437 protein-coding genes, 1 tRNA gene, 9 pseudogenes, 1 riboswitch and 2 other annotated features (2 of these 450 only partly in view) are annotated in these 461,373 nt (G+C 51.7%); of the genes and pseudogenes, 330 read left to right on the forward strand and 117 right to left on the reverse strand.

Going from position 1 to position 461,373, the window contains the following annotated elements; genetic code table 11:
- The 5 genes in view from PUR_RS11265 to PUR_RS11285 are tightly spaced (at most 34 nt apart) and all read left to right on the forward strand, a layout consistent with a single transcriptional unit that may run on beyond the window.
- A protein-coding gene (locus PUR_RS11265; protein WP_179035318.1) for a branched-chain amino acid ABC transporter permease crosses the window boundary here: on the forward strand, positions 1 to 312 show its 3' portion. The gene continues 564 nt to the left of window position 1, outside the view; only the last 312 of its 876 coding nucleotides appear in the window; its start codon lies beyond the left edge, outside the window; it ends in the stop codon at positions 310 to 312.
- A gap of 15 nt (positions 313 to 327) precedes the next feature.
- Positions 328 to 1,314, forward strand: a complete 987-nt coding sequence (locus tag PUR_RS11270; protein WP_179035319.1) for a branched-chain amino acid ABC transporter permease — start codon at positions 328 to 330, stop codon at positions 1,312 to 1,314.
- The gene (locus PUR_RS11275; RefSeq protein ID WP_179035320.1) at positions 1,311 to 2,075 is read left to right on the forward strand and encodes an ABC transporter ATP-binding protein; all 765 of its coding nucleotides are present in this window, start codon (positions 1,311 to 1,313) and stop codon (positions 2,073 to 2,075) included. The genes PUR_RS11270 and PUR_RS11275 overlap by 4 nt, the downstream gene beginning before the upstream one ends.
- Before the next feature lie 4 nt (positions 2,076 to 2,079).
- Positions 2,080 to 2,790, forward strand: coding sequence for an ABC transporter ATP-binding protein (locus PUR_RS11280; RefSeq protein WP_179035321.1), 711 nt, complete (start codon positions 2,080 to 2,082; stop codon positions 2,788 to 2,790).
- A gap of 34 nt (positions 2,791 to 2,824) precedes the next feature.
- Entirely contained in the window at positions 2,825 to 4,018 is a 1,194-nt protein-coding gene (locus PUR_RS11285) for a trans-sulfuration enzyme family protein (protein ID WP_179035322.1), read from the forward strand.
- Positions 4,019 to 4,167: 149 nt separating this feature from the next.
- Here the strand turns inward: PUR_RS11285 and PUR_RS11290 are convergent.
- Together PUR_RS11290 and PUR_RS11295 are read right to left on the reverse strand one after the other, a co-directional pair.
- Positions 4,168 to 5,726: pseudogene (locus PUR_RS11290) on the reverse strand (IS1182 family transposase).
- A gap of 350 nt (positions 5,727 to 6,076) precedes the next feature.
- On the reverse strand, positions 6,077 to 6,349 hold the full coding sequence (locus tag PUR_RS11295) for an MFS transporter (protein WP_179035323.1): 273 nt from the start codon (positions 6,347 to 6,349) through the stop codon (positions 6,077 to 6,079).
- On the opposite strand from PUR_RS11295, the gene PUR_RS26540 reads away from it, so the two are divergent.
- On the forward strand, positions 6,334 to 6,564 hold the full coding sequence (locus tag PUR_RS26540; protein WP_179035324.1) for a LysR family transcriptional regulator substrate-binding protein: 231 nt from the start codon (positions 6,334 to 6,336) through the stop codon (positions 6,562 to 6,564). The two genes, PUR_RS11295 and PUR_RS26540, sit on opposite strands and share 16 nt — an antisense overlap.
- 205 nt (positions 6,565 to 6,769) lie before the next feature.
- Positions 6,770 to 7,504 (forward strand): IclR family transcriptional regulator, encoded by a 735-nt coding sequence (locus tag PUR_RS11310; protein WP_179035325.1) that lies wholly within the window; start codon positions 6,770 to 6,772, stop codon positions 7,502 to 7,504.
- 63 nt (positions 7,505 to 7,567) lie between these two features.
- On the opposite strand, the gene PUR_RS11315 is transcribed toward PUR_RS11310, so the two are convergent.
- Complete coding sequence (locus PUR_RS11315; protein ID WP_179035326.1) at positions 7,568 to 8,026, reverse strand: heme-binding protein; 459 nt, start codon at positions 8,024 to 8,026, stop codon at positions 7,568 to 7,570.
- Between the two features lie 35 nt (positions 8,027 to 8,061).
- Entirely contained in the window at positions 8,062 to 9,243 is a 1,182-nt protein-coding gene (locus PUR_RS11320) for an MFS transporter (protein WP_179035327.1), read from the reverse strand.
- Between the two features lie 419 nt (positions 9,244 to 9,662).
- Here PUR_RS11320 and PUR_RS11325 point away from each other — a divergent pair, with 419 nt between their 5' ends.
- The 20 genes and pseudogenes from PUR_RS11325 to PUR_RS11410 all read left to right on the forward strand — a co-directional run bounded on the left by PUR_RS11325 (position 9,663) and on the right by PUR_RS11410 (position 26,595).
- Positions 9,663 to 10,457 carry an SDR family NAD(P)-dependent oxidoreductase gene (locus PUR_RS11325; protein ID WP_179035328.1) on the forward strand — a complete coding sequence of 265 codons (795 nt, stop codon included), beginning with the start codon at positions 9,663 to 9,665 and terminating at the stop codon, positions 10,455 to 10,457.
- A gap of 72 nt (positions 10,458 to 10,529) precedes the next feature.
- Positions 10,530 to 10,664, forward strand: a pseudogene (locus PUR_RS11330) (aldo/keto reductase); the annotation flags it as partial.
- A 13-nt stretch (positions 10,665 to 10,677) separates the two neighbouring features.
- Positions 10,678 to 10,803, forward strand: a complete 126-nt coding sequence (locus PUR_RS26295; protein ID WP_269474718.1) for a hypothetical protein — start codon at positions 10,678 to 10,680, stop codon at positions 10,801 to 10,803.
- Between the two features lie 348 nt (positions 10,804 to 11,151).
- On the forward strand, positions 11,152 to 12,198 hold the full coding sequence (locus PUR_RS11335) for an aromatic ring-hydroxylating oxygenase subunit alpha (protein WP_179035329.1): 1,047 nt from the start codon (positions 11,152 to 11,154) through the stop codon (positions 12,196 to 12,198).
- Positions 12,199 to 12,318: 120 nt separating this feature from the next.
- Positions 12,319 to 12,456, forward strand: a pseudogene (locus PUR_RS26025) (SDR family NAD(P)-dependent oxidoreductase); the annotation flags it as partial.
- Positions 12,457 to 12,474: 18 nt separating this feature from the next.
- Positions 12,475 to 12,546: pseudogene (locus PUR_RS26545) on the forward strand (hypothetical protein); the annotation flags it as partial.
- Between the two features lie 195 nt (positions 12,547 to 12,741).
- Positions 12,742 to 12,975 (forward strand): ferredoxin, encoded by a 234-nt coding sequence (locus tag PUR_RS11345; protein ID WP_124695938.1) that lies wholly within the window; start codon positions 12,742 to 12,744, stop codon positions 12,973 to 12,975.
- 431 nt (positions 12,976 to 13,406) lie between these two features.
- Entirely contained in the window at positions 13,407 to 14,729 is a 1,323-nt protein-coding gene (nifB, locus tag PUR_RS11350; RefSeq protein WP_232101818.1) for a nitrogenase cofactor biosynthesis protein NifB, read from the forward strand.
- Between the two features lie 136 nt (positions 14,730 to 14,865).
- A complete protein-coding gene (locus PUR_RS11355) occupies positions 14,866 to 16,218 on the forward strand; it encodes a nitrogenase component 1 (protein ID WP_179035330.1) in 1,353 nt (450 codons plus the stop codon).
- A gap of 4 nt (positions 16,219 to 16,222) precedes the next feature.
- Complete coding sequence (locus PUR_RS11360; protein WP_179035331.1) at positions 16,223 to 17,545, forward strand: nitrogenase component 1; 1,323 nt, start codon at positions 16,223 to 16,225, stop codon at positions 17,543 to 17,545.
- A complete protein-coding gene (locus PUR_RS11365) occupies positions 17,542 to 17,925 on the forward strand; it encodes a NifB/NifX family molybdenum-iron cluster-binding protein (RefSeq protein WP_179035332.1) in 384 nt (127 codons plus the stop codon). Before PUR_RS11360 ends, PUR_RS11365 begins: the two co-directional genes overlap by 4 nt.
- 495 nt (positions 17,926 to 18,420) lie before the next feature.
- Positions 18,421 to 19,248, forward strand: a complete 828-nt coding sequence (gene nifH, locus PUR_RS11370; protein WP_179035333.1) for a nitrogenase iron protein — start codon at positions 18,421 to 18,423, stop codon at positions 19,246 to 19,248.
- 18 nt (positions 19,249 to 19,266) lie between these two features.
- A complete protein-coding gene (anfD, locus tag PUR_RS11375) occupies positions 19,267 to 20,832 on the forward strand; it encodes a nitrogenase iron-iron protein, alpha chain (protein ID WP_179035334.1) in 1,566 nt (521 codons plus the stop codon).
- Between the two features lie 16 nt (positions 20,833 to 20,848).
- Entirely contained in the window at positions 20,849 to 21,202 is a 354-nt protein-coding gene (gene anfG / locus PUR_RS11380; RefSeq protein WP_179035335.1) for a Fe-only nitrogenase subunit delta, read from the forward strand.
- A 31-nt stretch (positions 21,203 to 21,233) separates the two neighbouring features.
- Positions 21,234 to 22,607: a Fe-only nitrogenase subunit beta gene (gene anfK, locus PUR_RS11385; protein ID WP_232101819.1), complete on the forward strand. Its 1,374-nt coding sequence runs from the start codon at positions 21,234 to 21,236 to the stop codon at positions 22,605 to 22,607.
- A 106-nt stretch (positions 22,608 to 22,713) separates the two neighbouring features.
- Positions 22,714 to 23,163, forward strand: coding sequence for a hypothetical protein (locus tag PUR_RS11390; RefSeq protein WP_232101820.1), 450 nt, complete (start codon positions 22,714 to 22,716; stop codon positions 23,161 to 23,163).
- Between the two features lie 68 nt (positions 23,164 to 23,231).
- The gene (locus tag PUR_RS11395; protein WP_179035336.1) at positions 23,232 to 23,963 is read left to right on the forward strand and encodes a type 1 glutamine amidotransferase; all 732 of its coding nucleotides are present in this window, start codon (positions 23,232 to 23,234) and stop codon (positions 23,961 to 23,963) included.
- Positions 23,960 to 24,592 (forward strand): pyridoxamine 5'-phosphate oxidase family protein, encoded by a 633-nt coding sequence (locus tag PUR_RS11400; RefSeq protein ID WP_232101821.1) that lies wholly within the window; start codon positions 23,960 to 23,962, stop codon positions 24,590 to 24,592. Before PUR_RS11395 ends, PUR_RS11400 begins: the two co-directional genes overlap by 4 nt.
- Positions 24,592 to 25,656 (forward strand): homocitrate synthase/isopropylmalate synthase family protein, encoded by a 1,065-nt coding sequence (locus tag PUR_RS11405; protein WP_179035337.1) that lies wholly within the window; start codon positions 24,592 to 24,594, stop codon positions 25,654 to 25,656. The genes PUR_RS11400 and PUR_RS11405 overlap by 1 nt, the downstream gene beginning before the upstream one ends.
- A gap of 84 nt (positions 25,657 to 25,740) precedes the next feature.
- Positions 25,741 to 26,595, forward strand: a complete 855-nt coding sequence (locus PUR_RS11410; RefSeq protein WP_179035338.1) for a beta/alpha barrel domain-containing protein — start codon at positions 25,741 to 25,743, stop codon at positions 26,593 to 26,595.
- 153 nt (positions 26,596 to 26,748) lie between these two features.
- On the opposite strand, the gene PUR_RS11415 is transcribed toward PUR_RS11410, so the two are convergent.
- On the reverse strand, positions 26,749 to 27,015 hold the full coding sequence (locus tag PUR_RS11415; RefSeq protein WP_332107944.1) for a GNAT family N-acetyltransferase: 267 nt from the start codon (positions 27,013 to 27,015) through the stop codon (positions 26,749 to 26,751).
- Between the two features lie 398 nt (positions 27,016 to 27,413).
- On the opposite strand from PUR_RS11415, the gene treC reads away from it, so the two are divergent.
- The 3 genes from treC (at position 27,414) to treR (ending at position 31,988) form a co-directional block, all read left to right on the forward strand.
- Positions 27,414 to 29,114 (forward strand): alpha,alpha-phosphotrehalase, encoded by a 1,701-nt coding sequence (gene treC, locus PUR_RS11420; RefSeq protein WP_232101822.1) that lies wholly within the window; start codon positions 27,414 to 27,416, stop codon positions 29,112 to 29,114.
- Between the two features lie 48 nt (positions 29,115 to 29,162).
- Complete coding sequence (treP, locus tag PUR_RS11425) at positions 29,163 to 31,172, forward strand: PTS system trehalose-specific EIIBC component (RefSeq protein ID WP_179035339.1); 2,010 nt, start codon at positions 29,163 to 29,165, stop codon at positions 31,170 to 31,172.
- 99 nt (positions 31,173 to 31,271) lie between these two features.
- Positions 31,272 to 31,988, forward strand: coding sequence for a trehalose operon repressor (gene treR / locus PUR_RS11430; protein WP_179035340.1), 717 nt, complete (start codon positions 31,272 to 31,274; stop codon positions 31,986 to 31,988).
- Here the strand turns inward: treR and PUR_RS11435 are convergent.
- Positions 31,985 to 33,793, reverse strand: coding sequence for an ABC transporter ATP-binding protein (locus PUR_RS11435; protein ID WP_232101823.1), 1,809 nt, complete (start codon positions 33,791 to 33,793; stop codon positions 31,985 to 31,987). The genes treR and PUR_RS11435 overlap by 4 nt on opposite strands.
- Before the next feature lie 26 nt (positions 33,794 to 33,819).
- On the reverse strand, positions 33,820 to 34,251 hold the full coding sequence (locus PUR_RS11440; RefSeq protein ID WP_179035341.1) for a MarR family winged helix-turn-helix transcriptional regulator: 432 nt from the start codon (positions 34,249 to 34,251) through the stop codon (positions 33,820 to 33,822).
- 158 nt (positions 34,252 to 34,409) lie between these two features.
- On the opposite strand from PUR_RS11440, the gene PUR_RS11445 reads away from it, so the two are divergent.
- The 4 genes from PUR_RS11445 to PUR_RS11460 all read left to right on the forward strand — a co-directional run bounded on the left by PUR_RS11445 (position 34,410) and on the right by PUR_RS11460 (position 36,664).
- The gene (locus PUR_RS11445) at positions 34,410 to 35,180 is read left to right on the forward strand and encodes an aminoglycoside adenylyltransferase domain-containing protein (protein ID WP_179035342.1); all 771 of its coding nucleotides are present in this window, start codon (positions 34,410 to 34,412) and stop codon (positions 35,178 to 35,180) included.
- Between the two features lie 60 nt (positions 35,181 to 35,240).
- A complete protein-coding gene (locus PUR_RS11450; protein WP_179035343.1) occupies positions 35,241 to 35,501 on the forward strand; it encodes a hypothetical protein in 261 nt (86 codons plus the stop codon).
- 341 nt (positions 35,502 to 35,842) lie between these two features.
- On the forward strand, positions 35,843 to 36,082 hold the full coding sequence (locus PUR_RS11455) for a hypothetical protein (protein ID WP_179035344.1): 240 nt from the start codon (positions 35,843 to 35,845) through the stop codon (positions 36,080 to 36,082).
- A gap of 129 nt (positions 36,083 to 36,211) precedes the next feature.
- Positions 36,212 to 36,664 carry an NUDIX domain-containing protein gene (locus PUR_RS11460; protein ID WP_179035345.1) on the forward strand — a complete coding sequence of 151 codons (453 nt, stop codon included), beginning with the start codon at positions 36,212 to 36,214 and terminating at the stop codon, positions 36,662 to 36,664.
- A 445-nt stretch (positions 36,665 to 37,109) separates the two neighbouring features.
- Here the strand turns inward: PUR_RS11460 and PUR_RS26300 are convergent, their stop codons facing one another.
- The 3 genes from PUR_RS26300 to PUR_RS26035 form a co-directional block, all read right to left on the reverse strand.
- Positions 37,110 to 37,193 (reverse strand): putative holin-like toxin, encoded by an 84-nt coding sequence (locus PUR_RS26300; RefSeq protein WP_269474728.1) that lies wholly within the window; start codon positions 37,191 to 37,193, stop codon positions 37,110 to 37,112.
- A 254-nt stretch (positions 37,194 to 37,447) separates the two neighbouring features.
- Positions 37,448 to 39,043 (reverse strand): IS1634 family transposase, encoded by a 1,596-nt coding sequence (locus tag PUR_RS11465; protein WP_179035346.1) that lies wholly within the window; start codon positions 39,041 to 39,043, stop codon positions 37,448 to 37,450.
- Between the two features lie 104 nt (positions 39,044 to 39,147).
- On the reverse strand, positions 39,148 to 39,390 hold the full coding sequence (locus tag PUR_RS26035) for a hypothetical protein (protein ID WP_232101824.1): 243 nt from the start codon (positions 39,388 to 39,390) through the stop codon (positions 39,148 to 39,150).
- A 198-nt stretch (positions 39,391 to 39,588) separates the two neighbouring features.
- Here PUR_RS26035 and PUR_RS11475 point away from each other — a divergent pair, with 198 nt between their 5' ends.
- The 17 genes from PUR_RS11475 to PUR_RS11555 all read left to right on the forward strand — a co-directional run bounded on the left by PUR_RS11475 (position 39,589) and on the right by PUR_RS11555 (position 53,823).
- Positions 39,589 to 40,044: a GH32 C-terminal domain-containing protein gene (locus PUR_RS11475; protein WP_232101825.1), complete on the forward strand. Its 456-nt coding sequence runs from the start codon at positions 39,589 to 39,591 to the stop codon at positions 40,042 to 40,044.
- A 98-nt stretch (positions 40,045 to 40,142) separates the two neighbouring features.
- Positions 40,143 to 41,015 (forward strand): DMT family transporter, encoded by an 873-nt coding sequence (locus PUR_RS11480; RefSeq protein WP_179035348.1) that lies wholly within the window; start codon positions 40,143 to 40,145, stop codon positions 41,013 to 41,015.
- A gap of 74 nt (positions 41,016 to 41,089) precedes the next feature.
- On the forward strand, positions 41,090 to 41,752 hold the full coding sequence (locus tag PUR_RS11485) for a GntR family transcriptional regulator (protein ID WP_179035349.1): 663 nt from the start codon (positions 41,090 to 41,092) through the stop codon (positions 41,750 to 41,752).
- A 167-nt stretch (positions 41,753 to 41,919) separates the two neighbouring features.
- Positions 41,920 to 42,666: a 5-deoxy-glucuronate isomerase gene (locus PUR_RS11490; RefSeq protein WP_179035350.1), complete on the forward strand. Its 747-nt coding sequence runs from the start codon at positions 41,920 to 41,922 to the stop codon at positions 42,664 to 42,666.
- Between the two features lie 130 nt (positions 42,667 to 42,796).
- Positions 42,797 to 43,273, forward strand: a complete 477-nt coding sequence (locus PUR_RS11495) for a NanQ anomerase/TabA/YiaL family protein (RefSeq protein ID WP_179035351.1) — start codon at positions 42,797 to 42,799, stop codon at positions 43,271 to 43,273.
- A gap of 68 nt (positions 43,274 to 43,341) precedes the next feature.
- Positions 43,342 to 43,818, forward strand: coding sequence for a NanQ anomerase/TabA/YiaL family protein (locus PUR_RS11500; RefSeq protein ID WP_179035352.1), 477 nt, complete (start codon positions 43,342 to 43,344; stop codon positions 43,816 to 43,818).
- A 44-nt stretch (positions 43,819 to 43,862) separates the two neighbouring features.
- A complete protein-coding gene (locus tag PUR_RS11505) occupies positions 43,863 to 45,149 on the forward strand; it encodes an MFS transporter (protein WP_179035353.1) in 1,287 nt (428 codons plus the stop codon).
- 78 nt (positions 45,150 to 45,227) lie between these two features.
- Positions 45,228 to 45,989 (forward strand): 2-dehydro-3-deoxy-D-gluconate 5-dehydrogenase KduD, encoded by a 762-nt coding sequence (gene kduD, locus PUR_RS11510; RefSeq protein WP_179035354.1) that lies wholly within the window; start codon positions 45,228 to 45,230, stop codon positions 45,987 to 45,989.
- Between the two features lie 58 nt (positions 45,990 to 46,047).
- A complete protein-coding gene (locus tag PUR_RS11515) occupies positions 46,048 to 47,025 on the forward strand; it encodes a 2-hydroxyacid dehydrogenase (protein WP_179035355.1) in 978 nt (325 codons plus the stop codon).
- Between the two features lie 118 nt (positions 47,026 to 47,143).
- Positions 47,144 to 48,544, forward strand: a complete 1,401-nt coding sequence (gndA, locus tag PUR_RS11520) for an NADP-dependent phosphogluconate dehydrogenase (RefSeq protein WP_179035356.1) — start codon at positions 47,144 to 47,146, stop codon at positions 48,542 to 48,544.
- Between the two features lie 195 nt (positions 48,545 to 48,739).
- Positions 48,740 to 48,961 (forward strand): hypothetical protein, encoded by a 222-nt coding sequence (locus PUR_RS11525; RefSeq protein ID WP_179035357.1) that lies wholly within the window; start codon positions 48,740 to 48,742, stop codon positions 48,959 to 48,961.
- A gap of 47 nt (positions 48,962 to 49,008) precedes the next feature.
- Positions 49,009 to 49,716: a response regulator transcription factor gene (locus PUR_RS11530; RefSeq protein WP_179035358.1), complete on the forward strand. Its 708-nt coding sequence runs from the start codon at positions 49,009 to 49,011 to the stop codon at positions 49,714 to 49,716.
- Positions 49,713 to 51,122 (forward strand): sensor histidine kinase, encoded by a 1,410-nt coding sequence (locus PUR_RS11535; protein ID WP_179035359.1) that lies wholly within the window; start codon positions 49,713 to 49,715, stop codon positions 51,120 to 51,122. The genes PUR_RS11530 and PUR_RS11535 overlap by 4 nt, the downstream gene beginning before the upstream one ends.
- On the forward strand, positions 51,119 to 51,319 hold the full coding sequence (locus PUR_RS11540) for a hypothetical protein (RefSeq protein ID WP_124695915.1): 201 nt from the start codon (positions 51,119 to 51,121) through the stop codon (positions 51,317 to 51,319). Before PUR_RS11535 ends, PUR_RS11540 begins: the two co-directional genes overlap by 4 nt.
- A 44-nt stretch (positions 51,320 to 51,363) precedes the next feature.
- Positions 51,364 to 52,077, forward strand: a complete 714-nt coding sequence (pxpB, locus tag PUR_RS11545; protein ID WP_179035360.1) for a 5-oxoprolinase subunit PxpB — start codon at positions 51,364 to 51,366, stop codon at positions 52,075 to 52,077.
- Complete coding sequence (locus PUR_RS11550; protein ID WP_179035361.1) at positions 52,074 to 53,072, forward strand: 5-oxoprolinase subunit C family protein; 999 nt, start codon at positions 52,074 to 52,076, stop codon at positions 53,070 to 53,072. Before pxpB ends, PUR_RS11550 begins: the two co-directional genes overlap by 4 nt.
- Positions 53,065 to 53,823, forward strand: a complete 759-nt coding sequence (locus PUR_RS11555) for a LamB/YcsF family protein (RefSeq protein WP_179035362.1) — start codon at positions 53,065 to 53,067, stop codon at positions 53,821 to 53,823. The genes PUR_RS11550 and PUR_RS11555 overlap by 8 nt, the downstream gene beginning before the upstream one ends.
- Here the strand turns inward: PUR_RS11555 and PUR_RS11560 are convergent, their stop codons facing one another.
- Positions 53,824 to 54,561, reverse strand: a complete 738-nt coding sequence (locus PUR_RS11560) for a spermidine synthase (RefSeq protein ID WP_179035363.1) — start codon at positions 54,559 to 54,561, stop codon at positions 53,824 to 53,826. It abuts the gene before it with no gap.
- Positions 54,562 to 54,781: 220 nt separating this feature from the next.
- Here PUR_RS11560 and PUR_RS11565 point away from each other — a divergent pair, with 220 nt between their 5' ends.
- The 18 genes from PUR_RS11565 to PUR_RS11650 all read left to right on the forward strand — a co-directional run bounded on the left by PUR_RS11565 (position 54,782) and on the right by PUR_RS11650 (position 72,432).
- Positions 54,782 to 54,955, forward strand: a complete 174-nt coding sequence (locus PUR_RS11565) for a hypothetical protein (RefSeq protein ID WP_179035364.1) — start codon at positions 54,782 to 54,784, stop codon at positions 54,953 to 54,955.
- Positions 54,956 to 55,177: 222 nt separating this feature from the next.
- Positions 55,178 to 55,363: a hypothetical protein gene (locus PUR_RS11570; RefSeq protein WP_179035365.1), complete on the forward strand. Its 186-nt coding sequence runs from the start codon at positions 55,178 to 55,180 to the stop codon at positions 55,361 to 55,363.
- A 164-nt stretch (positions 55,364 to 55,527) separates the two neighbouring features.
- Positions 55,528 to 57,327: a cache domain-containing sensor histidine kinase gene (locus PUR_RS11575; protein WP_179035366.1), complete on the forward strand. Its 1,800-nt coding sequence runs from the start codon at positions 55,528 to 55,530 to the stop codon at positions 57,325 to 57,327.
- Between the two features lies 1 nt (position 57,328).
- Entirely contained in the window at positions 57,329 to 58,561 is a 1,233-nt protein-coding gene (locus PUR_RS11580) for a response regulator (protein WP_232101867.1), read from the forward strand.
- 215 nt (positions 58,562 to 58,776) lie between these two features.
- A complete protein-coding gene (locus PUR_RS11585; RefSeq protein WP_179035368.1) occupies positions 58,777 to 59,829 on the forward strand; it encodes an ABC transporter substrate-binding protein in 1,053 nt (350 codons plus the stop codon).
- A gap of 92 nt (positions 59,830 to 59,921) precedes the next feature.
- Positions 59,922 to 61,025 carry an ABC transporter ATP-binding protein gene (locus PUR_RS11590; protein WP_179035369.1) on the forward strand — a complete coding sequence of 368 codons (1,104 nt, stop codon included), beginning with the start codon at positions 59,922 to 59,924 and terminating at the stop codon, positions 61,023 to 61,025.
- The gene (locus PUR_RS11595; protein ID WP_197970138.1) at positions 61,009 to 62,700 is read left to right on the forward strand and encodes an ABC transporter permease; all 1,692 of its coding nucleotides are present in this window, start codon (positions 61,009 to 61,011) and stop codon (positions 62,698 to 62,700) included. The genes PUR_RS11590 and PUR_RS11595 overlap by 17 nt, the downstream gene beginning before the upstream one ends.
- A gap of 26 nt (positions 62,701 to 62,726) precedes the next feature.
- Entirely contained in the window at positions 62,727 to 63,965 is a 1,239-nt protein-coding gene (locus PUR_RS11600; protein WP_179035370.1) for an extracellular solute-binding protein, read from the forward strand.
- A gap of 67 nt (positions 63,966 to 64,032) precedes the next feature.
- Positions 64,033 to 64,887: a protein phosphatase 2C domain-containing protein gene (locus tag PUR_RS11605; protein ID WP_179035371.1), complete on the forward strand. Its 855-nt coding sequence runs from the start codon at positions 64,033 to 64,035 to the stop codon at positions 64,885 to 64,887.
- A gap of 150 nt (positions 64,888 to 65,037) precedes the next feature.
- Positions 65,038 to 65,619, forward strand: coding sequence for a putative ABC transporter permease (locus tag PUR_RS11610; protein ID WP_179035372.1), 582 nt, complete (start codon positions 65,038 to 65,040; stop codon positions 65,617 to 65,619).
- Positions 65,620 to 65,844: 225 nt separating this feature from the next.
- Positions 65,845 to 66,639 carry a lipid II flippase Amj family protein gene (locus tag PUR_RS11615; RefSeq protein WP_179035373.1) on the forward strand — a complete coding sequence of 265 codons (795 nt, stop codon included), beginning with the start codon at positions 65,845 to 65,847 and terminating at the stop codon, positions 66,637 to 66,639.
- 34 nt (positions 66,640 to 66,673) lie between these two features.
- Positions 66,674 to 67,531: an SDR family oxidoreductase gene (locus PUR_RS11620; protein ID WP_179035374.1), complete on the forward strand. Its 858-nt coding sequence runs from the start codon at positions 66,674 to 66,676 to the stop codon at positions 67,529 to 67,531.
- A 74-nt stretch (positions 67,532 to 67,605) separates the two neighbouring features.
- Entirely contained in the window at positions 67,606 to 68,019 is a 414-nt protein-coding gene (locus tag PUR_RS11625) for a DUF4265 domain-containing protein (RefSeq protein ID WP_179035375.1), read from the forward strand.
- Between the two features lies 1 nt (position 68,020).
- Positions 68,021 to 68,533, forward strand: coding sequence for a signal peptidase I (gene lepB / locus PUR_RS11630; protein WP_232101826.1), 513 nt, complete (start codon positions 68,021 to 68,023; stop codon positions 68,531 to 68,533).
- Positions 68,534 to 68,769: 236 nt separating this feature from the next.
- On the forward strand, positions 68,770 to 69,003 hold the full coding sequence (locus PUR_RS11635) for a hypothetical protein (protein ID WP_179035376.1): 234 nt from the start codon (positions 68,770 to 68,772) through the stop codon (positions 69,001 to 69,003).
- A complete protein-coding gene (gene trpS / locus PUR_RS11640; RefSeq protein ID WP_179035377.1) occupies positions 69,000 to 70,013 on the forward strand; it encodes a tryptophan--tRNA ligase in 1,014 nt (337 codons plus the stop codon). Before PUR_RS11635 ends, trpS begins: the two co-directional genes overlap by 4 nt.
- Positions 70,014 to 70,161: 148 nt before the next feature.
- Positions 70,162 to 71,067, forward strand: a complete 906-nt coding sequence (locus PUR_RS11645) for a DMT family transporter (RefSeq protein ID WP_179035378.1) — start codon at positions 70,162 to 70,164, stop codon at positions 71,065 to 71,067.
- A gap of 93 nt (positions 71,068 to 71,160) precedes the next feature.
- Positions 71,161 to 72,432, forward strand: a complete 1,272-nt coding sequence (locus PUR_RS11650) for a DL-endopeptidase inhibitor IseA family protein (RefSeq protein WP_179035379.1) — start codon at positions 71,161 to 71,163, stop codon at positions 72,430 to 72,432.
- 274 nt (positions 72,433 to 72,706) lie between these two features.
- Here the strand turns inward: PUR_RS11650 and PUR_RS11655 are convergent, their stop codons facing one another.
- Positions 72,707 to 73,705: an acrylyl-CoA reductase family protein gene (locus PUR_RS11655; RefSeq protein ID WP_179035380.1), complete on the reverse strand. Its 999-nt coding sequence runs from the start codon at positions 73,703 to 73,705 to the stop codon at positions 72,707 to 72,709.
- A 158-nt stretch (positions 73,706 to 73,863) separates the two neighbouring features.
- Between PUR_RS11655 and PUR_RS11660 the strand changes: the two genes are divergently transcribed.
- On the forward strand, positions 73,864 to 74,478 hold the full coding sequence (locus PUR_RS11660; protein ID WP_179035381.1) for a TetR/AcrR family transcriptional regulator: 615 nt from the start codon (positions 73,864 to 73,866) through the stop codon (positions 74,476 to 74,478).
- Positions 74,479 to 74,536: 58 nt separating this feature from the next.
- On the opposite strand, the gene PUR_RS11665 is transcribed toward PUR_RS11660, so the two are convergent.
- A complete protein-coding gene (locus PUR_RS11665; protein WP_179035382.1) occupies positions 74,537 to 76,324 on the reverse strand; it encodes an ABC transporter substrate-binding protein in 1,788 nt (595 codons plus the stop codon).
- 115 nt (positions 76,325 to 76,439) lie between these two features.
- Here PUR_RS11665 and PUR_RS11670 point away from each other — a divergent pair, with 115 nt between their 5' ends.
- The 3 genes from PUR_RS11670 to cysK (PUR_RS11680) all read left to right on the forward strand — a co-directional run bounded on the left by PUR_RS11670 (position 76,440) and on the right by cysK (PUR_RS11680) (position 80,429).
- Entirely contained in the window at positions 76,440 to 77,948 is a 1,509-nt protein-coding gene (locus tag PUR_RS11670) for a DUF4153 domain-containing protein (RefSeq protein WP_179035383.1), read from the forward strand.
- Positions 77,949 to 78,120: 172 nt separating this feature from the next.
- Positions 78,121 to 79,335, forward strand: a complete 1,215-nt coding sequence (locus PUR_RS11675) for an acyltransferase family protein (RefSeq protein WP_179035384.1) — start codon at positions 78,121 to 78,123, stop codon at positions 79,333 to 79,335.
- A 170-nt stretch (positions 79,336 to 79,505) separates the two neighbouring features.
- Entirely contained in the window at positions 79,506 to 80,429 is a 924-nt protein-coding gene (cysK, locus tag PUR_RS11680; protein WP_179035385.1) for a cysteine synthase A, read from the forward strand.
- 184 nt (positions 80,430 to 80,613) lie between these two features.
- Here the strand turns inward: cysK (PUR_RS11680) and PUR_RS11685 are convergent, their stop codons facing one another.
- The 3 genes from PUR_RS11685 to PUR_RS11695 form a co-directional block, all read right to left on the reverse strand.
- Complete coding sequence (locus PUR_RS11685) at positions 80,614 to 82,563, reverse strand: NAD(+) synthase (protein WP_232101827.1); 1,950 nt, start codon at positions 82,561 to 82,563, stop codon at positions 80,614 to 80,616.
- A 114-nt stretch (positions 82,564 to 82,677) separates the two neighbouring features.
- On the reverse strand, positions 82,678 to 83,112 hold the full coding sequence (locus tag PUR_RS11690; protein WP_179035386.1) for a DoxX family protein: 435 nt from the start codon (positions 83,110 to 83,112) through the stop codon (positions 82,678 to 82,680).
- A 40-nt stretch (positions 83,113 to 83,152) separates the two neighbouring features.
- On the reverse strand, positions 83,153 to 84,028 hold the full coding sequence (locus tag PUR_RS11695) for a LysR family transcriptional regulator (RefSeq protein ID WP_179037882.1): 876 nt from the start codon (positions 84,026 to 84,028) through the stop codon (positions 83,153 to 83,155).
- 154 nt (positions 84,029 to 84,182) lie between these two features.
- Here PUR_RS11695 and PUR_RS11700 point away from each other — a divergent pair, with 154 nt between their 5' ends.
- The 3 genes from PUR_RS11700 to PUR_RS11710 are packed head-to-tail and all read left to right on the forward strand — an operon-like array spanning position 84,183 to position 88,134.
- Entirely contained in the window at positions 84,183 to 85,985 is a 1,803-nt protein-coding gene (locus PUR_RS11700) for an ABC transporter ATP-binding protein (RefSeq protein ID WP_179035387.1), read from the forward strand.
- Complete coding sequence (locus PUR_RS11705; RefSeq protein ID WP_179035388.1) at positions 85,982 to 87,721, forward strand: ABC transporter ATP-binding protein; 1,740 nt, start codon at positions 85,982 to 85,984, stop codon at positions 87,719 to 87,721. The genes PUR_RS11700 and PUR_RS11705 overlap by 4 nt, the downstream gene beginning before the upstream one ends.
- A 56-nt stretch (positions 87,722 to 87,777) precedes the next feature.
- Entirely contained in the window at positions 87,778 to 88,134 is a 357-nt protein-coding gene (locus tag PUR_RS11710) for a hypothetical protein (RefSeq protein ID WP_179035389.1), read from the forward strand.
- Positions 88,135 to 88,231: 97 nt separating this feature from the next.
- Here the strand turns inward: PUR_RS11710 and PUR_RS11715 are convergent, their stop codons facing one another.
- A complete protein-coding gene (locus tag PUR_RS11715) occupies positions 88,232 to 88,867 on the reverse strand; it encodes a nitroreductase family protein (RefSeq protein ID WP_179035390.1) in 636 nt (211 codons plus the stop codon).
- A gap of 291 nt (positions 88,868 to 89,158) precedes the next feature.
- On the opposite strand from PUR_RS11715, the gene PUR_RS11720 reads away from it, so the two are divergent.
- The 5 genes from PUR_RS11720 to map all read left to right on the forward strand — a co-directional run bounded on the left by PUR_RS11720 (position 89,159) and on the right by map (position 92,762).
- Positions 89,159 to 89,281: a transposase gene (locus tag PUR_RS11720; protein ID WP_442953837.1), complete on the forward strand. Its 123-nt coding sequence runs from the start codon at positions 89,159 to 89,161 to the stop codon at positions 89,279 to 89,281.
- Positions 89,278 to 90,447 (forward strand): RNA-guided endonuclease InsQ/TnpB family protein, encoded by a 1,170-nt coding sequence (locus tag PUR_RS11725; protein WP_179035391.1) that lies wholly within the window; start codon positions 89,278 to 89,280, stop codon positions 90,445 to 90,447. Before PUR_RS11720 ends, PUR_RS11725 begins: the two co-directional genes overlap by 4 nt.
- Positions 90,448 to 90,687: 240 nt before the next feature.
- Positions 90,688 to 91,314: an SGNH/GDSL hydrolase family protein gene (locus PUR_RS11730; protein WP_179035392.1), complete on the forward strand. Its 627-nt coding sequence runs from the start codon at positions 90,688 to 90,690 to the stop codon at positions 91,312 to 91,314.
- A gap of 501 nt (positions 91,315 to 91,815) precedes the next feature.
- Positions 91,816 to 91,956 (forward strand): hypothetical protein, encoded by a 141-nt coding sequence (locus PUR_RS11735; RefSeq protein ID WP_232101828.1) that lies wholly within the window; start codon positions 91,816 to 91,818, stop codon positions 91,954 to 91,956.
- A 59-nt stretch (positions 91,957 to 92,015) separates the two neighbouring features.
- Positions 92,016 to 92,762: a type I methionyl aminopeptidase gene (map, locus tag PUR_RS11740; RefSeq protein WP_179035394.1), complete on the forward strand. Its 747-nt coding sequence runs from the start codon at positions 92,016 to 92,018 to the stop codon at positions 92,760 to 92,762.
- Between the two features lie 58 nt (positions 92,763 to 92,820).
- On the opposite strand, the gene PUR_RS11745 is transcribed toward map, so the two are convergent.
- The gene (locus PUR_RS11745; protein WP_179035395.1) at positions 92,821 to 93,264 is read right to left on the reverse strand and encodes an aminoacyl-tRNA deacylase; all 444 of its coding nucleotides are present in this window, start codon (positions 93,262 to 93,264) and stop codon (positions 92,821 to 92,823) included.
- 104 nt (positions 93,265 to 93,368) lie between these two features.
- On the opposite strand from PUR_RS11745, the gene PUR_RS11750 reads away from it, so the two are divergent.
- The 3 genes from PUR_RS11750 (at position 93,369) to PUR_RS11760 (ending at position 95,659) form a co-directional block, all read left to right on the forward strand.
- Positions 93,369 to 94,211: a hypothetical protein gene (locus tag PUR_RS11750; protein ID WP_179035396.1), complete on the forward strand. Its 843-nt coding sequence runs from the start codon at positions 93,369 to 93,371 to the stop codon at positions 94,209 to 94,211.
- A gap of 40 nt (positions 94,212 to 94,251) precedes the next feature.
- Positions 94,252 to 94,671 (forward strand): Rrf2 family transcriptional regulator, encoded by a 420-nt coding sequence (locus tag PUR_RS11755; protein WP_179035397.1) that lies wholly within the window; start codon positions 94,252 to 94,254, stop codon positions 94,669 to 94,671.
- A 352-nt stretch (positions 94,672 to 95,023) separates the two neighbouring features.
- Complete coding sequence (locus PUR_RS11760; RefSeq protein WP_179037883.1) at positions 95,024 to 95,659, forward strand: NAD(P)-dependent oxidoreductase; 636 nt, start codon at positions 95,024 to 95,026, stop codon at positions 95,657 to 95,659.
- A 189-nt stretch (positions 95,660 to 95,848) separates the two neighbouring features.
- Here PUR_RS11760 and PUR_RS11765 read toward each other — a convergent pair whose 3' ends face one another.
- Entirely contained in the window at positions 95,849 to 96,604 is a 756-nt protein-coding gene (locus tag PUR_RS11765; protein WP_179035398.1) for an MBL fold metallo-hydrolase, read from the reverse strand.
- A 263-nt stretch (positions 96,605 to 96,867) separates the two neighbouring features.
- On the opposite strand from PUR_RS11765, the gene PUR_RS11770 reads away from it, so the two are divergent.
- From PUR_RS11770 to PUR_RS11780, 3 genes are all read left to right on the forward strand, one after another.
- Positions 96,868 to 98,880: a Na+/H+ antiporter gene (locus PUR_RS11770; RefSeq protein WP_179035399.1), complete on the forward strand. Its 2,013-nt coding sequence runs from the start codon at positions 96,868 to 96,870 to the stop codon at positions 98,878 to 98,880.
- Between the two features lie 2 nt (positions 98,881 to 98,882).
- Positions 98,883 to 99,389 carry a GNAT family N-acetyltransferase gene (locus PUR_RS11775; protein ID WP_179035400.1) on the forward strand — a complete coding sequence of 169 codons (507 nt, stop codon included), beginning with the start codon at positions 98,883 to 98,885 and terminating at the stop codon, positions 99,387 to 99,389.
- A 200-nt stretch (positions 99,390 to 99,589) separates the two neighbouring features.
- Positions 99,590 to 100,441, forward strand: coding sequence for a DegV family protein (locus PUR_RS11780; RefSeq protein WP_179035401.1), 852 nt, complete (start codon positions 99,590 to 99,592; stop codon positions 100,439 to 100,441).
- A 145-nt stretch (positions 100,442 to 100,586) separates the two neighbouring features.
- Here PUR_RS11780 and PUR_RS11785 read toward each other — a convergent pair whose 3' ends face one another.
- The 5 genes from PUR_RS11785 to PUR_RS11805 form a co-directional block, all read right to left on the reverse strand.
- Positions 100,587 to 101,009 carry a threonine/serine exporter family protein gene (locus PUR_RS11785; RefSeq protein WP_179035402.1) on the reverse strand — a complete coding sequence of 141 codons (423 nt, stop codon included), beginning with the start codon at positions 101,007 to 101,009 and terminating at the stop codon, positions 100,587 to 100,589.
- A 22-nt stretch (positions 101,010 to 101,031) separates the two neighbouring features.
- A complete protein-coding gene (locus PUR_RS11790) occupies positions 101,032 to 101,793 on the reverse strand; it encodes a threonine/serine exporter family protein (RefSeq protein WP_269474719.1) in 762 nt (253 codons plus the stop codon).
- 187 nt (positions 101,794 to 101,980) lie between these two features.
- A complete protein-coding gene (locus PUR_RS11795; protein ID WP_179035403.1) occupies positions 101,981 to 103,318 on the reverse strand; it encodes an MATE family efflux transporter in 1,338 nt (445 codons plus the stop codon).
- A gap of 95 nt (positions 103,319 to 103,413) precedes the next feature.
- The gene (locus tag PUR_RS11800) at positions 103,414 to 103,905 is read right to left on the reverse strand and encodes a YhjD family protein (protein ID WP_124695869.1); all 492 of its coding nucleotides are present in this window, start codon (positions 103,903 to 103,905) and stop codon (positions 103,414 to 103,416) included.
- Positions 103,902 to 105,155: a DNA polymerase IV gene (locus tag PUR_RS11805; RefSeq protein ID WP_179035404.1), complete on the reverse strand. Its 1,254-nt coding sequence runs from the start codon at positions 105,153 to 105,155 to the stop codon at positions 103,902 to 103,904. Before PUR_RS11805 ends, PUR_RS11800 begins: the two co-directional genes overlap by 4 nt.
- A gap of 231 nt (positions 105,156 to 105,386) precedes the next feature.
- On the opposite strand from PUR_RS11805, the gene PUR_RS11810 reads away from it, so the two are divergent.
- Positions 105,387 to 105,587 carry a hypothetical protein gene (locus tag PUR_RS11810; protein WP_124695867.1) on the forward strand — a complete coding sequence of 67 codons (201 nt, stop codon included), beginning with the start codon at positions 105,387 to 105,389 and terminating at the stop codon, positions 105,585 to 105,587.
- Positions 105,588 to 105,719: 132 nt separating this feature from the next.
- Here the strand turns inward: PUR_RS11810 and PUR_RS11815 are convergent, their stop codons facing one another.
- Both PUR_RS11815 and PUR_RS11820 read right to left on the reverse strand, forming a co-directional pair.
- Positions 105,720 to 107,351 carry a response regulator gene (locus PUR_RS11815; protein ID WP_179035405.1) on the reverse strand — a complete coding sequence of 544 codons (1,632 nt, stop codon included), beginning with the start codon at positions 107,349 to 107,351 and terminating at the stop codon, positions 105,720 to 105,722.
- Complete coding sequence (locus tag PUR_RS11820; protein WP_179035406.1) at positions 107,344 to 109,191, reverse strand: cache domain-containing sensor histidine kinase; 1,848 nt, start codon at positions 109,189 to 109,191, stop codon at positions 107,344 to 107,346. Before PUR_RS11820 ends, PUR_RS11815 begins: the two co-directional genes overlap by 8 nt.
- A 184-nt stretch (positions 109,192 to 109,375) precedes the next feature.
- Between PUR_RS11820 and PUR_RS11825 the strand changes: the two genes are divergently transcribed.
- The 8 genes from PUR_RS11825 to PUR_RS11860 all read left to right on the forward strand — a co-directional run bounded on the left by PUR_RS11825 (position 109,376) and on the right by PUR_RS11860 (position 116,627).
- Positions 109,376 to 110,707: an ABC transporter substrate-binding protein gene (locus PUR_RS11825; protein ID WP_179035407.1), complete on the forward strand. Its 1,332-nt coding sequence runs from the start codon at positions 109,376 to 109,378 to the stop codon at positions 110,705 to 110,707.
- A gap of 114 nt (positions 110,708 to 110,821) precedes the next feature.
- Positions 110,822 to 111,703, forward strand: coding sequence for a carbohydrate ABC transporter permease (locus PUR_RS11830; protein ID WP_179035408.1), 882 nt, complete (start codon positions 110,822 to 110,824; stop codon positions 111,701 to 111,703).
- Between the two features lie 11 nt (positions 111,704 to 111,714).
- The gene (locus PUR_RS11835) at positions 111,715 to 112,536 is read left to right on the forward strand and encodes a carbohydrate ABC transporter permease (RefSeq protein ID WP_179035409.1); all 822 of its coding nucleotides are present in this window, start codon (positions 111,715 to 111,717) and stop codon (positions 112,534 to 112,536) included.
- 5 nt (positions 112,537 to 112,541) lie between these two features.
- A complete protein-coding gene (locus PUR_RS11840; RefSeq protein ID WP_179035410.1) occupies positions 112,542 to 114,245 on the forward strand; it encodes a glycoside hydrolase family 66 protein in 1,704 nt (567 codons plus the stop codon).
- 99 nt (positions 114,246 to 114,344) lie between these two features.
- Positions 114,345 to 114,857 (forward strand): GNAT family N-acetyltransferase, encoded by a 513-nt coding sequence (locus PUR_RS11845; RefSeq protein ID WP_232101829.1) that lies wholly within the window; start codon positions 114,345 to 114,347, stop codon positions 114,855 to 114,857.
- A 92-nt stretch (positions 114,858 to 114,949) separates the two neighbouring features.
- A complete protein-coding gene (locus PUR_RS11850; RefSeq protein WP_179035411.1) occupies positions 114,950 to 115,486 on the forward strand; it encodes a hypothetical protein in 537 nt (178 codons plus the stop codon).
- Complete coding sequence (locus tag PUR_RS11855) at positions 115,476 to 115,778, forward strand: nucleoside triphosphate pyrophosphohydrolase family protein (protein ID WP_179035412.1); 303 nt, start codon at positions 115,476 to 115,478, stop codon at positions 115,776 to 115,778. Before PUR_RS11850 ends, PUR_RS11855 begins: the two co-directional genes overlap by 11 nt.
- Before the next feature lie 219 nt (positions 115,779 to 115,997).
- Positions 115,998 to 116,627, forward strand: a complete 630-nt coding sequence (locus PUR_RS11860) for a C40 family peptidase (protein ID WP_179035413.1) — start codon at positions 115,998 to 116,000, stop codon at positions 116,625 to 116,627.
- Positions 116,628 to 116,656: 29 nt separating this feature from the next.
- On the opposite strand, the gene PUR_RS11865 is transcribed toward PUR_RS11860, so the two are convergent.
- Positions 116,657 to 117,073 carry a MarR family winged helix-turn-helix transcriptional regulator gene (locus PUR_RS11865; RefSeq protein WP_179035414.1) on the reverse strand — a complete coding sequence of 139 codons (417 nt, stop codon included), beginning with the start codon at positions 117,071 to 117,073 and terminating at the stop codon, positions 116,657 to 116,659.
- Positions 117,074 to 117,257: 184 nt separating this feature from the next.
- On the opposite strand from PUR_RS11865, the gene PUR_RS11870 reads away from it, so the two are divergent.
- The 4 genes and pseudogenes from PUR_RS11870 to PUR_RS26550 form a co-directional block, all read left to right on the forward strand.
- Positions 117,258 to 118,736, forward strand: coding sequence for an MDR family MFS transporter (locus tag PUR_RS11870; protein ID WP_179035415.1), 1,479 nt, complete (start codon positions 117,258 to 117,260; stop codon positions 118,734 to 118,736).
- Between the two features lie 149 nt (positions 118,737 to 118,885).
- A complete protein-coding gene (locus PUR_RS11875) occupies positions 118,886 to 119,926 on the forward strand; it encodes an ROK family protein (RefSeq protein WP_232101830.1) in 1,041 nt (346 codons plus the stop codon).
- Between the two features lie 37 nt (positions 119,927 to 119,963).
- Positions 119,964 to 120,530 (forward strand): sugar O-acetyltransferase, encoded by a 567-nt coding sequence (locus PUR_RS11880; protein WP_269474720.1) that lies wholly within the window; start codon positions 119,964 to 119,966, stop codon positions 120,528 to 120,530.
- Between the two features lie 45 nt (positions 120,531 to 120,575).
- A pseudogene (locus PUR_RS26550) lies at positions 120,576 to 120,674 on the forward strand (putative holin-like toxin); the annotation flags it as partial.
- Between the two features lie 265 nt (positions 120,675 to 120,939).
- Here the strand turns inward: PUR_RS26550 and PUR_RS11885 are convergent.
- Positions 120,940 to 121,011, reverse strand: a tRNA-Val gene (locus PUR_RS11885).
- A gap of 540 nt (positions 121,012 to 121,551) precedes the next feature.
- Between PUR_RS11885 and PUR_RS11890 the strand changes: the two genes are divergently transcribed.
- Positions 121,552 to 122,733: an NAD(P)-dependent malic enzyme gene (locus PUR_RS11890; RefSeq protein WP_232101831.1), complete on the forward strand. Its 1,182-nt coding sequence runs from the start codon at positions 121,552 to 121,554 to the stop codon at positions 122,731 to 122,733.
- Positions 122,734 to 122,885: 152 nt separating this feature from the next.
- Here PUR_RS11890 and PUR_RS11895 read toward each other — a convergent pair whose 3' ends face one another.
- The 5 genes from PUR_RS11895 to PUR_RS11915 form a co-directional block, all read right to left on the reverse strand.
- The gene (locus PUR_RS11895) at positions 122,886 to 123,680 is read right to left on the reverse strand and encodes an ATP-binding cassette domain-containing protein (protein WP_179035416.1); all 795 of its coding nucleotides are present in this window, start codon (positions 123,678 to 123,680) and stop codon (positions 122,886 to 122,888) included.
- 1 nt (position 123,681) lies between these two features.
- Positions 123,682 to 124,392, reverse strand: coding sequence for a GTP-binding protein (locus PUR_RS11900; protein ID WP_179035417.1), 711 nt, complete (start codon positions 124,390 to 124,392; stop codon positions 123,682 to 123,684).
- A 3-nt stretch (positions 124,393 to 124,395) separates the two neighbouring features.
- Entirely contained in the window at positions 124,396 to 125,388 is a 993-nt protein-coding gene (locus tag PUR_RS11905) for an ABC transporter substrate-binding protein (protein WP_179035418.1), read from the reverse strand.
- Positions 125,389 to 125,629: 241 nt separating this feature from the next.
- Positions 125,630 to 126,220, reverse strand: coding sequence for a P-loop nucleotide/nucleoside kinase family protein (locus tag PUR_RS11910; protein ID WP_179035419.1), 591 nt, complete (start codon positions 126,218 to 126,220; stop codon positions 125,630 to 125,632).
- A gap of 34 nt (positions 126,221 to 126,254) precedes the next feature.
- Complete coding sequence (locus PUR_RS11915; RefSeq protein ID WP_179035420.1) at positions 126,255 to 127,178, reverse strand: AEC family transporter; 924 nt, start codon at positions 127,176 to 127,178, stop codon at positions 126,255 to 126,257.
- Between the two features lie 179 nt (positions 127,179 to 127,357).
- Here PUR_RS11915 and PUR_RS11920 point away from each other — a divergent pair, with 179 nt between their 5' ends.
- The 3 genes from PUR_RS11920 (at position 127,358) to PUR_RS11930 (ending at position 128,470) form a co-directional block, all read left to right on the forward strand.
- A complete protein-coding gene (locus tag PUR_RS11920; RefSeq protein ID WP_179035421.1) occupies positions 127,358 to 127,594 on the forward strand; it encodes a hypothetical protein in 237 nt (78 codons plus the stop codon).
- Between the two features lie 114 nt (positions 127,595 to 127,708).
- Complete coding sequence (locus PUR_RS11925) at positions 127,709 to 128,152, forward strand: GNAT family N-acetyltransferase (RefSeq protein ID WP_179035422.1); 444 nt, start codon at positions 127,709 to 127,711, stop codon at positions 128,150 to 128,152.
- An 81-nt stretch (positions 128,153 to 128,233) separates the two neighbouring features.
- The gene (locus PUR_RS11930) at positions 128,234 to 128,470 is read left to right on the forward strand and encodes a DUF3892 domain-containing protein (RefSeq protein ID WP_179035423.1); all 237 of its coding nucleotides are present in this window, start codon (positions 128,234 to 128,236) and stop codon (positions 128,468 to 128,470) included.
- Between the two features lie 71 nt (positions 128,471 to 128,541).
- Here the strand turns inward: PUR_RS11930 and PUR_RS11935 are convergent, their stop codons facing one another.
- A complete protein-coding gene (locus tag PUR_RS11935; RefSeq protein WP_179035424.1) occupies positions 128,542 to 129,279 on the reverse strand; it encodes an MBL fold metallo-hydrolase in 738 nt (245 codons plus the stop codon).
- A gap of 267 nt (positions 129,280 to 129,546) precedes the next feature.
- Here PUR_RS11935 and PUR_RS11940 point away from each other — a divergent pair, with 267 nt between their 5' ends.
- Together PUR_RS11940 and PUR_RS11945 are read left to right on the forward strand one after the other, a co-directional pair.
- A complete protein-coding gene (locus PUR_RS11940; protein ID WP_179037888.1) occupies positions 129,547 to 130,104 on the forward strand; it encodes a copper amine oxidase in 558 nt (185 codons plus the stop codon).
- A gap of 93 nt (positions 130,105 to 130,197) precedes the next feature.
- Positions 130,198 to 130,557 carry a DUF1292 domain-containing protein gene (locus PUR_RS11945; RefSeq protein ID WP_179035425.1) on the forward strand — a complete coding sequence of 120 codons (360 nt, stop codon included), beginning with the start codon at positions 130,198 to 130,200 and terminating at the stop codon, positions 130,555 to 130,557.
- Positions 130,558 to 130,711: 154 nt separating this feature from the next.
- Here PUR_RS11945 and PUR_RS11950 read toward each other — a convergent pair whose 3' ends face one another.
- Positions 130,712 to 132,187 carry an aminotransferase class I/II-fold pyridoxal phosphate-dependent enzyme gene (locus tag PUR_RS11950; protein ID WP_179035426.1) on the reverse strand — a complete coding sequence of 492 codons (1,476 nt, stop codon included), beginning with the start codon at positions 132,185 to 132,187 and terminating at the stop codon, positions 130,712 to 130,714.
- A gap of 87 nt (positions 132,188 to 132,274) precedes the next feature.
- Between PUR_RS11950 and PUR_RS11955 the strand changes: the two genes are divergently transcribed.
- Positions 132,275 to 133,558 carry an MFS transporter gene (locus PUR_RS11955; RefSeq protein ID WP_179035427.1) on the forward strand — a complete coding sequence of 428 codons (1,284 nt, stop codon included), beginning with the start codon at positions 132,275 to 132,277 and terminating at the stop codon, positions 133,556 to 133,558.
- A gap of 130 nt (positions 133,559 to 133,688) precedes the next feature.
- Here the strand turns inward: PUR_RS11955 and PUR_RS11960 are convergent, their stop codons facing one another.
- Positions 133,689 to 134,312 (reverse strand): DUF1054 domain-containing protein, encoded by a 624-nt coding sequence (locus PUR_RS11960; protein WP_179035428.1) that lies wholly within the window; start codon positions 134,310 to 134,312, stop codon positions 133,689 to 133,691.
- A gap of 277 nt (positions 134,313 to 134,589) precedes the next feature.
- Here PUR_RS11960 and PUR_RS11965 point away from each other — a divergent pair, with 277 nt between their 5' ends.
- From PUR_RS11965 to PUR_RS11975, 3 genes are all read left to right on the forward strand, one after another.
- Positions 134,590 to 135,186 (forward strand): hypothetical protein, encoded by a 597-nt coding sequence (locus PUR_RS11965; RefSeq protein ID WP_179035429.1) that lies wholly within the window; start codon positions 134,590 to 134,592, stop codon positions 135,184 to 135,186.
- Positions 135,187 to 135,398: 212 nt separating this feature from the next.
- Positions 135,399 to 136,823 (forward strand): NADP-dependent phosphogluconate dehydrogenase, encoded by a 1,425-nt coding sequence (gndA, locus tag PUR_RS11970; RefSeq protein ID WP_179035430.1) that lies wholly within the window; start codon positions 135,399 to 135,401, stop codon positions 136,821 to 136,823.
- 184 nt (positions 136,824 to 137,007) lie between these two features.
- Positions 137,008 to 137,571, forward strand: a complete 564-nt coding sequence (locus PUR_RS11975; protein ID WP_232101832.1) for a shikimate kinase — start codon at positions 137,008 to 137,010, stop codon at positions 137,569 to 137,571.
- On the opposite strand, the gene PUR_RS11980 is transcribed toward PUR_RS11975, so the two are convergent.
- Positions 137,568 to 137,879 carry a rhodanese-like domain-containing protein gene (locus tag PUR_RS11980; protein ID WP_179035431.1) on the reverse strand — a complete coding sequence of 104 codons (312 nt, stop codon included), beginning with the start codon at positions 137,877 to 137,879 and terminating at the stop codon, positions 137,568 to 137,570. The genes PUR_RS11975 and PUR_RS11980 overlap by 4 nt on opposite strands.
- A gap of 117 nt (positions 137,880 to 137,996) precedes the next feature.
- On the opposite strand from PUR_RS11980, the gene aroA reads away from it, so the two are divergent.
- The 4 genes from aroA (at position 137,997) to ptsP (ending at position 143,583) form a co-directional block, all read left to right on the forward strand.
- On the forward strand, positions 137,997 to 139,289 hold the full coding sequence (gene aroA / locus PUR_RS11985; protein ID WP_179035432.1) for a 3-phosphoshikimate 1-carboxyvinyltransferase: 1,293 nt from the start codon (positions 137,997 to 137,999) through the stop codon (positions 139,287 to 139,289).
- A 40-nt stretch (positions 139,290 to 139,329) separates the two neighbouring features.
- Positions 139,330 to 139,770: a CoA-binding protein gene (locus PUR_RS11990; protein WP_179035433.1), complete on the forward strand. Its 441-nt coding sequence runs from the start codon at positions 139,330 to 139,332 to the stop codon at positions 139,768 to 139,770.
- A gap of 181 nt (positions 139,771 to 139,951) precedes the next feature.
- Positions 139,952 to 141,835 carry a glucose PTS transporter subunit IIA gene (locus PUR_RS11995; protein WP_179035434.1) on the forward strand — a complete coding sequence of 628 codons (1,884 nt, stop codon included), beginning with the start codon at positions 139,952 to 139,954 and terminating at the stop codon, positions 141,833 to 141,835.
- On the forward strand, positions 141,832 to 143,583 hold the full coding sequence (gene ptsP, locus PUR_RS12000; RefSeq protein WP_179035435.1) for a phosphoenolpyruvate--protein phosphotransferase: 1,752 nt from the start codon (positions 141,832 to 141,834) through the stop codon (positions 143,581 to 143,583). The genes PUR_RS11995 and ptsP overlap by 4 nt, the downstream gene beginning before the upstream one ends.
- 159 nt (positions 143,584 to 143,742) lie before the next feature.
- Here ptsP and PUR_RS12005 read toward each other — a convergent pair whose 3' ends face one another.
- Positions 143,743 to 144,402 carry a L,D-transpeptidase family protein gene (locus PUR_RS12005; protein ID WP_179035436.1) on the reverse strand — a complete coding sequence of 220 codons (660 nt, stop codon included), beginning with the start codon at positions 144,400 to 144,402 and terminating at the stop codon, positions 143,743 to 143,745.
- Between the two features lie 245 nt (positions 144,403 to 144,647).
- Between PUR_RS12005 and PUR_RS12010 the strand changes: the two genes are divergently transcribed.
- On the forward strand, positions 144,648 to 145,175 hold the full coding sequence (locus PUR_RS12010) for a sigma-70 family RNA polymerase sigma factor (RefSeq protein WP_179035437.1): 528 nt from the start codon (positions 144,648 to 144,650) through the stop codon (positions 145,173 to 145,175).
- On the forward strand, positions 145,168 to 146,604 hold the full coding sequence (locus PUR_RS12015; protein ID WP_179035438.1) for a hypothetical protein: 1,437 nt from the start codon (positions 145,168 to 145,170) through the stop codon (positions 146,602 to 146,604). The genes PUR_RS12010 and PUR_RS12015 overlap by 8 nt, the downstream gene beginning before the upstream one ends.
- A gap of 65 nt (positions 146,605 to 146,669) precedes the next feature.
- On the opposite strand, the gene PUR_RS12020 is transcribed toward PUR_RS12015, so the two are convergent.
- Positions 146,670 to 147,194 (reverse strand): type 1 glutamine amidotransferase domain-containing protein, encoded by a 525-nt coding sequence (locus tag PUR_RS12020; RefSeq protein WP_179035439.1) that lies wholly within the window; start codon positions 147,192 to 147,194, stop codon positions 146,670 to 146,672.
- Positions 147,195 to 147,438: 244 nt separating this feature from the next.
- On the opposite strand from PUR_RS12020, the gene PUR_RS12025 reads away from it, so the two are divergent.
- The 3 genes from PUR_RS12025 (at position 147,439) to PUR_RS12035 (ending at position 150,170) form a co-directional block, all read left to right on the forward strand.
- The gene (locus PUR_RS12025) at positions 147,439 to 147,885 is read left to right on the forward strand and encodes a hypothetical protein (protein ID WP_232101833.1); all 447 of its coding nucleotides are present in this window, start codon (positions 147,439 to 147,441) and stop codon (positions 147,883 to 147,885) included.
- 435 nt (positions 147,886 to 148,320) lie between these two features.
- The gene (ccpA, locus tag PUR_RS12030; RefSeq protein WP_124695830.1) at positions 148,321 to 149,331 is read left to right on the forward strand and encodes a catabolite control protein A; all 1,011 of its coding nucleotides are present in this window, start codon (positions 148,321 to 148,323) and stop codon (positions 149,329 to 149,331) included.
- Positions 149,332 to 149,471: 140 nt separating this feature from the next.
- Positions 149,472 to 150,170, forward strand: coding sequence for a 5'-methylthioadenosine/adenosylhomocysteine nucleosidase (locus tag PUR_RS12035; RefSeq protein ID WP_179035441.1), 699 nt, complete (start codon positions 149,472 to 149,474; stop codon positions 150,168 to 150,170).
- Here PUR_RS12035 and PUR_RS26040 read toward each other — a convergent pair.
- A pseudogene (locus tag PUR_RS26040) lies at positions 150,167 to 150,539 on the reverse strand (N-acetyltransferase); the annotation flags it as partial. The gene PUR_RS12035 and the pseudogene PUR_RS26040 sit on opposite strands and share 4 nt — an antisense overlap.
- A gap of 213 nt (positions 150,540 to 150,752) precedes the next feature.
- Here PUR_RS26040 and acsA point away from each other — a divergent pair.
- Positions 150,753 to 152,477, forward strand: coding sequence for an acetate--CoA ligase (gene acsA, locus PUR_RS12045; protein ID WP_179035443.1), 1,725 nt, complete (start codon positions 150,753 to 150,755; stop codon positions 152,475 to 152,477).
- A 99-nt stretch (positions 152,478 to 152,576) separates the two neighbouring features.
- Here acsA and PUR_RS12050 read toward each other — a convergent pair whose 3' ends face one another.
- The gene (locus PUR_RS12050; protein ID WP_179035444.1) at positions 152,577 to 155,486 is read right to left on the reverse strand and encodes a transglycosylase domain-containing protein; all 2,910 of its coding nucleotides are present in this window, start codon (positions 155,484 to 155,486) and stop codon (positions 152,577 to 152,579) included.
- 135 nt (positions 155,487 to 155,621) lie between these two features.
- Positions 155,622 to 155,895 (forward strand) — a binding site (T-box leader).
- A gap of 62 nt (positions 155,896 to 155,957) precedes the next feature.
- Here PUR_RS12050 and tyrS point away from each other — a divergent pair.
- Positions 155,958 to 157,211 (forward strand): tyrosine--tRNA ligase, encoded by a 1,254-nt coding sequence (gene tyrS / locus PUR_RS12055; protein WP_179035445.1) that lies wholly within the window; start codon positions 155,958 to 155,960, stop codon positions 157,209 to 157,211.
- Positions 157,212 to 157,381: 170 nt separating this feature from the next.
- On the opposite strand, the gene rpsD is transcribed toward tyrS, so the two are convergent.
- Positions 157,382 to 157,981: a 30S ribosomal protein S4 gene (gene rpsD, locus PUR_RS12060; RefSeq protein ID WP_179035446.1), complete on the reverse strand. Its 600-nt coding sequence runs from the start codon at positions 157,979 to 157,981 to the stop codon at positions 157,382 to 157,384.
- A gap of 386 nt (positions 157,982 to 158,367) precedes the next feature.
- On the opposite strand from rpsD, the gene PUR_RS12065 reads away from it, so the two are divergent.
- The 5 genes from PUR_RS12065 to PUR_RS12085 all read left to right on the forward strand — a co-directional run bounded on the left by PUR_RS12065 (position 158,368) and on the right by PUR_RS12085 (position 163,435).
- Positions 158,368 to 160,362 carry a sensor domain-containing diguanylate cyclase gene (locus PUR_RS12065; RefSeq protein WP_179035447.1) on the forward strand — a complete coding sequence of 665 codons (1,995 nt, stop codon included), beginning with the start codon at positions 158,368 to 158,370 and terminating at the stop codon, positions 160,360 to 160,362.
- A gap of 112 nt (positions 160,363 to 160,474) precedes the next feature.
- Positions 160,475 to 161,314, forward strand: a complete 840-nt coding sequence (locus PUR_RS12070; RefSeq protein ID WP_179035448.1) for a hypothetical protein — start codon at positions 160,475 to 160,477, stop codon at positions 161,312 to 161,314.
- A 118-nt stretch (positions 161,315 to 161,432) separates the two neighbouring features.
- Positions 161,433 to 162,548, forward strand: a complete 1,116-nt coding sequence (locus tag PUR_RS12075) for an aminopeptidase (RefSeq protein WP_179035449.1) — start codon at positions 161,433 to 161,435, stop codon at positions 162,546 to 162,548.
- Between the two features lie 107 nt (positions 162,549 to 162,655).
- Positions 162,656 to 162,907 carry an HPr family phosphocarrier protein gene (locus tag PUR_RS12080; protein WP_124698024.1) on the forward strand — a complete coding sequence of 84 codons (252 nt, stop codon included), beginning with the start codon at positions 162,656 to 162,658 and terminating at the stop codon, positions 162,905 to 162,907.
- Between the two features lie 234 nt (positions 162,908 to 163,141).
- The gene (locus PUR_RS12085) at positions 163,142 to 163,435 is read left to right on the forward strand and encodes an Fpa/YlaN family protein (protein ID WP_025334654.1); all 294 of its coding nucleotides are present in this window, start codon (positions 163,142 to 163,144) and stop codon (positions 163,433 to 163,435) included.
- An 85-nt stretch (positions 163,436 to 163,520) separates the two neighbouring features.
- On the opposite strand, the gene cax is transcribed toward PUR_RS12085, so the two are convergent.
- The gene (gene cax, locus PUR_RS12090) at positions 163,521 to 164,591 is read right to left on the reverse strand and encodes a calcium/proton exchanger (protein ID WP_179035450.1); all 1,071 of its coding nucleotides are present in this window, start codon (positions 164,589 to 164,591) and stop codon (positions 163,521 to 163,523) included.
- 147 nt (positions 164,592 to 164,738) lie between these two features.
- Between cax and PUR_RS12095 the strand changes: the two genes are divergently transcribed.
- On the forward strand, positions 164,739 to 165,104 hold the full coding sequence (locus tag PUR_RS12095) for an Asp23/Gls24 family envelope stress response protein (RefSeq protein WP_025701447.1): 366 nt from the start codon (positions 164,739 to 164,741) through the stop codon (positions 165,102 to 165,104).
- Between the two features lie 116 nt (positions 165,105 to 165,220).
- Here PUR_RS12095 and ftsW read toward each other — a convergent pair whose 3' ends face one another.
- On the reverse strand, positions 165,221 to 166,429 hold the full coding sequence (ftsW, locus tag PUR_RS12100) for a putative lipid II flippase FtsW (RefSeq protein ID WP_179035451.1): 1,209 nt from the start codon (positions 166,427 to 166,429) through the stop codon (positions 165,221 to 165,223).
- A gap of 13 nt (positions 166,430 to 166,442) precedes the next feature.
- The gene (locus PUR_RS12105; RefSeq protein ID WP_179035452.1) at positions 166,443 to 166,790 is read right to left on the reverse strand and encodes a YugN family protein; all 348 of its coding nucleotides are present in this window, start codon (positions 166,788 to 166,790) and stop codon (positions 166,443 to 166,445) included.
- 224 nt (positions 166,791 to 167,014) lie between these two features.
- On the opposite strand from PUR_RS12105, the gene PUR_RS12110 reads away from it, so the two are divergent.
- The 12 genes from PUR_RS12110 (at position 167,015) to PUR_RS12165 (ending at position 178,604) form a co-directional block, all read left to right on the forward strand.
- A complete protein-coding gene (locus tag PUR_RS12110) occupies positions 167,015 to 168,196 on the forward strand; it encodes a M20 family metallopeptidase (RefSeq protein ID WP_179035453.1) in 1,182 nt (393 codons plus the stop codon).
- A gap of 153 nt (positions 168,197 to 168,349) precedes the next feature.
- The gene (locus tag PUR_RS12115; RefSeq protein ID WP_124698029.1) at positions 168,350 to 168,763 is read left to right on the forward strand and encodes a CBS domain-containing protein; all 414 of its coding nucleotides are present in this window, start codon (positions 168,350 to 168,352) and stop codon (positions 168,761 to 168,763) included.
- Positions 168,764 to 168,893: 130 nt separating this feature from the next.
- Positions 168,894 to 170,612 carry a DNA repair helicase XPB gene (locus PUR_RS12120; protein WP_332107945.1) on the forward strand — a complete coding sequence of 573 codons (1,719 nt, stop codon included), beginning with the start codon at positions 168,894 to 168,896 and terminating at the stop codon, positions 170,610 to 170,612.
- The gene (locus PUR_RS12125; protein ID WP_179035455.1) at positions 170,612 to 172,558 is read left to right on the forward strand and encodes a helicase-associated domain-containing protein; all 1,947 of its coding nucleotides are present in this window, start codon (positions 170,612 to 170,614) and stop codon (positions 172,556 to 172,558) included. Before PUR_RS12120 ends, PUR_RS12125 begins: the two co-directional genes overlap by 1 nt.
- A 49-nt stretch (positions 172,559 to 172,607) precedes the next feature.
- Positions 172,608 to 173,045 carry a YlbF/YmcA family competence regulator gene (locus PUR_RS12130; protein ID WP_179037890.1) on the forward strand — a complete coding sequence of 146 codons (438 nt, stop codon included), beginning with the start codon at positions 172,608 to 172,610 and terminating at the stop codon, positions 173,043 to 173,045.
- Between the two features lie 40 nt (positions 173,046 to 173,085).
- Entirely contained in the window at positions 173,086 to 173,349 is a 264-nt protein-coding gene (locus PUR_RS12135) for a YlbG family protein (protein ID WP_124698016.1), read from the forward strand.
- A 248-nt stretch (positions 173,350 to 173,597) separates the two neighbouring features.
- Positions 173,598 to 174,458 (forward strand): EAL domain-containing protein, encoded by an 861-nt coding sequence (locus PUR_RS12140; RefSeq protein ID WP_179035456.1) that lies wholly within the window; start codon positions 173,598 to 173,600, stop codon positions 174,456 to 174,458.
- 30 nt (positions 174,459 to 174,488) lie between these two features.
- Positions 174,489 to 175,460: a GGDEF domain-containing protein gene (locus PUR_RS12145; protein ID WP_179035457.1), complete on the forward strand. Its 972-nt coding sequence runs from the start codon at positions 174,489 to 174,491 to the stop codon at positions 175,458 to 175,460.
- A 100-nt stretch (positions 175,461 to 175,560) separates the two neighbouring features.
- Positions 175,561 to 175,998: a hypothetical protein gene (locus tag PUR_RS12150; RefSeq protein WP_179035458.1), complete on the forward strand. Its 438-nt coding sequence runs from the start codon at positions 175,561 to 175,563 to the stop codon at positions 175,996 to 175,998.
- Positions 175,999 to 176,202: 204 nt separating this feature from the next.
- Complete coding sequence (locus tag PUR_RS12155; protein WP_179035459.1) at positions 176,203 to 177,099, forward strand: selenium metabolism-associated LysR family transcriptional regulator; 897 nt, start codon at positions 176,203 to 176,205, stop codon at positions 177,097 to 177,099.
- Between the two features lie 42 nt (positions 177,100 to 177,141).
- Positions 177,142 to 177,714, forward strand: coding sequence for a GNAT family N-acetyltransferase (locus tag PUR_RS12160; protein ID WP_179035460.1), 573 nt, complete (start codon positions 177,142 to 177,144; stop codon positions 177,712 to 177,714).
- Positions 177,715 to 177,725: 11 nt separating this feature from the next.
- Positions 177,726 to 178,604, forward strand: a complete 879-nt coding sequence (locus PUR_RS12165; RefSeq protein ID WP_179035461.1) for a PHP domain-containing protein — start codon at positions 177,726 to 177,728, stop codon at positions 178,602 to 178,604.
- A 371-nt stretch (positions 178,605 to 178,975) separates the two neighbouring features.
- Here the strand turns inward: PUR_RS12165 and PUR_RS12170 are convergent, their stop codons facing one another.
- Positions 178,976 to 180,871, reverse strand: coding sequence for an Rqc2 family fibronectin-binding protein (locus PUR_RS12170; RefSeq protein ID WP_179035462.1), 1,896 nt, complete (start codon positions 180,869 to 180,871; stop codon positions 178,976 to 178,978).
- Positions 180,872 to 181,065: 194 nt separating this feature from the next.
- Between PUR_RS12170 and PUR_RS12175 the strand changes: the two genes are divergently transcribed.
- From PUR_RS12175 to PUR_RS12195, 5 genes are all read left to right on the forward strand, one after another.
- Positions 181,066 to 183,912 carry a calcium-translocating P-type ATPase, SERCA-type gene (locus tag PUR_RS12175; protein ID WP_179035463.1) on the forward strand — a complete coding sequence of 949 codons (2,847 nt, stop codon included), beginning with the start codon at positions 181,066 to 181,068 and terminating at the stop codon, positions 183,910 to 183,912.
- 67 nt (positions 183,913 to 183,979) lie between these two features.
- Positions 183,980 to 184,816, forward strand: coding sequence for a diaminopimelate epimerase (dapF, locus tag PUR_RS12180; RefSeq protein WP_179035464.1), 837 nt, complete (start codon positions 183,980 to 183,982; stop codon positions 184,814 to 184,816).
- Between the two features lie 177 nt (positions 184,817 to 184,993).
- Complete coding sequence (locus PUR_RS12185) at positions 184,994 to 186,601, forward strand: spore germination protein (protein WP_179035465.1); 1,608 nt, start codon at positions 184,994 to 184,996, stop codon at positions 186,599 to 186,601.
- Positions 186,594 to 187,799 carry a Ger(x)C family spore germination protein gene (locus tag PUR_RS12190; protein WP_179035466.1) on the forward strand — a complete coding sequence of 402 codons (1,206 nt, stop codon included), beginning with the start codon at positions 186,594 to 186,596 and terminating at the stop codon, positions 187,797 to 187,799. The genes PUR_RS12185 and PUR_RS12190 overlap by 8 nt, the downstream gene beginning before the upstream one ends.
- A gap of 15 nt (positions 187,800 to 187,814) precedes the next feature.
- Positions 187,815 to 188,915 carry a GerAB/ArcD/ProY family transporter gene (locus tag PUR_RS12195; RefSeq protein ID WP_179035467.1) on the forward strand — a complete coding sequence of 367 codons (1,101 nt, stop codon included), beginning with the start codon at positions 187,815 to 187,817 and terminating at the stop codon, positions 188,913 to 188,915.
- Here the strand turns inward: PUR_RS12195 and PUR_RS12200 are convergent.
- Positions 188,888 to 189,145: a hypothetical protein gene (locus tag PUR_RS12200; RefSeq protein ID WP_179035468.1), complete on the reverse strand. Its 258-nt coding sequence runs from the start codon at positions 189,143 to 189,145 to the stop codon at positions 188,888 to 188,890. The genes PUR_RS12195 and PUR_RS12200 overlap by 28 nt on opposite strands.
- Before the next feature lie 159 nt (positions 189,146 to 189,304).
- On the opposite strand from PUR_RS12200, the gene PUR_RS12205 reads away from it, so the two are divergent.
- The 16 genes from PUR_RS12205 (at position 189,305) to spoVM (ending at position 206,447) form a co-directional block, all read left to right on the forward strand.
- Positions 189,305 to 191,176 (forward strand): bifunctional homocysteine S-methyltransferase/methylenetetrahydrofolate reductase, encoded by a 1,872-nt coding sequence (locus tag PUR_RS12205; RefSeq protein ID WP_179035469.1) that lies wholly within the window; start codon positions 189,305 to 189,307, stop codon positions 191,174 to 191,176.
- A 38-nt stretch (positions 191,177 to 191,214) separates the two neighbouring features.
- Positions 191,215 to 192,102, forward strand: a complete 888-nt coding sequence (locus PUR_RS12210) for a YicC/YloC family endoribonuclease (RefSeq protein WP_179035470.1) — start codon at positions 191,215 to 191,217, stop codon at positions 192,100 to 192,102.
- Between the two features lie 46 nt (positions 192,103 to 192,148).
- On the forward strand, positions 192,149 to 192,409 hold the full coding sequence (remA, locus tag PUR_RS12215) for an extracellular matrix/biofilm regulator RemA (protein WP_006209218.1): 261 nt from the start codon (positions 192,149 to 192,151) through the stop codon (positions 192,407 to 192,409).
- An 18-nt stretch (positions 192,410 to 192,427) separates the two neighbouring features.
- Positions 192,428 to 192,997, forward strand: coding sequence for a guanylate kinase (gene gmk, locus PUR_RS12220; protein ID WP_179035471.1), 570 nt, complete (start codon positions 192,428 to 192,430; stop codon positions 192,995 to 192,997).
- Positions 192,998 to 193,051: 54 nt separating this feature from the next.
- A complete protein-coding gene (rpoZ, locus tag PUR_RS12225; protein ID WP_124694462.1) occupies positions 193,052 to 193,264 on the forward strand; it encodes a DNA-directed RNA polymerase subunit omega in 213 nt (70 codons plus the stop codon).
- A gap of 280 nt (positions 193,265 to 193,544) precedes the next feature.
- Positions 193,545 to 194,765, forward strand: coding sequence for a bifunctional phosphopantothenoylcysteine decarboxylase/phosphopantothenate--cysteine ligase CoaBC (coaBC, locus tag PUR_RS12230; protein ID WP_179035472.1), 1,221 nt, complete (start codon positions 193,545 to 193,547; stop codon positions 194,763 to 194,765).
- Positions 194,765 to 197,314 carry a primosomal protein N' gene (gene priA, locus PUR_RS12235; protein ID WP_179035473.1) on the forward strand — a complete coding sequence of 850 codons (2,550 nt, stop codon included), beginning with the start codon at positions 194,765 to 194,767 and terminating at the stop codon, positions 197,312 to 197,314. Before coaBC ends, priA begins: the two co-directional genes overlap by 1 nt.
- A 46-nt stretch (positions 197,315 to 197,360) precedes the next feature.
- Positions 197,361 to 197,846 carry a peptide deformylase gene (gene def / locus PUR_RS12240; protein ID WP_179035474.1) on the forward strand — a complete coding sequence of 162 codons (486 nt, stop codon included), beginning with the start codon at positions 197,361 to 197,363 and terminating at the stop codon, positions 197,844 to 197,846.
- A gap of 5 nt (positions 197,847 to 197,851) precedes the next feature.
- Positions 197,852 to 198,823 carry a methionyl-tRNA formyltransferase gene (fmt, locus tag PUR_RS12245; protein WP_179035475.1) on the forward strand — a complete coding sequence of 324 codons (972 nt, stop codon included), beginning with the start codon at positions 197,852 to 197,854 and terminating at the stop codon, positions 198,821 to 198,823.
- On the forward strand, positions 198,820 to 200,235 hold the full coding sequence (gene rsmB / locus PUR_RS12250; protein ID WP_179035476.1) for a 16S rRNA (cytosine(967)-C(5))-methyltransferase RsmB: 1,416 nt from the start codon (positions 198,820 to 198,822) through the stop codon (positions 200,233 to 200,235). Before fmt ends, rsmB begins: the two co-directional genes overlap by 4 nt.
- Positions 200,236 to 200,524: 289 nt before the next feature.
- The gene (gene rlmN, locus PUR_RS12255; RefSeq protein WP_179035477.1) at positions 200,525 to 201,565 is read left to right on the forward strand and encodes a dual-specificity RNA methyltransferase RlmN; all 1,041 of its coding nucleotides are present in this window, start codon (positions 200,525 to 200,527) and stop codon (positions 201,563 to 201,565) included.
- A gap of 6 nt (positions 201,566 to 201,571) precedes the next feature.
- Positions 201,572 to 202,348 carry a Stp1/IreP family PP2C-type Ser/Thr phosphatase gene (locus PUR_RS12260; RefSeq protein ID WP_179035478.1) on the forward strand — a complete coding sequence of 259 codons (777 nt, stop codon included), beginning with the start codon at positions 201,572 to 201,574 and terminating at the stop codon, positions 202,346 to 202,348.
- Positions 202,345 to 204,558 carry a Stk1 family PASTA domain-containing Ser/Thr kinase gene (pknB, locus tag PUR_RS12265; protein ID WP_179035479.1) on the forward strand — a complete coding sequence of 738 codons (2,214 nt, stop codon included), beginning with the start codon at positions 202,345 to 202,347 and terminating at the stop codon, positions 204,556 to 204,558. The genes PUR_RS12260 and pknB overlap by 4 nt, the downstream gene beginning before the upstream one ends.
- Positions 204,559 to 204,674: 116 nt before the next feature.
- The gene (gene rsgA / locus PUR_RS12270) at positions 204,675 to 205,580 is read left to right on the forward strand and encodes a ribosome small subunit-dependent GTPase A (RefSeq protein ID WP_179035480.1); all 906 of its coding nucleotides are present in this window, start codon (positions 204,675 to 204,677) and stop codon (positions 205,578 to 205,580) included.
- Between the two features lie 3 nt (positions 205,581 to 205,583).
- Entirely contained in the window at positions 205,584 to 206,243 is a 660-nt protein-coding gene (gene rpe, locus PUR_RS12275; RefSeq protein WP_179035481.1) for a ribulose-phosphate 3-epimerase, read from the forward strand.
- A 123-nt stretch (positions 206,244 to 206,366) separates the two neighbouring features.
- A complete protein-coding gene (spoVM, locus tag PUR_RS12280; RefSeq protein WP_006675261.1) occupies positions 206,367 to 206,447 on the forward strand; it encodes a stage V sporulation protein SpoVM in 81 nt (26 codons plus the stop codon).
- Between the two features lie 196 nt (positions 206,448 to 206,643).
- Here the strand turns inward: spoVM and rpmB are convergent, their stop codons facing one another.
- The gene (rpmB, locus tag PUR_RS12285) at positions 206,644 to 206,832 is read right to left on the reverse strand and encodes a 50S ribosomal protein L28 (protein ID WP_025334690.1); all 189 of its coding nucleotides are present in this window, start codon (positions 206,830 to 206,832) and stop codon (positions 206,644 to 206,646) included.
- Positions 206,833 to 207,024: 192 nt separating this feature from the next.
- Here rpmB and PUR_RS12290 point away from each other — a divergent pair, with 192 nt between their 5' ends.
- The 4 genes from PUR_RS12290 (at position 207,025) to PUR_RS12305 (ending at position 212,113) form a co-directional block, all read left to right on the forward strand.
- Positions 207,025 to 208,803, forward strand: a complete 1,779-nt coding sequence (locus tag PUR_RS12290) for a DAK2 domain-containing protein (protein WP_179035482.1) — start codon at positions 207,025 to 207,027, stop codon at positions 208,801 to 208,803.
- A gap of 31 nt (positions 208,804 to 208,834) precedes the next feature.
- Positions 208,835 to 209,695 (forward strand): DegV family protein, encoded by an 861-nt coding sequence (locus PUR_RS12295; RefSeq protein ID WP_179035483.1) that lies wholly within the window; start codon positions 208,835 to 208,837, stop codon positions 209,693 to 209,695.
- A gap of 13 nt (positions 209,696 to 209,708) precedes the next feature.
- Positions 209,709 to 211,760 carry an ATP-dependent DNA helicase RecG gene (recG, locus tag PUR_RS12300; protein ID WP_179035484.1) on the forward strand — a complete coding sequence of 684 codons (2,052 nt, stop codon included), beginning with the start codon at positions 209,709 to 209,711 and terminating at the stop codon, positions 211,758 to 211,760.
- 65 nt (positions 211,761 to 211,825) lie between these two features.
- The gene (locus PUR_RS12305) at positions 211,826 to 212,113 is read left to right on the forward strand and encodes a stage VI sporulation protein F (protein WP_179035485.1); all 288 of its coding nucleotides are present in this window, start codon (positions 211,826 to 211,828) and stop codon (positions 212,111 to 212,113) included.
- Positions 212,114 to 212,242: 129 nt separating this feature from the next.
- Here the strand turns inward: PUR_RS12305 and PUR_RS12310 are convergent, their stop codons facing one another.
- From PUR_RS12310 to PUR_RS12320, 3 genes are read right to left on the reverse strand one after another with little or no spacing between them, the layout of a single operon-like run.
- Entirely contained in the window at positions 212,243 to 213,493 is a 1,251-nt protein-coding gene (locus tag PUR_RS12310; RefSeq protein WP_179035486.1) for a cation:proton antiporter, read from the reverse strand.
- Positions 213,494 to 213,496: 3 nt separating this feature from the next.
- Positions 213,497 to 213,991, reverse strand: a complete 495-nt coding sequence (locus tag PUR_RS12315) for a cation:proton antiporter regulatory subunit (RefSeq protein WP_179035487.1) — start codon at positions 213,989 to 213,991, stop codon at positions 213,497 to 213,499.
- A gap of 60 nt (positions 213,992 to 214,051) precedes the next feature.
- Complete coding sequence (locus tag PUR_RS12320; RefSeq protein ID WP_179035488.1) at positions 214,052 to 214,429, reverse strand: hypothetical protein; 378 nt, start codon at positions 214,427 to 214,429, stop codon at positions 214,052 to 214,054.
- Between the two features lie 98 nt (positions 214,430 to 214,527).
- On the opposite strand from PUR_RS12320, the gene PUR_RS12325 reads away from it, so the two are divergent.
- The gene (locus tag PUR_RS12325; protein WP_179035489.1) at positions 214,528 to 214,731 is read left to right on the forward strand and encodes a DUF2500 domain-containing protein; all 204 of its coding nucleotides are present in this window, start codon (positions 214,528 to 214,530) and stop codon (positions 214,729 to 214,731) included.
- 43 nt (positions 214,732 to 214,774) lie between these two features.
- Here PUR_RS12325 and PUR_RS12330 read toward each other — a convergent pair whose 3' ends face one another.
- The gene (locus tag PUR_RS12330) at positions 214,775 to 215,695 is read right to left on the reverse strand and encodes a C40 family peptidase (protein WP_179035490.1); all 921 of its coding nucleotides are present in this window, start codon (positions 215,693 to 215,695) and stop codon (positions 214,775 to 214,777) included.
- A 321-nt stretch (positions 215,696 to 216,016) separates the two neighbouring features.
- On the opposite strand from PUR_RS12330, the gene PUR_RS12335 reads away from it, so the two are divergent.
- From PUR_RS12335 to PUR_RS12375, 9 genes are all read left to right on the forward strand, one after another.
- Positions 216,017 to 217,087 (forward strand): ABC transporter substrate-binding protein, encoded by a 1,071-nt coding sequence (locus PUR_RS12335; protein WP_179035491.1) that lies wholly within the window; start codon positions 216,017 to 216,019, stop codon positions 217,085 to 217,087.
- A 62-nt stretch (positions 217,088 to 217,149) separates the two neighbouring features.
- Complete coding sequence (locus PUR_RS12340) at positions 217,150 to 218,079, forward strand: ABC transporter permease (protein ID WP_179035492.1); 930 nt, start codon at positions 217,150 to 217,152, stop codon at positions 218,077 to 218,079.
- Complete coding sequence (locus PUR_RS12345; RefSeq protein WP_179035493.1) at positions 218,063 to 218,857, forward strand: ABC transporter ATP-binding protein; 795 nt, start codon at positions 218,063 to 218,065, stop codon at positions 218,855 to 218,857. Before PUR_RS12340 ends, PUR_RS12345 begins: the two co-directional genes overlap by 17 nt.
- Before the next feature lie 358 nt (positions 218,858 to 219,215).
- The gene (locus PUR_RS12350; RefSeq protein WP_179035494.1) at positions 219,216 to 219,938 is read left to right on the forward strand and encodes an MgtC/SapB family protein; all 723 of its coding nucleotides are present in this window, start codon (positions 219,216 to 219,218) and stop codon (positions 219,936 to 219,938) included.
- A 72-nt stretch (positions 219,939 to 220,010) separates the two neighbouring features.
- Positions 220,011 to 221,003, forward strand: coding sequence for an aldose 1-epimerase (locus PUR_RS12355; protein ID WP_179035495.1), 993 nt, complete (start codon positions 220,011 to 220,013; stop codon positions 221,001 to 221,003).
- A gap of 168 nt (positions 221,004 to 221,171) precedes the next feature.
- Entirely contained in the window at positions 221,172 to 221,840 is a 669-nt protein-coding gene (locus tag PUR_RS12360; RefSeq protein ID WP_179035496.1) for a TraX family protein, read from the forward strand.
- Positions 221,841 to 221,944: 104 nt separating this feature from the next.
- Positions 221,945 to 223,453 (forward strand): copper amine oxidase N-terminal domain-containing protein, encoded by a 1,509-nt coding sequence (locus PUR_RS12365; protein WP_179035497.1) that lies wholly within the window; start codon positions 221,945 to 221,947, stop codon positions 223,451 to 223,453.
- Positions 223,454 to 223,622: 169 nt separating this feature from the next.
- Positions 223,623 to 224,222 carry a nitroreductase family protein gene (locus PUR_RS12370; protein ID WP_179035498.1) on the forward strand — a complete coding sequence of 200 codons (600 nt, stop codon included), beginning with the start codon at positions 223,623 to 223,625 and terminating at the stop codon, positions 224,220 to 224,222.
- Positions 224,223 to 224,286: 64 nt separating this feature from the next.
- Positions 224,287 to 224,481 carry a DUF2188 domain-containing protein gene (locus PUR_RS12375; protein ID WP_179035499.1) on the forward strand — a complete coding sequence of 65 codons (195 nt, stop codon included), beginning with the start codon at positions 224,287 to 224,289 and terminating at the stop codon, positions 224,479 to 224,481.
- 96 nt (positions 224,482 to 224,577) lie between these two features.
- Here the strand turns inward: PUR_RS12375 and PUR_RS12380 are convergent, their stop codons facing one another.
- Positions 224,578 to 225,678 (reverse strand): peptidylprolyl isomerase, encoded by a 1,101-nt coding sequence (locus PUR_RS12380; protein ID WP_179035500.1) that lies wholly within the window; start codon positions 225,676 to 225,678, stop codon positions 224,578 to 224,580.
- A gap of 194 nt (positions 225,679 to 225,872) precedes the next feature.
- Positions 225,873 to 226,211 (reverse strand): hypothetical protein, encoded by a 339-nt coding sequence (locus PUR_RS12385; RefSeq protein ID WP_179035501.1) that lies wholly within the window; start codon positions 226,209 to 226,211, stop codon positions 225,873 to 225,875.
- 177 nt (positions 226,212 to 226,388) lie between these two features.
- On the opposite strand from PUR_RS12385, the gene PUR_RS12390 reads away from it, so the two are divergent.
- Positions 226,389 to 227,489, forward strand: a complete 1,101-nt coding sequence (locus PUR_RS12390; RefSeq protein WP_179035502.1) for a lactonase family protein — start codon at positions 226,389 to 226,391, stop codon at positions 227,487 to 227,489.
- Positions 227,490 to 227,580: 91 nt separating this feature from the next.
- Here the strand turns inward: PUR_RS12390 and PUR_RS12395 are convergent, their stop codons facing one another.
- Positions 227,581 to 227,802 (reverse strand): RNA chaperone Hfq, encoded by a 222-nt coding sequence (locus tag PUR_RS12395; protein ID WP_124694431.1) that lies wholly within the window; start codon positions 227,800 to 227,802, stop codon positions 227,581 to 227,583.
- Positions 227,803 to 227,914: 112 nt separating this feature from the next.
- On the opposite strand from PUR_RS12395, the gene PUR_RS12400 reads away from it, so the two are divergent.
- Positions 227,915 to 228,562, forward strand: coding sequence for a phosphatase PAP2 family protein (locus PUR_RS12400; protein ID WP_232101834.1), 648 nt, complete (start codon positions 227,915 to 227,917; stop codon positions 228,560 to 228,562).
- A gap of 69 nt (positions 228,563 to 228,631) precedes the next feature.
- Here the strand turns inward: PUR_RS12400 and PUR_RS12405 are convergent, their stop codons facing one another.
- Positions 228,632 to 229,141: a YckD family protein gene (locus PUR_RS12405; protein WP_232101835.1), complete on the reverse strand. Its 510-nt coding sequence runs from the start codon at positions 229,139 to 229,141 to the stop codon at positions 228,632 to 228,634.
- Positions 229,142 to 229,316: 175 nt separating this feature from the next.
- Here PUR_RS12405 and PUR_RS12410 point away from each other — a divergent pair, with 175 nt between their 5' ends.
- The 3 genes from PUR_RS12410 (at position 229,317) to PUR_RS12420 (ending at position 234,494) form a co-directional block, all read left to right on the forward strand.
- Positions 229,317 to 230,345 (forward strand): FUSC family protein, encoded by a 1,029-nt coding sequence (locus tag PUR_RS12410; RefSeq protein WP_179035504.1) that lies wholly within the window; start codon positions 229,317 to 229,319, stop codon positions 230,343 to 230,345.
- 273 nt (positions 230,346 to 230,618) lie between these two features.
- Complete coding sequence (gene helD / locus PUR_RS12415) at positions 230,619 to 232,967, forward strand: RNA polymerase recycling motor HelD (RefSeq protein ID WP_179035505.1); 2,349 nt, start codon at positions 230,619 to 230,621, stop codon at positions 232,965 to 232,967.
- A 228-nt stretch (positions 232,968 to 233,195) separates the two neighbouring features.
- A complete protein-coding gene (locus tag PUR_RS12420) occupies positions 233,196 to 234,494 on the forward strand; it encodes a bacillibactin exporter BcbE (RefSeq protein WP_179035506.1) in 1,299 nt (432 codons plus the stop codon).
- Here PUR_RS12420 and PUR_RS12425 read toward each other — a convergent pair.
- Together PUR_RS12425 and fsa are read right to left on the reverse strand one after the other, a co-directional pair.
- The gene (locus PUR_RS12425; RefSeq protein ID WP_179035507.1) at positions 234,491 to 234,934 is read right to left on the reverse strand and encodes a MarR family winged helix-turn-helix transcriptional regulator; all 444 of its coding nucleotides are present in this window, start codon (positions 234,932 to 234,934) and stop codon (positions 234,491 to 234,493) included. The genes PUR_RS12420 and PUR_RS12425 overlap by 4 nt on opposite strands.
- A 129-nt stretch (positions 234,935 to 235,063) precedes the next feature.
- Positions 235,064 to 235,726 carry a fructose-6-phosphate aldolase gene (gene fsa, locus PUR_RS12430; protein ID WP_179035508.1) on the reverse strand — a complete coding sequence of 221 codons (663 nt, stop codon included), beginning with the start codon at positions 235,724 to 235,726 and terminating at the stop codon, positions 235,064 to 235,066.
- A 218-nt stretch (positions 235,727 to 235,944) separates the two neighbouring features.
- On the opposite strand from fsa, the gene PUR_RS12435 reads away from it, so the two are divergent.
- The 3 genes from PUR_RS12435 to PUR_RS12445 all read left to right on the forward strand — a co-directional run bounded on the left by PUR_RS12435 (position 235,945) and on the right by PUR_RS12445 (position 237,997).
- Entirely contained in the window at positions 235,945 to 236,697 is a 753-nt protein-coding gene (locus PUR_RS12435; RefSeq protein ID WP_179035509.1) for a metallophosphoesterase family protein, read from the forward strand.
- 213 nt (positions 236,698 to 236,910) lie between these two features.
- Positions 236,911 to 237,480, forward strand: a complete 570-nt coding sequence (locus tag PUR_RS12440; protein WP_179035510.1) for a macro domain-containing protein — start codon at positions 236,911 to 236,913, stop codon at positions 237,478 to 237,480.
- A gap of 34 nt (positions 237,481 to 237,514) precedes the next feature.
- The gene (locus PUR_RS12445; RefSeq protein WP_232101837.1) at positions 237,515 to 237,997 is read left to right on the forward strand and encodes a GNAT family N-acetyltransferase; all 483 of its coding nucleotides are present in this window, start codon (positions 237,515 to 237,517) and stop codon (positions 237,995 to 237,997) included.
- Positions 237,998 to 238,007: 10 nt separating this feature from the next.
- Here the strand turns inward: PUR_RS12445 and PUR_RS12450 are convergent, their stop codons facing one another.
- Positions 238,008 to 238,205, reverse strand: a complete 198-nt coding sequence (locus tag PUR_RS12450; protein ID WP_179035511.1) for a hypothetical protein — start codon at positions 238,203 to 238,205, stop codon at positions 238,008 to 238,010.
- An 80-nt stretch (positions 238,206 to 238,285) separates the two neighbouring features.
- Here PUR_RS12450 and rpiA point away from each other — a divergent pair, with 80 nt between their 5' ends.
- The 7 genes from rpiA to PUR_RS12485 all read left to right on the forward strand — a co-directional run bounded on the left by rpiA (position 238,286) and on the right by PUR_RS12485 (position 245,040).
- Positions 238,286 to 238,966: a ribose-5-phosphate isomerase RpiA gene (rpiA, locus tag PUR_RS12455; protein WP_179035512.1), complete on the forward strand. Its 681-nt coding sequence runs from the start codon at positions 238,286 to 238,288 to the stop codon at positions 238,964 to 238,966.
- Entirely contained in the window at positions 238,963 to 239,424 is a 462-nt protein-coding gene (locus PUR_RS12460; RefSeq protein WP_269474721.1) for a VanZ family protein, read from the forward strand. Before rpiA ends, PUR_RS12460 begins: the two co-directional genes overlap by 4 nt.
- A 5-nt stretch (positions 239,425 to 239,429) precedes the next feature.
- The gene (locus PUR_RS12465; RefSeq protein WP_179035514.1) at positions 239,430 to 239,870 is read left to right on the forward strand and encodes a GNAT family N-acetyltransferase; all 441 of its coding nucleotides are present in this window, start codon (positions 239,430 to 239,432) and stop codon (positions 239,868 to 239,870) included.
- Between the two features lie 295 nt (positions 239,871 to 240,165).
- Positions 240,166 to 240,618 carry a MarR family winged helix-turn-helix transcriptional regulator gene (locus PUR_RS12470; RefSeq protein ID WP_179035515.1) on the forward strand — a complete coding sequence of 151 codons (453 nt, stop codon included), beginning with the start codon at positions 240,166 to 240,168 and terminating at the stop codon, positions 240,616 to 240,618.
- The gene (locus PUR_RS12475; protein WP_179035516.1) at positions 240,615 to 243,791 is read left to right on the forward strand and encodes an MMPL family transporter; all 3,177 of its coding nucleotides are present in this window, start codon (positions 240,615 to 240,617) and stop codon (positions 243,789 to 243,791) included. Before PUR_RS12470 ends, PUR_RS12475 begins: the two co-directional genes overlap by 4 nt.
- A 179-nt stretch (positions 243,792 to 243,970) precedes the next feature.
- The gene (locus PUR_RS12480; protein WP_179035517.1) at positions 243,971 to 244,315 is read left to right on the forward strand and encodes a PadR family transcriptional regulator; all 345 of its coding nucleotides are present in this window, start codon (positions 243,971 to 243,973) and stop codon (positions 244,313 to 244,315) included.
- On the forward strand, positions 244,312 to 245,040 hold the full coding sequence (locus PUR_RS12485) for a hypothetical protein (RefSeq protein WP_179035518.1): 729 nt from the start codon (positions 244,312 to 244,314) through the stop codon (positions 245,038 to 245,040). The genes PUR_RS12480 and PUR_RS12485 overlap by 4 nt, the downstream gene beginning before the upstream one ends.
- 90 nt (positions 245,041 to 245,130) lie before the next feature.
- Here the strand turns inward: PUR_RS12485 and PUR_RS12490 are convergent, their stop codons facing one another.
- Positions 245,131 to 245,802 (reverse strand): tetratricopeptide repeat protein, encoded by a 672-nt coding sequence (locus PUR_RS12490; RefSeq protein ID WP_179035519.1) that lies wholly within the window; start codon positions 245,800 to 245,802, stop codon positions 245,131 to 245,133.
- Positions 245,803 to 247,163: 1,361 nt separating this feature from the next.
- Positions 247,164 to 247,373, reverse strand: coding sequence for a hypothetical protein (locus tag PUR_RS12500; protein WP_124694412.1), 210 nt, complete (start codon positions 247,371 to 247,373; stop codon positions 247,164 to 247,166).
- A 189-nt stretch (positions 247,374 to 247,562) separates the two neighbouring features.
- Here PUR_RS12500 and psiE point away from each other — a divergent pair, with 189 nt between their 5' ends.
- Complete coding sequence (gene psiE / locus PUR_RS12505) at positions 247,563 to 247,970, forward strand: phosphate-starvation-inducible protein PsiE (protein WP_179035520.1); 408 nt, start codon at positions 247,563 to 247,565, stop codon at positions 247,968 to 247,970.
- A 195-nt stretch (positions 247,971 to 248,165) separates the two neighbouring features.
- On the opposite strand, the gene PUR_RS12510 is transcribed toward psiE, so the two are convergent.
- The 12 genes and pseudogenes from PUR_RS12510 to PUR_RS12565 form a co-directional block, all read right to left on the reverse strand.
- Complete coding sequence (locus PUR_RS12510; RefSeq protein ID WP_179035521.1) at positions 248,166 to 249,497, reverse strand: DUF2252 domain-containing protein; 1,332 nt, start codon at positions 249,495 to 249,497, stop codon at positions 248,166 to 248,168.
- A gap of 431 nt (positions 249,498 to 249,928) precedes the next feature.
- Entirely contained in the window at positions 249,929 to 250,576 is a 648-nt protein-coding gene (gene thiE / locus PUR_RS12515) for a thiamine phosphate synthase (protein ID WP_269474729.1), read from the reverse strand.
- A 71-nt stretch (positions 250,577 to 250,647) separates the two neighbouring features.
- On the reverse strand, positions 250,648 to 251,472 hold the full coding sequence (gene thiD, locus PUR_RS12520; protein WP_179035523.1) for a bifunctional hydroxymethylpyrimidine kinase/phosphomethylpyrimidine kinase: 825 nt from the start codon (positions 251,470 to 251,472) through the stop codon (positions 250,648 to 250,650).
- Between the two features lie 30 nt (positions 251,473 to 251,502).
- Positions 251,503 to 252,294: a hydroxyethylthiazole kinase gene (gene thiM, locus PUR_RS12525; protein WP_179035524.1), complete on the reverse strand. Its 792-nt coding sequence runs from the start codon at positions 252,292 to 252,294 to the stop codon at positions 251,503 to 251,505.
- Between the two features lie 28 nt (positions 252,295 to 252,322).
- On the reverse strand, positions 252,323 to 253,375 hold the full coding sequence (locus PUR_RS12530) for an ABC transporter substrate-binding protein (protein ID WP_179035525.1): 1,053 nt from the start codon (positions 253,373 to 253,375) through the stop codon (positions 252,323 to 252,325).
- On the reverse strand, positions 253,375 to 254,148 hold the full coding sequence (locus PUR_RS12535) for an ABC transporter permease (RefSeq protein WP_179035526.1): 774 nt from the start codon (positions 254,146 to 254,148) through the stop codon (positions 253,375 to 253,377). Before PUR_RS12535 ends, PUR_RS12530 begins: the two co-directional genes overlap by 1 nt.
- The gene (locus tag PUR_RS12540; protein ID WP_179037893.1) at positions 254,129 to 254,899 is read right to left on the reverse strand and encodes an ABC transporter ATP-binding protein; all 771 of its coding nucleotides are present in this window, start codon (positions 254,897 to 254,899) and stop codon (positions 254,129 to 254,131) included. Before PUR_RS12540 ends, PUR_RS12535 begins: the two co-directional genes overlap by 20 nt.
- A gap of 112 nt (positions 254,900 to 255,011) precedes the next feature.
- Positions 255,012 to 255,115, reverse strand: a riboswitch (TPP riboswitch).
- An 83-nt stretch (positions 255,116 to 255,198) separates the two neighbouring features.
- Positions 255,199 to 255,897, reverse strand: a pseudogene (locus PUR_RS12545) (pentapeptide repeat-containing protein); the annotation flags it as partial.
- Positions 255,898 to 255,972: 75 nt separating this feature from the next.
- Positions 255,973 to 258,765: an O-antigen ligase family protein gene (locus PUR_RS12550; RefSeq protein WP_179035527.1), complete on the reverse strand. Its 2,793-nt coding sequence runs from the start codon at positions 258,763 to 258,765 to the stop codon at positions 255,973 to 255,975.
- 198 nt (positions 258,766 to 258,963) lie between these two features.
- Positions 258,964 to 259,626 carry an S-layer homology domain-containing protein gene (locus tag PUR_RS12555; RefSeq protein WP_179035528.1) on the reverse strand — a complete coding sequence of 221 codons (663 nt, stop codon included), beginning with the start codon at positions 259,624 to 259,626 and terminating at the stop codon, positions 258,964 to 258,966.
- A 98-nt stretch (positions 259,627 to 259,724) separates the two neighbouring features.
- Positions 259,725 to 260,297, reverse strand: coding sequence for a hypothetical protein (locus PUR_RS12560; RefSeq protein ID WP_179035529.1), 573 nt, complete (start codon positions 260,295 to 260,297; stop codon positions 259,725 to 259,727).
- A 75-nt stretch (positions 260,298 to 260,372) separates the two neighbouring features.
- Complete coding sequence (locus PUR_RS12565) at positions 260,373 to 261,242, reverse strand: AraC family transcriptional regulator (RefSeq protein WP_179035530.1); 870 nt, start codon at positions 261,240 to 261,242, stop codon at positions 260,373 to 260,375.
- A gap of 261 nt (positions 261,243 to 261,503) precedes the next feature.
- Between PUR_RS12565 and PUR_RS12575 the strand changes: the two genes are divergently transcribed.
- Positions 261,504 to 261,977: a Fur family transcriptional regulator gene (locus PUR_RS12575; protein WP_179035532.1), complete on the forward strand. Its 474-nt coding sequence runs from the start codon at positions 261,504 to 261,506 to the stop codon at positions 261,975 to 261,977.
- A gap of 127 nt (positions 261,978 to 262,104) precedes the next feature.
- Here the strand turns inward: PUR_RS12575 and PUR_RS12580 are convergent, their stop codons facing one another.
- The gene (locus tag PUR_RS12580) at positions 262,105 to 262,788 is read right to left on the reverse strand and encodes a TIGR00266 family protein (protein WP_179035533.1); all 684 of its coding nucleotides are present in this window, start codon (positions 262,786 to 262,788) and stop codon (positions 262,105 to 262,107) included.
- A 282-nt stretch (positions 262,789 to 263,070) separates the two neighbouring features.
- Here PUR_RS12580 and PUR_RS12585 point away from each other — a divergent pair, with 282 nt between their 5' ends.
- A complete protein-coding gene (locus tag PUR_RS12585; RefSeq protein WP_179035534.1) occupies positions 263,071 to 263,472 on the forward strand; it encodes a hypothetical protein in 402 nt (133 codons plus the stop codon).
- A gap of 283 nt (positions 263,473 to 263,755) precedes the next feature.
- Here the strand turns inward: PUR_RS12585 and PUR_RS12590 are convergent, their stop codons facing one another.
- Positions 263,756 to 264,589 carry an AraC family transcriptional regulator gene (locus tag PUR_RS12590; RefSeq protein WP_179035535.1) on the reverse strand — a complete coding sequence of 278 codons (834 nt, stop codon included), beginning with the start codon at positions 264,587 to 264,589 and terminating at the stop codon, positions 263,756 to 263,758.
- 350 nt (positions 264,590 to 264,939) lie between these two features.
- Between PUR_RS12590 and PUR_RS12595 the strand changes: the two genes are divergently transcribed.
- The 5 genes from PUR_RS12595 to PUR_RS12615 all read left to right on the forward strand — a co-directional run bounded on the left by PUR_RS12595 (position 264,940) and on the right by PUR_RS12615 (position 270,784).
- On the forward strand, positions 264,940 to 265,710 hold the full coding sequence (locus PUR_RS12595; RefSeq protein WP_179035536.1) for a sugar phosphate isomerase/epimerase family protein: 771 nt from the start codon (positions 264,940 to 264,942) through the stop codon (positions 265,708 to 265,710).
- Positions 265,703 to 266,836: a Gfo/Idh/MocA family protein gene (locus PUR_RS12600; protein ID WP_179035537.1), complete on the forward strand. Its 1,134-nt coding sequence runs from the start codon at positions 265,703 to 265,705 to the stop codon at positions 266,834 to 266,836. The genes PUR_RS12595 and PUR_RS12600 overlap by 8 nt, the downstream gene beginning before the upstream one ends.
- A 51-nt stretch (positions 266,837 to 266,887) precedes the next feature.
- A complete protein-coding gene (locus PUR_RS12605; RefSeq protein ID WP_179035538.1) occupies positions 266,888 to 267,856 on the forward strand; it encodes a sugar phosphate isomerase/epimerase family protein in 969 nt (322 codons plus the stop codon).
- A 227-nt stretch (positions 267,857 to 268,083) separates the two neighbouring features.
- Positions 268,084 to 269,706 (forward strand): glycoside hydrolase family 13 protein, encoded by a 1,623-nt coding sequence (locus PUR_RS12610; protein WP_179035539.1) that lies wholly within the window; start codon positions 268,084 to 268,086, stop codon positions 269,704 to 269,706.
- 109 nt (positions 269,707 to 269,815) lie between these two features.
- Positions 269,816 to 270,784 carry a phosphotransferase family protein gene (locus PUR_RS12615; protein WP_179035540.1) on the forward strand — a complete coding sequence of 323 codons (969 nt, stop codon included), beginning with the start codon at positions 269,816 to 269,818 and terminating at the stop codon, positions 270,782 to 270,784.
- Between the two features lie 202 nt (positions 270,785 to 270,986).
- Here PUR_RS12615 and PUR_RS12620 read toward each other — a convergent pair whose 3' ends face one another.
- Positions 270,987 to 271,562 (reverse strand): TetR/AcrR family transcriptional regulator, encoded by a 576-nt coding sequence (locus PUR_RS12620; RefSeq protein WP_179035541.1) that lies wholly within the window; start codon positions 271,560 to 271,562, stop codon positions 270,987 to 270,989.
- Between the two features lie 177 nt (positions 271,563 to 271,739).
- On the opposite strand from PUR_RS12620, the gene PUR_RS12625 reads away from it, so the two are divergent.
- Positions 271,740 to 272,480: an SDR family oxidoreductase gene (locus tag PUR_RS12625; RefSeq protein WP_179035542.1), complete on the forward strand. Its 741-nt coding sequence runs from the start codon at positions 271,740 to 271,742 to the stop codon at positions 272,478 to 272,480.
- A 113-nt stretch (positions 272,481 to 272,593) separates the two neighbouring features.
- On the opposite strand, the gene PUR_RS12630 is transcribed toward PUR_RS12625, so the two are convergent.
- The gene (locus PUR_RS12630) at positions 272,594 to 274,342 is read right to left on the reverse strand and encodes a glutamine--tRNA ligase/YqeY domain fusion protein (protein WP_179035543.1); all 1,749 of its coding nucleotides are present in this window, start codon (positions 274,340 to 274,342) and stop codon (positions 272,594 to 272,596) included.
- A gap of 88 nt (positions 274,343 to 274,430) precedes the next feature.
- Positions 274,431 to 274,702 (reverse strand) — a binding site (T-box leader).
- Positions 274,703 to 274,909: 207 nt separating this feature from the next.
- On the opposite strand from PUR_RS12630, the gene PUR_RS12635 reads away from it, so the two are divergent.
- The 5 genes from PUR_RS12635 (at position 274,910) to PUR_RS12655 (ending at position 282,169) form a co-directional block, all read left to right on the forward strand.
- A complete protein-coding gene (locus PUR_RS12635) occupies positions 274,910 to 275,458 on the forward strand; it encodes a GNAT family N-acetyltransferase (protein ID WP_179035544.1) in 549 nt (182 codons plus the stop codon).
- 303 nt (positions 275,459 to 275,761) lie between these two features.
- Entirely contained in the window at positions 275,762 to 277,114 is a 1,353-nt protein-coding gene (locus PUR_RS12640; protein WP_179035545.1) for an RNA-guided endonuclease TnpB family protein, read from the forward strand.
- 1,007 nt (positions 277,115 to 278,121) lie between these two features.
- On the forward strand, positions 278,122 to 278,517 hold the full coding sequence (locus PUR_RS12645; RefSeq protein ID WP_179035546.1) for a collagen-like protein: 396 nt from the start codon (positions 278,122 to 278,124) through the stop codon (positions 278,515 to 278,517).
- A 1,153-nt stretch (positions 278,518 to 279,670) separates the two neighbouring features.
- Positions 279,671 to 281,158 (forward strand): ribosomal protection-like ABC-F family protein, encoded by a 1,488-nt coding sequence (gene abc-f / locus PUR_RS12650; protein ID WP_179035547.1) that lies wholly within the window; start codon positions 279,671 to 279,673, stop codon positions 281,156 to 281,158.
- Between the two features lie 255 nt (positions 281,159 to 281,413).
- The gene (locus PUR_RS12655; RefSeq protein WP_179035548.1) at positions 281,414 to 282,169 is read left to right on the forward strand and encodes a class I SAM-dependent methyltransferase; all 756 of its coding nucleotides are present in this window, start codon (positions 281,414 to 281,416) and stop codon (positions 282,167 to 282,169) included.
- Between the two features lie 246 nt (positions 282,170 to 282,415).
- Here PUR_RS12655 and PUR_RS12660 read toward each other — a convergent pair whose 3' ends face one another.
- Positions 282,416 to 282,880 (reverse strand): VOC family protein, encoded by a 465-nt coding sequence (locus PUR_RS12660; RefSeq protein WP_179035549.1) that lies wholly within the window; start codon positions 282,878 to 282,880, stop codon positions 282,416 to 282,418.
- Between the two features lie 170 nt (positions 282,881 to 283,050).
- Here PUR_RS12660 and PUR_RS12665 point away from each other — a divergent pair, with 170 nt between their 5' ends.
- Positions 283,051 to 283,473, forward strand: coding sequence for an Lrp/AsnC family transcriptional regulator (locus PUR_RS12665; RefSeq protein ID WP_442953838.1), 423 nt, complete (start codon positions 283,051 to 283,053; stop codon positions 283,471 to 283,473).
- A 12-nt stretch (positions 283,474 to 283,485) separates the two neighbouring features.
- On the opposite strand, the gene PUR_RS12670 is transcribed toward PUR_RS12665, so the two are convergent.
- The 3 genes from PUR_RS12670 to PUR_RS12680 all read right to left on the reverse strand — a co-directional run bounded on the left by PUR_RS12670 (position 283,486) and on the right by PUR_RS12680 (position 287,818).
- Positions 283,486 to 284,364, reverse strand: coding sequence for an ornithine carbamoyltransferase (locus tag PUR_RS12670; protein WP_232101839.1), 879 nt, complete (start codon positions 284,362 to 284,364; stop codon positions 283,486 to 283,488).
- 93 nt (positions 284,365 to 284,457) lie between these two features.
- The gene (locus PUR_RS12675; protein ID WP_179035551.1) at positions 284,458 to 286,071 is read right to left on the reverse strand and encodes a response regulator; all 1,614 of its coding nucleotides are present in this window, start codon (positions 286,069 to 286,071) and stop codon (positions 284,458 to 284,460) included.
- 4 nt (positions 286,072 to 286,075) lie between these two features.
- Entirely contained in the window at positions 286,076 to 287,818 is a 1,743-nt protein-coding gene (locus PUR_RS12680) for a cache domain-containing sensor histidine kinase (RefSeq protein WP_179035552.1), read from the reverse strand.
- Positions 287,819 to 288,166: 348 nt separating this feature from the next.
- Between PUR_RS12680 and PUR_RS12685 the strand changes: the two genes are divergently transcribed.
- The 9 genes from PUR_RS12685 to mtnN all read left to right on the forward strand — a co-directional run bounded on the left by PUR_RS12685 (position 288,167) and on the right by mtnN (position 300,499).
- Positions 288,167 to 289,090, forward strand: coding sequence for an ABC transporter permease (locus PUR_RS12685; protein WP_179035553.1), 924 nt, complete (start codon positions 288,167 to 288,169; stop codon positions 289,088 to 289,090).
- 16 nt (positions 289,091 to 289,106) lie between these two features.
- Entirely contained in the window at positions 289,107 to 290,030 is a 924-nt protein-coding gene (locus PUR_RS12690) for a carbohydrate ABC transporter permease (RefSeq protein ID WP_179035554.1), read from the forward strand.
- Between the two features lie 38 nt (positions 290,031 to 290,068).
- The gene (locus PUR_RS12695; protein ID WP_179035555.1) at positions 290,069 to 291,679 is read left to right on the forward strand and encodes an extracellular solute-binding protein; all 1,611 of its coding nucleotides are present in this window, start codon (positions 290,069 to 290,071) and stop codon (positions 291,677 to 291,679) included.
- A gap of 373 nt (positions 291,680 to 292,052) precedes the next feature.
- Positions 292,053 to 293,063 (forward strand): LacI family DNA-binding transcriptional regulator, encoded by a 1,011-nt coding sequence (locus PUR_RS12700; protein ID WP_179035556.1) that lies wholly within the window; start codon positions 292,053 to 292,055, stop codon positions 293,061 to 293,063.
- A gap of 41 nt (positions 293,064 to 293,104) precedes the next feature.
- Positions 293,105 to 294,394, forward strand: a complete 1,290-nt coding sequence (locus PUR_RS12705; RefSeq protein ID WP_179035557.1) for a sugar ABC transporter substrate-binding protein — start codon at positions 293,105 to 293,107, stop codon at positions 294,392 to 294,394.
- Between the two features lie 74 nt (positions 294,395 to 294,468).
- Positions 294,469 to 295,815, forward strand: a complete 1,347-nt coding sequence (locus tag PUR_RS12710; RefSeq protein WP_179035558.1) for a sugar ABC transporter permease — start codon at positions 294,469 to 294,471, stop codon at positions 295,813 to 295,815.
- Complete coding sequence (locus PUR_RS12715) at positions 295,812 to 296,651, forward strand: sugar ABC transporter permease (protein ID WP_179035559.1); 840 nt, start codon at positions 295,812 to 295,814, stop codon at positions 296,649 to 296,651. Before PUR_RS12710 ends, PUR_RS12715 begins: the two co-directional genes overlap by 4 nt.
- A 51-nt stretch (positions 296,652 to 296,702) precedes the next feature.
- Positions 296,703 to 299,168 carry a glycoside hydrolase family 31 protein gene (locus PUR_RS12720; RefSeq protein ID WP_232101840.1) on the forward strand — a complete coding sequence of 822 codons (2,466 nt, stop codon included), beginning with the start codon at positions 296,703 to 296,705 and terminating at the stop codon, positions 299,166 to 299,168.
- 245 nt (positions 299,169 to 299,413) lie between these two features.
- Positions 299,414 to 300,499, forward strand: a complete 1,086-nt coding sequence (gene mtnN / locus PUR_RS12725) for a 5'-methylthioadenosine/S-adenosylhomocysteine nucleosidase (protein WP_179035560.1) — start codon at positions 299,414 to 299,416, stop codon at positions 300,497 to 300,499.
- Positions 300,500 to 300,566: 67 nt separating this feature from the next.
- On the opposite strand, the gene PUR_RS12730 is transcribed toward mtnN, so the two are convergent.
- Complete coding sequence (locus PUR_RS12730) at positions 300,567 to 301,238, reverse strand: DNA alkylation repair protein (protein WP_179035561.1); 672 nt, start codon at positions 301,236 to 301,238, stop codon at positions 300,567 to 300,569.
- Positions 301,235 to 302,383 (reverse strand): MFS transporter, encoded by a 1,149-nt coding sequence (locus PUR_RS12735; RefSeq protein WP_179035562.1) that lies wholly within the window; start codon positions 302,381 to 302,383, stop codon positions 301,235 to 301,237. The genes PUR_RS12730 and PUR_RS12735 overlap by 4 nt, the downstream gene beginning before the upstream one ends.
- Before the next feature lie 287 nt (positions 302,384 to 302,670).
- On the opposite strand from PUR_RS12735, the gene PUR_RS12740 reads away from it, so the two are divergent.
- The 16 genes from PUR_RS12740 (at position 302,671) to PUR_RS12815 (ending at position 320,995) form a co-directional block, all read left to right on the forward strand.
- Entirely contained in the window at positions 302,671 to 303,441 is a 771-nt protein-coding gene (locus tag PUR_RS12740; RefSeq protein WP_179035563.1) for an exodeoxyribonuclease III, read from the forward strand.
- A gap of 51 nt (positions 303,442 to 303,492) precedes the next feature.
- Positions 303,493 to 304,725: an aminopeptidase gene (locus PUR_RS12745; RefSeq protein WP_179035564.1), complete on the forward strand. Its 1,233-nt coding sequence runs from the start codon at positions 303,493 to 303,495 to the stop codon at positions 304,723 to 304,725.
- 658 nt (positions 304,726 to 305,383) lie between these two features.
- Positions 305,384 to 305,698 (forward strand): hypothetical protein, encoded by a 315-nt coding sequence (locus PUR_RS26045; protein WP_232101841.1) that lies wholly within the window; start codon positions 305,384 to 305,386, stop codon positions 305,696 to 305,698.
- Complete coding sequence (locus PUR_RS26050) at positions 305,608 to 305,904, forward strand: helix-turn-helix domain-containing protein (protein ID WP_232101870.1); 297 nt, start codon at positions 305,608 to 305,610, stop codon at positions 305,902 to 305,904. Before PUR_RS26045 ends, PUR_RS26050 begins: the two co-directional genes overlap by 91 nt.
- Entirely contained in the window at positions 305,853 to 306,509 is a 657-nt protein-coding gene (locus PUR_RS12755) for an IS630 family transposase (protein ID WP_232101895.1), read from the forward strand. The genes PUR_RS26050 and PUR_RS12755 overlap by 52 nt, the downstream gene beginning before the upstream one ends.
- 53 nt (positions 306,510 to 306,562) lie before the next feature.
- Positions 306,563 to 308,377: an ATP-binding protein gene (locus tag PUR_RS12760; protein WP_179035565.1), complete on the forward strand. Its 1,815-nt coding sequence runs from the start codon at positions 306,563 to 306,565 to the stop codon at positions 308,375 to 308,377.
- The gene (locus tag PUR_RS12765) at positions 308,377 to 310,308 is read left to right on the forward strand and encodes an ATP-dependent nuclease (protein WP_179035566.1); all 1,932 of its coding nucleotides are present in this window, start codon (positions 308,377 to 308,379) and stop codon (positions 310,306 to 310,308) included. The genes PUR_RS12760 and PUR_RS12765 overlap by 1 nt, the downstream gene beginning before the upstream one ends.
- A 321-nt stretch (positions 310,309 to 310,629) precedes the next feature.
- Entirely contained in the window at positions 310,630 to 311,058 is a 429-nt protein-coding gene (locus PUR_RS12770) for a hypothetical protein (RefSeq protein ID WP_179035567.1), read from the forward strand.
- Positions 311,039 to 314,131 (forward strand): hypothetical protein, encoded by a 3,093-nt coding sequence (locus PUR_RS12775; protein WP_179035568.1) that lies wholly within the window; start codon positions 311,039 to 311,041, stop codon positions 314,129 to 314,131. The genes PUR_RS12770 and PUR_RS12775 overlap by 20 nt, the downstream gene beginning before the upstream one ends.
- The gene (locus tag PUR_RS12780; RefSeq protein WP_179035569.1) at positions 314,128 to 314,727 is read left to right on the forward strand and encodes a hypothetical protein; all 600 of its coding nucleotides are present in this window, start codon (positions 314,128 to 314,130) and stop codon (positions 314,725 to 314,727) included. The genes PUR_RS12775 and PUR_RS12780 overlap by 4 nt, the downstream gene beginning before the upstream one ends.
- A gap of 95 nt (positions 314,728 to 314,822) precedes the next feature.
- Positions 314,823 to 315,867, forward strand: a protein-coding gene (locus tag PUR_RS12785; RefSeq protein WP_442953824.1) for an IS630 family transposase whose coding sequence is annotated in 2 segments (ribosomal slippage) — positions 314,823 to 315,326 and positions 315,328 to 315,867 — 1,044 coding nt in all. Because the reading frame shifts where the segments join, the coding sequence is not laid out codon by codon here.
- Positions 315,868 to 316,394: 527 nt separating this feature from the next.
- A complete protein-coding gene (locus PUR_RS12795) occupies positions 316,395 to 317,852 on the forward strand; it encodes a methyl-accepting chemotaxis protein (RefSeq protein ID WP_232101487.1) in 1,458 nt (485 codons plus the stop codon).
- Between the two features lie 213 nt (positions 317,853 to 318,065).
- On the forward strand, positions 318,066 to 318,494 hold the full coding sequence (locus PUR_RS12800) for a TetR/AcrR family transcriptional regulator (protein ID WP_179035572.1): 429 nt from the start codon (positions 318,066 to 318,068) through the stop codon (positions 318,492 to 318,494).
- A gap of 95 nt (positions 318,495 to 318,589) precedes the next feature.
- Positions 318,590 to 318,946 (forward strand): glycosyltransferase, encoded by a 357-nt coding sequence (locus PUR_RS12805; protein WP_179035573.1) that lies wholly within the window; start codon positions 318,590 to 318,592, stop codon positions 318,944 to 318,946.
- 198 nt (positions 318,947 to 319,144) lie between these two features.
- Positions 319,145 to 320,347, forward strand: coding sequence for an ABC transporter substrate-binding protein (locus PUR_RS12810; RefSeq protein ID WP_179035574.1), 1,203 nt, complete (start codon positions 319,145 to 319,147; stop codon positions 320,345 to 320,347).
- A 102-nt stretch (positions 320,348 to 320,449) separates the two neighbouring features.
- Positions 320,450 to 320,995: a GNAT family N-acetyltransferase gene (locus tag PUR_RS12815; RefSeq protein WP_179035575.1), complete on the forward strand. Its 546-nt coding sequence runs from the start codon at positions 320,450 to 320,452 to the stop codon at positions 320,993 to 320,995.
- Positions 320,996 to 321,110: 115 nt separating this feature from the next.
- On the opposite strand, the gene PUR_RS12820 is transcribed toward PUR_RS12815, so the two are convergent.
- Positions 321,111 to 321,530, reverse strand: a complete 420-nt coding sequence (locus tag PUR_RS12820; RefSeq protein ID WP_179035576.1) for a GNAT family N-acetyltransferase — start codon at positions 321,528 to 321,530, stop codon at positions 321,111 to 321,113.
- Positions 321,531 to 321,779: 249 nt separating this feature from the next.
- Between PUR_RS12820 and PUR_RS12825 the strand changes: the two genes are divergently transcribed.
- Genes PUR_RS12825 through PUR_RS12835 form a run of 3 tightly spaced genes read left to right on the forward strand, consistent with a single transcriptional unit; the run spans position 321,780 to position 324,798 of the window.
- Positions 321,780 to 322,772 (forward strand): iron-hydroxamate ABC transporter substrate-binding protein, encoded by a 993-nt coding sequence (locus tag PUR_RS12825; protein WP_179035577.1) that lies wholly within the window; start codon positions 321,780 to 321,782, stop codon positions 322,770 to 322,772.
- A gap of 11 nt (positions 322,773 to 322,783) precedes the next feature.
- Complete coding sequence (locus PUR_RS12830) at positions 322,784 to 323,794, forward strand: FecCD family ABC transporter permease (protein WP_179035578.1); 1,011 nt, start codon at positions 322,784 to 322,786, stop codon at positions 323,792 to 323,794.
- On the forward strand, positions 323,791 to 324,798 hold the full coding sequence (locus tag PUR_RS12835; protein WP_179035579.1) for a FecCD family ABC transporter permease: 1,008 nt from the start codon (positions 323,791 to 323,793) through the stop codon (positions 324,796 to 324,798). The genes PUR_RS12830 and PUR_RS12835 overlap by 4 nt, the downstream gene beginning before the upstream one ends.
- A gap of 135 nt (positions 324,799 to 324,933) precedes the next feature.
- Here the strand turns inward: PUR_RS12835 and PUR_RS12840 are convergent, their stop codons facing one another.
- On the reverse strand, positions 324,934 to 326,619 hold the full coding sequence (locus PUR_RS12840) for a methyl-accepting chemotaxis protein (RefSeq protein WP_179035580.1): 1,686 nt from the start codon (positions 326,617 to 326,619) through the stop codon (positions 324,934 to 324,936).
- 146 nt (positions 326,620 to 326,765) lie between these two features.
- Entirely contained in the window at positions 326,766 to 327,317 is a 552-nt protein-coding gene (locus PUR_RS12845; protein WP_179035581.1) for a helix-turn-helix domain-containing protein, read from the reverse strand.
- Between the two features lie 238 nt (positions 327,318 to 327,555).
- On the opposite strand from PUR_RS12845, the gene PUR_RS12850 reads away from it, so the two are divergent.
- From PUR_RS12850 to PUR_RS12970, 25 genes are all read left to right on the forward strand, one after another.
- Positions 327,556 to 327,957, forward strand: coding sequence for a DoxX family protein (locus PUR_RS12850; protein ID WP_179035582.1), 402 nt, complete (start codon positions 327,556 to 327,558; stop codon positions 327,955 to 327,957).
- Between the two features lie 79 nt (positions 327,958 to 328,036).
- Complete coding sequence (locus PUR_RS12855) at positions 328,037 to 328,174, forward strand: alpha/beta hydrolase (protein ID WP_179035583.1); 138 nt, start codon at positions 328,037 to 328,039, stop codon at positions 328,172 to 328,174.
- Positions 328,175 to 328,251: 77 nt separating this feature from the next.
- Positions 328,252 to 329,031, forward strand: coding sequence for a dioxygenase family protein (locus PUR_RS12860; protein WP_179035584.1), 780 nt, complete (start codon positions 328,252 to 328,254; stop codon positions 329,029 to 329,031).
- Positions 329,032 to 329,297: 266 nt separating this feature from the next.
- A complete protein-coding gene (locus PUR_RS12865) occupies positions 329,298 to 329,639 on the forward strand; it encodes a YrdB family protein (RefSeq protein ID WP_179035585.1) in 342 nt (113 codons plus the stop codon).
- A 489-nt stretch (positions 329,640 to 330,128) separates the two neighbouring features.
- Positions 330,129 to 331,007, forward strand: a complete 879-nt coding sequence (locus tag PUR_RS12870) for a MetQ/NlpA family ABC transporter substrate-binding protein (RefSeq protein ID WP_179035586.1) — start codon at positions 330,129 to 330,131, stop codon at positions 331,005 to 331,007.
- A 33-nt stretch (positions 331,008 to 331,040) separates the two neighbouring features.
- On the forward strand, positions 331,041 to 332,051 hold the full coding sequence (locus PUR_RS12875; protein ID WP_179035587.1) for a methionine ABC transporter ATP-binding protein: 1,011 nt from the start codon (positions 331,041 to 331,043) through the stop codon (positions 332,049 to 332,051).
- A complete protein-coding gene (locus tag PUR_RS12880; protein ID WP_124694351.1) occupies positions 332,044 to 332,709 on the forward strand; it encodes a methionine ABC transporter permease in 666 nt (221 codons plus the stop codon). The genes PUR_RS12875 and PUR_RS12880 overlap by 8 nt, the downstream gene beginning before the upstream one ends.
- Positions 332,710 to 332,770: 61 nt before the next feature.
- Complete coding sequence (locus PUR_RS12885) at positions 332,771 to 334,123, forward strand: phenylacetate--CoA ligase family protein (protein WP_179035588.1); 1,353 nt, start codon at positions 332,771 to 332,773, stop codon at positions 334,121 to 334,123.
- Complete coding sequence (locus PUR_RS12890; protein WP_179035589.1) at positions 334,110 to 335,282, forward strand: pyridoxal phosphate-dependent aminotransferase; 1,173 nt, start codon at positions 334,110 to 334,112, stop codon at positions 335,280 to 335,282. The genes PUR_RS12885 and PUR_RS12890 overlap by 14 nt, the downstream gene beginning before the upstream one ends.
- A complete protein-coding gene (locus PUR_RS12895) occupies positions 335,279 to 335,851 on the forward strand; it encodes a 2-oxoacid:acceptor oxidoreductase family protein (protein ID WP_179035590.1) in 573 nt (190 codons plus the stop codon). The genes PUR_RS12890 and PUR_RS12895 overlap by 4 nt, the downstream gene beginning before the upstream one ends.
- Positions 335,820 to 336,122 (forward strand): 4Fe-4S binding protein, encoded by a 303-nt coding sequence (locus PUR_RS12900; RefSeq protein ID WP_179035591.1) that lies wholly within the window; start codon positions 335,820 to 335,822, stop codon positions 336,120 to 336,122. Before PUR_RS12895 ends, PUR_RS12900 begins: the two co-directional genes overlap by 32 nt.
- Before the next feature lies 1 nt (position 336,123).
- Positions 336,124 to 337,317 (forward strand): transketolase C-terminal domain-containing protein, encoded by a 1,194-nt coding sequence (locus tag PUR_RS12905; RefSeq protein ID WP_179035592.1) that lies wholly within the window; start codon positions 336,124 to 336,126, stop codon positions 337,315 to 337,317.
- Positions 337,304 to 338,215 (forward strand): thiamine pyrophosphate-dependent enzyme, encoded by a 912-nt coding sequence (locus tag PUR_RS12910; protein WP_197970085.1) that lies wholly within the window; start codon positions 337,304 to 337,306, stop codon positions 338,213 to 338,215. Before PUR_RS12905 ends, PUR_RS12910 begins: the two co-directional genes overlap by 14 nt.
- Positions 338,216 to 338,548: 333 nt before the next feature.
- Positions 338,549 to 339,505 carry a cysteine synthase A gene (gene cysK, locus PUR_RS12915; RefSeq protein ID WP_179035593.1) on the forward strand — a complete coding sequence of 319 codons (957 nt, stop codon included), beginning with the start codon at positions 338,549 to 338,551 and terminating at the stop codon, positions 339,503 to 339,505.
- On the forward strand, positions 339,502 to 340,842 hold the full coding sequence (locus PUR_RS12920; RefSeq protein ID WP_179035594.1) for a nitrogenase component 1: 1,341 nt from the start codon (positions 339,502 to 339,504) through the stop codon (positions 340,840 to 340,842). The genes cysK (PUR_RS12915) and PUR_RS12920 overlap by 4 nt, the downstream gene beginning before the upstream one ends.
- Before the next feature lie 42 nt (positions 340,843 to 340,884).
- Positions 340,885 to 342,423 carry a nitrogenase component 1 gene (locus PUR_RS12925; protein WP_179035595.1) on the forward strand — a complete coding sequence of 513 codons (1,539 nt, stop codon included), beginning with the start codon at positions 340,885 to 340,887 and terminating at the stop codon, positions 342,421 to 342,423.
- Between the two features lie 41 nt (positions 342,424 to 342,464).
- Positions 342,465 to 343,340: an ABC transporter ATP-binding protein gene (locus PUR_RS12930; protein WP_197970086.1), complete on the forward strand. Its 876-nt coding sequence runs from the start codon at positions 342,465 to 342,467 to the stop codon at positions 343,338 to 343,340.
- Between the two features lie 79 nt (positions 343,341 to 343,419).
- Entirely contained in the window at positions 343,420 to 344,298 is an 879-nt protein-coding gene (gene nifH, locus PUR_RS12935) for a nitrogenase iron protein (protein ID WP_124694341.1), read from the forward strand.
- Positions 344,299 to 344,382: 84 nt separating this feature from the next.
- Positions 344,383 to 345,306: a cysteine synthase A gene (gene cysK / locus PUR_RS12940; protein ID WP_179037899.1), complete on the forward strand. Its 924-nt coding sequence runs from the start codon at positions 344,383 to 344,385 to the stop codon at positions 345,304 to 345,306.
- 191 nt (positions 345,307 to 345,497) lie between these two features.
- The gene (locus PUR_RS12945; protein ID WP_179035597.1) at positions 345,498 to 346,352 is read left to right on the forward strand and encodes an ABC transporter permease; all 855 of its coding nucleotides are present in this window, start codon (positions 345,498 to 345,500) and stop codon (positions 346,350 to 346,352) included.
- Positions 346,353 to 346,421: 69 nt separating this feature from the next.
- The gene (locus tag PUR_RS12950) at positions 346,422 to 347,447 is read left to right on the forward strand and encodes an ABC transporter substrate-binding protein (RefSeq protein ID WP_179035598.1); all 1,026 of its coding nucleotides are present in this window, start codon (positions 346,422 to 346,424) and stop codon (positions 347,445 to 347,447) included.
- Between the two features lie 49 nt (positions 347,448 to 347,496).
- On the forward strand, positions 347,497 to 348,279 hold the full coding sequence (locus tag PUR_RS12955; RefSeq protein ID WP_197970087.1) for an ABC transporter permease: 783 nt from the start codon (positions 347,497 to 347,499) through the stop codon (positions 348,277 to 348,279).
- 78 nt (positions 348,280 to 348,357) lie between these two features.
- Positions 348,358 to 350,388 (forward strand): 2-hydroxyacyl-CoA dehydratase, encoded by a 2,031-nt coding sequence (locus PUR_RS12960; RefSeq protein WP_179035599.1) that lies wholly within the window; start codon positions 348,358 to 348,360, stop codon positions 350,386 to 350,388.
- Positions 350,389 to 350,444: 56 nt separating this feature from the next.
- Positions 350,445 to 351,329, forward strand: a complete 885-nt coding sequence (locus PUR_RS12965) for an acyl-CoA dehydratase activase (RefSeq protein WP_179035600.1) — start codon at positions 350,445 to 350,447, stop codon at positions 351,327 to 351,329.
- Positions 351,330 to 351,480: 151 nt separating this feature from the next.
- Positions 351,481 to 352,701: a 2-hydroxyacyl-CoA dehydratase family protein gene (locus tag PUR_RS12970; protein ID WP_179035601.1), complete on the forward strand. Its 1,221-nt coding sequence runs from the start codon at positions 351,481 to 351,483 to the stop codon at positions 352,699 to 352,701.
- 144 nt (positions 352,702 to 352,845) lie between these two features.
- On the opposite strand, the gene PUR_RS12975 is transcribed toward PUR_RS12970, so the two are convergent.
- Positions 352,846 to 354,051: an MFS transporter gene (locus PUR_RS12975; protein ID WP_179035602.1), complete on the reverse strand. Its 1,206-nt coding sequence runs from the start codon at positions 354,049 to 354,051 to the stop codon at positions 352,846 to 352,848.
- 151 nt (positions 354,052 to 354,202) lie between these two features.
- On the opposite strand from PUR_RS12975, the gene PUR_RS12980 reads away from it, so the two are divergent.
- A complete protein-coding gene (locus tag PUR_RS12980) occupies positions 354,203 to 355,084 on the forward strand; it encodes a LysR family transcriptional regulator (RefSeq protein ID WP_179035603.1) in 882 nt (293 codons plus the stop codon).
- A 42-nt stretch (positions 355,085 to 355,126) separates the two neighbouring features.
- On the opposite strand, the pseudogene PUR_RS12985 reads toward PUR_RS12980, so the two are convergent.
- Positions 355,127 to 355,563, reverse strand: a pseudogene (locus PUR_RS12985) (SDR family oxidoreductase).
- A gap of 143 nt (positions 355,564 to 355,706) precedes the next feature.
- Here PUR_RS12985 and PUR_RS12990 point away from each other — a divergent pair.
- The 6 genes from PUR_RS12990 to PUR_RS13015 all read left to right on the forward strand — a co-directional run bounded on the left by PUR_RS12990 (position 355,707) and on the right by PUR_RS13015 (position 365,505).
- Positions 355,707 to 358,889: a TcaA NTF2-like domain-containing protein gene (locus PUR_RS12990; RefSeq protein ID WP_179035604.1), complete on the forward strand. Its 3,183-nt coding sequence runs from the start codon at positions 355,707 to 355,709 to the stop codon at positions 358,887 to 358,889.
- A gap of 49 nt (positions 358,890 to 358,938) precedes the next feature.
- Positions 358,939 to 360,882: a dynamin family protein gene (locus PUR_RS12995; RefSeq protein ID WP_179035605.1), complete on the forward strand. Its 1,944-nt coding sequence runs from the start codon at positions 358,939 to 358,941 to the stop codon at positions 360,880 to 360,882.
- Entirely contained in the window at positions 360,879 to 362,687 is a 1,809-nt protein-coding gene (locus PUR_RS13000) for a dynamin family protein (RefSeq protein ID WP_179035606.1), read from the forward strand. The genes PUR_RS12995 and PUR_RS13000 overlap by 4 nt, the downstream gene beginning before the upstream one ends.
- The gene (locus PUR_RS13005) at positions 362,665 to 363,051 is read left to right on the forward strand and encodes a hypothetical protein (protein WP_179035607.1); all 387 of its coding nucleotides are present in this window, start codon (positions 362,665 to 362,667) and stop codon (positions 363,049 to 363,051) included. Before PUR_RS13000 ends, PUR_RS13005 begins: the two co-directional genes overlap by 23 nt.
- Before the next feature lie 327 nt (positions 363,052 to 363,378).
- Entirely contained in the window at positions 363,379 to 364,500 is a 1,122-nt protein-coding gene (locus tag PUR_RS13010) for an acyltransferase family protein (protein ID WP_179035608.1), read from the forward strand.
- Between the two features lie 246 nt (positions 364,501 to 364,746).
- A complete protein-coding gene (locus PUR_RS13015) occupies positions 364,747 to 365,505 on the forward strand; it encodes a class I SAM-dependent methyltransferase (protein WP_179035609.1) in 759 nt (252 codons plus the stop codon).
- A gap of 119 nt (positions 365,506 to 365,624) precedes the next feature.
- On the opposite strand, the gene PUR_RS13020 is transcribed toward PUR_RS13015, so the two are convergent.
- The 3 genes from PUR_RS13020 to PUR_RS13035 all read right to left on the reverse strand — a co-directional run bounded on the left by PUR_RS13020 (position 365,625) and on the right by PUR_RS13035 (position 368,950).
- The gene (locus PUR_RS13020; protein ID WP_179035610.1) at positions 365,625 to 366,818 is read right to left on the reverse strand and encodes a mannitol-1-phosphate 5-dehydrogenase; all 1,194 of its coding nucleotides are present in this window, start codon (positions 366,816 to 366,818) and stop codon (positions 365,625 to 365,627) included.
- 103 nt (positions 366,819 to 366,921) lie between these two features.
- Positions 366,922 to 367,596: an HAD family hydrolase gene (locus PUR_RS13025; protein ID WP_179035611.1), complete on the reverse strand. Its 675-nt coding sequence runs from the start codon at positions 367,594 to 367,596 to the stop codon at positions 366,922 to 366,924.
- A gap of 919 nt (positions 367,597 to 368,515) precedes the next feature.
- Positions 368,516 to 368,950 carry a GNAT family N-acetyltransferase gene (locus PUR_RS13035; RefSeq protein WP_179035613.1) on the reverse strand — a complete coding sequence of 145 codons (435 nt, stop codon included), beginning with the start codon at positions 368,948 to 368,950 and terminating at the stop codon, positions 368,516 to 368,518.
- A gap of 484 nt (positions 368,951 to 369,434) precedes the next feature.
- On the opposite strand from PUR_RS13035, the gene PUR_RS13040 reads away from it, so the two are divergent.
- From PUR_RS13040 to PUR_RS13060, 5 genes are all read left to right on the forward strand, one after another.
- Positions 369,435 to 370,370 carry a LytTR family transcriptional regulator DNA-binding domain-containing protein gene (locus PUR_RS13040; protein ID WP_179035614.1) on the forward strand — a complete coding sequence of 312 codons (936 nt, stop codon included), beginning with the start codon at positions 369,435 to 369,437 and terminating at the stop codon, positions 370,368 to 370,370.
- A gap of 104 nt (positions 370,371 to 370,474) precedes the next feature.
- Complete coding sequence (locus PUR_RS13045) at positions 370,475 to 371,320, forward strand: ABC transporter ATP-binding protein (protein WP_179035615.1); 846 nt, start codon at positions 370,475 to 370,477, stop codon at positions 371,318 to 371,320.
- Positions 371,317 to 372,027: an ABC transporter permease gene (locus PUR_RS13050; protein ID WP_179035616.1), complete on the forward strand. Its 711-nt coding sequence runs from the start codon at positions 371,317 to 371,319 to the stop codon at positions 372,025 to 372,027. The genes PUR_RS13045 and PUR_RS13050 overlap by 4 nt, the downstream gene beginning before the upstream one ends.
- A gap of 117 nt (positions 372,028 to 372,144) precedes the next feature.
- A complete protein-coding gene (locus PUR_RS13055) occupies positions 372,145 to 374,421 on the forward strand; it encodes a preprotein translocase subunit SecA (RefSeq protein ID WP_179035617.1) in 2,277 nt (758 codons plus the stop codon).
- Between the two features lie 437 nt (positions 374,422 to 374,858).
- Positions 374,859 to 375,071 (forward strand): zinc-binding dehydrogenase, encoded by a 213-nt coding sequence (locus PUR_RS13060; protein WP_179035618.1) that lies wholly within the window; start codon positions 374,859 to 374,861, stop codon positions 375,069 to 375,071.
- A gap of 111 nt (positions 375,072 to 375,182) precedes the next feature.
- On the opposite strand, the gene PUR_RS13065 is transcribed toward PUR_RS13060, so the two are convergent.
- Positions 375,183 to 375,860 carry a Crp/Fnr family transcriptional regulator gene (locus PUR_RS13065; RefSeq protein WP_179035619.1) on the reverse strand — a complete coding sequence of 226 codons (678 nt, stop codon included), beginning with the start codon at positions 375,858 to 375,860 and terminating at the stop codon, positions 375,183 to 375,185.
- A 109-nt stretch (positions 375,861 to 375,969) separates the two neighbouring features.
- Here PUR_RS13065 and PUR_RS13070 point away from each other — a divergent pair, with 109 nt between their 5' ends.
- Positions 375,970 to 376,830 carry an ATP-binding protein gene (locus tag PUR_RS13070; RefSeq protein WP_179035620.1) on the forward strand — a complete coding sequence of 287 codons (861 nt, stop codon included), beginning with the start codon at positions 375,970 to 375,972 and terminating at the stop codon, positions 376,828 to 376,830.
- A gap of 136 nt (positions 376,831 to 376,966) precedes the next feature.
- Here PUR_RS13070 and PUR_RS26555 read toward each other — a convergent pair whose 3' ends face one another.
- The 4 genes from PUR_RS26555 to PUR_RS13085 form a co-directional block, all read right to left on the reverse strand.
- Positions 376,967 to 377,209 carry a hypothetical protein gene (locus tag PUR_RS26555; RefSeq protein WP_442953706.1) on the reverse strand — a complete coding sequence of 81 codons (243 nt, stop codon included), beginning with the start codon at positions 377,207 to 377,209 and terminating at the stop codon, positions 376,967 to 376,969.
- The gene (locus PUR_RS13075) at positions 377,206 to 377,757 is read right to left on the reverse strand and encodes a helix-turn-helix domain-containing protein (protein WP_442953707.1); all 552 of its coding nucleotides are present in this window, start codon (positions 377,755 to 377,757) and stop codon (positions 377,206 to 377,208) included. Before PUR_RS13075 ends, PUR_RS26555 begins: the two co-directional genes overlap by 4 nt.
- A gap of 247 nt (positions 377,758 to 378,004) precedes the next feature.
- The gene (locus tag PUR_RS13080; RefSeq protein ID WP_179035621.1) at positions 378,005 to 378,850 is read right to left on the reverse strand and encodes a sulfurtransferase; all 846 of its coding nucleotides are present in this window, start codon (positions 378,848 to 378,850) and stop codon (positions 378,005 to 378,007) included.
- 300 nt (positions 378,851 to 379,150) lie between these two features.
- Positions 379,151 to 379,531 (reverse strand): PilZ domain-containing protein, encoded by a 381-nt coding sequence (locus tag PUR_RS13085; protein WP_179035622.1) that lies wholly within the window; start codon positions 379,529 to 379,531, stop codon positions 379,151 to 379,153.
- 266 nt (positions 379,532 to 379,797) lie between these two features.
- Here PUR_RS13085 and PUR_RS13090 point away from each other — a divergent pair, with 266 nt between their 5' ends.
- Positions 379,798 to 381,429 (forward strand): sensor domain-containing diguanylate cyclase, encoded by a 1,632-nt coding sequence (locus PUR_RS13090; protein ID WP_179035623.1) that lies wholly within the window; start codon positions 379,798 to 379,800, stop codon positions 381,427 to 381,429.
- Positions 381,430 to 381,559: 130 nt separating this feature from the next.
- On the opposite strand, the gene PUR_RS13095 is transcribed toward PUR_RS13090, so the two are convergent.
- On the reverse strand, positions 381,560 to 382,603 hold the full coding sequence (locus tag PUR_RS13095) for an anthranilate phosphoribosyltransferase (protein ID WP_179035624.1): 1,044 nt from the start codon (positions 382,601 to 382,603) through the stop codon (positions 381,560 to 381,562).
- Between the two features lie 13 nt (positions 382,604 to 382,616).
- Positions 382,617 to 383,216, reverse strand: coding sequence for an ANTAR domain-containing response regulator (locus tag PUR_RS13100; protein ID WP_179035625.1), 600 nt, complete (start codon positions 383,214 to 383,216; stop codon positions 382,617 to 382,619).
- 342 nt (positions 383,217 to 383,558) lie between these two features.
- Here PUR_RS13100 and nirB point away from each other — a divergent pair, with 342 nt between their 5' ends.
- The 5 genes from nirB (at position 383,559) to tnpA (ending at position 388,123) form a co-directional block, all read left to right on the forward strand.
- The gene (nirB, locus tag PUR_RS13105) at positions 383,559 to 386,000 is read left to right on the forward strand and encodes a nitrite reductase large subunit NirB (RefSeq protein WP_179035626.1); all 2,442 of its coding nucleotides are present in this window, start codon (positions 383,559 to 383,561) and stop codon (positions 385,998 to 386,000) included.
- A gap of 11 nt (positions 386,001 to 386,011) precedes the next feature.
- Complete coding sequence (nirD, locus tag PUR_RS13110) at positions 386,012 to 386,323, forward strand: nitrite reductase small subunit NirD (RefSeq protein WP_179037901.1); 312 nt, start codon at positions 386,012 to 386,014, stop codon at positions 386,321 to 386,323.
- Positions 386,324 to 386,386: 63 nt separating this feature from the next.
- Entirely contained in the window at positions 386,387 to 386,641 is a 255-nt protein-coding gene (locus tag PUR_RS13115) for a hypothetical protein (protein ID WP_179035627.1), read from the forward strand.
- Complete coding sequence (gene cobA / locus PUR_RS13120) at positions 386,638 to 387,408, forward strand: uroporphyrinogen-III C-methyltransferase (protein ID WP_179035628.1); 771 nt, start codon at positions 386,638 to 386,640, stop codon at positions 387,406 to 387,408. The genes PUR_RS13115 and cobA overlap by 4 nt, the downstream gene beginning before the upstream one ends.
- 226 nt (positions 387,409 to 387,634) lie before the next feature.
- Positions 387,635 to 388,123, forward strand: coding sequence for an IS200/IS605 family transposase (gene tnpA, locus PUR_RS13125; RefSeq protein WP_179034640.1), 489 nt, complete (start codon positions 387,635 to 387,637; stop codon positions 388,121 to 388,123).
- A 257-nt stretch (positions 388,124 to 388,380) separates the two neighbouring features.
- Here the strand turns inward: tnpA and PUR_RS13130 are convergent, their stop codons facing one another.
- Entirely contained in the window at positions 388,381 to 389,358 is a 978-nt protein-coding gene (locus tag PUR_RS13130; protein ID WP_179035629.1) for a hypothetical protein, read from the reverse strand.
- Between the two features lie 68 nt (positions 389,359 to 389,426).
- Complete coding sequence (locus PUR_RS13135) at positions 389,427 to 390,197, reverse strand: hypothetical protein (RefSeq protein WP_179035630.1); 771 nt, start codon at positions 390,195 to 390,197, stop codon at positions 389,427 to 389,429.
- A 151-nt stretch (positions 390,198 to 390,348) separates the two neighbouring features.
- On the opposite strand from PUR_RS13135, the gene PUR_RS13140 reads away from it, so the two are divergent.
- Positions 390,349 to 390,870, forward strand: coding sequence for a hypothetical protein (locus tag PUR_RS13140; protein WP_179035631.1), 522 nt, complete (start codon positions 390,349 to 390,351; stop codon positions 390,868 to 390,870).
- A gap of 12 nt (positions 390,871 to 390,882) precedes the next feature.
- Here the strand turns inward: PUR_RS13140 and PUR_RS13145 are convergent, their stop codons facing one another.
- The gene (locus tag PUR_RS13145; RefSeq protein WP_179035632.1) at positions 390,883 to 391,551 is read right to left on the reverse strand and encodes an SOS response-associated peptidase; all 669 of its coding nucleotides are present in this window, start codon (positions 391,549 to 391,551) and stop codon (positions 390,883 to 390,885) included.
- A gap of 203 nt (positions 391,552 to 391,754) precedes the next feature.
- Here PUR_RS13145 and PUR_RS13150 point away from each other — a divergent pair, with 203 nt between their 5' ends.
- The 3 genes from PUR_RS13150 to PUR_RS13160 all read left to right on the forward strand — a co-directional run bounded on the left by PUR_RS13150 (position 391,755) and on the right by PUR_RS13160 (position 393,140).
- Entirely contained in the window at positions 391,755 to 391,961 is a 207-nt protein-coding gene (locus tag PUR_RS13150; protein WP_179035633.1) for a CCE_0567 family metalloprotein, read from the forward strand.
- Between the two features lie 152 nt (positions 391,962 to 392,113).
- Entirely contained in the window at positions 392,114 to 392,359 is a 246-nt protein-coding gene (locus PUR_RS13155; RefSeq protein ID WP_179035634.1) for a GlsB/YeaQ/YmgE family stress response membrane protein, read from the forward strand.
- Positions 392,360 to 392,534: 175 nt separating this feature from the next.
- A complete protein-coding gene (locus tag PUR_RS13160; protein ID WP_197970088.1) occupies positions 392,535 to 393,140 on the forward strand; it encodes an acetylglutamate kinase in 606 nt (201 codons plus the stop codon).
- A gap of 246 nt (positions 393,141 to 393,386) precedes the next feature.
- Here the strand turns inward: PUR_RS13160 and PUR_RS13165 are convergent, their stop codons facing one another.
- Positions 393,387 to 393,908, reverse strand: a complete 522-nt coding sequence (locus tag PUR_RS13165; protein ID WP_179035635.1) for a DUF3231 family protein — start codon at positions 393,906 to 393,908, stop codon at positions 393,387 to 393,389.
- Between the two features lie 428 nt (positions 393,909 to 394,336).
- On the opposite strand from PUR_RS13165, the gene rsmD reads away from it, so the two are divergent.
- Positions 394,337 to 394,933: a 16S rRNA (guanine(966)-N(2))-methyltransferase RsmD gene (gene rsmD / locus PUR_RS13170; RefSeq protein WP_179035636.1), complete on the forward strand. Its 597-nt coding sequence runs from the start codon at positions 394,337 to 394,339 to the stop codon at positions 394,931 to 394,933.
- Complete coding sequence (coaD, locus tag PUR_RS13175; protein WP_179035637.1) at positions 394,930 to 395,451, forward strand: pantetheine-phosphate adenylyltransferase; 522 nt, start codon at positions 394,930 to 394,932, stop codon at positions 395,449 to 395,451. Before rsmD ends, coaD begins: the two co-directional genes overlap by 4 nt.
- On the opposite strand, the gene PUR_RS13180 is transcribed toward coaD, so the two are convergent.
- Complete coding sequence (locus tag PUR_RS13180; protein ID WP_179035638.1) at positions 395,420 to 396,643, reverse strand: nucleoside recognition domain-containing protein; 1,224 nt, start codon at positions 396,641 to 396,643, stop codon at positions 395,420 to 395,422. The two genes, coaD and PUR_RS13180, sit on opposite strands and share 32 nt — an antisense overlap.
- Positions 396,644 to 396,806: 163 nt before the next feature.
- Here PUR_RS13180 and PUR_RS13185 point away from each other — a divergent pair, with 163 nt between their 5' ends.
- Positions 396,807 to 397,844: a SepM family pheromone-processing serine protease gene (locus tag PUR_RS13185; RefSeq protein ID WP_232101488.1), complete on the forward strand. Its 1,038-nt coding sequence runs from the start codon at positions 396,807 to 396,809 to the stop codon at positions 397,842 to 397,844.
- Here the strand turns inward: PUR_RS13185 and PUR_RS13190 are convergent.
- A complete protein-coding gene (locus PUR_RS13190) occupies positions 397,834 to 399,180 on the reverse strand; it encodes a tRNA(Met) cytidine acetate ligase (RefSeq protein WP_179035640.1) in 1,347 nt (448 codons plus the stop codon). The two genes, PUR_RS13185 and PUR_RS13190, sit on opposite strands and share 11 nt — an antisense overlap.
- Positions 399,181 to 399,375: 195 nt before the next feature.
- On the opposite strand from PUR_RS13190, the gene PUR_RS13195 reads away from it, so the two are divergent.
- The 18 genes from PUR_RS13195 to hydF all read left to right on the forward strand — a co-directional run bounded on the left by PUR_RS13195 (position 399,376) and on the right by hydF (position 416,623).
- Positions 399,376 to 399,888 (forward strand): YceD family protein, encoded by a 513-nt coding sequence (locus PUR_RS13195; protein ID WP_124694304.1) that lies wholly within the window; start codon positions 399,376 to 399,378, stop codon positions 399,886 to 399,888.
- 57 nt (positions 399,889 to 399,945) lie between these two features.
- Positions 399,946 to 400,119 carry a 50S ribosomal protein L32 gene (gene rpmF / locus PUR_RS13200; protein WP_019911234.1) on the forward strand — a complete coding sequence of 58 codons (174 nt, stop codon included), beginning with the start codon at positions 399,946 to 399,948 and terminating at the stop codon, positions 400,117 to 400,119.
- A gap of 281 nt (positions 400,120 to 400,400) precedes the next feature.
- Complete coding sequence (gene fapR / locus PUR_RS13205; protein WP_179035641.1) at positions 400,401 to 400,997, forward strand: transcription factor FapR; 597 nt, start codon at positions 400,401 to 400,403, stop codon at positions 400,995 to 400,997.
- On the forward strand, positions 400,981 to 401,970 hold the full coding sequence (plsX, locus tag PUR_RS13210; protein WP_179035642.1) for a phosphate acyltransferase PlsX: 990 nt from the start codon (positions 400,981 to 400,983) through the stop codon (positions 401,968 to 401,970). The genes fapR and plsX overlap by 17 nt, the downstream gene beginning before the upstream one ends.
- 8 nt (positions 401,971 to 401,978) lie before the next feature.
- Positions 401,979 to 402,968: a beta-ketoacyl-ACP synthase III gene (locus PUR_RS13215; protein WP_179035643.1), complete on the forward strand. Its 990-nt coding sequence runs from the start codon at positions 401,979 to 401,981 to the stop codon at positions 402,966 to 402,968.
- 21 nt (positions 402,969 to 402,989) lie between these two features.
- The gene (gene fabD / locus PUR_RS13220; RefSeq protein ID WP_179035644.1) at positions 402,990 to 403,913 is read left to right on the forward strand and encodes an ACP S-malonyltransferase; all 924 of its coding nucleotides are present in this window, start codon (positions 402,990 to 402,992) and stop codon (positions 403,911 to 403,913) included.
- 57 nt (positions 403,914 to 403,970) lie between these two features.
- Positions 403,971 to 404,720, forward strand: a complete 750-nt coding sequence (fabG, locus tag PUR_RS13225; protein WP_179035645.1) for a 3-oxoacyl-[acyl-carrier-protein] reductase — start codon at positions 403,971 to 403,973, stop codon at positions 404,718 to 404,720.
- 121 nt (positions 404,721 to 404,841) lie between these two features.
- Complete coding sequence (acpP, locus tag PUR_RS13230; protein ID WP_019638123.1) at positions 404,842 to 405,075, forward strand: acyl carrier protein; 234 nt, start codon at positions 404,842 to 404,844, stop codon at positions 405,073 to 405,075.
- 208 nt (positions 405,076 to 405,283) lie between these two features.
- Entirely contained in the window at positions 405,284 to 406,522 is a 1,239-nt protein-coding gene (gene fabF, locus PUR_RS13235) for a beta-ketoacyl-ACP synthase II (protein WP_179035646.1), read from the forward strand.
- Positions 406,523 to 406,534: 12 nt separating this feature from the next.
- Positions 406,535 to 407,251, forward strand: coding sequence for a ribonuclease III (rnc, locus tag PUR_RS13240; protein WP_179035647.1), 717 nt, complete (start codon positions 406,535 to 406,537; stop codon positions 407,249 to 407,251).
- Between the two features lie 246 nt (positions 407,252 to 407,497).
- On the forward strand, positions 407,498 to 407,848 hold the full coding sequence (locus tag PUR_RS13245; protein ID WP_179035648.1) for a Na-translocating system protein MpsC family protein: 351 nt from the start codon (positions 407,498 to 407,500) through the stop codon (positions 407,846 to 407,848).
- A 134-nt stretch (positions 407,849 to 407,982) separates the two neighbouring features.
- On the forward strand, positions 407,983 to 410,127 hold the full coding sequence (gene fdhF / locus PUR_RS13250) for a formate dehydrogenase subunit alpha (RefSeq protein ID WP_179035649.1): 2,145 nt from the start codon (positions 407,983 to 407,985) through the stop codon (positions 410,125 to 410,127).
- Complete coding sequence (locus PUR_RS13255; protein ID WP_179035650.1) at positions 410,124 to 410,795, forward strand: 4Fe-4S dicluster domain-containing protein; 672 nt, start codon at positions 410,124 to 410,126, stop codon at positions 410,793 to 410,795. Before fdhF ends, PUR_RS13255 begins: the two co-directional genes overlap by 4 nt.
- Complete coding sequence (locus PUR_RS13260; protein ID WP_232101489.1) at positions 410,792 to 412,228, forward strand: [FeFe] hydrogenase, group A; 1,437 nt, start codon at positions 410,792 to 410,794, stop codon at positions 412,226 to 412,228. The genes PUR_RS13255 and PUR_RS13260 overlap by 4 nt, the downstream gene beginning before the upstream one ends.
- Positions 412,225 to 412,809, forward strand: coding sequence for a 4Fe-4S dicluster domain-containing protein (locus PUR_RS13265; protein WP_179035651.1), 585 nt, complete (start codon positions 412,225 to 412,227; stop codon positions 412,807 to 412,809). The genes PUR_RS13260 and PUR_RS13265 overlap by 4 nt, the downstream gene beginning before the upstream one ends.
- Positions 412,810 to 412,868: 59 nt before the next feature.
- The gene (gene moaA, locus PUR_RS13270) at positions 412,869 to 413,906 is read left to right on the forward strand and encodes a GTP 3',8-cyclase MoaA (RefSeq protein ID WP_179035652.1); all 1,038 of its coding nucleotides are present in this window, start codon (positions 412,869 to 412,871) and stop codon (positions 413,904 to 413,906) included.
- 7 nt (positions 413,907 to 413,913) lie between these two features.
- Positions 413,914 to 415,335 (forward strand): aspartate ammonia-lyase, encoded by a 1,422-nt coding sequence (locus tag PUR_RS13275; protein WP_179035653.1) that lies wholly within the window; start codon positions 413,914 to 413,916, stop codon positions 415,333 to 415,335.
- A gap of 31 nt (positions 415,336 to 415,366) precedes the next feature.
- On the forward strand, positions 415,367 to 416,623 hold the full coding sequence (gene hydF, locus PUR_RS13280) for a [FeFe] hydrogenase H-cluster maturation GTPase HydF (protein WP_179035654.1): 1,257 nt from the start codon (positions 415,367 to 415,369) through the stop codon (positions 416,621 to 416,623).
- 72 nt (positions 416,624 to 416,695) lie between these two features.
- Here hydF and hydG read toward each other — a convergent pair whose 3' ends face one another.
- From hydG to fdhD, 3 genes are all read right to left on the reverse strand, one after another.
- The gene (gene hydG, locus PUR_RS13285; protein ID WP_179035655.1) at positions 416,696 to 418,111 is read right to left on the reverse strand and encodes a [FeFe] hydrogenase H-cluster radical SAM maturase HydG; all 1,416 of its coding nucleotides are present in this window, start codon (positions 418,109 to 418,111) and stop codon (positions 416,696 to 416,698) included.
- A gap of 113 nt (positions 418,112 to 418,224) precedes the next feature.
- Positions 418,225 to 419,283: a [FeFe] hydrogenase H-cluster radical SAM maturase HydE gene (gene hydE / locus PUR_RS13290; RefSeq protein ID WP_179035656.1), complete on the reverse strand. Its 1,059-nt coding sequence runs from the start codon at positions 419,281 to 419,283 to the stop codon at positions 418,225 to 418,227.
- 130 nt (positions 419,284 to 419,413) lie between these two features.
- Positions 419,414 to 420,229 (reverse strand): formate dehydrogenase accessory sulfurtransferase FdhD, encoded by an 816-nt coding sequence (gene fdhD / locus PUR_RS13295; protein ID WP_179035657.1) that lies wholly within the window; start codon positions 420,227 to 420,229, stop codon positions 419,414 to 419,416.
- Positions 420,230 to 420,448: 219 nt separating this feature from the next.
- Here fdhD and smc point away from each other — a divergent pair, with 219 nt between their 5' ends.
- Positions 420,449 to 424,018 (forward strand): chromosome segregation protein SMC, encoded by a 3,570-nt coding sequence (gene smc / locus PUR_RS13300; RefSeq protein WP_179035658.1) that lies wholly within the window; start codon positions 420,449 to 420,451, stop codon positions 424,016 to 424,018.
- Positions 424,019 to 424,060: 42 nt separating this feature from the next.
- Positions 424,061 to 425,062, forward strand: a complete 1,002-nt coding sequence (gene ftsY / locus PUR_RS13305; protein WP_179035659.1) for a signal recognition particle-docking protein FtsY — start codon at positions 424,061 to 424,063, stop codon at positions 425,060 to 425,062.
- Between the two features lie 96 nt (positions 425,063 to 425,158).
- On the opposite strand, the gene PUR_RS13310 is transcribed toward ftsY, so the two are convergent.
- The gene (locus PUR_RS13310; protein WP_179035660.1) at positions 425,159 to 425,683 is read right to left on the reverse strand and encodes a YfiT family bacillithiol transferase; all 525 of its coding nucleotides are present in this window, start codon (positions 425,681 to 425,683) and stop codon (positions 425,159 to 425,161) included.
- A gap of 361 nt (positions 425,684 to 426,044) precedes the next feature.
- Here PUR_RS13310 and PUR_RS13315 point away from each other — a divergent pair, with 361 nt between their 5' ends.
- The 6 genes from PUR_RS13315 to PUR_RS13340 all read left to right on the forward strand — a co-directional run bounded on the left by PUR_RS13315 (position 426,045) and on the right by PUR_RS13340 (position 431,743).
- On the forward strand, positions 426,045 to 427,508 hold the full coding sequence (locus tag PUR_RS13315) for a circularly permuted type 2 ATP-grasp protein (RefSeq protein ID WP_179035661.1): 1,464 nt from the start codon (positions 426,045 to 426,047) through the stop codon (positions 427,506 to 427,508).
- Between the two features lie 42 nt (positions 427,509 to 427,550).
- Positions 427,551 to 428,504 carry an alpha-E domain-containing protein gene (locus tag PUR_RS13320; RefSeq protein WP_179035662.1) on the forward strand — a complete coding sequence of 318 codons (954 nt, stop codon included), beginning with the start codon at positions 427,551 to 427,553 and terminating at the stop codon, positions 428,502 to 428,504.
- Entirely contained in the window at positions 428,501 to 429,367 is an 867-nt protein-coding gene (locus PUR_RS13325) for a transglutaminase family protein (protein WP_179035663.1), read from the forward strand. The genes PUR_RS13320 and PUR_RS13325 overlap by 4 nt, the downstream gene beginning before the upstream one ends.
- 234 nt (positions 429,368 to 429,601) lie before the next feature.
- A complete protein-coding gene (locus PUR_RS13330) occupies positions 429,602 to 430,411 on the forward strand; it encodes an SDR family oxidoreductase (protein WP_124694279.1) in 810 nt (269 codons plus the stop codon).
- Between the two features lie 144 nt (positions 430,412 to 430,555).
- Complete coding sequence (locus PUR_RS13335) at positions 430,556 to 431,287, forward strand: CPBP family intramembrane glutamic endopeptidase (protein WP_232101490.1); 732 nt, start codon at positions 430,556 to 430,558, stop codon at positions 431,285 to 431,287.
- Positions 431,288 to 431,362: 75 nt separating this feature from the next.
- The gene (locus PUR_RS13340) at positions 431,363 to 431,743 is read left to right on the forward strand and encodes a DnaJ family domain-containing protein (protein WP_179035665.1); all 381 of its coding nucleotides are present in this window, start codon (positions 431,363 to 431,365) and stop codon (positions 431,741 to 431,743) included.
- 152 nt (positions 431,744 to 431,895) lie between these two features.
- On the opposite strand, the gene gluQRS is transcribed toward PUR_RS13340, so the two are convergent.
- Positions 431,896 to 432,903: a tRNA glutamyl-Q(34) synthetase GluQRS gene (gene gluQRS / locus PUR_RS13345; protein WP_232101491.1), complete on the reverse strand. Its 1,008-nt coding sequence runs from the start codon at positions 432,901 to 432,903 to the stop codon at positions 431,896 to 431,898.
- Between the two features lie 290 nt (positions 432,904 to 433,193).
- Between gluQRS and hrpB the strand changes: the two are divergent.
- The 3 genes and pseudogenes from hrpB to PUR_RS13360 all read left to right on the forward strand — a co-directional run bounded on the left by hrpB (position 433,194) and on the right by PUR_RS13360 (position 437,261).
- Positions 433,194 to 435,727 (forward strand): annotated as a pseudogene (hrpB, locus tag PUR_RS13350) (ATP-dependent helicase HrpB).
- A gap of 157 nt (positions 435,728 to 435,884) precedes the next feature.
- On the forward strand, positions 435,885 to 436,505 hold the full coding sequence (locus PUR_RS13355) for a general stress protein (RefSeq protein ID WP_232101492.1): 621 nt from the start codon (positions 435,885 to 435,887) through the stop codon (positions 436,503 to 436,505).
- Between the two features lie 396 nt (positions 436,506 to 436,901).
- Complete coding sequence (locus PUR_RS13360; protein WP_124694274.1) at positions 436,902 to 437,261, forward strand: replication termination protein; 360 nt, start codon at positions 436,902 to 436,904, stop codon at positions 437,259 to 437,261.
- A 107-nt stretch (positions 437,262 to 437,368) separates the two neighbouring features.
- On the opposite strand, the gene PUR_RS13365 is transcribed toward PUR_RS13360, so the two are convergent.
- A complete protein-coding gene (locus PUR_RS13365; protein ID WP_179035667.1) occupies positions 437,369 to 437,935 on the reverse strand; it encodes a TraR/DksA C4-type zinc finger protein in 567 nt (188 codons plus the stop codon).
- A 171-nt stretch (positions 437,936 to 438,106) separates the two neighbouring features.
- Here PUR_RS13365 and PUR_RS13370 point away from each other — a divergent pair, with 171 nt between their 5' ends.
- The 6 genes from PUR_RS13370 (at position 438,107) to PUR_RS13395 (ending at position 444,930) form a co-directional block, all read left to right on the forward strand.
- Positions 438,107 to 438,481 (forward strand): DivIVA domain-containing protein, encoded by a 375-nt coding sequence (locus PUR_RS13370; RefSeq protein WP_179035668.1) that lies wholly within the window; start codon positions 438,107 to 438,109, stop codon positions 438,479 to 438,481.
- Positions 438,482 to 438,551: 70 nt separating this feature from the next.
- Entirely contained in the window at positions 438,552 to 441,257 is a 2,706-nt protein-coding gene (locus PUR_RS13375; RefSeq protein WP_179035669.1) for a CHASE3 domain-containing protein, read from the forward strand.
- A 324-nt stretch (positions 441,258 to 441,581) separates the two neighbouring features.
- Entirely contained in the window at positions 441,582 to 442,109 is a 528-nt protein-coding gene (locus tag PUR_RS13380; protein ID WP_179035670.1) for a cysteine hydrolase family protein, read from the forward strand.
- A 21-nt stretch (positions 442,110 to 442,130) separates the two neighbouring features.
- Positions 442,131 to 442,937 (forward strand): VanW family protein, encoded by an 807-nt coding sequence (locus PUR_RS13385; protein WP_179035671.1) that lies wholly within the window; start codon positions 442,131 to 442,133, stop codon positions 442,935 to 442,937.
- Positions 442,938 to 443,077: 140 nt separating this feature from the next.
- Positions 443,078 to 444,025: a DMT family transporter gene (locus PUR_RS13390; RefSeq protein ID WP_179035672.1), complete on the forward strand. Its 948-nt coding sequence runs from the start codon at positions 443,078 to 443,080 to the stop codon at positions 444,023 to 444,025.
- Positions 444,026 to 444,084: 59 nt separating this feature from the next.
- Positions 444,085 to 444,930, forward strand: a complete 846-nt coding sequence (locus PUR_RS13395) for a class I SAM-dependent methyltransferase (protein WP_232101493.1) — start codon at positions 444,085 to 444,087, stop codon at positions 444,928 to 444,930.
- A 57-nt stretch (positions 444,931 to 444,987) separates the two neighbouring features.
- Here the strand turns inward: PUR_RS13395 and PUR_RS13400 are convergent, their stop codons facing one another.
- Together PUR_RS13400 and PUR_RS13405 are read right to left on the reverse strand one after the other, a co-directional pair.
- Entirely contained in the window at positions 444,988 to 445,341 is a 354-nt protein-coding gene (locus PUR_RS13400; RefSeq protein ID WP_179035673.1) for a cupin domain-containing protein, read from the reverse strand.
- Positions 445,342 to 445,358: 17 nt separating this feature from the next.
- Entirely contained in the window at positions 445,359 to 446,258 is a 900-nt protein-coding gene (locus PUR_RS13405) for a LysR family transcriptional regulator (RefSeq protein WP_179035674.1), read from the reverse strand.
- A 208-nt stretch (positions 446,259 to 446,466) separates the two neighbouring features.
- Between PUR_RS13405 and PUR_RS13410 the strand changes: the two genes are divergently transcribed.
- The 6 genes from PUR_RS13410 (at position 446,467) to PUR_RS13435 (ending at position 452,171) form a co-directional block, all read left to right on the forward strand.
- Positions 446,467 to 447,417, forward strand: a complete 951-nt coding sequence (locus PUR_RS13410) for a phosphate ABC transporter substrate-binding protein PstS family protein (RefSeq protein ID WP_179035675.1) — start codon at positions 446,467 to 446,469, stop codon at positions 447,415 to 447,417.
- Positions 447,418 to 447,502: 85 nt separating this feature from the next.
- Positions 447,503 to 448,423 (forward strand): phosphate ABC transporter permease subunit PstC, encoded by a 921-nt coding sequence (gene pstC, locus PUR_RS13415; RefSeq protein WP_179035676.1) that lies wholly within the window; start codon positions 447,503 to 447,505, stop codon positions 448,421 to 448,423.
- Complete coding sequence (gene pstA, locus PUR_RS13420) at positions 448,423 to 449,319, forward strand: phosphate ABC transporter permease PstA (protein WP_179035677.1); 897 nt, start codon at positions 448,423 to 448,425, stop codon at positions 449,317 to 449,319. Before pstC ends, pstA begins: the two co-directional genes overlap by 1 nt.
- A 16-nt stretch (positions 449,320 to 449,335) precedes the next feature.
- The gene (gene pstB / locus PUR_RS13425) at positions 449,336 to 450,136 is read left to right on the forward strand and encodes a phosphate ABC transporter ATP-binding protein PstB (RefSeq protein ID WP_179035678.1); all 801 of its coding nucleotides are present in this window, start codon (positions 449,336 to 449,338) and stop codon (positions 450,134 to 450,136) included.
- Between the two features lie 195 nt (positions 450,137 to 450,331).
- A complete protein-coding gene (locus tag PUR_RS13430; RefSeq protein WP_179035679.1) occupies positions 450,332 to 451,057 on the forward strand; it encodes an MBL fold metallo-hydrolase in 726 nt (241 codons plus the stop codon).
- A 427-nt stretch (positions 451,058 to 451,484) separates the two neighbouring features.
- Positions 451,485 to 452,171 carry an AlkZ-related protein gene (locus PUR_RS13435; protein ID WP_179035680.1) on the forward strand — a complete coding sequence of 229 codons (687 nt, stop codon included), beginning with the start codon at positions 451,485 to 451,487 and terminating at the stop codon, positions 452,169 to 452,171.
- A 100-nt stretch (positions 452,172 to 452,271) separates the two neighbouring features.
- Here the strand turns inward: PUR_RS13435 and PUR_RS13440 are convergent, their stop codons facing one another.
- The 3 genes from PUR_RS13440 to PUR_RS13450 form a co-directional block, all read right to left on the reverse strand.
- Positions 452,272 to 452,451: a hypothetical protein gene (locus PUR_RS13440; protein WP_179033489.1), complete on the reverse strand. Its 180-nt coding sequence runs from the start codon at positions 452,449 to 452,451 to the stop codon at positions 452,272 to 452,274.
- Between the two features lie 211 nt (positions 452,452 to 452,662).
- The gene (locus PUR_RS13445; RefSeq protein ID WP_179035681.1) at positions 452,663 to 453,889 is read right to left on the reverse strand and encodes an aminopeptidase; all 1,227 of its coding nucleotides are present in this window, start codon (positions 453,887 to 453,889) and stop codon (positions 452,663 to 452,665) included.
- An 18-nt stretch (positions 453,890 to 453,907) separates the two neighbouring features.
- On the reverse strand, positions 453,908 to 455,140 hold the full coding sequence (locus PUR_RS13450) for an aminopeptidase (protein ID WP_179035682.1): 1,233 nt from the start codon (positions 455,138 to 455,140) through the stop codon (positions 453,908 to 453,910).
- 289 nt (positions 455,141 to 455,429) lie between these two features.
- On the opposite strand from PUR_RS13450, the gene PUR_RS13455 reads away from it, so the two are divergent.
- Positions 455,430 to 455,711, forward strand: coding sequence for a hypothetical protein (locus PUR_RS13455; RefSeq protein ID WP_179035683.1), 282 nt, complete (start codon positions 455,430 to 455,432; stop codon positions 455,709 to 455,711).
- A gap of 91 nt (positions 455,712 to 455,802) precedes the next feature.
- Here the strand turns inward: PUR_RS13455 and PUR_RS13460 are convergent, their stop codons facing one another.
- A complete protein-coding gene (locus tag PUR_RS13460; protein ID WP_179035684.1) occupies positions 455,803 to 457,149 on the reverse strand; it encodes a TrkH family potassium uptake protein in 1,347 nt (448 codons plus the stop codon).
- 162 nt (positions 457,150 to 457,311) lie between these two features.
- Between PUR_RS13460 and PUR_RS13465 the strand changes: the two genes are divergently transcribed.
- From PUR_RS13465 to PUR_RS13475, 3 genes are read left to right on the forward strand one after another with little or no spacing between them, the layout of a single operon-like run.
- The gene (locus tag PUR_RS13465; protein WP_179035685.1) at positions 457,312 to 457,665 is read left to right on the forward strand and encodes a VOC family protein; all 354 of its coding nucleotides are present in this window, start codon (positions 457,312 to 457,314) and stop codon (positions 457,663 to 457,665) included.
- A gap of 11 nt (positions 457,666 to 457,676) precedes the next feature.
- Positions 457,677 to 458,048: a GNAT family N-acetyltransferase gene (locus PUR_RS13470; RefSeq protein ID WP_232101494.1), complete on the forward strand. Its 372-nt coding sequence runs from the start codon at positions 457,677 to 457,679 to the stop codon at positions 458,046 to 458,048.
- 5 nt (positions 458,049 to 458,053) lie between these two features.
- Positions 458,054 to 458,581: a GNAT family N-acetyltransferase gene (locus tag PUR_RS13475; RefSeq protein ID WP_179035686.1), complete on the forward strand. Its 528-nt coding sequence runs from the start codon at positions 458,054 to 458,056 to the stop codon at positions 458,579 to 458,581.
- 185 nt (positions 458,582 to 458,766) lie between these two features.
- Here PUR_RS13475 and PUR_RS13480 read toward each other — a convergent pair whose 3' ends face one another.
- Complete coding sequence (locus PUR_RS13480) at positions 458,767 to 460,092, reverse strand: hemolysin family protein (protein WP_179035687.1); 1,326 nt, start codon at positions 460,090 to 460,092, stop codon at positions 458,767 to 458,769.
- Positions 460,093 to 460,237: 145 nt separating this feature from the next.
- On the opposite strand from PUR_RS13480, the gene PUR_RS13485 reads away from it, so the two are divergent.
- Positions 460,238 to 460,996, forward strand: coding sequence for a DUF1836 domain-containing protein (locus tag PUR_RS13485; RefSeq protein WP_179035688.1), 759 nt, complete (start codon positions 460,238 to 460,240; stop codon positions 460,994 to 460,996).
- Between the two features lie 160 nt (positions 460,997 to 461,156).
- Positions 461,157 to 461,373, forward strand: partial view of an MFS transporter gene (locus PUR_RS13490; RefSeq protein WP_179037906.1) — the 5' portion only. It continues 926 nt past the right edge of the window; 217 of the gene's 1,143 nt are visible here — the first part of the coding sequence; it begins with the start codon at positions 461,157 to 461,159; its stop codon lies beyond the right edge, outside the window.

The raw sequence follows: 461,373 nt of genomic DNA on the forward strand, positions 1-461,373 counted from the left end.
ATCAGCTTTACTTTCCTGGTGGCTTCGGTGCTGGCAGCGGTCGCGGGTACGATGGTCGGCATGTATTATCAGGCGATTGAAGTAACGATGGGTTTCGCCATCGGCATGAAATCATTCGCGGCGGCCGTGCTGGGCGGCATCAGCGTGCTGCCCGGCGCTATGCTTGGCGGTCTAATTATAGGCGTTGTCGAAGCCCTGGGCGCATCCATCAACTCCGGATACCGGGACGCTATCGCGTTCGCCGTATTAATTATCGTGCTTATCTTCAAGCCTTCCGGCCTTCTAGGTAAAAAACACAATAATAAAGTGTAGAAAGCGGGTAATTGAATGAATCGGATACTTGCATTTCTGGCCAGGAATCAGTTGCTCTTATCCCTGATCGGCCTTGTTCTTGCCTTGCTCTTTCCTTTGGTCTTCCCGTCCCAGTATTCCATCCGGATGGCGACATTGTGCGGGATGTATATTATGCTGGCGCTTAGCCTGAATCTGATTACCGGGTATTCCGGCCAGGTGTCCCTGGGCCATGCGGCGTTCTTTGGCATAGGCGCTTATACTGCGGCCATCCTGGCAACCCGGTTTGGCCTGAATTTTCTTTTCACCTTCATCGCGGCGGCGATTGTCGCCGGGCTGGCCGCTTTTCTGCTGGGGCTGCCCACCTTGAAACTAAAGGGTCATTATCTCGCCATGGTCACGTTGGGATTTTGTGAGATCGTGAGGCTGGTCGAGATGAACTGGATGGGGCTAACCCGGGGACCGCTGGGAATATTAAATATTCCGCCGCCTTCGCTATGGGGATTTACGATCGACGCCCCGATTGAATATTACTATTTCATTGTTGTTCTGGTCGTGCTGACCATTAAGATTGTCCAGAATATCATCGATTCCAGAGTCGGCAAAGGACTTGTCGCGATCAGCGAAGATGAAATCGCCGCTGAAGCGATGGGCGTTAACATTCTGCGGTACAAGGTGATGGTGTTTGTCATTTCGGCCGCATTGGCCGGATTTGCCGGTGCTTTCTATGCGCAGTACATGAGCTATATTGACCCAACGAGTTTTGGAACCGACCAGTCCATATCCATTTTTATTATGATCATTTTCGGCGGCCTTGCCAGTATACCGGGAACGATTATCGGTGTTATTGTTCTTACACTGTTGCCTGAGTTTCTGCGCGGACTGATGGATTTCCGATTGATTATTTATGGACTTATTCTGATTGCCATGATGCTGGTGAAGCCGGAAGGATTGTTGGGAAATATAAATTTCACACGGATAAAAAAGGCCACGGAGGGAAAAAAGGCGGGTGAACTCAAATGAAGCCTTTGCTGGGTATTGAGAATGTAACGCAAAGATTCGGTGGTCTGGTTGCGGTTTCCGATGTAAGCTTTCAAATCTTTGAGAACGAGATTATCGGGGTGATCGGCCCGAATGGCGCGGGGAAGACGACCCTGTTCAACATCATTACGGGCATCTACAAGCCGACAGAAGGCAAGGTTATATATGACGAAGGCAATATCGCCGGATTCAAGCCGCATCAGATTACACAGAGCGGGCTCGCGCGGACATTTCAGAACATAAGATTGTTTCAAAATATGACCGTGCTGGAAAATGTGATGGTCGGCATGCATACACGGACGAAGGCGAACCTGTTCGATGCCGTATTCCGCACCGCGCGCTTGAAGAAGGAGCAGCAGGAGGCGGCCAAAAAGGCCGAGTATTATCTGAGACTCGTCGATTTGTATGAACACAGGCACAGTGCGGCCAAAAATCTGCCCTATGGCTCCCAGAGAAAGCTGGAAATTGCCAGAGCAATGGCTAGCGAGCCCAAGCTGCTTCTGCTGGATGAGCCGGCGGCCGGCATGAATGAACAGGAAACCGCGGAGCTTATGGCCTTTATTGCCAAGCTCAAGGCTTTGGGCTATACGATTCTGCTAATCGAACACGACATGAAGCTGGTCATGAACATATGCGAACGAATCATCGTCTTTGACCACGGATGCCTGATCGCGGAAGGCGAGCCGGAAGTCATCAAGAAGGAGCCCAAAGTCATTGAGGCGTACCTGGGGAAGGAGGCGTGAGCGGATGGCCTTTTTGAAAATTGAAAATCTGACGGTCAATTACGGCAATATCAAAGCGTTGAAAGGGATTGACATCGAGGTTGAGAAGAACGAAATTGTGACACTGATCGGAAGCAACGGAGCCGGCAAAACGACAACCATGAACACCATCGCGGGCCTGAAGCGTTCATCTGGAGGCAGAATCATGTTCGACGGTGAAGACATCACCCAAATGGGCACGCCGCAAATCGTAAAGAAAGGACTTACCCTGTCGCCCGAAGGCCGCCAGGTGTTCCCAAAGCTGTCGGTATTCGAGAACATTGAACTCGGGGCCTACACGCGAAGCAAAAAAGAGAGAGATGAAATGCTGGAAGTGGTGTATGACCTGTTTCCAAAGCTGAAGGAAAGACGGAGCCAATCAGCAGGAACGCTGTCGGGGGGAGAACAGCAGATGCTGGCTGTCGGAAGAGCACTCATGTGTAAGCCGAAGCTGCTTATGCTGGACGAGCCGTCGCTCGGCTTGGCGCCTCTGATCGTAAAGGAAATCTTCGATCTGATTGTCAAGATCAATAAATTGGGCACGACCATTCTGCTGGTTGAACAGAACGCCCGGATGGCGCTGGCCATCTCCCAAAGAGGCTACGTTCTGGAGACCGGAAAGATTATTCTGAAGGCGGACGCCGATTATTTGTTAAACAGCGAAGAGGTCAAGAACGCCTATCTTGGCGGAGTATAAGACCTGACATTTTATCAGAAAAGAGTGATCAGCCATGACCGTACACACGGAAGACGAACTCCATGAAGAAACCCTATTGCTTCATTCGGGCGAGGATAAGAGTAATTTCTATTATAATGCCGTCGTACCACCCATTTTCCAGACGTCGTTATTTTCCAGTGGAACGTATGAGGAATTCCGGGATGCAATCAATCATGAGAACGGCAGCTATTGTTATACCCGCTACGGCAACCCCAATTTCGATATTGTATGCGATAAAATTGCCAGCCTGGAGCAGGGGGACGGAGCCGTTCTGACAAGTTCGGGCGTGTCCGCGCTTACCATCGCGATTATGGCGAATGCCGAAATCGGGATGCATGTCGTGGCTATTGATAATCTGTACGGCCCGACCCGCAGCTTTCTGGAGCATCTAAAGGAGGTTCTCCGCATCCAGGTTACCTATGTGTCCGGCGAGTCCCTGGAAGAGATTGAAGCGGCCATGACTTCCGCCACACGCCTGGTTGTACTGGAAAGTCCAGTAAGCACCACTTTCGGCGTACAGGATTTACGGGGCATTGCCGCGTTATGCAAGCCAAGAGGGATTGTGACGCTGATTGATAATTCGTATTCCACCCCGCTGCTTCAGAAGCCGCTCAATCTGGGGATCGATATCGTCGTCCATTCCGCGACCAAATTTTTAAGCGGCCACAGCGATACGATCGGCGGAGTCATTGTGTCGAGGGAACCGCATCTGAAGCGGATTCGCAAGCAGCACAAACTGATCGGTTCGTCACCGTCGCCATTTGAAGCGTGGTTAATACTGAGGGGCTTGCGTACGCTCCCTATCCGAATGAAGGAGCATGCCCGCAACGCGCTGGCCGTGGCTGAATTTCTGGAATCGCACCCGAAGATCGGGCGGGTAAGATATCCGGCCCTGCAGTCCTTTCCCCAGTATGAGCTTGCCCGCAGTCAAATGAGCGGATTCGCCGGCTTGTTCAGCTTCGAGATCAACACGGCGAAAGAAAATATGCCCCAATTCTTCAACGCCCTGCATCTGATTAAGCTTGGGCTGAGCTGGGGCGGATTCGAATCGATTTGTGTCCCTCCCCTTGTAAGCTTTGGTAAAGGGATCGACGAGGAAGCGTTCGCGAAGCGAGGCATTACCCACCAACTGGTCCGTCTGCATGTGGGATTGGAAAATCCCGATGATTTGATCCATGAGCTTGACCGGGCGCTGAAAGAGGTTTAAGGCTCGGACCGTCCCTCTCCCGGTTATTCTGTGTCCCGGATGTTAAATTCGAACCAAAGGAGCTGTCCCATAAGTAGTTCTTCTACGTCAGAGACAGCTTTCTTCATTCTAAAAAATCGTAAAAAGTCAGCAAAGCAGTGATTCTCCCGTTATTGGAGAATCGCTGCTTTGCGTTTTTGGTCCACTGCGGCTTGCTTCAGCACATTATGGGCAAGTGAAAGCCACCCGACCTCAAGCGTCACTTTCTCCATGCCGCGAAGCAGAAAACGCCGGAACCCTCGGTTGTTCTTCAGTTGTCCAAATACGCTTTCCGGTTCCGTCATTCGCTGTACCGTCAAAGCATAGCCATCTTCACTTCGCAACATTTCCCTAGCCTGCTTCTGGTACCTTAGCCGTTCCAGACTGACGGCCACTTCCCGATTTCCTGCCGCTTTGGTGCAACGGTCCTTCAGTGGGCAACCGTCGCAGTTTTGGCTTCGGTAATGACGTTTGCGAATTTCATACCCACTTGCCAAGGTTTCCTTGCTTTCTCTGCGGAAATGCAGCATTTGTCCGGCCGGACAGGTCCACGTATCTTCGGCTTCGTCATACGCCCAGTTCTCAATCCTTCCGACCTTCTCTTTCCAGGCTTTACTCTTCTCTTGATGGTAGCTGCCGTATTTCACCACAGCCTGAATCTCTTCCTTTTCCAAATAGGCGTAGTTTTCTTCACTGCCGTAGCCCGCATCTGCAATGACCGTCTGTGGGAGTTTGCCAAGCATCTGCCTTGCCTTTTCCATATGCGGTTGTAGGCAGCGGGTATCGGTCGGTCTTGGGTGTAGACTGTAGGCTAAAATAAACTGGTTTTCGGTCCCAATCTGAACATTGTATCCCGGTTTGAGTTGACCGTTTCGCATGTGATCTTCCTTCATTCGCATGAAGGTCGCATCCGGGTCGGTCTTGCTAAAGCTATTCCGGTCGCCGAGCAACGCTTGGTACTGTTCGTACTTCAGCAGCCGGGGAAGCAGGTCTTTTCGAAGCTTACGAACCGCTTTCTTCAGGAGTTTATCTTTAGGCTTGTTCAGAAGCCGGGCTTCGAGTTCCTGGGTCACTTGTTCGAGTTTCTCGGCGCTAATCGCTGAGGACTCGCCAAGTTCAGCGAGATCGTTGCCTTGGTGTTTCGCTTCTTCTTGGTTCTCTGCAGCTTCGATGGTGGCAAACAGCGCGTGTACGTTCTCTTGCAGTTTGGTCTTATGTTTGCTGACCGCTTTGCCCCAAACAAACGTGTAGCGATTGGCATTGGCCTCAATCTTGGTGCCGTCGACAAAGTAATGCTCTAGGGAGATGTATTTTTCGTCCGCCAGAAATTGAAGAACGGCGGTAAATACGGTTTCGAGGACATCCTTCATCCGCTGAGAACGGAAGCGGTTAAGGGTGCGGAAGTCCGGCGTTGTCGTCCGGCCAGCCACATGAAGGGAATGTTCTCCCGCACAGCTTTGGCCATTTGCCGGGAAGAGTAGATGCGCTGGGTGTAGGCATAAATAATGATTTTGGTGAGCATTTTGGGGTGGTAGCTGTCGCGGCCACCGCCGGGATAAGCGGCATCAAAGATCGAGTCGTCTAGGCGGTTTACGGCAGTGTTGATGACACGAACGAGGTGATTTTCTGGAATGTCTTCTTCTAAATCCATTGGCAGGAAAAGTTGGTCCATGGTATATTGAATGTACAAAGAAATCGCTCCTTTTAGAGATGGTGGGTGGTACTTCCATTTTACCAAAGGGCGATTTCTTTTTGTGTTTTCAAGAAAGAATTTTAGTAACAGTTACAGCTGAAAGCAGCGGAGGGGACGGAATGATTGTGGAAAAGCGGTAGCGGTCGCCTTTGGGTCCGGATTTTCACCGCTAAGGGGAATGAAAAAAATCTGGACACAACAGCGATTGGAACAACGGTCCGTTCGCGGAGCGTCCACACCAAGTGCTTACCTAAATCCTACTCAAAAAACGAGGGGTGTCCCAAGCAGCCATTTCATGGCTTTTGGGACACCCCCTTTAGTCCGTTTTAAGGCCGCCTTGCCGGAAATCAGTGTACCTTGGCGCTGCGCGACACGATGATCGCAAACAGCATGTGAATGAGCAATGTCCATGGAAAAGAAAGAACCCCAAGAGTTTCCAGCAGAATTCCGCCGACCAATTCGCCGCCTATCGCCAGATTCCATGCAGTCACCAGCATGGACTGGGCAATATCAGCGCTGTCGCCAGCTGTTTCGGCAAATACCATCTGAAGTAAGGCGGCGGTCCCCCCGAACGTCAAACCCCAGACCTCGACTGCGCAGCAAGGTGGGAATCGGCTCATTTTACGCCGCTTCAACTCTTCTGCTGCCGGATGCAATCTGCAAATTTCGCTTCAGGTATCCGCTTGTCACGGTTGAGTTAACGGAAGGAACCTCGATTCAGATTAAATGTAGCGTCGAGGACCGGACGCTGGAGATCGGCATTATCGCTTCCCCTTTTGACGAGTATGATTTTAAGGTTCTGAAGCATGATCACACTGGTTGGCGTGGTGCCTGAGAATCATCCTCTGAGAGCGGCAAGCGAAATTGCGCTGGATCGCTATAAGGAGGAGCTTAATTTTTGCAAGGGCATTCACGATGCCGTTGTGTTGAGAGATTATTTCATATAACGAACTCATGTATCTATATTTGAACCTTATTGCCATTTGTTCTACAATATAAGGAATACTACCTGTCGTTTAGGACAACCGGGAGGTGAAGATATGGATCAATACGAGGTGGCAACGTTAAAGAAAGGGCTGCTGATTCTGGAGGCGCTGCGGGAAGGGCAGCCGATGACGCTGACTGAAATTATGCGGATCTTTCAATTGAACAAATCAACGACATTCCGATTGCTGCACACGCTGGAGAACGCGGGGTATATTGAGAAGGAAGATCGTTCTTACCGTGTTACGGACAAGTTGGGAAGGACGCCGGCGGCCTCGAATCCGAGACTCGACTGGCTTGCGGTGCCTCCGCTAAATCAATTGGCTCAGGAGGTGGGAGAGACACTTTATGTCGGAATACTTCATGACCTCCATGTGGTAACGACGCAAGTGGTGGAAGGCACGCATACGATGCGGATTCATTCCCAGGTCGGCGATTCCTCTTATGCGCATTTGAGCGCCTTCGGCAAGGTCATTCTGGCCCATTTGGACGAAGCGCGGAGGGAAGAGATTTTGAGCCGGCTCACGCTTCACAAAAACACGGAAAACACTTTTTCCGACATGCATCTGCTCAGAGAGCATCTTAAAGTGATCCGGCGGCAGGGCTATGCAGTTGATGATGAAGAGACTGAGGTCGGTCTGCGCTGTATCGCCGCTCCGATCTATTATGATGATGCAGTGATTGCCGCGGTGGCACTCGCCGGTCCAGCCGCTCGCCTTACGAAGAAGAAAGACCGGGCGCTGAGCAAAAGATTGCTGGAATGCAGCGCCCAAATCTCCAGAAAACTGTGAAAGGCCGAAAGACACGTCTCTTGGACGCGTCTTCCGGCCTTTTTCAGGACAGGACAGCCAATTTTATTTGCCAGCCAGAAACCGCCGGACGCCTTCAACCGCGTACTCATGGTCCAATTCGCCGGTCAATCCGCCAACCGTGACGGAACCGACAACGCCGAGTCCCTTGACACGGATGGGTAAAGACCCGCCCACCGCCTGATAATCCCCGGGAGAGAGCAGCGAGCCTTCGGTGTGCGTGGTTCCGTTCTCGATAAAGCGGGCTTCGATATATGCGGAACTCCGGTTGTAATGATCGACAATCCGTTTTTTGCGGAACAGCCAGACATAATTTTCCTCCGAAGTGCCATCCATCAGATGAGTGAAGACGGGTACGCGGCACCGTTCAATGTGGACGGCGATAGCTGCATTTTTTTCCTTCGCATATTGAATAATCAGATTTCCCAATTGCAGAGCGTCCTCATTGGTGAATCCGGTGAATTCGAGTTCTTGCTCTAATTGATCCAATGTCTGCAAGTTCATATTTTCTCTCTCCTTTATTTAATGTAATAATCCGGTTAATCGAATAACCGCTGTCTGCGGTCCAGACGGTAATTGATCAGCGCTAGCGCCATGGCGGCCGCCGTCATAATCGCGCCGATCCAGGCAGTATCGAGATAGCTCATGTAATCGACCGCGTACCCTCCAAGCACCGACCCGGCGGCGATGCCGATGTTAAAGGCGGAGATGTTCAGCGCGGAAGCAACCGACTTGGCGGATGGAACCAGCTTCTCGGCCAGCATCAGAACATAGGTTTGAACGCCTGCCGACATCATGAAAGCGAACAGGCCCAGCAATATAATGGACAGGATGCTTAAATGTTTGCCGGGGAGCAGCCAGATTTGCAGCAGCAGCGCCGCTGTCTGAAACAGGAACACATACCGGAGCGCCTTCACCGGATGTCCGTTCGCCAGCTTGCCCCCCGCCAGATTGCCGACGGCAACGGCGATGCCGTAGACGAGCAGCAGCAGGGAGATGGAATCGGACGAGAAGCCGCTGATCTCTTCCAGAATGGGAGACAGATAAGTGAACAAGGCGAAGGTTCCGCCAAAACCGGCTACGGTCATGAGCAGCGCCAGCAGAATGCGCGGATTGCCGGCTAGTCTGCCCACATCCCCGATTGTCGGTGAAGTGCCCTCGCGGGAGACTTTGTTTACCGCGAATATGACGACCAGCAAGCCAATGAGGCCCAGGACGGCGACGGCGGCGAAGCTGAGGCGCCAATTGAACTGCTGGCCGATGTAGGTTCCGAATGGAACCCCTAAAATGGTGGCGACTGTAAGTCCCGTGAACATGATTGAAATAGCGGTTCCTTTCCTGTCTTCAGGGACCATATCGGCGGCGACGGTTGCGGCGACCGCGAAGAAGACGCCGTGGGCGACCGCCGTGACGACTCGGGAGAACATCAGCAGCGAGTAGGACCCGGCAAGGGCGGACAGAACATTCCCCGCTGTGAACAGCGCCATCAGGAACAGCAGGTAGCCTTTTTTCGGGAGGCGGCCGGTCAGCGCTGCAACGATCGGGGTACCGATTGCGATAGCCGCGGCGTAGCCCGAGACCAGAGTTCCGGCTTTGGTTATCGTGATTCCAAGATCGTTGGCCACCGTCTGGAGAAGACCGATGATTACAAATTCGGTCGTGCCGATGGCAAAGGCGCTGACAGCCAGTGCGAACAGCGCGAGATAGATTTTCGTGGACATACATTCACCTCCTTTGATGATAAAAATAGTAGAGCATCATTCATGAAGATTCAAATATAGAATTAAAGTTTCTATAATTGAAACAAATTCGAGGTGGCGGCGGCCGATTGCTCGTGAATCGCTCCCGGGTCTGCTCCGCTTCCCTTTCCGTTATTTCCAATACAAGCAGCCCAAACTTCAATAAGATGTAATCATTACGGACCGCTGCTAGTCCCGGCGGCAATACAACAAAACATCTGGAAAAGCGTTGGGGCTGTCCGGAAGCAGTGATTAAATGCCGAGGGACAGGCCCTTTTTTTGCAGGGAGTCTTCAAGCAGAATCATGGAGGATCTTCTTGTAGGGAGCACACCTCCATAACTGGATTTCTGGATTAAATTGGTTCAATAGGTTATCCTGTTGCTGAGGAGGGTGATTAACCATGGAGCTTCATTTAGAAGGTAAAACAGCGCTTGTCACCGGTTCGACGGAAGGAATAGGCAGAGCGATCGCCGAGGCATTGTCAAGGGAAGGTGTATCTGTACTGATCAATGGACGCAACGCGGATAAGGTGTCCAAAGTTGTTCAAGAAATAAAGGAATTGTATCCTAATGCAAACCCGCAGCCCGCCGCTGCTGATCTGGGGACGGAAAGCGGCTGCCAGGATCTGATTAACCGGGGACATGACATTGATATCCTCGTCAACAACTTGGGAATTTTTAAGCCGGCGGAGTATTTCGAGATTCCGGACGAAGAATGGTTTAAGTTCTTTGAAGTGAATATTATGAGCGGAGTCCGGCTGACGCGGCACTTCCTTCAGCAAATGCTGCAAAAAGATGAAGGTAGAGTAATCTTTATCGCCAGCGAAGCCGCCATTATGCCTTCTCAGGAAATGGCTCATTATAGCGCGACCAAAACGATGCAGCTGTCTCTCTCCCGGAGCTTGGCCGAACTGACCACAGGCACCCGTGTTACTGTCAATACTGTTATGCCGGGCTCGACGCTTACCGAAGGAGTAGAGACGATGCTCAATTCTTTATATCCGAATGAGGGTCTTAGCATAGAGGAAGCGGAGGCCAAGTTTATGAAGGAAAATCGGCCGACCTCCATTATTCAACGTCTCATCAAGCCCGAAGAAATTGCCAATTTCGTCACCTTCCTGAGCAGTCCGCTGTCCTCGGCAATCAACGGTGCGGCATTGCGAATTGACGGAGGATTGGTGAGAAGCGTTTTTTAATCAACTCGTAGAAAGGATTAAGACAAAGTGGAATTTGTACAGGCATCCGATACCGGGCTTTAAGCCTCCCGAATTGGTCTGGGCACATGGGCCATCGGCGGCTGGATGTGGGGCGGAAGCGATGATGCGGAGTCGATTCGTACGATTCACGCCGCATTGGATCGCGGAATTAATGTAATCGATACGGCGCCCGTGTACGAAGCCGGAGCAATTGGCTCCGGTGGATGAAGTGATGGGCTGGTCGCTGGATCAGAATGCTTTGAAAGAAATCGATCGTATCATTGAAGAAACAGTGAAGGAGCCGGTCGGCCCGGAATTTATGGCGCCTCCCAGCCGGTCGAAGTAAGGATTTCGGACACGTTGAACTGCGAATATTGGACACGGCAGCATCGATTTGGATGCTGCCGTGTTTTTTGATATGGAGAGGATTCCCGATTTGGTAATAACAAAATGCAGAAGCGGGAGATACGCTTGATTAATTCAATAAGTTCTTGTTTAATCAAGCTTTGATAAGGCTAAATGTGATTATGCATAACGTTACCGACTGTTTTTTATGCGCGTGAACAAAAACGGGGATTTTAGATTGATTATTAAAATGAAATGATATTAAAATACACATCATCAGTCATATTAGATGACATGTTATAAATTGAACATAATAAATATAATAGTAATGAAATGAGGTGGAGCGGTCATGTCAGAAAATAATAAGAAACCGTTGAATGAACTCGAGCTTCCCCGCGATTGCACATTCTCGCCCGAGGATTGGCGTGTGCTGTCCCAATATTGGTACCCGGTTGCCATTGCGGATGAGGTGCAGGATAAACCGGTAGCCGTGAAGCTTTTGGATGTAAAGCTAGTATGTTACCGCAGCAATGGGAAGGTGGTTATCGCCCGTGACCTCTGCTTTCATCGGGGGGCGCCTTTAAGCATGGGCTGGGTTGAGAATGGGGAAATTGTATGTCCGTATCACGGCTTTCGATATAACTGCGAAGGCAAATGCACAGCCGTTCCGGCACACCCAAGCGCCAAAATCTCGCCAAAATTGAAACTAATCGTCTATCCCGCGGTTGAACGCTACGGTTTGATATGGACCTGCTTGTCGTCTGCACCGGAGCAAATCCCGTCCTTCCCGGGATGGGACGATCCCGATTACCTGAATATCCTTCCTCCGAGCTTTGATATTGCAGGTTCCGCAGGGCGCCAGATGGAAGGGTTTCTGGATGTGTCGCATTTTGCCTATGTGCACACCGAAACCTTCGGTGACCGCAATAACACGGAAGTTCCTCAATACAAGGTGAAGCGTGAGGGAAACGAACTGGTGGCCGAATATTGGAGTACGGTCAGCAATTACGGAAAAGGTCAGGATAACCCCGCCCCGGAGGGCTTTCAGTGGCTTCGTGAGTTCCGTGTGTTCCCGCCGTTTGCCGCTTCCCTTACGGTATATTTTCCGAACGAGGGAAGATTACGGATTTTGAACTGCGCATCGCCGGTATCTGCCCGCTACACCCGATTGTTCTGCCCGATCGCAAGAAACTTTGACAAGAATGCTCCGGTTGAGGACGCAATCAAGTTCAACCTCCAGGTCTTCCAGGAAGACCGGGCGATGGTGGAGGCGCAGACACCCGAGGATCTGCCGCTTGATTTGCAAGCCGAAGCTCACATTCCTGCAGACCGCACTTCGATTGCTTACCGGCAGCTCCTAAGCGAACTTGGACTCGGCAGACCTTACACTTCATAAGCTTTTCCTGATAATGAATTTAATCAAACGAATACGGACGCTTGGCGACAGAGGCGAAAGTCTCGGCTAGGCGTACGTTTTTTTGTATTTTTATCTGAATTCCGATCTTGAGGAGGGTTAATTAAGGAACTTCATTTAGAAGGCAAAACAGCGCTTGTAACCGGCTCGACGGAAGGGATCGGCAGGGCTATCGCCGAGGCATTGCCAAAGGAAGGCGTATCCGTACCGATAAACGGCCGAAGCGAAGACAAGGTATCCATTGAAGACCATGTTGGATACCCTTTATCCTCGGCAATTAATGGTGCGGCTCTGCGGATTGACGGCGGATTAGTGCGGAGTGTTTTTTAATTCTCTCCCAGCCAATGAGCAGATATAGTTACACGTAGTTTCATGTTAAGTAAAGTTACTTAGATGTGTTAAATCCGAAGAACAAAGTATGTTTTTTTCTATCTTTTCTTAAATAATATAAATTAAGTCACATCCCTACAGGAAATCTCGCTTTTATAATATGACTTATCATTTATAAATAGAGGAGTGGGATTAATGAGTAAATACGTATTGGTCAAAAAGGATTCTTGTATCGCTTGCGGAAGCTGCGGCTCCGCGGCTCCGGAAATTTTCGATTTCGACGATGACGGTCTGGCGGAAGTGATTTTCGAGGGCGATAACAATAAGGGAGTTACGCTCATCTCGAGCGACCTGCTGGAAGAACTCTCTGATGCCGTTGACAGCTGTCCGACGAGCTGTATCAAGACGGCTGCCGCTCCGTTCGCATAAGCTGCTTGTTGGCACCGATCTTTACACCAAATCCTTCTTGGGTTGTTTGTTCCGCTTGGAGCGGACAACCCGAGAGGGATTTTTTCGTACGCGGCGGCATATTTACTTTTCGGTCCGCATTTTGTGTTTGTCCCCAGTTCATTAACCCTCATGATTCAAGCCTCTATTTACTCATCTGCCAATCTGCCAATTCCGCTGCGGAATGAAAGCCTTTTATTTTTACCATGCAAACGATTTATGTCAGCAATATGTGATTATATTTGACATTAAAGCTGACAATCTTTCTAATATGATCATAATTCGCTTGGGAGCGATTGACCTTGTTCTTTTTCTGGAAGTATGATTGTAAAAAATTAAGAATTATACGCAGATAAGTCATTAATAATGACGGACAATGTCAGTAAAATTCTTGTGAGGGGGGAGATACGATCGTGTCAGAATCGGCTTTGTCGAAGCATCCTTGCTACAATGAAGAAGCGCATCACCATTTCGCGCGCATGCATGTAGCGGTAGCGCCCAAGTGCAATATCCGCTGCAACTACTGCAATCCTAAATTCGACTGTGTCAATGAGAGCCGTCCCGGCGTTGTGAGCGAGGTGCTTTCACCGGAAGAAGCGGGTGAACGTGTTGCTCAAACGATGGCGCAGCTGCCCAATCTGTCGGTAGTAGGGATTGCGGGTCCCGGAGACCCGCTGGCGAATGCCGAGGAAACCTTCCGTGCCTTTCGCATAATTGCGTCGCTTGATCCCGATATCCATCTGTGCTTGAGCACAAACGGACTTATGCTGCCGGATCATGTGGAGCAGATCAAAGAACTGGGTATCCGGCATGTGACGGTCACGATGAACGCGATTGATCCGGACATCGGTGCCCTCATCTATGAAAAAGTCGCATACAACGGGCAGTTATTCCGCAGCCGGGAAGCTGCCGCGCTGTTGATTGAAAGACAGCTTCGGGGGATTGGGATGCTGGCAAAAGCGGGCGTGCTGTGCAAGGTGAATTCTGTGCATATTCCCGAAGTCAACGGAGAGCATTTGAGGGAAGTGACCCTTAAAGTCAAAGAGCTCGGAGCTTTCAGCCATAATATTATGCCGCTGATCCTCTCGCCTGGCAGCTTCTATGAGAAAATGGGCTTTCGCGCACCGACTAATGAAGAGTCAATCGAGGTGCAGCAAGCGTCAGCGCAAATTATGAAAGTTATGCGCCACTGTCGGCAGTGCCGGGCCGATGCGGTCGGCATGCTCGGCGGAGACATGAGCCAGACGCCTGAACTACTGCCGGACGCCCTGTATTTTGACAAGGCGGCGCGGGACGCGCATCAGGAACGGATATTGTCCAAAATGAAGGGACTCGATGCCGAACCGCAGGGAGATTGGAGCCAGTCGGTCCGGGTGGCTGTCGCCACCAGAGGCTCCGGCGAAGTTAACCAGCACTTCGGCCATGCCAAGGAGTTTCTTGTTTACGAGGTAAACAGTTCGGGGGAATCCAGGTTGATCGGTGTCCGCAAGGTGCAGGCCTACTGCAACGGAATGGCCGAATGCGGCGACGACGGCAGCGGAGCTGCCCGGATATTCTCCGAGACAGTGCAAATGCTTAAAGATTGCACACTGCTGCTTTGCTCGGGCATCGGTAAGGCTCCGTCCAACAAACTGCGGTACGTCGGCATTATGCCGATAGTCTGCAAAGGGGATATCGACAAGCAACTGGAACAAAATGTCCGCTATATGAGTTATTTTGCCAGCAGCTGCAATTAACAAAATAGAGAATCGATTGCGTATGCGGGTACAATTGTACCCGTTTTTTGTACAAATATAAGCCTGAATATGCAGCGTGCTTCCGAGTTAGGGGTATCCGCAGAAGCGGCGTCCGTCCAGGAAAGGAGGATGTTTCATGCCGAAAGGAAAGAACAATCTGTTTGTGGAACCCGATTGCGAGCATAACGGCCAGAATAAGAAGGGCTGTGCGCGGCCCAAGCCCGGCGAAGTGTCGCGCGGCTGTCCCTTTGCCGGTTCACTGGCCGCGCTTATGCCAATTGCCGATGCGGCGCATCTTGTGCATGGGACAGCAGGCTGTCTCGAAAGCGGGTGGGGGAAGTCGGAGAGCCGGACCGATTTCGGCAATCTGTCCGGATACGGCTTTTCAACCCAATTAAACGATCAGGATATGGCGATGGGCGGCGAGAGCAAATTGCTTCATTCCATTGGTTATATCGCCGAGAGCTATCGGCCTCCGGCCATATTCGTGTACGCCACATGCATAACGGTGCTGTCGATGGAGGATCTGGACTCCATTTGCGAAGAGGCGGAAGAAATCTGGGGGATACCGGTCATTCCGGTTCACAGTCCGGGTTTCAGTGGCAGCAGCAGCAATATGGGCAGGCGGTTGGCAGGCGAGGCGCTCATGGACAGAGTTATCGGAAAAGGGACCTTGAAGCAGGATAAGGCCGCGGAGTTCGATATCAATCTGATCGGTGAGTACAACGGCGCGGAGGAAGGGAGGATTATCGAAACGCTGCTTTCCAAGGCTGGTATCCGGGTGCTGGCCAAAATAACGGGAGAAAGCGGTTATGGCGAAGTGAGCTGCGCCCATTTGGCAAAGGTCAACATGGTGGTCTGCAGCCGTTCGATGATTACATTGGCCCGGAAAATGAAGGATAAGTACGATATCCCCTATTTTGAAGGTTCCTTTTACGGCGAACGGGAAATCCGGTTTACAATGCGGCAGATCGCGTTTCACTTTGGCGATGCCGAACTCGACAAGCGCCTGCACCGCTATATGCGCAAAGAAGAAGAACGTCTGCGTTCGGAGCTCGCTTCCATACGTAAAGCGTTGAAGGGGAAAGTGGCCGTCCTGTATACGGATGGGATGGAAAGCTGGACTTATCTGACGATGCTTCAGGAGCTCGGATTCAAAGTTGCCGCAATCGGAACGAACCGAAACGCTCAGGAGGATATGTCCCGGATCAGAGAAAGAGTGAATGAGGGTGCCGTTATTATCAATGACTGCGACGACGGACAAATCCTGCAAACCTTCCGCGAACGGAAGGCCGATCTGATGATTGTCAGCGGGCGAAACGAATTTGTGCCTCTCAAGGAGAAAATCCCTTTTCTCAGCGTGGCCAGAAATCGGCATGTTTCCTATGCCGGATATGCGGGAGTGCGTAATTTTGCGCATGATTTGCTGGGAACACTGGAGCAGCCGGTGTGGAAAATCAGCGGCAAGAGCGCCCCTTGGGAGGGATGAAGTCATGAACCGGCATAGAGAGAACATAAACAAGCCGTTGTCCGTCAATCCGTTTCGGGTCAGCCAGGCTGTCGGAGGCGTGCTGGCTTTGCAGGGCTTTTTCCGTTCACTGCCCATTATTTATGGCGCGCACGGCTGTGTGGAAGCGGTTAGTGGACTGCTGTCTCAGCATTATCGGGAACCGGTCGCACTGCAGAACGTCACGGTGCATGATTCGAATTTGATTTTTGGCGGAAGCGAAAGCGCCCAGGATGCGCTGGAGCTCGCGATGTCCCGCTATATGCCTGATTTGATCGTGCTGATCGGCACTTCGCTTACGGAGATGGTAGGCGAGGATTTGGAGAATGACGTGAAGCTGTTTATTGAAAAAAGTGGCGGTACATCCGGTGGGAGCTTGATCTTGTCGCTGCAAATGCCGGATTACGAAGGATCGCTGGAAACGGGTTATGCCCGTATGACGGAACGGGTAGTGGAGGCGGTGATCGCACGTTCCGGAGGGACGGCCCGCAAAAAACGCCGCAATCGTATCAATCTGCTCGCCGGACCGCATTTGACACCCGGAGATGTCATGGAGCTTAAGGAAATCATCTCTTCTTTCGGACTGGAGATCATCACCCTTCCGGATTTGTCCTCGTCGCTTTGCGGTCATCTGCTTATCGGCAACACCAAGCTGTCAAGAGGCGGAGTGCCGCTGGATTATTTGGACAAGATGATGACGTCGAGCTGCACAATCGCGGTGGGGGGTTCCATGGAAGCGGCGGCCCGCCGGATCGAACAGGCGTCCGGCATTCCCTGCCGCGTGTTCCCAAGTCTCACTGGACTTCAGGCCTCGGATGATTTCTTTGACTTTCTGCGCAAGCAGAGCCGGACCGAAGTGCAGGTCAAATACCGCTGGCAGCGCCAGATTCTGCTTGACGGCATGCTTGATGCGCAGGCTGCCTACCGGGGAAAACGGATAATTGCCGCGCTGGAGCCGGACCATCTGCTGGGGTTGTCCGAATGGTTGGGCGAAATAGGCGTGAAGTCCTTTCGCGCCGTGGCCCCGTCCGCTTCACCCGTGCTGGAGTCAATCAAAGGCGGAGCGCTGATCGGGGATCTGGAGGACATGGACCGGCTGGCCGAAGATGGCGCGGATCTGTGGATTGGCAGCTCTTACGGCGAACAGGGGGCCTTGCGCAAAGGCATTGCGTTCGAGCCGATGGGCTTTCCCGTATTGGGCAGGCTGGGAACTTCTCTGACCGTCAGTGTCGGTTACCGGGGAACGACGGAAATACTGGGCCGGATCGGCAATGCGCTGTTGGGCGCGGAGAGGGGAGTGCGTAAATGAAGGTCGCATTCGCTTCGAAGGACGGGAAGCGCATTGATGCGCATTTTGGGCAATGCAGTTCTTTTTCTATATTTGAATTGAAAGAGGAAAAATACAGATGGCTGGAATCGCGTACGGTTCACGCGGATAGCGATACGGACGAGCATGATATTCGGGTAGCCCGCAGAGTGGAATCGATCGGGGACTGCACGCTGCTGTTCGTAAGCAGTATCGGGAACGACGCCGTGAAACAGCTGATGAAGGACGGCATCATGATATTGAAAGTGGAACCAGAATCGGAGGTAATCCCCCAGATGGACGGGCTTCTGAACCTGCTGAGGGAACGTCCTCCGCTGTGGCTGGTCAAAGCTGCTCGCCGGGCGGGCGAGTGGTCCGATTAGTATCTTTGCATTGCGACTGACAACAAAGAAAGCCTTGGCTTGTGAACTGCAGTCCGGCCGGACATGCGGATTCACGCCGGGGCTTTTCTTTTTTTTTCGGGGGAGCAGGCAGTGAGTGCCCGCATAGACCCATTAAACCCAATGAATAAACCGGTGTGAAAGCGTTCTGAAAATAGAGAAAAGCGTGCATAATCACATTCGTGTGATATTACCTTACATATATTTTGAATATCCTGTTTTTAGCGAAACGAATTGTGCCGAAAGGATTGATGGTTTGTCGATTCTCAAGCTAATATTGACTTAAGGCGCACGACAAATAACAATAAGCGTCAGTAAAATTAACGCAATGATAGGATGTTTGTGGAAGAGATTTGCAAGCCGTAAGCTTATCTGCACCCAGGCAGAGCATACGGATAGAAACGGCAAGGCTGTTGGATAGGATGGGGTTCTTGATTAAAAAAATGAGATCCGAAAAACGAGAGGAGAAATTTTGAAATGACAAGAAAAATCGCTATCTACGGTAAAGGCGGAATCGGTAAATCCACAACTCAACAAAACACTGCAGCAGCAATGGCTTACTATCATGACAAAAAAATCTTCATCCATGGCTGTGACCCGAAAGCCGACTCCACACGGATGATTCTCGGCGGTATGAACCAAAAGACGCTGATGGATATGCTTCGCGATGACGGCGCGGAAAACATCACGACTGAGAAAGTTGTAAAATCCGGCTACCTGGATATCCAATGTGTTGAGTCCGGCGGTCCGGAACCTGGTGTAGGCTGCGCAGGCCGCGGCGTTATCACCGCCATCGACCTGATGGAAGCAAACGGAGCTTACACAGACGACCTCGACTTCGTATTCTTCGATGTACTCGGTGACGTTGTATGCGGCGGATTCGCAATGCCGATCCGCGACGGTAAAGCTCAAGAGGTGTACATCGTAGCATCCGGTGAAATGATGGCCATCTACGCAGCAAACAATATCTGTAAAGGACTTGTGAAATACGCTAAACAGAGCGGGGTTCGCCTCGGCGGAATCATCTGTAACAGCCGTAACGTTGACAAAGAAAGAGAATTCCTGGAAGAGTTCACTGCCGCTATCGGAACTCAAATGATCCACTTTATGCCTCGTAACAACATCGTGCAAAAAGCCGAATTCAACAAAAAAACCGTGGTTGAATTCGATGCGGAACATGAACAAGCCCATGAATACGGCGAACTGGCACGCAAAATCATTGAAAATGAAATGTTCGTTATTCCTAAGCCGCTGAGCATGGATGAACTGGAAGCTATGGTTTCCAAGTACGGTATTGTCGACTAAAAAAGGAGGGACGAACCTATGCCACATCATCGTTTTGAATGCAGTGAGTGCATCCCCGAGAGAGAAAAGCATGCCGTTGTCAAAGGCCCGGGCGAAGATTTGACCGACGCTCTTCCTCTTGGATATCTTAACACGATTCCAGGAACGATTTCCGAACGCGGCTGCGCCTACTGCGGAGCCAAGCACGTAATCGGAACTCCGATGAAGGACGTTATCCACATCAGCCATGGACCGGTTGGCTGTACCTACGACACCTGGCAAACAAAACGTTATATCAGCGACAATGACAACTTTCAGCTGAAGAACACGTTTGCGACAGATGTTAAGGAAAAGCACATCGTATTCGGCGCCGAAAAGCTGCTGAAACAAAATATCATTGAAGCGTTCAAAGCATTCCCGGACATCAAGCGTATGACCATCTATCAAACTTGCGCCACCGCCTTGATCGGCGATGATATTGGCGCCGTTGCGGATGAAGTTATGGAAGAAATGCCCGATGTGGATATCTTCGTATGTAACTCCCCCGGCTTTGCGGGACCTAGCCAATCTGGCGGTCACCACAAAATCAACATCGCTTGGGTCAAGAATAAGGTTGGTACGGTTGAACCGGAAATCACAAGCGACTATGTAATCAACTATGTCGGTGAGTACAACATCCAGGGCGACCAGGAAGTGATGCAGGACTATTTCAAGAGAATGGGCATTCAAGTTCTGTCCACTTTCACCGGCAATGGCTCCTATGACGATCTGAGAGCGATGCATAAGGCTCATCTGAACGTTCTGGAATGCGCGCGTTCCGCCGAATATATCTGTAATGAACTGCGCGTGAAATATAACATTCCGCGTCTGGACATCGACGGTTTCGGCTTTGAGCCGCTGTCCTCTTCCCTGCGCAAGATCGGGATTTTCTTCGGCATCGAAGACCGCGCCCAAGCGATCATCGATGAAGAAACCGCCAGATGGAAGCCTGAACTGGATTGGTATAAAGAACGTCTGAAAGGCAAGAAAGTCTGCCTGTGGCCGGGCGGCTCCAAGCTGTGGCACTGGGCCAACGTTATCCATGAAGAAATGGGCGTAGAAGTTGTATCCCTGTATACGAAATTCGGCCATCAAGGCGACATGGAGAAAGGTATTGCCCGTTGTGAAGAAGGTGCGCTGGCCATTGACGATCCGAACGAATTGGAAGGTCTGGAAGCCATGGAGAAACTGAAACCGGACGTTATCTTCACCGGTAAGCGTCCTGGAGAAGTTGCCAAGAAAGTACGCGTACCTTATCTGAACGCGCATGCGTACCACAATGGACCTTACAAAGGCTATGAAGGATGGGTTCGTTTCGCACGCGATATCTACAATGCGATTTACTCGCCGATCCATCAGCTGTCGGGTATTGACATCAGCAAGGACGAAATTGCGACGGATAAAGGCTTCAGCACGCAAAGACTGGTATCTGATGCAAACCTGCCCGAAGAAGTCAAGAATTCGGAAACACTCAGACAATACACCGGCGGATTTGACTCCGTGTCCAAGCTGCGGAACAAGACGTATCCATACCTGGAGCAACGGGCTGCCAGCGTAGAAGCTTAAGGGGGAGGAATTGTAAGTGGAAGAGAACGTGCTGAAAGAACGGGTCGCTCAGCTGGAAGACCATATTTTGAAAAAATGCCTCTGGCAGTTTCACTCCCGTGCCTGGGACCGGGAAAGACAGAATGAGAACATTCTGGGCAAAACAACGCAAATCCTGTGCGGCGAGCCGGTTGCGAAGGAAACTGCCGAAGACAGATGCTACTATGCCGACGCTGTTTGTCTGGCGGATGCTTATAAGGAGCGGTTTGATTGGATCAACACACTGAACGTAGCTGAAATCAAAGAGGTTATGGCCGCATTGAAAGAACGTATTGACTATGTGACCATTACGGGGTCGCTGAACGAAGAGTTGACCGTTAAACAATACTAACCCGAGAGGAGCAATACGGATGTCTTGTGATTTGAAACCCAAAGATCGCGCCGGTGTGATCAATCCGATTTTCACATGCCAACCAGCCGGCGCGCAATTTGCCAGCATCGGCATTAAAGACTGTATCGGAATCGTTCATGGAGGACAAGGCTGCGTAATGTTCGTCCGCCTGTGGTTCTCCCAGCATTTCAAGGATAACTTCCTCATGGCTTCCTCTTCCGTCCATGAAGACGGCGCGGTATTCGGCGCACTCGACCGTGTGGAAACGGCGGTTGACGTACTGCTGATGCGTTACCCGGATGTAAAGGTTGTCCCAATTATCACCACATGCTCGACGGAAGTTATCGGCGATGACGTTGACGGTGTAATCAGAAAGCTTAATGAGGGACTGATTAAGGAGAAATATGCCGACCGCGAAGTGCATCTGGTCGCTATTCATACTCCAAGCTTTGTGGGAAGCCATGTAACGGGCTACGATGTGGCGTTGGATGCCTTCGTTCAATATTTTGCCAAAAAAGGCGAGCCGAACGGCAAGTTGAACCTGATCACTGGCTGGGTTAACCCGGGCGATGTAACGGTGCTGAAAGGTCTGCTGTCCGCTATGGACATCGACGCAACGGTTTTGTTCGAAATCGAAGAATTCGATTCCCCGCTCATGCCGGATAAGAGCGGCGAGTCCCACGGCACCACTACGATTGAGGACCTGCAAGGCACGGCAAACGCAATCGGCACCATCGCGCTTAACCGGTATGAAGGCGGAAAAGCAGCTAAATATCTTGAAAATGAATTCGATATCAAGGCAATCGTCGGACCGACTCCGATTGGTATCCGGAACACCGATACGTTCCTGCAGAACCTGAAGAACATGACGGGCAAACCGATTCCGCAATCGCTCGTGAAAGAACGCGGTGTCGCGATCGACGCCATCACCGACGTCACGCACATGTTCCTGGCTGATAAGAGAGTTGCCATTTACGGACACCCGGATCTTGTTATCGGACTTGCCGAATATTGTCTAGACCTCGAAATGAAGCCTGTGCTTCTGCTGCTGGGCGACGATCACGGGGGCTATAAAACCGATCCCCGGATCAAAGCTCTTCAGGAGAATGTAGAGTTTGATATGGAAATCATTATGAACGCTGACCTGATGGATCTGGAAAGCCGCCTGCAGAACGGACTGGAACTGGATCTCATTCTGGGACATTCTAAAGGCCGTTTCATCTCCATCGATTACAAAGTGCCGATGGTTCGTGTAGGGTTCCCGACTTATGACCGCGCGGGTCTATACCGCCATCCGGTTGTCGGCTACAAAGGCGCCATCTGGCTTGCCGAAGAAATGGCGAACACGCTGTTCACCGATATGGAATACAAGAAGAACAAAGAATGGCTGCTGAATGTTTGGTAGGATAATGTAGTAAACCGATAATCTGCTCTGATCTGTATCTATGAATCTGCCGGACCCGAGGCTTACGAGGGTTCGGCAGTATTTCAATATAAGGGGGAAATCCGGCATGTCTTTGACGGTTAACGAGTATGATTTGGAGACATTTGAAGAGAAGTACCGGGACGCTCTTGCCTATCATCGGCGTGCGGAACAGTTTCAGCGTGAGAACCAGCGGCACAGTCTCGTATTCAACGTTGCCTGCGTTGCGCTGGAGAGCTACCTGGTAGCCATGTGTTATCTATACGACTCTCCGCCCTTGAATCATAATTATATTTGTCTCATGAATGCTGTGGAGACTGCAGTGGATTTTCCAAAGGAGCTGAACAAGGAGATCCGGTCGCTGGATTTCATTTTCGGCATTTGTTCGCTTGACGATTATTTTCACGGTACTCCCGAACCGGCGGATGCGGACCGGGTTCTGTCCATGTGCGTCTCGGTGCGCAATCTGTTCGATCAAGAAAAAATTGCGGAGGTCCGCGCGGCTTTTGGCGAAAGTGCGGCCGGTAAGGCCGATTAACGCTTAGGCGCGGGTTGACTGCCGCCCCATATATAAAGTATTTGCATGGGAATAAAAGGAGGGAGATCGTGCGGCTTCATTATTTGCAGCATATTGAGCTTGAACACCCGGGCAGTATTCTTGAATGGGCAACTGCGAATGGTCATACGGTCACACACACCAAGTTCTTTAACGGTGAACCGCTTCCGGCTCTGGAGAACTTCGACTGGCTGGTGATCATGGGCGGTCCTATGAACATTTATGAGGAAGAAAGCTATCCCTGGCTGGCGCAAGAGAAGGATTTGATCCGCGGAGCGATTGCCGAAGGCAAAACTGTACTGGGCCTTTGTCTGGGCGCTCAGCTCATTGCCGACGTGATTGGCGGTAAAGTAACGAAGAACGGTCAGCCGGAAATCGGCTGGATTCCGATCTGGTGGAGCGATAAGGCGCAAAGCGATCCGCTGTTCTCGTTCTTCCCCCAAAATTCGGTGGTGTTCGAGTGGCACTACGATACGTTCAGCGTGCTGCCGCCGGAGGCGGAGGTCCTAGCGGAGAGCGAAGCATGCAGCCATCAGGCTTTTGTATACAAACAGCGCGTGTTCGGATTTCAGTTTCATCTGGAGAATACGCCGCAGCTTCTGCAGGGCTATATTGAGGAGAGCGGGAATGAAATGATCCCTGCCGCGTATGTGCAATCGCCGGAAGAGGTACTGAGCCATCCGGAATATCTAGCGCAGAACAACGCCTGGATGGCGGAATTTCTCACAAGACTGGCGCAAACAGAGCTTGCCGCAAAAGAAAGGAAGTATATAACCGGATGATGGAACATGTGAGCTACAAGGCAAGAGACTGCCGCGACCAAGATAAAATCGAACAATTTCTGTCCGAATCCCGGGTGGGAATCGTCGGCATCGGAGGCGATGAGTACCCATACGCCGTTCCCGTCAATTATGTCTGGCATGAGGGAGCTGTCTATTTTCATGGCATGGGTTCTGGCAAAAAGCTGCGTCTTCTCGCAGATAACCCGTCCGTCAGCTTCACTGTTTACCGGGAGAACGGCACCATCTCTGACCCCGTCCCTTGTAAGGCGGATACTTCCTACATGAGCGTGATGGTATTCGGGAAGGCGGAAAAAGTGACGGATGTACGCGAGGCGACCGGAGTCCTGCAGAAGGTCCTAGACAAATTTACTCCCGGATTCTATAAGCAGGGCATTTCCGAGAAAATGGTGGAGAGATACCGCTCGGCCATGGACGGCAACGCCTTAGCCGTCATCCGGATTACGCCCGTGCATATTACCGGCAAAGAAAACGATGCGGTTCCGGACTTTGCGGCGGGTCAGGGCCATCCCGGCGGCCACCCCGGTCATCCGGGCCATCCCGGCGGCCACCCCGGTCATCCGGGTCATCCCGGCGGTCACCCCGGGCATCCGCCCGGAATGGGCGCATAATGATTGAACTCATCGATTATACCGTTGACGAAGCGTTCCGCCGGTCTGTGGATCTCGAAGAAATCGGCAGGATGGCGGCGATATTGCAGCGCTACGGCCTTACAGTTTTGGATGTGTATATCAGACATATCCATTCTTACCGGAGAGTGATTGCGGATACAGACCTTACGGACCGGATTCGTGTCCGGGTTAGGCCCACAGCCGATGATTTGTCCCTGGCCCGTTCGATGGGTTTTACCAAGGTGGCGATTCTTTGGTCTAATACGCTTGACCGGATGTCTTTGTTCAAGCTGGAGGCGGCTCTTAGGACCGCGAAGGAGTTCGCGCACGAAATATATTTATATGTAGAAGACCTGACGCTTACCCACTCCGCCCGCTTTGACGCCTATTGGCCACTCGTGGAGCGATACGGGATCAAACGGCTCATTTATTGCGACAGCAAAAGCAGGCTAGACCCCTTGATTGCCCGAAGCACTCTGACCGAGCTTATGAAGCGGGCTACTTGCCCTCTGGAGTTCTGCGGCGCCAATGTGCTCGGTCTGGCGACAGCCAACAGCCTCGCGGCGCTGAAAGCGGGTGTGGAGCATATCGGCATCTCGGTAGCGGGAGTCGGTTCCAAAGGCAAAGCGGCGATGGAGGAAGTGTTGATGGCCGTCAAGGTGCTGTGGAAGCAGACTGAAGGACCTTCCACTGATACGTTGGCTGACGATTGTGAAGCCGTTCTATCCGCCATGAACATCCCGGTGGCGGTGAACAAGGCGGTAATCGGCCAGAATGTCTTCGCGCATGAATCCGGTATTCACGTGGACGGGATATCCAAAAATCCCGAACTTTATGAAGTCATCCGGCCGGAGGAAATGGGTCTTGCCCGCAAGCTCTTTATCGGCAAGCATTCGGGAACCTCGTCGCTAAAACGCAAGTTCGGGGAGTGGGACATGGGGCTTGCTTCGGACGAAGCGGTGCTGCTTCTGGAACAGGTAAGAGAGCTGGCGGAATACCGGAAGCGGCCGATAAATGATATCGAGCTAATGGAACTATATAAGCGGCAGAGTGATTTTCAGTAGGGCTATCCGCGTACTGCCCGGGCCGGTCGGAAGACCGGACCCATGCATACATCATTATTTGGAACAAGGAGGGGAGCAAGCAGGATGCAATCGGGCGTTCAATTTGAGCTGGTGGATACCACGCTCCGGGATGGTGAACAGACGGCGGGCGTCGTATTTTCGTCGGAGGAGAAGGTGAATATCGCAAAAGCGCTGGACCGAACCGGAATCCGCTGGATTGAAGCCGGCATTCCGGCTATGGGAGAACGGGAGCGGGAAACGCTGCGGCAGCTGCTGAGCCTGTCCCTTGACTCCGCGCTCATTGCGTGGAACCGTGCGGACTTGAATGATATCAAAGCCTCGGTCTCCTGCGGCTTCTCCTATATTCATATGTCGCTGCCGGTTTCCGATCTGCATATCGTGCACAAACTGCGGAAAAGCAGGGAATGGGTGCTGGAACGGCTGCGTCAGGCGCTGGAATATACCAAAAGCTTGGGCTGCACCGCCTTTGTCGGAGCAGAAGACGCTTCCCGAGCGGACCCCGAATTTCTGCTGCGCTATGCGGATACGGCGGCAAGATGCGGGGCGGAGCGTCTGCGCTATGCCGACACGGTCGGCTGTCTGGACCCTTTTGAAACGTTCCGCCGGATTCGGCATTTGACGGAGCGCTGCGCGCTGCCAGTTGAATTTCACGGTCATAACGATTTCGGTTTAGCAACTGCGAACACACTGTCAGCCTTTCATGGCGGAGCGGCGCTGGCCAGTGTGACGATTTCAGGGATCGGCGAAAGGGCAGGCAATGCTTCTCTTGAGGAAGTTGCATCTTCCATGGCCTATCTATATAAGCTTGGGACGGGATTCAGGGTGGATTCCCTGTCTGAATTGACTCATCTTGTTTCTGCAGCCAGCGGCAGGCCGGGAAACCACTACCGTTCGGTATTCACCGCCATTAACGGTTAGCTGGCTCAGTCCGAAATTGAAATATTTAAATTGCCGGAGCAATTGAGGCTAGTGCACTGAACTGCACAAAGCACAGCGGCAACTTAAGGAGCAAACATAAAGTCCTGGACTGCCGCTGCTTTTTTTAAACTATCGTTCTTAGTTTACTGTATTTCACTCCGCAGTAATTGCAAATATTTTGTGGTCTTCCCACGTACCGTTAATTTTTAAATATGTTTTAGCCAAACCCTCGTGCCTAAACCCTACCTTTTCTAGCACTCGGATCGATGGCAAGTTTCTTGGCATGACCCCAGCTTCAACACGATGCAAGCCGATCTCGTTAAATGCCTTCTTCAAACATAATGATACTGCCGCTGTTGCATAGCCTTTGCCGTTATGTATTTGATCAATGTAGTCCCTCAAGGGTAAAATGTGATTCATCCCTGATCGGCTCAAAAGGTTGATAAAAATCTCGGTTTCTTAGTTTCAAATCAAGAAGAGAGCCTGCATCCTTCAGCTCAAGATGTCATAAATAAATGTCATTGCTACTCAAATCAAATCAGACCTTATGTGCTCAACTATTCTGCCCGGACAAAATGCACTTTTCGGATGCTTATAGGGACCCTTCGGGTACACGAGCATTCCGGGAAGTGTTTTTTTATGAAGAAATTTGAACGCTTTCATTGACAACCTGTATATACAGGATTAGTATAGGGGTATGAAAAAAAACCTGTATATACAGGTTGTCGTGAAGATGCACAGATTGTCTGCAGCAATTTAAGAAAACGCTATAATCAAGTGTTATAGGAAATTATAAATTCAGCGGGAGGGATCAGGCCGTGAATGAAGTAAAAAAGCAGGAGTGGTGGCGGCGCTCTACGGTTTATCAGGTATACCCGAAAAGCTTCAAAGATACGACAGGCAGCGGACAGGGTGATATCCGGGGGCTGCTCGAAAAGCTGGATTATTTGCAGGATCTTGGCATCGACATTATTTGGCTGCAGCCGGTTTATGTCTCGCCGCAGAATGATAACGGTTACGACGTAGCCGATTATTGCGAAATCGATCCGCAGTTCGGCACGATGGAGGATTTCGACGAGCTCGCGGCTGAAGCCCGGCGCAGAGGCATGCGTCTGATGCTGGACATCGTTGTCAATCATTCTTCGACGGAGCATAGATGGTTTCAGGAGGCCAAGAAATCCAAGGACAATGCGTTTCGTGATTATTATATATGGAAAGATCCGAAGCCGGATGGCAGCGTTCCTAACAACTGGCAGTCCAAATTCGGCGGTTCCGCTTGGCAGTACGATGAAGGGACCGGACAGTATTTTCTTACGCTGTTCGACAAAACGCAGGCCGACCTGAACTGGGAAAATCCGAAGGTAAGGGAAGAAGTCTACCAGCTTATGAACTTCTGGGCGAACAAGGGAGTCAGCGGCTTCCGGATGGACGTTATCAACCTGATCTCCAAGGACCAGCACTTCCCGGAAGACGACGGCAGCGTTCCTCCAGGAGACGGAAGGAAATACTACACGGACGGACCGAGGGTTCACGAGTATCTTAAGGAAATGAACCGGAGAGTATTCGGGCCCGATACCGTAACGGTTGGCGAAATGTCTTCGACGACGATGGAGCACTGTATCCGGTATTCAAATCCGAAGGAACAGGAGTTCTCGATGACCTTCAATTTCCACCACCTTAAGGTCGATTATCCGGGCGGTCGAAAATGGGAGCTGATGCCTTATGATTTCGAGCAGCTGAAAGCGCTGCTTTCGCATTGGCAGATCGGCATGCAGCAGGGGGGGGGCTGGAATGCCCTGTTCCTGAACAACCACGATCAGCCGCGGGCATTGTCCCGATTCGCCGATGACGGCGAGTACCGGACGGAATGCGCCAAAATGCTGGCGACGACGCTGCACGGTCTTCAGGGAACGCCTTACGTGTTCCAAGGTGAAGAAATCGGCATGCCGAATCCGCACTGGAACGACATCGGAGAGCTGCGGGATATTGAATCCCGGAACATGTACGTCATTTTGCAGGAGCAGGGAAAGACCCCGGAAGAGGCGCTGGATATTATCCGTGAACGGTCCCGTGACAATTCACGCACGCCGATGCAATGGGACGACGGTCCGCAGGCCGGCTTTACAACCGGAACGCCGTGGATCAAGGTGGATGAACGTTACCGCGAGATTAACGTCAAGAACCAACTGAACGATCCGGATTCCGTATACAGCCATTATAAAAAGCTGATCGCGCTGCGCAAGGAAATCGACGTCCTGACCGACGGGCGGTATGAGCGTCTGGACGAAGGACATCCGCAGGTGTTCGCTTATGCGCGAATCAGTGAAGGAGAAACCGTGGCGGTCGTTTCCAATTTCAGCGACAGCGTCGCAGTCTTCGAATTCCCGGAAGCATTTGCGGCGAAGCTTTTGGAGGGCGGATCGTCAGAGCTGCTGACCAGCAATACAAATGAGGCTCCGGAGCTGAAAGCGCGGATTGAGCTAACCCCTTACGCCTCCTATATGTGGATTATCCGATAGATCTCATAATATTCCGATATGATATAGATTTGAAGGGAGCGAGAACCAATGGCTGTAGATAGAGCAAATGTGGAGAAGATCATCCGGGCAGTTGGCGGAGCGGACAACATCGAGGCCGCAACGCATTGTGTCACGAGATTGAGGTTTGCCCTGGTTGACGAGAAGAAAGTGGATCAGAAGCTGCTGGAGCAGAATGATTTGGTGAAGGGGCATTTCTCCTCCCAGGGGCAATTTCAGGTTGTAATCGGCCCCGGTCTTGTGGACAAGGTTTATGATGAAATGATCGCCATCACCGGGGGGCAGCGTTCCTCCAAGGATGACGTAAAGAAGGTAGCCGGTAAAAAACAAAACCCGCTGCAGCAGGCGATTAAGACGCTGGCGGATATCTTTATTCCGATTTTGCCTGCCATCGTCACCGCAGGTTTGCTGCTCGGCATCAATAATATTTTGACGGGCCCCGGCATCTTCTTCGAAGGCCGGTCGCTGGTGCAGGAATATCCGGCATGGACGGACTTCGCCGGCATTATCAACCTGATCGCCAATACCGCGTTCACCTTCCTGCCGGCGCTTATCGGCTGGTCCGCCGCGACCCGGTTCGGCGGTAGTCCGCTGCTTGGAATCGTGCTCGGCCTGATCCTCGTCCATCCGGATCTGCTAAATGCATGGGCCTATGCCCAGGCCTCGCAGGAAGGCAAGATTCCGCATTGGAATCTGTTCGGCTGGCAGTTGGAGAAAATAGGCTACCAAGGGCAGGTGCTTCCGGTCCTCGTATCGGCTTACTTACTTGCCCGGATTGAGAGATTCCTGAACAAGAAGGTGCATGACTCCATCAAGCTGCTCGTCGTCGCTCCGGTGGCGCTGCTGGTAACGGGGTTCCTGGCTTTTACAATCATCGGGCCGGTCACCTTTGCAATTGGAAACGCGATCACGAACGGGCTGGTGCATGTGTTCAATACGCTTCCTGCTCTTGGCGGCTTGCTGTACGGAGGGATTTACGCGCTGCTGGTCGTGACCGGGATGCATCATACGTTTCTGGCTGTTGACGTGCAGCTTATCGGCAGCAAGGGAGGAACCTTCCTGTGGCCGATGCTGGCGCTCTCCAATATCGCCCAAGGCTCGGCGGCGCTTGCTATGTTGTTAGTGTTCCGCGAGCAGAAATCCAAGGGCCTGGCCGTTACTTCTTCTATCTCCGCATTTCTCGGAGTAACCGAACCGGCCATTTTCGGGGTCAATATCCGCTATAAATATCCGTTTATCTTTGGCATGATCGGCTCCGCGATAGGTGGACTGGTGCTGACGATCAATCACGTTCTGGCATCATCGATCGGTGTCGGCGGTATTCCCGGCTTTCTGTCCATTTTTCCGAATCAGTGGGGAGTCTTCTTCGTCGGCATGGCCATCGTGCTTGTCGTTCCGTTCCTGCTGACAGCGGCTTATGGCAAAGTAGCCTCCCGCAAGGCTGGGGGAGCTAATGCTGACAATGGATCAACGTCGGGTCAAGTCTCCTCCGAGACTGCTGCTGCAGCCGAAACGGAAGCCGTATCCCTAGCGGCTCCGGTCATCTCGACAGGGGAAGCCGTCAATGTGCTGGATATTCTCGCTCCGCTTGCTGGCCAGGTCGTGCCGCTTGAGAATGTGCCCGATCCGGCTTTCGCCGAACGGCAGATGGGGCAAGGCATTGCCATCGAGCCTTCGGATGGACGGGTTGTCGCTCCGTTCGACGCCAAGGTGGTGCATATCATCAAGAGCAAACATGCCATTGTTCTGGAGCATGCCACCGGCGTCCAGATTCTGATTCATGTCGGCATCAACACTGTGTCGCTGAAAGGAGCTCCCTTTACGACGCATGTCGGTATCGACGATGAAGTGAAGGCCGGTCAGCTGCTGATCGAGTTTGACAGGGAGGCCATCCTCCAAGCCAGACTTCCGGTTATTACTCCAATCATTATTCCGGACGGACAGCCCATTGTGGAGCGTGTAACCGAGGAGTCTGTTGGAGAAACGGTTTCCGGACGGGATATCGTGTTGAAGGTTCATTTATCCTCCCAGGGTATCTAATAGAAGCGGCTCCTGTATAAAAACAAAAGAAGCGCAGTCCAAGGGGCTGTGCTTCTTGTTATCTTTCGGGTTATGCTAAAGACAGGATGGTGATAAACGGTGAGCGCCAATATTTATTGGACCATTTATAACGATTACGCGGAGAAAATCCAAAATGGCGACATACCTGCCGGCGCCAAAATCCCATCGGAGAGTGAGCTGGCCGACAGCTACGGAACTTCGAGGGAAACGGTGCGCAAGGCGCTGGGTCTTCTGTCGCAGAACGGATATATACACAAAGTCAAAGGCAAAGGTTCATTTGTACTCGATTTGGGTAAGATGAAATTCCCCATCACGGGCCTGATCAGCTTTAAGGAAATGTCGGAGAAAATGGGCCGGAAATCAAGAACGCTTGTCCATAAAACGGAACAGGTTCCCGCGTCCCGGGTCATTGCGGCGCATTTGGATCTCAAAGAGGGAACAACGGTGTGGGAAGTGATCCGTTCCCGCGAGATTGAAGGGGAGCGGGTCATTCTCGACAAGGATTATTTTGTGCCGGAAAGGGTAGGGACACTGACTCCGGAAATCGCCGCAAGGTCGATTTACGATTATTTGGAGAATACTTTGAAATTATTGATCAGCTATGCGAAAAAAGAAATATCAGTCGAGCCGGCAACGCCCGAAGACCGGGCCCTGCTCGACCTCAATAATCTTTCCCATGTCGTGGTCGTACGCAATTATGTGTATCTGGAGGATACGGCGCTGTTTCAGTATACGGAGTCAAGGCACAGACTAGACAAATTCCAGTTTGTCGACTTTGCCCGCAGGGCGCATTAAGTGACTTTTTTCCCAAACTGTTTATCGTATAAGTCCTTGTAAATCCCGTTCTTCTCCAATAGCTGCTCATGCTTTCCTTCCTCGACAACCTTGCCTTCCTTGACGACAAGGATGTTGTCCGCCGACATAATCGTGGACAGGCGGTGGGCGATGACGATGCTGGTCTTGTTCTTAAGCAGAACCGCCATCGCCTGCTGCACATAAAATTCCGAGACGGTGTCTAGGGAAGAGGTCGCTTCGTCCATTATGATGATCGACGGGTTCTTCAGCAGAACCCTTGCGATGGAAATGCGCTGTTTCTCTCCGCCCGACAGCTTGATCCCCCGATTGCCCACAACCGTGTCGTAGCCATCCGGAAGTTCCTTGATGAAATCGTGAATGTAAGCCGCTTGGCAAGCCTGCAATATCTCTTCATCGGTCGCTTCTTCGTTCGCATACAGGAGATTCTCGCGGATCGTTCCGTTAAACAGGTAAGTGTCCTGCGTGACCAGCCCGATGCTGGACCGCAAGGACTTCAAAGTTATCGAAGCGATGTCCGCTCCGCCAATCCGGATGCTGCCCGAATCGGCATTATACAGCCGGGGGATGAGGTTCGTAATCGTCGTTTTTCCCGCTCCGCTCGGACCGACGAGGGCGGTCATTGTGCCCGGTTCAGCCTTGAAGGAAATATCCCGCAGCGCCGGCTTATCCGGCTGATATGCAAAGCTGACGTTCCGGAATTCGATGCCGCTACCTGCTCCGTTCAAGGAGACGGCCCCGGGAGCGTCGGCGATTTGCGGCTCCATGTCGAAGTAATCGAAGATGCGCTCGAACAGGGCGACCGACCGTTTGATGTCCACATACAAATTCGTAAGCTGCCCCACCGGAGCATAAAGTCTGCCGAGCAGCGCAACAAAGGCGATAATGGCTCCGACTGTAATCTCTCCTTGGATAAACAGATAGCCGCCGTACAGGTAAATCAGCATGGGGCCGATGGACGCGAATGTGTTCACCAGCATCATAAACCAGCGCCCGGCCATGGATTCCTTGATTTGCAGACGTGTCGTTTCCGCGCTGACGGTTATGAAGCGGTCCCGTTCCCGGTCCTCCTGGGTAAACAGCTTCATCAGCATATAGCCGCTCAGACTGAGCGTTTCTTGGATAATATGGTTTTGCTCGGAGATTTTCTCCTGCGTTTGTTTTGCCAGCTTCCAGCGGACGCTGCCCATCTTGCGGGTAGGCGCGACAAACAGGGGGACAACGAACACGCTGACCAAGGCCAGCTTCCAGTTCATCCAAAAAAGTGTCCCCGCCGTCGTGACCAGCATCAGCAGATTGCTGGCAAAATTCACGATCGTCCCGCTGAACACCCCTTGAATCCCCGAAATATCGCTGGTCATCCGCGTAATCACCTCGCCCTGCTTCACATTCGAGAAGAACTGCAGCGGCATTCCCTGAAGATGGCGGTACATCTGGTTTTTCATGTCATAGACGATACTTTGCGAAATAAAAGAATTCAAATAGCTCTGGAACACCCCGAGCAAGCCTGATGCAACCGTCGCGGCCAGGGAGCCGACAACCAGAAAGACCAGCAGCCGTAAGTTCTTGCCCGGAAGCGCATGGTCGACGATTTGCTGAACGAGCAGTGGCGGCAGCAATCCAAGCACAGAGGTGGCAAGCAGAATCGCCAGCACGACAAGCGTCTGTTTCCAATAGGGGAGAAAATAGCGGGAAATCCGCAGCAGCATGGCTTTGGAAAGGTCGGGGTTCTCCAGCGAGTCGTCGAATTTCATTCTCCCCATGGTGTGTCCGCTAAATTTTGACATATCTAATCACCAACTTTTTTATATGGTTACAGCTTATCCAGCAGCCGTTGATGCATATCCAGCAGACTCCCGATCTCTTCCGCCGAGAACTGCCGTAAAGCTTGGTCAAGCGCCAGGCGCGATTGATCTTCCCTGTCGTACCGTTCGCACAGCTCTTCACCAGCCGAAGTCGAGCGGAGCAGCGTTTCCCTGCGATCCTGCGGAGAGGTTTCACGTACGGCAAGCTCTTTTTCAACGAGGGCGTCAATATGCAAGCTGACTCTGCTCTTGGGCACCCGGAGCCGCTCGGTTACTTCCTTCTGGGTAAGCCCCGGAACCTTGCGGATCAACCGCAGAATATCGAGCTGATGGACCGTCAGACCGACTTCGGCGGCGCTTTGGTGGGCGAGCCTTTTGAGCTGCCTGGCAACGGAAAAAAAGGAATGATAGACCTCGGCGGTATGACGATTATCGTGCATTTTAAACGCTCCTCAATAGTTATCATAGTAAACAGTTTACAATAAAAACTAAGCGAATACAAATTGCAGTCTATTACAATTTTGACATGGAAGAGAGAACGCCATTTTGTATAATGGAAGCATCTGGATGGAAATTTTGCGTATAGGAGGAACGACTCTTGGATACCCGGCATGCTTTGGATCGACTCGTACAATTATTCAAAGAGGAAATGACGGATAATCTGGCCGGTATTTATTTGCATGGTTCACTTGCCATGGGATGCTTTAACCCCGCCGAGAGCGATATCGATCTGCTGGTAGTCGCTTATGAGAAACTGTCTGTGGAAACGAACAAGCGGATAGCCAAAAGGCTGCTTGCGCTTCACGATGAGCTTCCGAATCGGCGCGGCATAGAGCTGAGCATTATTCTGAAGTCCTGTCTCAGCGATTTTGTCTATCCGACGCCTTTTGAGTTTCACTACTCCGATTATCACCGTGAAAAATACCGCGCGGACGAAAATTATATTTGCGGGGGGTTTGAGGATGCGGACCTCGCGGCGCATTTTACCGTTACTTATCACCGGGGGGTTGCCCTATACGGAAAGCCGGTCAGGGAGGCCTTTGCTCCGGTCGGCAGGCAGTACTATCTTGATTCCATTCTCTCCGATATCGAGAGCGCGCCTCACAATATTGTCCATTCTCCGGTCTACTATACGCTGAACCTCTGCCGGGTTCTATTCTTTCTGCAAGAGGGTGCCGTTGCTTCCAAAAAAGAAGGCGGGGAGTGGGGATCACTAAATCTGCCTTTACAATATCGCGATACCGTCCGGATGGCACTAAACGAATACGCGGGAAATCCGTCGGCTGCGAAGCCGGAAGCGGAAGCATTGACAGATTTTGCCCAGTATATGATGAATGCAATCGGCCGATTGGCCGAGCATGAGTGTTAGTCCCCTCATATTTTCTACATATTTAAGGAATACAATGGATTTGAAAGGAGGCGAACTCAAATGAAGAAGAAATTGTGGATCGGCATTGGCGCTATCGTACTGACTCTCGGAATCGGGACTGCCGTATATGCCGCAGAAGGAGGCGACGCGACCTTTCAACAGATGCTCCCCTTTATGAAAAAAATGCATCCGAGCCTGTCCGACCAGCAGCTAAATGATATGCATAAATCCTGCGGACAGCATAACAGCAGCACGGATACCATGATGAAATCCGGTTCAGGGATGATGAAAAATGCGGGAAGCATGATGAGCGGAAATTAGATAATGTAACAATTTCGAATGTGACAGGTAAATGAGGACAATGGCGTGCGAATCGGGAGGTTCGGCACGCCCTTTTTTACGTTGGATAGAATAATTGTCCTTGTTTAGAAACCTAGGTCGTTGGTTTGGGACAATAAAAAGCCCTGATAATATAGAGGAATTTAAAAAAATAAACTGCATCGTAGAATTTAATAGTGATGAAAAATTAAACTTATTGAGTATTGATTCATCACACGATCAGGCAGGATAGTTTAAAGATTTCGCGAAATAATGTTAAATAGTGTATTTAGGAAGTTTATAAATAAGATGTTAGCTGAAATTCAACTTAAGAAGGTGAAAATATGACAAGGATTACTATCAACAAAGCGAGTATCGAAGATGCTAAAAACATATCAGAGATTATTAGAATATCCTTTAAGAAACAAGCAGAATTAATTAATATTTCTGAAGCTGAGTACCCGAATTATGTGGCTTTTGAAACTGAAGAAAATACAAAGTCGAGAATTAATAATACCGAATTCACGCTCCGATCGGCTGATGCCGATCCCCGATCTGTCCGAGGCATTTTCGGAGAAGTTTAATCAGCAGACAACCCTGCGAGCTCGGGTTCGTGAATAGGAAATCGTTATCGGAAACCGTCTATAACACATAAAGACAATAAACCATTAAGATCAAAATACAAGAAATAATGGGAGAAGGATGAATAGTGTATGCCAAAGCCACTACTAAGAGCGGAAGGAATTATTTGTAGTCATGAATTCACAAGATTTTTAGTTCAATGTGATACAGAAGAATCCTTTTACAGATTTCCTGGTGGGAGCATCGAATTTGGTGAAACAGCAAGTGAAGCAATAATTAGAGAATTGATAGAAGAATTTGATTTAACAGTTTCAGTTGGTGACCTCGCATTAATAAATGAAAGTATTATAGAGTATGATGGAAAGCAAAGACATGACTGTACATTGCTTCATTGGTGTAAACTTAACACCGAATCAGATCTTGTACAGTTCAAATTGCATAAAGAATGTGAAGGAATAAAGTTAATATGGAAAACAATTGATGAATTACGAATCAAACCCTTATACCCTGAAGGAATATTTGAAATCTTAGAGATGAAGAAGACGACAGAACGACATCATACAATCATTAGAAAGACATATTAAAAGATATTTTGAAAGGTGAATTCAAGGAAGAGACGGCATCCGATAACACCGCAATCCCACTCGGGTCTGACGGCCCTTGGTCGCCAAGACATTTCGGGGAAGTGGAACCAGGCGACACACCTTCAAGGTTAAGTGGCGGAGCCACCCGGTTCGGGTTAATCGCTGCGCTCGGATTAATGCGAGAACCTTAATCCTTTCGGCGTCGGGAATGCAACAACGTTAAGTGAAATTACTGCAGAATAAACCACTATAAAGAACTTTAGAAACTAAAAATAAATATCCAAAGAAGTAACCCCTATAAAAGCGTTATAAAATGAGCTATACTGAGGTAAGAATAAGTAAGGAGCCGTGCTGACACACGACTCCCAGAGCACAATAACTGCATAAAGAGCAGTCGGCCACACAAGATAGGTCGAGAATAGACCGTTACCTTAGGCAGGGCGGTCTATTTCTTTTTCATGTAGGTAAGAAGCGCCAAAATGAACATGCCGAACATGAACATTAAGGTGAGAGCATCTTTGACCTCCATGGGCATCACCTCCCTTCCGGGAGACTAGCCGACCGCCCTTATAGCCGTATATTGTACTCAAAAATTATAACATAGGAAATCGAATAAAGAACTATTAGATCCTTTAAAAATCTCGATAACACATGAAAAAAGAACGATATGAAATGTTGTTAGGGTCAATCAAAGAAGTTAGTAACATCACTTAACAATGCATCTACGCTGCGGGGCATTTGCCCCTTGGTTGTCGGGAGTTATACCCTAAATTCCCGGTCAAATTATAACGAGGTAGGCAAAGGAACTCCCAGCGCATCGTAAAGTTCAATCTGGCGTTTGGTGATTTCACCGAATTGCAGATCATGCCCAGGGCGTTCATAACACTCAATCACATCAAGTTCATCAAGCAGTCCCTGCATCGTATAGCGCTGGAATAGTTGTTTCTCCTGCATCACTTTTTTGATATAGGATAAATAGATGAGTGCGATGAACTCTACAAATAGTTTCCCATCCAGACTTCGTTCGGAAGAAACCTCCATGCGACGGAAATTCAGGCGTTCTTTCAAGTTGCCAAAGGCTTTTTCAATTACATCCTTGTTGCGATACACGGCGAGTGCTTCGATGGGGTCTTTGATCTCATTGCTAAGCAGGGCAAAATATCCGTAATTCTTGGCAGCGGCATTGATCGCCTCCTGCTTAGGCTTAATGGAGATGCCCCGTTTAGGTGTAGAAGTAACTTCAAAATATTTGGCATACGCTTTTTCATGTGCAGGCTCGCGTTTTCCGCTCTCCAGTTCTGTTTTCAGTTTGGTGAGCAGCCGATTCAATTTATTGGCATCTTCAGCTTCCTTCTCTTTGTTGAAATACAGATGCAAATAAGCGCGTCGTTTCCCTTCGATGACATCGCCTTTATAAGGCCGCGTCTGTGAATACTTCCAAGTGATCGTAGCCGAGTGTGCATACAAGTTGTGGTCGGGATGGAAGTTCTCCCATTTTTGAAGCTGCGACTTGGCCGTCTCCAACTCGGCTTGCACGTATTTGAGCGTCACTTTCACGCCAATGAGGAATTTCAAATGCTGCTGATACATGGCATTGATATTCGCTTCACTATAGAAGCCGCGATCCATGACCAGCTTAATCTTTTTGTAAGAAAAGAAATCCATATCCGCAAGCATATTCTTAAGGGTCTGCACATCCGAAATATTTCCTGGCAACTTGCGGTAGTAGAAGGGCAGATTGGACTGCTCGCCAAAGAGAAGGGCCAGATTCATTTGCGGAAGCGGATCATGTTCCTTGTTCTTTCCGTATTTCACCTGTTTCAAGCTTTCCGAGTAGCTAGATAGAGTAGTCGTATCGTAAGCCCAGTACTCTTTTTCTGCCCGTCGCCTGCCCTGCAGCCGAAAGAAATGTTCCCTGGCTTCTTCGGAGATCGAAGCAAAAAAATCGCTGCTGCGCTGGGAAGGAATATCCTTGGAGTACGGATGCCGGTGAGTCAAAGCCCACTTCGAAAACCGTTGCAACGGATTGTGATCCTCCAGAATGAGAAAAAAGGCGATGGACAGGACTTGCCTATACTGATTTGGAAAGCATTGCTTCAAGTCTGCAGTAATCTCCAACTTTTCACCGATGGCACTGAGCAAGTAAGTCGCACCTGCGTATAAGCGTTTCGTCTCTGTCACGGGAACGGGGCCACGTTTTAAGGTAGGTTCTGACGCAGCCAAACGCTTGGATGGAATCAATTCGCCCGTTTGCGAGTCCAGCTTGCCGATGCAAATACGGCGACTGCGTGATTGTTGCTTCGTTTTGTCCCAGTAGTTCTCGGACTCATAGACGTATGTAATCCCGTTCTTCTTGTTTTTCAGATAGATGAGCGGCATATGATCTCCCCATTCCACGTTATAATTATAACGTGCAATGGGGAAGATTGGCAAGAAGTATTGAGGAAGAATCGCGTCGTTTCAAGGTTTCTCCACTATCCTCGTTATAATTTCGCGGGAATGCAGGTTAACAGCTGAAGGAGCATGCCGTTGATATTGACTTCGTAATAAGGCAGCTTCATTTCAAATTCCCGGATGATTTCAAAGATTAATCTTTCGATAGCAGAAGGATTCCTTAATCGGATATGGCTCCGCAGGGAAGGCGAGAGCTGGCTCAATTCATCATTTCGAATCCACTTCAATTCATCCGCAGTCATATCTTCAAGCTTCTTGAAGGAAACCTTCACGTCCTGACTGTCCTCCTTATAGAACAGATCAAAGTGCAGGTGCGGCTGACGTACTAATTCGCTCCCCAGCTTTCGAATCGAATGCTGCTGCCGGGGACGGAACAGAAACAGATCTCCCGGTTGGCCGATCCATACATTATTCTCGACCGCAACGAAAAGGGATTCTTGAAATTTGCTCCGGCCGAGGAATTAAAGTCGTTGCGTAAGGAATATTTCCATCTTGAACGTACTGTCTTTGAAGGTGAAACGGTACTGGAAGTCCAGTCTATCCAAGGAGTTTGCCTGGAAATATGCGCAGAGTTTGACTTGTTAGACTGCCAAGCGGATGCGATCGGAATAAAGCTGAGGTGCTCGGACGATGGGGAACAAGAGACGGTCCTGACTTATTCCCTGCAATCAGGGGAGCTTTCGTTCGATCGAAGCCGCTCGGATGGATGGAGCGAGGGAGTCAGGACATGCCAACTGGACCTTAGAGGGAGAGACACTTTGAAGCTGCACATCTTTGTGGATACTTGTGTGGTCGAAGTATTTGCGGATGATGGACGCTTGACCATGACTAATAATATTTTTCCCGATCCGGATCATGTAACGCTTAAGCTGTACAGCTCCGGCGGTAAGGCGGAAGTAGTATCGCTTGATATTTGGAATCTTTAATCGGCGGTTTCTTAAGCTGACCCCGCTTGCCCATGTGTATTATAATGAAAAGAATGTAATTGCATTTTCACAAGAATGAAAGAGGCGAGCTTAGGACCATGGGCAAGTATCGTACTTATCTTTTTTTAATTTTGGCTAATTTGTTTTGGGCGGGGAATTATGTGTTCGGCAAATATGTGGTGGCGGAGATGACGCCGGTACAGATGACGTTCTCGCGGTGGCTGATCGCCGTGTTTCTGCTGTTTCCGATCGCGCATCTCGTGGAACGCCCCCACTGGAGAAGCGTCTGGGCCAGGTGGAGGATCTTGCTGGTGATGGCCTTGCTGGGCGTGGTCGGCTATAACTTCCTGCTGTATGAAGCGCTGAGGTTCACGACCTCTATGAACGCCGCGCTCGTCAATGCGATGAATCCGGCGCTGATCGTGCTGTTCTCTGCCTTTTTTCTCCGGGAGCGAATATCGCTTGCCAAAGGTGTAGGACTGCTGGTGTCGCTGCTCGGCGTGCTTCTGGTGCTGACCAAGGGACAGTTGCAGCTGATTTTTCAGACTGATTACAATCTCGGCGATTTGCTGATGCTGGCCGCGATTCTCGTCTGGACGCTGTATTCGATCTTTGGACGGAAAATGGGAGGGGTGCCTCCCATCTCGGCGACGGCGGTATCCGCGCTGCTGGGGCTCATTCTGATCCTTCCGTTTTTTCTCGCATCGGGCATGAATCTGCCGCTGAGCCATCGGGCAACCATGGGCATTCTGTATATCGGCATTTTTCCATCCGTTGGATCGTTTATTTTCTGGAACGCGTCAATCCGCGAAATCGGGGCCAGCCGGGCTGGGATATATCTGAATCTGATCACGGTGTTCACGGCCATTCTCAGCATGCTGCTCGGTAATCCGGTGACGCTTGCGCAGGTACTCGGCGGGCTGCTTGTGTTTGCAGGGGTATACATAACCGGGAAAAAAGGCAAAGGATAAGAAGCTAGCGCTTTCCTTGCCCGGTGTGATACACTTAACCTGTATGTCGACATGTATTTTAAGGAGTTAACCTGATGATTGATCCGAAGCTTAACATAGGGTTGGGAGAGCAACTGACCGATATTTTGCGGATGAGGATCGTTGGCGGCCAATTGCAGAATGGGCTGAAGCTGACGGAAACCGCGATAGCAAGCGAGTTTGGATTAAGCCGCGCTCCGGTGCGGGAAGCGTTCCGCAATCTGGAATACGAAGGTCTGCTGGATATTACGAAGCAGGGGGCTGTCGTAAAGGTTCTGACGGAAAAAGAGGTCAATGAATTCTACAATGTCCGCTATATGCTGGAATCTTTTGCGCTCAGCCATCTTCCGTCCGAAGGACGGGAGCAAATTATCCGCTATCTGGAGACTTCCGTCGACAGAATGGAGCTGGCGCTGGGCCATAAGGATGCCGACGAGTTCACGGCCCAGGATATCGCGTTCCACACCAAGGCGTTCGAGGTGATCGACCACAAGTTCATCAAGCTGTTCTGGTCGAATATAGACAAGCTGTGCCGGGCGATTCTGATTGTAGGAACGCGCCGCCAGTTTGACAAGGGAGAATTTGAATACAAGCGCCAGGTGGTCGACAAGCACCGCCAGATTGTGGCCGCCCTGAAGGAAGGCAACAATGAGGAGGTTCTCGCCGCGCTTCGCAATCACTTTCACTATAACAGCTGGATTGATAAAAAAGAGTTCTGATGAAAAAAATTCTGACGTTAACCGCTTCCCCTGAGCCAATTGAGAGAGGGGATTTCTTTTGTCCATGGTTGTCGACAGAAATACTTGTTGACAATTATGCGCTTTCATTTTAAAATTCGGTTGTAGGCAGTTGTTAAACAGTCACAAGCCTTTGTGAGGAGGAGAAGATGGAGCTGAAATTTACTGCGCCAAGTACGCCGGGACTGCACCCGGTCGTGGGACCCGGGAACAGCCAACTGGAAGTATTGGAGCTGTTCGTGCTGAACTTGCCGTCGGGCGGGGCGCAAACCATTGAGCTGGAAGGCAGTGAAGCAAGCCTAGTCTGCATCGAGGGCAAGCTGCTGGTAGTGTCCGCAATCAGCGAGTACTTGCTGCTGCCGGGGGACGGTCTCTATGTTCCGCGCGGCCAGACGGTCAGGATTGAAGGGTGCTTTGAACAATCCAGGCTCGTGATAGCGAAGGCTGAAGCTTGGAGCGACGCGGAGTTTATTTATGCCGATTACGGCGCCGCATACCGGGAGAAGGAAGTGCACGGGAGGTACAACTACACCCGCGATATCACGAACCTGCTGACCCGATCCGACCGGGCGAGCCGTATCGTTACAGGCATTACCGCAGGGCAGGATGGAGCCTGGACCAGCTGGCCGCCTCATCACCATTCCGACACGCTGGAGGAAATCTACTTCTATTTCGATATTCCCGCTGATGGCTTCGGCGTTCATGTGGGAATGCTGATGGATGGAACGGAGCAGGCGGAGATTGTCCGTTCGGGCGACGCGGTCATTATTCCCAACGGCTATCATCCCACGGTGGCGTCGCCGGGCGCGCGAATGAAATATATCTTTTTCCTGGGAGCCAAGGGAAGTGAAGAAGATCGCCGGGCTGCGTCGGAGGATCACCCTTTTTACAAGTAACCGTTATTGGATGAAGCGTTGCTGCACAGCGCCTAGTCCAACGGCAAAGTATTTGAAAGCGTAAACATTTATCCGAAACCGGCCAAATGAACATACGATATGCCGGCGGAGGATACGGGGAGGATCAGCTATGTATTTCGGTAGTATTGAAACATTGGAACAAACGAAGCGGCAGTATCCGCCGGCTATTGCCAAAGCCCTTCAGTATTTGAAGGACAACCGGGAGCAATTTCTGTCCATGGATGCCGGAGTATATCCGATTGAGGGACAGCAAATTTACGCTCAGGTCGTCAACCTGGAGACCAAGAAGAAGGAGGATACCCGGCCGGAGGTGCACCGCAAATATATCGATGTGCAATTTTCCGTAGAAGGCAACGAGCGGATCGGGTTTGCGGCAGACACGGGAAACAATGCTGTGGATGAGGATTTGGCGGCGGAGAAGGACATAATTTTTTACAAGCAGGCTGAGAATGAAATGGAGCTTCTGATGCAGCCGGGGCAGTTCGCTGTCTTCTTCCCCGAGGATGTCCATCGTCCGGGCTGTCAGAACGGAGGCGGCGCATCCTTGCGCAAGGTGATCGTAAAGGTCAGCACAGCTGTCTTGTAGCAGGGCGGCGGTCCGACTGTCGGACTGTAACGATAACCCCAATTTAATGGAGAGAGGCGTGAGCGGGCATGATCTTTTCCAACATTGAAACCGGAGAAGCCATCGAGAAAAAGTATACGGAGCCGGTGGTCCGGGCCATCCGGTATTTGCAGGAGCATCAGCATGAGTTTCAGCATATGGAGACGGGTATTTATCCGATTGAAGGAGACGATTTCTTTGTTCAGGTCTTCGATGTCACAACCCGTGAAAAGGAGGAGGCCAGACCGGAAGTGCACCGCAAATATGTAGAATTGCACTACTCGGTAGAGGGGAAGGAACGAATCGGCTTTGCGGTGGATTTGGGCAAGAATACGGTGACGGAGACGCTGCTGGAGACCAAGGATGCGATCTTTTACGCCCAGATCGACAGGGAGACGGAGCTGGTGCTGGAGCCGGGAGATTACGCGATTTTTTTCCCCGAGGATGTTCACCGGCCCATCTGGGAGCATGGCGGCAAAGTAGCGATCCGCAGGGTAGTCATTAAGATCAACGAAGCCATTATGTAAGTGTATTCGCTTAATAACTTCTTATAACAAGGGGTGTCAGTGTGATGAAAAGCGAAACTCGAACCATACCCAACAGCCGTTGGAAACGGATTTTGCCTCCGCTGCTCATTGTGTGCATTATTTCGTTCATGGACCGTGTGAACGTAAGCTTTGCCATATCCGGCGGAATGGACAAAGAGCTTGGCATGACTGCGGGGATGGCCGGCTTTACGGCGGGTATCTTCTTCTTCGGATATTTGTTTCTGCAAATTCCCGGCGGACAGATCGCCGCCAAGAGCAGCGGTAAAAAGTTTATTGCCTGGGTGATTCCGTTTTGGGCCGTTGTCTCCATATTAAGCGGCTTGGCAACGAATACGACTCAGCTCCTGATCCTTCGGTTCTGTCTCGGTGTGACGGAGGGCGGAATGCTGCCGGTTGTCCTGACGATGTGCAGCAACTGGTTTCCCAATGAGGAAAGAGGCCGGGCCAACGCCATCGTGCTGATGTTTGCGCCTATCGCGGCCATCATTACCGGTCCTATCTCGGGATTCATTATTTCTTTTTCCAGCTGGCGCGAAATGTTTATTATTGAAGGGATTGTTTCGCTGATTGTGCTTATCCCCTGGCTGTTAATGGTCAGCGACCGCCCGCAGCAGGCGAAATGGATCAGCAAGGAAGAGAAAGCTTACATTGTCGACAAGCTGGAAGAAGAGCAGCTGGCGATCGAGCAGGAAAATCAGGTGAAGCAGGCATCGATCAAGGATCTGCTGCCGAACAAATCCATGTGGAAGCTAATTGCCCTGAACTTCTGCTACCAGTCGGGCGATTACGGATTCTCCATGTGGCTGCCGACCATGCTGAAGAAATTGACCAACAGCGGCATGGGCATGGTGGGCTTGCTGTCCAGCTTGCCGTGGATCGCTTGTATTGCGGGCATGCTGCTGTTCTCCAACCTGTCCGACCGCACCGGAAAAAGAAGGGAATTCGTTATTATTCCGCTGCTTGGATTCGCACTGTGCCTGCTTCTGTCTGTAACGATTCACGGGAGCATTTGGTTGTCGTACATCTTTCTCATCGGCGCCGGATTCTTCGTTAAGGCCGCAGGGGTGGTGTTCTGGGCCATTCCTCCCCGCCTGTTCAGCAAGGAAGTCGCGGGTGGAGCCCGGGGAGCCATCAACGCCCTCGGGAACCTGGGCGGATTCTTTGGACCCTATATTGTCGGCTTTCTCATTCAAGTATTCAACTATAATGTAGGTGTATACAGCCTTGTAGGTCTGCTGGTCGTATCTGCGCTTATTACCGCAACGCTGCCACGGTCGGTTCAAAGCAGAACGAGCGAAAAAGCGGCCTAAAGCTCAATAAAGAGAGCGGCGGTTAGATGGCAGCGGACTCATGCCGCCGCAAAATACAGGAGATGGAGGAATCATACTATGGATTTATCTGATTTTTCACTGGAAGGAAAACTGGCGGTCGTTACTGGAGGCAACAGAGGGCTTGGGCAGGGCATGGCGGTCGCGCTGGCCAAGGCCGGAGCGGATATCGTGTCCGTTCAGCGAAGCGGGGAGTGTCCGGAAACTTTGGCTTTGGTGGAAGCGCTGGGACGCCGCTGTCATGCGGTCGCCTGCGATTTGGCGGAGCTGCAGACAGGGGAAGATCTCGCCGCAAGTATTGTAGAGCAATTCGGTCAGGTGGATATTCTGGTCAACAACGCGGGCATTCAGCGCCGCCATCCGGCGGAACAGTTTCCAATCGAAGAGTGGGATCTGGTGATGCAGGTCCAGCTTCGCTCGGTGTTCATGCTGTGCCAGGCGTTCGGGAAGCGGATGCTCGAAAGAGGCTCGGGCAAAATCATCAATATTGCTTCTCTGCTGTCCTTCTCCGGCGGCTTGACCGTACCCGCCTATGCGGCAGCGAAGGGAGGGGTTGCCCAGTTGACCAAGGCACTGGCCAATGAATGGTCCTCCCGCGGAGTGAATGTCAATGCCATTGCGCCCGGCTATATGGCGACAGAGATGAATACGGCCCTAATCGGCGATTCGGTCCGCAGCGGGCAGATTATGGACCGGATTCCGTCCAAACGCTGGGGTTCGCCGGAGGACATGGGCGGGACTGCCGTCTTTCTAGCTTCGGGTGCCGCGCGTTATATTCACGGACAGATCATATGCGTGGACGGAGGCTGGATGGCAAGATAGCTTGCGGCCGGCCTGTCTAATGACAAAATACCAAAATTCTAAAAGGAGTCGATCAAACATGTCAAAATCCCGTGTCTATGTTACATATCCGCTGGGGGACAATATTCTGGCTCTGCTTCGCGAACGATACGAAGTGGTGATGAATCCCGAGGAGCGAAGCCTAAGCCCGGAAGAGCTGATTGAAAATGCCCGGGGCTTCGACGCCGTGCTGACCGTGTCGGTAGGAGTCAATGAGGAGGTGGCCCGTGCGCTTGCTTCGAGTTGCAAAATCTTTGCCAACTACGGTGTCGGCTACAACAATATTGATGTCGAGGCCGCGACAAAACACGGCATTTATGTCAGCAATACTCCCGACGTTCTGACGGATGCCACCGCCGACTTTGCCTTTGCCCTGCTGCTGTCCGCTGCACGGCGGGTTGTGGAATGTGACTCGTATGTGCGGGCCGGCAAGAAGAACTGGGGCCCGATGAATTTGATCGGTACCCAGGTCAGCGGCAAGACCATCGGGATATTGGGCGGCGGCCGAATCGGCAAGGCCGTGGCGAAGCGCGCCCAAGGCTTCAATATGCGGATTTTGTACACCGATCAGCGGCCGAATCCCGATTTTGAGGCGGAGACGGGCGGGATTTTCGCAGAAAAGAACACCCTGCTGAGCGAATCGGATTTCGTGGCCGTTCATGTGCCTCTGCTGCCTTCCACCCGACATCTGATCGGAGCGGAAGAGCTGGGCCTCATGAAATCCAGCGCCATCCTGATCAACGATTCGCGGGGACCTATCATCGACGAGCAGGCGCTGGTGACCGCTCTTCGCGAGGGCGTCATTGCCGGAGCGGGCCTTGACGTGTTCGAATTTGAACCGGAGCTTGCGCCGGGACTGGCCGAGCTTCCGAATGTAGTGCTGGCTCCCCATGTGGCCAGCTCCACCACGGAGGCCAGGGTGGCTATGGGCGAGCTGTGCGCCCGGAACATCTTCGCGGTGCTTGGCGGCGGGACGCCGGTCACCTGCGTCAATCCGGAAGTTGGCGTGAAGGCCTAAGCAGGCCTGTGCCTTGCATTGACGGAGTCTTCTCCGGCTGGCCGCCAGGGAAGACTTCCGTTATGCCGGAGTGTATATGTCCAAGTGTGCCACTAATAAACAGGGGGCTGGAGAGCGAATGAGCAAGCAGCAAGTAGGAGTTGTCGGATTGGCCGTCATGGGCAAGAATTTGGCCTTGAATATAGCCGAACACGGTTATTCCGTGGCCGTATACAATCGGTCGAAGGAGAAGACGGAGCATCTGCTGGCAGAGGCCGGGGAGAAGAAGATCAAGGGCGCTTACACCATGCAGGATTTGGCAGAGATGCTGGAGCGGCCCCGGAAAATTCTGCTGATGGTGAAGGCGGGTCAGCCAGTAGACGAGGCAATCGCGCAGCTGCTGCCTTATCTGGAACGCGGGGATGTGCTGGTTGACGGCGGCAATTCCTTTTATAAGGATACGGTCCGCAGAAGCCGCGAGCTGGAAGAGCGGGGTATTCATTTTGTCGGAACAGGTATTTCTGGAGGGGAAGAGGGCGCGCTTAAAGGGCCTTCCATTATGCCGGGCGGCAATTATGAAGCCTATCAGCTCATTGCGCCCATATTGAACGACATCTCGGCGAAGGTCGACGGAGAACCCTGCTGCACCTACACAGGCAGCGACGGGGCCGGACATTTTGTCAAAATGGTTCACAACGGGATTGAATATGCCGACATGCAGTTAATCGGCGAAGCTTATGTGGTGATGCAGCGGCTGCTGCATCTGTCACCGCCCGAAATCCGGCAAGCGTTCGCACAGTGGAATGAAGGGGAACTGAACAGTTACCTGATTGAGATTACGGCCGACATCTTCGGGAAGATCGACTCCGACACGGGGCAATACCTGGTGGATGTGATTCTCGATTCCGCCGGGCAAAAGGGCACGGGGAAATGGACCAGCCAGAACGCGCTCGATATCCAGGTTCCTGTTCCGACCATTACTGCCGCTGTGTTCGAACGTAATCTGTCCGCTTTAAAAGAAGAGCGCGTCACAGCCGGCACAGCTTTTCGCGATCCGGCTCCGAAAGAAGCCGAAATCCCCGCCGATTTCATCGAGTCGATCAGAAGGGCTCTATACGTCAGCAAAATCTGCGCCTACGCTCAAGGCTTCAGCCTGCTCGCGAAAGCGTCGAAGGAATATGGCTGGAATCTGGACCTTGGCAGTATTGCCATGATATTCCGGGGCGGCTGCATTATCCGGGCGCAGTTCCTGAATAAAATCAAGCAGGCCTTTGACCATAATCCCGATTTAACCAATTTGCTATTGGATGATTATTTTCAGCATATTATCGAGCAGTACCAGCAGGATTGGCGGGATACCGTGATCGCCGCCGTCGGCCGGGGAATTTCGGTTCCGGCGTTCGCCAGCGCCATCTCCTATTTTGACAGCTACCGGACCGAAAGGCTGCCGGCGAATCTGCTTCAGGCCCAGCGGGATTACTTCGGCGCGCACACGTATGAGAGAACGGACAAAGAGGGCGTCTTCCATACCGAATGGTAGATTAGCCGCTACTTCAGGCAAAGCCATCCCAACCCGGGATGGCTTTTTTGTTATGACTTATTGATTGCAGCCTAAGGTTAAACGATAATGAGAAGGCCGCTGAATGCCGGCGGAGTCGACATATTTTCCACATAATCTCCATTTATAATGAATTTGTACCAATCCATATTATAATAATGACGGGAGAGATGAAGGATGAATTGGTCTTCGCTGCTGGTGCTGGTATGCCCGCTGATGATGGTTGTTATGATGCTCGGGATGAAGGGATCGCACGGACACGGACATGGCAAAAAGGGTTCGCACGACGTTTCCGCATCCGATTCCGGCGTTAGGCAGGAGCTTGACGAGCTGAAATCGCAAAATGAGCAAATGAAGCGGGAGCTTGAAGCTTTAAGGGGTTATCAAAATGCGGAATAGTACGGAATTTGCAGCATAGGCAACCGTGAAAAAAGAAGGTGACGATGATGGCGCAGCTCCGTGCGCTTGTTGTGGATGATGAATGGAATATGCGCAATCTGCTGCGCATTTATCTGGCGAAGGAAGGCTTTCGGGTCAGCGAAGCATCGACGGGACGGGAAGCGCTGTCCATAATGGATAAAGAACCGTTCGATATCGTGCTGCTCGATGTAATGATGCCCGACATGGATGGCTGGCAGGTATGCCAGGCTGTCAGGGAAAAGAACAGCGTGCCGATTCTCATGCTGACCGCCCGTTCCGAGACAAAGGATAAAATCCGGGGCCTTGAGATCGGGGCGGACGATTATCTGACCAAACCGTTTGAACCGGAGGAACTGGTGGCCCGGATGCATTCACTGATTCGCAGGGCGTCCCTGGCTCAGTCAGCGGTTCCGAGGGAGCATGTGCTGAGGTTTCAGGGGCTGGTCATCCGTCCGGATGCCCGCGAGGTGTCCGTGATGGATAACGGGGTCGACCTGACGCCGAAAGAATTCGATCTGCTGGCTGTTCTGTCCGGGAATCTGCAGCGCGCCTTCAGCCGGGATGAGCTGGTGGAACGATTGTGGGGAATGGATTTCGAGGGTGAGTCTCGGGTTGTGGATACCCATATCAAAAATATCCGCGAAAAACTGCAAAAAGCCGGCCTTGGCTACAATCCGGTTCAGACCGTATGGGGAGTGGGTTATAAATTTCAGGTGCCCGGTGAAATCCAATGAAGAACAATAGGATCGGCCTGAAGCTCGGCCTTGTCATTTCCGGCCTGTTTCTCGTCGTGCTGCTGTTTCTGGGCGTGGCTGTCGACCGGATGTTCACCAGCTTTTATTATGCCAATATGCGGACGGAAACGGAGGAGCTGGCCTCCCATTTTAGCGTTATGGCCGAGTCTTCGGAGGGCGATACCGGCGGTATGATGGGGACGTTTGCCGAATTTTCGGGCGTAGGCATCTATAATGTGCACCGGGACGGAAACGTCATGATGCACTCGGGCGTTCAAGCGCCCGGGTGTCTGTCTTTTATCCGGACTTCGGATGTGAACGCGATTTTTTTGGGAAAAAAGGTAAGTTATCTTTATGAAGACCCGGCGGGCGGGCGTTATTTCGTTTCGGGCGAACCGGTAGTAAAGGAAGGAAAGGTCGTCTCCGCTCTGTATATTATGGCCTCTACCGAAAGGATGGACCAGTCGCTGGCCGGAGTGCGAAAATTGCTGATTCTCTCCGGCATTGGAGCGTTTTTGCTCGCATTGGGGAGTACATGGATTATTGCCCAGTTCCTGTCCCGTCCGCTGCTGCAGATGCAGAAGGCTACCCGGAAGATTGCCGCCGGAGAGCTGGAGACGAGAGTGGATATCGGGAGCAAGGATGAAATGGGCGCGCTTGCCGGGGCGATTAACGATTTGGCGGTCGATCTTCAGCGTTACCGGGATTCGCGGCAGGAGTTTTTTGCCAATATCTCGCATGAGCTTCGGACGCCGATTACCTACCTTGAGGGGTATGCGAACGTGGTCAAAGAGCGGCTGTACGAGACGGAAGAGGAAAAAGACCGGTATCTTGACATCATCTACATGGAAGCGCGGCGGATTCAGCATCTTGTGGACGATCTGTTCGAGCTGGCCAAGATGGAGGAAGGCAAGATTAGCCTTGCTCCGGAATGGGTCGATTTGGCGGAACTTACGGAGCAGGCGGTCGAGAAGACGAAGCTTAAAGCCGGGGACAAAAACCTGGAGCTTAAATATACAGTACAAGGAACGCCGGAACGAATGTATACGGACGGTGCCCGGATGGAGCAAATTATGCTGAATCTGCTGGAAAATGCAATCCGGTACACCGAGCGGGGAATGGTCAATGTCCGTTTGTCGTTTCAGCCGGGGGTGGTGAAGCTTGCCGTAGAGGATACGGGAATCGGAATCCCGGCGGACGAACTCCCTTTTATATTCGAACGATTTTACCGGGTAGAGAAATCCCGATCCCGAAGTCATGGGGGCACAGGCCTTGGGCTGTCGATCGTTTCCAAGCTGACAGGACTGCTGGGAGGAAAAATAACGGTCGCCAGCAGACCAGGGGAAGGAACCTGTTTCGAGCTTTATTTTGAGCTGGAGAGTGAGCCGCGGGAGGGACGTTTATGAAGAAAATCGAATGGCTGATCGCGGTTCTGCTGATCGGAATGGGTGTGATGTGCATGAGCGTCTCGGCGCTCTCTTTCCGCAGCATGCCCCTTATGCATTTCGGGGAGGGGATGATGCGGGTGTTCGCCTGCATCGGGATGCTGGCTGTCGTTGTTCTGCTGTTGCTGGGCTGGTTGGCGTTTAGGAAGAGGCGCTGAAATGAGCTGGAAAAAGGTCAAATAGAAAGGGGGGGGACCCGGCGATGGCCTGGTCTTTTTACCCTCTGGGGGACTCGGCGGTGCTGGTCGAATTCGGCTCTGGCATTAGCGAGAAGATTCATCAGGAAATAAGAGCGGCTGTCCGCGGGATTGAAAGCCGTCCTTTCCCCGGTTTTGTCGAATGTGTTCCTGCTTTTACCACGCTATGTGTATATTATGATTTGATGGGTCTTCGCCTTCCGGATCGGAAAATGACGGCGTTTGAGCATGTGTGTTCTCTCCTGCGGGACATGGAGAAATCAGCTGCGGAGGACAAAGAGGTCTTAAGCGCGAAGGTCATTGACATTCCCGTCTGCTATGGCGGAGAATTCGGCCCGGACCTTGGGCTTGTGGCGGAATTGAACGGGTTATCCGAGGAGGAGGTCGTTTCGATTCATGCCGGAGAACAATATCTTGTATATGCCATCGGCTTTGCGCCGGGTTTTCCTTACTTAGGTGGAATGCCGGGTACCATTGCGGCGCCGCGCAAAAAGACGCCCAGGCTTCGGATTCCTGCCGGTTCGGTTGGCATTGCCGGTACCCAAACCGGCATTTATCCTATAGAGACGCCGGGAGGCTGGCAGATTATCGGCAGAACGCCGCTTGCATTGTTTCGGCCGGATCAATCGCCGCCGACCCTGCTTCAGGGAGGAGACTATATCCGGTTTCGTCCGATCGGACTGGAAGAATACTGGAGACTGCGGGGGATTCAGCCGTGAGCATTACAATACATAAACCGGGCCTGCTTGCGACGGTTCAGGATCTTGGCAGAACAGGCTATGGAAAATATGGCATTATCGTTTCCGGAGCGATGGACCGTTTTGCCCATCGCACGGCGAACTGGCTTGCGGGGAACGACGACGGAGCGGCGGCGCTGGAGATAACCCTTTCGGGCTTCGCCGCGGAGTTCGAGCAGGATCACTGGGTTGCGATAACGGGAGGCAATATGACCCCCGTGATAGACGGCAGGGCGGTGCCGATGTGGCGTCCCGTGTTCGTGCGGAAAGGAAGCAGGCTCGTTCTCAGGCAGCCGGTCTCCGGCTGCCGGGCGTATTTGGCGGTATCCGGAGGAGTTGATGTCCCCGAGGTAATGGGCAGCCGCAGTACGTACTTGCGCGCGGGGATCGGCGGATTTGAGGGGCGGGCGTTAAGAGCGGGAGATGAGCTGGCTGTAGGCCCTGCCCGGCACGGGGCCTCGCCGCCAGCAGGCGGCGGCTCCTTTTATGCGGTTCCCTGGGCCATTCCCTGGTCGCTCCTTCCGGCTTACAGCCAGAAACCGGCGATCCGGGTTATCCGTGGCCGTCAGTGGGACGACTTCACTCTTCGGAGCCGCCAAGCCTTTCTGCAATCCTCTTTCCATGTAACTCCCCAGTCGGACCGGATGGGCTATCGCTTGTCCGGGCCGTCCCTGGAGCTGGAATCGCCGCGCGAATATCTTTCCGAGGCCGTGGCGCTCGGGACGGTCCAGATTCCGGCGGACGGGCAGCCGATTGTGCTGATGGCCGACCGGCAGACGCTGGGCGGCTATCCGAAGATCGCACAGGTCATAAGCGCGGACCTGCCGGTGATGGCCCAGGCTGCGCCGGGAGGACATATCGCGTTTCGGGAGGTTTCGCCGGAGGAGGCCGAATCCCTGTTCATACGAGAAGAACGAAAGCTGAAGCGGCTGAAAACGATGATCAGGCTGAAGCTGAAGGAGGATAATCATGCTTGAAGTGGATTTGAACTGCGATATGGGGGAGAGCTTTGGCGCTTACACCATCGGCGCGGACGCGGAATTGTTACAGGCAGTCACATCGGCGAATATCGCCTGCGGGTTCCATGCGGGCGATCCTGCCGTCATGAGAAAGTCTGTCCGGGCCGCGATCGCCGCCGGCGTGAGCGTCGGAGCGCATCCGGGCCTGTCGGATCTTGCGGGCTTCGGGAGAAGGAATATGGACATTTCTCCCGAAGAGGCGTTCGATCTCGTGACGTACCAGATCGGCGCCTTGGACGCCTTCGTCCGGCAGGAGGGGGGCCGTCTCCGTCATGTGAAGCCCCATGGCGCTTTGTATAACATGGCCGCGGCATCACGTCCGCTTGCCGACGCCATCGCCGCGGCGGTTCGCCGGTTCGACCCGTCCCTGGTGCTGTACGGCCTTTCCGGAAGCCAGCTGCTTGCGGCCGGCCGTGAGGCGGGGCTGTCCACGGCAAGCGAAGTGTTCGCCGACCGGACCTATCAGCGGGACGGGTCACTGACGCCGCGGCGTCAGCCGGGCGCGGTGATTGCCGATATGGAGCAATCGGTCCGCCAGGTGATCCGCATGGTCAAGGAAGGGACGGTCTTGTCTTTGGACGGAGCGGAAGTCCCGCTTGAAGCGGACACGGTCTGCATCCATGGTGACGGAGCCGGCGCAGCCATTTTTGCCGGAGAATTGCGCAACCGTCTGAAAGCGGAAGGGATCACGGTGAGGGCGATGCGGTAGCTAGTCCGACAGGATATGCCCCGGAGGGAGCAGTGTTCCTTCAAAGCCCGCCATATGGCGGGCTTTGAAGCCAATGGGCCGACTGCTGCCGGCGAGGATCATATTTTTAAGAGCCGAAGCGCCTTCCGTGGGGAGAATGAACGCTTGGGTATGTGGAAATATCGACGCCAAAGTCGTGTGAACCGCCTGTATCAGCCGGTCATTTCCGCCTTTTCCGGTCAGATTCATCAGTATCATGCCATTGGAGTTCAGCTTGTCCCGGACTAAGCAGAAGAACTCCCTCGATATCAAATGCAGAGGCGTCCCTTTGTCGCTGAATGCGTCAAGAACGATATAATCGAAGGCTCCATCCCTCTCTTGTTCAAGCGTGCGGCGTCCGTCGCCGATCCTCACCGAATCCCCGCTATATCCGAAATACGTTCGGCTGATTTCCGCGATCTGGCGGCTGATCTCCGCCGTTTTTATTTTTTTGCCGGAAAAATAGCCGGAAATCGTTCCGATCCCATGCCCGATGATGAACACGTCCTCGAATCCCGGGTTGTTCCACTCCATCAAATGAATGATCGCTCTCGGATACTCGAACACGATGCGCTCCGGACGATCCAAATCCACTGCTCCCTGAACCGCTTCCTCCGAGAATTGCAGCACCCGGTAGCGCCCCTTCTCGCCATATAATACATCCGTTTCGTATACCTCAATGTCATGACCGTCTTCATGCGTCTTATAGAGCTGCTTCAATCTTCCCTTCCCCTTGCCGTCCTTTTTCTATCATGATAAGGGATAACAGCCGCGAATCATAGCCTTCAAATCATAACGCCGGGACATGCCGGGCGGGCAGGTACATATCCAAATCCGGTGAGGAGCCGGCCGCCAGCATTTAGCATGTTTGTAAAAGGCATCATCGGGTAACTATAACTAAGGGTGAAAAAAAGTAAAATCTGTGAAGGAGGAGATAAGCATGGCCGATCAAATCCAAAATGAAGCGGAAATCCGCAATCGGGAAAATAAAGAAGGAGACTCGCTGGCCGAAATAAAGAAGATTCAAAACGGGGTAGATATCGAACCCGAAGCGGATGAGTGGGAAGCCAAACCGGCTCCAACTGCCCATCCCGACCCTGTGCCGAAAAAATAAGGCTTAATCGCAGAAATATAAGACCTAGGATAAGCGCGGAGCTTAAACTTTCTTATATTTTTAAGTATTTTTAAGGAAAAACGGGCTTTCCTTCGGGAGAGCCTGTTTTTTTACACCCGCACATCCTGTATACTTAAAGTACATACCGGCTTAACTAACCTGTTGTTTGGCGGCGCACTTCTTGATCTGTAATCCATTTTACCCTTGGAGAGGAAAATGCAAATGCGTGATCGGAATCGAAACGCCCGTTATCGGCAGAAACGACAGGATGCTCTTGCGGGAGCCGCCCTTGAGAAGAAGTACGGTTCGGACTTCGGGGTTCACAGCGACATGAAGCTGGAGAGCCTCAGAAAGCTGAATGACGGTCCGGCCCAGTCGCCGGCGCTTAAAGAGCAGTATCCCAAATAACGATTGCGGTGACAGCAGGCCGTATATTCCGGCATAACCTTAGGGTTATGCTTTTTTTATCGCCGTTCCAGTCATTTCGAATTTTAGAAAATCGGTTGTCGCCTCTCCGCGGATTGTGATATATTTATCGACAAATTCTGCAGGCTGAGAGGGAGTCGTACAGCATGAGCCTGATCAATCGGTTCCATTCCATGGGGTTAAGGACGAAATTAATGCTTCTGCTGCTGATCATCACGATATTGCCCCTCGGATTGCTTGGGATGTTCTCTTACCGCAAGGCTTCCACGGAAATTCAGATCAAGGCGTACGAAATTATATTGGAGAATCTGTCTCAGGTCAATCATAGTTTGACCGATTTTGTCCAGGATATTGAGCAATTGTCCATGTACATCTACAGCAACGAGGAAATACAGGAGATATTATCCAATTCATCCCGGAGCGTGGCTGAGAAGTATGAGGACGAGCAGACGGTGAACGGGATTTTGAAGAGCTTTCTGGGCTTTAAATCCTGGGACATTGAGCTGTATGTGATCGGAGTGAACGGAGAACGTTATTTTACAGGCGATTTCTTGCCGCCCGCTTACCGGGATTACCAGCCGAACTGGGGATTATTCCGCAAAACAAAAATCGCGGGCGGCGGCCCTGCCTGGGATACTCATTACTCCCTGAAGAAAATTGAGGATTACGGAGCTGTATTAAGCTCGGGAAGACTGCTGAAATCGATAAAAACCGGAGAGACGCTGGGCTATTTCATCGTGGATATTAAGGAATCCGCACTGGCGGACAAGTATCAAAAGGCTCACCAGTATCCCGGCGGCGAAGTGTATTTGCTGGATGCGAACGGTTATGTCATCTCCAGCAGCCCCTCCAAGCAGCAGGTCGGAACGCGCCTGAATAAAAGCTATATGGATGAAGTGCTGAGCGGGACCAAGGGCTATTTTTCTGCGGTTGACGAAGGGTCTGACAAAATGATTATTTACGACTCCTCGGATTCCTCCGGATTCAAAATGGTAAGTGTAGTGCCTATTGGCGCATTGACCAAAGAGAGTCACAGCATCCGCAATTTGACGATATTTATCGTGATTTCTTGCATACTCATCAGTTATTGCATTGCTTATTTGCTGTCAGACTACATGACGCGCCCATTGCGCAAGCTCCGCTTATTGATGAATGAGGTGGAGAAGGGCCGGATGGACGTTACCTTTCCTTCAAAATATAACGACGAGGTCGGACATCTGGGACGTAGCTTTAATACGATGCTCAGGCAGATTAACCGGTTGATTCACGAAGGCTATGAGAAGCAGATTCAGGTGCAGGAGGCGGAAATCAAGGCGATTCAAGCTCAGTTCACGCCCCACTTTTTATATAATGCGCTCGATTCCATTAACTGGATGGCACGGATCAATGGAATCGATGCGATCAGCAAGGTGGCTTTATCGCTGGGGAACCTGCTTCGGTTCAGCATACGGCGCGGCAATCCGGTGATTCCGATCCGTGAGGATATAAAGCAAATACGCAACTATTTGACGATTGTTCAGCTTAGATACCGTGACAAAATTAACATAGAGCTTGATATTGACGAGGAGATTCTGGATTTCTACACACCGAAGCTTTTACTGCAGCCGCTGGTGGAGAATGCTGTGGGGCACGGGCTGGAGATGAAGGACGGCGAAGGGAAATTATTAATTTGGGCAGGTGTCGTAGACGGGAATGTACAATTCATCGTTGAGGACGATGGCGTCGGGATGACCGGGGACAAGCTTGCGAAACTGTGGGAGCATGAAGAAGAAAGCGCACAGTCCGCAAAGACGCGGATCGGGCTGCATAATTTGAAGAAACGGCTGGAGCTGCATTTTGGGCCTGTGTACCAGCTGGATGTGGAGAGTGAAGCGGGCAAAGGGACGAAGGTTACGATTCGTATTCCTTGTATTGCCGATCCGAAGGAGGTTGAGCGGGTTGTATAAAGTGTTGATTACGGATGATGAATGGCTCATAAGGGAGGGACTGAAGCAGACGATTGACTGGCAAGCTCTCGATTGCAAGATTGTGGCGGAGGCTTCGAACGGAGAGCAATCACTGCAAGCGGTCAAGGATTTTAAACCTGATATATTGCTGACTGATATTCGTATGCCGGTTATGAATGGAATGCAGCTCGCGGAAGAAGCACAGAGGGTTCACCCTAATATTCGCATTATTTTTTTAACGGGATTTGATGACTTTACATATGCGCAGCAGGCAGTGAAGCTTAAGGCGGCTGATTATGTATTAAAGCCAACCAATCCGGACGAATTATTGGAGGTCATAGAGAGAGTCTGCGGGGAAATCAAGGCCATCAGGGAAAATGAAACGGTCGAACAGGAGCTTAGAGAATGGGTGGCGGCAGGGTATACCCTTGTACTGGAGAAGCTTCTCCATGATCAATTGTTGGGGATTTCCAATCCGAAATCCTTGAAGATGTTAACGGAGATTATTGATAACCATCGGCTTTGCAATGAAGGCTTCCGCGTTGCTCTGATTCAGTATGAGGACCATAAATACTGGCACGAGCAACTGAAGGATGAACTGCATGACCGTTTATGGGATATACTCTTGGGGCCTCCTGTGACGCTGGGTGAGAACCGGGCGGCGATAATGATCGGGGCCGATTCGGGAGATAATAGTATACAGCTCTGGAGCCGAGTTCAAGAGATTTCCGGTAAAAGTCAACTGGCTGTTGGGCTAAGCTTGCCGCATCGAAGCATCGACAGCATGGGCCAGGCTCACCGCGAGGCGGCGGCCGCGCTCCATTTCAAGCGTCCGGGTTCGGGGCAGAAGAGCGGAGTACATGAGTTTGGCGATATTGAGAAGTGGGGAGAGCAGCCCGTAACTCCTGATGCCGCCAATTTCAAACAGGTGGAGGCATTCATTCAAACACGCTATGCTGAAGAGATATCATTGCAGCTGCTCGCTGCCCAGTTTCATGTGAGTGAAGCGCATTTTAGCAGACTGTTCCGCAAGCATACGGGAACTACCTTTATTGATTATGTAACACAGGTGAGAATGGAAAAGGCGATGGAGCTGTTATGCTCCCCGGATTCGCGGATATATGAGGTATCGCTTGCCGTCGGTTATCAGGATTCGCGCTATTTCAGCCAGTTATTCCGCAGGGCTACAGGCAAGACGCCTACGGAATTCCGTAAAGAGAGAGAACTTATATGAATTTCATGTCATTTAAATGTTAGTATGATGTTAAGAGTAAAGCCGGTGAAATCAAGGATCGCCCTCGAAAGAGGGCGATTTTACTGTTTTTGGAGATCATTTTTTTAAACAGTTACGAAATTTTGTCCCATTGAGGGATCAGAAGACGGTAAGTATAGTGAGTATAGATTTAATCGATGAAAGAAAACATGACATCAAGCGGAGGTTGGGAAGAAATGAAAAAAGGATGGCTTAAAGGTTTGGTCGCTATGGCACTCATGACACTTACAATCACGGCATGCGGGGCTAAAGAGGACCCGGCTGCAACTACCAGCTCTGACGGCGGAAGCAAGTCCGGGGGCGGAAAGTTAACGGTGTACTCCCCGAATGCGGCGGAAATCAACAACCCCATTATTAAAGAATTTCAAGACCGCACAGGAATTACGGTGGACTTAATCTCCGGAGGTACGGGGGAACTGCTGAAAAGAGTGCAGGCGGAAGCCGGAAATCCGCTTGGCGATGTGTTCTGGGCCGGCGGCGCCGACTCCCTGGAATCCTATAAAGAATATTTCCAGCCTTATAAGACAAAAGAATTCGACAACCTGCTGCCCGCTTACGTAGATACGAATTCATACTGGACGCCATTCAACGCGCTGCCAATGGTCATTACCTACAATAAAGAACTGGTGTCTGAAGCTGAGCTGCCTAAATCCTGGGAGGATCTGCTTGATCCGAAGTGGAAAGGCAATATCGCTTTTGCCGACCCGTCCAAATCGGGCTCTTCCTATACCCAGCTTGTAACGATGCTTACGGCGTTTGGCAAAGAAGACGGCAAGGGCTGGGATTACGTGAAGAAGCTGGTGGCGAATATGGACGGCAAAATCCTCTCCGGTTCAAGCCTTGTACAGCGCGCCGTTCCGGACAAAGAATTCGCGCTCGGCATTACCCTTGAGGATGCGGCTCTTCGTTATATCGAAGGAGGCTCGCAAATCGGCATCATTTATCCGGCGGAAGGAACCTCCGCTGTTCCTGACGGCGCCGCCATTATTAAGGACAGCAAAAATCTTGAGCAGGCCAAACAGTTCGTCGATTTCCTCGTAAGCAAGGACGCTCAGGAGCTCGTGCAAAAGGAATTCAAGCGCCGCTCCGTCCGTAAGGATGTAGCTCCTGTAGAGGGTCTGCCTCAGACAGGCGATATCAAGCTGGTCGATTATAACTTCGATTGGGCTGCCGCGAATAAAGACGAAATAATTAAAAAGTTCACCCGAATCACGACTGGACAGGAATAACGCATCACGTATCAGGGAGAGAGCGGCGGCAAAGGAGCTTTCAACCGGCTGCCGCCGCTGTTCCATCATTACCGGAAGCGAGGGAGATACTCATGAGCAAGGTTGTTTTCGATCATGTCACAAAATACTTCGGTACGGCAAAAGCCGTTAATAATGCGCATTTTACGATAGAAGAAGGCGAGTTCTTCACCTTGCTCGGCCCCAGCGGATGCGGCAAGACGACGCTGCTTCGAACCATAGCTGGCTTTTACAGACAGGAAGAAGGCCATATTTATTTCGGCGATCAATTGATTAACGATGTCCCCACTCACGAACGCAATATCGGCATGGTGTTTCAGAACTATGCGATTTTTCCCCATATGACTGTATTTGATAATGTGGCCTATGGCCTTAAGGCGAGAAAAGTTCCCAAGGATGAGATTCGGACCCGGGTGATGGAGGCGCTCGACATGGTGGAGCTCACGCATCTTAAAGACCGCATTCCTTCCAACATGAGCGGCGGACAGCAGCAGCGGATTGCCTTGGCCCGCGCAATTGTTATCCGTCCGGCGCTACTGTTAATGGATGAACCGTTGTCGAACCTCGATGCCAAGCTGAGAGTGAAGATGCGCACGGATATCCGCAAGCTGCAGAAAGACTTGAATATCACGACCATTTATGTAACGCATGACCAGGAGGAGGCGCTGGCTGTATCCGACCGGATTGCTGTCCTGCATAATGGTACCGTCCAGCAGATTGCTTCCCCGCAAGAGATTTATCTGTATCCGCAGAATCGTTTTGTCGCAAACTTCATGGGCACCTCGAACTTTCTAGATGGAACCTGTGAAGGAGGCGCTACGCTTAGCAATCCCGCCAATATCAAGCTGATGGGCCTTGAAACTGAGCTGCCTCTGCTAAAGCCGCATTCCGGCAAGGTGCTGTTCTCCATCCGGCCCGAACGGGTTAAGCTGTCGTCTGAGCCTTCCGTGGAACACGGATATAAGGGAACGATTGACGAAGTTACATTCCTTGGGGAGAAAGTCAGCTATACGGTAAAAATGGCGTCGGGAGAATCCATCGAGGTTCATGACCATTCGGTGTATACGCGGGATATTTATAAACCGAAGCAGCCCGTGTATCTTGATCTTCAACTGAGCCAGTCCGTCATTTACAATGGCAGCGGCGAGGAGGTGATCTACCGTGCTATCGAGAGCTGAGCCAAGTCCGGGCAATGTCATCCGGCAGAGACTTCTGCTTAGAAAATGGGATTTCTGGACGGCAGTCACGATCGTGGTTTACCTGCTGCTGTGCGTCTTCGTGATTTACCCGCTGGTCACGTTGTTCATCAACAGCTTTATCAGTGAAGAAGGCGGCTTTACCATTGAAAATTATATTACTTTCATTTCATTGAAATATTACCGTATGGCGCTGCTCAACAGCTTTATGGTATCCGCGCTTGCCACAATCGGGGCGATCCTGATCGGAGTTCCACTGGCCTATTTATCTACCCGATATGCGATTAAATTCAAAGGTCTCATGCAGATCATGATTGTAATGTCTCTGCTGTCGCCTCCATTCATTGGCGCTTATTCGTGGATTTTGCTGATGGGCAACAACGGGTTTATTACGAGATTTATTCGTGACCTCGGCATTTCGGTTCCGTCGATTTACGGGATGCATGGCATCGTCTTTGTATTCGCGCTGCAATTCTACCCGCATATTTTCCTGTACGTCTCCGGCGCGCTGAAGACGATCGATACGTCGCTGGAGGAAGCGTCGGAGAGCCTGGGGATGACCTCCTGGCAGCGTCTTCGCACGGTGACCTTACCCTTGATTTTTCCAACTCTGTCGGCAGGGGCGTTAATGGTATTCATGGCATCCTTCGCGGATTTCGGCACACCGATGCTGCTGGGACAAGGCTTCAAGGTGCTTCCGATTCTGGCGTATGAGCAATTCGTGAGTGAAATGGGCGGCAACCCGGCGATGGCAAGTACGCTCAGCATCATCCTGATCTTGTTCTCCACATCGGTCTTGTTTACTCAGCGCTATTTCGTCGCACGCAAAAACTTTTCGATGACGGGCATGCGCACACCGAAGCTGATTCCTCTTAAGCCCTTGGCGAAGACGCTGCTGACTATTGTCGCTTTTATTCCCGCGTGTATTTCGATCCTGCCGCAGCTGACCGTAATCTTAACGTCATTTATCAAAACGAAGGGTCCTGTCTTCCAGTCAGGGTTTAGCCTCGACAGCTATAGGGAAGTGCTGTACCGGGTTCCCCGTTCGATTATTCACACGTACTCGTATTCCATCCTGTCCATCATCATTATGGTTGCGGGCGGCATGCTGATTTCGTACATTCTGGTTCGGCGCAAATCCAGGCTTACGGCGGCGCTGGACGGCATTCTGATGATTCCGTATGTCATGCCGGGGACCGTGCTCGGGATCAGCCTGATTGTCGCTTTTAACAAACCGCCGATTGTGCTGACCGGAACATGGATTATTCTTGTCATTGCCTATGTCGTGCGCAAAATTCCATACACCATACGCTCCAGCACCGCCATTCTTCATCAGCTTGACCGCAGTGTGGAGGAAGCTTCCATCAGTCTGGGCGTTCCGCCGATGAAGACGTTCTTCAAGACAACGGGGCGTCTGATGGCGCCGGGCGTCATATCCGGAGCGATTCTGAGCTGGATTACAACGATTAACGAGCTTAGCTCGACTCTTGTGTTGTATTATGGAGCAACAGCAACGATTTCCGTTACGATCTACAGCGAGGTATTCACCTCCAACTATGGGACGGGCGCGGCGCTTGCATCGATACTGACGTTAAGCACGCTGATTTCCTTGCTCATTGCGAATAAGCTGTCCGGCGGAAAAGGGTTATCCGTGTAAGGACCCAGTAGAAAGGGAGGATGACAATGACAAAAAACAGTATCGTATGGTCGGCTTTATTAGTCATTATTACGGTTACCGTCATTGTATATTCCAACTATTTCACTGAGGTCAAGCGGATACCGGAGCAGTATGACACGGAAAAGGAGAAGCTGGTCTGCTGGATCTATACGGACGGGTGGTCGGACCTACTTGCGTCGTATCAGAAAGCCCATCCGGGTGTTGAGCTTGAAGTGAGAGTATTTCCTTCGTATAAGGAACTGTATACCGAGCTTCTCGCGGCGCTGTCGATCCAGACCGCTCCGCAGATAACTGAGCTAGACAGCTCCTACGGGTTGTCTGAACTGGTCTCGATGAACGCGTTAGCGCCGGTTTCCGGCAGTGCGCTTCTTCCCGGAGAGTTTATGCCTGAGGCGGCCAAGCCATTCACTTATGGCGAACGATTATGGGCAGTTCCGGCTGGAGTCTCCGTTCCGGTGATGTTCTACAATAAGGACCTGATGAAATGGACGGGCGTGGATAAAGTAATCGATTTCTATTCCCTGAAAGAGCTTGGCTTCAAAACAAAGGAATGGAAAGCGGATCTGACTGCGCGCCATTCGGCAGGTTGGGAGCAAGCGCTGGTCATGGATGATTCGAAGCCATTTATACTGCTGAATTTATGGGAGCAATCCCGGCAAGACAGCCTGCCCGGAAACCAAAGACTGGAACAACTGCTTCGGGTGTGGAGTGAACTTGTCTTTGATTCGAAGGCCATGAAGCCTCTTCGGAGCCAGTTGGCTCCCAGCGATTTCATATCCGGCAAGACGTTATTCTATATGACAAATTCGAATATGATACCTTGGCTGGACCACTATATTGCCGGAAAATTTGAGTATGACATGCTTCCGGCGCCGCTTGCGGGCGGGAGTGTGTTATTGCCCCACATCAGCTCATTTGGCATCGTGGCCGGTAAGAAGGCTGCGGGTGCGGCGGAAGATGTGGTGAACTACCTCGCATCTTCCGAGGCCCAAGCCAAGGTGCTGGAGGCCACCGGGTATTTGCCGGTTCGAACACAGACGATTGAGGCTATCTCCCGAAACTATGCCTTAAACAGAAAATATAGTGTGCTCCTGGGCGCGGTCGGCACGCTTGAGAGCCTGGCGCCTTCGGAAGAAGCGCGCCTGCGCTGGGAGCAGATTACGCTTATTCTTAATCATTTGGAGATGGAACGGGAAGTTGATTTCCGTGCATATGCTTCACAATTACTCCCGTACATGCCCTAATCCTTAGGGTATATGGTGATACGCAATGCTGCCGGAAGGATTATATATTGGACAGGGGAAGGATAACATGATTGAAATGGATTGGATTTCACTTCAAGGAACAGGGGAGTGGAACGAGGATGCCGTCATATTGAATGAAGAATTGAAGCTCTATGGTGTAGTAGATGGGGCCACTTCGCTTGTGCCATACCGCGGGGAGGGCAATGAGACCGGCGGCAGGCTCGCTTCCCAAATCATTAAGCAATACGCTGAAAATGTAACGGCGGGCGAATTTAAAGGAATGGAAGCCCTTCTGCGGGAAGCGAACTTTCGGCTGGGCCAGGAAATGAAACGGTGCGGGATTAATCCGCAGTCGAAGGATGAATTGTGGACTGCCGGAGCAGCCCTTGTTCGCATAACCGATACCTTCATCGAGTTCATTCAGGTCGGCGATTGTATGATCTATGCGATCTATGAGGATGGGTCAATCCGGCCGATCACCCGCGATCATGTAGCTGCGATCGACCATGAGTCGAAGCGGATATGGGTCGATGGCATTGAGTCGGGAGTGCGTTCCAAAGATCAATTATGGGAGTCGGTCAAGCCCGTAATTGCGGCTAACAAGCAGAAAATGAACACGGCCGAAGGGTACTCCGTCCTTAACGGAATGGCTGAGGCGGAGCAGTTCTTCGAATATGGGAGAATCAACCGGATCAGGCTGCAAAGCCTGCTGCTGGTGTCGGACGGCCTGTTCTATCCGGATGAGGGCGAAACCGCCGAGGAAGATGCGGTAAAGTCGCTGGTCCGTAAGGTCTCGCAGACAGGTCTTAGCCGTTATGCGGAATGGCTGCTGCAATTAGAGCGGGAAGATGCTGAATGTATTCGCTACCCCCGGTTTAAAGTATCGGATGACAAGACAGGCATTTATATCCGATTAAAATAAAAGATGAGGTCCGCGGCACACAGCCAATTTAACCAAGCCCCGCTTTGTGGGGCTAATTTTGTGCGCATATTCCCGTCTCCAGGATGGCATACTATGCCCGATTTCAGGAATCGGATATTCCATCGGACAGGGAAGGCGGGAACAATTATCATGTCGGGATTGTTGACTTGGAGCCGGGAGGCGGCGCATAGTGTGCCGGGAGAATATTTTTATTATTTTATCGTCTACTCGATATTGGGCTGGTTTATAGAGGGTATGTATAATTGGTACAGCAGCGGGACGTTCCGCAAAGAGGGGCTTATGAAAGGGCCGTATAAACCTATGTACGGTTTCGCTCCTCTGCTGCTGCTGGCTTTAGGCGTTACAGCCATGCCGCTGCCGTTGTTTCTAGCCGCCACATTTGTCGTACCGTCGGCAGTGGAATATGCCACCGGGGCATTGCTGAAGCTCCTGTTCCGCCGCCGGTGGTGGGATTACTCGGGCCAAGCGTATCAGCTCGGCGGGCATATTTGTCTGCAGTTCTCTCTGTACTGGTGGGGATTGTCGGTTGTATGCCTCGTTGCCGTTCACCCGCTGATGACCCAGCTGTATTCGCTTACGGCGGATATCTGGAGTGTGCTGCTCCCCATGACTGTCCTTGGCTTCGCCGCCGATCTCGCCTTGACTTTCCGTATCCGCCGCAGGGAGGCGGGGCTGCCGGAGCTTGGTGACGGGAACGGCGGAGCTTTGTGACATCTGAATTGCAAGAGCTGTCCGGATGTCCGAGATGATGACCGGAATGCAAGAGCTGCCGTTGAAAAAGACAGGACAGGCGGTCCCTTTAGCGGGCCGCCTGTCATTTTTTTGCCGAAGACTTGCCGCCGGCGGTGTGCTAGAATGGGATGGATGATATACCCAGTCATGGGAATGCTCCGCATACAGCCTTGAAGATAGGGCGGAGCCTGGGAGGAAACCGGAATGGCCGGAAATCTGCTTGTCGTCTTTCTTCTTACAATGGTTATACATACCGCCGAAACGTTGTCGTATTCCGTCCGGTACGCCGGGGTCAGGCTGAACAAAATCGCGATCGCGCTGTCTCTGACCGGCATCATAGTACTGGTATCCCGAACCGCCAATCTGATTCAGGCTCCGCTGACAGCCAAGTTTGTGGATGTGGCGAGAACCGATTCAAGCTTTCCCATGGAGAATTATTTAAGGATTATCCTGCTGGGCGGCTCGCTGGGAACGCTGATTGCAATCGGACTGTTTCCCACATTTATCGGACTGTTCGAGCGCATCATCTCCAAGCTGGAGATCCAGGGATCGATTCCGAAGCTGCTGGCCAGCGTCACCAACGGACAATTGAAAAATACCCGCAAATATATCAGACGGCCGAAAATCGGGCTGTACTATTTCCGGTACCTGGATGTTCCGAAACGGCTGATCGTGCTGAATATTTTCGTCACGGCTTTTTATACGGTGGGCGTAATGTCGTCGCTGTTCGCGGCCCATCTCGTTCCGAAGTACAGCATGACCGCTTCCCAGGCCTCGGGGATTATTAACGGGCTGGCGACGATTCTGCTGACGATCTTCATCGACCCGCAGCTTGGGCTGATTACCGACAAGGCGACAGCCAGCCCGGAACACCGCAGCCGGCTCGGCAAGGTATACGTGCTGCTCATGGGCTCCCGGTTTCTGGGCACGCTGCTCGGGCAGCTTGTTCTCGAACCTGCCGCCTATCTGATCAGTTGGGTCGTCAGGCTCATGGTGTGAAGAGGCGGATAAAGCAAGATAAGGAGAGGTTCCATTGAATCAATCGGAGAACCGGAACGCGGACGCGGTCGCCATCGTCACGGGGGCATCCAGCGGCTTCGGGCTGCTCACGGCGGTAAAGCTGGCGGAGCAGGGCTTCAGGGTCATCGCGGCTATGCGCAAGCCATCGAGGAAGGAAGAGCTGGAGCGGCGGGCGGAGCGCTCCGGCATCCTGGACCGTGTGCAGGTGATGCGTATGGATGTGACCGACCCCACCGGAATCGAGGAGACCGTGAATGCGGTTTTGGCTGCTTACGGCAGAATCGACGTCCTGGTCAATAATGCCGGCTATGCAGTGGGCGGCTTTGTGGAGGAGGTGCCGATGGAGGATTGGCGCCGCCAGCTGGAGACGAATTTTTTCGGTCTGGTCGCGGTGACGAAAGCCGTTCTTCCGCATATGCGGGAACGCCGGGCAGGCCTCATCGTCAACATCGGCAGCGTCAGCGGACTAGCCGCTTTTCCCGGTTACGCGCCTTACGCGGCTTCCAAATTCGCGGTCGAGGGCTTCAGCGAGAGCCTGCGGCATGAAATGTCGCCGCTGGGGGTGAAGGTCGTCATACTGGAGCCGGGAGCGTACCGCACCGCCATTTGGAACAAGGGCCTGTCGCAGATCGCCGCAACCGGGGACTCTACTTACAAAGCGCGTCTGGATGCGGTACTGCGGTATTCACGCAAAGCTGCGGACACGGCGCCCGATCCGCAGGAAGTTGCCGACCTGATCGGCCGCATTGTGCGCCTGCGATCACCCCGGCTGCGCTATACACTTGGAAGGGGCTCGCGGCTGCTGATCCGGGGCAGGGCGCTTCTGCCGTGGAGCTGGTTTGAGCGAATCGTGGCCCGGGCGCTCCGCTGAGCGCGTTATTTGAATTTTTCCGCTTAGTGGTCTATTGTAAAGCTTAGGTATATAACATGGATTGGAGGCGACCGATGCCTGAGTTTATGGAGGTTCAGCTTTGTTTCGACGAAGCGGGACGTGAAATTGAAATTCTCGAGGTGACTCGCATCGGCGAGAACGAATACCGGATTGAAGAGACGCCCGTGTTTAGGCCGGACCTGTCTCTGGGAGATATTATTAAAGTGAAAGAAGAGCGCGGCGTCTGCTACTATGTGGAAACCATACGGAAGTCGGATTACCGGAAAGTGGTCAGGTTGCTCAGCCGGGAAGCCGCCCGTTCGCTGGAGCTTGCCGCATTCAGGGAACGTGTGCTGAACCGGAACGGAAAATGGGAAACCGTCTTTGGCGGTCTGCTCATCGTTCACATTCCACGGGAAGCGGATAAGACCCTGGAGACCGAACTTGAAGCTATAGCGCGTACATACGGAATTGATGGAGGGAAATGAATTGAACAAATTCGCCAAACTGATTAAAGATTGGGTGCCTACGCTGCTGATTGCCGTTGTCCTTTCTTTGCTTGTCCGCAGCTATGTAGCCGAAGCGATGAGCGTTCCGACCGAGTCGATGGTTCCGACCATCCAGGTGGGAGACCGTCTGATTGTGGACAAAATGCTGTGGGCCACCTCGCTGAAGCATGGGGACATCGTCGTGTTCCATCCTCCCATCGCCGGCGAGACGAAGCTGTATGTCAAACGGCTGATCGGACTCCCCGGAGATGTCGTGCAGATCAAGGACGGCGCGCTGTACCGCAACGGGGTTAAGGCTGACGAATCATACCTTAAAGTAGAGATGGATTACTCCTTCGGACCGGTTACGGTTCCCGACGATCACTATTTTTTCCTGGGAGACAACCGGAATATCAGCTTCGACGCGCATTTATGGGACACGCCCTTTGTCTCGAAGGATAAGCTGATCGGCAAAGTTGTGCTGGAGATTCCCGTTCACAAACTGCTGCGTTGACCTGATGGAAGTACGCATTTACAATGAGAACAAGAAACAAAGTGCAAAATGAATCAACGAAGACGAAGGGTAAGTAGACGTATGACAGGAATTTGCAGAGAGCCGGCGGTAGCTGCGAGCCGGTGTTCCGCATACGATCGAATGGCCTTCCGAGTTGCTGTCCCGAGCCCGGCCTGCCGGTCGTAGGGATATGCCGGGTTTCCCGCCGTTATCAGAGGGAACGGTATCGAAGAGGCGTGATCCGCCGATTCCGCACCGTCCAACGAGGACCGACGATTCCGCGCAGCCATGCCGGGAAGACGGTCGATTTAAGGTGGCACAACGAGCAGTCTCGTCCTTATAAGGACGGGGCTTTTTTTGCTGATAAGAAGTTTGCTGGGAAAATTTCGAAAGGGGGTGATGGCCTTGGATGGCGGCTGGTGGCGATGGCGAAGGTTGACAATATACAGAAAAAGGAGAATGAAAAATGAATCAAGAGAGAGTATTAACCGGGGACCGCGTGACCGGAAAGCTGCATCTGGGCCATTACGCAGGAACCCTTAAGAACCGGGTAGAGCTTCAGCACCGGTACGACACTTTTATTATGCTGGCCGATGTTCAGGCGCTGACTACCCATTTTCATCAGCCCGGGCTGATTCGTACGCATTTGCGGGAGATCGCTCTGGACTATTTGGCGGCGGGGATCGACCCCGGGCGGGCGACCATCTTCATCCAGTCGATGATTCCGGAAATCGCCGAGCTGACCCAGTTCTATTCCATGTTCGTTACCGTGAACAGTCTGCGCCATAACCCGACCATCAAATCGGAAGCGCAAAGCGGCGGGGGAGATGAGATGTACTACGGATTCCTCGGTTATCCCGTCAGCCAGGCGGCGGATATTACGTTCTGCAAGGCGACGATCATTCCGGTGGGAGAGGACCAGCTGCCCCTTATCGAATTAACTCGCAAAGTCGTCCGCCGGTTTAATGAACTGTACCGGCCCGTGTTGACACTGCCACGGGCGCTTGTCGGCGATACCCCGCGGCTGGTGGGAACGGATGGAAGCGCCAAGATGAGCAAGAGCCTCGGCAACGCGATTCTTCTCGACTCCTCGCGGGAGGAACTTGAACTGAAGATGCGCAAAGCGGTGACTGACCCCTCCCGCGTACGCAAGGGCGACCCGGGGCATCCGGACATCTGCCCGGTCTATGCGTACCACCGCTGCTTCCGGCCGGAAGGCGCGGAAGAGATCGGCGAGGAATGCCGCAAGGGCGCGATCGGCTGCGCGGAATGCAAACGGCGCGCGGTGGAAGCCATCGCGCAGCTGCTGGAGCCCATGTCGGAGCGCAGGGCGCATTATGCGGCCCGCCCCCGTGAGGTTGACGATCTGCTGATGAGCGGCACGGACCGCGCCCGCGCGATTGCGCGCGAGACGATGCTGGAGGTGCGGGAGGCGATGGGGCTGGACTATTTTGCCGGATCTACCCGGGGACTAAGCTGAGCTCACATCCATGATTTCCGGTTGACCTCATGAAGTTCGTGTAGTATGTTGGTAGACGTTGGGTATTTGATGAAAACAATAGAAGAGCGGATTAATCCTGTCTCTTAATGAGGCGGGATTTTTTTATATAGAAGAGGAGAGTTAGTACATGAAAATGACAAAATCCATGGCAAATGTCCTGCTGTTGTCCATTTCTTTACTTTGGGGTTCCGGGTTTGTGGTAACCAAAATAGCGCTGGACGCAAACGCGTCTGCAGGATTCATAAACTTTTTTCGGGGCTTCCTCTTTGTTGTTCTCGTGCTTATTTTCTTTAATAAAAAGATATTTAAAATGACCTTTAAGGAATTTAAAATCGGTTTGATTGCCGGATTGCTTAATTTTGGCGGATATCTCACGCAAACCATTGGTGTCAAGTACACCACTCCATCCAATAACGCTTTTATTTCAGCGACATATGTCGTAATTGTCCCTTTCATAGCCTGGGCTATATATCGAAAGCGGCTCCAAGTAAAAAGCTTTACTTCCATTTTGTTATGTATGCTTGGCATGGGAATACTAACTGGAGTATTAGACCAGGCATTAACTATAAATAAAGGTGATGCATACTCTCTTCTTTGTGCGCTGTTTTATGCCGGCTCGATTGTATATCTCAGCTATGGAGCAAGAACAACGGATGTAAGTATTGTGGCCTTTATGCTTGCGGCGGTACAATCCATCGGCGGATTGGTTTTTTTCCTTTGCGTAGAAACGGAACAGCTTGCGGATATCAATTGGTCGGCTGCCATAATCCCATTGTTGTACATAGGAATCATGTGTTCATTTGTCGCCCAAACGATTCAAATTTTAGCACAAAAGCATACCTCTGCGACATCTGCCGGACTGATTATGATGCTTGAAGGAGTTTTTGGGAGTGTCTTTTCAGTTGCTTTTGGTTTTGAGATGTTTACCGATCATCTGTTTTTTGGCGGAATGCTTATTATGCTTTCTCTTATTCTGATGGAAGTTGACTTTCAGCATTTGTTCATCAAGATCCGCAGCAGCTCTAAAGGCTGAGTACTATGCCGGTGCGGGGAACTGGACTATTTTGGCAGCCCGATTGCAACATTTGCCGCTGAATATCCGTCTTCAAGATTGGAGAAGAAAATAATGGAATTGATCCCATTCATGCAGAAGGAGCGACAGACTATGACCACCCCTCTGACTCGCAAGCTGGCGGCAGGAGTTCTCGCGGGAACGCTGCTCTTATCGGGCATCGCCATAGGTATCCCTAGCCATGCATCGGCTAAAGGTCTTGGACCGGGGCAAGCCGCCGCAATCGCCGCCGCTTCCAAAACGTTTACGTACAAGAACGCCGTATACACTCTTCGCCTGCCGAACGATTGGAAGCACCGGCTTCAATTCGCCGAGAAAGACAAGCAAACCCTTGTGTATTACGTTCCGCAGAGCAAATCGCTGCAAAAAGAAGTGCTGTTCACCATCGAGGCGATCGACAGTGCAAAATGGACGGATGATAAGGAAAGCGGAGTATATACATCGCTCGGCAGCCTGAACGGCAGTGTATACGCGCTGCACAAGTCCGGAGAAACGCCTTATGCCAAGAAGCCGAACAGTTCGGATTACCGAATGGCGCGTAAAATTTTGGCCACCCTGAAAAACTCGCTTTCCTTTTCCTTTAATCAAACGCAGCAAGCGGCTCCGTCCATGGCTCTCGTACTGACCGATGCGAGACAGGCCGCGGAGCTGTATGCCTTCGGACTGCAGCGGCGCAGCGCCTCCATTCAGTATGCGACCTTCTCGGACGCACTGAAAAAGACGATGTATCCCGTGTTCAAGGAGCTGAACTGGGTTACCGGCGTCTCCAGTCCCTGGATCACCAAATGGGAAGTGACCAAGGACACGGCAATCGGCAGCAGCAAGGAGCAGATCGAGCTGAGACTGGATACGGCGACTTCCACTGGTTCCGAGCCTTCGGTGCAGCTCACGCTTTTCCTTGAAAAAGAGAACGGAAGCTGGGTCATCGCAGCGCTGTCCTCCGACCGTGAACTGCCGAGAAGTGGCGTTCCCGTCAAAAAAGACGGCGTTCCCGCATTTGGTTCCGCCGATGCCGTAAGCCTGGCAGCCAAAGCGGCGGCCCATTACTGGCATATCCTGAGCGGCGGCAAAGTGGTGAAGGAAGGAGAGATCCGGGAATTTTCCATTCCGGGCAAGGGCGACCATTACCGGTGGCTGGGTGAGGATCTCTCCACCAAAGAGAAGCTGTTCGCTTATCTGAAGGAGGTCTACACGCCGGAGAAAGTCCAGCAGTACTGGAACAGCCAGACGCAAAGCGGCAGTCTCGCCATAGTCGGCGGACGCCTCGCCCAGCCGAATGCCGATGGAGGCAGTCTGCGGGATTGGACCAAGGCGAAAGCAAGCTAGCTTACAGATGGTGCCGAGGCCAAGACGTTCCGGTTCGACGTTCCGCAAGGCGAAGCCGAGCATACTATCATCGATGCGCCGTTTCGATTTGTGAAAGGCACGGGCTGGAGACTGGATTCGGAAGTCAGCATCATCAAGTAAAAGAGACTGGTCCCCAACGAGTCCATATTAGATGGGAACAATTCAAAAATGACCTCAAAAACCACGGTCTTGTGGAGGATGAGGTCATTTTTTGCAGCCAAAATTCAGTTTACCCGGCAGTTCCGCCGTTCGTTCAGGACAGTTTCACCAGCACCCGGCCGCGCGTGTTCGATTTCAGGATATCGGCGAGCGCCTGCGGCAGCTCAGTCAGCGTTACTTCACGGTCGATAAGAGCTTCCAGCTCCGCTGGTTTCAGATCGGTCGCCATCCGTTTCCACACTTTGAGCCGCAGCTCGGCGGGGCAGGAGACGGAGTCGATGCCGAGCAGATTCACGCCGCGCAGAATGAACGGCAGCACCGTTGCCGGAACCTTCGTGCCGCCCGTAAGTCCGCTGACGGCGACCGAGCCCCGGTACGATATTTTGCTTAATATCGCCGCGAGCTGATTCCCGCCAACCGGATCGACGGCGGCCTGCCAGAGCTGTTTGTCCAGCGGTCTTTGCTTGGCTTCGGGGTCATAGATCTCGCTTCTCGAGATCACTTCGGCCGCGCCGAGCCGTTTCAGGTAGCCGCTCTCCGAGGTGCGGCCTGTGCCGGCGACAACCAGATAGCCGCGCTGGGCCAGCATCGCGACCGCCGCGCCGCCGACGCCGCCGGCCGCGCCCGTGACAAGCACTTTGCCCTGATCCGGCGATGCGCCGTTATCTTCAAGCGCTTGAATGGACATGGCCGCCGTAAAGCCCGCCGTGCCGTAAATCATCGCTTCCTTCAGGGATAAGCCGTCCGGCAGCGGAACGACCCAGTCCGCGGGGACGCGGGCGTATTCGCTGTAACCGCCGAAATGGGACACGCCGAGTCCGTAACCGGTAACCAGTACCGGCTGGCCTTGCTGAAACCGTTCATCCTCGGAGGATTCCACCACGCCGGACAAATCGATGCCGGGCACGAAAGGATACGATTTGACGATATTGCCGTCCGGGATGGAGGCCAGACCGTCCTTGTAGTTCACACTGGAATAAGCAACCTTGATGACCACTTCTCCTGCGGGCAGATCGTTTAATGAAGCCGGTTTGACGGCGACGCTGAACGGCTCCGTGTTGTCTACAAACAGGGCTTGAAAGGATGGGGACATAGTGATACGCTCCTTTTAATGGGTATGTAAAGCCTAGAACTGAATGATGACATTTTGCCGGTGATTCACATGCTGTCATTATATTTTTATTCTGACCGGTCAACTTTTTTATGTCAATGATTTCTTATACAATATTTTCATTTACAGGTGGGTGCTCTATGGTCCGTTACAAAAAATCCGAGGAAAAACGCAAACAGATTCTGTACGCCGCCTTTCAGGCCATCGCCGAACAGGGGTATGACGCCGTAACGCTTCAGACGATTGCGGACAGCGCGAAGGTCAGTAAAGGTGTCGTTCATTATTATTTCGATAACAAAGAGGCGGTGCTTGTGGAGCTGCTGAGCTGGCTGACCGGCAAAATCTATGAAAAAGAATCCGCGGCGGTAAACGGACAGTCCACGGCGGAGGAAAAAATGGCCGCCTATATCGATTCCGTCTTTGTATCGCCCGAGAAGAACCGCGATTTCTACCGTGTGTATCTGGACTTTCTGGCGAGAGCCAGCCGCAGTCCCGCGTACCGGGAAATCAACAGCCGCTTCTATGGCAACTGCGCGCGGATCAGCGCGGAAATTGTGGAGCTCGGCCAGCGCGAGGGCGTATTCGACCCTCGCCTGTCTGTACGGGAGACCGCTCCGGTCATCCGCTCCATCATCGACGGCTGCCTGATCCAGTGGCTGATGACCGGCCAGGACGAGCTTCACTCCGTATACAGGGATTCCTGCCGGCAGGCGGTCATGAAGCTGCTCGCTTTGGATACGGTGAAAAAGTCATAGGCGGCGAACCGAGAAAATGTTGAGTTAATAAAATCTGCAGCGGACGAGTAGCCGCCCTTCAGCAGGGCTGCGGAAACCACACATGCCGCAGATCGATCCAGCCCTGGCTGTTGAACCGGACTCCCCGGACAGAAGGTAGATAGGCGGTTTCTACCGGTTTTTCGTACAAAATATGCAGCTCCCGCTCCTCGATCAGCCGGTCCTCGATTCGGCGGAACGCCTCGGCCCTTGCCGCATGACAGGACTCGCGCACGATCAGATGCAGCCCGGCTTCGATCTCCGCCCGGATCTGCGGCGTGACATGCTCCGCCAGCGTCTGATACAGATCGAACAGCCTCAGCTGCTCGTCCCGGTCGCGCACGAGCGAGAACAGTATAAGGTCGGCTTCCATCCGCACCGGCCCCTTGAACTCTTCCGGCGGCACGGAGACGATCGCCGCCGAAACGCCGCTTCGCTCCAGCCTCGCGGCTACGAGCTCGGCGTCCGCCGCATACTGCGGAATCGTGGCAATCCGCAGGGAGAGCCCGGGCAACGAGGCGGTTGTTCCGGCGGAGGGAGGGCAAGAACCGGAGGGGCCGAAAGCAATGGAAGCGCCCGGGACACCATCTGTATCGGGAGCACCGGGGGCTCCAAACGGACCGGGAGCACCGGGACCTTTGTCCGGTTCGTTCGCCCTATCCAGACAAGACAAAATATCCGCCCTGACGGCGGGATCGCTCAGCGGTCCCGCTTTTTTGGTGTTGCAGGTAATGAACTTGCGGACGGAGGTCTCGGTGTGAATCCGGCTTAATGAAGCCGACTCTTCCGGCCGGGGATTCTGAATGATGTGAAAAGGGAAGCCTGAATCTGCCGCAGACGGCTCCATATCCCAGGGAACATGCAGAATTTCCACCCGGTCCAGCTGCGCTCTCCCTTGAAAATAATACGGAAACGCCTCCAGCACGCACATTCTTTCATTCAGCTCCGCAATTTTGAACGGGCCGGTTCCGACCGGCTTCTGGGCGAAACGCCCTTCCCTTATGCGCTCCGGTTCGCGCGGAACAACGGCTGCCCGGCTCGTGCACAGAAACGAAAGAAACAGTTCGTTCGGAGCCTTGAGCCGGATGCCTACCGTCAGCGGATTTAGTGCCGTTACTTCAACAATATCCCGCAAAATAAAGCTGTACAGTCTGCCCTGGGGCGTTCGGGTCAAGCGGGAGAAGGAGTAGACGACATCGCTCGCGTCAAGAATGGCGCCGTTATGCAGGAGCACTTCCTTACGGAGATAAAAGGTCCAGATCGTCCGAGTCTCGTCAGTCTCCCAGGCATGCGCAATGCCGGGAACAATCTCTTCGCCACCGGCCCCCCTGCGGACAAGCCCGTCATATACATGGCTGGAAACAAAGGATTCGGCCAGCAGGTTCATGTGCAGGGGATCAATTGTATGCAGCGGCTGGCGGATGGGCAGCCGGAGCGTGTCGATGATCCGGTCCCTGCGCATTTCGGCGTGATGGCCGGAATAGGCCAGCAGCCAGCTTTGCAGCGAATTCTGAAGCGCCGAGACTCCCGCATGGGAACGGATGTCCTCCATTGCGGCCGAGACGGCGTCCCTACGCCCCATGGCCTGCATCATCGACTGGACGGCGACATCGTCCCGAGGCGTCAGAAAGCGCAGCAGGGAACGGCGCCCGCGTCCGCGGCTTGGCGTCCACGCCACCCAGCCGTTGCCCGCCATTTTGCCCAGAATATTCAGGACATTCCGATGCGTGCAGCCAAGAACCTCTGCAAGCTCGTCCAGTGTAATGGAGACTTCATCGGCGCTGCCGTAATGGGCGCGCACCCGCATGTATTGGCCGTGCAGCTTCATCCGTGTTCAATCCTTCCGTCGAAAATAGGAAATAAATCATCATTTATTTCTCTTTATCTTCTTATTTTATCATCTAAAATAAGGTGAAGTAAGTAAGAAAATGGAGGGATTTCCCATGAACGAAGAAGTTTCAACGCAATCGTCGCGTTCCCTAGCGCTCCCGGCAGCCGCTTTTGCGCTGGGCGTTATCCATCAGTATCTGTTCCTGGGGAACCGGTACGGTGTGTCGTATCCGCTGTTCACCGTTCTTTTTTACGCTTATATGCTGTGCTTTGCCAAGGATAAAATCCGCAAGCCCCAGGCGGCGGGTTTTGCGGGATTGGCCTTTATCTTGTTGCTTTCCATGACCTTCGGCCTGTTCGCCAATGAATTTTTTTACCATTTGAACACGCTTGTTCTTCCCGTGCTGATCTTCTTGCATTTGGCTTATATGATCGGTGACGGAAGACCGGCTTATGACCAGTTCTCCCTTGTCTTCGGGGCGCTCGACCATCTAATTCCACAGAACCTGCGGCAGTGGCCCCGCATCGTTGACGTCTTCAGGAGAGCCTCCGGGCAAGCGGAGGATGGAGGGAACAGGCAGGTTCTCGGTAAAGTACTGATTGGCCTCTGCATTTCCTTCCCGCTGTTGCTGGTCGTCCTGCTGCTGCTGTCCTCGGCGGACGGAGTGTTTCACAGCGTGCTGTCGGAAATACCGGTATGGCTGAGCAACGTGTCGTTTGTGGAAGGCTTGACCCGTACGCTTTGGGCGCTGCTCCTGGGGATGTTCTTTTTCGGGCTCCTGCGGGGATTTCTGTTCCCGCATCAAGAAGAGGAGGTTCCGGTAGACTTAGCGCGGCCGGAGCAAACGAACAAGACCGAATGGCCGGATTTCCGGGTCGATTCGATCATTGCCGCCACCGTACTAACTTCGATTAACACCGTATATGTGCTGTTTGTCTGTGTGCAATTCTCTTATCTGTTCGGCGCCTGGCAGGGGGTGCTGCCGTCTGGAGACACTTATGCCGAGTATGCGAGGAGAGGATTTTTTGAGCTGATAATGGTGGCGGGCATCAATTTTATCATCCTGCTCGGGCTGCTTCTGCTGGGGACGAAGGGGACAGAGAGGCTGAACAAGGTGATTCGCGGGCTGCTGTATCTGCTGACGGGCTGCTCGGCGGTGATGCTGTACTCGGCTTATTCCCGGCTGGCTCTATACGAAGAGGCTTACGGCTATACGACCATCCGGTTTCTCGTTCACGGCTTTATGATTTTCCTGGGGCTGCTGCTGGCGGTGACGGCGCTGCGCATCGGCCTTCCGCGCTTTCCGCTGGCCAGATGCTATATTATGCTGATTGCCGCGGCTTATCTGGTCATGAATTTTATCGGAATGGACGCCATTATAGCGGGGAAAAATATCGCGCGCTATGAAGCCACCGGCAAGATCGACGCGGCTTATCTCTTGACGCTGTCGAGCGACGCAGTGCCTCGGCTCATCGAGTTCAGCCGGAAGCAGAACGGAATGCTGGACAGCGGATTGCGGACTAAGCGCATGGATCTGGCGAAAAAGAACGTCAAGTGGCCTGCCTTTAATCTGTCGCGCCACCGAGCGCTAACGAAGCTCGACCGGTATTTGGAGAAGTAGGGACGAAAGTATATAACTCCGGAGCGCCCTTTTTTTTACACTAATGTATTATTGATGCGAAAATATGTAGCTGTTAGTATTACCTCACTTACATAAGAATCGGCCGGCGGACTTGATGCAACATGATTTGAAGGCCAACTGACAAAGATTACGATGTAAGAGGAGTGTGGAGATGGAGAAAAAGTACGATTATTCATTGGACGCAATGAAAGGCTTTAGCTGTTTGCTGATGATCATGGCTCATACCGGGCTTGTTTTTTCGGGAAGCAGCCGCTCGTTTCAAATAATCGGAGAGTTGGCCCCCGTATTATTTTTCGCCGTTTCGGGCATCACTTCAATATTCCAGAGCAAAAAAAATGTCCTGCCGCTTCTTGCATTCTACTTCGTCTTTGCGGTCATAGGATTATCCTATAACGCTTTGTGGAGGCCTTATATTTGGTCCGATCCCGTTTCGGATGTGCCGCAAATCGTAGCGATGAGTGTTCTGGGCATCATTTTGCTCGAGAAGTACTTCAGGCCCGGCAGATACGTGTATTTGATATTGGCTGTCTTCCTGTTCACCCTGCACTATGTATTTACGGCAAAAGTACCTTCTTTTCCGGGCAAGCAATTCTTCATTCCGGAGGGGGATTACACTTATTTTACTTTCGTCCCCTGGTTTTCGATATTTTTGCTTGGCGTGTTCGCCTACCGGAGCAGCAAGCGGATTAATCTGATTTCCGGAATTCTCGCTGCATGTTTTCTGGCTGGAGCCTACTTTCTAACCCCTCGGGACACAGAATTTTTGGTTAAGTACAATATGTCGCCCGGCTACTTTTTCCTTTCCCTGGTACTTCTGTTTATGTCGTTTTCCCTATTCAGGTCGATCCGGCAATATTCTTTGATGAACCCGCTGCTATTTTTCGGTAAACATTCTTTTCTATTTTTGTACGTCCATGTATTTATTATCTTTATACTCACTCATTTAAAACTGTATTCAATCAACGTCTATATCATCTGGGCGGCGGTTTTGCTGGCAAGCTATATCGGAATGAACGCCGTTTTATGGATCAACAAATATGTTGAAGCGCTATTTAATTACAAGTTGGTCTGGCTGGGGCTGTTGATGCTGATATTGTCGGTGCCGGCGGTCGTGGATTCATTTGGACTTATTGTTACGGCTGAGGCTGCTTTGGGGATGGCCTTTGCTTGCAACTATAAAAAACTGTCCCAGATACTCACTCCAATCTTTACGTTTGCTCCGAAAAGCAGAAATTTGCAGCCTGGTGTAGGAGCAGAGGTTGCATGGCCGAGCGGCAAAAGGAGCTTTCCGGTAGCCGTGACACAGCCGGAGCATTCGGATACAGCCGGGATTTCCGGGCCGGTTCGATCATTAGAGGATGTGTGAAATGAATTGGATATAAAATAGCTGCCGAGCTTGTCGCGGCAGACTGGACCCTCGGGTTATCCCGGGGGTTTATTATTTATTCGGCTTTATGCCAACCGGCAGTCGTAGCATTCGACATCGTTTTCTGAACACGGTACAATGTTCCAGGGTAGGAATGAAGGAGGGCTGTTATGTCGACGAGAGTAGTCAACAATATTACGGAACTGATCGGCGATACCCCGGTTGTCCGGCTGAACCGCTTGACCGGACCGAATGATGCGGAACTGTACGTCAAGCTTGAGCGGTTCAATCCGAGCGGAAGTGTAAAGGACCGGGCAGCGTACAATCTGATCCTGCAGGCCGAGAAGGACGGGCTCCTGAAACCGGGCGGCACCATTATTGAGCCGACGAGCGGCAATACGGGAATAGGGTTGGCGATGAACGCGGCGGCCAAAGGTTACCGCGCCATTATGGTCATGCCGGACAACATGACGAAGGAGCGGATCAACCTGTTGAAGGCGTACGGAGCGGAAGTGGTGCTCACGCCGGCCTCCGAGCGGATGCCGGGAGCCATCGCCAAAGCGCTGGAGCTTGGGAAACAAACGGAAGGTAGCTTTATTCCGCAGCAATTCGAGAACAAAGCCAATCCCGACATCCACCGCACAACGACGGCGGTAGAGATCCTGGAGCAAATGGAGGGGAAGCTGAATGCATTTGTAGCGACCTCGGGAACCGGCGGCACCATCACCGGCACGGGGGAGACGCTGCGGGCGCATTTGCCCGATCTGCGTATTCTTGTGGTTGAGCCGAAGGGGTCGCCGGTATTGTCCGGCGGAGAACCGGGTCCGCACAAGCTGGTGGGGACAAGCCCTGGGTTCGTTCCCTCCATTTTGAATACGGATGTGTATGACGAGATCGTGCAGGTCTCCGATGAGGATGCCCTGAATACCGTCCGGGCCATGTCGGCCAGGGAAGGAATTCTGATTGGCCCGTCCGGCGGCGCTGCGGTGTGGACCGCCTTGAGAGAGGCTGAAAGATTGGGCAGCGGCCGACGAGTGCTCTGCATTGCCCCGGATTCGGGCGAGCGCTATTTGAGCATGGGGATTTTTTCATAACCAAGGGCTTGATGAGGCGAATGGCATGGCATGGACAATAAAAAGCGGCTGAAGCTGCGCTCACTTTTGAGCCGCTTCAGCCGCTTTTTCGATCCAGCCGTTGTTCGGCTGAAGTCGCCTTTTACTGCTTTAAGACGAAAGAATCCGCAAAAAAATTTCAATCCGTTCGTTCCATTGTGCCGCCCTACAGCTCTTCCACTTCCCGCAGCCAGAGGGAGGCGGAAGCGTCACTTGGCATGCGCCAATCTCCACGCGGGGACAGGCTGACGGTGCCGACCTTCGGGCCGTCCGGCAGGCAGGAGCGTTTAAACTGCTGGGAGAAGAAGCGGCTGTAGAACACGCGCATCCACTGTACCAGCTGCTCCCTTGTGAAGGTATCGCCAAAAGCATGCTCAGCGAGATACAGAATTTTCGCAGGCGGAGCGCCCGTTCTGAGCATATGATACAGGTAGAAATCATGCACATCATAAGGTCCGAGAATATTTTCCGTGAGCTGCGCGATTTCGCCATCCGGCGAAGGCGGCAGCAGCTCCGGACTGATCCCCGTGGCGATAATATCATACAGGAACTTGGCGGCGGTTTCGTCCGCCTCGTGGTCGGCATACCACTGGACGACATATTTGATCAGTGTCTTCGGGATTCCCGAATTGACGCCGTACATGGACATATGGTCGCCGTTGTAGGTACACCAGCCGAGAGCCAGCTCGGACAGGTCGCCGGTGCCGATGACGATGCCGCCGTTCTTGTTGGCGAGATCCATCAGAATCTGCGTCCGTTCCCTGGCTTGGACGTTCTCGTAGGTCAAATCGTGAACATCCTTGTCATGCCCGATATCCGCGAAATGCTGCAAGCAGGCGGCCTTGATATCAACGATCTTCATCGAAGCGCCCAGGGCCTTGATCAGACCGACGGCATTATCATACGTCCGGTTCGTCGTTCCGAAGCCGGGCATCGTGACGGCAAGCACGTCGCTCGCCGGGCGTCCAAGAAGCTGCATCGCTTTTACCGCGACCAGCAGCGCGAGCGTGGAATCGAGTCCGCCGGAAATGCCGATGACCGCCTGTTTGGTGCCGATGTGGCGGATGCGCTTCATCAGGCCGGAGGTCTGGATCGACAGAATTTCCTGGCAGCGCTCGTCCCGCTGCAGCGGATTGCCCGGAACAAAGGGATTGGTGACCACTTGGCGGGCCAGGCCCCGGGGCGAATCGCTCTGGCGGGCGGGATTGCCGAATGCAATCTCGCGGTAATCGGCACCGCCCCGGCCGCCCCGGAAGGTTCCCATTATCATACGGGAATAATGGATTTTCGGAATGTCGATGTCGGCGACGGTGATCCGGCTCTCATGGGTGAACCGGTCGGATTCCGCCAGCGTCTGTCCGTTCTCGGCGATGATGGAATGGCCGCCGAAGACGACGTCCGTCGACGATTCGCCGGTATTGCTGCCGGCGTAGACGTATCCCGCCACACAGGACGCGGATTGGCTGCTGACAAGCTGCCGCCGGTAATCGGCCTTGCCAACGAGCTCGTTGCTGGCGGACGGGTTGAACAGCAGCACCGCTCCCGCCTGGGCCAGCCGGCTACTCGGAGGAACGGGAACCCACAGATCCTCGCAGATTTCCACACCGAAGACAAGGTTGGAATTTCCGTCGCAGACAAACATGAGATCGCTGCCGATCGGAACTGAAGCTCCCCCGATGCGGAACTCCGCCGTCTCCAGCTCTTCGGCTCCGGCAAACCACCGGGGCTCGTAGAACTCGCTGTATCCGGGAATGCAGGTCTTCGGCACAATCCCTAGAATGCTTCCGTTCTGAATAACGGCGGCGCAATTATAGAGCCGCCCTCTGATTTCGATGGGAAGGCCGGCAATCACGACCATGTTCAGGCCCGCGGTCTTGCCGGCGATGGCGAGCAGCGCCTCCAGGGCGGAGTCAAGCAGCCGGCGCTGCATGAACAAATCCGCGCATGTATAGCCGGTGATGCAGAGCTCCGGCAGAACAAGGTATTCCACCTGTTGCTTGTCCGCTTGTTCAATAACTTCCATAATTTTATCGGCATTAAATATACAGTCGGCAACCCGAAGTTCAGGGGAAGCAGCGGCGACTCTTGAGAAACCGAAATTCTGCAATTGTTTCACCTATCCTCTTTATGAATGTAATTTCGCTTTCATTAATTTAGCATAATTCCGGCTGTTTCTAAAATAGTTGTACCTAATGAGACGGGGCCGGTAACAAGGAGGGCCGCCTTTGCACTACCCCGATAACAGGACGGCCGCGATAAACACCAGCTGGAGCAGAGATCGGACAAGCAGTCCTGGAACCGGCCTGCCGCCAATGGTCAGCTTCTTTTTGGCAGCATGCACATTGGCGGGAAACATTGCGATCAGCAGCGCCGCCAAACACCATGATGCAGCCTGCGAAGTGGCGGAAAAGAGAAGGCCGACAGCGCCGGCAATCTCAAGCAAGCCGGTAATGGTAGCGATAAGTCCGGGCCTTGGAAAAGAGGAAGGAACCATGCGGACCAAGTCGGCTCTGCGTTTTCCCCAGTGGGCGGAAGCGGTGAGGAGCAGCATGACGGCTGCAGCCGCCTGCAGCGACGGATGCCAGCCGTCGAAAGGGGTGAGGCCGAGCAGGCCGAGCATACGGAACAGCACGAAAGAAACAATAAGAACAATGAAAGGCGCCATAGGTATTCCACCTGTCGAAAGTGGAAGCGAAGGCTTACATTCAGCGTTCCCCTTGACCAAAGCTCTCGAAAAACTTGGTTGCGAGGGTAGACGCATATTTTCCCTTCATCATAATGGCGGCAATGCGCGTGCGCAATGAGTCGCTATTGATTTCTTTATAAAGCAGGTTGCCGCTGCTTACAAGCCCGAAAGCGGATTTCGGAACAATGCCGATGCCCAGCCCCGCGTTTGCCCACAGCAGCGTGGTCCGGGCGTCGTCGTTCATGCAGAACAGCTGCGGCTCGAAGCCATGCTCCAGGCAGGCGTCGGTAATCAACTGCTCGAACCGCCGGTAGATGATGAGGGGCTTGTCTTTCAGTTCGCCAAGGTCAACCATAGTTTGGCCGGCGCTAAAATCAAGCTCCCGGTTCATCACGGCGATCATCGGTTCGGAATCGGCATATCGGCATTCGAGGTTGGCCGGATTGAACGGCGTGCGCACAATGCCGAGCTCCACGATTCCCTTGCCCAGCAGGTCGATGATCTTGAACGTGTTGCCCTCATGAATTTCAAATTTGACTCCTTCATAGGTCCGGTGGAATTCGCACAGCCGATCCTGCAGCAGGGCAGCGCCCGAGGAGGAGACGGTCCCGATGGACAGCGTCCCCGTAAGTCCCTTGACATAATCGCCGATTTCCCTTGTCGTTGCATCGGCTAAATCAAGAATTTGCTGCGCCCGGTTCCGCAAAATCACCCCCGCGTCCGTAAGCTGGATGCTGCGCGGTCCCCGTTCCACCAGCTTGACGCCAAGTTCTTCTTCCAACTGCTTTAACTGCTGGCTTAGCGGCGGCTGCGCCATTTGCAGCTTCCGCGCCGCCGATGTAATCTGGCCTTCCTCCGCAATCGTCAGAAAATATTTGAGCTGTCTGATGTCCATCATGAATCTCCGCCTTTTGAGATATGTTAATCATATCGAAGCGATACGAATCCAATATTATTAATATGGTAATAGTTATGACATAATCATAACTGGCCTTTTACTATTTGTGAAATATTTAACGTATTTCTTCTCGGATGGATGTGACTAAGCAATGAACAAGATTGCCGTATTTCTGAAGCCTTACCGGAAACAGCTGATTATCGGCCCGATTTTCAAGCTGCTGGAGGCGATCCTCGAACTGCTGCTGCCGACCATCGTCGCGCTCATGGTGAACAAGGGCATCGGACCGCATAACTCCGCTTATGTATATCTGATGGGGGGGCTCATGCTGCTGATGTCCATCCTTGGCTTCGCCTGCTCCATGGTATGCCAGTATTCGGCGGCCCGGGCGTCGCAGGGCTTCGGCACGAGGCTGCGCAATGCGATGTTTCGGCATATTTCTTCGCTGTCCTACGCGGAACTTGACAAGTTCGGCACGCCTTCGCTGATCAACCGGATCACGAATGATGTAAATCAGCTCCAGCTGGCGGTCGCCATGCTGATCCGGCTTGTGATACGCGCGCCGTTTATCGTCATCGGAGCGATCATTATGGCGATGATCCTCGACTTCCGGTTGTCGCTTGTGCTGCTGGCGGCCGCGCCGGTCTTTGCCGCTTTGCTGTACTGGATCATTTCGCGTTCGTCGCCGCTGTACCGCAAGTATCAGCAGAAGCTGGACGGCATCGCCCAAGTGCTGAGCGAGAATCTGTCCGGCATCCGGGTCATCCGCGCTTTCGCGAAGCGGCGCAAGGAAAGGGAACGCTTCGGCGCCGCTGCGGACGACGTGACGGCGACGGCTCTTCGCGTCGGCCGGATCTCTGCTCTGCTTAGCCCTTTGACCTCTTTGGTGGTCAATGCGGCCATCCTCGCGATTCTTTGGGCGGGAGGCATTCATATTAATGCTGGACGCCTCTCGCAGGGGGAAATTATCGCTTTTATCAACTATGTCACACAGATTTTGCTGGCGCTGATCGTCGTCTCGAATTTGGTAATTATATTCACCAAAGCCAATTCGTCGCTGGCTAGAGTAAACGAAGTACTGGCGGCGTTCAGTTCAGTGACGGAGCCGGAGCATCCGGCAGTTCCGCCGATTGCCGAAACAAGGGATGCGGTTGCATCCCCAGCCGTTCAAGCGGGCCGGAACGCTTCTTCAGCGTCTGCTGCCCGGATTCCCGCCATTGAGTTCAACCATGTGTCTTTCGGTTACAGCAGTGCCGGAGAGCTTGCGCTGGACGATATTTCCGTGAAAATCGAGCGGGGGGAGACCGTAGGTCTGATTGGCGGCACGGGCTCGGGCAAATCGACGTTCGTCAATCTGATTCCCCGCTTCTATGACGCCTTCTCGGGCGAGGTGCGGGTGGACGGTGTGGACGTCAAAGACTATCCGCTTCTTCGGCTCAGGAAGTCCATAGGCATCGTCCCGCAAACAGCGGTGCTCTTTACGGGCACCATCGAGGGCAACATCCGCTGGGGGAAACCGGATGCGACTCAAGACGAAATCCGTGCGGCTGCCGCTGTCGCGCAGGCGGAGGAGTTCATCTCCAAGCTGCCCGAAGGCTTGGATACGGCGGTTTCGCGCGGTGGGCTAAACCTGTCCGGCGGGCAGAAGCAGCGGCTGACCATCGCGCGGGCGGTGATCGGACGTCCGGACATTCTCATTCTGGACGATTCCTCCAGCGCGCTCGACTTCGCCACGGACGCGGCGCTGCGCCGCGCGCTGAATGAGACCCGCGCCGGGTTGACGACGCTTGTCGTATCCCAGCGGGTCGGCACCGTACGGCAGGCCGACAGAATTATCGTGTTCGAAGAAGGACGTATTGCCGGCGTCGGCCGGCATGAGGATTTACTTCACAGCTGCGAGGTATACCGTGAAATCTGCAACTCCCAGCTGTCAAGCGAGGAGGCGGTTCGATGAACGGCAAGAAGGTTTGGAAAAGACTGATCGTCTATACCGCGCAGCATAGAAGCTCCGCCGTTCTGGCGGCGCTCTGCGCCATACTCAGCGTGGCGGCCAGCTTGATCGGTCCGCTGCTGATCGCCCGGGCGGTCGATTATATGATGGGACCGGACAAGGTGAATTTCGATGCGCTGCTGAGGCTAATCTTGGAGTTGGCGGTTGTATACCTTGCCGGAAGCCTGTGCGGCTGGCTGCTGACCTATCTCACGAACCGGATCGCCTACCGCACGGTGAACGGCATGCGTACCGAGCTGTTCGACAAGCTGAATGTCCTGCCGCTGAAGTTCCATGACAATCATCCGCAGGGCGACCTGATCAGCCGGTTCGTCAACGATATGGACGCCGTATCGGACGGTCTGCTGCAGGGATTCCAGACGCTGCTTACCGGCGTTGTGACCATCGTCGGCACCATCGGACTCATGCTGTACATCAGTCCGCTTATGACCGTGGTCGTGCTTCTGTCCGCGCCCGCTTCTTACTATATGGCACGGTTCATTACAACGCGCTCGCAGCAGCTCTTTCGCGACCAAGCCAAAATCCTCGGCGGCCTCAACGGCTATGTGGAAGAAATGGTCGGCGGGCAAAAAGTCGTTCAGGCTTTCCATTACGAGGACAACACCTTTGAACGGTTCTCAGGGCTGAATGGGGAACTGTACCAAGCTGGAGTCAAATCACAATTCTACGGCTCCCTGTCCGGGCCGACGACCCGGCTGGTCAACAACATTACGTTTTCCATTATCGCGATTATCGGCAGCATCGTCATTATCGCGGGCCGGTTGACCGTAGGGGATTTGTCCGGCTTTCTAATCTACTCCAATTTGTTCGCCAAGCCTTTTAATGAAATCACCGGCGTCATTACGCAGCTTCAGTCGGCGACCGCCTCGGCGCAGCGTATCTTTGCGATTCTCGACCTTGAGCCCGAATTGTCCGACGCTTCGGATGCGGTGGACCGGAAGCCGGGGCAGGGGACGATTGTATTCGACAAGGTTAAGTTTGCCTATGATTCAGCCCGGCCCTTGATTACGGACTTCAGTCTGGAAGTCAAACCGGGGACCCGGGTTGCTATTGTCGGACAGACAGGAGCCGGCAAGACGACGCTGGTTAATCTGCTGATGCGTTTTTACGATGTCGATAAAGGGGCAATCCGGATTGACAGAGTGGATATCAAGGAGATGACGCGCGACAGCCTGCGCCGCAATTTCGGCATGGTGCTTCAGGATACATGGCTGTTCGGGGGAACCATCCGGGACAATATCGCCTACGGCAAGCCGGAAGCGACGGATGAAGAAGTCATCGCTGCCGCCAAGGCCGTGAGCGCGGACAGCTTCATCAAACGTCTGCCGGAGGGCTACCATACCGTGATCAGCGGCTCCGGCGACAATCTGTCCCAGGGACAGAAGCAGCTGCTTACGATCGCGCGCGTGATGCTGGCCGACCCGCCGATGCTCATTCTGGACGAGGCGACCAGCAGCATTGACACCCGTACCGAAATCCGCATCCAGCGAGCGTTCCTGAAAATGATGGAAGGACGCACCAGCTTCGTCATCGCCCACCGGCTGTCCACGATCCGCGAATCGGACCTCATTCTGTTCATGAAGGACGGCGACATTGTGGAAAGTGGGACGCACGACCAGCTGCTGCGTCAGGAGGGCTACTACGCCCGGCTGTACAACAGCCAGTTTGCGGCAGTTTAAGCGAAGGTTCAGCCCATTTTCATGCACCTTTAAGCATCCGGGAGTATATTATAAACATGACCCCCAAAGATGACACTTGGCCCCGCCGGATGGCGGGGTTCCTTTTTGACCATATACTGTCTTTGCTCGATCAGATTAAGGGGGGAACTCTTATGCGTCTAGCGATAAAAACAATCGGAGTCCTGTTCAGTCTAACTGCCATAGCTTTGGCTATACAGGTGTGGATAAATGAAGGAGATCTCGGCTCTGAAACGGAGGCAAGAATGTCCTGGATGCTGCTTGCCCTCTGCGGTTCGGTATTTTTTAACGGGCTGGCTTCATACTTGAAGAATAAGAATAGGCAAGGGGTATACTCGGTTGTAATTGCTTTGATTCTTTTAGCAGTCGTATTAAAAACCTATCTTTTTCAATGAAACCATTTTAATTCTGCTGAGAATTTATAGATTCTGATAAAAAAACCGCCCTCCGGCTTGACGCGCAAGCCATGAGGGCGGCTGTTTCATACCACACTTACATAAAATCAACGAACTCGCCCACCGGCTTGCGATAGCCGCGCGGTCTAATCTTGCGTTGGTTGTCCTTACCGATGGTAATCAGCATCACGGGAACAAGATGGTCCGGCAGCCCGAGAACGTTCTTGACGGCCTCCGGATCGAATCCGATCATCGGGCACGTATCCCAGCCCTTATCTTTGGCGATCAGCATGAACTGCATGGCGGACAGCGAAGCGTTGCGGATCGCCTCGTCGCGCTGGAAAGCCTCATTGCCTATGTATGCTTGATTGATCGCGCCGATCACTCCGTCATATTCCTCCTGAGACATCGCTCCCAGCATTTTGAGACCGCCATAAATTTCCGGCGCCTGCTCGTAGGCATGCATATCGCCCAGGACGGCAATGACTGCGGAGGCGGTATGAATTTTGTATTGTCCGTAGGCGCTCTCGCGGATTTGTTCCTTAAGCGCCGGGTCTGCGATTACTTTATAACGGGCGTGCTGTAGATTGAAAGCCGAAGGCGCGAGTCTCGCGAGGGTGAAGATTTCTTCCAGTTCGCTCTGCGGAATCTTGATGCCCTCTACAAAATTCATAGCTGACCTGCGGGCTTGGACCACATCTGCAAAAGAATTCGTCGAAACGGGTGTGCTCATAAGATAATGCCTCCATTCAATAATCAAAAATAAATTAGTTTAATAAACTAATGTACTTACTAATAGTTACTTGATAAACATATCACAGCTTAAAAAGTTCGTCAATGATGTCATGCACAACTCCCCATTTCACTATCCCCTCCGGTAGCCGCAAGCGCTCCGCTTCTAATTAGAGTCTCCCGATTTTGGGATTGCCAATATTTCCAAATCGTAATAGAGTTTATTATGAGAACGTTAACAACCGGAAAGGAGCTGTACAGTGAAGAACAAGATCATGATCCCCGCGGCGTTATGCTTTCTGGCCTTTTCGATTTTTGGTCGCAAAGCTACTGCCTAACTACAGTGGGCGGCGCCCCTTTGGAGGTACTGAAAACATACATCGAGAATCAGGGGAAGGAGGCGGAAACCAGATGATCCGATGTGTCAAAACAGCGTTTCACACCTCCAAAACGGATCTGGAACGACTGTTTGCCTGTAACCGGAATTCAGCGGAAGTCTGGAATGAGTGCCTGTCGCTGGCCAAAGACTATGCCCTACAGCACGACGGGAAATGGATAGGGAGAACGGAACTTCAAGCAGCATTGAAAAATCAATTTCCTCTGCATTCCCAGTCTTTACAGGCGGTCTGCCATAAATATCTCTTTGCCAGAGATGGCGCAAAACAAGCCAGAAAGCAAGGTCTACACACCAAATACCCTTACAAAAAGAAGAAACACTTCAACACCAAATGGGTGGATCAAGCATTCAAAATCAAGGGCAACACGATATACTTAAATCTGGGTATCCAAAACGGCAAGCGCCAGCAGCCCATCAAGATCACCGTCCCGGGTTTGCCGGATGCGGAAATTAAGGAAATCGAAGTGGTATATGACCGAAAACTGATGATTTCCATGAGTTACGATGACGGACAAGCGGCAGCGGAGAATCAAGGCAACCAGACCGCAGGCGTTGACTTAGGAGAAATCCACTCCATCACGGCGACGACCACGGAAAATAAGTCGATCATCATCACGGGAAGAAAAGTAAGAAGCATTCACAGGCTGAGAAACAAAAAGCTAGCCGAGATTCAGAAGCTCATGAGCAAATGCCAAAAAGGCAGCCGGCAATGGAAAAAATACAACCGGGCTAAAAAATACATACTCAGCAAAAGCGAGCGCCAACTGAATGACGCTATCCACAAAACAACAAGACAATTCGTAGAATGGTGCAGAGAAAATGAGGTCAAAGAGGCGATTGTCGGCCAAGTGGAGGGCGTGCAGCGGAACACGAAAAAGAAGAAAAGAAAAACAGTGACCCAAAAGCTGTCCAACTGGAGCTTTGGCAAATTGCAGAAGCAGCTCGCATACAAACTTGAAGCACAGGGAGCGAGTGTGAAAACGATAGATGAGAGCTATACGAGCCAACAATGTCCTTGTTGCGGCCTGAGAAAAAAGACGTCCAGCCGAAATTACAACTGTTCCTGCGGCTATACCGAACACCGGGATATGCACGGGAGCAAAGGGATATTATCCAAATATCTACATGGAGATATCCGTTACCTGGGCGAAACGAAAGAAATCAAGTATCTACGGATCGCGTAAATGCGTTCTGAACCCTGCCGTTAGATTTCCGCATTCAGCGAAAGCAGATAGCCAACCTATGTGCTTATCGAAAGTAACGGTAAGTGCTGGTAAGAAACTCCTGCTTATAACGAACTGTAAGCAGGGGAGGTTCATCGAGGGACATGAATATATCTCCCTATGTGAATGGTGTTTATAAAGACTATTCCGGCGCTCTTGTTTACCGGGACGGGTATTTGAAATAAAGGAGGATTTCCCAAGATGCTTTTTAAAGAAAATGATGTGATTCTGTTCCAGGGAGACAGCATTACCGACGTTGGCCGCAATCGCTTCGACGCTTATTCGCTGGGAAACGGGTATCCCTTGATGGTAGCCGGACGGCTTGGCCTGCTGTATCCGGAGAAAAAGCTTACCTTCTACAACCGGGGCATCGGCGGCGACCGGGCTGTCGATCTTGTGCGGCGCTGGGACAGAGACTGTCTTGCCCTGAAGCCGACCTGGGTATCCATCTACGTCGGCATCAACGAGAGCTGGTGCCGGTACGACAGCGGCGACGAGACGACGGCGGAAGCGTTTGAAACGCAGTACCGGAATCTACTGGACCGCACGAAGCAGACCTTGGATGCGAAGCTGATTCTGGTCGAGCCGTTTGTCCTGCCGGTTCAGGGGCTGAACCGCGACTGGCGGGAAGATCTGGACCCGAAAATCGCGGTTGTGCGGAAGCTGGCCCGCGAATATGGAGCGCCACTGGTCCCGCTCGATGGCCTGTTCGCCGCCGCTTCGGTGAAGGCCGATCCGGCTTACTGGGCCGAAGACGGCGTTCACCCTACCCCCGCGGGTCACGCGCTGATTACCGAAGCGTGGCTTAAAGCGGTCGGAGTGAACTGAGTATTTGCATTTAGCAGTGTTTTGAAATGTGCATCGGCGGTTCTCCGCGAAAAGGATGTCTCTGGCGTTTTGTCCAGGGCATCCTTTTGTTTTTTCGCGGTCGGGGCAACGGAAGGGTTCCTGATTTCTCCAGTTCCGGTTTTGCTGTTATAATATAGAGAACGCGTGTTTTGAACATACATAGCAATGCTCCGGCGCTGAAGGCGGTTTTGCAGGAAATTGACCGGAGCGGCGCCGATCTGATTGTCAACCTGACGGTATCTGCTTGAAGAAGTAACCGAAACCGGCATTTTTTACAAAAAAAACGGAAACGCTGCAGGCGGAGCTGCACACTATACAGGAGCGCGGAATTTTCTGCGGACACAGCCATGTGTTCATACCGTAACGCTGCCGGACGGCAAGTTTCTGGTCAATCCGGGAAGCGTCGGTCTGCCCGCCTACGTGGATGATCTTCCTTTTCCCCATGTCATGGAATCGGGCACGCCATATGCAAGCTTTTGCATGGTCTGCAAGAAGGAAGGAACGGGCTGGAGCGTAGAGCATAAGCTGATCCCATACGATTGGAATACAGCGGCGGCTATAGCGGAGCAGGGCGGAAGGCCTGATTATGCGGTTGCCATTCGAAGCGGCAGAGTGCGGTAATTTTGCGGCTGCGGTCAATAGTATTTTTGCCGACATCAATGAGAGAGGAATGGACATCCATGATAAGCGATACAGAGCAAGATTTGGAAGGATTAAAAGCGGCGGGTAAGGTCGTCGGGTTCACCATCGCGGAGATGAAAAAAAGCGTAAAGCCCGGCATGACAACTTTGGAACTCGATAAAATAGGGGCGGAAATTCTGAAGCGCTTCGGCGCAAAGTCGGCTCCCAGAGAAGTGTATGACTTTCCGGGAGACACCTGCATCAGCATTAACGAGGAAGTGGCGCACGGCATTCCGGGTCCGAAAGTGATTCGTGCCGGCGACCTTATCAACATCGATGTGTCCGCCGAGCTGAACGGTTATTACAGCGATGCCGCCGTGTCTTTTCAGCTGCCTCCGTACAACCAGAAGCTGTTGCGCCTGTGCGCGAGCGCGCAGGAAACGATGATGAGCGTGATCTCCCATCTGCGGGCGGGGATGAGGGTCAACGAAATCGGCAGAGTGATGGAGATGGAGGCCCACAGACGCGGCTACAAGGTCGTGCGGAATCTGTGCAGCCACGGCATCGGCAAAACGTTGCACGATAAGCCCCATGAAATCCTGCCGTATTTCAACCCCCGGGAGACAACGGTGCTGAAACCGAACCAGGTTATTACGATTGAGCCGTTTCTGTCGACCGGCGCGGAATACGTGGAACAGCAGGCGGACGGCTGGACGCTGACGGTCCCGGATAACAGCCGGGTCGCGCAGTTCGAGCATACGATTATCGTAACGAAGGGGCGGCCCGTCATCTTAACGGGCGCCTGAAATCCGCTGACATAGGCTGACATAGCCCGATGTTGAACTGGGCCGCCGCCCGCCGTTCTTATTCCAGATAGGCGACGACCTCATTCAGCTGTTCCAAATCCTGCGGCGATATTTTTAAGGTCGAACCGGGCTCTCCTGTACCTCCGTAGATGTAGGGATAACGGAAGAGCCTCCGGTCCAGGATGCAAGGCAGCGGAAGCGCGAGCGATACGCTGCCTACTTCTGATCCGGTGAGCTGCAGGACCTGCTTGGGGCTTGCCATTTTTAAAGAGTCGTGTCCGAGCAGCGCCGCCGGTTCGTCCAGGTTGACGCGTCCGCGGTCGCCGGATACGATCAGGGCGCAGAATTCATTTTCGGCTCGCAGCACCAAAGCCGGCGCGGTCTGGCCAATTTCGATTCCGAAATAAGCCGCGCCTTCCTGAGCCGTTTTAAGGGGCCCTTCATGCTTAATAATTTCATACTCGATGCCTTTTTCCTGTAACAGATGTTCCAATTGCTCCATTTGACCCATGAGTGCCTCCCGTAACTTTTTTCTATAGTGCAACTTTTTTCCATATTATAACATAATCAAAGCCGAGGACGGGTATATCCTGTGAAGGAGGCAGTATGAGCGGACAAGCATACGCTGCGCTGGCGGAGCTGGAGCGGTGGATAAACGGCGGTGGAGCGGACAGAAAACGGCTGGAGGATAATCTGGCGGCGGACAGCCGTCTTCCTGGGTCGCGGGCCAATCTTGAACTGGCGGAGAAGTTCGCGCGGCATTTTGCCGGCCGGGAGCTGGCGGGCGGGCTCTGGGAGCTGCTGGCTGAGTGGGGAGAGATTTCGGATGAAACGGCGGGGACGGGCAATCCCCGCGAATTTTTGCCCTTTTGCGCGGTTTGGGCGATGGGCGAACACTACGGCTACGCTGCTGCTGAGCGAAGAGAGCGTATAGCGGACGCATTCAAGCGGGCGATGAACGATTCCCGCTGGCGGATGCGCGAGGCGGCGGCGATGGGGCTGCAAAGCGTCGGCGAGCATGATTTCGGACTGCTTCGCATTCTGCTGGAACAGTGGCGGAGGGGAGCGAATGAGCTGGAACAGCGCGCTTTTGTCGCGGCTCTGGCCCATCCCCCGCTGCTGAAAGCGAAGGACAACGCGCGGTACGCGCTCGTTCTGGCGGGCGAAATCATGGAAGAGCTCGCGGTCCTGCCTGAACGGGAACCGGAGCCGTTCCGCGTGCTGTCCAAGGGCCTCGAATACGCCTTAAGCGTCTTCGCAGCCGCCGAGCCGGAGGAAGGCTTTGCCCTGCTTGAGCGCTTCGCCGGCATGTCCGACCTTCGGATTATCCGTATCGTAAAGGCCAATCTCGGCAAATCCAGGCTGACCTGCAAATACGGCTCGCAGGTCGAGGCCGTCCTTGCGGCGGTTGACAATAACAGCAAAGGTAACTATGATAGTTCCAACTAAAACGGCCTCATCATACTGGACGGCAAAGGAGCGACATCATATGAACATCAGCACCCGATTTGCGGTTGCCATCCATATCCTGGCCCTGCTTGAGACCAACAAAGAGGGCAAGAACACTTCCGAATGGATCGCCGGAAGCGTGGGCACGAATCCGGTAGTAATCCGCCGGATCACAAGCATGCTCGGCAAAGCGGGTCTCATCGAGGTCCGGCCGGGGATAGCCGGCGCCAAGCTGGCCCGCGCAGCCGGGGAGATTACGCTGCTGGACATTTATCTCGCGGTCGACGCCGTCGGAAAAGACTCCCTGTTCGCGGTTCACGAACATCCGAATCCGTCCTGCCCCGTCGGTCAGAACATCGCGGGGGCCATGATTCCTGTCTTTTCGCTCGCCCAGCAGGCGATGGAGGACGTTCTGAGCAAAGTGACGCTGGCGCAAATTGCCTCACAAATCCCGGTCTGACGGCACGCGTTCCCGAAGAACGCAGCGCTGCTGCCCGGCGGTTACAGTTTCGGAAGCACGCCGCTGCCCGTACCGATAGAGGGGTTTTTAGCCGCAATGGTGAGACTAACCCCATTACAAATAAATGATTTGGCCCCGCCGCTTGGCGGGGTCTTTTTTGTGCGATAACAGCTATGCACTCTCGCAAGGCGCCTGCCAAACGGGGGTATTTTCCATCCAAAGGTGAATCCTGTTATCCCCTCTATACAAACTTTATGGAACCTGCTATACTTAGCATAGTTTAAATGTAACAAATATAGTTACAGGTTTTGAGAAGACATATCACTACTCAACATTAAGGGAGGCAATCATGATGAAAATTGCAGTTATTGGAGCAAGCGGAAAAGCGGGAAGCCGGATTGTAAAAGAGGCGCTGGACAGAGGGCATAATGTTACGGCCATTGTGCGCGACGCGTCGAAAGCGGCAGGCAGCGGGGCGGTCGTGGTTGAAAAGGATATTTTTGATCTGACATCCGGCGATTTGAGCGGATTTGATGCCGTTGTGAACGCCTTTGGCGCGCCGATGGGCCAGGAGCATCTGCATGTGGATGCCGGCAATGTGCTAATTGAGGCGCTGAAGGATGCGCCGGATACCCGGCTGATCGTCGTGGGCGGCGCCGGCAGCCTCTTTGCGGACGAAGCGCAGACGGTACGCGTTGTGGATACGCCGGGATTTCCGGATTTCGTTAAGCCGACAGCGCTAAACCAGGCTAAGAATCTTGAAATTTTGAAAGGAACGGAATCTCTTCGCTGGACTTTTATCAGCCCGTCGGCGAATTATGCTCTGGGACAGCGGACCGGTTCTTACGAGAAAGGAAAAGACCGGCTGCTTGTCAACTCCAAAGGCGAGAGCTATGTAAGTTATGAAGACTATGCGGTTGCCGTGCTGGACGAGATTGAGCATCCTGCACATATCCGCGAGCGGTTCACGGTGGTTTCCGAATCCTGAAAAATGGTTAGCCGCGCTCGGAGGCCACGTTCCGGGTAAAAAGGCAGGCAGGCCGCAAAGAGCGGCTTGCCTGCCTTTTGGGTTGCTTTCGGTGCGCCGGCTGCATTCCTATGGGTACCCGGAGAAAACATCAGGTCAAGTGGGTATCAAAAGCTGCGGGCGCTTGACCGAAGGCCAGCCGTGGACCGTTTACCGCGCTCCTTCAGCCAATTCGGCAATACGCGTGCCCGCATCCCCGCGGTATAGTCCGCCGTGGTAGCAGATGACCGTCTCGATTGCATAGCCGGCCAACCTGCGCAGGCTTGACAGCGCGGTGGCCATATCGGGCGTTACCCGGGGATCGGGACCATGCAGCTCGCCGTCCTTCACCGTCAGGCTGTCGGCGGCGATCAGCGTACGGCTGGCAGGATGGTACAGACTGATATGCCCCGGGCTGTGACCGGGAGTCTCGATGATGATTACGCCGCCTGCGACCGGCAGCTCCTGTCCGTCTTCGGTCAAGGCGTCCACTTTTGCCTTAGGGGGATGGGCAAGACGGTGCAGAAAGGCCCGCCGCCATTCCTCCGGCACATGAGGCGGCAGCATGGCCTCGGCGGCGGCGATCGCTTCCGGCGTGTGTTTAAGCAGCATCCGTTCCCCTTCGATATAAGGCTGCTCGATTGGATGAGCGAGGACTTTTATCGTTCCGTTCGCCTCGCCGAGTATTGAAGGAAGCCCGCCAATATGGTCAATATCCTGGTGAGTGATAACGACGGTGTCCAATTTGCTCCATGCAACCCCCGCCAGGGCGAACGCTTCCTTGAATTTATCCAGCAGTCCCGGGTGGCCCGAGTCGACCAGCACCGCATGATCTTCATCCCACAGCAGGACAGGATATAGGGTATCTGTTCCTCCCATCACTTCGGCTGTAATCTCCAGCATTTCAATTCCTTTGGCGATTTGCATTCTACTCCTCCTAGACGGATAATTATTGCAGAGACTATCTTAGTCCAAGAAGAGATGTTATTCAATAGATAAATAATATATTATATCATAGATAAATATTTTTGTCAAGCTGTGATATAGTGTGTGTACAGCTGAATTTCGATGTAATTCACTGCATATTGCGGTTTATTTTGAATAAATGGACTTTATCCGCTTTTTTCTGCTTCTGTATGAAGATTTACGATTGCGATATAATGGTGTGAAAATATTGGGGGGCTGGTTTTTTGGAGACGTTTACTGCAGTGCTTGTTCTTCTCGGTCTTATCGGCATATCCAAAATCGTCAACCGGTTCATTCCCTTCGTTCCCGTTCCGCTTATCCAGATTGGCTTCGGGGTCATTGTGGCCGCCCTTCCTTGGGGGATTCACTTGACGCTGGAACCGGAGCTGTTCTTTGTCTTGTTCATCGCTCCGCTTTTGTTCAATGATGGAAGACGAACTCCGCGAGCCGAGCTTTGGAATCTGCGGGCTCCGATTCTGCTATTGGCGCTTGGACTGGTATTTGCGACCGTGCTGGTGGCGGGGTATGCCATCCACTGGATGATTCCGTCGATACCGGTCGCGGCGGCGTTCGCGCTCGCAGCGATATTGTCTCCGACGGACGCGGTCGCTGTAAGCGCCCTGGCTGGCCGGGTCCATCTGCCGAAGAACATCCACCGTGTTCTGGAAGGCGAGTCGCTGATGAATGACGCTTCGGGCCTCGTTGCATTTAAGTTCGCGGTTGCGGCGGCAGTCACCGGCGTGTTCTCTCTGTCGCAAGCGATCGGCAGCTTTATTTTTATCGCTGCCGGCGGACTGCTGGCCGGGGCGGCGCTGTCCTTCCTGCTGATTCGCCTAAGCGTCTTTATCCGGCGGATGGGGATGGAGGATGTCACGGTACATGTTCTGCTGCAGGTTCTGACCCCTTTCCTGATCTACCTGGTCAGCGAAGAGCTGGGGCTGTCGGGTATTCTGGCCGTAGTGGCCGGCGGCATCGTTCAGGCCATTGAAAAAGACCGGACCGATTCCCCCCAGTACAAGCTTCAACTCGTATCGGCAAGCATATGGTCGGTGCTGCTGTTTATTCTGAACGGCATGGTATTCCTTATCCTCGGTGTTTCGATTCCCGATGTGGTGTCGGTTATATACCGGGATACGGCGGTCGATAACCTGACGGTGGTCCTATACGTGCTGGCTATCACGGCTCTGCTGATTGTACTTCGTTTCGTCTGGGTGTACTTGATCTGTATGAGGAGCGCGCGGTTTAAGAACGGTGGCAAGCCTTCGATGAAGTCGCGGGTGATTACCTCTATTTCGGGCGTGCGCGGGGCGGTTACCCTGGCCGGCGCTTTCTCCATTCCGCTTGTGCTGGATGACGGCTCGCCGTTTCCGGAGCGTGATCTGATTATTTTTCTGGCCGCGGGCGTTATTCTGACTTCCCTGCTGATTGCAAGCATCCTGCTTCCGCTTATTGCGCGCAAAGAGGAAGACAGCCGGGAAGAATCGGAGCAGGCGGCCAAATCCCAAATTATGAAGACTTGCATGGCGATACTCCGGAGCGGGGCGGCTGAGGACAACCGTGCCGATGCTGTTCCGGCTGCTCCAAGACTCCCGGATACGCTGCCTGCGCTGCCGGAAATACAGCAAACCCGGCGTATAAACAATCCGGAGGAGGAATACGGCAAGCGGTGCGCGCTCAAAGCGAGGTTGACCGGTCTGCAGGCCGAGCGGAGGGAACTGAGCGGGCTTATCGCGGACGGGTCCATTTCTTCCGAGGCGGGACAAGCGATAATGGAGCTTTTGGATCATAAGGAAGCATTGCTTACCAGAGGACTGGATTCACAGCTCAGACTGTCGCTTGACAAGCTGGGCCGGCTGTTCTCCGGAATATTCTCGAAGCTTCCGAAAGGGGCCGACGGCTCCGTTGCTCTCCCGGTCGGAAGCATCCGGGAAGCGCGTATAGGGATGTGCCGCGCAGCGATGGACGCCATTCAGGAAGAGACGAACGATGACAATCGGGACGGTTATGGAAGCGTGGCCGCCCGCTACGGCATGATGGTTGACCGTCTGCAGCAGAGCGAGACCGGTAGTGCGGCGGAGCTGCAGGAAGGCCGGCAGCTGGAGTGGAAGCTTGAAGCGATTCAGGAGCAGCGCGACGCGGTGCAGCGTATGTTTGAGGACGGGACTCTCGGCCGCAAAGCCACCGCCCAATTGCGCTGGTTTGTGGATGAGCTGGAAATGTCCATTTGGGAGGATTAGAGATGAACCGCGAAGAGCTGACTTTCGTCGAGATCGGAGAAGAGCATCTGGCCGAAGCGACGGATATTTATAATTATTATGTGTTGAACACGACCGTGTCGTTTCACACCGAGGGGCTGACGGTGCAGGATATGAAACGGAACATGCTGACCCGCGATCCCCGTTTTAAATCCTATGCCGTCATGTTGGGCGGGGAAATGCAGGGCTATGTTTTAATTACAAGGCACAAGAACAAGCAGGCTTATGATGTGACCGGTGAAATCAGCGTGTACCTGAAGCCGGAATGTACGGGGAAAAAATTGGGAAGGCCCACAGTGGCCTTTATCGAGCGGGTGGCCGCCGGACACGGTTTTCATACCCTGGTGGCCACTGTATGTTCGGAGAATGCCCCCAGCCGTTCCTTTTTCGAGAGCAGCGGTTACGAGCAGAGCGCCTACTATAGGGAAATCGGCCGCAAATTCGGCCGGTGGCTCGATATCGTCGTTTATCAAAAAAGGCTCGGAGCATAACAGCTTGAAATTTACGAAAGCGCTTATCCTGCGCAGCAGTCTTCAGTGCAAATCGCCCGGCCCGCTTAATGTAACTGCCATTTGATCGAAAAAAGTTAATATTGTACAGGATGGGAGTGCGTCATTGGTGCAAGACTTTTGCTGCCCTGCCTCTCCGGCATTATTATATTTTACTCCATGGAAGAGAGAAGTGATTTAAGATGAAATCAATCGCTTGGGTAACGGACAGCACCAGCACGCTCAATCCTGATTTTGCAAAAGATAACCATGTGTATATTATTCCTCTGCGGCTCATTGCGGGCAATGAGTGCTTTAAAGAAAATGTGGAGATAACGGCGGAGCAGTTCTATGAAATGATGCGGCAGCACGAACGGGTCGGCAGCTCTCAGCCGCCAATCGGCGAATTTATCGAGCTGTACGAATCTCTGAAGGAAAAATATGATCACATTATCGCGATCCACTGTTCCTCCGAGCTGAGCGGCACCTTCAATACGTCCATGCAGGCGGCTGAAATTGCCGGCGCTCCGGTTACGGGCATCGATTCCAAGGCCGGCGCCTATCCTCTGCGCGAAATGATTATGAGCGGCGTTCACTGGCAGCAGATGGGCTGTACGGTGAAGGAAATCAAGGAAAGAATCGAACAGATGATTCACAATATGTCCTTTTACATGCTGCCGGCCAGCTTGACCCAACTCCACCGCAGCGGGCGGGTATCGGGCTCCCAGCTTGTGCTCAGCCAACTGCTGCGCATTCATCTGCTTCTTCGTTTCGACGGAGGCAAAGTATACGTGGAGGAGAAGATCCGTACGTTCAAGAAGACGAAGCAGAAGCTTCTGGACATTCTGAAAAAGGATGTGGAGCTCATCAAGGACGTCTGCATCATGCATGCCAACAATGTGGAAGAGGCGCGTAAACTGGATGAGGAAATCAAAGATATGGCGCCTGCGCTGCGGACCGAAATCATGCCTTTTATTCCGGTAGCCGGACTCCATGCGGGCGAAGGCACGCTCGCCTTGGCCTGGATCCGGAATCATCCCGCCGCTCTAACTTAATCGCCAATAAGGCCGCTCCGACCCGGATCAGAATCCAGGGAAGGGCGGCCTTATTATTGCTTCAGGGCTGACGCCGTCGGCATGAACTTTTTCTTCAAGCACATGGCTTCTCGTTCAGGCAGACAGACTCGTGAAGAAGAGGTTTTTATCTTTTGCCGCGGCGGAACATCTGTCCCAGCACCTCGCTGAGCACAAGTCCCGTGGCGATGGCTCCGGAGAGCAGGAAAGCCTGAACGGCCGCCTGCAGCGCGGTCGTATAATCGTCTTCGATGAACCGGCGCATGGCATCGTAGGCGAGGCCGCCCGGTACGAGCGGAATAATGCCGCCTACGCTGAAGATGATAACCGGCATTTTGAATGATCTGGCAAAAATTTGGCTGACCGCCCCGACGATGACCGTGGCAAAAAAGGTGGCCACCACGGATTTCCATTCGGGATCAAGCAGCAGAAATACCATCCAGCCAAGCATTCCGGAAAGTCCGCATTGAAACAGCGTTCGTCTTGGCGTGTTAAAGAGGATGCAGAACGTGGCGGAGGCGATAAAACTTGTGATAAGCTGCACAATCATGAGATTACTCCTCTGTGTAGAACTATGAAACGAAGGACAGCACAAGTCCGATGCCGGTTCCGATGGCAAAGGCGGTCAGGAACGCTTCCGCTCCCTTGGACAGTCCCGATATAAGATGGCCGGCCATCAGGTCTCTGACGGCATTGGTGATTAGCAGTCCCGGTACGAGCGGCATGACGGAGCCGATGATGATCTTGTCCGTTTCAACGCCGATGCCGGCTTGGACAAACAGGAAGGACAGCAGTCCGATCAGAGAAGACGCCGTAAGCTCGGCAAAAAATTTAATCTGGACCAGCCTTTGCAAATAGGTCGCTGAGGCGTAGCCAAGCCCCGACACAAGGAGTGCGGGCAGGGCGTCCTGGAAGCCGCCCTTGAACATCATGGTGAAGCAGCCGCCCGCCATGGCGGCGGCCATGATCTGGAGCCAGACCGGGTAGGCATGGGCCGCATCGTCCACCTGGGCCAGCCGCTCCCGCGCCTGCGCCGAGGTGATCTGCCGCTGGCTGAGGCGGCGCGAGATGTCATTGACCTCTGCGACCTTTTGCAGGTCGGTCGTACGCTCGGCGATACGGAACAGCTTGGGCTGCTCCGTCCGGCTGGTCGTAAACAGGATGACGGTCGGCGTCACGTAGCTGTGCGCCCCCGGAAATCCGAGGGAAGCGGCCATGCGCGTCATCGTATCCTCCACTCGGTAAGTCTCCGCGCCGTTTTGGAGCATGATTTTTCCGGCCAGAAGGCATAAATCTATAATTTCATAGGTTGTCCCCGATTCGGCATTGTTCAAACCTTCTTAATCCTCCCCTTGAATGTTATATATTTGATTGTGCCTGCAACGGGCAAAAAGATCAAGTTCCAATTCTTCATTCCGTCCGGGAGTTTACATCCAAGTTTTGGCGGCGTTCGTCAGGGACCGGTGAAAACCGGAGTCCGATGTTGTTTCTATGGGGTTTTTCGGGGAATAGGGCGTGGTGTTAGGCTGGAGCAGACCGCATTTTTCGATAAAACCGTACTGTCAAATATGCAGCGCGAATGATCAAATCAATGGCAATGGATATCCAGACCCCGGCAATACCCATATCAAAATGAAGACATAACACATATACGCCGACAACGCGAACGAGCCACATCCCGATAGCAGTGCTGTACATGGGACTCTTCGTATCGCCTGCTCCTTGAAGGGCTCCGGCGATAACAAGTCCGACGGCTAAGAACGGCTGGGCGAACGCATCGATGCGAAGTGCGGTGATCACCATCCCGATAACGGCGGCGTCCTTCGTAAACCAATTAGCTGCGATAGGGGAAAGCACAAACAGCAATATCCCGGCAAAAGCCATAAACACCACGGCAATCCACATGGTTAACAACCCGTATTGGTAGGCGTCTTCTTTTCTGTTCGCTCCCAGGTGCTGGCCTACAAGTGTGGTCGCCGCGACGGCTAGGCCGTACCCTGGCATATAGGAGAAGATCTCTATATTTCCGGCAAGAATATGGGCTGCGTAAACGTCCGTGCCAATGCGCACAATGAGGCCAAAATAAAGCACCTGCCCAAAACGCATAATCAGTCTCTCGGCCGCCGCGGGGGCGGAAAGCTTCAGCAAGGGCAGCGTATACTCGTTGGAGTCTCCTTTGCGAATGGAAAAAGAGAGCTTCGATCTTCGGATATAGATAAACAGCGCAACGGAACCAATCACCCGAACCGCCGAGGTCGCCCAAGCGGCTCCTGCAATTCCCCAACCCGCCCAACCGAACAGGCCAAAAATCAGAACGTAATCTAATGCAATATGAACCATGTTAATCCATATGCCGACCTTCATGGGGGTTTTAGTATCGCCCGCGGCGCGCAAAATGCTTCCGAAGACCGTCATAAGGGATATGAAAATAGAGGGAACCGCTACGATCCGAAAGTATACGATGCTATCGGTTAATACGTCCGGCTCTGCTCCCATAAGCTTTAACAAAGGCTCTGCAAAAAACAAGGTTATGACTCCGAAAACAAGGCCCAGCAACGCTGAAATCCATGTCGATTGCCGCGCAATGGCTTTTGCCTTATCGATTTCCCCGGCGCCCACGCTCCGTGCAATTAATGAGGAGGTTCCTACTCCCATAGCCATAAAGACAGCAATATAGACAGCCATAATGGCATTGGTCACCCCAACCGCAGCGACTTCATTCAAACCGATTCGGGATACAAAGAGAGTGTCAACAAATCCCACAATGGTTTGCAAAAAATTTTCAATCATCGACGGTACGGCCAGGGCCAAGATAACTTTGATCTTCTGGCTCCGGCCGCTGCTAACAGCTTTCAACATGGCGAACCTCCGCTATTTAAGTAAAAAAGACTTCATAACCTTCCGTCCGTTTCTAATACTCACGGTCATTATATCCCCCTGGGGGGGATGTGTCACTAGGTTTCTTTATTTCGTTCTTTGAGGGATTCTTTTAGCAGCGTTGTCAGCTCCGACGTATACTTTGTCAGTCTCAAGCTTATTTCTGACCGCATCACATCGCGGGTCATGCCAAATCGCTCCTTATATCCCCGGCAATAATAATGATGATACACAATCAAATCGGACTGCTCCTCCGTCAGAATCCTGATATTTCGTTGTTTAAGCTCTCGGCGCAGTTTGTACAAGTCTTTCATAATTTGCTCCAGAATGTATTGGCCGGCGACGAGATACAAGCGCTTGAGGATATTGGTGGAGTACTCCACTTCGGCTATGCTCTTTTGAACCATCTTTTCCATGTAGGGCAGCAGGATATAGTCCCGGAGCATCGTGCGTTCCTCGGCGGTAATGATTTTGCTCGGATTGATACGATGCTGTTGTTCATACTGCTCGACATGCTCTGTCAATAACATTTTGGATTTCCAACGTTCGTTGTCGTCAAGCTTGCTCACTTATAATGCCCCCCAATCTGTTCGGCTCTTTCCCGTGCGACACCGGCTTCCATCAGAGAGGATGCGCGCATAATGGCATCGCTCCCGTACCGGTCTTTGATTCCATCGATGGCCCGCTCCCGGTCATAAGCAAGAGACCTGTCATCAAAAAGGGTAAGCTGTATAACGCTGTCGTCTGTCAGCCCGGACAAGGAGACGCTCAGGCGGCTGACAGGCAGCCCGCTCCAATGCTTCTTGAACAGTTCATGGGCGGCGGCTGCCACTTCATGGGTCAGGGCCGTCGGCTCCGGCAGCGTCATCTGCCGGCTAAAGTAGGAGGAACGTTCCCCGTTCGTTTCCGCAGCGGAAACGGACACAACTGAGCCCATGTAATGATGATACCTTGTGCGCCGGCACACCTCGACCACCAGCTCGAGCAGGACGATTTCAATGTCTTTAAGCCTATGGTACAGCTTCCAGCGGAGCGCCTTGCCGTGGCTCACCGATTTTAATTGATCGCGTATTCCGGCGGTCACGGGGCTTGGATCGATTCCCCGTGCCGTTTGCCAGTAGTACTCCGCCTGGATATCGCTTTGTTTTCCCATTTCCCGCCGCATCCGCTGCTTGAACTCATGGAGCTCCATACGCGCAATATCTCCGATGCAGGACAGGCCCATCCGGGTAAAATGGCGGGTCATCGCCGAGGCCACCATGAACATTTGATGCACGGGGAGCTTCCATAACGTGGACTCCAGCTTCTCAAACGAGAGTTCAAAAATGCCTTCGGGCATCTTTTTGGCATAGTTGTCAGTCGCCATTTTGGCCAGAACCTTTGTAGGGCCGATGCCGACCCTCGTATGTACGCCGGTTGATAAATAGACATGGTTTTGAATCAATTTGGCCATTTCATAGGGAGGCCCGAAATAAGCAAGCGAACCCGAAACATCCAAAAATTGCTCGTCGATGCTGTAAGGCTCCACGAGATCGGTATAGAACTCAAAGATTTCGGTTATAAGGAGCGAGACTTGAATATAGGTCCGCATTCGGGGCCGGATGACAACCAGCTCCGGGCATTTGGCCAGTGCCTCTCCCACTCGCGACGCTGTCGTCACGCCGTGGGATTTGGCGATTGGACACGCCGCCAGCACAATGCCGTTTAGCCTTTCAGGGTCTCCTACAGCAACGGGCTTATCGTGATACTCGGGATGAGCCGACTTCTCCACCGATGCGTAGAAGGACTGTCCGTCAATTAAGAAAATGTGTCTCGACATGGGTGAACCCTCCATCAAAAACTTGTAATCACACCGACGCTTCCGGGAAGCGTCTCATTATGTAACCGGGCAGCGGTCTTTCTGAACAGAAGAAGAGGAGTATGCCCTAATTATATTGCGAACATATGATCGTGTATATACATATTATTTTCCAAAGTGGCTTGAATTGCGAACAAATGTTTGTGATAATGGTGTTAATAAAAAGCAAACGCTTGTTCCGGGAGGTGCGCCATGCCGAAGAAATATATTGGATATACCGTCGAAATTGTATATCTGGACCGAAGCGGACGCTTGTCGCAGCGGCGGATTACGGTCAACGATATCCGGGGCGGTCTGGTCCGGGCTTCCTGTCTGGCAACGGGAAGTCCGCGATCGTTCCGGCTGGACCGCATTTTGGCCTGGAGACCGGCGGGAGGAGAGCGGGCGTCTTAAAGGGACACCGCTAACCGTAAATCGGACCGGCAGATATCGACTCGCTTAAACCTTGCCGCTCAATGCAAAGAGGCTGTGTTAATCGATATTTGCGATTAACACAGCCTCTGGCACCCGCGAAGAGAGCGGAGATTAAAGGACGGGCCATTCTGTATGGTCAAGGTGTTTTTCCTGATATTCACCCGGAGGCATATGATGAAATTGTTTAAACACATGCGAGAAGTGCTTTACGCTTACGTAACCGACCTTCTCCGAGACGTCGTATACTTTCATGGCCGGACTTGCCTTGAGCAGCTCCGCGGCCTGCTCCATCCGGACCCGGGTCAGAAATTTGATATACGATTCCTGCATCGTTTTATGAAAGATATTGCTTAAATAACCCGGGGAGATTCCGATCTTTTCGGCGAGCAGGGCAAGGCTTAACGGCTCCGCGTAATGGGAGTAGATATAAGTCCGGACCCGGCTGACGATGTCCTGTTCGTTTTCCTGTACAGTTTCCTCTTTGCCGCCTTTGGTCAGGCAATGAAAGATTTCCTGAAACAGCCCGAGTACGGCTTGGATGGAAAGCTCGGGCGGATTGCCGTGCATCTGCCGGAGATGATGATAGGCGCCTTCCACGAATCCGCTCTGGCGTTCCAAGAGACCATTCGAGAGCAGCCTCAGCAGATGGAGCCCGAATTTCATGACATGGATGGGGCCAAAGTGCGGCAGGCTTTCAAAGAAGCGCTTCACCGCCATTAAAAAAGCAGCCTCATTCCCGTCAGGGATGGCCAATTGCACAGAGGCTAACGTCTGCTCTAGAATGGCGAGACGCTGAAGCTGAACGTCTCCGTTCCGTTCATTGAACAGGGAAGGCTCCTCCGAGAACAGGCGACGGTTAAGAGTTTCAATGGCTTTGGTATAGGAGTACTGCAGATGAAACAGCTCGGATTCAAAGGTTCCGAAGGCGCCGGAGACGGTGATTCCGGTATTGGCAAGCATGGCGGAAGAGACTTTATCATAGAGCAAACGGCATTTACGCTCAATATCGTTTTTGTCTTCGCCCGTCACCAGCACGCAGATGTGCTGATCTTCGTCCAGGAAGACGAATCCCGAGCCGTTTGTCTCGGACAGCTCGCCCGTCATCTGATTGAGAATAAAGCGGAAGATGGGAAAGTCGCCGTAAGGTATCCCTTTTTGAGCCAGCCGGTCTTCATCCAGATCCAGCACCATAATGAGGCCTTCGGTTTCAATCAGCTGCACTTTCAGGCGGAAGACCAGGGGATAAAGGGCCTTGATCTCCACGCTGTTTTCGCTTACGAGGGCCTTCAGGAATTGTCTGACGACCTGCGTCTGGCTTTCCTTGGAGACCTTCCCCATAGCCAAAGCAGCAAGCTCGTCATGGAATTTGCGGTCCAGCTGCGTCGTAACCTGTGTCAGGGCTAGGGCCAATTCATCATGGACCACAGGCTTCAGCAAGTAGTTCTGCACCCCAAAGCGGAGAGCTTCGCGGGCAAGCGAGAATTCATCAAAGCCGGACAGAATCAGGATAATGGGCGGATTCTCCGATTGGGACAGCCGTCTGCACAGCTCCAGTCCATCAACGACAGGCATTTTAATATCGGTAATGACCAGATGGACCCGCATGTTCTGCAGCATTTCCCAGGCTTCCTGCCCGTCCATGGCTTCCCCGGCGACCTCCCAATCCGGATGATTCGAGGCGATATGCAATCTCAAATATTCGCGCACAAGCGGTTCGTCATCGACAATCAGCACTTTATACATCCACGTCGCTCCTTCCGAATCCAGTTTCGGGTAAAAGTACATATACAGCGGTTCCCTGTCCCTGCATGCTGTCAACCTTAATACCATAACCGGAACCGTATTTTAATTTAATCCGTTTGTTCACGTTAAGCAGGCCGATGCCGGTTCCTGCCCGGATGCCGTCCGCGTCCGGATCTCCGGCAGACGGATGCTCCGAATGGACCTGCTCCAGCTTGCCGCGAAGCTTCTGCAGCGTTTCCGGGCTCATTCCTTGCCCGCTGTCCCGGATCGTGAACAGAACCTCGCCGCGCGCGGTCTTTTCGCCGGAAATAAGGATGCTGGTCTTTTCGCGTTTGGCTTCGCAGCCGTGAATCACCGCATTCTCGACGACCGGCTGAAACAGCAGGGCGGGAATGGGCATCCCGTACAGATCGGGATCGATCTTTAGCCCGTATTCCAGTCTGCCTTCGTAGCGGCTGCTTTGGATGCTTAAATAAGCTTTAAGGAGATCCAGTTCCTTCTCCAGCGGAATGTCTTTGTCCATCCGGGTCATGCTGCGAAGCATGCTGCTTAGTTTATGGAGATGGTCGATGGCTTTGTCCTGCTTGCCGGTCTGCATCTGCATGGATATCATATTCAGCGTGTTGAACAGAAAATGGGGCCGGATCTGGTTGTGCAGCGCCTGTACCTGGGCCTCCTTCTGGAGCAGATCCGTCTCGTATACCTGCTTGACGAGCTGCGTATTTTCCTGCAGCATTTCGTTTACCCTGGTGACCAGACCGTTGAAGGAGGTGCCGAGATACCCCATCTCATCATTCCGGTGCGTGGGAAAAGAAACCTGCAAATTCCCCTGCTCCACTTCTCTCATTAATTTCACGATATTCAGCAGTGGAGCCAAAAAACGGCGGACAAAGAAATACATCAGGATAAAAGCGAGCAGCGAGCAGGCCAATGCGATGAAGAAGCCGAAGTTTCTCGTTTCCGTTGCTTTGTGATTCAATTCCTTGATGGAACTGACGGCGACGATCGTCCAGTTGGAGCGAGGGAGAAGCGTTGAATTGAGCAGGTAGGAGGTGCCGTTCTGTTTAATCGTCATCGTCGGTTTCCCGCCCGCTTTGACTTGATTGAACAAGAATTCGGCATTTAACCGATCCGTACTCCGGTAAATCACGTTGCGGTTGTTGTCGAGAATAAACAAGCCTCCGCCCGAACCCATGTCGACCTTGCTGCAAATGACGGCGATGCCGTTATAGTTGGCGTCCACCTTAATGGCCCCGAGTATTTTCTCTGTATCCCGCGTGCTCCGGAGCTGCTTCACGATGGAAAATACTTTGGGGCCTCCATTTTTCACCATCTGCTGCGTGTGCGTGGGCACAAAGATGGAGTCCTGCGTATTCATCGCCTGCTTATACCAATCGAATTCCTGAAAGCGGCTGGCGTAGTCCACGCTGATGGGCATGCGCCCGACCGTATAAATTTCATCCGTCAAAATAAAGACCCGATTGATATCTTTCCGTGGATAAATCATCATTTCTTCGAGATAATTGTCAATGAAGCGGCGCTTTTTCAGCTGGGCCAGTTCGGAATCATGCACATCTTCCTCCAGGGTCTGCATCACGCCGTCGTTCATATAGGGCGACAAGGTAAGGCGGAACAGATCGTCCAGATAAGTGTCGACATTATAGGAAACCTGGGCGATGATTTGCTGAACCTGGTCAGAGGATTGTTGTTCAAAGTCCATCGTGTATTTGGAATAGGACAGAATGGAATTCAGAAAGACCGAACCCAGAATGAACAATACGGAGAAAAAGAGCAGCTTTTTTTTGATGCTCCAGTATCGGTAGCGTTTCCATTTGTACATATCCCACTCCCCCCAACATCAGTGTATCGGTTTATTGTATGCGCTTCAATTCGTTTTTCGGGGATCTGCAAAAATCGCACCCTTGTGTAAAAATGCGGTGTTTTGCGTCAGCGAATTCCCCCTTATGATGAAAATGTAACAGGGAACACAATCAGAGGCCAGACAACAAAAGGGAGGATTCAATATGAGAAGAAAGAAACTCGGTTTGCTGCTCAGCGGCGTAATGATGCTCGGCTTGCTGGCAGGCTGCGGCGGAAAAAGTGCGGATTCACCGAACCCAAGCAGTAGTGCAGGCATGGCTCAGGAAACGGCCCCCAAAGAAACGGTGAAGCTGAAGTTTTTTACCGGCAAAGTGGAAACAGTCGATTTAATGAACACCCTGATCCAAAAATTCAATTCGGAAAACCCGGGAATCGAAGTAGAGCAGGAATATCAAAAGGACGCAAGCAATGTGATTAAAGTGAAATTCGCTTCCGGTGACATTCCCGACATCACCACGGTTGTAGAGCAGGATTATATCGATCAAGGTAAATACCTGGATCTTTCGAATGAACCGTTCTGGCCGAGAGTGCTGCCTGCGGTTAAAGAACTGTCGACGGACGTGAAGAGCGGCAAGCAGTATCAGGTTGCGACGAACGTGACGATGGCAGGTATTTTTTACAACAAAAAAATATTCCAGGAGCTGGGCCTGAAAGAGGCGTTGACCTGGGACGACTTTAAAGCGAACCTCCAAGCGGTGAAGGACAAGAAGCCGGATGTGACTCCGATATTTATCGCCGGAAGAGAGTCATGGACGCTTGGACATCTGATTGAGTTCCTTGCTCACGGCATTATTAAGCAGGACCTGGGCGTAAAAAGCTCCCGTGAAGCCTTCATTAACAATGAATCCGATAAATTGAAGTTCGATCAGGAGAACGGCCCGATCGATACTTTCGCCAAACGTCTGCTGGAGCTTCAAGGCGCTGGTCTGATGAACAAAGACGCTCTGACCGCAACGTACGACAATCAGAAGGAAGCGTTCGCTACAGGCAAAGCCGCGATGATCAGCCAGGGGATGTGGGTGGTTGCGGATCTGCTCAAAATTAGCCCCGACTTCCAGAATGACATCGGGTTTAGCCCTTACCCGTCCATTCAGGACGGAACGAAACCGGTCGTCCTTTCTGCGGACGATTCTAGATACGCCATCACCGCCGAGTCCAAGCATCCGGAAGAAGCGAAGAAATTCCTTGAATTCTTATTGCAGCCGGAAAATTTGAAGACCTACAGCGAGTTCCTGAAATCGCCTCCGGCGTTTACGGATGTGACTGCGGATTGGGGGCCGCTTAAAGAACAAGCCAATCAGGCACTGAACAGTGGCGTTAACATCGCTTTCACGGATTCGCCGTCGGGCTTCTCCGGCGACGATGCCGGCAGAATGGTACAGGAACTTCTGGCAGGCCAGTATTCAGCTTCCCTTGATTTTGCCAAAGCCTACAAAGACGCCTGGGACAAAGCCTGGAAAGCGACGCATAGATAAGCGGCGTTACGGTTTCATAGCGTAAGACTGCGGGAGTATGATGACATCGGGACCCGGGAACGGAAAAGCGTTAGATAGAAGCCGGGTCCCGGCAACGGATTGGAGAGAAATCGGATGAATCTACTGCGTAAGTTATGGAATAACCTGCATCTTTTTATGGCATTGCCGGCCATCCTGTTGTTCGGACTGTTCTTTATTTATCCGCTCGCGCAGGGAATCGGGATCAGCCTGACGGATTCTAACGGCATGTCGGCTCCGCGTTTTGTCGGACTACAGAACTTTATCGACTTTTTCCATGACGCCCGGGCGAAGAAAGATGTGTACAATACGGTCTTCTTTGCGATTGGAAGCGCTCCCTTGCTTAATTTATTCGGCTTCTTGTATGCGCTGATTCTGGATCGTCCGTTTAAGGGAAAAGGCTTTGTGCGTGCGGTCGTCTACTTGCCAGCAGTCATCAGCCCGCTGATTATGGGGTATGTCTGGTATTTTATCCTGCAGCCGGACCGGGGCTTTCTCTATCATCTGCTGCAAAGCCTGCATCTGGGCACGGGGGGGAGCGACTGGCTGGGCAATGCGCATTCCGCGCTAATCGTGCTCGTGTTCATCAATGTCTGGCAGTTCGTAGGGATGACGATGATTATCTATCTGGCGGGCCTGCAGTCCATTCCGAAAGAGCTGTACGAGGCTGGGGAAATCGACGGCGCCGGGTATATAAAATCGCTCTGGTACATTACGATTCCGATGGTCGTTCAGTCGATCAAAATCAATGTCGTCACCAATATTATCGGTTCCTTGTCTGTCTTCGAAGTCATCATCGCGCTGACGGACGGAGGGCCGGGTTACAGCACGGAATCGCTGAGCATCTATATTCTTCGCATGCTGTACGGAAGCTTTACCGGCTATTCAACCGCGGTAGCGATGATTCTGTTCGTCATGATCATTATTCCCGTCTTCATCTTTATGAGATATATCAATAAGAAAGAGTTTGAAATGTGAGGGCCGCCGCTATGAAAAATACTCGAACACTCGGTAAATACGCCTTGGTAGCGGGCATGTCGCTACTGTCCTTAATCCCTTTTTACATCCTGCTGTACTTGGCGCTGAACAAGCCCTCCCGCACGTTGTTTAACGGTCTGTCACTGCTGCCTGATTTCAATTTTTCCAATTTCTCGGAAGCGTGGGAATCGTCCAGGATGGGACTCGCCACGGTGAACTCCCTGATTATCACTATAGGCGGCGCGATCCTGATTATTCTTGCGGCAAGCTCCGCGGGTTACGCCATCGTAAGGTACAGCAACAAATTTCATCAATCGGTCTTCAACCTGCTGCTGATCTGCATGATGATTCCGGCGATCATTATTACCGTGCCTCTGTATACGCTTATGAAATCGATCGGCGGCATCAATACGCATTGGGCCATGATTCTGCTTATGGCATCGAACGGGATTCCTTTTTCCGTATTCCTGTATGCCGGCTTCATTAAAGTGCTTCCCCGGGAAATTGAGGAGTCGGCGATTATCGACGGATGCACGCCGTTTACGGCCTTTTGGAGAGTCACGTTTCATTTTCTGCGTCCGGTAACGGCGGCGGTCGTCATTTTGCAGGGGCTGGCGATTTGGAATAATTACGGCCAAGCGGTATTTTTCCTGCAGGGCCAAGATATGAGGACGATCCCGCTTGCCGTGTCCATGTTCTTTCAGCAGTACGGCGCGCAGTGGAATCTGATGGCCGCCGCCGCCGTGATCGGGCTTGCACCCGCTGTCGTTGCTTTCTTGGTCTTCCAAAAATATTTCGTCAAAGGAATAACCGCCGGAGCGGTGAAAGGATGAACCGTATGTTTCCAACGATTAAAGACGCTTACCCGGGTAAAGCCCAGTATCTGACCGGAGAACCGGTATGCATTAAGGTTGAATTGGATAATCCGCTCCAGCATGAAGCTTCGGTTCGTCTAACAGCGGAAATTATATGTTCGAACCATGTGCTCGACAGCCAAGCCTATGATATTGTCATTCCTCCGGGTGCCGTTTCAACGCATCTACTGGATTTTGGCCCGCCGGATGAAGCTTTTCGCGGATATGGCGTCGATTTGCTGCTTACGCAGAATGAGACGGAGCCTGTGCGTTTCTCGACCACCTTTGATGTCGTTTCGAGCTGGCGGCAATCGCCGAGGTACGGCTTTTTAAGCGATTTTCATTCGCGTGAGCTTGGAGATGCCAAGGATGTTGAGAGCCTGGGCAAGCTTCATATTAATCTGGTGCAATTTTACGATTGGATGTACCGCCATGACGACCTCGTTCCGCCGGAGGATACCTTTACCGATCTGATGGGTCGAGAGCTCAGCCTTCAAGTTGTGAAGGAGAAAATCGCGCTCTGTCACTCCTACGGGATGAAGGCCATGGCCTATGGAGCGATTTACGCCGCCAGCAAAGATTTTTACCGGGAGCATCCGGATTGGGCGCTGTATTACGGGAACGGAAAAGTCGTCGATTTCATCGATATTTTTACGATTATGAACATCAGCGAGGAGTCGCCCTGGCATTGCCACATCATTGGAGAGTACAAAAAGGCGATCGAGCAGGTCGATTTCGACGGCATCCATATGGATACGTACGGTTATCCGAAGACGGGCATTTCAAGACTCGGCGGCGTGAAAAAGGTGGAGCGACTGGAGAAGCAATTCCCGGTTCTGATCGAGAACACCCGCAAGGAGCTGAACAAGTCCAAAGAGGATATCGGCCTGATCTTCAACAATGTGGGCAATTGGCCGGTTGATACGGTGGCGGCGGCCGCTCAGGATGCCGTATATATCGAGGTATGGAATCCTTATGAAAAATACCATCATATTCAGCAAATTATTGCCTGGGCACAGCAGTTCGGCCGCGGCAAGCCGGTCATTCTCGCCGCCTACTTGAAGCCTTTCCGGCTGGAATCCCCAGAATCCATTGATAGAGCGCATGCCGCTGCGCTGCTGCTGTCTGCGGTGATTTTCTCCCATGGAGCCTATCACCTGCTGCTAGGAGAGAACAACGGAGTGCTCACCCAGGGATATTACGTCGATTATTCCGTGGCGGGCGATGCCTTCATGCGGGAAATCCGGACTTATTACGATTTTATGGTCCGCTACGTTCATTTGCTGTATGATCCGTCTTTGCGCGACGTCTCCATGACGCATGTGGAGGGAGATAATTTGGAATATATATTCGGCGGCGCGACTTATTCCACGTACGGCGAACCCGGCAAAGTCTGGACCGTGGTCCGGGAGAACGAAAAGATGAAATTGATTCAACTCATCAATCTGACGAATAACGCCGAAGATTATTGGAACGAGGGGAAGAACCGACCGGCGGTGGTGAAAAATCTGACCGTTCGCGTTCAAGTCACTGAGCCGGTTCGTTCCGTATTTACGGCCAGCCCCGATATCGACATGGGCAGACCGAAGGATCTGGAATATTCCCTTGAAGAAAGTGAACGGGGATATACGCTTTCGGTTACCGTGCCCAGTGTGTACCAGTGGAGCATGCTGGTGATTGGGCATTGAACGGGGAACTGCAAGTGCGAAGTCTCAAGGAAAATTTTGCCTCCTTACAGCCAGTTGATCTATATAAAGCCGCTGTTATTGAGACGGGAGGCATGCTTGATGCGGATAAAAGATATGGATGCGGAATGCAGGAAGGAAGCGGCCAACCAGGCTGGTCCGCTGATGGTATCCCGGGGGAAAGTCCACCGGCTGGAGGAGCTGCCCGGCTGTTGCGCGGAAGATGAAGACGGCAATCTGCTTTCGGCAATTTTCTATCATGTGCGGAATGGAGAGTGCGAGATCGTCTTGCTGGAGAGCAAGACCATGAGTATCGGGGCCGGCACCCGGCTGATTGAAGCGGTGATTGCACGCGCCCTGGCGGAAGGATGCGCCAGAGTCTGGCTCATTACTTCCAATGATAATACTAGGGCGATCCGTTTTTATCAAAATATAAGAAGTATAAGCTTCACATTTATCCTTGCCTTATATTTCTGCGAGAAACGGTACCGTCCCTTAAAGGACGGCGTAGCCGTTTCTTCTTGGAAAAGGGGGTTCGATCTCAAAGCCGTACACCGAGATGCCATTACAGAGGCTCGAAAGCTTAAGCCGTCGATTCCCCTTGATCGGGAATGACGGCATTCCAATCCGCCATGAGCTTGAGTTGGAGTACTTGTTGTAAACTGCCATCCGGAATATTGTGGTATTATATGGAAAGGAGAGATGTTATGGCATTAGCGGTAATGAACAAGCGTGAATTCGATTCCTTGGAAGATGAAAGATTGGGCTGGGCGTGCATGGAGCCGACCTTTAGCCAAATTCGCGCCAAGGATATGGCGGTGAAGGCCGAGGTAATATCCGAACTTTCTGAAGGGCAGCGGGCGTTATGCATGTTCAAAGTCTTTTACGACCACGCGAAGAATTCGGAAATGGAGTATTACGGCTGGATCACCCATCTGCTGCAAAATCCGGACATGTGGGCGGGTGTGATGAACGGAATAAGCTTTTTTGGCGATAGAGAGATGTCCCATCTGCTGGAAGAAACCCAAGAGGTTCTAGAGGCCCGAAACCGCAGGCTCGGCTTGGAGTGGAAGGACGCCGTAATTACCGATCTCGATCGTGACAAGGAATTGAATGCCGAGGTGGAGCAGTTATACCGGCGGTTTCAGCAGATTTCTCCGGCAAGTCTGAAGGCAATCGCCGCCCATATCCGGGCTAATGCCGATGAATTTGTGAGGTTTGAGGAGGATTCGTTTGAAGTTTAATGATGTGGTTGAGGGAGTGGAGAAGGTTTCATCCCAGTACTGCCGAAAATTTAATATTGAGCGGGATAATGATTGGTTCCTATTAAAGATTCAGGAGGAATTGGGCGAATTGGTGCAATGCTATCTGGAGAGCGCTGGAAAAGCCAGAAGCAGGGGAAGGTCACTGGAGGAACTGAAGGAAAACTTTCAAAACGAGTTGGTTGATTTACTTTGTTTGACCATGGCAATGGCAAGGTTCAACGATTTGGAACTTGAGGAGGCCATTCAAGAGAAATGGCTCAAATGGCTATAATATTTAAGAAAATGAATAAAAACTCGTTTGAGCGTCCGCTAACGCGGGCGTTTTTTTCGTCCATTTGCGTACCAGTGGTTCTCTTATCCTTTACCATAAGCTTTGGTGTTCCTGGCCATTGGCCAAAGAAGTCCCGCGACCAAAGTCCAGAACGAAACTAAACCCCGGTCAGTTACCGCTGATTTCATCCTTTGTTAATCTTAGGGTGAGGTGAATACAATGACTGACAACAGAAGAGACAATAACTCCGGGAGCAGCATTTATGTTTTGTTGACCGATACGGGCACATTGTTCACAACATTGATCAAAAGCATCACCGCCGCTCCGTATAACCATGCATCTCTGGCGCTCGACGCGGAGCTGAATGACGTGTTCAGCTTTGGCCGCAAATACCCAAACAGGCCTTGGGCTGGAGGATTTGTGAAAGAAGATGTCTATGAGGGAACCTTCCGTCATTATCCCGACACTCGCTGCGTACTGCTCCGGTTGCGGATTTCGAAGCAGCAGCGTGACGCTGCCATTCGGATCATCCGGTCTTTTCAGAAGGAGAAGCAAGCCTATCGCTACAATCTGATCGGATTATTAGGCCTACTGATGAACCTTGACATTGAGATGAAAAATGCTTATTTTTGCTCCCAGTTTGTATCCGAAGCGCTGCGCAAAAGCGGTCTCTCCTTATGGGATCGACCCTCGACGCTAGTGACGCCTAACGATTTCCTTCATCATCCTGCATTCGATACGGTCTACGAAGGTCCTCTGTACGATTACCCGCTTCTCAAGCGGGAAAGGTTAAAATACATACGAAATGTGGGAGAAGCTTCAAATGAATTGGATGAGCTGGCGGTTTAATAGATATATAATTCGAAATTTTTTCCTCGCTATTTGGCAAGATTAGTGTTAAGTCTCGCCAGCAGTTCACCGAAAGTCCGGCATTCCTGCGGCGACCAGTCTTTAAATATTTGCTCGTATCTGTCCAATCTGATATTTCTCGCCTCTTTAAGCTTCCGTGAGCCCAGTTCGGTGATTTGAAAATAACTCGATCTTCCATCCTGCGGATCGGGCACCCGCTCTATGTATCCTTTGAGTTCAAGCACACTTGTCTGTCTGCTTATCGTGGAGGTGTCCAGGCCGAATTGTTCCGCCAGCGCCTTAACCCCAACATTGTCGTGGTTGGACAAATGATACAGCAGGGTATAGCTTGAACGGTCCAGACCGCCATGCTTCTTGTCCAGGGAGGCGCGGCGAATCAGCTTCAACATCTCATTACTAATGAAATCCAAATTTTTATCTTCCATTGTACATTCCGTCCTTTATTGTGTACTCTTCTCCATATTATAAGTGAAAATAACATGAAAAAATCATTTTGTTTTTCAACCTATTAGTTGTATAATACACCTATACTAAATTAATTGTATCCTACACCTAAATTTTAAACAAATCTAATTTTTGGTTTCGGTGCAGCATAGAGGAGAGAAAGCATTGAATAATCAAAAGGCTAGGAATTCTTCGTTTTGGCTCATTATTTTAGCGATTTTTTTCGGCAATTTCATGTCCATCCTAAGCTCCACAACGATTAATGTGGCTTTCCCGGTGTTTATGAAGGATTTTCATGCGGAGGTTGGCTCTGTTCAATGGATGATTACCGGCTATCTGCTGGCAACCGGGGTTGTCGCTCCGGTCGTCGGCTATTTTGGCGATAAGTGGAGCTATAAATATCTGTATCTGTTTGCCTTATCGGGCTTCACTGTCTTCTCCGGTCTATGCACGATAGCCTGGAGCATTCATTCCTTGATCGCCTTTCGCATCCTGCAAGGAGTGTTCGGCGGTCTGATCATTCCCACAACGATGACGATGATCTATCAGTTCATTGAGAAGGAACGGCAGGCTTTTGCCATGAGCTTATGGAGTCTTTCATCCATGCTTGCCCCGGCATTCGGGCCCACACTCGGCGGTTGGCTTACCGGATATTTCGGCTGGCAGTCGCTATTTATCATCAACCTGCCTATCGGAATCGTTGCCATTACGGCAGCGCTCAAATGTCTGCCCTATCACCGTCAGCCCGGCAGGCTTAAGACATTCGATTTGCCTGGCTTCATAACGGTTATTCTAAGCAGCGCATTTATTATCCTGGCCTTCAGTGAAGGCAACTCCTGGGGCTGGACTTCGTGGCAGACGTTATCCTTGCTGGTGGTTGGGGTCGCCGCGTTGACCCATTTCATTCGCAGAGAAGTATCCATGAAGGAGCCGCTGCTCAATCTGAAGGTATTCCGGCAAAAGCGTTTTACGTACAGCTTAATCATCAACTGCACGATTACCATCTCATTATATTCCGGAACGTTTTTGATTCCGATTTTTCTGCAGGATATTCAGCAGTCCACTCCGTTACTAACCGCCCTAGTGCTGCTTCCGGGCTCGCTGGTGATGGCGTTTCTATCTCCGGTGGTCGGCAAGCTGTACACCAAGGTAGGACCGTTCTGGCTTATTCTTAGCGGTATCCTGCTGCTGGTCATCTCGACTTGGGAACTCGGTCATCTTACGCTGGCTGCAACCCATATCTATGTGGCCTCATGGATGACGCTGCGTTATGCGGGGATTGCCTTTGCTTTTATGCCGGTTACCAATGCCGGGATGTCCGCCATCGCCAAGGAATATACCGGTCATGCCTCTTCCGTAACGAACTGGGTGCGTCAAGCTACAGGAGCGCTGGCCATTGCGATCTTCAGCTCTTTGCTGGCTGCAAGATCCGCGTCTCATATCAAAGTGCTGGCCGAGGGAGGGGGGGACTCTTCTCTGCTGAAGGCTCAAGGCATGGCGATGGGCGTTCAGGACGTGTTTCTAGTCGCTACATTAATTGGCGTCATTGCGATTCCGTTAACCTTTCTCATAAAAAAACCGAGAACCGGCAAGACTGCCGACGTTCTTAAGAGCTCAACAGTGAACAGGAAAGCGAACGGTTGAAATAATAAATCATACTGAACAGCCTCTTAGAGCCCTTGCCAGGGTTTTGAGAGGCTGTTTTTTTAATGTAAATTGGACAAATACGCAGAATTAAATTATAGTGTACTTATTATTATACTTTTAATAACTATTATCAAAAGTTTCGGGAGGTGAAGGAAATAAATCAGATTGCCAATAACTCCATTCGGGTAAAAGAGATCAACCGGGAACTTATCAAGCAGGCTTTGAAAGCGATGAAGCAGGGAACGAAATCCATGATTTCACAGACAACCGGCCTTAGTATCGCAACCTGCGGAAATATTCTCAATGAACTGCTTAAGACCGGCGAGGTTATAGAGACTGAACTGGAAGTATCAAGCGGCGGCCGTCCGGCAAGGCGGTTTGTTTATAACGCCGATTTTTCATATATAGCATGCATCTACGCTAAAACGCGAGACGGCCTGCTTTCCCTGACTTATGCGGTGGCCAACTCCGTTGGAGAACGTGTGGACAGCGGGTACATGGAGATGAAGGTCCTCGACGCAGCAACCATTGATCACTTGACCGGAACGCTCATCGAGAAGTTTAACCAGATCAAAGCGGTTGGAATCGGTATTCCAGGGTTCGTCCATCAAGGGATCATCAATATTTGCGATATTAAGGAATTGATCCATGTTCCTCTGGAGGCACTTCTTAAAGAGAAATACGGAATTGAAGTTACAGTGGAAAATGATATGAACCTGACCGTTTACGGTTTCTATAAAAATCAGAATTACGATGAGGATAAAACGATCGCCGTCGCGACCTTTATCAAGGGCAGCTTTCCGGGCGCGGGGATGATCATTAACGGGCATATTCATAAAGGAAATACCCAATTTGCCGGGGAAATCTCATTTCTGCCGTTTGGCATCTCGCGTGAGGAGCAATTCATACGGCTTAATCAGCGTGATACGTTCATCCCATTGGCGGCGCACACGATCATGTCCCTGGCTGCCGTTATTAATCCCGAGACGATTGCCCTGACCGGAGATCAAGCCGTGCCGGAAGATTTAGAGCCGATCATTAAACGCTGCCTGGATACGATTCCAGAGGAACATATGCCTGAGCTGATCATTCTGGATCGTCCGGACGAGGATTACATGAACGGCTTGATTGCAATCACACTGGAAAGCTTGGCCTATTCTTTGCAGCTTGTAGAAAAGCGGCGTTAAGGGGCACCATAGGAATTGGAAAGGCAGGGAACTTACGATGACAATCAAAACCGAAAAAGAAAAGATGCTGAATGGGGAACTGTATCACGCCTCCGACCCACAACTGATGAAAGAACATGAGTATGCGCGAAAGACAGTGCGGCTGTATAATCAGACTACCGAAACCGAGACGGAACTCCGAATGAAGCTTTTAAAAGAACTGTTTGGTTCCACGGGCGAAAAATTGAGCATGGAACCCAACATTCGGTGCGATTATGGCTATAACATCCATGTCGGAGAAAATTTCTACGCCAACTTCGATTGTACGATCCTGGACGTTTGCGAAGTTCGAATCGGGGATAACTGCTTCTTGGCTCCGGGCGTACACATCTATACGGCGACCCATCCGATCAATCCATTCGAGCGCATCGCTGGCCCGGAGTATGGGAAGCCGGTCAAGATTGGGAACAATGTCTGGATCGGCGGCAGAGCCGTCATTAACCCTGGTGTTACGATCGGCGATAATGCGGTAATCGCTTCAGGAGCCGTTGTCACCAAAGATGTTCCGGACAATACAATTGTCGGCGGTAATCCGGCCCAAATAATTAAAAAGATTGAGCTATGAGATAAGGGACAATGTATTGACGGGTATAGCAGGTGATGGACCCTCTTAATGTTCATGTTTGGCATGTTCATTATTGCTCTGCTGAAATTACCTCAAAAAGAAATAGGCCGCCCTTGGCTGGGAACCGACCTATTTCATGGGTAGTACCTGATTAAAGCTGACCGCCTTTCAAGCGGCTATTGCTCGGAGAGTCGTGTTCCAGCACGGCTCTCTTTGCATTGTACGTCTTTTTCTAACCCCACAATACCACAATTCTGAATCAAATCCCTCAATAGAGCAAATTCCATTCTAAAAATTCCGTCCCCAACCCGTTCCTAAATCTGAAATTGGACGGTTTAAATTCTCCCTTTAAAAGCAGACAAAAAGAAAAACCCCTTATAGAATAAGAGGTTTTTCGCTCTGAATCATATAGGACGGATGGGGATCGAACCCATGACCCCTACCCTGTCAAGATAGTGCTCTCCCGCTGAGCTACCGTCCTGCAACGAGATTTATAATATCATAAGGCAGGAGGAAGATGCAACTGTTTTTTTATTTTGCCTTTTTTTATCGTACTCGCCACTGCAATTGCGAATATGACCGTAATCGGATTTTCCGGCTTACAATTGAAGACGGGTACGTGCCGTCAATGCAGAGATTGTAACAAGCTGCCGGGGGTACCACGGGGCAAGGGGTATGAGCGCAGCCATCTTCACTTCAATCGGATCGAATGTATTGCCGTATCCGCAAATATCCGCTAGAATCGGAGAAGTGAATTCTGTTGTTACGGCTGCTTTTTTGAATGAAATACGACCGGATGAACCATTCTTTTATAAAAATTTGCGATAAGTTCAAAAGCTTATCTCTAAATGTGATGCATGTGGCGGAAATCCCTCAGGGTAATGTGATTGAATTAAGAATTATAGATAGAAATACCGAAAATATAGATAGAAATGATTAGGGAGAACAGCGTCCCGATTCAGGATAAATAGAGAAAGACCTGAAAGATGAAACGGTTAGCCAATTACCAGGAGGGAAAACCATGAATGTGGAGGAAATCATGCTGCTTCATCAAGGCGGCAAACTGGAAACAACATTGAAGCATCCGATCGAATCGATGGAGGATCTGGCCAAGGTCTATACGCCGGGTGTAGCCAAAGTATGTCAGGCCATCGCTTCGGACGAGGATAAAGCATATGAGCTGACTACCAAAAAAAATACAGTAGCGGTCATCAGCGACGGTACGGCGGTATTGGGACTTGGCGACATCGGCCCGAGGGCTGCCATGCCTGTCATGGAAGGAAAGGCGGCTCTGTTCAAACAATTTGCCGATGTGGACGCGGTCCCGATCTGCTTGGACACGAAGAGCACGGAAGAGATTATCGCGATCGTCAAGGCGCTCGCTCCTACGTTTGGAGGCATCAATCTGGAGGATATTTCTTCTCCCCGCTGCTTCGAAATTGAGCGCCGCCTCAAGGAAGAGCTGGACATTCCGGTGTTCCACGACGATCAGCACGGTACGGCCATTGTTGTGCTGGCAGGCCTGCTTAACGCGCTGAAGGTGGTAGACAAAGACATAAAGGATGTCAAAATTGTCGTGAACGGCTGCGGCGCGGCAGGCATATCGGTGGCGAAGATGCTGCTGGGCGCAGGCGCTGAAAATCTGATCGGCGTCGACCGGGAAGGCGCCATTAACCGCCAGAACGTGTACGACAAGCCTCATTGGACCGAATTTGCGGAGCTGAGCAACCCCAATCTGGAACAAGGTTCTTTGTCCGACTGCATCAAAGGCGCGGATGTATTTATCGGGGTGTCGGCGCCGAATGTGCTGAAGGTCGAAGATGTTCAGAATATGGCTAAAGATCCGATCGTATTCGCAATGGCAAATCCGACGCCGGAGATTGATCCCGCTCTTGCGGCTCCATATGTAAAGGTTATGGCAACGGGTCGCTCCGATTATCCGAACCAGATTAACAATGTGCTCTGCTTCCCGGGCATATTCAGAGGAGCTTTGGACTGCAGCGCCAGCGACATTAACGATGAAATGAAGCTTGCGGTTGCGGAAGCGATCGCGTCGGCAGTCGACGCTTCTGAGCTGAATGAACATTTTATCATTCCTAACGCTTTCGACAAGCGGGTTGTAGAATGTATTCGTAAGGCGGTAGCCGAGGCGGCAATCCGAACCGGAGTTGCGAGAAAAAATCTGCTGACCACCGTGTACTAAATCAAGTGAAAGGCAGCACATTCTGTCGGATGAACGAGGTCTGACTTTATCTATATTTATAATAAAAAGCGAACCGGCCAACGAGGGGCTGGTTCGCTTTTTATTGTTAAGGCTTAAAAGGGAGAGTAAACGAAACATCTCCCTCGAAAAATTTAAGAGATCTTGAACTCCGCGCCTTCCAGCCGCTCGCCTCTTCGCAGCTTCTCGCGGACAGCCATAATGGCGGCGTCCGCTTTTTGCAATTCTTCAAGCAGCTCAGATTCGCTCTCGTCGCTGCGCAGGACATCGGCGATGCCGCCGCTCTTCAGCACAATCCGGCTGTGGGCGAGCAGCGCCAGAATCGGGTCATGGGTCGCCATCAGCACAATTTTCTGATTCTGCACGAGAACATCCAGCGCCTGCCTGCGGTCGATCCCCGCGTTCTCGATCTCGTCGATCAGCACAATCGGGCTGTCGGAAAGAATGGCGGTATCCGCGATCATCAGGGCCCGCGATTGGCCGCCGCTGAGCGCGGTCAGCGGGGTGTCCGGATGAATCGGCTCCCCGGTCAGCCGGTTGGCCTGAGAGACGACGCTGACGATCAGATTCTCCAGTCCCATCTCTTCGAAGCTGTTGTCGCGGCACTCCGCATGCATGGAGATAAACTCCGCTACCGTGGCGTCCATCACAAAGTTCATGTTCTGGGAGAGCTGAGCGATCAGCTTCCTTCCCCAGGCGAACCTCAGCTCGGATGCGGGCGGCTGATCGTTAATCAGGATGCAGCGCCTGCTCGGCGTATCCCGCTGGGCGATATATTCGATGTCGGCCAGCAGCCTGCTCTTGCCCGAGCCGGTTGCCCCCACCACAGCAACAAGATCGCCGGGCACCAGCCTCAGATTTACATCCTCGGGTTGGCCTGATTTGGAACGGCCCCCAAGAATCGTTATGGATTGAATGCTATCCGTCATGCTAGCTCACCTCCGGGCGGGGAACGTCGGGAATGGCAATGCTCTTGACATTGCCCATTTGATAATCGCTCCCGATCTTGGTTTCGCCCAGGCAGTAGGAACAGACCGCGGCAGGCATCGAGAAACGGAGCTTCCGTCCGTCCAAAGTGTCGATATCCTGCGCCTGCGTCAGCAGGGCGCCCAGGCGCTCCTTACCCTGGCCCGTCAGGCCGTTAATCTGAAGCACCTCGGCTCTGGCATTCACTTTGCGTACCTGGTACTGGAACACTTCGCGCTCGGCCTGTGAAACGATGTCGCCTTTGGTAATGGCGACAATGTCGGCCTGTTTGAGCAGAGGCCCCATTTTGGTCGGGGTATTCGCCCCTGATAAATTATCGATGACGCAGACCGCCAGAGCCTGGCGGATAAATGGGGAACAGCGGTTGCACAGCCCCGCGCTTTCACTGATCAGAATATCCAGTTCCAGCGATTGCCCCCACCGGGCGCAGGCTTCGATATTGGTAACAAAATAATGATCCGGGCACAAGTTACCGGCAAGACCGAGAAGCACCGGCACTCCTTTGGCACGGTAGCGCTCATCATCCTTGGACGCGACGCAGTCGAATTTGACGACCCCCGCTTGGAGTCCCTGCTCCTTGAACCAATCGATCACACGCAGAAGCATGGAGGTTTTGCCGCTCGACGGCGGTCCGGCCACGGTTATGAGCTTCATCGGTCAGTCCCCCTGTTCAAAGCCTTGGTTAAAGGCGGCGTTCGCTGCGTCCGTCAAAGTCTGAATATCCCGGTTCCAGACGAGGTCCCATCCCATCCACAGCAGCTTGCGCTCCGGGAACGAGGATGCCGCCGATGGATGAGGCGATGGGAAAAAGGCCTGCTCGCACAGCTCCGCCGTCTCCGCGCCGGTGAAGAAGGAAGCCAGACGGCGTCCTGCCTCGGACGCGCCGCGTTTAGCCAGCAGGAAGACGGGGCTTGCGATCGCGCCTTCCTCGGGCCATATGATATTGACCTTATCCCGCTTGCGGATCATGTTGGCATAAAAATACGGCATGACGTAAAGAGCCGTACCCGCCTCATTGTCCGTACCCGCCAGCTTTGCCATTTGACCCGGGTGAAGTCCCTGGCGAACCGACCGCCCGAGCCCCGTCAGCGTATCTTCGCCGAAACTCTGTCCTATGGTTAGCAGCACCGTCTCGCAAAAGGTGCCGTTATGACCTCTCATCGTCACCTGCTTCCGGTAAACGGGATTCAGCAGGTCGCTCCAGGAGCGCGGTTCGGGAATATCGCCAAGCTTGGCTTTGTCCGCAACGATGACCAGCGGATTCACGCACATCAGCGTTACCCTGCCTGTCGGATCTTTCATCCCGATTTCCGCGAACCGCTCGTTCTGCGCGTATCCGGCGGCATCGGCGAACACGTCTTTGTCAAGAAACCGGGTGCGGAAGTCCGGGTGGAAAAAGCTGCTGATCCCCGGAGTAATTACGACATCCGGCAGTTCATCCGCGGAATGAAACTGATCCACCGTTTTATAGAAGTCACTCTGATTGGCATTTCCTTCGAATGCGAGTTCTTCCGGGTCCAGATCGGACCAGAGCCCCGAACTCTGCTGGTGCAGAAACGTTTCTTCAAGAGGCACCTTAAGCGGACAGGGCAGCATGGCAAGCAAATGGCGGGGCAATTTTTCTTTGACTTGGGCCGTTCCGGGTTTCATATTCATTCATCCTCTCATTGCCTTCGGTTTGAAGACGCGCTTGTAAGTTATGTTTAATTATAAATAGCGGTGATTTGTTTCACAATTTGCACAAGGTCAAAATGTTTGACAATACTACAAACATTCCCTCATTAACTTAATTTAGACCGGTGAACTTATAAACAGAAGGAGAATTTATGAAAAAAACGGAAACGGAACGAAAGTTTACAGCAGGAAGGAGACGGCAAAACGAAGAGTGGCATTATTCCTCCGGATAGACAAAACGTTCGACTGCGTCCGCAGCAAGGTCCGGGTCCGGCCCGGAGTTATCAAAGTACAGGATGGAGGAAGAGGGAAGCGGCCATTTTACCGTGCGGCTGGCAAGCGAGGAACGGAAATCGTCCCAGTGGCGCAACTTCCAATCATCCAGTCCGGAACGTCTTGCGGTAATTCTCTCCTTATACAGCTTCTCATCGGATAGGCTGACAATGACCGCTTTTACCTCGACATCTGACAGCGAACGGCCGATCCGCGCCAGCTCGCGCGCAATCCATCCTTCATCCTCGGCTTCTTTCGTAAAAGGGCCTACCACAACGCTGTCGACATTCAGCTTGACGTTGTCCAGAGCGGCGTCCATCGTTATCCGATACCCCAGATCGCGGCACAGCTTCTTGTAAGCCTCGGAATCCCGGTCGGAGGGGTCAAGTCCGTGCAGCGTCATAATCGCCTCCGCGGCGGGCCGCAGCAGAATATCCATGTCGAAAAAGGCTGTTTTTCGTCTTGCTGCCAGCGCCTTTGCCAGCGTGGTCTTGCCGGCTCCGGCTCCCCCGAGGAAAAATACGAGCTTATTCATTGGCTATTCCTCCCTGTATGTAGTTCATCTGATCTTACCCTAACATTCGGGCCAACGAAATCAAACCGGTAATCGTAATGACATTTATCAGCGTCGAAACCAGCACGGTCTGGGCCGCGAAGTCCGGCTCGTTATTATATTCCTCGGCCAGAAGGGAAGCGTTGACGCCGGTCGGCATGCCGGAGGCGATGATCAGAGCCTGGGCGGGAATGCCCTTGATGCCGAGCGCAAGCACGAGCAGAATGCCGATCGTAGGGGCGGCAAGCAGGCGCAGCAGAAGGCTCAGATATATATCGAGCCGGGCAAGGCGAAGCGGATATTTGACGATTTGCGCCCCAAGCGTAAGCAGTGCGACGGCAACCATCGATTCCTGCGCATAGGTGAGCGGTTTGGACAGAAACAGGGGCAGCGGCACGGAGAAGGCATGAAACAATAATCCCAGCACCAGCGCATAAGGGACGGGCATTTTCAGAAATCCGATAATGACGACCCGGTAATTCCCTTTAAGCTTGGCCCGTTGAATGGATATTACGCCATAGGTAAAAGTGAGCAAGCTTTGCAGCGCCATAATCAGCGACTGAAGCGAGGCGGCGAGGGAATCGCCGTGGAACGCCAGATCGTTGACCGGCATGCCGTAATTACCTGAATTATCCAGAAGTACGCTGTTCGTAAATGCAGCCTTCATGCTTGTTCTGTATTTTAACGAACGTGTAAGCATAAAAGAAAGAATATAAAGGATACCTATGTACAGCGCATAGAAGCCGACCACCATGCCAAGGAGGGAAGCCGACATTTTCGAGAGGTACATGCTCATAAACACGGCGGCGGGCGTTATGTAATAAAAGTTGATTTTGGCAAGCGTATACAAATCCAGCCGAAACAGCCGCTGCAGCAGCGATCCGGCGCCAATCAGAATAAAAACAGGAAGCACAACCTGAAGTAAAATCTCACCTACCACGGAATCAACTCTTTTCAATATAAAAGTATAAAGATATTTGGCTATAAACGTACGGTCAAACGTAGCTATTATAGCACAATTTGACTTTTGGCAGAGAGGTATTGGTTATAAAACGAACCGGTTTCGTTAAAACTATTGGACAAACCTGGATATGTAAATCCGAAGAAAGGAGCCGGACTATGAAAATAAGACAACTGGGACTTGCCGCGGTCTCCGGCGCGCTGCTGTTTGCCGCCTCCGGCTGTATGTATCACAACGAGGTGTCCATCGACCCCGCCTTTTCCGATTCATTCGATATATCGAGTATTTCAAATCCCGGAAGAGGGCTTGGAGAAGAGCGCGATCCGCTGGCTCCGGTGTTGAAGGATGTATACTCGAAGTCCATTCCGGATGACGTATACTCGGACGGCCGTTAACATCAAGCGGAACGCATAGCCGCTCTCTTCCCTTTCAGCTATACAGCCAAAACGATATTCAGTATAATAGTTTAATTGACAATATCGAGACTAAGAAGGGGAGAATCCACAAAAATGGCGGCGGAGATTGTGCGCGTTACAACAGAGGAGCAGCTGCAGCAGGGGCTGGATATCCGCAAAAAGGTATTTGTAGAAGAACAAAAGGTTCCTATGGAGGAAGAGATCGACCGTTATGATGCGATTGGCCCGGATGCCTATCACCTGCTGATCGTTGACGACGGGGTTCCCGTTGCCACAGGAAGATTGACATATTACAGAGAGGGCACTGCAAAAATGCAGCGGATCGCCGTGCTAAAGGAATACAGAGTCAAAGGCTACGGACGGGTGCTGCTGCTGGCGCTGGAAGAGCTGGCCCGGGAGCTCGGACTTGAAACGTCCATCCTTGACGGACAGTGCCAGGCCGAATCGTTCTACCGCAAGCTCGGTTACGAGGTTATCTCCGAGAAGCCTTTCTATGATGCCGGGATATTGCACGTACGGATGCAAAAAAAATTATAGGTCCGCATAACCGGCCCGACAGCCGGACAATCTAAGTGGTGCCTTGTTTTTGGCAAATTTGAGTGTAAGGAGATTGTCCAGATGGTGAACGGAGGACGGGAACGTTTTGTGGCGGTTCAAAAGAACGGTGACGGAGATTTGACCTCGTTTCAGACTTCAACGGGCCGTATGCTGAGCTATGAGCAGGCGCTGCAGGAAATTCAGGCCGGAGCGATAGCCGGTGTCAATGTGTTCAAAGGCAAGGACGGAGCCCCCCATATTAGAGGGGATGCCGACGGCGATCCGACCAACAATCTAGATCAGCTTCCGCTGTTTTAAGCGCAGCGCAATTGCACGGGACTGTCCGCGCGGCCGCAATGGCCTTGGACAGTCCCTTTTTAATTTGTCTTTTATAGTCCGTAAATCACATGCTGCTCCAGAAAGTCCATTCCTGACGTCCGCCCGATGTAATCCGGCTTCTCGTCACCGTAATGCATCAAGGAAATTCTGCTGCGGATGTCCTCGGGAAGACTCTTCAGTTCATCCAGGGTCGTATGAACGACACCAGGCCCTTCCAGCTGGCAATCGTGATAAATTTTGCGGCAGCCGCGGATTCGAACAAGATCGGATAGAAGCTCAGGCTCAAACGTCATATCGGCGCTGTAAAATACATCCTCGTTCAGCAGCAGCGAATAGCTGTCTTTGCCGGGTATGTGGGGTGTTGCGATCAGAGAGACGCTAATTTCAGGCGAGAAGCGATAATTCGTATCCGGGCGCAGGGGACGGACATGAAAGACATCGTCGAGCGAAGTCGTTTTGCCCTCCTGGTACAGCCCGCCCATCAGGGTGTGCTCCCATAAAGGCTCGACGAGCGCTTCAGCGAGCAAAAGAGTCATTTTACGGCCCGTTTTATGCCTCAGCGACAGTGCAAGCTCTTCCAGTCCGCCGACATGGTCGGCATGCAGATGCGTAATCAGTACGGCATCGATCTCCTCGAAGGAACGCCCCAGCTCGTGCATGGCCAGCGGAGCGGTAATGCCGCAATCGATCATCAGGGTATAGCCGCTGCCCAGCAGCAGGGCGTTAGTGTTGAAATAGTTTTTCGCGAAGGCGCTGCCCGTTCCGAGCATTTGCAATTTGACTGTCATCTTCGAATACCTCCCGGGTTAGCCATCTGTTTTATAGTATCAGCCGTTTGTAAACGCATGATGAAGTTTTCAATTCCAAATAAAACAACTCGTTAAATCGGCTGTTTTACGCAGAATTCATGGCGTTCTCTCTCATTTTAACCATATTAACCCATGAAAACCGCCGATAAGCGATCTTGATGAAAATTTTGCCTAGGCAGGCGCAACTTGCCCATACGGATGAAGTATATATTAACAGCATGAATTAGTATGGAGGTACGAGCGGTGATGAATAAGAGATGGAGAAAAGTGGCTGTATGCGTTTTGGCATTTTCCCTGATGGGAGGTTCGATGCTGTTTGCCGATTCCGTCTATCAAAAAGTGCGCGTATGGAGCAACGGCAAGGAATTATCCGACGGAGGGTATCTGATCGATGGAAAAACCTATATACCCGCTCGGGAAATCGACGGGTTGGTGATTTGGAGCGACTCCGGCAAGGTGAAGATTCTTAAACCGAATGTGCACATATCCTTGTTCAAGGGCGATACCATTTTTGGGAACGTCAATGTGGGCAAACTGAAATTTAAAGCGCTGTGCCAGGTGGACAGTCTGACTGACGATATTGCAGGCGTCAAGATTTCGATTACCGATCCTTCCGGCAACGTCAAGGACCTTGATTCCCGGGATTTGGACAGCGGGCAGAAGGACAACTTCTGGTTCTCGACGAAAGAAATCACGTACGATTTTAAGGAGAGTGGCAAATACCGGTTTGGCTTTTACATGAAGGCGACTCGAAACGGTGACTATTCGCTCGTGTCCGAGAAGGTTATTACTGCGCTCGATTAATGCTTTGCCCAGGTGCTTGTAAATTGACCTGGGCTTGTCTTACGTGTTACCATACCAAATGTAGGATAATTCAATTCAAAGCGAGGTATTTCAATGAGCGATCACAAACATGAGCATGGCGGAGAATGCTGCGGCGGACATAACCATGATCATTCGCATAGCCATGAACATGGCGACGCATGCGGCTGCGGGCACGACCATGAGCATGAGGAATTTGTGCTGACCTTGACGAACGAGCAGGGCGAAGATGTGGAAATGGTATTGGTGGAAACGTTCGACGTAGCCGACAAGCTCTATGCGCTGCTGCTGGAACGCGAGAACCCGGAAGCGGACGGCATCATTCTGCGCATGGAAGAAGAAGAAGAAGAGATGGTGCTTTACAATATCGAAGACGAAGCGGAATGGAATGCTGTGGAAGCGGCTTATAAAGAGCTTGTCGCCCAGCAAGGATAAATTCGGACAAGATATAGAAGAGGACCTGGAATATTCCCGGCGCCGACTCAAGAAAACCCGATACCTTATGATCAGGTATCGGGTTTTTGTATTGGCAATCCAGAAGAAACGGCTGCACCGTCTGCACTGAAGCTATAGCTTCCGAAGTATTATTTTAGAAAATCGGGTCGGCTTCGACAATTACCTTAACATGAGTAAGAGTGCGGTCCTCAGGTCCCTTGACCGGAAGGCCGATCTCCACATGGTCGAGGATATAATGGATGTTATCCTGGGTAATAACTTCTCCGGGGAGCAATATCGGAATGCCCGGAGGGTAGACGTATATAAACTCCGCGATAATCCGGTCGGCTGATTCCTTGAACGGGACAAGCTCCGTGTCCGCATAGAAAGCATCGCGCGGCGTAAGCGCAAGCTGTGGTATCTCGGGAACCTGAACTTTGAGCTCATAGATGTCGCCTTTGCCGTAATGGATGGCAGAGAGCACCCGCAGCGCCGACAATAACTTATCTACCGTTTGCTGGGTATCTCCGGGCGTGATTAAGCAAAGAATGTTATACATGTCGCTCATTTCGACTTCGATATTATACTTCTCGCGCAGCCAGTTCTCCGCTTCCCAGCCCGTAATGCCCAAATGGCGCACGTGGATGCTTAGCTTGGTAGGGTCGTGGTCGAAGGTGGCTTCCGTGCCGAGAATCTCATTGCCGAAGCTGTACAGGCCTTCAAGTTCATTGACCGCTTCTCTGGCATATTTGGCCAGCTCAATCGCTCTGGACGCCATGTCATGGCCATTCAGGGCAAGGTGGCGTCTCGCCGTGTCGAGAGAAGCCAGCAAAATGTAAGAAGTCGACGTCGTTGTCAGCATGCTCAGCATCGTCTGCACGCGCTGCGGGTTGATAAGGCCGGTGTCGGCGTTAACGTTGAGCACCGAGCTCTGGGTCATGGAGCCGCCGAGCTTATGAACGCTTGTGGCGGCCATATCCGCTCCGGCCTGCATCGCCGACATCGGCAGCTCCTCGTGGAAATGGATCAGCACGCCGTGGGCTTCATCTACAAGCACGGGAACGCCGTAGCTGTGGGCCAGCTCAACAATCGAGCGCAGATCGGCGCATACCCCGAAATATGTCGGGTTGATGACTAGCACCCCTTTGGCATCCGGATGGCGCTGCAGGGCCCGATTGAGCGAACTGGTTGTAATGCCGTGATCAATGCCGAGGTTCTCGTCCTGTACGGGAGAGACGAAGATCGGCTTTGCTCCCGAGAAGATAATGGCGGACATGACCGATTTGTGGACATTACGTGGTACGATAATCTTCTCCCCGGGAGAGCAGACCGACAGAATCATCGTCATGATGGCTCCGCTGGTGCCCTGAACGCTGAAAAAAGTATAGTCCGCTCCGAACGCTTCCGCCGCCAGGTTCTGTGCCTGGGCGATCACGCCTTTGGGCTGATGCAGGTCGTCAAGCGGCGCAATATTGATCAGATCTATGGAAAAGGCGTTGTCACCGATGAATTCCCTGAACTCGGGATCGGTTCCGGCACCTTTTTTATGACCGGGAATATGAAATTGCACCGGATTTCCGGCAGCGTGCTTTTTTAGAGCCGTGAAGAGAGGGGTAAGCGATTGATCCATTAATACTCCCACAACCTTTCTATAACTGAAGTCGCAAACAAAGAGAAGTATAACAAAACAATCATCATAATACTAGGATGTGATGTAATGCCCGTAAATACGCAGCAGCGTACGCATATTAGTCTGGCATCGCCGTTCATAATTGAGATGTGGATCATCATTTTTTTGGTTGAATTCGTGAAAGGATCGCTGCTTGTCGCACTGCTTCCCGTCTATATGGAGAACGTTCTGGGGCTGTCCGTCACGGTGGTCGGCCTTGCCTTTGCGCTGCAATATCTGGGCGACAATCTGTTCCGTAGCCCTTCGGGCTGGATCATGGAGCGGATCGGGTACCGCTGGACGATGACTGGAGCGCTGCTCATGATCGCGGTGGCCGTCGTCCTCATTATTTACGCCAAAGACGCGGTGTCGCTGTCGCTGGCCTGCCTGATCTTGGGGATCGGCACGTCCCCGCTCTGGCCCTGCGTCATGACAGGCGTGACCGAGTTGGCCGGCTCCACCAAGAGCGGCAGCAGCGGCGCGGCCATGGGCGCCGTGGAGATGGCTTCACTGGCCGGTACGGGCATCGGGCCGATCACGGTCAATTTCCTGATGGATCACGGCCACCAAAGCTACCGCGCGGTATTCTTCGTGCTGCTGGCCTTTGCCGCGGCCGTAGTCGCCGTCGCCCTGCTGCTGCCCGCACGGATCAGCCATGGTGTCCATGCCGCCACGCATGGCATCCAAGCGCCAGACGCCGCCCGTCCGAAGCTGTCCCCTCTGGCGAGTCTGAGGCGCACGCTGCGCCAGGTTAAACAATCGCTGAAGGTCAGCCGTCTGCTGTACCCGGCTTTGTTCCTGCAGGCGTTCGCGATCGGGCTGATGACGCCGGTCGTCACTCTTTTTACCCGGACGGAGCTGCATTTATCGCCGACCCAGTTCAATCTCCTGCTGATTGCCGGAGGCGGCATCACCGTGCTGGCCCTGATTCCGGCAGGCAAGCTGGTCGACCGGATCGGCACGGGGGCTTTTCTCAATACCGGCTTTCTGCTGGCTGCGATTTCGCTCGCCACTTTCGCGCATGTGCGCAGGCTTCCGTTTGTCTTTGTTGTCGTTGCCCTGGTCGGGATCAGCTATGCGTTTATCCTGCCTGCGTGGAACGCCTTCATTGCCAAGCAAGTGCCCAAGGGCGAGCGGGGAACGGTGTGGGGAATATTTCTCACTCTGCAGGGCTCAGGTATGGTGGCTGGACCCATCGTATCCGGCAAGCTCTGGGACTCGGTCGGGCATGGCGTTCCCTTTGTAGCGAGCGCGAGCGTCATGGTGCTTCTGTTCGTCCTGCATTTGGCTATTGTGCACCGCACGAAACGGAAAGCCGGACACTCTCATTAGTATGCTCCGCAGCATGAAGACGTCCAGAAGGATTTGTGCATTTAATAAAAACCGCCCGCTCTCCAATTCTTCGGAGAGCGGGCGGTTTTGCCTTTTTGATTAGAAAGGCATCCCCAAAGGGGTCCTTCCTTTAGAACGACATCCGGTACAGCGGAAGTAGCGTCTCGAAGGTTTGTTCAATGACCTTAAGAAGCGCCGGACCGTCCTGAAGGACGGGATCGTCATTTGCGATCCGCAGTCCGCAGGTGACTTCCGCTTTCTTGACTTCCTTAAGACGGCGCATCAGCTCGGCGAACTGTTCTCCGCCCATGTCCGATTGCGGTGTTCCGTGCGGGTCCAGATGATCCGTGGACCAAAAAAAGTTTCCCGGCAGCCGTTCCCTGACCGCTGGAATGCTGCCGGAGAGCGCATCGGCAAAAATGATCTTGTTCGGACTCTCATAAATAATGGCGAACACGATAAAAAGATGGCTCTGAAACATTCCGGTCTGGAAATGGGGCAGGGCTTTGTAGCCTCGTTTGCCGGGCCCCCAGGCCACCCAAGTGTCATTTGGCGGGTGAACCGTCCGGCGGGCGTGCTTGGCCACATGAGGGAACATCTCTTCCCCGCACAGGGCGGAAAGAAACGGGGCGACTTCGTCGCCGAGCGCCGTCAGCTTGGGGCGTACCCTGGATATGAGTGCGTCCATTCTGGGTTCGAGACCGTCGATGGTAAATACTTCGAAATCTTCTGCTGCAAATCCGTTAAACGTCATATTCTGTCACCTCTAAGCGGAATGTCCCGATTTCGCCATACTGCGCGGCATTTATCCGCGGGAAAGGCGTTTGGAATGTTGTGGGAGCGGGTAAAAATAGTCAATAAACCAAGTTCCCGCTACATAAACTGAAGTATAAAATAAGTGTAGGATGAACGCAAAAATCTTTATCGCGGCCGCTTGTGTTTCCCGGCGGCAGTCACGGCTTCCATAAGCACAAAAGACGCAAATGACAAAGTCGGTTTTGCTATCCGTAAGGCATAAAGGAGGGAGTGCCGTGAATAAGAACGACGAGGTGGAGTATTGCAATTTGGAACTCCGGTTTGACCGGATGCATATTCAGAATTTGATCAAGGATTTGATCCAAGAAGGCTATTCCTTGTACTGGAGCGAGAGCGATAATCTTTTTGTCATATCGGTCCGTACAGGGCGCAAGCTTGTCAAGCTGCGTTTTCAGCGGATCAGAGAAGGCTACAAGCTGGTGGGCGATTACATGATACGCGACGCCCGTCTGGCGGAATGGATGGAGAAGCTGATTGGCGATATGCGCGGTCATGCCATTGTCAAACGTTTTCGCGACCGCCAGATCATCATCGAAAATATTTTGTTCGGCGAGGTCATCCGCCTTGTGGAAATATCCGGGTATCAGCAGAGGGTGCTCTACCAGAAAGGGCCTATGCTCTCGGATCAGGAGCTTACGATAATGTTCTATTCGACCCTGGGCGAAGAGCGCATCCGCGAGCGCAGAATAGAAGTCGATGAGGAGCTGGACCGGCTAGGCGGCGCTTTGGACCGCAAGGACGAGCAGCAAGTGAAGCTTTCCAAGGAAAAACTTTCGTTTCTGATGAGGGAATTAACTAAATTGGAATGGTAAATACAGCTAGTATTAAGCAAGAATTGGGCACCTCTGGAAAAGGGGTGTCTTCGATTTGCAAGGCAATTCCCCTAGGGGGTTCACTTCTGACGAAAAAAACGTTAGAATGGTTACATTGCGGGTCAAATTTCATCAAAGATGCATTTTGTCAATGAAATTGATCTCTTGATGCTTCAAACAAAATTTAAAGCATAAAAAGGGTGGAGGACCAGATGGCAAAACAACAAATCGGCGTCATAGGCCTGGCTGTAATGGGCAAAAATTTGGCTCTTAACATTGAGAGCAGAGGCTTTACCGTATCGGTATTCAACCGTTCCCCCGAGAAGACGCATGATCTTCTTAAAGAAGCGGAAGGCAAAAATCTGACAGGCACTTTCTCCATTGAGGAATTTGTGCAGTCGCTGGAAACTCCCCGCAAAATCCTGATCATGGTTCAGGCGGGCAAAGCGACCGATGCGACGATCGAGCAACTGATTCCGCATCTGGATCAAGGCGATATCATCATCGACGGCGGCAACGCCTACTTCCCGGATACGGTTCGCCGCAACAAGGAACTGGAAGAGAAGGGATTCCGCTTTATCGGCACCGGCGTATCCGGCGGCGAAGAAGGCGCGCTGAAAGGCCCTTCCATTATGCCTGGCGGTCAGGAAAGCGCATATCAATTGGTAGAACCGATCCTCACAGCGATCTCGGCCAAAGTGGACGGAGAACCTTGCTGTACATATATCGGGCCGGACGGAGCGGGCCATTACGTCAAAATGGTGCATAACGGCATTGAGTACGGCGATATGCAGCTCATCTGCGAAGCGTATCAATTGCTTAAGGACGTTGTGGGACTGGATGAAAAAGAACTGCACGCCACATTCGCCGAGTGGAACAAAGGTGAGCTCGACAGCTATCTGATCGAGATTACGAAGGACATCTTCGCGCAGTATGACGCAGAGACCGGCAAGCCGATGGTCGACGTCATTCTCGACTCCGCGGGCCAAAAAGGCACCGGCAAATGGACAAGCCAAAGCTCGCTGGATCTTGGCGTGCCGTTGTCCATGATTACGGAATCCGTCTTCTCCCGCTTCCTGTCCGCAATGAAGGAAGAGCGCGTGGAAGCAAGCAAGGTGCTGAGCGGACCCGCAGCGGAACCGTTTAGCGGCGACAAGGCCGAAATCATCGAGAATATTCGCAGAGCGCTGTTCGCGAGCAAAATCGTTTCGTACGCTCAAGGCTTCGCGCAGCTGCGTGTCGCTTCCGACGAATACGGCTGGAACCTGAAATACGGCAATCTGGCCAAAATCTGGCGCGGCGGCTGCATTATCCGCTCCCGCTTCCTGCAAAACATTACGGACGCCTACGAGAACAATCCGGAGCTTAAGAATCTGCTGCTTGATCCGTTCTTCAAAGACGTCATGACCTCTTACCAGGACGCATGGCGCAAAGTGGTTGCCGAAGCCGTTACCCGCGGCATCCCGGTTCCGGGCTTTGCAAGCGCCTTGGCTTATTACGACAGCTACCGCACGGAGCGTCTGCCGGCAAACCTGCTGCAGGCGCAGCGCGACTACTTCGGCGCTCATACATTCAAGCGCGTGGACAAGGAAGGCATCTTCCACCACGACTGGATCGCAGAAGCGCAATCGGAATAACAGTCGTACACTTCGCGCACTTACAGCCCGGGAGAGTCCGCCTTCAGGCGGTTCTTCCGGGCTTTTTTAATACCACTATGACGATATTGGTCGGCAGAAGCATTGTGCTGCGTTTTCACCCTGTGTTATGATATGTCTAAATTATGATAAGTCCAAAAGTCCAAACTAGCGGGTGGTGATCGTTATGTCGGCAGACGACATGAAGCGGCAGAGCATGAGGGCTGACGCCAAAAATCTGATTCTGATCGGAATGATGGGAACGGGGAAGTCGACGGTAGGCGCGATTCTCGCCGAGGAACTGGGATATGAACTGGTGGATCTGGATCAGGTGATTGTCCGCAAGGAGGGTCGGAGCATATCCGATATTTTTGAAAATGACGGAGAAGGCTACTTCAGAACGGTGGAGACGGAAAGCTTGCGGGAGACCGTGCAGACCGGAGGACAGGTAATCGCCACCGGCGGAGGAGCGGTGCTGGCCGAGGTGAACAGGGAGTTAATGAAGGAGAACGGAATTGTCGCCGCACTTAGCGCAACCGCGGAGGATATCATATCGCGGGTAAACGGTGACAACAATCGGCCGCTGCTGGCCGGCAATGCGGAAGAGCGCGTCAGACGAATTCTGGAAGAACGAAAGGACGCCTACAGTTTCGCGCATTGCATGGTGGATACGACGAACTTAACAGCGGCACAAGTGTGTCAGTATATTTTAATGCACTACCGCGTTTTAGCTTTTAAGCATGTTGGTTAGTTTTGCGGCAGTTCGCTCCATTCGATCATGCCGCCGCTTAAGTTCACAACTCCATTATAGCCCTGGGAGCTTAAATATTCACATACCCGCTGACTTCGGGAGCCGGAACGGCATATAAAAATAACCTCGGCATCCTCCGGAATATCGGAGCTGCGGTAGGGAATATCGCCCATGGGAATGTGCAGAGCGCCCGAAATCATTCCAAAGGCCACCTCATCAGCTTCTCTTACGTCGATCAGGACCAATTCTTCACCGGATTTCAGGCGTTGATGCAATTCCTCGGCCGTAATTTGGGGAATACCATTCATGGATATGACCTCTTTCCTTGACAAGAATGGTTTAATGATAACATAAGGAAGGAATACTCTGTCAAACGAAGACGTTGTCCGTATCCACTATTCAATATATAAGGAGAGTTAAGAAACATGGACGTTATTGTAAGGCCTACGCCGGTACTAAACGGGGAAATCGGAGCATTGTCCTCCAAAAACTATACGACACGCTATCTGCTGGTCGCCGCGCTGTCCGAAGGCACAAGCACGATCTATCATCCGGCACACAGCGAGGACAGCGACGCTATCCGCCGCTGCATCCGCGATTTGGGAGCGGAGCTTACCGAGGATGAAGAGAAGATCGTCATCAAAGGCTTCGGCCGCCGTCCCAAAGACATCAAGGAGCTCAATGTCGGCAATGCCGGCGCCGTGCTGCGCTTCCTGATGGCGGTTGCTTCCCTGTGCCCGGAAGTAACCTTTGTGAATACATACCCGGACTCGCTGGGCAAGCGTCCTCATGACGATCTGATCGACGCCCTCGGCCAGCTTGGCGTTGAGGTCGAGCATAACGAAGGCAGACTCCCGATTACCATCCGGGGAGGAAACCCGAAGGGCGGACGTATTACCGTCTCCGGAGCGGTCAGCTCCCAGTATTTGAGCGCGCTGCTGTTCCTTACGCCACTGCTCGAGGAAGACAGTGAGATTATCGTCCTGAACGATCTGAAATCGAAGGTTGTCGTCGGGCAGACACTTGAGGTGCTGGAGCAGGCCGGAATCACCATTCACGCGGCCGAGGATTATATGTCGTTCAAGGTGCCGGGCGGGCAGTCCTATGAAGCCAAATCGTATACCGTGCAGGGGGATTACCCCGGCTCTGCTGCCGTGCTTGCCGCTGCCGCTGTAACGAAGTCCGACGTGAAGATTCACCGCCTCGCCGAGAACAGCCGGCAGGGAGAAAGAGCAATTATCGACGTTCTGCGTATGATGGAAGTGCCGCTCACCCATGAGAACGGAACGGTGCATGTACAGGGGAACGGGCGCCTGAAGGCGGTCGAATTCGACGGAGATGCGGCTACGGATGCCGTGCTGGCCATGGTTGCCGCCGCCGTGTTTGCGGAAGGCACCTCCAGATTTTATAATGTGGAAAACTTGCGCTACAAGGAATGCGACCGGATCACCGATTATTTGGCGGAGCTCACCCGGGCGGGAGTGAAGGTAGAGGAACGCCGGGACGAGATCATCGTTCACGGTATGCCGGAAGGCGTCGCGGGGGGCGTAACGATCAACGCGCACTACGATCACCGCGTGATTATGGCTCTTACAGTCGTTGGCCTTCGGGCTTCGGCGCCTCTGCTGATTAAGGACGCGCATCACGTAGCGAAATCGTATCCGCAGTATTTTGACCATTTGCAGGCGCTTGGCGCGGATGTCGAGTGGGTAAAATAAGAGCGGCAACGATAATTCCGTGACAAAGGGGCTGAAACGTATGGCTTTTGAGAATCCGTCCAGGGATCGGATCGGAGACATCCTGGCTTCCGCTGGCAACATTGCCGTAGTTGGTCTGTCCGACAAGAGCGACCGGACTTCTTATATGGTCGCTTACGCCATGCAGAACAAGGGGTACCGGATTATCCCAGTCAATCCGACAGTGGACGGCGAGATTCTTGGGGAGAAGTGCTATCATTCGCTTGCCGAGATTCCCGAGCCGGTCGACATTGTCAATGTGTTCCGCCGCAGCGAGTTCTGCGCCGAGACGGCCCGAGAAGCCGCGGCGATCGGGGCCAAGGTGCTGTGGCTGCAGCAGGGGGTTGTCAGCCCGGAAGCGGCCGAGATCGCTGCAGAGGCTGGAATGACGGCCATTATGGACCGCTGCATCAAGGTCGAAGAAGCGATTACTATGCAAGGGCGGACACGGAAAACTCAGTAAAGTCAGTGTGGCGAAGAACGTCCTGACCGAAAGGGAAGGACGTTCTTTTTTGCGCCTGCCTCTGCTCGGAATCGATTGATTTGGAATTTTATGGTATACTACGAAAATGTGCCGACTTATTCTTTTGACAAAACAGAACACAGGCCGTACCATTCAATATAGTAAGAAAGGGGAGATCATTTTGAACTGGCTCGGATCATTGCAGCAGTTGGGCAGAGCCATTATGCTTCCCACCATGGTGCTGCCGGCGGCGGCCATTCTGCTCAGCCTGGGGAGCCTGCCATGGTCCGCTTGGGGGCTGGCTTCGGTAGCCGAAGTTGCAACCTACGCGGGACAGGGAATTTTTTATTATATGCCTTATCTGTTTGCGGTCGGAGTCGCCTGGGGGCTATCCAATCAAGCCGGGCCTGCCGGACTTGCGGCATTGGCGGGAATGTTCACATATGACCGGATTGTTATGAAACTGGGGGACGGCGCACTGCAGCCTGCGACGCTGATCGGCATTCTGCTCGGAATTGTCGCCGGCATCGCCCATAACCGGTTTAAGAATATCAAGCTTCCGGAGGCGATCCAGTTTTTTGGAGGATCGCGTTTTGTTTTGCTCTTTATGGGATTGTTCTCCGCCCTGTTCGCATGGGTCATGCTGGGCGTCTCGCCGATGATTCAGCATGGTCTTGACGATTTGCTGCAGCTTGTCGACAAGACAGGAGGCTTCGGACTGTTCTTGTACGGCGTATTATACAGAGTGCTGACGGCCTTTGGACTTCATCATATTTTGAACAATGTGTTCTGGTTTCAACTGGGAACGTATACAACGCCGGACGGCGCCGCCGTTCAGGGCGACCTGCCGCGTTTTTTTGCCGGCGATCCCACGGCGGGCAGCTTCATGGCGGGGCTGTTTCCCATCATGATGTTCGCGCTGCCTGCCATCGCGTTTGCGATTATTCAGGAAGCGCGCGAAGATTTGAAGCCCCAAATTAGAAAGACGTTCATGCGGGCGGCGCTCGTCTGCTTCCTGACCGGCGTTTCCGAGCAGATCGAGTTCGCCTTTCTGTTCGCTTCGCCTTACCTGTTCGCCCTCCATACGATCATGTCTGGACTGGCTATGGCTCTGACTTATGCGCTGGGTATTCATCACGGCTTTTCCTATTCGGCCGGGGCCATCGACTTTATTTTGAACCTTCACCTGGCCCGCCGCGCCTGGCTGCTGATACCGATCGGTTTGGTCTACGGTCTTGTCTATTACCAACTGTTCCGCTGGGCGATCCGCCGTTTTCAGATTCCGACGCCGGGCCGGGAGGAAGGCTCCGAGCTTGGCGACTGGGCGGGGAATATTCCCTATCAGGCTCCGCTCATTTTGCAAGCGCTTGGCGGCAAAGAGAACATCGTGCAGGTCCAGGCCTGCATCACCCGTCTGCGGCTTACGGTGTTTAATGACCGCCAGATTGATACCGGAGCTCTTAAAAGCCTAGGCTCTGCCGGTATCATCAAATTGGGCGGGGGCAATGTTCAGGTCGTATTCGGCACGTACTCCGAACTGATCCGAGAAGAAATCGACAAGTTGATGCTCCGCGATCTGCCGCAGGTGCTGTTCAGCGCTCCGATGCAGGGTAAAATGCTGCCGATCGAAGACGTGCCCGATCATATTTTTGCCCAAAAATTGGTTGGAGACGGCGTCGCTTTCATTCCTGAAAAGGGAGAGCTAGTCTCTCCGGTATTCGGCAAAGTCATGCACATATATCCCACGATGCACGCCATCGGCATTTCAACTCCGGAAGGGCTTGAGGTGCTCATGCATATCGGTATAGACACATCCCAATTAAAAGGTCCGTTTCAGTCGGAGATCAAGGAAGGGGACAGCGTCGAACCCGGCCAACTGCTAGTTAAATTCGATCTGGACTATCTGAAAGAGCATGCCTCTTCACTGGCCACCCCGATGGTGATTACCAATCCGGAACGCGTCAAATCCTGGAGCTACGCTCCGTTTAAAAATGTGAAAAAAGGGCAATCGTCGGTCATGTCCGTCGTATTGCACGAAAGCAATGTTGGAGGGGTAGAATCATGATACAAGGTATAGGCGCCTCAGCGGGTGTTGCCATCGGGAAGGCTTTCGTTCTGCCTAACTGGGAATGGAGCATGCCGGAGACGCAGGTGAATCCGGTAGATCTGGCAAAAGAATTTGAGCGTTTATATGAAGGGATACGCACCTCCAAGGATGAGCTCGAATTTATCAAAAAAGAATTCAGAGAAGTCGTAGGTCCCGAGGAATCCAGCATCTTTGACGCGCATTTGGCGATCCTGGACGATCCGGTATTCATGAGCGAAATCCGCGGTATTATCGAGAGACAATACAAGGCGGCGGAGGTGGCGGTCAAAGAGGCCATCGATCACTTTGTGGCCATGTTTGACCTACTGGACGACGAATATATGAAAGAAAGGGCGGTCGACATCAAGGATGTCGGCAACCGACTGTTGAAGCATCTGCTGGGGGCGCCTGAAGTCACGCTGCCTTCGGACACCCAGCCCTACATTCTGGTGGCAAAGGAGCTATCTCCTTCCCAGCTTGCCCATCTGAATCCCGCTTACGTGCTCGGCATAGTGACGATGATGGGAGGCAAAACGTCGCATTCCTCCATTATGGCCCGTGCGCTTGGCATCCCGCTGGTGGCGGGCCTGGAGAGTAAGCTCTCAACCCCGATCCAGACCGGGGAGTTCCTGGTCATCGACGGAGATAACGGATCTCTCTTCGTAAATCCTGATCAGGCCACCGCTGAGCATTACAGCGTAGTGCGTGACAGACAACGGGAGAAGCGGGAACAGCTGGAGCTTTTGTCTTCGGTGGACGCGCTGACCAGAGACGGAGTAAGAATACGGCTGGCAGGCAACATCAGCTCCGTGAAGGAGCTGGATCTGGCTTTGAAATACGGAGCCGAGGGCGTCGGCCTGTTCCGGACGGAATTTCTGTATATGGACCGGCAGAGCTTTCCGACCGAAGACGAACAGTACGAGGTATACAAGCTTGTGGCTGAAAAGGTAGGAGAGCATCCGGTGGTCATCCGCACCCTGGATATTGGGGGAGACAAGCATCTGGATTATTTTCAGCTTCCGGAGGAGCAGAACCCATTCCTCGGCTATCGCGCGATCCGCATCAGCCTTGACCGGAAGGACATGTTCCAGACGCAGATGACGGCGATCCTGCGGGCCAGCGTTCACGGCAACATTAAAATGATGTTCCCGATGATCTCTTCGATTGAAGAGGTTAGGGAAGCTAAAGCCGTACTGGAGGAAGTTAAAAAGGACCTGGACCGGCGCGGCATCCCTTACAACAGCAAGCTGCCGATCGGCATTATGATCGAGGTGCCGGCTGCGGTGATGATCGCCGATTTCCTGGCGGAAGAAGTGGACTTTTTCAGCATCGGGACGAATGACCTCGTGCAGTACGCACTGGCGGTTGACCGGATGAACGAGCAGATCGCCCATATGTACCATCCGTATCATCCGGCAGTGCTTCGGATGATACGCATGACCGTGGAAGCAGCAAAAGCTGCGGGCATCGGCATCAGCGTCTGCGGTGAGCTGGCCGGCGATGAGCGCTCGCTGCCGCTGTGGCTGGAGCTGGGAGTCAGCGATCTCAGCATGTCGCCCCAGGCTCTCCTGAGGGTCAAGCACCGGACGCTGAACACGACGGCCTCCGAGGCCCGGAAAGTCGCCAAGCTCTGCTTCCGGAGCCGCGAAACTGCGGAAAGCGAGCAGCAGCTCACGCAGTTCCTCGACAAAACGATCATACAGCATGTCGTTAAAGGCGACGCTTAGCACTAATAAAAAGTAAATAATGGGGGTCCGGCAAAATTGCCGGGCTTTTTTGAAATATAAGACTTTATAAGCTTCGCGCCTATCGTTTGGTCTTATATTTTTACGAGAAACGTACTTGCGTCTTAAAAAGACGCCGTCAGGCGTTTCTTCTTATTAGCTTTATTCAACCAAGCCGAGGTGTATATAATCGTGATACCCGGCAACGCCATCGACGGGCAGTCCAAACTTCTTTTCATAATCTTTTAGCGCTATTTCGGTTGTGCTGTTGAACTTGCCATTGCATTCCCCCTTGTAAAATCCTGCGCTTCGCAATCGGTATTGAATGATTTGAACGTCACCGCCGCTATCTCCCTTTGCTAAACTTCTTGGATCTGCGTCGAGTTTGCCAAGAACATGGCCCCCAAAGCTTATTTTGGTCCCCACTCGTACAAATTCATATAACTCCTCAACATCACGGTTGTGCATTCGTATGCAGCCATGACTGGCATTATGACCTATAGAATAGGGCCTGTTTGTACCATGAATACCGTATGTTCCCCACCGCACGCTAAGTCCAATCCATCGGGTGCCAAACCCTTTCCCCCAATTATTATATTTGTTAATAACGACATACTCGCCCACAGGTGACGGCGTTTCCTGTTTTCCAAGAGCGATGGGATACTTCTTGATAAGATGGCTATTAGAGTACAGGTACAGTTGGTGCTTCAGAGGATCGATCCTAATCGATATTTTTTCTTGATTTTGAGGAGGTTCTGCCGTGGTAGTTGGATTGGAAAGGATGAACAAATGAAAAATCAACAACATCTCATGCATGAACATACGAAAAAAATCCTCCATTTAATCATTTTAATTTGTTGTTTGTAGCCAGTGTGCCCTATCCCTGTTACTTATAATGTTAAATCACACAAAATCTATCCCTGCATGTCCAAATGTTGGGAGAGGCTTGCAAAGCAGATTCTCAACTATATTCGGAAAATAAACAAAACCGTTTGTGCCGCTGCGCAGTCTTTATCAGTAGCATAGAAATAGCAGAGTATCTATATAAAGAGGGGGAGGGGATGGACATGGAGAGCCTGATCAAAGAAGAGTCCGTCATCCTGTCGGATGAAGAAAGCTTCTTCGGGCTTGTGGCTGAGCACAAAAGAACGTTATATGGCATCGCCCACAGCTATCTCCGCAGCGAGGCAGATGCGCTTGAAATGGTGCAGGAGGCGACCTGCCGGGCTTGGATCAAACGCAGAAGCCTGAAGGATGAGGGGCGGTTCACCCCATGGCTTATCCGAATTCTAATCAACTGCTGCAACGATGAACTGAAGCGCAGAAAGCGGGTGATTCCCTCCGAAATCCAGGGCGGGGAGTCCGGGATGATTGAAATGGCGAGTGACCGCAAGCTGGACATGGAGCGGGCGCTGGATGCCGTGAAGCCGAAATACCGGCAGGTGCTTGTCCTGAAATACTACCGGGATATGACGCTGACTGAAATTGCAGGGTTGCTGGAAAGACCGGAAGGAACCGTAAAGACATGGCTGAACAAAGGCCTGAAGCAACTGCGGGGCAAAATGAAAGGGAAGGGAGATGAGCGCTATGTTTGAACGTGAAGAGAAGCTGGCCCGGGACTATTTTCACGTTGCGGAGCGGCACTTGTCGCTAGTGTCCGAGCAGAAGTTGGACGCTGCAATCAATGCCGGCATTGCCGAAGGGACCCGCAGAGGAAGGAACGTCCGTAGACGTTATGCTTTCACATCCGCTGTTATCCTGACCGTCGCCCTGCTGTTCATCATCTCGTGGCTGGGGGGACTCGGCGGTCAACGGATTACGGCGGTTCAGCCCAAGAACTGGGGGGAGTTTGAAACGTACCGTTCAATCGCGGAGAACAATATCACTATAAAAACAGCGCTGGACGCCGGAATCGTCATACCTCTTCACATTTCAACGCAGGAGAAGAACGGCTACAAAATTACCCTGGACGGCATGATCGCCGACCGGCGGGGCATGCTGCTGCTGTATACGTTCGAGAACCGGAATACGCAAAAGGCGACGGTCACCCGTTTTTCGTTGAAAGGCCTGTCGAACTTTTCTTCTTCATCTTCCTATTGGAGCGGCGGCGACGGAAGCCCGGGGATTACCCATAATTACTTCCAGCTTACTTTGGAAGAAGGCCAGAAGCTGTCTGAACGGCTGACGGCTGAAGCAATTGTAATGCCGGATACTCCTGAGGCTCATCTTTCCAGCTCGAACAAATTCAGAACCTCGCTGACCGCCGGTATTTCGCTGGATATCGCGGAGATTGAAAAGTCCGGACGTGAGATCGATATCGGTAAAACAATGACGGTCGGCGGTCAGCGGATTCATATCGAAAAAGCCTATATCGGCCCGACAGGAATTTACTTGAATGCCGTATATGACGATCAGAATGCCAAACGAATATTCAGTGTGATTAACCCGACGATTATGTCCGGAAAGGGAGAAAAGGAAACGGCGCTGTCTACCAACATGACATTGAATGTGAATACTCCGCTGCAGACGATGGTTTTCCACAACAATAATATGGATGTCAAAGGGCCGCTGAAGCTTACGATCAAGGGAATCCAGGCTATGGATAAATCCGATCTGAAGCTTGTCGTTGATACGAAGGCCCAAAAAATAATCAAGGCGCCTGACGAGCGATTAACGCTATCCGACCGAAACGCCGATATCAGGTTTACCGAAAGCAGTTCGGGGGTTGAGGGTAACGCAAAGTCCGGTCAGCTTGTACTCCAATTAAGTACCAAGTCTACTGAGAACGATGAAATGGCTCACCTGTCATTTGATCTGGACGACAGCTTTACGGACGGCGAGGGAGTGAAGCATTCGATTATCCGGAACGAGGGAACTTATTGGGAATCCAGCGGCAATTCAGAGGGATGGACAGATACTGGTATTTACAATCTGGGGTCCGCCAAGCTTCCGCAGCCGCTTACCTTTACGATTAGCAGCTACCCGAACCCTATACTTGAGGAGCAATCCGTCCGAATCCGTTAATAATTATGTCAAAAAGCCGCCTCCCGCCCGCTTTTCAAGCGCGGCCCAGAAGCGGCTTTCTTTATTTATTCCCCGGCGAGTGCATCGCAGAACGCTTTGCCGTATGGCGGGAGATCGGGTGGTCGGCGGGCGGAGACGATATGGCCGTCGACAACGACAGGCTCGTCCTTCCAGATTGCTCCGGCGTTCTCCATATCGTCACGGATGCCGGGAGTCGAGGTTACGGTGACGCCGTCCAGAATTTTGGCGGAGATCAGCACCCAGCCGGCATGGCAGATTTGCCCGATCGGCTTCTCCGCTTTGTTGAAGTCCTGGATCAACTTCAGCACCGCCGGGTAGCGGCGGATCTTGTCCGGCGCCCACCCGCCGGGCACCAGAATGCCGTCGTAGTCGGCAGCGTCCAGTTCATCCCAGGAGTAGTCCGCCGTAGCGGGGACGCCGTATTTGCCGACGTAAGTTTTTTCTTTTACAAGACCTGCCAGATGGACCTCCGCGCCTTCCTCCCTGACCCGGTAGATCGGATACCAAAGCTCCAAATCTTCAAATTCATCGTCTACGAGCGCAATTACTTTTTTTCCGTCCAAACGCATTTGACGCAGCTCCCTTCAAAGAACGTAATCCCGTATATTGTAGCAAATTTAAAATTTGAAGTCATCCAAAGCGAAGAAATTATATTCATAATTGGTAATTTAATCATTTTATGCAAATGGGAAGGTTTTTTGCGGGAGGAAGCGAATATAAATCTAATGCATCCTTATTCGGGATGCCGCTGCAAAATGTCTGACTATAGGCAAATGCGCATATCCTTTCAAATCATTTTTTTGAGGTGCTACCATGTACAATGAAGACCAACTGAACCAAACCTGCCGTTGCGGCGGCGAGATGACTATACATATGCATACGCTGATTTACAAAGCTAAAGTGAAAATTACCAATGTCCCCGTCTTTATGTGCCAATCCTGCTTCCAGTATAAGCCGCATCCGGCCGTAAAGAACGATTTGAGCCTGGTGCTTCAAGAGCTTGGCGGCAATCCCAAGAGAAGCATCTTCTCTTTTGCCGAACGCAATGAGTTGGCCTCCGTGCTGAATGACACTTTTTACGGCTATAAGGGGAGGGGCGAAGATCTGGAGCAGGCGGTCCAGAAGGCTATGAGCGAAAGGATCGATCTGCTGCTGGATTTATTCCGAATCGCGTCGGAAGCGGCTGATAAGGAGTGGATGGAGGAACTTGAGAGCAGGCTGCTTAAGCTTGTTCCGCATACCGTATCCCGAATCGTGTAACCTCCTTCTGCAAAACAATGAAAATATTTCAGAAACATTGGATTTTTTCGTCGATTTTTGATACCATAAAGAAAGAGGTTACATTGCTGTTTTAAGAGGATATCCGATTAGAGCAGGAGCTTGTAGCCGTTCAATGATTTTGCGGGAAAGTCCGAAAGACTCCGTTAGTATGCAATGAACGACATTATTCGGTCATGAAGCTTATCCGGCGAAATCGGGGAGAAAGATGGGTATCCAGCACCAGTCATCCTAGGTGACTCTTGTCAAAAATAGGGAGAAAGTATGGAATTAGGTCCCATTCCTGCATCAATGCTTCAAGTCTGAAAGAATTTCTGAAAGGAAATTGAAGCGTTATCATTGCACAAAAGTACAAATTATCGTATCATGATTTTAATTAGGTCGAACGATAAAATTTATCGCAATGGAGAGAGTAATTTGACGGTAACCATTTACGATGTAGCGCGTGAGGCAGGCGTATCTATGGCAACGGTATCACGGGTTGTAAACAACAATCCCAATGTGAAACCGCAAACCCGCAAGAAGGTTTATGAAGCGATTGAGCGTTTGGGGTATCGTCCCAACGCCGTGGCAAGAGGTCTTGCCAGCAAGAAAACGACGACCGTTGGCGTTGTCATTCCCGATATTTCCAATTCGATTTTTGCGGAAATTGCCCGCGGAATCGAAGACATCGCCAATATGTACCATTACAATATTATTTTGTGCAACGCCGACAAGCGCAAGGAGAAGGAAATCCGCGTCATTAACACGCTGCTCGAGAAGCAGGTGGACGGCCTCCTCTTCATGGGCGGCACCGTAACCGATGAGCATATTTTGGCTTTCCAGACCTCGGCCGTTCCGATTGTACTGTGTGCGACAAGCGATGAGAAAGGTACTTATCCTTCGGTCGATATCGATCATGAAGCCGCCGCTTTCGATGCGGTCAATACTCTGATCCGCCATGGCCACCGCGAAATCGCGATGATCAGCGGCACACTGCAGGACCCGGCCAATGGCTACGCGCGTTTCCAAGGCTATAAGAAAGCGCTCGAAACAGCCGGTATCGAATACCAGGAAGATCTTGTGCGCATCGGGAATTACCGCTATGAGTCCGGCGTCGAGGCGATGAAGTATTTTCTGGGGCTGAAGAAGAAGCCGACGGCGATATTTGCCGCGACGGACGAAATGGCCATTGGCGCCATTCACAGCATCCAGGACGAAGGACTGAAAGTGCCGGGGGATTTCTCGATTATCAGCGTAGATAACATCCGTATGGCTTCCATGGTGCGTCCGCTGCTTACTACGGTGGCGCAGCCGATGTACGACCTGGGCGCCGTGGCCATGAGACTTCTGACCAAGCTGATGAAGAAGGAGACCGTAGAGAATCCGCGCGTCATTTTGCCGCATGAGACCATTCTGCGCCTGTCCGTCAGCCATGTGAACGAATAACTTGAACATCCCCCATAACGGGGCTGCCGGGCGATTTTCAGCCCGGTCCAGAAGAATATGCTTGACGTAAAAAGCTCCGTCACGGGGCTTTTTATGCTATTATTCATCTTTTTCATTCCTAATTAAAGGGAGGCCAGTCTATGGAAGCTGTAATCGGAATCATTGGAGCCATGGATGAAGAGATCAAACTGCTGCTGGAGAATATGGACCACAGCGAGGCTGTTAGTAAAGCGGGGATTACATACTATAAAGGCACAATCGGCGGAAAATCCATTGTCGTCTCCAAATCGGGCGTTGGGAAAGTAAATGCCGCAGTCACTACGCAGATTATGATCGATGCGTTCGGCGCAAAGAAGGTGCTGTTTACAGGCGTGGCCGGTGCGCTGCATCCGGACCTGGAAGTTGGAGATATCGTTATATCCTCGGAGTGCTTGCAGCATGATATGGACGTCACAGCGCTGGGCTTCCCCCGCGGCGTCATTCCATTCCAGGAAGCATCGGAGTTTCCGGCCGATCCGGAACTTGTGCTGCTTGCAGAGAAAGTCTGCCGGGAAATGGGGGTCCGCTATGTGACGGGGAGAGTTCTATCGGGCGACCAGTTTATTGCCAGCCGGGAATCGGTCTCCATGCTGCGGGAGCAGCTTAGAGGCGCCTGTGCGGAAATGGAAGGAGCGGCGCTGGCTCAGGTATGTTATATGAACGAAATCCCGTTCGTTGTGATCCGCTCCATGTCCGACAAGGCCGATGGTTCGGCGAACATCAGCTTTACGGAATTTACGGAGACCGCATCAAGGCAGTCCCATGAAATACTGAGCGGTATACTGAACAAGCTGCATTAATACATAAACCGCTGCCTGAACCTTACTTTGTCGAACATTTCACGATAGGCCAGCGGTACCTCGGAACCGATGCGGACCATCAGGCAGCTCACGGGATGGGAGCAAATTTCAGGATCGTCGGTGGCGTACCAGACCATATCGATCGTCATCATCAGCCGCACCATCATATGGCGGTACGCCCAGACATCCAGACCGCTTCCCTTAAGGTCTCAGTGCCAATAATACTCTATTGTTAAAACGATGCAATTCTCCAGCTGTTCCCGTTCAAACGGAAGCGGCAAGCAATTCCCTTCCAATTCCCGCGGCCCGGTAGGCGCCCGCCACTTCGATGGCCCCCAGTTCGATTAAATCCTTCATGCCTCCGCTCCATATTGGACTCTTGTACCTGGAACAAAGGATGGAATGTAAGCGTTTGCTGTGCTATACTTAATTTTGACATAAAAAGTTCACAAAATATAGCTTGACTTCATTGATTTGAGGTGGAGTTGTCAAGAGATCAAACGTCCAATTTAATCAAAATCATAAGTCTGAAACTTGGAGCCATTTAAGCTTATGCCATTCATACGAGAGGAGGCAAGGGCAATGGGGCGGGTTCACAATGAAATTTTGCCGGGACGGGCGCATAACCCGAACTTGGCCGATTACGATCAGGCCGTCGCTCACTTTAAATGGGAGGATGCAGAGCGTTATTTTACTTGGTATGAAACGGGAAAAGTCAATATGGCTTATGAAGCGGTCGACCGCCATGTCCGGGAAGGAAAGGGCGAAAAGACGGCACTGCTGTACAGCGATCCGTCACGGGACGAATCCTACACGTTTGCTGATTTGCAAGAGAAGTCGAACCGCTTCGGCAACGTGCTCCGAAAATATGGAATCGGCAAAGGAGACAGGGTATTTCTATTTATGCCAAGGCAGCCCGAGCTGTATTTCTGTCTCCTCGGCATCCTAAAGATAGGTGCGGTTGCGGGCCCTTTATTCGAAGCGTTTATGGAAACGGCGGTCAAGGATCGGCTTGAAGACAGCGGGGCTGTCGCATTGGTCACAACCCCGGACTTGCTGCATCGGGTAAAGCGTGAGGAGCTTCCGGAGCTGCGTCATATTTTTCTCGTAGGCGGAGATTCGGACCCTGAAAAAGGTTTGTTGGACTATGAATCAGAAAGCGCTTCCTCATCTCCGGAGCTCGAGCCTGAGTGGCTTGGCCTGGAGGACGGACTGATTATGCACTATACCTCAGGCTCGACGGGAAAGCCCAAAGGCGTCTATCATGTGCAGCGCGCGATGATCCAGCATTATTATACCGGTAAAGTCGTGCTTGATCTGCAAGAGGACGATATTTACTGGTGCACCGCCGACCCCGGTTGGGTTACCGGCACCTCGTACGGAATCTTTGCCCCTTGGCTGAGCGGCGCAACGAATGTCGTCCGCGGCGGCCGGTTCAGTCCCCGGGATTGGTACAAAACGATTGAACGCAATAAAGTAACGGTATGGTACAGCGCGCCCACGGCATTCCGCATGCTGATGAGCGCGGGAAGCGGGAGCCTGGAAGGCGTCGATTTAAGCAGCTTGCGCCATGTTCTCTCGGTTGGAGAGCCGTTGAATCCAGAAGTCGTCCGATGGGGAGACAAAGTGTATGGCCAGCGCATACATGATACCTGGTGGATGACGGAGACAGGCGGACAGCTCATCTGCAACTATCCCGGGATGGATATGAAACCGGGATCCATGGGACGGCCGCTTCCCGGCATAACCGCTGCGATTCTGGATGACAGCGGTAATAAGCTCCCTCCGTATACGATGGGCAATTTGGCCATCAAAACGCCGTGGCCGTCTATGATGGACCGGATTTGGAATAATCCCGCCAAGTACGAGGAGTATTTCCGAATTCCAGGGTGGTATATTTCCGGGGATTCCGCCTATATGGACGACGAAGGGTATTTCTGGTTCCAGGGGAGGATCGACGATGTCATCAACTCCTCGGGCGAGCGGATCGGACCGTTCGAGGTGGAGAGCAAGCTGATCGAGCATCCGGCGGTTGCGGAAGCCGGGGTTATCGGCAAACCCGATGCGCTGCGAGGAGAAGTCGTCAAGGCGTTTATATCGCTCCGGGAAGGGTATATTCCTTCACCCGAGCTGAAGGCCGAAATTGCGGCGTTTGTGAGATCGGGGTTATCGGCACACGCCGCGCCGAAGGAAATCGAATTCAAAATGAAGCTCCCGAAGACCCGGTCCGGCAAAATCATGCGCCGCGTGCTCAAAGCCTGGGAGCTTCATCTGCCTGCCGGCGATCTCTCGACAATAGAGGATTAGACAAGAAAGAAAGACGGTTGACCGCTCTGCCCGTTTAGGGAGGCTGTCAACCGTCTTATTGCTTACAAGGTCTGCTTTGGATACGGACTCCCGGTTTGCTCAGTGACCGCCGTTATTCCCGCCGGCATCTGCTTCGTTGCCGTCGGCGGACGGCGTACCCTGGCCGCCATCTGCACTAGGCTGGTTCGGAGTCGCTCCGGGATCGCCTGCACTTCCGGGAAACAGGCCCGGATCAGGAAGGACCTGATCCCCCGGCGTTGTCCCCATATCCGGGAAGAGTCCGTCTTCCGGGCTTGGGGACGGTTCGGGTGTCGGCATCCCTCCGCCGACACTTCCCGAAGAAGTTTCATTCCCCGCCACATCCACGGCGGTAACATAAAATACAGCATAGTCGCTTGCCGGCGTATCCGTAGTGAACGTTGTGCCGTCACCGGCGAGAAGCACATCCACTTTACGGAACGGGCCGCCGTTCACGGAAGAGTATAACCGGTATCCGACGACATCGGGCGAGCCGCTCTGCGCAAAGCGGATGACTGCCTTGCCGGTATCGTAAGAGACTTCCACATTACCCGGCGCCGCCGGAGCTCCGCCATCGTCCACGCGAGGGTCGACTTCCGTCGGAACCCCAGTCTTCGCATCAGCCGGCAGATAGTAGTCCAGCGGTTCATGCTCTTTCATAGACTTGAAGGCAGTTTCCAGTTCATTAATCAATTCCTCGATCGGCTTCTCTCTGGAGACAACGATCTTCTCCTTCAGGAAGTCACCGGGCGTCCCGTCCCGAGGGATATAATTCACGCCGCCGTAAGTAATGTATTTGGCATTTGAAATTCCGTCATCGCCGTCCTTCGGCACATACTTTGCATTGAAAATATCGGTCGTAAACTTATCTGTCAATGAGGTCGGCAGTTTGCCGCTGTACGCCGACACGGTTTCCTTGACGATGCCTTCCGGCTTGTCGAATGTTTTCGCCTTGAACAAATCCGGCTTTTTGTCGATTACAGCGTTCATGACCTCGGCCCACAAGGACTGCGCCTGTTTCCGCTGCGTTTTGGACTCGAGCGTATTGATCTGCTCTTTGTAGCCGACCCACATGCCCAGCGTGATATCCGGGGTATATCCCATGAACCACACATCCGCGTAATTTTGAGTCGAACCTGTCTTGCCGACGATCGGAATATCTTTGAAATGCTTGTACTTGCTCTTGACGGTGCTGCCCGTGCCGTCGGTAACGACAGTGCGCAGCATGTCGGTCATTAAATACGCGCTCTGCTCGGAAAATACGCGCTCTGGATTGACCTTGTGTTGGTAAATGATTTTACCCTTCGAGTCGACGATTTTCTCGATCATGTAGGCATCGTTAAATTCGCCTTTGTTGCCAATAGAAGAATATGCATTGGTCAAATCCTCTACGGACACGCCATACTTCAGGCCGCCGAGAACCCCGGTCTGCGCGCCGTAATCTTCGTCCTGAATAGTTGTAATTCCCAGCTTCTTGGCAAAAGCCCAGGCGTTCTTGATGCCTACCTTTTCGTCGAACAGTTTCAGCGCAGGCAGGTTCAGGGAGTTGTTGAGCGCATACCTCGCCGTTACCAGCCCTTGATAGCGGTTGTTCGCGTTCTTTGGAATGTGGAAGCCTTTCTCCCCGTCTTTCAGAATAATAGGCGCATCATCCAAAATACTTGCCGGCTGGATCAGCCCACCCTCCAAAGCGGGCAGATAAGCGGCAATCGGCTTCATTGTCGATCCTGGCTGACGCACCATCTGGGTGGCGTAGTTCATGCTTTCGACATTGAAGTCGCGTCCTTCGATCATTCCCAGAATCGCGCCGGTCTTGTTCTCGATCATCATGCCGGCCGTCTGCTCAAGGCCCTTGCTTTTGCTCTCTTTGGTAAAATTGCTGCTGTCTTCGGAGATGCTGTGCATTGCGCTGTATACTTTTTTATCGATTGTCGTGTATACGCGGTAACCGCCTGTCAGCAGCAGCTGGCGGGCCTCTTCAAGCTGAGAAGCACCTTTCGCGCTCTCCTGGTTGTTGTTCTCAAGAGTAAGCAGGATTGCCGCTGCCTGGCGCTCCGTCTCCATCATAAGATAAGGAAAGGTAACGTATGCTTTCTTGGTATGCGGAGCAAGGGATTTCTTAATGTCAAAGGCCAGAGCTTCCTGATATTGCGAAGATGAGATTTTGTTCTCCTCAAGCATTCGCCGCAGGACAAGCTGTTGTCGGTCGAGCGCGCGGTTAAACGCAGCCTCGTTGAATTCCCCATACCCGTTGAACGCCGAATAGGCGGAAGGAAGCTGGGGGAGGCCGGCTAAGTAGGCTGCCTGGGCGGTATTCAGCTTATCCAGATTATCGATGCCGAATATGCCTTTGGCCGCGGCTTTGATGCCGTAGACGTTATAGCCGTTTGAACCGTTGCCGAACGGAACCTTGTTCAAGTACGCCGTCAAAATTTCCTCTTTGCTTAAAAAGCGCTCGAGCCGAAGCGACAGCAAGATTTCTTTTACCTTGCGGTCGTCCGTTTTATCGAGATTGAGAAATACGCGTCTTGCGAGCTGCTGGGTAAGAGTACTGCCCCCGGTCTGTACGGATTCATTCAGCAGCTTCTGCTTTACTGCGCGCAACGTGCCGCTTACATCCACGCCATGATGCTCGTAAAAGCGGTTATCCTCGATGGCGAGAACGGCGTCAATAACCAGCTGGGGAAGGTCCTTGTAGGCGATTAGCCTGCGGTCTTCCTCCGTCCGGAGCTGGCCGATCGGCATGCCGTCGCGGAAATAGGCGAATCCCGTCACGACGTTCTCGCCGACCTTCTCTTGAATCATTTGTTCGGAGCGGACAGGATCATCTTTTACGATGGAAGCGATAAAGCCTCCTACTGCGCCGCCGGCGAACAGGACGCCCATCACGCCCAGAATAAACATCCATTTCACGACGGAACCGATCCTGCTGAGCCAAGATCTTCGCGGTCGAATGTCCGTCGCTGATTTTTTCATATTTTCCTGAGACATCGACATCCTCCTTTTAACGGAATTATTATAGCACAATTTGGCGATTTTGAATGCGCTTGTAGGGACAACGCGATTTTTGCGGACATTTGACTTTTCAAAAGATCCTATGATATAAATAAATTCAACTGGATATTTCTAAAGGCGGAGAAGGACATCAGTAGAAGGGAAGCCCGGATTTTCAGAGAGTCGGTGGGTGGTGCAAACCGATAGCGGAACCTTTTGAATTACAGTCTGGAGCCGTCCGGGGGAACGGATTTAGCGCCTAAGGCCTTAGTCTCAGTAGTCCGGCACCGGGTACGTTAAGCGCCCGTTATTTCAATCAAGCGAAGGCTCGGAACCGTCACGTTTTATCATGATGGCAATGAGCTTTAACTAGGGTGGTACCGCGAGTCTCTTTCTCGTCCCTTGGGATGAAGAGGAGGCTTTTTTTGTGCGTTATGAGAAGTATCAACATCAAAAGGGGTTGCTATTATGAAATGGGAAGAACTAACGCCGGAGCAGCAGCGGGAGGTCGAGCGTCAGCTGGAGATCATCGCGCGCGGCGTCGTGGAAATTGTGCCTGAAGAGGAACTGAAGCGCAAAGTCATCAAATCGGTCGTCAGCGGCGTGCCGCTCAATGTTAAGCTGGGCCTTGACCCGTCCGCGCCGGATATCCATGTGGGCCATACGGTCGTCATGCACAAACTGCGCCAATTCCAGGAGCTGGGCCATCAGGTGCAGCTGATTATCGGGGATTTCACGGGGCGGATCGGTGACCCGACGGGCAAATCGGAAACGCGCAAACAACTGACCGAGGAGGATGTGAAGCGGAATGCGGAAACATACAAGAAGCAGCTTCATAAAATCCTTGATCCCGAGAAGACAAAGGTATACTACAATTCGGAATGGCTCGGGCCGATGACCTTCGCGGATGTCGTGGGCTTGTCGGCCAAAGTGACGGTTGCCCGCATGCTGGAACGCGACGATTTCACCAAGCGCTACCAGAGCGGACAGCCGATCAGCATTCACGAGTTCTTCTATCCGCTGATGCAGGGCATGGATTCCGTGGCTCTGAAGAGCGACGTGGAACTAGGGGGAACCGACCAGAAGTTCAATCTGCTGATGGGACGGACGCTGCAAAAAGAATACGGAGTCGATACCCAGGCTGCGATCATGACCCCGCTGCTTGAAGGCCTGGACGGCGTTCAGAAAATGAGCAAAAGCTTGGGCAATTACATCGGCATCGACGAAGAGCCAAACGAGATTTACGGCAAAGCCATGTCCGTCCCGGACGAGCTGATGCTGAAATACTATTCGCTTGCGACCGATATCGGCAACGAAGAACTGAGAGAGCTGGAGGAAGGTCTGAAAGCGGGAACGGCTCATCCGCGGGATGCCAAAATGCGGCTGGCGCATACATTTGTGAGAATGTATCATGGCACCGAGGCGGCGGATGCCGCGCAGCAGCATTTCGTGACCGTATTCCAGCAGCGGGCGCTGCCTGACGATATCGCAACGGCGGTTCTGCCCGCGGCGGAGCTTAATGAAGGGGCTATCCGGTTGACCAAGCTGCTTACGCTGATCGGCCTTGCAGCTTCGGGCGGGGAGGCCAAGCGGAGCGTGCAGCAGGGGGCGGTCAAGCTGAACGAACAGAAATTGACCGACCCGAATGCAGATATCGTTCCTCAGGACGGTGATATCATCCAGGTCGGCAAGCGCAAGTTCGCCAAGCTGACTTTGGAGTAGGACTGAGGCCGAATACACGCGCAGTTCATCAACTGCATTCCAAGAGGGTGAACGGACGTTGCGTCCGGTTCTCCTTCTTTTTTTTGCATGAGAAGTATGCAATAAACACAAAGAAGCCTCCGGAATATCCGGAGGCTCTGTGTTGCAATATATGCTGTATCCAGCAAATATTAGCGGTTGTAGAATTCGACGATTTGCTTCTCGTCGATATCTTGGGAAAGCTCGGCGCGCTCAGGCAGACGGATGTACTTGCCTTCCACTGCAGCGTCGGAGTATTCCAGGTATGCCGGAAGATGCGAACGGTTTGCCAGGGCTTCCTTAACGGAAGTCAAAGCGCGGCTTCTTTCGCGAAGGCCGATAACGTCGCCGATGCTTACACGGTAAGAAGCGATGTCGACTTTCTTGCCGTTAACCGTTACGTGGCCATGCGATACCAATTGACGCGCGCCGGCGCGGGAGTTGGCAAAGCCAAGACGGTAAACGAGGTTGTCCAAACGGCTCTCAAGCAGGAACATGAAGTTCTCGCCTGCGATCCCTTGCATGCCGTGTGCTTTGTGGAACAACGTGCGGAATTGCTTTTCGCCCAAACCGTACATGTGACGCAGTTTTTGTTTCTCCAGAAGCTGTTGACCGTAGTTGCTTACTTTTCTGCGTTGGTTAGCGCCATGCTGTCCCGGAGGGAAAGGGCGTTTCAGGTCTTTGCCAGTGCCGCTCAGGGAAATGCCCAGACGGCGGCTGAGTTTGAATTTAGGTCCGGTGTAACGTGCCATGTTATAGTAGACTCCTTTTTAATTGTGATTTCATCAGGGCTCTATTTGCGCCGTTTTTCGAAATGCGGCAAACCGAATCGGTGCCGCGCTGCAGGGAAAGTTCAGCCGCTGCCCACTGCAGACGAAAAGCGTGAGGGTGACACAACGTTACGCCCAATTGAAGACTTGTTACAGTCTTGTTCAACAATAAATATTATATGAAAATGAGGCTCCAAGTCAAGTGTGCATTCCAAAGTTTATGAGTTTTTTCATATTTAGGGCTTTGGGCCTAAAAAAAGTCCCGAAACACCCGAAAAACTAATGCAAGGTGAGCGGGAAAAGAGTAAAATAGTGTTAATTAAGGTAGTAACGGACTACTATTCGGGCTGCAAAGGGGATCCTTCATTATGTCAGAGCAGAAAGCTAATGGTCATACGGATATCCATGTGCTGATACGAAACGCCCAGATGCCGGAATGGAACTCCGAAGATCCCGCCGAGTGGCTCAGGAAGATGGACGTCAATCGACATGACTTTCCTTACGCCGAAGGCTTGATTGCGGACAGTTTTCATGAATGGTATAAGCGAGGCTCCGCGATGTCTTTTGCGGAATCGTGGAGATGGTGCGTATTTGATTATTCAGGCAAATGGCTGGCGGGCAGCGGCGGAGTCAGTGAGCCGGACAACCCTTTGTGGGAGCAGGTCGCAGCCGTCAGTCTGAGATCGGCAAGGGAGTGTACGCTTCAGATTGAAGAGAATGGAGTGGAAACAGCTTTTTTTGTGACGCCTATGAGTACGCGGTCCAAAGGGGAGATATTTTCCCTGTTCGGCTGCGCGATGCCCGCGGAGCATTTTGCCAAGGGCGGACGCAATGCCGCCGAAGGGATGGCCCGGCATTATGCCACATGCTTTTATAGGCAATTTGAACATATGTTTGTAGCCGATCTAGCAAGCGTACATATTCATGCGAAACGAGAAAGCAGCCGCCGCTCGCTGCTGTTCCAGATTGTGCAGCGGATGCATGACAACATCGATGTCGATGCCGTGCTGACGGAAGTGATTGCCAGCATTTCCACAATGTATCCGGACGTGCGGCTGACGCTCTACATGTCACAGGATCATCGGAGCGCGCATCCGCAGGTCAAGCCGCTTCCGCTAGACCTGGACGAGGAGGATGTCCGGATTAAGGCATTCAAAGACGGCAGCACGGCCATGCGGTCATATAGTGAGGCTGACAAGCTTGTAGAGATTGGCCTGCCGCTCGGCGGCAAGCAGGGCGTATACGGCGTGTTTCATCTCGTCATGCGCAATCCGGCCCACCCGGAGGTAGACATGCCTTTTCTGTCCATGGTGGCGAGCACGGCGGGAACCGCGTTTGAGAACGCCAAGCTGTACGAGCGGTCCAACCAGATCATCCGGGAACTGCGGATGACCAATGAGCTGACCCGGCGCCTGAATCAAAGCCTGCGGCTGAGCGAGACGTTCGAGGCGGCTTTTGAAGAATTGATAAAAATGTTCGAGACCGATTACTGCTGCATCCTGCATTATAACGAGGAGAGGGGCGGACTTGAGGCGGTCGCCTGCAATTATCCCGGCCTGATCAATGAAATCATTGAAATCGACAGAGGAATTGGCGGGAAGGTGTACGCCTCCGGCGAAACGGTCATCATTTCCGAATATGCGGAACAGTCTGGGGCGAAGTCCAAACTGATGGATTTTACGGAGTCGCAGTCGCTTATCGCCACTCCGCTCAGCGTAGGCGGTGAAGTGCGGGGAGCGATTATGCTGGCCCACAGGGAACCGCACTATTTCTCCTATGATAATTTCAGGCTGCTTCAAGCTATGGCCGGGCATATCGGTCTCGCCGTGGGCAATGCGCTCCTGCACGCCGAGGTGCACCGGCTCGCGAACAGGGATTCTTTGACCGGGCTGTATGCAAGGCATTATCTCGACCAGTCCATCAAAGAGAAGCAGAGCGGCGATATCTGCGGCACCCTTGTCGTTGTCGATATCGATCATTTTAAATCGGTAAACGATACATACGGCCATCAGAAAGGCGACCTTATTCTCAAGCAGGTGAGCGACATCTTGCGTTTGTCCATTCGCCAGGGAGATTTGGCCGCAAGGTGGGGCGGCGAAGAGCTGGCGGTCTATCTGCCGCAGCTCGGCGCCGAGCAGGCCTATTCTGTGGCGGAACGGATACGGGAGCGGGTTCAGCAAGAGACGGAACCGCCCGTTACCGTCTCCTGCGGCATTGCGGAGTGGAACTCGACGGATGAGGACAAGGCGAGCGTGGACTCTCTTTTTTACAGGGCGGACATGGCCTTGTACGAGGCAAAGAACAAAGGCCGCAACAAAATTATGATAGACCGCAATACGGCGGAGGTTCGGAGCCAAAATTGAACGGAAGAGCGCCCTTGAAGACGGAAAACCCCGTCTTCAAGGGCTTTTTGCATAAGCCCTATGAACAGGGAAACGATATAGTTACCAACTGTGAAAAGAGGGTAAGGGGACTATGATGACTCTGTTTGCAAAAAGGGCGGTTCCGGTACTGCTGGCACTCTGTTGCGGTCTAACCGGCGGCTGCGGCGTGATGGACGGGAAACCGGCGTCGGAGATGCTGGACCTGGCACTGGCCGGGTTGACGGGAACCGACGGTGTGACATTCGAGGGACAAGCGGCGCTTCTAGTGGATGGCAGGCAGATGCCCGAGGGGGCAGTGTATTACGGCGGAGAGATGAACAATCATAACTCGCTGCGTCTGTACACCCTTCTGCCGGACTCGGCGGAATCTTCGGAAACGCTGGGTGTGCTGAAGGAGCGGTCTGCAAGGCCGGATCTCTACACCAGGCTGGAGAAACAAAACGGAGGATGGAAGGTGTTACCAGTGAGCGAAGACCATGCTGGCAATCCACTTCCGGGTCTGAATCCCATCCGTCAGCTCGAAGAGCTGGAGAGTATGAGCAAGAAGGTGACGAATGAAGCGGGGGCGGGAAGAGGAATGCGGCTGCTCAGAATAGAGCTTGCCCCGCAGCAGGCGCAGGCCCAACTGACCGCCGAGCTGGGGGCGGAAATGAAGGCGATCCGAACGGCTTCTTCCCGTGCAAAAGGCGTGGGCGCCATGGCAGAAGCAGACGCTTCTGCACTGGAAACGATCTGGTTGAAAGAGAACGGAGAGCTTCAGCGCAGGCTCCGGAATGCCAAGGTGGATACCGTATACCATGTCAAGGTGGATGCACGGCGTAATTTGCCCAAAAGCATGTCCAGACAGCGGACAATCACCTACCTTTCTTCCGGGGGACAGACGCGCCGGGAAACGTATGTGTCGCGGGTTGATTTCTATGGATACCGGTAATTTGAGACCGCCGGGCGATCCACTTGCGCTTCCATTTGGTCGTGCTACAATAAGGAAGCATACTGATTTTTAGAAAGATTTAGAAACAATAAGCTCGGCGAAGGAAGGAAGAATGAAGATGAAAGATCCCCGAATTCAGAAGTTGGCCGAAAATCTGGTCGGCTACTCCGTAAACGTACAACCGGGAGAGAACGTGCTGGTAGAAATGGTCGGCAGCGAACGCGATCTGGTTAAAGCTATCGTAGAGGAAATCGGAAAGGCCGGAGGCCATGCGTTTGTGCAGCTAATCGACCGTACCGTGCTGCGCAGCATGCTTATGACTGCGACTGAGGAAGGCCTGCGTACATGGGCTGAAATCGATTTGAACCGTATGAAGCAAATGCAGGGCTATATCGGCATCCGCGCCGGCGAGAATGTCAACGACTTGGCCGACGTCCCTGAAGAGAAGATGCGTCTCTACAATTCGCTGTATTCCCATCCTGTACATAGTGAGCAGAGGGTGAAGCATACGAAATGGGTGGTTCTCAGGTATCCGAACGCCAGTATGGCACAGCTTGCCAACACGTCCACGGAAGCGTTTGAGGATTTCTACTTCAACGTCTGCAACCTGGATTACGCCAATATGGATAAAGCCCAGGAACCGCTCTCGGAGCTCATGAGAAAGACGGACAAAGTGCGGATCACAGGGCCGGGAACAGATATTTCCTTCTCAATTAAAGGCATCGGCGCCCAGAAGTGCTCTGGTCATCGAAACATTCCGGACGGCGAAGTTTACAGCGCGCCCGTGCGCGATTCGGTTAACGGCACGATCAGCTATAACGCGGCTACGTTGTACAACGGGATCACGTTTGAGAATATCAAATTCACTTTCGAGAATGGCAAAATTGTCGAAGCGACCAGTAACGATACCGCCCGTCTTAACGAGATTCTGGATTCGGACGAAGGAGCGCGCCATATCGGAGAATTCGCCATCGGCTTCAATCCGTACATTCTGCATCCGATGAAAGATATTTTGTTTGATGAAAAAATCGCCGGCAGCCTTCATTTTACGCCGGGTCAGGCGTATGAGGTGACCGACAACGGCAACCGTTCCTCCATCCATTGGGACCTTGTGCTGATCCAGCGGCCGGAATACGGCGGCGGGGAAATTTATTTCGACGACAGACTCATCCGTAAAGACGGCCTGTTTGTTATTCCGGAGCTTGAAGCTCTCAACCCGGAGCATTTGAAATAGAAGGAAAAATATTAGATAAATCCTTGCGCCAGTAAGCGGATTCAATGTATCATGGAAATGATTATACAGCATATAAATTTCTAATATCAGTTTCGGAGGGATCCCACATGTCCACAAACGGTAACAATGCAGCAATCGTGGAAATTGCACAAACGGCGAGCAAATTTGCTTCATCGATCGTTCTTCAGGCTGACAACAAGTACATTGACGTAAAAAGTATTCTCGGTTTGTTCACGACTCTGGTAGCGAGCCAGAATTATGAACTGCATGTGCACGGAGCGGATGCCGAAGAAGCGAAGAAGGCAATGACCGATGTTTTTGCCAAGCACGGCTTGAAATTTACAGTTGTAGAAGAGTAATACCCGTTTTTTTGAAGCCCTGCCGAACCGGCAGGGCTTTTTAAAAATATAAGAATGTATAAGCTGGGGGCTTAACATTTTCTACGAGAAACGTACTTGCGTCTTATAAAGACGCCGTCAGGCGTTTCTTCTTGTGAGGCTGGAAAAGTGCATTCTTGTATTGGCAACCGATTTCGACTAATATTAAATAAAATAGTGCTGGAGCTGTAAATTTGGACATGGGGGGGAAGATGCATGACTTCGTCGGAATTGCAGGAACAACTGAACATCAAGGCCGTAGCTCTGTTGCAAGAAGACGCCGATAAAATTCAGAAGCTCATCGAAGTGCAGATGGAGAATCTGGCAACTCGCTACTGCCCTCTCTATGAGGAAGTACTGGATACTCAAATGTACGGTTTCTCCAGAGAGGTCGACTTCGCGGTCAGAGCGGGACTGCTGTCGGAGCTTACGGGCAAAGAAATTGTAAGCAAACTTGAACGGGAACTGGCGGTACTGTATGAAATGCTGAATGAGAAGGCGAAACAATAGACAGGTCTTCTTCCGACATTGAACCGGACAAACCCGTTATAAAAAATCGCGCATGTGATCATGCGCGATTTTTGTCGTTTCTATATTATACGAGGAAAAAGGAAACACCGAGGATAATATATACGGCTAACAGCAGCAGCCCTTCGTACCAGTTAGTCGCGCCGTCCTGCGTAATCGACTTGGCGATAAAGACGGCGACGCCGATTGCAACCAGCTCTATGGTGGTAAATACGATATCCATCGTATTCCCGGTGAAGTAGCTGGCGAAAATAAGCACAGGCGCTACGAACAAGGCGATCTGCAGGCTGCTGCCGACCGCGATTTCCACAGCAGCGCCGATTTTGTTCTTCATGGCAAGCAGGATGGCGGCGCTGTGTTCCGCGGCGTTACCGATAATCGCAACCAGGAAGGCGCCGACGAACAGCTCACTCAGTCCAAATCGTTCGGTCAGGCTCTCCAGCGTGCCGACCAGCCATTCACTGACGAAGGCGACCATGACGGTGGCAAGAACCAGGTACAGGATCGATTTGCCCTTGGACCATGATGGAGCATGCTCATTCGGAAGCTCTTCCTCTTTGTCCTCGGTAACGTCGTCCAAATATTTTTTATGCGTGATCATAGAGAAGCCGAGCCAGGCCAAATAGGAGATGATCAGGACCCCGGCTACGACCAGGCTGAGCGTATCGGTTTCCAATTCGGTAATCGAATGGGTATTCAGGAACATGGCCGGAACGAACAGGGCGATGACACCCACAATCATCAGTGAGCCGTTCAGGCCCGCCAGCGTAACATTGAAATTTTGCACTTTGTATTTCAAGCCGCCCGCGAAGATGCTGAGTCCGAGCACAAGCAGCAGGTTGCCGATGATGGAGCCGGTCAAGCTCGCTTTTACCATGTCATACAATCCTTCTCTAACGAGGAAAAAAGCGATAATAAGCTCGGCAGCGTTGCCGAATGTAGCGTTGAGGAAGCCTCCCAGCCGTTGACCGGCGTAATGGGCTACGCTCTCCGTAGCTCTGCCGAGGAATCCGGCGACAAATACGACAGCGATGGCGGACAGCACGAATTGAAGCGTGTGATCCCAGTTAGCGTAGTGTCCGATGGCGCTTAGTACGAAGGTGATGGCTAGTAGCGACGGCGAAATCCATTTTTTCAATGTAAAACACACCCCAATCAATTTTTATGTATGTAACTCAATATACCCAAATTGTTCCTGTATGTAAACGAACGCGAAGAAGCCATTTGCATTTTAGCCTGTTTAGGAATTACAATAATTGATAATGAAGTGTAAGGGGGAAAGGGCATGGCGGAACAACTTCAACTGGAAATGGGAAATATACGAATCTCTAATGACGTAGTCTCAAAAATTGCCGGAATGGCTGCCTTGGAGACTCCGGGAATCGCAGCCATGTCAGGAGGTTTGTCGGAAGGTTGGGCCAAGCGTCTCAGCGGAAAAAACGTGCAAAAAGGCGTTACCGTGGAAGTGGGACAGCTGGAGGCGGCGGTCGATCTGCGGATTATCGTGCTGTACGAAACACCGATTCATGAAGTGTGCCGCATGCTGCAGCAGAACGTGCGCGAAGCGGTGGAAAGCATGACGGGTCTGCGAGTCGTCGAAGTGAATGTCAAGGTGGAAGGCGTTGCTTTTAAGAACGATGAAATTTCGTAAAGCGTATACTGCAAGCGCTCGGATTTACCGATCAAGCGGCATTGAAAAAGGGTGTCACTTCCTTACCGTCAGGTAGGAAGGAGACACCCTTTTGTTATAAATCGAGGCCGAGTCGGTTAACGGGAAACCGCGCGGGTAATTTTGACCGATTTTGTATGCTCTTCCTTCAACGGACGGGCGGTTTCCCGCGAAATGTTAAGGATAATGCCCATCGACAGCATTGTAACGAGCAGCGAAGAGCCGCCGTAGCTGATGAAAGGAAGCGTAACTCCGGTCAGCGGAATCGTCTTCGTGACACCGCCTATATTGACGAAGGCCTGAATCGCGATTAGGCCCATTACGCCAATGCCGACCAGGGTTCCGAACGAGTCCTTGCACCTGAGCGCCACGAGAATGCCTCTCCAGATAAAATAGAGATAGATCAACAGGAACAGGAGCGTTCCGGTAAATCCAAGCTCTTCGCCGATCACGGCGAAAATAAAGTCCGTATACGGGTAGGGCAGGTAATGCAGCTTTTGGATGCCTTTTCCGATTCCGGCCCCCCCGACGCCACCTTCTCCGAGCGCGGTCAGGGATTGAATGATATTATAACCGGCACCTTCCGCATCCTGAAAAGGATCAAGGAACGCATCGATACGGCCTTTGCGGTAATCATGGCTGGCGGCCGCCTGATCCGTGCTCGGGGAAAGAGAGTCGACCGCCATTTTCGCGCCGAGCACCAGGCCCGCGCCGAGAACAACCAGCATGACCGACCCTAAAATATGCTTTAGACTCGCCCCGCCGGCGAAAATGACCAGGCCGCTTGTGGCAACGAGAATGAGGCAGGAGCCCAAATCCGGCTGCATCATAATCAGGCCTGCGACGATGCCGACAATAACCGTGACCGGAATATATCCGCTTCGCAGATCGCGCAGGCGTTCGTCCTTTTTAGTTATTAAAGCGGCCAGGTACAGGATAATTGAAATTTTGGCAAGCTCCGTCGGCTGGATGCCGAGTCCCGCGATGTTCAGCCAGCTCCGCGCTCCATTGACCCGTTCGGTGGAAGCCACGAACAGCAGCAGGACAACCGTCAGAATGAACAGCGGCGCATACCACTTTTTAAATTTGCTGTAATGAATATTCATGGTCGTAAACATCGCGATGGTGCCGAGAAAGACCCAAACAAGCTGTCTTTTTAGAAAATAAAGCGGATCATTCTTGAAAAAAAGACTGGAGCTGGAACTGAAAACCATAATAAGGCCGAATCCGACGAGCAGCAGCGTCAAGATCAACAGTTGAAAATCGGGTGTTCCTTTGGCGGGCGGGCTTTCGTTGTTTTTTTTCATCATCTGTCTGCGCTCATGCTTCAAGGAGGCGTTTCAATTCAAGAATCCGCTCTCCGGCTGTATTTAGTACGGTTTGAGGAACCGAAGACTCGTATTCCAGACCGTGGGGAAAGGTCGCTTTGCCCAGGTAAACGGCTTCAATCGCCAGCACAGCGTCCGGTTTTTCCAGCTTGCCCTCAACGGCGCGTGTGTTAACCCGCAGAAAGTAGTCCCCGCCGCCCGCAGAGTCTTCGATTTTGCAGTCATATGTAGCCCTGTAGTATTCCCACTGCCAGCGGATGAACCCTGCCTTTTCGGCGCTCTCATCCAGATAAAGAAGATCGCTTTGCAGCCCTACAAGACCCGTGTTCTCAAAAATCATGGCGTGCCAACCCCCTTATGATGTAAATCCAAAAAGTTATTCCATTCTGGCAAGTGCCTTATTCTACCTCATGATATTATGTTTGACGGGGCTATGCAAGACTGAAAGCGGGACGGAATACCCCGGTATTGCCATTTCTGCTACAATAAAAGCAGACTGCCGCTGCAAGGTGAGGCAAGCTGGAAGCAGCAGGGTCTCTTAGGGGAGCGGCTCACGGGAAGGGAATGGATAATATGGAGCAAAAACCGATCGAAATGCTGCAGCCGGATATGGTGAAGTGGCGCCGACATCTGCATCGGAATCCGGAACTGTCGTATCAGGAGCGGAAAACATCGGCTTTTGTGGCTGAGAAACTGGAGAGCTTCGGCATCGAAGTGAAGAAAAGTTCGTCAGGTTATGGCATTACGGGAATATTAAAAGGCGGAAGCCCGGGAAAGACCGTCGTTCTTCGGGCGGATATGGACGCGCTTCCGATTCAGGATGAGAAGGCGTGCGAGTACGCTTCGGAGATAGCGGGCGCAATGCATGCCTGCGGACATGACGGACATACGTCCATCCTGCTGGCTGCGGCGAGCTATTACAGCAGCCGTAAGGATGAGCTGCGCGGCGAGCTGCGCTTTCTGTTTCAGCCCGCGGAAGAGGTCTGCCCCGGCGGAGCCCTCGGCATGATCGCCGAGGGGGTACTGGACGGGGCCGATGCCGTGTACGGGCTTCACTTGTGGACGCCGCTGCCTGTTGGAACGGTAGCGAGCGCTCCGGGCCCGCTGATGGCATCGGCGGATGAATTCTTTATCGACATTATCGGCAAGGGAGGCCATGCCGGCACGCCTCATCGGACAGTTGACAGCATAGCGGCCGGAGCGGCGCTTGTGACACAGCTGCATAGCATCGTCAGCCGTTCGGTGGACCCGCTGCGGCCAGCCGTTCTGAACGTGGGCACCTTTCAAGGAGGGTATGCCCAGAATGTCGTCGCGGAGCAGTGCCGGCTGACCGGGACGGTGCGGGCCTTCGACGATGAGACTCGGCAGCTGCTCAAGCGCCGGGTCGAAGAGATGGTGGCATCGGTCTCCGCGGCCTACGGTGCGGAATCGAAGCTGGATTATGTGATGGGATATCCTCCGCTGGTTAACCATGAAGAGGAGACGGCGCGCTTTTTCCGCGAAGCGCCGGAGGCGCTGGGTAGCTCGGTGCGCGTCACTGTTATGGAAAAGCTGATGCCTGCTGAGGATTTCTCTTATTACGTCCGCGAGGTGCCGGGCTGCTTCATGTTCGTTGGGGCGGGCAACCCGGAGAAGAATGCGATATATCCGCATCACCACTCCAAATTCGATTTCGATGAGGACGCGATGCTGCATGGAGTCAAGCTGCTGATCTCGATGGCCGATTCCTGTCTGAACGAAATTTAGGCCGAATAATTTTGCGGTGAACGGAGAACCTACTTACGTAATACGGATGCTGCCTGCGCGCTTTCTAGCGCTGCCCGGGTTTCCGGCCGCATAGCGGGCGGTCCGTCAAGCGAAAAGGAGGGTTCTTCATTGAAGAAAACAGTACAGGAAGTTATGACCACCCAGCCGGTTACCGTGACCCTGCAGGACAATATTTATGAAGCGGCCGTAAAAATGAGAGATAACGATACCGGATTTATCCCGGTTGTTGATTTCTCCGACGGGCACACGCTTATCGGCGTCGTTACCGACCGCGACCTGGTCATCCGGGGATACGCCGAGAAGCATTCGGGTTCCACCTCGGTGGAGAAGGTAATGACGACAGGCATCCGCTGTGCTTCGCAATCTACAACGGTAGATGAAGCCGCCGAACTGATGGCTTCGCAGCAAATTCGACGCCTACCGGTTACGGACGGCAAGAAGCTGATCGGAGTCGTATCCATCGGCGATTTGGCGGTGCGCAATATTTTTGCGGACAATGCCGGAGAAGCGCTCAGCGACATTTCCGAGCAGCATCCCCTGCACTAGAACAGCTCTTATTCATAAGCTCATTCCCGGTTGCCGGGGTGGGCTTTTTCCACATGCGGCACAAATTAGGCTAGGCGGTGCGTACATACGGAATGTGGAGGAAAGAATGAATATAGGAGGGGGAATAAAGGTGATTAAGGGACCCTGTGTTGTGCGCAGAGACTGGACGGTGCTGCTGGATTGCGGTCATCCGGAATTCGAAGCCGTCCGCGACAGGCTGCCGGCGTTCGCGGAGCTGGCCAAAAGTCCGCCGCTCTATCAAACCTACCGGATAACGCCGCTGTCGCTGTGGAACGCGGCCGCTCTGGGAGCGTCGCCGGACGAAATCATTGAGAGCCTGGAGCAATGGTCAAGGCGCGTACTGCCCTCCGGGCTCGCTGAAGAAATCAAGCTACTGATGTCCAGATACGGAAGGCTCACATTGCATGCAATGGACGAATCTGAGCGGCTGCTTCTTCGCAGTGACAGCGAAGAGCTTCTGAATGAGCCGGAGATGGGTCAGGTCGCCGCGGCCTGCGGCTTCCGCAGAACAGGGCCGCTGGAAATGGCCGGAAGCGCATCCTGCCGGGGGATGCTGAAGCAGGAGCTCGCCCGAACCGGATATCCGGTGCTGGACCGCGCTGGCTATCATGAAGGCGAAGCGCTGGATATTTGCTGGAAAGAAGGAGACTGTACCTTTGAGCTCAGGGATTACCAGCGGGAAGCAGCCCGGCGGTTCGACATTTCAGGAGGCAGTGGAATTGTGGTTCTGCCCTGCGGCGCGGGAAAGACCATCGTCGGCCTGGCCGTACTTGAAGCTTTAAAGTGCGAGACGCTCATTCTTACCTCCAGTGCGACCTCCGTCCGCCAGTGGACAGAGGAATTGAAGAAGCGGACAAATCTGGCTCCGGAATGCGTAGGGGAGTACACGGGGGAACGGCGGCAGGTGCGGCCGGTTACGGTCGCGACCTATCAGATGCTGACGCACCGCGCCTCCAAAGGGGGCGGCTTCTCGCATATGGGGCTGTTCAACGAACGAAATTGGGGGCTGATCGTATATGATGAAGTTCATTTGCTTCCCGCTCCCGTCTTCCGGGCAACCGCAGAGATTCAGGCCACACGTCGTCTTGGGCTTACCGCCACGCTTGTTAGGGAAGACGGAAGAGAGGGCGACGTTTTTTCTCTGATCGGCCCCAAAGCCTATGACTGCCCCTGGAAGACTCTGGAGCAGCGGGGCTGGATTGCCGCGGTACAGTGTCTGGAGGTACCGGTGCCGATGGAACCGGAACTGAAGAAACGCTATTTGTACGCGGCATCTAAAGAGAAATTCCGTCTGGCTTCTGCCAATCCGGCCAAAGCCGAAATGGCGGCAAAGATCATCGAGGCCCACAGGGGGGCGTCCATTCTGGTCATCGGCCAATACCTTGATCAATTGGGAGAGCTTGCGGCAATCATCGGCGCTCCGGTGATTACCGGGAAGACGCCGCAGCAGGAGCGGATTAAGCTGTACAACCAATTTAACGAGGGTGTATTGCCGGTGCTGATCGTATCCAAGGTCGCCAACTTTGCCGTCAATCTGCCGGATGCTTCAGTTGCCATCGAGGTGTCTGGCGCATTCGGCTCCCGGCAGGAGGAAGCGCAGCGGTTGGGCAGAGTGCTTCGCCCGAAGCGGGGGGACAACCGGGCCTTCTTTTATACGCTGGTGACGGAGGACAGCAGAGAGCAGGAGTTCGCACTGCGGCGGCGCCTGTTTCTGACGGAGCAGGGTTATGAATATTTCGTGGTTCATGAACCGGCCGTAGAAAAAGGTGAATCGTTCATGCTGCCGGGATGCGGAAACCCGCTTGAAGAGGAGGCTTCTGGATCATAATGACAACTTGGAAAGACCGGTTGACGGGCGGAGACAGTGACGAATTTTGCAGGCTGTCTTCGCAGGCATCCGGTGTGCTTAAACGAATGTGTTCGGCTCATGCGGACCGTCCGTTTCAGGAAGGCAGGGAAGAGACGCTTCGTCCTCCAGAAATGACCCGGGTGGAGTTCAGACTGGCTTTCTCGGAACTTCGGAGAGGCGGATGGGTCGGTGCGATGCGGAAAATCGGGGGAAATCATCTGTTCTATATTCCCGCCGAAAGACTGGACATGCTGCAAAGCCGACTCTTCCCGGTATCTCCCTCTTGCTTGGAGCCAGAGGGGATTCGGCTCTCCGTGGAGACGGGGCCGGGTTTAGCGGGAGAATTGTTCCGCGCCCTGCTGTTCGCGGCCGAAGAAGGTCTGCCGCTGACTTCCAAAGGAGCAGTCCACAAGAAATATGTAAGTCGCCTTGCCGCAACAATGCAGCTGAATGACGAGCATTTGCAAGGGTTGGATCTGCGCTCGCCGTATCCGGACGACTATCCGCTGCCGGCGGTACTCGCCATAGATTTGCTGCTTCATATGGGGCTTCTTGTACGGCGAAATCAAGCGTTCTTGCCCGAAGCCCAGGTCGTGCAGAATTGGCTGAACCTTGATGAACGGGAAATGTCTGTTCTGCTTCATGGAGCAGCTTCCCGGCGCTACGGCCGCAGGTCAGCCGCCGACCGGCAGTTCCGCTGCCTAATCTCCCGGCCGGAATATTTTCCGGGCTGCTGGTATTCGCTGGCGGATACGATCAACTGGATGGAAACGCAGGGTTTGACTGAGCCCGAAGAGAGGCCCGGGTTAGAAGGGGCTGCTGCGGCTTGGCTCCGCTGTCTCGCGGGCTTTGGCTGGGTTGAGGTCGGCAGCGCTCCTGGCCACGGCCTCTGCTTCCGCTGGACTTCAGCGAAGCCGCTGCTGGCGGACCCGTCAGAAACTGTTGAACCAGTTGGGGCGCGAATTATCGCTCAGCCGGATATGGAAGTGCTGGTCTCTGAGGAGACGCCCTTCAGCCTTCGCTGGAGCCTGGCCTGCTTTGCGGAGCTGATTCAGATCGATTGCATGTGGAGCTTCAGATTAACCAGGGAGCGGCTGGAGTGGGCATCCGCCAGAGGTATCTCACCGGAAGAGGTTATTGAATGGCTGGAGCATTACGCCGAAACCGGTCTGCCCGGCCAGGTCCGGGCCGTTCTTGGACAATGGGGCCGGGATATCGGCCGGACGGTCCTGGCCGAGACTTTGGTGCTTTCCTGCAGGAGCGAACAGGATGCCGACGCCATCGCCGGACATCCCAGGTTGCAGGACAGCCTGGAGCGGCTCGGCCCCCTGCACTTCGGCGTAAGCCGCGACCGGGCGGACTGGGTGCGCAGGGAACTGGCATCAGCCGGAATGTTGCCTCTCGGAGGCCGGCCCAGCCATAGCGGCGAAGGCCCGCAGGAAGCGAGCTTGTTCCGGCTTTATATACCCGGATCACGAGATAACGGCAGCGGGTTTACGCTGACATCTGATTCTGCCGCCGGCCTCTGGTACGCTGAGGACCACGGAGCCGCCATGCAGGCGGAAATGCCGCCCGTACCGGAGTCGGCCGAGGAAATGTGGCCGGATGCGGCGGAAGTTCCTTCAGTCTGGATCAAAGAGGGGCGCCGGTATCACGCTTCCACAGCCCGTCTGCTTATGGAGCAGGCGCTGAAATGGGGGACGAAGGTGAGACTGTCCATGGAGGGAAGAACATGCGAGTTTATCCCCGACCGTATTTTACCGGGGGTCTGGAGAGTATCCGGGCATTTGCTTGACTGTTCCGGCGACGCTCCGCAGGAACGGGAGCTTTCCGACGGGGATTGGGACACGATTCAGCTCATAGTCCCCGTTTTTCGCGGTTTTCCCTCTTCTTCTACGGACGGCGGTTGTGGTATGATAGGATAGTCCACCTGCAAAAAGTGGAACATTTCATACGGAAGTCGAGATGAAATTCATGAGCGTAGCGGAATACAATACGGTCGATATGGCCGAAGTGCTGACAAACGCCTATGAATTGGGCGATATGATTAATCAATCCGCCGAAGTGACGGATTATTTATACTGGAAGGATCGGATTGCCGCCAATCCCGAGATCCAGAGCATGATCAGAAAGCTTGAGAGCAAGAAAGAACTGTTCGAGGAAACTCAGCGGTTCGGCCATTTTCATCCGAACTATCATTCGGCCAAGGATGAGGTAGCCAAGGTGGAAGCCGAAATGGAGAAATTCGAGGAGGTTGCCAGATTCAAGCTGGCGGAGAAGGCCCTGGATGATATGCTCCATTCCATGTCGGAGATGATTGCATTTTCGGTTTCGGACAGCATCAAGGTTCCAGGCAACGATCCTTTGCCCAAAGGCGGCTGCGGCAGCGGAGGCAAATGCTCCTGCGGCTAATCCGCCGAAGGAAGCCCAAGACAGAAAGGCGGAGAAGCGCATGTTTGCGGAACGCACAGGTTATATCATTTGGGTCAGCGATGTAAAAGCCGCGCGAAATTTGGAAAAATACGGCACGCTGCATTACATTTCGCGAAAAATGCACTATGCGGTTATGTACGTAAATTCGGACCGTGCGGAAGAAGTTATGAAGAACGTGCGCAGGCTGTCTTATGTTCGCAAGATCGAACGTTCATACCGGAATGAGCTGAAAACGGAATACTCCAGCAACGTACCGGACAAGACCCGATATTACGGGCTGTAATGTAAAGTATAGAACGGAAGAAGTCCTTCTTGGACCTCTTCCGTTTTTATTTTATTGACTTGAAAACTCAAAGCGGCGTTTCGTTTTGTATCGCCAAAGCGATAGATGCAAGGGATATGGGTCTTTGGAATTAGGCCGACCGGATTATTTTCGTGGAAACACTTGACTGAATTTTATCTGTAGTTAATATTGCGGTCCTATTCTATAAGAGTATCGGAAATTCAGACGAATAGCGTGCAGGAGCGAATATGATAAAACCATACATATCCTTTATGGAAGATGCGGCCATTCTGCATTACCTAAGGCATATCAACATCAAGGTGAAGAGAGAAATTACCGAATTAAGACGACTGTCAGAGTTTCTGAGGGTTATGAATCAAGAAGCGCTTTCCACCTTTTATCAGCCTATCGTGGAGCTGGCAACAGGCCAAACCATGGGGCATGAGGCGCTGAACCGCCCTCCAGTTTCGCAGCTCTTTCACTCGGCGGATATCTTCTATGAGTTCGCGGCAAAGACGGAGTATACGTCCAGACTGGATCGTTACTGTCGAAGGGTATCGCTTACGCGTTACGTAGGCAGTGCCTCTGTCGCAGGCTTCGGCGGTTCTGAGCTTCTTTTTATCAATGTAAGTCCCGGCATACTGAATGATGAACGTTACAAAAGCGGTGAAACCGTTAATCTGCTCAAACAACTGGGGTTGACGCCGTCCCGGGTCGTTCTGGAATTGACGGAAAGGCAGGCGGTCCATGACTATGTCGGTTTCGAAAAAACTCTGGCGCATTACCGCAAGCAAGGCTTTCGGATTGCAGTCGACGATGCCGGTTCGGGTTATAACAGCCTGAAGACGCTGGTATACCTGAAGCCGGAATTCATCAAGCTGGACAAGTCGCTGATCAGAGGCATCAACGGAAATCGAGAGCAGCAGCATCTGCTTGGACTAATACGCGAATATGCCCAGGCGTCGGGGACACGCGTCATTGCCGAAGGCATTGAAACCGAAGCGGAGCTTAAATTTTTGCGTGAAGCGGCAATCGATTACGGACAAGGATATCTTGTTGGGAGACCGGAATCCTCCCCTGCCGCCGGTTGTATTCCCGCCATTGTTTAAAGTTCAATCTTGGAAAGGAGCCATTAATTGATGCAGCATAAAGTTGGAGAAGTATGCCAGTCGATTCCACACCTTGCTCCGAGTACACCTTGTGAATACGTGGATCGAATCTTTAAGCAAAATCCCGCGCTTCAGGGGGTAGCCGTCACCGAGGGTGATTTTCCGGTCGCTCTGATCATGAGAGTGAGATTTTACCAGAAAATAGGCACTTTATACGGCTATACACTGTATATGCAAAGACCTGTAAAGCTGATTATGGACAGCACTCCTCTGGTTGTCGATTACGAATGCCCCATTACAGAGGTCAGCAGACTGGCGATGGCCCGCGATGAAGAGAAGCTGTACGATGATGTTGTGGTCACCAGCGGAAACCGGTTATACGGCGCGGTCAGCGTTAGGGACCTGCTGCTTCATTTTGCCGAAATCCAGGTTGAAACGGCCAGCTACATGAATCCTCTTACCGGTCTTCCGGGCAATGTCAGCATCAACGAATGGTTGAAGAAATCCTTGTCGTTAGAACAGTTCAGCGTGCTCTATTTCGATCTGGACTACTTCAAGGCTTACAATGATACATACGGGTTTAAAGAGGGTGACCGGCTCCTTCAATGGACGGCGGAAATCATAAGTGGCGGCATGGTTCCGGCAGGGGGGCTTGTCGGACATATTGGCGGGGATGATTTTATTGTCGTAATGGATCACCATCATTATTCCGAAAGCAGCCGGACGGTTCTCCGCGCTTTCGATGAGACGATTAACAGTTTCTACTCCGAATCGCATCTGACGAAGCAGTCCGTACTGGCCGAGAATCGTTTGGGAAAATATGAAGAAATTCCGCTCGTCTCGCTTTCGGTTGCCGTCATAACGAACCGCTTCCGCCAATTTGGGTCCATTGAGGAGATTTCCACAGAGGCTGCGCGTCTGAAAAAGAGATGCAAGAACATCAAGGGGAGCTGTTTGATTGAAGAAAGCATGGCGCCGGGAGTCTGTGCACAGCCTACATAACCCGCGCGGCCGCAAGGGCCAAGCTTGAATATCCCGCTCTTAAGGTGGTAAGATGGCATCAATACATGCGCGCCAAGACCCTTTGTGGAGTGTGATAGCTATGCGCGATAAAGAATCGGCTAATCGGGGCGTTCACGAGCCGTTCTATGTGATGCTTAAAGAGTACAGAATCGCAGATCTTGTGATTACGGCGCATGCGAGAAGCCGGTATGAGGACCGGAGCCAGGGAGACGGACAGTCCGGCAAAGAGACCGCCTTTTGGCTGTGGCAGTGTCTCAAGCAAAAAAGAGTGAGGGTGCATTCTCCGGATGAGCCGGAAATGTATGTGGTTGACAACGATCTTGTGATGGCGGCGCGCATAGTGGAAATGCCGGATGAAGCCGATCTTTACGGGAACCCGCTCTACAAGCTGATCGTCGTGTCGTTTCTTGGGAAAATGTCGGAGAACATAGATCTCAGGGATTTGAAGACCTATTTTGCCCGGCAGCGAAGTTTGCGGAGAGCGCCCCTTATGCAGTCGGGTAGGAAGAGACGTTAAGTAAAGACATAAGGCGATGAGGCATGCGGCCAGGGCCGCATGTCTTTTTGAAAATATAAGATTGTATAAGCCGGGGGCTTAACATTTTGACTTATATTTCTACGAGTAACGTACTTACGTCTTATAAAGACGCCGTCAGGCGTTTCTTCTTGAAATGAAGGAAGTTACAGAACATAAGTCATGGAATAATGGGAGTGGACGAGCGTGAATTTTCATCAGCTGCATATTTTTTACACCGTGTCCGAAAAAGGAAGCTTCTCCGCTGCGGCGCAGGCGCTGCATATGACCCAGCCGGCCGTGACGATGCAGGTTCAGTCGCTTGAGGACTATTTCGGAACGAAGCTGTTCAACCGTTCCACCAAAAAAATCGTGCTGTCCGACGCCGGAAGGACGCTATTGCCCTTTGCGCTGCGCAGTATCGAACTGATGCGGGAGACCGATCAGGCGATGGCGGCCTATACTCATATGCTGGAAGGGCGGCTGCTGCTCGGTTCAAGCCTTACGATAGGAGAATACGTGCTGCCCCGGCTGCTTGCACCCTTCGGCAAAGCGTATCCGAACATTTCCGTCATGCTGAAGATCATGAACACTACTCAAATTATGGAAGAAATTACAAAGCACCAGCTTAATTTCGGTCTGATTGAAGCGGAGGTAACCCATCCGGACATGGTGATCGAGCCGGTGATGGAGGACGAGCTAAAGCTGATTGTGCCGGGAGATCATGAGCTTGCCGGAAGAAGCGAAGTGCCGCTCGAAGAGGTTCTGAGGTACCCATTCGTGCTGCGCGAGCAGGGCTCGGGAACACGCCGGGTTATGGAGGAGCAACTGCTGGCCAGAGGGATGGACCTGGGTGAGCTGCAGGTTGTTATGGAGCTTGGCAGTACGGGAGCGGTCAAATCGGCGGTGGAAGCGGGGCTGGGCATAACGATGCTGTCTCCCTCTACGGTTAGGCATGAAATTGCTTTGGGGCTGCTGAAGATCGTGGACATTTTCGATGCTTCGTTCAAGCGGCAGTTTTACGCGATTCATCAGAAATCGACGCTGCTGCCGATTCATGCGGTAACGTTCCTGACTTTTCTTCGCCAGCACGCAGAGGACTAAGAAGTCTGGACAGTTATTTTCCGGGATTTGGGGGAGAGCGGAATGGGGATTTTTTTGCGTGGAAAAAAGGTGAATCTGCGCGATTTCACAGAAGATGATATTCTCAAGCTTTATTATCACTATTATGAATCGCCCGACAGGGAGCATTTGAACTGGAATGGCCCCTATCAGCAGCAAAAGCCGGCTGCATACGAACAGTTTCTGGAGGAGTACAAGGCGATTTTGGAGACGGCGTCCACCGATAAGGTGCGCTCACATCTGATTATTGAAATCGACGGCGAAGTCAAAGGCAAGGTTGGCCGGTACTGGGTGTCCGAAGTCACGAATTGGTTTGAGATCGGTATTGTTATCTGCGACTCGGCCTATTGGTCAGGCGGATATGGGACCGAAGCGTTCCGAATGTGGATGGATTATTTGTTTTCTCACCTGGATACGGTCCGTCTAGGCATAGGCACCTGGTCCGGCAATGAACGGATGATGCGGCTTGCCGCCAAATGCGGAATGGCAGAAGAAGCCCGCGTCCGCAAGGCGCGTATCGTCCGGGGTCAATATTACGATGCGATCAAGATGGGGATTCTGCGCGAGGAATGGGAAGAAATGAAGCGGCTCGGATGAACAGAGAAGGGATGAGCGAATTGGTACAAGAATTTGAGGCCGCCGGAGCCGCGTCTATCGGGCGCTGCGATCTGCACACGCACACGCTTGCGTCCGACGGCATGCAGCCTTCGGCTGAAAATGTGCGTCTTGCCAAGGAAAAGGGCCTGGCCGCGGTCGCCATTACGGATCACGATACGGTTGCGGGCGTGGCTGACGCGCTGAGGGCCGGGGAACATTACGGCATTACGGTCGTTCCCGGCGTTGAAATCAGCACCCGCTCCGGCGGCAAAGACATCCACGTCCTCGGATATAATGTGGATTTCCGGGACAAATCGTTCCTGAGACGGCTGGCCGAACTGCGGGACACCCGCGCCGCGCGAAATGAGGCTATAATCGAGCGGCTGCAAGGGCTGGGCATTGAGATCACGATGGAGGCCGTCGTCCGGGGAATCGGCCGGGAGCTGAAGCCGGATGAGAGCGTCGGCAGGCCGCATATCGCGGACGAACTGGTGCGGCTCGGTGCGGCGTCGGATATGCGAAATGCCTTCGACAAGTATCTGGCAGAGGGAAAGGCCGCCTTTGTGGCACCGCCGCGCATCTCCCCCGTAGAAGCCAGTCGCTGGATCGCCGAAGCGAAGGGTAAGGCGGTACTGGCCCATCCCGGGCTGTACGGCGACGATGAATTAGTGCGCAGCATTCTCGGCGGCGGCGGATTCGCCGGCGTTGAGGTTTATCACTCCGACCACGGCCCCGCCGAGGAGGAACGCTACCTTGAGATGGCACGGGAGTACGGCATGCTGGTTACGGGCGGCTCGGATTTTCACGGCGCGCGGGGCGGCGTGATCTTTCACGGCGATCTCGGAAGCGTGACGGTTGGAGCGGATGTGCTGGAGCGGTTGAAGGCTTAAAGAAACAACCGGAAGGTGAATCTGGATAATCTGGCGGCGTCTGCGTCCGGTCCAACAGTAGCCAAAGAAGCTTATATGGGCTTATCGGTGTGCGTAAAGCATAGCCCCAAGCCTCTAGTCTGACGGGAACGCCCGGGCGACGCAAATCAAAGAAGCTTTCACGGAGCGGCGTGGCCGCCTAGTGAAAGCTTCTTTTTTTAAAATATAAGAATGCATAAGCCGGGGGCTTGACATTTTGACTTATATTTCTACGAGAAACGTATTTGCGTCTTATAAAGACGCCGTCAGGCGTTTCTTCTTGCGTATCTTGGCAGCCGAAAGGCGGATTCAATGGACTTGGACTGCTCCATTCCGCTGTATTTCCGCTGAATTCAGCTTTTTAGCGTGCTTGGAAGCCGTTTGATCATTTCTTCATCCGGCGTCACAAACAGAGTCCGCTGATGGTCATAAATGACGAAGCCGGGCTTGGAGCCGCTTGGCTTGCGGACATGCCGGATCAGCGTGGAGTCCACCGGTACACTGCTGGAATGCTTGGCCTGGCTGAAATAAGCGGCGAGCTGCGCGGCTTCATTGAGCGTAGCGTCGCCGAATTTTTCTCCTCGGATCACGACATGCGAACCGGGAATATCCTTCGTATGCAGCCACGTTTCGTTAGATCCGGCCAGGCGGTTCGTCAGGTACTCATTTTGCAGGTTGTTTTTACCTACATAGATTTCCAAACCTTCCGAAGAAGTGAACACCTGGAGTGTCGGCCGGGTAGGCTTCTTTTTCTTTTTGCCCTTTTTGCTGCGGTCCCGAAGGTATCCTCCGGCCACGAGCTCTTCCCGGATTTCCTCGATGTCGTTCAGGGAAGCGTGATCGAGCTGTTGAAGCAGGCCTTCCATATAGCGGATTTCCTCATGCGTCTTTCCAAGCTGTTCTTCGATTACCGCGAGGCTGTTTTTGTATTTATTGTATTTTTTAAAATAGCGCTGCGCATTGTCGGACGGAGTAAGCAGCGGATCTAGCGGGACCGTGATCTCAGCCTGATCCTCATCGTAATAATTGACCAGGCGAACTTCCTTGTCGCCTTTGGACAATGTGTGCAGCGACGCGAACAGCAGCTCCCCGCGAATCCGATACTGCTCGGCTCCGCCGGCTTCCTCAAGATCCGCATGGAGGTTGGCCAGCTTCTTGACATTTTTGCTCCGTTCGTTCGTCAGGAAACGGAGCAAGTCGCTTACTCGCTGCTTTACCGTGTCCCGCTCGGCTTTATCTCCGTAATAGTCTTCCATACAGCGGCTGATCGTGTCGTAATGCTTCGTCTTGCCTTCCGGCAGCGTCAGCGGAATCGCGGAAAAGACAAGCTTCCCTTTGGCGTTCGTGCCGATAACCGGAGAGAATTCACGCCGGCGGACCGGTTCCATAATAGATTCGAAGGCGTCAGCGAGCCTGTCTTCGAATCCGATTTCGTTCCCGGAGTATCCGCGGACCCCATCCGCAGTCTCGTCGTCTCGGGTCTGCCCGGAACGCAGCGCGATTTCCTGCGCGATCAGCGGGCTGATGCCGCTGAAGGTATCGACGATCCAGGCAATGGGATCGAGAGAAGGCGGTTTAGGGGCGCTTTTTCCCGGATTCTCCCGGCCTATTCTCCGGTCACCTGAGCTTTCCGCCCCCTCGTCAGGGAGAGCTTCCGTTTCCGCCGCAGGCTCCGCCTGCTTCTCCTCGGCATCGCGGTACAGCTGCATGAAACCGCTCCGCGATACGTCCAGCGGGTTATGTTTGTTCTGCTCCGGCGGCTGCGTGTAGGCAAAGCCGGGCATGACAATCCGGTAGCTGCTGATGGCAGGAGTAACATGATGAATGCCGTCAATAATTGTGCCTGCGGAGACGTCGGTCAGGATGATGTTGCTGTGGCGGCCCATCAGCTCGATGATGATTTTTTTGGAAGATACGTCTCCGAGCTCATCCCTTTGCCGGATATCGAAATGAATAATGCGTTCCATCCCCACTTGGGAGACAGCTTCAATAACGCCGCCCTCGCAGTGCTTGCGCATCAGCATGCAGAACATGGGGGCTTCTGCTGGATTCAGGGTGTTTCTTTCCGTAAAATGCAGGCGCGGATAGGTCGGATTGGCCGACAACAGCAGCTTGCCGCCACCGCCTGCGCCTCGGAGTGTAAATACAAGATCGTGATCGCCGGGTTGATATATTTTACTGATCCGCTGTCCAATGCATGCCTGAAGCTCAGTTACAATGGCGCGGGTCACGATGCCGTCGAGTGCCATGATTATAATTTCTCCTGTCGCTGGTAAAATTTCTTTCCTCTCTATGATGCCATACTTTCGCCGCTCAGCGCAAAACGAAGAGGATAAGCCCCAGTGATAATTCGGGACGACCCCGAATACATTGGTCATGAACGGGTGGAAAAGCGTTAACGCCGCCGGAAGTCAAGAAACGACCGGGAGGGGAATGGAGAGTCATGGAACAAAAAAGTTGGCACAGGCTCAGCAGTGATGAACTGCAGAAAACATTCGCTGTTTCGCCGCAGCGGGGCCTTGGCGATGAGGAGGCTGAAGCAAGACGCAGGGAGAACGGCCTGAACGAGCTTTCGGAGGGGAAGAAAGTATCCCCGCTGACGCTGCTGCTGAATCAGTTCAAGGACTTCATGGTCCTCGTGCTTATGGGGGCGACGCTTGTATCGGGGCTGCTGGGTGAATACCTGGATGCGATCACGATTGTCGCCATCATCGCCCTGAACGGGCTCCTCGGATTCGTTCAGGAGTTTCGGGCGGAGCGCTCGCTGCGGGCGCTGAAGCAGCTGTCTGCGCCGTCGGCCAAAGCGCTGCGGGACGGAACCGTCCAACATATCCCGGCGAAGCTGCTCGTTCCGGGCGACATCGTCCTGCTGGAGAGCGGTGACCGGGTTCCAGCCGATGTCCGCTGGCTGAAATGCAGCTCCCTGTACTGCGAGGAATCGGCGCTGACCGGTGAATCGCTGCCGGTGTCCAAACACTCAGAGCCGATTCACGACGAGGAGGTTCCCCTGGGAGACCAGAAGAATATCGGCTTCATGGGCACTATGGTCACCCGGGGAACGGGCAAGGCAATCGTCGTCCGGACAGGAATGGGCACGGAAATGGGCAAGATCGCCGATTTGATCCAGAGCACCGACGCCCAGGAAACGCCGCTCCAGCGGCGGCTGGAGCAGCTCGGTAAAATTCTGATTTACGTGTCGCTCGCATTGACCGTTGTTGTGGTGCTTGCAGGTATTTTGCACGGACAGCCCGCGGTTTCGATGTTCCTGGCCGGGGTCAGCCTGGCGGTTGCCGCGATTCCCGAGGGTCTGCCCGCAATTGTCACCATCGCGCTGGCGCTTGGCGTACAGCGGATGATCAAGCGCAAGGCTATCGTCCGCAAGCTGCCTTCAGTCGAGACGCTGGGCTGCGCTTCCGTCATCTGTTCCGACAAGACCGGAACGCTGACGCAGAATAAAATGACCGTCACCCGTGTCTGGAACGGAGGACGCAGTCTTGAGGTCACTGGCGAAGGGTACGCTCCGGAGGGAGCGGTGCTGCTCAAGGGCAAGCCTGCCGAATTGAAGAACGATCAGAGCCTGCGGCGGCTGCTGCAAATTGGCGCACTGTGCAACAACGCCGAGATTTACGAGACGGTTCCCGAGGAAGCAAAGGCCAAACGCAAAGGAAAAGGCAAGGTGAAAGGCGGTGACGGAGAAACGTCGCCGTCCGCAGCAGCCAAGGTATGGGAGCTTAAGGGCGATCCGACGGAAGGCGCACTCGTGGCGCTGTCCGCGAAGATGGGGCTAACCGCCTCGGCGCTAGCCGTAACCTTCTCCAGAGAGAAGGAGTTTCCCTTCGATTCCGAACGCAAGCTAATGTCGGTTATCGTGAGCCATCCCGGAGGCCGCATGGTGTGCACGAAGGGGGCGCCCGATGTGCTGCTGAGCCGCTGCTCTTATATGATGTGGGAGGGGCAGGTTGTTCCGTGTACGCCGACCTTGCGGCAAAAAGCGCTTGACGCTAACGAAGCGATGGCGTCGGACGCGCTCCGCGTCCTCGGTCTGGCTTACCGTGAGCTGCGGCCGAACGAACATGCCGATTCCGAGAAGGAGGCCGAAGGCCAACTGATCTTCGCAGGTCTCGCCGGCATGATCGACCCGCCGCGCCGGGAGGTGCGGGACGCGATCAGCGTCACCCGCCGGGCAGGCATCAAGACGGTGATGATTACCGGCGACCACGGCACGACCGCCGAGGCGATCGCCCATCAGCTCGGCATTCTCCAGCGCGGCGGCAAGGTGCTGACGGGCAGCCAGCTGTCGCGGATGGACGACGACGCGCTCGACAAATTGTCGGACAGCGTGTACGTCTATGCCCGCGTCTCGCCCGAGCACAAGCTGCGCATCGTGAAGTCGCTGCAGCGGCACGGCCATGTAGTCGCCATGACAGGCGACGGGGTCAACGACGCTCCGGCAATCAAGGCGGCTGACATCGGCATCGCCATGGGCATTACGGGCACCGATGTGACCAAGGAAGCGTCGGCGCTCATCCTGGGTGACGACAATTTCTCCACGATTGTGGCGGCGATCGAAGAGGGCCGGAGCATCTATGAGAATATCCGCAAATTCATCCGGTACTTGCTTGCATCGAATGTCGGCGAGATTCTGACAATGTTCTTTGCCATGATGCTAGGTCTGCCGCTTCCGCTCGTGCCTATTCAGATATTGTGGGTCAACCTGGTTACGGACGGTCTGCCGGCAATGGCGCTTGGCGTCGACCAGCCCGAGAAAGATTTAATGGAACACAAGCCGCGCGGCGCCAAAGAAAACATCTTTGCCCGCAGGCTCGGCTGGAAGATTGTCAGCCGAGGCATTCTGATCGGCCTCTGTACGCTCGCCGCCTTCTGGCTGACGCTTCGCGTCGCCCCGCAAGATCCGGCCCGGCTTATCCAGGCGCAATCGGTGGCGTTCGCCACCCTCGTTATGGCCCAGCTCTTTCATGTGTTCGACTGCCGGAGCTCCCGGTCCGTGTTTCACCGGAACCCGTTCCAGAACAAATATCTTGTGCTCGCGGTACTCTCGTCCGTGCTGCTGATGCTGGCGGTAATGTACATCCCCGCGCTGCAGCCTGTTTTCAAGACCGTACCGCTTGGCTTTAGAGACTGGTCGCTGTGCCTCGTTGCCTCCGGTATTCCAACCTTCCTGATGGGCGCAGCCAGCGTCTGGGGCGGGAAGCACAGCCGGAAGCGTCTCCGTGCAGGGGGCGTCGGCGGCGGACGGAGCATGCCGAAAAGTACAAAAATTTCGGCATAAAATCAATAGCTTTGCCTGACCTCTTGCGGTATGCTTGTTGCAATTAACCGAAGGAGTGGACGAAGCTATGGAATTTACCAAAATGCACGGACTCGGCAATGACTTCATCGTCGTATTTGGCGAGCAGTCGCTGCCAGGCAACGCGCCAGAACTGGCCGTCAAATTATGCAATCGGTTCTTCGGCATAGGAGCTGACGGACTCGTATATATTCTGCCCTCGGAACGTGGCGATTACATGATGCGGATTATGAATTCCGACGGTTCCGAAGCGGAGCAGTGCGGCAATGCCATTCGCTGTGTGGCGAAATATGTATATGATCACGGACATGTGCAGTCGGAGCAAATCGTCATTGAAACGATCGGCGCGGGTGAACAGAAAGTGAAGCTGCAGGTGAAGGACGGGCAAGTGGAGACGGTAACGGTCGATATGGGCGAGCCCATTCTGTCGGGACCGCAAATTCCCGTAGATATCGAGGCTGAGCCGGTGCTGGGCCGCCCGATTGAGACGGACGGGAAGGAATTTACATTTACAGCCGTGTCGATGGGCAACCCGCACTGCGTTATATATGTGGACGACGCCGTTTCCTTCGATCTGACGACCTGGGGACCAAAGCTTGAAGTTCATCCTTTGTTCCCGCGTAAGGTGAATGTCGAATTCGCCACCGTGAAAGACCGCGGACGCATCGACATGCGGGTATGGGAACGGGGAGCCGGACCGACACTCGCCTGCGGAACCGGCGCTTGCGCTACGCTCGTCTCCTCCGTTCTTAACGGAGTGAGCGACCGGGCGGCGTGGGTAAGCCTGAAGGGCGGAGACCTGTACATTGAATGGAACGAAGAAGATAATCATGTATATATGACAGGACCGGCCGAAGCGGTATTTAAAGGGTCCGTATCCATATAAGCTATATTCCGCCAAGAACAAAAGTTATGATAATAGGTCAACCAGAGATTGCTGGTTGGCCTTTTTCCTTTTTATAAACGCCTGTTTCACTAATGCATACACCTTGGGTTCAGGCGAATAACAAACGCGGAAGTCGTAAATAATGGAAGAAAGAAGTTTGAATCGAGGCGAGGGCGGATGAAAAAAAACGGACCAAGCAGTAAGGGAGCGCCTGCCGGAGTTTCGGCGGCCGGAACCGGAAACGGGGCTGTCCCTGCCCTTACAAATAATCTTGAGCAGACGCTCGGCACCATCAAGCGCGAGCTCGGTTCCAGTCCCGATCTGAAAATACGGAAATTTCAGATCGGTTCGGCTGAACCGGTCTGGGTGGCCGCCGTTTTTATGGACGGATTGGTCAATGCCGTAGCCGTTGATGAATTCGTGATGGGAGCATTATTGGGAAATTCCGCCGATAATACTGCAGAGGAAATGCCACGGGTGCCGCAGGAAAGGCTTCAGCTCATACTGGACAGGGCGCTGGAGCTAGGCGAAACCACGGTCGAAGACAAATGGAACGAAATGATGCTCTCCCTTCTGTCGGGCAACACCATCATTTTGGTAGACGGCTGCAGCAAGGCTATCGTGGGAGGAACGAAAGGGGGAGAATGGCGGACTGTTGCGGAGCCTTCCTCCCAAATTGTGATACGGGGACCAAAAGACGCTTTTGTCGAGTCGATCATTACAAATATTGCGCTGATCCGAAGACGGATCAAATCACCGAAGCTTTGGGTTGAATTTATGAAATTCGGCACGGTGACGAACACGGATGTAGCCCTTTTATATATGAAAGACAGGGCGGAAAAGAGAGTCCTTGACCAAGTCAAAATGCGCCTGGAAAAGATCAACATTGAAGCGGTTCTGGAATCAAGTTATATTGAGCAGCTCATTCAGGATAAAGTGTTTACCCCATTTCCAACGGTCTATAATACGGAGCGTCCGGATGTGGCGGCGGCCAATTTGCTGGAAGGTCGAATTGTTCTGATTGTTGACGGTACGCCTTTTGTGCTTGTCGTGCCGACGGTACTGGCGCAGTTCCTTCAATCGACCGATGATTACAGCCAGCGATTTGACAGTGCCACCCTAATGCGTTTGGTGCGTTATACAAGCCTGATCATTCTACTTCTTGGCCCTTCCGTCTTTATTGCGCTGACCACCTTCCATTACGAAATGGTACCGACGCCCATGCTGATCAGCCTGCTGGCCCAGCGGGAGAACGTTCCTTTTCCGGCCGCGATCGAAGCGATGATTATGGAGGCCGCGTTCGAAATCCTGAGGGAGGCCGGCGTCCGGATGCCGAGAGCGGTAGGACAGACAGTGTCGGTTGTCGGCGCCTTGATTCTGGGAACCGCGGTCGTGGAAGCAGGTATTATTACGCCGGTTATGGTCATTGTGGTTGCGTTGACCGGTATTGCCAGCTTTGCCATTCCCTCCTACAATTTCGCCGTCGCAGGGCGAATTATCCGTTTTGGATTTTTGATAGCCGCATCGATGTTTGGATTCTACGGCATTACGCTGGGACTGATCGTATTGATTGCGCATATCAACAGCCTCCAATCTTTTGGCACTCCCTATCTGGCACCGCTCAGCCCGTTTTCCATAAGAGGGCAAAAGGATACGATATTGAGAGTGCCTACGTTTTTGATTAATCTTAGACCTGACAAGCTGGGGCAAATGAACGACAACGATGAGTCAGGCAAGGATAATAAGACATCCGATTCCGGGAAGGATGGACGGACAGGTGCTTAAATTATGGAAACTGCTCATGATGGGTCTTCTTCTTTTCCAGACTGGCTGCTGGGACAGCATTGAACTGAACCGAAGGGCTATTGTTTCAGGCGTATCTATCGATAAGGGGCCGACGGAGGACAAGAGATACAGCGTGTCCTTCCAAGTCGTCGTGGCGGATGAAATAACCGGGAAAAACAGTAGGGGGAACTCCCCTGTCGCCTTATACAAAGGGAGCGGCCGTTCCATTTATGAGGCGCTCGGCAACGCTTCCCGGCAATCCGCGCGAATTCTCTCTCTGGGCCATTCGAAGGTGATCATCATATCCGAAGAGCTCGCCCGTGAAGGGATCCGGGATCTCATGGATATTTTTGAACGGGAATCCGAAATGCGGCTCAGCACCTTGGTCTTTGTGTCCAGAGGACAGCCGGCGGAAGACATCCTTTCCGTGATGACGGTATTCGGCAGAATTCCTGCCAACGACCTTGTACAGAAGCTGGAAACGGGAAACCGCTCATTCGGTTACAATTTCCGAATTGAGGTGGATGATGTGATCCGCGGGATTTTGGCTAAAGAGGGAGGGGCGATTATCAACGGCGTGATTGTCAAGGGCGATCTGGAAGCGGGGGGAACGAAGACAAATGTGGAGGGCATAAAGCCGAAGGCTATCTTGAAAAACGCCGGACTTGCCGTATTCAAGCAGGATAAGCTGATGGCTTTTCAAGATGGAACGGCGGGAATAGGCCTGAGCCTGATCCATAACAAGCAGAAAGAATATCCGTTATTACTTGATTTTGGGAAAAACGAATCCGCCACCTTCAGTATGTTCAAGGTGCATACCTCGGTCACAGCCAATGCGAAAGATCCGGAGCATCCAGTTATCTTCATCAGCACCCGACAGCAAGCCGCCTTGAAAGAATACAACGGTTCTCTGGATATTTCCAAGTCTTCTGTACTGAGAAACTGGGAAAAGCTTCTGAGTGAAGAAACAAAGAAGGAAATTGATACCGCCGTCAAAGAGGCCATGCGTCTTAACAGCGATTATATCCGGTTCAATGAGACGATGAATCGGGATAATCCGAAAGGCTGGAAACGGGTGAAGGATCGCTGGGATTCCATCTTTCCCCGCTGCGAAGTGCGTATCAAGGTGAACACCATTATCCGTCATACCGAGATGAGGACCCGTTCCTTGCGATCGTCAGGAGAGGGAAAGGAATAGGAAAGGAGGGATTTCATGCGGGAGATCAGAATAGGATCCATACATTTTTTTTCGCTTGTTCTCATGTTTGAATTGGGGACGGCTCTGGTGGTTAATGTTGGAATGGAAGCCGGCAGAGACGCCTGGATAGCCATCTTCCTGGGCTGCTTGGTTGGTATGCTCATCTATACCGGTTACAATTATCTGTTCAAGCTGTATCCCGATCTGCCGTTATCCGGCTATGTGCGGGCGATTCTCGGCAAACCGCTTGGGGCGTTCGTGGTCATTCTTTATGCGGTTATCTTTTTGAATGGAGCCGGCCGTGATTTGCGGGATGGCAGCGCTCTGCTGGTCATGGCCGCCTTGAACCGAACGCCGATCATTATCGTTGCCGCGATGATGATTTTGTCTTGCGGATACGTGTTGCATAAAGGATTGGAGGTGCTGGCCCGGACCTCGTTTATTATTATGATCGGTGTGCTGATGATCGGCGGGGTTATTACGCTGCTAATGCTTTTTTCGGGGGAAATGGAATGGTCGCGCTTGCAGCCGATGCTGGGGGATGGAATCAAACCGGTGGCCCTTTCGGTGATCCGTTCGAATTATATGTTTCCGTTCGGCGAAGTCTTCTGTTTCATGATGCTGATGCCTTATATCGGCGACAAAAAAAGAGCGGTTTGGGTTGTGCCTTCCGCAATCCTGGCAGCCGGATTGATTATCAGCTACACGGCACTAGTCAATATTACAGTGCTGGGCAGCGACATGGTGGAGCGTTCTCCGTTTCCTCTGCTATCCACCGTAAGTAAAGCGGCGTTGTCCGATTTTATCCAGCGATTGGACGTTTTGGTGGTAATGCTGCTGATTATCGGCGTTTTTTTCAAAGTAGCCGTTTACTACGGTGCGGCGGTGATCGCCATCTCGGATCTGTTCAATCTCCCTTACCGGACAATGATTATTCCTTCTGCGATCATTATTTTATTCTCCGGTATGCTGGACGCGCGCAGTTTTGTGGAGCATCTGGAGGAAGGCGGGGAAATGCTTACCTTCATATATCCCGTCTTTACTATTGTCATTCCGACCATCCTGATCATTGTCGCCGCCTTTAGGAATTATCGTTCGGGTTCCCGCCCGGGCTGACGCCCGGTAATCCAATGGATAAGATCCGGAATAAAAAGGCTTGCGGCCAGGGTAATCATCAGTATTTTTTCGGCTTGGGTATTAATAATGAAAGGGAACAGGGTGTAAATATTGGTAAGGCCGTACCCGAACATCAAGTCCACAAAATACAACAACAAAATGGTGAGGGTGCCAAACAGTACAATCGCGACGTATTTCTTCAGCAGCATCTTTCTTATTCGTTTTTTCACGGTTTCAGCTCCTTTTCCTTATCCGTTATTATGGGGCGGGAAGCCTTTCGTCATGCGCTTTGTGTCGAATCTTGCAGATGCGTTTGGATGGAAAGCTTATCTTTCCTCACGATTTATGTTACATTAGTATGAAACTAATGTCAGGGGAGGGGCTGCTCTGTGAAGCCGGATTTGCGGTCTGCCTGGGCGAGCAAGGTGCTGGTCGGCGATGGGGCGATGGGAACCTTTTTATATCAGAAAGGGTTTCCTGTCGGCATATCTTATGAAGAATTGAATCTGACCTCGCCCGAGGTTATTGAAGAGGTACACCGCAGTTATATTGAGGCGGGTGCGGAACTGCTGGAGAGCAATACGTATTCGGCCAATTACGATAAGCTGTCCAAGTTCGGTCTGGAATCCAAAGTGGAGGAGATTAACCGCGCAGGCATTCGGATTGCCAGACAAGCCGCCGGCAGCGGCGGATATGTCGTGGGCGCCGTAGGCTCGATCCGTGCCGGTAAGCGCGCCAGCCTGTCGGCCTCCGAGCTCAAAAAATATTTCGGTCAGCAGATCGGAGCAATGCTGGAAGAAGATGTGGACGGCATCATTCTGGAAACGTTCTACGACCTTGAGGAACTGCATCTTGCGCTCAGAACCGCGCGCAAGCTAAGCAATCTGCCCGTCATCTGCCAGTTTGCTGTCGACGAAACGGCGATGACAATGGACGGGCTGACGCTTCCGGAGGCATTCCGCATTCTGGAAGAGGACGGCGCGGATATTATCGGCTTTAACTGCCGTACCGGTCCAATCGGCATCAAAAGAGCGCTCGGCACCCTCCAGGGCAGCCTGACGCTGCCTGTGTCGGTATATCCGAACGCGGGACTGGCCGATTACGTGGACGGCCATTACAAGTACGGCGCTTCGCCTGAATATTTCGGCCAGATGGCTAGAGACTTTGCCGACATGGGAAGCCGGATTATCGGCGGCTGCTGCGGAACGACGCCTCATCATATCGCCGAAATCTCGGCGGCGCTGAAAGGATATGAGCCTCTTCCGCTGCCGGGGCCGGCGCCTAAAGAGAAGATTAGCGTCCGCTTGCAGGAGAGCCTTGCAGACGATTCGGCGGCAGACGGCAGAGAACCGAACCTTATTGATATCGTCAAGGAACGCCATGCCGTAATCGTTGAGCTGGACCCGCCGCGGGATCTTGATATCTCAAAGTTTATGGCGGGAGCGGAGGCGCTGCGCCGCGCAGGAGCGGACGCGCTGACGCTCGCCGACAATTCGCTGGCCGTATGCCGCATGAGCAATATGGCGCTCGGTTCTCTGGTTCAGCAGAGGACGGGCCTGCGTCCGCTCGTGCATATTGCCTGCAGGGACCGTAACCTGATCGGAACACAGTCACACCTGATGGGTCTCGATGCGCTTGATATCGACCATGTGCTGGCCGTGACGGGCGATCCGGCCCGGTTCGGCGATCTCCCGGGTTCAAGCTCGGTTTACGATCTAACGTCATTCGAGATAATACGGATGATCAAGCAGCTGAATGACGGCATTGCCTTCTCCGGCAAGCCGCTTAAGCAGAAAGCCAACTTTATCATCGGAGCGGCGTTCAATCCGAATGTCAAGCATTTGGGCAAGGCGGTTGAGCGTCTGGAGAAAAAGATCGCTTTCGGAGCCGACTATATTATGACCCAGCCGGTATACGACAGGGAACTGATTCATAAGATCGCTGATGCGACGGCTCACCTGAACATCCCTATATTTATCGGCATTATGCCCCTTGCGAGCGGACGCAACGCCGAGTATCTTCATAATGAAGTGCCAGGAATTCAGCTCTCGGAAGAGGTCCTGGGACGGATGAAAGGGCTGCAAGGCGAAGTGGGACGGGCAGAGGGGGTCGCTATTGCGAAGGAGCTGCTTGATGCGGCCACGGAACGCTTTAACGGAATTTATTTGATGACTCCGTTCATGTTCTACGACATGAGCGCTCAGCTTCTGAACCATGTATGGGCGAAATCGGGACGCCAATTATCCCCCTTGTTTCGCTAGAGAGAATCAATTACAATAGTGTAACGGATGTGATGCCGATGTCATTTAGCATGACCGGATACGGTCAATCGTCCAGGCATTTTGGCGGCAGCAAGATCGTTTTCGAAGTCAAATCGGTGAATCACCGTTTCTGCGAGATTGTGCTCAGGATGCCTCGGGAGTGGAACGGGTTTGAGGATGCGCTGCGAAGAAAGGTCCAGCAATACATCAGACGCGGCCGGATTGACGTCTTCATTAACAGGGAGCACGAAGAGAACGCTGGCGGTCCGGTTCTGAACCGCACGGCTGTGAAATCTTATCTGGCCGCGGCGGAAGCGCTGAAGAAGGAATTCGGAATGAACGGAGAGCTTGACCTGCTGGGCATGCTGAACCTGCCGGGAGTAATGGAGAGCGACAGTCAGCCGGCATTACCGGAGAACGGCGATTCTTTTCTGGAGCTGCTTGTAAGCGGGCTGGAGGAGAGCGTTAGGGCCTTGGTGGAAATGCGTGCCCGCGAAGGGCGTTTTCTGGCGGCCGACATCGCGGAGCGCGTGGGCAGACTTGAAGAGCTGCATAACGAAATGAGCGGGCTGGCACCGGTTGTCGTGATGGAGTACAGAGACAAGCTTCGTCAGCGCCTGGAAGATCTTCAAGACGGAACGTTTCCTTTTGACGAACAGAAATTCGGAATGGAAGTGGCTATTTTCGCCGACCGCTCCAGCATTGAAGAAGAGCTGACACGTTTGCGAAGCCACTTTGAGCAGTGCAGGATTCTTTTGGGCGGCGGCGAGCCGATTGGCCGGAAGCTGGATTTTCTCATTCAGGAGATGAACCGGGAAACGAATACAATTGGCTCCAAGTGCAACCATTTGGGAATTGGCAACTGCGTTCTGGAGATGAAGGCGGAGCTGGAGAAGATTCGCGAGCAGGCTGCCAATTTGGAGTAGCGACAGGGCAAGCGAAGATGTAACTTATGGGGGGAACAACCGGAACATGGCAATCAAACTCATCAACATCGGCTTTGGAAATATAGTATCGGCCAATCGAATCATTTCCATAGTCAGCCCGGAGTCGGCTCCGATTAAGCGGATTATCCAGGAAGCGAGAGACCGGCATATGCTGATCGACGCGACCTATGGAAGACGTACCCGTGCCGTTATCATTACGGACAGCGACCATGTCATACTGTCGGCGGTTCAACCGGAGACCGTGGCGCATAGACTGTCCAGTAAAGATGACGATAACGACGAATAACGATTAATGGAGTGTACTATGTCAAAAGGATTGCTGATCGTGTTGTCCGGACCTTCCGGAGTCGGTAAAGGAACGGTATGCACCGCACTGAGGCCGAAAATACCGGAGCTCATCTATTCCGTATCGGCGACCACGCGGAGTCCCCGCGAGGGCGAACAGGACGGAGTCAATTATTTTTTCAAATCCCGGGAGCAGTTTCTTCAGATGATTGAGGCCGATGAGCTGCTTGAATACGCGGAATACGTGGGAAATTATTACGGAACTCCGCGCGATTTTGTGGAACGGACGCTGGATAGCGGCAGGGACATCATCCTTGAAATCGAAGTGCAGGGCGCGCTTAAAGTTAAGGAGAAGTTTCCCGAAGGAATCTTTGTTTTTCTGCTGCCGCCGTCTATGGATGAGCTGAAAGACCGTATTCGCGGACGCGGAACGGAGCATGATGACATTATCAATCACCGTATGACGGTCGCGGAAGACGAAATCAGCCTGATGCGCCATTACGATTACGCAGTGGTTAACGATGAAATCGATCTTGCGTGCGAACGAATAGAAAGCATTATTATTGCCGAACATTGTAAAATAAGATAGTTTGTACGGCACCGCTGTTTCTTATTGTATAAATTTAATTGAAGAGGTGTACCTGTGCTATATCCATCGATCGATGAAATGATGAACAAAGTCGACAGCAAATACTCGCTTGTTGTCGCCGCTGCCCGCCGGGCAAGACAGCTTCGTGAAGGAAGCCACTCCGAACTGAAGTCTCCGAGAGCCCATAAGCAAGTCGGGGTTGCGCTTGAAGAAATATACAAGGATTACATCACGGTAACCCGGGTGGATGACAAAACCTCCGAATAAATGATCAAGCAATAGGGTGCTTTTAATGACAGTTGGCGCCTGCAGCCTTTTATAGAGAGGACTGCGGGCGCCGATTGCGGCGCCTTCGTGCTGAACAATCCGCATTTCTTTCATAGCCCGGATGGGGCTGTTCCTGACAACCGGAAGGTTGTTATTTTTTTAATAATTTATGTGTATAGGAAGTCTTAATGTCCGAGGGAAATGGTTGCTCCTGAAAGAAGCAGCTGTTATCTTCCGGGACGGATTCTTTCCGTTGACACGGGGAGCAGGGGGTAAGAGTATGTTGAAAGGCAAGACGATATTGCTTGGCATAACGGGGGGGATCGCTGCATATAAGGCGGCTTCCCTGTGCAGCAAGCTTGTACAAAAGGGGGCCAAGGTGCATGTGGTTATGACAGCTTCGGCCAAACAGTTCATTACGGAGCTGACCTTGCAGTCATTGTCCAAACAGAGAGTATACAGCGATACCTTTCAGGAGCGGGACCCGTCTTCCATCTCGCATATCGATTTGGCTGATTCGGCCGATCTTGTGCTGATAGCGCCGGCCACCGCAAATATTATCGCCAAAATGGCCCACGGCCTTGCCGACGATATGCTCTCGACCGTACTTCTGGCGGCGACTGCGCCCGTAATGGTCGCCCCGGCTATGAACGTGCATATGTATCAGCATCCCGCCGTGCTGAACAATCTCAATATTCTTGCGGAACGCGGAATCCGGTTCATTGAACCCGGAGAGGGACTGCTGGCCTGCGGCTACGTCGGCAAAGGTCGCATGGAGGAACCGGAGACGATTGTAAGCTGCGTGGAGGCTTTTTTTGAGCAGAACCCGAAGTCTGAGAACCGCAAGCTGACCGGCAAAAAGGTCGTGATTACCGCCGGCGGCACGGTGGAACGGATCGACCCCGTCCGCTATATCTCCAATGATTCATCCGGCAAAATGGGCTTTGCGCTGGCTCGCGCAGCCAGGGATATGGGGGCTGATGTTACGCTTGTCGCCGCACGGACGGATGAACGGCCGCCGCAGGATATTAACGTTGTGCGCGTTCAGTCCGCCGACGAGATGTATGGCGCCGTATCGGCTGTCTGGGAGGATTGCGATATCCTTATCAAGGCTGCCGCCGTCTCGGACTACCGTCCGAAAGAAAGAGCGGATACGAAGATCAAGAAATCCGGCGACACGATGACGCTGGAGCTTGTGAAAACCGTCGATATTCTGGAAACGCTGGGGCATCGAAAAAATCATCAGCTTTTGATCGGTTTTGCAGCCGAGACCGGGAATGCGGAAATGTACGCCAAGGACAAGCTGGCCCGCAAAAACCTCGATCTGATCGTCGCCAACGATGTGGGCGTACCGGGAGCGGGGTTCGGAGTTGATACGAACATTGTCTCGATTTATGATCGAAAAGGTCTTGTGGAGGAACTGCCGCTGCTTTCGAAGGACGAGGTGGCCCGCCGGCTGCTCGCTGTCGCAGCGGATCGGCTGCCGGAAGAAGGCCTGTAATGGATATCGCCAAGGTTATCGTCGATGTTCCCGTTCGAAGCACCGACCGAACCTTTGATTATTCGATTCCCGAGTCTTTTAAAGTATGGATCGAGGTAGGCAGCCGGGTGGCTGTTCCATTCGGGCACCGAACGGTGCAGGGCTTTGTCGTATCTCTGGAATACGGCGATATACGGGCGATTCAGGGAATCAAGCCGATACAGGAGGTGCTCGATCTCGTTCCGCCGCTCTCGCCTGAACTTGTGGAGCTGGCGGACTGGATGAGCGAGCGTTATGCCTGCCGCCGAATTTCGGCGCTGCAGGCGATGCTGCCGACGGCGCTTAAGGGCAAAGCCGAACGGCTTATTTCGCTTGGCGACACCGAGCCGGAACCGGCGTATGAAGAGGGCACGCTGTTCCCCGATGAAGAATGGTTTCCGGGCTTTCCCGATACCGGCAGGGAGGAAAGAGAGATTGCCGACTTCGTGCGCCGCGGAGGCGAGGTGTCGATGAAGCAATTGACCCGTGCCTTTCCGGACGGGGCGGAGACGATCAAATTCATGCTGCGGCGGGGCGTGCTGAGGGAAAGCCAGTCGATCAAGGATAAAATGGGCAAAAAGAAGCTCAAAGCGGTTGATCTGACAATGGAGCCGGAATCCGCGCGTGAAGCGCTGAGCAAGCTTCCCGCCAGATCCGCCCGCCAAAAGGAAGTGCTGTCGTTTCTGATCGATATGGAGGCGGTGCTCCCGATGCCGCTTAAGGATGTACTGTCCGCGCTTCAGGTGACGGCCGGCACCGTAAAGGGACTGGAAGACAAAGGGCTGATCGAGATTACCGAGGTGGAGGTCTACCGCGATCCATATCGAGGGAGAGACTTCAAGCCGAGCGATCCGCTTCCGCTGACCTCCGAGCAGCAAGCGGTTTTTGGTCGGATTGTCGGCGCCGTCGACCGTCAGCGGCATGAAGTCTTTCTGCTGCACGGCGTAACGGGCAGCGGAAAGACGGAAATTTACCTGCAGTGCATTCAGCGATGTGTTGACCAGGGCCGTCAGGCCGTTGTCCTCGTTCCCGAAATCTCGCTGACTCCGCAGATGGTGGAACGTTTCAAAGGCAGATTCGGCAGCGGAGTTGCGGTCATGCACAGCCGCTTGTCCACCGGAGAGCGGTATGACGAATGGCGCAAGATCCGCGAAGGCAAAGCATCGGTTGCGGTCGGCGCCCGCTCGGCGGTATTCGCCCCTTTTAACAATCTGGGCCTGATCATTATGGACGAAGAGCATGAAACCTCATACAAGCAGGAAGAGAATCCGAGATACCATGCGCGCGATGTGGCGGTCTGCCGGGCGATGCTCGGCGATGCGGCTGTCATTCTCGGGTCGGCGACGCCTTCGCTGGAGAGCTATTATGCCTCACGGTCGCAAAGCGACGAGAACTTTTCTCCGGTCCTGCTGGAGATGCCGAGCCGGGCCCTGGGAAATCAGCTTCCGGCGGTCCAAATTGTGGACATGCGCGATGAGCTTAAAGAAGGCAACCGCTCCATGTTCAGCCGGGGGCTTCACTCGGCGATTCAGAACAGGCTTGAGCGGGGAGAGCAGACCGTGCTTCTGCTGAACCGAAGAGGCTTCTCGACCTTTGTGATGTGCCGCAGCTGCGGCTACGTCGCCGGTTGTCCCGAATGTGATATTTCACTGACTTACCACAGTCGCAGCAATAATCTGCGCTGTCATTACTGCGGTCATGCGGAGCCGGCTCCTGAGACCTGTCCGGAATGCGGCAGCGAGCATATCCGCTTTTTCGGAACGGGAACGCAGCGGGTGGAAGAGGAACTGGGCAAGCTGTTTCCGGGAATCCGGGTCATCCGGATGGATGTCGACACGACGACCGAGAAAGGCTCGCACGAGAAGCTGCTGGGACAGTTCAGGGACAAAAAGGCCGACGTGCTGCTGGGCACGCAAATGGTAGCCAAAGGGCTCGATTTTCCCGATGTGACGCTGGTTGGCGTCATCACCGCAGATTCAGCGCTGAACCTTCCGGATTTCCGGGCCGCCGAGAAGACTTTCCAGCTTCTCACACAGGTCGCCGGACGGGCGGGACGGCATAAACTTCCGGGAGAGGTGCTGGTCCAGTCCTATACGCCCGACCATTATTCCATTATTCATGCCAGCCGGCATGACTACGCTTCGTTCATAAAGGAAGAACTGAAGCATCGCAAAGTGCTTCACTACCCGCCGTACTGCAGGCTGATTCTGGTGACGATGTCGCATGAACAGATGCCAGTGGCGCTGCGCATGGCGGAGAACTACGCGATGAATATTCAGGGTAAGGCAAGACAGCGCCGGTGGTTCGGCAGTCTGGACAAGCTGACGGCAGACGGGCTCGATCTGCTCGGTCCTGTAGCTTCCCCGCTTCCCCGGCTTAAGGGGAGATACCGGTTCCAGTGCATGGTCAAGTGGCGGGGAGCCATAGACGCCATTGGACTTGCCCGCGAGGTGGCGGAGGAATTGGAGGATTCGTTGCGCGACCCGGTGCTTCAGATTAGTATAGATGTCGACCCCCAAATGCTGATGTAGCGCCGTTTTGGCATAATATATTCAAAAACAGGAAGGTGTTAGCGAAATGGCGATACGTTTAATCGTGAAAGAGCCTGACGAAGTGCTGCACAAGACAGCAAAACCGGTAACGAAAATTACGCCCAACGTTCAAAAGCTTCTGGACGATATGGCGGAGACAATGTACGACGCCGAGGGCGTTGGACTTGCCGCTCCACAGGTGGGCATTCTCAAGCGGCTGATTGTGGTGGATGCCGACGAGGAGCATGGTTTGATCAAGATGATCAATCCGGAAATCATCAAATCCGAGGGCGAGCAGCTCGGTCCTGAAGGCTGCCTCAGCATTCCGGGCCTCAACGGAGACGTCCGCCGGGCGGAAACAGTAACCGTCCGTGGACTTGACCGCGAAGGCAATGAGATTACCATTACGGGAAGCGGGCTGCTGGCCCGGGCGTTCCAGCATGAAGTCGATCACCTGAACGGCGTGCTGTTCACAGATATCGCGGAGAAGGTATACGATAGTAATACGGAACGCAGCCGGACCGAGGAGTGAAGGAAATGAAAATTGTGTTCATGGGCACACCCGCTTTTGCGGTGCCATGCCTTCAAATGCTTGTGGATGAGGGCTATGAGGTCGCAGCCGTCGTTACCCAGCCCGACCGGCCTCAGGGGAGAAAGAAGACGCTGACGCCCTCGCCGGTCAAAGCGGCTGCGGAGGCGCTGGGCCTGCCGGTTCTTCAGCCTGAACGAATGCGGCGTCCTGAGGCGGTGGCGGAGCTTGCCGTCTATGAGCCGGAGCTGATCGTTACGGCCGCCTACGGGCAGATTCTGCCCAAGGCCGTGCTGGATTTGCCAGCTCGGGGCTGTGTAAATGTCCACGGGTCGCTTCTGCCCAAGTACCGGGGAGGAGCGCCGATCCAGCGAAGCATTATCAACGGCGAAAGCGTGACGGGTGTGACGCTTATGTATATGGCGGAAGGACTGGACACGGGAGACATGATTGCAAAGGTCGAAGTCCCAATAGAGGATGAAGATACATCGGGAACGCTGTTTGAGAAGCTGAGTCTCGCCGGCCGGGATTTGCTGAAAGCGCAAATGCCGCGTCTGCTCGCGGGACCCCTCCAGGCGGAAGCTCAGGATGACAGCCAGGCAACCTATGCGCCTAATTTGACCCGTGAGGATGAGCGGATCGACTGGAGCGCGGGATCGCGTGATATCTATAACCGAATCCGCGGCCTGGTGCCTTTCTCGGGCGCATTTACCCTTTGGAACGGAGAGACGTTCAAAGTGTGGGCGGCGGCCAATCCCGACAAGGGAGCCCTGTCCGGAGCCGTTATCCAGGAAGAAGGTTCCGGCGAAGCCGAGACCGTGCCCGGAACGGTGCTGGCTGCAAGTACTGCCGGCGTCGAGGTGAAGACCGGCGACGGAAGTCTGCTGCTGCTTACCGTTCAGCCAGCCGGCAAGAAGGCGATGAGCGCGGCTGATTTCGCGCGCGGCGGAACTATGAAGTCCGGCACGGTGCTGGAATGAGGCCGCCCGGAAACCGCCGAGGCGGCAACGGCCAAGGCGCAGGGCCGGCCCGCAGTTCCCGCCCGGCTACGGCCAGGGAAACCGCCCTTGATGTGCTGGTGCGTGTCGAGCAGGAAGCGGCATACAGCAACCTCCTGCTTAATACCAGCCTGCAAAAGGCCGGGCTGTCCCGTGAAGACTCGGGACTTGCGACGGAGCTGGTATACGGTACGATTTCCCGTCTGAATACACTGGACTTCATGTTGGACGGTTTCGTAAGCAAAGGAACGCACAAGCTGCAGCCATGGGTCCGCTGTCTGCTTCGCATGAGCCTGTATCAGATTGTTTACCTTGACCGGATCCCGCCTCATGCCGCTGTAAACGAGGCGGTGAATCTGGCCAAGAAACGGGGACATCAGGGCATTTCGGGCATGGTCAACGGTGTCCTCCGCAGCGCGCTGCGGGCCGGAGAGCTTCCGGAGCTGCCGGACGGTCTTGGTGATGCAGAGCGCATCGCCCTGGAGCATTCGCATCCCCTGTGGATGGTTAAGGCTTGGACGCGGCGCTATGGGCAGGCGACGGCTGAAGACATTTGCCGGGCCAATAATGAGCCCCCGTCCGTCAGCGTGCGCGTTAACACCACGATGACGACACGGGACAAGCTGCTTGAGGAGATGCAGAGCCAGGGGCTGGACGCGGCTCCTTCTCAGCTGAGTCCCTACGGGATTGTCGTCAAGGGCGGCGGAAACCTTGCCTTGTCATCCTGGTACCGCGACGGCATTCTGTCCATTCAAGACGAGAGTTCGATGCTCGTCGCCGAAGCGGTGGCGCCTGAGCCGGGAATGACCGTACTGGACTGCTGTTCGGCGCCGGGAGGGAAGACGTCGCATATGGCGGAACTGATGAAGGATCGGGGCACCGTAATCGCAAGCGATCTGCATGAGCACAAAGTCTCACTTGTGCGGGAACAGGCGCGAAGGCTTGGTCTGGAATCCGTCGAAGCCATTGCCACGGACGCCCTGCTTCTGGCGGAGCGTTATTCTCCGATGACCTTTGACCGGATATTGCTGGACGCGCCTTGCTCAGGGCTTGGCGTGATCCGGAGAAAGCCCGATCTGAAATGGAGCAAGACGCCTGAAGATGTGGCAAGCATAGGCACTTTGCAAAGAGAACTTCTCCAATCCGTGTCAGGGCTTCTGAAACCGGGCGGCGTCCTGGTATACAGCACCTGCACGATGGAGAGCTTCGAGAATGAGGAGACGGTCGACGATTTTCTGCGTCGCAATCCGCAGTTTGCGGCCGCTGACCGCGGCACTCCACTTGGCGAGCGCCTTGGCAATCTTCTTTCACCCGATGCTGCTGGTATGCAAATTCTTCCTCACTATTTCGGCAGCGACGGATTTTATATCGCTGCTCTGCAACGGTTGTCTTGATCTTCTTAAATCCTGCGCGCGAGCCAATCCCGCCGCGCAGGATTTTTTTGCGTTTAGCGGGATTTCCACTAATTTAAATCCGGGAAGAACTCTTGCCCTACGTGTAAAGATGACCTGCCCGGTTGATTGGGCGGACTATAGGTGAGATAACTAAGACAGCAGGCCTAATTTCTTCTTGATAAGCGCTGTCCATGCGTTTTCTTTTACCCTTTGTGAGATTTATGTTAAAATAGGCAGGATGAGAAAGCAGTATGACTATCCAGAAGAAAGTACAGGTGCGATAACGATAATGAAACCTTTAATATATGATTTTACTCTTGAAGAGTTGGCGCAGTGGGCCAAAGACAATGGAGAACCGGCTTTTCGCGGAGGACAGATTTTTGATTGGTTGTATGTGAAGCGTGTAAGTGACTTCGATTCGATGAGCAATCTGTCGAAGGCGCTGCGGACTAAGCTGAATGAGCAGTTCTCAATTGACGCGCTTTCTGAAATCACCAGGCTGGAGTCGAAGGACGGAACGGTGAAATTTCTGTTCGGCCTGCATGACGACCATGCGATTGAGACGGTAATCATGAAGCATAACTACGGGAACAGCGTGTGTGTAACGACTCAAGTGGGCTGCAGAATCGGCTGTACCTTTTGCGCTTCCACGCTGGGCGGGCTGAAGAGGGATTTGACGGCAGGAGAAATTGTAGCCCAGGTCGTGCGTTCCCAGCAGATTTTGGATACCCGGGGCGAACGCGTCAGCAGTATTGTCATTATGGGAACGGGCGAACCGTTTGAGAACTATGACGCCACGATGAGATTTTTACGCCTGATGATCCATGAAAAGGGATTGAATATCGGTCAGCGGCATATAACGGTATCAACGAGCGGAATTGTCCCCAGCATTTACAAATTCGCCGAGGAGGATACCCAGATCAATCTGGCAATCTCCATCCATGCCCCGAACGACAGTCTTCGCTCAAAGCTGATGCCTGTCAATCGCCGTTATCCTTTCAATGAAGTGATGGAATCGCTCCGCTATTACCAGGCCAAGACGGGACGGCGCATCAGCTTTGAATATGCGTTGATCGGCGGCGTCAACGACCAGCCGGAGCATGCGGAGGAGCTTGCCGGAGTGCTGAAGCACATGCTGTGCCATGTCAATCTGATTCCGGTCAACCACGTGCCGGAACGCAAATATGTCCGCACTTCCCGCAACGATATTTTTCAATTTCAGCGGATTCTGGCCGATCAAGGCGTCAATGTGACGATACGCCGCGAACAGGGCCATGATATCGCGGCCGCATGCGGACAGCTGCGCGCCAAACATATGGAGTTGAGGTGAGATCTTTTGATCAGAACAGTTCATGCCAGCGATATTGGACGGGTGCGCTCCGTCAATGAAGATTCGGTTTGGACCGGTGTGACGGGCCATGGGTATACGCTTGGCATTATCGCCGACGGAATGGGCGGACATTTGGCGGGAGACACCGCAAGCCGTCTAGCGCTGGAGTCCATCCGCGACAACCTGGACGGCCTCGCGCCAGGTCTTACGGGAGAAGCGATAAGCACCGCCCTGTCGAACGCGATAATAGAGGCCAATGACACCGTCTTCAAGCAGGCGGCAAGCGACGAACGTTACCATAATATGGGGACGACCGTCGTTTCCGTGCTGCTTGCCGGACGTTCAGGGTACATCGGCCACATCGGCGACAGCAGAGCTTACATAATCCGGGACGGTAACGCGAAGCAATTGACCGAGGATCATACGCTGGTAAACGAGCTGTTCAAAAACGGCCAGATCAGTCTTGAAGAGCTGGATACCCATCCGCGCCGCAACGTCCTTATACGTGCTCTTGGCACGGATGAGGAAATCAAGACGGATCTATTTCCAATAACGCTTGAACCGGGTGAAGTGCTGCTGCTGTGCAGCGACGGTTTAAGCAATTTTGTCAGCGCCGAGCATCTGGGGAAGGTTGCCGGCCTGCAGGAAATATCGCTTAAGGAAAGAGCGGACCGATTGCTTCAGCTGGCACTGCTTGCCGGCGGCGGCGACAACATAAGCGTCGCTATGTTAGAACATCAAGAGGAGGCCGCTGTGCCCGAATCAAAGGAGTGGGATAGATGATCGGTCACGAGTTGGGAGGCCGTTACCAAGTCATCGAGCGAATCGGTGGAGGCGGAATGGCCCTTGTATACAGGGCACACGATATTCTGCTCAACCGAAATGTCGCTATTAAAGTGTTGCGCAACCAATTTGTACATGATGAGGAATTTATTCGCCGGTTCCGGCGGGAGGCGCAGTCCGCCGCTTCGCTCTCTCATCCCAATGTGGTCAGCATCTATGACGTGGGGCAGGAAGATGAAATTCATTATATAGTCATGGAATACGTTGAAGGCAAGAATCTGAACGAAATCATCAAGGAAAGGGCTCCGCTGCAGGTGGAAGAAGCGGTGAGAATCGCTACCCAAATCTGCGACGCGCTGGATCATGCCCATCAGAACCAGATTATTCACCGGGATATCAAACCGCATAACATCCTTATCGGCCGAAACGGCCGGGTCAAGGTGACGGATTTCGGCATCGCCCGCGCTGTGACGTCGACAACCATTACCCAGACCGGATCGGTTGTCGGTTCGGTGCATTATTTTTCCCCGGAGCATGCTAAGGGCGTAACCACCGGCGAAAAATCGGACCTGTACTCGCTGGGCATTGTGATCTATCAGATGCTGACCGGCAGTCTGCCCTTTCTGGGCGAGAGTCCGATCAGCGTAGCACTGAAGCATCTTCAGGAGGAATTCGAGGAGCCCCGCAAGCTGAATCCGATGATTCCCCAGAGCGTGGAGAACATCATCCTTAAATCGATGCGCAAAAACCCCGAAGAACGTTACCAGTCGGCGAAGGAGATGCTTCAGGATCTGGAAACCTGCCTGCTGCCGGAGCGCCGAAGCGAGCCGAAGGTTTCCTTCGTCGATGATGATGAGGACAGGACCAGGGTCATGCCCGCCATCAAGCCGATTCCCAAGGGCATCGGTACGCGAGGGCATGCCGAAGACCGAATGATCCGTGATGAAGATGCTCCTTCTTCCAAGAAGAGAAAGGGCTGGGGGAAACCCGTACTTTGGATCGGTCTGACGCTTTTGCTGCTGCTCGCGATGCTTGGGGTGGTATGGTATGTAAACGCCAAACTGGTCGTACCGGAAGTTACGGTCCCGAAGCTGGTCAATCTTTCACTGGACGATGCCAAAGCCAAGCTGGCCGAAGTCGGACTCGTTCTGGAAGAGCCGGTTACGACTCAGTACAACCCTAACTTTGCCGAAGACATCGTCTTCGAGCAGAGCAAGGAGCCGGATACGACGGTAAAAGAAGGAACGACCATCGCGCTTAAGGTAAGCATCGCCGAACCGCTCTCGGCTATGCCGGATTTATCCGGAATGACTTATGACGAAGCGGTGAGCGCCCTGTTGGCTCAGGGAATGGATCAGAGCAGAATTACCCAGGACAGCGAATTCAGTACGGAGGTCCCGGAAGGCCAGGTTCTCCGGCAGAACCCGATCTCCAGCAGCGAATACGATCCGGATACGGCGACCGTCTCCATCATCGTCAGCAAGGGGCAAGAAAGCGTCACGACCCCGGACCTGGCAGGTCTTACCGAGGCGGAGGCGAAAGCCAAGCTGGAAGAGGCGGGCCTTGTTCTCGGCGATGTGAAGACGGAATCCAGCTTTTCCGTTGAAAAGGGCAAAGTAACCAAACAGTGGCCTTATGAAAAAGGCGCCTCGGCGCCGCCGGGCGAGAAAATCACCATATACATCAGCGACGGCTATCCGCCGGAGGCGCTGAAATACACGTTCAACCTGCCGGTTTCACCGGTACAGGAAGGCAAGAAGACAAAGATCCGGATCGAGTACGCCGATGCGCGCAACAATGGCGAGAACCAGGATTGGGGAACCCGCACGATCAGCAGAACCCAAGTGCTGTCGGTGAATCTTGTTCTAGCACCGAACAAGGATGGGGCTGTCATCTTGTACCGGGACGGGGAGTTCTTCGATACGTATCCCGTTTCGTACATGGATGCGAAGAACGGTACGGTACAGATTCCCGAGGCTTCGCCCGTAGAGCCGTCACCATCTCCTACCGAGACGCCTGCGAGCGTGGAGCCGTCAGCCGATCCGGCCGTTGCACCCGGAACGGAGAGCAACCCGCCGGATACCGGGGATGGCACCGCAGTCGACCAAACGGGAAGCAATGCCAGCGCTTCTCAGATTATAGCGGGAAATACTAATTCGAGTCCTTCTAACAAAGGTAACAAAGGCAAATCCAAAGATAAAAACAACTAAATAGCGCAGGATAAATCCATGAACAAGAGCGGCCGGTTATCAGCCGCTCTTGCAGTAAACAGAGCTAAAGATTCGCCAGGATGTCAGCCAAATCCAAGAGAGGAAGGCTTTAAAGTATGCCTGAAGGAATAATCGTCAAGGCTTTAAGCGGTTATTATTATGTAAAACCGCTCCGGGAAGGGAAAATCTCCCCTGAGGATGAAATCATTCAGTGCAGAGCCCGCGGTATCTTTAAGAAAAAAGGTTTGTCTCCGCTTGTCGGAGACAATGTCATTTATTCCTTGACCGAGAACGGAGAGGGGATGGTTGATGAAATCAATCCCCGGGATTCCGAGCTGATCCGGCCGCCTGTCGCCAATGTGTCGCTTGCCGTTCTTCTGTTCTCCGTACGTGAACCGGATTTGAATTTACAACTGCTCGACAAGTTCCTTGTACATATCGAGCATGCCGGATTGGATACGATCATCGTGCTGACCAAACGGGATCTGGCTGAAGGAGACGGAGAAGGTATCGCTCATGTGAAACAATTGTACGAGCATACCGGTTACGAAGTGATAGTAACAAGCTCGCGGACGGGTTCGGGCAGCGAAGAGGTGCGGAAGCGGCTGGCAGGCATAATCAGCGTGTTCGCCGGCCAGTCCGGCGTCGGCAAATCGTCGCTGCTTAACCGGATCGTTCCCGGTCTTTCCCTGGAAACAAGCGAGATCAGCATGCGGCTCGGACGCGGACGCCATACAACGCGGCATGTCGAGCTGATGGATATCGGGGAGGGGGGCTATGTGGCGGATACGCCGGGCTTCAGCCAGCTGGATTTTCTGGAGCTTGGCGTGGAGGAACTGTCTTCCTGTTTCCGCGAGTTTATCCCCTATGCGGCGGAATGTAAATTCCGTGGATGCAGCCATCTGCATGAACCGGGCTGCCGCGTAATCGAGGCCTGGGAAGCCGGAGAGATCGCGGACAGCCGCTACGAGCACTACAAGCTGTTTTTTAATGAAATGAAAGACAAGAAGCGGAGGTATTGACCTATGATCAAAATTGCACCATCCCTGCTCTCGGCGGATTTCGCCGCACTCGGCGCCGAGGTTGCCGAAGCTGAAAGATCCGGCGCGGACTGGATTCATGTAGACGTGATGGACGGGCGCTTCGTGCCCAATATTACACTCGGTCCTCCGATCGTAAAGGCGGTATCGGCCCATACCTCCCTTCCGCTGGATGTTCATCTCATGATCGAGAGCCCGGAGCGCTACATTGCCGATTTTGCGGCGGCCGGAGCCGCCGTTATTACCGTTCATGCTGAAGCGTGTGTGCACCTGCACCGGGTCGTTCATCAGATCAAGGAACTGGGGCTGCTTGCCGGTGTAGCCATCAATCCGGCGACGCCCGCTTCCGCTTTGAGAGAAATATTAGCGGATCTCGATTTGGTGTTGGTCATGACCGTGAACCCCGGCTTCGGCGGACAGGCATTCATCCCCGGGACCGTGCATAAAATCAGGGAAATCCGGGAGTGGGCCAGCGAGATCGGCCATGATCTACGCATCGAAGTGGACGGAGGTATCACCGAAGCGACGGCGCCTATCGTCAGTGAAGCCGGGGCGGATGTCCTGGTCGCCGGCAATGCCGTCTTCGGCCGGAGCGACCGGGCAGCGGCCATCTCGGCGATCCGGGCAGCGGCCGCAGGCCGTTAAGTTGGGCTAAAGGCCAAGGTATAGGCCAAGTTCCCTTCGCATAAATATGGTTACATGAGCAGAAATCTCATGTAGCCTTTTTTGTGTCTTAACTGGGCTGCAGGACCGATCGGAGGGTGAAACATGAAATTTTATACATTTAAGCTGCCGAAGTTTTTGGGAGGATTTGTGAAGGCGATTTTGAATACATTTCAGAAGAGCTGAGGGCCGTCAACGGAATAGAGGAACATGAAAAAAAGCACCTTACATATGTAAAGGGTGCTTTTTGCTTGAAATATAAGCATTATAAGCTGTGAGCTTATAATTTGTCTTATATTTTCGAGAAACGGTTGCCATCCGTATAGGACGGCGCTGCCATTTCTTCTAAGTATCAATTATTGTGAGCGGTTTAATTTGAAAACTATACGCGCTCGACTTTACCGGATTTCAGGGCGCGGGTGCTAACGTATACACGCTTCGGTTTACCGTTCACCAGAATGCGAACCTTCTGAACGTTAACTCCCCAGGAGCGGCGGTTACGGTTGTTGGCATGGGATACGTGGTTGCCGCTGCTCGGCTTTTTACCAGTTACAGCACATTTACGGGACATCATTACACCTCCTTGTTGCGATCACCTGCAATAAAACAATACTTAAATATAATATCACAGTAAAAAATGCTTCGTCAACCGATTCAAAAACATTTATTTCTTAGTTCGCTTATAGTACAATATAGATTAGTGCATTATGTCTATTTGGTGTCAGGTATGATGAGGCATGAAGGCTAGGAAGGGGAATTCTCATTGAGTAAGCGTTCTATTAATGGAATTGATTTTACCGCGATGGTACTAGCCGGCGCGGAGAAGCTGCAGCAGCATGCGGAGCACGTCAATTCCCTGAATGTTTTTCCGGTTCCGGACGGAGATACGGGGACCAATATGAATCTAACGATGACGGCAGGCGCAGGTGAACTGCGGAAAAATAATTCCGCTTCCATCGGGCAATGCTCAGGTGTGCTGTCCAAAGGCCTGTTGATGGGTGCGCGGGGGAATTCCGGCGTTATTTTATCCCAGTTGTTCCGTGGATTTAGCCGCTATGCCGCGCAATACGAAGAGCTGAATTCGCAGCAGTTCGCGGCTGCGCTTCAAACCGGAGTGGATACCGCATACAAAGCGGTGGTCAAGCCGGTGGAAGGAACCATTTTGACCGTAGCCAAGGAAGCTGCCAGACATGCTGTTTATTTAGCAAGACGGACTACCGATATTAATGAACTGATGACTGAAGTGCTGGTCAAGGCCAAAGAAGCACTTGCGGGAACGCCGGAGCTTCTGCCGGTACTCAAACAAGTGGGCGTCGTGGACTCGGGCGGTCAGGGGTTGGTCTATATATATGAAGGTTTTTTTGAGTATCTAGTGAACGGTCAATCGGCGGAAGCCGTAAAGGGACAAGCCACCAGCACAGCCACTTCTGCCGCTCCCGCAATTGCGCTCGCGAAGCCGGAAACGAAGCCGATGCCCATCCATTCTTCGGCCCAGTCGCAGCTTTCGACAGAGGATATCGAGTTCTTTTACGATATGGAATTCTTTATCAACCGTCAGCTGGGCGGCACCCCGGCGGCTGATTTCGATGAGGATCAATTTCGGAAAGCGTTATCGGTGAATGGAGATTCCATCATTGTAATTTCCGATGACGAGACGATCAAGGTGCACGTTCACTCCAAGGCACCGGGCGAAGTTTTGAATCTTGCGCTGCTTTACGGAGAAATTACCCAGATTCATATTTTGAATATGCGTGAGCAGCACCGCGAGCTGCTGACCGCGGGGATGGATATCGCACCAAGTCCCGATGTATTTGCCGAAATTCCGGAGGAGAAGAGCAGTGTCGAGTCGCCTGCGGTTCCTCCGGCGGATGATTTGGCGCCATACGGGTTCATCGCGGTTTCCTCCGGCGACGGAATCACCGAGATATTCAAGAGTCTTGGCATCGATGTTGTGCTGGCGGGCGGACAGACGATGAATCCGAGTACGGAAGATTTCGTTAACGCGATATCGTCTATCTCGGCCAAGCATGTCTACCTCCTGCCTAATAACTCGAATATTGTCCTTGCCGCTCAGCAAGCGAAGGAACTGCTCGAAGGCGAGCGTGAGATTACGGTTATTCCAACCAAGAGTATTCCGCAGGGCATTGCGGCGGCTTTTGCCTTCAAGGAGGAAGAATCTGTGGAGAGTAACACTTCCGGTATGCTGGAGGCTCTGACTCGGGTTAAATCCGGGCAGGTTACGCATGCGGTGAGGGATACGAAATACGAGGAAATGGATATCAAATCGGGCCAGTATATCGGTATTTCCAATTCCAAAATCGTCGCGGCCGCCGAGAACCTTCTGGGTGCCAGCCAGGCGCTGCTGTCCAACATGCTGGAGAGTGGAGACGAAATTGTGACCATCCTGACAGGTCAAGATGTCGATCCGGAGACTACGGAAGCCTTGGAAAGCTGGCTTGAAGCGAATTATCCCGACTCGGAGGTTGAAGTCCACGAAGGCGGCCAGCCGATCTACTACTATTTGTTCTCGGTAGAAGCTTAAGCCTTTTACATTAATTAAGGGGAGGTTTACCATGAATCATACCGTTATCGTTACCGACAGCACATCCGATATTCCACCGTCCCTGGCGGAGGCTTATGGCATCGAAGTCGTGCCGCTTACCCTCATGTTCGGAGAGGAATCTTACCGCGACGGAATCGATATGACGCCGGAACAGTTCTATGAGCGCCTTCCCCGATCGTCGCAGCTGCCAACCACGTCCCAGCCGTCGCCGGTTGAATATATGAACGTATACCGAAATATTATGGAGCGTTATCCGCAGAGTCCGATATTGTCTTTCCATATCTCTTCCGGACTAAGCGGAACCTATCAGTCCGCTCTGCTCGCCAAGTCGATGCTGGAGGAAGAAGGCGAGCGGATAACTGTATTCGATTCCCTGTCGGCTTCTTACGGATTCGGCTTGCTGGTGGTCCATGCGGTCAGGTTATCCGCGGAAGGGAAAGGCCCGGAAGAGATTTTGGAATCGGTCGAACAACTGCGCCGCTCACGTAAGCTGTATTTTCTGGTGGATACGCTTGAATATCTGCAAAAGGGAGGACGGATCGGCAAAGCGTCGGCTGTGCTCGGCACATTGCTCAATATCAAGCCGATTCTGTCCATCGACCAGGAAGGCATCATTTATGCGGTAGAGAAAGTCAGAGGACGAAAAAAAGCGGTGGCCCGGATGATCGAGCTGTTCAAAGCCGATCTGCAAGGGATCGACAAAATCAACGTGGCCGTCGGGCATACGGCTCAGCCTGAGGCCGGTGAAGAATTTATACGGGAGCTTTCTCAGCACTTCACCTTGGATGAGCAAGTGCTGACAAACGTAGGGCCAGTTGTAGGCAGTCATGTCGGCAACGGCACGCTTGCCGTATTTATTTGGCCCGCGTAGGTGAGGGATGACTATGACTCTGTCTTTGGATACAATCGAAGTTAAGCAAATTGGTGGCGTGAGCGCTCAAAAGCAGGCTGAGCTTCACGCCCTTGGCATTTTTACGGTAAAGGATTTGCTGGAGTATTATCCTTTCCGTTATGAGGATTACCGTCCGAAATCGCTCAGCGAGGTGAAGCATGGGGACAAAGTGACGGTTGAGGCCAAGGTGATTGGTATACCGGTGCTTCAGCGGTTTGGAGGAAAGTCCCGTCTCAGCTGCAAAATGATGGCCGATCCGTGGATGTTTACGGCGACTTGGTTTAACCGGCACTATGTGCGCGAACAACTGACCGCAGGCCGTCAGGTTGTTATCAGCGGGAAATGGGATCAGAAACGGTCGCAAATTACGGTGACCGATTATGAATTTCCGGACCGTGGGGAAGGGAAGACCGGGACACTTCAGCCGGTGTATTCCGTCGGCGGCAAAATTACGCAGAGCTGGCTTCGCAAGACGATTTCCCAGGCGCTGCTGCAATTCGGGGATTTGATTCCCGAGATTTTGCCTCAGCCGATTATGCGTAAATACGAGTACATGCCCCGCAAGCGGGCGATTGCCACGATCCATCAGCCCGAGGATTCACGGGAAGGGCAGCAGGGACGCAGGCGGATGGTATACGAAGAGCTGTTTCTGTTTCAGCTCAAGGTTCAAGCTTTCCGCACGCTGAACCGGGGAAGAATGGACGGCATGGTTCATACGGTCGATAATGCGACCGTCCGCCAGTTCGTGCGCAGCCTTCCATTCGAGCTGACCAATGCCCAAAAGACAGCGGAGCTTGAAATTTTGCAGGATATGCGATCCTCATATTGTATGAACCGTCTGCTTCAGGGCGATGTGGGTTCCGGCAAAACGGCGCTCGCGGCAATCGCGCTGTTCGCGACGGTCCGCTCGGGCTTTCAGGGAGCGCTGATGGTGCCGACGGAAATTTTGGCCGAACAGCACAGCCGGTCGCTTCAGGCGATGTTTGAGCCTTTCGGTATCACGGTAGCTCTGCTGACTGGCAGTGTGAACGGCCGCAAGCGAAAGGATCTTCTCGCTTCGCTGCAAATGGGCCTCATAGAAATTGTCGTCGGAACCCATGCCTTGATTCAGGAAGATGTGTTCTTCAGGGAACTTGGCCTTGTTGTAACGGATGAGCAGCACCGGTTCGGTGTGAACCAGCGCAGCGTTTTACGGCGCAAAGGTTATAACCCGGATGTGCTTACGATGACCGCGACACCGATTCCGCGGACGCTGGCGATTACAGTCTTCGGGGACATGGATGTCTCCACTTTATCCGAACGTCCGAAGGGCCGCATCCCGATTTCGACCTACTGGGTGAAGCCGGACAAAATGGACAGGGTGCTGAATCTGATCCGCCGCGAGGTAGGTCAGGGCCGTCAGGCGTACTTGATCTGTCCGTTGATCGAGGAATCGGACAAGCTGGATGTGCAGAACGCCATTGATCTGCATATTCAGCTGTCGCAGGCTTTTCCCGATTACCACGTAGGTCTGCTGCATGGCCGTATGACTCCCGGCGAGAAGGATGAAGTCATGCGCGCTTTTTATGATAATGAAGTTCAGGTGCTCGTCTCCACGACTGTCGTAGAGGTCGGCGTCGATGTGCCGAATGCCACGCTGATGATTATTATGGACGCCGACCGGTTCGGACTGTCCCAGCTCCATCAGCTTCGCGGACGGGTCGGACGGGGAGAGCACGCTTCCTTCTGCGTACTGGTGGCTGATCCGAAATCGGAAGTCGGACGCGAGCGGATGACCGCGATGACCGAAACGGACGACGGATTCGAAGTCTCCCGGCGCGATCTCGAGCTTCGGGGGCCGGGGGATTTCTTCGGCACGAAGCAGAGCGGTCTGCCGGAATTCCGCCTCGCGGATATGACGGCCGATTTTGCCGTCCTTGAGCAGGCTCGCGGCGATGCCGCCGAATTGCTGAGGGACGGCACCTTCTGGACATCCGCCGAGTATGCTCCGCTGCGAAGCTTTCTCCAGAAGGAACACATTTTTCAGGGCGATCTGATCGATTGAGTCAATTGAAGACCCGTCCCGTCATATACTGAGAAAGATTGGATATGACGGGAGGTGCGGCAAGCTTGAGTTATCAACAATATGGAATCAGCCCGCAGCTGGTGGAGCGGATCAAGTTGAAGATGAAAAACCCGGCGGTCAAGGATCGGATTAAAAATCTGATAAATGGTTTAAGCAAGCAGCATCTGCAGGACCCCGGCGTGGTGCGCAGACTGGTGCACAATGCTTCGGGTATTCTGGGGGAAAGACTCACCTCCGTCCAGGAGGACAGCATAGTGAGATTTGTTATCGCCCAGAAAATCGATCCGAACAATACGTTCCATTTGATTCGTTTATGGGGAATGTTCCGTTAGTCAAGGACGACGGGCCGTGTAAGCAAGCGGCCGATGTACAGCGGAGGAAGTAAAAAAGCGTTCCGGCTTTAAGGACCGGGAACGCTTTTTTATGTTATAAGGAAGAAAACGCAAGCGTCGCTCTCCCGGTTATCTTTCCTCGGAGGCGGGAGTGCGCTTCTGCGCCTGCGCCTTCCGCTTGATATGTTTGCTTTCCCACTTGAACAGCTTATCCAAAGCCTTGTAGATCACTTTGGATTCTTTGGTCAGCAGTGGGCCGAGAATCGCCAGAATCAGTACATACATGGCTGCGAACGGCTGCAAAATGGCGAGCAGTCCGCCCGCTTTGCCGAGATTGGCCATGATGATGGAGAATTCGCCGCGCGATACGATGGTCAGGCCGATGTTGGACGAAGCACGCGGGCTGAGGCCCGAGCTGCGTCCGGCAAGCAAGCCGGCGGCGAAATTGCCGAGCAGCGTGACGGCCACTGCCGCCAGTGAATACCATAAGGCTTCTCCGCCAAGGGAGAGCGGATCGATTGTGAGACCGAAGCTAAAGAAGAAGATGGCTCCGAAAAAATCGCGGAACGGAATAATCAGCTTTTCGATCCGTTTGACATGCTCCGTCTCCGCGAGAACGAGACCGACGAGCAGCGCTCCGATCGCTTCCGCGACATGAATGGTCTCGGAAAAGCCCGCCACGAGGAATAGAATGGCGAAAATGACCAGAGCGAACAATTCGCCGGAGCGGATATTAAGCGCCTTGTTAAGCAGGGGGACCAGTTTGCGGCCGACGACAAGCAGTCCCACCATGTAAACGAGGGCAATGAGCGCCGACAGCAGCACTCCGCCAAGAGAGGAGGAACCGCTGAGCACCAGACCTGAAAGAATCGAAATGTAGACGGCCAGAAATACGTCCTCGAACATGATGATGCCGAGAATCATTTCGGTCTCCGGATTGGCGGTGCGCTTCAGATCGACCAGAACCTTAGCCACGATAGCACTTGAGGAAATCGTTGTAATTCCGGCGATCACCAGCACTTCCTCGAACGGGAATCCAAGTCCCCAGCCGAGCAGCAGACCGAGGGAGAAGTTGATCAGAATGTAGATGGTCCCGCCTATAGCAATCGATTTTCCCGCTTTAACCAGCCTGCCTACGGAGAACTCCAGCCCCAGATAGAACAACAGGAACAGAACGCCGATCCGGCCCATAAATTCAATCAGAGCGGCGCTTTCGATAAACCGGAAGTCCAGATGCCAAATATGAAAAGCATGCGGTCCGACCGCCATTCCGACCAAAATATAAAACGGGATGACGGAGAATCGGAATTTCGCGGCTAATAATCCGGACAGCGCCACAAGCGCTATGGCCAATCCGATTTCAAATACGATATGGTTCATCGATCAACCACATCCATTCCGCAAAATATGCCTGAATTGTTTATGCTGCTCTCTCTCCCCTGCGACAACGACGATGCAGTCCGGCGTCAGTTCCAGCTCGGGTCCGGGGCTGATATGCTTGGTGTGATTTTTTTCGATAACCGCTATTACGGTAACACCGGAACGGGCGCGGATATCGAGTTCGCCAATCGTATGGCCGATACAGCCGAACCCCGGCTCCAGACGGTACCATTCAATAATCAGGTCGTCCAGAGCCACCTCGATGGATTCCAGCGACCGGGGCTTGTAAGTAACGCCGCCGATGATAGCCGAAATATATCTGGCTTCGTCATCGTCGAGTGTAACCATGGAAATGCTTTGATCCGGATCATCATATTCAAAATGATACAGCTCCCGCCGCCCGTCATCATGTACAATGATAGCGAGCTTATCGCCGCTGCGGGTATTTAGAACAAATTTTTTCCCGATTCCGGGCAAATCGCATTCTCTAAAATTCATAATCAAACCAGCCTCCAATGAGTAAAAGTCGTATATTTGCAGTATCGTCCACCTATGACTTCAGCCGCACGGAGAGTAAGCCACATAATTCGAGGTGTATTTAAGCGGATACAGAAGCAGGCGCTTCAACAGATTATAGATAAGCGGATAAAATAACCCGAATAGCAAAGGCAATGCGTAAGGCTTCAACTCGGCAGGATAGCTCTGTTCAATAGGAAGACGGGATAAGGCGCCTGGAAAATGAGGGTGCGGATGCTGGCGGGCCGAAGTCACCGCAAAATGGTGAGCCTGCTTTTCGATACCTTTTGCCGCGTTGTCCTGAGCCGATGGGCTGTTCCAATCGACGACAGCGAATGCCGGAAGGGCCAGCGCAAGGAGAATTGCCAAAGCGAGCCGAATTAGCCCATTCCGCGCATTTCGATCTATATATTGAGTCAAAAGGGCACCTCCTTGGCCGATCTAGTGTTAAAATCATAACATAGCCTTACTCTTGAGCCAAATGGCAAGCTAGAGCCAATAGAACGGGGGAGAAATAAATGAAACTATGGAGCGGGCAATTCCCGACAGAGCCAGCACGGATTTACTATGTAACGTATGAGTTTCAGAATGGCGCCAGGATTGAACTGGAGGTTCCTGACAATATGTACGGACTGGTAGTGGAAGGAGACCGGGGAGAGCTGACTTATCAAGGTACGAGATTCAAAGGCTTTAAACGGGCAGCCGGGAATGTTGGACGTTAAGCGCCAAGACTAAAGTCACTGGGAAAAAGCGAATGAGCGCGCCCTAAAGGACGCGCCGCATATGCAGAATGACATTGTTCCAATACCCGCTGTCCAGCTTGCTGATCTGAACTCCGGGGGAGCCCCAGGTGTGTATAAACTCTCCGCCTCCGATATATATGCCGACATGGCCGGGAATGGTGTCTCTTTCGAACCGTCCGGGAACAGTGAAGAAAATAAGATCACCGGGCTGAAGCTGCTGACGGCTGACGGATCTGCCGAGATTGTCCTGATCTTTAGCGAGCCGCGGCAAATTCACGTCAAACTTTTTGAAGACATGGCGGGTAAAGGAAGAACAGTCGAATTTTTTCGATTCCTCGTAAGGCGCCGCCCCGAAATCATAAGGAACGCCCAGATATTTTTTGGCATAGGAAATCAGCTCGCCGGCTTGATCCGATGACATACTTTGAATGCGGAAAGGCTTGTCCGGTGCAGCCGGATTTTGCTTATCGTCCGCGGTACGTTCTCTCGGCGTGTCAATGGAGATTTCGCCGCTGCCGGGGTTCAAGCTGACCTTCGATTGAAATAATTTCGACAGCGAACCCGTCGTTATATAGATTTTTCCGTCTCGCCGCATAGGCGCTTCCGGCAGAGTGCAGGTTTTACCGAGGGAGAAGGCCTCTGCGGAGCCCGGTCGCACTTTGTACATCACGTCGCTGTAGCCGATCTTGGCATAACCGCCTCCCCCGGGTTCCTCCTCTATCCGATAGCCTAATGATTTAGCCGCAGGTTCAAGGGGAATCCACGTTTTGCCCGAAGAGTCGGTAACTGGCAGCTTCTCGACATAACCTTGAGGCTGGACGGAAGGATTAACGGCATTGGCGCGGGGCTGACCGGTGTTATTGGTGTTTCCGCAGGCCGATGCGACTACAGCAGCAGACAGCACTGAGCTCAAGAGCAGCAGTTTTTTTTGAGTTGCGTTCATATCTCACGCTCCATATTCAAAATTGTAGACTCAGTATGCTCTGCGCTCTTCTTTTTATGTGGCTCGGCAAAAGGAAATGATTGTAAGGAATGATCCGGATGAATGGTTTGAAGAACCGGCTTGCGCGGATAATGTAGAACATTCGGTTTTTTCAGATTGACGAAAATAGGACCCGCATATAATATAGTTTCATAGAATGCCGGTATGGAGGCGGTTTGCCGCTTGCATTTGCTTTATCGCTTTGATCTATAAAAGCGACAATGCTTCGGCGCACGTTTCGATGCATGTGCTGATAATATTACGAGAAGAGGGGATTTTTACATGAAGAAAAAGAAAATCTGGCTGGGGCTCAGTTTATGTCTCATGCTCGTGGCGGCAGGCTGCGGCAACAACAATACAACGGCAAGTGACGGCGCAACAGCCGCACCCGGCAGCACCGCACAGAGCACTGCGGGAGCGGGAAGCACCGACACCAAAACTTACAAGATCGCTGTATCGCAGTATGTTGAGCATCCGGCGCTGGATGCCACTTACGACGGCATTATAGCCGCGCTGAAGGATGCGGGGATTGTCGAAGGACAGAACCTTACCGTCGATTTTGAGAACGCGCAGGCGGATCAGGCGAACAATCTATCCATAGCCCAAAAAATCGCGTCCGAAGACAATGATCTGGTCATCGGAATCGCAACGCCTCCCGCTCAAGCACTTGTACAGGCCATCAAGAACGATACACCGATCTTGTTTGCGGCCGTAACGGACCCACTTGACGCAAAGGTGGTATCCAATCTGGATCATCCGGGCGGAAATGTATCGGGGGCATCCGATACGAATCCCGAGGCGATTACCAGACTGATGGATTTCATCGCCGCTCAATTTCCAAATGTGAAGAAGCTGGGGCTTATTATCAACGAGGGAGAGCCGAACGCTGTCGTAATGGCGGACAAGGCCCAGGCTGCGCTGGACAAGCATGGCATTGAGCTGGTCAAAGCGCCGATTACGAACACTTCCGAAGTCAAACAAGCCGCCGAGTCCCTGGTTGGACGGGCCGACGCGCTGTACATCACGCTCGACAACTCGGTTGTCAGCGGCGTTGACTCCATTATCCAGGTAGCCAACGAGAACAAGCTGCCGTTCTTCTCAAGCGACCGTGATACAGTTGAGAGAGGCGCTTTCGCTACCGTGGGCTTCAAATATTATGACCACGGCTATCAAGTCGGGCAAATGGCGGTCGACGTGCTGAAGAACGGGAAGAAGATCGGGGATCTTCCGGTTACCGTGCAGCAGAAGCTGGACGTTATCCTGAATCTGAAAGCCGCCGCCGCTCAAGGCATTGAAGTAACGGACGCCATGAAGAAAGAAGTGGCCGATCAGACTAACGACATAATTCAATAAGATTTGTCCAGGGGCGATCCATAGAGACGCCCCTTGCCGTTTGAAGGGAGAAGTAAGACATCATGTTGGAATCAATGAACGGAGCGATAGAGCTCGGTTTGCTTTATGCTTTTATGGCCTTGGGTGTATATATAACGTTCCGGATTTTGGATTTTCCGGATTTAACCGTGGACGGCAGCTTTACGACGGGCGGCGCCATTGCCGCCGTTATGATCACTCACGGCTATGCGCCTTGGCTGGCTACGATCGGAGCGCTTGCCGGGGGAATGATTGCCGGACTGTGCACCGGTCTGCTCCATACCAAAGGAAAGATCAACGGGCTGCTGTCGGGGATATTGATGATGATTGCCCTCTATTCGATCAATTTGCGGATTATGGGCAAGCCCAATGTGTCGCTCATGGGCGATGAGACGCTCTTTTCTTCAATTGATCCGCTCTATGTAATGCCAATCGCGGTGATTGCGGTGAAGCTGCTCATGGATCTGTTCCTGCGAACCGACCTGGGGCTGGCACTGCGGGCGACCGGAGACAATTCGCGGATGATCCGCAGCTTCGGCGTGAATACGGACAGTACGACGATGCTCGGAATCAGTCTGTCGAACGGACTGGTGGCGCTCTCGGGAGCACTCATCACTCAATACTCGACGTTTGCCGATTCCTCAATGGGCATCGGGATGATCGTTATCGGTCTGGCTTCCGTTATCATCGGGGAAGCGATTTTCGGCTCGGGCAGCGTATTCCGCGCTACCCTCGCGGTTGTGCTGGGCTCGATTGTGTACCGGATCGTTGTCGCGCTGGCGCTGAGAGTGGAATGGCTTGACGCCTCCGACCTGAAATTAATTACGGCGATTATTGTTATTATCGCCCTCGTGTTCCCGTCGGTGCAGCGCTACCTCAAGCAAAAGAACAGCGCCCGCAAACGTACGGCCGAGCTGGCCGAGCTAGCCTTGAAAGACAAGAAAGGAGGCGCGGCCGATGTTAAAGCTCGATAACGTGTCCAAGCTGTTCAACCCGGGAACGCCGGATGAGAAGATTGCCTTGCTCGGTATTGATCTGGAGCTGAACCCGGGGGATTTCGTCACCATTATCGGCAGCAATGGGGCAGGAAAATCAACGCTGATGAATATTATTTCCGGCGTTATGAAGCCCGATCTCGGTGAGGTCCTCATAGAAGGAAGCCATATCAGCCATTTGGCCGAGCATCAGCGCAGCCATTGGATCGGCCGGGTCTTTCAGGACCCGATGGCCGGCACATCGCCGCGTATGACGATTGAAGAGAATCTGGCGATGGCTTACAAGCGAGGCAAAAGCAGAGGGCTGTCCATCGGCGTTTCATCCGCGAAACGGGCAATGTTCCGTAAGGAACTGGAGCGGCTTGGCATCGGCCTGGAGAACCGCCTGAGGGCGAAGGTAGGGCTCTTGTCCGGCGGAGAAAGACAAGCTCTCAGTCTGCTAATGGCCACGTTTACGAAGCCGCAAATTCTGCTTTTGGATGAGCATACGGCGGCGCTCGATCCTGCAAGAGCGGAACTGATTACACGCTTGACCGAATCCATCGTTCGCGAAATGAAGCTGACCACCTTGATGGTGACCCATAACATGGAGCAGGCCATCCGGCTTGGCAACCGCCTGATTATGATGGACAAGGGACGGGTTATCCTCGATATCGATGAGACTCGTAAAAAGGATCTGACGGTGGAACGGCTTCTCGGCGAATTTGAGAGCATCAGCGGCCACAAGCTGGCCGATGACCGGATAGTGCTGGGCTAGCCGGTATTCATCGTTTACGTTGAAGGAAGAACAGTAGAGGCCGACATGAGGTCCGAACACCGGACGGAATTGTCGGCCTTTTTTACGGGAGGGTTCAACAGTCAGCGCCGATTCATTTTTTGCTGTAAGGGTATAAGTTAAGGAAATAATGATAACCGCTAGTTTTCCCAAATCGGATTCTCCGTTTAACGGATTAGGGAAGTCTCAGCGGGAACGGGAAGGCATATAGTTTAAAGCGGGATGCTGCGCCGGAAAGTGAATTGAAGGCTCCACGCCAGTGGGGCTTTTTGCTTTAGTTTATAAGCATGAACAAGCCACTGGATGGATTAAACTTAATTTCTTGAAAGGAGTGAAGACAATGCATATGCATATCGAATCCATGATCAAACTGCTTGTAGCCATGCTGTTCGGGCTGTTCATCGGTATAGACCGCCAGTTGAAGCAGAAACCGTTGGGAATTCGGACCAGTATGGTTATCAGTATAGCAAGCTGCCTCGTGACTATCGTATCAATCCGGGCCTTTGACAAATTCTCCGGTGCCGATCATCCCAATATGGACCCGATGCGGCTTGCGGCACAAATTGTAAGCGGCATCGGTTTCCTGGGTGCGGGTGTCATCCTGCGAAGAGGCGGCGACGCAATCTCAGGCCTGACTTCGGCGGCGCTGATCTGGACGGCATCGGGCATTGGCATCGCGGTGGGGGCCGGATTCTATATTGAAGCGGCTATCGCCGTTGTGCTGCTTATTTTTGCGGTCAACGCGGTTCCTTGGCTTATTCGGGCGATAGGTCCGCAGAAGCTTAACAATCATGACGTATCCGTCAAGATTGTCATGGAAGACATTGACGGCATGCCGGAAGTTATCTGTAAAATCGAGAATCGGACAGGCAACGCAAAAGGCCAGCACAAGCGAAAATTCCGCGAGCGCATTATCCGGCGGATAAAAATCAAGGACCTGGAAGACGGAAGACAAATGATCGATATGGTGCTGTCCGCTCCCCACCGTGATTTTGCCACGGAAATTTATTATGATCTCAAGGGGATTGAAAACATTATGAACGTCGAAGTGGAACAGTTATAGAAGAAAACACCGATTTATGATATTCTATCCTTTATGAAAGCAGTTACATGAATGGGAGGAGAGGCAGAAACCATGGATATCAAAGCATACGAAGAACAATTTGAGGGCGAACCTGCGGTATGGCTGAAAGCCGGACGCTTTGAGGCGGCCGTACTGCCGGGAACCGGCGGCAATTTGATCGCGTTTCGCGATACGGAGAACGGCTACCGCTTCCTGCGGGAACCGGGAGAAGACGGAATAGAGGCTTTTAAACAAAGCCCCGGAGTATACGGTATTCCTGTGCTGTTCCCTCCTAACCGGTACGCTGACGGCAAATTTCCCTGGAACGGGCAAGTTTATCAATTGCCGGTTAACGAAGAGGCGACCGGGAATCATATTCATGGTTTTTTGCATACGGCGGTCTGGCAGGTGGAAGACTTCGGTAGCAGCAAGAACGAGAGCTATGTTACCGTGGCCATCAAAGTGGATGAGAATCATCCTTCCTATGAATATTTTCCCCATAAATATACCTTGAAGCTGCGCTATGGTTTGTCGGAAGCGGGACTGTCCCAGCAGCTGCTGATCCATAACGACGGAGATGAAGTCATGCCCTGCCTATTGGCTTTCCATACGGCGGTTAACGCCCCGTTCGCTCAGGAGAGCGCTGCAAGTGATTACCGGGTAAAGGTAACGATTGGCGAGCGCTGGGAACTCAATAAACGGATGCTGCCGACGGGAAATTATCAGCCTCTCCAGCCCGAAGAGATCGAATTGCGAGAGGAGGGAGTGAATCCGTTCTTCGCTCCGATGGACAATCATTATAAGGCGGTTCCGCAAAACGGAAGAAACCGGATGGAGCTTACCGATACGAATCTCGGCGTGACGCTGGTCTATGATGTGGGCACATCCTACAAGCAGTGGATGATTTGGAACAACGGAGCGACGGAAGGCTTTTTCTGCCCCGAACCCCAGGTCAATCTGGTAAATGCGCCGAATGTGGACCTGCCTGGCGACGAAATCGGCCTATTCAGTTTAAAGCCGGGTGAGTATTGGGAAGAAACGGCGAGATTATATATAAAGGAATAATAGATTGCCATACAAGAGAGCGGTTCGAGTGTCCCGAAGACGGATATTCGGATCGCTTTTTGCTTATATGAGTGGTACCGGGCCGTTGAACGGTGGACAGGGCCGGAAAAGCCATGGATAATAAAAGTCAATATCCCGATTCTTTAACAGACCGACAGGAGGTCCCAAATGCAGCTTATTGCCATGCTTACCATGTTGATCGATCACATCGGATATATCTTTTTTCCTCAGGACTTGGAATGGAGGTATATCGGGAGGATTGCGTTCCCTATTTATTGTTATGCGCTTGTCCAGGGCCATCTCCATACCTCTTCTAAGCTCCGATATTTGTTGCGTCTGCTGGCAATCGCCGTGATAGCGCAAATTCCTTACAATCTGGCGCTCGACCCGGGAGGGCTGAATGTCGTCTTCACTCTGCTGCTTTCCGAACTTGTGCTGATTGCGGTGGACAGGCTGCCCAAGCCATGGCTGGGTATAGCGGTTATCGTTCCGGCCGTATGGGTGATGGACTATTTTCCCCTTGATTATAATGCGTACGGGCTGCTGCTGGTGCTGATCTTCCGCTACATCCGTTCGTACGGGCTTGTCATTGCTCATTTGGCGCTAAACGTAATTTATATGTTCTACTATGGCTGGACCGTCCAAATGCTGAGTCTGCTGCCGACACTGGTGATCGCTTACGGACCCTCGCTGTGGGGGCAACTGCGGAAACGGCGGGTTCCGAGATGGGTCTGGTGGTCTTTCTATCCGGGACATCTGGCGCTTCTTGCCGTAATACGAATGCAGTATTTTGGATATTTGCCGGAGATCGAGTGGTTAAGCAGGCTCTCTTTGTGAATAAGCCCCTGGAAGAATGGTTATATGTTTCTCTCGGTTTACAGAATATCCCTTTCCTGAGATAATAGCTTGAATGCCAATACACAATAGAGAAGAGGGATTCAATGAATCATGTGAAAAAAAGAGCAAAATGGCTGCTGCCTATCTTGGCGCTGCTGCTGGTGCTTGCGGGTTGTCAGGCGGTAAACGGTTATGATGTGAACAAAGCGCTGCTTGGCAATCTCGATGTGAAATCGGCTGAGGAAAGCGTCTCTTTCTCTCTGAATGCCGTTCCTGCCTCGGGAATCAGCGCAGAGGATCAGAAAACCATCGATCTTATCAATTCTTTAACCTTGAATGTAAGCCATCTGAAGCTACAGGATAACGGAGACATTTCAGCAGAAGGGACACTGGGCTTCAAGAAGGCAAGCATACCGTTCGCCTTCTACATGAACAAGACGGTCCTTGCCTTAAATGTGGAAGGGGCCAAGAAGCCGTTCTACTTCCCGCTGCAGGGTTACGATCAAGAGCTGTCGGCGGTTGGGCTCGATAAGGACAAGACCGAAAGCGTCGGCAAGCTGGTGAGCCAGTTTGTCGTCAAGAACCTTCCGAACCCGTCGGCAATCAGTGTGACTCCTGTTAGTGAAGCTGTTTATGGGGAGCAGTTGAACCTGATGAAGCTGCATGCCGAAGTGACAGGGGATGAGCTTCCGTCGCTGCTCAAAGCCTTTCTAAAGTCGATCTCCAAGGATACCGAGGGCTTTACCCAATTGATCGACGGTTTGTACGATTACTTGCTGCCGGTGCTGAAGCAGGAATCGACGTCGGCTTTGCTGGAACAGTATGGACTTTCTGATATTCCGCTGGATAACAAAGAAGATGTCGTGCCTGTTCTGCATGATGCGGCCAAATTGGCAGTCGATGCGGCTCTTCTGGTGTATGACAAACAGCTGGATAAGCTGTACCAATCTACACCAGAAATCAAAACCGTTCTGAGCAAGGATACGAAGCTTCAAGTCGATTTGTTCGTGGACAGCGCGCTGCATGTCCGCAAACAGAACGTGAGTCTCAACGTGGCCCTGCCGAATGACGGAAACATTCCGATCCGGAGTATTTCCTTTAAATCAGAGTCACAGATTTGGAACATCAACGGACCGGTCAAAGCCGACCCGATTGCTGTGGACGGCGCTCTCAACATCACGGAGACGCGGTTTACACCCGGCTCCATCTTGAGCAATTTTGACGCCAATTCAACGGTTTACCGTGTGCTTAAGGACGATCTCGGCATTACAAAAAAATCGGCTGTCATCGATCCTAAATTGTACGATACCGTAGTCAAAGGGAAAACGACGATGATTCCCCTTCGTTACTTGGCCAACCTGTTGGATGCCCAGGTGAAATGGGACGCGGCCTCCAAGAAGATTACCGTTATCGACGATGTCTACGGAACCACGATTGTCCTGAAGGCGGGTTCCGCGAATGCCGTTATCGACGGTGCGAACGTTAAGCTACCTGAGCCGGTCATCTTTGACAAATACGGCAGAGGCTATGTGCCGCTGCGTATTGTAGCCGAGGCTCTTCACGCCGATGTGAAGGTGGACGATGAAGGCCTGATTTACATTACCCGCGATTAATCTTTACCGCTGCAATCAAGCCCAGCCGCTTATTTAACGCAAATGCGTTGAAGCGGCTGGGCTTTTTCATGTCTCTGGCTAAAAAGTTAAAAGAAGAGTTGAAAATTCCGAAAAAATGTATTAAGATATAAAAAAGTAAGTACCTAAACAAATAGGAGGTAAATAAATTATGTCAAATAGTTACTTTGATGCAGTTAAAAAAAGACGCTCGGTATACGCAATTAGCAAGGAGCTGCCGGTGCCGCAGGATCAAATACAGGAAATTGTGGAACAGGCTGTTCTGCACAGCCCGACTTCATTTAACTCCCAAAGCTCTAGAGCCGTTGTTCTGTTCGGAGAACAGCATGATAAGCTGTGGGATCTGACATCTGAAACGCTTCGTAAAATCGTGGCTGCCGATCAGTTCGAAGGCACCGCCCAAAAGATGGCAGCCTTTAAAGCCGGCGCGGGTACGGTTCTCTTTTTTGAAGATCAAGCCGTCGTCAAGCACCTGCAGGAGAATTTCGCATTGTATGCGGATAATTTCCCGATCTGGTCCAACCAATCTTCCGGTATGCTTCAACATGTAGTGTGGACCGCTCTGGCTGAAGCCGGCATAGGGGCTTCCCTTCAGCACTACAACCCGCTGATCGACGAAGAAGTGAAGTCGACTTGGGAACTTCCTGCCGAGTGGAAACTGATCGCTCAAATGCCGTTCGGCGGCATCGTAACCGCTCCTGGCGAGAAAGAATTCGAACCGATCGACCAGCGCGTAAAAGTATTTAAATAAGGCTGTTTCATCTCTTCCGGAATGGCTAAGTAGTTGTAAAGCCCTTGTGAAGGAGGAGAGACGGATGCCTTGGAACAAAGAAGACTATCCCGATTCGCTGAAAAATTTCACTGCTCCGGTTCGCAATAAAGCGATTGAAATTGCCAATGCTCTTCTGGACGACGGTTATGAAGAAGGGCGGGCGATTTCAATCGCCACCTCGCAGGCCAAAGAGTGGGGAGAGAACCATGACAAGAAGATCCGGAAAGAGAAGCATTGATTAAAGCGCTCCCGCGAGTTGGTTTTTTACACTGATTATTACGCAAAAAAGGACAAACGACGGATATCGTTTGTCCTTTTTTGAAATAGAGTTGCCTTATTTGGCAGCAGGGCTTGCGCTTGCTTCCGGCGCTGCGGACGCTTCCGGCGCTGCAGAAGCTTCCGCCTTCTTGGCATCGGTCAGCGTGTTCGTAATCTTCGCTCCGGAAGTCAAAGTTTGCAACCAAGTGGAGGACATCTCGGAAACTTTTTGTGAAACCAGTGTCTTGCGGATTTGTTCCTTCGAATTCTCCAGCGTTGGAGTAACGGCATCTTTGTGTTCCGTTACTTTGATGATATGGTAGCCATACTCGCTCTTGACCGGATCGCTTGTTTCGCCGACCTTCATTTTGAAGGCTGCGTCGGAGAATTCGGCAACCATGTCGCCGCGCTTGAAGAATCCAAGATCGCCGCCTTTGTCCTTGGAGCCGGTATCTCCCGATTTCTCTTTGGCCAAAGCCGCGAAGTCTGCGCCGGATTTAAGCTGCTTGACAATCGCATCGGCTTCCTCTTTCGTCTTCACGAGAATGTGGGAAGCGCGGACTTCTTCTTCCGAACCGAGAGTGGCCTTATTTTCATCAAAATACTTTTTGATGTCGTCGTCAGAAACCGTCACTTTAGGCTCCAGCAGCTTGCGGATCTCTACTTGCAGCGGCAGTTGCTTCTTCAGATCGTCCATCGTCATGCCGCTTTGCGAAAGAGCGGAGTTCAGTCCGTCTTCGCCGCCGAACTGCTTCTTGAGATCTTCGATCTCGGCGTTGATATCGGCATCGGTAACCGTGATATTCGCTTTCTTGGCTTCCTGATCGACAAGCTCCTGGGTGATCATGGATTGAAGCGTAGATTCACCGCCGGCTTGCACCAATTTATCGTACAGCTCGTTCTTGGTAATATCGTTGCCGTTTACGGTTGCGACGGCGGCTTGTCCATCGGCCTTCTGGAACGGCGGTTTAATCAATACAATAATAAGCGCAGCCGCCAGTATGATCGAGGCGATCATCCAGCCTTTGCCCCCCTTGGAGGAAGAGGGAACGCCTGCAGGCGGTTCGCCGATCTTGTCCATAACCGGGATTTCCGGATTCGTGTTGTCGACGGCGGCTTTTTCCGCACCCGTGGTGTTATCCTGGTGTTCGCTCTGGTTCAAATTCTTTTCATCCATTGTAGCAATGACTCCCTTCATTTATAGGTGTTGCCTGTCTCTCTACCAACTTTACCAGAATACAAAGTATCAAACCTTAAGAAAGCATAAAAAAACTGATTTTCTTTTTAAGAATGTATTAACATACGAGAAAAAGCCGGAAAACACGGTCGCCCGTTGTTCTCCGGCTTCTTGTCGGTTATGCGTTGTCTCCCTTAGGATATCCGGTTGCGAAGCAACTGGCGGATATGCTCCTGCTTCCTTCTCGGAATGCGGATCCGTTTTGCGTAACCGCCTTTTTCACCAAAATAGATGCAGTCATCCTCGATGGAACCGATTTTGTTCAGATTTACATAAACGCCGCCCTGAACATGAAAATAGCTTGACGATTTAAGCAGACGATTCAGCTGCTCGGCAGACATTCTTTTTTTAATATTATAGTTTCTGCCGTGAAAGATGACCAGGTCATGGTCTCCGACCTTAAAGAACAGAACGTCCGTTTCCACCTCGAAGTCCTCGTATACATTTCTGGCCTCCAGTAGAATGCTGTTCATTCCTGTTCCCCCTTATTCATATTCTTGAATGTTAGCGCTTCCATTATAACATGCCCATCTATCCTTGGAAAGCTTATTTTTAAAATAATTAAGTCCTTATACCCCGCGATTTGTCATAGGCGAAGAAAAAATGTAAATTATAAAAAGCAATGCGAGTACAAAGGAGGAATTATTATAATGAATCAAACGTCCAAACTTCTTGTATATGTAGGTTCTTATTCGGGAGCCGATGCGAATGGCATTCATGTGTTCCAGTTTGAACCGGAACGGGGAGGCGCTCTGACCTTGCTCGGCGGGGTGAAGGGGATTGCGAATCCGACATTCATCAATGTGGACGCGCAGGGACACCGCTTGTATTCTATTGGCGATAAGACGAATGCGGAAGGCGTCAAGGAAGGAGAAGTGGTTGCGTACTCCATTGAACCGGAAGCCGGAACTTTAACGGAAATCAGCCGGACGGACACGATGCCCGCCGAAGGCGCAACGGCGATGAGTACCTGCCACATCACCAGAGACTCGGACAGCCGATTCGTCGTAGTCTCAAGTTATCACGGCGGCAAGATCGGACTCGTCTCCCTTGACAGTGAAGGCAAGACGGTGCGTCTGACTGATTCCGCGGCACATAAGGGGCAAGGAGCCCACCCTGAACGCCAGGACCGTCCTCATCCGCATTCGGCTTCGTTTAGTCCGGATGAACGTTTCCTGTTTGTCTGCGATTTGGGAATTGATGTGATCAGGTCATACCGGATTAATGGGGAAAAAGAAACGCTGGAGCTGCACGGAGACACTCCGCTTCATCCGGGGGCGGGTCCGCGTCATTTCACTTTTCATCCGGACGGACGTTCCGCTTATGTCATTAACGAAGTGGATTCCACTATTACTTCCTTTACATATGAGGCTGATGCGGGCGTGCTTGAAACGGTTGTTACCGTTCCCACGCTTCCGGAAGACTACGCCGGGGAAAATACCTGCGCGGAAATCGCGGTGTCCCCTGACGGACGTTATCTCTACGGGTCAAACCGCGGACATGACAGCATCGTCATCTATGCGGTCGATCCGGCGACGGCCGAACTGACTTTTGTAGAACATGTGTCCACCCGGGGCGGCCACCCGCGCCATTTTGCGCTGACGCCGGGCGGAGATTATCTGATCGTCGCCAACCGGGACTCCAACAACCTGGTGGTCTTTGCAAGGGACAGCGCAAGCGGACAGCTGACCTTTACAGGGAATGAAGCGCAGGTAGCGAAGCCCGTCTGCGTCAAGCCGGTATTCTTATAGGAACGGAAATCGGAAAGAGCGGCATCAATCAACGGAACGCCAAAAACGCCGGACTGCAAAGCCCGGCGTTTCCTGCATGAACTGCATTTCATTATCGGAGAGAGACTGGCCGCAGCGGCACAATTGTGGATACGGCGGACTTGAACAATACGCTTTGCCTGCCGTCGCTTTGACCCTGCAAAGTTATCGTGTAGGCGTCATACGAAGTCATAATGCCTTGGATTTTCACTCCATTGGTCGTAAAGATCGTCAGCGGAACCTTTGTCTGAACAAACTGGCTCAGCATGCGTTCCTGAAGCTTTTGAATTTCCACTTTGGCAGCACTCCATCTTTTTATGATTGATTACTTAACCAAGTATAGCATGGAAAAGGTACCCTCTGGAAACAAACTCTATCCGTCGGATTCTCATAAGGAGGAAAAGATATTGACTGCAAGGCATTGGTCCAGAGGTTTCAGGCTTTTTCTTCTGTTTGTGGTGATTTTCGGGCTTATTGCCGTCCTGGTCACTTATAACCACACGGCATGGTTTGACGATCGGATTATTCATCTCGTTCAGTCTCCCGAATCGCCGGCGCTTACCTCTACGGCCAAAACATTATCTCTGGTCGGATCATCCAAAATCGTCATCAGCCTGTCGCTTGTAATTATGGCTGCCCTGTTTTTGTTTCTAAAGCACCGCTTGGAGCTGCTGCTGTTTTTATGGGTGGGCGTTACGTCAAATATCCTGAATTCGATTCTCAAGAATTGGATTCACAGGGAGCGGCCGAACATCCACCGGATTATCGAAGAAACCGGCTTCAGTTTTCCAAGCGGCCATTCGATGGCCGCCTTTTCGGTATACGGCGCGCTGACCTTTTTGCTGTGGCGCCATTTGCGCTCCGGAAGCGCACGGGTCCTGCTGGTCGTCATCTGCTTCATCCTTACAGCCGCTATTGGCTGGAGCCGGATCTATCTCGGCGTGCATTATCCGAGCGATGTGATCGGCGGGTACGCCGCCAGCTGCGCCTGGCTTATGCTGTCCATCGTCCTGTTCGAAGCTCTCCGCTCCTTCCTGAAGAAGCGAAAGGGATAACGGCGCTTCGTATGAAAAAAGCCGGACACCTCAAGGGAGGTGTCCAGCGGTGAGTAAGAGCGGGAACGGCTATCCTTTGTGATCGACCGGTTTCCGGTACGGATGATGATGCCGTCCCGTGAACGGTCCCTTTTCGCTGACCCTGGCTTTCAGCATGGCGGGCAGTCCCGACTTAAGCTGTTTGGCCTGCTCCTGCGTGAAGCGCCCCTCGGCGACGCCCTTGTCTATACGGCTGGTGGCAGCGTCCGCGAGCTTCTGTACATATTGCTCTTCCGTCCAGCCTTTTTTCTCCTTGGCAATATCGGCCAGACTTTTGCCGGATTTCAGGCTTTCGGATAGAGCGGAGCAGTCCATGCCGAACAGTTTCGCGCTTTCCGTAAAGATGAAATGTCCTCTGCCGTTGCGCTTGGCTTTATGTTCTCCATTCGACCCGGAGCCCGGGTTGGAAGGGGAAACGGCGGTCCGGCCGTTATCGGAGACGCCTTCGGCTCCAGCGGTGCCGCTTGCGGAAACGCCGTAAGACAGACCGATCAGAAGGGCTGCGGCCAGCGCCAGTGTTCTTTTGATATACGCGCTCAATAGTTTCACCTCTTTTCCTTGAAAATGAACTGCAGTATCCAGTATTTCCAGAAACCTGAAAGAACGCTGAAAAAAGACTTAATTCCCGTTAAATTTCGCTGCTCCGCCTCATGGGTAATAATAATAAAATTATGTTCGAACAAACTGACAGAAGAAACAAGAGGAGGGATGGACCGTGAATTTTGGCGCCCGCGTACTTAAGACGGGACTGGCGGTAACGCTTGCCCTATATCTCGCCACGCTGCTGAAGTTCTCTTCGCCCACAGGCGCGGGAATTGCGGCCATATTTGCAATGCAGCCGTCCATCTACCGGTCCTGGCGGCACTTTCTGGACCAGGTTCAGACCAGTACGGCCGGAGCAGTCATTGCGCTGCTTGGCGGCATGCTGCTGTCCAACCAGCCCATCGCCGTAGGCATTGTCTGCATCCTGGTCATTATGCTCAGCATGAAAATGAATCGCTCGGATACGATCGGCCTGACACTCGTTACGGTCATATCCGTGATGGAGGGATCGGGAGAGTGGCAGTTTGCGCTTATCCGGTTTCTGGTGCTGATGACAGGGATCGTCTCGGCTTTTGTCATTAACATTTTTGTTTTTCCGCCGAAACCTAGGAAGCAGTATATCAACCAGATCGAACGTGTCTTTAACAGCCTTTCTCTGCTGATGCGTACCGCCGTCTCGCATGAAATGAAAGAAAGTGTATTCCGGGACGAGAAGAACGCGCTCGAAGGCTCAATACGCTCGCTGGCGGACAAATATGCCTTGTTCGAAGAGGAACAGAAGCAGCTTCGCAAACCGAAATACAGCCAGACCAGACAGATGGTGGTTTATAAAAATTTGCTTTCCTCTCTGCAAAAAGGCTATGAAGTGCTGGATGCGGTAGACCGGCATTATTTTCAGGCCGTGAGGAGCGAGGAGACCGATGTAGTGTTCGACCGCCATCTGGAGCTGCTGATCAAATATCATGAGCATATATTGCTGAAGTTTCAGGATAAGATTAAACAGGGGATATCGGAGACGGAGCCCCTTGGCGATGACAATGACAGCTTCCTGGAGTCGGTGGTCCAAGGCTATAGACAAGGAAACACGAACCGCCTTAGACTTGCCGTCGTCGCCGGAGCGATCTACGATTACGGTTATCAGCTGGAACGTCTCGACAGAGTCGCCGACCAGATTAACCGAGCATCGGAAGACAAGGACTAGCGGGTACGAAGGAAACAACGCAACAAAGGAAACAGCCGAGGAATATATTTTCACAAGAAGAAACGGCTGCGCCGTCCTCGCAGGAGGAGGGCATCCGTTTCTCGTAGAAATATAAGACCAAACGATAGGGGCGAAGCTTATAAAGTCTTATATTTAAAAAAATCCGGCTCCCTTGGGGAACCGGATGTCTTGGTTTATTATGTAAGAGTGTTGATTTCGAGGTTTTAGCAATCTTTAAGTGTGATGTCAACCTATAAAAGGGGATGAATGGCAGTGTCCATCAATGAAAATGAATGGAAAGATGAGCAGGTCCGAGTAGACCGCATAACCGGGCTTCTGAAAAGCCATATTCGGGCCCTTTCCGAAGAGCTTGGGCTGCATCGCAGCGATGTGGTGGAGCTGCGCAAAGATTTTTGGGAAGAGGTAACCGTGAATTTCAGCAGTCCCGACGATCTCGGCGAAACCTCCACCAGTCTGCGGCAGCAGGCCCAGGTATTGTCTGAGCGGGAACGCCATCATCTTCAATCCAGCAAAGCGCTGAAAAAATATAAAAAGCTTGTGGTGTCCCCTTACTTCGGACGCATTGATTTCACAGAAACGCCGGATGGTGAATCCGAGCGGATCTATCTCGGCATCGGCTCGCTGATGGAGGACGACGGCACTTTTCTGATTTATGACTGGCGTGCTCCCATTTCCAGTCTGTATTATGACGGAGCGCCGGGGCCAACATCATTTGAAACTCCCGCAGGCACGGTGAGCGGAGAAATGAGCCTGAAACGGCAGTTTGTCATCGACGATGGAACAATCGAAGTGATGTTCGACACCGGCGTTACAATCGGCGATGAACTGCTTCAGCAGGTGCTTAGCCACAGTGCGGATGACCGGATGAAGAACATCGTTGCTACCATTCAGAAAGAGCAGAACGCGATCATTCGCAACGACCGCAGCCGGATGCTCGTCGTTCAGGGGGCGGCTGGTAGCGGCAAGACATCCGCGGCGCTCCAGCGCGTGGCCTATTTGCTCTACAAGTACCGCGACAGTCTCCAGGCCGACCAGGTCCTCCTGTTCTCACCCAATCCGCTGTTCAACAGCTATGTGTCTACCGTGCTTCCAGAGCTGGGTGAAGATAACATGCAGCAGACGACCTTCCAGATGTATTTGGAGCATCGTCTTGGACAGGAATTTCAGCTTGAGGATGTATTCAGCCAGACGGAAACGCTGCTGAACAGTCCGGACGGCCCCGAGACGGATGCCAGGAGAGACGGAATTGCCTACAAGTCGTCGGTCGCGTTCCTCGATGCCATCCGCCGCTATGCAACAAGGCTGGAGCGTGAAGGAATGCTCTTTAAGCCTCTTATGTTTCAGGGCCGGGCAATTGTGTGCAAAGAAGAAATGGAGCGTAAATTTTACGGATATGATCCATCCATCAGGCTGGCGAACCGGATCGACCTCATGACGGGCTGGCTGCTGAAGAAAATCGCCGTATTCAGCCATGAGGAGAGGAGCGCGGCCTGGGTGGAGGACCAGATCGAGCTGCTGGACTCCGGAGAGTACCACCGCGGCTACCAGATGATGCGGCGCAAGCAGCGGGGCAAGGAAGAAACGTTCGACGATTACGACACGGAGAAGGAGCTGCTCGCCCGCTATGTGGTCAGCCAGCGTCTCAAGCCACTGCGGGGGTGGGTCAAACGCAGTCGCTTTGTAGACGCGAATGGGCTCTATTCCCGGCTGTTCCAGGACAGGGAGCTGCTGGAGAGCCTGAGCGAAGGCGCCGCGCTTCCAGCGAGCTGGAACGAAGTCAGCCTTCAGACGCTGGATGCGCTCTCGGCCGGCGAGCTTGCTTATGAAGATGCCACGCCGTTCCTTTATTTGAAGGAGCTCAGCCAGGGCTTTCATACCAACACTGGCATCCGTTATGTTTTTGTGGACGAGGTGCAGGATTACTCGCCGTTCCAGCTCGAGTTTCTGCGCCGTCTCTTCCCCCGGGCCAAAATGACCGTGCTGGGCGATCTCAACCAGGCCATTTATGCCCAGGGTGAGGCGCTCGGCGAATTGGCGGGACTGGAGAGCATCTACGGGAAAGAGAACACGGAAGTCGTATCGCTCACCCGAAGCTACCGTTCCACGTACGAGATTGTCGAGTTTACGCGGTCGATGATTCCCGGCGGAGAGAGGATCGTTCCTTTTAACCGCAGAGGAGAAGAACCGGTGATCCGTGAGGTTTCAGGAAGCGAGGAGCTTTTGTCCAAGGTGGAAGAAGATATCCTGAACCTGCATGCTCGCGGCTACCATTATGTCGCGGTCATCTGCAAGACAGCCGGGGAGAGCTCAGGGGTTTATGCCGGTCTCAAAGATAAGCTAGCGGTTCAGCTCGTGACTAAGGAGACGCCGAATTTCCAGAAGGGGACGCTCGTTCTGCCCGCTTATTTGGCCAAAGGGGTCGAATTCGACGCGGTAATTATCTATGACGGTTCCGCGAAAAGCTACGGGAGAGAAAGCGAACGGAAGCTGTTCTACACAGCCTGCACGAGGGCCATGCATGTGCTGCATATTTTTTGCCTCGGTGAACCGAGCCGTTTCATTCCCGTCCAATCGGTGGACACCGGCAGCCGCGTCCAATAAATCCATAATTGCAAAAGGCCGTTCCTGTGACCATTCGGGGACGGCTTTTTGTAAATATAAGACTTTATAAGCTTCGCGCTTATCGTTTGGTCTTATTTTTCTACGAGAAACGGATGCCTTCCTCTTCCAGAGGACGGCGCAGCCGTTTCTTCTTGCGAGAGTGAATAATCGGTGCGGAACAAACCACAATAAAAGGTGTTGTGAACGAAGAACAAAGGTGGTCCGTACATGAAAGATAAAAAGTGGGATTTGCTGGCACTGGCGTCCATCCCTTTTATCATGACTCTTGGAAATTCCATGCTGCTGCCGGTGCTGCCGCAAATTTCCCGAAAGCTGGCGATCAGCTCCTTTCAGGTAAGTATGATCATAACGGTATACGGTGTTGTCGCGATTGTTATGATTCCCATTGCCGGATATCTTTCCGACCGGTTCGGACGTAAAGCCGTCATTCTTCCAAGCCTTATCATCGCGGCTCTCGGCGGGGGCGTGTCCGCGGCCGCGGCATGGTTAATGGCAGGTACGACCGCTTACTGGGTGATTCTGAGCGGGCGTTTTTTGCAGGGAATCGGGGCAGCGGGCGCTTTTCCCATCGTTCTGCCTTTTGTCGGCGATATGTTCCGGGATGAAGAGGAGGTCAGCAAAAGTCTTGGCCTGATCGAGACCTCCAACACCTTCGGCAAAGTGCTCAGTCCGATTCTCGGCGCTTATCTGGGAACGCTGCTGTGGTATCTTCCGTTTATCACAATTCCGGCCTTGTGTCTGGTTTCATTTTTGCTGGTTGTGTTCCTGGTCAAGAGTCCGAAGAAGAAAGAGCGCGAGTCATCGACTGTGAGGCAGTTTCTTTCGGGTATTCGTGATGTGCTGCATGAAAAGGGACGCTGGCTGTATGCCATATTCGCCGTCGGCTGCATCTGTATGTTCGTTACGTTCGGCGTACTGTTCTATCTGTCGGAAACGCTGGAATCTGCTTATAACCTGCATGGTTCGATGAAAGGCCTTGTGCTTGCCATACCGCTCGCACTGCTCTGCCTGTCCTCGTACGGAGCCGGAAAAATAATAGGCAAAAATAAAAAGCGGATGAAATGGATCGGGTTCGGCGGAATGGCGCTGCTCACGGCATCCATGGTTATTACCGGTTTTTACAGTGGAATCTATTTTATGGTGGGCTTTCTGGGACTTGGCGGAATCGGGATAGGCGTCTCGCTGCCCTGCCTGGATGCATTGATTACCGAAGGGGTTGAAAAAGAGAACCGCGGCACGATCACCTCCTTGTACAGCAGTATGCGGTTTATCGGAGTATCGCTCGGTCCGCCGGCCGTTTCCTTGCTGATGAATGCCGGCCACTGGGCGTTGTTTGGCACAATGGCGGCGGTTGGGGCTGTCGGCGGACTGCTGACCCTGCTTGCCATCAAACCGAGCGAAGGGGAAAAGGGGGGGAAGAAGGGAGTAGAAAACATCTCCCGTTACAAGCCGGAACAAACCGGACCGGCCGGGACATTCGGGCGCAGGGGCAGGTCTCCGGTCTAATCTTCGTAAATATTGCCGGTATTGCGGCATATTGTTTTCAGAATAAGGCGAAGCTCCTCGATCTGTGACGGAGACAGGCCTGCAAAGGCGGAATCGAGGTTTTGCTGCTCAAGGGCCAGGGTAGAGTCGATCAGCGCTTTCCCTTCTGCGGTAGCGTTCAACAGATAGGCTCTGCGGTCGTTATCGGAGACCGTCTTTGTGATAAGGCCTTTCTTACCCAGCAGCTCGAGGATACGGGCGGTGGTGGGCTGGTCTTTGTCAACGGAAGCGGCAACCGCCTTCTGGTTGACGTTGTCATGGCTTGCTATTGTATAAAGGACTGTCCACTGTTCCGGAGTAATATCAAAGGGTTTCAGGGCACGGGAGAAAAGAATGGAGATCCGCCGGTATGCGGAACCGAGCAGAAAGCCTGGAGAGTGCTGCAGATTGGGCAGGGTCATCGTTGTTCTCCTTTACGTATTCGTTTGTACATTTACATGGTATGACAATTATTTTGGGAATACAAGCAAGCCGATATAAAAAAGCTCTTGCCCGTCTGCCGGGCAAGAGCTTTTTGCAATGGCTCAGGATTATTGCGGCTGCTTGGCAACCTGAGGAACATTCTCCCAGTCTTTGAGGAAGCGTTCAATCCCGTTGTCAGTCAGCGGATGCTTCCACAGCGACGGCAGCAGGGAACCCGGAATCGTAGCGATGTGCGATCCGGCGATGGCGGCCTGCTCCACGTGGGCGATATTCCGAATGCTGGCGGCAATGATTTCGGAGGAAAGACCATAGTTGGTAAGAATCGTCTTCAGGTCTTTGATCAGCTTCATGCCGTCCACCCCGATGTCATCAAGACGGCCGACGAACGGGCTGATATAGGTCGCGCCGGCCTTGGCGGCCATGAGTCCCTGGGCGGCGGAGAAGATCAGGGTGACGTTCGTTTTGATGCCTTTTTTCGTCAGTTCATAGCAGGCTTCCAGGCCGTCTTCCGTCATAGGCAGCTTAATTACGACATTGGAACCCCATTCAGCGATTTCGTAAGCCTCTTCAAGCATTTCCGCGGCTTTCAGACCGATGACTTCGGCGCTGACAGGCCCGGGAACGATTTCAACAATCTCTTTGATAACGTCTTTAAAAAGTCTTCCCTCTTTGGCGATCAGCGATGGATTCGTCGTCACGCCATCCACCAATCCAAGGCGTGTAATCCGCTTTATTTCTTCAATATTTCCGGTATCCAAGAAAAATTTCATTTCCTGTATCCTCCTTTGATTTCCAGTTAAATATAAAGCTTTAGAGATAATTACATTATGGTTCATTACGGCGAAAGATTCAACTGTTATTTTGATTATCTCAAAATAACTATTATATTAAGTGTATCGCTTTCATTTCGTATCTGTCTTATTGCGGATTGGGGGCTTCCGTGTCCGGGTATGAATTAATAAATAAATACGACGGGCAGGTGACTGAAATGGAGAGAATTGCGATTATTTCCGACATCCATGGCAATATGCCCGCGTTAAGGGCGGTTCTTAAGGACATTGCAGGGAGGGGGATATCCAGAATTCAGTGTTTGGGCGATATGGTAGGTAAAGGTCCGGAACCCGCGGAAGCGCTTGATCTTGTCCGCGAATCATGCGAATCGGTTGTCATAGGCAATTGGGAAGCGATGGTGATCGACGAAGAGAACGTCGAAGGGGATCCGGCCGCACGCTGGCACCGGGACCGGCTTGGCGGCGCCCGGCTGGATTATATCCGCAGTCTGCCCTTTGTGCTGGAGTGGGAGATGAGCGGCAGGAAGGTAAGGCTCTTCCATGCTTCTCCCGAAAGCGTGTACGTGCGCGTGCAGCCGTGGATTTCGGAGAGGGAAAGGCTCGGCCTGTTCCTCAATACGGAGGCGACCGCCCGCTCGGGCGCTTTCGGCAAGCCGGACATAGTAGGCTATGGAGACGTTCATCACGCCTACCTCCAGTATCTGCACCGCCGCATGCTGTTCAACGCGGGCAGCGTGGGAACGCCTAGGGATGAACCGACGGCATGCTTCTGCATTATGGAGGGGGTATGGCAGGGAAAGGACCCCGCGCCTTTGTCCCTTCAATTTATACGGGTACCTTACGACATCGAAGAGGCGGCTGCTATAGCGCGAAAGAAAGCGGAGCAGGAAGGAATGCCAGGCCTTGATGTCTTTCTGCGCCAGCTGACGACGATGCGTCCCGGCAAATAGAACTTCCTTCGGCAGAAAATATCGGCAGATTGCACAAAGGGCATTTTCGCCCGGGCCTGCCCGTGATAAGATTAAATCGGCATGTCGATTTCCGTGACAAGGCGGGGAAGAGGATGATCTACGCGGTTCTGGCACGTAGAGAATACGGTTCATGAAGACGAAAGGACGGCGATCCTGGAGCTGGAACAGTCGGCTGAGTGAGGAGCGAGGGCAATGAAGGTTACAATAAATCAGACCGTGATATCGGCGGAGCAGGGAGACATTACATCTTGGAGCGGCGATTGCATCGTAAACGCCGCCAATACCGGACTGTTTGGCGGTGGAGGAGTAGACGGGGCGATTCACCGCGCCGGAGGGCCCAAGATTGCCGAAGAATGCGCTTTGATTCGCAGCAGACAGGGCGGCTGCCTTCCGGGCGAAGCGGTCGCCACGGGAGCAGGCAATCTGCCGTTCCGGGCCGTCATTCATACGGTGGGACCAATTTGGAAAGGCGGCACGGCGGGCGAGGCCGACATACTGACGAAATGTTATATTAACAGCCTGGCGCTGGCTGCTGCCCTAAGCGCGCGCAGCGTCGCTTTTCCGAATATCTCGACGGGCATCTACGGATTTCCGAAGCCGCTGGCTTGCAGCGTCGCTATGAATGCGGTTGCCGAATACGTCAATGGAGCGGAGCAGGAAGACGGCGTCCTGGAAAGAATCGATTTTATCTGCTATGAAGGCGATAACGCAAGGTTGTACCAAGAAGCGCTGACAAATATGGGCAAATCCGTTAGTGAATGACGATCAAAGACCCCTTGAGGAAAGGAAGAGGAAAGTGATCAATTCCGATGTGGAATACGCGGTTGTGGATTCCGGGAATTCCGACCTGCGGCGCCTGATCGCCAAGCTTGATGAAGAGCTCCTGGAAAGGTATCCGCAGGAGCGGATTTACGGAGTCGATTTCGATCATCCCGACGTGCGCAAGATCATCTTTATAATCGCCCGTCATCGGGGGGAAGCGCTCGGCTGCGGAGGAATCCGTCCCTTAACGGAGAACGGCGCCGAGCAGCCAGCGGCTGAACTAAAGCGGTTCTTCGTGGACCGCGGAAGCCGCAAGATGGGTATTGCTTCAGGCATGCTGAAGTACCTGGAAGACCAGGCGCGCGGGCGCGGATTCCGGGAGATGAGACTGGAGACGGGCGGAGATCAGCCGGAAGCGATAGCGCTCTATATGAAGCATGGCTACCGGCCGATTGACCGTTTCGGCATTTATGCGGATAATCCGGAATGTCTCTGCTACGGCAAAAGCCTGGACTGATGATAGGCTGTCAGGCGTGATATTTGCCGACCGGCTCGTTCAGCACCCATTCCAGCATGATGATCATGTCGTCCAGCCGGGCAAGCTGCGAGGCAAGAGCCGGGCGGCCCGGATCGTCTTCCGATAATGGGGCGAGGCGCGTTTCCAAAGACCTGCGCTGGAGAGTCATCTCGTTGATTTTGGATTTGATCTGATTTTCGGTTCTCATCCGAAAGTCCTCCTGAAAGAAATGAAATTGGGAAATACTGAATACTAGACTATTATAACGGCAAATAGGGGTGTAACCAAATGAACGCGAAGCAGTTGGCGGCGGAAGCGGCGGTTGATTATGTAAAAGAAGGAATGAAGGTCGGTCTCGGGACGGGGTCCACGGCCTACTGGGCCATCCGCAAGCTGGGAGAGCGGGTCGCCGAAGGCCTGAACATTACGGCAGTCGCGACCTCAAGAGCTTCAGAACAGCAGGCGAGAGAGCTTGGAATTCCGCTCGTATCTTTCGGTGAGATCGACCGTCTTGACCTCACGATCGACGGAGCGGACGAGCTGGACGGAGAGCTTCAGCTCATCAAAGGCGGAGGCGGAGCCCTTCTGCGCGAGAAGATTGTCGCAAAAGGCAGCGACCGGATGATCGTAATCGCCGATGAGGGCAAGGTTGTCCGGAAGCTTGGCAAATTTCCGCTGCCTGTGGAAATCGTCCCGTTTGCCTGGGAATGGACATTGGCGGATCTGGCCAAACTCGGCTGCGTTCCGGAGCTTCGGCGCGACGGAACAGACTTATATAAAAGCGACAACGGAAATTACATAGCGGACTGCCGGTTTGAAATCATAGAATCTGCGCCCAAGTTGGCTCTGGCTCTACATTCCATTCCGGGTGTTGTTGAACATGGACTGTTCATTGGGATAGCGGATATGGCGATCGTGGGAAAAAGCGACGGTAGCCTTGAAGTGATCCATAGTAAAGCGAAGGCTTGACACGGGACGCTCGCCGCAAGATTTGGATAAGGAGAGCGGCAATCTTTTGTCTCTTAGCATATTCGGGCTGTCTGCTCTATTGGATGTTTCTCGGCTTCGGGCGGACCGTCCGGCATGACCTCCCGATGAGATCTAATCTTGTTCCGCTTCGAACGGTGTGGTATTATCTTTCGGCGGACGGCGGGCTGTCTATGGCCGCGAGGCTGGTCAACTTGCTGGGCAATGTAGCAGTTTTTGTTCCTGTCGGCATGTTGGTGCCTTTGGCAACCGGCCGCCTGCTGTCGCCGGTTCGTCTGGCGGTCCTGTTTATCCCGTGCATTGCGGCGCTTGAGATCCTGCAAATGGTGCTGCGAATCGGGAGCTTTGATGTCGACGACATTCTGCTCAACCTGCTGGGAGTGTGGACCGGCTTCGGGCTGCTGCGGCTGTCCGGCATAACGAGAATAAGGAGATTGTGAATACAATGCTTACTGATATTAAATCCAAAATCGATTCTCACGATGTTGAGGAATTGCTGTCTTATGCGGTTATCTCCGATCCCGGCGAACTTGAAAGAGTCCGCGCGGAATATAAGGAGGAAGTTCCTCTTAAGCTCTACGGCTGGGAGGAAGAGGAGCTGCTGGTCGGCCTGATCGGCTTTGAAGAGACCGAGGACGGTTCGATCGACATCCGCCATATCGCCGTGCTTCCGGAAAATCGCGGAAAAGGCTACGCCCGCGGCATGATTCTGGAGCTGCTGGCCGATCGCCAGCCCCGGTATGTCATCGCGGAAACTGAGGACGAGGTGGCGGCAAATTTTTACCGCAGTCTGGGCTTTATGGTGTATTCGCTGGGAGAGAATCCATCCGGTATTGAACTGCTTCGCTGCGTATACGAAGTGGAAGATTCGGAGGATGAAGATTAAGGAGCTGGGGGACTGCTGGCATGTCATCAATGATGACTTGCCGGCAGTCCCTTTTTTTAAAATAAAAGAATGTATAAGCTGTGCGCTTATCATTTTGTCTTATATTTCTACGAGAAACGGTACCTAAAAGCGATACTCGTATCGCTACTTCGGAAGCTTAAGCTCCCTAAAAGGACGGCGAAGCCGTTTCTTCTTGTGCGGATTGGCTGCGCTTGACTTTTCCGGCTGACCGAAATATAGTTTTACAATAAAACAGTTTTACACTCGAACTATTTCTGGAAGGGGGGTCATGGACATGAACGACGAAGCCAGACAGTGGATTTACCGCTACATTGACGCGTATCACATTGTGACCCGACGGATCAACGCCAAGATCAGGGAAAGCATCGACGAGGGTCTGACGAGCGAACAGTTTCAGATTCTCAGAATGATCGACGGGCAGCCCCGCTGCACCTCTACGTATCTGTCGGAAGTTTCTTGTGTGGGCAAAAGCTCCATTACCGCAATCATCAACCGGCTGGCGGAAGCGGGCATCATCGAGCGGACCCGGGACGAGAACGACAGACGTCTGGTTTACCTGACGATTACCGAGTACGGACGCGGCGTATATGAAACGGCGGAACAAAAAGTGCTGGAGGTCATCTCGCCCTACTTGATAAACTTCGATAAGGACAAAGTCGAGCAGTTTATCACCATGTTCGAGAGATTGGCCGAATTAATGCAGGAACCGGGAGGAAGAAACGAATGAGAGGCATTTTGAAAGCGAGATGGGCAATTATCGCGGTATGGCTGGCGGCGGCAGTGATTCTGGTTATGACGGCTCCGTCCTTCTCTGATCTGGTCCGGGAGAAAGGCCAAATCTCCGTTCCAGCGGGCTACACTTCCTCCAAAGCTTCCGAGATTCTAAGAGAAGTGTCCGACGCCAAAGGCGGAGAAACGCTTCACCAGGTCGCACTGGTGTTCAACAGGCCGCAGGGTCTTGGCGAGAAGGAGACGGAGAGCATCCGGCAGGGAGTGGAGAAGCTCGCCGCCAATAAGGAGAAGCTTGGACTGGACAGCATTACGGACCCTTTTTCGCAGGAGGCGTTAAAGGATACCCTGATTGCCAAGGACGGCAAGACCATTCTGGTCGCTATGTCGGTCAAAGGCGGGGATGATGCCGTCAAAGCGCTGCCGGATAAGGTGGATGCCCTGCTGAAATATGTGAATTCAGATCATTACCTGACCAGCGAGGGTTTGATTAACGAGGATACGATCCTCAGCTCGGAAGCGGGCCTCAAAAAATCGGAGTACATCACCGTTGTCTTTATCCTTCTGATCCTGCTGGTTGTGTTCCGTTCAGTCGTGGCACCGTTCGTGCCGCTGCTGACCGTGGGGCTCAGCTATATCGTTTCGCAGTCGATCGTGGCGTTTCTTGTGAACCGGTTCGATTTTCCGCTGTCCACATTCACGCAGATCTTTATGGTGGCCGTTATGTTCGGTATCGGGACGGACTACTGCATTCTGCTGATCAGTCGGTTTAAAGAAGAACTGGCGGCGTCGGAGGATACCAAATCTGCCATTATCGAGACGTACCGAAAAGCGGGCGGGACCGTGTTCTTTTCCGGTCTGGCGGTGTTTGTCGGCTTCGTCGTCATCGGCCTGTCCAAATTCATTCTGTACCGTTCGGCCGTTGCGGTCGCCGTCGGAATCGCGGTGATGCTGCTCGCGCTGGTTACTGTCGTGCCTTTCTTTATGGCGGTGCTGGGCAAGAAGCTGTTTTGGCCGTCGCGAGGCAGTCTGGAGCACAGCGAAAGCCGGATTTGGGGAGCGGCAGGTTCCTTCTCTTTAAAAAGACCTTGGGCGGCGCTGCTGATCGTCGCGGCTGTTGTGCTTCCTTTTCTGCTTACATACAGCGGCAAGCTGTCGTTCAACAGCATGGAGGAGATCGGCGGCCGTTACGCATCAGTCAAAGCGTTCAATATCATAGCGGACAGCTTCGGTCCGGGCGAATCGATGCCCGGCAAGCTTGTCATCAAGAACGATGACCGCATGGACAACGCGGAATATATGGGACTCGCTGAAAAAATCAGCCGCGAGGTTGAACAAGTCGACGGTGTAAAAACGGTCCGCAGCATGACCCGGCCAACCGGCGAGCAGATTAACGATTTTCTGATTCCGACGCAGGTCGCGACATTGTCGGAAGGGTTGGGCAAGAGCAGCGAGGGCTTGAACAAAATCCAGAGCGGCTTGGCGGATGCCAGCAACCAGCTCAAGCAGAATGAGCCGAAGCTGACGGAGGCCGCCTCTGGCGCAGAACAGCTCGTAAATGGTACGGCCGATCTGAAATCGGGGGTTGCCGCACTGGGAGACGGTCTGACCCGCATCCAGAAAGGCATTGTGAGCGGATCGGCGGGTGCGGGCGAGATCAAGAGTGGATTGCAGCAGGCCGCGGCGAGTGCGCAGCAGCTGGCGGACGCCCATAAGAAGCTGCTGGCCGGGTACAAGCAGATCGGCGGAGGCTTAACTGCACTGGATGGCGGCATCGGCCAAATTCAGCAGCAGCTGTCCGGTGTGGCGGCGTCGCTGACCGGGCTGGGTTCGAGCTTTACCGGTCTGGAGGGAAGCCATCCTGAACTGCTGCAGGATGCGGACTACCAGACCATCAAGGGTACGGTCACAGAGACCGGTGAAGGAACCGCGAAGCTTGCAGCCGGGCTCGGACAAATCTCCGGGCAGCTGAAAGGCGCCGCAGCGGGGCTGGACGAAGCAAACGCAGGCTATGCCAAGGCTGCTGCCGGACAGGATGCGCTGGCGCAAGGGCTGCAAAAGCTGGTAACCGGCATCGCGCAGCTCCAGTCCGGATTGGATCAGGCTGCCGGCGGGCAGAGTCAAATCGTCGGCAAGATTCCATCCATTACGGGCGGGCTGGACCAGCTGCAAGGTGGACAGCAGCAGCTTGCGGATGGCTTCGGCGAGCTGAACGGGCAAATCGGCGAGCTGACGAAGGGACTCAGCGACAGCGCGGACGGTCTGAAGCAGATTACCGGCGGCCTCGGCTCAGCGCAGGATTACCTGAACCAGGTTCAAGCGGCCGGGGACAATGAACTGAGCGGTTTCTTCATTCCGGCGGAAGCGCTGGAATCGGATGACATTCAACAGGTATTCGACAATTATTTGTCGGACGACCGTAAAGTGATGACAATTGACGTCGTCTTCGCCGATAATCCGTACAGCACCGAGGCGATTGACAAGGTGGGCGATATCCAGACGGCGGTTGCACGGGCCGTTAAAGGCACGAAATTGGAAAATGCGGAAGTGGCCATGAGCGGTGTATCTAGCTCCTTCAGCGACCTGCAGACCATTTCCAATGCGGACTATTCACGGACCGTTATGCTGATGCTTGGCGGCATTTTCATCATACTGGTCTTTTTGCTCCGATCCGTCATTATGCCCGTTTACCTCATTCTGTCGCTTGTCCTGACCTACTTTACGGCCATGGGCGTAACGGAAGCGGTATTCGTTAATATGCTGGGATATTCCGGTATTACATGGACGACCCCATTCTTCAGCTTCGTCATGCTGATTGCCCTTGGCGTCGATTACAGCATCTTCCTGATGGCTCGCTTTAACGAAAATCAAGGCTGGGACGTCAAGGATGCCATTCTGCATGCGATGCGAAACATGGGCACCGTCATTTTATCGGCGGTCATTATTCTTGGAGGCACGTTCGCTTCGATGTATCCTTCAGGCGTGCTGTCCATGATGCAGATCGCGACCGTGGTGCTGTCGGGCCTTGCAATGTATGCGTTCCTGTTCCTGCCGTTCTTCGTTCCTGTCATGGTAAGAATGTTCGGCAGAGCGAACTGGTGGCCGTTTAAGATGAAGGAGCCGGAGGAAGCGGCGGACCAAGCTGCACATGTAACGTTGACGCGAGTTTAGATTCTGCTATACGCCGCTACAGAGCAGCGGAAAAAAGCCAGCCTTCGGGCTGGCTTTTTTCGTCTCAACTGCGTATTCAAATGTTCATTTGCTGTCCGCTATCACATATTGACATTGGATAAAATTTGGAGCAGACTATACTTAGTAATGCTAAATAATAAGGATAGCAAGGTGATGTAATGAGCGATCCGGCAAGCCAGCTTAAGAAGGGTGTTCTCGAGATCCTGGTATTGCATTTGCTGGGCCGCAGAAATCTGTACGGATACCAGTTGATCAGCGAATTGGATGAAAGAAGCGACGGGTATTTCAAGCTTAAAGAAGGAACCCTGTACCCCGTGCTGTATCGTCTGGAAGATTCGGGGCTGGTGGAGAGCTACTGGGAGCAGGATACCGGCAAGCGCGGAGTCCGCCGTAAATACTACCGGATTACCGCAGAGGGCAAAGCTTGGCTGCGGGAAATGACCGGAGAGCTTGCGCTTTTTTATCATTCCATTTACAAGATTATGGGAGATGAGAGTTTATGAGCCAAAGATTGAAGCTCTACATCAGCGAAGTAATAGCGGGAATTGATGCGGATCCTGTAACGAAGCAGAGAATCGCAGAAGATTTGCTGACTACATTGACGGAAAGGGCAGAGCGCAGCAGCGTCGGCCAGGTACTGGCCCAGTCAGGAGCGCCCGAGGAAATGGCTAGGGATTATATGAATGGACTGTACGGACCTGAAGCATCCACGGGATACAGCGATAATCAAGCGCCTTATCATGGATACGGCAAGGATGCCGCCGATTATTACGAATACAAATCCTCGTTGACGGTTCTTGATCTGCCTTTAGTGCATATTAAATTCCGCAGACGGGGGTGGTTCTTTGGAGGCGCGCCTGCGGTTGCCAAAGGAATTATCGCCATCGGCGATGTGGCGCTGGGAGCTTTTGCCGTCGGGGGAATAGCGGCAGGCGGTATCAGCATCGGAGGCTTGTCCGCAGGACTCCTCGCGCTGGGAGGAGCGGCGCTGGGAGCCGTTGCGGCGGGCGGAGCCGCAGCGGGAGTCCTTGCCTTTGGAGGGGTAGCGGTCGGAGCGGTGGCGCTTGGAGGTCTGGCCATTGGCAAGATCGCCATCGGAGGCAGCGCCTTCGGAAGCTATACGATCAGCGCTGCAGATACCGGCACCTTCTCGCTGGAGCTGCTGCGCAGGATGCTGGAGGAAGCTTTCCCGCGTGCGGCTGACTGGCTGAGCCGTTTGAGACCGTAAGCCTGATGTTACCGCAGATGAACAAGAACCTCCGCTTTTCTCCCGGGAAGGAGAAGCGGAGGTTCTTGCGTCAGTTGAAAGACTTTGGATCTAGCGCATTTTCGCAAAGAAGCTGCGCAGCGCCCAGCCGCGTTCCTGCCGCTTCTTATACCTTGGCAGCGAACGGTAGACGGCGACGGATTCGTCGAAAGACCGCTTCGCTTCGGCCTCCTGGCCCAGTGCCTTATACATGGACCCGAGCAAATAATAAGCCTCACTGGAAGAAGACTGGATTTCATGAAACTCGTGCAAATAATGCAGCGCCTTGTCGCGATTGCTGTGGCGGAACGCTTCCGCGAGGCGAAGATAAGGCTGACCGTACTGCACTCTTTGGTTAATCTCCAATCCGCGCAGCATTTGGCTTTCTCCTTCCTCAAGCTGTCCCAGCTTTATATTCGCATATCCCAGATCGACCCAGTATTCGGCGGACTGCTCATAGCGGTCTTCGATTTGCAGCAGAAGCTCCTGCGCTTCCCTATATTTCTTGCGCTCCGCCAGGAGACGGGCCAACTCGAACTTGGAAGAAACATCATTCGGGTTAAGCGAGATTTGAGTGCGAAGTCTGGAGCTTTGTCTTGCTCTGCGAAATGGCCTTGAGATGCTCGGGAACACGCCCACATAGCGGCGGTCAAGGAAATACACCACCGCAAGCAGAATGATCACCGCGAGAAACGGATTCCCCACGAGCCTCCACAGCAGCATAAAAACGATAAATTTAACCATGATTCCCCTCCAAAGATAGTGGTTCCGGTACAACAGCAAACGTAACAATCCACATGCATTATATCATTCTTTTGTACGGCAGAAAATGGTAACTGTAATTGCGTTCATAGCTTGATTCCGACTGCAGCGGGGAGCGATGAGCAGAATAATGCAGAAAACTTGAAACGATACATCTTTTTATCGTTCTCAACCCTCAACTGTATAAAATGCCTGAAAAAGTGCAGTTTTTGTCCCATTCAATCCTAATTTCAGTCAGTACAGCCTCAAATACCTGTACGATGGAGGGAATTCCCTGCTCACAAACGCTTTCGATGAAAAAACCTGCACTATAGCTGTTTTGCAAGACGTTGCACATAGAATAACGACCAACTTGTCATCATCCCGGTTACTCCACCCTTAGTTATTTCGGGTTAGGACCGCTACTCATACGAATGTACCATCTTGTCCTGTGAAATCTTACCCTCAAAAAAATCCGAATCCCATTGCTCTGATCATTGATCGTAGTTCATTTGTCGGCTCCTGATGAGCCGTAAGAACGGTTTTGGGCTGAATCAGGAAACTTCCTTCGCTTCGACGCGTCTACAGATTAAAGTGATTCCGGCTGTAATGACATGATGAAGGGAAGTGAACTGATAGCTGCATGCAATCTAATGAAGCATCTGCCTGGTCTGCTGCTTGCCTCCACCTTAGTATTTGCTGTATTGCCGTTTCCCGTGAAGACAGCACAGTCTCCGGTGTAAGCCCCGACATAGCTGTAGGGATCAAGGAAGTCACAGCGGAGCCGGCTTTGGGGCGGCAGCGCCTTTGCGCTTTTTACCGTCTGGATTATCGGGAGTAAGAGCTGTTTACGGCAGCGGTGGAAATCTGTTCGAGGCGATAAATAGAGAAGGGCCGCTTTGACTGGTTACGAAGGAGAAGGCTGAAACCGGACATTCACCCGTCAACGTTTAGGTACAGTAGGACTTGGGAACAGGCTGTATAACAGGGTGCCTAAGACTATGCAACTATTTTTCCCCGATAACTCATAAAATCGGTTTAGGTCTGGAAAGAATAGGGTAAATAAAAAACACGTTAACTTGCAAATAAGGAGCGATTATGAAAAGGAGGCCGATTTAAATGACCTTATCCGTACATAACCTTATGGCGTTCAATCAGCAATATTTAAGACCTCAGCCGTCTGTTGATTTTAAACGGGAAACCGTCCAAGAGAAAAGCCAGAGCTTTCAGGATATTCTGAATGAAAAGATGAGCTCCGGCGGTATGGGCTTAAAAAAGTAATCAGTTAACTCTTGAAGATAACCGGCCGGGGATTCGCCGTAATGGCGAGTTGCCGGTTTTTTGCAATGTCTTCATTTCATTGTCTATCTTACTTCAAAGAATTCGCAGTCCCGCCGCGAGTAATAGGTCAGGTCGCTGACCCTTGACTGGATAATCACATCTGTATCGGTGAACCTTACCACCGTCGCTCCCGAGTTGATCAAATGATCATTCTGGAACACGCGAACGGGCAGCTGTCGTTCCATCGCCTCCTGAAAGTCGTGGTCGGTGACCAAAGGTCGGTTTATCGGCATGAATAAAGTTCTCCTTTTCGCAATAATGGCAAAACAAAAGTAAAACCAGTATACCCGTGAAATGTCCGCAGCACCAGTCCAAGCGAAATCTGCTCCAGTTTGCCTGCCGGAATGAAAATTACTGAAAACTTGCCTTGAAAACGAAATCACCGTTATACTTGGGATTACTTTAAGGCGGGAGGTGATCTTTTGAAGACAAAAAATAATTTCACGTCTATTCCGTTCATTCTGCAATGGACACTCAATGCCGCGCTCGTCGTGCTGGCGGTCATACTTGTCATTCTTCTCGGCAAGGAGACTGTCTATATTTTCGGCTTTATCAACGATGGCGGCCATCTGACCAAACTGGACTTGCTGGAAGCTTTGCTGATTTATTTTTTGTATTTCGAGTTCATTGCCCTGATTATCAAGTATTTTGAAGCGCATTATCATTTCCCGCTTAGGTATTTTATCTACATCGGCATAACGGCAATGATCCGGTTGATTATTGTCGATCATGAAAGTCCGTCAGACACGTTGATCTACTCCGGAGCTATCCTGCTGCTAGTGGTCACACTGTATATTGCCAACAGCAAGATGCTCAAAAGAGAGAATTAACAAAGTTGTTTCAATAATTTGCTGTGAGGACAGAACGCCGACCGGGTGCGGGAAGCGGATCTGTTCTTTTTTTGAAAAATCAGAAAGTATAAGCTTCGCGCTAATCCTTAACCTGATATTTTTACGAGAAACGGATGCCTTCCTCTTCCAGAGGACGGCGAAGCCGTTTCTTCTTACATATTCCTGCCGCTGTCATTAAGATCGGGCCGCTTCCGTCCACTCCATGAACAGCTTGAAATCCGCTTCCACCTGGTCGGCATAGGCGGCGGCCCAATGTGAGATATGCCGGGCGGGGAGGCCCGGGTCCGGTCCCATCGCTTGGGCGATTTCATTCTCGCTGTGGTAGGGAAGAACCCCGCGGTTGACATCTGCGTCCGCTCTGGCGTGCATTTTTGCCGTGAGCCGGGCCATTATAACAAGTGTGCGTTCCATATCCTCGAACGATTCGATATCCTCAAGCTTCAATCTTTTCTTGTAAGGCGAACGTTCCCGTACGTAGAAATGCCTTTCTTCCATTGTGAAAAAACCGAGATAGGGATCGGCTTTATGATGCATAGCCTGCTGTGTTGCCGTTACGCGCTTTCCCTGATGGCCGAAATAATGCCAAAAGGATTCCGAGTAAGGCATGAAGTAAGCGGGGATCGGCACGCGCACCTCTTTGGCTTCCAGCACCGCGCTGTTCGCATCCTTTTTTTCTCCACCCTCGATCAAAATATAATAGCGATCCAATCCGATCGACGCCGTTCCGGAACCTTCTTTTACCGCGATGTCCTTGATATTGTAATGTTCAGGCGCAGTTCTCCGGGAATTTAACGTATCCAAATAGAACGGCCACGACTGCTCCAGCTTTTCCTGTTCGGCCCTGCCGGGCACTTTCAGCTCCGAGGTTTCGAGGAATATCCGGTCATTCTGCATCAAGGCGGTCACCTTCTCCAAAAAATGCGCCGCTTTGCGCTTCTCCAGTTTCCGAAGCAGTTTTTTAACGGGTCCTTTCGCCGAATCCTCATCGATAATGAATTTCCCCGGGTCATCCTTTTCATTACAAAAAGCTTGAATCTGTCTGTAATACGCCATCACATAGGCCTCAACGCAGTCCCATTGATTCTCAAGGGTGTAGCCGAGTTCCCGGCAGACAAGCACAGTGCTGACAGACATCCGCAGGAGATCGTAGAGGTAGGACCCCACATAACCTTCGTCAAAATCATTGACATCATAGACCAGATTTCCGTCTTCGTTGCGGAAGGCCCCGAAGTTCTCGAAATGCAAATCTCCCTGAATCCAGGTTGGGCGCTCCGGCGAGGAATGGTAGGGGAAATACTGGCGGGTGGCGTCAAAATAGAACAGATACGCGCTGCCCCGGAAAAAGGAAAACGGGCTCAGCAGCATCTTGCCGTATTTCTCGGCTCTTTTGTCTTCTCCTAGCTTCATAATTTCGCCGTCAAACTCGTTAAAAATGGAGATCAGCGCCTGCTTGCGCAGCTTCGTCCGTGTGCGGATAACTCCTTCGGTAATGTTTTTATCGATCATGCCGAACCTCCCTGGAAATGTAATAGAATCTATCGTAACCCGGTTTTATTCATTTCGCAAAAATGATAGCTGGCTGCCGCTTAGTTCAACGGCCTCGCTGCGCCTGTGAACAGTATTCTCCCATAACATTAGTGCCGGCTGAATTTCTTTGTTTAATTGAGGGGAGGATATCCGTAAAAAGGGGGGAAAGCCGTATCAAAAAATTATGGATTTGCATTTTGGGGCTGCTGGTTGTTTCCATATTACCGGTGGGGGTGCAGGCCGCGCCGCGAGAGGCCGGGTATCCTTGCAGCCTTATACTCGATGCAAAGCAGAATATGCCAATCAATGCCAAAGGGGTTGTACTGACTGTCGATTGTTTGTTGAACTATAAATGTAAAATGACATTCAAACCATTGTCGGTTTGAATGTCATTTTCTTTGTTAACCGGTTTACCGGGAGGCAAGCCGGGCAAACGCCGCCGCCGCTGCCTCCGGATGATCGGCTCCTGCAATGGCCGAAATGACGGAAATGCCGTCAGCGCCCGCAGCCAGGACAGGAGAGGCATTGTCCGCCGTTATCCCGCCGATGCCGACGAGAGGGATGGAGACGCCTTCTTTGCGCAGATTTCCGATCAGAATCGTGCCCTGCACCGGTCTGGCATCGTCTTTGGACGCTGTCGGGTAGACGGGACCGATGCCGAGATAGTCGGCTCCGTCGGCGATGGCCTGCCGGACCTCCTCGGGCGTATGCGCGGACACGCCGATGATTTTCCGGCTGCCCAGCTGCTCACGGAGAGCCTGCGCCGGCTCGTCGTCCTGGCCGACATGCACACCGTCCGCGTCAATCGCGATCGCCAGGTCGATATCGTCATTAACGATAAAGGGAACGCTGTGGGAGCGGCAGATCCCCTGAAGCTCCCTGGCGAGATTCAGCTTGGCTTCGCCTGTTAGCGCGCCGGGGCCTTTTTCGCGGAATTGAAAGATCGTAACTCCTCCGGCAATCGCCTCCGCAAGCACCTCGGCAGCGGGACGGCGGCAGTTGACGCTGCCCATAATGAAATACACCCGAAGCAGGCTGCGCACGTGTTCGCTGTCCAGTCTGCCGCCGCTGCCGGTCAATGAATCATCCGCACCGGTCAAAGGGGAGCTGAAGAGGGGGTTCCATTCGTTCATCTTGGGTCACTTCCTTCCGCGCGCAGCCTGCGGCCGTACGCAAAATGGTTGGTCGGTCCGTGTCCGCCCCCGATCCCGAGGCCGTCTTCGATAGCCGCCCGGATAAACGCTTTGGCGGTCCGGACGGCTTCCGCCGCCGAACGACCCTTTGCCAGTTCCGCTGTCAAAGCAGCCGAATAGGTACAGCCCGTTCCGTGCGTATGCCGGGTATCGATTCTGGGACTTTCCATGTACACAAACTTCCGTCCGTCATACAGCACATCCGTGACGACGCCATTTCCGCTTCCGTGACCGCCTTTAATAACGACGTAGCGCGAACCCATCTGCGCGATCCTTTTGGCTGCTTCCTCGCAGTCTTCGAGGCTTGCAATGCTCAGGTCAGCGATAATTTCCGCTTCCGGAATATTCGGTGTGGTTACCAGGGCGAGGGGGAGCAAATGCTGAATCAGGGACTGAACCGCTTCCCGCAACAGTAGCGATGACCCGCCTTTGGCTACCATCACCGGATCGATAACGAGATTGCTCCATCCGTACTGCCGGATCTTATCCGCTACAGTTCTTATGATCTCTCCGCTGAACAGCATGCCGGTCTTAACCGCATCCGGGGCCAGATCCTCGCCGACGGAATCGAGCTGCCGCGCCACGGCCTCGGGTTCGAGCGGATACACGCCCTGAACCCCGAGCGTATTCTGCGCCGTCACCGCAGTCAGCGCGGACATGCCGTAGACGCCCAGTTCCTGGAACGTCTTGAGGTCGGCCTGGATTCCCGCGCCTCCGCCACTGTCGGAGCCGGCGATCGTTAACGCTTTGTATACGTTCATCTTTTCGTCTCCCTTGCTGAATAGTTCTGTTTACGCTTGACGGATTCTCGACAGCTTGCCGTATTCGTCCGGCGTAAGAAGCGCCAACTGGTTCAGAAATTCAATCTGGAAGCTGCCCGGACCGTGTGAAGCTGTCTTCTCCGCTGCGAGTTCGGCGGCGACGCCGTAGAAGGAGAGGGCTTCTGCCGCCGCTTCCAGAGGGGAGTCCCCCGCAACCGCCAGGAAAGCGGCGACGACGGAGCTGAGCAGGCAGCCGGTTCCGGTCACTTTGGTCAAAATAGGATGGCCATTGGCTGCGATATACGTTTTCTCTCCATCGGTGATAATGTCCTCTTTTCCGGTAACAATGACGATGCATCCGAGCTTTTTCGCCGCTTTAATGGCCACGGCGGCATGATCGCCGTCGCCTGCTCCGGCGTCCACGCCTTTAATGGACCATTTCTCTCCGATGACGTTGGCAACCTCGGCGACATTTCCCCGCAGCGCGGTAATCTTCATTTCCGAAACGAGACGATGCGTGACTTCCGTCCGGTACGCAGTCGCGCCGGCTCCCACTGGATCGAGAACGACCGGTACACCGTGCTTGTTGGCCGACTGTCCGGCGAGCAGCATGGCCTTGATGGCTTGCTCGTTAAGCGTGCCGATGTTGATCAGGACGGCGCCGGACATCGCAGCTACATCCGCCACTTCTTCATGCGAATCCGCCATAAACGGCGAAGCTCCCAGAGCGAGCAGACCGTTGGCGGTAAAGTTGGTGACGACGATGTTGGTGATGTTGTGGATGAGTGGATTGTTTTCCCGAAGCTTGGTTATGAAAGACATTTGAGTTCCCCCCTAAATTAGTATGAACCTATAAATTCACAAAAGCGTCCCCGGCCGTAATACCCGCAGGCAGCAGTCCGTTGTCTCCAAGCCACTTCAGCACTTTGTCCCATGATTCCGGGTCCTGATACCCGAAGGGCTTATCGCCCGCGTCCATCAGCGGCAGCAGCACTTTAAGGCTCTGCGTTTCAATTTCCTTGTCCAGAGGAGCGGTCCCGTCCTCATGCGCCAGCAGGATAGACAGCGCTTCGTCAGGATGCTCTTTTACATACGCCTGACCTTCCCGCATCGCCGCCAGAAACTTGCTGTAATCGTCTTTATGCTGACTGATTCCCTCGTCGCTGGCAACAAGCACTAGCTCGGAATAGTCGGGCACACCGTATTTCGCCGGGTCGATCGAGGTGACAGGGTGGCCTTCTTTTTGCAAAATAAGCTGCTCATGGTTGATGAACGCACCCATAATAGCGTCGGTCTGTCCGGTGGAAATAGCCGGGATCAAGTCGTAGCCCACATCCACAAAATTAACCTTATCCGGATCACCGCCGTCGGCTTTGACCATCGTCTTGACCATCGCTTCATAGAGCGGGATGGAAGAATACCCCACATTTTTGCCGGCCAAATCCTTAGGCGTATGTACGGAACTGTCTGCAGGCACCATCAGGTGAGTCAGCGGGTGACGGACTATGGAAGCCAGCGCTTTTACAGGAATTTTCTCTCCCCGTGCCATCAGCACCTGCGGCTGGTAGCTTAGCGCAAGATCCACTTTGCCTGCCGCGACGAGCTTCAGCGCATCATTCGTGTCCGCCGGCATTTGAATTTCCACATCGAGTCCCTGCTTGGTGAAATAACCCTGTTCCTGTGCGGCATACAAAAAAGAATGCACGGCGTTCGGATACCAGTCGAGCATAAGAGTCAGCTTGTGTGCAGATGCAACCGGGCTGCTCGATGCAATGGGGGCTTGCGAGGGTGAGGCAGAAGCCGCGGAATCGCCGGACGGCGAAGAGCCTCCGCAAGCGGTTGTCAAGAGAAGGAGCGATAAGACGGGCAGCAGTAAAGCTTTACTACGGGTAAAAATTTTCATCAATATGTACCTCTTTTCTTAAGAATTTGATGCTCCAGCAGCCGGACAGCCAGGAATAGCGCGATACCGAGTGCTGAGAGCAGAACAATGGCGGCGAACATTTCGGCGCTGTGCAGGCTTCCCGCCATCCGGCGGCTGTAATAACCAAGTCCGCGCGTGCCTCCGAGCCATTCCCCGATGGTCGCGCCGATCACGCAGTACACCACCGACAGCTTCAGTCCCGAGAAAAAGGAAGGAAGCGCCAGCGGAACTCCGATCTTGAACAGCAGTTGCGAACGGTTCGCGCCCATGGTCAGCAGCAGCTCTTTGTAGGCGCCGCCGCTTTTGCCGAGACCGTCGTAGACACCCACGACGACCGGGAAGAACGCGGTCAGGAAGACGACGGCGACCTTGCTCCAAAGGGAATAGCCGAACCACATGATAAAAATGGGGGAGAGCGCGATCAGCGGAATCGTCTGGCTGATGATAATAAAAGGATAGAGTGCCTTTTCCAGCGTTCGGGACAGATGCATGCCGGTTCCAAGCAGGATGCCGCCCGCCACCGACAGCAGGCATCCAATTGCCACTTCCTCCAAAGTGGCAGGCAAATGAGTGCCGAGCAGCAGTCCTGCGTTTAGGACGAGCGCGGTCCAGATCGAGGAGGGTGCGGGAAGGATAAAGGACGGAACGAGTCCCGAGCGCACAGCCGCTTCCCACACGGCGAGTATCAACAGCAGCAGGAGAAGAAAGGCGCCGTAACGGCGAATTCCTTCCTTAAACGGCGCGCGTTTCATACAGCCTCCGCTCCAGTTCGGCCCGCAAAGAGACAAAGCCGGGCTCGTAATTCATTTCCAGACGCCGGGGTCTCGGCAGCTCCATGTTCATCTCCTGAAGGGAGCCGCCGCTGGAGGACGGCATTAGAAAGATTCGGTCACTCAGCAGAATAGCTTCCTCCAGATCATGCGTAATGAACATAACGGTCCGCCCCAGCTCCCCCCATAGCTCCAGCAGCCAGCGGTGCATGTCCCGCTTGGTCATGGCGTCGAGCGCGCCGAACGGCTCATCGAGCAGCATGAGCTCGCCGCCGCTCATCAGCGTACGTAGAAAAGCGGCCCGCTGGCGCATCCCGCCGGACAGCTCATGCGGATAAGCAAGCTCATAACCGGCGAGTCCGAAACGCTTCAGCATGTCCTGTACCACAGACTTTTTGTCTTTACTGGCCCGGCCTTTGATCTCCAACGGCAGCAGGCAGTTGTCCAGCACCGTCCGCCAGGGCAGCAGGAGGTCCTGCTGAGGCATGTAGGCGGTAAGGCCGAGCCGGTTCCCCCCGGAGCCGCTGTCGGAGCCACGCAGCCCGATTTCTCCCGCCGTTTGCTCCAGCAGTCCGGCTATTACTTTGAACAGCGTGCTTTTGCCGCAGCCGCTGGCGCCGACGATGCTGACGAATTCGCCCTTGCGGAGCGTTAACGACAGTTCCGAAAATACGGGCTTCTGCTGCGGAAACGAAAAAGAAAGGCGGCGGAGAGATAAAAGTTCTTCGATAATCGGTCAGCCCTCCTTAAGATGAATAAAGACCCGTCCATTTCCGTTAGAGAAATGGACGGGCCTTCAAAATATCCGCCGTACAAGCGCTAGGTCTGTACGGCTTCGATTAAGTAAGCTCCAGGTTCCACTTCCCTACGCTGGTATGATCCAGATCAGGTTCCAAGGGTCCGAAGCTCGCGGCTCCGTCTCAGTCGGATGACGCCCCTAGTGAAATTGCGGTCTTTTATTCGGTTTTCATTGTTTTTAACTATACCATATCCCAGTCGGTTCCCTCAATGTACCATTTGGGCCTGATCGACTCAAAACCGAGATGATCCTCCATTATGCGATAAATTCTGGCTATCATTTTTAATCCAGTGATCAGGAATGCTTAAAGTAGGCGGCAGTTTGGTATGGATATCGCCCTTAGCCGAATTCACTTGCGCTTGAGTAAGAAAAATACTTCCTGTGAGATCGGCGCCGCTAAGGTTGGCATCCCTAAAGTCAGCGCCGATCAGATCAGTTACTCTCATGTCAGCATCTCTCAGGTCGCTTGCAATAAGCAGAGCGCCTCTTAAGTTAGCCCCTCTAAGATCGGCTCCTCTTAAATTTGCGCCTATAAAGTCGCTTCCCTTGCGTACTTTGGTTTTTGCTTTTTGGTTTTGATTATGCCGCGGTGTAGCTTTTGCACGCACCCGTTCACTTGTCTGCAGAAGCAGATCATTAACAATCGCCCGATGGGCAGGGACGTTAAGTTCCAAAATCGAGCTTGGATCAAGATTCGTGAGATACTCCGTTTGCTCCAGAACAGCCTGTAAATCTTTGTGAATCGGCTCAGCCTCTTCTAAACTCAGCGCTTCATTCAAGTAGTAAAGCATTTCATGAAGCTGCTGCATAATGGGAAACAGCTCAAACATCTCTTTTGCCAACGCCGGATTATCCCGCCAATCGTTTCCGGCATAGGTAATTTGGGATACCTTTTGACCTGAATGGATTATCGAAAGTGACGCGCATAGCCTTCACCAAAAAGAACGCCCCCACGCTAATTGCGGAGCGTCCTTTGCATTGTATAACTCGCTTAGCCGGTCTTCAAGTTAAAGCTGCAAAGCCGCGATTTCATCAATCTTCGCCGCTTCCGCGGGATCGGCTGCAATCAGCCGGTCATACAGAGACTGATCCTGGGCGATGTTATTCTTCTTCAGTACAGCCAGGTACCAACGAGCTGTTTCACGATTGGCTGCATCTGTATAATCTTCGTTCAGGCCAAGCTGCAGCGTATCCGCGGCCGTTTGCAGCTGTCCGGACATAAATTGAATTTTGCCCGCATTCAGTCTTATAGCCGGAGGGACAGTAAGCGACCGTCCTTGCAGCTCTCCGGGAGACAGAGTCTTCAAATATTCCATATCCGCCAGAACCTGACTGTAGGCTTGAAACCCCATTTTGAACTTCTCTTGCATGTTTGCCTTCCTGTTAATATCATCTTTTTGTGCGTATGCCGCCTGACCCAGATCATAAGAACGGCTGATTATAGCACTGTACCAGTCCATCTCCCAGAGGTTTTCGCTATTTATTAGATCCGCATAATTTTCATTGAATCCAAGCTTCAAGGTAGCCTTGGCTGCCTCGCGTTCTCCTGACATAAGCTGCATTTTTCCTGCATTAAGCGCGATGGTCGGAGTAACGGAGAACGGACGTCCCTGCATTTGCTCCGGAGGGAGTGTCTTCAAGTGCTCAACACCGGCCACAACATTCGCGTATGCCTCCAGCCCTGACTTGAAATACTCCTGCTCCCGGGCGTTGTCTTTTTGGGTATGGGCCTGGGCTCCCATCATCACAGCACGGCTGATCAAGGCATCCGCCCATTCAATATCCCAGACGAACTTGTCGGCATTGTCACGGTACACCCCGAAATCAAGATCGCCTTGCCCTTTAAGGGCATAGTAAGCTGCCAACTGGGCCAGTAATTGCTTGTTGTATGGCTCGTTCTTGAGGGCGGGAGTCAGCACATGCAAGGACTCTTCGAGGTACTGCCCGTTTTGAGTCTGGCTAAACACCTGCTGATCCATAGAGGACAGATACATCGCCGCCTCCGGATGGCCCGGGCGCTTATCCAAAGCTTTCACCAGCGGCGCCTTCAGCTCTTCATAGGACTGGCTGACCGCAGTCAGATTCTTGGCTTTCACAGCGGCATTGCTCGATCCGATATAGCCGATCAAAATGAACAGCAGAAATACGGTGCCGATTCCGAGCACAGTAAAATATCCAAGACGCAGCCCCGCCGTATTCCAGTTCCGGCGCAGCGGCTTGCTGTCCATGACCGCCGCCGTCCCGGCCAGACCGATAAAGACCAGTATTCCCATGAAAGCATAGCTCATATTGAAGTCCAACAAGCTGTGGATCAGAATAGACAAGGCGATAATCAGATAAAAGAAACCGTTGCTGAAATCGTCCTTATCCCTCTTTGCATACCCGCGAATATATTTATAGAAAATATAAAAGATAAAACTCATGAACACGATAAATCCGAAAATCCCGACCTCAATCAGGTACTGCAGGAAGAAGTTATGAACCTGACGGCTGCTATAAGGGTTGTTCTGGTAGTGCTCATACAGCGCGGCCCAGCCTCCTCCTCCGGCACCGAGGATCGGATGATCCTTAACCACTTTTAATGCATCCTTATAAAAAGTTATACGCTCCAGCACGCTGTGCTGTTTGAAGTTAATGTTCTCCAGACGTATCCCGATGTTCGGAGGCAGCAGGTTTCGCACGCTTGTTCCGATAAACAGGAAAGCGATGATGCCGACCAGCACTATAGAGCCGAGTGGAATCCACAGTCCGCTCAGCTTGCGCGCCTCCAGCCCCCCGAGTTTCTTGTGCAGCCAAGGTTCCGCAAACCGCTGGATGACCCAGCCCAGCACGGCAACGATCAAAGAGCCCCCGAGCAAATACCCCCAGCCCTTGGAGGCGGCGGATGATGTGAATGCGGTATTCAGCTCGATACCTAAATTGGTTACGGGTGTTGTAATTAACAACGAGACGACTCCGGCAATTCCGAGGTGAACGATCCATAGGATTTGCTGCACAGGCTTTAGGAACAGAAGCAGCAGGATGAATGCAACGGGCAGCATAACCAGTCCGCCGCGCGACAGCGTGAGCAGAATGGATACAATAATCGGAACCAGCATGAACCCGTGCGTCAGCCGGCCATACCATTTCCGGGAGCGAACGAGCGCGAACAGGGCGACAAACAGAAAAGCCATCAGGAATGCAGCATATGTATTTGCATACTGAAAAATCGAGGTGAGCCGCAAGCCGTTGGAGTCGGTCATCACCGAACCCGAATATTTACCCTCGCGCACGGTATCGGAGAACCAGCCTACCAGAGCGCCGGCGAATTTCCAGCTCCCCAGCCAATTCAACAGCCCGAAGGCTACGATGAAATAGGCGATGGCGAGAATGGCGTTCTGAATGACAATATTGATTTGCCTCTGCTTCAGCAGATATAACGCAACAATGAATATTGTTGCATACATGCTCTGAATGAACATCATATTCATTGCCATATAATGCGAGACGGCGACAAACATCGACAGGATATAAGTGACAGGAAGCAATGCCGCCATCACAGTCACCAAATCCCGCTGTTCGGTCAATTTGAACTTGGTTATATCAAGGCCAATCCATACCAGGAGCATCAAGCCGCTTAGCAAAGCGGATATATACAGAGGCTTCTCGTAATCCATATTCAAACCATTAAATAATCCCACTTGAAACGGGGCCCAGCCCAAAAATAAAACAAACGCAAGGGCCAACATCCACACCGGACCTGAAATCTTTTCTACATTTCTCGACTGCACAGCATTTTTTCCGTATACGGGTTTCGACACGCTATGATCTCCTTTTCCTGTAGATATTTCAATATTTTAGCATACGGATATGTTAATAGTCTTGTAATTATGTAAAATGATAGCGATCCTGGTAGTCGTTATTAAACACACTTGGCCCGTAACCTAGGTCCTCCATACAGGAACTCTAAGCTACAGGCCAAAAAATTTAACAGTTTCTATCATCCATCTCCATACGGGTTATCTATTCCCGTGGGCTTTCAGATATTCCAGTGCATTATACAGCATCACAGCTGCTTCAGCCCGTGTCAGCTTGCTCTCCGGATTGAACTTTCCGTCCTTGTCCAGGGCGGTGATTTTGTATACAAGGGACCGCTGGATGCCGCCCTGGTAAGAAGGGTCAATCTGATCCTCATCGGCGATCTTCGTCGGAGCAAGCTTGATAAGCGGCAGATTGCCGGCTTTCTCGAGGCCTTGAACGAGCAGGGCGGTGAACAGCTGTTTGGTCATCGGTTCCTTGGGATCAAGATCCGCCGGGACGTTGACACCGTTATAGTGCGCATTAATAAAAGCTTCGGCATACCATGCGTCATCGTTGACCTTGGTAAAAATATCGCTTGCCACGGGAGCCTTGATGAAATCAATAGCTGCCAGACTGAGCTGCAGGCCTCCCGATATAAGCTGGACGCCCTGAGCAGCGCTCAAGACGGAACCGGGCATGAACTGCGATCCGTTTACTCCTTTAACGAGCCCGCGGTCTTTCAGGCTTTCGATCTTCTCCTTGCCCTGGACGGAACCGAGATCGGTGAATCCGCTGCCTGCGGCAAAGCCCGCGCCTCCTGCCGACAGCATCATTAATGCGCTGATTGAAAAGGCTGCCAACGCTTTCTTTGTCGATATCATATTGCTGCACCTCCTGCTGAGTACGGCATTGGAAGCCGTCATATTCCCTAAACGGAGGACAGGCCGGAAAGGTTGCGGGAGGCAGCCCGGAATGGTTATTAATTCAACTCCCGGAACAAAAGATTACGGTAAGGATAGGGAGAGCTTTTGTATTTGAACAGCAAAGCGATCCCCGACTCTTCAATCTTCACTGACCGCAGCCCGGGGCTGTGAACAAGCCCCCGTACCATAGCCGCGACCGCCTTGCAGTCATCCCGGCGGATGCCGCGGGCCAGAGCGGCGGCGAAATTCCGGTTAATGGCCAGCTCGCGGTACAGCGGCAGAACGGCGCGGGCAATCCGGCGGTGAACCTCCGTACTGAACGTAAACTGCACCAATCCCGGCGGGATGGTAGTGCCGTTCGTATACACCAGGGTGGGAAGCGGAAAATCAAAGTCTACAAAATACCCGATCGCGTTCGTGCCATATCCCTGCCGGGCGGCCTGAGGAGCCGCAAGCTTCAACAGCTTGCCCATAAGATCAAGGTCGGCGCCGACGACCGCGCGCGTCCAGGCGCTCGCATAGCTGCGGCCTCCGGCAATTGCCCGGTAGAACGGCAGCATGCCCTTCGCCACTTTGACCAGTACATCTGCCGTAACGGCCGCGTCTTTCTTTTTCGTTGTTTTAAGCATCCGTTAGTCCTCCTTTGCCGATAACTGTCTGCTATAAGGTATGGACTTCAGGCATACATCCGTATGGGCTATTGATTAAACAAGCGGAATATATATCTTGATTCTCATGTCTTCTGGAAAGGTGGATTTCCGCACATCCGTTACTTCATAATCAGGCCCTTCCCGGCGATCATAATTGGACTCTGGCAGCCATACGCCGTAAATGAAATCCCGTTTTTTCTGAATATGCTCCGCGGGACCGTAGGCTTTGAATTGAGCGTATTTCCCTTCCGGCAGTTCGAATTTGACGTATTGGCTGTCCGGCACCTCCGCGAATTCTCCGGCTTCTTCCCCTACGATAAAAGAGAATCCACCATCGTCCTGAAAGCGGCACGAAACACCATAGGCCATATCGGGCGCCAGTCTGTGCGGGATATGCTGATAGCGGCCGTTTCTTCCGAATTCATCGTAAAAGCCGGGAATGTCCCGGTAATGCCGGCCTTCATCTAAATGTGTCTTATACTCACAGCCAATGATCCGTGTGCGGTTCAATTGCACAATTGCCGGTTTGCCCATCTCGAATTCTTCAATTCCCTTTGTCTGATAATCCAGAAAGCTGATTGGAGGCTGTCCGGTGAGTACTGCATTCTCCTTACGGAATTTCCCGGGCGTCATCCCTGCATAGCTCTCAAACGCGCGCGTAAAAGCCTCCTGCGAATGATACTGAAAAGCCACGGCAATCGGGAGAATGCCTTCATCCGAATCCAATAGAAGTTTGGACGCTTCGGTAAGCCTTCGTTTGCGGATATACTCTTGCACGGTAAAACCCGAAATGGCGAGAAAAAGACGCTGAAAATGAAACGGGGAGAAGGAAGCTGAAGATGCGATTTCCTGAATGCCAATCTCCTGCTGCAAATGACGTTCGATATAATCCACGGCTTTCTGAATTTGCAAATAGTATTGCATGGCTGCATTCCTTTCTTCGGCTAAAGTCTAAAATCAAGATCATTATAACCGGAGTACTCACGGGATTATTGATTTGAAATGCGCTCCTTTGCTGTTGTTCCGGCGGCTTGCCTCTTTCCTTTTTGCGGAGCATTTGGTATGCTTATTATAATAATTCTTATGTAGAAAATCTTACGATTTAACATCCGGCAGCGTAACTTGATAAAGACATGCTTTCCACAATCGATAGCGTCTTTATCAACCGGGGAGGGAGGAATGATCATGAATCCTATGGATACAATCACCCAGCAATTTGCCGCCCATAATTACAAGCTAACCTCGCAGCGTGAAGCTATCGTCAAGGTTCTGCTTGACAATGAAAAGGACCATTTGAGCGTCGAAGAGGTGTATATGCTCGTCAAGGGGAGCTATCCGCAGCTCGGTTTAGCTACGGTATACCGTACGCTGGAGCTATTGTGCGAACTTCATATCGTCGAGAAAATGAACTTCGGCGACGGAGTCTCCCGTTACGACCTGCGCAGCGAAGGACATGATCATATGCATCATCATCTGATCTGCCAATCCTGCGGCAAAGTGGCCGAAATCAAGGATGATTGGCTTGAAGAGCTGGAGAGCAAACTGGAGAAGGAATACGGATTTGCGGTAACCGACCATCGTCTCGATTTCAAAGGGACTTACCGGATTTGCACGGGCAGCGGCTGCAAGCGGGAAAAGAATGGCCAGGCGATATCGTAATTAGGTATAATCCGATGCTATTACTATAAGAACAAGGGAGTGTTCCGCCGGAACGGCGGAGACGCTCTCTTTTTTATCGAGTCCATAAGTTTCGCGTGGCTCATTATCCCCGAATGCTGCGCTTATGTCACTGGCTCCGGTTCGGAACGAACGAGCGGATCCAGCTCCCGAAGCTGCCGGGGTTGCGGCTCTGCACGAGGACGACGCCTTCTCCCCGGAACCGGCAGACGATTGCCTCGCCGCTGGTCAGGCTGGAGAGCCAGCCGGAAGCGGCTTTTTCAATCCGGTAGTCCATGTAATCCGGCCAGGCGACGAGATGACCGTTGTCGATAATCATCTCTTCGCCGGGTTCCAGATTAATTGCATGAATCGCCCCGAACGAAGAAAGGAAGACTGTGCCGCGCCCACTGATCTCCACAATGAAAAAGCCTTCGCCGGAGAAGAGGCCCCGGGCCAGATTTTGCATCTTCGTATTGACCTGAATGCCCTGGGTGCCGGCCAGAAATCCGTCTTTCTGCACGTACAGCTTGTACGACCCGTCAAGCTCAATCGCCTGGATATCCCCGATCGCCCCCGGCGAGAGCAGCACTTCGCTTTGTCCACGGACCGCCGTAAGCTCCTGGAAAAAGAATTTCTCGCCGCTCAGCATCCGGCCAAGCCCGCGCATCAATCCGCCGTCGACGGTGCCCCTTAGCTCGACATTCGGCGACATCGCAACCATCGCGCCCATCTCCGCTTTTACGCTTTCGCCGGGATTCAATTGCACCTTCAGCATCGCAAAAGCGCCTTCATATAAAATGTCATATTTCATGATGCATACCTCCAAAATTGTTCTGAAATGATAGAATATGGCTCTTGCATAAGTATAGTACGAATCATCCTATCGTTCTATCAGCGCCGGCAACGGAATAGAGTAGATTATCCGCCAGCTGCACATGTCCGAAATCCGGGACTGCATCCAGATGAAATTATGGCCTGCGGCGGATTACAGGCGTTTGAAAGAAGGTCTTTCCGGTTATAAAAGTGATACATTGACCGGCTTTCACTGCTGCTAAAGTGTTACTACCTTTCCACGAAGCGAGGTGCAATGATAATGAACAATAATCTGCCAAACAAACGAGTATTAACCGGATTCCGCATCTCCGTGCTGTTAATGGCAGCGGCGCTGCTGTTTGTCATATGGGGACAAGCCGTATCGGCGAAATCCGCGGCGTACCCGGCACCGGGCTATTATAAATCGGCTGCAAAAGGACTGACTGCGACCGTCCGAAAAGAAGCGATCGGCATTTATCAGGGACAGGCCGATCCTCATACCGTAGAGATTACGGTGTACGGCGAGCCGATTGATCTTCAGTTCGGCGAAGCGCTGGAAGCTCGAGTAGAGAAGCTGGAAGAGGGGACGAAAGTCGTCTTTATCTATACCGAGCAAAAAGTGAAAGGGGACAACGTTGTCAGATTCCGCAGATTGTTGTCCATTAAAGAAGTGGAAGAATGAACTCCTTCCCGAACGAAGCGGATGCCGTCCTGAAGAGGACGGCATCTTTTGTGCAAATATAAGAATGAATTAGCCGGGGGCTTAACATTTTGACTTATATTTCTACGAGAAACGTACTTGCGTCTTATAAAGACGCCGTCAGGCGTTTCATCTTGAAATATCAGAAAGTATAAGCTTCGCGCTTATCCTTAACCTGATATTTTTACGAGAAACGGATGCATTCCTCTTCCAGAGGACGGCGAAGCCGTTTCTTCTTAGCGATATTGTAAATTCTTGGAGTAAGTTATATAAGCGCTGGCGCATCCTTCTCCCTGCTGTGGGTACGGAACTGCTTCGGCGACATGCCGTAGCGTTTGCGGAATTGCCGGTGAAAGTAGGTGTAATTCACGAAACCGCAGGCTTCCGCGATATGTTCCAGCGGCATCGGACTATAGACGATCCGTTCACGGGCCATCTCCAGGCGAACTTCATTTACATATTTAACAATTGTGGTTCCGTACGCTTCCTTAAATAGATGAACGGCGCGCGAAACGGAAATGTCGACATGGGCGGCAACATCTTCAAGACGGAAGAGAAGCGCCGCATTTTCTTCCACAAACTGCTTCATCCGGTAAGCCAGATAGCCCCTCGGAGAAACGGAAGGACGGTCAATGGTGAGACGGTCGATTTCCATGCACAAAATCTGCAAGTAACAGCTTGAGATTTCCGGAGAAAAATCGGACAGCCGGCGCTGCTCCAACACAATCTGTCGAAAAAGTCCGATTAATGCGTCGTTAAGCGGAATATGAATCAGCGAACTCCGCTGACAGCTGTTCCACCACCAGTCGAGCCACTCTCCCCGGCAAAAAATATGATAATCCCCGCTTTCGACGCGCGGTTCGCCCAGCGGATAATTTTGCTTGTCGATAATCAGGTTGTACGGAACGCCAGGAGCAATGAGCATCAAGCCACCGCTTTTTACATGCGTAATGGCACCGTCAATCAATGCGGCGCAGCAACCCTCGGTCTGAAGACGAATGAGATAATGGGGAAAGCCTTCCGCTTCCGACATCTCGAACGGTTTACGGTGAAAGGAGAATCCGGCAGTTAATATGGTGCAAGGTGCGTCGCTTGGCATATGTCCTCCTGCTCATTTTAAAAGATAATCAGATTGTTCATGTTTTAATCATATTATTCATTTTATTATATTCGCTTTCAGATTACGATGATACTAGTTCTAGGGCATCGAAAATATAATACCAAGAACGAGCAATTCGTTAAGAATCCAGGGAGAGCCGATTGTCTAGGCGTCTAGTGCAGGAGTGTACCAAGACGTAGTAGCAGTATGCAAGAGCCCTTTTGTTCAGGTTCAATGTTTCAGATTTCCCGTCAGGGCGTCGGTCCGGGACTTTCCCGGGCGGTTCGTGGGATCGTTTGCACCATGATGTTGAAAAATGTGGATTCAATAACATTCCCGGGAGTGATTACATGTTGAAGATCGGTTTGCAGCTCTACACGCTCAGAGAAGAACTGGAACGGGATTTCGAAGGCACGCTGCGGAAGGTGGCGGCACTTGGTTACAGCGGCGTCGAATTCTTCCATTATTTCGGCCGAAGCGCCGACGAGGTGAAATCGCTGCTTGAGGAGACCGGATTGACAGCCGTGGGAGCGCACCGCCCTTATGACGTTCTGCTGGAGAATGCCGATGCCGAGATTGACTACATACTAAAGATCGGCAGCCCCTATCTGATCGTGCCTTATCTCAGTGAGGAGCAGCGCTCCGATTGGAGCAAGGTTGCGGCCAATCTGCGGACTCTCGGAGAGAAGTGCAAGGAAAAAGGGGCCGTACTATTTTATCACAACCATGATTTTGAGCTGCGGGAAAGCAGCGGGGGCCTGACCGCATTCGACTATCTCTATAGTGAAGTGCCGTCGGAGCTGCTCCAGGTCGAAATGGATACCTGCTGGGTGCAATACGGCGGATACGATCCCGTGCAGTATATCGGCAAGTATGCCGGTCGGCTTCCCCTGATTCATCTGAAGGATATGAAGCTGCGGGAAGACGGCTCGGCAGAGACGGTCGTGCTCGGCGAAGGCGAAGTCGATCTACCCGCCATTCTGGAGGCTGCAGAACAAGCTGGCGCCGAATGGGCGTTAGTTGAGCAGGATTACTGCAGCCGGCCGCCGATCGAAAGCGTCGCGGCAAGCATGGAATGGCTTAATACAAACTATAAACAAGGAGGCAATATTTATGTCTAAAACACTTAAAATCGCAATTATCGGCTGCGGAGGTATCGCTAATGGCAAGCATTTGCCGAGCCTGTCGCGCCAAAAAACCGCTGAACTGGTCGCCTTCTGCGATATTATCGAAGAGCGGGCCCAGGAAGCCGCTGAGAAATACGGCGCGGAAGGCGCCAAGGTCTATACGGACTACCGCAAGCTGCTGAAGGACGGCGGCATCGACGTGGTGCATGTATGTACGCCGAACGACAGCCACTCGGCAATTTCGGTTGCGGCGCTCGAAGCCGACTGCCACGTGATGTGCGAGAAGCCGATGGCAAAGACGACGGCTCAGGCGCAGGAAATGCTGGACGCCGCCCGCCGGACCGGCAAGAAGCTGTCCATCGCTTACCAGAACCGTTTCCGCAACGACAGCCAATATTTGAAGGAAATGTGCGAGAACGGAGAGCTGGGCGAAGTTTACTACGCCAAGGCGATTGCGCTTCGCCGGCGCGCGGTGCCGACCTGGGGCGTCTTTCTGGATGAAGAGAAGCAGGGCGGCGGACCGCTGATCGATATCGGCACCCACGCGCTCGATCTGACGCTGTGGATGATGGACAATTACAAGCCGCGCAGCGTAACCGGTTCGGTCTTCCACAAGCTCGGACACCGGAAGAACGCCGCCAATGCGTTCGGTCCTTGGGATCCGGAGCAGTTCAAGGTCGAGGATTCCGCGTTCGGCTTCATCACGATGGAGAACGGCGCGACAATCGCGCTGGAATCGAGCTGGGCACTTAATGTCGCCGAGTACGGCGAAGCGAAGACGCTGCTGTGCGGAACGGAAGCAGGCGCCGATATGACGAGCGGCCTCCGTATCAACGGGGAGAAGTCCGGCCGTCTGTACGAGACCAATATCGAGCTTACACCGGGCGGAGTCGCTTTTTATTCGGGCGGAGAAGAGAGCGAAGCGGACCGCGAAGCGCGCCTGTGGCTCGAAGCCGTAATCGAAGACAAAGAACCGCTTGTGAAGCCGGAGCAGGCGCTGGTGGTAACGCAAATTCTAGAGGCCATTTACGAATCTGCCCGTACCGGCAAGACGGTATATTTTGACGGAACCCGGGACATCGAAGCCCAAGATTCAGCTCAACCGGTACTGAATAAATAAATCCACTACACAATCCTTAGTGAAGATTAACGGAGAGGGGAAACACATTCAATGAAACTTGGCGTATTTTTGGTGCTGTTCGGAGGCCGGAAACTGGAAGACGCGCTGGATTATGTAGCGGAGAAAGGGGTTAAAGCGGTCGAAATCGGCACGGGAGGCAATCCGGGAAAAAGACACTGCGATCCGAAGCTGCTGCTTGAAGATGAGCGCGCGCTGAAGGAGTTCAAGCATGCGGTGGAATCTAGAGGACTGATCATCAGCGCGCTCAGCTGCCACGGCAACCCGCTGCATCCGCAAAAGGATCTGGCGCAAAAGGATCACGAGGATTTCCTGAATTCCGTATTATTGGCTGAGAAGCTGGGCGTTCCGGTTGTCAATACATTCTCCGGTTGCCCCGGTGACCATGAGGATGCGAAGTATCCGAACTGGCCGGTTGCCCCCTGGCCGAATGATTTTCAGGAAGTGCTGAAATGGCAGTGGGAAAATAAAATCATTCCTTATTGGACGGAAACGGGAGCCTTTGCGGCTGACCACGGCATCAAGATCGGCCTTGAGCTTCACGGCGGCTTCTCGGTGCATACACCGGCAACGCTGCTCCGCCTGAGAGAAGCGGCGGGCGAAGTGATCGGCGCCAATCTGGACCCGAGCCATATGTGGTGGCAGGGCATCGACCCCGTACAAGCTATTCATGTCCTGGGCCGCGCCGGGGCGATTCACCATTTCCATGCCAAGGATACGGTCATTGATCCGGTCAATGTGAACAAGTACGGTTTGACCGATATGCAGACCTATGACAACATGCTGGACCGCGCATGGCAGTTCCGTACCGTCGGCTACGGCCATGATTTGAAGACCTGGGCGGACATTGTCAGTGCACTTCGACTGGTTGGTTACGACTATGTCGTAAGCATCGAGCACGAGGATGGGCTGATGTCGATCAATGAAGGCTTCTCCAAAGCGGTCGATAATCTGAATCAGGTACTGATCCAGGAGCAGCTCGGCGAAATGTGGTGGCTGTAAGGATTATGTCCTGACAGGACACAGGACGGCTTCAGACGGAGGCGTATTCGAGCACACCGGGGCCGAATTGAATCGGCGCCGGTGTGTTTTTAAAAATATAAGCATGTATGAGCCGAAGGCTTAACATTTTGACTTATATTTCTACGAGAAACGTACTTGCGTCTTATAAAGACGCCGTCAGGCGTTTCTTCTTGATAGCGAGATTGTAGAAAGAAGGGCGGATACCAGTGCAAAATAATAAATGGTGGAAAGAGACGGTAGTATATCAAATTTATCCCCGCAGCTTCCAGGATACGAACGGAGACGGGATCGGGGATCTGAAAGGCATTATTTCCAGACTGGATTATTTGGCGGAGCTCGGAATCGGAGCGATCTGGCTGTCCCCGGTATGCAAATCGCCCCAGGATGACAATGGCTACGATATATCCGACTATCAGGATATCGATCCGATGTTCGGTTCGTTGGATGACATGGAAGCGCTTGTTGACGAGTCCAAGAAGCGAAATATCCGAATTGTTATGGACTTGGTGTTGAACCATTCGTCCGATGAGCATCCGTGGTTTCTGGAGGCGAAGAAGAGCAAGGACAATCCGTATCATGATTACTATGTCTGGAGAGATGGCGTGGAAGGAACGCCGCCCAACGATTTGCGGGGATGCTTCGGCGGGTCCGCATGGGAGTGGGTGCCGGAGCTTGGACAATATTATTTCCATCAGTTTGCCGTGAAGCAGCCGGATCTCAACTGGGATAATCCCAAGGTCCGTCAGGAGATTTATGACATGATCAACTGGTGGATGGATAAGGGAGTAGGCGGGTTCCGGCTGGATGTGATCGACCTGATCGCCAAAGAGCCTGACCGGAAAATCACCGGCAATGGTCCGAATCTTCACAAATATATTCAAGAGCTCAGCAGAGAAACCTTTCAAAAAGGAGATTTGCTGACGGTGGGTGAGACCTGGGGCGCCACTCCGGAAATCGCCAAGCTGTACAGCAATCCGGACGGCAGCGAGTTCTCTATGGTGTTCCAGTTTGAGCATATCGGCCTGGATGAGCAGGAGGGGAAAGGAAAGTGGGATCTTTCACCGCTGGACTTCCTGAAATTGAAGCGGGTGCTGTCCAAATGGCAGACCGAGCTGAAGGGCGAGGCCTGGAACAGCCTGTTCTGGAACAACCACGATCTGCCGCGCATTGTTTCCCGGTGGGGAAATGACGGAGAATACCGCGTAGAATCGGCCAAAATGCTGGCTACCCTCCTCCACGGGATGCAGGGCACCCCTTACATTTATCAGGGTGAAGAGCTGGGCATGACGAATGTGCGCTATCCGATCGGGGACTACCGGGACATCGAGCTTCTCAACCTGTACAATGAGCGTCTGGAAGGCGGATTTGCCCACGAAGCAATCATGGAATCCATTTACGCCAAAGGCCGTGATAATGCGCGTACGCCGATGCAGTGGGATGCTTCCGCGAATGCGGGATTTACAACAGGCCAGCCCTGGATTCGTGTCAATCCTAATTACACGGAGATTAATGCTGCGGTTGAATTGGAGAATCCGGACTCCATATTCCATTACTATCGCCAGCTGATCCGGCTTCGTAAGGAACATAACGTAATCGTTTACGGAGACTATAAGCTGCTGTTCCCCGAGGATAAGGATTTGTACGCGTATACCCGCACCCTGGACGGAATAACGCTGCTCGTGCTGTGCAACTTCTACGGAAACGCTGTTTCGTTTGATCTGCCAGAAGAATTGGCCGGAGATAAGGAACTGCTGATTTCCAACTATAGCGATGAACCCTCCGGCGGATCGCTGCGTCCTTATGAGGCTAGAATGTATCTGCTGAAATAAGTGTGAATAAGCATACCTCCCTGAATCGTATTATAGGTTCAGTGGAGGTTTTTTTTTAAGCTTGGCGAATTCTACTTAAAGTAAATAAAAGGGAAATGGCGGTGGGGATGTGCACAGCGAGACGAAATCGAAATTGACTGAAGAAGAGCGGGGCAGGCTGGCTGAGGCGGCTTTTGGCATCGGTACGGTTGTCCTGAGAACGAGGGAACTAACGGGCGGATTCTTCAATACCGCATATGAGCTTGTTCTAGCGGGCGGGAGAGAGGCGATTCTGAAAGTCGCTCCACCGGACACGGCTGAAATGCTGAGCTTTGAACGGAACATTATGCGCGCCGAAGTGGAAGCGCTTCGATTTATTAAGGCGGCCGGTGTCGCGCCGGTTCCTGAGGTCTACGCCTATGACGACAGCCGTACGGTGATCCCATATGAGTATTTTTTCATGGAAAAAGTCAAAGGTCGGCCATACAACGAAGTGAGGGAAGAGATGACCGACGGCGAGAGGGCAGAAATCGAACGGGAGTTGGGCCGTTACAACAGGCAGATCAATGAAGTGCGCGGCGAACGGTTCGGATTATATAACCATGCGACCGCGATAGCGAAGGGAACATGGCGTGAAACGTTCGCCGGATTGATCGGCGATGTGCTGGACGACGCGGGGAGGCTGGACGCTCCGCTGCCGATTGACCGGGCAGAGCTGGAGCAGGGCATTGACAGGCTGCTGCCCGCGCTGGATGAAGTGACGGAGCCGAAGCTGGTGCATTGGGATTTGTGGGACGGTAATATTTTTGTGGCCGATGGCAAAATTACGTCGCTGATCGATTGGGAACGGGCGCTGTGGGGGGATCCGTTGATGGAGCATTATTTTCGTTCTTTTATAGATTCGCAAGGCTACCGTAAGGGGTATGACACCAGTGTATTCGGCACTCCCGGCGTACAAGCACGCAAAGAGCTGTATGATCTGTATTTCAATTTGATCTCTGTCATCGAGTACTACTCCCGCAAGTATGATAACAGCGGGCATTTGAATTGGGCGCATACGAATTTGCTCGAAGGTTGGGAAAGGGTTGCGAAATTATAGACTTTAGCACCGGAGGGCAATTTCTAAGTATAATCTGCAAAATAGGGCAAGCGCCGGCTTCTTATGGGAGGCCCGGCGTTTGCTTGGTTTATTATGAAACGGCTGTTCCGAGAAAATAAAGTTCTAAACTAACAGCGGTGTTTCGCTAACGGGCACTTCATAACCGTGGCCTAGAATTGCCGAAATTCTGGAGACATCAATGCTACTTCGGGTAAACTTGATTCTTTTCAAATAAATTCCTAACCTGATCGGCCATAAATTGTGTGGAATGCGGCATTTGATGACGTATCCACCATTCCACAATGCCAATAAAAGCAGAGGCCATGAATTGGGCTTTTAACTCATTGTCGATAACGGGCTCATTGTCCGGCCTTTCCATTTTATCCATAAGATTGACTGAGATAAAATTCAGCAATTGGTCCCGAAATAGAAAGGCTCTTTGATTGGAAAACATAGCAGAGAAAAACGGGAAATTGTCACGCAAATAATCAAAAACCGGTTTAGGCTCACGTACCATTCCTTGGCTAACCGGATTGGCCTCCCGTTTCTTGCACAACGAGATCAATTCGTTGATGTGATCTTCAATGCATTTGTCCAAAAGGTCGTATTTGTCACTGTAATGCAGATAAACGGTGCCGCGGTTAACATTGGCACGCTCCGCTATCTCGTTAATAGTGATTTGTTCAAAATCTTTTTCCAAAAAAAGCTCCAGAAACGACTTCGTTATGGACTGCTTGGTTCGGAGAATGCGTCGGTCGGTTTTAACAGCATTTTCCATTTCTTTCGTTACCTCCTTCAGCTAATCAACAATTCTGAGGGTGTTGTTGTATATAAAACAAATACATATCCATTAACCATTGAGTAATCGGGGCTTCTGTCTATAATATTAATCAACGGCCGTTAAATATTCAACACACGTTTTAAAGAAAAATTTTAGGTCAAGGAGCATTTAACAATGGAAAATATACGAAATAAAGTGGTGATTATAACGGGAGCCTCCAGCGGAATAGGAGAAGCTACAGCGAAGTTGCTGGCCCAAAATGGCGCAAAGGTGGTATTGGCAGCCAGAAGAGAGGAACGTCTGCATGCGATTGCTAATGAAATTAAACAGGGTGGCGGCGAGGCCGTTTCTGTAAAAGCAGACGTCGTTTCTGCCGAAGATATGCAGAATTTGGCCAAGTTTACCTTAAGTGTGTATGGCCGAATTGATGTATTGGTGAACAATGCAGGGGTCATGCCGAGTTCCAGGCTGAATGAATTAAGAGTAGAAGAGTGGGATCAAATGATCGATGTGAACATTAAAGGCGTTTTATACGGTATTGCAGCGGTATTGCCTACCATGCGGCAGCAGCAGTCCGGTCATATCATCAACCTATCCTCTACCGCCGGTTATCATGTGTCCCCTACAAATGCCGTATACGCGGCCACCAAGTTCGCAGTTAGAGCCATCTCGGAAGGACTCCGCTTGGAAGAGTCTTCGACTTCGCGTATTAGATCTACCGTGATTGCTCCAGGTCTGACGAAGACCGAACTTTTTGACAGAATTACCAGCCCGGAAGTGCAGACGATCGCCAATCAAATAAGCGGCATAGGGATTTCTCCTTACAGTATTGCCAGAGCCATTGCGTTTGCCATTAATGAACCTGATGATACGCTAGTCAGCGAAATTATGGTTAGGCCGACCGCGTTGTCTTGAATTAACGGAACACGATAGTTCAACAAAACGAGCGACAGTCTAGGACTTTTTTTTCTATCCTAGACTGTCGCCAATGCAGCTCTATCATGTTGATGAATGTTCCGTTTAGAGTGTTATTTTTTCCAGCCGTCCTTCAAGGGCACGATTCGGTTGAATACTAGTTTGCCATCTGCCGGCCTGCTGACAGAATCTAAAATAAAGTAACCGTTTCGGATGAACTGGAATCTGCTGCCCGGCTTTGCCTGCCGCACCCCAGGCTCAATCAGAGCATTCTCTACAACTTGTAATGAATCTGGATTCAAACATGCCTCCCAGCCATCCTCGGATGCTCCAATTTCTGCGTCAGGAAGCAGCAACGAATCGTAAAGACGGAGCTCGCACTTTTCAACATGTCGGGCGGATACCCAATGGATAGTTCCCTTAACCTTGCGTTCTGTGAAGCCGCTACCGCTTTTCGTCTTGGGATCATAGGTACAGCGAATCTCGGTGATGGTACCGTCAATTTCCCTGATAATCTCCACACAGCGGATGAAGTAGGCCCCCTTAAGCCGCACCTCAGCGCCCGGCGACAGCCTGTGAAAGCCTTTGACCGGGGACTCCATGAAGTCTTCTCGCTCGATGAACAGTTCTCGAGAGAATGGTACCTTTCGCTTGCCCATTTTTTCATTTGCCGGATTGTTTTCGATTGTCAGCACTTCCTCATCATCTTCCGGAAAGTTGACGATAACAACCTTTAGTGGATCGATGACCGTCATGACTGCTGGAACGCTCTCCTTCAGATCCTGCCGAAGCTTGTGCTCCAGTAGGGAGAGGTCTACTATGGTTTGTTGCCGCGCCAGTCCAATACTGCTGATAAAACTGCGGATACTCTCCGGTGTGAAGCCACGTCGGCGCATTCCGGAAATCGTCGGTAGTCGGGGATCATCCCAGCCATCTACCAACCCTGCACCTACTAGTTGGCGCAGATAACGTTTGCTGGTTACTGCTCCGGCGATGTTAACCCGCCCGAATTCCCATTGCCGTGGAGGCTCCGAAATCTCCAATTCATTTAAAACCCATTCGTATAGTGGACGATGGTCCTTGAATTCAATGGAGCACAGAGAATGAGTAATACCTTCAATGGCATCCTGGATTGGATGGGCAAAATCATACATCGGAAATATACACCAGGCATCTCCCGTACGGTAGTGCGGTGTGTGAATAATTCGATACAGTACCGGATCGCGCAAATTGATATTCGGAGAAGCCATATCGATTTTTGCTCTCAAGACGCGAGAGGCGTCAGGATACTTACCATTTCGCATCTCGGCGAATAACCGCAGATTCTCCTCCGGTGTCCGATTTCGAAAGGGGCTATCTGTGCCGGGCTCGGTCAGGGTTCCCCGGCTCGCTGCCAATTCAGCAGATGAAAGGTCGCAAACGTATGCCCTCCCTCGCTCAATTAACCTGATGGCCGCATCAAAGATCTGTTCCGAATAATCCGAACCATAATAGACATGCCCTTTAGGGCTGTAGCCCAGCCACTCAATATCCTTCAGAATGGACTCTACATACGCGATGTCCTCCTTCAGCGGATTGGTATCGTCGAATCTAAGATGGAATACACCACCGAATGCATGGGCGGCAGTGTAGCTCGTGTGAATCGCATAAGCACTGCCGATATGCAGATAGCCGTTAGGCTCCGGCGGAAACCGAGTGCAAATTGGACGGGTAAACCGTCCGCTTTGGAGATCTTCGCGGATTAGAACTTCCAGGTAACTTCCAGCTGCGGAAGAGTCGGCTAGGGTATCGCCCTCTTCAGATTGTTTGCCGTCAATCGTCGAACTGTCCGAGGGGTACGGCGTTGGGGTATTTTCTTTCATTGTATTTTTTCCTCCCTTATTGATGGCATTCAGCATGCCTATTGGCCACATGCAACAAAAAAAGAACTTCACCTCCAAGACGTTTAGTCTTGGGGACGAAATTCTTCGTGGTGCCACCCCGGGTTTGCCGATATGTCGCCATACCGGCCTCATTGGGTACGGCGCTGCTCGACTGGCAGACAACGGTTATACCCTAGCTCTGTATCGGGAGCTCCCGTCCCGCCATCCCTCTGGCTATTTGCCCAGTTCCGGCGGGCCGCTCGAAGGCTTGATTCAACGTCGCTATCTTTACCCATTCTCAGCACCCGGGCTCTCTGTTCAAAGATAATCAACGTCTACTCTTCTCGTCATCGCGTTGTATATTGGCCTTATCTTAGCAAAATTATTTTTCGACAGCAAGGGCATAGGCGATATCAGAACTTTAATGTTCGCAATCCTTGGATGCTCTTCTGAGTAAGAAAAAAAGTCATTTTTATTTTCGTAAATTAGAAGTACAATAGTTTTCCTCATCAAGTGATCCATGACTAAAAACTCTAATAAGATTCAAATATGAATGGAGTGTAATTCATGATTATCAACCGACAAGATTTCAATGTTAAAGAATTAAACTACACGATTAGATCTGCTGTTGAAAGTGACGCAAAAAATTTGTCTGAATTAAGATTTCAGATTGATGGAGAAACCGAAAATATGGACAGAGAAAAAGGAGAGGCGTTTATAGACCAAGCGGGATTTGAAAAAATTATTGAAACAGATACTAACCATCCTAGAAACTTATTTTTAGTTGCAGAAATGGATGGGAGGATAATAGGTTATTCAAGATGTGAAGGTTATGAATTGAAAAGATTCTCACATAAAGTGGAATTTGGATTAGGTGTATTAAAAGATTTCTGGGGATATGGGATTGGGAAAAATCTCATGAAAGAAACAATTTCTTGGGCTGACGCCAATGGCATTAAAAAAATTGTGTTAAATGGTGTTTTGGAAACGAATGAAAAAGCGATTGAACTGTATAAAAGACTCGGTTTTGAAATCGAAGGTCTAATGAAAAAAGATAGAATCCTTTCAGACGGAAAATACTATAACACTTATATGATGGGAAGATTTAAAGAATAATTCCTAATCCAACTCTCTGATTCATCAATTTGTCATTCATATAAGTTATTAGAGATGCCAACATCAATTGAATTGAACACTCCCCCACTTAGCTAACACTTGGTGGGGGATTCTTGGGTAATCCCTTCAACTGAGTGGAATTCATATCGATTTTTTCTCACGAAAAATCGTATACCAAGCGATCCCTGCGGTTCCCGCAGTTTTCCATCCAACAGCGAAGGTGGGGGTTAGACACGTCTGCTTAACAAACATATGTTCTTGTGTTATGCTAGATCCATCAAACTTGCGATGGAGGTGTATCTCATGAAGGTGGTCAAAACACTCAAATATACGATTACGTCTCACCACCGCATGCTAGATGCGACTCTCCTTGCGTATCAAGAGGCGTTATCGTTCTTGATTACGGTCATTCAAGAGCAGTTTATGGCCTTGGAACCGTTATCCGCCCAAGCGGTTGTGACGGCGGTAGAAAGGCTGACTCACCGTACCAGGCATAATCCGAATCCGCTCTACACCGAGTTTGATCAACGCTTCTATAAGTTTCCTTCGTACTTCCGCAGAAGTGCCATTGCAGAAGCATTTGGCATGGTGAAAAGTCATCATTCCCGTTTTCAGCTTTGGCAAGCCGAGCGGCAACACGCCCAGCAAGAGGGGAAACGCTTTTCGAAGAAACCGCCGACACTCCAAGCTCAGCATCAGGCATTCCCTTGCTTGTACAAAGGCAATATGTTCATTCGAACCTCCGATAGGGCAGCCAACATTAAGATATTTCATCAAGGCGATTGGGTCTGGCTCCCCATTACCTTTAAAGGCCAAGACCTATTCAAACGTAACGTGTGGAGCATGAAAGAATGCAGCCCCACATTAGTCCGAAAAGGAAAACGCTATGCCCTTCATATCGCCTATGAAGGGGATGTGAAGTTGACTCAGGCGGAAATTTCCAAGCAGCGGGTGTGTGCCGTTGATTTAGGCTTAACGAATTCCGCAGTCTGTTCCGTGATGGACGTAAGCGGCACTGTCTTGGCGAGGACATTTATCAACCAAGCCAAAGAAAAAGATCGATTGCGCCAAATCACAGGCAAACTGAAACAAGCCCAGCGACAATCCGGTATAGGGGCAAAACCGAATTTCTGGCGGCGGATGAACGGCTTACAGACGCATATCGTCCACGATACCGCGCATCGAATCATCGCCTTTGCCCAAAAGCACAGCGCAGATGTCATTGTCATGGAGTATTTAGGCAAGATGCGTCTGCCTAAAGGAACGTGGGGAGCCAAGCGACTTCGTGCCAAACTCCAGTTTTGGGCGAAACGGCGCATCCAAACAAAAGTGACCGAAATGGCGCATTTCTTGGGAATGCGGGTTTCCATGGTCAACCCTGCGAATACAAGCGCGCTTGCTTTTGATGGCAGTGGATTTGTAAAACGAAACCCGAAGCGTGATGTTGCTGTATTCGCAACAGGCAAAACGTATCACGCGGACCTTAATGCCTCGTATAACATCGGCGCACGATACGTGTTGCGCAGTATACACAAAGCCACATCTGAAAAGATGTGGTTGTCCTTGGAGGCCAAAGACCCTTCATTGGCAAAACGAACGTATTGGACGTTGGCTTCCCTCATTCGGGTGCAACAGGCGTTGAGCCTTCAATCATGAAGCTCGCAAGCGTGTGCAACCCTGTATCGATGCCAACAGAAGCCCCCACTTCATGCGTAAGCTAAGTGGGGAGAGTTCACCGTATACCAATGGGGTGGAAAAAACTTGCAAGCTGGGTAAACAGCAAAGGCTATAAAACATCATGCGAATAAGAAAGATATTGGCTTGAAGAGGTACTGGAAATTGACGGTTTAGTATTTATGGATATTTATTTTCCGATTGGATAAGTTCCATGAACCCCGTAACCAAAATTGGTTAGGGGGTTCTTTCACTACATACAAATAGTCCCTACACAGTGAGATTAAGCTTACGGAAAACGATAGTTGAAAAAAGACACGAAAGCAGCGGTAGATCGGCTGCCTTTGTTCACGGGCAGGTTAACTCAACCAAACGGGTTAAAACTATATACGTATCATCGTAATATATCTAAACACAAAGTGCATTTTGACCACAAAATTTACATCGGTTTATAAAGACCAAGAGCCACTCCTGCTACAATGGAGTGGTTCCTTTATAGAACTTTTCTTTTATCTAACTGTAGAATCCCGATAGTTAAGTTTAGGACTTGTTTTCAAGTGCTCATAACTTATTAGTCCACCACTTGTAGAGTCTATCGATAAAATGCATTAAAACATGTACAATTGTAATAAGAGATGCCATTTGTAAAGCCTTTATAAAACTAACCCCTACAAAATAGTAACTAAGAAGTAAAATAGCTAAAAAATAAATTCCTACACTTAGAATTGGTTTAAACATATCTATAAGCCCTCCCAACCTTCAGTTTAACATTTATTCCACCTCTTTATTGAACTTAACTTCCCATTAGTTGAGTAAAATCCTGTTTTTATTACATATCGTCACGCGAATACGAATTCAGCAAGCAAACTCGATAGACTGCAGGATAATTTACGGTGAACCGTACCACAAGTTTATGGGCATTCGCCCAAGCGCCCTTTCCGCGAATGCATATGATGATTATGCCTACTCATTGAAAGGAGCGATCACATATGGGATTTTTTCCAACGCCGGGAACCGGCGGATTTCCAGGGTCCCCGGGCGGACCTGGCGTGCCGGGAGGACCGGGGGTTCCAGGTGGATTTCCCGGACAATTTCCGGGGACACCGGGACTTCCGGGGGGTGCACCGGGAGGCGTTCAAGCGCCGACGGTTCCTCCACCGCAATTCGTACCGCAAATGTCGGCCACCACATTTGCCGTCGACCCCGGCGGGATCAGACGCTGCCTGTTCCGCAACACATACATTTGGCTGAACAACGGCGAGCAATTCTGGTTCTTCCCGGTATTCGTCGGGCGTAATTCTATTGCAGGGTTCAGATGGTTCGGTTTCTTCTGGGCGTACTTCGGCATTGATTTGAATCGGATTCGCTCGTTCACCTGCTTCTAAGGCAGACAGCGAAAGAGAACAGCCTGCGGGCTGTTCTCTTTGTTGTGCGACTTTTCGTGTATACCGCTATCATCCAAGAGTCAATGGTTCGGGCTTGCAGTGGGTTGGCTCGCGAGAAAATCCGGGGGTTGTGAATCCTGCAAAAGACACCGGGAAAAGATAATTAAACAAAGCGAGATCAAAGAAAGGACTGCCCCGCAAAGGATGGCCTTATAACTTGCCGTTACAGACAGCGCGGTGAACCGTACCATAAGTAAGCACAAAGTCATCGTTAATTGAAGCGTCAAAGAACAATTCAATGTCCTTGACGCTTCTCTAGTCGGGATTGTTTCCAACATTTACAGTGATCTTGTTTATTATAGAGTGAAGCAAGTCTTTTTGTTTCATTGGTTCAACCTTCGTTATTACCGTTGAGAAGCCTGTTAAGACTTGGTGAACCTGCTCGAAAGAAACCACTTTTATAGTTGGTCTGTTGACTTCATACTCCGTACACTCTCAAACATAGCCGATCGATGACTTCCATTGGATTCTGGTTACTTCGCTTCATGGCTTTCTGAACGGTTTTGGTAGGGGGAAGCTGAAACTTCATGTAGCATTGAACCATGCCATACAAGGCAGTGTACTCGTTCTCATGAGGGGGTTAGGGGTGGGGGATGGTTTACACCTTTTTTATGTTTGTCGTTGTCAGATATGACCGTAGGCGCATCCATCGACCGACTATGAGTAAATTTTAAAGTGATACGACAACTGTGATTTATGGTACAATATGGATTAAACTAACTGGCAGGATAGTGAAATAACAGGAATCAAGCGAAGAGCATGGCGGAGCTTCGCAAGGCTTCAGCCTAAACGGGACGGCGCAGGTTGTAGTTAAATTACGATTGTGATAAACTGTACGTAATTTTGATGACGGGAGTTGAACGAATACATGTAGAACTTTCTTGCTGTGAGATCACGAAAAGAACGGACTCAGCTATTGGCTGTGGTTGGTTTATTTCGTCTCTGCAAGAAAGGTCTGCATTTCGTTTGCGCTCCCTATCCGGACAGTCATCCGGCCCCTTGGAATGGGGCCGGATTTCCTCGTATGGATCAGAGCCGCAAGAAAGCACCTTTCTTGCGGCTCTTTTTATTTCCATATGAAAGGATGATCGCCATGCCCGCGATACAGGTATCCAATCTTACTTTTGCCTATCCAGGTAGCTATGACCTTATATTCGAAAATGTTCATTTTCAAATCGATACAGACTGGAAGCTAGGGTTTACAGGGCGAAACGGTCGGGGGAAAACGACGTTCTTTAACCTGCTGCAGGGGAAATACGAATACAGCGGCACGATCTCCGCACCGGTCGCTTTTGATTATTTTCCGTTTCCCGTCGAACATCCGGAATATTTGACCGTCGACGTCATCGAAGAGATCGTCCCAGGCTATGAGCGCTGGAAGTTGATGCGCGAACTGAACCTGCTTAAGGTTTCGGAAGACGTGTTGTACCGGCCATTCGAATCGTTGTCCCAAGGCGAGCAGACGAAGGTACTGCTGGCCGTGCTGTTCATCCAGGACAATCGATTTCTGCTCATCGATGAACCGACCAATCATCTCGATTTTCACGCACGAAAGCTTGTTGGCGATTATCTGAATACGAAACGCGGTTTTATTCTTGTTTCACACGATCGGGCATTTCTCGACCGCTGCGTCGATCACATTCTATCGATCAACAAAATGAATATCGAAATCCAAAAAGGCAGCTTCTCAAGCTGGTGGACGAACAAAACTCGCCAGGACAAGTTCGAATTGGCACAAAACGAAAAGTTGTACAAAGACGTACAGCGTTTATCGACTTCTGTCAAACGCACGAGCGGCTGGTCTCACGAGATCGAAAAATCGAAAAACGGTACACGAAACTCCGGCTCCAAGCTGGACAAGGGATACGTCGGTCACAAAGCAGCAAAAATGATGAAACGCGCGAAATCCATCGAGCAGCGGCAAACCGCCGCTGTAGAGGAGAAGTCGAAACTGCTCCGAAATATCGAACAGTCAGAAAGCCTTGTGATCTCTCAGCTCGCATATCCCAAATCCGAACTGGTCGTGCTGGATCACGTCACGATTTACTACGGGGTAAGACCGGTTTGCGAGAACGTTCGTTTGACGATCGAACAAGGGGATCGGATCGCAATTTCAGGTCCAAACGGTTCGGGCAAGTCTAGCTTGCTCCGCCTGCTCAACGGCGAGGCGCTTCACTATACAGGCACGTTTCGGCCGGAGCCGCAGCTTCGCGTTTCCTATGTATCCCAGAGTACCTCTCATCTGCGAGGATCACTTTCCGATTATGCAGTAGAGCACGGAATCGACGAAAGCTTATTTAAGACCCTGTTGCGTAAGCTTGATTTCGCCCGCATCCAGTTTGAGAAGGATATGTCGGCGTTTAGCGGCGGGCAGAAGAAGAAGGTTCTGATCGCGAGAAGCCTATGCGAAGAGGCTCATCTGCATATTTGGGACGAACCGCTCAACTTTGTCGACGTGATTTCCCGGATGCAGATTGAAGAGCTGCTGCTTGAGTACGCGCCGACCATTGTGTTCGTGGAGCATGATCGGGAATTTCACGACCGTGTCGCCACGAAAACGATTGAACTCGGTGGGGGTTAGATTTATGCAAAGTGACTAGGAGTTAAACATGATTTCAACGGCAGAAAGCTTTACAAACAACTTTTTGAAAAGGGGGAGATTAAACTCCCTCAATATGATTTAGTTTTCTCATTCAGGCTCATGAATTCGCAGGATTTCACCTTTAGCTAAGTGTCAGATAAGAAGGGAACAGAGGAGGCGGTGGATATATTCGATACATAGGTAACATCGTTGTCTAATGAAAATCCTATTAATAACAAATGGAGGAGTATGGTGATGGACATAAAGCAATCATTTTCAAACAGAGTTAAAGATTATGTGAAATATCGTCCAACATATCCTAGTGACGCGATAGATTATTTATATGATATTGTCAAACTTGATGAGAATTCGACCGTGGCTGATATTGGGGCAGGAACAGGAAAATTATCTGAATTACTAGTTGAAAGAGGTACTAATGTTATTGCAGTAGAACCAGATCAGGAAATGCGAAAAGCTTCTGAACAAATACTTGGACATGAATCCAACTTTCGTGCTGTGGCAGGTTCAGCAGAATCAACATGTTTACGTGACAATTCCGTAGACTTTATAGTTTGTGCACAAGTGTTCCACTGGTTCGATCGTACGGTTACAAAAATGGAATTTAAACGAATTCTAAAAGAACGTGGTAAGGTTATTTTAGTTTGGAATACACGTCAAACAAAAGGAACCCCTTTTTTAGAAGGGATAGAACATTTATTGCTTAACTATGGTATTGATTACTCCGAAGTGAATCACAAAAACATTTCGGAAGATGAATTGCAATTATTCTTTAAAGAAAATACTATGGAGAAGTCCGTTTTTAAAATACAACAATTATTTGATTTTGAGGGTCTAAGTGGAAGAGTAATGTCTTCCTCCTATACTCCTATGCCTGAACATCCTAACTACGGACCTATGATGGACGAATTAATAAAGTTATTTAATCGATATGAGAAAAACGGTAAAGTACCTTATATATATGAAACAGAGTTATATTGGGGAGAGATTTAATATCACTTAGGGAGCATGAGTTGAAGAATCGATATGACGGATTACGATTGTGCAATAAAAGAGAAGTTCTATCTAAGAAGAAACGGCTGCGCCGTCCTCTGGAAGAGGAAGGTATCCGTTTCTCGTAAAAATATCAGGTTAAGGATAAGCGCGAAGCTTATACTTTCTGATATTTCAAAGAAAACCACTCCATTGTCGGAGTGGCTTCTTCTTTATATACTGATGTAAATTTATTTTTCTGAAAACTTAATTCACATGGGCTTTGGTAGACATATCAAAATCAACATCTTCAATAAATTCGATAACTTCTCCGTTGGGACTGTGAATGACAGCGTTCTTTACTACCAGAGGAGGTTCCCCAAGAGAAAGGTAATCCGGTTCTATAAAAGCCTTTGCTCCATGAGAAAGGGCTTTTTGGTACATTTCATCTACATTATCTACATAGAAGGCTAAATGTAATAACGCTCCGTGAGCTATATCTTCTTCGGACGATGCTTTCTTCCCTTGAGCTGGGATGACAGCGTCGTTATCAAAGATCTCAATGCAGGTTCTTTGGTCGGGTGAAATCAGCATTGAAGCTTCTTTGATTTGAAATAGTGGTAGACTCCAATGATGCCCTAACTTGAACCCTAGAACTTCAATATAGAATGTAATGGTTGCTTTATAATCTCTGGCTTGGATCGCTACATGTGAAAGGCCTTTTAAGCTCATCTATAATCGCTCCCTTATATTATATATATTTATTATAGTTACATTAAAATGTGAGATACATACAAAAGATAAGTGTTTTATAGTAATATGGTTATTGAATATATGGTATTTCAGTTGAATAGGTTTATTTTATTAAATAGGTTCAGGGGGTTCTTGATTTGGAACATCTTATGGATGACATTGATAAAAAGATCATGGCATTACTTCAGTACAATGCGCGAATGTCCATTTCTCAAATCAGCAAAGAGGTTGCGATGTCGCAACCATCCGTTAAAGAAAGAATGATCAAGTTGGAAGAAAAAAACATCATTTCTGGGTATAACACAGTTTTTAGTTTACGGGAACTGAATCGAGGCACGACCACTTTTATTCTATTAAAAACAGAACATTGCCAAGAGATCACTGATTTTTGTAAGAATGCTATGGAAGTAACTGATTTCTTTCGCATTAGTGGTGAATACAATTATCTCATTAAGGTACAAACCGCATCTATTGAGGAACTTGCCGAATTTCAAGATTGCCTTATAAAGTTCGGACCTTCAAAGTCTCATATCAGTTTGAAAAATATATTGGAGAACAGGGTTTTGCTCTAAATGGATGGAAAGCTATTTTTCCATGACAACTGCACGCTCCGAGTGATAAAGGCAGTACAGCATAATGGCCTGCTGGACATACAGTAGACATTTTTTGAATTCATATCCGACAAAATAATCCGAGTCGATGGCATCCGCAGAGACTTCTTCCCCTCTGAAGAAAGGCGGACACGGATTGAGCATCGCGCCGGGCTTGGTCATCCGCATCCGCTGCAAATTTAGCTGGTATTTCCCTATGTATTCGGCCGTCCGGTATTCCTCCGGCAAAGAATCGGTCAGAAGGATGTCGCTGTCAGGCAATATCCCGTCCAGACTGATATGAAACTTATAATTGGCGGTTTCCGGCCCAAGCGCATTGCCCTCTGAGCAGACATGGTGGAAGTTCAGATTCATCATCTTCGCCATGCTCATCCATGTTCGGCTGATGTTACCCGCCGAACCCACAAAGGTATAGACCAGGTCCTTGTAATCCGGCCTCCGTCTGCTGATGGCATAAAGGTCGGACATGATTTCGCACGGATGGTTCTCCGAAGTCATGGCATTGATGACAGGAATCGAAGCACACCTCGACAGTTCCCGAAGTTTATGGAGATCCGAATGCCGGACTACGGCCGCGTCGGCCCAGTTCGCCATATAGGCTATGACATCGGCGAGCTGTTCTCTCTTATTCAGAGCTTCCGGCGGCATGCAAATACACTCACCCCGCAGATCGCGGATGCCTTTTTCAAAGCTTACTCTCGTGCGAAGACTCGATTCGGGAAAAAATAAAATGAACGTTTTTCCTAGAAGCAGGGGCTGTTCCCGGTTCTGACAAAGCCGGTCGGTCAGGCCAAAAATGTCTTGGATCTGTTCCGGCTTCCAATCCTCAATATCCAGAAAATGCAGTGTCATCACGTCCTTATATATAAGTTGGGCGAGTCAGAATAGTGAAATAATATACAAATATATGCATTAGTATACACTATTTTCAGCCTGTTCTCCGAATTAAATCGGAGGGGCCGATGCCGGTTCTTTCCGGTTTTTCCGGTATTCAATCGGACTGCATCCGGCCTCTTGTTTGAACAGCTTGGAAAAATGCGAATAATTAGCATACCCAACCTTGCTTGCGATCGTATATACCGACTGATGAGTCGTTTCAAGCAGATGCTTGGCCGCAGCAATCCGGGTTTGGATGATATAATTGCCGAGCGAAATACCCGTTTCCTTTTTGAAGAGCCTTGCCAAATAGTCCGGATTGAGGTAGACGGTCTCTGCCAGACTCATCCTGGACAAATCATCGCCGCAATGGGTATGGATGTAGTGCTTGATTTCCTGGGCGACGGATTTGGGCTCTTCGGCAAAATGTCGGTATTCCGCGGCGGTGCTCACCAAATAGCCAATATATTTCTGCATATCTTCAATGGAGTTCAATGACTGCATGAACAATTGATCGCCGGTTCGCCCCGTATACAATTTATGAGCCTCAATTTCTTTGTCTTTCAAATGGGCATAGACAAGCTGGGCAATATCGAGCCGAAGCAGGCTAAGGACCGACGTGTTCAGGACTTGGCCTTGATTGAGTTTGTGCAAATAATCCCCCGTTTCTTTCAAAAAGGCGTCATAGTCATTTTCATTCAGCAATTGTTCCAGCAGACTCAGGTTCGGTGGTGTATAGACCGCTTCCTGGCGGTGATAGTGTTCCAGCCAAAATATCCGGTTGCGGTGCTTGATCATCTCCTCGTTTAAATGCAGGAGGTCTTTGATCGCTTTACGGATGTGTTCAAGCGTTCGGGATACGGCGATATTGCAGCAGGCGTCGCATTTGAGATACTTGTTGGCATGCCCGATAAAAGAAGAGCAGATGCTTTCAATCATCCGGGGATCAGGCGCATGATTCCATTTCAGAATAACCATCCAGTTATATTCCTTGAATTCCGTAATCGTCTCAACCGAGAAGCCGGGGTTCTGAAACAGCTCATACATCACATTCAGCAGCGCGTAATCGAACAGGCTTTTATCGTCATCGCCCAAGCTTTTATCATACGGGAAAAGATTGACCAGAACGGGGAGAAAGAGATCTTCCGCCTCGTAGGGAAGATTTTGCTCCTCCATGAAAGCGGCGAAAGAGGAAGGACTTGACGGGAAATCTTTCCCCAGGATCAATCTGCGCCAGAAATCCTCCAGCAGGGTCATCCGATTTTTCTGCCATAAATGCCCTTCGTGTATTGCTTTTTCATTGCTTTGCTGCTCGTTCGCTTTAGCGACGGCTTTTTGAATAATGAGCGTTAACTTGTCGAACTCGATCGGCTTCAGGAAATAATCGAAGCTTTGCAGCTCGATCGCTTTTTGGGCATAGTTGAAGTCCGCGTAATTGGTCAGAATGATCGCCTGTACGCTGTACTGCTCCTCCCGAATCCATGCGAGCAGATCAAGCCCGCTTCCCTGGGGCATTTCAATATCGCATATGACAATTTGCACCGGATGCCGAAGCAGAATCTCGCGCGCTTGCGCAACATTGTAAGCGGTATAAATATTTTCAATGGATAACGCTTTCCAGGCTATTTTTTTCTCCAATGCCGTAATTACATAATAGTCATCATCAACCAGCAAAATGTTCATTGGATTACACCTCTTTTGGCTGTTCATCAGTCCGTGTTAATGGAGGAAGGGCTATGGTCACGCAGGCGCCGCCGTCTTCACCATTGGTAAAACCGACGTTCGCCTTTTGGCGGTAAAGAAGGTTCAATCGCTGCAGGACATTCATAATGCCGATCCGCCTGCCGCCGGTTTGCATGAATGGCTCGCCATTCGCCAACTTTTCAAGGATATCCGGCGGAAATCCCGGGCCGGTATCGGCAATTCGGATTACGGTCATTTCCTCTTCTGCGGCCCGTATTCGCTTGAACACCGTCAGCGTAATTTGCAGCTCGTGGTCTCTCGAAACGGCGTATTTAACCGAGTTCTCGATAAAGGTCTGAAGCATAAGCGGCGGCACCAGGGTGCCGATTGTATCTTCCGACTGCTCGATGCGGTAGGAGAAGGCGCCCTGGTAGCGCGATTTTTGAATATTAAGATAAGTGCGGACATGCTCGATTTCATCCTCCAGACGGACAAAGTTCTCGCCGCTCTGAAAAATATACCGGAAATACTTGGAGGTCGACATCGCCATGTTCTCGATTTCCTCATACATTTGAATTTGCGCCATACTGTAAATGCTCGTCAGGCAGTTCAGGAAAAAATGGGGTTTGATCTGAAGCTTCATATAGTCCAGCCGAATTCTTTGTTTCTCCAGTTCCTGTTCGTACATGGCGATTTTAAATGTTTTGATTTGCTCAACCAGATCTTTAAACTGCGCGTTCGCCTGCTCCAGCTCGATAATTTTGCCGCTTTTGATATCCGCCGGCGCTTCGCCTTCGTTAATGCGCGCAAGATTCCGCGAGAAGCTTCGTATAGGGCCAAGCACCCTTTTTCTAAATAACAGCATTACGGCGCTTAAGACAAACACTACGATAAAGAACAGCAGCATTATGAGCAGTTGGGCAATCATGATCTTCTCAAACGCCCCGAATTTGATGACCATTTTGACGCTGAACGTTGCGTTGGAGAACTCGTTACTGACCATCCTTCCTGAACGAAGGAAATCCAGAACAGAGTAGGCCTTATCTTTTTGCGATGATATTTGGCTTTCGGATAACGGAGTGGATAAGTTTCTTCCCTGTATATCCACCAGCGACGCATAGCCTGCCTCTCCAAGATTGATCTGACGAAGGGGCCGGATCAGGTCATCCGCGGATATGAGGGCGACTAAATAACGATTGTAGTAAGGCAGAATGTTGATAATATAGTACTTGCCGCCCACAAGGACAGGCGTCCATTTCGAATAAAATTTCTCGAACAGGTTCTTATCCTCTATGTAGGAAACAATCTGATCTTTCAGTTTTCGGTAATCCGTATAGGAAATGCTGATCGGCGCGCAATTCAGAAAAAAGGACTGGTTCTTCAAATAGAAAAAGAAGTTATATTCCTGCCCGTAATTTTTTTGCAGCTCGGTAAAACGTTTATACAGATTGTCGTTGGCTTTTAAGAACGGAGTGCTGTTAAGCCCGTAAGCATTCATCATGTTCAGGCTATCATCGTTCGCTAGCGTCCAGCCCATATAGTGATTGATGTAAGCAAAATCATGATTGATCCGATTAATATACAAGTCGGCCGTGTCCTGCAAATACCGTGTGGATTGCTGCTTGACGATGATAATGGAAGCGAAGCTGATGACAAAGTCCAAAACAAGCACTGTGAAAGAAATGATAATCATGATTTTTACATAATGCTTGATGGGATAAGGTTTGTTTCTTGTTTTTTTTGCCATAGGCCTTCAGAGCCGCGTCCTTTCCTGCGCGTTTCATTTAATGAATGCGTTTTATTTTATAGTAACAAAAATATTATAAAACCTTTGTGAGAAAAAAACATAAGAATCCGGCACCGTTTCGCCTCAAAGTCCGGAAAGCGCATACAAAAGTCTGTATAACGTCAACTTTTCCTGCCCGAAGGGAAGCCGGCTCTCCAAGCTGTAGGGAAACGGACCGGAAAGGTCCGAATTACCGTCTCATGATGTCCAGTAAACGGGAATTCGGGAAGGTATACTAAAGATGTTCAAAAGGCCGGCATCAAATTGAAAGCGATTTAAACAGACTAAAGAGGTTAAGGAGGGGATATCATGAGATCCGGTCAATTTGCTCCAGGGCGAACATTCGGACAGATCAGACGAAATTGGGGACTGTATGTTTTGCTTCTTCCCGCCGTGGTGCTTACGTTATTGTTCGCGTACAAACCGATGTACGGGGTGATCATTGCATTCAAGGATTACAGCCCGGCATCAGGAATTACCGGCAGCCCTTGGGCGGGATTCAAGTACTTCGAGAAGTTCTTTCATTCCTATCAATTTTCGGCAACCATCAAGAATACGCTTGTCATCAGTGTTTACAGTCTGGTTACCTTTCCAATTCCAATAATACTGGCGCTGATGGTCAACCAGATGCGAGCGAACCGGTTTAGACGTTTTTTTCAGACGGTATCGTATATGCCGCATTTCATCTCGACGGTTGTTATGGTAGGTTTGATGATGATTTTGTTTTCCCCAAGCACCGGCTTGGTTGGCAGCCTGTATCATCTGTTCGGGGGAGAGGCTCCCGATCTGATGGGCTCCGCGGGATTATTCAGCAGCGTGTATGTGTGGTCGGATGTGTGGCAGCATGTCGGCTGGGACAGCATTATTTATATCGCCGCGCTTTCCGCGGTCGATCCGAGCCTGTACGAGGCGGCAACCGTGGATGGAGCGAGCCGGTGGCACAAAGTCCGCTATATCGATATTCCGATGCTTATGCCGACGGCGATTACGCTGCTTATTTTGCGGGTCGGCGGGCTGCTCGGGGTCGGTTTTGAAAAAGTGTATCTGATGCAGAATGACCTGAATATCACCTCAAGCGAAATTCTTTCCACCTATGTGTACAAAATCGGGCTGCTCAGCAGCCAGTACAGCTTTTCCGCGGCCATCAACTTGTTCAATACCGTCATTAACTTTGTTCTATTGATTATGGTCAATCAGATTTCCAAAAAATTCAGCGAAAACAGTTTGTGGTAGAGAGGAGGGGGACGATATGGGGGTATTGGAAGCCGTGGTGAACAAGAATACGGGAAAAGTAAAGAACAACCGTTCATCCGACAAAGTTATGGAAATTGTGATGTATGTGTTTGCGGTTATGTTTCTGGTAGTCCTGATTTACCCGCTCTATTTTATCATCATTGCGTCGTTCAGCGATCCGTCCGCGGTGGCGAATGGACAGGTATGGATGTTTCCGAAAGGGTTTACACTGGACGGTTACCAAGAACTGCTGCGCCATGAGAACATTTGGATCGGGTATCGAAATACCATCCTGTACACGGCAGTGGGGACCGCCATCGGCCTGATTGTCAATATTTCGGCGGCCTACGCGCTATCGAGAAAGGACCTTGTTGGTCGAAAGTTTCTTTCGTTATTCTTCATCTTCACGATGTTTTTCAGCGGCGGGCTGATTCCCACCTTCCTGACGGTCCGGGATTTTCATCTGTACGATACATTCCTGGTCATGGTCCTGCCTTTCTCCGTTATCGTATACGATATTATCGTTGCCCGGACGTTCTTCCAGTCGAGCATCCCCGGAGATTTATGGGAGGCGGCGCAGATCGACGGGTGCGGGAACCTCCGGTATTTTGTTCAGGTGGTGCTGCCATTGTCGAAAGCGATTATCGCGGTTCTGGGCTTGTGGATCGCGGTCGGCTACTGGAATTCGTATTTTAACGCCTTGATTTACTTGAAAAATCCCAATTTATATCCCTTGCAGCTCATCTTGCGCAATATTCTGATCACCAATCAGATGCAGTCCGGTATGGGAACAGGGGAAGCCGCACAGATCGCGCTGCGCCTGGCCAACTTGATGCGGTATTCCGTCATTATCGTTGCGACCGTTCCTATCCTGTGCTTGTATCCGTTTGTACAAAAATACTTCAACCAAGGGGTGATGATCGGAGCCGTGAAGGAGTAATAGCGTTGATCCTAAAATTGAATCAGGGGGAATCACGAATGGTCAAAAACGCAAAGAACAGATGGGTGAAAATGATCACCGCAATGGTTCTTGTTCCTATCCTGCTTACAGGCATGGTTGGCTGCAGCGGCAGCAAGGGAGAGAACTCCGGCTCAGTCGCTAGCGGCGATTTTAACCAAGAAGGCCTTCCAATTGTCAACAAGCCGGTGACCTTGAAAGTCCTGACCGTCCGTTGGGGAAGTATGGGGGACACCTTCACGCAGAATCAATGGCTTAAGGACCTTGAAAAGAATACAAACGTCAAAATCGAATGGCAGGTGATGTCCTCCAACGACTGGGCCGAACAAAAGTCTATTATGCTGGCCAGCGGCACACTTCCGGAAGTTATTCTGGGCGACCAATCCTTCTCCGATTCCGACATCGTAAATAATTTAAGCTATTTCCGCCCGCTGGATGATTATATCGACAAGTATATGCCCAATCTGAAAGCGGCCATGCAGGAAACGCCTGAGATGAAACAGATCAGCACCTTTCCCGACGGTAAGATCTACTCTCTGCCGGCCAGATTGCCATCGCGTCCGATCACTGCCCAACAGCCCGTTATCAACAAGGCTTGGCTGGATAAACTGGGGTTGAAAGCCCCGGAGACGATTGACGATCTGTATAACGTACTAAAAGCCTTTAAAGAGCAGGACCCGAACGGAAACGGCAAAAAAGACGAGATTCCTTACAGCGAGGTCGGACTGTCCATGGATTTTCTGAATCCCTTCGGCATCACCGACTTGAATGCCACAAGCATGATGATTAAAGACGGCCAGCCGGTATATTTCCCGACCAGCGAAGAATACAAAGCCGGACTGGAGTGGGTGCATAAGCTCTATTCCGAAGGTTTAATCGATAAAGAGCTGTTCACCCAGGACAGCACGATGGCATCCGCCAAGCATCAAAATCCGGACGCTCCGATCATCGGCTTTTCGAACCAGTGGACACCCGATGCGGTATTCGGAAAATGGAGCGATCAATATGAGACCATTCCTGCAATCGCCGGACCGGATGGTAAGCAGTATTCGACTGGAGATCCGAGCGGACTCAGCTACAGACGGAATGAACTGCTCATTACGAAATTTTGCAAAAATCCGGAGGTTGCCGCCCGCTGGGCCGACCAGTTCTATACGAATGAAGCCAGTATCCAGAATTTCTGGGGAGCGATCGGCACGGTCATCAAGAAGAACGACGACGGCACGTATTCGCTGATGGACCCGCCGGCCGGCACCAGCGCGGATGCCTGGTACTGGGAACAGTCGCTCCGGGATTTCGGCCCGAAATATGCCAGCCCCTCTTTTGAGAAGAATTTTGCTCTCAGTCCAAAGACCGGAGACGGCCTGAAGCTGCAGCTCGACAAGCTGGGGAATGAATATGTGGCAACGCCTTTTCCTAACGTTATGTATACCTCGGACGAATTTCAGGAGCTGCCGACGCTGACCACGGACATTGACACCTATGTGAATACCATGCGCGCTCAATTCATCACCAAAGGCGGAATCAATGAAGGCTGGGACACCTATGTCAAAAAGCTGAACGACATGGGACTGGATAAGCTGCTGAAGATTCGCACGGACGCTTATAACCGCTATACCAGCGTTAAATAACCTTTCGGCCTTCTGGTGAATGCCGCCCCGCAAACATGCTGCGGGGCGGCATTTTTTTGCCGAACTATCCATTAATGTAATAAAACATAACAAATTTTGCTACTTGACTCGCGTTTTCACTCTGTTTAATTAAAAATTTAATTAAAGAGTGTCATTTATATTGACATCCGTTTATTCCCGATAGTATTATTATCGCAAATAACAGCTGCAAAGCAGATGAAAGATTCAGAAAGGCTATTTACATTTTCGGGAAAAGGTTTACCTGCTTAGGATGACCAAGCCTGCCGCATGTTGGATGAAGTCATTCAGGTAGTTCTCTCTTTTTTTGAGAAACAGGAAAAGGTTTTCCTATTAAGGTCAAGGGGGTGAAAGCATGTCTTATACGATCAAGGATGTCGCCAGACTGGCCGATGTGTCCATTGCTACGGTGTCGCGGGTGCTGAATCGGAGCAAGCCGGTAAGTCCCAAAATACGGGAGAAAGTTATGAAAGTGGTGGACGAGCTTGGCTACAATCCGAATCCCGTGGCCCGGACGCTGATCATGAAGGAAAGTATGCTAATTGGCGTATTGATTCCGGATGTCGCCAATACCTTTATTTCAATGTTTGTTGGCGGGATTGAAAAAGAACTCATTCAGCATGGCTACACGACTCTGCTCTGCAATACGAACGGGGATACGGAGGTCGAACTTCGTTATTTGAATCTGCTGAGTGAAAAGTATGTGGATGGTGTTATCCTTCTGACCTCAGCTCCGAAGCCGGAGCAAATCGAGTTCTTCAATAAACATGATGTACCCGTCATCTTCTCCAGCCATACGGACAAAGACGGCCGATTCTCTTGCATCAACATCGATGATTACCAGGCCACCTATGATGCAACAAAATATCTGATCAGTCTGGGTCACCGCAGCATCGCTTTTTTCAGCGGTCCGATGGAGTATTACCAGACGGTTCGGCGGTATGACGGGTATTTGCAGGCGCTGGCCGATCACGGCATTGAATACCAAGAAGGATGGCTCTTTGACAAGGATTACAACCTTGAGTCGGGTTACAAGAGCGGGATGGAACTGTTCGCGCGGGACGATCGTCCGACGGCTGTCTGCTGTGTCAGCGATATGGTCGCCATAGGGGCGATCCGGGCGGCGGAGGACAGTGGCTTGCGGGTCCCTGAGGATGTATCGATTATGGGATTTGACGATATTCCGATCGCGGGAGCGTACCGTCCGAAAATTACGACCGTACGCCAGCCGGTGTACGAGCTGGGCTCCGGGTCCGCGCAAATGCTGCTTACACAAATACGGGAAAAAGGAACCGGAAGCTGCGAATCCAAGGTGCTTCCCCATGAAATTATCGTAAGAGAAAGCTGCCGGGCGCTGACTGACTAAAGTCTTTCTTATTCATTTACAAACTAAAGGAGAGATTTGAAATGACAAAGAAATTGGTTGTTCTCGCACTTTGTATGATGTTGATATTGGCACTGTCGGCCTGTGGCGGCAAACCGGGTTCCGGGGCAGAGAATTCGGGCAATACCGCCACCAATTCCGGCGGGGAATCGGCAGCTGAGGGAACAGAGGAATTAACACCTGAACCGGGAGCGCAGCTGACTTTCTGGACGATCAAGGATGACTTTACCGACTATGCGGCCGCGGAGTTCGAGAAGAAATACGGCATCAAGGTGACGGTTGAAGATGTTGCCTACTGGGACAGCGTGGCCCGTTTGACAACGGACGGACCGGCTGGTACGGGAGCGGACGTGGTGGGAATTAACAACGACGGTCTGGGAGGCGCAGTCAAAGCGGGCGTCGTTCTGCCGAACGACTATTTTGAAGAAGATACGAGAAGCATCAACCGGAAAATGGCTGTGGATGCCTCTACAATTGACGGCATTCTGTACGGATATCCGCGCAATGTTTATACGTACTCGCTGTATGTCAACAAAGATCTCGTGAAAGACGCCAAGCTGGAAACCTGGGAAGATATTATCGCGTTCTCCAAGAAATTCAACGACATTTCCAATAATAAATATGGGTTTATGTTCGAAGGAAGCAATGCCTTCTATGACGTTGCGTTTATGACCGGCTACGGCGGCTATGTGTTCGGCAGCGAAGAAACCGATCCGCATGATATCGGCGTCAACAATGAAGGCTCGATCAAAGGAATGAAGTTCTTCCAATCGCTTAGAGAGATTATGCCGCTCAAATTGTCCGATGCTACCCGGGACGTGAAGACGGGACTGTGGGAAAGCGGCAAGCTCGCAATTAATATGGACGGCAGCTGGAATATCGGCAATTTTGGCAAGCTTCCGTTTGAAGTCGAGGTTATCCCACTGCCGGCCATGCCTGACGGTAAAGAGCCTGTCGTACTTGCGGGCAACACTTCCTACTATGTAAGCTCGTACTCCAAATATCCGAACGCGGCCAAGATATTCGCCAATTTCATCACATCCAAAGAGATGCAGATCAAAGACAACCAAATGACTGGTATCATTCCCGCGGCTGAGGGCATCGACAATGATCCGAGCATCCGCAAGGATGCCATCATGCAGGGCTTCTTCGAACAGATGAAAAATAGCCGGATGATGTCCAACCTGACTGAAATGGAATTTTTCTGGAATTACATGGGGCCAGCGTTTGACGACATCTGGAACGGCGCCGACGTCAAGACGACGCTGGATAAAGCTGCGGAAGGCATGAAGTCAAGCATTGAGGCAAAATAAGCGTCTAAATGAAAAAGAGGCGATCATCCGGTGTTTGCCGGGTGATCCGTCCTCTGGATGGGAGTTGAAAGGAGATGCAGCAGCTGGCGATTAAGCGTGAGTATCCCGAACATTCCAGAAAGTTCAGAAAAAAGGCAGCCCTGTTATCGGCGCTCGCCATGGGACTGGGCCAGATTTATAACCGGCAGTATACCAAAGGAATTCTCATGTTCGCTGTGTATGTATATGGCATATTTACAGCCGTAACGAGTCTGCCCCATGCGCTTTGGGCGCTCGCCACGCTTGGCGAAACGGAAACCCATCTGCAGAAAGTCGGAAGGTTGTACAAGCAAGTCATGGGCGACCATTCGATTTTCCTGATGATCGAAGGCTTGATCACGGTATTCATCATGCTTGTGCTGGTTTGGCTGTATATAGCCGGCATTAAGGACGCCTATCGCACCGGAAAGCTGCGGGAAGAAGGCATCCAGCCCAATACGTTCAAGCAAACACTCCGCTTTGTGGCGGCGTACCGCTTCCCGCATATCGTACTGGCAATTCCGATGCTCGGCATCGTGTTTTTTACAGTAATGCCGATTATTTTTATGATCCTCGTAGCTTTTACCAACTTTACCCGTGACACCATGCCGCCGGCCCATCTAATCAACTGGGAAGGATTACAGGCGTTCAAGGAGATTCTGCGCATTAAGGCGTGGAGCCATACTTTTTACAGTGTGACATTATGGACATTCATCTGGGCGTTTTTTGCGACCATCACAGGATATTTCGGTGGTTTTGCCGCGGCGCTGCTCGTTCAGCAGAAGGGAATCCGGTTCAGATCGTTCTGGCGGACGGCCTTCATTCTGCCCTTTGCCATCCCGATGTTCGTATCCACCCTGATCCTACGCAACATATTTAACGGCCAATTCGGACCCGTCAATCAATATTTGGGAATGCTCGGGATTGCCAAGGCTCCCTGGCTGTCCGACCCCCTTTGGGCAAAAATCACGCTGATTCTGGCCAACTTCTGGCTGAGCTTCCCGGTTTCCATGCTGATGATAATCGGCATTCTGTCCACCATACCGAAAGATATGTATGAAGCGGCGGATATCGATGGTGCCAGCGGCTTCCAGAAGACGCGGCTGATTACTTTTCCGATGGTCATGTTCTCGATGGCGCCGCTGATTATCATGCAGTTTGTCGGCAACATCAACAACTTCAATATTGTATATTTGCTGACGAACGGCAAGCCGCTTAACGGAGACTTCCAGTTTGCCGGTCATACCGATATCTTGATCACCTGGCTGTTCAAGCTGTCCATGGAGCAGGGCAAATACAACTACGCTTCAGTAATCGGAATCTTCATCTTTATCGTGCTCTCCGCATTCGCTATCTGGAATGTCCGGCGTACGAAAGCGTTCAAGGAGGAGGAGGCGTCATGATCACCGGCAAAAAAGCGAAAACGTCCGTCCGTCTGTCCTTCAGTTATGTTGCGCTTGTTCTCCTTACGGTCTTCTGCGCCTATCCGGCCCTTTGGGTGCTGATGTCGTCTTTCCGTACGGGAGATGCGCTGTTCAGCGATACGATCCTTCCGGCATCTTACACATTCAGCCATTATATCGGGCTGTTCGATAAGCATCCCTTTGGCGTCTGGTATTGGAACACGTTGAAGATTTCCGTCTCCAGCATGATTCTCGGGACGATTCTGACGCTGCTGACCGGGTACGCATTCTCGGTATTCCGTTTCACCGGGCGAAAGAATCTAATGAGTATGCTGCTGGTGCTCGGGTTGTTTCCCGGCTTCATGAGCATGATTGCGATCTATATTTTGCTCAATCAAATGAATCTGCTGAATACGCACACCGCTGTAGTCATCGTGTATGCGGCGGGAGCGCCGCTGTATTTTCTGTTCGCCAAAAGCTATTTCGACACGATTCCGAAAAGTCTGGTCGAGGCCGCGCGGATTGACGGAGCCGGGCATATGCCGATATTCTTCCGGATTGTACTTCCGCTGTCTACGCCGCTCATCGTGTTCACATCGCTGATGACGTTCACCGGGGCGTTCACCGACTTTATCTTCGCGAAGCTGGTGCTGCGCTCACCCGATAAGAAGACCCTTGCAGTCGGCCTGTTCGATATGATCGGCGACCGCTTTTCAAACGAATTTACGATGTTTGCCGCCGGCTGCGTATTGGCCGCCGTTCCGGTCACCGTCTTGTTTATTTTGATGCAGCGCTTCCTTGTGGAGGGATTGACGGCAGGAGCCGATAAAGGTTAACGAACATTTCGAAGACATATACGCCAAACGAACGTGCAGGAGGAACAAGTCATGCTTACAAGCGAACAAATCAGTCCGGGTAAGCTGCATACCGATTACGCAGCCTCATTCACCCTGACGTTGGGATGCGTTAATCATATGGAACAGGAAGCCGGTCTGGTGATCTTCACCTGCGACAAAGGCAAGCTTGCCGTAAGCAAGTCTCATGCGGGCGTGATCCGGGTAAGGTTATTTGCCGGTGCCCCGCCTGATGAAATGGTGAGCATGAAGACGACCCCGGCGATTGTGGAGCGGAAATCCGCATCTAGCGCCGCAGAAACGGAGCTGCTGGTTGCGGACACCGGGTCCGCTTACCTGATTGAAACGGATGAAATGATGGTGGAGGTCGTCAAATTGGACGGCAGCCTCAAGTTTACGGACAAGTCCGGCCGGATATGGGCACGTAATCCGATGATGGCCTGGAATGAGCATAAGTCTGCCATCGCCTTGTTCCGCGCAAGCGAGAATGTCCATTACTACGGGCTGGGCGAGAAGACTGGCTACCTGGACAAGCGGGGCGAGCGCTATGAAATGTGGAACTCCGACAATTTCTCTCCGCATGTACCGGAAATCGAAGCGCTGTACCAGTCGATTCCTTTTCTGATCGTCAATGAGCCGGAGTGCTCCTACGGGATCTTTCTGGATAATCCGGGGAGATCGGTGTTCGATATGCGCACGTCGGGCGAAGCGTTTACGATTCAAGCGGATACTGGCGGCTTGGATTATTATGTTATTCCGGGTCCTCAACTGAAGGATGTCGTCAAAAAATACACTGCCCTCACCGGACGCATCCAGCTTCCGCCCCAGTGGTCCATCGGATACCATCAGTCTCGCTACAGCTACATGGATCAGGAAGAGGTCATGGAAATGGCCCGTACTTTTCGCGAAAAAGAAATTCCGTGCGATGTCATTCACCTGGACATTCATTACATGAACGAGTACCGCGTCTTTACGTTCGATCCGGCCCGGTTCCCCGATCCAAAAGCGATGATTGAGGAACTCAAAACGATGGGTATCCGAATCGTCCCGATCGTTGACCCGGGCGTGAAGCTTGATCCGGATTACGGCGTTTATCAAGAGGGAACGGCTTCGGAACTCTTTTGTATGAAACCGGACGGCTCGCCGTTTGTCGGTCCGGTGTGGCCGGGGCCGAGCGTATTCCCTGATTTCTCGGACGCCAAAGCCAGAGAATGGTGGGGAGACCTTCACCGGTTCTTTACGGATATGGGGATTGAGGGCATTTGGAACGATATGAACGAACCCTCAGTATTCAACGAGAACAAGACAATCGACCCGGACACGCTGCACCGGTACGACGGCAATCCCGCTACGCATCGCGAGATTCATAATCTGTACGGGATGCTGATGTCCAAAGCGACCGCGGAGGGAATGACCCGGCATCTGGACGGCCGCCGCCCGTTCGTGCTTTCGCGCGCCGGCTACGCCGGGATTCAGCGCTACGCGGCGGTCTGGACGGGCGACAACCGCAGCTACTGGGAGCATATGGCGCTTGCGATGCCGATGGTGCTTAACCTCGGGCTGTCGGGCGTCTCCTTCTCGGGTCCCGATATCGGCGGATTCGGGCATCATACTACGGGAGAACTGCTGGCCCGGTGGACACAGATGGGCGCGTTGTTCCCGTTCTGCCGGAACCACAGCATGCTGGAAACCGTCCGCCAGGAGCCCTGGTCTTTCGGGCCTGAGGTGGAGGATATTTGCAGGGAGTATATCCGCCTGCGCTATTCTTTGATGCCGCTGCTGTATTCGGTATTCCGGGAAGCCGCGGAAACGGGGATGCCGATCATCCGGCCGCTGCTTCTGGAATATCCGGAAGATCCGAATGTCGCGAATCTTTGTGACCAATTCCTGCTGGGTGATCAACTGCTGGTTGCTCCCGTCTACCGTCCCGATACGTTCCACCGTGTCGTCTATCTGCCCGAAGGGAACTGGTTCGACTTCCGGACCGGCGAGAAATGGGAAGGCGGACGGCATATTATGGCTCACGCCCCGCTCGATACACTGCCGCTGTATGTCAAAGAGGGAGCGATTATTCCCCGCACCGCACCGGCTGAATCCACCGTATTTGAACGGTCTACGGAGTTGTTCCTGGATATATATACACCGGAGAACGGCGAAGGCGTGTTTGACCTGTATGATGACGATGGCACGACTTTTGCCTACGAGGACAAGGAGTATAATCTGTACCGCTTGAGAGTTGAAGGGACGGAGGGAACCGTCAAATTCACCGTTCATCCTGAATGGACAGGCTATATTGAAGGGTGGAAGCGATGGACGCTCACCTTCAAGCATCTGCGGCTTGCGGGGTGCTGTCTGGATTACGGGAAAGAGGCGGCGAACCGGGAAGAACTGGAGGCGCTCACGGAGGGATGGCATTTCGACAGCGACGCTGGAGAACTGACGGTTGTTCTGAATCAGCCATTGGAGGACGTGGAGCTGGTCGTTAAAGCCCGGGTATAGACCATATGAAGCGAAAAGCCGTGTGTACGGCAATGCCGTATTCTGCTCACCGAGAGTGAATAAATATAACATAATGATGGTAATTAACCATTTTTTCGTCGAAAAGTTTATTAGCTGATTACAAAAACATACCAATAATTTGTGCAATGTAACATAAATCATATCAAGTGATTGACGCTAATCTGACATGCGATTATCTTGTGTAAAAGGCAGTCAAGCCCAACTAAATGATGAGGTGATCGCAGTTGAAAAAATGGTTATTATGGAGTGTCGCGTTACTTTTGATTCTGATGCCTTTGCAGGTTCAAGCGGCGGGGGCCAAAGAAGTCCGTCCAATTGCTGTACAAGGCGCGATGGACATGGAAGTCGCCTATTTTCTGAAGCAGATGGGCGAGTACAAGACGGAGACCTTCGGATCGTATAATTTTTACTCCGGCACCATTGAGGGAGTTCCGATTGTTGTTTCCAAGACGAATATCGGCATGGTTAACGCCGCATCTTCGACGACGCTCTTAATCGAGAAATATCATCCAAAAGCGATCATCAACCAGGGAACCGCGGGCGGTCACGACCCGGCGCTCCATCAGTTTGATATTGTGGTTGGCGCTAAAGCGATCAATTACAGCTGGATTGAATCCCCACATAGAGATGCGGGAGCAGGAATCGACACCGGCAGCTGGAAGGTCATGCCCAAACCCATCGAGCCGGACCCTGAGCTGTACAAAACGGCAATGAGCGTGGCGGACCGGTATCAGCACGGCAAAGTCGTCTCCGGCGTCATCGGCACCTCGGATGCGTGGAATAAGGAAATCGACCGCATTAACCAGCTGCACAATACGTTAGGCACAAGTGCGGAAGAAATGGAGACCGCATCGGTTGCTGAGGTAGCCAAAACGTTTAAAGTTCCATTCCTGGGCATCCGGGTATTGTCCAATTCCGAATTGTACGGAGAGGATTTCGCTCCGGTCTCAAGCGATTACTGCTCTGAATTTGTCATTGAAGTCATCAAAAAAATCGAGAGCGGCGTCACTTTCTCGGACAAGCTTCAGGTGTACGCGGACGGTAAAGAAGTGGTTGGTCTTCTTGGAGAATACAAAAGCGGGAAAGTTATGCTTCCGCTGAGAGGCGTTATGGAAAGCCTGTGTTCGAAAGTGACTTGGGACAGCGCCAAGAAGCAGATCACTGTCGTTTCCGGAGGAAAACCGATTGCAGTCAAAGCGGGCGAGACCATGGTCAATCAGGGTACGGCGTGGATCGATATGGACGTGCTGGAAGACAAATTCCAGCTGGAAACCGACTTCCTCGGTTCCGGAGTTTACATTTATCAATGAAAACGGCCGTTTAACACGGGTTCAGCCGTTCGTTTAGAGTTAGAGCTCTCCCCATCAGGGGAGGGCTCTATTGCCTTTTTCCGGGCCGATTCAGCCATTTCATACCTTCCCTCCGGCTCAGCGGCTTCAGTTCCTCTTGCCCGATAAATGCCTCGACCGACGCCGGGTTCGTCTTGGAATATTCTCTTAATGCCCAGCCGACCGCTTTCTGGATGAAAATTTCATTGGATGACGCATGCTCACGGATATAGCGGTACAGCAGCGCTTCGTCCGTCGCTTCCTTATAGTGGAGCTGGAACAGGATGGCCGTGCGATTCAGCCACATATTGTCGGAACGCAGCCATTTCTCGCCATACTCTGCCTGCAATTGCGGATATTTACGCAGCAGAAACCCGGCGGCGTTGGAGGCAAGCAGATCGACGGTATCCCACCACGAACGCGAGACGATGCACTCTTCGATCATGGGGAGGTCGGAGGGTTCCAGCTTCTTACGCAGAGACAGCGCGATGTCCACCCCGCAGTATTGATACTCTCTTTCGGGCTTTTCCCACATTAGGGGAATCCATTCCTTAACCGGGGGATGCTCATTAAGAAAGACCTTCAAGAGTTGTCTTCTTACGGGTGTCCGCACGCCCAAAAAAGGGAATTGATCCCGCATATACGCGCTCATGGCCGCCGCCGCTTCCGGGTCCCGCGCATCCTCCAGTTTCCGGACCAGCTGTTTCAGTGGTTCATTCATAAGTTTCGCTCCTTTCGAGACAGGCGATATAATATAATGCCGAATACGAAGCCGGCAAACGATAGGCCCGAGATGGAAAAATACAGCGCCTTCCCGCCGAAGGCGTTATACAGCGCGCCCCCCGCATAAGAAGCGACAATTCCCGATATCCCGAAGAACAGCAGAGCCAGCACGGTTTGTCCTGTAGCCCTCCATTCCACCGGCACGATGCTGTACAAGTATTGGATCGCGGCCGAGTAGAATACCGGAAAGGTAAGCAGCTGCAGAATTTGCAGGAAGACAAGCTGCTGCGGATCGGTAATCCAGACAGACAGAAAGAAGCGCATGAAATAGAAAAAGCCGGAAATCGAAATGATCATCAGCTCTTTGCCTTTGCGCAGCCACCGGAAACTTAGGGCGAACACAACGATTTCGCTGCCTGCAGCGAGGAACCAGGCCTGTCCGAGAAGCTCGGGCTTGCCTCCCAGTTCGGAGATATAGACGCCGAGGAACGTATCGTTCATCCGCGCGGGAATCGAGCTGATCAGAACGAGAACGAGGAACAGAACCGTTTCCTTGTTTCTCAAAAAAGCTTTCAGACTGCCAAGAGTGACCGGCTTGCCCGATACCGGCGCGTCCGGCATAACCCAGGTGTTCGCCAGGCTAAGCAGCACGATTCCCGCGAAGAGCGGCGCGAGGCTGTGGCCGCCGAAATACGACATGACGTATCCGGCCAGCAGCGACATCACCGCATAACCGAGTGCGCCGTAGGTGCGTATGGACCCATAGCTTACTCCGTGAGCCTCGGCAACCCGGAAATTCAGGCTCTCTGTCAGCGGATCGATGGGCATTAGGAAGAAGTAGAGCAGCATGGCGAACGAAATAAGCGGAATATAGCTGTCTGAAGCGTAGAGTGAATACCCGAGAACGGCTGAAAAAAGCAGAAGCAGCAGGAGGACCTTGCGAATCGTCCTGGTCCTGTCGCTGATCATCCCCCAGAACGGCTGGGAAATAATCGTCACAAAGCCGCCGGTGCCTACGATTAATCCGATTTGCCCGGGATTCAGGCCCTGTTCGGCCAGGTAGACCGGAAGAAACGGGATGAAAATGGCCAGCAGGGCAAAATACAAAAAGTTAAAAGCTCTTAATAGTCGCGGTGCGTTCATGAATGTCTTTTACCTCGCAAGTCCAATATGTATGGATATTCGTTTAAAAAGTCCGGTCCATCAAGTCATTCTATCATGAGCAGGTTTAAATAGTAAGAAACGGATAGGATAAGAGGTCTCCTTCCGAACCGCAGACATTGAAAGATACGGCGGCAAACTGCTATTCTTATAAGAAGAATATACATATCGACCCTCCGGCCGGAGGATAGGAATACCCGGGTTGTATCAGGAATTTCGGCAGTCATCTTATTATAATCAAGGAACATCAGCGAGGAGAATAAGGGAGAATGAAGTTAGTATCGTGGAACGTCAACGGGCTGAGAGCCTGTGTGAACAAAGGATTTAACGAGTATTTCGCGGATTGCGACGCGGATATCTTCTGCGTGCAGGAAACGAAGCTCCAGGAAGGGCAAATCACGCTCGACCACGGTGATAAATACCGGCAGTATTGGAATTACGCTGTCAAGAAGGGGTATTCCGGAACCGCGGTGTTTACCAAAAAAGAGCCTTTGTCCGTCACCCTAGGGCTGGAAGGTGAAGAGGAGACGGAAGGAAGAGTCATCACGCTGGAATTCGGTGATTTCTATCTGGTCAACGCCTACAGTCCCAATGCCCGGCGCGACCTGTCGCGGCTGGAGTACCGACTGGCATGGGAGGAGCGTTTCCGAGCGCATTTGCAGCGTCTGGACAAGCATAAGCCGGTCGTGATATGCGGCGATTTGAACGTGGCTCATCAGGAGATCGATTTGAAAAATCCGAAATCCAACAACGGCAATTCCGGCTTCACGCCCGAGGAGCGGCAAAAGATGACCGAGCTGCTGGAAGCGGGGTTTATCGATACGTTCCGCCATCTTCATCCCGATGTGAAGGACGCATATTCCTGGTGGTCCTATATGCCGAAGGTCCGGGAACGGAATGTGGGCTGGCGTATTGACTATTTTCTCGTGTCCGCAAGGCTGGCTCCGGCTGTTGAGGATGCGCGGATCGAGTGCGCGGTCATGGGCAGCGATCATTGTCCGGTCGTGCTGGAGCTGAACACGTCCACGGTTCCATTGTGATACACTAGTAAGATGCGGTTCAACAAATGAACAAACGGAGGATGAGCAGACATGGCTTTTTTTGAACAAATGCTGGAAAAATATGCGGACTTGGTCGTCAAGGTGGGGGTGAATATCCAGCCCGGGCAGGTGCTGATGGTTCACGCGCCGCTGGAGACCGCCGAGCTGACCCGGCTGATTGTGGCCAAAGCCTATGAGGCGGGCGCCAAATACGTCATGATGGATTGGGACGATGAGGCCATAACCCGTATCCGTTACGAGAAAGCGCCGGATGATTCCTTCGGCTATTACCCGCAGTGGCATGCGGATATGCTGGAGAAATTCGCAGAGGAAGGGGGAGCCATTCTGCATATCAAAGTGCCCGATCCGGAACTGCTGCGCGGCATCGATTCCGCCAAAGTATCGGCTGCGGTAAAAGCGGCGGCGGTCGCCCGCCAGAAGTACCAGGTGTACACCCGCAACAGCCGGATCAGCTGGTCGCTGGTCAAAGCGCCCACCCGGGCCTGGGCGGATAAGGTATTCGCCGACCTGCCGGAAGAAGAGCGGATTGACGCCATGTGGGAGGCCATCTTTCAGATGAACCGCGTGGAAGCGGACGGCGATCCCGTCGCAGCCTGGCGGGAGCATATTGTTCGTCTGAAAGAAAGACAGGACAAGCTGAACGCCAAGCGTTACCGCAGTCTGCACTACCGCGCCCCGGGCACCGATCTGCGCGTTGAACTGCCTGAAGGGCATCTGTGGCGGGCCGCGGGAGGCGAGAATGAGCGGGGCGTCTATTTTGTCGCCAATATGCCGACGGAGGAAGTATACTCCATGCCTCACCGTACAGGCGTGAACGGAACGGTAAGCAGCACGCTGCCGCTTAATCTGAACGGTCGGCTTGTGGACGGCATAAAGTTGACCTTCAAGGATGGCAAGGTGACGGAATTTGACGCTTCGACAGGCCGCGAGCATCTGGCTTCGCTGCTGGAGACGGACGAAGGCGCGTCCTACTTGGGCGAGGTGGCGCTGGTGCCGCATGATTCGCCGATTTCCCGGCTGAACCGGATCTTTTACAATACCGGCATTGACGAGAATGCTTCCTGCCACTTCGCGCTTGGCAGCGCGTACCCTGTCAACATCGAGGGCGGGACAAAGCTGAGCCGGGACGAACTGCTGGCCAGAGGCGTTAACGTCAGCCTGACCCATGTGGATTTTATGATTGGGTCCCCGGAGTTGGATATTGACGGCGAACTGCCGGACGGAACGATTGAACCGGTGTTCATAAAAGGAAACTGGGCGTAAATAATGCTGATCTGCTGATGGATGCCATCCGGGGATACGACTCCGAGGTTGACAGCAAAGCAGTGTGATGATGCTGAGCTTCAAATAAGGCGGAATTTCTCCCTCTTATTTTCGTGAAACTGGGGATTCCGGTAGACTGAGCGGGAAAATCTCCCTTCTAATCTGGCCTTTTGGCCGAATTTGAATAGGAATGGGTAAATAAACCGGAGATTTTCCCGCTTAATGACTGTTTCGTCCCTTTTTTGCGAAATAACAGTGAGGTTTTCCCTTTCATCACCCACGCATATTGATCCCATTTAACACGGATACCTATATAATCTACTGATCTCAAAATCACCCGTTCCACCAGAAACCGCACATGCCTGCAGATATCCCAGACAACCCATGCATCCCAAACAACCATATATCAGCACAGCTCTCAATCCTCACATCCTACATATCCTCATACCCACACATCAGCATAGTTTTATTGGATATAATCAGAATGGGAGGATTATGAAGTTTTTTGGCGAATGTTGTATAATCCTTAATTGAATTTGCTTGGTCACCTATTGATTACTAAACTTGAAGTCAAAGTAATTGAGGGCACTAGTACCTTGACCTATTTTTATTCTAGTTTTATGCTCTTTCTATAAGAAAAATATGGGAGGGCAAGCAAATGAACAAAAAATACGAGGTTCGGCTTGAGCCGAAAGAACGTGAAAGAATTGAACAACTTCTTCATGCCGAAACGACATCTCCCGGCATTCGCCGCCGCTGTCTCGTGCTGCTTCTTTCGGATGAAAATCAAGGTGCTATTCCCAAGCAGACTGAAATTGCCAGTCGTTCAGGAGTCAGTAATGCAACCGTTTTTACACCGTTAGAGACTACTGTACCCACGGACTGGAGCAAACGCTCTGTTACCGCCGCCGTGCTGAACCGGCACGCCCTTCACCGATCACCGGTGAGGTGGAAGCCCGAATTATTGCATTAGCCTGCTCTGAGCCTCCAAAAGGGTATGCGCGCTGGACGATTCGTTTGCTAACGCGCCGAGTCATTGAGCTGAATATTTTAGAATCGGTCGGACGAGAAACCATTCGGACGACTTTAAAAACGAAACTTAAGCCTCACCTGAAAAACAATGGTGCATTCCCGCCAAATCGAGCAGTGAATTCGTCGCTCGGATGGAAGACGTCTTAGAGACCTATGCCCTGCCTTATGACCCTGAAATCCCGCTCATTTGTATGGATGAACAGCCGATCCAGCTGCTCGATCATTCGCGCCCACCGCAACCTATGAAGCCAGGACAGGTTCTGCGAGAAGACTACGAGTATGTTCGCAAAGGCAGCTGCAGCCTGTTTCTGTTCACGGAGCCGCTCGCCGGGTGGCGTCACGTGCAGGCTTCGGAAAGACGCACAAAATCCGATTGGGCTCTGCAGATCCAAGAACTGCTGGAGGTCCACTACCCAGAGGCGAAACGGGTTCGGCTCGTGATGGATAACTTGAATACCCATACGATCTCGTCCTTGTATGAAACCTTTCCGCCTGAACAGGCGTTGGCTTTGGCAAAACGGCTAGAGATCCATTATACCCCTAAGCATGGAAGTTGGTTAAACATTGCTGAGATAGAACTCAGTGTAATGACGATCCAATGCCTGAACCGCCGAATCACCTCTATTGAAGAATTGCAGGGCGAGGTGTCCGCTTGGGAAACCGAACGCAACCGAATTCAGAAATCTGTCGATTGGCAATTTACCACGGAGCAGGCACGAGGCAAGTTAAAGCATTTGTATCCTGAAATTTGATCTGGTCAAGGCACTAGGGATAGAATATTGAGTAACGAGGGAGTGCAAGTCATATGGATATTTTAATGAAGGATCATCCATTTGGACAAATTGTTTCGATTACTGGCATGAGCGTGACCATAGAAATTTATCAAGATATCTTAGCAAATAACTTGGAACAAGAAAAAGTATTAGAAGCAGGAAAAAATATCAAGCTCAATGTAGGAACTGTTGGAGATATTTTTCTAGTTGGTGGGCCTTCAACTCATAATATAATGCATTTTGGTATTTTCGAGGAAATCAAGCTGGTTTCATCATTTGAACAAGATCCATATGGGCTCCATAGAAGCACTGAACCAAAAAATAAGGCTATTGCAGTTGCAAAAGTAATTGGTTATCAAGATTTAAAAGTAAAGAACGAACTAAAGTTTATGCGCGGAGCGGGGCATTATCCAAAATTTAATGCGAAATGTCATTTATTATCTCCCGAGGAGAAGAAACAGCTTTTTGCCTTAAATGAAGGCGCTGGGATAACAATTGGAAAAGCATCTGGTGTTCAGGAAGAGGATATTTCCATTCATATAGACAAGTTTCTTGGAAAACATTCTGTGATTTTGGGTTCAACAGGATCAGGGAAATCATGTACTGTGGCCAGTATCATGCAAAATGTCCTGAAAAGTCATCCTTACAGCCATGTTGTATTTTTTGATCCGCATGATGAGTATGATAATGCTTTTCCAAATAAAAGGGGCAGCTATAAAGTAAATAAGATTGATTCTGTAGATCTTCACACTCCGTATTGGCTATTAAATTTTGATGAATTTCAGTCTGTTTTTCTTGGTGAAGTGGACCTTTACAAGAATAGCAACGGTATCCGTATTCTGAAAGAAACCATAGTATCGTTAAAAGAACGTGAACAAGAGAAAATAAAAGCAACTGTTGGGGAGATTGCCAAGGTAAATATTAACGCTCCGCTCTATTTCTCATTTGCAGATGAATTATTACCTACTTTAATTAGATTAAATAAAAGGACAATCTGGAGTTCTGATAACGAACCTGCTATCGACTTAAGTACAGGTGATTTTTTGCCCAGTTCTGGCAATACCAACATTCCTAGAGACGGTAAGATGGACAAAGTTCATCAAGATAAAAATTATTATGGAGAACTCGACCAAGTAATTGAAAAACTACAAAGTATATATTCAGATCGACGATACCAATTTTTGTTTCCTAATAACTTTGATGTCTCGACTTCATTCTATAGATTTATGGAAAGTTTATTGTCCGTTCCATCTGGTGGCAAAACAACTCAACTGACTATATTTGATTTATCTACACTGCCTTCAGAAGTTATGCCAATCATCATCGGGGTCATATCTCGTATATGCTTTGAGTATAAATTATGGGATCCTAGCCCAAAAAAACTACCACTATATCTTGTTTTTGAAGAAGCTCATAATTACATACCTAAAGAGTCGAATTCTATAACACGACTGCCTAAAAAGTATTTAGGTAGAATTGCAAAAGAAGGGCGTAAGTACGGAATTAACCAGCTAATCATTAGTCAAAGACCATCCGATCTATGTGAAACGATTGTATCCCAGTGTTCCAATTTTTTTGTTCTTCGGGTGACTAATCCCAATGATCAAGCTTTTATAAATCAAGTGCTTCCAGATCATTTAAATACATTATCGAGCATGATTCCCTTTTTTCAAAATGGAGAGTGCTTGGTTGCGGGAGAATGTGTCACTATACCTACTAAGGTTATTATCACTCCACCTTCTCCTGAACCAAACTCGAGTGATGTTGGATTTAGTTCGATCTGGAAGAGAAGGCTTAATAATTATAATGTGAGAGACACAATTCATCGTTGGTGGGATGTCGAATAATGTCGTATTTTATAAAGCAAATTTCCATTGAGCATTATAGAGGAGTAAAGAATAAACAAGTCCTTTTGCTATCAAAAAGAAACCATGCAACATTTATTGTCGGACCGAATAACTCTGGAAAATCGTTATTGGCTAGGCTCGTTCGGATATTTCAATACAATTTGGATGGACAAGTCAAAAATACGATGAAGTTTGCCGCGGAGAAGATAACAGATAACGATTTTTACAACTTAGATACGAGCAACCCCATTGTCATGGATTTTACTATTGATAATTCTAATCTCGTACATTATCAAGATCCGAATTTAAATAAATTGGTGAAGTTTGATGAAACGGAGATGGTCATTCAAATTCATAAATGCGGCAAGCAATATTTAGGGAATATCTGTATAGGTATAGATGGAGTCCGTTCACATATAGCTACAAATAAAAACCAATCTCTTGAAATAGCATTTAATACGGAGTTTTTAAATAGCGTTGGAATTAACGACGAAGAAGTTGTGAAGATATGCAATGCTTTATATAGCATATTTCAAGGAAGTATACTGGTATTCGACCCAATTCGAGCTTTTGACCGTGCAGGTGAAGACAGTATAACCGTAAGTGGGTACGAGCTTGTGAATTGGTTGAATGAAACGGAGCACCTTTCTGAGAAAAGAACCGCAAAAGATAAAGTGAAGCAGTATATTGAAAAGCAACTTCATCTGGATTCACCTGTTGCGGTCTCATCAAATGTTAATCAGAAAGAACTGAGGTTCACCTTTAGCGGTAATATGGAGTTGTCGTCGAGAGAAGTCGGAACAGGGTATACGATGTTGTATATTTTGTTAATGGAACTTGTTCGTAATAAAAAAATGTTAATAATTATAGACGAAATTGAAAGTCATCTGCAGCCAGGCATTGTTAGAGAAGTAATGAAAGTTATAAAACAAATTGGAAGCGCTCAGTTTATTATTTCTACCCACTCACCTATTGCAATAGAGACAGCGACAGAAGAAGATTATTTATATCGTTCTCAAAAAATTGAAGGAGCATGTTCATTTAGTGGTTTTTTCAAACATGTCGGGTCAGATCCTTCGGGTTCTAGAATTTCTAGAGAGATTTGCAATGAATTAGGTGTGCTCCCGGGCGATGTTTTATTGAGTAATAGTGTTATCTGGGTTGAGGGCCCATCTGAAGTTTTTTGGCTTCGAACCTGGATCAAAACCTATTGTGAATATCTAATTAGTCAAGGCAAGCTGAACACTTATTTATTGGAGGGGCTGCATTACTCACTACTTATGACAGGCGGTAGTACAATCTCCCATTATTCTTTCGAGGAAGCTGTAATTTCGCTTGATGATATTGAAGAAGATACGTTATTAAAAGTGCTTAAAGTAAACCCAAATCCTTTCGTAGTAATCGATTCTGATCGTACAACCAAGGACTCTCAAAAATACAAGCGATTCATAAGGATTGCAAAAGAATTAAACAGACAGAATCGGACGCATTACCTATTAAATGACTGTGTTATTGATAATGAAGATAATATCGAAAGTCAAACTGATCAAATTCCAAATCTTTGGATTTTGTCCGGAAGAGAACTAGAAAACTATACTCATCCTGAACTCCTAAAAAAATTCTATTCTCAAAGGGAGCAGCATCCTTCATCCCAAATTAGCGGATCTTTGTCAGTATCTGATTGGGATGTATTTTCCTCCTCCGAAGGGGCGGGTCGCATATTAGAAAGCAGAGGGCTTACTGGAGTGGCTGCAAAAAGCGGTACTATTAAGCACAAAGATGAACTTGCTAGGTACATATATAACAACTTTGAAGTTAAGCATTTATTAAAGCAAAGCATTATTCCACAGCCCAATGCTGCAATGATTGATGATCTTATTAAAGGTTTGGATAAAATCATTGCGTATATAAAAAAGGTTAATTACTTGTGAAACCTCTAAATCTTGTCCCCCCTTCCTACTGTATTAAGATAGCCGATTAAGATGAGGGGATACTCGGCTACACAATGTTAGAAATAAATCAAACGAGGCAAAATAATTGTAGGATCGAGCGCTACTTATCTTAGTAAATGAAGTTCCCACTTGGTTAGCGTTTCTCATACACTGGGACAACACAGCAAATGTGCTACCATTTCGTACCCACAAAACTTAAGAATAACCTTGTACAGATGAAGGTATTTCTTCACATTAGTCAAAATCACTATAGATAAACGTGGAAACTGCACAAATATCTATAACGAGGAGGTCGTATTTTTGAGCGCTAAAGATAACATCATTTCAACAATACAACAAATGATTCATTTAGAACCAATGATTTTATTTTTGGGTGACGGTTTTGATATGCGTCGGCATGCTGATCTATATGGAATCAGTTGGAGTTGCGTTTTCACAACTCAAATGGACACGCAAATTACTAATTTATTCTCAAGCGATACTCGAAAAGTGAAACCAGTCTATTCTGCTTGGGACTTAGAGGATCTTCCTTGGAGCAAGACGCAAATGCCGCTCGTTTGGCTCTTTGGCGATTCAGAATATAACGTGGAGCGCCGAGCTTCTGAAATAGAAACGGAAGCCGAGAACATGTTTAACGTCATCAAAAGCAGACTCAAAGAGTTTGGTCGGATGGTTTGTGTCGGATTTAACCCAGACCATGAGGTCATTGATGCCAAAAGCGCTAAATAATTTAGCCTATAGCGTCAAGCGGAAGCCTCTGATTTATTTCTTAGAAGCCAATGAAATTATTACGGAAAATCGGCGCTGCAAAGAGGCGATTGAAGACGGTTACGCAGTTACTTCTATGGAATCAATCACGGATCTTTATTGGCAACTAGACGAAGATTTGTTCGATACAATTGATTTTTTAGGAGACGATGATTTTTCAACACAAAATTCCAATCGAGACAAGCGACTCTTCATTAACGGGACACCATATTCATTGAGTTCCGCTTCAGAAAAAGAAACCCTATTTTACGTCAGCCGGTTTGCCACATTGCTGGATTATGACACGGTGAATACGAGTGTTGTGTTTCCACGTGAGCTCCGTACAAACTACTTTAAAACTTTTTTAAAGAATAGTGCGGAAGGAGAACCACTATGGTATGGTTTCCACGAAGAGCAAAACTTCCATATTAACCGTTATTTCGAGAATGATCTATATATAGAAACGAATGCTATCTTGAAAGACGCCAATACAAGAGACCGCAAAGCCAAGCCCATTATGTTGTGCGGCCAAGCCTGTAGTGGCAAATCGAATGCTTTAGCCGCGCTTGCTGTTCGCATTTTTAGCGATAAAACATATCCTGTCATTTATATTAAAGATCCTGGCATCAGCTTTTCTTACGATTACTCTGATGAAATTGGCTGGCAAGCGAATAGTCTATTCGGCCATCTGGAAGACTTAATCAAAATACTTGAAGAAAAAACAGATTCCGCGGTACCTGTTCTGATCATATGGGATTTGGCAGCATATTCGCCGGAGTCTCGCAAGAAAGCGATTAAGCTATTGAATGCTTTAAGGAGCTTAGGTAGAAAAGTTCAAATCGTTTGCTCTTCTTATGAGTTCATTAATCAGCATGATGACGAGTATTTTAAAGTCATCAATGTAGACGTCAAGCTACGAGAAGGAGAACTGGATAAAGTTAAAGACTGTCTACATAAAAATGGTGGTTACAGTAGGACTGATGTCGATCTGTTGATCGACCGCTACGGCGGGAACGAAAACTTCCTTGCTTCCATGTACATCATTGACGAAATCCGTTCCACGCTCAGCCAAAAGATTACGCAGGAAGTCGACAAAGGGACAAGTCAACTTGTTGATCATGTCATTGATATATCCGAGCAGCATCACATAGACTTCTTTGAAAATACGTTTGCTAATGCACTCAAGAAGGCCTATGATGATGCGGGTAAAAAGTTCGTATGGTTCGTCTCAGAATACGATGGGACAGAAGAAGCGAGCCGCAAGGAGTTAGATGAGAAGTTCCGAATGATCATCACTTCTGTTGCCATTTGCACTTGGTACGGCCAAAAGGTGCCCTATGTTTTTGCCCTCCGTATGATGGGGGGATTCGGCACAGGTAACCAAGCGTTGCGAGGTGCCATTTCTTCAGCGACGTTTCTTGCCTTCGAAAAAAATGAAGATGACAGTTGGGATAGTACGGTCAGCATTCGAACCGAATTGGAATCGAGGTTATTATTAGAGGGATTTGGGATAAGTCCATTCCAAAGAGACGGAAAGATCAAAATCCTAAACTATATCATTACCATTTTGTTAAAGCATGTTAATTGTCGGAATAGAGATGAATATGAGCTAATTCGCAATGTTATTCAATTGGTTGGTCCTAATAATCATACATTCAAGCAGAAGAAACTATGGGATGAAGCTTATAATTCATTCGATGAACTAATTGGTGCACTTAATGATTATAGAGAAAAGGAGAAGGACAATAGTCTAGTTTTGCAAGAAATTACACTTCGGAGAGAATATTGTTTAATGCCTAAGTGTCCGCTAACTGACAAAGAGAAGTTGGACGCTTATAAGGAAGCACTCGAAATTGCCGAGAAGCAAATTCGGGAGCGGGAACAAATCATCTCTCATTCCGGAAATAATCATCGAAAAATGGATTTGACTCTTGCACAATTAAAAATAGAGAAGGCGAATCTGAACAATCGGATTTTCCAGCTGCCCAAAATGGACGAAGCTTATCGAGGCATGTTGTTCGACGATGTTTACGATTCGCTGCAAGACGTTTTGGTTGCTTATCCAACAAACGGCTATGCGTATTCGCCAATCCTCAATGCAGGATTAAATCAACTAAGGCATGCAAAAAAAGAAGAATTACAATATATTTCACATACGTTGCGGCAAATGTACTCGGTGCTTGACTTTTTTCAAGCTTCTGAAGACAGTTTCACCATTGAAAGTCGAGATGAATTAAACAGACTTCGAGGTGAAATCGGTATGAGAATGGACGAATTATTAGATAGCGATGACTACTTCATTAAGTCCGTTGAACGTAAAGAACCGACAGGGATTTACTTAAAAGCCTGCAATATTATCAGGGAACTGGAAAAGAAAGTGCAAGGTAAGTTCAATTATAATGAACCTTTGTTTAAAAAGAGCCATATAAATACATGTGAAAAAATTATTCAGCTTTTCAATCATTATGCAGAAATCTCTCACCATGATCCCGCCAGCTTATTTATGCTCATTAATATAAAATGGTTATATCATAATCGATTCCCACTATTTGGAGAAAAAGAATGTCAGCCAACGCGCTTGAACCAAACAGAGTGGAAAGAGCTACTTTATTTGTGTGAACATTATTTTCAATGCAGTCGATTCATTAGGGACCGAATCCGTTACTTGGCGGCGCTTTGCAGCGCACAACTTGGGGACTATTATTCTACACAAGAATACCTAAAACCCTTCAGAGATTCGAGAGAGTATGAGAAGCGAGCGTTACATTTAATTTGCGATAAGAATGGGGTTCCGCAAACTTTTACCGCTAAGTTTAAATACGATTATGACACAGCCAATCGTCGAGGATACATGGTCATTTACGATAATGCAGATAAAAAGCAGCACCGACCGCTTCTGGATCGTGTCATATACCGACTTGAAAATATTCACCACCGTGACGAGGTTCGACGAGGCGGTATCATTGAAAATGTACAACTCTCCCTCTCCTATACTGGTTTTCAGGCACATCGTCGACGCAAAAATTATAAAGAATTGGAGAGGGGTGATGCATGATGAAAGACAGCATTCTCTTTTCTCATGCACAGATAGACAGAATGAATGCGCTGGCGAAAAGTATACATCCCAACCTACTTGTTTCATATTATTACAACCCAAAATTGTTTTGTGAACATAGCAGTGATAAAGAACGTTTTTGGACTGCATTGACCAACTTATATAGCTTGTTTTTTGATTGCAGCCCTTTTTTATTCAGGGGAATGCATAGAGGACTATTCCGATATCTTTCTTCATATTGGAGATGCAGCGACTCAGAATTGCGTACTCCGCAAAATTTGATCAGTTTCGTCTACGCTCTCCAAGAGCTTCGAAGTTGGTACTGCCATAACAAACACCAAAATCTAAATTATAAAATGGAACTCATAGGTGGATTAGGGCGAACGATAAGAACTGTATTTAATGCCGACCCGTTGAGGCTTCCAGCAAATGACTTCGATTATCATTTCGCTCTAGAGCAGTTGGAGAACAAAGCCCATAATATGTTCGTAAGTTTAGAAACAACTTTACAAGCTCTTAAAGGTGACGTCGAGAACGGAGTCGCTACCTCTTTAACTCTTGTTGATATATACCCGGCGAAAAATAAATTGAGTTGAGCGATCATGCACAACCCACAAAGAAATAAATTCCAGTATAATAGTCTTCAATACGATGATTATTGGAGACGATACAAATGAGTGTACGAGTTGGTGTGGCAGAAGAACACAAAGCAGCAGCCATTCTGGAAATCAAAGCCGCGATGAAAATAAACAAAGATTTACGGATGCACGAAAGGTATCAGACGATCCTCCTGCTGTTACTTGGCGAATCCTACGAACGAATTTCCGAAGTGACAGGACGAACGGTTGCGACCTTATATAACTACAGCAAAGCTTACCGAGAGCAAGGGATGCAGGGGCTACAAATCGGACGTCCTCCAGGACGACATCGCTTGTTAACTGCTGAACAAGAGCAACAAGTGTATGAAGTGATAACGAATCAAACGCCCGAGGATCAAGGATTTCCTTCCCAGATGAACTGGACTTCTCCACTCGTTCGGAAATGGATCGAACAAAAGTGGAATATTCGGTATTCGGATCGAGGGACACGAGACCTTTTGTACCGTTTGAAGCTTAGCTTTACGAAGCCGACCTACACACTGGCTAAAGCAGACCCACAGAAACAAGAAGAATTCAAAGAACACTTTCAGGAGTTAAAAAAAACTCCTCGCTGGGCGCATCGACCGGATTCTGTTTGAAGATGAGTCCATGATCCGGGATTACCAAGCGCTTTCTCGTACCTGGTTTCCCAAGGGGCAGCAAAAAATCATTCCCACCTACGGCAAGCATTGGGGAGCGAAGCTGATCGGGACGCTGGATTATGAATCCGGCGAAGTGTTTTGCGTACAAGAAGAACAGTATACCGCCAAAGAATTCTTGTCCTTTCTGGAACGCGTCTTGGAAAAGTATGAAGGCGACCGAATCGTGATGATTTTGGACAATGCACGAATTCATCACGCAGACCTCATCCAGCCTTTTTTAAAAGAACATCAAGCCAAACTCACCTTGGTTTATTTGCCTCCGTATAGTCCGAATTTGAACATGATTGAAGAATTGTGGGGCTGGTTAAAATCATCCGTAATTCATAATGTCTTCTTCGACTCGGTACAAAAAATTCGCAAAGTTGTTCAAGGATTTATCCGTTTGATTAATGAAACGCCCGCTGCCACAGTTGAACGCTTATGTCTTCAATTCTAAATATTAAATGCCGAATATATAGATGGAATGAGGAGATCATTCATTGGTATGCTGGTCATGAAGAATTTCATAAGTTAACAATTGATAAGTACTATAGTTACCTTTATCGGGATCTTTTTCGGGGCTGGCCAAACCGAAGATTTCAAAAGCCTTTTTTCAATAAATGTTGCGAACTAATTGGCAAACCAAACCGTACACAAACTTATGAAAATGGTCGCTCCGAATTGGAAAGCACTCTATTAGAGCAAATGAATTTGACCCGTCAAGCCATAAATCCCATTGCTTACTACATCCAAGTGTTAAACGATCATGAAAATGATTTGCGTCAGTTCCTTACAAGACTTGCAACAGCATGAATCAGTCTTGAGTAAAATCATAGCTTAACAGTCAAGAAGTGTTTCTTATTTTTCACTGCCGATGAGTCGGAAAGGCCACCTTCAGTTCTCAATCTGAAGGTGGCCTTCCAAGCCGATTTGCTGCTGATTCCCATGTTTTCAAATTCACCTCGTAATAAACAGATCACCGGATTGAAATATTTATACACCTTGAACAGGACGGAGAACGGCGGCAGGACCTCTTACCTCTATATGGTGGATGCAGCGCCGGCGGATGCTGCGGAGGATGATTTTTCACCGCTTGGCTCGGTGGAGGACAACGACTATCCCGAAATGGTGAAGGCTTTTGCGGGAACGGCCGAATATGGAGATTTGTCCCGGGATGAGTATGGGGCGACGGTATCCGCTTATGTCCCTTTTTATGACCGGGAGGGACGGTTGCTCGGCATAATGGGAGCTGATTTAGATGCGACGAATGTCTATGAATCGATGGCCGCTTCCCGGAGAATGATGCTGATTGCCGGAGCCGCAATTCTGCTTGCAAGCCTCGCGCTCGTTTACGCGCTGGCCAAATTTTTAACCACTCCGCTGAAGAGGCTAGCGCGCGAGATGCTTCGGGTCGGAGATGGCGATCTAACCGTGGCCGTGCCCGTTACCCGCAGAGATGAAATCGGAAGACTGGCTTCCGCCTTTGACTCCCTGGTTAGCGGCACCCGGACGGTGATCGAAGGGATTAAGGACGGAACGGAGCGGCTGCTCACGTCCTCCTCAGAGGTGAGCGAGTACTCGAAACGTACAGCGGCAGCCAGCACGGATATATCCGACCGGATGCGGGAAGCGGCGTCCGGAGCCCAGACGCAGGCGATGCAGACGGTGGAGATGTGCCGGGCGATGGAGGAAATGACTTCCGGCGTGCAGCGCATTGCCGAATCAGCCGCTGAGGCGGCGGAATTGTCGGCAAGCACAACGAGCGCGGCTCAAGAAGGCAGACTCTCAGTCGCAGGAAGCGTGGAGCAGATGAACCGAATCACCGGCATGACGGAGGAAATGGCCGCCGCCGCCCGTAGGTTGGCGGTTCGTTCGGAAGAAATCGGCGGAATCTCCGCCTTCATGACGGACATTGCCGGGCAAACTCAGCTGCTGGCTCTTAACGCTGCGATCGAAGCGGCCAGGGCGGGCGAGCACGGACGGGGTTTTGCCGTTGTCGCGGAGCAGGTGCGGAAGCTTGCTGATCAGTCGCAGATTTCGCTTGAGGCCGCGTCCCGGATTGCTGGGGAAATCCGGACGGGAACGGCTGAGCTGGCGGAAATCATGGAACAGGGAGCGGCTGAAGCAAGGAGAGGCAGGACTCTGGTCAACGAAGCGGGCAGCGCCTTTGGAGAGATAGTGGCCGGGATCGCTCGCGTGTCAGACCGGCTTCAGGAGATTTCTTCCTCCTCGCAGGAAATGAGTGCGACCTCTGAGGAGCTTGCGGCATCGGTTGGCGAGCTGGAGGCAATATCACGGACGGCATCGGAACATTTCCGCAATGTGGCGGCTTCCTCGGAAGATCAACTTGGATCGATGAAGGAGGTCAGCTTGGAGTCGGAAAGGATCAGCGTCATGGCGGCCGAACTCCGGATGCTGATCGGAAGGTTCATTACCTCATGATTCAGCCCGGGCATTGGCTCTGACAGCGCCGAGTCAAGGCGCGCACTGCTCAAAGTGCGCGCCTTGCGGGCGTCGGGGCATACTGTCGTCCACTATGCGGTAGCAGGGATTCACGCCGTCTCCACTGTTAGTTCCCGCTTGCCAAAAATCTGGATTTCTTTTATGATCGCTTTAGTACAATCGTTCTATATCTAAGGGGAGCGGTGAGGAAGAGTGGCCAAGAGAAGCTATGACAGCGAGCGTGTCCGTCAGGATGTGCTGAGTGAAGCCGAAGGGCTGTTCTCCCGGAAAGGGTACACCGCCACTTCGATCGCCGATATTTCCAAGGTAACCGGGCACAGTAAGGGGCATATTTATTATCACTTCAAGAGCAAAGAGGAGCTGTTCGTTGCTTTGGCGCAGCAGACCATGCGGAAATGGGGGGAGCGCTGGCAGGAGCGCGCTTTGACTTGTTCCTCTCCTTCGGAGAAGCTGTACGCAATTGCTGATTTCGTCATGAACAACTATCAGCAGGATCTGCTGAAAGCGGGCCAGGAGCTGGCCTCGCTTCCCGGTGTACAGCCGTCGACTGTACAGGCGCTCTATGGATTGGGGCTTAGCCTGCTGTTAAGCCCACCGAGCCATGCGCCCTTGATCATTTAACGCTGATACCGGACTTTCACGGCGGCCATTTGTTCTCCAAATGGTATGGCACCTTTATTTTCCTGAGCGCATCGTCCTTTGGCATGCTCTGGAGGGTGAAAAACCCTAAAGCGCCGCAATCGCTTGGCGTTGGAGCTTTTAATCTGGTCAAGCGCAGCGCGTACGAACAAATCGGAACACATGCAGCTTTCTCCTATAACACAACGGACGACGCGACGCTCGGCAAACGGATCAAACAGGCGGGCTGCCACCAGGATGCCGCTTACGGAACCCGGATGATCGCCGTCTGGAACTGGTATGAGAGTCTGGGACAATTAATCGGAAGTGTAGAAAAATCGGTGTTCAGCTTTCGGAATGCCCTGCCCACTTCTTTATCCTGTATACTGACGATGCTGTATCCCTGGGCCGGTCTTCTTTATCGGTCCGGGGGTGCCCCTTTTTCAAATCTATGAAGTCATTCGCGGTATATACTTCGACTTTTGTGCCATTCTGGACGGCATAATGATGTCCCGTCTTGCTCACGATTTTGTCCTGGGCAGCGGCTAGTATGACATGGATCACTCCCTTTTTATGAAATTTTTAAGAAAATCTAATGAAACCATGAAAAGTCATCGCAGAGGAGGCATAACAAGTCTAAAGGAGGCAAAAAATTGGGCGCGATCAGAACGTATTTGAAACTTGGCGAAGTGTTGGAACGCTATCCGGACAAAGAAGGTATGTTGAAGGATTTTTTTGATGCGGACTCGTCTGGGGAACTGCTTCGCCGTTACGGGGCAGACTCTTACCTGAACCGGATGCTGAAAAGCGAAGGGAAACCGGCGGATACCCTGCTGTCACTGCTGAATGAAGGGGAGGAAGACCGGACGCTGCCGGCTGCGGGAGAGGTGGATTTTCTGGGAATGACCATCTGTTTGATGCGCCAGCGGTTTCAGGCCTGTTTTGACGATTGGATGACGGATTACCGGGAAGAGACAGGCCAAAGCTTCAATTGTTACTTGCCCCGGAACTGCGGCAGCGGCAATCCGTACCGGAATGTCTGGCAGGCGGAGAACGTCCGCGACTTCCCGGGAATTGTGAGCGGCTGCGGCTTCAGCGATTTCTTCCGTGCCGAGTTTAGGGACAATCTGCTGAAGAAGAACGTTTTTCAAGCCGTGGACATGCCGATCACTGCTTCGCTTTCCCGTGACTTGATCGATCCCTATGGCAGTTATACGCTGTATGGGATCTATCCTTATGTGATGATGATAGACGAAACCCGGATCGGTTCGCTGCCTCGTCCGCGGGAATGGGCTGATTTGATGAATCCCGTCTACGAGGATAATGTCATTGTGATCGGCTCTCCCGAAAAAGTATCGGAGCTGCTGCTGATGTATACGCACAAAGAGCATGGAGATGAAGGCATCCGCCGGCTTGGCGTTACGATCAAGGACGGGTGGCACGGCTCCAGGATGGCCAAAACCGCGGGCAGCGGGTCTACAGAAGGCGCGGCGATTTATGTGCTTCCATGGGCTTTTGCCCGGTTCAGTCCAAGACCGGATAAAGTATCCGTCGTGTGGCCGGAGGACGGTGCGATTTCCAATCCGCTGTTTATGCTGGTCCGCAAGGACCGCTACCGCGATCTTGAGCCGATTGCGCGCTATATGACCGGCCCGCAGCTTGGCCGCGAGGTTGCCTCATGCTCCTTCCCGGCGCTGAATGCCGAAGTGGATAACGGATTGCCGACGCAGGCCAAGATGAAATGGCTGGGCTGGGATTATCTCCGTTCCATCGATCTTCAGCAGCTGAAGGGCCATACCCAATCGGTCTTTCAGCAAAATTGGAAGAGAAACTCCCGTGTGGGGACTTCCAAATAAAGAATATCCTGTTAAACTTAGAGAGGGTGTCGCAGCAGCCATGTGATGGCAGCTATGACACTCTTATTTTTCTGAATCAACTTAACATATAAGGAGCATGTAATGAAAATTAACAATCAGGAATTTTATATTAATGGGATAAGCTATACGGTTAGATCTGCAATGGATAAAGATGCAAAAGATCTGTCTGAAATAAGATTTCAGATTGATGGAGAGTCTGAAAATTTAGACAGAGAACAAGGTGAGGGATTCATAGATATATCGGGTTTTGAACAGATAATTAAAACGGATACGGAAAATATCAGGAACCTATTTTTAGTTGCGGCAGTTAATGACAGGATCGTCGGATTTTCAAGATGCGAAGGGAATGCGTTGAAACGATTCTCTCATAAAGTAGAGTTTGGAATATGCGTATTAAAAGATTATTGGGGCAATGGTATTGGGGACAATCTTTTAAAACAATCCATTTCTTGGGCCGACTCTAACGGAATTAAAAAAATAACTTTAAACGTTTTAGATACAAATGTTAAAGCCATTGAACTTTATAAGAAGTTTGGCTTTGAGGTTGAAGGTGTTTTAAAAAATGATAAAATTCTTTCTGACGGAAAATACTATAACACCATTGTTATGGGGAGATTTCATGGCTGATGTCGTCGCAGTACAATTCCCCTTATATTAGCAATTGTCTCCACATCGGAATTTTGGGATTGGCGAAGAGTAATCTGTTTCATCAATTGCAGCAGCTCCTTATTCTTTTCAAGGCTCACGGTTCCAATCTCATATAAACGCTTCTTTCCCTGAAGCCGAGCGACTTCCAAAATGAATAGGCTCGTTCATTCCAGTACATCACCTCGATATCCAGCCTGTCCGTCTCCAGAAACTCTGATAATTTTTTGAAAGCAGCCTGCCCGTAGCCTTGTCTTCTGCAGTGCCGGCAAACAAAAAACTGCCTCAAATACAGCGGGCTGCTGCCATGACGGACAAGGGCGTAGCCTTTGACCTCTCCGGTCTCCGAGAACAGATACGCATTGTAATCCCCTTCCAAAAAGCTCCTCATCCGTTCCTTCAATTGCCCGGTATTCATCGTATTATCATGCTTCTCATCTTCAATAAGCTGCCGGTTCAATTCCGCTAACAGGTCCAAATCTGCTTCCGAACAGGTATTAATAGTCAGGTTGTTCATGAAATGTTCCTCCTAAAACCAGCATCCTGTACATTCCAAATATCAGCTTGCTTTCCAGCTATAAGTTATCACGGGAGCGGCGCTAGCTTCAAGTATATGGAGGGGCCAACGCATACCGCAGTAAATTTGCGAAAAATATCGGTTGCTTATTGACAGGCAGAAGCAAAGAATTTAAAGTATATATCAATGATAGTGATAATCATTATCACTAATACATAACTATTGTTCAACCATAGGGGGAAAAAAGAAATGAAGAAATTATGGTTTCCGGTTCTGATCCTGCTGGCGCTTGTCGTCAGCGCATGCGGCAATGGCGGCGGCAGCAATTCCGGCGGCGTAGCCGCCAGCAGCAGTCCGGCTGCCGGCAATACATCGGCTACGGCAGCGCCCGAAAGCACGTCAACAGCAGAAGCCAGCCCGGCAGCTGCGTCCGGCACCATCAATTACCAGTCCGAGAGCGGACCCGTTGAAGTGCCGGTGAATCCGCAGCGCGTCATCGTACTGTCGTCATTTGCGGGCAATGTGATGGCGCTGGGCGTCAATCTGGTCGGCGTCGATTCCTGGAGCAAGATGAATCCCAACTTCGAGGATAAACTGAAAAATGTTGAAGCGGTTTCCGATGAGGACCTGGAGAAGATTATCGAGCTGAAACCCGATCTGATCATCGGGCTTGATAATGTCAAGAATGTGGACAAGCTGAAGCAAATTGCTCCAACTGTAGTCTTCACTTATGCCAAGGTCGATTATTTGACGCAGCATCTGGAAATCGGCAAGCTGCTGAATAAGGAGAAAGAAGCTCAGGCATGGGTCGACGACTTCAAGGCGCGCATGGAACAAGCCGGGGAAGAAATCAGAGCCAAGATCGGCGATAAGACCATATCGGTCATTGAAAACGACGCCAAGCAGTTTTACGTATTCGGCGATCATTGGGGCCGCGGCACCGAAATACTGTATCAGGGCATGAAGCTGAATATGCCGCCAAAAGTGAAGGACGCGGTAGCAAAGGACGGATGGTACGCACTTTCGCTGGAAGTGATGCCGGAGTATATGGGCGACTATGTGATCTTTAGCCGCAGCTCCGCAATGGATAACGCCTTCCAGCAAACGGATACTTACAAAAATATTCCCGCAGTCAAAAATAAACAGGTCTACGAAGTCGATGCCAAGGCATTCTATTTCAACGATCCGCTTACGCTGGATTATCAGCTGAATTTCATCAACAAGAGTATTCTGGGCAAGTAAGCGGAGCGGAGATGAGAGCTGAATCTGCACATGCAAGAGTACGATGGGGAAAGCTGCTGGCCGTCTTAGTTCTTCTTATTCTCTCTTTTTCGGTCTCGCTGGTTGTGGGAGCGAAGAGCACCACGCTCCATGAAGCCTGGCTTGCCCTGACCTCGAATGTTTCCGGAGACGATATAACACTGATTCGGGAAATCCGCCTGCCGCGCATAGCGGCAGGCATTCTGGTTGGCGCGGCTCTCGCCGTTGCTGGAGCGATCATGCAGGGACTGACGCGGAATCCGCTGGCCGACCCCGGACTGCTCGGCATCACTTCAGGCGGCAATGCCGCATTGGCATGCGCACTGGCGTTTATTCCTTCGCTGAACTACTTCGGCATTATGCTGGCCTGCTTCGCAGGCGCGGCAGCCGGAGCGCTCATGGTGTTCGGACTTGGGGCCGCATCGAAGAGCGGATTGTCTTCCATACAGCTGGTGCTTGCCGGAGCAGCCATTTCAGCGCTGTTGACCGCTGTAGCCGAAGGCGTAGCCCTGTATTTTAAGCTTTCAAAAGACGTATCCATGTGGACCGCAGCCGGACTCGTCGGCACCAGTTGGGTACAGGTTCGGAGTATTGCGCCCTTTGTCATTGGCGGAATACTCATTTCAATAAGTCTTGCCCGTCCGCTGACCATATTAAGCCTGAACGAAACGGCGGCGACCGGCCTCGGTTTGAAGACGGGACAAATCAAGGCGGCGCTCTATGCGATGGTTATTATTTTGGCAGGGTCTTCTGTCGCGCTTGTGGGGAATATGGTGTTTCTCGGGCTTATGGTTCCACATATCGTCAGGACGTTTGCCGGAACCGATTACCGGAGTATTCTACCTCTCTCGGCGCTTGGAGGAGCTGCGTTCATGCTGCTGGCCGACACAATGGGACGGATGGTCAACGCGCCTTTTGAGACGCCCGTGGCCGCCATCATAGCCATGCTGGGATTTCCTTTCTTTCTTATTATTGTTCGCAAAGGGGCGAAATTTCTGTCATGATTCAGTCTGAACTTGTTGCCCGGCAGAGAAGAATCCTTATTGCGCTCGTTCTGCTGCTAATCGCCACCATCTTTGCAGGCATGGGGATCGGAAGTGCTTCCGTCTCTTACGACCGTATTTTCCCAACGCTTCTTGGGCACGGTTCGTTCAAGGACGAATTTGTGCTCTTCTCCATACGCCTTCCCCGTATGCTGGTTACCTTGCTGTCCGGGATGGCTCTGGCGCTGTCCGGTTCCATCCTTCAGGCCGTTACCCGGAACGATTTGGCCGATCCCGGCATAATCGGCATCAATTCAGGCGCGGGAGTGGCGGTTGCCGTCTTCTTCTTGCATTTTCCGCTCGATGCCGGTTCGTTCGCGTATTTGCTGCCATTGGTCGGATTTGCCGGCGGTTTCTTGGCAGCCGCCTTGATTTATATCCTGTCCAACAGCAGAAGCGAAGGGCTTCAGCCGATCAAACTGGTGCTGACGGGCATCGGCTGTTCGATGGCCTTGTCGGGACTTATGATCTTCATTATTTCATCATCCGACCGCCAGAAGTACGAATTTATTGCCAAATGGCTGGCGGGCAATATTTGGGGAACAGATTGGCCGTTCATATCCGCACTGGCTCCGTGGCTGGTCATCCTGATTCCTTACGTCTTGTACAAATCGGGCGTGCTGAATTTGCTGGCGCTCAGCGATCATGTGGCTGTCGGCATCGGAGTGCGGCTTCAGCGTGAACGGCTGGGGCTGCTTCTTGCCGCTGTCGCGCTGGCTTCGGCTGCCGTTTCCGTAACGGGCGCTATCGCCTTTATCGGTCTGATGGCGCCGCATATCGCCAAATCGATGGTTGGCCCCCGGCATCAGATGTATATCCCTGTATCGCTGCTGCTCGGAGGATGGCTGCTGATGGTCGCCGATGTCATAGGCCATAATATTGTCGGTCCCGAAGGGGTTCCGGCAGGAATCATGGTCGCTTTGATCGGAGCGCCGTACTTTGCCTATTTACTATTGAAAAAATAACTTCCCTGCGGAAGTCAGGGACGGTTGCCATTGAAAAAATGGAATTACAAAAAGGCTGTGCCGGCAGATCATCATCTCTGCACGGTACAGCCTTTTTTTGGCTTATTACAGCTTAACGGAAGAGGAAACGGGGGATCAGACTTTAAATCGTGAGATCAGAGACTGGAGGTTTCCTGCCATGTCATTAAGAGATTCGGCTGCAAAACGCATTTCTTCACCGGATGCCAATTGCTGCTGGGTGGCCGCGGCAATCTCTTGTGTACCGGCAGAAATGTCGCTTGTTACCTTTCCAACAGTTTCCATGGATTGCGATACGACAGTGAACTCTCTGCAGACAAGCTGCGCCGAGTCGGAGATTTCCGACGTTTTGCCGGAAACCTCGCTGATTGATTGCAGGATCTCCCGGAACTGATTCACGCTATGGCTCATGATTTCGTTTCCTTCCGTGGTTCTGGCTTTGACATCCGTCATGCTAGTGAGCGCCATATTTGCGTTCTCCCGAATATTCCCGATCAATTCGCGAATCTCTTTGGCCGATTTGGCTGAATGTCCGGCTAGTTTTTTCACTTCTTCGGCTACGACGTGAAATCCGCGGCCCGCTTCGCCCGCTCTTGCCGCTTCGATTGATGCGTTGAGCGCTAGCAAATGGGTCTGCTCGGAAATTTCGTTGATCAGCGAAGTGATCTCGGCGATTTTCACCGTCTGTTCGGAGAGAAGGGTTAATCTCGAATCGGCTTCGTCAACGGCTTGCTTGATATCATTCATTTTTTCACCCGTCTGCGCAATTGTTCGCTCTCCAAGATCCGCTTGGTCATGCATACTGAGCGAAGCGGAAGCCATATCCGAGGAGTGATGGGAAATGGACTCAATCCTTTCCAATGATTCGCGCGTCTGCTTTGCATTAAGGGTAGCAAGTCTGTTTTGTTCGGAAGCTCTGTCGGCAATGGTTTGCATGGATTCGGCGATTAGCTGCGATGTGGACTGGGACTGCTCGACGCTTGCGAAGAATTGCTGAGAAACGGAAGCGAGATGATCGGTGGACTCGCCAACTTTTCGGACGATATATCTTAACGATGCGACAAATGCATTAAAACTTCCCGCCAGCATGCCAAATTCATCTTTTTGGGCAATCTGAATCGCTTTTGTAAGGTCGGCTTCACCCGCTGCGATTTCAATCATCTGTTCATTGAGTAGTCTTAAAGGTTTCAAAATGATTCGCAGAAGCAGAAAGGAGGCGGCCGATCCGAGTATTACGCTTAGAATGGAGACCGTCAGCAAGATCGTTTGAGAGCGGGTGGAATTTTCTTTAATATGTTTCTCAACCGGAGCAGCCTCCTCTGCAAGAAGCTTGACCACATTTTCGACTGCAGGATTTACCTTTTGTTTGCGCAGACTTCGCTCTTGCTCGAAATGTACGGTTTCCGCTTCCTGTACGGAGCCGCTGCTGCGCAGGCGCACCATTTCACCGTTCAATTGGAACAGATTCGACACTGAGCCCTCGATCTCTTGCATCGCGGAACCGTACTTGTCCTTAAGGGCCGGAGCCATCGTTTGGAGCAGTTTGTTAAGATTGCCCATCTTCGTTTGCATTTCCTCGGTGAATTCCATCTCTCCAGTAAGCAAATATCCCCTTTCGTCATTTGCCAGCCCGGCAAGCAGATATTGAACCTGCTTCATGTCCCGCTGCAGTTCATTCAGTTTGCGCAGCTCCTGCGCCTGGTCTGCAATTTCACGAATAGATGTTACAGCTAAAATACTGCTGCCGGTGAGAGCTGCAATCAGCAGCGCTACCAACACAATTAATTTAATTCTGATATTCATTTACATTCCTCCCGGGCTTAATGCTCTTATTTATATCGGGAGGTGTTACTTGCTTTGTTACACTAATGTTGGAAAGCATCATAATACTCCATTCCGAAGACCTTTTTACTACGTAACCTCTCAGTTCCGTGGTCTTGGAATGTACTCTAAGTCAGCTTCCAATCTTCCTGCTCTTCGGTATATACGGCGATCAGCACCACGGCGGTATCTTCGCCTATATTTTGGACCTTGTGGGGGGTACAGGCGTTCCAACTGAAGGCGTCTCCTTCTTCCAGCATGGCTTCATCTTCGCCTTGTTCCACGCGGATCTTGCCCCGGATGACCAGATGTGTCTCCTCGCCTTCGTGGGCATGGGGGTGTTCGCCGGTTGATGACCCGGGTGGAAACTCGACGAGCACCATCCGCATATTTTTCGTCCTCCCAAGATGGGACACTTTCAAATGTTCGGGGCCGCTGGTCGTCTGCATGCGCTCAGGAGCCCGCACAATCTGAATTCTTTCCTCTTTGCGCAGCAGCAGGTAGGCGATCGGCACCTTAAGCGCACCGGCAATGCTTTCCAGCGTTGCGATGGAAGGAGAGGTTTTGTTGGTTTCGACCTGGCTCATGAACCCTTGGGAAAGACCGGTCTGTTCGCAAATTTGGGCGATCGTAATATTTTTGCGCTTGCGTATGGCACGAATTGTGGAACCGATATCCACCGGCGGTCACCTCGTTTGAAGGAATTAATGTAGTCATTCAAATATCTTATCATTTTCGGCGGCGGTGCGGCCATTCAGATCGAATAAACTCGCATCGAATAAACACGAGAAAATCAGTTAATAGATTACAATTAGTCAGTAACTATATTTAATATTGACAAACCTCATTATTTTGTTTATGTTTATTTACATAAAAAAATAATATATATTACTTATAGTTTGAAAGGAGAAATGAATAATGAAAAACACGGTGACGATTTTGATGAGAGTGGTACTCGGGGGGTTATTTCTCGCTCACGGGATCAGCAAGCTGCAAATGGGGCTCGGCAACGTTGCGGGATGGTTCGAAAGCATCGGTGTTCCCGGATTCTTGGCCTATGTGGTGGCGGCGGTTGAACTCATCGGCGGCGTTATGTTGATATTGGGCCTGTTCACGCGATATGTGTCGGTCGTGCTGATTGCGGTGCTTGTCGGAGCGGTATTTACCGCCAAACTGTCGGCCGGTCTTCTCGGTAACGGGCAGTCCGCCGGATATGAACTGGACCTGGCCTTTATTCTGATTGCCCTGTATCTGGCCGTAGCAGGACGAACTGGTCTGTCGCTGGACAGCGCGCTGTTCGATAAAGGGAACCGTAGCTGATGGACGCGCCGTATGAATACACGGGGGTCAGGGCTATCAATATTATAAGCTGAAGAGTCTCGGGAATCCGGTCCGTGAAATGTTCGACCGCGCGGTTGGCCTGCTGGAACAATTTATTGAATTTGCTTCGGAAAAATATGCGGTTGATCCCGCGCGGCGTTATGTCATGGGCTTCAGCCAGGGCGCGATTCTCGCGATGACTCTTGCGTTTAAGTAACAGGGACGAACCGCCGGGATCTGCTCAGCTTTTTGCTGGAAGACAGTCTAATCTCAGAGAAGAAGGAGTGAAACGCCATGTTGCCATCATACTTTTTTGCGCACGGCGCGCCGTCGCTTGTTATTGAAGACCACGAGTATACCGCTTTTTTGAAAAATCTTGCCGCCTCGCTGCCCCGTAAGCCAAAGGCAATTGTAATCTTTTCCGCCCATTGGGAGCATAAGGTCCAGCAGGTCAGTGCGGTCCAAACCCATGGGACTATCTATGATTTCTCCGGTTTTCCGGATGAATTGTACCGGATGACGTATCCGGCTTCCGGAGACGCCGCGCTTAGCGAACAAGTCTTGTCGCTGCTGAATGGGACAGGAATCCCGGTCGTACCCGACACAAGCCGGGGGCTCGACCACGGCTCCTGGGCGGTGCTGAAGCTCATCTACCCGGACGCGGACATTCCCGTCGTAGCGCTGTCGGTGAACCGGTACTTGAGCAATGCGGAGCAGTACGAGATTGGAAAAGCGCTGGGTGAGCTGCGCGAGCAGGATGTACTCATCATCGGGAGCGGCGGAATCGTCCACAATCTGCGGCAGATCAAGTGGGGCGCCGGAGCAGAAGACGTAGATCCATGGGCGCTGGAATTCGATACCTGGATTGAGAAGCGTCTGGAGGACTGGAATTTGGATGAGTTGTTCCGCTACCGGGAGCTGGCTCCTTACGCAGATCGCGCTGTTCCCACAAGTGAGCATTTCATTCCGCTGTTGCTGGCGATGGGTAGCGGGGATGCGGTCCGCAATGCGGAGCTTCTTCACCGCAGCTATCAGTGGGGAAGCCTGAGCCTGACGGCCTGGCAGTTCAACTGAATAAAGACGAAGACGGAGGACGTCTCCACATACACCCCTGGCAGAACAGGCAGCGTTCCACTGCTGGGGGATTACTCCAACCAATTCCGGGCATCCCCGGTTCGATTCTACCCTTATACAAGGAGCCTCAACGAACAAGACTTGAGAAAAATGAAAAATCACCATTGAAAAACTAATCGTATTAGTTTATTATAAAACTAATACGATTAGTTTATGTTTTTTCACGGAAAGCCAAATTTAATTACAGGATGGGAGAGGAATGGAACATGATCGGAATATTGCAAATGCTTAACCTTTCGCTTCGTTTTTTGCTGGAGATCGTTGTCCTGATCGTTTACGGGTTTTGGGGTTACCGGTTGGGAGGCAGTGGCTGGAGCAGAACATTGCTCTGCCTGGGTTTGCCGCTGATCGCGGCCGTAGTTTGGGCAATCCTGGGCGCTCCCGGAGCCTCCTACGCTCTGCCCGCCCCGCTGCATCTGCTGCTAGAGATTCTGATGTTCGGAACGCCGATCGTTCTGCTGATCCTGATGAACCGGCCCGGACAGGCAGCGGTGTATGGGATCGCGGTTCTGGTCAATAAGCTGCTGATGGTTATCTGGAACCAGTAGTCTCATAAAGAATCGGCAGAGCAGTTGTGAAGATAATTTAACAATTTGTCCTGGGACTTTATGCGGAAAAATAATTATTCATTTTCTGTTTACTTATGCATGATAATGAAAAAGTCAATAGGTTGAATTGTTTTTGCTAAGCGTAATTCAGATCGTTTGTTTTACTTATTAAATCGCCTGTATAGGCGGTTTTTTTGTTTATTTCGGATCGGTTAACTGTGATTTTTTGTGAGTGAACCTTGACCGAAAGCCGAAGGGATGTATTGAGAATCGGAGGTTTTTTTCACTTTTATGCAGAAAAAACTGCTTGGTAGATCGTATAATCCGAAAAAAAAGGCGTTCCATGTCATTGACAAATTTTTCGAGAAAGCTTTAAAGTGTTAAAGTACATTAATCTTATAGGAATAATAATTAAAAATTAGGGAAAGGAGGATTTTAGGAAAAACTTGGAAAGCTCCAAACCATATTGATTAAAAAGGGGAAATCAAAATGACTAAATCCAGAAAAATCATTATTGCCGCTATTTCTTTGATCGTCGTAATTCTTATTGCCGGAGGCGCGTGGCTGCAGGTCAGCGGCTCTTCAAAAAATGAAACTCTGGTGTTCGGGGTCGCGCCTGGGCCTTACGGGGATATGATCCGCAAAGCGATTCAGCCTGAGCTGGAGAAGAAAGGCTACAAAGTGGAGATCAAGGAGTTTACGGATTATGTTCAGCCGGATCTGGCGCTCGGCAACAAGGAAATCACAGCTAATCTGTTCCAGCATGAACGCTATCTGAAGAAATTTTCTGCCGATCACAGTCTTGAACTGTCTTCGATTACCAATGTGCCTACTGCAGCGCTGGGTGTATATTCCAAGACGCTCACAGCCGGAAGTCTGGAAGAATTGAAGAGCAAGCTGAAGCCAGGCGATATTGTTTCGGTGCCGAATGATCCTACGAATCAGGCAAGAGCGCTGCAGGTGCTGGTTAAATCGGGCCTGATTACGATCAAGAATGAAATTGACCCTACGAAAGCTTCCGAAAAAGATATTGATCAAAACCCGTACGGGCTTGTATTCCAGCCGGTTGAAGCCGCCCAGCTTCCCCGTTCGCTCGACAGCGTCACCTTGTCCGCCATTAATGGCAACTATGCCATCGCCGCCGGCATTCCGCTGGGAACGGCTGTGATTAAGGAAGAGCTGTCCGAGGATCTGAAGAACGTGATCGCCATCAGAACGGAAGATAAGGACAAAGATTTTGCCAAAGCTATTGTGGAGGTTGTGAATTCTGAAGCCTTCAAGAATGAAATCGAGAGCGATCAGCATGAATTCAAAGATTTCCAAAGACCTCAGTGGTATTCGGAGAAATGGAACATTGCCAACAAATAGCTCTTCTAACAACGCATAAGGGGTGTGGGGGTCATGATCCGGTTTGAGAATATCTCTGTGAAATATACATTGAAGAGCAAGCAGGAGGTAGAGGCTGTTCGCGGTGTAACGCTGGAGATTGGGGAAGGGGAAATTTTCGGGATCGTTGGCACTAGCGGAGCGGGAAAAAGCACGCTGCTGCGGACAATCAATCTGCTGCAAAGACCTACGGACGGAAGAATTCTGATTGGTGGGAACGATATTACCCACTTAAAGGGAGAAGCGCTGAGACAGCTGCGTTTAAAGACGGGAATGATCTTTCAGCATTTCAACCTGATTCATAATAAAACGGTCTTTGATAATATTGCCTTCGCCATGAGATCGGCGGGAAAATCTAAGAGCGAGATCGAGCGGAGAGTGCCGGAAGTGCTTGAACTGGTCGGTCTGCTCGACAAGGCAAAGAGCTATCCGTCTAACTTAAGCGGCGGCCAGAAGCAGCGGGTGGGGATCGCAAGATCGATTGCCAACGATCCGCAGATTCTGCTGTGCGACGAACCGACTTCCGCTCTCGATATGGAGACGACCCAATCCATACTTGATCTGCTTAAGGAGATTAACAATCGTCTTAAGATTACGACGGTCATTATTTCGCATGAAATGGACGTTATCAAAAAAATATGCGATAAGGTAGCGGTCATGAGCAAAGGCGAGGTCGTGGAGACAGGAGATGTATTCCGGATTTTTGCGGTTCCCGAACATCCATTCACCAAACAATTGGTCAACAGCACGCTGGATTTGGAATTGCCGCGGAAATTGAACGAGAATCGCACGAAACGGCTCTTTAAGCTGGTGTACAGGGGCGAAAGGGCCGAAGAACCGGTGATTAGCGAAACGGTCAGAAAGTTCCCCGTCGATATGAATATTCTCCATGGCAAAATTGAATACATCGCGGAACAGCCGATAGGAGTTCTCATTCTGAATTTGGAAGGCGCCAAGGAAAGTGTGGATTCCGCTGTTTCCTATTTAAGAACCAGAGTGGCGGAGGTGGAGGAGCTGCATGCTTAGTCTAAGCGTTACAGGACTGATAACGGATTTGATCAAGGCCTTTATGGAGACTTTTTTAATGTGCGGCATCTCGATATTCATTTCCATTGTACTCGGACTGCCGCTTGGCCTGTTCATTTATATTACCCGGGAGGGTCTGTTCTGGCAGAACCGGATTCTCCATTTAATCGGCGGACTGCTTGTAAATATTGTTCGTTCGACGCCTTTTGTAATCTTGCTCGTTCTTTTAATTCCGGTCACTCATATGCTTACCGGAACAACGATCGGTCCGCTCGCCGCATCGGTTCCGCTTTCGGTCGCTGCCGTCGCTTTTTATGCGCGGCTTGTAGAGGGATCGCTTGTTGAAGTCGACAAAGGCGTGCTTGAAGCCGCAACCGCAATGGGCGCGACGAACGGTCGGATCATCCGGGAGGTCCTGCTGGTTGAAGCGCTGCCCGGACTGCTGCGGGGATTGACGGTCACGGTTGTCAGCCTGGTCGGTTATACGGCGATGGCGGGAATTGTGGGCGGAGGCGGCGTCGGAGATTTGGCCATCCGGTTCGGTTATTACCGTTACGAAACGAATGTCATGATTATAACCGTTGTGTTGCTGATTGTTCTCGTACAGGTGATTCAGAGTCTTGGAGAACTGATTGCGGGAGAGACGGACAAAAGGTAAATCGTCAACAAATGCCGCGATGTGCGGGCGTGAAAATCAATTGGAGGAGGGCACTTGAATAATGGGCGATAAGTACTGGAACCGGGAACTGGAGACATTGCCGCATGACGAGCTTGAGGCGTATCAATTGGTTCAGCTCCGCGAGCATTTGCAATTTGCCTACAGCCGCTCGGGTTATTATAAAGAGGCGTTTGACCTGCACGGAGTCAAGCCTGTCGATTTGAACCGACTTGAGGATATCCGCAAATTTCCTTTCGTGAACAAACAGATTGAGCGGGAAAGACAGCTGAAAAAGCCGCTGCTCGGCGATATGGCAGCCGTTGATGAAGAAGATGTCGTGTTCGTGTCCGCCTCAAGCGGCTCGACGGGGATTCCAACGGTGAGTCCTTTTACCAAAACGGATTTTGATGAATACCAGGATGTGCAGAGCCGGTTGTTCTGGGCAGCAGGCATGAGACCGAAAGACCGGTATGTGCATGCCTTGAATTTCACCCTGTTCGTTGGCGGACCGGATGTAATCGGCGCGCAAAATCTGGGAGCCTTGTGCATTTGGGCAGGGACGGTTCCATCCGAACGGCTGCTATTTATCTTGAAAGAATTTCAGCCTACGATCATCTGGACGACGCCGTCCTATGCCTGGTATCTGGGGGAGACGGCAAGGAAGCAGGGGATTGATCCGGCCAAGGATCTTGCCATCCGTACGATTATTGTAGCCGGAGAGCCTGGGGGTTCCATAGAAGCCACCCGTGAAGCGATCGAACGTCTGTGGGACGCGAAGATCGTTGACTTCTACGGCATTTCGGATATATTCGGGGCCTGCGCGGGCATGTGCGAGGAGCGGAACGGCCTCCATATCGCTGAAGACCATATTTTGGTTGAAGTCATCAATCCGGCTACTCTGGAACCGGTGGCGGACGGCGAACGCGGAGAACTGGTTCTGACGACCCTGCGCAAGTCGGCACGCCCGATGATCCGGTTCCGCACAGGGGATATTGGAACCTTTGACCGGCAGCCGTGCAGCTGCGGCCGGACGCACGGACGGATTCATATCGCTGGGCGGCTGGACGATATGTTTATCGTCTCCGGCGTTAATGTTTTTCCAAGCGATATTGAATTTGTGGTCCGGAATATGCCGGAACTGACCGGGGAATATCAGGTAACTCTTTCTAATGAAAATTATGCCACAAAGTATAAAGTTTCAGTGGAACGCGCGGAAGGAAATGAAGAATCAAGCGAGGCGATTGCCGTCAAAGTATCCGAGAAGTTAAAGACCCGGCTCGGTGTCCGGCCGTCCGAAGTATCCGTGCTGGAAGCGAATGTGCTGCCAAGAGCGACGCACAAGGCGAAGCGCATCGTCGATCTGAGAGAGCAAAATACACAAAGGGAAGCGAGTGTTGATCATGCCAGAGCTTAGCAGAAGGCTGGAGGTATTCTCCGAATCGGTCATCCGCCGGATGACCCGGATTGCCAACGCGCACGGTGCGGTAAATTTATCACAGGGATTTCCCGATTTTGACCCGCCCGAAGAACTGAAACGGGCGCTGGTGAATACAGCGGAAGGCTCGATTCACCAATATGCCGTCACTTGGGGCGCGCCGAATTTCCGTGAAGCGCTGGCGGTGAAGCAGTCCAAGCTTCTCGGAATTCCGATCAATCCGGACACCGAGATTGTCGTCACCTGCGGAAGCACGGAAGCCATGATGGCGGCCATGATGACGGTCTGCAATCCGGGAGACAAGGTGATCGTCTTTTCCCCGTTCTATGAGAACTATGCGGCGGACGCTATCTTGTCGGGGGCCGAGCCGATTTATGTGGCGCTGAAACCGCCAGCCTTCGGCTTTGACGCCGATGAGCTGGAGGCGGCATTCCGCCAGAAGCCCAAGGCGCTTATTCTCTGCAATCCCTCGAATCCGACAGGGAAAGTGTTCAGCCGGGAAGAGCTGCTGATTATCGCCGGTCTGGCGGAGAAATACGATACGTTTGTCATTACTGATGAAGTGTACGAGCATATTGTATACGAGCCATTTGAACATACGTACTTCGCCTCGCTTCCCGGAATGTTCGAGCGGACACTGTCGTGCAGCTCGCTGTCCAAAACCTATTCCATAACCGGCTGGAGACTCGGCTACCTGATCGCTCCTGCCGCGATTGCCGAGGGCGCGCGCAAAATTCACGATTTCCTTACCGTCGGCGCGGCCGCTCCGCTGCAGGAGGCGGCGGTGACCGCACTGCATTTTCCGGAGAGCTATTACACGGATTTGACCAGGCTGTACAGTGAGAAGCGCAATCTGTTTCTGGATGGATTGGAGAGCCTGGGGCTGAAGTATACCGTGCCGCAGGGCGCGTATTATGTCATGGTGGATATTTCGGAATTTGGCGCAAGCGACGATGTGTCATTCTGCGAATGGATGGCAAGGGAAGTCGGCGTAGCCGCCGTTCCCGGCTCCAGCTTCTTCCGTGAACCGATCAGTCATCTGATCCGTTTCCATTTTGCCAAACGGCAGGAGACCCTGCATGATGCGCTGAACCGTCTGGAACTGCTGCGTCAAAAAGCGGCCAAGGTGGCCTTATGATCGAGATCAGATGGCACGGCCGCGGCGGTCAAGGCAGCTTCACCGCCTCTAAGCTGCTTGGCTCGGCGGTCACTTTGTACGGCAGCAAGCATGCGCTTGCGTTCCCTTCTTTCGGACCGGAGCGGCGCGGCGCGCCGATGCAGGCTTTTACGAAGATTGATGATGTCCGGATTCGGGACCGCAGCGAAATCACCCGGTGTGACTATATTGTCGTGCTGGATGAAACGCTGTATCGGCAGGAACTGTTGTCCGATTTGAAGGAGGATGGCAAGCTGATTCTGAATGCGTCCAGACCGGAAAAATATCAAGAACAAGGAGGCAGCCGGATTATCGCGCTCGATGCTACTTCGGTTGCCCTGGAAATACTGAACAGACCGATTACAAATACGGCCATGCTGGGCGCACTGATCGGAGTTTCCGGCATTACGGGCGTAGAATCCGTACTTGAGGGCATGTCCCATTTTCTCAAAGGAAGCCTACTGGATAAGAACCGCCAGGTTGTGTCCCGGATTTATGACGAAGCAAGGAGGCTGCAGGATGAACCGACCCGCATTGCGCAAATACGTTAATCCCCAATTTTTGTCCGACCTGCCGGAAGGTCCGTGCTATGATGCCGGTCATTTGGTCACTGTGAATGCGGGTTGGCGGACCCGTAAGCCGGTTCTGGACTCCGAGGCGTGTACAGGCTGTTATATCTGTTATATGAACTGTCCGGAAGGCGTAATCTTCAAATCGGACGACAAAGTTGATATTGATTATGATTTCTGCAAAGGCTGCGGAATCTGCGCGAACGGCTGTCCCAAGGATGCCATAGTGATGATCAGAGAGGGGGAGGCGTAGCATGGGACAACGGGCTTTTTTGTGCGGAAATGAGGCGGTTGCCGAAGGCGTAAGGCTGTCGGCGCCGCATGTTATCGCCGCTTATCCGATTACACCGCAGACGGTTGTGGTGGAACGTCTGGCGGAAATGGTGGAGGATGGCAGCGTCAAAGCGGAGTTCATGCACGTTGAATCCGAGCATTCGGCGCTGTCCGCCTCGATGGGCGCAAGCGCGGTCGGAGCCAGAACCTTCTCCTCGACCTCTTCGCAAGGACTGGTCTATATGGCCGAATGTCTGCATTACGCCAGCGGCGGCCGCTTCCCGATCGTAATGATGAATGCGAACCGGTCGCTTGCGCTGCCCTGGAGCATTTACGGCGACCACCGGGACTCCATGTCACTGCTGGACTGCGGATGGATTCAGGTGTATACGGAGGATGCTCAGGAGTCGCTGGATATGGTTCTCCAGGCGTATGCCATTGCGGAGCACCCGGAGGTGCTGACACCCGTGATGATCAATCTGGACGGATTTGTGCTGACCCACACCTATGAGCTGGTGGATATTCCCGCCTGGGAACAAGCGCGCGAATTTCTACCTCCTTATGAGACGGTTAATAAACTGGATTTTGACGCGCCCAAAAATATGGCCTTCAGCTCAAATCCGGGGAACAACCTGGAGTTCAAGCTCCGCCAGCACCGCGGAATGCTCCGCGCCAAAGAGCTTATTGCGGAGACGGATGGACGGTTTCAGGCGATCTTTGGCCGCAGCTATGGCGGGCTGACGGAAGCCTACCGCTGCGACGACGCGGAGCTGATCGTAGTCAGTGTAGGCAGCGTAACCGGCACCTGCAGAACAGTCGCGGATGAACTGCGGAATGAAGGCTGGAAAGTGGGAGTCCTGAAGATCCGGTTTATGCGCCCTTTTCCCGAAGAAGAAATCATTGCCGCCCTGCGGAACGCCAAAGCTGTAGCCGTGCTGGATAAGGATATTTCCTTTGGCTACGAAGGTACGGTATTTACGAACGTCAACTCCGCGCTGTCCAAAGCGGGGGCGGAAATACTCAAGCTAAACTTCATCGGCGGGCTTGGCGGCAGAGATATTTCCAAAGATCATATCCGGGAAATGTATCGGCGCCTGCAGGACGGATTGGACGGGATCGCACAGGAGAATGTGCAGTATTTGGGTCTGGGGGTCGCGATTGATGAGCGTGGTTAACAAAGTCAGAATTAACGCGAGAACGATTACGGACAAAGAATTTTTCTACGGGCATAAAGCGTGCGCGGGCTGCGGAGGAAGCCTTGCCGTAAGGCATATTCTCAAGGTGCTCGGCGAACGGACGTTTACCGTGCTTCCAGCAGGCTGTATGTCCGCGGTTGGGTTCAACTTTCCTCAGCTGTGCTTCGACAGCAACGCCATTATCTCCACTTTTGCCGGAACGGCATCGATGATGTCGGGCATTGCGGCGGGCGCCCGGGCGCTCGGATTGAAGGATTATCACGTTGTCGGCATCGCCGGCGACGGGGGAACCGCGGATATCGGCCTGCAGGCGCTGTCCGGCGCCATCGACCGGCGGGAGAAAGTCATCTATATTTGCTATGACAACGAAGCCTATATGAACACCGGCATTCAAAAGAGCGGTCTGACGCCTTTCGGCGCCCGGACGACGACGACGCCTGCCGGAGAGAATATTAAAGGCACGGTCACAACCAAGAAGAATATGTTCGAGATTGTTGCCGCACACGGAATCGACTATGCCGCGACGGCCAGCGTAGGCTATATCCAGGATTTTATCAATAAAATCCAGAAGGCTTCCGAGGTGGACGGCACATCGTACATCCATGTCTATGCACCTTGCCCGACGGGCTGGGGAACCGAAACCGATGTCACCATTGATCTGGCGAAAGAGGTGGTGGATACAGGTCTCTGGGTGCTTGCTGAATACGAGAATGGTGAGTTCCGCCTTAACCGCAATCCAAAATCTTTTGCTCCCGTGGAGAATTATGTTCGCAGACAGGGGCGCTTTAAGCATCTGGAAGACGAAGATATCACAGCCATCATGCAGGCGCGGGACGCGAAATGGGAGCAGATACGCACTTCCTGGAAGCTGAAATAAAGATAATAAATATTGAAAATTTCCTGTGTTTACTGAAACCTCATTGACAGAGTAAATGATCTATTCTATAATCCATGTTATCCATTAATTCACATGGAAATAATATGAATTAAGCAATCTGGCTGACCGGTTACCCGGAAGCTGAGCCCCCAATAGATTTGGGATGCTTGGCTTCCTTTTTTATAGGATATTTTGTGATTATTATCACAATTGCAATCTTATAGTCTCTCTTAGCCAACCAGTTCACTGGAGGCTTGACATGACCATTTAGGGTCGGGTCAAGTCTCTTTTTATTAGCAAGCCCTAGCAAATTTAAGATGGAGGAACGTAAACATGACGAAAATCGCAAGTAAACTGACGGATCTCATTGGTAACACACCACTTTTGGAACTCAAGGGCTTCAACGGGGAAAAGCAGCTTGGCGCATCGGTGATAGCTAAACTGGAATACTTCAATCCGGCTGGAAGCGTAAAAGACCGGATCGGCTACGCCATGATCAAGGAGGCCGAGGAGCAGGGCCTGATCGGGCCGGGAACCGTTCTTATAGAGCCTACCAGCGGCAATACCGGAATCGCCCTTGCCTTTGTAGCTGCATCCCGCGGATATCGACTGATCCTGACTATGCCGGACACAATGAGCGTGGAACGCCGCAATCTGCTGAAGGCACTGGGCGCCGAGCTGGTGCTGACACCCGGAGCGGAGGGCATCAAGGGCTCTGTCCGCAAGGCGGAAGCGCTGGCGGCAATTACACCGAACTCCTTCGTTCTGCAGCAGTTCAACAATTCGGCCAATCCCAAAATTCACCGCCAGACGACCGCCGAGGAAATCTGGCGGGATACGGACGGCAAAGTAGATATCTTTGTCAGCGGAGTCGGAACCGGGGGGACGATAACCGGAGTGGGAGAAGTCCTGAAAGAACGGAATTCGGATGTGAAGATTGTGGCTGTGGAGCCGTTTAATTCTCCGGTACTCTCGGGCGGAAATCCCGGACCGCACCAAATTCAAGGGCTTGGCGCCGGATTTGTTCCGCTTATTCTGAACCGGGAAGTCATTGATGAGGTGTTCAAGGTTCGAAATGAGGAAGCGCTGGATACGGCGCGGGATTTGGCTCGCACGGAAGGGCTGCTCGTGGGTATTTCTTCGGGCGCCGCCGTTTTTGCAGCTTCTCAGCTGGCCAAACGGAAAGAGAACAGAGGCAAAAATATTGTCGTCCTGCTGCCGGATACAGGCGAACGCTACTTATCCACCGTATTGTTTCAGGAACCGGCGCAGACAGGAGGATTGTCATGAGTAAAGTAATTGAAAGACCGCGTTATGTATGCGCCCTTGGCGGCGCGATTGGCACCATCCAGTCACTGCCCCGGGCCATTCCGATTCTTCATTCCTCTTCCGGCTGCGGCGGAAATCTGGCTGGAGCGTTAAGCGGAGCTTCGGGGTATAACGGCGGCAATTATTGCGGCGGCCAGGCGCTCCCAAGCTCGAACGTATCCGAGAGGGACATTGTGTTCGGCGGCGAAGGCCGGCTTCAGGAACAGATCGAGAACACGCTGAAGGTAATGGATGGGGATTTGTATTTTGTAGTAACCGGCTGCATGGTCGAAATGATCGGCGACAATGTTCATGCGGTAACCAAACGTTTCAAGGGTGAAAAATTACCTGTTCTGGCAGCGGAAACGGTCAGCTTTAAAGGGAATTCCTATTACGGTTACGAGCTGGTGCTGGAAACCTTATTCCGCGACTTTGTGGAACCGGCTCCGGTCAAAGATGCCGGGACAGTGAATTTATGGGGAGTCGTTCCCATGCAGGATGTGTTCTGGAAAGGCAACCTCGGCGTATTGAAAAGTTTGTTGAAGAAATTAGGTTATGAGACCAATACCTTCTTTGGCCAGGGCGAGACTTTGGAGAACCTGAAAAATTCCGGAAAAGCCAGCCTGAATATCGTCGTTTCGGATGCGTACGGAATCGAAGCAGCCAAAGTATTTGAAGAAGTGCACGGCGTCCCCTATATTACGGTTCCTTTGCCGATCGGGGATCACGGGACTTCGCGGTTCCTTCGTACCGTAGGTAAAGCTCTCGGCGTCGATGATATCAAGGTCGAGAAATTGATCCAGGAAGAAAGAAAAGCTTATTATCCTTACCTAGAGCGTCTGGCGGATGTTTACAATGATCTCGATTTCCAGAGATACGCCACCGTGGTCGGCGATCCCAATTATACGCAGGCCGTGACGCGGTTCCTCTCAGACGATCTGGGCTGGCTGCCTGAACTGATTGTGGTCACCGATATTCTGGGCGAAGAGCAGAAGGAACGGGTCCTGGCATCATTCGGTGAATATGAATCCGGGCTTCGTCCGGAAATTGTGTTCGATGAGGATGCCTCAAGTGTCGGAGGCTATATCAACCGCCACTGGCCGCAGAATCAAGGTCAAAAATATTACAAAGGCTTCGCCCCGGGAGTCATTATCGGAAGCGTTATGGAACGCGATACGGCGGAACAGTTCAAGGTGCCGCTGCTGCCGGTCACTTATCCCATCTCCAACCGGGTGGTGCTGAACCGGGCATATGCCGGTTATTCCGGCGGGCTTACTCTTGCCGAGGACATTCTCAGTCTGGTTGTAGCTCATCGTTAATGAAACTCATCATTGTTCGTATAAAACAAGGAGGCTTGTTCAATGGATTACATTAAACATAAAGTACCACCGGTGCGTGAAGACCGCTTGATGGCTTGCCAGGCCTACGGAGGAACCTGCGGAGATCTGTCCACAGAATCAAAGAAAGGCTGTCTCTACGCCAGCAAGCGCACCTTCTCTCAAACCCAGGGCTGCCAGCTTAATCTCAGTCTGGGTATGATCAGCTCGATGCGCGACGCGGTTATGGTGATTCACAGCCCGATCGGCTGCGGAGGCAACCTGATCCAGAACGCCGGGATTAATAAAGTATTTCAGAAGCTGCGCCAGGAATCGGCGGTCGGCCTGCGGTGGATTAACACCAACCTTAGCGAGGTGGATGTGATCAGCGGAGGCGAAGCCAAGCTGCGGCAGGCCGTACTCAAAGCCGAGCGTGAATTTAGGCCAAGCGCTATTCTTGTTTTTAACAGCTGTGTTCCTGCCTTGATTGGCGACGATATTGACGGGATACTGGATGATTTGCAAAAGCAGGTATCGGCCAAGATCGTACCGATCCACTGCGAAGGCTTCAAGACCAAAATTCAGGCAACCGCCTATGACTCCGTTTATCACGGTCTGATCCGCAATTTAGTGGGCGAGGACAATACCGCGACACCTGCGGTCATCCGTACACCGGAGGAAGAGATCGAACATCAGGCCAAAATCAGCAAAACGGTCAATTTGCTCAATGTTGGTTCTATGAGCCGTATCGATGAGGAAGAACTGGTGCGATTGCTCAAGGCGCTTGATCTCAACGTTCGGATTTTGCCCTCGTATTCGCACCCCGATGACTTTACCTATGCGCATGAAGCGGCTCTCAATGTCAGTATCTGCGCAACGCATGACGATTATTTTGTAGAGCATTTCAAGCAAATGTACGGTATACCTTATGTGCTGCGGACCATTCCGATCGGCATCGCCAATACCAACAAATGGCTGCGCGATATCGCTTCCTTCTTCGGGATCGAGGAGCAGACCGAGAAGCTGATTGCAGCCGAGACGGCGGAGCTGAAACAGGCGATTGAACCGTTTAAAGCCCAATTCAAAGGGAAGACCGCGTTTCTCACCGGCGGCGAGGTGCGGATTCTGACTACTGCGGAGCTGCTGCATAATCTCGGATTTGAGATCCTGGGCTTGCGGGGCTATCACTTCGACAAATACGGCGAGATTCTCCTGGATGAATATTTGGAGGATGTTCCTAATTCGGAAAAAGCGATCTTTAATATCGGTTCGGGCCAAGTGTTCGAACAGGCCAATTTGCTCAGCAAAATCACTCCCGACTTATTCGTTGGTCATATCGGCGTTAACGGCTCAGCAGCCAAGCAGGGATATCCGATCTTCCCGTTGTTCGGACAAAGCGACGACTACTTGGGATACAAAGGTGTGTTTGAAGTGGCAACGCGGGTCAGCCGTATTTTGAAAAATGCGTCATTTAACAAAAACCTGGGCAAAAATACGAGACTGCCTTACCGGGATAGCTGGTACGAGCAGGACCCGTTCACGTATATTGACGATTCGGCCAGTGTAGCTGCCCGCATTGGATAGCTTGCGATTAATTGAACAATTAAATGGGAGGGGAAATGGAGATGTCTGAAACTGAAGCGAAAATTAAAGTAAGCGGGGTAACCCGCAAGTATTCGATCCGGCGGAATACGGAAGAGGAGAAGAAAGAATTTACCGCTTTGCAGGATGTGGATCTGAATGTAAGACCCGGTGAGTTCCTGACCATAGTAGGACCGAGCGGCTGCGGGAAATCGACATTGCTGGATCTTTTGGCCGGGCTTGCCGTGCCAACAGAAGGCGAGTTGTTCATTGATGGTAAGAAAATCACGGGTCCTGCGCTGGATAGAGGGATCGTCATGCAAGGATATGCTTTGTTTCCCTGGCGAACGGTTCGCCGCAATGTGGAATTTGGTCTGGAAATCAAAAAGGTTCCTAAAAAAGATCGAAAAGCCATCAGCGACCGGTATCTGGAGCTTGTCGGATTAAGCGGCTACGGCGACCGTTATCCTTATGAACTGTCAGGCGGGATGAAGCAGCGGGTGGCCATTGCCCGGGCATTAGCGTATGACCCTGAGGTTCTGCTCATGGACGAACCGTTTGCGGCGGTGGATGCCCAGACCCGGGAGACTCTTCAGGATGAGCTGCTGCAAATCTGGGAGCGGACCGGAAAGACGATTGTGTTTGTTACCCACAGCATTGATGAAGCCGTCGCTCTTGCCGATCGGGTCGTTGTCATGTCGCCCAATCCGGGCAGAGTCCGCGAAATTGTTCCTGTTTCCCTGCCCCGTCCCAGACGTGTAGGGGATGTGCAATCCACGGCCGACTTCAGTTGGATCCGTCACAGGGTATGGGAACTTTTGCAAGGCGAGACAGCCACGGTCAAACCGGCACCCCAGCAGGCTCCGGTTCAAGCGCCGCTTGAGCTGGCCGAGCAGCTATCCTCATCGGCAGCGTTATAATCTTCCCCGGGGATAATGGTATGGCGGTGTCTCCATTCAAATCTTAAAAATGTGTATAACAGAGAAGGAGTGCAGATTAATGGCTAAAAAAATAAAACAAATTGCAATCTACGGCAAGGGGGGAATAGGGAAGTCAACAACAACCTCTAACATTAGCGCGGCTCTGTCCGTGGCGGGCTACAAGGTGATGCAGTTCGGCTGCGATCCGAAGAGCGATTCGACCAATACGCTGCGCGGCGGCGAGTATATTCCCACTGTGCTGGATACGTTGAGGGATAAACAGATTGTAAGAGCGCATGATGTTATATTTGAAGGCTTTAACGGCATTTATTGTGTCGAAGCGGGAGGACCGGCTCCCGGAGTCGGCTGCGCTGGACGGGGAATTATTACATCCGTATCTTTGCTGAAGCAGCAGAAGGTATTTGAAGAATTAGATCTGGATTATGTCATTTACGACGTTCTCGGCGATGTAGTTTGCGGTGGGTTCGCCGTTCCTGTTCGGGAAGGCATTGCAGAACATGTATTTACAGTTACCTCTGCCGATTTCATGGCAATTTATGCGGCCAACAACCTGTTTAAAGGTATTCATAAATATTCTACCGAAGGCGGCGCACTTTTGGGCGGGGTCATAGCCAATTCCATTAACGCTCCTTATGCCAAAGACATCGTGGATGATTTCGTTGCCCGCACCCATACCCAGGTGATGGAATATGTTCCGCGCTCGGTTTCGGTGACCCAAGCTGAACTGCAGGGCAAGACAACCATCGAAGCGGATCCCGATTCCAATCAGGCAAAGGTGTATAAATCACTCGCCCAAAAAATTATTAACCATACCGAGTCCAAGGTGCCGGCCCCTATGGAGACCAGCGAGTTAAGACAGTGGGCGGCCGAGTGGGGGAAACAACTGGTGGCGCTGGAATCCGGCCTGATCGCCCCGGCCGCAGCAGGCAATCTATAATTCCGTATGCATAGCGGGGCTCCATATCAGGAGAATTTTCCATTGTCGGCGTCTGAAGCGGTCTTTAACAAGAAGGAGCATCGGATGGCAAGAGCGCATGTTGTGAACAGCATTACGGATCTGATCGGGAATACACCGGTGGTGAGATTGCAGCGAATGGCCAGAAAAAATGTTGCGGAGGTTCTCGTTAAACTGGAATCTTTCAATCCTTCCGGAAGTGTTAAGGATCGGGCGGCTTACAACATGATTCTGAGAGCGGAACAAACGGGAAAACTTCGGCCGGGGAGCACGATTATCGAACCGACAAGCGGCAATACGGGAATTGGAATCGCAATGAACGCCGCTGCCAGGGGATACTCGGCGATTATTGTCATGACGGACAATATGACGAACGAACGAGTCAGTATATTGAAAGCCTACGGTGCGAAGGTGGTGCTTACGCCGGTTGCCGAAGGTATGAAGGGGGCCATTGCCCGGGCCATCAGGCTGAATGAAGAAATTCCCGGAAGTCTCATGCTTCATCAATTCGAGAACAGCGCTAACCCCGACAGCCACCGGACGACAACGGCGCTGGAAATCGCGGAGCAGACAGAAGGCAGGCTAGACGCCTTCGTAGCGTGCGCCGGTACCGGGGGAACGATTACAGGAGTCGGAGAAACGCTGAGACGTTTGATTCCCGGAATTTCTATTTACGTAGTCGAGCCAAAGGGCTCTCCTGTACTCTCTGGCGGGAAGGCAGGGCCTAACAAGCTTGTCGGAACTGGTCCAGGCTTTATTCCTACCGTGCTGAATACCAGTGTATACGACGAGATTGTTCAGGTATCGGATGATGACGCGCTCGTGGCCATGAGGGATCTTGCCCGCAGGGAAGGTCTGCTTGTAGGCCCTTCATCCGGTGCGGCGGTGTGGGCCGGATTGCAGGTTGCGGACAGGCTCGGCCCCGGCAAGAGGGTGTTGTGCATGGCGCCCGACACAGGCGAGCGGTATTTGAGCATGGATGTTTTTTGACCGTATATGGTTCAAACTTGATTTGCTATGTCTATAATTGCGCCTTAAAACTGACTAATAAGATAAGATTACTGAGTAAAGAGTGCAGTTATTTCCTGCAGCCCACTTTTCCAAAAGAGGTCAAGCAGCCGATCTCCATCCGGCGAGCTTGACCTTTTTAATAAATACAAAATGAAAGGAAGTGAAAGTAAATGCCCGAGATCGACAATGAAATCCTGCTCCGGACGTATCCGATTAACCGGATTCATCCAAAACCCAAAGGCAAAAAAGTGCCTGTCCTCCCCATACTGAAGGCCGCTGTCGAGAAATCCGCCGTTATGCTGTTCATTCTCTCGGCTTGGGAGGCGCTGCCGCGTCTCGGACTTGTCGATCCGTTCCTGCTGCCGCCGTTCAGCGACGCCGTCGTAAGTCTGCTGCGCCTGTTTCAGTCGGGCGAGATGTTCCGGCATATCGCCAAAAGCCTGGAACGTTCGGGGCTGGGATTCCTGGCAGCAGTGGCCTTCTCTATCCCCGTCGGCACCTTCATGGGCTGGAACAAACGGATCGATCGCATCGCCGATCCGCTGCTGCAGGTATGCCGTAACACTTCGACGCTTGCCCTGTATCCGGTATTCATTCTGTTTTTCGGATTGGGCGAGACATCGAAGATTGCCATCATTCTGTGGGGAACCGTATGGCCGATTCTGCTGAACACCATATCGGGGGTGAGGGAGGCGGACCCGCTGCTGATTAAATCGGCGAGATCCATGGGCATCTCCAGAATCGGGCTGTTTACCAAGGTTGTCTGGCCGATGGCGATGCCTTCCATTCTGACCGGACTCCGCCTCAGCGCCTCGACCGCGATTCTGATGCTGGTGGCCGCAGAAATGTTAGGCGCCGACCGGGGACTCGGGTTCATGATTTTCTATTATCAGGAAAGATACGCCATCCCCGAAATGTTCGGGGGCATTATCTTTATTGCTGTCCTGGGCGTCTTGATCAACTTTCTATTAGTCCGTTTGGAACGCCGGATGACCCGCTGGAAGGAGCGCATCGTCAAAGGCTAGAAATCAAGGCCTGCCAAAGCTCGTTGAAGCAGGATCTATTCTGTAACAGGAAAAGAGGAATAGGAAGACATGGGAAACAAGAGAATGAGGATCAAACCGGCGCGGCCGATCATGCTGAGGGCGCTGCTCCTGCTGGCTGCGGCATCCACACTGCTCGCAGGCTGCGGCAAAGACGCGGGTACCGCGGAAGCGGGAAGCTCGGTAAAAGGACCGGATATTATCCGGCTGCCGACCCCGACCAATTTGACCGGCATCTCCATTTATTATGTGGCCGAAGAGCTCGGCTACGTGAAGGAAGCCGGACTTCAGTTCGATTATGTCGGCGCCGTTGAGTCCGGACAGCTCGTGGCGTCAGTCGTTGCGGGCAAGATCGATGTGGGCGGCGCGCACATCAACCGCACCATCGCCGGCATCAGCGCGGGAGCCAAAATCAAGGCGGTTGTGGCTCAAACCGAGACGACCGAAGAAATCCCGCATATGAGCTTCGTAACGACCAAAGACAGCCCGATCAAGTCTGCGGCGGACATCGTCGGCAAGAAAGTGGGTATTCCCGCCTTTGGAGGCTGCAACGAGTATACGCCTTACGCTTATCTCCTAAAGAACGGAATTGCCGATCCCAAAGGCAAATTTGAAATTGTCACCGCCCCCGAAATCAAGCTGGAACAGGCGCTGCTGCAGGGCGAGGTCGACCTGATCGGTCTGCATGAGAATCCGTCCACCATTATCAAGCGCGGCAATCTAAAAGTCGTTTTCACGGATTATGATATCTGGAAGAGCATCGGCGGCGCCACCCCCCTCTATTTCTCCAATAAATTCATCAAGGAAAAGCCCGATGTGGTCAGACGCTTCGTCGATGTGATCAGCAAGACCAATGATTTTGTCAATGCGAATCCGGAGAAAGCGATTGAGATTACAGCGAAGAGAGGCGATATGGATCCGGCCAAAATCAGGGCAAACCATTACGCAGCCCATGGCGAAATCAACCCGGAATCCGTGGAGGTCTGGATCGATCTTCTGAGCCAATTCAACGAAATCAAGAAGGATGTCAAGCCCGAGGACATTTTCACCAACGAATTCAACGATACGTTGAAATGATCCCGCAGCGTTTGCCTTGATAAGCTGATGAGGTAAGGAGGGGGCAATTATGAGGAAAAAAGCCTGGGTAAGGTTGAGGTCCGCTCCCGAAAGATGGGCGGCGATCATCGCGGTATGCGTAGCCTGGGAGGCCGTTTCGCGGAGTGGTCTGGTCAAAGATTTCATCCTGCCTCCATTTACCAGGGTCATATATAAGTTGGTTCAACTGCTCGTCACCGGTCAGATGTGGCCCGACATCGGAGCCAGTATGCAACGGGCCGCCTCCGGCTTCGCAATCTCGGTTCTGATCGCCATCCCGTTAGGATTCCTGATGGCCTGGTCGACAAGAATCGAGCGGGTGCTGGACCCTGTCATGCAGTTCATGCGCAATACGCCAACCTTGGCGCTATATCCCTTTTTTATTCTGGTTTTCGGGCTGGGCGAGCTGTCGAAGGTGGCGATTATTTTCTGGGGTGCAGTATGGCCTGTTCTTATGAATACGGTGGAGGGGGTCAACCGGACAGACACTCTGTTGGTCAAATCCGGCCGGTCCATGGGCGCTTCGCCGCTGACGTTGTTCTTCCGGATCATCCTGCCGTCGGCCCTGCCTTCAATTTTTACCGGTATCCGTCTCAGTGCTTCGCGCTCGATTATCATACTGGTCGCGGCCGAAATGCTCGGGGCTGACAAGGGACTCGGATTCCTGATCTTCTCCTCCGAACAGAACTACAAGGTGGAACAGATGTATGCCGGCATAATTGTCCTGATCCTTCTGGGCATGCTGGTCAACTTTCTGCTGGTCCGTTGGGAGAAACATATAACGCGCTGGAAACAAGACATCACCGGGTCGTGAAAACATACCTCCGGTTAGGCGCATCCGTAAAACGCGGTGGTAGGCTGTATTCCAATTCCAAAATACGAGGTGTTACTCATGTTGATTCAAGAAGTGGTAGATGTAAGACTGCTGGATAAGATAACCGGCGGCAGCGTAATTGGCATCGACATCGGGTCGAGAACCGGCAAAGCGGTGCTGCTGTCCAGGGGACAGGTATATACGAGCTCGGTCTATACCGGCATCAATATGCAGGAAACGGCCGATGAGCTGCTTGAGGATTTGCTGGATCAATCGGCCCTCAAACGTTCGGACATCGATTATATCGTCGGCACCGGATATGGACGCATTGCCCTTCAGTATAGCGATATTTCATCCCAGATTGTAACGGAAATTTCCTGCCATGCCATGGGCGCCCACTATTTGAACGCCGACGTCCGAACCATTGTGGATATCGGGGGCCAGGACTCCAAAGCGATTAGGGTGGACCCTTTGACCGGCGGTGTTGTCGAGTTCGTCATGAACGACAAATGCGCTGCCGGCACCGGCCGATTTCTCGAGAAGGTCGCCGAAATCCTGGAGCTGACCATCGATGAACTTGGTCAAGAGGCTGTGAAGTCAGGTTCGCCTTCCGAAATCAGCAGCCAATGCGTCGTGTTCGCCGAGTCGGAGGTCATTTCGCTCCGGGCCAAAGGCGAGACGCGGCAGGATATCGCCGCCGGCATTCACTTTGCTTCGGCCAAGCGGGTCCGCAATTTGCTCAAACGGGTCGGCATCGAGCCGGGCCTGATATTCTCCGGCGGCGTTTCCAACAATATCGGGATGAGGAAGGCGCTTGAGGATCTGTCCGGGCATCCCTTGATCGAGGCCAAAATCGACACGATCTTCGCCGGTGCTCTTGGAGCGGCCATTCATGCCCTGAATTATTCAAAGGCGGCCATCACCTCGACTCAAGAAGCGGAGGACGTGTTCCGATTGGATCTTACAGGATTGGAGAACCGTATCGCCGAGCGTCAGGATCAGCTTATCGTAAATGCAGAAGATCGCAAAAAAGTCGGCTACCTATGCTCATATACGCCGCTCGAAATGATCAGCGCCGCCGGCGTTTCCCATATTCGGTTGTTCAAGGCTGGCGATACCCATACGGTGGCAAGCGGCGAACAGATCACGCAGAGCGTATTCTGCGATTTCACCAAGAGTATTCTCGGCGCCTTCAAAGAGAAAGACCCGCTCTATACTTCTCTGGATAAAATCTATACCTTCTATACCTGCGACTGCATCAAGACCGTAGGAGAGGCAATCGGTGAGTTCTTTACGCCAGCCGACATTTATACGCTTCCTCGGATTAAGGACAAGCCGTCATCTCGCGATTTCTACAGCTCCCAAATCCTGAGCTTCAAGGCCGATCTTGAGCAGCTGTCCGGCAATATCATAACCGACGGTGAGCTGCGTTTGCAGATTCGGCAGTACAACGAGGTGCGCAAGCTGCTGACCCAAATCTCCGAGCTGCGCAAGCGTCCCAATCCGCCGCTTTCAGGCAAAGATTACCTGGACTTGGTCAAAGCCTTCTATTATTTGCCCGCCGAAGAGCTTCTTCCGCTGTACCAGGGCATCTATGACAAGCTGGCCGCGGTGCCTGTCCGTGAAGACCGCACGATCCGTCTGTTCATGGCCGGGGGCATTATCGCGGATGGCGACCGTAAGCTGCTTGAGCTGATCGAGGACGAGCTCGGAGCCAGAATTGTCGCCGAGGATCATTGCACCGGGCTGAAAATAGCCTCAGGCTATATCGATGAGGAAGGCGATCCGTACCGGGCTCTGGCCGAAGGATATATTGATCAGACTCCCTGCGCACGGATGAAACCGCTCCAGGAACGCGTGGAAATTTCAGGCGGACTTGCAACCGAATATCAGGCGGACGGTGTGCTGTATGCTTATCTTAAATTCTGCCCGTGCTATGGACAAATCAAGAACGAATTCTTCCGTCATTATCAGCAGCTGGGCATTCCGGTTCTTGAACTGCCGATCGACTACTCCAAGAGCGATCAGGGTCAGCTCAAAACACGGCTGGAAGCTTTTATCGAAGTATTGAGGGAACGCAAGGGGCTGACCGCCGTCGGAACGGCTTGAAGAACAGGCCGACCCGAACAATTAAATTACAATTTCTTTAAGGGGGATGAACTTGTATGAGCGATTGGAAGGAAATCATTGACCCTGATCTGCTGTCCAAAGTGACCGGCGATATTGCGGTCGGGCTTGATCTGGGTTCCAGAACGGGAAAAGGGGTGCTTTTGGCTGGCGGCAAGCTGTATACGGCGATTACGCCTACGGGCGTGTTCATGCAGGAGACGGCCGATAAGCTGCTGGACAAGCTGCTGAAGCAGTCGAAGGTGGCGCGGGAAGACATTGCCTATATTGTCGGCACGGGGTATGGCCGCATTGCACTGAACTTTGGTGGAATCGGGCACAAGATCGTGACTGAAATATCCTGCCACGCTATGGGCTCACATTATCTGAACGCCAAGGTCCGGTCGATCGTGGATATCGGCGGCCAGGATTCCAAAGCGATCAGAGTGGACCCAGCTACGGGCAAGGTTGTTGAATTTATCATGAACGACAAGTGTGCGGCCGGCACCGGACGGTTTCTGGAGAAAGTCGCACATCTGCTGGATTTGACGCTGGAGCAGCTCGGCACCGAAGCGCTGAACGCGGATGCTCCCGCAGATGTCAGCAGCCAATGTGTCGTATTCGCCGAATCCGAGGTAATCTCCCTGAAAGCGAAAGGCGTATCCGCTGCGAACATTGCCGCCGGCATCCATCTGGCCACAGCGCGCCGCGTCCGTAATCTCGTCAACCGGATCGGACTTGAACCGGACCTCGTCTTTTCGGGAGGAGTTTCGAATAACCCGGGCATGACCAAAGCGCTCGAGGAACTGCTCGGACATCCGATCAGCAGGGTCAAGCTCGACACGATCTATGCGGGAGCGTTGGGCGCAGCCGTGTTCGCACAGAAGGCTGCTTCCAGCAGCGAGGCGGAGTTGGCCGATTTTGCTCTTTTGAAGGCGAAATGATGAAAATAGTTAAGCATCCTAATGAAAAAAAGCACCTTCTGTATACTGGGAAACGCTCCGACCAAAGAACAGTTCCAGCACAGCAGGCACTCTATCATGAGTATAAGTAATTATAGAAACAGAATCAATTTATAGTGGGAGGAATATGTTAATGTCGACGGTGCTGACAAGCGAGGCGCAGGAACAGCTCAACCATATCCGTTACAGCCGGGATACGGTTCATGCCCATTCGCCCGCGATCCAAAAGTTGTTCAATCTAGTAATCGATTATGTGGACGATGCGGAGAAAGCCGGAAAAAGCGGCACAAAGGTCATTTGGGCCGGAGTGCCCTGGGCGATGCCGCTGATCTATTCTACCGGAGCCATACCGGTCGCTTTTTCGGAGATGGGCCGCATCAGTGGACAAGAGGCCATTACCGTCTCTGAGGATTATTATCAAATGCCCGCCGAAACCTGCTCCATGGTGAAAGCGACAGCGGGCGAATGGCATTTGCGGAAGCAGGCCGGTACCTCGATCACCCGCATTTTCGGTTCGTCCTCCGGTTGTGAACCGTATAACCTGGCGTGGGAAGTGATGAAGAAGGAAGGCTTCGACGTATATACCAGCGACATCGTTTACCGGGCTCCTGGCGTCGAGGGCGAGCGTTATGAAGAACTGGTTCATTATTTTATTGATGAAATTCATGACTTCAATGAATGGCTGACTGGAAGCAGAGAGATTGACAAGGACAGCCTGCATCGTGAGATTGTCCGCAAGAACCATCTCATGCGCAGGATGCGGGAGATCATGAATCTGCGCCTGCTGCATCCATTCCATGTTAAAAGTCTGGGAATCATGTACCTGATGAACGGGCTTACCCATTATTTCGGCAAACCCGAGGAATATACCGAGGTATTGGATGCACTGGTGGAGGAATTGTCTAGTCTTGAAACCGATGAGGCTGAGCGCAGACGAGCTATTCCGCTGATCTGGACGGGCGGCAATGGGCAGGAATTCGGTATTTATGAAACGATCGACAGTGCCGGGGGTTCGCTGCTCGGATTTGTAAGCTCTCCTTACGCCAAGGATTTTCGCGAAGATATCGATCCGGTCGAATCAGTCGCCCGCTTCCAGCTAGAGAGTCAGATGGCCGGGGCCTCGATTTACCGGCGCCACGTCATCGAGCAGCAGGTTGACCGGATTCAGGCGCGCGGCCTTATTTTGTACGGATACCTGGGCTGCTCGTTCGGAAGCGTCACGCGCGAGATGTACAGGGATTATTTCCATAACAAAGGCATTCCGAGCATTAATCTGGAAGGAACATTCCAGGTCGGAGCCCCCAGCGGACAGCTTCTTACCCGGATTAAAGCTTTTATCGAAATGTTGTCCTGATCAAAAAAGAGGTACGGACCACGGGTATGTGATTAGCGAGGGTATGCGGTTCGATATGCCAGTGTAAGAGAAAAGGGACGGCCCGGATCGGGTGCGTCCCTTTTGCATATCCGCTTTATAAGATTGGCCGAGTGTCTGATGCTCTTACTTTAATTGCAAACGCCGCAGACGGATGGCTTCTCCCGCAAGCGAGGTGATGACTACAGCGGCAGCCAGAAGAACAAACGCATAATAAATAAGACCGCTCCAACCCAAACGGTGGAGAAACAGACCGCCCGACCATCCGACCAAGCTGGAACCCCCGTAATAGAAGAGCAAATAAAGAGAGGAGGCCTGTGCTTTGTGTTCGGAATCCGCCACCAATCCAACCCACCCGCTTGCAACCGAATGCCCGGCAAAAAATCCAAAGGCAACCAAAGCGACTCCTAATATTTTGACTGCCAAAATAGGAATCAGGGTTAGCATTGCCCCTGCCGCAAAGAGTGCGATCGCTATGGCGATGACCTGCGGGCGCGGATGGTGATCCGCGAGCTTGCCGAACCAGACGGAGCTCCATGTTCCGACCAAATTGACGACAAACAGAAATCCGAAGACGGTTTGGCTTAAGTAATAGGGCTTGGCTGTCAGCGGATAGCCGATATAATCCAGAATCATGATATAGACGCCCATCAGCAAAAATCCGGTGATGAACAGCAAGAGCAGCCGCTTGTTTAGCAGGTTGCCGATCATCCCTGCCTGCCACTGCTTGAAAGACCGCCGGTGAGGATGGAAATTGCGCGACGCTGGAAGGTATCTCCAGAAATAAAGACTAAGCAGCAAATTGATCATTCCCAGAATCATCAGCGCGGTTTGCCAATTCAATAGGTCGGTTAATGCTCCGATCACGATCCGCCCGGTAAATCCGCCGATAGCCGTTCCCGCAATGTAACTCCCCATGACTCTCCCGATGTCTTTTCGATGGAACTCTTCATTAATATAGGCCATCGCAATCGAAGGAAACCCCGAAATACAGATGCCTTCCAAGAACCGGATGACCAGAAATATGGAAAATTGATGGCAAAAAGCGGATGCCACCGCAAGGATGGAGGTTAGCAGCAGGGATAGGCTCATTAATTTTTTTCTTTCCAGAGAGCTGGATAGCGCAGAAATCAGGATCAGGCCGATACCCAGACCGATTGTGGCGAGGGAAATGGAGGCTCCCGCCGTTGCCGGTGAAATGTGATATTCCTTGGAAAAAAGGCTGATCAAAGGCTGCGGGCTGTACAAAACAGCGAAAACGACTATACTTCCCATCAACATGCCTGCCGAAGCCCTGCGATGGTCTGAGCTTCCGATTTCGATTACGTTCATGCTTATTTCTCTCCCGTTCATCAACATGCTGGCTGAATTGTGTCTTTCTTCTTAGCCAAAGCAAGTATAAAATGAAGAGGACCTGAAAGTATAATGCATTATTTTCATTGTTTTCATATATTCTGTGTAATCGAAGTGAGGGAAACAGGCTTTGGAATGGCAGCAGCTCGAATACTTTGAAGCAACCGCGCGTTTGCAGCATATGACACTGGCGGCTCAGACGCTTAACATTACGCAGCCGGCTCTAAGCCGGTCTATCGCCAGATTGGAGTCGGAGTTGGGGATTCCGCTTTTTGAACGGGAAGGAAGGTCAATCCGTCTTAACCGCTACGGCCAGCTTTTTCTCAGCCATGTTGAACATATTCTTGAAGAATACCGGATGGCCAAACGGGAGATTGACGATCTGCTAAATCCGTCGCAAGGGGAGGTCTCGCTGGGGTTTCTGCATACGCTCGGCATTCACCATATTCCCGATCTGATCGGCAGGTTCCGCAGAGCGCATCCCCACACCCGGTTTCAGCTTAATCAGAGCAGCACCCAGCGTCTGTTGGAACAGCTGGTCTCAGGTGAAATTGATCTGTGCATGGCTTCGCCCCAGGATGCCGACATGCGCATTCGCTGGGCCAAATTGTGGTCGGAGGAGCTGTTCATAGCGGTGCCATCCGGACATCGGCTTGCCGGTTCATCACTGGCGGAATTGTGCGAGATTGGACAGGAACCCTTGATCTCCTTTAAAGAAGGCTACGGGCTCCGAATCATTACCGATAAACTGCTGCAAGAGTCGGGGATATCTCCGAGCATTGTTTTCGAGGGGGAAGATGTCGATACCGTCGCCGGGCTGGTCGCCGCCGGACTCGGTGTTGCCATTCTGCCCAAATACAGCGGACTGGACCAGGAAGAGGTAAGCTGGGTGTCCATCGCAAACCGGTCCTGCCGCAGAGAAATCGGAATCGCTTGGATGGAAGACCGGTTTCTGTCCCCCGCGGCGGAACGGTTCAGACAGTTTGTGTTGGATTTTTATTTGAAGGAATAATGAAAAAAATGCGAACTAATGCGGATATTATTGGATGAAGCCCTAGCCCCGAAAGCCACCGTCCGAATGGATAATTTGCCCGGTGATCCACTGTGCGTCGTCACTTGCAAGAAAAGCGATCAGCTTCGCCGCATCCCCGGGCTCTCCGACTCTGCCCATCGGAAACTTCGGAAGCAGAATTTGCTTTAAGTCATCGTCCATCCACCCCGTATCTGTCGGTCCGGGATCAACGGCATTCACTGTAATATTCAATCCAGTTCCATTGATTCCGCGCGAACCCCATAGGAAGAAAGTTCCTCCGAGAATACAGCCGGCCACTGATACTCGGCGCCATAGGACTGCCGCCCGTCATAGGTACTCCAATGTGTAAAAAAGATATCCGCTCCTTCACCGACAAGAGCACGGGCGACAGCGCTTCCAATTCCTTTGCTTCTGCTTACTCCGGTAATAATCGCGAGTTTCCCTTGTAGTCGTTTCATTGTTTTTCCTCCCTGAAGTAAGAATTGAAAAATAGGCGAAATTCGAATGAAAAGAGGGTAATTCGACACTTGTGTAGAATTGCTATTTCATAATACCAAAATTATGAATGTACATATCACAAAAAAACTCTGGAGATTGAATTATGAAATGGAAATTGAAATTGCCCGAAGGGCTCGCTGGTTTGGAACGGTTGCTTCAAAGCCGGAATTCCTATAATCAACTTGCTGCCTCCATCAGGGAGATCAAGGAAGATGCCGATTCGCCCACACTGCTGCTGATTGCCGGTGAATTTAATGCCGGGAAATCCACTTTTATTAATGCGCTGCTGGGAGAACCGCTCCTGACGGTTGATATTACCCCGGCCACCGCTGTCTTGACCAAACTTACATACGGGACTGAGAAGAAAATTATCGCTCATTTTATAGATGGGACTTCCCGCATATACGGTATGGATTGGTTGGAAGGCTTGTCCGCCGAGAGAACTGGCGAAGGAGAGAACATCAGGAGGCTGCTCGATCATGTTGAGGTGCAAGTGCCGAATGAACTGCTGAAGCGGGTTCATATTGTAGACTCCCCTGGTTTCAATTCCAATCATGCACATCATACGAAGACGGTACGTTCTTATCTGCGGCGTGCGGATTTCGCCTTCTGGCTCTTTTTTTACCGCAATGTTGGCACAGCTTCCGAACTGCAGGAGATCGAAGAGTTGAAGAGTCAGGGCGCTCAAATCTATGGAATCGTAAACGCCGTTGATCTGCATGATGAAGAGGAAGATTCTTTGCAGCAATTTCTCAGCAATAATCTGCGGCGCAGCCGGATGAGTGAATTCTTCCGGACTTTGATCGGCGTCTCCGCCAAGGAAGCTCTTGAGGCTAAGCTGGAAATGGACCCTTTGAAGAAGGAATATAGCAACTGGGCCGAGATTGAGCATTTAATGGAAGAAATTTCTGCTGATGATACTTGGAAAGCCAAACGGGTATTTCAGAAACTGAATGAATTGCTGAAGCAGCTTAATGACAGGCTTATGGAGGAACGGAGCAGTAGAGATTTTTTTCTGTATGAAGAGCTTGTTGAAGGTCTTACTGCCGGAGTTTACCCCGAACTCGTCCAAATGAAAGAAGATTTACTCGCCCGTCAGATGCATGCAGAAACAGAGGTTATGACATGGAAGAGCCTCTTTGATCGGAAGATTACATCATTGAAGCAGGCCGGAAAGATGTGGGAAGAAATTGATGACTTCAGCCGTCAGATGAACCAACCGGTCAACGCAGCCAGGGAGTGGCGGTTGTCATGCATGACGGAGTATGAACGTATTTTGGAAAGTTCGGCCGATTTATCTGCCGACTGTATGAAATTATTGGAAACCCAGATTAGACTTGAAAAAGAGTGGGAGACACTCGACCGATACGGCATCTTTAAACAAAAGCGGATTCTCGGGTTTACGCTGGAGCAAAAGAAATACAATAATGCGCGAAACGGGCTTTTAGACCGGCAGGATCAAGTGTTGAACCGGATCAACCATCTTAAGAAATCGGTTAAACAAGTCGAGGTGAATCTTAAGAATGAACTGAGCGAGAAGATCTCGAAAGTTTTGGAGGCGGTTGTCAGGGCAGAGAAGGTATTCTTGACAAGACTGGATATGGCCAAAGAAAAATACGGTAAGCTTAATCACGGTATTGTAAGCGATCTGGACAATTGGCATGGTTTTCTTCTGGCCATTAAGAAGCAGCTTGATCCTATTTTCGCTGAATCCGACGATGAGCTTAGACCCCTGGAAGACTATCAGGCTTGCCGCTATTTATATGAGAACATTGCAGGGATATGCAAGGAACTCGATACCGAGACCAATCGGGCGGCAGTGGATCTGCTGCGGGGCAGTTTATTACCTATGAAATTCGGCGAACTCACCATTAAAGGGACCTTTGGAAAAGGTCTGATTGATACCCGCATTCCGGTTGTGCCCGATCCTCTTCCTTTCCATTCGGAGCAGCGGCTTCTTCAAGTTCAAACCTTACGTAAAGTCATAAGAAACCGTTTGATCGCATTAACCGCAATCGCCGGAATTATTGCTTTTTTATGGTGGCATAACGAAAACGGGCCCGAAAGCCGGGAGGAATCGGCAGCGGTCTTTCCGGATACGGCGGATGTTGCCGCCGATGCACAAACGGATGAACATTCCGTGATCCCGGAAACGCCGCTGCCGTCAGAAACGCCTGCCCGCAAGGATATGCATAAGTTTATGAATCAAGTATTCTCAGCCATCGACGAAGGGAACGGACAGGAATACTTTACGGCAGAAGGTTGGAACGGGCAGCAAGCCTTTTATACGACTAAGCCTGACGCCATCCGGACGCGGACGTCCGTGGAAAAGGTCACCGGTCCCTCGGGTAACGAATTCCGAATCCAGACCCTTGAGAGTTACCAAGGAGCAGATGCTCTTACCGAATACCAAGTAACTTATGGCGTCGTTGAATTTAACGGCTCTTACCTCATTGAATCGGTGCTTGCCAAGAAGATTAGTGAGACCGAAACTGCGATTGACGCGGACGGGAGCGTGCTTCGTTCTTTTCTCAAAGATTTCCGGGTTTCTTACTTTGACGCCCTCCAAGCAGGCGACTTCTCCTTGGTTGCGTCTTACCTGACGCCGGACGGAGAAGCTCACAAGGAATTAGCCAAATACATTGGGGATATCGCGGGGCGGGGCTACCTTTTTGAACACGAAGACTTTGACATAGCGGGAGTCAAAAAGACGGGGCCGAGAGAATACCGGATGGATACATACGAGAAATTCAAGTTCACCGATGACCTGGGCGAGCAGACAGACTATGACCGATCCAAACAGTATTTTATTCATGCGTTGGACCGCGAGCATTTTTCGATAGATCGAATTGCTATTAGTAAAACAATCAAGACGCCGATCACATTGCCTACGGCAGGCTTGGTCTCTTCCGCGGATGTGGCGGCATTTGTCCAGCAATACTATTCGGATTTTGCCTCGGCGTTTAATGGGGGCGGATTTAACTCGATTGCGGCGTATTACGACCCGAAAGGCAAGGAATTCAAGAACGAGAAGTCCTATTTGGATATGGCAATTGAAAAACAAATGCAGATGGAGAACCTTTCGATTGATGTGGTTGATGTGCACCAGCATAACGATAACCAGTATCTGGCCACGCTTGCACTCCAGGACCGTTATTATTACAGAGACGGAACCGGCGACGAGAAGAAGCTGAATGTTGTTTACCGCATTGTGATAACGCCGGAAGGACAACCATTGATCAATGAGATGATGTCGTTAAATATTTTGGGAAAGACGAAATTTTGAAAGCACAGATACAGAACATGATGAGGGTGCGGCGGGAGGCAGTTTTACAATGACATTTACTTTGGAAAGTTTCGATCGGAACAAGCGCGAGGCCATTGAGCAGTTTGACCAACTGCTGCTTACCTTTCAAGATATGGGCATGGCGGCGGAAGTTGCCGCTATCAGTGAAATCAAAAAGCAGCTTCTGGAGGAGCGCTTCCTGATTACTGTCGTCGGCGAATTTTCACGGGGGAAATCCATGTTCATCAACGCACTTCTTGGAAAGAAGGTGCTTCCCTCAAATGCGGTGCCTACAACCACAGTACTGAATATCATAGAATACGCAAAGGATCCATACTACCGGCTTCATTATCTGGACCCGGCAAGGCCATCCGAGATAATTAGTGAGAAGAGCTTTTTGGAGCTGGTGGCGCCTATGGAGTCAATCAAAGGAAATACCGACAGCGAACTGGAGTATGAACGTGCCCTCGGCAAAATCAAAAGCATTCGGCATGCGGAGATCGGTTATCCGTTAGAATTCTGCCGACACGGCGTTCAGCTTTTGGACACTCCGGGAACGAATGAGCTTGATCCGGTCCGCGAGCAGATTACGAACCGGATCATTCCACAGTCCGATGCGGCTATTCTGATATTGTCAGCTGTAAAAATTCTCTCCGATTCGGAGATGAGCTTTATAAGAGACCGGCTTTTGGCCAGCGATATCCAAAAAGTATTTATCGTCATCAACTTTAAGGATCAACTTGGCTCAAAAGAAAATGAAGAGAAAATATTGGCTTATGCCCGAACACATCTGGAAAGTGTCTTGGGAAATCCACGACTTTACATGGTGAGCGCTAAGGAAGCGCTGAACGCCAAGCGCGCAGCTGCAGGCGAAAAGCTGGTCAGCCGAGGGAGACCGATGGCGACCTGGCCGATGAATGAAACCGGATTGCCCGAGCTGGAGATGGAACTGTCGGATTTTCTTCAGTACGACCGCGGCGCGGTCAAGCTTGGCAAGCCGGTCCGGCAAGCTCTGCGGAGCATTGCAGAGATTTCCGACAGGCAGCTTAAAGTTGAAAAGCTGGCGCTTACCCGAAATATAGCGAACTTGAAGGAAAAGGTTCAGGCATTCCGCCCTAATCTTTCCAAGGCGGTCGACTCCGGGAACGCGGCATTGCGAAAGTTCGAACAGGAGATGAAGAAAGAAGAAGAGTCGATTTTCCGGTGGTATGAGCAAGAGCTTCAGGCACTTTATGCTGGAGGAATGGCCATATTCGATGTCAACCGCCACAGAAATACCGATTTCATAAACCGAGCGGTTGAGAGTGGAATTGCTCCGCGGGAGCGAGAACTCCATCTGGAGCGTAAACAGCGGATAGCCGATAGTGTTAAAGCTGCGTTGGAGCGTTCAGGCGGAGAATTAATTCAGATGATGCAGGGGCTGCAGACCGAGCTTGAAGAGATTGTCGGCCAGGAAGAAACCCCGTCTGCTGGCAAACAGGAGCTGGCACTGCTTGGGAATAACAGCCCACAAGAAAGCAGCTTCTTTGAAGATATATTTAATGAACTGGAAACAGCCTGGGAAAGTCGGACAAGTGTGATCGCTAAAGCTATAATCGGAACAGGTATGGTGCTGACTGCCGTTGCCGGTTCGTTGGCATTCCTGTTCAATAAGCTGTTTGGACAGGAAGATCCTAAAGAGAAGCTGAAAAAGCAGCTTGCCGAGCAGTTCAATCAGTCGCGAAAAGCCAAGATATCCGGGTTTGACATGGAATGGAAAGGTGTCCATCAAGCCGTTCGCGAATCGATTAGGAAGAACGTTAACCATAAGGTGCGGCAGATCGAAGACCAGCTTCGGAAGTTGGAGACAAGCGCCGGTCTTGAACAGCATGAGATTGAAAGCAAGCTGGATCTGCTCGGCCGTCAGGAACGGAAACTTCAACAAATTCGCACGAATCTTGAGAAACTGGTTGGCGGATTATCCGACAGCAGCAGAGTGGGGGCGAAAGTGTGAGTGCAGCATGGACAAAAGATAAGTTGGCAGATCGGTCCGTCGAACTCATTAATAAGGCATCTTCGCTTCTGACAGAGAGCGCCGGCCTTGAGGCCCTGGCCGAACTCCGGCAGGATCTGCGAGAGGACTGCAATTCCGTTGTCGTGGTAGGCGAATTTAAACACGGCAAGTCGACGTTCATTAACGCGCTGCTCGGCCGCGAGATCATGCCCGCTGACGTCGCTCCGACGACGGCGACGATCAACACGGTGATCTACGACAGCATTGAACGGGTTGAGGTGCTGAACAATGATGGAAGCACGGAGACCTATCCGCTTACTGCCGGAATTCTTAATCGTTATACCGCTTCCGCCGAATTCGATCCCGGTACGATTCAGTTCCTGCGAATTTATTGCAACGCTCCGTTTATGAATGAAGATGTTATGCTGGTCGATACTCCGGGTGTCGGCGATCTTAACAAGCACAGGGCTGAAATAACATACCGTTTCATTCCCCGGGCGGACGTTCTCATATTTATGCTGGATATGACGGCTCCGTTCCGCAGGTCGGAGCAGGAATTTATTGAACAGCATCTGCTGAATAAGGGCACCGACCATATCCTATACGTTGCCAATTTCGCCGACCGGATTGATGAGGAAGAAATGGATTCAGTTATTCAGCGGCTGGAACGGCGCCTTGCTGCAGTGACCGGCCATACAGGCCGTGTTCTTCCTATTTCCGCCAAGGAAGCTCTGCTCGGCACTCTGCGGCAGGATGAAGAATTGCTGAATCAGTCGGGCTTGCGGAGCGTGGAACTAGCGATCCGGGAAATTGCCGGGACTAGCGGCAAGGCGGAGAACAAGCTGAGGAACTATTTGAAACGTTATGGAAACGCGCTTCGTCTTCTGCATGCAGAGGCTTCGGCGGCATGTGAAATGACGGGCAAGGACATCGAAACGCTGTTGGGCGAGACGCAAAGAGTGGAAGCCTTTCTTTCACGGCGCGAAATGTGGGAGAGCCAGATTGCGGATTACCTCTCCGAGCAAGAGGAAGAGATCGCTTATATGGCGGTGAAATCATTCGATTATTTTGCGGAACGTCTTCGCAAGGACATTGGTCAGCGGATACAGCATTTTCAAGGCGGCGATATAAAAATATTGGCGGAATCGCAGCTCCCGCTTCACATCGGCCTGCAGTTCTCTCAATGGACCGACCAGTATGCCGGGTCTTTGCATACTCTTTTTTACCGTCTGGAACAGGAGGTCGGACAGGGCCTGATGAATGTCTTCGAACAGTCGGTGAACATCAAGGCATACAAGGAAGACAGGCTTGAGTTGAATGCAGAAGGCGCGATCCGAATACAGCGGTCAGTAAGCGCGCCGGTTAAGGCAGGGCTGCTCATAGGCGGTGTTGGCGCCGCGGCTTTGCTAGTCGGAGCGCCTTTTATCATACCGGTGGTAGGGATGGCAGGGCTTCCGTTCATTTCGCAAAAGCTGGCCGAGAAACAACTGGAAAGGGCCAAGCCGGAATTATTGGCGGCGGCTGAAATTCACTTGAGTTCTCTATTTGACGAGTCCCGGGCGCTGCTGCGGAATTATGTACAGGATTCCGTTAACATAATTGGAACGCAAACCATTCGGGAATTTAGCCGCCTGGTTGAGGGAGCCAAAGCATCCTTGGAAATGGAGATTACCGTAAAAAAAGAAACGGCTGTCAGCAAGCAAGTCCGGCGTGACGAGCTGCTTGGACTTGTTGACCTTATTTCTTCAAATGATTCACAGGTCAGGGAAGGAGAAGTTACAAATGGACAATTACAGCGGTCATGATCACACATTCAATCACATGCATATGCACGATACAAGCAGTTCCCATGAAGTTGCATCCCATCATTCAAATGACGGAATAGGATGGACCGACCCGCATGTGCATACGCATATCGTTTCAAACGAGCATATTTATTCAGCTAACGATCCGCTCAAATACTGTAATGGGTATACGTTTAAAGCAATGACCCTCGATCTCGGCGACATGCATTTTGTTCAGCCTCATTATGTACATGATTATATTAAAGCGGATGGAACCGTAGTAAAGGGCTACTTCCGCGACGGTGACGGGAATACCTCAATCGACAGACCGCTTGGAATGGGCGGCGGATACTTTCAAAATAATCCCGGAAGCTCGGATATTTAGGATTTGAACGAGAGGAACGACAGGTCCGAAGCGTGCCGTCAATCCGGTCCAGATAAGGCGTCGCTGTCGGGAGTCCGCCGCTGCAAATTGCAGCGGCGGAAAGCTCAGGCTGTCGGCCATAAGACCTGAAATGCAGAAAATGATCAGCTTGCATTGCGGAAGCTACTTGGTACAGATATAGCTCGTCCAATCTTTTCAGCGTTACCGGGGAGCAGAATCCACGCCGATTGACATGAAAAACTGATTTGCCTGCATCCGGCTTGGCCGATCATTGCCGCCAGAGTTTTGGCGGCTTTGTTATTTTAGCTGCTGAAAATAGGAGGCTTTATGTTAAAAAGATTGTATTATCTCGATAATCTTCGTGTTTTTCTGACTATGCTGGTCATTGTCTTTCATACGTCTATTGCGTATGGGGGAGCGGGATCTTGGTACTTTAAGGATGCTGATACATCCCAAATGAATGTGACGATCGTCGTCCTGACTATTTTTACTGCGGTTTGCCAAGCTTTCTTTATGGCGCTTTTCTTTTTTATATCTGGTTACTTTACTCCAAAATCGTATGACCGAAAAGGGCCTCTCCGGTTTTTGTCCGACCGCTTTCTGCGGTTAGGAATTCCCATGGTTGTTTATATGCTATGGCTAGGTCCAACAGCTATCTATCTTGCCGAGTACCGGAAGGAGCAAACGTATGCTGAATTCTTCAGGGAATCTATTTTGCACATTAAAAGGATCAATTTCGGGCCCCTCTGGTTCGCGGAGGCGTTGATTTATTTTGCTCTTTTCTATGTGCTTTACAGAATGATTTTCAAAAAAAGTAAAGATACCTGGACTCGTCCCATCGCTTTCCCGACAGGAGCAAGGCTTCTCGGTTTCGCGCTCGGAAGCGGGCTCGCCGCTTTCCTTACTCGGTTTGTAGTTCCGTTGGGCACGGGCCCCCTGGAACTCCAGCTGGGTTATTTCCCATTATACATACTGCTGTTCATTGCCGGCATCTTGGCCTATCGCCATAACTGGCTTGAACAAATTCCGCCCTTGCTCAGCAAAGGTTGGCTGCGTACGGCTCTCATTCTGATTCCGGTTTTCCCTTTGCTGCTCATTATGACGGGAGCGTTGAGCGGGAATCTCACCTACAGCGGCGGGCTTCATCTTCAAGCTTTTCTTTATGCGATGTGGGAACCGTTTATTTGCTTCGGCATCTGCCTGGGGCTGCTCCGTTTGTTTCAGCGCCGGATGAACAAGGCCTCCAAACTCATGAAGAGGTTATCGAATTTGGCCTTCACGGCCTATATCATTCATCCTCTTGTCGTCGTAAGTTGTACGCTGCTTATGCATCAGGTGAACTTGGCTCCTCTGCTGAAATTAATTATTGTGGCCCCTGTTTCCGTCGTTCTCACCTTTGCCGCCGCGCAGGTTATTTACAAGATTCCTTATGCGAGCAGGATTTTATAACGGAGTGAAGCTTGATGCAGGCCGGAAACGCCGATACATGTGCCTGACGTACAAAACGACCGACCATTACAGCCTCCCCGATTCCAACAGAAAGCCGCCGGTTTATTGTTTTATAGGCCTCACCAATTACTTCTATACGATTTATATATTTCACTTATAAGAAGGCGGCATTGTAAAATATACATGAAGAACGGACCTGCTGCGATAATGACCGGATGTTTCGGAAATAAGAAGGGGAGTGCTGCGATGAAACAGCAATGGAATACCGGTACCTATGACGCGGATATGTCGTTTGTTTCCCGTTTTGGGGAGTCTTTAATTGGGCTGTTAAAGCCGCAGCCGGGAGAACGGATAATCGATTGGGGCTGCGGGACAGGAGACCTGGCCGCAGCCATTGCCGGATACGGTGCTGCTGTAACAGGGATCGACGCCTCCGCCGAGATGATTCAGACCGCCCGCGCCAAATATCCTGATCTTAGCTTTATCCTCGCGGACGGTCAAACCTATGTAGCGGAGCAGCCGGTTGATGCTGTATTCAGCAACGCTGCGCTGCACTGGCTGAAGAATGCGGACGGGGCTGCCGCCTCCATCGCAGCCAGTCTGCGTACGGGCGGACGTTTAATCGCCGAATTCGGCGCGCTCGGCAATATCGCTTCGGTCGTTGCCGGGCTGCCGCGCGCTTTTGCCGCGATAGGTGCCAGTGATAAGCTCCAGCTGCCTTGGTATTTCCCCAGCACGGGGCAGTATGCAACACTGCTGGAGCGGCATGGATTGACGGTAGACCTCGTCCTCTGCTTTGACCGTCCGACACCGCTGGAGGGTGGGGAGCAGGGCTTCCGGCAGTGGTTGAACACTTTTGCCAATGGAGTCTTAAGTGTGCTTTCTCCTTCGGAGCGAGAGGCGGTACTGGGTCATGTGGAGCAAGACCTGAAGCCTACACTTTTTCAAAAGGATCGCTGGGAGATGGATTACCGCAGAATTCGAGTGGTGGCCCGCAAGCGGTGATTAACTGTATGCAGGATATGCAAAGAGGCTGCACACTGGCAGCCTCTTTCTGATCCCAATTTGATTGTTATAGGAAACAACGGTCAAAACACTTTGCGAGACTCATCGTATGTCAACTCCTATGTCCGGCTTAAAAGGTCGGGCTGAGCATCGGAACGGTAAGATGAGAAACTTTCATCGTATTTGTCAGCAATACGGCTGTGCAGTGGATGGGTGTCCGGAATTCCCAAATGATGTTCGATTACATAGCCGATTCCATGCTCACGAATGGAGTTTTGGAGTTTTACGGCTTCCGGATCTTTCACGTGATCGAATACCAGGGCTGCGGCAATCGCAGCGACCAGATGGTTCGTTTCGAGTCCCATCTTATGAGCCTGGAGAGCGGGACGAACGAGTCGATCGTTCGGAGACAGTTTGCGAAGCGGAGATCTGGCCACACGGGTGATTTTGTCAATAAAATGGGGATTTGTAAAACGGTGTAGCATTTTTTCGATATACTGTTCATGCTTCTTACTGTCCAGATTGTGTTTAAGCGTCAGCATTGCGCCGGTTTCATGCAGCACCCCGCGAACCTGTTCCAGCACCTTCGGATTGGCAATGGCCTCTTGAATTGTAGAGTACCCGTCAAGGTATCCAAAATAAGCTGCGGCGCAGTGTCCGGTATTCACGGTGAACAATTTACGTTCGATATAGGGGTCCAATGAATCGACATAACGGACGCCTTTGATCTTGGTGAAACCCTCCAGCATTCCGGTCTTGTGGATTACCCACTCGCAGAACGGCTCAACCATAACCTTAAGCGGGTCTTTATGCTGCTGGATCGGTACGATCCGGTCAACCATGGTATTCGGAAATGCGACAAATTCATCGGCACGCTTACGTTCAGAAGGTTTCAGAAGAGGATAGACGAGCTTTTTCAATCGCTGGCTGCCTCCAATGCCATTCTCGCATGCGATGATATGGAGCGGCTCAGGATGCTTTGTCTTTTTAAACCTCAGTTCGATACCTCTGGCAATGGATTCCGCAATGTCACGAAGCGCCGACATTCCAATGGCAGTAGTGACAAGATCGGCTTCGGCAATGGACTCCGCTACTTCATCCATATCACTGATGTTAACGGCAGTGACATTTTTAACTAGCTCGGTGTCGCGAGTTTCGTTGGCGAGAGTTACGGGGTATTGTCCACGTTCCTGAAGCTGGGAAATCTTCTTCTCATTACGGGCGACAAAACATATCTCATAGTCGGATTCAGATAAAATCGGTCCAATAAAGCCTCTCCCGATATTACCAGCTCCGAAATGTACGGCTTTCAAAAGGGCATTCCTCCTTAATTTATCTGTCGGCTATCCATTCCTGTGGTTCTCTGCCGGCAAGGTATTTGGGGACGGACTCAGGCGATTAGACAGCCTGTTTGGTTCAGCTTATTTGAGTGGCTTCAAAAAGACGGGTAGTCAGATGTTCAAAATCGAGGTCGGTAAAGCACTCTAATTTATGAAGCGAAGGGTCGAAGGCCAAAAGACTTGTGATTTGGTTCGGACTGACGACGCAGTGCATACCAGCTGCCAATGCGGCTTTAGAACCGTTCGGCGAGTCCTCGATTGCGATAGCTTCATCCGGCTTAACACCCAGACATTCCAACGCCTGCAAGTACAATTCAGGGTCGGGCTTTACGTTTTTCACATGATCGGCTGTACGAATGCAATCGAAATATTCACGAAGCTCCAATTGATTCAAGTATTTTTCAACCCATGCCGTGGAAGAACTTGTCGCAAGTCCAATCTTGAGGCCAGCTGCTTTGGCTGAATCCAGATAATGCTTGATGCCCAGCCGCATCTCTTCGGCTTCCATAAGCTCGGAATGACGGAGCTGGACGGCTTTTCGGAATTCCTCCCGGTCAATGGGAAGGTTTAAATCAGTCATCAAATACTCATACGGGTTAAAATTACATAAGCTGGTTCCGATACATTGGGAGTACTGCTTGACGGTAAGCTCTACGCCGTGCTGCTCGTAAGCTTCCCGAAAAGCTGTATACCATGCAGATTCTGTGTCAATAATCGTGCCGTCAAAATCAAATACCAATGCTTTAATCATGAATGTTCGCTCTCCCTTCAGTCAGATAAATTTACATGCTTGAGTCTGAAATATTCATGAAAACGAATGAAAGCTCTGCGCTTTTCACTGAAAAAATCGTAACATAACTCAAAAGCCAGGGTCAAACCGGGAAGGCCGTAAAACTCCAAAAAACGGGCAATGGCAGCGGTTTCTTTTGAAAGGAAAATGAAAGTAAAAAGTTGTGGTCCGTGGGCTGAATTTTCCAAAAAGATAGCGTTATCATTCACGGGATACGAAGAGGAAGGAGACGGTTCAAAGCCATGGGGGAAGCGGAGTTCAAGCGGATAAAGGCTTCGCGGCTGCGGAGATGATCGCCGAAGCACATTACGCCGGAAGAAGCCGTTCGGAATTCTGAATATGTAAAGATTTCGCCCATTTTTAATAATTTTTTTTTGAAAAGCATAAATTCACTCAAAAATCATGTGGAAATAACGCGAATATGTAAGGTTTATCGCAGGTTTCAGTGCGTACTTGTTCGCACATAATGGAGGTTTTATAATCAAAGAGTTTAGAAAATGAGGATAAATCGAATCCATTTTATTATGCGGATTTACCGAAAGGGTGGAATAAATGGTAAAAACAAAAAGCAGAAAGCAAGTCTATACTGCATTACACTTCTACGATATTTACAACAGCAAAATTCTTCTAAGCAAATCGGCGGCCTCGTACTCGTATCCGGGTTTGAAAAATCACTGCCAACCTTGCCAACGAAGGCTGAAATAACATGCCTATCATCCACCTGTGGCTGAACCAAGCCGAACGCAACGCCAACAAAATGCCAAGTGAAGCAAGGTAGCCCCCCAAAGGGTGGAGGGGGTGGGGAACAGGCTGCAACGGTGTTGTTTGCAATCTATCCCCGTTGAACTATTGTGTTCCAATAGTTGAATGGACAGGCAAATCAGATTGGCAATACGGTTATTGATTCGTTGTTGAATACTTCACCACTGTCACGAAAGCCGAAGCTTTCATAAAGATTTTTGGCAGGGATGTTCTCCGATTTATAAGGGATCCAGCAGTAATGTGCTGGCCCTGCCGGAAAGATGCGAATAAATTCCAAGATCTTTTTCATGGCTTCTCGACCGTAACCTCGGTTCTGGTATTGCTTGTCAATCATCAGTCGCATGATGCAATATTTATCTTCTGCGATTGACGGTTCTTCGTATCCGGTGGTTCCATAAGCCAACATAACAAACCCGACAGGCTGCTCATCCACGTAAATGATAAATGGGAATGGATGTCCCCCATTGGTTGCAAGAACATAACAAGACGCCACGCTTGACAAATTAGACGCAACAAATTGCAGTTGGTCCTCTGAAACTTCCAAATTAAACATGGCACGTCGGTTTTCCAGAGTGCCTTTTTTAGGGATTAACTATAAATGCCTTGTCCGCTCGAATCCCCAAACTTTATAATTATTTTGAATAAATCAGTCGTTGCCGCCAAACTTTGGCGGCTTTTTTGCATCCATTTTGAAGGGAGCGATTCAAATGCCAACGGCAACAGCAACACGCGAACGATTAACTTCTGCTGCGGTCACCTTAAATCGCCATTCTGTTGACTCCTTGTTGACTTCGAGCTTATTGGAATACATCATTCAAGGTCTTGCTTCCAGTGGCGTTGTAGACAACAACCGCACACTGTGCTGCCATTCATAATAAGGCCTTTTATACGACATCGACGCAAACGTTATCCGGCATTCCATTTATGATCCTTTAACAGCATGTACCGATATATATTTGAATGGAAACTGACAAAAAAGTATCCCAACATTATAATTGTTATATATATCCTATAGCGGCACTGACCGGGAGGACGGTATGCAATTTCAACCAATGTATTATGATGGGGAATTATTTCTACCGAAGATTGAATTTAATATGACATCGAACCAATCGGTTGGCATTATAACGGACTTGAAGCGAAAGCAGCTTTTAATGAATCAATTAGTGGATCATTCCCGATATTATTTATTTCAGGCTGGGCAAAGCGAGTATATGCGTTTAACGGTAGAAGAGCTGATCACTTTTCTAATCAGAGTATCGGTGAGAGATGGGCGTGCCGCTTTGTTGATGGAGTATTTTGCTTTAAAAGAAGAACAGAAGGTAAAAATCAAGGATCTAAGCTCATCGAAAAGGATGTATGTAACATTGCTGCGTGTCTTTTTTGCGCACCAGCCTACACTTGTACTGGAGGAACCCTATTTTTACTTGGAAGAACAAGATCGTCGTCATTTTAAACGGATTCTGGATGACCTTTCGAAAGAAAAGCAGATTTTAATTTTAACTTCCAATTTAGAGGATGCCCTTATTTCCTGTGATGCGATTTATCGGTTGAACGAGTCCGGATTCCATCCACTCGATATTCGGGACTCCGAAGAGGATAAGCAGGAAGTACAGAAACAAGATGAGGTCAATATAACCTTGCAGAAGATATCTACAAAAAGAAATGACAAAGTGATTTTATTTAATCCGCCTGAAATTGATTTTATAGAAAGTGTAGAGGGTTCGATCCTTGTTCATGTGGGCGGGGAAAATTATGACTGTGCTTTGACGCTAACCGAGCTCGAGCAGAGATTGTTGAATTTCGGGTTTTATAGGTGTCATCGCTCCTACATCGTTAATCTGCAAAAAGTAAGAGAGATTATTACTTGGACGAAGAACAGCTACAGCTTGCGATTAAATACAGGTAAAGATGCCGTGGTTCCGTTATCCCGTTCCAAATTGCAGGAATTAAAAGCACTTCTTAACATTTAAATGGTACCATTCAGGCGCTAATAGCTACATTTCGGTGGGTTTTGATGGCTGCAAGTATGCAATCTTTATATATTTAAGCCATCAATGCTAAGGAAGTGGTGTTTATGGATGTCATCCATGTAGAACGTGTTAGAAAGAGATTTGGAAATAAGGATGCGTTAACAGATGTGTCTTTTTCAATTCCGAAAGGGGAAATTTTTGGTTTCCTGGGTCCGAGTGGTTCGGGAAAAACAACATTAATAAAGATTTTAACGGCGCAATTAAATCCGACAAGCGGACAGGCAAGTGTATTTAATCAGCCAGCGGAGATGATGCAGCAGTCTTCACAGAAGATGCGTTTTGGCATTTTGACGGATAACAGTGGTCTATATGAGAGATTATCGATTGAGGAGAATCTGGAGCTGTATCGTAAGTTATATGATCTTCCCAGATCTTCGGTCGATAAGGTGCTGCAGTTTGTAAACTTAAGCGGAGAGCGCAAAAAGAAAGTCAATCTCTTATCGAAAGGGATGCGTCAGCGTGTCCTTCTCGCCTGCGCAATTATCCATGAGCCGGAGCTATTATTCTTAGATGAACCTACTTCGGCCTTGGATCCGGTAAACTCAGTACATATTTATAAGGGCTTACGCTACTTAAATGAGAAGGGGACAACGATCTTTTTAACTACGCATGATATGGCTGAGGCCGAATTAATATGTAATCGTGTAGCAATTCTGTACCAGGGACAAATTCAAACCATCGGCTCACCGAAGGAACTTAAACGGCAGCACCGGGAAAACGTAGTTTGTGTTGACTTAATCAATGGGGAATCTTGCGAGCTTCCGATCGGTGAGGAAACGGCTGATCAAATCGCGGATTGGATGAAACAGGGGTTAATTGGCCGATTGGAAACGAAAGAGCCCAGTCTGGGTGATATCTTTATTAAAATGACAGGAAGTGAGTTACTATGAGTATCTCATTCAAACGTGCCCGGGCGATATTTGTGAAGGATTACAAAGAGTTTTCACGCAATTATGCGATCTCCATTATTCTAATTATTCCAATACTCTTTGCATTTCTCTTTCGGATTGCAGGTTCGTCGTTACCTGGAGCTATCGGTTTTCTTCTAAACACTTCGTTTGTGATACTAACGAGTTTAGCACAAGCATGCTTGATTGCAGAAGAAAAGGAGCGTAACACGTTAAGATCATTAATGTTGACTCCGGCCACAGCCATGGATGTTCTAATTGGTAAAAGCACTTTAGTCTTCGTAATGTCTGCGGTCGTTCTGACTATTGCTACGTTTGTATTTGGATATGAGCCAGCCAATATATGGGTGTTTGTGGCTGTAATCATTCTTTCGATTATTCTATACACAGCAGCCGGGACGATATGTGGTTTATTCTCCAAGACATTGCTTGATGCATCATTAACTATAATTCCTGTGGCGATCGTATTCACTGGGGCACCCGGGGGAGCGTTACTAGTGAAGGATTATCCAGTCTTCAAAGTGCTGGATTACGTACCAAGCAGTCAGCTTGTGCATTTGCTAGGCATAAGCAATACAGGTTATACGACGGGAGATGTATTAAACCCTCTCCTCATTACTTTGGCATGGACGGTTGTATTAACGATTGTGTCTGTTGTTTTGTATCAACGACGGTTAAAGGATGAGTAGGGGGAAATCACAAGAGAACGGCCCACCTGCTTATGGAATCGTCGATAAGCTTTCCGACGCCGAGAAGCTCCAGCCCTATAGAATCGCGTATTTCTACCGAGGAGGAATCAAATTCCTATGAATATAGCCGTCAAGTTGATGCATAAATTTAAAGACCGCGATAATCAGAATAAGCTGAAAGTCTATCAGGACAAAGCGGAGTTCATCAGGAAACGGAATTTGGAAGCATGGGACGATGGGCAGCTTCAAGCGGAATCCCTCCGGCTGCAAAAAGAAGCAAAATCGGGCACGCCTTTGGATGAGCTGCTTGTTGATGCTTATGCATTAGTCTGCGAGACAGTGAAGAGAAAGCTCGGACTACATCCTTACAATGTCCAGATCATGGCTGCCATCGCTCTGCACGAGAGATATTTAATTGAGCAGCATACCGGTGAAGGAAAAACGCTCTCTGCGGTTATGCCTGCTTATCTAAATGCGCTGACCGGCAAAGGCGTTCATGTGCTGACTTTTAACGATTATTTGGCAAACCGGGATGCGAAGTGGATGGGCCCGGTCTATCGGTTCCTCGGGTTAACGGTAAACTCGGTTCAAGCGGGCATGAGCCTGCTTCAGAAACGGGAAGCTTACGCCAGTGATATAACTTATGTTACAGCCAAAGAAGCGGGATTTGATTATTTGCGCGACACAATCGCATTAAATGAAGCCGATACTGTGCATCGTCCTTTCCACTACGTCATCGTCGACGAAGCGGATTCACTGCTTCTCGACGAAGCGCGGGTGCCGCTAGTCATCAGCGGCGAGTCGGGTTCCTCCAAGAGCGACGGCATTTGTTTCGCAGAAGTGGCTCGGCAGCTCAATCAAGCAGAGCATTACGACTTCGACCAGTTCCAGCGGAACGTTTACTTAAATGAAGCAGGCGCTGCGGAAGCGGAGTCGCTGCTGGGATGCGGCAATTTGTACGATAGCCATAATAGTCATTTGCTAACGTCATTAAACTGCGCACTGCATGTGGAAACGTTATTTAAAAAAGACGTCGATTACATCGTCCGGGACGGTAAAATCGAGTTGATCGAAGAATATACCGGCCGCGTGGCGGAGAACAGGTATTTGCCGGACGGGCTGCAAGCCGCGCTTGCGGCCAAAGAAGGGCTGCAGTGGACAGCCGGCGGGAAAATTCTCGGGACGATTACCCTTCAACACTTCATTAGCCTGTATCCGAGGATTTGCGGAATGACGGCTACCGCGCATGCTTCCGCAATGGATTTCGAAGATATTTATAGGCTGCAGGTCGTGCAAATCCCGCCGAACCGGCCAAACATACGGATCGACCATCCGCACCGGATTTATACCCATAAAGAAGCTAAATTTAAGGCGCTTGTACAAGAAATCTTGTCCGTTCATAGGGCGGGACGGCCCATTCTGATTGGTACGTCAAGCGTCGAGGAGTCTGACAAGCTGGCGGAGGCGCTGGCGGTTGCCGGCGTACCTTGCCATGTTCTGAATGCGAAGAACGACGCAGAAGAAGCCGGAATCGTGGCCAAAGCGGGAGAAATCGGCGCCGTGACGGTGTCTACGAATATGGCGGGACGCGGCGTCGACATCCGGCTCGGCGGCGGCGACCCCGCGCAAGCAGAGGTAGTCGCCAAGCTGGGCGGGTTGTACGTGATTGGCACCCATGTGAACGAAAGCGTGCGGATCGACGACCAGCTGCGCGGGCGTTCCGGCCGCCAAGGCGACCCGGGAGCTTCCGTTTTTTATGTAAGCTTGGAGGACGAGTTGCTGCTTCGCTTCGGCATCCATAAAGCGGTTCGCGCTCCCAGGCAGGATGAGGCGCTCGAAGAGCCGGTGCTCAGCAGCAAAATCACGCGTATTCAACGTATTGTTATGGGCCAAAACTTCGATATCCACCAGGAACTGAACTGTTATTCGGATATGATGGAGGATCAGAGGCGAATTCTATACGAGGAGCGGCTCGGAATATTGAAAGGGGAGCAGCCGATGAGCCTTTCGGAGCAGCGGGTACGGCTTTTTTATATCGACGAGTTCTGGGCTGACCATCTGGCATACGTTTCTTACCTTCGCGAAAGCATCCACTTGGAGAGCCTTGCCCGCCGCAATCCGATCGACGAATTTCATGCGCAAATCACCCAAGCCTACGAGCAAATTCCGGCTAAAATCAATAGGGAGTCGGCGAATATGCTTGTAAGGCTCGGAGGTTCGAATGATCCGGCGGAGTGGGAAAAGCTCGGTCTGAAGAGTCCTGCTTCCACCCGGACTTATATTATCAATGATCAATACATCCAGAACAAGCGCAGCTCATGGACCGGAACGACTGAATTTGCTTATTGGCTTCGCACGATTGCGAGGCCAATATTCAGGCTGTCAAAATATTGATGCAGCGTAGCTCTTTCAAGGATAATCGCGTTGTCGCCCATTTGAATAATATCAATTGAATACTCTTCAATGACAAGTATTCCAGAATAGATAGTTCATTATCTGGTTTGACCTCTCGAATTCGACATAGTTAGTGAGAAGCAGCACTTGTATTTTATTCTAAAAACTTAATGGTTTCCCTCTTTTTAAGAACCTTGTTCGCTACACTGCGTTGACTTTATGTTGACAGCCATCTTCTTAGTCTGAGTTTGTTAATTTCAATATTCGTTCTCCCATATGACCTGGAAGGCATGAATACAGCGAAAGAATTTGACTTTATGCTGGATACGCTTGGAGGTTCATCTTATGGAGACACCCTGAAATTCATGAAAAAAATGCCATAGTGGCCACCATTATTAGCGAGCGGGATGCCGTGTGCCCCCCGTTATATAGATGCAATGGAGGAAGAGCGTCAGTTGAAAGTAGTGTTTGTCTTTACCCGTCCGGATGGAAGGAATATGAATCATATTCGCGAGCTTGTGGAAGCAAAAAAGATAAAGCCAGTTGTAACCGCGGTTTTTCCGCTAACCGTTGAGGGAGCGCAAGAAGCCCAACTCTTAAGTCAGATAGGCCGGACACGGGGAAAGATCGTGTTAAGCCATGGCAACTGATTATCCGTATGCGATTCGGCCATATTTTAAAAATCGGCAGAAATACGAGAAAGCCGCGTTCCCGCCGGGGATGCGGCTTTCCGCGCGTTGTGCCGCGATATCGTTACAACTCTAATCCAATATCTCTTCAACCGCCCGGCGGTCCACAAGCGTAATCCGGTTCCCGGAGAATGAAATGATTCCCTGATCCCGCATGCTGCCGATCTCCCGCGACAGCGAGGGCCGGGTAACATTCAAATGCTCGGCCCAGACCCGTTTGCTGTAAGGAAGCGTGACTGTGTCGGTTTGCTGCTTGTCCGCCATCTTTAGCAGCTCGAAGGCAATCTGCCGCCGCAGCGAACCAAGCGAAAGAATTTCAATCTTTCGGTTGAGCATGATCAGCCTGTCCGACATATTTTCCATGTAGCTTAGCAGGATGTCCGGATCGGAAGCGAACAGCTTCAGCATTTCCCGCTTGCCGATATACAGCACCTTGGAGGGGATGGATGCCAGAATGGTGGCGGGATACAACGGCTCCCGGCTGAACAGAACGGCCTCCCCGAAAGGCTGGCCTTCGTCGATGCGGGCAATCGTCATATTTTTTCCATTGGGATAAATTTTTTGGACTTCCACCTGGCCCTGAAGGACAATGCCAAGCTGCTCCGCGCTCTCTCCCTGGGCCGCGATCAGTTCATTCTTGCCATAGTCCTTTACCCGGTAGAGCAGATTTTCCAGCAAGCGGGAGATATCTTCCTGATTTTTGTCCTTGAAGCAAAAGACGTTTTGAAGAATCTGGGCAGTGTTCCCCATACTTGATCCTCCTTCCCGGAAGCAAACCGTAACATCCGGTACCGATTGTTTGCAGCCAGTCTACTATACTCACAGTAACCTGTAAAGTGAACGCGAGGAGCTGAAAAGAATGAAAAGGAAGATTATTGTCATTCATGAGGAACTGTGCAACGGCTGCGGATTATGTGTGGATACTTGCCATGAAGGGGCGATTGAGCTGGTGGACGGCAGAGCCAGGCTGGTGAGTGACATCTACTGCGACGGTCTGGGGGACTGTCTGACTGGCTGTCCGACCGGCGCGATTGAGATGATTCAGCGCGAGGCCGCTCCATACGACGATGAGGCGGTCCAGCTGCGTATGGCCGAGCGGAAACAGGCGCTTGAACCCGCCGGATCGGTACTCAACGCCGCCGGATTGACCGGTGGGGGCGCGGCCACGCAAGAGGACCATGGCCATGGACCGCTGCATGGTCGCGGGGCGCCGCATGGGGGATGTCCGGGCAGCATGGCCCGCCGGATCGGCCGACTCGAACCGGCGGTACCCGGTGTCACGGACGCATCAGGCACGGACGCGGCGACGCTTGCCGAGGCGCCCTCACAGAGCGGACAAGCGCCAGCGCCGTCCGAGCTGTCGCAATGGCCGATTCAGCTTCATCTGGTCAATCCGGCCAACCCTTATTTTGACGATGCCCACTTGCTGATTGCCGCCGACTGTACGGCGTTCGCGTATGCGGACTTTCACAAAGATTTCATCCGTGACCGCATCACGCTGATCGGTTGTCCCAAGCTTGACGATACAGTCGCTTATACGGAGAAGCTAACGGATATCCTGACAGCGCATAACGTCCGGAGCATTACGGTGACACGTATGGCGGTGCCTTGCTGCGGCGGGATTGTCCAGTCGGTCAAGCAGGCTATGCTGGCCGCGCGGACAATTGTGCCTTACCGGGAGGTCACGATTGGAATCGACGGCGTTGTTATGAAGCTTTGAGTTCGTATAAACTGATTAAAAACTGGAAAAGGATTAAACGGCTTGTGGAGACGATTCGGATTATTGAAGAGACTGTCATTGATAATAATTTTCAATTAGGATAGAAAAATAAGAACTGTATAAACCGCAATTAAGTTTATAACCTGACAAGGAGACGATCTATCGTTTCCATCGGTTGGTTGTTGATTCGATTCATAAATTGGCTTACATGAAGTCTAATAGTATCCGCTTTTTCTTCTTCTCGGTGATGAACTTGACCGGTTTCATAGTTAATTGCACCAAACAATTTGGCCCCTTCGTGTTTGCCGTGCGTAGGCACTTTGCGTTGTTTACCACGAGGAAACCAGTTGTACTGAAGGGCTTGATACGATCGAATCATGGACTCATCTTCAAACAGCAGATGGTCGATCTTTTCAGCTTCCACTTGCTTCTTGAGCAGAGTGAACGTGTGCTTTCGAAAGAAAGTCTGGGCCTCCTCGTTGGCTTTGGCAAGCGTATAAGTGGCTTTGGTAAGCTGAAGTTCATCCGTTTGAGCATCGCGCTAATTCCTCGTACGCTCATGGTGACGCCGAATTCCCGTTTAATCCATTCTGCCACCAATGGCCGGGTCCAGGTATAATGGGCCTCAAAGCCTACATCGGCGGGTGTGTGTTGCTTGAGCATTGCGGCTAACCGATGACGCTCTTCTTCCGTAAGTTTTGTCGGTTGTCTAGGAGAATGATCCATCTCTAGACCCCTCAGACCTTGGGTTTGGTAGGTTTGCCAGTAAATACTGATGGTTTGACGCGCACGGCTAAGTAACTCACCGATTTCGTCAAAGGTGTGTCCTTCGAAACGAAGGCGAACCGCTAGAAATCTTTCATAAAGCCGTTTGTCTGTGGTTTGTTTCATTGCTGTATTTAACCGTTCAATCTCTTTGTTGCTCATTTTCATCGCCGCCTCGGATTCATTTACAATGTATTACCCGAATTGGCGGTTAAAATGAATTGTTAGCTTCTTAATTACGTTCTATATAGTTCATTTTCTTTATTTGGCTGTAACTGCTTTCCGGCCCTCTCTTCGGCTCTTTTGTGAGACGACTGTTGACTCGGAATATTCCTTGGCAAGTTGTAGAAGCTATACATCGCTATAAACCAAACGTAAGAAGCCCGCGTCCGACGCGGGCTCTTTACCTTTACTCTTCCCCTGAAGCCACCAAATTCTCATCATAACTAATCCAATCACTCCAGCTCCCCGCATACAGCCGCACCTTGTCATATCCGGCTATATGCAGTGCCAGCACATTCGGGCAGGCGGTGACGCCGGAGCCGCAGTAGACAATAACTTCACGGTCTAAATCCATATCGGCAAAATGCTGCTTCAGCGCGGCGACGTCTTTCCAGCGGCCCTGTTCATCAAGGACGTCCTTCCAGAACCGGTTCACCGCGCCTGGAATATGGCCGGCTTTGGAATCGATCGGCTCTTCGAGACCGGCATAACGGCGCGGCTCTCGCGAGTCGATCAGCAGGGGAGAGGCCGATCCGCTTTCCAGCGAATACTTCCGAACTTCCTCCATACCGGCCAGCAATTCGGGATGGATTTCCGGTTCATAGGACGTTGGAATGCGGATAGGCTGGCTGTCACTGACGGGGAAATTCTCCGATTTCCATTTCGAGTAGCCTTCATCCATTACATACACTTTATCGTGACCCAAATAGCGCAGCAGCCACCACAGTCTGGAAGCGAACGCGCCTCCCTGGTCATCGTAGGCAACAACGACGCTGTCCCGGTTGATGCCCGCTTGGCCAAGATCAGCAGCAAGCTCTTTTGGGTCCGGAAGCGGATGGCGGCCGCCATGCGTGCCGACAGGAGCGGACAGCTGCTCTTCCAAATGCAAATAAACGGCTCCCGGAATATGATCTTTCAGGTAGGCGCTGCGTCCCGCTTCGGGATCGGACAGCAGAAAGCGGCAGTCCACGATCACAAGCTCGGGCTCATACATCCGGGCCAGCAGCCAGCGGGTGGAAACGACGGCATCCATTAATTCAATTTCCTCCTAATATAGCAAGTATTTTAAAGCTATTATATCGAAAAAAGAAGAGGCCACAAAGAGAGAAGGCTACGCCAAACCCGTATTTAATGTGCATGAAGTGGACGTGGAGTGAGGAGGCGTGGGACTTTACTAGGGGCTATAACACATTCCGGTACACACAAGAAGAAACGCCTGACGGCGTCCTTGAAGGACGCAAGTACGTCTCTCGTAGAAATATAAGGCCATTAATAAGCGTGAAACTTATAAATGCCTTATATTTAGAAAAAAGACGGGCATCCCCGTCTTCTTCTAAACGCCTTCACCACCTGAAGACATTGTCCATATATCGAGCTCGCGAATCAGAATTTCTTCCTCTTCATCAGTCAAAACGAATCTGATTCCGTACTGGTACTCGCCAAGGCCGTACATCCAACCCCAGCGTACGCTTCCTGTGAACTGAAGCAGAGTCTCATTCAATTGAAAATGAATAATAATTCTGGTATCCCCGGACGTAAACCGGAGGTTCAATGAACTGCGGACCTTGCAGCCCGAACGGCTTAGGTCGATCAGCACTCCCGCGGTCCGCTTGCCGGTACCGTGACCGGTGCTTCCGGCCGGCACTTCCAGCCAGCAATCAATCGGTTGATTCATCACATAACGGAATGGTTCTTTTCTGCTGGCAGCGCCCATAATTTACCTCCGCTCATTTATACACTATTATATCGAAATGAGAGGGTTTGGACAATCTGTCTCGACGTAAATTTACAAAAAAATTAAAGTGTTCGGTCATCGAATGTCACTCCTAAGAAAGCGCTCTATTCATAGGGTGTTCATTACTACACAAAAGGTGTCCGTCTACCGATATATATATTAAAACTAATCATGCGTTTATACGCCATTACCATTTCGCATGGTTCATTTCTCGAACTGGGCAATGGAGAGGGAGGAACGACGGAGTGTCAATAAATTTGCGGACCCTGTTCGCAGGCGCGTTTGCAGTTGTGATCATTTTGCTGACCGCGCTGCTCAGTTATTTGATCGGCAATGAATCATCCAAGACCGCAGAGGTTACCATCGGAAGATCGCTGGCGGAGGTTGCTTACCAGATGTCATACAGTTTGGATCACTTCATGTGGGCGCGTTCAGAGGAAATGGATGTGCTTAGCAAGCTTAAAGCGTTCCAGCAGCCGGTTGACAAGGAGGAAATTGCGGGACTTCTTAACCAACTGAAAGAAAATCTTCCGGTGTTTACCTGGGTGGGTTATATGGATACGAAAGGCAATGTTCTGTCCTCAACAGATCATATTCTGGCCGGAAGCAACATTAAGGAGCGGCCTGTTTTTAAAAACGGGATCGAAGCTCCCTACATAGGTGATGTCCATGATGCCAAACTGCTCGCCAAGCTGCTGCCCAATCCAAGCGGAGAGCCGCTGCAATTCGTTGATATCAGCGTTCCCGTGAAGGACGCAAGCAGCAGATCGATCGGGGTGCTGGCGGCGCATCTCAGCTGGGAGTGGTCCCGTCAGGTGGAGTCTTCCATTTTGACGCCGCTCAAGGAAAATATGAAGGGTGTCGAGATCTTCGTTGTCAGCAAAGACGATAATATGATTGTGCTCGGACCCGCCAGCCAGGTAGGCAAGCCGATGAAAGACCCGGCGCTTGCACAGGCTAGGCAGGGCAAAAGCTCCTGGCTCATTAATAAGTCAGAGGGCGGCCAGTCCTATTTGACAGGTTACGCTCACGGAGACGGCTATATGGACTACCCCGGTCTCGGTTGGTCCGTAATTATCCGTCAGCCGGCAGATATCGCTTTCGCTTCCGTACACAGACTGCAAAATTATATCGCTATCTCCGGACTGGCTGTTGCCGTTCTGTTCGGCATTGGAGGCTGGTTCCTCGCAGGGTGGATTGTCCGCCCGCTTCAGCTTATTGCCGAGAGCGCCGATTTGCTCAGTGCAGGAAACGAAGCTGAGATTCCGAAGTTTAACAGGATCAAGGATTTATCCATCCTCTCCGATTCTTTGCGGAATCTTGTCAATAATTTAAGCCAAACCGAGACGGAGCTGTTCTATATGCCCGATAGGACTCGGCATGATGCGCTGACCGGATTGCCCAACCGAATGGCTCTTGACGATTATTTGGCCTATGCAGTCAGCAAAGCGAAGCAGAACCGCTCGACTCTCAGCTTCTTGTACCTGGATTTGGACGGCTTCAAGAAGGTGAATGACACGCTCGGACATGCATCGGGAGACAAGCTGCTGCAAGAGGTATCCTTCCGTCTGCTGGAATCGACCCGTGACAATGAGATGGTCAGCCGGATTGGGGGAGATGAATTCGTGGTTATTCTGCACACATCTGCGGCGAAGCCGATGCAGGAAGCCGAGGTCGTTGCCAAACGCATCATTGACAAGATCAATCAGCCTTTCCTGATCGACGGGGAAATCGTGCAAGTCGGCTGCAGCGTTGGAGCTGCGGTCTGGAGTCCCGAAACCCAGGATACAAGCGAAATTTTGCGATTGGCGGATGATGCGTTGTATATTTCCAAGCGGAGCGGCAAGAACCGGATTACTTTTGAAACAGCGGTATAAATGATAGGAGTATAAGAACCGCTTTGAACTGACATATAGGTATAGAAAAAGCGCCCTTCACCGTCATTCGGGAAAGGCGCTTTGCTGCGTCCGTATAAAGTATAAAGCAATGAATCCGGTTGTCTGCAACTCAGACATGATGCGTGACGGGAGGCACGCTGCGCAGTGCGTTTTTCCAGGCGCTGTAAATGTCCCAAGCCTTGCCGCCATCCAGAAGATCCTTGCAAGTGTACACGCCCTCCTCGATGGAACCGACGCGGCCGGCCAAATGCAGTCTGACCGCACCGTTCAGCAGAACCTGGTTGTAAAAGGCGAGATGGCCTCCTCCCCGCAGTACGGCTTCCGTCGTTGTCAGCTGGAGGCGGGCATCCCAGACAACATCCGGAACGGGAGTATCCAGTCCGAACGCTTCAGGATCAATAATATCAAGACCCGAATCGCCGTTTTCTACCGTGTAGACCCGGGTAGGACGGTCGATATGCAGGTCTTCCGAGCCTTCGGTTCCCTGTATGATCATGGCTTTACGGTATCCGAGTTTAATCAGAAGTCTCGATAGACGGTCAAAGACCGTATTATGATAGATTCCGAGCACGATAAAGGGGGAGCAGGCGTAATCCATCAGCTTCTCCGTCGTATTTATTATGGTCCGCATCCCGATTTCCTCGCGGATTCCCCGGAGTTTTCCGAGCGGAGGGCACCATTCTTCGGAGCTTGCATACAGAACACCGCTGCGGCGGGCGGCATGAATGGAGCTTTCACGGGAGAGAGCGGAGGACGGAATGTCCGCCTCCAAGATAATATCCTGCAGCGTTATCCCCCATTTCGGGGGGAGCGACGCGGAACCGTGCAGCGTTACCGGCAGTCCTGCCGCGGCGAGCAGGAAGGCGGTCGGAAAGGTCGCCGCAAAGGAGCGGATTCGCCCGTCGTAAGGTCCGGCGCAGTCTATGCCCTCTTGGACAGACTCTCGCTTTGTAAATTTACGGCAGACGGACACAAATGCCTCCAATTCCTCTATGCTTTCAAGCTTAATCCTTTCGGCGATAAGGAACGCGCCGATCTGCGCCGGTGTGGCGGAAAGACTAAGAATTGCTTCTGCGGCAGCGGCAGCTTCTTCGAAGTTCAAATCCCGGGCGCCCCTTTTGCCTCTGGCAACTTCTTTGAGAATGTTAATCATGTGCGGTGCCCCCTTAAGTTTGATCCTGAAGCATCTGGTATACCTTGACGATTGAAGTTGCGACATCCACCATCCGTTTGCGTTCGTTCATCGCCTGCTTGCGCAGAAGATCGTAAGCTTCGGATTCGGGTATGTTTTTGGCCTTGGAGAGAATGCCCTTCGCCATCTCGATCCATTTTCTTTCTTCAAGACGAGAGAGCAGCTGTTCCTTTTCCTTCATCCACTGCTTCCGTTCGAAACACTGTTTGGCGCCGAAATGAAGGCTCCAGTGAATCTCCTGCGGCTGCATGGACGGAAACAGGATACCGTCAGTCATAATATTGTCCTCGCACGCCGAGACGGAGAGAGTAGCGGTCTCATTCGTACACCACCACATGACGGGCGCGGTCTTGCGCGACATCAACAGATCCGCCCAGCATTTGAATTCCGTAATCGGCAGACATAAGATAGAGGCGTCGGCGTCCGCAATCAGCGAGACGGCTTCTTCCCGAGAAGCGGCCACTTCAACAATATAGCCGCAGGACCTGAGAATGACTTCCGGCTTGGACCGGGCTTCGATCTTGTCCGGGAGTTTCCCGGTCAGCCCGCTATATACAACCAATAGGGAATGCATTGTCGGACGCCCCTTTTTTTAAACTTGGAATTTACTGGATTTACAGCTTGTTATTCGCTTACTAATTGGACTTTTTTATATCCAAATGTTATTTTATATAACACATAACGAGGCTGGATGTCGATATTTTTAAAAATAAAAATTTTATATGTTAAATTTGTTGACGTTTAAAATTGGGTGTTGTATATTCAGTTTAACAAATTTAATCTTTCGCGGATACAATGGCGTATCTGAGAAAAAGCGGCAATGGCGCCTGCTTTCATGTTTGGTTTGAGAAATGCTTTCTCTCGTGCCGGCTTGAAGCGGGCTTTTTGTGTTCCCATGGAGAGGAGAGATATAAATATGAAATCATCCCGTAAAAAACTGGTGCTTGTCGGCAATGGCATGGCAGGTGTACGCGCAATCGAGCATCTGCTGAAACTGGCTCCCGATACTTATGAGGTTACGATTTTTGGCGCCGAGCCGCATCCGAACTACAACCGAATCATGCTGTCCTCAGTATTAGCCGGGGGAACGGAATTATCCGAAATTGTTATTAACGATTATGAATGGTATCAAAGCCATAATATCACCTTGCATGTCGGACACAAAATCGAGAACATCGATACGGTTAACCGAATCGTCCGTTCCGATCAGGGGATTGAGGCTCCTTACGACGAGCTGATTCTCGCTACCGGTTCCGATCCGTTTATGCTCCCTCTTCCGGGTGCGGACAAGGAGGGCGTTATCGCTTTCCGTGATATCAAGGACTGTCAGATCATGATGGAAACCTCGAAAACCTATAAAAAAGCCGTCGTGATCGGCGGAGGACTGCTCGGCTTGGAAGCGGCCCGCGGACTGCTGCATCTCGGAATGGAGGTCTCCGTCGTCCATATCTCTGATTATATAATGGAAAGACAGCTCGACAGGGAAGCGGCGGTCATGCTGCAAAGAGAGCTGGAGGCTCAGGGCATGAAATTCTTGCTGCGCAAGCAGTCGGAAGCCATTCTTGGCAAAAAACGTGTCAAAAGCCTGCTCTTCGCGGACGGCAGTTCGGCTGAAGCCGATCTGATCGTGATGGCGGTCGGAATCCGGCCGAATACCACGCTTGTGAAAAAGAGCGGCGTAACCGTTAACCGCGGCATTGTAGTAAACGATTATATGGAAACGAATATTCCGGGCGTATATGCCATCGGGGAATGCGCGGAGCACCGGGGTATCGCATATGGCCTCGTCGCACCGCTGTATGAACAGGGGGCCGTCCTTGCCAAACGGCTGGCAGGCATTGATTCGCAGGGCTACGAAGGATCGGTAACCTCGACCAAGCTGAAAGTGTCGGGCGTGGACGTCTTTTCCGCCGGACAGTACGAAGAACCCGACGGTTCGCGGGCGCTCCGCTATCAGGACGAGATTGGTGGAGTGTATAAGAAACTTGTGATCCGTGAGGACAAGCTGATCGGCGCGGTGCTGTTCGGAGATACGGCGGATGGCGCAGAGCTGTTCTCTCTAATTAAGAGCGGCGAATCCATTCAGGGAAAAGAAAGATCTCTGCTGCTCGGATTGCCGGACGACGCGGTGAAATCTTCTCCAACCGCTCGTCTGGAAGCCATGGCGGATGATGAAATCATCTGCGGCTGCAACGGCGTATCCAAGGGCGCCATCGCGGAAGCCATTACGATCGGCGGCTGCGCCAGTGTAGGGCAGATCAAGGCTTGCACGAAAGCGTCGGCATCCTGCGGAGGCTGCAAGCCGCTGGTAGAAGGGCTGCTTGAGCTGTATGCGGGCGATGCGGCAGTCAAGGTCAAGGAAGGCATTTGCGGCTGTACATCGCTTGGCCGGGACGAGATCGTCGCCGAGATCAAACGGATGGAGCTCAAGACAGTTAAGGAAGTCATGAATGTGCTGGAATGGAGCAATGAGGAAGGCTGCTCGAAATGCCGCCCTTCCCTGAACTACTATCTCGGCATGCTGTGGCCGGAAGAATATGTGGACGAGAAGGAATCCCGCATCACGAATGAACGTTATCACGCCAACATCCAGAAGGACGGCACTTATTCCGTCGTTCCCCGGATATATGGCGGCGTAACTTCCCCGGGCGAGCTGAAAAAGATTGCCGAAGTCGCAGAGAAATTCGACGTTCCGATGGTGAAGTTTACGGGGGGACAAAGACTTGACCTGCTTGGCGTCAAAAAAGAGGACCTGCCGAAAATTTGGGAGGAGCTCGACATGCCGTCAGGACATGCATACGGCAAAACGCTGCGTACGGTCAAGACCTGTGTCGGATCGACCTTCTGCCGGTTCGGCACCCAGGACTCCATCGGGATGGGCATCCGTCTGGAGAGAGAGTTCGAGCGGCTGAATACGCCGGCCAAAGTCAAGCTTGCCGTCTCCGGCTGTCCGCGCAACTGTGCGGAAGCGACGATCAAGGATTTCGGCGTTGTCGCGATCGACGGGGGCTGGGAGCTTCATGTCGGCGGCAACGGCGGCGTGCATGTCCGGGCGACGGATCTGCTGTGCGTCGTGAAGACGGAGGATGAGGTTGTCGAATGGGCAAGCGCATTCCTTCAATATTATCGCGAAAATGCCGGTTGGAACGAAAGAACCTCCAATTGGGTGGAGCGTGTAGGACTGGACAGCATCAAGAAGGCGCTCGAGGACAGAGAAGCGCGGCTGGAGCTGCAGGAAAGAATCCAGACGGCACTCAGCGTGACCACCGATCCGTGGAAGCAGATTGTGACAAACAGAGAGCTTCGCAAAAATTTCGAGCCGATCTCTCAGACGGAGACGGTTTACCAGGAGGGCTAACGGATATGACGATGACCAAAATGCATATCGGCAATGTGTCGGAAATCGATCGCAAGGGATCGCGGACCCTTAAAGTGAATGACATGGAAATCGCCTTGTTCCGTCTGTCTGACGGGGAAGTGCTGGCCGTGGAGAACAAGTGCCCTCATAAAGGCGGCACGCTGTCGGAAGGAATGATCTGCGGCGACAAAGTCCACTGTCCGCTGCATGACTGGCGCATCGATCTCCATACCGGGAAGGTGCAGGAGCCGGATACGGGATGCGTTCCCACCTTCGAGGTTGAGGTTGACCCGGCCACAGGAGCTATTTATCTGACAGTTTAACGTCTGCCACTGCGGGTGTATGAACGATCATAAGAAATCTGTTAAGCAAGGGGGAAGCACATCATGGATTACGTAAAATCCGGTGAAGTTCTGCAGTCTATGATTGCCGACGTCTCCTTTGCCGACTGGTGGATTTGGAACGGTATTCCGGTTCTTCTCGGCAACTTTATCGGAGGCATACTCTGCACCAGCCTGCTGCTCTACCTGTCCCATAAGAGCTCTCTGCCCGGCTTGTCCTCCTTGCCGCTTATGGCTAAGGCTAGCCGATCGGTCGAACTGGTACTGCACGAGAGAGCGGCATTGGTGAAAAGCCTATGAAAACGGGCCGTATATCCATCGTCGGGGCGGGACCGGGAGATCCGGAATTGATCACAGTGAAGGCGGTGCGCCGCATCCAGGAGGCGGACGTCGTACTGTACGACAGGCTTGTGTCGAAGGAACTGCTGGATTATGCGAAGCCCGATGCGCTTCTGATCTACTGCGGCAAAGCGCCGGGGCAGCACACCATGACCCAGGAGCAGATCGAACACGCGATGATTCACCATGCCCGTCAAGGCTCTAGGGTCGTCAGGCTGAAGGGAGGCGATCCGTTCGTGTTCGGCAGGGGCGGAGAAGAGGCGTTGGCCGCAGCCGCGGCCGGCATCGCCTGGGAAGTTGTCCCGGGTGTCACTTCCGCCATCGGCGCAGCCGCGGGCGCAGGCATCCCGCTAACACACCGCGGTGTCGCGGCTTCCTTTGCCGTCATCACCGCGAGCCGGTGCGGCGACACGGAAGCTCCGCTGGACTGGGAGCATCTTGCACGTGGCGTAGATACGATAGCCGTATACATGGGCGTCGGCCGCCTCGGGCAAATCCGGGAGGAACTGCTGCGCCATGGAAAGGCGGGATCGACGCCGGTGGCGCTGATCGAGAACGGGACGACAAGCCGGCAGCGGACGGTTGTTGGGACATTGGATAATATAGAACAGCTGGCTTCCGCGCTCGAGATCGGCAACCCGGCGATGATCATCATCGGGGAAGTCGTCAAAGTGAAAGAACTGCTGATGAACCTGGAATCGGCACCAAATGAACAAATCAATTTTTAGGTGCGATTCAGATTCATTTAAGCTGCCTAGGGTAAATTAGACATAACCCCCTTATAATAAATGATAGACCCCGCCGAAAGGCGGGGTCCTTTTTTGGCAAAAGAAAACCATACGCTATGCGTATGGTTCGGGAGAGCTTCCAGCGATGTATCAAAAAAAATTCCTCCTAATGTTACAATAAATTTGGTTCGCCAACCGAATTTATCGCACAATAGGAGGAATACAGATGTCATCTGATGTGAACAGTTTAGCACATACAAAATGGAATTGTAAGTACCATATCGTGTTCGCCCCAAAGTATAGACGCCAAGTAATCTATGGGAAATTGAAACAAGATATTGGGAAAATACTGAGACAACTATGTGAAAGAAAGAATGTAGAAATTATCGAAGCAGAAGCGTGTAAAGATCATATTCATATGCTGGTGAGTATTCCACCAAAGCTCAGTGTATCGGCGTTTATAGGATATTTAAAAGGAAAGAGCAGCTTGATGATCTTTGACCGACATGCCAACCTAAAGTATCGGTATGGAAATCGGAAATTTTGGTGTAAAGGGTTTTACGTGGATACCGTCGGAAGGAACAAGAAAGTGATACAAGAATATATCCAAAATCAACTGCAGGAGGATATCGTCGCGGAACAAATAACAATCATGGAATACATTGATCCATTTACAGGAGAAGAGATCAAAGATAATCGAAAGAAGAAGAAATAGAAAACCCCTTTAGGGGTAGCAGTAAAAGTAGTGCGGTTGGCGAACCATTCAGTGCCCTTTAGGGCTGGCCAGTAATAAAGGCTTTCAGCCGCAGAACAAACCACCCGTTATACGGGTGGTTTTGATTGAAAAATCAGAAAGTATAAGCTTCGCGCTAATCCTTAACCTGATATTTTTACGAGAAACGGATGCCTTCCTCTTCCAGAGGACGGCGAAACCGTTTCTTCTTACATATTCGCAGACCAACCCATAAAAGTTCAGTCTCCGATCGCCCGGTTTACCGTTTTAACCATCGACTGTATTGAATCCTGGCTAAAGAAGAAACCTCTTCCTTCAGGGATACTTTCTCCATGCTCATGATCGAACTCTTCAAACTTCTGGTCGATCCCGAGCCGGTATACCGTTGATTCTTTCAATTCATCCCAACTGGTTATCGGTGGCTGCTCTTTCAGATGAATAACATAGACCAGACCGCGGCCCATGTCCAAGTAGAGGAAGTCTTTGTTTCTTCGCGGAGGCCCGGGTTTGGCGGAATTCAGTTTGACCCTATATTTCATTTCTTCTCTGGAAAGCCCGAGTGTAATAACCTGATTGGTTTCCGAATCGACGACGAGTGTCAGAACTGGGACGAACCCGGCAAAAAAGCGCAGCGCAGCAGATTCTCGCAAGGAATCGTCAAAAGTCCAGCCCAAAGGAAGCAGCCGATAATCCTCATTCCGGTCGAAATAAGCTTTTTGCAGAACCTTTTCCAATCCTTGCGTGTCAGGGAGCTTGCTGCTTGAAATCGCTTCATTTTTCACCGTGTAATAGAGCAGCTTTCTTCTTCCCTTATGATGCCAAAGGCTAGTATCACGATGTCTGTACAAATCCTCCATTACCGGAAGGATGCCGGTCTGTACCGAGTCGAGCAATGCCTTTGATTCCGGCCTGACATGCCGCATGTAGATCGTTTCAATCTCTCCTTCTTTAACACACAACTTCACATCCAGAAAATGAGGAGCAACCTCGTCCATGATTAAACGCCGGATTTCTTCGTTTTGCCCCCAAATTTCGTGCATTATATTGTCGTTCAGCCAGACGCTGGGGGACAGGAATAATTGTGCGAGCACGGTTGCCGAAGTGGGAATTGTCATCATATCTACCTTCTCCATCCGAAAATCGGGCCGGTCAAAATTTATTCTGTCTTCCTCTGCGATATACTCTAGCAGGCTGTTGTTTTTGATCCAATCGTACATCGGATATCCTCCATTCCCAACTGGACTGAACCGGACTTAGAGCAGGCATCAATGTATTTTTTAAGACATTAATTAACCTTGACGTACCGTTCCGCGAATTGATCGCGGTATTTTTTGTTGAAGTACGGACTGCTGATTTGTTCTCTCCATTGCTCGTCGGTCTTGATGCCATCAAGGTCGGTATTAAAAAAATTCTCTACTGAACCTTTGGTCAGGGAAACCGAATAGGTTTTGCCGCTGTACGGAATGGTGATGTCAATGGAGGCCGTGCCCGGAAAATGGCGGAACAGCCGGGTCGGTTCTTCCATAAGTATTTTGTTAATGGCGTCGCCAGTTCCAAAATAATCCGTATAATCCATTGTTGTTAACTTGGTGCCCGGGTTGGCTTTTTTGTACTCTGCGAAGCTGCCAAAGTAATTGATTTCTATATTATCCGTTCCGATCCCGACGTCTCTAATAAATGGAGCACCCTTCAACTGCTGCGAATAGGCCTGCACCTCCTGTTTCGGCAAAGGCACCTGATCTGCAGGGGCAGTTTGGCTCGGAGCTATCGAAGGTCGAGCGGTTGTCGACGGCGCGTCAGTCTCAGGTATTGCGGCTGAAGGCGATACGGCAGACGACGCAGGGTTTGCCGCGGAAGTGCCGGGAGACGCTGTTGCTGAAGGCGTAATAGACGCTTTCGGGGAAGGCTCCTGCGAACCCGCAGCCGCCGACGGAGAAGTCGCAGGCAGGGGGTTCTGTGCTTGCTGTTTTCCAGTGGCAACCGCAACGATGATCCCCGCGGCAATGACCGCGATAAAGACCCAGAACCACCATCCGGCGTAAATGGGCTTTCTCATAATCTTATCCTCCCTAGCGTTGTTTTGGCGATAACTCAAGTTTAACAGAAACGGCTTGGGAGGTTAAATGGTGCGAAAGGGGATGGCATCTCAAACGCTTACAGCCAGCCTGCAAAATGCTATATTTTTATGAGAAGAGGAGGTTGCTATTTTGGAACAAGCCATATACTGGATTGGCGGATCGGCATGTGCCGGAAAAAGCACAATAGCTAAGCGGTTCGCGGACAAGCAGGGTTGGGATCTGTATTCCTGTGATGAGCATCTGGACCGCCATTTGAGGAACATATCCGCCCGGGATCAGCCTGCAATGCATAAGATTTCGAGGATGAGTTATAATGAAGCTTTTTACATTCGAAGTGTTCAGGAACAGTTAAGAGAGTACATCGAATTTTTTAAGGAGGATTTCTCTTTCGTCATGAGGGATCTTGAGGAACGGAGCCATCTTCCGCTTATTGTCGAGGGGAATCAGCTGCTGCCATCTTTGGTTGCGCCTTGCCTGAAACCCTGGCATAAGGCTATATGGCTGATCCCTGACGAACCGTTTCAGCGTCATTACTACAGCCGGCGGGATTGGATACAGGAAATACTGAACGGCACGGATGATCCGGCGGCGGCTTTTGACAATTGGATAAGATTTGCAGCAGACTTTCCATGTGGTAGAGGAATACTTTAGCCTCAATGAATGCTAAGCTTCCTCCAATAATTCTTTTGAATCATTGCGGACATTGCCGACCTTCGCGGAGACGGGATAGGCCCGCATTTTTGAGGCATCGTACGGCTTCATCAGTTTGGCAAGGCTGTCCACATCATGGTTGCTTCGCTCCAGCCAGTTATTCTCATCTTCCGGACGAAGAATTACCGGCATCCGGTTGTGAATTTCCGCCGTTAGAGCATTGGGCTCCGTAGTGATGATGGCGCAGGTACCGAGCTTTTTTCCATCCGCATTCACCCATATATCATAAATACCGGCCAGCGAAAAAACACACCCGTCACGCATCATAATACGCATTGGCTGCTTGCTTCCGCCTTGACTGCGCCATTCATAAAATCCGTCTGCCGGAATAATGCAGCGCCGCGAGGAGAGAAGTTTTTTAAATGAAGGCTTGTCCTGCAGCGTCTCTGCGCGGATATTGATCATTTTGCTTCCGGACCTGTCGTCCGCAGCCCAGGAAGGAACAAGCCCCCAGCGCAGTTCTCCGACTCGGTTTCCTGCCCCGGTGCCGATAACGGCGGGAAGATTCTGCATCGGCGCGGCATTATATTTTGGAGCGTAATGTTTGATCGTGACGTCCTGGGTGTAATATTTCAGCATAAGCTCTTCCAAAGCAACGGTTATCGTGTATCGACCGCACATCCTCGGCACCCCCTTAATTTGACATCAATCATAAGCCAAGTCAAAGCCGTATTCAACGGGAATATTTCTTTGATCTCTATGCTAGTCTAATTACTGTAACATTTATTACATAATAATAGTTATAAATACGGTATAGTTATTAAAGATGCAATTATTATCATGGGCTGTATCAGACGAGACGGCTCAAACAGGAGGAGTAATGTATGGAGCAAATCGTTCAGCTGAAGGAAGAAATTAAGCAATTGAACAGTGCGGCCATCAACTTGCAGAACCAGCTTCACGATCTGGCGGAGGGCCTGCCGCTGAACCTGGAACAACTCCCCGAATTGGCGCGCCAAACCTTCGAGACCTTTACTGCGCTGGCAGCCAAGAGACAGGAACTGAAAAGTCTGAAATCGCAGCAAATCTGAAATTGCAATACAATCGCAATACAATAAAGGCTTGAGCACGGGGCGCTGCTCCGGGTGGGATCTGTCCGACGACCGTAATGGGTTGAAAGGATGGGTCCCTTTTTTCAGTTCCTAACATACCTTGAACCAACAACTTGAGAGGGGATAACTGAATGCATCTGTTATGGGTATTGATTGTCGGCGGGTTAATTGGTTGGTTAAGCGGCAACTTGATTGGCAGAGATGTGCCTGGAGGTATCGTCGGCAACATTGCGGCTGGCTTTGTGGGATCTTGGCTAGGGACGGAATTGCTAGGCGCCCGCGGACCAATCGTTGGAGGATTTTACATCGTGCCCGCGATTATCGGCTCTATATTGGCGTTGCTTATTTTCTTCGCGATTGCACGCAGACAACAATAAGAGGTATAGCGGAAATCCGAGGGTTACGAAAAGAGCATGAGGTGGCGGCGGATACTTCGGAAATAAGGCTAAGTACCGCAGGATGGTCAAGACCGGAATCGCCAAAGGGGTTACATGCAAGCACAAAATGAGCACTCCGCCTATATACTGTAGTAAAAAATGAAGGAGTCAGCCTATGTATACTTATTTCCCGATCTATAGCAATTATGCTTTCCGACAGCCCCATCAATGGGAGTGGACGCCATCGAAAGTAGAGTTGAACAGGAAGCTCAGGGCTTTATGGGAACAGCACGTGTACTGGACCCGATTAACGATCAACAGTATTGTTGATGGCCTGAAGGATGAGAAAGAAACAACCGAAAGGCTCCTCCGTAATGCCGACGATTTTGCGGCAGTTCTTGCCCCATTCTATGGTCCGGCTGTTGCGACCGAGTTTGCCAAACTGATGCGGGGACATCTCACGATCGCTGCCGAGCTCGTCAAGGCGCTGAAGGCGGGGAACTCCAAAGCGGCCGCGGACGCCCAGAAGCGCTGGTATGAGAATGCGGATGCTATTGCTGACTTTCTGGCCCGGATCAATCCCTATTGGTCCAAAGCGGAGTGGCGGCAAATGCTCCACGAGCATTTGAGGCTGCTCACCAATGAGGTCGCCACGCGTATTGCCGGGAACTATGCGGAGAACATTGCATCAAATGACCAAATTGAACCGCAAGCGCTTGGAATGGCTGACGTGATGACGAGTGGAATCATTCAACAATTTCCGTCGAAATTTCTTAGTTGATAACCGGCTTTAGATTCCTATCCGAGTAGCATTTGCTGTAAAAAAGGTATAAGGACCTCAGTGACACTAACTGAGTACAGGGCATAGGCAACGAGCGAACCCATGGTTCCATTAGCACCTGTTGTAGCTAAGCCAACATGGGTGAGCGTGAAATCGAAGAAAGTTATTCCGGCAGCGACCATATAAGTTCATACGAAAAGAAAGAGGGCGTCTCGCCTATTCGACTTAGGAGACACCCTCTTGATTTTATGCTTTAACTGGTTCGGGTCTTTTTACTTGAAGCGGAGGAGGAATTAGCCAGCCTTTTTTCTTGTTTATATGCAGGATTCTCAGACCTAAGCTTGCTTTTGTAGCATGATACTTGGCGAATAAAGTGCCAATATCCTCACGAATCGATTGGCCCATCGCTTGGCTGCAAGCAACAAGTCCGACTGCATTCTCGGCAGCGATTTTAGCTGCAATCTCCGGATCTGTAAATCGCGCACCTACAGGAATATCCTCAAGCTTGACTTCGGGTCTGTGAGGCAATATTGGCGCTGAAGCGATGCCATTGTCCTCGAGAAGCTTATCGCATTCACTGATTTCCAGTTCAGCTTGATCAATTAACGAGCCTAATACTTTTTTTAGGTCGTGGTCACCAGCATGATTTAAATATGCCCGATAACAAGAGACCGTTCCTTTTGCAGCCATTGAAGCCGACCAAACGTTAAAGATCTCTCCATAATGCATCGGTTCTTCTTTGGGGTTGCCGCCTAGAATCCCTGTCATATTCAAGCTCCTTTTTTAGTTCATTTTTGACAAGTTAAGTATGCCAGAAATATTGAGCCATTATACGGAGAGTTGGGTTCAGGGAATTGTTGACCGAATATTTCGAGCTTGATAAATAAGGTTTTACACACAAAAATCGGGCCCCGTCTCGCGACGAGGCCCTTTCATGGGAGAGGAGAAACCGGACGAAGAGCTTATGGGGAAGCGTAAGCTTGCTCCGCGGTTGTCTACGACATTTTGTGATGTCGATAATTACAGGATGACCCTTGACAGCTGATTTTATACATATCATGCAAAATTTTGTCCGCCGGCTCACGTGACGGGATGCGACAATTTTTTTTATTTAACGGCGGGAATGTGGTACGATAGGCGTGAAATTATGCCGTTTTGGCGTAATAAATAGATATACAGAGCAGGTGAAGCAAGCAGTGAGAGTGGTGTCGGGCACAGCCAAGGGAAGACCTTTAAAAAGCGTTCCGGGAACCGGAACCCGCCCTACGACCGATAAGGTCAAAGAGGCGATTTTCAGCATGATCGGCCCTTATTTCGAAGGAGGCGACGTGCTGGACCTGTTCGCCGGGACCGGCGGACTCGGAATCGAAGCCCTGAGCAGGGGGATGAACAGCGCAGTATTTATCGACATGGAGCCGAAAAGCATCGATACGGTACGCGAGAATCTAAAGACTGCAAGGCTCGCAGAAAAGGCCGAGGTATACCGGAACGATGCGAACAAGGCCTTGGGCGCGCTGGAGAAGCGGGGGCGGATATTCGATCTCGTCTTTCTGGACCCGCCTTACCGTCATAAATTCGGGGACGAGCTAATGGCCTTCATGGCAGACAAAGGGCTGCTGCGCCAGGGCGCGGTCATTGTGCTTGAGCACGAGTCCGGCTATGAATATCCCGAACAAATCCCGGGCTTTGAACAATTGCGTCATGCAGTGTATGGAGAAACGGCGGTATCCATTTACCGTTATGTATCCGGCGAAGAGACCGACATCGATAAGGATGAGGGGGTACAAGAGTGAGTCTGCAAATTAGAGAGGAAAGGGTCGCGATTTACCCCGGTAGTTTCGATCCGGTAACGCTGGGCCATATCGATATTATTGAGCGGGCCGCGAAGCAATTCGACCGGCTGGTCGTGGCCGTATTGAATAATTTAAGCAAAAATCCGCTGTTTTCTGTAGAGGAGCGCGCCGATCTGCTTCGTCAGGTAACATCGCATCTTCCCAATGTGGAAATAGACAGCTTTCGGGATTTGCTTGCCAATTATGTCCGGCAAAAAAATGCGCATGTTATCGTCCGGGGCATCCGCACCGTTACCGATTTCGAATATGAACTGCAAATCGCTACCATTAACAGCAAGCTGAATTCGGATGCGGAGACGATTTTTATGATGACGAATCCGAAGTACTCCTATCTTAGTTCCAGCGTGGTTAAAGAAATCGGCCATTTTGGCGGAGATTTGACTGATTTCGTCACTCCGGAAGTTGAACGGGCAATCCGGCTGAAGTTCAGCGAAAGCGGCGGTGGAGAGCTGAAGTAAGCCGGACAGTGGCAGACAGAATCAGCAAGGAGAGCAGCATCAACACCAACAGTGCGGCTAAATTGGGGAATAAGCTCCAGGCCGCTCCTTCTCCAGATGATCCGGACATAGGAGAAAGGTTCCCGCCTGCAAAAGCGGGCAGTGCCGCCTCTTGAATCGCAGTAAGCGGTTTGTAGAGCAGCAGCGTCAGAAGGAACGCATAACCGCCGTGCAGAAGCCGCCCTGCGGCAAACGGGAGAAAGCGGGCACCAGCGGGCCTCAGCACCGTCAGCGCTTGGAGCTGTGCGCAGATGCCGCTCCAGCCAAGCATTCCCGACAGCAACGCAAGCCCGAGCGGTCCTATAGACAATCCAGGGACTGTCGGTGCGACTCCGGTCGTCAGCGCCTGCGCCCCAAGATGAATTTCCAGTAGACTGGCTGGCAGGGCGGCTGGCAGCATGGGCCATTGCCTTGTTACAATGCTGATGACGACGGCGAAGATAATCATATAACCCCCAACCAGCATCAGGCTCTGCACCGAGGCGCTTACCGATTCGCCAAGCAGTCTGCCGAAGCTGCGGCCGTCCCTTGCGCGCGCGTCCGCTGCGGCCGATGCAGCACGCCGGATTAGGGAAGCCCGACGAATGGCGGAAGTTTTAGCCGGAGCGGTATCCTTTTGCGGGGGAGCTCCCGCGGATATCGTCATGCCTGCGGCGAGCCCCGCAACCCAGTGCACGGCAAGCAGGCCGTAACCGGCCGCGGGGCTGTGAAGCATGGCGGCGCCGACGACGATCAGCAGCGTGACCGGGCTGGCGAAATGGGCAAGTGAAGCCAGACGGCCGGCATCTCTACCGGAGATTTCGCCCTGCTGATGCAGCTGGACTGCTCCATGGGCACCACCGGGGAATCCGGACGTCATTCCCAGCGCCAGCGTCCAGCCCGCGGAGCCCGGCAGCCGGAAGACGAGCTTCATGAGCGGCTCCAGAAGAACGCCGATGGCATGAACGAAACCGGAGGCGCTCAGCATTTCCGATAGCATCAGAAACGGCAGCAGCGCCGGAAAGACGAGCGTCCACCACAGCTTCAAGCCTTGAAGAGAGGCATTAAACGAGCTTTCCGGCGAGGAAATGATGGCAGTTGCGAGAAGCATAGCCAGACCCCCGGACAGAAAAGGCGCTGATTGTTTGGCGATTCGCGTTATATTTGCGTTCATGTTTCATTCCACCTCTTCATAGCTTGGGAGCAGACGAGTTTACTAACAATTTATGCAGACCGGGCAACCGTCATGCTAAAGCGGGTGCAGGACCGCAAATCGGTCTCCACAAAATACATAACCGGAAATGAAGGCGGAGTCTATTGGAAAGAAGGGAACTCCATTGAGGCAATCCAGGAACAGAACGGGATTTCGCGCCGGGGTCTATCTGTTTACACTGATCGTGTTGGTCTACATCATTGTGTTCATGGGGACGCCTTACGTTGTGTACCAGCCGGGAGGCGCCTCCGAAGTTGCCCCCATGATCAAGGTGGAGAATGAGGATAAAGAGGAGGCGGGAACCTTCATGATGACCACCGTTTCCGCCAGCTATGCCAACGTGGCGCTGCTGCTATTTTCGGCGCTGAATCCGAACGCTGAAGTCGAACGCAAAGCCGAAAGGCTCGGCAATCAGACGGAGGAAGAATACGCGGCTACGCAAGTGTACTATATGAGCAGCTCGCAGTTGAATGCCGTGGAGGCTGCGTACAAAGCGGCCGGCATTCCATACCATGACGCTACCGATTATTTGTTCGTGTTCTCCGTTCCCGGGGAGACGGGTCACAAGCAGCTTCAGCCCGGAGACAAAATTGTCAGCGTTGACGGGCGGCAGGTGGCCGATCCGGAGGCGCTGAGCAAGCTGCTGTCTTCCAGAAAAGTCGGGGATCAGGTTGTGGTATCGCTGGATCGCGGCGGAAAGAAGCTTACGGAAAACATAACGCTCGTGGAGATCAAGGACAGCGGCAAGCCGGCGGTCCGTCCGGGTCTTGGCGTCGTCATTGGAGCCGTTCAGAAGGTGAAAGCCTCGGAGTCGGGGAGAGAAGTCCGCTTTACGGATACCGATGTCGGCGGTCCGTCGGCGGGCTTGATGTTCACTATGGAAATATACAACCGGCTAACGAAGGGTGATCTGACCAAGGGGTACAGAGTCGCCGGCACCGGCACGATCGATCCGAATGGAGAAGTGGGTCCGATTGGAGGAGTGAAGTTCAAAATCGTAGCCGCCGACCGGAAGGGCGCGGAAATCTTTTTCGTTCCGGTTAAGAACTACGAAGAAGCCAAGGCGAAAGCGGACAAAATCGGCACCAAGATGAAGCTGGTGCCCGTATCGACACTAAGCGAGGCTATTCAGTACATGGAGAAGCTGCCGGTCAAACCATGACCGGCGGCTTCAGATAGTCGCTGTACAGATCGCTGCGGAGCGGTGAGGCAAAGGCTGCGGCGTAGGCCGCTGAAGCCTGAAGATCCCGCGTAAGCTGGGGATGGGAGCTAAGCGCCGGCCGAATAATGACGGGGAGAGAGGCGCTTTGCTTCATTTTTTTTAGCAGAATTCTGCCGCTCTCCCGGAAACCGAGAACCCGGATATATCCCGGACCTTTCGAGAGGGCGCCAGGCGAGAATTCTTCCTTGCCGTGATTCAGCAAAATATGCAGCAGCATTCGCTGAAGCCGGGTGCGGGTGTAGCGTTTGCTCTTCAAGGCGGAGAGCAGACCATCAACCGTGAACCGCTCAAGCTCCGGTACAATCCGCAGGAGACGGTTCTCCAATCCTTCACCCACATCCAGCAGTCCGCCAAGCTCGGCGGCTGAGCGGGTGGAGAGAAGGTGAAGCAGCGGGGACCGGAAGCTCTCCCAATCGAGCGGCCCCCGGCCTTCCTCCTGCTCATGCCGAAGGATGCTCAGGCTGTCTTCCGGCATGTAGCCTTCAAGAGATCCGCCTTCCCGCAGCAGTCCGCGCAGCGCCGTTGCGCTGGCGATCGAGGTTCCGGAGCGGAGCGGTTCGTGAAAGCCCGCTCCGAGGCGGGGAACGGTCAGCGGAACGATCCCGCTGCCCAGCCGCCGCAGGGCGATCAGGTAATGAAGGCCGAGGCTGTTGTTCGGTCCGCGCAGCAGATCCTCCAGGCCGCTCCCGTTCATTGGGGAAGCGGAGCCGGCACCCGCTCCGGACATGTCTGCCGGACCAGCAGTCCGGTCGGCAGGTCCTTCAGCAGGTCCTTCGGCGCCTGCGACAACGCCATCCGGGCCGCCTTCTTCAAGGCGGTCCCGCCATGCAAGCGCCGCCGCCGCGCTGTAAGCGGCGGGAAAGCCCTCGCCGAGCGCAAGACGCCGGCGGATTTCGCCCTGAAGCGGGCCGCTTTCCTCGGCGAGAAAGCGCGCCAGCGGCAGCAGCTGCGAGGGGCTGCCGGACTCGGAGCCGAAGCACAGGCTGTCCACGACGCCTGTCGCTTCAAGCAGCGCAACCGCGCCAAAGGCGAACCACTCCGCAGGCTGGACGGCGTAAGCGACCGGAAGCTCGATCACCAGGTCGGCGCCCATGAGCAGGGCCATTTCGGTGCGAGCCCGCTTGCTTACGGCCGCGGGCTCGCCGCGCTGGGTGAATGGGCCGCTCATCACGACGATGGAGCGGGATGCGCCGGACAGTCTTTTGGCTTCTCTGAAGTGATGGACATGCCCGTTATGTAAAGGGTTGTATTCGGCAATAATTCCTACTGTCGACACACAGGGTTCACTCCTGTTCTGTATATGGGTTCGCCTTGGCTAAAGTGTACAAAAGCTCCGTCAAAACGTCCCGAATCGGTTACTAATAGTTATAACATAAATCTTCCCTCTTTCTGCAACAATATAAAGGGAAAATGGTTGACAAAGGTCATGAATGGTAGGTATAATAAATTTTGTTTGTTTGGAGTGATATCTATGAAGTTTCACTTTCGCAAAATCGCAAATGCCGACGGACCTTTGCACTTCCACGAGAATGTGGATGTCAGCGAAGCCGTCAAAGGACGCAAGGATATTTTGACTGTATCGCCGTTATTAGCCGATCTCGATGCGCTGCCCGCGGCTGCGGATCTCGTAACCGTGGAGGGTAAGCTGAGCGGAGATGCGGACATGCTATGTGCGCGTTGCTTGAATCCTGTCAAGAGCCATATGGATATTCCTTTTGCCGAGACGTTCAAGTGGAGTAAGGAACCGGCCGAGCCGGAAGAAGAGGAAGACGAGGATCTGAACTACGTGACCGATGAAGCCGTGGATCTGGTGCCTTATGTCGAGGAAAGCTTTCTTCTCCATTTGCCGCTTTCCGTGCTCTGCACCTCAGACTGCAAGGGACTCTGTCCCACATGCGGGAAGAATTTGAACGAAGGCGCCTGCAGTTGCGACAACACCGTAATCGATCCGCGTCTCGCCGGATTGAAAGATTTTTTCAAATGAGACGATGAAATGAACAACCCGTCTTTACGGGTTCACTTGAATAAGGAGGTGGAACACATGGCAGTACCTCAACGTAGAACGTCCAAAACACGCCGTGACAAGCGTCGCACGCACTTTAAGCTGGTTGTGCCGGGCATGGTGAAATGTGAACAATGCGGAGAATTGAAGCTTGCTCACCACGTATGCAAAGTGTGCGGAACGTACAAAGCTAGAGAGATCATCAAACAATAGTGATCTTTCTGAACAAAGTAGTACTTCATCTATCGGTGAGGTGCTATTTTTTTTGCGGGCATAACGTAGGCAGGGTATCAGGCAGCTTGTGTCAGGAGATTTTTCGCCGGATCACGGTTTTGAAGTCAATGCTTTATTTTTCCGGCATCATGCTTTATACTACATATTAGTACCAGGTTCTAAATTGTGAATTTTTAATTGCTTCCATATAAATTGCGGCCGTTCAGAGGCCGGTCATTGCTTAGACGAGCACGGACGGGAGGTGAACCGCCATCGAGCGCGTGTCGAAAAAAGAACGCCAGCAGCTGCTGTTGCAGATTATTGCGGACAACCCTTTTGTCACGGACCGCGAGCTTACACGGCAGTTGAAGGTTAGCATACAGACCATCCGCCTGGACCGTATGGAACTCGGGATTCCGGAGCTGCGGGAGCGTATGAAGCAGATGGCGGAGCATTCCTACGATCAAGTGCGCTCTCTTCCTCCGGATGAAGTGGTCGGGGATATCGTCGATTTGCAGCTCGACAAGAGCGGGATCTCGATCTTTGAGATTCGTGAAGAGCATGTCTTCTCAAGAAACGGTATCGCCCGGGGCCATTACGTGTTCGCGCAGGCCAATTCGCTTGCGGTTGCCGTAATAAACGATGAAATTGCGCTTACGGCCTCGGCCGATATCCGTTTTATACGCATGGTCCGGCTGGGAGAGAAATGCATTTCCAAGGCTTATGTCCGCTCGCTGGCGGGCCGCAGGGGCAAGGCCGAGGTCGACGTATTCACCTATGTCGGCGAAGAGATGGTCTTTCAGGGCCAGTTCGTCGTGTACCGGTCCGCGGCGGAAGAATACAGCGAAGGGGGAAGCCGAAGTGCAGATCGCCATTGACGCCATGGGCGGGGATCATGCGCCCGAGTGCAATGTAGAGGGTGCCTTGTCCGCGGCTGCGGAATGGAAAGATACGCAGATCGTGCTGGTAGGCGATGAAGCAAGGCTTGCGCCGCTGCTTAAAGACAAGCCTTCTAATGTGACGGTTCGCCATGCAAGTGAAGTAATCGGGCCTGATGAGGAGCCCGTCAAAGCCGTACGGCGAAAAAAGGATTCATCCATGGTTGTTGCGGGAAGAATGGTTAAGGAAGGCGAAGCCGAGGCCATGATATCCGCAGGCAATACGGGAGCTCTCATGACGACGGGGCTGCTTGTCGTCGGAAGAATGAAGGGCATCGAGCGCCCGGCGCTTGCGCCTATGATTCCGACCCTCGACGATGTCGGCGTGTTGGCTTTGGACCTCGGCGCGAATATGGACGCCGAGCCGCAGCATCTGGCGCAGTACGCGCTGATGGGAAGCATCTACCGCAGCAAGATGCACGGTATTTCGCAGCCGCGCGTAGGGCTGCTGAACGTCGGCGCGGAGCCCGGCAAGGGGAACAAGCTGACAAAGGAAGCATACCCGCTGCTGGAGCAGCTTGCGGGCATCAACTTTGTCGGCAACGTGGAAGCGCGTGACGTTCTAACGGGAAGCTGCGATGTGCTCGTCTGCGACGGCTTTGCCGGCAATATTTTGCTGAAGTCGCTGGAAGGGACAGCAGGTGCGATTTTTGCCCTGCTCAAAGAGCAGTTCAGCCGTTCCCTTAAGACCAAGCTTGGAGCGGCGATGCTTATGCCTGAACTGAGAGGACTTAAGGGCAAGATGGATTACAAGGAGCACGGCGGCGCGCCGCTGCTCGGTTTAAGCGGTCTCGTCGTGAAGGGACATGGGTCATCTGACGGCAATGCCATTAAGAATGCGGTCCGGCAGGCGCGGCAGGCACTCTCGTCGGGTCTTGTGCCAAGCATATCCAAGGAAATTAGCGGGAAGTGAGTGACAATATGAAGAGCTTACGTCCGGTCGGTATTATCGGCACTGGAAAGTATGTGCCCGAGAAAATATTGACCAACAGCGATTTAGAAAAAATAGTGGAAACGAACGATGAATGGATTGTTAGCCGCACAGGCATTCGGGAGCGCCATATCGCCGCTCCGGATCAAGCGACCTCCGATCTGGCTTACGAGGCTTCGCTCCGCGCGCTGGCTTCGGCGGGCATGAAGCCCGAGGATCTGGATCTGATCATTGTGGCAACGATTACGCCCGACACGACATTCCCTTCTACGGCTTGCATTCTGCAGGATAAGCTAGGTGCGAAGGGCGCAGCGGCATTTGACCTGTCTGCGGCCTGCTCCGGTTTCGTATACAGTCTAGCGACGGCGGTCGGCTTCATTCAGAACGGCATGTATAACAACGCCCTGATTATCGGTGCGGACTCGTTATCCAGGATTACGGATTATACGGACCGCAACACTTGTGTTCTATTCGGGGACGGCGCGGGAGCGGTCATTGTCGGCGAAGTGCCGGAAGGACGGGGATTCAAATCCTTTGATCTCGGCGCGGAGGGCGCAGGCGGCCCGCTTCTGAGACTCGAAGGCGGCGGCTCACGGCTGCCCGCTTCGGTAGAAACAGTAGAAGGCAAGAAGCATTTTATCTACATGAACGGACGGGAAGTGTTCAAGTTCGCTGTCCGGGTAATGGGTGCGGCAACGGAGAAGGTGCTGGGTAAAGCGGGTCTTACGAAGGAAGACATCGATCTCTTTGTACCGCATCAAGCGAATATACGCATTATTCAGTCAGCAATGCAGCGTCTCGATCTTCCGCCGGAGAAGTGCGTTATTAATGTAGACAAATATGCGAACACCTCGGCCGCATCCATACCGCTTGCCCTGGTGGAAGCGGCGGAAGAGGGACGGATAAAAGAAGGCGACACCGTCCTCATGGTCGGCTTCGGCGGCGGCCTGACTTGGGGCGCTTCCATATTGACTTGGTAAGTGAAAGGGAGTAATAGCATAATGGGTAAAATCGCATTCGTATTTCCCGGACAGGGCGCGCAGGCAGTCGGCATGGCGAAGGATGTATATGAAGCTGTGCCAGACGCCCGTGCGATATTTGAAACAGGCGATGAGGTTCTCGGCTTTCCGCTCAGCACACTCGTATTCGAGGGGCCTGAAAGCGATCTTAAGCAGACAGCCAACACACAGCCCGCGCTGCTTACCGCAAGCGTAGCCTATCTGGAAGCACTGAAGGGCAAAGGCCTTACGCCGGATTACGTGGCGGGCCACAGCCTGGGAGAATACAGCGCCCTGGTGGCGGCAGGTGTCCTGACCTATGAGGACGCCGTCAAGCTTGTACGTCTGCGCGGCCGGTTTATGGAAGAGGCCGTGCCGGGCGGGCAGGGCGCGATGGCTGCCGTACTGGGAGCCGAGCGTGAGGCGCTGGCCGAGCTGTGCCGAAGCGTATCCGAACAGGAAGGCCCCGTTGAGCTGGCGAACGTCAACTGCCCGGGTCAGATTGTCGTATCCGGCTCGCAGGCGGGCGTGAACGCGGTCGTTCAGCGGGTGAAGGAAGCGGGCGGCAAGCGGGCGATCCCGCTGGAAGTGAGCGGTCCTTTCCATTCCTCCTTGATGAAGGAGGCGGCGGAGCGCCTGGCGGGTGAGCTTGCCAAGACGGAATTCAGTGCTCCGTCCGTTCCGGTTGTTGTCAACGTTACCGCCCTTCCCGTTAGCGATCCGGAGGAGATCCGAGAGCTGCTGGTCCGGCAGGTGTATTCACCGGTGCTGTGGCAGGACTCCGTGGAACAGCTGATTGCAGAAGGCGTGGATACGTTCGTTGAGATCGGTTCCGGCAGCGTGCTTGCCGGTCTTATCCGCAAAATCGACAAGAACGCCAAAGTGATCAATATCAACAGTCTGGCAAGTATTGAGGCTCTTGCCTGAACCAGTGATTCGAACCGCGCAGATAAGTTTTACGGAATATGAAAGGGGACTATAAGTATGTTCTCAGCATTGCGGGGCCAGACGGCCCTCGTTACCGGCGCTTCGCGCGGCATCGGTCGCAGCATCGCGCTGGCGCTGGCGGAGTACGGCGTCAAGGTCGCCGTGAACTATTCCGGCAGCGAAGATGCGGCGCGGGAGACCGTGGAACGCATCGCGGAGCTTGGCTCCGAAGGAATCGCGCTCCGGGGGAATGTCGGCAGCACCGAACAGGCGGAAGGTCTTGTTAAAGAGACCCTTAACGCTTGGGGGCGTATTGATATACTCGTCAATAACGCCGGCATTACAAGGGACAACCTGATTATGCGGATGAAAGAGGAAGAGTTCGACCAGGTCATTGAGACGAATCTCAAAGGCGTGTTCAACTGTCTGAAGGCGGTCACCCGCCCGATGATGAAGCAGCGCTATGGCCGGATCATTAACATTTCCTCCGTTGTCGGCGTGACGGGCAATCCAGGGCAGGCGAACTATTCGGCGGCGAAGGCCGGCATTATCGGATTGACCAAATCGGCTGCGCGCGAGCTTGCTTCCCGCGGCATAACGGTCAATTGTATTGCCCCGGGCTTTATCGACACCGATATGACCCGCCAGCTGTCCGAGGAAGTGCGCTCCGACCTGGCCAAGGGTATTCCGCTTGCCCGTCTCGGCCTGCCGGAAGAAATTGCGTCGGCCGTCCTCTTCCTGTCATCGGAGGGAGCGGCATATATGACGGGCCAGACTCTCCATGTGGATGGCGGCATGTATATGTAAAGTTATAAGAAGCCCCTTGCCGGGGTTTAAAGTACGGGAATGGTCTCCGTAAAGCGTTTTTTTCGCTCTATGGTATTTTGAACTCATATCTCGTATAATACCAAAAGAGGAGGTGAACCGGATGTCCGATGTATTGGAGCGTGTAAAGCGCATTGTCGTCGACCGCTTAGGAGCCGACGAAGCCGAAGTCACACTGGAAGCGTCTTTCAAAGATGATTTGGGAGCTGATTCTCTAGATGTTGTAGAATTGGTTATGGAATTGGAAGATGAATTCGATTTGGAAATCTCTGATGAAGACGCAGAGAAAATTACGACCGTGGGTGAAGTTGTAAACTACATACAATCTCATACCTAGAGTCCTTTGCTTAAAGAGTCCCGTACCTGCTTAAGGCGGGACTTCTCCTCATTTTTACAGCGACTAACGCTTTGCGAAAGATACGCTTTGATAAGCGTATTTCCAAGGAAAATAACAAACCGCCGCCTTTTTCGCGGCGTTTGCAATTTATATAGTGGTAAATAAGAGAGAATTCAAAGCTTACAGTAAACAGATGGGGTGAATGCGTTTGAGTCATAGAGTGGTTGTTACCGGTATGGGCGTGATGACAGCGCTGGGGAAAGATTTGGAGACATTTTGGGACAGCCTGATGAACGGGAAGTCCGGCGTCTCTACAATCGAAGCCTTCGATGTCAGCGAATATACAACGCAGATTGCAGCTTCGATTAAAGATTTTGATCCTGAGGAACTGTTCGGCCGCAAGGAAGCCCGCAAGATGGACCGTTTTGTCCAATTCGCCCTCGCAGCAGGACAGCAGGCGCTGAATGACAGCGGTCTTGTGATTGGCGAAAACATTGAAGCCGAGAGATTAGGCGTATCCGTCGGCTCGGGTATAGGAGGACTTGGCACTTGGGAAGACCAGCATAACCTGCTGCTTGAAAAAGGCCCGAAACGTGTCAGCCCGTTCTTTATTCCGATGATGATCGCCAACATGGGTTCGGGACAGTTGTCCATCAGCCTCGGAGCGAAGGGACCCAATACGACGCAGGTAACCGCCTGCGCGACGGGAAGCCACGCTATCGGCGATTCGCTCCGCATGATTCAGCGCGGCGACGCGGACGCCATGATCTGCGGCGGCGCGGAAGCGACGATCCGTCCGACGGGTATGGCTGGTTTCTGTGCGATGAGAGCGATGTCCACGCGCAATGATGAACCGGAAAAGGCGAGCCGTCCGTTCGACACGGACAGAGACGGATTTGTCATGGGCGAAGGCGCCGGCATTCTGGTGCTGGAATCCCTGGAGCATGCGCTTCAGCGGGGCGCCCGTATCTACGCTGAGGTTATCGGCTACGGGTTGAGCGGAGACGCCCACCATATGACCGAGCCTGATCCGGAAGGCGCGGCCCGCTGCATGAAGATGGCGATCCGCGACGCAGGCATTCAGCCGGAGGAAATCGATTATATCAACGCGCACGGCACCTCGACACCCGTAGGGGACAAGTCCGAGACGACAGCCATCAAGAAGGCGCTGGGCGACCATGCGTACAAGGTGGCTATCAGCTCCACGAAATCCATGACTGGCCATCTGCTTGGAGCGGCCGGCGGTGTTGAGGCGATCATTTGCGGACTTTCCCTGCAAAAGGGAATAATCGCTCCAACGATCAATTTGGATAATCAAGACCCCGATTGCGATCTGGACTATGTTCCGAATACGCCGCGCGAAGCGGATCTGAACATCGTGATGTCCAACTCGTTCGGATTTGGTGGACATAACGCTACCGTTATTTTGAAAAAATACAATCAGTAAGGAGACCGTGCGATGAATGGGGACCTGAAGCAATTGCAAAGTCAACTTCATATTCAATTCCACGATTCTCAGCTGCTGAAGCAGGCTTTTACCCATGCGTCCTATGTCAATGAACACCGCTTCAACCAGCACCAGGACAATGAACGCCTTGAATTTTTGGGCGACGCCGTCCTGGAGCTGACGGTTTCCGAATATTTGTACAATCTGCTTCCGGATCGGCCGGAAGGTGAATTAACCAAGCTGCGGGCCGCTATCGTCTGTGAGCCCTCGCTGGTCAAATTCGCCGAGAACCTCGGCTTTGGCCGCTACGTATTGCTTGGCAAAGGCGAAGAACTGACGGGAGGACGAACCCGGCCGGCGCTGCTGGCGGATGTGTTCGAGTCCTTCGTTGGAGCGCTTTTTTTGGATCAGGGTTTGGAAACGGTGCGTGGGTTTCTGGCTGAATATGTACTCCCTTTGGTGGAGACGGACGGCAAGCTGCTGTTAGGGGTAAACGACTTCAAGACAGAACTGCAGGAATTGATTCAGCATCACGGTATGGGCACCTTGGAATATCGGATTATTGAGGAACGGGGACCGGCTCATGAACGCGAATTTGTCTCCGAAGTAAGCATGGCCAGCCGTACCCTTGGCCGGGGAAGCGGCCGCTCGAAGAAGGAAGCAGAGCAGCAGGCTGCTGCAGCTGCGCTACTGCGTCTGAAAGAGGACGGGTCTGAGAAAATGGGCTAACACAGACACAGTATAATATGGTCAAACGCAGCAGAGCAGCAAAGGTCTGAATCCGGCGTACAAACGGAACTCAGACCTTTGCTGCTCTTTTTCGAATTATAACGGAAATGCCCAGGAATTTAAGAATAACAGTTGGAAACGGATGGATAAGTGTTAATTTATGGATTGACAAGATTTTTGGAAAAGTCTAACATGTAATTAATTAAATAAAATCCCATAAAAAGATGGATATTGTGGGGTGTTTGGATGTGTGAGACTGAATTCGAATGCCAGGAGAAGATTAGAAGACTCGTAGTCAAGATTGTTAAGCATTATCGGGGCAGAGGTCCGGAGAATGTAAAGGTTAAACTGGAGAATGACCTGTTAATCACCATTGAGATTAGGGGAATTCTATCAAGTCTATCGGAAATTTTAATGAAAGAAGGCGCTGTCGATCTCGTTGCGGAATATTGGAAAGTATTAAAGCCTTATTTGGAAAGAGAATTTATGTCCGAAATGATAGACACGCTTGGCAGCCGGTTTACATATACTTGGAAGATTGCTGAACTTTGTCCAAGCGGCCGGGCAATTATTATTCAACTTAATAAATCGGTTTGATTGAAGAGAAAGGGCGTAAGCTTCTTCGCTTTTTAATAAGCCAGTACATGGTGTATTTCCTGACTATACTTTGTATTGGCTTATTTTTTGTTGTGTCCTTTGTGCATAAAATCACATGAAAAGGTGGTTATCCAATGGGGAACAAAGTACTGACGGTATGCCCGTATTGCGGAAGCGGATGTCAGATGCATTTGCTGGTTGAAGATGGGAAGGTCGTGGGGGCCGAGCCTGCGGATGGACGAACAAACGAAGGGAACTTGTGCCTGAAAGGTCATTATGGTTGGGACTTTCTGAATGATCCGCAGATTCTGACCGCCCGCCTTCGCAAGCCCATGATCCGCAAAGAAGGGATTTTGCAGGAGGTATCTTGGGAGGAAGCCATACAATTTACAGCAGAGAAGCTTAGTGCCATTAAAGAAAAATATGGTCCGGATGCGATTATGGGCACAGGTTCAGCCAGAGGACCGGGCAATGAGGCCAACTATGTCATGCAAAAATTTATGCGTGCGGTGATCGGCACCAATAATATTGACCACTGCGCCAGAGTATGCCACGGTCCATCCGTGGCGGGGCTGACCTATTCGTTGGGCGATGGGGCGATGTCGAATTCGATTCCGGAGATCGAGGATACGGATCTGCTCTTCATTTTTGGTTATAATGCCGCCGTTACACATCCGATTGTAGCCAGAAGAATCGTCAGAGCGAAGCAGAAAGGCGCTACTATTATCGTATCCGATCCACGAAAGACAGAATCGGCTAGAATTGCAGATACTTGGCTCCCTCTTAAAGGGGGGACAAACATGGCGCTTGTAAATGCATTTGGAAATGTACTCTTAGAGGAAGAATTATATGACAAGGATTATGTAGCCAATTATGTAGAAGGGTTTGCTGAATATAAGGAAAGTGTGCAAAAGTATACGCCTGAATATGCCGAGAGCATCACCGGTGTAAAAGCAAATGATATTCGCAAGGTGATGCGGCAGTATGCCAATTCGAATAAAGCGATGATTCTGTATGGCATGGGGGTCTGCCAATTCGCCCAAGCGGTGGACGTTGTCAAAGGGCTCGCCTCGCTGGCGCTGCTGACCGGCCATTTTGGCAGATCCGGCGTCGGCATTGGACCGGTCCGCGGCCAGAACAACGTACAGGGCTCCTGTGATATGGGGGCATTGCCTAATGTGTATCCGGGTTATCAATCCGTTACCGATCCCAAAATACGCAAAAAGTTCGAGAAGGCCTGGGGCGTGACGCTGCCGGAAAAAACGGGGTACCACTTAACTGAAATTCCCCATCTGGTATTGAAGGAAGACAAGGTGAAGGCCTATTACATTTTTGGTGAAGACCCCGTACAAAGTGATCCGAACGCGGCCGAGGTTAGAGAAACGCTGGAAAAGATGGAGTTTGTCATTGTGCAGGATATCTTTATGAACAAGACGGCACTGCATGCGGATGTCATCCTTCCCGCTACCTCCTGGGGCGAACATGAAGGTGTGTATTCGTCAGCCGACCGCGGATTTCAGCGGATTAGAAAAGCCATTGATCCTCCGGGGGAAGTGAAGCCGGATTGGCAGATTATCAGCGAGGTGGCCACTGCGATGGGCTATCCGATGTCCTACCGGAATACGGAGGAGATCTGGGACGAGATGAGAGCCCTCTGTCCTAAATTTGCGGGAGCAAGCTATAAGAAGATGGAGGAGCTGGGCGGTATTCAGTGGCCTTGCCCGTCCGAAGATCATCCGGGTACACCTTATTTATATGAGGGCAACCGCTTTTCAACCCCCAACGGCAAAGGGCGGCTGTTCGCCTGTGAATGGAGAGCTCCGCTGGAGCAACCGGATCAGGAGTATCCGCTGACGCTGTCGACTGTCCGTGAAGTCGGACATTATTCCGTCCGCACCATGACCGGGAACTGCCGTGCCCTTAGCCAATTATCCGATGAGCCCGGTAATATTCAGATCAGTCCCGGGGATGCTTCGAGCCTCGGCATTCAAGATGGGCAGCTGGTAAGGATTATCTCCCGGCGGGGTAGGATTGTAGCCAGGGCGCAAATCAGCGACCGGGTCAAAACAGGCGCCACCTATATGACCTATCATTTCTGGATTGGCGCTTGCAACGAGCTGACTGGGGACGCTTTGGACCCTGTCTCGAAGACACCGGAGTATAAATATTGCGCGATTCGCCTGGAAAAGATTCCGGATCAGCTTCGTGCCGAGCAGCAGGTTCGGCAGCAATATGAGTCGCTTAAAAAGCAAATGCATGTGGGGGCGGGTCAGGCATGAAGAGGGAACGGCCCAATTCGTTCGTCATTGCCGAAGCCGGTAAATGTATAGGCTGCAAAGCGTGCGAACTGGCCTGCTTCGCGGTGCATAACCAGGATAACGGTGTGGCTGCATCGGTAGGTACGATCACCATGCCGGTTCTTCCAAGGCTGTATGTCATCCGGTCGGACAGTTTCGCGATGCCGGTTCAATGCCGGCATTGCGAGAATGCGCCTTGCGCCGGCGTTTGTCCGGTACAAGCGATCCGGCAGGAGGAAGGCGCGATTCTGATCGATGAGGATCGCTGTATAGGCTGCAAAGCTTGTGCCATGGCTTGCCCGTTTGGCGCGGTCAGTCTTTATAAGTCGTACGGCAACGGCCAGGAGATAGAGCAGCCGTACTTAAAGGAACAGCAAAACGGCCGTTTGGAACGTAAAACAAGAATCATCGCTTATAAATGTGATTTATGCCGAAATATTGCATCAGCAGCGAATACGGTTTCTGAAGAGACAGTGACATCAGTCGCAGTTGACCAATCCGGCAGACTGACAGAAAACGGAGGCGGTTCGCTTCCCGCTTGCGTCTCAGTCTGTCCGGAACAGGCGCTGACGCTAGTTAGTCCGATCCTTGGAGAATCCCGATCACGGACGGCTGCAGATGTGGGCAGCTTGAGGAGCCTTAGATTATGACAAACTTAATTCCAGAAAAGAAAGGTTCATCTGTGATGCCAAATATCGATCCTATTATTCATATCGATAAGCAGCTATGCACCGGCTGCAGACGGTGCGCGTCGGTATGCCCGGTGGATGCAATTACTGGTGAAGCGGGCACTCCGCAGAGTATTGATGCACATCGCTGCGTAATTTGCGGGCAATGTATTCAGGCGTGTACTGCTTACGCGGCGGAGAGTGAACCTTCCCTAGCCTCTCGTGCAGAGAAGCTGCGGCAAAGAGGGCAGGTTTCTAGTGTGCGTGAACCTTTATTCGCCGCCTATTCGACCGGACATGGGCTGGAGCTGAAGGAAGCGCTGGCCGATCCGAAACGGCATAAAGTCGTGCAATGCGCTCCGGTTATCCGTGTGTCGCTGGCGGAGGAATTCGGCTTGCCGTTCGGCACATTAACGCCGGGCAAGATGGCGGCGGCGTTAAGACGGCTGAATTTTGACAGGGTGTATGACACAAATTTTGGCGCCGACGTCACGATTATGGAAGAAGGCAGTGAATTAATAGGCAGAGTCATGTCCGGCGAGCGGCTGCCTATGTTCACCTCCTGCTGCCCGGCCTGGGTCAAGCATGCGGAGACGACCGCGCCGCAGTTGCTGGAGCATCTGTCAAGCTGCAAGTCGCCAATGCAAATGATAGGAGCCTTGGTCAAGACCTACAGCGCTGAAGTTGATGGAGTTGATCCTGCAGATATCCTAAGTGTGGCGGTAATGCCCTGTACTTGTAAGAAATTTGAAGCCGGTAGGGAAGAAATGAATGTCGACGGGCATCAGGAAGTGGATCTGGTTATTACAACGAGGGAACTGGCCCAGTTAATCAAGGATAAAGGCATTGACTTCATCAATCTTCCCGACGAACCGTTTGACTCGCCTTTAGGGAAGTATTCCGGAGCAGGAACGATCTTTGGCGCAACCGGAGGAGTCATGGAAGCGGCGATCCGAACAGGGTATGAGCTGATGACACACGAGTCCATCCCGAATCTTCAGCTCGATTTTATCAGAGGGGATGAAGGGATTCGTACGGCAGCGGTGCAGATTGGGGATTTGGAGCTCAAGGTGGCTATGGTCGCGGGACTTAAATATGTATCATCCATTCTGGAACAAGTGGCCGAGGGAACCTGCCCTTATCACTTTATAGAAGTCATGGCCTGTCCCGAAGGATGCGTCAGCGGCGGCGGCCAACCGAAGCTTCTGCTGGAAACGCAGCGAAAAAGCGCTTATCAGGCGCGAAAGAGTTCAATTTACCGTCATGACGCCAATCAGAAGGTCCGCAAGTCGCATGAGAACCCGGCCATTATTAAATTATACAAAGATTTTTTAGGCGAGCCTTTAGGCCATGCCTCACATCATTTGCTGCATACCAAGTTCATTTCCAGAAGTGCCAAGGAGGAGTTGTCATGAACAGTTTCGTACTTGCCGATCCCGATAAATGTATTGGATGTCATACTTGTGAAGCAGCCTGTGTCGTTGCCCATTCGGGAAACCGTCTCTTTGAGCAGGAAGAAAGCGGTATTGCATTCTACCCGCGTCTCACCGTAATCGAAACGGATGAAGTTACCGCTCCCATCCAGTGCAGACATTGCGAGGATGCGCCTTGTGCCAATGTGTGCCCGAATGGCTCGATTACGAACAAGAACAATAGCATTTTTATTAACCAGGATACGTGTATTGGCTGTAAAACCTGCATGCTGGCCTGTCCCTATGGGGCGATTACGATGGTTACCGCGTATCAGGATGGTCAGAAGCAGCGGCAATCCGGCCTGCGGACAAATGCTGAGGGCGCATGGAGCCGGAAGGAAAGAATCGTAGCGAACAAATGCGATCTGTGTGATGAACGCGGAAATGGACCGGAATGTGTACGTGTATGCCCGACGGATGCGCTCCGGTTCATTGTACCCGGCCAAATCGATGAGTCGATTGCGCGGAAAAGAATGGCCAGTGCGCAGTTGCTGCAGCAGTTTGGCAGCTTATCCGGCTATTGAGCCCGTTTATATTTCATCCAGGCATCATTCACAAAAATGTAGAAAGCAAGGTGAATCCTTTGTCCGATCCTCTGGTTGACTCTTTTGGCCGTGTACATAATTATGTGCGAATCTCCGTTACGGACCGCTGTAATCTTGGCTGTCAATATTGCAGGACGGGGAATACAGCCGAGTATACTTCCAAGATGGACCTGCTCACCTTTGACGAGATAGTTGCCATCGTAAATGTACTTGCAGAGATGGGCGTCACTAAGGTGAGGATTACCGGTGGAGAGCCGCTCCTTCGGCCACATCTTGAAGAACTTGTATCAAGACTGAGCTCCGTATCGGGCATACGGCGCATTGGACTGACAACCAACGGTATGCTGCTGGCGTCCAAGGCTCGCGCGCTTCTCAAGGCGGGGTTGACTGACGTGAATATCAGTCTGGATTCCCTGCTCCCTGAGCGGTACGCAAACATAACGCGCGGCGGCAATTTGTCCCGGGTAATGAGGGCGGTGGAAGCCTGCTTTGAGGCCGGATTCAAAATGCTGAAGCTCAATGTAGTACTCATGCAGGGAGTTAATGACGACGAAATCGAGTCTTTTTTGCGGCTAACGCTGGATTATCCTCTGCAAATCCGTTTTATTGAATATATGCCTATCGGCGTTCAAGCAGAGGGGTGGAAAGCGGGATATATGCCGCTGGAAGGTATTATGGCCCAATGTGCGGAGAGAGGTTGGGACGCACGGCGTGTTGTGCCTGCCGATAGTCTGTCCAATCCATCTTTTTGCGGAACGGCTGCCGATTCGGGGCCGACGAGGTATTACCGGATTTCCGGTGCTGCCGGAGAATTCGGCCTGATTAATCCGGTTAGCGATCATTTCTGCATGGACTGCAACCGGCTGCGCATAACGGCGAACGGGCATATCAAGCCCTGCCTTTATTGGAACGACGAGCGGGATATCAAGCCGTTTATCGGCAATGATGAGATGCTGAGACAAGAAATCCGGCGATCGCTCGAAGCCAAACCGCAGCGGCATGAAATGATCGTTCAGCCGAACCACAAGCCTACGCAGCATGCTATGCTGCGTCAGATGTCTCAAATTGGCGGGTGAAACCGGAATGAGTGATGAATTGAGATTCCGTATGGAACAGGATTCGCTTGGCAGTGCTCCAGTGCCTCGGGATGCCTATTATGGGATTCATACCGTACGTGCGCGGGATAATTTTGCGGTCAGCGGCCGCCCGGCCCATCGGCAGCTTATGCAGGCCATGGTGTTGGTCAAGAAAGCCGCAGCCAAAGTAAACGGACGGCATGGAGATATTCCAGAGTATGCCGCTGAGGCGATTCAGTTGTCCTGCGACGATATTCTGGGAGGCATGTTGGATGATCATTTTATCGTGGATGCCTATCAGGGCGGAGCGGGAACCAGCACCAACATGAATGTGAACGAGATGATCGCAAACCGGGCAATCGAGCGGCTTGGAGGAACGAAGGGAGACTATCGGTTAATCCATCCGATTGATCATGTAAATCTATATCAGTCCACGAATGACGTCTATCCGACCGCTCTGCGTATCGCTGTCATTCCTCTGCTGCGATTACTGAGTGAAGAGCTGTCTTCCCTTCAGGAAGCGTTGCAGGAGAAGGAGCGGCAATATGCCGATGTATTAAGGCTGGGCCGGACTCAGCTTATGGATGCGCTGCCGATCATGGCCGGTCAGAGCTTCGGCGCCTACGCCAAGGCGGTAGCCCGTGACCGGTGGCGGCTCTATAAAGCGGAGGAACGGCTTCGGGAGATCAATATCGGCGGTACGGCTGTCGGCACGGGGATGAATGCGCCGCTTAAGTATACTTATGCCATTGCGGAGGAGCTCCGTGAAATGACCGGGCTCGGGTTATGCCGCAGCGATTTTCCAATGGATGCCACTCAGAATATGGATGTGTTCGTGGAAACTTCGGGCTTGCTGAAAGCGGCCGCAGTGAATCTGCTGAAGATATCGGGCGACTTCCGGCTGCTGAATTCGGGATCTTCCGGTGGCATTGGCGAATATAAGCTGCCCGCTGTACAGGTCGGCTCCTCCATTATGCCCGGTAAGGTCAATCCGGTCATCGCCGAGATGGCCGGGTCCGTCGCGATGCGCGTGATCGCCAACGATACGGCGGTGACACTGGCGGCGGCAAGCGGACAACTGGAGCTTAATGCGTTTACGCCCTTGATTGCCGAGGCGCTGCTGGAATCCCTGGAGCTGCTGAGCCATGCCGTGCCGCTGTTCACGGAACGATGTGTTCAGGGGTTAACGCTGGACCCCATCCGTTGTCAAGAGCATCTGGACCGTTCGGGGGTGATGGCTGCGGCAACGGTATCCTATCTAGGGTATGACACCGCAGCTGAGCTGGCTGCGGCCATGGCGGCCACGGGACAGCCGCTTGGACAGCTACTGCGGGAACACGGCCTAATGGCAGATGAGCAAATTGAAGCGATCCTTCATCCGCTTGAAGTTACCAAACCGGGGATTCCCGGAAGTGGCAGAAGGGTCTGAACCCAGGTAGGAAAACGAAGGAGAGCACTCTATGAGCTTGATCGATACACCACGCGGAGAACGACTGCACCTTGCCGTCTTCGGGCGGCGCAATGCCGGTAAATCGAGTGTAATTAACGCGCTTGGCGGGCAGGAGACCTCGATTGTTTCCCCGGTGAGCGGTACGACCACCGACCCGGTCTATCAACCGATGGAGCTGCTGCCGGCGGGCCCAGTGGTACTTATTGATACAGCCGGACTGGATGACGTTGGCGATTTGGGGCAGCTGCGTGTACACAAAACTATGCGAATTCTAAACAAAACGGATTTGGCGATGGTTGCGGTAGATGCCACCCAGGGAGCAGACGAATTTGAGCGGGAGCTGCTGCGGACGATTGCCGCCAGAGAAATTCCGGCGATTGTGATTTTAAACAAAATCGATCTGCTTACCGCGCAAGGAGATGAAGGAGAGGCCGACTCGGCGGCGGCACGAGTGGAAGCCGTAATTGGCTGCAAGCCGATTTGTTTAAGCGCCGCCACGGGATGTGGAATCGGCGAATTAAAGACGGCGATTGCAGCAGCCTTGCCGAGGGGAGAAGACAAGTTCCGGATTGTCGGCGACCTGTTAAGTCCTGGTGATCTGGCTGTTCTTGTCGTCCCGATCGACAAGGCCGCGCCTAAAGGGAGGCTGATCCTGCCCCAGCAGCAGACCATTCGCGACATTATGGAATGCGATGCGGTAGCTGTGGTGACCAAGGAACAAGAACTCGGGCATACACTGGCCGCAATGGGGCGCAAGCCTAGATTGGTGATCACAGATTCGCAGGCTTTCCTGAAAGCCCAAGCCGATACCCCGAAGGATGTTCCGTTAACCTCCTTCTCCATTTTGTTTGCCCGCTACAAAGGCGATCTTCCCCGGCTTGTAGGCGGGGTGAGGGCGATCAGCCGCCTGCGTGACGGCGACCGGGTGCTGATTGCGGAAGCTTGTACCCATCATCGGCAATCCGATGATATCGCCACCGTCAAGATTCCCCGCTGGCTGCGGGAAAAGACGGGCAGGCAGCTTCAAATCGATCATGCCGCCGGCAGTGATTTTCCTGAAGGGTTGGAACAGTATTCCCTTATCATCCATTGCGGAGCCTGCATCCTGAATCGCAGAGCGATGCTGCAGCGAATGGAGGAAGCCAGGGTTGCGGGGGTCCCGATTGTCAATTATGGCGTGTTTATTGCCTATGTCCATGGGGTATTCCCAAGGGCGATTGAAATGTTCCCGTCCGCGATGCTGGCCTGGGCAGAGGAAGGAAGTTAAAGATCTGTATGTTAAATGAAAGCACCCGGTTCCTTGTTACAGGTTCCGGGTGCTTTTTATGATGACTGTTTGTCAGAACCGCAGGTCCCGTTCACCTGCCCGGATGCGTCGCAGCTGCTTTATCGTTGCTTTTTTGACCGATTCCTTGGGAATGCGTTCCAGGTTCTCGCGAATCGTCTGTTCGCCAATGGCGCGCATTTCCTCATCGGCATAGTCCAGCAGATATTCCTGGAAGGTCATTAAGGAATTCGGCTGGCATACATTATGAATTTGCCCCGATTTCGCCAGCTGCATAAAGCGGTCCCCCGTCCGTCCTTCCCGGTAACATGCGGTGCAGTAGCTGGGAACATAGCCGTCTCGGCACAGGTTCTTGATAATTTCCATAGGAGAGCGTTGATCGCCGACTGTGAACTGCGGCTTGTCGTCTTTGCCTTTATTGACGCTATACGCGCCAACGCCGGTAGCTGAGCCTGCGCTGATCTGTGATATTCCCAGTTTAATAATCTGGTCGCGGTATTCCGGGTCCTCACGTGTAGACAAGATCATTCCTGTATAAGGTACGGCCATTCTCAATACGGCGACAATCTTCGCGAAATCGTGGTCACCCACAAGATGGGGGTAATTATCCAGATTCACGTTCTCTGCTTCGCGCAGGCGGGGGACAGAGATCGTATGCGGCCCGCAGCCAAACGTCTGCTCCAGATGTTCGGCGTGTTTCAGCATGGCAATGGTCTCGTATTTATAATCATAGAGTCCGTACAGGACGCCGATGCCAACATCATCGATTCCGGATTTCATTGCCCGGTCCATGGCGGTCGTGTGCCAGTCATAATCGCTTTTGGGTCCCTGTGGGTGGTAATTGTGATAACTGGGTCTGTGATAAGTCTCTTGGAATAAAATATAGGTTCCGATCCCGGCATCCGCCAGTTTGCGGTATTCTTCCTCTGTCGTGGCGGCAATATTGATGTTAATCCGCCGGATACTGCCATTGTCCAGCTTGGTGTCGTATATGGTCCGGATACATTCCAGGATGTAGTCGATGGAACAATGGTTAGGGTCTTCACCCGCTTCAAGGACAAGCCGTTTATGGCCAAGTGACTGAAGTACCTGGACCTCCTGGGCAATTTCATCTTGAGTGAGACGGCTGCGTACAAACTCGGAATTGGAATGCTTGTATCCGCAATAGACACAGTTATTGACACAGTAGTTGCTGACATAGAGGGGGGCGAACAGGACGATCCGGTTGCCGTATATCCGTTCCTTGATTTCCCTGGACACCTGGTACAGCTGTTCCAGCGTAGCTTCATCATTCACATGCAGCAGCACCGCAGCTTCCCGGGAGGTCAGCCCTTTGCACGTTCTCGCTTTGTCCAGGATTGCGGTTACGATCTGGCTGTCGTTTATTGCCGCCTCCCCGTATTGCAGGGATTCCTTGATTTCCTCGTCCTGAATAAAATCCGCCGGACGGCGCTCATTCACTCGGTTCACGAACATCCACTTCTTTCTGGGTTCATTAATGGCAAAAAAAGAAGGCTGAACTTCGCCCGATTGATTTCCTGCGAAATTACAGACAAACGACAGGTCACAAATGACCTTTGTTCTCAAAAAACATCCAGCCGGGCCGGAGGGCTAGACAACCAGTTCAGACTGTCTCCTCGGCCCATATTGACATGAAAGCCGGCGTCCTCAATCCGCTGCTCCAGACAGAACCTGCACTGCGCAGATTCATCTCCCGTACAAATTTTATTATTATATAATGTATATTTCGGACGAACGGACAGCGGGGACAGATTAGGCATGACTACATTTGCACCCGCTTTTAATGCGAGTTCCCGCCCATACGGATGGACGGTTCCCATCGCTGTGGTAGCCGGAATCAAGGCGTTCGGCACAAACAGTCGCGCAAGTGCGATCATATCAAGTGTGGCTTCTAAGGTTCCGGCCGGCTCGTCCTTTAAAGGTGTAGCTTGATGCGGCAAAAATGGACCGATGCCAATCATGTCCGGATTAAGCTCCTTGAGGTACAGTAAGTCCTCGGCCAAGTCTTTGTGCGTCTGTCCGGGCAATCCGACCATAAACCCGGCTCCGACCTGATAGCCGATCGCTTTAAGGGCACGCAAGCGGTCCCGCCGATTCTCAAAAGTCATGGTCGGATGCAGCGTCTGGTAGAGTCTGCTGGAAGCTGTCTCATGACGCAGCAAATAACGGTCAGCACCCGCTTCAAATAACCGGGTATACGTCTCGTCGTCACGTTCGCCTATCGAGAGCGTCACAGCGGTATCCGGATAGCGCCGTTTGATATCAGCAATAAGGCGCGAGAGCTTGTCCGTTGTGTACCAATCGTCTTCTCCGCTCTGCAGAAAGAAGGTGCGATAGCCCAAATCGTAACCCTCCCGGCAGCACTCCAAGATTTCATCGGGCCGGAGCCGATAGCGGCTGACTGTCTTATTGGCGGAGCGTATCCCGCAGTACATGCAGTTTTGTTTGCAGATATTGGAGAATTCAATCAGCCCCCGCAGATACACCCCTGTTCCGTAATAGGCCACCCGCTTCTGATGGGCAAGAGTATGCAGCCGCCTTCGGGATGCCTCGTCCAATCTATCAAGCAGATAGACAATTTCTTCGGAATCCAGGGATTCTTGCGCGTTTAAACGATCCAATAAATATTCCGTTGAACATCCCTCCTTAAACTGAACAGGTGCATCTTTCTTGCAACAGCTAACATGAAAATAATGTAACAAAAGTAAAAATGAAGAACTATGAGCTTTTTGCTTGAAATGACAGATATGTTCAATTGTGGTTTAGGAGCATACAATCGCTGATACGGTCCGGGCGCGTATACACGTTGCATGAATCCTGACGGATGAAACCGACTGTCGTGATGCCGAGCTGTTCAGCCAGCTCAAGGGCCAGCGCCGTGGGAGCGGATTTGGACAAAATGATTTCACAACCGATTTTGGCGACCTTCAGCAGAATTTCCGATGAAATACGGCCGCTGAACACGATGATTTTGTTGTCCAGGTTCATCTCGTGCCTTAGGCAGTGGCCGTAAATTTTGTCTAGCGCATTATGACGGCCAATGTCGCTGCGGGCGAGCAGCACTCCGCCGGTATCGCAAATCGCGGCGGAGTGGACCCCGCCCGTTCGGTGAAACAGCTCCGCACCCGTCTGCACTTCTTCCATCAGGCGAAAACAATCTTTAAAGGATAAAGAGACATGAATGCCGTCGATGATTTTGGCAGTTCTTGCATCGTTGACATATACAAACCCATGGCGGCCTGCACCGCAGCAGGAAGTGACATATCGCTTGGCATATAACTGGCGGTGAAGATCATTCCAGCGGTCTGTGGAGATGTGTACGTACCCTTCTTCTTCCTGCGTCCACATTTCTTTAATATCTCGAATTCCCCGAATGATGCCTTCAGAGGCCAAGTAACCGATTGCCATGTCTTCAATGTATTCGGGGGTGCATACCAGAGTCACGAATTCTTCGCCGTTAATCTTAAGTGTGACCGGATGTTCCGTCACAATGAGATCCGGTTCTCTGGTGATTCGGCCTTGCCGGTAACGAATAATGTGTCCTTGTTGTTCAGGTACCCGCTTCATTTCCATCACCCTTATTAATGAAGATTTGGAATATAGAAAAATAACTTTAATAGAAAAAAATAGAAATTCAAACATCATTACTACATCACTTATTGCAATTAATGTCAATTTTATATTTCACAATCCAGCTCAATTTCTTCATCCTGTTCCTTCATTGCAACGTTCTATTTGTGGGTATGGAACGCTATGGTATAATGGGGCGGAGGTGACTGGCGACGTATGTTTTTGAAACGGATTGAATTAGCTGGCTTTAAATCGTTTGCCGACAAAACGGAGATGGAGTTCGTGCGCGGCATAACGGCTGTCGTTGGACCCAACGGAAGCGGCAAGAGCAACATTTCGGACGGCATCCGCTGGGTGCTTGGCGAACAAAGCGCCAAATCGCTGCGCGGCGGCAAGATGGAAGATATTATTTTTGCCGGAAGCGATGCCCGCAAGGCTGTCAATTATGGCGAAGTGTCGCTGACGCTGGACAATGAGGACCATGCGCTGCCGCTGGACTTCAGCGAAGTGACGGTGACCCGGCGGGTCCACCGCAGCGGAGACAGCGAGTATATGATCAATAAGCAGTCGTGCCGGCTGAAGGATATTACGGAGCTGTTCATGGACACCGGCATCGGCCGCGAGGCATATTCCATTATTGGACAAGGCCGGATTGAGGAAATTCTCAGCACCCGGTCCGAAGACCGGCGGGGGATTTTCGAAGAGGCGTCGGGGATCGTTAAATATAAATCGCGGAAAAAGGACGCGGGACGCAAGCTGGATGAGACGGAGCAGAATCTGCTGCGCATCCACGACTTGATCAGCGAGCTGGAGGATCAGATTGGGCCGCTGAAGGAGCAGTCCGAGAAAGCGATCCGTTATAAGGAATTGAAAGAGCAGCTGAAACAGCTTGAAATATCCGTCTATGTGCAACAGATCGAGGGTATCCATGAGGCCTGGAAGGATGGCAACGCCAAGCTGGAGATTTTGCGGGACGAGCAGCTTCAACTGTCAACGGTCGTCACAGCCCATGACGCCAAGCTGGAGAGCGGAAGAGCCGCACTCCGCCAGTTGGAGGAAAAGATCGAGAAGCTTCAGGAGCAGCTGCTGCGGTACAGTGAAGCTTTTGAGAAGAGCGAAGGTTACGGCGAATTGCTGAAAGAGCGCAGACGGCATCTGGAAAATAACCGGGAGCAGCTGCTTCAGGCCATCGGTTCCGTCGGCGAGCGCTCGGAAGACCGGATGCGCGAGCTGAGCGGTCTCGAAAACAATCTGGAACAGACCCGGCTTCGCCTCGCGGAGCTTCGAAAGCAGCTAAAGGACGAAGAAGCCAGGCTATCGGGCGTTACGGACGGGCTCAGCCAGAGCAAAGAGGAAAGCTTGAAGAGCGCGCTGCTGGAGCTCATGAATAAAATGGCCCAGGCGCGCAACGAAATCCGCTATGCCGACCAGCAGAAGGAAACTCTGGAGCGGCGGATGAACCGCAGCGAGGAAGAGAGCGGCAAGTGGACATCACGGCATGAGGAGCTTCTGCGGGAGCAGGGCAAGCTGAAGAACGGAATCGAGGCGCTTGGCAAAGAGCTTGGAAAGCTGCGCAAAGATTACATCACCGAGAGCGAACACTCGGTTGCCCGGCAAAAGCTGCTTGACGAGGCCCACTCGGGACTTCGCAAATGGGAACAGAAGCGGGAAGCGCAGGTCTCCCGCCATGAGACGATGAAGGAAATGCAGGATGACTTCGACGGCTTCATGCTCGGCGTCAAAGAAGTGCTCAAGGGCGCACGCAAGGGGCACCTCAGCGGCGTTCACGGCGCTGTGGCCGAGCTGATCTCCGTGCCCGAGAAGCTGGAGACGGCTGTCGAAACCGCACTGGGCGCTTCGCTGCAGCATATCGTTATGGACAACGAAGCCGTGTCTCGACAGGCCATTTCTTTTCTGAAGCAGCGGCAGCTTGGCCGCGCCACGTTCCTTCCGCTCGATGTCATCCGGCCACGCCAGATTTCCGGCAGCGACCGCGGGATGATTGAGGGTGCGGACGGATTTGTGGGAATCGGCTCCGAGTTGGTCGGCTTTGAAGGGAAATATGCCAGTATAGTCGGCAGTCTGCTTGGGAATGTCGTTATCGCGGAAAGCTTGGAGCAGGCGAACAAAATCGCCGCCAGATGCCAGTACCGCTACCGCGTCGTTACCCTGGAGGGCGATGTCGTCAATGCCGGGGGTTCAATGACCGGAGGCAGCCAGCACAAGAAGAATTCCAGTCTCCTTGGACGCAAACGCCAGCTGGATCAGCTGAAAGAGGAGATCGGCGAAACCGAGCGCCAAATCGACAAGCTGAAAGCCAGCATCGCCCGGCTGCGGAAGGAGCAGGAAGACTCCAATGACAAGCTGGAGAAGCTTCGCCACGGAGGGGACGAGAAGCGTCTGGAGGAGCAGCGGCTCGCCGGCGATCTGAGGCAGCTGGAGCAGGAGCTTCGGCATGTGCAGGAGCAGGTGGAAAGCGCAGGAGCGGAGCGAAGCGGATTCGCTGATGAAGCGAAGCAGCTGGAGAAGACAAGAGAGCAGGCCGCGGCCGAACTGGCTTCGCTGGAAGCGGAAGAAAAAGCCGCCCATGAAGCGATCCGGAATGCGGAATCGCTGCGAAAGGCGAGCGAGACCGAGAAGGAAGAGCTTCAAGGCAAGCTGACCGGGATGAAGGTAGCGGAAGGCAAGCTGGATCAAGAGATTTTTTCGCTGGAGGAACAGCTGCGGAGACTGAAGTCCGATGCCGGTTCACAGGACAAGGAATTGCGTCAGAACCGCAGTTTACTCGCGACGATTGAGCAGGATTTGAATACCAATACCGCCGAAGCCGTCAAACAGCAGGAAGATTTGAACACGTACCGTCTCAAAAAGGAAGAGGCGGCTGAGAATCTGGATTATACCCGGGCGGAACGGACATCGCTGACCCGAAAGCTGGAGCTGGAGGAAGGCGAAACGAAGGAACAGCGGCAGGCGCTGAAAGCGGTGGATGACCGGCTGCGCGCGACGGAGGTTTCCGTTGGCCGGCTGGACGTCGAGCTTGATAACATTTTGCGGAAGCTGAGCGACGATTATGAGCTGAGCTACGAGTTGGCCAAGCAGCGCTATCCCGTTCCGGAGGATGTCCCTGCCGCACAGGCCGAAGTACAGAAACTGAGACGGAGCATTTCCGCGCTTGGCGAGGTGAATCTGGGCGCCGTGGACGAGTATCAGCGGGTGCATGAACGCTATACGTTCCTCAGCGAGCAGAAGGACGATCTCGTTGAAGCCAAGACCACGCTGTATCAGGTCATCCGCGAAATGGAAGAAGAAATGTCCAAGCGGTTCAAGCAGACGTTCGACGCGATCCGCAGGGAATTCGGTACGGTGTTCACCAAGCTGTTCGGCGGTGGCCGGGCTGATCTGATGCTGTTGGACCCGGACAATCTGCTGGATACGGGTATCGACATCGTCGCCCAGCCTCCGGGCAAGAAGCTGCAAAATCTGCAGTTGCTGTCGGGCGGCGAACGCGCGCTTACCGCAATGGCGCTGCTGTTCGCGATCCTGCAGGTTAAGCCGGTACCGTTCTGCGTGCTGGACGAGGTGGAAGCGGCGCTGGACGAGGCGAATGTGGTCCGGTTTGCCCAATATTTGCGTGAATTCTCGGAGCAGACCCAGTTTATCGTTGTGACCCACCGTAAAGGAACGATGGAAGAGGCGGATGTGCTCTACGGGGTAACGATGGAAGAAGGCGGCGTCTCCAAGCTTGTCTCTGTGCGTCTGGAAGATGAAGAAGCGGAGATTGCATAATTTGGCGTATTGCCATTTCATTAAATGAACGGAGGAAGAAGATTGAGTTTTTTTAAGAAATTGAAAGAAAGCATTTCCGGCAAAACGGAAAGTGTAACAAAGCAGTTCCGGGAAGGTCTGGAGAAGACCCGCAAAGGGTTCGTGGAGAAAGTATCCGACCTGATGATTCGCCGCAAAAAAATCGATGAGGAGTTCTACGAAGAGCTGGAAGAAATTCTGATCGGCGCCGACGTCGGCGTTAATACGGTTATGACGCTGGTGGATGAACTGCGCACCGAGGTGAAGAAGCAGCGTATCGAGAACGCAGCCGAGCTGCAGCCGATACTCTCCCGCAAGCTGATGGAGCTGCTGCGCGGTGACGATGACGTTCGGCTGAAGGAGAACCCTGACGGCATTACAGTCATTCTGTTCGTTGGCGTCAACGGCGTCGGCAAGACGACAACGATCGGTAAGCTGGCACACCGCTATAAGCAGGAAGGCAAAAAAGTGCTGCTGGCCGCGGGCGATACGTTCCGTGCGGGAGCCATCGAGCAGCTTGAGGTATGGGGACAGCGGGCAGGCGTGGATGTGATCAAGCAGAGCGCGGGTTCCGACCCCGCAGCGGTGATGTTTGATGCGGTTCAGGCCGCCAAGCAGCGCGGCGTCGAAGTGCTGATCTGCGATACGGCGGGCCGGCTGCAGAACAAGAGCAATCTGATGGAAGAGCTGGCCAAAATATTCCGTGTCATCCAGCGCGAGATTCCGGGTGCGCCGCATGAGGTGCTGATGGTGCTCGACGCGACGACAGGGCAGAATGCGCTTGCGCAGGCCAAGCTGTTCGGCGAGAAGAGCGGAGTGACAGGCCTTGTCCTTACCAAGCTGGACGGAACGGCCAAAGGCGGCATTGTCGTCGCCATCCGCCAGGAGCTGAACCTTCCGGTGAAGCTGGTCGGGCTTGGCGAGAAAATGGAGGATCTGCAGCCGTTCGATTCCGAACAATTCGTTCATGCTCTGTTCGCCGGAGTGATAATCGAAGAGAAGGAAGACGGGAACCCGGAAGATTGACTTTCAAAAAAAATATCGACATACAGCAGCGCCGTCAGATGCCGGCGCTTTTCTTTATACTATTTTACAATCGCCCTGCACCTCAGTACATAATTTCTATGTCAAGCCCATGCGTTCTTTAAGTGAAACGATTTGTGCGATATGATGTCTGCCGTGCCAGGCATACCGATGAGCTGCCGTTTCAAGACTCATTGGTCCGTGAGTGGGGCTCGTAAATGTTCGCTGAAAGTCGGACGGGTGCAAGGAACGTAGCAGAACGGCAAAGCGGTTGTGAAGGGATTCCAGAAGAATCAAGGACAATTCAATCGGTGCCGCATAGTCGCTTAGCTCCGCCCACAAATCCTCCCGATAAGAACCGGAGATTGGGTGATCTTCAGTCAGCGCCCTCTTAAAACGAATATAGGCGTTCATATCGTTATCGGCCATATGGTGAACGACTTGTTGAACCGTCCAACCGTCCGGACGATATGGTGTATGCAGCTGCTCTAATGTTAGATTTTTCACAGTCTGCCTGAGAAGGTTCGGGATTTCCAGGATTTCATCAATCCAAAGGTTACGCTGTTCTGAAGTCGGGTTCTCAACAGGTTCAAATGGTCCGATTGGATAACGAAGCCGATCCATGTACTCACATCCTTTCAGTTTGATATCTATCATAAATGAAAAGAGAACAAACTAAAACCACAATATTCCATCTGCTAATTCCAATATTACAACATATGAAAAATTCACAATATAGAAGACGTATATCTCTCCCGCATACATTTAGTCTGTAATACTATCAAACGCGCTCCGTCCCAGATAAAGGAAACGCATACAGACCATGATAAAATGACAGTCTATCAAAACCGTTGTTATATATATTGACATGATCAAGCAGATTTACGTATTATGAAAATGTGATTGAATTATTTTATAGAAATCGGATGAATTATAAGCACAGTTTGTCAAAAAACATTACATTTTCTCGAAAGGAGTCGGGCTCATGTCTAAACTTGATCCACTGCCCGGTCTGTCTCCGTATCCGCTGCATCATTTTTACGATGAAATGTTCGATGGTGAGCGCAGCGTCCGCCCTCATTATAAGCATGTAAACCGCATGTTTGCCGGAATGAGCCCCGAAGAGCTGCAGGCCAAGCAACATTTAATGCAGCGGCGAATGATGGAGGAGGGCATTACCTTTACTCTGTATAACCCGGCTCAGGACCATCCCATGGAACGGACCATCCCCTTTGATATGATTCCAAGGATTATCTCGAAGGATGAGTGGGAGAAGCTTGAGGCAGGGATCATCCAGCGCGTGACGGCACTGAACCTGTTCATTCATGATATCTACCACGAACAATATATTGTCAAAGATGGCATCGTGCCCCGCAAAATGGTCATATCCAACTGTTATTTTCGCCCGGAAATGGCAGGACTACGGGTTCCTGGCGGAGCTTATATAACCACATCGGGAATTGACTTGATCAGGCACAACGACGGAAATTATTATGTGCTGGAGGACAACCTTCGCACGCCTTCCGGTTTTTCCTACCTATTTAAAGGAAGATCTCTGATGAACCAGCTGTTCCCCGAGTTGTCTTTCTCAAGCTCCATCCGAGATGTGGAACACAGCATCAACCGCTTCTTGTCTGTACTTCGCAGCCTTTCGCCTTCGCGCACGTCTGATCCTGTTATTGCTCTATTGACCCCAGGCGTATATAATTCCGCTTACTATGAGCATGCCTTCCTGGCCCAGCAAATGGGCATACATCTTGTGGAAGGACGAGATTTGGTCATTCAGGATCACAAACTGTATTTGAGAGAAATGAACGGTCTTAAGCGCGTGGACGTGCTGTACCGCCGTCTCGACGACGACTATATCGATCCGCTTGCCTTCGATCCCAACTCCCTGCTTGGTGTCGCGGGCCTCATGAATGCATACCGCGCCGGCAATGTGGCCATTGCTAACGCTCCGGGAACCGGAGTCGCTGACGATAAGGCCATGTACGTATATGTGCCGGAGATGATCCGTTATTATCTGAAAGAGGAACCGATCCTCAATAATGTTCCCACTTATCTCCTTTCCAAACCGAATGAACGGCAGCATGTGCTTGATAATCTGGAAGAAATGGTTGTCAAGGAAACCTCACTTTCCGGTGGATATGGAATGCTGATCGGAAGCGAGGCAAGCAGGAGTGAGCGGGAGGAATTCCGACTTAAAATTCTTGCTGAACCGGACCGCTATATCGCCCAGCCGATCATGTCACTTTCGAGAGCGCCGATTTTGTCTGAAGGCACGATGAGCCCCCGGCATATCGATTTGAGAGCTTTCGTACTGATGGGCGCGGACCGCAAGCCTCATGTCATTCCGGGAGGTCTGACGCGCGTGGCGATGAAGGAAGGGTCGCTCGTGGTGAATTCCTCTCAAGGAGGCGGAGTCAAGGATACCTGGGTCATGTCCTAACAAAAAGAACGCATCAATAAAAGGACGAGGGAGTGACGGTAGATGTTGAACCGCAACGCAGAAGCTTTATTTTGGATTGGCCGTTATATGGAAAGAGCGGAGAATCATGCAAGACTGATCGATGTTCATTATCATATTCAGCAGGAAGAGGATTTTCTGGAGGAAGGGCATAAATGGTCCAGATTGATTGATGCGATCGGCGCCAGAGATGAATATTTGCAGCAGTTTGAAAGCTTTTCGGAGCAGGATGTCCTGTCCTTTATCACGCTGGATCTCGGCAATGCGAATTCTCTGTACTCATGCGTACATCAAGCGCGCAACAATCTCCGCACCCTGCGCCAGCAGCTTCCGAGCGAGCTGTGGGATATCGCCAACAGCTTTAACCTCTGGCTCGGTGACCGGTCGGTTGCCGACATTATGAAGAGCCCTCATCAGTTCTACCAGCAGATTAAAGAACGGGCGGCCATGTTCCTCGGAGCCGAGCAGTCGGTTATGCTGCGGGGCAATGAGTGGCGGTTTATCGAAAGCGGACGCTTTCTGGAACGGGCGGAGAATACCGTGCGCATTCTTCAATCTGTAACCTCTTCCTGCCAGGACAAGGAACAGTCCGCGGTTTATACCCAGCTTCAGGCTGTTTTGAGATCGGTCAGCGGGTACCAGGCGTTCCGCAAATTTTTCGCGGATGCGGTGTCTCCTGAATGCATATTGGAATTTTTGATTACCAACAACGCTTTTCCGCGCTCCGTACGCTTTTCCGCTAATCATTTGGAAGAGCATCTGGCGAATATCGAAATTGATTTTACCGACCGGGGCGAAGGTTATGAACGGGTAATCCGACAGGCGGGCAAGATCAGGGCGGAGCTTGATTATATGGAAAAGGAAGATATCGCCGGGCAGCTGGTGGATCAGGTGCTGGAGTCGCTGAAGTCATCCTGCCAGAAGCTGGGGAGAACGATGGAGGTTGCTTTTTTTCGGCAAGAAGGGATTAAAATATGAAAATTCAAATCAATCATACGACCCGGTATACTTATCCGGAGCCCGTGACGGACAGTGTCAATGAGATCCGGCTCACTCCGCGAACGAATTACAGGCAATCCTGTTATCATCATGAGGTGGAAATTTTTCCGCCAGCGAATTTACTTACTTATGAAGATTTCTTCGGAAACCGGGTCCACGCTTATTCGGTGAACAAACCTCATACCGAGATGGTCATTCATACCCGAGCAACAGTCGTAACGGAAGACCGGGCCCAACGACGCGATCTGCCGAAGCTGGATCTGGAAGAGCAAATCACACGGATGAAGGAAGAGGAATTTCATAACCGTTATATCGAGTTTATTCTGCCGACCCGCTACACGGAGGTTACTCCGGAGCTGATGGAATTTGCTTCCCAGCACCCTTTTGACGAAGCGGAGGATTTATACGAATGGACCAAGAGGCTGTCCTCCACCATCTATGAGCAGTTCACTTACGATCCCGAAGCGACGAGCGTCAACACGACAGTCAAAAAAGCGCTAAAGCTCAAGCGCGGCGTCTGCCAGGACTATGCCCATCTTATGATTGCGGTCTGCCGAAGTGTCGGACTTCCGTCGAGATATGTGAGCGGATATCACTTTGTGGGCGATCTTCAGGGCGGCAATGCCGATTTTGAACAGGCTTCCCATGCATGGGTCGAGACGCATATCCCGGGGAGCGGCTGGCTCGGCTTCGATCCGACCAACAACGTGGAAGTGAACTGGCGTTATGTAAAGCTGGGACATGGACGCGATTACAAAGATATTGTGCCGGTCAAAGGCGTGTATCGTGGAGCCGCAGGCAATCTGGAAGTCACGGTGGATGTGCGGTTACTGGACAAATAATAGGGGTTAAAACGTCAATAAGCTACGGCGTTTCAGCTGTCACGGCCGCTTTCGGTTAATAACCGGAGGCGGCTGTTTTGATTTGTCTTTTTCGGAGAAAATAGTAGGACAACCTTCTCTGAACCTTGGGTTTGGAAGGAACCTTTTTTACCTGAAATGATTAAAAGGGAGGCTCCTTTGGGTAATCTTGAGACAGAGTCACTATTTACGTGAAAACGGAAGGAGAGCCTACATATGAGCCCTAATACTGAACCCAAGCAGCGATTTGCAGGAAAAACAGCCATTATTACCGGAGCGGGCTCGGGCATCGGCAGAGCAACTGCCATTCAGATGGCCCGTGAAGGCGCCAATATCGCCCTGTTTGATCTGGTGAACGACCGTACCTCCGTTGTGGAGCGGAAGCTGAACCGGATACGTGAAGGCTGTGCGCTCGCCGTCGATGTGGATACCTCAAGCCCCGAGCGGATGGAAGCGGCGGTTCGGAAAACGGTGGAGCATTTCGGCGGGCTGGATATCGTATTTGCCAATGCGGGAATCAACGGTTCCATTGGTCCGATCGAAGAGCTGAGCATCGAAGACTGGCAGCGCACGCTGTCGGTCAACCTTACCGGGACGTTTCTCTCTTTGAAATACACTATCCCCCATATGAAGAGCAAAGGAAAAGGAAGCATTATTATTACCAGTTCCATCAACGGCAACCGGCGGTTTGCGAGCTTCGGCTTCTCGCCGTACAGCACGACTAAGGCGGGGCAGGTAGCCTTTGCCAAAATGGCCGCTCTGGAGCTGGCCAAATTCAAAATCCGGGTGAACGTCGTTTCTCCCGGGGCCATTTCCACGAACATCGACGAAAGCACTGAACCGAATGAAGAGCTGGAATCGATTGTCATTCCGATCGAATTCCCGGAAGGACAGCAGCCGCTGGCCGACGGGCCGGGCAAGCCGGAGGATGTGGCTAACCTCGTATGCTTTCTCGCATCGGATGAATCGTCCCATATTACCGGAGCGCATATTGTAATCGACGGCGCCGAATCGCTGCTGACTTAAAGGAAAGCAAATAGCAACATCCAGCTAGTTTGATCCGTGTTCTTCGGACCCGTTCCGGAGGATGCGGATTTTTTTGCGGCGGGTAATGGAAATAAATGATAAACTGTTGTAAGTATGTTATTTTTTACCTGAGAGGTGACAAGGTTGAGGGTTTTAAATTTTATGACTTCTTTCCATTTAACCTGCAGCACGAATACAAGGCCGGCTGTCAGAGAAGGGATCACCGCCCTGCTGTATTTTGTGTATGTGAATGTGATTTATTATCTGCTCGGTCTGTTCTATAAATCCCAGTGGATGGATCAATTAACAACCGCCTTTCCCGATAAGGATTGGATGAGATTGGCGTTTACTGTGCCGGCTGTGGTTCTACAGCTTGTTCCTCTATTCATTATCTTGAAGCTGCGGGGGGAAACCTGGGGATCCATAGGGATAAAGCGTTCCAAAATCGTAATGTCCATCATCATCGGTCTCATCGCAGTCCTTCCTTTCCGCTGGATACCCATTGCGAACTGGATGTTTCACGGCAAATCTCTCCCGCTGGACGGAGGGGCGGTGCTGGGGTTCTTCTATTATTTGGCGCTGATCGCGCTGCCGGAGGAACTGATCTTCCGGGGCTACATCCAGACGAGGATTATGGGGCTCATCCCGAGTAAGTCCGCGGCAATCCTGACGACGGGCATGCTCTTTGCCTTTATTCATGTTCCGTTTCAAATGGCGGTCCTGAATCTGAATTATGCCGGGTATGTTGCTCAGATGTATTTGCATTTGATCATTATCTTGTGCATGCATCTATATTTTACATACATTTATACGAGAACGAATAATATTGCCGGGGCGGCGCTGTGCCATGCCCTCATTGATTTTATAATAGGCTGATCAGCTGCGGATAACTGTGATAAAATAAAGCCCAGGCGCTCAGAGCGTCCCATATTGATCAAGGAGGCGGTGGAAATGGCCATTATGTCTTGGCTGGCCGAGCAGCGGATTGAAGAGGCGATGCGCAAAGGCGAATTCCGGAATTTGCCGGGCCATGGCAAGCCGCTGGAACTGGAGGATATGTCGGGGGTGCCCGACGAACTCCGAATGTCGTTCAAGATCATGAAGAACGCCGGGCTTCTTCCGGAGGAGCTGCAACTGCGGGCGGAATGCGCGACCCTGGAAAATCTGCTTGCCGCCTGCCACAGCGGCGGGGGAGAGAAACGCGAGCTCGGACGCAGACTGACCGAGAAAAAGCTGAGGCTGGAAGAGATTCTCCGGCAGCGGGGACTCGATGGAAGCGCCGCATTTGCGCAGTACGGGGAACAAATCCGGATGAGACTGGATAAAGAGTAGGAAATGGCGAATTTATAATAGAACTGCCGGCGGGATGAATGGAAGAAGCGCCATGCCACGCAGAAGATTAAGAATGCCCGGCCACTTGTTGATAGAGCGGCCGGGCATTCTTTTGATGTCTCCATCATTTCAAAGAGAGAAACGGAAACAGTTTATTGCTGGAAGGAAGGGTGGAGTCTGACCAGCATTTCGGGAGTGACTACGATGTCTTTGCGGGAGATCCGGTCCAGCTTGAAAGAAGTCAGCAAATCAAGCGGCGAGACCTGGGTCGGTTCAGGCAGCAGTCCGGCCACCCAAGCCAGCCAGCCGTTAACCGTCTGTGGCGTCACACCCGCATCCCGCAGCTCGGCGAGCGTAATCCCGCCGTGACGCTTGGCCAGACGTCGTCCGTCCCGGTCCAACAGGAGCGGGACATGGGCAAAGCGCGGCAGCTTCCAGCCCAGCGCTTCGTAGAGCATCAGCTGACGGGGCGTGGAATCAAGGAGATCGGCTCCGCGAAGCACATCCGTAATGCCCATGAGGGCGTCGTCCACGACGACGGCAAGCTGGTACGAGAAGATGCCGTCGGCTCGGCGCACGATGAAGTCGCCTCCAGCGGCTGCATCGGTCCGGCGGGGGCCAGCGACGCCGTCGGTGAAGAAGATTTCTCCGGACGGAACGGCGAAGCGGAGGGAAGGCGACTTGTTCAAGGATCGCCACTGCGCCTCTTCAGGAGACAAGCTTCGGCATGTTCCGGGGTAAACCGGGCCTTCCGAGGCCAGACCGTGGGGAGCGGCAGCGGCCGCCAGAATATCATGGCGGCTGCAGTAGCAGGGGTACAGCCTTCCTTCGGCCTTCAGCCGGTTAAGTGCCGTTTCATACAGCTTCAGCCGCTCGCTTTGGACATAAGGTCCGAAGGGTCCACCCACGTCGGGCCCTTCGTCCCAGTCGAGACCGAGCCAGCGTAGATCGTAGGTGATTTGCCGGGCAAATTCGGGCCGGCAGCGAGCCGTGTCAATGTCCTCCATACGGAGCACGAAGATTCCGTTCCTGTTGCGGACTTGCAGCCAGGCCATCAGTGCGGCCAGGGCATTGCCAATATGGATGAAGCCGGATGGCGACGGTGCGTATCGGCCGCGAATGGCGCTGCCGGCCAGTTCAATATTTGAGAGCGGAAGCAAAGGAGAACCCTCCTAACGAGACAAATAATGTATGACTTGCGAAGCGGACGCTGCATCAAAGGGCGACCTGGAATCCGAGGCCCGTCTACCGTCTTGAATTTTTCAGAGGTTTCGCCCATGATTACAATAACGAAAATGATCACAATAATGGGAGGATCACTTTTCTATTCAATATTTTATTGTAATTCACGAATCAGGCAATTGCCAGTCCCACTGTTTGTTTACTATGATTAGTCGAATGATGCATTGAAATGAATATTAACTATATTTACTGATGACGGAGAGATTACATGAGCACACTGCCGATTATTCAGGTCATACCTGAACTTAAAAATATACTTGACGCATCTCCCTCCGCCGTCCTTATTGCTGAACCGGGAGCGGGAAAGACGACGGCGGTGCCGCTTGCGCTGCTGGAAGAGCCGTGGATGAAAGGCAAAACCATGCTTATGCTGGAACCCAGACGGCTTGCCGCCAGGGCGGCGGCTGTCTATATGGCGTCCCGTCTAGGAGAAAAGGCAGGCCAGACTGTGGGCTACCGAATGCGCATGGACAGCAAAACGGGGCCAAACACGCGCATCATCGTCGTTACCGAAGGCGTGCTGACCCGGATGCTTCAGGACGACCCGTCACTTGGCGACACCGGGTTAGTGATATTCGACGAGTTCCACGAACGAAGCCTGAATGCGGATCTGGGCCTTGCGCTCTCGCTGGAGACGCAGGCCGTTCTGCGCGAGGATTTGAAGCTGCTCATTATGTCGGCAACGCTGGACGGAGAGAAGGTATCCGAACTGCTTGGCGCAGCTCCGGTCGTCCGGTGTCGGGGCAGAGTCTATCCCGTAGACACGATTTATGCGCCGCCTGCAAAGTCAATCCCGCTTGAAAAGGCTGCGGTGAACGCGGTCCGCCGCGCTCTGGCTGAACAGTCCGGCGATATCCTGCTGTTTCTTCCTGGCGAAAGGGAAATCCGCAGGGTCGAATCCGAGCTGCTGTCCGGCGCGCTCCCCGGGAACGTGGAAGTTCGCCCGCTCTACGGCCAACTGCCGCAGGCCGAGCAGGACAGCGCCGTTGCGCCGGCTGTTGAGGGCTGGCGGAAAGTGGTGCTGGCGACGTCGATTGCCGAGACAAGCTTGACGATCGAAGGGGTGCGGACCGTGATCGATTCCGGTCTGCGCCGTACGCAGCGGTTCTCGCCGAGAACCGGCATGCCCCGTCTGGAGACGCTGCTGATCTCCAAGGCGTCTGCGGATCAGCGGCGCGGCCGGGCGGGACGGACCGCTCCGGGCGTCTGCTACCGGCTCTGGAGCCCGGAAGAGCACGACCGCCTGCCCGAATCGGACGCGCCGGAGATTCTGGAGGCCGATCTCTCCGGTCTCGCGCTGGAGCTGGCGCTGTGGGGCGTACGCGACCCCGCGCAGCTTGCCTGGCTGGACGCCCCGCCGCCCGCGCCGTACGCGCAGGCGACGGCGCTGCTGCGCCAGCTCGGCGCGCTGGACGCCGCCGGCGCCATAACCCGCACGGCCGGCGCCTGGCCGCGCTCGGCACACACCCCCGCGCCGCGCACATGCTGCTGCGCGCGGCCGGGCTTGGCGCGGCGCCGCTCGCCTGCCGGCTGGCGGCGCTGCTGCAGGAGCGGGACCCGATGCGCGGTCCCGCCACGGGCAGTTGCGACCTCACGCTTCGCGTAGAGGCGCTGCTGCGGTACGAGGCCTCCGCCGGGCGCGAAGCGGGCGGAGGTGATCCCGCGGCTCTTCGCGCCGCTGCGCGCGCGAGCCGCGGACTGCTGGCGCAGCTGCGGGCGGCTGCGCCCGAAGCCGCGCTTTCGGCCGATAACGACTCGGCCGATGCTGTGGCGGCGGACCCTTTCCTGTGCGGTCTGCTGCTGTCCTTCGCCTATCCCGACCGGATCGGACAGCGCCGGGGAGGAGGAGCTTTTGTGCTCTCCGGCGGACGGGGTGCGGCAATGGGTGAGAGCCAGCATCTGGCGCGTGAGCCTTATATCGTTGCCGTTTCCGTTGACGACAAGGGGACGCAGAGCCGGATTATGCTTGCGGCTCCGGTGGAAGAGAGGGATTTGCTGGCGAACCACGAGGATAAAATATCCGAGCTTTCCCAAGTATACTGGGATGAGGACAGCAAGAGCGTGAAATCCCGCCGCCGCGTGATGCTCGGCGAGCTTTCGCTTAAGGAGACCGGGCATGAACGGCCTTCGCCGGAGGAAGCCGCAAGGGTTCTGATGCAGGTGATTGCCGGAGAAGCTCTAGGACCGCTTCCATGGGACAAGGGTACAATTCAGTTTAGGGAACGGATGGCGTTCATGCACCGGCTTGATCGGAGTTGGCCGGATGTGTCCGATGCGGGACTCACAGACAGCTTGGAAGAATGGCTGCTGCCTTATCTGGTTGGCTGCCGCAGTCTGCGCGATTTACAGCGTCTTTCGCTGCGCGATGCGCTGGAGGGTCTGCTGGACTGGGAGCGGAAACGTGAGCTGGACCGGGAGGCTCCCACGCATATTGCGGTGCCCAGCGGCTCCCGGATCGCGGTGGATTATAGCGACCCGGCGGCTCCGGTGCTGGCGGTAAAGCTTCAGGAAATGTTCGGACTGAAGGAGACTCCACTAATTGGAAATGGCAGGGTGCCCGTTCTGCTTCACCTGCTGTCGCCTGCGCGTCGCCCGGTTCAGGTGACTGCCGATCTCGCCAGCTTTTGGAAGAGCGGATATTTTGATGTGAAGAAAGACTTGAAGGGCCGGTATCCCAAACATTATTGGCCGGAAGATCCGCATCAGGCCATCCCGACAAGCCGCACGCGGCCGGTAAAATAGCTGCAAGAGAGCATTCCATATTTCGGGAAATCTGCGATTTTGGCACTTCATTCAGGCTCCTCTACTTCGTGCGCTGCGTTTGGAAAATCACATGAAGGGTAATAACTAACGTAGCAACATGACAAAGGCGCAGCAACATGACGAAGGAGGGCTTCAAGTGACAAAGAAAATAGTTGGCATTTTCGATACGGAACGAGAGGCAACCAGAGCGATTCAGGAATTGCAGGGCAGAGGCTTCCGCAATGAAGATATTTCGGTGGTCACGAGGGATCGCGACGATCTGAACACGATTACCGATGAAACGGATACAATGGCTCCGGAGGGAATCGCTACAGGAGCCGCAACCGGCGGAGTAGTCGGAGGGATAGCCGGCCTGCTGGCAGGAATCGGCGCGTTGGCCATTCCGGGTATCGGCCCGATTATTGCGGCAGGCCCGATTGCGGCGGCGTTAACCGGCGCCGCGGTGGGAGCTGGCGCAGGCGGCTTGGTCGGCGGACTGGTCGGATTGGGCATCCCCGAAGACGAAGCGAAAGAGTATGAAGGATACGTCGACCAAGGCAAAATCCTGGTTCTGGTGGATGACAATGGACGGGATACCGAAATTCATGATATCTTCCGCGGCAATCGCTCGCTGAACGCCTCGCGCTATGAATCGTCGGTAGGTCCAACCAATCCGGACATTATTCCGGACGACTCAAGAGTAGGCAACACGATGGGCAACAGAGGGTCGATGAACACCGATACCGACCCGGATCTCTATAACCGGAACAAGTTCTAACATAAACACATTATAAACATCATTAAAAAACAAACCGCATTTCCCTTCAACAAATATGGGGAATGCGGTTTTTTGCGTCTGTACACCTTACGGCAGCAGTCCAACAAACCAATCGTTCCGAATTGAATGGTATATATTAACATTTCGCAGTTCGGCAACAAACCTATTAATACCATTCCCACTATAGACAATATTACAACATATGAAAAATTCATAATAGTAAACTCAAAAACCCTCTCCCCCCTCACACCATATCCATAAACTCAATCTAAATCTCTCCCGCATCAATAACTCCAGAAAAAGGAGAGGCGAATCCGCAAAATCATATTGTGAAATTTGAGAAACAGTGATTATATAGAGGTAACGTATCCCGCATTTTGATAAGGGAGGTCTTTCATGGCTTTTATGATTGCTCAACGGGCGTTTATTAAGCTGTATCTCATTACCATGGTGGAGCAACATCACGGCTATGGCTATCAAATGCTTGAAGATTTGCGCAGGGATTTTAAAAGTCACGGATACAACCCTCCGCAGAGCGAAATTTACCGCGCTCTCCACGAATTGGTTCAGCAAGGGATTCTATACCGCACGAAGCAATTAAAGGGGAATGATCCCAGGGTGGATTTTCAGGAAATCGTTCTTTACCATTTCACGTCGGACGGAGCCGAGAAGGCAAAGCTCTACAAGAAGCAGGTGAAGACGGATCTTGACCGTTGTTTGGGAATATTAAACAAAGCGGTGGCCGACAACTATTAGAAGAACCGGGATGTTCTGCACCCGAATGCGAGACGGCCAAGAATGGACGCCAAAAACCCCCGGCTGCGGATATCATGTGTCCGCAGCCGGGGGAGAGGTAAGGCATCCTACATATCGTCATAATCCGAAACATTGCGTTTGGCTGCCATCGCCGGGGTATTGGAGGTTCCATAATCCTCTACGCTATCCCAGGCCTGCGCATCGTCGAACCGGCCGGTGTGCTTTTGCCTTCCTTCTCCCGCTCCGGAAGGCGGCCGGGTCATGGCCTGCTCCTCGACCGGACGGTCGCCGGAAATCTCTTTTCGCGGAGTATGTTCCACGCTGTACGCGGTGAAGGGAATCGCCTCCAGCCGTTCGTAAGGAATTTCTTCGCCGCTGACGACGCATAGGCCGTAGGTGCCGTCCTCCATCCGCTGAAGGGCCTGATCGATTTCCTCTAATTCGTCTTCCAGAGAATCGTTAATCGCCAGGTCGCGGCTCCGTTCGAAGGTTTCGGTTCCCACGTCGGCAGGATGATTGTCCACTGACGACAGTTCGCCGGTTGATATACGCAGCGAATCGCCGAGCAGGCTGTTTTCTTCGTTATTTTGAGCGAAATGCTCTTGCAGCTCCCGTCTGCGATCCAGCAGAAGCTTTTTCAGATGGGCAAGCTGGGTATCCGATAAATGACTCATATAGAAACTCCCTTTCTGAACGTAATAAAACCCTGGGTGTAATTCTTCCTTACCCTAATAAGCGAGGATGCAATCACCCTTCCCCCCGGGGCGTTGGTATTTTCAGCTTCTCTTCACCCTGATATAATGGGAAAGCCGGAAGAGAGCAGTCCACATTTGGAGGTATGGAAGATGGATGAACATATGAAGCGGAGACTGGACAAACAGAGAAAATTGTTCAGTCAGCTTGGGATCACGCTGGACGCGCTTACCATTCATGAGAAAGAATTCGGCATGAAATTACGCGGATACGATCCGGAGGAAGTAGATACTTTTTTGGATAGCGTCATCAAGGATTACGAGCGGTTCTATGCAACCATCGCCGACTTGATGGACAAATGGCAGGAGCAGCAGATTGCCCTGCGTGAATTGAAAGCGGAAAGCAAGCAGGCGCCGCCCCCCGTTATCCGCGGAATCGATCCGAAAGAGATCGAGGAGACGATATTGAGGCTTGAGTCAGGCGTCCGTCAGCTCAAGGAACGAGTTCAGCGAACTGAGATTATTTAGCCTCCGGGAAATGGGTATGCAAAAATAAACGGCGAATCCGCCGGATGCCGGGACGGAGGTTGTATTTTTTGTGGATAAAAATGTATGGAATTTGAAAGTCCGTGGAAAAATTGCACTGGGCTACAGTATGATCCTATTGGTGCTCGGCCTCTTTCTGATCATCGTTCAGGGCCGGATATCCGAGCTTGAACAGGAAACGATTATGCTGAGCGGACATGATATGCAGGTGAACGAGCTTACTTTTCAAATTGAGAAGAATGTACTGGATATGGAGACCGGTCAACGCGGCTATGCGATCACCGGCGACGAATCGTATCTTGCCCCTTACTACGACGGGCTGGAGAAATGGAGAATCCACTATACCAAACTGAACGAAATGATCTCGGGTAATCCAAGCCAGCTTGACAATTTGAAAAATATCAGAGTCAATATCGAAACGTGGATCGTCAAATCGGGACAATATGTCGTTGACCTCAAACAGGCAGGACGCGATGCCGAGGTTAACGCCTATTTCCATGCGGACACCGGTAAATCGATTGTCGAGCAAATCCGTAAACAGTCGCAGTATTTCCGCGAGATTGAAAAAGGGACTACTGCAAAGCGGGTGACCGATCTTAAAGATCGCAATCGCCAGCTGATTGTAACGATGTACGTTTTGTGGAGTATGGTTGCGCTGGTCGCCATTGCCGCTTCCATTCTGATTTCTGGAGGGATCGTCAAGACGCTGAAGAACGTGATTGACGCGATCAACCATATCGCCGATGGAGATAGCAAGGCAAGACGAATCGAAGTGAACACCAAAGACGAGATCTACGATCTCGCCATTGCGACAAACCGTCTTCTGGAGAATGTGGAAAGAGAGCAGCGGATCAGCGATCAGGTAACCCGTATGTCTCTCAAACTTCAGGAAAAAACGGCTCCTGCCGATTTAAGCGATACTTTCCTGAGCAAGCTGTCCACAATGCTGGAAATACAATATGGTGCGGTGTATATTGCTCAAGGCAATTATGGCGACTCTCTGGTGCGTGTTAGCTCCTACGCGGGCGGGGAAGAGGATACGCACCTCGGTAGAGAAAAAGTCATGCTGGGAGAAGGCCTGGTCGGTCAATGCGCACTGGATCAGAATCTCTTGAAGCTTGAAGAACTTCCCGTCGACTATATTAACATCAGCTCGGGTCTTGGAAGAACCCCGCCGAGGCAGGCGGTGATCGCGCCGGCTATATTTGAGAATAGAACGGTTGCGGTGGTGGAGGTTGCTTCGCTCATGAGATGGACTCCGGAACATTTCACTCTGCTGAAGCAGATGCTCGATCTGTTCGCCGTCTCGGTGAATTCAGTCATGACTCGCATGCAGATCGAACAGCTCTATTCGGAATCCCAGACCATGAACGAGGAGCTGCAGACTCAGTCCGAAGAACTCCAAGTTCAGACCCACGAACTGATTAACGTTAACAGCAAGCTGGAAACGCAAAAGGAGTTTGCGGAGAATACGGCATCGGAACTGGAGAAAATGAACGAGGAGCTTGAAAGAAGTTCCCGCTACAAATCCGAGTTTCTGGCAAATATGTCGCATGAGCTGCGGACTCCGCTTAACAGCATGCTGCTGCTGTCTCAGATTTTGTCCGAAAATCAAGGAGGCAATTTAACGGAGGAGCAGCAAACATACGCATCGGTCATTCATTCCTCGGGAAGCGATTTGCTGGCGATTATCAACGATATTCTGGACTTATCCAAGGTCGAGGCAGGTAAAATGCAAATCGAAACGAGCGCGGTCAATCTTACGGAATTCCATTCCCTGTTTGACGGGTACTTCGGCATGACGGCTGGATCCAAAAAACTTGAGTTCAGCGTCGTCCTGAAGGATAGAGTGCCCGATATCTTCTACACGGATGAGCTTCGGCTGCATCAAATCCTGCGAAATTTGCTGTCTAATGCCTTTAAATTTACGGAAAAGGGCGGCGTAAAGCTGGAAGTCTCCAAGCTCGACACCTTCTCAGCTCCAGGATACCATCCCGATGGACCCATGCTGGCTTTCTCCGTAATCGACAGCGGCATCGGAATTTCTCCTGATAAACGAAATCTTATATTCGAAGCTTTCCAACAGGCGGATGGATCGACGGCGCGCAAGTTTGGCGGCACGGGACTCGGATTGTCCATTTCGCAGCAGCTTGCGAAGCTCCTCGGAGGATATCTTACGCTCAAGAGCAAGCCGAATGAGGGAAGCATCTTCACGCTGTATCTTCCTTGCAGGAATGAACCATGGGAGCCGCAGGGCCAAATATTCGAGTCCGAGGCGGCGGCGACGGTTGAAAGCGGGACTTTTGCAAAAGGCAGTGTCGAGGAAATGCGCACCGACAATAGCTTTTATTCAGCGGATTATGGATGTTTGACCGGCAAAACCGTGCTTGTCGTCGATGACGACTCCCGTAATATTTTCGCGCTGACCCAAACGCTGCAGAAGTATGATATGAAGGTGCTAACGGCGCAGAACGGATTTGAGTGCCTCCAGATCGTCAGAGAACATCCCGAAATCGGAATTGTTCTTCTCGATATTATGATGCCGGTCTTGGACGGCTACGACACGTTATCCATTCTTCGTGAAGAGCTGCTGCTTAGCGAGCTTCCGATAATAGCCGTATCCGCGAAGACAATGAAGGAAGACAGAGAGAAGTGCCTTGCCGCTGGTGCGACGGATTTTATCAAAAAGCCTGTGAACATCAAGGAGCTCCTTCAACTGATGTGCCATCATCTAAGAAAAAAGAGTGATTGGCGGTAACATAACCAGTCAGTAACACAGCCGGATATTCGGCAACCGGAACCCCCGGCCCGCGAACAGTCGCGCTCCTAATGGAAGCAGCGATTGCCGCGGGCTTTTTCATATGGAACGATTCCAGGACCGGCTAATGGATACTCGTATATGAGCGGTTGAGGTCAAGTATTAATTCCGGCAGCCAATCGGCAAGTGAAAGAAATGTGAATCCCTCCGACTGAGCTTTATCCGTATCCATATGCCAAGACTGCCCGATGCCAAATGGAGACATATGCTGTCACTATTTCTGGTATACTTTGGGTTATGATCACGCTGAGGGAGGAATTTGAGATGGTTGAACCGCATACTGCTTTAATTCTGATTGACGTACAGGAGGCGATGTTTTCGTATCCGGGGATGAAGCTGCATGACGAAGAAGGCGTGATGGAACGAATCGTATCGCTGCTTGGCAGGGCACGCCAGAGCAATACGCCGGTAATTTTTATTCAGCATTCCGAGGACGAAGAATACACCAAGGGATTGCCCACATGGCAGATCAGCTCCCGAGTCGCGCCGCTGCCCGGAGAAAAGATCATTGAGAAGCCGACGTGGGATGCCTTTCATCTTACCGGACTAAGAGAAGAGTTGGAGCGCGCAGGAATCACCAATCTAGTCTTCGCAGGCATGCAAAGCGAGTTCTGCGTCGATTCGACATGCCGCCGGGCGTTCAGCCTCGGCTACTCATCCGTTCTGGTCGAAGATGCCCACAGCACATTTGACAACGGACGACTTACCGGCGAAGAAATTGTTCGCCATCATAACGGAGTGCTTGGTGGACGGTTCGTCACGCTGAAGCCGGCAAGCGAGATAATCTTCTAAATGGGCGGGAAATACAGGGCTATGCAGCCCAAGAAACGTTCCCGTCTGCGGCTATTTGCGGGTAAACACTATTTTATATGGAAAAGATATTTGAAGTGGGCGACAGGCAAGGAGTCAATGGCGACTGCTTTCAGCCGGGAATCCTTGCCATGCAAGGTGTTCGAGCACGCAACTCCCTTGCTGCGGAAGCTGCGAAAGGTGGACATGCAGCTGCAATACAATAAAATTACAAATCTCAAACTTGCTGTCCAAAGGCTTGACGGTTTGATTATTCATCCGGGTGAAACGTTCTCCTATTGGCGGAGAATCGGAAAGCCTACCAGGCAAAAGGGGTACATGGAGGGAATGGTGCTTTACTACGGGGGATTTAAGTCCGGCGTGGGCGGAGGGCTGTGTCAGCTCTCGAACCTAATCTATTGGATGTCGCTTCATTCGCCGCTTACGGTGACGGAACGGCATAGACACAGCTACGATGTTTTTCCGGATGAACAGCGAACCCAGCCCTTTGGCAGCGGGGCCACCTGTTCCTATAATTATTTGGATCTCCAACTTAGAAATAAGACCAACGCGGACTATCAGCTAAGGCTATGGCTTACCGATACGCATCTTCACGGAGAATGGCGCAGCACAGAATCGCCGCTCTATACGTACGAGGTATATGAAAGTGATCATTCGATTTCTTTAGAGCCATGGGGCGGATACCTTCGCCGCAATAGCATTCGGCGGAGGGTGTTAGCACGGGACGGCAGTGTCGCGTTTGACGAGTCCATTACCGATAACATGGCATTGATGATGTATGCCCCCTTGTTAAAGGAGAACTCCTTATAGTTTTTTTCATCCTTTGGATAGATCAGGCTTTCATAGGTCATATTTTTTATAAAAAGGCTGATTTTTTCCGCCGTCTGCGTTACATTAACAAAAGCAGCTTTTTTCTTACATCGACGCATACGGAAAGGAAGACCGAATAAATGAATACCAAAAAACCGCCGGTTCCCGTGGCATTGCTCATGCTTATCGGGATAATCGCCATCTCGTTCTCCGCCATTTTTATTAAGTGGTCCTCGGCTCCGGCTTCCGTCCAGGCCATGTACCGCCTGCTGTTCACCTCGCTTCTGATGGCGCCCTTCGTTCGCCCATACAGCGGAGCGCTGTCGGCCCTGCGCCTAAAAGATTGGATGCTGCTGACAGCCTCCGGATTCATGCTGGCGCTGCATTTTTTGTTGTGGATGGGTTCGCTCGAATTCACATCCGTTGCCAGCTCTACGATGATCATGGCGCTTGAACCCGTTTTTATTATGATTGGGTCTTTTATTCTGTTTAGGGAGCGCAGCACAGTTTCTGCGATAGCCGGTCTTGGAGTTGCGATTGTGGGAGTCGTCTTCATCGGTTGGGGAGATATCGGATTGTCATCGGACAATCTTAAGGGGGATCTGCTGTCCATTTTCGGAACCGCAGCGGTAGCCGTCCACCTCATGATCGGCAAAAAGCTGGTAGCCCGGATGCCTTCCTACTTGTACAGCCTGGTTCTCTTCATCATCGCCGGAGTCGTGTTTGCATTGTATAATTTCGGTATGGGCATTGCTTTCTTTGACTATCCGCCAAAAGAATGGGGCATCTTCGCACTGCTGGCTATCGTGCCGACCGTATTCGGGCACATACTGTTTAATTGGCTTCTCCAATATACGTCTGCGACTACCGTTTCCATGAATATTCTCGGAGAACCGGTCGGAGCGAGCATCCTTGCCTATGCGCTGCTTGGCGAGCAGCTGACCGGACTGCAATGGGGAGGCGGTCTGCTGGTGCTCGGCGGTCTCGGTTGTTATTTGTACATGGGCAGCCGAAACGCAGCGAGAGAAGAAGAGCGGAAGTTCAGCCATCCGCAGGAACCTCAGACACTGCCGGAAAGCGCTTCTTGAGCCGGGAAAGTCCAATCCGATTTGAACATACAACGAACGATGCAAAGGAGCTTTAAATCATGCACGACAGTCCTATGGATGAAAATAAACCCGATTCGGCGGTAACCTCCTCCGTCAGCGAAGAGCTGTGGAATGAGGATACGTACAGCGCTTGGATAAGCCGTTTTGGAACGCCCGAAGAAGCCGCGGTCAAGCTGCGGAATAATCCCGCCGTCAAGCTTCAGCCGCTTCTTGCCCATTTTGGAGAAGTAAGCGGCAAGAAAATCATGAACCTGATGGGATCGAACGGGGTAAAGGGCGTAGCACTTGCCCTGCTTGGCGCGGAGGTGTCGGTCGCCGACTTCTCGGAAGGCAATGCGCGTTATGCGAGCGAACTGGCGGAAGAGGCGGGAGTCCGGCTGGATTATGTCGTCTCCGACGTCTTGAATCTGCCACAGGACATTCGTCGTGGAGCATACGATATTGTTTTTGCGGAGCAAGGGATCGTTCATTATTTTACCGACCTGAAGCCTTTCATGGATATGGCATATTCGCTGTTGACTCCCGGTGGACAGTTTATTTTGCGGGATTTTCATCCGGTGTCGACCAAGCTGATCTCATCCAAAGGCTCCACAGCCAAAATCCGCAAGCATAAGGTAAGCGGAGATTACTTCGATACTTCACTTGAGGAGAAGCAGGTGTCCTATGCCAAGTATACGCCGGAAGATGGCGGAAGCGGGGACCATATGGGCGTTGTTTACTGGCGCAAATGGACCCTCGGCGAGATCGTGACCGCAGCTGCTGACAGCGGATTGCATATACGGAAGCTAATCGAAGAGCCGAATCTGTCCTCGGAAGTGTTCGACAAGGGCATCCCGAAGACGTTTGTGCTGATCGCGGAGAAGCCCGATGTAGAAGGTTACTAAGCAAATAAGGTGTCAGGCTGCACTTGGCCCGGCACCTTTTTATTTACGCTCTTGATATTACTTTTTACTCATAAATAATGACGGCTTCAATTCTTCGCTTTCAATGAGGATGGCGGTTAACCCTAAAGTGGACTTAGTTTCATGCCATTCATCTTTCTCCCAAAAAACGGCGTCTCCAGTTTGCACCTTAACATATTCTTCATCTTTACCTCTCACATAACCTTCACCATTTATAATGATAAGAAGCTGAGGTACAACGGCTTGGTGATAACCGACGACACCATTTTCCTCTAAGTGCATACACCCGATATGTGCCGATTTATTGGTTTGAAGAATACGTGACATCGTAAAGTCGGAATTGAATTCTGTAATCTTTTTACCGCTATCTTTACTAAATTGATAAAGCTCCATAATTAACCTCCCATATGCTAAAAAGTATGATGAAATCCTGCCTCCAAGCTGTCCGCGAAAGCCTTCTGAATCGCAGACATAGCGTGGTCCTTACGCCAGGCCAGATAGAACCCCCCGCGTTCCGGGATAATCCCTGGAAGATTGCGATATCCCAAGCTCCCCGATTCCAGCTCTGCCGCAATACCGATTTTGGAAAAAACGGCGACCGCATTGCCTTGAACGACCAGTCTCTTGACCGCCTCGGCACTATGCAGCTCCACCTTATTCCATAAATGCAAGCTGTTCAATTCAGCCCAGCTGTCGGCGAATTCCCGCAGACGGCTTCCTGGGGCATGCTGAATCCACGGCTCCCGGGCTATTTGGTCAGGCGCGATTTCATTCATGTATACAAAAGGGTGCTCCGGAGGAAATATAAGTACAGCTTCATCGTCGATTATCTTTTTCAAATGTAAAGATTCGTCCGCCTGCCCGCCGCCGTGCAGAACGGCAAGTCCAATCTCGCGGCTTCGCAGCTGTTCACGCAAACCGTGTTCATCAGCTTCCGAAACGGTGATTTCAATTTCCGGGTAGTGTTGTACCATACCGGCCAAAACAGCTGGCAGCAGGTAAGCCACCGGGATCGCCGATGCACCGATGTCCAGTTTGGCCTTGGAGCGGGAAATGGTTTTCTTTACGCTTCTTTCGGCTTCGGACGCTAGCGCGACAATACGAACAGCATATTGATGCAGCGCAAGACCGGCTTCAGTCAGCAGCACGCGGCCGCTCCGGTTCTGAAACAAAGGGGTGCCGAGTTCACTCTCCAGTGATTTCATATGAAACGAAACGGTCGGCTGCTTCAGGCCGAGTTCGGAAGCTACGTCGGTGACTTTTTTATATTTTTCAATGAGAACGACGATTTGCAATTTTAAAATATTCATGGGATTTCCTCCGCTTAAACTGTGATTCACAGATATTCTCTTCGTATATTATAGAATATTTCTATATCGTTATACATATTCTATTTCTTTTTTTATCTTTCATTTTACACAAGTCGGGGGTTTAACTAACGTAGGGATTTTACAATTAATGATGTCAGGGCAAACGAGCCTAATTAACGACACCAAATGTAGGAGGAGACAAACAACAATGCGCTCTAGAAAATCCTGGGTTATGGCACTTGCATTAACAGGTGTATTGGCACTTTCGGCATGCGGAAATAATGGGGGAAATAATACGGCTAACGGCGGTAACGCAGGGGCCAGCAACGCGCCTACACAAACAAACAGCGGCGCAGAACTCAGCGGTTCGATTCTTGCTTCCGGCTCCACGGCCCTTCAGCCCCTGGTTGAACAGGTTGCCGAGAAATTTATGGAGCAGCACGCAGGCTTGGATATTCAGGTTCAAGGCGGCGGCAGCGGCACTGGACTCACACAGGTTGCAGAAAAACAAGTGGATATCGGTAACTCCGACGTATTCGCAGAAGAGAAACTGAAAGACGCGGATGCCGAGAAAGCGAAGGCGCTCGTCGATCATCAGGTTGCAGTAGTCGCGATTACGGCTGTTAGCAACCCGGCTGTAGGCGTTGACTCTTTGACGAAACAGCAGCTGGTTGATATTTTCACCGGCAAAATCACGAACTGGAAAGAAGTAGGCGGCGCGGATCAAAAGATCCAGATCATCAACCGTCCGGCAAGCTCCGGCACACGCGCAACATTCGAAAAGTTCGCGCTGGGAACCAAGACGGAAGATCTTCCAGGCTCCATTCAGGAAGATTCCTCGGGTACCGTTAAGAAGATCATCGGCGAAACTCCGGGAGCAATCGGATACCTGGCTCTGTCTTACCTTGATGAATCGGTTCAAACTTTGAAATATGATAGTGTTGACCCATCCGTGGACAACGTAATCAGCGGTAAATATCCGGTTTGGGCATATGAGCATATGTACACGAACGGCGAACCGAACGAAACGGTAAAAGCGTTCCTGGACTACTTCCTGACTGACGAGGTTCAAAACGGCGATGTAACCGAGCTTGGGTACATTCCGGCCTCGAAGATGCAAGTTTCCCGCGATGTTGCCGGAACTGTAACGAACAAATAAACCGGTATCTAAAAGTAAAAGCTTTATAGATTTCAGAGGCGGAGTTCTTCTGCCTCTCTTTTCACTTTAAAGAGAAGGGACCTACATGATAGTGCAAAACAACAAAATCGCGCAGAATCACAAGTCGCGTATTGAAAAACATCATATCGAAGACTTTATCGGACGCTCTTATATGTCCTTTTGTGTTCTTCTGCTTATTGTCGCCATTATTTCGATGGTGTATTTTGTGATGTCTAAGGGCATTTCGACGTTTGTCGTCGACAAGGTAAGCGTTTCGGACTTCTTTTTCGGAACGAAGTGGTCTCCGGAAGGAAGCCCACCTTCTTTTGGAGCGCTGCCATTCATTGCTGGCTCCTTTGTCACGACGCTGCTGGCCGCGCTGATTGCCAGTCCGTTAAGCATTTGCGCCGCGCTGTTCATGACCGAAATCGTTCCGGGATGGGGGAAAAAGCTGCTTCAGCCCGTCATCGAGCTTTTGTCGGGTATACCTTCCGTCGTCTACGGCTTTGTCGGACTCAGCGTGATTGTGCCGTTCTTACGGAACGTGTTCCCCGGACAAGGAATCGGCGTTGCCGCCGGCTCGCTCGTGCTGTCGGTTATGATTTTGCCGACGATTACCAGCGTAACTGTCGATGCGCTGTCCGCGCTTCCGCAGAATTTGAAGGAATCCTCCTTTGCTCTTGGCGCCACCCGCTGGCAGACCATCGCCCGGGTTATTATTCCGACTACGCTGCCTGCCATTCTGACCGGTGTCGTATTGGGCATGGCCCGCGCTTTCGGCGAAGCGCTCGCGGTCCAAATGGTTATCGGGAACGCGCCGTTCATTCCGACATCGCTATTTGAATCGGCATCGACGCTCACCAGCGTCATCACACTCGGAATGGGTAATACAACGATGGGATCGCCGCAAAACAATTCGCTTTGGAGTATGGCGCTTGTTCTCATGCTGATGACCTTCTTATTCGTATTCATTGTCCGCCTGCTGGAAAAAAGGAGGGCAATCTAATGAAAGCAAGAACTGTTGACAAGATCGCCACCGGGATCATTGTAACATTAGCTCTGCTCATCGTTGCCGTTCTGGCCGGTCTGCTCGGATATATTTTATTCCGGGGCCTAAGTCACATCAGCTGGGATTTTCTGACCTCTGCTCCACAAAAAATTCGTGCGGGCGGCGGTGTCGGTCCGCAGCTGTTCAACTCGTTGTTCCTGCTTGTCCTGACGCTGCTGATTACCGTCCCGCTTGGGCTTGGAGCCGGCATCTACATGGCGGAGTATGCGCGTCCGGGAAGAATCACCGGTTTTATCCGTCTTATTGTTGAGGTCCTGTCATCCTTCCCGTCGATCGTCGTCGGCTTGTTCGGCCTGCTGCTCATCGTCAACATTTTCGGCCTCGGATTCTCCCTGGTTTCAGGAGCGCTGGCACTGACGGTATTCAATCTTCCGCTGATGGTGCGGATCACCGAGCAGGCGTTCCGCAGCGTTCCCGCGCAGCAGAAGGAAGCCGGTTTCGCGCTTGGGCTCTCTAAGTGGAAAATCGTCACCACCGTTCTGTTCCCGGTGGCGCTGCCCGCGATCATTACGGGAACAATTCTGTCTGCCGGCCGGGTATTCGGCGAAGCCGCCGCCCTGATGTTCACGGCGGGGATGAGCAGCCCGCGGCTGAACTTTAGCAACTGGAATCCGCTTAGTCCGTCTTCGCCGCTGAACCCGTTCCGCCCGGCAGAGACGCTGGCTGTGCATATTTGGAAGATCAATAGCGAAGGACTCGCCCCTGATGCGGTACAGATCGCCGCTGGAGCGTCGGCTGTCCTGGTCATTACGGTTCTGATCTTTAATCTGGCCGCCCGCTACGTAGGCAGATTGATCTACCGGAAGCTTACCGCTTCGCGGAGAATGAATTAGAGTGGAGGAATAGAACATGGAAGCGACACTTACGGCACCGCAAGTTTTACAGGAATCAAAGGTGGAGAAAAATTTCCGTACCGAAAGTTTGAGTATCTTTTACGGTACTTACGAAGCCGTGAAAGGCATTAGCCTGCCTTTCCCCGAGAAGTCGGTTACGGCGCTGATCGGGCCTTCCGGCTGCGGCAAGTCGACCTTTCTGCGGTCACTGAACCGTATGAACGATGAAATATCCGGGTCGACGACCAAAGGAAGCATTTGGATCGACGGTGTGGACATCAACGCCTCGGGCACGGATGTTATCAAGCTGCGCCAGAAAATCGGCATGGTCTGGCAGAAGCCCAATCCCTTTTATAAATCGATTTATGACAATATCGCTTTCGGGCCGAGATACCACGGGGTGAAGGGAAAGAAAGCGCTGGATGAGATTGTCGAGAGCAGTCTGCGCCGAGCCGCCTTGTGGGACGAGGTTAAGGACCGTTTGAAGGATTCCGCCCTGGCGCTCTCCGGCGGCCAGCAGCAGCGTCTCTGTATCGCCCGGGCTCTGTCGGTCAATCCGCAGATCCTTCTGTTAGACGAACCAGCTTCGGCGCTTGACCCGGTTTCCACCGGCAAGATTGAAGAACTCATCAAGGAACTGAAAGAGGAGCTGCGCATCGTTATCGTTACCCACAATATGCAGCAGGCGGCGCGGATCTCCGATTATACGGCTTACTTTTATCTCGGCCAACTGATTGAATACGGGCTGACAGAGAAGGTATTTACAAATCCGGAGAATTCGATGACCCAAGAATACATCATGGGCCGTTTCGGCTGAGTTTACAAAGTTGCAAATTCATTCTCCTGAATGTTCAGGTCACCCACCGGGATCAAACCGCTTCTTGATTAGAAGAGGGGATTCCGGTTTTTTGCATGCAACAAGGATTTTAATAATAAGGTTAAAAATAAGGATTGCAAAACTAATATCATTAGTTTATATTATAACTAATAAGATTAGTTTGGAGGGAAGACCATGAGAATAACACGTGACAACTGGCTGCTTCAGCTCACTTGGATGCCGCGTCTGTTTCCGGTAAACTGTTATATTGTGGAAGAAGAGAAAGACCTGACCCTGATTGATGCAGGGATGTCTTTCAGTCTGAACGGCATTCTCCGCACTGCCGAATCGCTCGGCAAGCCGCTGGCCCGGATCGTGCTGACCCATGCGCATGATGATCATGTCGGAGCGCTCGATGCATTGAAGAAAGAGCTGCCGCAAGCAGAGCTGTATATATCGGAGAGGGACTCGGCGCTGCTGCGCGGCGACAGTTCGCTGCGTTCCGGGGAGCCGGCAACGCCTGTCCGTGGTGGAGTTCCCAAGAGCATAACCAGCGTTCCCGATCATTTGCTCCACGATGGCGACGAGATCGGTTCACTAACTGCCATCTTCACACCGGGACATACGCCAGGATCAATGTCCTTTCTCGACCGGAGGAGCGGTGCGGTTATCGCGGGCGATGCGTTTCAGACCTTCCGCGGTACAGCGGTATCGGGTACAGTCGTGCCACTGTTCCCCTTTCCTGCAATGGCCACCTGGAACAAGGAAGCCGCTTTGGAGAGTGCTGTTAAAATTCAACAGCTGAACCCATCGCTTCTTGCGGTAGGGCACGGGAATTTGCTGAAACAGCCCGGCGAACGGCTGCGCAGCGCCATTGCGAAAGCTGAAGCCGGTTTGAAACCGCAAGGTCTTACTTCATAAAAGTAACGGAAGATACGTCAAGTCGCCTAGAGCAGGACTAGGCCGGGGCAAAATTGTAACGGCAGACGCGCAAATTGCTGACGAGTATGGAATGGAAAGAGTGCCGCTGGCGGCGCATGCCGCCAGGTGTGCATACGTCCCCCTTCGTTGTATAATCACATTAACGGACAGGGACAGGCCGGACTGCGGGTACTGCTTGCGCATAATCGCTGTCCTGAGTCCTTACAATCTGGGCACAAAAGGCGAATTTCATGCCCTCAGGGAACAGCGCAGCATTTTGCACGTGTTCGCGTCGCTTGGAGCAGAGTGAGGCTTCGGCATGCCGCTTGACGTGAGCGACAGCCTGTCAGCTACACTTAGCGCTTTTCCGGCGGGCGTTGACCAGGTCAGAGAATAAGGTAAGCCGAATTAGGAGGAGAGAGTTAGCATGGTACAGGAAGCAACACCGGCGGCGTCTTTTACTTTTGAAGATGCCGCTGAACTTGTCGCACATATCGGGATATTGCCGCTCGCACCGCTTATTCCGGAGCACCCTTCGCTTAAGTCACTCACGAGAGAAGAGGATTGGCATACGGATACAGAGCTTGATCCATGGCAGTGGCGGGTAAGGTTTCCTGGAGAAGGCCAAGCGACTTACGGCAAATTTCTGAAGAAAAAGGCCGTGCTGGTCGCAAGGGAATGGTTCCCTTATTTTGCTGCCGTATCGGGAAATGCCCGTACGTTTAAGGACCGCTACAACAACGGCTTAGCCAGCAGGGAAGCGTTCAGTATCCTGGAGATCGTAGAGAGAAATGAGGGAATTGAGACGCGTCAGCTTCGGGCGGAAGCTGAAATGAAAGCTAAAGAGAAGAAGACCGCTTTTGACAACGCCTTGAACGAGCTGCAGGGAAGTGTCGATATCGTCATTTCCGGAGTTCGTCCACGGCTTAACGCAGATGGAGCAAAAAACGGCTGGAACAGCACATCCTTTGAAACGGCCGCCCACTGGATGCGCGAGAATGGAATCGAACCGTTCGCAGGAACAAGGGAGGAAGCCGCTCTATGGCTGAAGGCCCGGATGGAACCGGTGTGGTCGCAGGCCGCAATAGCATGGATCCACAAATTATGGGCATAGCGTCTATGCCCTCCAAACAAAAACGGCTGTTTCCTCGCCTCGAAATGAAGGAACGGATTAGCCGTAAGCGCTTTCTATTGGATTGGTAAAATAGAATCCGTCAGTCGAACATCGGGAGAATAAAAGCAACCAGAAAGTACAGGAAACCCATGAAGAGCATGACGTAAGCGGTGTATTTGACGGCGTTGGCAGCATCGACGCGATTGTCGTACAACGGCTCCCCATCATGGTCTTCCTCTTCATTCCGTTCGGCCTCATTCGAATACGGATCTTTCATCATCTTAATCGCCTCCTTGGATGTTAACTTCCACATCTCTATTGTGACATTTTTGTGAATTAAAATCAACAGAATTGTGTCTATAAATTGAACAAAATTTGAAATGTTCATGAACCCTCATTTTTCTGATCGTGCAGGCGCGCAAAAAGCCCGGTTCCTCCATAGAGGGAGAAACCGGGCTTTTTCCGAATATTTAGTTGGTTGAATCCTGTTCTTATACCCATCCGCCATTGCGGAAAATAGGTTCAGCCGTGCCGTCATCTGTAATGCCGTCAATGTCCATCTCCGGGGAGCCCATCATGAAATCGACGTGAATAAGACTCTGGTTCATTCCGCGCCCGGTCAGCTCTTCCTCCGTAAGCGATGTGCCGCCTTCGAGGGTGAAAGCATATGAAGCTCCCAGTGCCAAATGACAGGAAGCATTCTCGTCAAACAATGTGGTGTAGTAGAGAATGCCGCTTTCCGAAATTGGGGAACGGTGGGGGACAAGCGCTACTTCGCCGAGTGAAGCAGCTCCTTCATCCATTGAGAACAGAACTGCCAGCTTGTCCTGCCCTACTTCAGCGGTATAGTCCGTTACCTTGCCGTCCGTAAAGGTTAGGGTAAAGCGGTCAATGACGCTTCCCGCGTAGCTGAGCGGCTTGCTGCTGCTGACTTTGCCGGTCGTCCCGTCGCGGTGGGGAACCGTAAACACTTCCTCGGTAGGAATGTTGGCCAGAAAAGGAACGCCCTTGCCGTTCACCGCTCCGGCCTGGCACCAGATGTGGCCCTCCGGCAGTTCGACGGTCAGGTCGGTGCCCGGCGCTATGTAATGCAGCTTGCGGTACTTGCGCTCATTCAGCTTATCGCAGCGGCGCTTCAGTCCGTCAAGATGCAGCCGCCAGGCTTCAAGCGGGTCTTCCACATCCGCGCGTACAGCGCGGAAAATCGCGTCCCACAGCAGATTGATCCGCTCCTCCTCCGGAGCATCCGGGAATACTTTGGCCGCCCAGGAGGCCGAAGGGTAAGCGACGCCGCTCCAGCTCGCGTGGTTGCCCATCAGCAGTTGGCGGTAACCTGTCATCGCTTCGGCCGAGACTCGCTGATTCATGGTGATCCGCTTCGGATCGACGCCCTTCAGCAGATCCGGATCGGTCGAGATAATTGTCAGGAAGCAGGCGTTGCCCCGCGCAAGCTCCTCCATCTCATCCGCGAATCGTTTCGGCGGCTCCGAGAACGATTCCTCCGGGGCCAGGTCGTAGCGCGTCCGCGTTACGACTTCATCCGAATAATTTACCTTGACCAGCTTGGCTCCCGCCTCGTAAGCTTTGCGGACGACCAGGCGAACCAGTTCGGCCGATGCGATATCCGCATTGACTACCAGCGTCTGCCCAGGCTGTATATTGACGCCGACCTTTACGGCAAGCAGCGCATAATTCTCCAGTTTTTGATTGAAATCCAAATCCCGACCCTCCTTGAATTAAAAAGCCCAGTTTCCGTTCAAAAACACCGGTTCTTCCGTTCCATCGTTTGTAACGCCGTATATATTCATCTCTGCCGAGCCGATCATGAAATCGACATGCGTAACGCTTGTGTTGAGACCGCGATCTTCAAGCTCTTCCTTCGTCATGCTTTTGCCGCCTTCCAGACAGAATGCGTACGCGGTTCCGATCGCGAGATGGTTCGAGGCATTTTCATCAAACAGCGTGTTGTAGTACAAAATATTGGAATCCGAAATCGGGGAATAATGGGGGACAAGAGCTACTTCGCCCAAATACTTGGCGCCTTCATCCAGGCTGATCAAATGCTCCAGCGTTTCCTGTCCCTGCTCGGCCGAAACCCCGACAATTCTTCCATTCTCAAAGGTAATTGAGAAGCCGTCGATGATGTTGCCGCCATGACTGAGCGGTTTCGTGCTGCGGACGGTACCGTTAACGCCCGTTTTCAGCGGAGCCGTGAACACCTCTTCGGTCGGCATGTTGGCTACAAAAGTATGCCCTTGTGCGTTGATGCTGTCGCCCTGCGCCCACAAGTGGCCTTCCGGAAGCTCGATGGTAAGATCCGTTCCTGGAGCGGCATAACGCAGCTTCTTATATTTCTTGGCGTTAAGCACGGCCGCTTTCGATTCCAGTGTATCCAGATGCTCTTGCCAGGCGGCTACCGGATCTTCACGGTCAAGACGTACGGTATGGAAAATCGCTTCCCACAGCCTTTCTATCCGCTCCTTGGCAGGAACATCAGGGAATACTTTGTCGGCCCAAGCCTGTGAAGGAATGGCGACGATGCTCCAGCTGATTTTGTCAGCCATGACATATTCTCGGTATTTGGTCAAGGCGGCTCCGCGGGTCTTATGATAGTCCGCGATCCGAGCCTGGTCGATTCCTTTCAGCGCATCCGGGTCTTCGGCAATGACCGACAGCACAGCTGCGCCGTTCTCGGCAAACTCGGTAATCTCGCCGGCATACCAGGCTGGGGCCTTGGTGAAGACCTCCGGGGCGGCATGCTCGAACAACAGGCGCGTGATGCGTTCGTCGCTCCAGTTGACTTTGACCTGGCTGGCGCCGGCTTCATACGCCTTGGCAGCGATCAAACGGACGAATTCCGCCGCGACGATGGGCGTATTCACGACCAGCGCTTGACCCGGCTGCACATTAACGCCTATTTTTACGGCCAGGTCGGCGTATTTGGAAAGTTTTGCTTCAAAATCGGTCATAGAAATTTCCTCCATTGTTCAAATATAAGAAATCCGATAAGCTTCGCACTTAATCTTGGCTGTGAAGTTTCCACTAGAAACGGTGCGTCTTGGAAGCCGGGCGAAGTCGTTTCTTAGGTTGCCAAATTAAGCTATTGAGTATTGTACTAAATTATTAACCGCCGGATGAAAAAAGTCAATTAGGTCGGAGGAGCGGGATTTGAGCGGGCAATAATGATATACTGAAATGGATTTCCACTTCGCTCCAAGAGCGATTGGACATCTGACGATATGAAAGGATGGAAGCTTCATGAGCGTAAGCGTTACGGAAGCGGCCATGCGCCGCAATGAGGAAGGAAATTATGTGGGAAGAACCGTATTTACCCTGGAGGGCCATGCGGCCCAATACGAAATTACGTTCTTCAGCAAAAAGGGCAAGGAATGGGATTACAGCCTGAGCTTTGCGGGCGAGCCCGGTAGTGAAGAGCAATTCCTGGAACTGGACGCCAAGCTGGAGGAAGATGACGAACTGTTCGACCGGCTGCTGGACGCGGCTCTGGATGCAGAAGATTCAGTAGACACCAAAGAATAATACAATGATGCGTAACAGTTAGCCGGTCCGCGCATATACTCGTGGAGGCGGATAAAAAGAAAGAACGGCGGATTCTCCGCCGTCCGTATGTCTAACCGATCATCATGTGGCCTTCGGGATGGCGGTACAGCTCCTTGCCTTTGGTCGGTCTAAGGGCGTAAGCCAGTGTCAGGGGTCCGGTCCGTCCTATGAACATGAGTAGGATGACGAGAATTTTCCCGGCAGCGCTCAGCTCTGTGGTCAGTCCCATCGTAAGCCCCGAGGTGCCGAAAGCGGACACAGACTCAAACATCACTGTAAGAAAGTCGGCTTGCTCGGTAATCGACAACAGCATCGTGGCGGTTATCACAAGCAGCAGGGAGAGCAGTGTCATAGTTATAGCCCGGTAGACGCTCTCTTTGGACAAACGATGGCGAAACAGCACCACATCTTCTCTGCCGCGAATGCGCGAGTATACGGCGGCGATGAGCAGGGCGAATGTCGTCACCTTGATCCCCCCGCCGGTGGAGCCCGGGGCAGCGCCGATGAACATCAGCAGAATAATTAGAAACTGAGTCGATTCCCGGAGCTTGTAGATATCAAGTGTCGTAATGCCGCCAGATCTCGGAGTCAGGGCCTGTAAAAAAGAAGCCAACGCCTTTCCGCCGGGATGAAGCGGCTTCAGCGTATGATACAGCTCCAGCCAGAAAAATAGTGCAGCTCCGGCAGCGATCAGTATAAGGGAAGTGGACAGAACCACCTTGGAATGCAGGGTAAGCCGTCTTCGCTTGCGGAAATCGACCACGTCGGACAATACGATAAAGCCGATCCCGCCCAGAAAAATAAGCAGCATGGCCGTGATGTTCACCACAGGATCTTCAACATACCGTGTCAGACCGCTGAACGGCCCGTGCACATCGCCAAACAGATCGAAGCCGGCATTGTTAAAAATGGAAATGCTGTGGAATATGCCGTAGTATACCGCTTTCCCTGCCGGCATGTCCTTCAGGAACCGGAGTGCCAGCGCCGCCGCCCCGGAAAGCTGGATCACCAGCGAATAAATCAGAACCCGGCGAATAAGGCGAACAATTCCCTGCATGGAATTCTGATTCATCGACTCCTGAAGCAGCAGTCTCTCTTTGAGAGATATCCGCCTGCTCAGTACGAGCGTAATCAGCGTTGCCATCGTTACAAAGCCGAGGCCGCCGAACTGGAACAGTACGAGCAGCACAATCTGGCCGAAGGTCGTAAGTCCGGTCCCGACATCGATAACGGCCAGCCCGGTCACGCAAGTGGCGGAGGTGGCCATAAACAGCGCATCGATCCAGGAGATATCGCCCCCCGCGGATGAAACGGGAAGAGAAAGAAGCACGGTGCCTGCGGCAATAAGAAGAATAAAGCCGAGGGATAAAATTTTGGGCGGAGTCAGACGCAGCCCGCCATAGGGTAAATTGGCCATGGGTCCATTCTCCTGACATCAGTGTGTTCGTTCCGGCATTGTGACAAATTATATCACAATTTTATGCTTTTCCCTAAGCAAACGGCAGGAAATGCACTTGTAATATCGAATGGTTCTATTGGAATATCCAATTTCGCATCTTCCAAAGGAGGGTTTTTGACGGTGAACAGTCCCATCCTGACTCAGATTGGTGGCGTTTTTATTCCGGTTAGCGATATTGAAAGATCGAAAGATTGGTATTGCGATCTGCTTGGCTTGCCGTCTGACGGTGAAATTCTGTTCGGACATCTGTTCGTGATTCCGATGACAGGGCCGGCCATAGTGCTGGACAGCAGAATTTACACCAGCGAATGCGTTCTGAATACACCGTTGTTTCACCTGAATAGCCATGATATCGACGCCGCTTATGATTTTGTGAGGCAGAGCGGAGCCGAAATATTGACCGATATCGAGCATGACCATTGGTTTAACTTCAGAGACCCGGACGGAAATGTGTTGATGGTCTGCCGCTCTTAGGAGGCCTATGTGTGAAAGAAGACCGTTTTATGATCAGAGAAGCCGTACCGGAGGATGCCCGCCCGATAGAGGAGCTGTACCGGCTGCTGCTGCCGGATCATCCGGATATTGAGGTTCGGCCCGACCGGATACGTCAGATATCGTCAAATCCGGACAGCTTTCTGTACGTATGCGAAGAAGATAACGTAATAGCGGGCACGGTGCATTTGCACTTATGTATGGATGCGCTGAGCGGAACCCGCCCTTTTGCCGTTGTGGAAAGGGTAGGGATGAAGCGCATCTTTTTTATGCCGCGCTCGGCTATGACGGAAAAGGAAGTAAATTATTTAAAAAATACCTTTAAAATGAAAATACAAAATGAAAAACAGACGATTGGGAAGTGAACATAGTGGGTGTAACTTTAAGGGAACTGGTTCCCGGCGATGCCGAGGAACTCCTCCGCCTGCAGCACGCACTGGACGAAGAAACAGCTTTTATGATGCTGGAGCCGGGCGAGCGGCATTCCAGTGCGCAGCAGGTTCGGGAGATGATACAAAGTTATTCTGCGGCGGAGACATCCATTCTGATCGGTGCGGAAGCGGGCGGACAGCTCACGGGCTATGTTTCAGCAAGAGGAGGCGGGGCAAACCGCAACCGTCACAGCGCCTATATCGTAATTGGGGTTCTTAAAAGCTATCAGGGTATGGGAGTGGGCGGCGCGCTGCTGAGCGAACTGGAACCCTGGGCCAAAGAGAACGGAATCGTCCGTCTCGAGCTTACGGTGATGAAGCATAACGCTCGGGCAATTGCCTTGTACACCAAAAGCGGCTTCTCCGTTGAAGGAACCAAAGTCAAATCGCTCAGAGTCGACGGCAAATGGGTGGACGAATATTATATGAGCAAAATTATCGAGGCTTCGGCGGAAGAGAATACATAAGATGGACAATCCGGAGACTGCATGAGAGCAGATGGTTTGAAGATAGATGCTCCGCCTATTTTGTGAAATTCGCTTCTCAGGTATGCCTGATGAAATTGCAGTGATCTTCTCATACATAAAGCAGCCCGTTCTCGCCGAGACCGGGCTGCTTTAATCATTGACTGACAGGACTTAAAACCGGCTTTCTACGTGAATGATTCCGCTGCGGCATCCCCGTCCGACCTCGTTCCAAGCTCGATTTCAACTTTGCGGACGCGGTGGCGGTTCATTTCGCGGACAGTTAGCGTATCCTGCCCATGCGCGATTTCTTTGCCGACAGCAGGCTCTTCCAGATGGCTGTATACCCAGCCGCCGATTGTGGTCACTTCGTCATCTTCAAGGTCCAAGCCGGTTAGCGTGCGAAGCTCAGGCAGCGACACCTTGCCGTCCACCATATAATGGTCTTCTCCGAGCTTCTCTACGCTTTTGAGTTCATCTGCGTCGAATTCATCGCGTATTTCGCCGACGATTTCTTCCAGAATATCTTCGATCGTAATAAGCCCGGAAGTTCCGCCGTATTCGTCAAGCAGGAGAGCGATATGCACCCGTTCCTTCTGCATGCGGGTCAGCAGCGTCTTTACAGGCGTAACTTCGGAAACCGTCAGGAGCGGATGGATGAGATCTTTAAAATTGAAACTGGGATTGCTGTCATATTCGAGATACATCTGCTTTGTATTGACCATACCGATAATGTTGTCCTTGTTGCCTTCCGCCACCGGAAAGCGGGTATACTGTTCTTTGCGGATAATATTCAGGTTCTCTTGAAGAGAATAATTGGTAAACAGGCAGACCATATCCGTACGCGGAACCATGATCTCACGGGCCAGCATTTCGTCAAAAGCGAAAATCCGGTTAACATAGCCGTATTCGGCTTTGTTGATCTTGCCGCTTTCATAACTCTCAGACAAAATAAGACGAATCTCTTCCTCCGAGTGCGCCTCTTCGTGCTCGCTGGCCGGCTTCATCCCGAACAGGCGAACCAGAAGATTGGCAGAGCCGTTAAGCAGCCATATTAAAGGAAACAGGATACGATAGAACAAAATAATCGGTTTGGCGGTCAGTAGACTGATTTCTTCGGCTTTGTTGATGGCTGCGGTCTTCGGTGCGAGTTCGCCGATAACGACATGCAGAAACGTCGCAATAAAGAAAGCCAGTACGAATGACAGGACATGGCTAAATTCGCTGCTGATGCCGGCCCAGTGGAAGAACGGATAGAGTAGCTGCTCAAAAGCGGGCTCCGCAAGAGCACCAATGCCCAGAGCAGTAATGGTGATGCCAAGCTGGCAGGCGGACAGATATCCGTCCAGATTGGCGGAAACCTTTTGAACGGCTACTGCATTTTTTCGTCCTTCAAGCACCATTTGGCTGATCCGGCTTCCCCGTAGTCGCACAACTGCAAATTCCGTAGCTACAAAAAAAGCGGTAAAAACAATCAAAACGGCCACCAACGTCAAACTAAGTCCTATACCCATATAATCGGTACCATCCCTTTCCTTAATAAAATAGGTTATACTCCTATTATAAGTTCATTTGAACTCATTTTACGAACTTTTTAATTGTATTTCAAATTTTGCGGATTTTTCAACAGGTCAAAGACAAAGGAGGAGCTGAACGGCTATGGAATCATTTACATTAACCCGCATGGAGATGTCCTCACTTCTGCTCTCACTGACCGGCGAGTCCGATCATACTCCGCTGCATATTTTACAGGAGGCGTGGACCAAGCTTCACCGCCAAGAAATGAAGGAGGGTACATCGCTAAACGCATTTTTGTCCACGGATATTCCAGCTATTCTGCAAAAAATCATCCATGGGGGGAAGGCCAAAGGATTGTCCCTCCAGGAAATTGCCGCACTTGGAGCGCTAATAGAGTATTCCACAATTTCCATTACCGCTATGCAGAACTGGGTGAAACGAGATTTCAAAGAATATCTTGGCGCGCCGAGAGAAGGGAAAAAGTATTCGATCAACCAAGCGGCTATACTGTTTATGATCGAGGATCTGAAATCTTCACTCGACTTTCGGAGCATTCGCCAATTGTTTCGCATGCTGTTTCTGAAACCGGAACAGGATGATGACGATCTGCTAGAGCCTGTACAACTGTATGGCGCGTATGCCTTATTATTCGAAGAGAACCGGGAAGCTGACAGTCCGGAAGAAGAATGGAACCCGGAAAATCCGCGGGACAAGCTTTGGAGCAGCGGAAGATGGGCCCTGGCCGCCGAACAGGCGGTACAGCGGCTATCCCACCTCAATCGGCCTCAGAGGGAAACCGTGCGGAACTCGCTGTTAATTGCAGCGATTTCGGTTCAGGCCTGTTATTTTCAGGCGCTGGCCAGACAGTATTTCAACGCCTCTCTGTTCCTGGACTTCTGAGGCGATCCGGAAGATGAAAGGTTTCAATTCAATCAGGGAAAGATTATATTACAATTACTAAGTCGGAAATTAGGGGGATTCAAGCGTGGAAGCAAAAGCAGACGGATTGCTAAAGAGCCCGAAGCAGCGCAAGCTGCTCTTCAGCGCAGGGTTAAGCTGGATGTTCGACGCCATGGACGTCGGCATGATTTCCTTTGTCGTTGCGGCGCTGGCCAAGGAATGGAGTCTTAGACCGGGACAGATCGGTCTGTTGACGAGCATTAATTCGCTGGGCATGGCTGCGGGAGCCGCTGCCGCGGGCATCCTGGCCGACAAATACGGCCGGAAAAATATTTTGTTATGGACGCTGGTCATCTTCTCGGCAGCCACCGGCTTGT

It is taken from the genome of Paenibacillus sp. URB8-2 (assembly GCF_013393385.1).
Lineage (GTDB): Bacteria > Bacillota > Bacilli > Paenibacillales > Paenibacillaceae > Paenibacillus_AQ.

Coding starts and splice junctions, on each gene's coding strand:
- PUR_RS12920 (WP_179035594.1), top strand. CDS start 339,502: ATGAGTAAAGTAATTGAAAGACCGCGTTATGTATGCGCCCTTGGCGGC.
- PUR_RS12910 (WP_197970085.1), top strand. CDS start 337,304: ATGAGCGTGGTTAACAAAGTCAGAATTAACGCGAGAACGATTACGGAC.
- PUR_RS11910 (WP_179035419.1), bottom strand. CDS start 126,220: ATGAATAAGCTCGTATTTTTCCTCGGGGGAGCCGGAGCCGGCAAGACC.
- PUR_RS11690 (WP_179035386.1), bottom strand. CDS start 83,112: ATGGCGCCTTTCATTGTTCTTATTGTTTCTTTCGTGCTGTTCCGTATG.
- PUR_RS12670 (WP_232101839.1), bottom strand. CDS start 284,364: ATGACACTGCATTTTCTGGATATTGAGGATTGGAAGCCGGAACAGATC.
- PUR_RS12580 (WP_179035533.1), bottom strand. CDS start 262,788: ATGAAATATGACATTTTATATGAAGGCGCTTTTGCGATGCTGAAGGTG.
- PUR_RS12855 (WP_179035583.1), top strand. CDS start 328,037: ATGTTCGACCGCGCGGTTGGCCTGCTGGAACAATTTATTGAATTTGCT.
- PUR_RS13340 (WP_179035665.1), top strand. CDS start 431,363: ATGGCCATTATGTCTTGGCTGGCCGAGCAGCGGATTGAAGAGGCGATG.
- PUR_RS12010 (WP_179035437.1), top strand. CDS start 144,648: ATGGAGAGCCTGATCAAAGAAGAGTCCGTCATCCTGTCGGATGAAGAA.
- PUR_RS11945 (WP_179035425.1), top strand. CDS start 130,198: ATGAGCGATCACAAACATGAGCATGGCGGAGAATGCTGCGGCGGACAT.
- PUR_RS11960 (WP_179035428.1), bottom strand. CDS start 134,312: ATGACGTTTAACGGATTTGCAGCAGAAGATTTCGAAGTATTTACCATC.
- PUR_RS11810 (WP_124695867.1), top strand. CDS start 105,387: ATGCCGAAGAAATATATTGGATATACCGTCGAAATTGTATATCTGGAC.
- rpsD (WP_179035446.1), bottom strand. CDS start 157,981: ATGGCACGTTACACCGGACCTAAATTCAAACTCAGCCGCCGTCTGGGC.
- PUR_RS11270 (WP_179035319.1), top strand. CDS start 328: ATGAATCGGATACTTGCATTTCTGGCCAGGAATCAGTTGCTCTTATCC.
- PUR_RS13005 (WP_179035607.1), top strand. CDS start 362,665: ATGGACAATTACAGCGGTCATGATCACACATTCAATCACATGCATATG.
- PUR_RS11860 (WP_179035413.1), top strand. CDS start 115,998: ATGACTGACAACAGAAGAGACAATAACTCCGGGAGCAGCATTTATGTT.
- PUR_RS12020 (WP_179035439.1), bottom strand. CDS start 147,194: ATGCGTTTGGACGGAAAAAAAGTAATTGCGCTCGTAGACGATGAATTT.
- PUR_RS13460 (WP_179035684.1), bottom strand. CDS start 457,149: ATGGCCAATTTACCCTATGGCGGGCTGCGTCTGACTCCGCCCAAAATT.
- PUR_RS13165 (WP_179035635.1), bottom strand. CDS start 393,908: ATGACAGGGATTCTAGGCGGCAACCCCAAAGAAGAACCGATGCATTAT.
- PUR_RS11450 (WP_179035343.1), top strand. CDS start 35,241: ATGAAGAAGAAATTGTGGATCGGCATTGGCGCTATCGTACTGACTCTC.
- PUR_RS13025 (WP_179035611.1), bottom strand. CDS start 367,596: ATGATTAAAGCATTGGTATTTGATTTTGACGGCACGATTATTGACACA.
- PUR_RS12955 (WP_197970087.1), top strand. CDS start 347,497: ATGAGGAAAAAAGCCTGGGTAAGGTTGAGGTCCGCTCCCGAAAGATGG.
- PUR_RS13360 (WP_124694274.1), top strand. CDS start 436,902: ATGGCTTTTATGATTGCTCAACGGGCGTTTATTAAGCTGTATCTCATT.
- gndA (WP_179035430.1), top strand. CDS start 135,399: ATGGCAAAACAACAAATCGGCGTCATAGGCCTGGCTGTAATGGGCAAA.
- hydF (WP_179035654.1), top strand. CDS start 415,367: ATGAGCTTGATCGATACACCACGCGGAGAACGACTGCACCTTGCCGTC.
- tyrS (WP_179035445.1), top strand. CDS start 155,958: ATGAAATGGGAAGAACTAACGCCGGAGCAGCAGCGGGAGGTCGAGCGT.
- PUR_RS13365 (WP_179035667.1), bottom strand. CDS start 437,935: ATGAGTCATTTATCGGATACCCAGCTTGCCCATCTGAAAAAGCTTCTG.
- PUR_RS12530 (WP_179035525.1), bottom strand. CDS start 253,375: ATGAAAATTTTTACCCGTAGTAAAGCTTTACTGCTGCCCGTCTTATCG.
- PUR_RS11345 (WP_124695938.1), top strand. CDS start 12,742: ATGAGTAAATACGTATTGGTCAAAAAGGATTCTTGTATCGCTTGCGGA.
- PUR_RS13400 (WP_179035673.1), bottom strand. CDS start 445,341: ATGGAGCTTTATCAATTTAGTAAAGATAGCGGTAAAAAGATTACAGAA.
- PUR_RS11890 (WP_232101831.1), top strand. CDS start 121,552: ATGAATGTGGAGGAAATCATGCTGCTTCATCAAGGCGGCAAACTGGAA.
- PUR_RS11730 (WP_179035392.1), top strand. CDS start 90,688: ATGCTTTTTAAAGAAAATGATGTGATTCTGTTCCAGGGAGACAGCATT.
- PUR_RS13310 (WP_179035660.1), bottom strand. CDS start 425,683: ATGGATCGGCTTCGTTATCCAATCGGACCATTTGAACCTGTTGAGAAC.
- PUR_RS11980 (WP_179035431.1), bottom strand. CDS start 137,879: ATGAATGGTATTCCCCAAATTACGGCCGAGGAATTGCATCAACGCCTG.
- PUR_RS11650 (WP_179035379.1), top strand. CDS start 71,161: ATGGAATTGATCCCATTCATGCAGAAGGAGCGACAGACTATGACCACC.
- PUR_RS11310 (WP_179035325.1), top strand. CDS start 6,770: ATGGATCAATACGAGGTGGCAACGTTAAAGAAAGGGCTGCTGATTCTG.
- PUR_RS13115 (WP_179035627.1), top strand. CDS start 386,387: ATGGATTACGTAAAATCCGGTGAAGTTCTGCAGTCTATGATTGCCGAC.
- PUR_RS13080 (WP_179035621.1), bottom strand. CDS start 378,850: ATGGATGCCGTCGTTTCCACCCGCTGGCTGCTGGCCCGGATGTATGAG.
- PUR_RS12710 (WP_179035558.1), top strand. CDS start 294,469: ATGCAGCAGCTGGCGATTAAGCGTGAGTATCCCGAACATTCCAGAAAG.
- PUR_RS13015 (WP_179035609.1), top strand. CDS start 364,747: ATGAAACAGCAATGGAATACCGGTACCTATGACGCGGATATGTCGTTT.
- PUR_RS12175 (WP_179035463.1), top strand. CDS start 181,066: ATGGAACAAAAAAGTTGGCACAGGCTCAGCAGTGATGAACTGCAGAAA.
- PUR_RS12185 (WP_179035465.1), top strand. CDS start 184,994: ATGAAAAAAAACGGACCAAGCAGTAAGGGAGCGCCTGCCGGAGTTTCG.
- priA (WP_179035473.1), top strand. CDS start 194,765: ATGGATATCGCCAAGGTTATCGTCGATGTTCCCGTTCGAAGCACCGAC.
- PUR_RS11295 (WP_179035323.1), bottom strand. CDS start 6,349: ATGAGCCGATTCCCACCTTGCTGCGCAGTCGAGGTCTGGGGTTTGACG.
- PUR_RS11905 (WP_179035418.1), bottom strand. CDS start 125,388: ATGAAACCCGGAACGGCCCAAGTCAAAGAAAAATTGCCCCGCCATTTG.
- def (WP_179035474.1), top strand. CDS start 197,361: ATGGCGATACGTTTAATCGTGAAAGAGCCTGACGAAGTGCTGCACAAG.
- PUR_RS12825 (WP_179035577.1), top strand. CDS start 321,780: ATGAAGAAATTATGGTTTCCGGTTCTGATCCTGCTGGCGCTTGTCGTC.
- PUR_RS12080 (WP_124698024.1), top strand. CDS start 162,656: ATGTCCACAAACGGTAACAATGCAGCAATCGTGGAAATTGCACAAACG.
- PUR_RS11495 (WP_179035351.1), top strand. CDS start 42,797: ATGTATTTCGGTAGTATTGAAACATTGGAACAAACGAAGCGGCAGTAT.
- PUR_RS12945 (WP_179035597.1), top strand. CDS start 345,498: ATGCCCGAGATCGACAATGAAATCCTGCTCCGGACGTATCCGATTAAC.
- PUR_RS11775 (WP_179035400.1), top strand. CDS start 98,883: ATGAACCGCGAAGAGCTGACTTTCGTCGAGATCGGAGAAGAGCATCTG.
- PUR_RS12890 (WP_179035589.1), top strand. CDS start 334,110: ATGCCAGAGCTTAGCAGAAGGCTGGAGGTATTCTCCGAATCGGTCATC.
- PUR_RS11700 (WP_179035387.1), top strand. CDS start 84,183: ATGAACAAGATTGCCGTATTTCTGAAGCCTTACCGGAAACAGCTGATT.
- PUR_RS12665 (WP_442953838.1), top strand. CDS start 283,051: ATGGATGACATTGATAAAAAGATCATGGCATTACTTCAGTACAATGCG.
- PUR_RS12820 (WP_179035576.1), bottom strand. CDS start 321,530: ATGAACAACCTGACTATTAATACCTGTTCGGAAGCAGATTTGGACCTG.
- PUR_RS11485 (WP_179035349.1), top strand. CDS start 41,090: ATGATTGATCCGAAGCTTAACATAGGGTTGGGAGAGCAACTGACCGAT.
- spoVM (WP_006675261.1), top strand. CDS start 206,367: ATGAAATTTTATACATTTAAGCTGCCGAAGTTTTTGGGAGGATTTGTG.
- PUR_RS13265 (WP_179035651.1), top strand. CDS start 412,225: ATGAACAGTTTCGTACTTGCCGATCCCGATAAATGTATTGGATGTCAT.
- thiD (WP_179035523.1), bottom strand. CDS start 251,472: ATGAACGTATACAAAGCGTTAACGATCGCCGGCTCCGACAGTGGCGGA.
- PUR_RS13325 (WP_179035663.1), top strand. CDS start 428,501: ATGAAAATTCAAATCAATCATACGACCCGGTATACTTATCCGGAGCCC.
- PUR_RS11825 (WP_179035407.1), top strand. CDS start 109,376: ATGAGAAGAAAGAAACTCGGTTTGCTGCTCAGCGGCGTAATGATGCTC.
- PUR_RS12895 (WP_179035590.1), top strand. CDS start 335,279: ATGATCGAGATCAGATGGCACGGCCGCGGCGGTCAAGGCAGCTTCACC.
- PUR_RS11820 (WP_179035406.1), bottom strand. CDS start 109,191: ATGTACAAATGGAAACGCTACCGATACTGGAGCATCAAAAAAAAGCTG.
- PUR_RS11935 (WP_179035424.1), bottom strand. CDS start 129,279: ATGACAGTCAAATTGCAAATGCTCGGAACGGGCAGCGCCTTCGCGAAA.
- coaBC (WP_179035472.1), top strand. CDS start 193,545: ATGTTGAAAGGCAAGACGATATTGCTTGGCATAACGGGGGGGATCGCT.
- PUR_RS12865 (WP_179035585.1), top strand. CDS start 329,298: ATGATCGGAATATTGCAAATGCTTAACCTTTCGCTTCGTTTTTTGCTG.
- map (WP_179035394.1), top strand. CDS start 92,016: ATGATAAGCGATACAGAGCAAGATTTGGAAGGATTAAAAGCGGCGGGT.
- PUR_RS12330 (WP_179035490.1), bottom strand. CDS start 215,695: ATGAACGCAACTCAAAAAAAACTGCTGCTCTTGAGCTCAGTGCTGTCT.
- rpmB (WP_025334690.1), bottom strand. CDS start 206,832: ATGTCCCGTAAATGTGCTGTAACTGGTAAAAAGCCGAGCAGCGGCAAC.
- PUR_RS11490 (WP_179035350.1), top strand. CDS start 41,920: ATGGAGCTGAAATTTACTGCGCCAAGTACGCCGGGACTGCACCCGGTC.
- PUR_RS12990 (WP_179035604.1), top strand. CDS start 355,707: ATGAAATGGAAATTGAAATTGCCCGAAGGGCTCGCTGGTTTGGAACGG.
- rlmN (WP_179035477.1), top strand. CDS start 200,525: ATGAAACCTTTAATATATGATTTTACTCTTGAAGAGTTGGCGCAGTGG.
- PUR_RS12535 (WP_179035526.1), bottom strand. CDS start 254,148: ATGAAACGCGCGCCGTTTAAGGAAGGAATTCGCCGTTACGGCGCCTTT.
- PUR_RS11765 (WP_179035398.1), bottom strand. CDS start 96,604: ATGCAAATCGCCAAAGGAATTGAAATGCTGGAGATTACAGCCGAAGTG.
- PUR_RS12450 (WP_179035511.1), bottom strand. CDS start 238,205: ATGAGAACCGAAAATCAGATCAAATCCAAAATCAACGAGATGACTCTC.
- PUR_RS13135 (WP_179035630.1), bottom strand. CDS start 390,197: ATGAGAAAGCCCATTTACGCCGGATGGTGGTTCTGGGTCTTTATCGCG.
- PUR_RS12830 (WP_179035578.1), top strand. CDS start 322,784: ATGAGAGCTGAATCTGCACATGCAAGAGTACGATGGGGAAAGCTGCTG.
- nirB (WP_179035626.1), top strand. CDS start 383,559: ATGAAATCATCCCGTAAAAAACTGGTGCTTGTCGGCAATGGCATGGCA.
- dapF (WP_179035464.1), top strand. CDS start 183,980: ATGGAATTTACCAAAATGCACGGACTCGGCAATGACTTCATCGTCGTA.
- PUR_RS12720 (WP_232101840.1), top strand. CDS start 296,703: ATGCTTACAAGCGAACAAATCAGTCCGGGTAAGCTGCATACCGATTAC.
- PUR_RS11480 (WP_179035348.1), top strand. CDS start 40,143: ATGGGCAAGTATCGTACTTATCTTTTTTTAATTTTGGCTAATTTGTTT.
- PUR_RS11795 (WP_179035403.1), bottom strand. CDS start 103,318: ATGTTGAAAGCTGTTAGCAGCGGCCGGAGCCAGAAGATCAAAGTTATC.
- PUR_RS11600 (WP_179035370.1), top strand. CDS start 62,727: ATGACAAAAAACAGTATCGTATGGTCGGCTTTATTAGTCATTATTACG.
- PUR_RS11940 (WP_179037888.1), top strand. CDS start 129,547: ATGAATAAGAGATGGAGAAAAGTGGCTGTATGCGTTTTGGCATTTTCC.
- PUR_RS11895 (WP_179035416.1), bottom strand. CDS start 123,680: ATGACGGATAGCATTCAATCCATAACGATTCTTGGGGGCCGTTCCAAA.
- PUR_RS12425 (WP_179035507.1), bottom strand. CDS start 234,934: ATGACCCTGCCCAATCTGCAGCACTCTCCAGGCTTTCTGCTCGGTTCC.
- PUR_RS11645 (WP_179035378.1), top strand. CDS start 70,162: ATGAAAATGACAAAATCCATGGCAAATGTCCTGCTGTTGTCCATTTCT.
- recG (WP_179035484.1), top strand. CDS start 209,709: ATGACTCTGTCTTTGGATACAATCGAAGTTAAGCAAATTGGTGGCGTG.
- PUR_RS12585 (WP_179035534.1), top strand. CDS start 263,071: ATGAACAATAATCTGCCAAACAAACGAGTATTAACCGGATTCCGCATC.
- anfD (WP_179035334.1), top strand. CDS start 19,267: ATGCCACATCATCGTTTTGAATGCAGTGAGTGCATCCCCGAGAGAGAA.
- PUR_RS13395 (WP_232101493.1), top strand. CDS start 444,085: ATGCACGACAGTCCTATGGATGAAAATAAACCCGATTCGGCGGTAACC.
- PUR_RS12760 (WP_179035565.1), top strand. CDS start 306,563: ATGGATATTTTAATGAAGGATCATCCATTTGGACAAATTGTTTCGATT.
- PUR_RS12700 (WP_179035556.1), top strand. CDS start 292,053: ATGTCTTATACGATCAAGGATGTCGCCAGACTGGCCGATGTGTCCATT.
- acpP (WP_019638123.1), top strand. CDS start 404,842: ATGTCCGATGTATTGGAGCGTGTAAAGCGCATTGTCGTCGACCGCTTA.
- PUR_RS12125 (WP_179035455.1), top strand. CDS start 170,612: ATGACAACTTGGAAAGACCGGTTGACGGGCGGAGACAGTGACGAATTT.
- PUR_RS13405 (WP_179035674.1), bottom strand. CDS start 446,258: ATGAATATTTTAAAATTGCAAATCGTCGTTCTCATTGAAAAATATAAA.
- PUR_RS13255 (WP_179035650.1), top strand. CDS start 410,124: ATGAAGAGGGAACGGCCCAATTCGTTCGTCATTGCCGAAGCCGGTAAA.
- PUR_RS12995 (WP_179035605.1), top strand. CDS start 358,939: ATGACATTTACTTTGGAAAGTTTCGATCGGAACAAGCGCGAGGCCATT.
- PUR_RS12340 (WP_179035492.1), top strand. CDS start 217,150: ATGTTGGAATCAATGAACGGAGCGATAGAGCTCGGTTTGCTTTATGCT.
- PUR_RS11390 (WP_232101820.1), top strand. CDS start 22,714: ATGTCTTTGACGGTTAACGAGTATGATTTGGAGACATTTGAAGAGAAG.
- PUR_RS12695 (WP_179035555.1), top strand. CDS start 290,069: ATGGTCAAAAACGCAAAGAACAGATGGGTGAAAATGATCACCGCAATG.
- PUR_RS12685 (WP_179035553.1), top strand. CDS start 288,167: ATGAGATCCGGTCAATTTGCTCCAGGGCGAACATTCGGACAGATCAGA.
- PUR_RS13455 (WP_179035683.1), top strand. CDS start 455,430: ATGAGCGTAAGCGTTACGGAAGCGGCCATGCGCCGCAATGAGGAAGGA.
- nifH (WP_124694341.1), top strand. CDS start 343,420: ATGGCTAAAAAAATAAAACAAATTGCAATCTACGGCAAGGGGGGAATA.
- PUR_RS12960 (WP_179035599.1), top strand. CDS start 348,358: ATGTTGATTCAAGAAGTGGTAGATGTAAGACTGCTGGATAAGATAACC.
- PUR_RS12880 (WP_124694351.1), top strand. CDS start 332,044: ATGCTTAGTCTAAGCGTTACAGGACTGATAACGGATTTGATCAAGGCC.
- PUR_RS13430 (WP_179035679.1), top strand. CDS start 450,332: ATGAGAATAACACGTGACAACTGGCTGCTTCAGCTCACTTGGATGCCG.
- pxpB (WP_179035360.1), top strand. CDS start 51,364: ATGGCCTGGTCTTTTTACCCTCTGGGGGACTCGGCGGTGCTGGTCGAA.
- PUR_RS11655 (WP_179035380.1), bottom strand. CDS start 73,705: ATGTCCCCATCCTTTCAAGCCCTGTTTGTAGACAACACGGAGCCGTTC.
- PUR_RS11850 (WP_179035411.1), top strand. CDS start 114,950: ATGGCATTAGCGGTAATGAACAAGCGTGAATTCGATTCCTTGGAAGAT.
- PUR_RS12625 (WP_179035542.1), top strand. CDS start 271,740: ATGGAAAATATACGAAATAAAGTGGTGATTATAACGGGAGCCTCCAGC.
- PUR_RS12590 (WP_179035535.1), bottom strand. CDS start 264,589: ATGCCAAGCGACGCACCTTGCACCATATTAACTGCCGGATTCTCCTTT.
- PUR_RS12035 (WP_179035441.1), top strand. CDS start 149,472: ATGGAAGCTGTAATCGGAATCATTGGAGCCATGGATGAAGAGATCAAA.
- PUR_RS12680 (WP_179035552.1), bottom strand. CDS start 287,818: ATGGCAAAAAAAACAAGAAACAAACCTTATCCCATCAAGCATTATGTA.
- PUR_RS11950 (WP_179035426.1), bottom strand. CDS start 132,187: ATGGATCAATCGCTTACCCCTCTCTTCACGGCTCTAAAAAAGCACGCT.
- PUR_RS11465 (WP_179035346.1), bottom strand. CDS start 39,043: ATGCCGCTCATCTATCTGAAAAACAAGAAGAACGGGATTACATACGTC.
- PUR_RS12565 (WP_179035530.1), bottom strand. CDS start 261,242: ATGCAATACTATTTGCAAATTCAGAAAGCCGTGGATTATATCGAACGT.
- PUR_RS12965 (WP_179035600.1), top strand. CDS start 350,445: ATGAGCGATTGGAAGGAAATCATTGACCCTGATCTGCTGTCCAAAGTG.
- PUR_RS12350 (WP_179035494.1), top strand. CDS start 219,216: ATGCATATGCATATCGAATCCATGATCAAACTGCTTGTAGCCATGCTG.
- PUR_RS11715 (WP_179035390.1), bottom strand. CDS start 88,867: ATGAGCACACCCGTTTCGACGAATTCTTTTGCAGATGTGGTCCAAGCC.
- PUR_RS13040 (WP_179035614.1), top strand. CDS start 369,435: ATGCAATTTCAACCAATGTATTATGATGGGGAATTATTTCTACCGAAG.
- PUR_RS11500 (WP_179035352.1), top strand. CDS start 43,342: ATGATCTTTTCCAACATTGAAACCGGAGAAGCCATCGAGAAAAAGTAT.
- PUR_RS13195 (WP_124694304.1), top strand. CDS start 399,376: ATGAAGTTTCACTTTCGCAAAATCGCAAATGCCGACGGACCTTTGCAC.
- PUR_RS12380 (WP_179035500.1), bottom strand. CDS start 225,678: ATGGATGAAAAGAATTTGAACCAGAGCGAACACCAGGATAACACCACG.
- PUR_RS13085 (WP_179035622.1), bottom strand. CDS start 379,531: ATGGGCGCTGCCAGCAGAAAAGAACCATTCCGTTATGTGATGAATCAA.
- PUR_RS13385 (WP_179035671.1), top strand. CDS start 442,131: ATGCAGCCCAAGAAACGTTCCCGTCTGCGGCTATTTGCGGGTAAACAC.
- PUR_RS11540 (WP_124695915.1), top strand. CDS start 51,119: ATGAAGAAAATCGAATGGCTGATCGCGGTTCTGCTGATCGGAATGGGT.
- fsa (WP_179035508.1), bottom strand. CDS start 235,726: ATGAAATTTTTCTTGGATACCGGAAATATTGAAGAAATAAAGCGGATT.
- PUR_RS11530 (WP_179035358.1), top strand. CDS start 49,009: ATGGCGCAGCTCCGTGCGCTTGTTGTGGATGATGAATGGAATATGCGC.
- PUR_RS13070 (WP_179035620.1), top strand. CDS start 375,970: ATGAAAAGGAAGATTATTGTCATTCATGAGGAACTGTGCAACGGCTGC.
- PUR_RS12485 (WP_179035518.1), top strand. CDS start 244,312: ATGAGCCAAAGATTGAAGCTCTACATCAGCGAAGTAATAGCGGGAATT.
- PUR_RS12195 (WP_179035467.1), top strand. CDS start 187,815: ATGCGGGAGATCAGAATAGGATCCATACATTTTTTTTCGCTTGTTCTC.
- PUR_RS13410 (WP_179035675.1), top strand. CDS start 446,467: ATGCGCTCTAGAAAATCCTGGGTTATGGCACTTGCATTAACAGGTGTA.
- PUR_RS12085 (WP_025334654.1), top strand. CDS start 163,142: ATGACTTCGTCGGAATTGCAGGAACAACTGAACATCAAGGCCGTAGCT.
- PUR_RS11440 (WP_179035341.1), bottom strand. CDS start 34,251: ATGCACGATAATCGTCATACCGCCGAGGTCTATCATTCCTTTTTTTCC.
- PUR_RS11675 (WP_179035384.1), top strand. CDS start 78,121: ATGGAGAAAAAGTACGATTATTCATTGGACGCAATGAAAGGCTTTAGC.
- PUR_RS12630 (WP_179035543.1), bottom strand. CDS start 274,342: ATGAAAGAAAATACCCCAACGCCGTACCCCTCGGACAGTTCGACGATT.
- PUR_RS12065 (WP_179035447.1), top strand. CDS start 158,368: ATGTCAGAGCAGAAAGCTAATGGTCATACGGATATCCATGTGCTGATA.
- PUR_RS13260 (WP_232101489.1), top strand. CDS start 410,792: ATGACAAACTTAATTCCAGAAAAGAAAGGTTCATCTGTGATGCCAAAT.
- PUR_RS12780 (WP_179035569.1), top strand. CDS start 314,128: ATGATGAAAGACAGCATTCTCTTTTCTCATGCACAGATAGACAGAATG.
- PUR_RS11565 (WP_179035364.1), top strand. CDS start 54,782: ATGGCCGATCAAATCCAAAATGAAGCGGAAATCCGCAATCGGGAAAAT.
- PUR_RS12735 (WP_179035562.1), bottom strand. CDS start 302,383: ATGAACGCACCGCGACTATTAAGAGCTTTTAACTTTTTGTATTTTGCC.
- remA (WP_006209218.1), top strand. CDS start 192,149: ATGGCAATCAAACTCATCAACATCGGCTTTGGAAATATAGTATCGGCC.
- PUR_RS11280 (WP_179035321.1), top strand. CDS start 2,080: ATGGCCTTTTTGAAAATTGAAAATCTGACGGTCAATTACGGCAATATC.
- PUR_RS13050 (WP_179035616.1), top strand. CDS start 371,317: ATGAGTATCTCATTCAAACGTGCCCGGGCGATATTTGTGAAGGATTAC.
- PUR_RS12675 (WP_179035551.1), bottom strand. CDS start 286,071: ATGAACATTTTGCTGGTTGATGATGACTATTATGTAATTACGGCATTG.
- PUR_RS11930 (WP_179035423.1), top strand. CDS start 128,234: ATGGTGAACGGAGGACGGGAACGTTTTGTGGCGGTTCAAAAGAACGGT.
- tnpA (WP_179034640.1), top strand. CDS start 387,635: ATGTCATCTGATGTGAACAGTTTAGCACATACAAAATGGAATTGTAAG.
- PUR_RS12130 (WP_179037890.1), top strand. CDS start 172,608: ATGAGCGTAGCGGAATACAATACGGTCGATATGGCCGAAGTGCTGACA.
- PUR_RS12070 (WP_179035448.1), top strand. CDS start 160,475: ATGATGACTCTGTTTGCAAAAAGGGCGGTTCCGGTACTGCTGGCACTC.
- PUR_RS12075 (WP_179035449.1), top strand. CDS start 161,433: ATGAAAGATCCCCGAATTCAGAAGTTGGCCGAAAATCTGGTCGGCTAC.
- PUR_RS13450 (WP_179035682.1), bottom strand. CDS start 455,140: ATGACCGATTTTGAAGCAAAACTTTCCAAATACGCCGACCTGGCCGTA.
- PUR_RS12950 (WP_179035598.1), top strand. CDS start 346,422: ATGGGAAACAAGAGAATGAGGATCAAACCGGCGCGGCCGATCATGCTG.
- PUR_RS11705 (WP_179035388.1), top strand. CDS start 85,982: ATGAACGGCAAGAAGGTTTGGAAAAGACTGATCGTCTATACCGCGCAG.
- PUR_RS11990 (WP_179035433.1), top strand. CDS start 139,330: ATGGCTTTTGAGAATCCGTCCAGGGATCGGATCGGAGACATCCTGGCT.
- PUR_RS11735 (WP_232101828.1), top strand. CDS start 91,816: ATGGTCTGCAAGAAGGAAGGAACGGGCTGGAGCGTAGAGCATAAGCTG.
- PUR_RS13485 (WP_179035688.1), top strand. CDS start 460,238: ATGGAATCATTTACATTAACCCGCATGGAGATGTCCTCACTTCTGCTC.
- nirD (WP_179037901.1), top strand. CDS start 386,012: ATGACCAAAATGCATATCGGCAATGTGTCGGAAATCGATCGCAAGGGA.
- PUR_RS11840 (WP_179035410.1), top strand. CDS start 112,542: ATGTTTCCAACGATTAAAGACGCTTACCCGGGTAAAGCCCAGTATCTG.
- PUR_RS12635 (WP_179035544.1), top strand. CDS start 274,910: ATGATTATCAACCGACAAGATTTCAATGTTAAAGAATTAAACTACACG.
- PUR_RS12620 (WP_179035541.1), bottom strand. CDS start 271,562: ATGGAAAATGCTGTTAAAACCGACCGACGCATTCTCCGAACCAAGCAG.
- PUR_RS12860 (WP_179035584.1), top strand. CDS start 328,252: ATGTTGCCATCATACTTTTTTGCGCACGGCGCGCCGTCGCTTGTTATT.
- PUR_RS13035 (WP_179035613.1), bottom strand. CDS start 368,950: ATGTTTAATTTGGAAGTTTCAGAGGACCAACTGCAATTTGTTGCGTCT.
- PUR_RS11925 (WP_179035422.1), top strand. CDS start 127,709: ATGGCGGCGGAGATTGTGCGCGTTACAACAGAGGAGCAGCTGCAGCAG.
- PUR_RS13245 (WP_179035648.1), top strand. CDS start 407,498: ATGTGTGAGACTGAATTCGAATGCCAGGAGAAGATTAGAAGACTCGTA.
- PUR_RS11975 (WP_232101832.1), top strand. CDS start 137,008: ATGTCGGCAGACGACATGAAGCGGCAGAGCATGAGGGCTGACGCCAAA.
- PUR_RS12140 (WP_179035456.1), top strand. CDS start 173,598: ATGATAAAACCATACATATCCTTTATGGAAGATGCGGCCATTCTGCAT.
- ptsP (WP_179035435.1), top strand. CDS start 141,832: ATGATACAAGGTATAGGCGCCTCAGCGGGTGTTGCCATCGGGAAGGCT.
- pknB (WP_179035479.1), top strand. CDS start 202,345: ATGATCGGTCACGAGTTGGGAGGCCGTTACCAAGTCATCGAGCGAATC.
- gmk (WP_179035471.1), top strand. CDS start 192,428: ATGTCAAAAGGATTGCTGATCGTGTTGTCCGGACCTTCCGGAGTCGGT.
- PUR_RS11670 (WP_179035383.1), top strand. CDS start 76,440: ATGAACGAAGAAGTTTCAACGCAATCGTCGCGTTCCCTAGCGCTCCCG.
- PUR_RS12745 (WP_179035564.1), top strand. CDS start 303,493: ATGGCTTTTTTTGAACAAATGCTGGAAAAATATGCGGACTTGGTCGTC.
- PUR_RS12115 (WP_124698029.1), top strand. CDS start 168,350: ATGACCACCCAGCCGGTTACCGTGACCCTGCAGGACAATATTTATGAA.
- PUR_RS12870 (WP_179035586.1), top strand. CDS start 330,129: ATGACTAAATCCAGAAAAATCATTATTGCCGCTATTTCTTTGATCGTC.
- PUR_RS12555 (WP_179035528.1), bottom strand. CDS start 259,626: ATGATATCGACAAAGAAAGCGTTGGCAGCCTTTTCAATCAGCGCATTA.
- PUR_RS11570 (WP_179035365.1), top strand. CDS start 55,178: ATGCGTGATCGGAATCGAAACGCCCGTTATCGGCAGAAACGACAGGAT.
- PUR_RS11590 (WP_179035369.1), top strand. CDS start 59,922: ATGAGCAAGGTTGTTTTCGATCATGTCACAAAATACTTCGGTACGGCA.
- PUR_RS11325 (WP_179035328.1), top strand. CDS start 9,663: ATGGAGCTTCATTTAGAAGGTAAAACAGCGCTTGTCACCGGTTCGACG.
- PUR_RS12465 (WP_179035514.1), top strand. CDS start 239,430: ATGCTTACTGATATTAAATCCAAAATCGATTCTCACGATGTTGAGGAA.
- PUR_RS11725 (WP_179035391.1), top strand. CDS start 89,278: ATGATCCGATGTGTCAAAACAGCGTTTCACACCTCCAAAACGGATCTG.
- PUR_RS11615 (WP_179035373.1), top strand. CDS start 65,845: ATGGCCGGAAATCTGCTTGTCGTCTTTCTTCTTACAATGGTTATACAT.
- PUR_RS12440 (WP_179035510.1), top strand. CDS start 236,911: ATGAAGGTTACAATAAATCAGACCGTGATATCGGCGGAGCAGGGAGAC.
- PUR_RS11460 (WP_179035345.1), top strand. CDS start 36,212: ATGCCAAAGCCACTACTAAGAGCGGAAGGAATTATTTGTAGTCATGAA.
- rpmF (WP_019911234.1), top strand. CDS start 399,946: ATGGCAGTACCTCAACGTAGAACGTCCAAAACACGCCGTGACAAGCGT.
- PUR_RS12005 (WP_179035436.1), bottom strand. CDS start 144,402: ATGTTCATGCATGAGATGTTGTTGATTTTTCATTTGTTCATCCTTTCC.
- PUR_RS12025 (WP_232101833.1), top strand. CDS start 147,439: ATGTACAATGAAGACCAACTGAACCAAACCTGCCGTTGCGGCGGCGAG.
- cysK (WP_179035593.1), top strand. CDS start 338,549: ATGACGAAAATCGCAAGTAAACTGACGGATCTCATTGGTAACACACCA.
- PUR_RS12145 (WP_179035457.1), top strand. CDS start 174,489: ATGCAGCATAAAGTTGGAGAAGTATGCCAGTCGATTCCACACCTTGCT.
- kduD (WP_179035354.1), top strand. CDS start 45,228: ATGGATTTATCTGATTTTTCACTGGAAGGAAAACTGGCGGTCGTTACT.
- smc (WP_179035658.1), top strand. CDS start 420,449: ATGTTTTTGAAACGGATTGAATTAGCTGGCTTTAAATCGTTTGCCGAC.
- PUR_RS11535 (WP_179035359.1), top strand. CDS start 49,713: ATGAAGAACAATAGGATCGGCCTGAAGCTCGGCCTTGTCATTTCCGGC.
- nifH (WP_179035333.1), top strand. CDS start 18,421: ATGACAAGAAAAATCGCTATCTACGGTAAAGGCGGAATCGGTAAATCC.
- PUR_RS11815 (WP_179035405.1), bottom strand. CDS start 107,351: ATGTATAAAGTGCTGATTGTCGATGACGAACCGCTTGTGCGCGAATAT.
- PUR_RS12490 (WP_179035519.1), bottom strand. CDS start 245,802: ATGGTTAAATTTATCGTTTTTATGCTGCTGTGGAGGCTCGTGGGGAAT.
- PUR_RS12660 (WP_179035549.1), bottom strand. CDS start 282,880: ATGAGCTTAAAAGGCCTTTCACATGTAGCGATCCAAGCCAGAGATTAT.
- PUR_RS13160 (WP_197970088.1), top strand. CDS start 392,535: ATGTATACTTATTTCCCGATCTATAGCAATTATGCTTTCCGACAGCCC.
- PUR_RS11605 (WP_179035371.1), top strand. CDS start 64,033: ATGATTGAAATGGATTGGATTTCACTTCAAGGAACAGGGGAGTGGAAC.
- PUR_RS11625 (WP_179035375.1), top strand. CDS start 67,606: ATGCCTGAGTTTATGGAGGTTCAGCTTTGTTTCGACGAAGCGGGACGT.
- PUR_RS11585 (WP_179035368.1), top strand. CDS start 58,777: ATGAAAAAAGGATGGCTTAAAGGTTTGGTCGCTATGGCACTCATGACA.
- PUR_RS12295 (WP_179035483.1), top strand. CDS start 208,835: ATGAATCATACCGTTATCGTTACCGACAGCACATCCGATATTCCACCG.
- PUR_RS12835 (WP_179035579.1), top strand. CDS start 323,791: ATGATTCAGTCTGAACTTGTTGCCCGGCAGAGAAGAATCCTTATTGCG.
- PUR_RS12925 (WP_179035595.1), top strand. CDS start 340,885: ATGGATTACATTAAACATAAAGTACCACCGGTGCGTGAAGACCGCTTG.
- PUR_RS12420 (WP_179035506.1), top strand. CDS start 233,196: ATGAAAGATAAAAAGTGGGATTTGCTGGCACTGGCGTCCATCCCTTTT.
- PUR_RS12110 (WP_179035453.1), top strand. CDS start 167,015: ATGGATAATATGGAGCAAAAACCGATCGAAATGCTGCAGCCGGATATG.
- PUR_RS11505 (WP_179035353.1), top strand. CDS start 43,863: ATGAAAAGCGAAACTCGAACCATACCCAACAGCCGTTGGAAACGGATT.
- PUR_RS13320 (WP_179035662.1), top strand. CDS start 427,551: ATGTTGAACCGCAACGCAGAAGCTTTATTTTGGATTGGCCGTTATATG.
- PUR_RS11415 (WP_332107944.1), bottom strand. CDS start 27,015: ATGAATCACATTTTACCCTTGAGGGACTACATTGATCAAATACATAAC.
- PUR_RS12850 (WP_179035582.1), top strand. CDS start 327,556: ATGAAAAACACGGTGACGATTTTGATGAGAGTGGTACTCGGGGGGTTA.
- PUR_RS13480 (WP_179035687.1), bottom strand. CDS start 460,092: ATGGGTATAGGACTTAGTTTGACGTTGGTGGCCGTTTTGATTGTTTTT.
- PUR_RS13435 (WP_179035680.1), top strand. CDS start 451,485: ATGGTACAGGAAGCAACACCGGCGGCGTCTTTTACTTTTGAAGATGCC.
- PUR_RS12360 (WP_179035496.1), top strand. CDS start 221,172: ATGCAGCTTATTGCCATGCTTACCATGTTGATCGATCACATCGGATAT.
- fdhD (WP_179035657.1), bottom strand. CDS start 420,229: ATGAAGCGGGTACCTGAACAACAAGGACACATTATTCGTTACCGGCAA.
- PUR_RS12160 (WP_179035460.1), top strand. CDS start 177,142: ATGGGGATTTTTTTGCGTGGAAAAAAGGTGAATCTGCGCGATTTCACA.
- PUR_RS12900 (WP_179035591.1), top strand. CDS start 335,820: ATGAACCGACCCGCATTGCGCAAATACGTTAATCCCCAATTTTTGTCC.
- PUR_RS12885 (WP_179035588.1), top strand. CDS start 332,771: ATGGGCGATAAGTACTGGAACCGGGAACTGGAGACATTGCCGCATGAC.
- PUR_RS12385 (WP_179035501.1), bottom strand. CDS start 226,211: ATGAACAGCATTCTACTGGAGGCCAGAAATGTATACGAGGACTTCGAG.
- ftsW (WP_179035451.1), bottom strand. CDS start 166,429: ATGAAAAAAAACAACGAAAGCCCGCCCGCCAAAGGAACACCCGATTTT.
- fdhF (WP_179035649.1), top strand. CDS start 407,983: ATGGGGAACAAAGTACTGACGGTATGCCCGTATTGCGGAAGCGGATGT.
- PUR_RS11575 (WP_179035366.1), top strand. CDS start 55,528: ATGAGCCTGATCAATCGGTTCCATTCCATGGGGTTAAGGACGAAATTA.
- PUR_RS11780 (WP_179035401.1), top strand. CDS start 99,590: ATGAAATCAATCGCTTGGGTAACGGACAGCACCAGCACGCTCAATCCT.
- PUR_RS12775 (WP_179035568.1), top strand. CDS start 311,039: ATGCCAAAAGCGCTAAATAATTTAGCCTATAGCGTCAAGCGGAAGCCT.
- PUR_RS12365 (WP_179035497.1), top strand. CDS start 221,945: ATGAATCATGTGAAAAAAAGAGCAAAATGGCTGCTGCCTATCTTGGCG.
- PUR_RS11720 (WP_442953837.1), top strand. CDS start 89,159: ATGCTTTCTGGCCTTTTCGATTTTTGGTCGCAAAGCTACTGCCTAACT.
- PUR_RS11745 (WP_179035395.1), bottom strand. CDS start 93,264: ATGGAGCAATTGGAACATCTGTTACAGGAAAAAGGCATCGAGTATGAA.
- PUR_RS13055 (WP_179035617.1), top strand. CDS start 372,145: ATGAATATAGCCGTCAAGTTGATGCATAAATTTAAAGACCGCGATAAT.
- PUR_RS11360 (WP_179035331.1), top strand. CDS start 16,223: ATGAACCGGCATAGAGAGAACATAAACAAGCCGTTGTCCGTCAATCCG.
- PUR_RS11880 (WP_269474720.1), top strand. CDS start 119,964: ATGACAATCAAAACCGAAAAAGAAAAGATGCTGAATGGGGAACTGTAT.
- pstA (WP_179035677.1), top strand. CDS start 448,423: ATGAAAGCAAGAACTGTTGACAAGATCGCCACCGGGATCATTGTAACA.
- PUR_RS13215 (WP_179035643.1), top strand. CDS start 401,979: ATGAAGAGCTTACGTCCGGTCGGTATTATCGGCACTGGAAAGTATGTG.
- PUR_RS12370 (WP_179035498.1), top strand. CDS start 223,623: ATGTCAAATAGTTACTTTGATGCAGTTAAAAAAAGACGCTCGGTATAC.
- PUR_RS12740 (WP_179035563.1), top strand. CDS start 302,671: ATGAAGTTAGTATCGTGGAACGTCAACGGGCTGAGAGCCTGTGTGAAC.
- PUR_RS12095 (WP_025701447.1), top strand. CDS start 164,739: ATGGCGGAACAACTTCAACTGGAAATGGGAAATATACGAATCTCTAAT.
- PUR_RS26555 (WP_442953706.1), bottom strand. CDS start 377,209: ATGATTCGATCGTATCAAGCCCTTCAGTACAACTGGTTTCCTCGTGGT.
- PUR_RS12975 (WP_179035602.1), bottom strand. CDS start 354,051: ATGAACGTAATCGAAATCGGAAGCTCAGACCATCGCAGGGCTTCGGCA.
- PUR_RS12510 (WP_179035521.1), bottom strand. CDS start 249,497: ATGATCGATAAAAACATTACCGAAGGAGTTATCCGCACACGGACGAAG.
- PUR_RS13440 (WP_179033489.1), bottom strand. CDS start 452,451: ATGATGAAAGATCCGTATTCGAATGAGGCCGAACGGAATGAAGAGGAA.
- PUR_RS11920 (WP_179035421.1), top strand. CDS start 127,358: ATGAAAATAAGACAACTGGGACTTGCCGCGGTCTCCGGCGCGCTGCTG.
- PUR_RS11755 (WP_179035397.1), top strand. CDS start 94,252: ATGAACATCAGCACCCGATTTGCGGTTGCCATCCATATCCTGGCCCTG.
- pstC (WP_179035676.1), top strand. CDS start 447,503: ATGATAGTGCAAAACAACAAAATCGCGCAGAATCACAAGTCGCGTATT.
- PUR_RS11455 (WP_179035344.1), top strand. CDS start 35,843: ATGACAAGGATTACTATCAACAAAGCGAGTATCGAAGATGCTAAAAAC.
- PUR_RS13100 (WP_179035625.1), bottom strand. CDS start 383,216: ATGCATTCCCTATTGGTTGTATATAGCGGGCTGACCGGGAAACTCCCG.
- rsgA (WP_179035480.1), top strand. CDS start 204,675: ATGCCTGAAGGAATAATCGTCAAGGCTTTAAGCGGTTATTATTATGTA.
- fmt (WP_179035475.1), top strand. CDS start 197,852: ATGAAAATTGTGTTCATGGGCACACCCGCTTTTGCGGTGCCATGCCTT.
- PUR_RS12325 (WP_179035489.1), top strand. CDS start 214,528: ATGAAACTATGGAGCGGGCAATTCCCGACAGAGCCAGCACGGATTTAC.
- PUR_RS12475 (WP_179035516.1), top strand. CDS start 240,615: ATGAGAGGCATTTTGAAAGCGAGATGGGCAATTATCGCGGTATGGCTG.
- PUR_RS12210 (WP_179035470.1), top strand. CDS start 191,215: ATGTCATTTAGCATGACCGGATACGGTCAATCGTCCAGGCATTTTGGC.
- cysK (WP_179037899.1), top strand. CDS start 344,383: ATGGCAAGAGCGCATGTTGTGAACAGCATTACGGATCTGATCGGGAAT.
- PUR_RS12600 (WP_179035537.1), top strand. CDS start 265,703: ATGTCTAAAACACTTAAAATCGCAATTATCGGCTGCGGAGGTATCGCT.
- trpS (WP_179035377.1), top strand. CDS start 69,000: ATGAATCAAGAGAGAGTATTAACCGGGGACCGCGTGACCGGAAAGCTG.
- PUR_RS11835 (WP_179035409.1), top strand. CDS start 111,715: ATGAAAAATACTCGAACACTCGGTAAATACGCCTTGGTAGCGGGCATG.
- PUR_RS11435 (WP_232101823.1), bottom strand. CDS start 33,793: ATGTCAAAATTTAGCGGACACACCATGGGGAGAATGAAATTCGACGAC.
- PUR_RS11335 (WP_179035329.1), top strand. CDS start 11,152: ATGTCAGAAAATAATAAGAAACCGTTGAATGAACTCGAGCTTCCCCGC.
- PUR_RS11665 (WP_179035382.1), bottom strand. CDS start 76,324: ATGAAGCTGCACGGCCAATACATGCGGGTGCGCGCCCATTACGGCAGC.
- PUR_RS12135 (WP_124698016.1), top strand. CDS start 173,086: ATGTTTGCGGAACGCACAGGTTATATCATTTGGGTCAGCGATGTAAAA.
- PUR_RS12165 (WP_179035461.1), top strand. CDS start 177,726: ATGAGCGAATTGGTACAAGAATTTGAGGCCGCCGGAGCCGCGTCTATC.
- PUR_RS11320 (WP_179035327.1), bottom strand. CDS start 9,243: ATGTCCACGAAAATCTATCTCGCGCTGTTCGCACTGGCTGTCAGCGCC.
- PUR_RS11865 (WP_179035414.1), bottom strand. CDS start 117,073: ATGGAAGATAAAAATTTGGATTTCATTAGTAATGAGATGTTGAAGCTG.
- PUR_RS11410 (WP_179035338.1), top strand. CDS start 25,741: ATGCAATCGGGCGTTCAATTTGAGCTGGTGGATACCACGCTCCGGGAT.
- PUR_RS11830 (WP_179035408.1), top strand. CDS start 110,822: ATGAATCTACTGCGTAAGTTATGGAATAACCTGCATCTTTTTATGGCA.
- PUR_RS13380 (WP_179035670.1), top strand. CDS start 441,582: ATGGTTGAACCGCATACTGCTTTAATTCTGATTGACGTACAGGAGGCG.
- PUR_RS12905 (WP_179035592.1), top strand. CDS start 336,124: ATGGGACAACGGGCTTTTTTGTGCGGAAATGAGGCGGTTGCCGAAGGC.
- treP (WP_179035339.1), top strand. CDS start 29,163: ATGGCTGTAGATAGAGCAAATGTGGAGAAGATCATCCGGGCAGTTGGC.
- PUR_RS12050 (WP_179035444.1), bottom strand. CDS start 155,486: ATGTCTCAGGAAAATATGAAAAAATCAGCGACGGACATTCGACCGCGA.
- PUR_RS12335 (WP_179035491.1), top strand. CDS start 216,017: ATGAAGAAAAAGAAAATCTGGCTGGGGCTCAGTTTATGTCTCATGCTC.
- PUR_RS12315 (WP_179035487.1), bottom strand. CDS start 213,991: ATGAATTTTAGAGAATGCGATTTGCCCGGAATCGGGAAAAAATTTGTT.
- PUR_RS13045 (WP_179035615.1), top strand. CDS start 370,475: ATGGATGTCATCCATGTAGAACGTGTTAGAAAGAGATTTGGAAATAAG.
- aroA (WP_179035432.1), top strand. CDS start 137,997: ATGGACGTTATTGTAAGGCCTACGCCGGTACTAAACGGGGAAATCGGA.
- PUR_RS13065 (WP_179035619.1), bottom strand. CDS start 375,860: ATGGGGAACACTGCCCAGATTCTTCAAAACGTCTTTTGCTTCAAGGAC.
- PUR_RS13155 (WP_179035634.1), top strand. CDS start 392,114: ATGCATCTGTTATGGGTATTGATTGTCGGCGGGTTAATTGGTTGGTTA.
- PUR_RS11355 (WP_179035330.1), top strand. CDS start 14,866: ATGCCGAAAGGAAAGAACAATCTGTTTGTGGAACCCGATTGCGAGCAT.
- PUR_RS12560 (WP_179035529.1), bottom strand. CDS start 260,297: ATGCTTAAAACAACGAAAAAGAAAGACGCGGCCGTTACGGCAGATGTA.
- thiM (WP_179035524.1), bottom strand. CDS start 252,294: ATGTCTTTCATAACCAAGCTTCGGGAAAACAATCCACTCATCCACAAC.
- PUR_RS12655 (WP_179035548.1), top strand. CDS start 281,414: ATGGACATAAAGCAATCATTTTCAAACAGAGTTAAAGATTATGTGAAA.
- acsA (WP_179035443.1), top strand. CDS start 150,753: ATGGGGCGGGTTCACAATGAAATTTTGCCGGGACGGGCGCATAACCCG.
- PUR_RS12970 (WP_179035601.1), top strand. CDS start 351,481: ATGTCGACGGTGCTGACAAGCGAGGCGCAGGAACAGCTCAACCATATC.
- rnc (WP_179035647.1), top strand. CDS start 406,535: ATGAATGGGGACCTGAAGCAATTGCAAAGTCAACTTCATATTCAATTC.
- PUR_RS13145 (WP_179035632.1), bottom strand. CDS start 391,551: ATGTGCGGTCGATACACGATAACCGTTGCTTTGGAAGAGCTTATGCTG.
- PUR_RS13010 (WP_179035608.1), top strand. CDS start 363,379: ATGTTAAAAAGATTGTATTATCTCGATAATCTTCGTGTTTTTCTGACT.
- PUR_RS11695 (WP_179037882.1), bottom strand. CDS start 84,028: ATGGACATCAGACAGCTCAAATATTTTCTGACGATTGCGGAGGAAGGC.
- PUR_RS11900 (WP_179035417.1), bottom strand. CDS start 124,392: ATGAAGCTCATAACCGTGGCCGGACCGCCGTCGAGCGGCAAAACCTCC.
- PUR_RS13130 (WP_179035629.1), bottom strand. CDS start 389,358: ATGTACGATTGGATCAAAAACAACAGCCTGCTAGAGTATATCGCAGAG.
- PUR_RS12765 (WP_179035566.1), top strand. CDS start 308,377: ATGTCGTATTTTATAAAGCAAATTTCCATTGAGCATTATAGAGGAGTA.
- PUR_RS12310 (WP_179035486.1), bottom strand. CDS start 213,493: ATGAACCATATCGTATTTGAAATCGGATTGGCCATAGCGCTTGTGGCG.
- PUR_RS11955 (WP_179035427.1), top strand. CDS start 132,275: ATGCCCGTAAATACGCAGCAGCGTACGCATATTAGTCTGGCATCGCCG.
- PUR_RS12390 (WP_179035502.1), top strand. CDS start 226,389: ATGAATCAAACGTCCAAACTTCTTGTATATGTAGGTTCTTATTCGGGA.
- PUR_RS13330 (WP_124694279.1), top strand. CDS start 429,602: ATGAGCCCTAATACTGAACCCAAGCAGCGATTTGCAGGAAAAACAGCC.
- PUR_RS12470 (WP_179035515.1), top strand. CDS start 240,166: ATGAACGACGAAGCCAGACAGTGGATTTACCGCTACATTGACGCGTAT.
- PUR_RS26045 (WP_232101841.1), top strand. CDS start 305,384: ATGAACAAAAAATACGAGGTTCGGCTTGAGCCGAAAGAACGTGAAAGA.
- PUR_RS12170 (WP_179035462.1), bottom strand. CDS start 180,871: ATGGCACTCGACGGCATCGTGACCCGCGCCATTGTAACTGAGCTTCAG.
- PUR_RS13060 (WP_179035618.1), top strand. CDS start 374,859: ATGGAGGAAGAGCGTCAGTTGAAAGTAGTGTTTGTCTTTACCCGTCCG.
- PUR_RS13315 (WP_179035661.1), top strand. CDS start 426,045: ATGTCTAAACTTGATCCACTGCCCGGTCTGTCTCCGTATCCGCTGCAT.
- PUR_RS12480 (WP_179035517.1), top strand. CDS start 243,971: ATGAGCGATCCGGCAAGCCAGCTTAAGAAGGGTGTTCTCGAGATCCTG.
- PUR_RS11760 (WP_179037883.1), top strand. CDS start 95,024: ATGAAAATTGCAGTTATTGGAGCAAGCGGAAAAGCGGGAAGCCGGATT.
- PUR_RS12815 (WP_179035575.1), top strand. CDS start 320,450: ATGAAAATTAACAATCAGGAATTTTATATTAATGGGATAAGCTATACG.
- rpe (WP_179035481.1), top strand. CDS start 205,584: ATGATCAAAATTGCACCATCCCTGCTCTCGGCGGATTTCGCCGCACTC.
- PUR_RS12730 (WP_179035561.1), bottom strand. CDS start 301,238: ATGAATGAACCACTGAAACAGCTGGTCCGGAAACTGGAGGATGCGCGG.
- cobA (WP_179035628.1), top strand. CDS start 386,638: ATGAAAACGGGCCGTATATCCATCGTCGGGGCGGGACCGGGAGATCCG.
- PUR_RS12355 (WP_179035495.1), top strand. CDS start 220,011: ATGGATATCAAAGCATACGAAGAACAATTTGAGGGCGAACCTGCGGTA.
- fabD (WP_179035644.1), top strand. CDS start 402,990: ATGGGTAAAATCGCATTCGTATTTCCCGGACAGGGCGCGCAGGCAGTC.
- PUR_RS12690 (WP_179035554.1), top strand. CDS start 289,107: ATGGGGGTATTGGAAGCCGTGGTGAACAAGAATACGGGAAAAGTAAAG.
- abc-f (WP_179035547.1), top strand. CDS start 279,671: ATGCCCGCGATACAGGTATCCAATCTTACTTTTGCCTATCCAGGTAGC.
- PUR_RS12015 (WP_179035438.1), top strand. CDS start 145,168: ATGTTTGAACGTGAAGAGAAGCTGGCCCGGGACTATTTTCACGTTGCG.
- PUR_RS11365 (WP_179035332.1), top strand. CDS start 17,542: ATGAAGGTCGCATTCGCTTCGAAGGACGGGAAGCGCATTGATGCGCAT.
- PUR_RS11315 (WP_179035326.1), bottom strand. CDS start 8,026: ATGAACTTGCAGACATTGGATCAATTAGAGCAAGAACTCGAATTCACC.
- PUR_RS13180 (WP_179035638.1), bottom strand. CDS start 396,643: ATGAACGCAAATATAACGCGAATCGCCAAACAATCAGCGCCTTTTCTG.
- gndA (WP_179035356.1), top strand. CDS start 47,144: ATGAGCAAGCAGCAAGTAGGAGTTGTCGGATTGGCCGTCATGGGCAAG.
- PUR_RS12105 (WP_179035452.1), bottom strand. CDS start 166,790: ATGATTTTTGAGAACACGGGTCTTGTAGGGCTGCAAAGCGATCTTCTT.
- rsmB (WP_179035476.1), top strand. CDS start 198,820: ATGAGGCCGCCCGGAAACCGCCGAGGCGGCAACGGCCAAGGCGCAGGG.
- rpiA (WP_179035512.1), top strand. CDS start 238,286: ATGAACGCGAAGCAGTTGGCGGCGGAAGCGGCGGTTGATTATGTAAAA.
- PUR_RS12640 (WP_179035545.1), top strand. CDS start 275,762: ATGAAGGTGGTCAAAACACTCAAATATACGATTACGTCTCACCACCGC.
- PUR_RS12500 (WP_124694412.1), bottom strand. CDS start 247,373: ATGCCGATAAACCGACCTTTGGTCACCGACCACGACTTTCAGGAGGCG.
- PUR_RS12375 (WP_179035499.1), top strand. CDS start 224,287: ATGCCTTGGAACAAAGAAGACTATCCCGATTCGCTGAAAAATTTCACT.
- PUR_RS12605 (WP_179035538.1), top strand. CDS start 266,888: ATGAAACTTGGCGTATTTTTGGTGCTGTTCGGAGGCCGGAAACTGGAA.
- PUR_RS26300 (WP_269474728.1), bottom strand. CDS start 37,193: ATGGAGGTCAAAGATGCTCTCACCTTAATGTTCATGTTCGGCATGTTC.
- PUR_RS13075 (WP_442953707.1), bottom strand. CDS start 377,757: ATGAGCAACAAAGAGATTGAACGGTTAAATACAGCAATGAAACAAACC.
- PUR_RS11400 (WP_232101821.1), top strand. CDS start 23,960: ATGATGGAACATGTGAGCTACAAGGCAAGAGACTGCCGCGACCAAGAT.
- PUR_RS11660 (WP_179035381.1), top strand. CDS start 73,864: ATGGTCCGTTACAAAAAATCCGAGGAAAAACGCAAACAGATTCTGTAC.
- PUR_RS11845 (WP_232101829.1), top strand. CDS start 114,345: ATGCGGATAAAAGATATGGATGCGGAATGCAGGAAGGAAGCGGCCAAC.
- PUR_RS12345 (WP_179035493.1), top strand. CDS start 218,063: ATGTTAAAGCTCGATAACGTGTCCAAGCTGTTCAACCCGGGAACGCCG.
- PUR_RS13390 (WP_179035672.1), top strand. CDS start 443,078: ATGAATACCAAAAAACCGCCGGTTCCCGTGGCATTGCTCATGCTTATC.
- PUR_RS12715 (WP_179035559.1), top strand. CDS start 295,812: ATGATCACCGGCAAAAAAGCGAAAACGTCCGTCCGTCTGTCCTTCAGT.
- PUR_RS12705 (WP_179035557.1), top strand. CDS start 293,105: ATGACAAAGAAATTGGTTGTTCTCGCACTTTGTATGATGTTGATATTG.
- cysK (WP_179035385.1), top strand. CDS start 79,506: ATGTCGACGAGAGTAGTCAACAATATTACGGAACTGATCGGCGATACC.
- PUR_RS12840 (WP_179035580.1), bottom strand. CDS start 326,619: ATGAATATCAGAATTAAATTAATTGTGTTGGTAGCGCTGCTGATTGCA.
- PUR_RS13095 (WP_179035624.1), bottom strand. CDS start 382,603: ATGATTAACATTCTCAAAGAAGTTGCCAGAGGCAAAAGGGGCGCCCGG.
- PUR_RS12150 (WP_179035458.1), top strand. CDS start 175,561: ATGCGCGATAAAGAATCGGCTAATCGGGGCGTTCACGAGCCGTTCTAT.
- PUR_RS12575 (WP_179035532.1), top strand. CDS start 261,504: ATGAATCCTATGGATACAATCACCCAGCAATTTGCCGCCCATAATTAC.
- PUR_RS11785 (WP_179035402.1), bottom strand. CDS start 101,009: ATGATTGTGCAGCTTATCACAAGTTTTATCGCCTCCGCCACGTTCTGC.
- PUR_RS11285 (WP_179035322.1), top strand. CDS start 2,825: ATGACCGTACACACGGAAGACGAACTCCATGAAGAAACCCTATTGCTT.
- pstB (WP_179035678.1), top strand. CDS start 449,336: ATGGAAGCGACACTTACGGCACCGCAAGTTTTACAGGAATCAAAGGTG.
- PUR_RS12875 (WP_179035587.1), top strand. CDS start 331,041: ATGATCCGGTTTGAGAATATCTCTGTGAAATATACATTGAAGAGCAAG.
- PUR_RS12930 (WP_197970086.1), top strand. CDS start 342,465: ATGTCTGAAACTGAAGCGAAAATTAAAGTAAGCGGGGTAACCCGCAAG.
- PUR_RS11275 (WP_179035320.1), top strand. CDS start 1,311: ATGAAGCCTTTGCTGGGTATTGAGAATGTAACGCAAAGATTCGGTGGT.
- PUR_RS11710 (WP_179035389.1), top strand. CDS start 87,778: ATGACCCCCAAAGATGACACTTGGCCCCGCCGGATGGCGGGGTTCCTT.
- PUR_RS11405 (WP_179035337.1), top strand. CDS start 24,592: ATGATTGAACTCATCGATTATACCGTTGACGAAGCGTTCCGCCGGTCT.
- PUR_RS11555 (WP_179035362.1), top strand. CDS start 53,065: ATGCTTGAAGTGGATTTGAACTGCGATATGGGGGAGAGCTTTGGCGCT.
- PUR_RS13370 (WP_179035668.1), top strand. CDS start 438,107: ATGGATGAACATATGAAGCGGAGACTGGACAAACAGAGAAAATTGTTC.
- PUR_RS12645 (WP_179035546.1), top strand. CDS start 278,122: ATGGGATTTTTTCCAACGCCGGGAACCGGCGGATTTCCAGGGTCCCCG.
- PUR_RS11805 (WP_179035404.1), bottom strand. CDS start 105,155: ATGTCGAGACACATTTTCTTAATTGACGGACAGTCCTTCTACGCATCG.
- PUR_RS11525 (WP_179035357.1), top strand. CDS start 48,740: ATGAATTGGTCTTCGCTGCTGGTGCTGGTATGCCCGCTGATGATGGTT.
- PUR_RS12435 (WP_179035509.1), top strand. CDS start 235,945: ATGGAGAGAATTGCGATTATTTCCGACATCCATGGCAATATGCCCGCG.
- PUR_RS12595 (WP_179035536.1), top strand. CDS start 264,940: ATGTTGAAGATCGGTTTGCAGCTCTACACGCTCAGAGAAGAACTGGAA.
- PUR_RS11750 (WP_179035396.1), top strand. CDS start 93,369: ATGAGCGGACAAGCATACGCTGCGCTGGCGGAGCTGGAGCGGTGGATA.
- PUR_RS11610 (WP_179035372.1), top strand. CDS start 65,038: ATGTCGGGATTGTTGACTTGGAGCCGGGAGGCGGCGCATAGTGTGCCG.
- PUR_RS13150 (WP_179035633.1), top strand. CDS start 391,755: ATGGAGCAAATCGTTCAGCTGAAGGAAGAAATTAAGCAATTGAACAGT.
- PUR_RS13275 (WP_179035653.1), top strand. CDS start 413,914: ATGAGTGATGAATTGAGATTCCGTATGGAACAGGATTCGCTTGGCAGT.
- fabG (WP_179035645.1), top strand. CDS start 403,971: ATGTTCTCAGCATTGCGGGGCCAGACGGCCCTCGTTACCGGCGCTTCG.
- PUR_RS11515 (WP_179035355.1), top strand. CDS start 46,048: ATGTCAAAATCCCGTGTCTATGTTACATATCCGCTGGGGGACAATATT.